437 protein-coding genes and 1 tRNA gene (2 of these 438 running past the window's edge) are annotated in these 455,530 nt (G+C 69.4%); 160 read left to right on the top strand and 278 right to left on the bottom strand.

What is annotated here, in order from left to right; translation table 11 throughout:
• The 8 genes from murD to CLV49_RS14890 form a co-directional block, all read right to left on the bottom strand.
• Positions 1-1,194 carry the 5' portion of a UDP-N-acetylmuramoyl-L-alanine--D-glutamate ligase gene (gene murD, locus CLV49_RS14925; RefSeq protein ID WP_424978188.1) on the bottom strand. It extends 363 nt beyond the left edge of the window, so only the first 1,194 of its 1,557 coding nucleotides appear in the window; it begins with the start codon at positions 1,192-1,194; its stop codon lies off the left edge, out of view.
• Entirely contained in the window at positions 1,191-2,282 is a 1,092-nt protein-coding gene (mraY, locus tag CLV49_RS14920; protein ID WP_106564248.1) for a phospho-N-acetylmuramoyl-pentapeptide-transferase, read from the bottom strand. Before mraY ends, murD begins: the two co-directional genes overlap by 4 nt.
• Entirely contained in the window at positions 2,276-3,688 is a 1,413-nt protein-coding gene (locus CLV49_RS14915; protein WP_208019768.1) for a UDP-N-acetylmuramoyl-tripeptide--D-alanyl-D-alanine ligase, read from the bottom strand. Before CLV49_RS14915 ends, mraY begins: the two co-directional genes overlap by 7 nt.
• A gap of 46 nt (positions 3,689-3,734) precedes the next feature.
• The gene (locus CLV49_RS14910) at positions 3,735-5,513 is read right to left on the bottom strand and encodes a peptidoglycan D,D-transpeptidase FtsI family protein (RefSeq protein WP_106564247.1); all 1,779 of its coding nucleotides are present in this window, start codon (positions 5,511-5,513) and stop codon (positions 3,735-3,737) included.
• A 29-nt stretch (positions 5,514-5,542) separates the two neighbouring features.
• Complete coding sequence (gene ftsL, locus CLV49_RS14905) at positions 5,543-6,109, bottom strand: cell division protein FtsL (RefSeq protein WP_106564246.1); 567 nt, start codon at positions 6,107-6,109, stop codon at positions 5,543-5,545.
• Entirely contained in the window at positions 6,106-7,059 is a 954-nt protein-coding gene (rsmH, locus tag CLV49_RS14900) for a 16S rRNA (cytosine(1402)-N(4))-methyltransferase RsmH (RefSeq protein ID WP_106564245.1), read from the bottom strand. The genes ftsL and rsmH overlap by 4 nt, the downstream gene beginning before the upstream one ends.
• Before the next feature lie 100 nt (positions 7,060-7,159).
• Positions 7,160-7,591, bottom strand: coding sequence for a division/cell wall cluster transcriptional repressor MraZ (gene mraZ / locus CLV49_RS14895; protein ID WP_106564244.1), 432 nt, complete (start codon positions 7,589-7,591; stop codon positions 7,160-7,162).
• A 262-nt stretch (positions 7,592-7,853) separates the two neighbouring features.
• The gene (locus tag CLV49_RS14890) at positions 7,854-8,252 is read right to left on the bottom strand and encodes a DUF3040 domain-containing protein (protein WP_106564243.1); all 399 of its coding nucleotides are present in this window, start codon (positions 8,250-8,252) and stop codon (positions 7,854-7,856) included.
• 78 nt (positions 8,253-8,330) lie between these two features.
• On the opposite strand from CLV49_RS14890, the gene CLV49_RS14885 reads away from it, so the two are divergent.
• A complete protein-coding gene (locus tag CLV49_RS14885) occupies positions 8,331-9,428 on the top strand; it encodes a polyprenyl synthetase family protein (RefSeq protein ID WP_106564242.1) in 1,098 nt (365 codons plus the stop codon).
• Between the two features lie 46 nt (positions 9,429-9,474).
• Here the strand turns inward: CLV49_RS14885 and CLV49_RS14880 are convergent, their stop codons facing one another.
• A complete protein-coding gene (locus CLV49_RS14880; RefSeq protein WP_106564241.1) occupies positions 9,475-9,816 on the bottom strand; it encodes an Rv2175c family DNA-binding protein in 342 nt (113 codons plus the stop codon).
• 186 nt (positions 9,817-10,002) lie between these two features.
• On the opposite strand from CLV49_RS14880, the gene CLV49_RS14875 reads away from it, so the two are divergent.
• Complete coding sequence (locus tag CLV49_RS14875) at positions 10,003-10,983, top strand: LysM peptidoglycan-binding domain-containing protein (RefSeq protein WP_106564240.1); 981 nt, start codon at positions 10,003-10,005, stop codon at positions 10,981-10,983.
• Positions 10,984-11,164: 181 nt separating this feature from the next.
• Positions 11,165-13,081, top strand: a complete 1,917-nt coding sequence (gene pknB / locus CLV49_RS14870) for a Stk1 family PASTA domain-containing Ser/Thr kinase (RefSeq protein WP_243696543.1) — start codon at positions 11,165-11,167, stop codon at positions 13,079-13,081.
• Between the two features lie 69 nt (positions 13,082-13,150).
• Here the strand turns inward: pknB and CLV49_RS14865 are convergent, their stop codons facing one another.
• From CLV49_RS14865 to CLV49_RS14855, 3 genes are all read right to left on the bottom strand, one after another.
• Entirely contained in the window at positions 13,151-14,479 is a 1,329-nt protein-coding gene (locus CLV49_RS14865; RefSeq protein ID WP_106564238.1) for a class II 3-deoxy-7-phosphoheptulonate synthase, read from the bottom strand.
• A gap of 165 nt (positions 14,480-14,644) precedes the next feature.
• Complete coding sequence (locus CLV49_RS14860) at positions 14,645-15,331, bottom strand: lysophospholipid acyltransferase family protein (RefSeq protein ID WP_106564237.1); 687 nt, start codon at positions 15,329-15,331, stop codon at positions 14,645-14,647.
• Positions 15,332-15,358: 27 nt separating this feature from the next.
• Positions 15,359-16,321, bottom strand: coding sequence for an ROK family glucokinase (locus CLV49_RS14855; RefSeq protein ID WP_106564236.1), 963 nt, complete (start codon positions 16,319-16,321; stop codon positions 15,359-15,361).
• Positions 16,322-16,493: 172 nt separating this feature from the next.
• Here CLV49_RS14855 and CLV49_RS14850 point away from each other — a divergent pair, with 172 nt between their 5' ends.
• Complete coding sequence (locus tag CLV49_RS14850) at positions 16,494-18,320, top strand: AMP-dependent synthetase/ligase (protein WP_106564235.1); 1,827 nt, start codon at positions 16,494-16,496, stop codon at positions 18,318-18,320.
• A gap of 79 nt (positions 18,321-18,399) precedes the next feature.
• Here CLV49_RS14850 and CLV49_RS14845 read toward each other — a convergent pair whose 3' ends face one another.
• The 3 genes from CLV49_RS14845 to CLV49_RS14835 all read right to left on the bottom strand — a co-directional run bounded on the left by CLV49_RS14845 (position 18,400) and on the right by CLV49_RS14835 (position 24,596).
• Complete coding sequence (locus CLV49_RS14845) at positions 18,400-18,891, bottom strand: peptide deformylase (RefSeq protein WP_106564234.1); 492 nt, start codon at positions 18,889-18,891, stop codon at positions 18,400-18,402.
• Positions 18,884-21,073, bottom strand: a complete 2,190-nt coding sequence (locus CLV49_RS18490) for a nucleotide-binding protein (RefSeq protein WP_243696544.1) — start codon at positions 21,071-21,073, stop codon at positions 18,884-18,886. The genes CLV49_RS14845 and CLV49_RS18490 overlap by 8 nt, the downstream gene beginning before the upstream one ends.
• Positions 21,074-21,188: 115 nt before the next feature.
• On the bottom strand, positions 21,189-24,596 hold the full coding sequence (locus tag CLV49_RS14835) for a pyruvate carboxylase (protein WP_106564233.1): 3,408 nt from the start codon (positions 24,594-24,596) through the stop codon (positions 21,189-21,191).
• A gap of 78 nt (positions 24,597-24,674) precedes the next feature.
• Between CLV49_RS14835 and CLV49_RS14830 the strand changes: the two genes are divergently transcribed.
• On the top strand, positions 24,675-25,493 hold the full coding sequence (locus tag CLV49_RS14830; RefSeq protein WP_106564232.1) for a ParA family protein: 819 nt from the start codon (positions 24,675-24,677) through the stop codon (positions 25,491-25,493).
• Between the two features lie 62 nt (positions 25,494-25,555).
• Here the strand turns inward: CLV49_RS14830 and CLV49_RS14825 are convergent, their stop codons facing one another.
• The 4 genes from CLV49_RS14825 to CLV49_RS14810 all read right to left on the bottom strand — a co-directional run bounded on the left by CLV49_RS14825 (position 25,556) and on the right by CLV49_RS14810 (position 28,187).
• Positions 25,556-26,119: a MerR family transcriptional regulator gene (locus CLV49_RS14825; protein ID WP_106565139.1), complete on the bottom strand. Its 564-nt coding sequence runs from the start codon at positions 26,117-26,119 to the stop codon at positions 25,556-25,558.
• 237 nt (positions 26,120-26,356) lie between these two features.
• A complete protein-coding gene (gene ftsR / locus CLV49_RS14820; protein ID WP_106564231.1) occupies positions 26,357-27,052 on the bottom strand; it encodes a transcriptional regulator FtsR in 696 nt (231 codons plus the stop codon).
• 3 nt (positions 27,053-27,055) lie between these two features.
• A complete protein-coding gene (locus CLV49_RS14815) occupies positions 27,056-27,517 on the bottom strand; it encodes an FHA domain-containing protein (RefSeq protein ID WP_106565138.1) in 462 nt (153 codons plus the stop codon).
• Between the two features lie 52 nt (positions 27,518-27,569).
• Positions 27,570-28,187 (bottom strand): CDP-alcohol phosphatidyltransferase family protein, encoded by a 618-nt coding sequence (locus CLV49_RS14810; protein ID WP_106564230.1) that lies wholly within the window; start codon positions 28,185-28,187, stop codon positions 27,570-27,572.
• A gap of 138 nt (positions 28,188-28,325) precedes the next feature.
• Here CLV49_RS14810 and CLV49_RS14805 point away from each other — a divergent pair, with 138 nt between their 5' ends.
• Positions 28,326-29,282: an SGNH/GDSL hydrolase family protein gene (locus CLV49_RS14805; RefSeq protein ID WP_106564229.1), complete on the top strand. Its 957-nt coding sequence runs from the start codon at positions 28,326-28,328 to the stop codon at positions 29,280-29,282.
• Here the strand turns inward: CLV49_RS14805 and CLV49_RS14800 are convergent.
• A complete protein-coding gene (locus tag CLV49_RS14800; RefSeq protein ID WP_158261993.1) occupies positions 29,272-29,844 on the bottom strand; it encodes a TetR/AcrR family transcriptional regulator in 573 nt (190 codons plus the stop codon). The genes CLV49_RS14805 and CLV49_RS14800 overlap by 11 nt on opposite strands.
• A gap of 104 nt (positions 29,845-29,948) precedes the next feature.
• Here CLV49_RS14800 and CLV49_RS14795 point away from each other — a divergent pair, with 104 nt between their 5' ends.
• The 4 genes from CLV49_RS14795 (at position 29,949) to CLV49_RS14780 (ending at position 33,495) form a co-directional block, all read left to right on the top strand.
• A complete protein-coding gene (locus CLV49_RS14795) occupies positions 29,949-30,413 on the top strand; it encodes an organic hydroperoxide resistance protein (RefSeq protein ID WP_106564227.1) in 465 nt (154 codons plus the stop codon).
• A 3-nt stretch (positions 30,414-30,416) separates the two neighbouring features.
• Complete coding sequence (locus CLV49_RS14790) at positions 30,417-30,887, top strand: peroxiredoxin (protein ID WP_106564226.1); 471 nt, start codon at positions 30,417-30,419, stop codon at positions 30,885-30,887.
• 50 nt (positions 30,888-30,937) lie between these two features.
• Positions 30,938-31,990 (top strand): hydroxymethylglutaryl-CoA reductase, encoded by a 1,053-nt coding sequence (locus CLV49_RS14785; RefSeq protein ID WP_106564225.1) that lies wholly within the window; start codon positions 30,938-30,940, stop codon positions 31,988-31,990.
• A gap of 245 nt (positions 31,991-32,235) precedes the next feature.
• Positions 32,236-33,495, top strand: coding sequence for a hydroxymethylglutaryl-CoA synthase (locus CLV49_RS14780; protein ID WP_106564224.1), 1,260 nt, complete (start codon positions 32,236-32,238; stop codon positions 33,493-33,495).
• A 43-nt stretch (positions 33,496-33,538) separates the two neighbouring features.
• Here the strand turns inward: CLV49_RS14780 and CLV49_RS14775 are convergent, their stop codons facing one another.
• Positions 33,539-34,660: a DNA alkylation repair protein gene (locus CLV49_RS14775; RefSeq protein ID WP_106564223.1), complete on the bottom strand. Its 1,122-nt coding sequence runs from the start codon at positions 34,658-34,660 to the stop codon at positions 33,539-33,541.
• 54 nt (positions 34,661-34,714) lie between these two features.
• Complete coding sequence (locus CLV49_RS14770) at positions 34,715-35,563, bottom strand: putative RNA methyltransferase (protein ID WP_106564222.1); 849 nt, start codon at positions 35,561-35,563, stop codon at positions 34,715-34,717.
• Positions 35,564-35,666: 103 nt separating this feature from the next.
• On the opposite strand from CLV49_RS14770, the gene CLV49_RS14765 reads away from it, so the two are divergent.
• Positions 35,667-35,933 (top strand): hypothetical protein, encoded by a 267-nt coding sequence (locus tag CLV49_RS14765; protein WP_106564221.1) that lies wholly within the window; start codon positions 35,667-35,669, stop codon positions 35,931-35,933.
• Between the two features lie 15 nt (positions 35,934-35,948).
• On the opposite strand, the gene CLV49_RS14760 is transcribed toward CLV49_RS14765, so the two are convergent.
• From CLV49_RS14760 to CLV49_RS14750, 3 genes are all read right to left on the bottom strand, one after another.
• Positions 35,949-36,617, bottom strand: coding sequence for a GntR family transcriptional regulator (locus CLV49_RS14760; RefSeq protein WP_106564220.1), 669 nt, complete (start codon positions 36,615-36,617; stop codon positions 35,949-35,951).
• Positions 36,614-37,540 carry a DMT family transporter gene (locus CLV49_RS14755; RefSeq protein ID WP_106564219.1) on the bottom strand — a complete coding sequence of 309 codons (927 nt, stop codon included), beginning with the start codon at positions 37,538-37,540 and terminating at the stop codon, positions 36,614-36,616. Before CLV49_RS14755 ends, CLV49_RS14760 begins: the two co-directional genes overlap by 4 nt.
• Positions 37,541-37,650: 110 nt before the next feature.
• On the bottom strand, positions 37,651-38,274 hold the full coding sequence (locus CLV49_RS14750; protein ID WP_106564218.1) for a LysE/ArgO family amino acid transporter: 624 nt from the start codon (positions 38,272-38,274) through the stop codon (positions 37,651-37,653).
• 70 nt (positions 38,275-38,344) lie between these two features.
• On the opposite strand from CLV49_RS14750, the gene CLV49_RS14745 reads away from it, so the two are divergent.
• Entirely contained in the window at positions 38,345-39,232 is an 888-nt protein-coding gene (locus CLV49_RS14745) for a LysR family transcriptional regulator ArgP (protein ID WP_106564217.1), read from the top strand.
• A gap of 32 nt (positions 39,233-39,264) precedes the next feature.
• Here CLV49_RS14745 and CLV49_RS14740 read toward each other — a convergent pair whose 3' ends face one another.
• On the bottom strand, positions 39,265-41,007 hold the full coding sequence (locus CLV49_RS14740) for a long-chain-fatty-acid--CoA ligase (RefSeq protein WP_106564216.1): 1,743 nt from the start codon (positions 41,005-41,007) through the stop codon (positions 39,265-39,267).
• Positions 41,008-41,038: 31 nt separating this feature from the next.
• Between CLV49_RS14740 and CLV49_RS14735 the strand changes: the two genes are divergently transcribed.
• Entirely contained in the window at positions 41,039-41,833 is a 795-nt protein-coding gene (locus CLV49_RS14735) for an alpha/beta fold hydrolase (protein ID WP_243696546.1), read from the top strand.
• Positions 41,834-41,845: 12 nt separating this feature from the next.
• Here the strand turns inward: CLV49_RS14735 and CLV49_RS14730 are convergent, their stop codons facing one another.
• Positions 41,846-43,030, bottom strand: coding sequence for a mechanosensitive ion channel family protein (locus CLV49_RS14730; protein ID WP_106564215.1), 1,185 nt, complete (start codon positions 43,028-43,030; stop codon positions 41,846-41,848).
• A gap of 186 nt (positions 43,031-43,216) precedes the next feature.
• Here CLV49_RS14730 and CLV49_RS14725 point away from each other — a divergent pair, with 186 nt between their 5' ends.
• The 3 genes from CLV49_RS14725 (at position 43,217) to CLV49_RS14715 (ending at position 45,746) form a co-directional block, all read left to right on the top strand.
• Positions 43,217-43,885, top strand: coding sequence for a DedA family protein (locus CLV49_RS14725; RefSeq protein ID WP_106564214.1), 669 nt, complete (start codon positions 43,217-43,219; stop codon positions 43,883-43,885).
• A gap of 22 nt (positions 43,886-43,907) precedes the next feature.
• A complete protein-coding gene (locus CLV49_RS14720; protein WP_106564213.1) occupies positions 43,908-44,990 on the top strand; it encodes a carboxylate-amine ligase in 1,083 nt (360 codons plus the stop codon).
• A gap of 84 nt (positions 44,991-45,074) precedes the next feature.
• The gene (locus tag CLV49_RS14715) at positions 45,075-45,746 is read left to right on the top strand and encodes an AIM24 family protein (RefSeq protein ID WP_106564212.1); all 672 of its coding nucleotides are present in this window, start codon (positions 45,075-45,077) and stop codon (positions 45,744-45,746) included.
• A 10-nt stretch (positions 45,747-45,756) separates the two neighbouring features.
• Here the strand turns inward: CLV49_RS14715 and CLV49_RS14710 are convergent, their stop codons facing one another.
• Positions 45,757-47,751 (bottom strand): HelD family protein, encoded by a 1,995-nt coding sequence (locus CLV49_RS14710; protein ID WP_127054250.1) that lies wholly within the window; start codon positions 47,749-47,751, stop codon positions 45,757-45,759.
• Between the two features lie 6 nt (positions 47,752-47,757).
• On the opposite strand from CLV49_RS14710, the gene CLV49_RS18375 reads away from it, so the two are divergent.
• Positions 47,758-47,898 (top strand): hypothetical protein, encoded by a 141-nt coding sequence (locus CLV49_RS18375; RefSeq protein ID WP_158261992.1) that lies wholly within the window; start codon positions 47,758-47,760, stop codon positions 47,896-47,898.
• 201 nt (positions 47,899-48,099) lie between these two features.
• Here the strand turns inward: CLV49_RS18375 and CLV49_RS14705 are convergent, their stop codons facing one another.
• Both CLV49_RS14705 and CLV49_RS14700 read right to left on the bottom strand, forming a co-directional pair.
• Positions 48,100-48,789 (bottom strand): HAD family hydrolase, encoded by a 690-nt coding sequence (locus tag CLV49_RS14705; RefSeq protein ID WP_106564210.1) that lies wholly within the window; start codon positions 48,787-48,789, stop codon positions 48,100-48,102.
• Between the two features lie 93 nt (positions 48,790-48,882).
• A complete protein-coding gene (locus CLV49_RS14700) occupies positions 48,883-50,076 on the bottom strand; it encodes a MarP family serine protease (RefSeq protein ID WP_106564209.1) in 1,194 nt (397 codons plus the stop codon).
• Between the two features lie 137 nt (positions 50,077-50,213).
• Between CLV49_RS14700 and CLV49_RS14695 the strand changes: the two genes are divergently transcribed.
• The gene (locus CLV49_RS14695; RefSeq protein ID WP_106564208.1) at positions 50,214-50,924 is read left to right on the top strand and encodes an endonuclease/exonuclease/phosphatase family protein; all 711 of its coding nucleotides are present in this window, start codon (positions 50,214-50,216) and stop codon (positions 50,922-50,924) included.
• Positions 50,925-51,018: 94 nt separating this feature from the next.
• On the opposite strand, the gene CLV49_RS14690 is transcribed toward CLV49_RS14695, so the two are convergent.
• Together CLV49_RS14690 and CLV49_RS14685 are read right to left on the bottom strand one after the other, a co-directional pair.
• Entirely contained in the window at positions 51,019-51,528 is a 510-nt protein-coding gene (locus CLV49_RS14690; protein ID WP_106564207.1) for a mycothiol transferase, read from the bottom strand.
• A gap of 139 nt (positions 51,529-51,667) precedes the next feature.
• Complete coding sequence (locus CLV49_RS14685) at positions 51,668-52,885, bottom strand: MFS transporter (protein WP_243696547.1); 1,218 nt, start codon at positions 52,883-52,885, stop codon at positions 51,668-51,670.
• Positions 52,886-52,983: 98 nt separating this feature from the next.
• On the opposite strand from CLV49_RS14685, the gene CLV49_RS14680 reads away from it, so the two are divergent.
• Positions 52,984-53,748: an alpha/beta hydrolase gene (locus tag CLV49_RS14680; RefSeq protein WP_106564206.1), complete on the top strand. Its 765-nt coding sequence runs from the start codon at positions 52,984-52,986 to the stop codon at positions 53,746-53,748.
• Positions 53,749-53,776: 28 nt separating this feature from the next.
• Here the strand turns inward: CLV49_RS14680 and CLV49_RS14675 are convergent, their stop codons facing one another.
• The 5 genes from CLV49_RS14675 to CLV49_RS14655 form a co-directional block, all read right to left on the bottom strand.
• A complete protein-coding gene (locus CLV49_RS14675; protein WP_106564205.1) occupies positions 53,777-54,193 on the bottom strand; it encodes a VOC family protein in 417 nt (138 codons plus the stop codon).
• A gap of 100 nt (positions 54,194-54,293) precedes the next feature.
• Positions 54,294-55,310 (bottom strand): LacI family DNA-binding transcriptional regulator, encoded by a 1,017-nt coding sequence (locus CLV49_RS14670; protein WP_106564204.1) that lies wholly within the window; start codon positions 55,308-55,310, stop codon positions 54,294-54,296.
• Positions 55,311-55,374: 64 nt separating this feature from the next.
• Positions 55,375-56,238 (bottom strand): carbohydrate ABC transporter permease, encoded by an 864-nt coding sequence (locus tag CLV49_RS14665; protein WP_106564203.1) that lies wholly within the window; start codon positions 56,236-56,238, stop codon positions 55,375-55,377.
• 2 nt (positions 56,239-56,240) lie between these two features.
• Entirely contained in the window at positions 56,241-57,263 is a 1,023-nt protein-coding gene (locus tag CLV49_RS14660) for a carbohydrate ABC transporter permease (protein WP_106564202.1), read from the bottom strand.
• Positions 57,260-58,555, bottom strand: a complete 1,296-nt coding sequence (locus CLV49_RS14655) for an ABC transporter substrate-binding protein (RefSeq protein WP_106564201.1) — start codon at positions 58,553-58,555, stop codon at positions 57,260-57,262. The genes CLV49_RS14660 and CLV49_RS14655 overlap by 4 nt, the downstream gene beginning before the upstream one ends.
• Before the next feature lie 176 nt (positions 58,556-58,731).
• Between CLV49_RS14655 and CLV49_RS14650 the strand changes: the two genes are divergently transcribed.
• Together CLV49_RS14650 and CLV49_RS14645 are read left to right on the top strand one after the other, a co-directional pair.
• Positions 58,732-60,813, top strand: a complete 2,082-nt coding sequence (locus CLV49_RS14650) for a beta-galactosidase (protein WP_106564200.1) — start codon at positions 58,732-58,734, stop codon at positions 60,811-60,813.
• Positions 60,814-60,901: 88 nt separating this feature from the next.
• The gene (locus CLV49_RS14645) at positions 60,902-63,355 is read left to right on the top strand and encodes a glycoside hydrolase family 53 protein (protein ID WP_106565135.1); all 2,454 of its coding nucleotides are present in this window, start codon (positions 60,902-60,904) and stop codon (positions 63,353-63,355) included.
• A 47-nt stretch (positions 63,356-63,402) separates the two neighbouring features.
• Here the strand turns inward: CLV49_RS14645 and CLV49_RS14640 are convergent, their stop codons facing one another.
• Genes CLV49_RS14640 through CLV49_RS14610 form a run of 7 tightly spaced genes read right to left on the bottom strand, consistent with a single transcriptional unit; the run spans position 63,403 to position 71,818 of the window.
• Positions 63,403-64,452: a S66 family peptidase gene (locus CLV49_RS14640; protein WP_106564199.1), complete on the bottom strand. Its 1,050-nt coding sequence runs from the start codon at positions 64,450-64,452 to the stop codon at positions 63,403-63,405.
• A 48-nt stretch (positions 64,453-64,500) separates the two neighbouring features.
• On the bottom strand, positions 64,501-65,436 hold the full coding sequence (locus CLV49_RS14635) for a diacylglycerol/lipid kinase family protein (RefSeq protein ID WP_158261991.1): 936 nt from the start codon (positions 65,434-65,436) through the stop codon (positions 64,501-64,503).
• 32 nt (positions 65,437-65,468) lie between these two features.
• Entirely contained in the window at positions 65,469-66,263 is a 795-nt protein-coding gene (locus CLV49_RS14630; protein WP_106564197.1) for a ferritin family protein, read from the bottom strand.
• 8 nt (positions 66,264-66,271) lie between these two features.
• Complete coding sequence (locus CLV49_RS14625; RefSeq protein ID WP_106564196.1) at positions 66,272-67,018, bottom strand: lysophospholipid acyltransferase family protein; 747 nt, start codon at positions 67,016-67,018, stop codon at positions 66,272-66,274.
• Complete coding sequence (locus CLV49_RS14620; protein WP_106564195.1) at positions 67,015-68,568, bottom strand: lactate racemase domain-containing protein; 1,554 nt, start codon at positions 68,566-68,568, stop codon at positions 67,015-67,017. Before CLV49_RS14620 ends, CLV49_RS14625 begins: the two co-directional genes overlap by 4 nt.
• Positions 68,565-70,994 carry an HAD-IB family hydrolase gene (locus tag CLV49_RS14615; protein ID WP_166426845.1) on the bottom strand — a complete coding sequence of 810 codons (2,430 nt, stop codon included), beginning with the start codon at positions 70,992-70,994 and terminating at the stop codon, positions 68,565-68,567. Before CLV49_RS14615 ends, CLV49_RS14620 begins: the two co-directional genes overlap by 4 nt.
• The gene (locus CLV49_RS14610; protein ID WP_106564194.1) at positions 70,991-71,818 is read right to left on the bottom strand and encodes a hypothetical protein; all 828 of its coding nucleotides are present in this window, start codon (positions 71,816-71,818) and stop codon (positions 70,991-70,993) included. The genes CLV49_RS14615 and CLV49_RS14610 overlap by 4 nt, the downstream gene beginning before the upstream one ends.
• Before the next feature lie 132 nt (positions 71,819-71,950).
• On the opposite strand from CLV49_RS14610, the gene CLV49_RS14605 reads away from it, so the two are divergent.
• From CLV49_RS14605 to CLV49_RS14590, 4 genes are all read left to right on the top strand, one after another.
• The gene (locus CLV49_RS14605; RefSeq protein ID WP_106564193.1) at positions 71,951-72,721 is read left to right on the top strand and encodes an SDR family NAD(P)-dependent oxidoreductase; all 771 of its coding nucleotides are present in this window, start codon (positions 71,951-71,953) and stop codon (positions 72,719-72,721) included.
• Between the two features lie 75 nt (positions 72,722-72,796).
• Positions 72,797-73,543 carry a lysophospholipid acyltransferase family protein gene (locus tag CLV49_RS14600; protein ID WP_106564192.1) on the top strand — a complete coding sequence of 249 codons (747 nt, stop codon included), beginning with the start codon at positions 72,797-72,799 and terminating at the stop codon, positions 73,541-73,543.
• A complete protein-coding gene (locus CLV49_RS14595) occupies positions 73,540-75,210 on the top strand; it encodes an FAD-binding oxidoreductase (RefSeq protein WP_106564191.1) in 1,671 nt (556 codons plus the stop codon). Before CLV49_RS14600 ends, CLV49_RS14595 begins: the two co-directional genes overlap by 4 nt.
• Positions 75,211-75,217: 7 nt before the next feature.
• Positions 75,218-75,847 carry a TetR/AcrR family transcriptional regulator gene (locus tag CLV49_RS14590; protein ID WP_158261990.1) on the top strand — a complete coding sequence of 210 codons (630 nt, stop codon included), beginning with the start codon at positions 75,218-75,220 and terminating at the stop codon, positions 75,845-75,847.
• Here the strand turns inward: CLV49_RS14590 and CLV49_RS14585 are convergent.
• Together CLV49_RS14585 and CLV49_RS14580 are read right to left on the bottom strand one after the other, a co-directional pair.
• Positions 75,831-76,583 carry an endonuclease/exonuclease/phosphatase family protein gene (locus CLV49_RS14585; protein WP_243696688.1) on the bottom strand — a complete coding sequence of 251 codons (753 nt, stop codon included), beginning with the start codon at positions 76,581-76,583 and terminating at the stop codon, positions 75,831-75,833. The two genes, CLV49_RS14590 and CLV49_RS14585, sit on opposite strands and share 17 nt — an antisense overlap.
• 45 nt (positions 76,584-76,628) lie before the next feature.
• Complete coding sequence (locus CLV49_RS14580) at positions 76,629-77,354, bottom strand: endonuclease/exonuclease/phosphatase family protein (RefSeq protein ID WP_106564188.1); 726 nt, start codon at positions 77,352-77,354, stop codon at positions 76,629-76,631.
• 231 nt (positions 77,355-77,585) lie between these two features.
• Here CLV49_RS14580 and CLV49_RS14575 point away from each other — a divergent pair, with 231 nt between their 5' ends.
• A complete protein-coding gene (locus CLV49_RS14575) occupies positions 77,586-79,298 on the top strand; it encodes a DUF885 domain-containing protein (RefSeq protein ID WP_106564187.1) in 1,713 nt (570 codons plus the stop codon).
• A 62-nt stretch (positions 79,299-79,360) separates the two neighbouring features.
• Positions 79,361-80,386, top strand: a complete 1,026-nt coding sequence (locus CLV49_RS14570) for a glutathione S-transferase family protein (RefSeq protein ID WP_106564186.1) — start codon at positions 79,361-79,363, stop codon at positions 80,384-80,386.
• A 16-nt stretch (positions 80,387-80,402) separates the two neighbouring features.
• On the opposite strand, the gene CLV49_RS14565 is transcribed toward CLV49_RS14570, so the two are convergent.
• Together CLV49_RS14565 and CLV49_RS14560 are read right to left on the bottom strand one after the other, a co-directional pair.
• On the bottom strand, positions 80,403-81,338 hold the full coding sequence (locus CLV49_RS14565) for an NADP-dependent oxidoreductase (protein ID WP_106564185.1): 936 nt from the start codon (positions 81,336-81,338) through the stop codon (positions 80,403-80,405).
• A gap of 63 nt (positions 81,339-81,401) precedes the next feature.
• Positions 81,402-82,616 carry an alpha/beta hydrolase gene (locus CLV49_RS14560; protein ID WP_106564184.1) on the bottom strand — a complete coding sequence of 405 codons (1,215 nt, stop codon included), beginning with the start codon at positions 82,614-82,616 and terminating at the stop codon, positions 81,402-81,404.
• Positions 82,617-82,762: 146 nt separating this feature from the next.
• Here CLV49_RS14560 and CLV49_RS14555 point away from each other — a divergent pair, with 146 nt between their 5' ends.
• Positions 82,763-83,818, top strand: a complete 1,056-nt coding sequence (locus CLV49_RS14555) for an ATP-dependent DNA ligase (protein WP_208019771.1) — start codon at positions 82,763-82,765, stop codon at positions 83,816-83,818.
• Positions 83,819-83,929: 111 nt separating this feature from the next.
• On the opposite strand, the gene CLV49_RS14550 is transcribed toward CLV49_RS14555, so the two are convergent.
• From CLV49_RS14550 to CLV49_RS14495, 12 genes are all read right to left on the bottom strand, one after another.
• On the bottom strand, positions 83,930-84,202 hold the full coding sequence (locus CLV49_RS14550) for a DUF2277 domain-containing protein (RefSeq protein WP_106564183.1): 273 nt from the start codon (positions 84,200-84,202) through the stop codon (positions 83,930-83,932).
• Positions 84,203-84,305: 103 nt separating this feature from the next.
• The gene (ligD, locus tag CLV49_RS14545; RefSeq protein WP_106564182.1) at positions 84,306-85,334 is read right to left on the bottom strand and encodes a non-homologous end-joining DNA ligase; all 1,029 of its coding nucleotides are present in this window, start codon (positions 85,332-85,334) and stop codon (positions 84,306-84,308) included.
• 69 nt (positions 85,335-85,403) lie between these two features.
• Complete coding sequence (locus CLV49_RS14540) at positions 85,404-85,796, bottom strand: ChaB family protein (RefSeq protein ID WP_106565132.1); 393 nt, start codon at positions 85,794-85,796, stop codon at positions 85,404-85,406.
• A gap of 118 nt (positions 85,797-85,914) precedes the next feature.
• Positions 85,915-87,549, bottom strand: a complete 1,635-nt coding sequence (locus CLV49_RS14535; protein ID WP_106564181.1) for an ABC transporter ATP-binding protein — start codon at positions 87,547-87,549, stop codon at positions 85,915-85,917.
• A complete protein-coding gene (locus tag CLV49_RS14530; protein ID WP_208019772.1) occupies positions 87,546-88,157 on the bottom strand; it encodes a GbsR/MarR family transcriptional regulator in 612 nt (203 codons plus the stop codon). The genes CLV49_RS14535 and CLV49_RS14530 overlap by 4 nt, the downstream gene beginning before the upstream one ends.
• The gene (locus tag CLV49_RS14525) at positions 88,154-89,584 is read right to left on the bottom strand and encodes a serine hydrolase domain-containing protein (protein ID WP_106564180.1); all 1,431 of its coding nucleotides are present in this window, start codon (positions 89,582-89,584) and stop codon (positions 88,154-88,156) included. Before CLV49_RS14525 ends, CLV49_RS14530 begins: the two co-directional genes overlap by 4 nt.
• Positions 89,581-90,474, bottom strand: coding sequence for an ABC transporter permease (locus tag CLV49_RS14520; protein WP_106564179.1), 894 nt, complete (start codon positions 90,472-90,474; stop codon positions 89,581-89,583). Before CLV49_RS14520 ends, CLV49_RS14525 begins: the two co-directional genes overlap by 4 nt.
• Positions 90,467-91,393, bottom strand: a complete 927-nt coding sequence (locus CLV49_RS14515; protein WP_106564178.1) for an ABC transporter permease — start codon at positions 91,391-91,393, stop codon at positions 90,467-90,469. The genes CLV49_RS14520 and CLV49_RS14515 overlap by 8 nt, the downstream gene beginning before the upstream one ends.
• Positions 91,390-92,817 (bottom strand): M14 family zinc carboxypeptidase, encoded by a 1,428-nt coding sequence (locus tag CLV49_RS14510; protein ID WP_106564177.1) that lies wholly within the window; start codon positions 92,815-92,817, stop codon positions 91,390-91,392. The genes CLV49_RS14515 and CLV49_RS14510 overlap by 4 nt, the downstream gene beginning before the upstream one ends.
• A gap of 97 nt (positions 92,818-92,914) precedes the next feature.
• Complete coding sequence (locus CLV49_RS14505; RefSeq protein WP_106564176.1) at positions 92,915-94,507, bottom strand: peptide ABC transporter substrate-binding protein; 1,593 nt, start codon at positions 94,505-94,507, stop codon at positions 92,915-92,917.
• A gap of 246 nt (positions 94,508-94,753) precedes the next feature.
• On the bottom strand, positions 94,754-95,266 hold the full coding sequence (locus tag CLV49_RS14500; RefSeq protein WP_106564175.1) for a DUF427 domain-containing protein: 513 nt from the start codon (positions 95,264-95,266) through the stop codon (positions 94,754-94,756).
• A 128-nt stretch (positions 95,267-95,394) separates the two neighbouring features.
• Positions 95,395-96,768 (bottom strand): CotH kinase family protein, encoded by a 1,374-nt coding sequence (locus CLV49_RS14495; protein ID WP_106564174.1) that lies wholly within the window; start codon positions 96,766-96,768, stop codon positions 95,395-95,397.
• Between the two features lie 140 nt (positions 96,769-96,908).
• On the opposite strand from CLV49_RS14495, the gene CLV49_RS14490 reads away from it, so the two are divergent.
• Both CLV49_RS14490 and CLV49_RS14485 read left to right on the top strand, forming a co-directional pair.
• Entirely contained in the window at positions 96,909-97,298 is a 390-nt protein-coding gene (locus CLV49_RS14490; RefSeq protein ID WP_106564173.1) for a PLD nuclease N-terminal domain-containing protein, read from the top strand.
• A gap of 60 nt (positions 97,299-97,358) precedes the next feature.
• Positions 97,359-98,117, top strand: a complete 759-nt coding sequence (locus CLV49_RS14485; protein WP_243696548.1) for a DUF4111 domain-containing protein — start codon at positions 97,359-97,361, stop codon at positions 98,115-98,117.
• Between the two features lie 19 nt (positions 98,118-98,136).
• Here the strand turns inward: CLV49_RS14485 and CLV49_RS14480 are convergent, their stop codons facing one another.
• A complete protein-coding gene (locus tag CLV49_RS14480; RefSeq protein WP_106564171.1) occupies positions 98,137-99,048 on the bottom strand; it encodes a TolB family protein in 912 nt (303 codons plus the stop codon).
• A 79-nt stretch (positions 99,049-99,127) separates the two neighbouring features.
• On the opposite strand from CLV49_RS14480, the gene CLV49_RS14475 reads away from it, so the two are divergent.
• Entirely contained in the window at positions 99,128-99,427 is a 300-nt protein-coding gene (locus CLV49_RS14475) for a putative quinol monooxygenase (protein ID WP_106564170.1), read from the top strand.
• A 95-nt stretch (positions 99,428-99,522) separates the two neighbouring features.
• Positions 99,523-100,557 (top strand): NYN domain-containing protein, encoded by a 1,035-nt coding sequence (locus CLV49_RS14470; RefSeq protein ID WP_106564169.1) that lies wholly within the window; start codon positions 99,523-99,525, stop codon positions 100,555-100,557.
• An 11-nt stretch (positions 100,558-100,568) separates the two neighbouring features.
• Here CLV49_RS14470 and CLV49_RS14465 read toward each other — a convergent pair whose 3' ends face one another.
• Positions 100,569-101,174, bottom strand: coding sequence for a DUF1349 domain-containing protein (locus CLV49_RS14465; RefSeq protein ID WP_106564168.1), 606 nt, complete (start codon positions 101,172-101,174; stop codon positions 100,569-100,571).
• A 123-nt stretch (positions 101,175-101,297) separates the two neighbouring features.
• Between CLV49_RS14465 and CLV49_RS14460 the strand changes: the two genes are divergently transcribed.
• The 6 genes from CLV49_RS14460 to CLV49_RS14435 all read left to right on the top strand — a co-directional run bounded on the left by CLV49_RS14460 (position 101,298) and on the right by CLV49_RS14435 (position 107,859).
• Positions 101,298-102,482, top strand: coding sequence for a thiolase family protein (locus CLV49_RS14460; protein WP_106564167.1), 1,185 nt, complete (start codon positions 101,298-101,300; stop codon positions 102,480-102,482).
• A gap of 113 nt (positions 102,483-102,595) precedes the next feature.
• Complete coding sequence (locus CLV49_RS14455; protein ID WP_106564166.1) at positions 102,596-104,032, top strand: glucose-6-phosphate dehydrogenase; 1,437 nt, start codon at positions 102,596-102,598, stop codon at positions 104,030-104,032.
• A gap of 44 nt (positions 104,033-104,076) precedes the next feature.
• A complete protein-coding gene (locus CLV49_RS14450; RefSeq protein ID WP_106564165.1) occupies positions 104,077-104,979 on the top strand; it encodes an oxygenase MpaB family protein in 903 nt (300 codons plus the stop codon).
• 222 nt (positions 104,980-105,201) lie between these two features.
• On the top strand, positions 105,202-105,879 hold the full coding sequence (locus CLV49_RS14445; RefSeq protein WP_106564164.1) for a response regulator transcription factor: 678 nt from the start codon (positions 105,202-105,204) through the stop codon (positions 105,877-105,879).
• 4 nt (positions 105,880-105,883) lie between these two features.
• Positions 105,884-107,323 carry a sensor histidine kinase gene (locus CLV49_RS14440; protein WP_127054253.1) on the top strand — a complete coding sequence of 480 codons (1,440 nt, stop codon included), beginning with the start codon at positions 105,884-105,886 and terminating at the stop codon, positions 107,321-107,323.
• Between the two features lie 41 nt (positions 107,324-107,364).
• Complete coding sequence (locus tag CLV49_RS14435; RefSeq protein WP_106564163.1) at positions 107,365-107,859, top strand: GNAT family N-acetyltransferase; 495 nt, start codon at positions 107,365-107,367, stop codon at positions 107,857-107,859.
• Here the strand turns inward: CLV49_RS14435 and CLV49_RS14430 are convergent.
• The 3 genes from CLV49_RS14430 to CLV49_RS14420 all read right to left on the bottom strand — a co-directional run bounded on the left by CLV49_RS14430 (position 107,845) and on the right by CLV49_RS14420 (position 110,515).
• A complete protein-coding gene (locus CLV49_RS14430) occupies positions 107,845-108,981 on the bottom strand; it encodes an RNA polymerase sigma factor (RefSeq protein WP_106564162.1) in 1,137 nt (378 codons plus the stop codon). The genes CLV49_RS14435 and CLV49_RS14430 overlap by 15 nt on opposite strands.
• A gap of 10 nt (positions 108,982-108,991) precedes the next feature.
• The gene (locus CLV49_RS14425; RefSeq protein ID WP_106565130.1) at positions 108,992-109,399 is read right to left on the bottom strand and encodes a YciI family protein; all 408 of its coding nucleotides are present in this window, start codon (positions 109,397-109,399) and stop codon (positions 108,992-108,994) included.
• 132 nt (positions 109,400-109,531) lie between these two features.
• Positions 109,532-110,515 (bottom strand): cation diffusion facilitator family transporter, encoded by a 984-nt coding sequence (locus tag CLV49_RS14420; RefSeq protein WP_106564161.1) that lies wholly within the window; start codon positions 110,513-110,515, stop codon positions 109,532-109,534.
• A 79-nt stretch (positions 110,516-110,594) separates the two neighbouring features.
• Here CLV49_RS14420 and CLV49_RS14415 point away from each other — a divergent pair, with 79 nt between their 5' ends.
• Complete coding sequence (locus CLV49_RS14415) at positions 110,595-111,419, top strand: PepSY domain-containing protein (RefSeq protein WP_158261989.1); 825 nt, start codon at positions 110,595-110,597, stop codon at positions 111,417-111,419.
• Between the two features lie 105 nt (positions 111,420-111,524).
• Here CLV49_RS14415 and CLV49_RS14410 read toward each other — a convergent pair whose 3' ends face one another.
• From CLV49_RS14410 to CLV49_RS14400, 3 genes are all read right to left on the bottom strand, one after another.
• The gene (locus tag CLV49_RS14410) at positions 111,525-112,952 is read right to left on the bottom strand and encodes a bifunctional phosphatase PAP2/diacylglycerol kinase family protein (RefSeq protein WP_127054257.1); all 1,428 of its coding nucleotides are present in this window, start codon (positions 112,950-112,952) and stop codon (positions 111,525-111,527) included.
• Between the two features lie 143 nt (positions 112,953-113,095).
• Positions 113,096-113,281 (bottom strand): hypothetical protein, encoded by a 186-nt coding sequence (locus CLV49_RS14405; RefSeq protein ID WP_106564158.1) that lies wholly within the window; start codon positions 113,279-113,281, stop codon positions 113,096-113,098.
• Positions 113,282-113,359: 78 nt separating this feature from the next.
• Positions 113,360-113,902 (bottom strand): hypothetical protein, encoded by a 543-nt coding sequence (locus CLV49_RS14400; RefSeq protein WP_106564157.1) that lies wholly within the window; start codon positions 113,900-113,902, stop codon positions 113,360-113,362.
• A gap of 99 nt (positions 113,903-114,001) precedes the next feature.
• Between CLV49_RS14400 and CLV49_RS14395 the strand changes: the two genes are divergently transcribed.
• Together CLV49_RS14395 and CLV49_RS14390 are read left to right on the top strand one after the other, a co-directional pair.
• A complete protein-coding gene (locus CLV49_RS14395; protein ID WP_106564156.1) occupies positions 114,002-114,610 on the top strand; it encodes a ClpP family protease in 609 nt (202 codons plus the stop codon).
• Between the two features lies 1 nt (position 114,611).
• Positions 114,612-115,244 (top strand): ClpP family protease, encoded by a 633-nt coding sequence (locus CLV49_RS14390; protein WP_106564155.1) that lies wholly within the window; start codon positions 114,612-114,614, stop codon positions 115,242-115,244.
• Here the strand turns inward: CLV49_RS14390 and CLV49_RS14385 are convergent.
• Entirely contained in the window at positions 115,220-115,645 is a 426-nt protein-coding gene (locus tag CLV49_RS14385; RefSeq protein ID WP_106564154.1) for a helix-turn-helix domain-containing protein, read from the bottom strand. The two genes, CLV49_RS14390 and CLV49_RS14385, sit on opposite strands and share 25 nt — an antisense overlap.
• A gap of 96 nt (positions 115,646-115,741) precedes the next feature.
• Positions 115,742-116,677 (bottom strand): LysR family transcriptional regulator, encoded by a 936-nt coding sequence (locus CLV49_RS14380; protein ID WP_106564153.1) that lies wholly within the window; start codon positions 116,675-116,677, stop codon positions 115,742-115,744.
• Between the two features lie 70 nt (positions 116,678-116,747).
• Between CLV49_RS14380 and CLV49_RS14375 the strand changes: the two genes are divergently transcribed.
• Positions 116,748-118,481: an FAD-binding protein gene (locus CLV49_RS14375; RefSeq protein ID WP_106564152.1), complete on the top strand. Its 1,734-nt coding sequence runs from the start codon at positions 116,748-116,750 to the stop codon at positions 118,479-118,481.
• A 126-nt stretch (positions 118,482-118,607) separates the two neighbouring features.
• Positions 118,608-119,375, top strand: a complete 768-nt coding sequence (locus tag CLV49_RS14370) for a ribonuclease H family protein (RefSeq protein WP_106564151.1) — start codon at positions 118,608-118,610, stop codon at positions 119,373-119,375.
• Positions 119,376-119,414: 39 nt separating this feature from the next.
• On the opposite strand, the gene CLV49_RS14365 is transcribed toward CLV49_RS14370, so the two are convergent.
• The 4 genes from CLV49_RS14365 to CLV49_RS14350 all read right to left on the bottom strand — a co-directional run bounded on the left by CLV49_RS14365 (position 119,415) and on the right by CLV49_RS14350 (position 121,158).
• On the bottom strand, positions 119,415-119,723 hold the full coding sequence (locus CLV49_RS14365) for a hypothetical protein (protein WP_106564150.1): 309 nt from the start codon (positions 119,721-119,723) through the stop codon (positions 119,415-119,417).
• Positions 119,720-120,499: a class I SAM-dependent methyltransferase gene (locus CLV49_RS14360; protein ID WP_106564149.1), complete on the bottom strand. Its 780-nt coding sequence runs from the start codon at positions 120,497-120,499 to the stop codon at positions 119,720-119,722. Before CLV49_RS14360 ends, CLV49_RS14365 begins: the two co-directional genes overlap by 4 nt.
• 34 nt (positions 120,500-120,533) lie before the next feature.
• Positions 120,534-120,818, bottom strand: a complete 285-nt coding sequence (locus CLV49_RS14355; RefSeq protein ID WP_243696690.1) for a DUF3072 domain-containing protein — start codon at positions 120,816-120,818, stop codon at positions 120,534-120,536.
• A gap of 160 nt (positions 120,819-120,978) precedes the next feature.
• On the bottom strand, positions 120,979-121,158 hold the full coding sequence (locus tag CLV49_RS14350; protein ID WP_106564147.1) for a PspC domain-containing protein: 180 nt from the start codon (positions 121,156-121,158) through the stop codon (positions 120,979-120,981).
• Positions 121,159-121,244: 86 nt separating this feature from the next.
• On the opposite strand from CLV49_RS14350, the gene CLV49_RS14345 reads away from it, so the two are divergent.
• Positions 121,245-121,955 carry a YoaK family protein gene (locus CLV49_RS14345; protein WP_158261988.1) on the top strand — a complete coding sequence of 237 codons (711 nt, stop codon included), beginning with the start codon at positions 121,245-121,247 and terminating at the stop codon, positions 121,953-121,955.
• 205 nt (positions 121,956-122,160) lie between these two features.
• Positions 122,161-123,537: an HNH endonuclease signature motif containing protein gene (locus CLV49_RS14340; RefSeq protein WP_106564145.1), complete on the top strand. Its 1,377-nt coding sequence runs from the start codon at positions 122,161-122,163 to the stop codon at positions 123,535-123,537.
• A gap of 101 nt (positions 123,538-123,638) precedes the next feature.
• Here CLV49_RS14340 and CLV49_RS14335 read toward each other — a convergent pair whose 3' ends face one another.
• The 3 genes from CLV49_RS14335 to CLV49_RS14325 all read right to left on the bottom strand — a co-directional run bounded on the left by CLV49_RS14335 (position 123,639) and on the right by CLV49_RS14325 (position 130,298).
• Positions 123,639-125,555, bottom strand: a complete 1,917-nt coding sequence (locus tag CLV49_RS14335; protein ID WP_106564144.1) for a cation:proton antiporter — start codon at positions 125,553-125,555, stop codon at positions 123,639-123,641.
• Positions 125,556-125,685: 130 nt separating this feature from the next.
• A complete protein-coding gene (gene lpdA / locus CLV49_RS14330; protein ID WP_106564143.1) occupies positions 125,686-127,089 on the bottom strand; it encodes a dihydrolipoyl dehydrogenase in 1,404 nt (467 codons plus the stop codon).
• An 89-nt stretch (positions 127,090-127,178) separates the two neighbouring features.
• Positions 127,179-130,298, bottom strand: a complete 3,120-nt coding sequence (locus CLV49_RS14325) for a DEAD/DEAH box helicase (protein ID WP_106564142.1) — start codon at positions 130,296-130,298, stop codon at positions 127,179-127,181.
• Positions 130,299-130,398: 100 nt separating this feature from the next.
• Here CLV49_RS14325 and CLV49_RS14320 point away from each other — a divergent pair, with 100 nt between their 5' ends.
• Genes CLV49_RS14320 through CLV49_RS14305 form a run of 4 tightly spaced genes read left to right on the top strand, consistent with a single transcriptional unit; the run spans position 130,399 to position 134,144 of the window.
• A complete protein-coding gene (locus CLV49_RS14320) occupies positions 130,399-131,514 on the top strand; it encodes a ThiF family adenylyltransferase (protein WP_208019773.1) in 1,116 nt (371 codons plus the stop codon).
• 3 nt (positions 131,515-131,517) lie between these two features.
• A complete protein-coding gene (locus CLV49_RS14315) occupies positions 131,518-132,726 on the top strand; it encodes a molybdopterin molybdotransferase MoeA (RefSeq protein ID WP_106564140.1) in 1,209 nt (402 codons plus the stop codon).
• A gap of 28 nt (positions 132,727-132,754) precedes the next feature.
• A complete protein-coding gene (moaCB, locus tag CLV49_RS14310; RefSeq protein WP_106565128.1) occupies positions 132,755-133,720 on the top strand; it encodes a bifunctional molybdenum cofactor biosynthesis protein MoaC/MoaB in 966 nt (321 codons plus the stop codon).
• Complete coding sequence (locus CLV49_RS14305) at positions 133,713-134,144, top strand: molybdenum cofactor biosynthesis protein MoaE (protein ID WP_106565129.1); 432 nt, start codon at positions 133,713-133,715, stop codon at positions 134,142-134,144. Before moaCB ends, CLV49_RS14305 begins: the two co-directional genes overlap by 8 nt.
• Positions 134,145-134,183: 39 nt before the next feature.
• Here the strand turns inward: CLV49_RS14305 and CLV49_RS14300 are convergent, their stop codons facing one another.
• Positions 134,184-134,426, bottom strand: coding sequence for a MoaD/ThiS family protein (locus CLV49_RS14300; RefSeq protein ID WP_106565127.1), 243 nt, complete (start codon positions 134,424-134,426; stop codon positions 134,184-134,186).
• Positions 134,427-134,433: 7 nt separating this feature from the next.
• Positions 134,434-135,501, bottom strand: a complete 1,068-nt coding sequence (gene moaA, locus CLV49_RS14295; protein ID WP_106564139.1) for a GTP 3',8-cyclase MoaA — start codon at positions 135,499-135,501, stop codon at positions 134,434-134,436.
• A 93-nt stretch (positions 135,502-135,594) separates the two neighbouring features.
• On the opposite strand from moaA, the gene CLV49_RS14290 reads away from it, so the two are divergent.
• From CLV49_RS14290 to CLV49_RS18205, 5 genes are all read left to right on the top strand, one after another.
• Positions 135,595-137,256 carry a molybdopterin-dependent oxidoreductase gene (locus CLV49_RS14290; RefSeq protein ID WP_106564138.1) on the top strand — a complete coding sequence of 554 codons (1,662 nt, stop codon included), beginning with the start codon at positions 135,595-135,597 and terminating at the stop codon, positions 137,254-137,256.
• Positions 137,257-137,325: 69 nt separating this feature from the next.
• Positions 137,326-137,919 (top strand): sulfite oxidase-like oxidoreductase, encoded by a 594-nt coding sequence (locus CLV49_RS14285; RefSeq protein ID WP_106564137.1) that lies wholly within the window; start codon positions 137,326-137,328, stop codon positions 137,917-137,919.
• Positions 137,920-137,944: 25 nt separating this feature from the next.
• Positions 137,945-138,661 carry a ferredoxin reductase gene (locus tag CLV49_RS14280; protein ID WP_243696549.1) on the top strand — a complete coding sequence of 239 codons (717 nt, stop codon included), beginning with the start codon at positions 137,945-137,947 and terminating at the stop codon, positions 138,659-138,661.
• The gene (locus CLV49_RS14275) at positions 138,661-138,945 is read left to right on the top strand and encodes a DUF6510 family protein (protein WP_106564135.1); all 285 of its coding nucleotides are present in this window, start codon (positions 138,661-138,663) and stop codon (positions 138,943-138,945) included. Before CLV49_RS14280 ends, CLV49_RS14275 begins: the two co-directional genes overlap by 1 nt.
• 393 nt (positions 138,946-139,338) lie before the next feature.
• Positions 139,339-140,361 carry a hypothetical protein gene (locus CLV49_RS18205; RefSeq protein WP_127054262.1) on the top strand — a complete coding sequence of 341 codons (1,023 nt, stop codon included), beginning with the start codon at positions 139,339-139,341 and terminating at the stop codon, positions 140,359-140,361.
• Positions 140,362-140,566: 205 nt separating this feature from the next.
• Here the strand turns inward: CLV49_RS18205 and CLV49_RS14270 are convergent, their stop codons facing one another.
• Entirely contained in the window at positions 140,567-142,969 is a 2,403-nt protein-coding gene (locus CLV49_RS14270) for an ATP-binding cassette domain-containing protein (protein ID WP_106564134.1), read from the bottom strand.
• An 89-nt stretch (positions 142,970-143,058) separates the two neighbouring features.
• On the opposite strand from CLV49_RS14270, the gene CLV49_RS14265 reads away from it, so the two are divergent.
• Both CLV49_RS14265 and CLV49_RS14260 read left to right on the top strand, forming a co-directional pair.
• On the top strand, positions 143,059-143,994 hold the full coding sequence (locus CLV49_RS14265) for a serine hydrolase domain-containing protein (protein WP_106565126.1): 936 nt from the start codon (positions 143,059-143,061) through the stop codon (positions 143,992-143,994).
• Entirely contained in the window at positions 143,991-145,898 is a 1,908-nt protein-coding gene (locus CLV49_RS14260; protein WP_106564133.1) for a DEAD/DEAH box helicase, read from the top strand. The genes CLV49_RS14265 and CLV49_RS14260 overlap by 4 nt, the downstream gene beginning before the upstream one ends.
• Positions 145,899-145,915: 17 nt before the next feature.
• Here CLV49_RS14260 and CLV49_RS14255 read toward each other — a convergent pair whose 3' ends face one another.
• The gene (locus CLV49_RS14255) at positions 145,916-146,728 is read right to left on the bottom strand and encodes a DUF4184 family protein (RefSeq protein ID WP_106564132.1); all 813 of its coding nucleotides are present in this window, start codon (positions 146,726-146,728) and stop codon (positions 145,916-145,918) included.
• A gap of 27 nt (positions 146,729-146,755) precedes the next feature.
• The gene (locus CLV49_RS14250; RefSeq protein WP_106564131.1) at positions 146,756-147,313 is read right to left on the bottom strand and encodes an MOSC domain-containing protein; all 558 of its coding nucleotides are present in this window, start codon (positions 147,311-147,313) and stop codon (positions 146,756-146,758) included.
• Between the two features lie 96 nt (positions 147,314-147,409).
• Here CLV49_RS14250 and CLV49_RS14245 point away from each other — a divergent pair, with 96 nt between their 5' ends.
• The 4 genes from CLV49_RS14245 (at position 147,410) to CLV49_RS14230 (ending at position 150,725) form a co-directional block, all read left to right on the top strand.
• Complete coding sequence (locus CLV49_RS14245) at positions 147,410-148,489, top strand: LolA family protein (RefSeq protein WP_106564130.1); 1,080 nt, start codon at positions 147,410-147,412, stop codon at positions 148,487-148,489.
• Positions 148,486-149,442 carry an ABC transporter ATP-binding protein gene (locus CLV49_RS14240; RefSeq protein WP_106564129.1) on the top strand — a complete coding sequence of 319 codons (957 nt, stop codon included), beginning with the start codon at positions 148,486-148,488 and terminating at the stop codon, positions 149,440-149,442. Before CLV49_RS14245 ends, CLV49_RS14240 begins: the two co-directional genes overlap by 4 nt.
• Positions 149,429-150,340 (top strand): ABC transporter permease, encoded by a 912-nt coding sequence (locus CLV49_RS14235; RefSeq protein WP_106564128.1) that lies wholly within the window; start codon positions 149,429-149,431, stop codon positions 150,338-150,340. Before CLV49_RS14240 ends, CLV49_RS14235 begins: the two co-directional genes overlap by 14 nt.
• Positions 150,341-150,425: 85 nt before the next feature.
• Entirely contained in the window at positions 150,426-150,725 is a 300-nt protein-coding gene (locus CLV49_RS14230) for a 4a-hydroxytetrahydrobiopterin dehydratase (RefSeq protein ID WP_106564127.1), read from the top strand.
• An 11-nt stretch (positions 150,726-150,736) separates the two neighbouring features.
• Here the strand turns inward: CLV49_RS14230 and CLV49_RS18640 are convergent, their stop codons facing one another.
• On the bottom strand, positions 150,737-151,231 hold the full coding sequence (locus CLV49_RS18640) for a TetR/AcrR family transcriptional regulator (RefSeq protein WP_280524179.1): 495 nt from the start codon (positions 151,229-151,231) through the stop codon (positions 150,737-150,739).
• 139 nt (positions 151,232-151,370) lie between these two features.
• On the opposite strand from CLV49_RS18640, the gene CLV49_RS14220 reads away from it, so the two are divergent.
• On the top strand, positions 151,371-152,459 hold the full coding sequence (locus tag CLV49_RS14220) for an SDR family NAD(P)-dependent oxidoreductase (RefSeq protein WP_106564125.1): 1,089 nt from the start codon (positions 151,371-151,373) through the stop codon (positions 152,457-152,459).
• A 135-nt stretch (positions 152,460-152,594) separates the two neighbouring features.
• On the opposite strand, the gene CLV49_RS14215 is transcribed toward CLV49_RS14220, so the two are convergent.
• Positions 152,595-153,524 carry an aldo/keto reductase gene (locus CLV49_RS14215; protein ID WP_208019774.1) on the bottom strand — a complete coding sequence of 310 codons (930 nt, stop codon included), beginning with the start codon at positions 153,522-153,524 and terminating at the stop codon, positions 152,595-152,597.
• A gap of 93 nt (positions 153,525-153,617) precedes the next feature.
• Here CLV49_RS14215 and CLV49_RS14210 point away from each other — a divergent pair, with 93 nt between their 5' ends.
• Both CLV49_RS14210 and CLV49_RS14205 read left to right on the top strand, forming a co-directional pair.
• A complete protein-coding gene (locus tag CLV49_RS14210) occupies positions 153,618-154,310 on the top strand; it encodes a TetR/AcrR family transcriptional regulator (protein WP_106564124.1) in 693 nt (230 codons plus the stop codon).
• Positions 154,307-156,679 (top strand): YhgE/Pip domain-containing protein, encoded by a 2,373-nt coding sequence (locus CLV49_RS14205; RefSeq protein ID WP_106564123.1) that lies wholly within the window; start codon positions 154,307-154,309, stop codon positions 156,677-156,679. Before CLV49_RS14210 ends, CLV49_RS14205 begins: the two co-directional genes overlap by 4 nt.
• 37 nt (positions 156,680-156,716) lie before the next feature.
• Here the strand turns inward: CLV49_RS14205 and CLV49_RS14200 are convergent, their stop codons facing one another.
• Positions 156,717-157,511, bottom strand: coding sequence for a siderophore-interacting protein (locus CLV49_RS14200; RefSeq protein ID WP_106564122.1), 795 nt, complete (start codon positions 157,509-157,511; stop codon positions 156,717-156,719).
• 72 nt (positions 157,512-157,583) lie between these two features.
• Complete coding sequence (locus CLV49_RS14195; RefSeq protein WP_158261987.1) at positions 157,584-158,528, bottom strand: helix-turn-helix transcriptional regulator; 945 nt, start codon at positions 158,526-158,528, stop codon at positions 157,584-157,586.
• 91 nt (positions 158,529-158,619) lie between these two features.
• Here CLV49_RS14195 and CLV49_RS18370 point away from each other — a divergent pair, with 91 nt between their 5' ends.
• The gene (locus tag CLV49_RS18370; protein WP_158261986.1) at positions 158,620-158,946 is read left to right on the top strand and encodes a DUF7882 family protein; all 327 of its coding nucleotides are present in this window, start codon (positions 158,620-158,622) and stop codon (positions 158,944-158,946) included.
• A gap of 11 nt (positions 158,947-158,957) precedes the next feature.
• Here CLV49_RS18370 and CLV49_RS14190 read toward each other — a convergent pair whose 3' ends face one another.
• Complete coding sequence (locus tag CLV49_RS14190) at positions 158,958-160,160, bottom strand: ROK family protein (protein ID WP_106564120.1); 1,203 nt, start codon at positions 160,158-160,160, stop codon at positions 158,958-158,960.
• A 185-nt stretch (positions 160,161-160,345) separates the two neighbouring features.
• On the opposite strand from CLV49_RS14190, the gene CLV49_RS14185 reads away from it, so the two are divergent.
• The 5 genes from CLV49_RS14185 (at position 160,346) to CLV49_RS14165 (ending at position 166,300) form a co-directional block, all read left to right on the top strand.
• Entirely contained in the window at positions 160,346-161,641 is a 1,296-nt protein-coding gene (locus tag CLV49_RS14185; RefSeq protein WP_106564119.1) for an ABC transporter substrate-binding protein, read from the top strand.
• The gene (locus CLV49_RS14180) at positions 161,641-162,558 is read left to right on the top strand and encodes a carbohydrate ABC transporter permease (RefSeq protein WP_106564118.1); all 918 of its coding nucleotides are present in this window, start codon (positions 161,641-161,643) and stop codon (positions 162,556-162,558) included. The genes CLV49_RS14185 and CLV49_RS14180 overlap by 1 nt, the downstream gene beginning before the upstream one ends.
• Entirely contained in the window at positions 162,558-163,493 is a 936-nt protein-coding gene (locus CLV49_RS14175) for a carbohydrate ABC transporter permease (RefSeq protein WP_106564117.1), read from the top strand. Before CLV49_RS14180 ends, CLV49_RS14175 begins: the two co-directional genes overlap by 1 nt.
• A gap of 133 nt (positions 163,494-163,626) precedes the next feature.
• A complete protein-coding gene (locus tag CLV49_RS14170; RefSeq protein WP_106564116.1) occupies positions 163,627-165,306 on the top strand; it encodes a glycoside hydrolase family 13 protein in 1,680 nt (559 codons plus the stop codon).
• Positions 165,307-165,436: 130 nt separating this feature from the next.
• On the top strand, positions 165,437-166,300 hold the full coding sequence (locus tag CLV49_RS14165; protein ID WP_106564115.1) for an Fpg/Nei family DNA glycosylase: 864 nt from the start codon (positions 165,437-165,439) through the stop codon (positions 166,298-166,300).
• A 34-nt stretch (positions 166,301-166,334) separates the two neighbouring features.
• Here CLV49_RS14165 and CLV49_RS14160 read toward each other — a convergent pair whose 3' ends face one another.
• A complete protein-coding gene (locus tag CLV49_RS14160; RefSeq protein WP_106564114.1) occupies positions 166,335-166,913 on the bottom strand; it encodes a uracil-DNA glycosylase family protein in 579 nt (192 codons plus the stop codon).
• 113 nt (positions 166,914-167,026) lie between these two features.
• Between CLV49_RS14160 and CLV49_RS14155 the strand changes: the two genes are divergently transcribed.
• Entirely contained in the window at positions 167,027-168,187 is a 1,161-nt protein-coding gene (locus CLV49_RS14155; protein ID WP_243696550.1) for an MFS transporter, read from the top strand.
• Between the two features lie 29 nt (positions 168,188-168,216).
• Here CLV49_RS14155 and CLV49_RS14150 read toward each other — a convergent pair whose 3' ends face one another.
• From CLV49_RS14150 to CLV49_RS14125, 6 genes are all read right to left on the bottom strand, one after another.
• On the bottom strand, positions 168,217-169,224 hold the full coding sequence (locus CLV49_RS14150) for a class I mannose-6-phosphate isomerase (protein ID WP_106564113.1): 1,008 nt from the start codon (positions 169,222-169,224) through the stop codon (positions 168,217-168,219).
• A complete protein-coding gene (locus tag CLV49_RS14145) occupies positions 169,221-170,465 on the bottom strand; it encodes an ADP-dependent glucokinase/phosphofructokinase (protein WP_106564112.1) in 1,245 nt (414 codons plus the stop codon). The genes CLV49_RS14150 and CLV49_RS14145 overlap by 4 nt, the downstream gene beginning before the upstream one ends.
• A 29-nt stretch (positions 170,466-170,494) precedes the next feature.
• The gene (locus CLV49_RS14140; RefSeq protein ID WP_106564111.1) at positions 170,495-171,355 is read right to left on the bottom strand and encodes a ketose-bisphosphate aldolase; all 861 of its coding nucleotides are present in this window, start codon (positions 171,353-171,355) and stop codon (positions 170,495-170,497) included.
• Between the two features lie 47 nt (positions 171,356-171,402).
• Positions 171,403-172,317 carry a carbohydrate ABC transporter permease gene (locus CLV49_RS14135; protein WP_243696551.1) on the bottom strand — a complete coding sequence of 305 codons (915 nt, stop codon included), beginning with the start codon at positions 172,315-172,317 and terminating at the stop codon, positions 171,403-171,405.
• 3 nt (positions 172,318-172,320) lie between these two features.
• Positions 172,321-173,232 (bottom strand): carbohydrate ABC transporter permease, encoded by a 912-nt coding sequence (locus tag CLV49_RS14130; protein ID WP_243696552.1) that lies wholly within the window; start codon positions 173,230-173,232, stop codon positions 172,321-172,323.
• Between the two features lie 82 nt (positions 173,233-173,314).
• Positions 173,315-174,559, bottom strand: coding sequence for an ABC transporter substrate-binding protein (locus CLV49_RS14125; protein ID WP_243696553.1), 1,245 nt, complete (start codon positions 174,557-174,559; stop codon positions 173,315-173,317).
• A 285-nt stretch (positions 174,560-174,844) separates the two neighbouring features.
• Here CLV49_RS14125 and CLV49_RS14120 point away from each other — a divergent pair, with 285 nt between their 5' ends.
• Together CLV49_RS14120 and CLV49_RS14115 are read left to right on the top strand one after the other, a co-directional pair.
• Entirely contained in the window at positions 174,845-175,666 is an 822-nt protein-coding gene (locus CLV49_RS14120; protein WP_106564109.1) for a DeoR/GlpR family DNA-binding transcription regulator, read from the top strand.
• 47 nt (positions 175,667-175,713) lie between these two features.
• A complete protein-coding gene (locus tag CLV49_RS14115; RefSeq protein ID WP_127054264.1) occupies positions 175,714-176,241 on the top strand; it encodes a hypothetical protein in 528 nt (175 codons plus the stop codon).
• A gap of 4 nt (positions 176,242-176,245) precedes the next feature.
• Here CLV49_RS14115 and CLV49_RS14110 read toward each other — a convergent pair whose 3' ends face one another.
• The 6 genes from CLV49_RS14110 to CLV49_RS14085 form a co-directional block, all read right to left on the bottom strand.
• Positions 176,246-177,028, bottom strand: coding sequence for an ABC transporter ATP-binding protein (locus CLV49_RS14110; RefSeq protein ID WP_106564107.1), 783 nt, complete (start codon positions 177,026-177,028; stop codon positions 176,246-176,248).
• Positions 177,025-177,858 (bottom strand): ABC transporter ATP-binding protein, encoded by an 834-nt coding sequence (locus CLV49_RS14105; protein WP_106564106.1) that lies wholly within the window; start codon positions 177,856-177,858, stop codon positions 177,025-177,027. Before CLV49_RS14105 ends, CLV49_RS14110 begins: the two co-directional genes overlap by 4 nt.
• A complete protein-coding gene (locus tag CLV49_RS14100; protein ID WP_106564105.1) occupies positions 177,855-178,724 on the bottom strand; it encodes an ABC transporter permease in 870 nt (289 codons plus the stop codon). The genes CLV49_RS14105 and CLV49_RS14100 overlap by 4 nt, the downstream gene beginning before the upstream one ends.
• On the bottom strand, positions 178,721-179,686 hold the full coding sequence (locus CLV49_RS14095; protein WP_342352644.1) for an ABC transporter permease: 966 nt from the start codon (positions 179,684-179,686) through the stop codon (positions 178,721-178,723). Before CLV49_RS14095 ends, CLV49_RS14100 begins: the two co-directional genes overlap by 4 nt.
• 15 nt (positions 179,687-179,701) lie before the next feature.
• Positions 179,702-181,213 carry an ABC transporter substrate-binding protein gene (locus CLV49_RS14090; protein ID WP_243696555.1) on the bottom strand — a complete coding sequence of 504 codons (1,512 nt, stop codon included), beginning with the start codon at positions 181,211-181,213 and terminating at the stop codon, positions 179,702-179,704.
• Between the two features lie 130 nt (positions 181,214-181,343).
• Complete coding sequence (locus tag CLV49_RS14085) at positions 181,344-182,105, bottom strand: DUF1684 domain-containing protein (protein WP_106564103.1); 762 nt, start codon at positions 182,103-182,105, stop codon at positions 181,344-181,346.
• Positions 182,106-182,398: 293 nt separating this feature from the next.
• Between CLV49_RS14085 and CLV49_RS14080 the strand changes: the two genes are divergently transcribed.
• Both CLV49_RS14080 and CLV49_RS14075 read left to right on the top strand, forming a co-directional pair.
• Positions 182,399-183,508, top strand: a complete 1,110-nt coding sequence (locus tag CLV49_RS14080) for an NAD(P)-dependent alcohol dehydrogenase (protein WP_106564102.1) — start codon at positions 182,399-182,401, stop codon at positions 183,506-183,508.
• Positions 183,509-183,518: 10 nt separating this feature from the next.
• Positions 183,519-184,094: a TetR/AcrR family transcriptional regulator gene (locus tag CLV49_RS14075; RefSeq protein WP_106564101.1), complete on the top strand. Its 576-nt coding sequence runs from the start codon at positions 183,519-183,521 to the stop codon at positions 184,092-184,094.
• 5 nt (positions 184,095-184,099) lie between these two features.
• Here CLV49_RS14075 and CLV49_RS14070 read toward each other — a convergent pair whose 3' ends face one another.
• The gene (locus CLV49_RS14070) at positions 184,100-184,594 is read right to left on the bottom strand and encodes an Lrp/AsnC family transcriptional regulator (RefSeq protein ID WP_243696556.1); all 495 of its coding nucleotides are present in this window, start codon (positions 184,592-184,594) and stop codon (positions 184,100-184,102) included.
• Positions 184,595-184,662: 68 nt separating this feature from the next.
• Here CLV49_RS14070 and CLV49_RS14065 point away from each other — a divergent pair, with 68 nt between their 5' ends.
• Together CLV49_RS14065 and CLV49_RS14060 are read left to right on the top strand one after the other, a co-directional pair.
• Positions 184,663-185,133: a DUF2000 domain-containing protein gene (locus CLV49_RS14065; protein ID WP_106564100.1), complete on the top strand. Its 471-nt coding sequence runs from the start codon at positions 184,663-184,665 to the stop codon at positions 185,131-185,133.
• Positions 185,134-185,173: 40 nt separating this feature from the next.
• Positions 185,174-185,845 (top strand): SIMPL domain-containing protein, encoded by a 672-nt coding sequence (locus CLV49_RS14060; RefSeq protein ID WP_106564099.1) that lies wholly within the window; start codon positions 185,174-185,176, stop codon positions 185,843-185,845.
• On the opposite strand, the gene CLV49_RS14055 is transcribed toward CLV49_RS14060, so the two are convergent.
• Positions 185,832-186,314, bottom strand: coding sequence for an SRPBCC family protein (locus tag CLV49_RS14055; protein ID WP_106564098.1), 483 nt, complete (start codon positions 186,312-186,314; stop codon positions 185,832-185,834). The genes CLV49_RS14060 and CLV49_RS14055 overlap by 14 nt on opposite strands.
• Positions 186,315-186,406: 92 nt before the next feature.
• On the opposite strand from CLV49_RS14055, the gene CLV49_RS14050 reads away from it, so the two are divergent.
• Positions 186,407-186,922 (top strand): nucleoside kinase, encoded by a 516-nt coding sequence (locus CLV49_RS14050; protein ID WP_106564097.1) that lies wholly within the window; start codon positions 186,407-186,409, stop codon positions 186,920-186,922.
• Positions 186,923-187,028: 106 nt separating this feature from the next.
• Here the strand turns inward: CLV49_RS14050 and CLV49_RS14045 are convergent, their stop codons facing one another.
• The 10 genes from CLV49_RS14045 to CLV49_RS14000 are packed head-to-tail and all read right to left on the bottom strand — an operon-like array spanning position 187,029 to position 199,136.
• Positions 187,029-188,228 carry a M20 metallopeptidase family protein gene (locus CLV49_RS14045; protein ID WP_106564096.1) on the bottom strand — a complete coding sequence of 400 codons (1,200 nt, stop codon included), beginning with the start codon at positions 188,226-188,228 and terminating at the stop codon, positions 187,029-187,031.
• Entirely contained in the window at positions 188,225-188,866 is a 642-nt protein-coding gene (locus CLV49_RS14040; protein WP_106564095.1) for an FMN-binding negative transcriptional regulator, read from the bottom strand. Before CLV49_RS14040 ends, CLV49_RS14045 begins: the two co-directional genes overlap by 4 nt.
• The gene (locus tag CLV49_RS14035) at positions 188,859-189,725 is read right to left on the bottom strand and encodes an alpha/beta fold hydrolase (protein WP_106564094.1); all 867 of its coding nucleotides are present in this window, start codon (positions 189,723-189,725) and stop codon (positions 188,859-188,861) included. Before CLV49_RS14035 ends, CLV49_RS14040 begins: the two co-directional genes overlap by 8 nt.
• Complete coding sequence (locus tag CLV49_RS14030) at positions 189,725-191,233, bottom strand: amidohydrolase (RefSeq protein ID WP_106564093.1); 1,509 nt, start codon at positions 191,231-191,233, stop codon at positions 189,725-189,727. Before CLV49_RS14030 ends, CLV49_RS14035 begins: the two co-directional genes overlap by 1 nt.
• On the bottom strand, positions 191,230-192,018 hold the full coding sequence (locus CLV49_RS14025; RefSeq protein WP_106564092.1) for an ABC transporter ATP-binding protein: 789 nt from the start codon (positions 192,016-192,018) through the stop codon (positions 191,230-191,232). The genes CLV49_RS14030 and CLV49_RS14025 overlap by 4 nt, the downstream gene beginning before the upstream one ends.
• Positions 192,015-193,766 carry a dipeptide/oligopeptide/nickel ABC transporter permease/ATP-binding protein gene (locus CLV49_RS14020; protein ID WP_106564091.1) on the bottom strand — a complete coding sequence of 584 codons (1,752 nt, stop codon included), beginning with the start codon at positions 193,764-193,766 and terminating at the stop codon, positions 192,015-192,017. The genes CLV49_RS14025 and CLV49_RS14020 overlap by 4 nt, the downstream gene beginning before the upstream one ends.
• A 1-nt stretch (position 193,767) precedes the next feature.
• The gene (locus CLV49_RS14015; protein ID WP_106564090.1) at positions 193,768-194,826 is read right to left on the bottom strand and encodes an ABC transporter permease; all 1,059 of its coding nucleotides are present in this window, start codon (positions 194,824-194,826) and stop codon (positions 193,768-193,770) included.
• Between the two features lie 4 nt (positions 194,827-194,830).
• On the bottom strand, positions 194,831-196,414 hold the full coding sequence (locus tag CLV49_RS14010; protein ID WP_106564089.1) for an ABC transporter substrate-binding protein: 1,584 nt from the start codon (positions 196,412-196,414) through the stop codon (positions 194,831-194,833).
• Positions 196,411-198,042 carry a hydantoinase/oxoprolinase N-terminal domain-containing protein gene (locus CLV49_RS14005; protein WP_106564088.1) on the bottom strand — a complete coding sequence of 544 codons (1,632 nt, stop codon included), beginning with the start codon at positions 198,040-198,042 and terminating at the stop codon, positions 196,411-196,413. The genes CLV49_RS14010 and CLV49_RS14005 overlap by 4 nt, the downstream gene beginning before the upstream one ends.
• A complete protein-coding gene (locus CLV49_RS14000) occupies positions 198,039-199,136 on the bottom strand; it encodes an S-methyl thiohydantoin desulfurase family protein (protein WP_106564087.1) in 1,098 nt (365 codons plus the stop codon). The genes CLV49_RS14005 and CLV49_RS14000 overlap by 4 nt, the downstream gene beginning before the upstream one ends.
• 73 nt (positions 199,137-199,209) lie before the next feature.
• Between CLV49_RS14000 and CLV49_RS13995 the strand changes: the two genes are divergently transcribed.
• The 3 genes from CLV49_RS13995 to CLV49_RS13985 all read left to right on the top strand — a co-directional run bounded on the left by CLV49_RS13995 (position 199,210) and on the right by CLV49_RS13985 (position 202,835).
• A complete protein-coding gene (locus tag CLV49_RS13995; protein WP_106564086.1) occupies positions 199,210-200,709 on the top strand; it encodes a PucR family transcriptional regulator in 1,500 nt (499 codons plus the stop codon).
• 241 nt (positions 200,710-200,950) lie between these two features.
• Positions 200,951-202,102 (top strand): PQQ-dependent sugar dehydrogenase, encoded by a 1,152-nt coding sequence (locus CLV49_RS13990; RefSeq protein ID WP_106564085.1) that lies wholly within the window; start codon positions 200,951-200,953, stop codon positions 202,100-202,102.
• 79 nt (positions 202,103-202,181) lie between these two features.
• Positions 202,182-202,835, top strand: a complete 654-nt coding sequence (locus CLV49_RS13985; protein ID WP_106565119.1) for a class I SAM-dependent methyltransferase — start codon at positions 202,182-202,184, stop codon at positions 202,833-202,835.
• A gap of 22 nt (positions 202,836-202,857) precedes the next feature.
• Here the strand turns inward: CLV49_RS13985 and CLV49_RS13980 are convergent, their stop codons facing one another.
• Positions 202,858-203,694: a siderophore-interacting protein gene (locus CLV49_RS13980; RefSeq protein WP_106564084.1), complete on the bottom strand. Its 837-nt coding sequence runs from the start codon at positions 203,692-203,694 to the stop codon at positions 202,858-202,860.
• 78 nt (positions 203,695-203,772) lie between these two features.
• On the bottom strand, positions 203,773-204,708 hold the full coding sequence (locus CLV49_RS13975; RefSeq protein ID WP_208019775.1) for a 5'-3' exonuclease: 936 nt from the start codon (positions 204,706-204,708) through the stop codon (positions 203,773-203,775).
• Positions 204,709-204,820: 112 nt separating this feature from the next.
• Here CLV49_RS13975 and CLV49_RS13970 point away from each other — a divergent pair, with 112 nt between their 5' ends.
• Genes CLV49_RS13970 through CLV49_RS13960 form a run of 3 tightly spaced genes read left to right on the top strand, consistent with a single transcriptional unit; the run spans position 204,821 to position 206,597 of the window.
• Positions 204,821-205,732 carry a VOC family protein gene (locus tag CLV49_RS13970; RefSeq protein WP_106564082.1) on the top strand — a complete coding sequence of 304 codons (912 nt, stop codon included), beginning with the start codon at positions 204,821-204,823 and terminating at the stop codon, positions 205,730-205,732.
• Positions 205,729-206,361, top strand: coding sequence for an alpha/beta hydrolase (locus CLV49_RS13965; protein ID WP_106564081.1), 633 nt, complete (start codon positions 205,729-205,731; stop codon positions 206,359-206,361). The genes CLV49_RS13970 and CLV49_RS13965 overlap by 4 nt, the downstream gene beginning before the upstream one ends.
• Positions 206,362-206,390: 29 nt before the next feature.
• Complete coding sequence (locus CLV49_RS13960; RefSeq protein ID WP_106565118.1) at positions 206,391-206,597, top strand: DUF1653 domain-containing protein; 207 nt, start codon at positions 206,391-206,393, stop codon at positions 206,595-206,597.
• Positions 206,598-206,619: 22 nt separating this feature from the next.
• Here CLV49_RS13960 and CLV49_RS13955 read toward each other — a convergent pair whose 3' ends face one another.
• The 3 genes from CLV49_RS13955 to CLV49_RS13945 form a co-directional block, all read right to left on the bottom strand.
• On the bottom strand, positions 206,620-208,200 hold the full coding sequence (locus CLV49_RS13955) for an ABC-F family ATP-binding cassette domain-containing protein (protein WP_106564080.1): 1,581 nt from the start codon (positions 208,198-208,200) through the stop codon (positions 206,620-206,622).
• A gap of 98 nt (positions 208,201-208,298) precedes the next feature.
• Entirely contained in the window at positions 208,299-208,787 is a 489-nt protein-coding gene (locus tag CLV49_RS13950) for a universal stress protein (RefSeq protein WP_243696557.1), read from the bottom strand.
• Complete coding sequence (locus CLV49_RS13945; RefSeq protein WP_106564078.1) at positions 208,784-210,235, bottom strand: APC family permease; 1,452 nt, start codon at positions 210,233-210,235, stop codon at positions 208,784-208,786. Before CLV49_RS13945 ends, CLV49_RS13950 begins: the two co-directional genes overlap by 4 nt.
• A 201-nt stretch (positions 210,236-210,436) precedes the next feature.
• Between CLV49_RS13945 and CLV49_RS13940 the strand changes: the two genes are divergently transcribed.
• Genes CLV49_RS13940 through CLV49_RS13925 form a run of 5 tightly spaced genes read left to right on the top strand, consistent with a single transcriptional unit; the run spans position 210,437 to position 213,409 of the window.
• Entirely contained in the window at positions 210,437-211,111 is a 675-nt protein-coding gene (locus tag CLV49_RS13940) for a DUF6338 family protein (RefSeq protein ID WP_106564077.1), read from the top strand.
• Between the two features lie 24 nt (positions 211,112-211,135).
• Entirely contained in the window at positions 211,136-211,312 is a 177-nt protein-coding gene (locus CLV49_RS18365; protein WP_158261985.1) for a hypothetical protein, read from the top strand.
• A gap of 29 nt (positions 211,313-211,341) precedes the next feature.
• Positions 211,342-212,043, top strand: coding sequence for a histidine phosphatase family protein (locus CLV49_RS13935; protein WP_106564076.1), 702 nt, complete (start codon positions 211,342-211,344; stop codon positions 212,041-212,043).
• 9 nt (positions 212,044-212,052) lie between these two features.
• Entirely contained in the window at positions 212,053-212,607 is a 555-nt protein-coding gene (locus CLV49_RS13930) for a DUF3090 family protein (RefSeq protein WP_106564075.1), read from the top strand.
• A gap of 16 nt (positions 212,608-212,623) precedes the next feature.
• Complete coding sequence (locus CLV49_RS13925; protein ID WP_106564074.1) at positions 212,624-213,409, top strand: SCO1664 family protein; 786 nt, start codon at positions 212,624-212,626, stop codon at positions 213,407-213,409.
• A 3-nt stretch (positions 213,410-213,412) separates the two neighbouring features.
• On the opposite strand, the gene CLV49_RS13920 is transcribed toward CLV49_RS13925, so the two are convergent.
• A complete protein-coding gene (locus tag CLV49_RS13920) occupies positions 213,413-214,432 on the bottom strand; it encodes a zinc-dependent alcohol dehydrogenase (RefSeq protein ID WP_106564073.1) in 1,020 nt (339 codons plus the stop codon).
• Between the two features lie 89 nt (positions 214,433-214,521).
• Here CLV49_RS13920 and CLV49_RS13915 point away from each other — a divergent pair, with 89 nt between their 5' ends.
• On the top strand, positions 214,522-215,472 hold the full coding sequence (locus tag CLV49_RS13915; protein WP_106564072.1) for a LacI family DNA-binding transcriptional regulator: 951 nt from the start codon (positions 214,522-214,524) through the stop codon (positions 215,470-215,472).
• A gap of 7 nt (positions 215,473-215,479) precedes the next feature.
• Here CLV49_RS13915 and CLV49_RS13910 read toward each other — a convergent pair whose 3' ends face one another.
• The 4 genes from CLV49_RS13910 to CLV49_RS13895 all read right to left on the bottom strand — a co-directional run bounded on the left by CLV49_RS13910 (position 215,480) and on the right by CLV49_RS13895 (position 220,762).
• Positions 215,480-217,501, bottom strand: a complete 2,022-nt coding sequence (locus CLV49_RS13910) for a vWA domain-containing protein (protein ID WP_106564071.1) — start codon at positions 217,499-217,501, stop codon at positions 215,480-215,482.
• Positions 217,494-218,879, bottom strand: coding sequence for a magnesium chelatase ATPase subunit I (locus CLV49_RS13905; protein ID WP_106564070.1), 1,386 nt, complete (start codon positions 218,877-218,879; stop codon positions 217,494-217,496). The genes CLV49_RS13910 and CLV49_RS13905 overlap by 8 nt, the downstream gene beginning before the upstream one ends.
• A gap of 70 nt (positions 218,880-218,949) precedes the next feature.
• The gene (locus CLV49_RS13900) at positions 218,950-219,711 is read right to left on the bottom strand and encodes an enhanced serine sensitivity protein SseB C-terminal domain-containing protein (protein WP_106564069.1); all 762 of its coding nucleotides are present in this window, start codon (positions 219,709-219,711) and stop codon (positions 218,950-218,952) included.
• Between the two features lie 40 nt (positions 219,712-219,751).
• Positions 219,752-220,762 (bottom strand): NADP-dependent oxidoreductase, encoded by a 1,011-nt coding sequence (locus tag CLV49_RS13895; RefSeq protein WP_106564068.1) that lies wholly within the window; start codon positions 220,760-220,762, stop codon positions 219,752-219,754.
• A 77-nt stretch (positions 220,763-220,839) separates the two neighbouring features.
• Here CLV49_RS13895 and CLV49_RS13890 point away from each other — a divergent pair, with 77 nt between their 5' ends.
• On the top strand, positions 220,840-221,466 hold the full coding sequence (locus CLV49_RS13890) for a TetR/AcrR family transcriptional regulator (protein WP_106564067.1): 627 nt from the start codon (positions 220,840-220,842) through the stop codon (positions 221,464-221,466).
• Here the strand turns inward: CLV49_RS13890 and CLV49_RS13885 are convergent.
• Both CLV49_RS13885 and CLV49_RS18580 read right to left on the bottom strand, forming a co-directional pair.
• Complete coding sequence (locus CLV49_RS13885; RefSeq protein ID WP_106564066.1) at positions 221,403-222,830, bottom strand: MBL fold metallo-hydrolase; 1,428 nt, start codon at positions 222,828-222,830, stop codon at positions 221,403-221,405. The two genes, CLV49_RS13890 and CLV49_RS13885, sit on opposite strands and share 64 nt — an antisense overlap.
• Positions 222,830-223,015, bottom strand: coding sequence for a hypothetical protein (locus CLV49_RS18580; protein WP_106564065.1), 186 nt, complete (start codon positions 223,013-223,015; stop codon positions 222,830-222,832). The genes CLV49_RS13885 and CLV49_RS18580 overlap by 1 nt, the downstream gene beginning before the upstream one ends.
• A gap of 115 nt (positions 223,016-223,130) precedes the next feature.
• Between CLV49_RS18580 and CLV49_RS13875 the strand changes: the two genes are divergently transcribed.
• Entirely contained in the window at positions 223,131-223,421 is a 291-nt protein-coding gene (locus CLV49_RS13875; RefSeq protein WP_106564064.1) for a metal-sensitive transcriptional regulator, read from the top strand.
• 16 nt (positions 223,422-223,437) lie between these two features.
• Here the strand turns inward: CLV49_RS13875 and CLV49_RS13870 are convergent, their stop codons facing one another.
• Complete coding sequence (locus tag CLV49_RS13870) at positions 223,438-224,493, bottom strand: ABC transporter substrate-binding protein (protein WP_243696558.1); 1,056 nt, start codon at positions 224,491-224,493, stop codon at positions 223,438-223,440.
• Between the two features lie 23 nt (positions 224,494-224,516).
• Here CLV49_RS13870 and CLV49_RS13865 point away from each other — a divergent pair, with 23 nt between their 5' ends.
• The 5 genes from CLV49_RS13865 (at position 224,517) to CLV49_RS13845 (ending at position 228,412) form a co-directional block, all read left to right on the top strand.
• Positions 224,517-225,554: a FecCD family ABC transporter permease gene (locus CLV49_RS13865; protein WP_106564063.1), complete on the top strand. Its 1,038-nt coding sequence runs from the start codon at positions 224,517-224,519 to the stop codon at positions 225,552-225,554.
• Positions 225,551-226,573 (top strand): FecCD family ABC transporter permease, encoded by a 1,023-nt coding sequence (locus tag CLV49_RS13860; protein ID WP_158261984.1) that lies wholly within the window; start codon positions 225,551-225,553, stop codon positions 226,571-226,573. The genes CLV49_RS13865 and CLV49_RS13860 overlap by 4 nt, the downstream gene beginning before the upstream one ends.
• 72 nt (positions 226,574-226,645) lie before the next feature.
• A complete protein-coding gene (locus tag CLV49_RS18485; RefSeq protein WP_208019776.1) occupies positions 226,646-227,269 on the top strand; it encodes a hypothetical protein in 624 nt (207 codons plus the stop codon).
• Between the two features lie 44 nt (positions 227,270-227,313).
• Positions 227,314-227,976, top strand: coding sequence for a DUF1345 domain-containing protein (locus CLV49_RS13850; protein WP_243696559.1), 663 nt, complete (start codon positions 227,314-227,316; stop codon positions 227,974-227,976).
• Positions 227,977-228,010: 34 nt separating this feature from the next.
• Positions 228,011-228,412: a VOC family protein gene (locus tag CLV49_RS13845; RefSeq protein WP_106564061.1), complete on the top strand. Its 402-nt coding sequence runs from the start codon at positions 228,011-228,013 to the stop codon at positions 228,410-228,412.
• Positions 228,413-228,434: 22 nt separating this feature from the next.
• Here CLV49_RS13845 and CLV49_RS13840 read toward each other — a convergent pair whose 3' ends face one another.
• Genes CLV49_RS13840 through CLV49_RS13830 form a run of 3 tightly spaced genes read right to left on the bottom strand, consistent with a single transcriptional unit; the run spans position 228,435 to position 232,129 of the window.
• The gene (locus CLV49_RS13840) at positions 228,435-229,610 is read right to left on the bottom strand and encodes a sensor histidine kinase (protein WP_243696560.1); all 1,176 of its coding nucleotides are present in this window, start codon (positions 229,608-229,610) and stop codon (positions 228,435-228,437) included.
• Positions 229,611-229,646: 36 nt separating this feature from the next.
• Complete coding sequence (locus tag CLV49_RS13835) at positions 229,647-231,302, bottom strand: DHA2 family efflux MFS transporter permease subunit (protein WP_106564059.1); 1,656 nt, start codon at positions 231,300-231,302, stop codon at positions 229,647-229,649.
• Positions 231,299-232,129: a tryptophan-rich sensory protein gene (locus tag CLV49_RS13830; protein ID WP_106564058.1), complete on the bottom strand. Its 831-nt coding sequence runs from the start codon at positions 232,127-232,129 to the stop codon at positions 231,299-231,301. Before CLV49_RS13830 ends, CLV49_RS13835 begins: the two co-directional genes overlap by 4 nt.
• 190 nt (positions 232,130-232,319) lie before the next feature.
• Here CLV49_RS13830 and CLV49_RS13825 point away from each other — a divergent pair, with 190 nt between their 5' ends.
• Positions 232,320-233,309, top strand: a complete 990-nt coding sequence (locus CLV49_RS13825; RefSeq protein WP_106564057.1) for an AvrD family protein — start codon at positions 232,320-232,322, stop codon at positions 233,307-233,309.
• On the opposite strand, the gene CLV49_RS13820 is transcribed toward CLV49_RS13825, so the two are convergent.
• The 9 genes from CLV49_RS13820 to CLV49_RS13780 form a co-directional block, all read right to left on the bottom strand.
• Positions 233,306-233,959, bottom strand: coding sequence for a ScbR family autoregulator-binding transcription factor (locus CLV49_RS13820; protein ID WP_158261983.1), 654 nt, complete (start codon positions 233,957-233,959; stop codon positions 233,306-233,308). The two genes, CLV49_RS13825 and CLV49_RS13820, sit on opposite strands and share 4 nt — an antisense overlap.
• A 94-nt stretch (positions 233,960-234,053) precedes the next feature.
• A complete protein-coding gene (locus CLV49_RS13815) occupies positions 234,054-234,968 on the bottom strand; it encodes an NAD-dependent epimerase/dehydratase family protein (protein WP_106564055.1) in 915 nt (304 codons plus the stop codon).
• A 397-nt stretch (positions 234,969-235,365) separates the two neighbouring features.
• Complete coding sequence (locus CLV49_RS13810) at positions 235,366-237,081, bottom strand: ABC1 kinase family protein (protein ID WP_106564054.1); 1,716 nt, start codon at positions 237,079-237,081, stop codon at positions 235,366-235,368.
• A gap of 3 nt (positions 237,082-237,084) precedes the next feature.
• On the bottom strand, positions 237,085-237,630 hold the full coding sequence (locus CLV49_RS13805) for a PadR family transcriptional regulator (protein ID WP_106564053.1): 546 nt from the start codon (positions 237,628-237,630) through the stop codon (positions 237,085-237,087).
• Positions 237,631-237,709: 79 nt separating this feature from the next.
• A complete protein-coding gene (locus tag CLV49_RS13800; protein ID WP_106564052.1) occupies positions 237,710-239,143 on the bottom strand; it encodes an APC family permease in 1,434 nt (477 codons plus the stop codon).
• 108 nt (positions 239,144-239,251) lie between these two features.
• Positions 239,252-240,136, bottom strand: a complete 885-nt coding sequence (locus CLV49_RS13795; protein ID WP_106564051.1) for a siderophore-interacting protein — start codon at positions 240,134-240,136, stop codon at positions 239,252-239,254.
• Between the two features lie 48 nt (positions 240,137-240,184).
• Entirely contained in the window at positions 240,185-241,255 is a 1,071-nt protein-coding gene (locus tag CLV49_RS13790) for a FecCD family ABC transporter permease (protein WP_106564050.1), read from the bottom strand.
• Positions 241,252-242,283, bottom strand: coding sequence for a FecCD family ABC transporter permease (locus CLV49_RS13785; protein WP_243696561.1), 1,032 nt, complete (start codon positions 242,281-242,283; stop codon positions 241,252-241,254). Before CLV49_RS13785 ends, CLV49_RS13790 begins: the two co-directional genes overlap by 4 nt.
• Positions 242,284-242,294: 11 nt before the next feature.
• Positions 242,295-243,290 (bottom strand): ABC transporter substrate-binding protein, encoded by a 996-nt coding sequence (locus CLV49_RS13780; protein WP_243696562.1) that lies wholly within the window; start codon positions 243,288-243,290, stop codon positions 242,295-242,297.
• 192 nt (positions 243,291-243,482) lie between these two features.
• Here CLV49_RS13780 and CLV49_RS13775 point away from each other — a divergent pair, with 192 nt between their 5' ends.
• Complete coding sequence (locus CLV49_RS13775) at positions 243,483-244,427, top strand: alpha/beta fold hydrolase (RefSeq protein WP_106564049.1); 945 nt, start codon at positions 243,483-243,485, stop codon at positions 244,425-244,427.
• 5 nt (positions 244,428-244,432) lie between these two features.
• Here CLV49_RS13775 and CLV49_RS13770 read toward each other — a convergent pair whose 3' ends face one another.
• Genes CLV49_RS13770 through CLV49_RS13755 form a run of 4 tightly spaced genes read right to left on the bottom strand, consistent with a single transcriptional unit; the run spans position 244,433 to position 249,024 of the window.
• On the bottom strand, positions 244,433-245,752 hold the full coding sequence (locus CLV49_RS13770) for a glycoside hydrolase family 32 protein (protein WP_106564048.1): 1,320 nt from the start codon (positions 245,750-245,752) through the stop codon (positions 244,433-244,435).
• A gap of 34 nt (positions 245,753-245,786) precedes the next feature.
• Positions 245,787-246,680 carry a carbohydrate ABC transporter permease gene (locus tag CLV49_RS13765; RefSeq protein WP_106564047.1) on the bottom strand — a complete coding sequence of 298 codons (894 nt, stop codon included), beginning with the start codon at positions 246,678-246,680 and terminating at the stop codon, positions 245,787-245,789.
• 8 nt (positions 246,681-246,688) lie between these two features.
• Positions 246,689-247,642 (bottom strand): carbohydrate ABC transporter permease, encoded by a 954-nt coding sequence (locus tag CLV49_RS13760; RefSeq protein ID WP_106564046.1) that lies wholly within the window; start codon positions 247,640-247,642, stop codon positions 246,689-246,691.
• Positions 247,642-249,024, bottom strand: a complete 1,383-nt coding sequence (locus tag CLV49_RS13755; protein WP_106564045.1) for an extracellular solute-binding protein — start codon at positions 249,022-249,024, stop codon at positions 247,642-247,644. The genes CLV49_RS13760 and CLV49_RS13755 overlap by 1 nt, the downstream gene beginning before the upstream one ends.
• A gap of 173 nt (positions 249,025-249,197) precedes the next feature.
• Here CLV49_RS13755 and CLV49_RS13750 point away from each other — a divergent pair, with 173 nt between their 5' ends.
• Positions 249,198-250,226, top strand: coding sequence for a LacI family DNA-binding transcriptional regulator (locus CLV49_RS13750; protein ID WP_106564044.1), 1,029 nt, complete (start codon positions 249,198-249,200; stop codon positions 250,224-250,226).
• Positions 250,227-250,241: 15 nt separating this feature from the next.
• Here CLV49_RS13750 and CLV49_RS13745 read toward each other — a convergent pair whose 3' ends face one another.
• Positions 250,242-250,961 carry an SDR family oxidoreductase gene (locus CLV49_RS13745; RefSeq protein WP_106564043.1) on the bottom strand — a complete coding sequence of 240 codons (720 nt, stop codon included), beginning with the start codon at positions 250,959-250,961 and terminating at the stop codon, positions 250,242-250,244.
• Between the two features lie 107 nt (positions 250,962-251,068).
• Between CLV49_RS13745 and CLV49_RS13740 the strand changes: the two genes are divergently transcribed.
• The gene (locus tag CLV49_RS13740; protein WP_106564042.1) at positions 251,069-251,833 is read left to right on the top strand and encodes an SDR family NAD(P)-dependent oxidoreductase; all 765 of its coding nucleotides are present in this window, start codon (positions 251,069-251,071) and stop codon (positions 251,831-251,833) included.
• A 9-nt stretch (positions 251,834-251,842) separates the two neighbouring features.
• Here CLV49_RS13740 and CLV49_RS13735 read toward each other — a convergent pair whose 3' ends face one another.
• From CLV49_RS13735 to CLV49_RS13715, 5 genes are read right to left on the bottom strand one after another with little or no spacing between them, the layout of a single operon-like run.
• Positions 251,843-252,454 carry a CbiQ family ECF transporter T component gene (locus CLV49_RS13735; protein WP_106564041.1) on the bottom strand — a complete coding sequence of 204 codons (612 nt, stop codon included), beginning with the start codon at positions 252,452-252,454 and terminating at the stop codon, positions 251,843-251,845.
• Entirely contained in the window at positions 252,448-253,131 is a 684-nt protein-coding gene (locus CLV49_RS13730) for an energy-coupling factor ABC transporter ATP-binding protein (RefSeq protein ID WP_106564040.1), read from the bottom strand. Before CLV49_RS13730 ends, CLV49_RS13735 begins: the two co-directional genes overlap by 7 nt.
• A complete protein-coding gene (locus CLV49_RS13725; protein WP_243696563.1) occupies positions 253,128-254,252 on the bottom strand; it encodes a thiolase family protein in 1,125 nt (374 codons plus the stop codon). The genes CLV49_RS13730 and CLV49_RS13725 overlap by 4 nt, the downstream gene beginning before the upstream one ends.
• Positions 254,242-255,333, bottom strand: coding sequence for a class I adenylate-forming enzyme family protein (locus CLV49_RS13720; RefSeq protein WP_243696564.1), 1,092 nt, complete (start codon positions 255,331-255,333; stop codon positions 254,242-254,244). The genes CLV49_RS13725 and CLV49_RS13720 overlap by 11 nt, the downstream gene beginning before the upstream one ends.
• Positions 255,330-255,968: a biotin transporter BioY gene (locus CLV49_RS13715; RefSeq protein ID WP_243696565.1), complete on the bottom strand. Its 639-nt coding sequence runs from the start codon at positions 255,966-255,968 to the stop codon at positions 255,330-255,332. Before CLV49_RS13715 ends, CLV49_RS13720 begins: the two co-directional genes overlap by 4 nt.
• Before the next feature lie 67 nt (positions 255,969-256,035).
• On the opposite strand from CLV49_RS13715, the gene CLV49_RS13710 reads away from it, so the two are divergent.
• Entirely contained in the window at positions 256,036-256,650 is a 615-nt protein-coding gene (locus tag CLV49_RS13710) for a TetR family transcriptional regulator (RefSeq protein WP_208019777.1), read from the top strand.
• Here CLV49_RS13710 and CLV49_RS13705 read toward each other — a convergent pair.
• Together CLV49_RS13705 and CLV49_RS13700 are read right to left on the bottom strand one after the other, a co-directional pair.
• Positions 256,647-258,113, bottom strand: a complete 1,467-nt coding sequence (locus CLV49_RS13705) for a purine-cytosine permease family protein (protein ID WP_106564037.1) — start codon at positions 258,111-258,113, stop codon at positions 256,647-256,649. The two genes, CLV49_RS13710 and CLV49_RS13705, sit on opposite strands and share 4 nt — an antisense overlap.
• Positions 258,114-258,233: 120 nt before the next feature.
• On the bottom strand, positions 258,234-259,148 hold the full coding sequence (locus tag CLV49_RS13700) for a LysR family transcriptional regulator (protein ID WP_106564036.1): 915 nt from the start codon (positions 259,146-259,148) through the stop codon (positions 258,234-258,236).
• A 71-nt stretch (positions 259,149-259,219) separates the two neighbouring features.
• Between CLV49_RS13700 and hisD the strand changes: the two genes are divergently transcribed.
• Both hisD and CLV49_RS13690 read left to right on the top strand, forming a co-directional pair.
• Positions 259,220-260,539 (top strand): histidinol dehydrogenase, encoded by a 1,320-nt coding sequence (hisD, locus tag CLV49_RS13695; RefSeq protein WP_106564035.1) that lies wholly within the window; start codon positions 259,220-259,222, stop codon positions 260,537-260,539.
• 22 nt (positions 260,540-260,561) lie between these two features.
• Positions 260,562-261,431 carry a nitrilase-related carbon-nitrogen hydrolase gene (locus CLV49_RS13690; RefSeq protein WP_106564034.1) on the top strand — a complete coding sequence of 290 codons (870 nt, stop codon included), beginning with the start codon at positions 260,562-260,564 and terminating at the stop codon, positions 261,429-261,431.
• 16 nt (positions 261,432-261,447) lie between these two features.
• Here the strand turns inward: CLV49_RS13690 and CLV49_RS13685 are convergent, their stop codons facing one another.
• From CLV49_RS13685 to CLV49_RS13675, 3 genes are read right to left on the bottom strand one after another with little or no spacing between them, the layout of a single operon-like run.
• Positions 261,448-261,660 (bottom strand): putative acetyltransferase, encoded by a 213-nt coding sequence (locus CLV49_RS13685; protein ID WP_106564033.1) that lies wholly within the window; start codon positions 261,658-261,660, stop codon positions 261,448-261,450.
• Positions 261,654-263,120 carry an SDR family oxidoreductase gene (locus CLV49_RS13680; RefSeq protein ID WP_106564032.1) on the bottom strand — a complete coding sequence of 489 codons (1,467 nt, stop codon included), beginning with the start codon at positions 263,118-263,120 and terminating at the stop codon, positions 261,654-261,656. The genes CLV49_RS13685 and CLV49_RS13680 overlap by 7 nt, the downstream gene beginning before the upstream one ends.
• A gap of 49 nt (positions 263,121-263,169) precedes the next feature.
• Complete coding sequence (locus CLV49_RS13675; RefSeq protein ID WP_106564031.1) at positions 263,170-263,643, bottom strand: MarR family winged helix-turn-helix transcriptional regulator; 474 nt, start codon at positions 263,641-263,643, stop codon at positions 263,170-263,172.
• Positions 263,644-263,732: 89 nt separating this feature from the next.
• Between CLV49_RS13675 and CLV49_RS13670 the strand changes: the two genes are divergently transcribed.
• Positions 263,733-264,626 (top strand): alpha/beta fold hydrolase, encoded by an 894-nt coding sequence (locus tag CLV49_RS13670; protein ID WP_106564030.1) that lies wholly within the window; start codon positions 263,733-263,735, stop codon positions 264,624-264,626.
• A 67-nt stretch (positions 264,627-264,693) separates the two neighbouring features.
• On the top strand, positions 264,694-264,966 hold the full coding sequence (locus tag CLV49_RS13665) for a DUF1905 domain-containing protein (protein ID WP_106564029.1): 273 nt from the start codon (positions 264,694-264,696) through the stop codon (positions 264,964-264,966).
• A gap of 24 nt (positions 264,967-264,990) precedes the next feature.
• On the opposite strand, the gene CLV49_RS13660 is transcribed toward CLV49_RS13665, so the two are convergent.
• The 4 genes from CLV49_RS13660 to CLV49_RS13645 form a co-directional block, all read right to left on the bottom strand.
• Positions 264,991-266,118, bottom strand: a complete 1,128-nt coding sequence (locus CLV49_RS13660) for a hypothetical protein (RefSeq protein WP_106564028.1) — start codon at positions 266,116-266,118, stop codon at positions 264,991-264,993.
• A 44-nt stretch (positions 266,119-266,162) separates the two neighbouring features.
• Positions 266,163-267,368: a DUF445 domain-containing protein gene (locus CLV49_RS13655; protein WP_106565112.1), complete on the bottom strand. Its 1,206-nt coding sequence runs from the start codon at positions 267,366-267,368 to the stop codon at positions 266,163-266,165.
• A gap of 128 nt (positions 267,369-267,496) precedes the next feature.
• Complete coding sequence (locus CLV49_RS13650; RefSeq protein WP_106564027.1) at positions 267,497-268,534, bottom strand: lactonase family protein; 1,038 nt, start codon at positions 268,532-268,534, stop codon at positions 267,497-267,499.
• Positions 268,535-268,567: 33 nt separating this feature from the next.
• Entirely contained in the window at positions 268,568-270,955 is a 2,388-nt protein-coding gene (locus CLV49_RS13645; protein ID WP_158261982.1) for a M1 family metallopeptidase, read from the bottom strand.
• Between the two features lie 149 nt (positions 270,956-271,104).
• Here CLV49_RS13645 and CLV49_RS13640 point away from each other — a divergent pair, with 149 nt between their 5' ends.
• Positions 271,105-272,091 carry an oxidoreductase gene (locus CLV49_RS13640; RefSeq protein WP_106564025.1) on the top strand — a complete coding sequence of 329 codons (987 nt, stop codon included), beginning with the start codon at positions 271,105-271,107 and terminating at the stop codon, positions 272,089-272,091.
• Positions 272,092-272,136: 45 nt separating this feature from the next.
• Entirely contained in the window at positions 272,137-273,033 is an 897-nt protein-coding gene (locus tag CLV49_RS13635; RefSeq protein WP_106564024.1) for a helix-turn-helix transcriptional regulator, read from the top strand.
• A gap of 1 nt (position 273,034) precedes the next feature.
• Here the strand turns inward: CLV49_RS13635 and CLV49_RS13630 are convergent, their stop codons facing one another.
• Positions 273,035-274,255 carry an MFS transporter gene (locus tag CLV49_RS13630; RefSeq protein WP_106564023.1) on the bottom strand — a complete coding sequence of 407 codons (1,221 nt, stop codon included), beginning with the start codon at positions 274,253-274,255 and terminating at the stop codon, positions 273,035-273,037.
• Between the two features lie 148 nt (positions 274,256-274,403).
• Between CLV49_RS13630 and CLV49_RS13625 the strand changes: the two genes are divergently transcribed.
• Genes CLV49_RS13625 through CLV49_RS13615 form a run of 3 tightly spaced genes read left to right on the top strand, consistent with a single transcriptional unit; the run spans position 274,404 to position 277,986 of the window.
• On the top strand, positions 274,404-274,769 hold the full coding sequence (locus CLV49_RS13625) for an ArsR/SmtB family transcription factor (RefSeq protein WP_106564022.1): 366 nt from the start codon (positions 274,404-274,406) through the stop codon (positions 274,767-274,769).
• A complete protein-coding gene (locus CLV49_RS13620; RefSeq protein ID WP_106564021.1) occupies positions 274,766-276,415 on the top strand; it encodes a SulP family inorganic anion transporter in 1,650 nt (549 codons plus the stop codon). Before CLV49_RS13625 ends, CLV49_RS13620 begins: the two co-directional genes overlap by 4 nt.
• Positions 276,412-277,986: a multicopper oxidase family protein gene (locus CLV49_RS13615; RefSeq protein WP_243696567.1), complete on the top strand. Its 1,575-nt coding sequence runs from the start codon at positions 276,412-276,414 to the stop codon at positions 277,984-277,986. The genes CLV49_RS13620 and CLV49_RS13615 overlap by 4 nt, the downstream gene beginning before the upstream one ends.
• Positions 277,987-278,017: 31 nt before the next feature.
• Here CLV49_RS13615 and CLV49_RS13610 read toward each other — a convergent pair whose 3' ends face one another.
• Positions 278,018-278,362: a hypothetical protein gene (locus CLV49_RS13610; protein WP_127054266.1), complete on the bottom strand. Its 345-nt coding sequence runs from the start codon at positions 278,360-278,362 to the stop codon at positions 278,018-278,020.
• Positions 278,363-278,684: 322 nt separating this feature from the next.
• On the opposite strand from CLV49_RS13610, the gene CLV49_RS13605 reads away from it, so the two are divergent.
• Positions 278,685-279,704: an ATP-binding cassette domain-containing protein gene (locus tag CLV49_RS13605; protein WP_106564019.1), complete on the top strand. Its 1,020-nt coding sequence runs from the start codon at positions 278,685-278,687 to the stop codon at positions 279,702-279,704.
• A 269-nt stretch (positions 279,705-279,973) separates the two neighbouring features.
• Here CLV49_RS13605 and CLV49_RS13600 read toward each other — a convergent pair whose 3' ends face one another.
• The 5 genes from CLV49_RS13600 to CLV49_RS13580 all read right to left on the bottom strand — a co-directional run bounded on the left by CLV49_RS13600 (position 279,974) and on the right by CLV49_RS13580 (position 288,092).
• Positions 279,974-281,029, bottom strand: a complete 1,056-nt coding sequence (locus tag CLV49_RS13600; RefSeq protein ID WP_106564018.1) for a PD-(D/E)XK motif protein — start codon at positions 281,027-281,029, stop codon at positions 279,974-279,976.
• A 10-nt stretch (positions 281,030-281,039) separates the two neighbouring features.
• The gene (locus CLV49_RS13595; RefSeq protein ID WP_243696568.1) at positions 281,040-283,601 is read right to left on the bottom strand and encodes a Z1 domain-containing protein; all 2,562 of its coding nucleotides are present in this window, start codon (positions 283,599-283,601) and stop codon (positions 281,040-281,042) included.
• A gap of 246 nt (positions 283,602-283,847) precedes the next feature.
• On the bottom strand, positions 283,848-285,728 hold the full coding sequence (locus CLV49_RS13590; RefSeq protein ID WP_106564017.1) for a DUF262 domain-containing protein: 1,881 nt from the start codon (positions 285,726-285,728) through the stop codon (positions 283,848-283,850).
• A gap of 38 nt (positions 285,729-285,766) precedes the next feature.
• A complete protein-coding gene (locus CLV49_RS13585; protein WP_208019778.1) occupies positions 285,767-287,266 on the bottom strand; it encodes a DNA cytosine methyltransferase in 1,500 nt (499 codons plus the stop codon).
• Between the two features lie 752 nt (positions 287,267-288,018).
• Positions 288,019-288,092 (bottom strand) — tRNA-Pro (locus CLV49_RS13580).
• A 134-nt stretch (positions 288,093-288,226) separates the two neighbouring features.
• Here CLV49_RS13580 and CLV49_RS13575 point away from each other — a divergent pair.
• Positions 288,227-288,835, top strand: a complete 609-nt coding sequence (locus CLV49_RS13575) for a hypothetical protein (RefSeq protein ID WP_106564015.1) — start codon at positions 288,227-288,229, stop codon at positions 288,833-288,835.
• 141 nt (positions 288,836-288,976) lie between these two features.
• Here CLV49_RS13575 and CLV49_RS13570 read toward each other — a convergent pair whose 3' ends face one another.
• Entirely contained in the window at positions 288,977-289,717 is a 741-nt protein-coding gene (locus tag CLV49_RS13570) for an SDR family NAD(P)-dependent oxidoreductase (protein WP_106564014.1), read from the bottom strand.
• A 113-nt stretch (positions 289,718-289,830) separates the two neighbouring features.
• Between CLV49_RS13570 and CLV49_RS13565 the strand changes: the two genes are divergently transcribed.
• Positions 289,831-290,412, top strand: a complete 582-nt coding sequence (locus CLV49_RS13565; RefSeq protein ID WP_106564013.1) for a TetR/AcrR family transcriptional regulator — start codon at positions 289,831-289,833, stop codon at positions 290,410-290,412.
• A gap of 67 nt (positions 290,413-290,479) precedes the next feature.
• Here CLV49_RS13565 and CLV49_RS13560 read toward each other — a convergent pair whose 3' ends face one another.
• Both CLV49_RS13560 and CLV49_RS13555 read right to left on the bottom strand, forming a co-directional pair.
• The gene (locus CLV49_RS13560; protein WP_106564012.1) at positions 290,480-290,737 is read right to left on the bottom strand and encodes a hypothetical protein; all 258 of its coding nucleotides are present in this window, start codon (positions 290,735-290,737) and stop codon (positions 290,480-290,482) included.
• 137 nt (positions 290,738-290,874) lie between these two features.
• A complete protein-coding gene (locus CLV49_RS13555; protein WP_106564011.1) occupies positions 290,875-291,777 on the bottom strand; it encodes an NUDIX hydrolase in 903 nt (300 codons plus the stop codon).
• A gap of 161 nt (positions 291,778-291,938) precedes the next feature.
• On the opposite strand from CLV49_RS13555, the gene CLV49_RS13550 reads away from it, so the two are divergent.
• Together CLV49_RS13550 and CLV49_RS13545 are read left to right on the top strand one after the other, a co-directional pair.
• The gene (locus tag CLV49_RS13550) at positions 291,939-292,910 is read left to right on the top strand and encodes a TIGR03885 family FMN-dependent LLM class oxidoreductase (RefSeq protein WP_106564010.1); all 972 of its coding nucleotides are present in this window, start codon (positions 291,939-291,941) and stop codon (positions 292,908-292,910) included.
• On the top strand, positions 292,907-294,559 hold the full coding sequence (locus CLV49_RS13545) for an alpha-amylase family protein (RefSeq protein ID WP_106564009.1): 1,653 nt from the start codon (positions 292,907-292,909) through the stop codon (positions 294,557-294,559). Before CLV49_RS13550 ends, CLV49_RS13545 begins: the two co-directional genes overlap by 4 nt.
• Positions 294,560-294,578: 19 nt before the next feature.
• Here CLV49_RS13545 and tyrS read toward each other — a convergent pair whose 3' ends face one another.
• On the bottom strand, positions 294,579-295,874 hold the full coding sequence (gene tyrS, locus CLV49_RS13540; protein ID WP_106564008.1) for a tyrosine--tRNA ligase: 1,296 nt from the start codon (positions 295,872-295,874) through the stop codon (positions 294,579-294,581).
• A 96-nt stretch (positions 295,875-295,970) separates the two neighbouring features.
• Here tyrS and CLV49_RS13535 point away from each other — a divergent pair, with 96 nt between their 5' ends.
• Complete coding sequence (locus CLV49_RS13535; RefSeq protein WP_106564007.1) at positions 295,971-296,603, top strand: DNA-binding protein; 633 nt, start codon at positions 295,971-295,973, stop codon at positions 296,601-296,603.
• 5 nt (positions 296,604-296,608) lie between these two features.
• A complete protein-coding gene (locus CLV49_RS13530) occupies positions 296,609-297,193 on the top strand; it encodes a hypothetical protein (protein ID WP_106564006.1) in 585 nt (194 codons plus the stop codon).
• Between the two features lie 146 nt (positions 297,194-297,339).
• Here CLV49_RS13530 and CLV49_RS13525 read toward each other — a convergent pair whose 3' ends face one another.
• From CLV49_RS13525 to argC, 8 genes are read right to left on the bottom strand one after another with little or no spacing between them, the layout of a single operon-like run.
• Positions 297,340-297,690, bottom strand: coding sequence for a VOC family protein (locus tag CLV49_RS13525; protein ID WP_106564005.1), 351 nt, complete (start codon positions 297,688-297,690; stop codon positions 297,340-297,342).
• A gap of 31 nt (positions 297,691-297,721) precedes the next feature.
• Positions 297,722-298,324, bottom strand: coding sequence for a DNA-3-methyladenine glycosylase (locus CLV49_RS13520; RefSeq protein WP_106564004.1), 603 nt, complete (start codon positions 298,322-298,324; stop codon positions 297,722-297,724).
• Positions 298,325-298,354: 30 nt separating this feature from the next.
• Positions 298,355-299,791, bottom strand: a complete 1,437-nt coding sequence (gene argH / locus CLV49_RS13515) for an argininosuccinate lyase (protein WP_106564003.1) — start codon at positions 299,789-299,791, stop codon at positions 298,355-298,357.
• 57 nt (positions 299,792-299,848) lie between these two features.
• Positions 299,849-300,772 carry an ornithine carbamoyltransferase gene (gene argF / locus CLV49_RS13510; RefSeq protein ID WP_106564002.1) on the bottom strand — a complete coding sequence of 308 codons (924 nt, stop codon included), beginning with the start codon at positions 300,770-300,772 and terminating at the stop codon, positions 299,849-299,851.
• A 22-nt stretch (positions 300,773-300,794) separates the two neighbouring features.
• The gene (locus tag CLV49_RS13505; RefSeq protein WP_106564001.1) at positions 300,795-301,976 is read right to left on the bottom strand and encodes an acetylornithine transaminase; all 1,182 of its coding nucleotides are present in this window, start codon (positions 301,974-301,976) and stop codon (positions 300,795-300,797) included.
• On the bottom strand, positions 301,973-302,884 hold the full coding sequence (gene argB / locus CLV49_RS13500; RefSeq protein WP_106564000.1) for an acetylglutamate kinase: 912 nt from the start codon (positions 302,882-302,884) through the stop codon (positions 301,973-301,975). The genes CLV49_RS13505 and argB overlap by 4 nt, the downstream gene beginning before the upstream one ends.
• The gene (argJ, locus tag CLV49_RS13495; protein ID WP_106563999.1) at positions 302,884-304,035 is read right to left on the bottom strand and encodes a bifunctional glutamate N-acetyltransferase/amino-acid acetyltransferase ArgJ; all 1,152 of its coding nucleotides are present in this window, start codon (positions 304,033-304,035) and stop codon (positions 302,884-302,886) included. Before argJ ends, argB begins: the two co-directional genes overlap by 1 nt.
• Positions 304,032-305,078: an N-acetyl-gamma-glutamyl-phosphate reductase gene (gene argC, locus CLV49_RS13490; RefSeq protein WP_106563998.1), complete on the bottom strand. Its 1,047-nt coding sequence runs from the start codon at positions 305,076-305,078 to the stop codon at positions 304,032-304,034. Before argC ends, argJ begins: the two co-directional genes overlap by 4 nt.
• A 368-nt stretch (positions 305,079-305,446) precedes the next feature.
• Between argC and CLV49_RS13485 the strand changes: the two genes are divergently transcribed.
• From CLV49_RS13485 to CLV49_RS13450, 8 genes are all read left to right on the top strand, one after another.
• Positions 305,447-306,793 (top strand): purine-cytosine permease family protein, encoded by a 1,347-nt coding sequence (locus tag CLV49_RS13485; protein WP_106563997.1) that lies wholly within the window; start codon positions 305,447-305,449, stop codon positions 306,791-306,793.
• Between the two features lie 50 nt (positions 306,794-306,843).
• Complete coding sequence (locus CLV49_RS13480; RefSeq protein WP_106563996.1) at positions 306,844-308,397, top strand: hydantoinase/oxoprolinase N-terminal domain-containing protein; 1,554 nt, start codon at positions 306,844-306,846, stop codon at positions 308,395-308,397.
• Positions 308,394-309,485 carry an S-methyl thiohydantoin desulfurase family protein gene (locus tag CLV49_RS13475; RefSeq protein ID WP_106563995.1) on the top strand — a complete coding sequence of 364 codons (1,092 nt, stop codon included), beginning with the start codon at positions 308,394-308,396 and terminating at the stop codon, positions 309,483-309,485. Before CLV49_RS13480 ends, CLV49_RS13475 begins: the two co-directional genes overlap by 4 nt.
• Positions 309,482-310,579 (top strand): S-methyl thiohydantoin desulfurase family protein, encoded by a 1,098-nt coding sequence (locus CLV49_RS13470; protein WP_106563994.1) that lies wholly within the window; start codon positions 309,482-309,484, stop codon positions 310,577-310,579. The genes CLV49_RS13475 and CLV49_RS13470 overlap by 4 nt, the downstream gene beginning before the upstream one ends.
• A 9-nt stretch (positions 310,580-310,588) precedes the next feature.
• The gene (locus tag CLV49_RS13465) at positions 310,589-311,626 is read left to right on the top strand and encodes a DUF917 domain-containing protein (protein ID WP_243696569.1); all 1,038 of its coding nucleotides are present in this window, start codon (positions 310,589-310,591) and stop codon (positions 311,624-311,626) included.
• Positions 311,623-313,170 carry a PucR family transcriptional regulator gene (locus CLV49_RS13460; RefSeq protein WP_106563993.1) on the top strand — a complete coding sequence of 516 codons (1,548 nt, stop codon included), beginning with the start codon at positions 311,623-311,625 and terminating at the stop codon, positions 313,168-313,170. The genes CLV49_RS13465 and CLV49_RS13460 overlap by 4 nt, the downstream gene beginning before the upstream one ends.
• A 122-nt stretch (positions 313,171-313,292) precedes the next feature.
• A complete protein-coding gene (locus CLV49_RS13455) occupies positions 313,293-314,327 on the top strand; it encodes a zinc-binding dehydrogenase (RefSeq protein ID WP_106563992.1) in 1,035 nt (344 codons plus the stop codon).
• Positions 314,328-314,451: 124 nt separating this feature from the next.
• Complete coding sequence (locus CLV49_RS13450; protein ID WP_244906355.1) at positions 314,452-316,005, top strand: helix-turn-helix domain-containing protein; 1,554 nt, start codon at positions 314,452-314,454, stop codon at positions 316,003-316,005.
• A gap of 148 nt (positions 316,006-316,153) precedes the next feature.
• On the opposite strand, the gene pheT is transcribed toward CLV49_RS13450, so the two are convergent.
• The 10 genes from pheT to infC form a co-directional block, all read right to left on the bottom strand.
• Positions 316,154-318,682, bottom strand: a complete 2,529-nt coding sequence (gene pheT, locus CLV49_RS13445) for a phenylalanine--tRNA ligase subunit beta (RefSeq protein ID WP_106565108.1) — start codon at positions 318,680-318,682, stop codon at positions 316,154-316,156.
• Positions 318,683-318,684: 2 nt separating this feature from the next.
• Complete coding sequence (gene pheS, locus CLV49_RS13440) at positions 318,685-319,725, bottom strand: phenylalanine--tRNA ligase subunit alpha (RefSeq protein ID WP_106565107.1); 1,041 nt, start codon at positions 319,723-319,725, stop codon at positions 318,685-318,687.
• A 40-nt stretch (positions 319,726-319,765) separates the two neighbouring features.
• Positions 319,766-320,692 (bottom strand): amino acid ABC transporter permease, encoded by a 927-nt coding sequence (locus CLV49_RS13435; protein ID WP_106563990.1) that lies wholly within the window; start codon positions 320,690-320,692, stop codon positions 319,766-319,768.
• Complete coding sequence (locus CLV49_RS13430) at positions 320,689-321,336, bottom strand: amino acid ABC transporter permease (RefSeq protein WP_106563989.1); 648 nt, start codon at positions 321,334-321,336, stop codon at positions 320,689-320,691. The genes CLV49_RS13435 and CLV49_RS13430 overlap by 4 nt, the downstream gene beginning before the upstream one ends.
• An 81-nt stretch (positions 321,337-321,417) precedes the next feature.
• Complete coding sequence (locus tag CLV49_RS13425) at positions 321,418-322,293, bottom strand: glutamate ABC transporter substrate-binding protein (protein WP_106563988.1); 876 nt, start codon at positions 322,291-322,293, stop codon at positions 321,418-321,420.
• An 83-nt stretch (positions 322,294-322,376) separates the two neighbouring features.
• Positions 322,377-323,165 carry an amino acid ABC transporter ATP-binding protein gene (locus tag CLV49_RS13420; RefSeq protein WP_106563987.1) on the bottom strand — a complete coding sequence of 263 codons (789 nt, stop codon included), beginning with the start codon at positions 323,163-323,165 and terminating at the stop codon, positions 322,377-322,379.
• 92 nt (positions 323,166-323,257) lie between these two features.
• Entirely contained in the window at positions 323,258-324,058 is an 801-nt protein-coding gene (locus CLV49_RS13415) for a TrmH family RNA methyltransferase (RefSeq protein WP_106563986.1), read from the bottom strand.
• A 133-nt stretch (positions 324,059-324,191) separates the two neighbouring features.
• Positions 324,192-324,584, bottom strand: a complete 393-nt coding sequence (gene rplT / locus CLV49_RS13410; RefSeq protein WP_106563985.1) for a 50S ribosomal protein L20 — start codon at positions 324,582-324,584, stop codon at positions 324,192-324,194.
• A gap of 32 nt (positions 324,585-324,616) precedes the next feature.
• On the bottom strand, positions 324,617-324,811 hold the full coding sequence (gene rpmI, locus CLV49_RS13405; RefSeq protein ID WP_106563984.1) for a 50S ribosomal protein L35: 195 nt from the start codon (positions 324,809-324,811) through the stop codon (positions 324,617-324,619).
• The gene (gene infC, locus CLV49_RS13400; RefSeq protein ID WP_106563983.1) at positions 324,804-325,436 is read right to left on the bottom strand and encodes a translation initiation factor IF-3; all 633 of its coding nucleotides are present in this window, start codon (positions 325,434-325,436) and stop codon (positions 324,804-324,806) included. Before infC ends, rpmI begins: the two co-directional genes overlap by 8 nt.
• A 295-nt stretch (positions 325,437-325,731) precedes the next feature.
• Between infC and CLV49_RS13395 the strand changes: the two genes are divergently transcribed.
• On the top strand, positions 325,732-326,115 hold the full coding sequence (locus CLV49_RS13395; RefSeq protein ID WP_106563982.1) for a DUF1844 domain-containing protein: 384 nt from the start codon (positions 325,732-325,734) through the stop codon (positions 326,113-326,115).
• An 18-nt stretch (positions 326,116-326,133) separates the two neighbouring features.
• Here CLV49_RS13395 and CLV49_RS13390 read toward each other — a convergent pair whose 3' ends face one another.
• The 6 genes from CLV49_RS13390 to CLV49_RS13365 all read right to left on the bottom strand — a co-directional run bounded on the left by CLV49_RS13390 (position 326,134) and on the right by CLV49_RS13365 (position 330,514).
• Positions 326,134-326,907, bottom strand: a complete 774-nt coding sequence (locus CLV49_RS13390; protein WP_106563981.1) for an SseB family protein — start codon at positions 326,905-326,907, stop codon at positions 326,134-326,136.
• A complete protein-coding gene (priA, locus tag CLV49_RS13385) occupies positions 326,891-327,637 on the bottom strand; it encodes a bifunctional 1-(5-phosphoribosyl)-5-((5-phosphoribosylamino)methylideneamino)imidazole-4-carboxamide isomerase/phosphoribosylanthranilate isomerase PriA (protein ID WP_106563980.1) in 747 nt (248 codons plus the stop codon). The genes CLV49_RS13390 and priA overlap by 17 nt, the downstream gene beginning before the upstream one ends.
• Before the next feature lie 60 nt (positions 327,638-327,697).
• Positions 327,698-328,336, bottom strand: a complete 639-nt coding sequence (hisH, locus tag CLV49_RS13380) for an imidazole glycerol phosphate synthase subunit HisH (protein ID WP_106563979.1) — start codon at positions 328,334-328,336, stop codon at positions 327,698-327,700.
• Positions 328,333-328,941 carry an imidazoleglycerol-phosphate dehydratase HisB gene (gene hisB / locus CLV49_RS13375; RefSeq protein ID WP_106563978.1) on the bottom strand — a complete coding sequence of 203 codons (609 nt, stop codon included), beginning with the start codon at positions 328,939-328,941 and terminating at the stop codon, positions 328,333-328,335. The genes hisH and hisB overlap by 4 nt, the downstream gene beginning before the upstream one ends.
• The gene (locus CLV49_RS13370; protein WP_106563977.1) at positions 328,938-330,020 is read right to left on the bottom strand and encodes a histidinol-phosphate transaminase; all 1,083 of its coding nucleotides are present in this window, start codon (positions 330,018-330,020) and stop codon (positions 328,938-328,940) included. The genes hisB and CLV49_RS13370 overlap by 4 nt, the downstream gene beginning before the upstream one ends.
• Before the next feature lie 95 nt (positions 330,021-330,115).
• Entirely contained in the window at positions 330,116-330,514 is a 399-nt protein-coding gene (locus tag CLV49_RS13365) for a LysM peptidoglycan-binding domain-containing protein (protein ID WP_243696570.1), read from the bottom strand.
• A 261-nt stretch (positions 330,515-330,775) separates the two neighbouring features.
• Between CLV49_RS13365 and lexA the strand changes: the two genes are divergently transcribed.
• Positions 330,776-331,498: a transcriptional repressor LexA gene (gene lexA, locus CLV49_RS13360; RefSeq protein ID WP_106563976.1), complete on the top strand. Its 723-nt coding sequence runs from the start codon at positions 330,776-330,778 to the stop codon at positions 331,496-331,498.
• A 13-nt stretch (positions 331,499-331,511) separates the two neighbouring features.
• Here lexA and hflX read toward each other — a convergent pair whose 3' ends face one another.
• The gene (gene hflX / locus CLV49_RS13355; RefSeq protein WP_106563975.1) at positions 331,512-333,056 is read right to left on the bottom strand and encodes a GTPase HflX; all 1,545 of its coding nucleotides are present in this window, start codon (positions 333,054-333,056) and stop codon (positions 331,512-331,514) included.
• 42 nt (positions 333,057-333,098) lie between these two features.
• Between hflX and CLV49_RS13350 the strand changes: the two genes are divergently transcribed.
• Entirely contained in the window at positions 333,099-333,728 is a 630-nt protein-coding gene (locus tag CLV49_RS13350) for a class I SAM-dependent methyltransferase (protein ID WP_106563974.1), read from the top strand.
• 43 nt (positions 333,729-333,771) lie between these two features.
• On the opposite strand, the gene dapF is transcribed toward CLV49_RS13350, so the two are convergent.
• From dapF to dapA, 16 genes are all read right to left on the bottom strand, one after another.
• Positions 333,772-334,653, bottom strand: a complete 882-nt coding sequence (dapF, locus tag CLV49_RS13345) for a diaminopimelate epimerase (RefSeq protein ID WP_106563973.1) — start codon at positions 334,651-334,653, stop codon at positions 333,772-333,774.
• Between the two features lie 9 nt (positions 334,654-334,662).
• A complete protein-coding gene (gene miaA, locus CLV49_RS13340) occupies positions 334,663-335,616 on the bottom strand; it encodes a tRNA (adenosine(37)-N6)-dimethylallyltransferase MiaA (protein WP_106563972.1) in 954 nt (317 codons plus the stop codon).
• The gene (miaB, locus tag CLV49_RS13335) at positions 335,613-337,223 is read right to left on the bottom strand and encodes a tRNA (N6-isopentenyl adenosine(37)-C2)-methylthiotransferase MiaB (RefSeq protein WP_106563971.1); all 1,611 of its coding nucleotides are present in this window, start codon (positions 337,221-337,223) and stop codon (positions 335,613-335,615) included. Before miaB ends, miaA begins: the two co-directional genes overlap by 4 nt.
• 27 nt (positions 337,224-337,250) lie before the next feature.
• The gene (locus CLV49_RS13330; RefSeq protein ID WP_158261981.1) at positions 337,251-338,039 is read right to left on the bottom strand and encodes a regulatory protein RecX; all 789 of its coding nucleotides are present in this window, start codon (positions 338,037-338,039) and stop codon (positions 337,251-337,253) included.
• On the bottom strand, positions 338,032-339,078 hold the full coding sequence (gene recA / locus CLV49_RS13325; RefSeq protein WP_106563969.1) for a recombinase RecA: 1,047 nt from the start codon (positions 339,076-339,078) through the stop codon (positions 338,032-338,034). The genes CLV49_RS13330 and recA overlap by 8 nt, the downstream gene beginning before the upstream one ends.
• A 227-nt stretch (positions 339,079-339,305) precedes the next feature.
• Positions 339,306-339,530: a DUF3046 domain-containing protein gene (locus CLV49_RS13320; RefSeq protein ID WP_106563968.1), complete on the bottom strand. Its 225-nt coding sequence runs from the start codon at positions 339,528-339,530 to the stop codon at positions 339,306-339,308.
• Positions 339,531-339,763: 233 nt separating this feature from the next.
• Positions 339,764-340,072: a helix-turn-helix domain-containing protein gene (locus tag CLV49_RS13315; RefSeq protein WP_106563967.1), complete on the bottom strand. Its 309-nt coding sequence runs from the start codon at positions 340,070-340,072 to the stop codon at positions 339,764-339,766.
• Between the two features lie 137 nt (positions 340,073-340,209).
• A complete protein-coding gene (locus CLV49_RS13310) occupies positions 340,210-340,692 on the bottom strand; it encodes a CinA family protein (protein ID WP_243696571.1) in 483 nt (160 codons plus the stop codon).
• Positions 340,689-341,294, bottom strand: a complete 606-nt coding sequence (pgsA, locus tag CLV49_RS13305) for a CDP-diacylglycerol--glycerol-3-phosphate 3-phosphatidyltransferase (protein WP_243696572.1) — start codon at positions 341,292-341,294, stop codon at positions 340,689-340,691. The genes CLV49_RS13310 and pgsA overlap by 4 nt, the downstream gene beginning before the upstream one ends.
• 5 nt (positions 341,295-341,299) lie before the next feature.
• Complete coding sequence (locus CLV49_RS13300; protein ID WP_106565103.1) at positions 341,300-344,053, bottom strand: DNA translocase FtsK; 2,754 nt, start codon at positions 344,051-344,053, stop codon at positions 341,300-341,302.
• A 90-nt stretch (positions 344,054-344,143) separates the two neighbouring features.
• The gene (locus CLV49_RS13295; protein ID WP_106563966.1) at positions 344,144-344,635 is read right to left on the bottom strand and encodes a GNAT family N-acetyltransferase; all 492 of its coding nucleotides are present in this window, start codon (positions 344,633-344,635) and stop codon (positions 344,144-344,146) included.
• Between the two features lie 45 nt (positions 344,636-344,680).
• Positions 344,681-345,892, bottom strand: coding sequence for an ABC transporter permease (locus CLV49_RS13290; protein ID WP_106563965.1), 1,212 nt, complete (start codon positions 345,890-345,892; stop codon positions 344,681-344,683).
• Positions 345,892-346,653: an ABC transporter ATP-binding protein gene (locus tag CLV49_RS13285; RefSeq protein WP_106563964.1), complete on the bottom strand. Its 762-nt coding sequence runs from the start codon at positions 346,651-346,653 to the stop codon at positions 345,892-345,894. The genes CLV49_RS13290 and CLV49_RS13285 overlap by 1 nt, the downstream gene beginning before the upstream one ends.
• Positions 346,650-347,699 carry an efflux RND transporter periplasmic adaptor subunit gene (locus CLV49_RS13280; protein WP_106563963.1) on the bottom strand — a complete coding sequence of 350 codons (1,050 nt, stop codon included), beginning with the start codon at positions 347,697-347,699 and terminating at the stop codon, positions 346,650-346,652. The genes CLV49_RS13285 and CLV49_RS13280 overlap by 4 nt, the downstream gene beginning before the upstream one ends.
• Before the next feature lie 125 nt (positions 347,700-347,824).
• Complete coding sequence (locus CLV49_RS13275; protein WP_106563962.1) at positions 347,825-349,501, bottom strand: ribonuclease J; 1,677 nt, start codon at positions 349,499-349,501, stop codon at positions 347,825-347,827.
• Between the two features lie 23 nt (positions 349,502-349,524).
• Positions 349,525-350,502, bottom strand: a complete 978-nt coding sequence (dapA, locus tag CLV49_RS13270) for a 4-hydroxy-tetrahydrodipicolinate synthase (protein WP_106563961.1) — start codon at positions 350,500-350,502, stop codon at positions 349,525-349,527.
• A gap of 143 nt (positions 350,503-350,645) precedes the next feature.
• On the opposite strand from dapA, the gene CLV49_RS13265 reads away from it, so the two are divergent.
• Complete coding sequence (locus CLV49_RS13265) at positions 350,646-351,071, top strand: OsmC family peroxiredoxin (RefSeq protein ID WP_106563960.1); 426 nt, start codon at positions 350,646-350,648, stop codon at positions 351,069-351,071.
• 25 nt (positions 351,072-351,096) lie between these two features.
• Positions 351,097-351,990, top strand: coding sequence for a TIGR01777 family oxidoreductase (locus CLV49_RS13260; RefSeq protein ID WP_106563959.1), 894 nt, complete (start codon positions 351,097-351,099; stop codon positions 351,988-351,990).
• Here CLV49_RS13260 and CLV49_RS13255 read toward each other — a convergent pair.
• Together CLV49_RS13255 and CLV49_RS13250 are read right to left on the bottom strand one after the other, a co-directional pair.
• The gene (locus tag CLV49_RS13255; protein WP_106563958.1) at positions 351,974-352,408 is read right to left on the bottom strand and encodes a hypothetical protein; all 435 of its coding nucleotides are present in this window, start codon (positions 352,406-352,408) and stop codon (positions 351,974-351,976) included. The two genes, CLV49_RS13260 and CLV49_RS13255, sit on opposite strands and share 17 nt — an antisense overlap.
• Positions 352,405-353,157, bottom strand: a complete 753-nt coding sequence (locus CLV49_RS13250) for a 4-hydroxy-tetrahydrodipicolinate reductase (protein WP_106563957.1) — start codon at positions 353,155-353,157, stop codon at positions 352,405-352,407. Before CLV49_RS13250 ends, CLV49_RS13255 begins: the two co-directional genes overlap by 4 nt.
• Positions 353,158-353,194: 37 nt before the next feature.
• On the opposite strand from CLV49_RS13250, the gene CLV49_RS13245 reads away from it, so the two are divergent.
• A complete protein-coding gene (locus CLV49_RS13245) occupies positions 353,195-353,656 on the top strand; it encodes a GNAT family N-acetyltransferase (RefSeq protein WP_243696573.1) in 462 nt (153 codons plus the stop codon).
• Positions 353,657-353,673: 17 nt separating this feature from the next.
• On the opposite strand, the gene CLV49_RS13240 is transcribed toward CLV49_RS13245, so the two are convergent.
• The 3 genes from CLV49_RS13240 to CLV49_RS13230 all read right to left on the bottom strand — a co-directional run bounded on the left by CLV49_RS13240 (position 353,674) and on the right by CLV49_RS13230 (position 358,029).
• Positions 353,674-354,276, bottom strand: a complete 603-nt coding sequence (locus CLV49_RS13240) for a histidine phosphatase family protein (RefSeq protein ID WP_106563955.1) — start codon at positions 354,274-354,276, stop codon at positions 353,674-353,676.
• Between the two features lie 172 nt (positions 354,277-354,448).
• Entirely contained in the window at positions 354,449-355,558 is a 1,110-nt protein-coding gene (locus CLV49_RS13235; protein WP_106563954.1) for an aldo/keto reductase, read from the bottom strand.
• Positions 355,559-355,770: 212 nt separating this feature from the next.
• Positions 355,771-358,029 (bottom strand): polyribonucleotide nucleotidyltransferase, encoded by a 2,259-nt coding sequence (locus CLV49_RS13230; RefSeq protein ID WP_106563953.1) that lies wholly within the window; start codon positions 358,027-358,029, stop codon positions 355,771-355,773.
• A gap of 451 nt (positions 358,030-358,480) precedes the next feature.
• On the opposite strand from CLV49_RS13230, the gene CLV49_RS13225 reads away from it, so the two are divergent.
• A complete protein-coding gene (locus CLV49_RS13225; protein ID WP_106563952.1) occupies positions 358,481-359,977 on the top strand; it encodes a DUF5979 domain-containing protein in 1,497 nt (498 codons plus the stop codon).
• A 72-nt stretch (positions 359,978-360,049) separates the two neighbouring features.
• Here the strand turns inward: CLV49_RS13225 and CLV49_RS13220 are convergent, their stop codons facing one another.
• Together CLV49_RS13220 and CLV49_RS13215 are read right to left on the bottom strand one after the other, a co-directional pair.
• Positions 360,050-360,697: an FMN reductase gene (locus CLV49_RS13220; RefSeq protein WP_106565102.1), complete on the bottom strand. Its 648-nt coding sequence runs from the start codon at positions 360,695-360,697 to the stop codon at positions 360,050-360,052.
• Positions 360,690-361,802: an LLM class flavin-dependent oxidoreductase gene (locus tag CLV49_RS13215; RefSeq protein WP_106565101.1), complete on the bottom strand. Its 1,113-nt coding sequence runs from the start codon at positions 361,800-361,802 to the stop codon at positions 360,690-360,692. The genes CLV49_RS13220 and CLV49_RS13215 overlap by 8 nt, the downstream gene beginning before the upstream one ends.
• Positions 361,803-361,917: 115 nt before the next feature.
• On the opposite strand from CLV49_RS13215, the gene CLV49_RS13210 reads away from it, so the two are divergent.
• Positions 361,918-363,096 (top strand): acyltransferase family protein, encoded by a 1,179-nt coding sequence (locus tag CLV49_RS13210; protein ID WP_106563951.1) that lies wholly within the window; start codon positions 361,918-361,920, stop codon positions 363,094-363,096.
• Between the two features lie 4 nt (positions 363,097-363,100).
• On the opposite strand, the gene CLV49_RS13205 is transcribed toward CLV49_RS13210, so the two are convergent.
• The 3 genes from CLV49_RS13205 to rpsO form a co-directional block, all read right to left on the bottom strand.
• The gene (locus CLV49_RS13205; RefSeq protein ID WP_106563950.1) at positions 363,101-363,880 is read right to left on the bottom strand and encodes a fructosamine kinase family protein; all 780 of its coding nucleotides are present in this window, start codon (positions 363,878-363,880) and stop codon (positions 363,101-363,103) included.
• Between the two features lie 7 nt (positions 363,881-363,887).
• Complete coding sequence (locus CLV49_RS13200) at positions 363,888-364,082, bottom strand: hypothetical protein (RefSeq protein WP_106563949.1); 195 nt, start codon at positions 364,080-364,082, stop codon at positions 363,888-363,890.
• A gap of 133 nt (positions 364,083-364,215) precedes the next feature.
• Complete coding sequence (gene rpsO, locus CLV49_RS13195; protein WP_106563948.1) at positions 364,216-364,485, bottom strand: 30S ribosomal protein S15; 270 nt, start codon at positions 364,483-364,485, stop codon at positions 364,216-364,218.
• A gap of 519 nt (positions 364,486-365,004) precedes the next feature.
• On the opposite strand from rpsO, the gene CLV49_RS13190 reads away from it, so the two are divergent.
• Both CLV49_RS13190 and CLV49_RS13185 read left to right on the top strand, forming a co-directional pair.
• Complete coding sequence (locus CLV49_RS13190; RefSeq protein WP_424978299.1) at positions 365,005-365,853, top strand: M4 family metallopeptidase; 849 nt, start codon at positions 365,005-365,007, stop codon at positions 365,851-365,853.
• Between the two features lie 68 nt (positions 365,854-365,921).
• A complete protein-coding gene (locus CLV49_RS13185) occupies positions 365,922-366,227 on the top strand; it encodes a protealysin inhibitor emfourin (protein WP_106563946.1) in 306 nt (101 codons plus the stop codon).
• A 52-nt stretch (positions 366,228-366,279) separates the two neighbouring features.
• Here the strand turns inward: CLV49_RS13185 and CLV49_RS13180 are convergent, their stop codons facing one another.
• On the bottom strand, positions 366,280-367,656 hold the full coding sequence (locus tag CLV49_RS13180) for an MFS transporter (RefSeq protein WP_106563945.1): 1,377 nt from the start codon (positions 367,654-367,656) through the stop codon (positions 366,280-366,282).
• A gap of 116 nt (positions 367,657-367,772) precedes the next feature.
• Between CLV49_RS13180 and CLV49_RS13175 the strand changes: the two genes are divergently transcribed.
• Entirely contained in the window at positions 367,773-368,381 is a 609-nt protein-coding gene (locus CLV49_RS13175) for a hypothetical protein (RefSeq protein ID WP_106563944.1), read from the top strand.
• A gap of 14 nt (positions 368,382-368,395) precedes the next feature.
• Here CLV49_RS13175 and CLV49_RS13170 read toward each other — a convergent pair whose 3' ends face one another.
• The gene (locus tag CLV49_RS13170) at positions 368,396-369,478 is read right to left on the bottom strand and encodes an MsnO8 family LLM class oxidoreductase (RefSeq protein WP_106563943.1); all 1,083 of its coding nucleotides are present in this window, start codon (positions 369,476-369,478) and stop codon (positions 368,396-368,398) included.
• Between the two features lie 100 nt (positions 369,479-369,578).
• Entirely contained in the window at positions 369,579-370,061 is a 483-nt protein-coding gene (locus CLV49_RS13165) for an Lrp/AsnC family transcriptional regulator (protein ID WP_106563942.1), read from the bottom strand.
• Positions 370,062-370,223: 162 nt separating this feature from the next.
• On the opposite strand from CLV49_RS13165, the gene CLV49_RS13160 reads away from it, so the two are divergent.
• Positions 370,224-370,622: a DUF1304 domain-containing protein gene (locus CLV49_RS13160; RefSeq protein WP_106563941.1), complete on the top strand. Its 399-nt coding sequence runs from the start codon at positions 370,224-370,226 to the stop codon at positions 370,620-370,622.
• A 75-nt stretch (positions 370,623-370,697) separates the two neighbouring features.
• Here the strand turns inward: CLV49_RS13160 and CLV49_RS13155 are convergent, their stop codons facing one another.
• Positions 370,698-371,069, bottom strand: coding sequence for an FKBP-type peptidyl-prolyl cis-trans isomerase (locus CLV49_RS13155; RefSeq protein ID WP_106563940.1), 372 nt, complete (start codon positions 371,067-371,069; stop codon positions 370,698-370,700).
• Positions 371,070-371,319: 250 nt separating this feature from the next.
• Between CLV49_RS13155 and CLV49_RS13150 the strand changes: the two genes are divergently transcribed.
• On the top strand, positions 371,320-372,201 hold the full coding sequence (locus tag CLV49_RS13150) for a fumarylacetoacetate hydrolase family protein (RefSeq protein WP_106563939.1): 882 nt from the start codon (positions 371,320-371,322) through the stop codon (positions 372,199-372,201).
• A 68-nt stretch (positions 372,202-372,269) separates the two neighbouring features.
• On the opposite strand, the gene CLV49_RS13145 is transcribed toward CLV49_RS13150, so the two are convergent.
• Positions 372,270-373,754 (bottom strand): aspartate ammonia-lyase, encoded by a 1,485-nt coding sequence (locus tag CLV49_RS13145; protein ID WP_106565100.1) that lies wholly within the window; start codon positions 373,752-373,754, stop codon positions 372,270-372,272.
• 276 nt (positions 373,755-374,030) lie between these two features.
• Between CLV49_RS13145 and CLV49_RS13140 the strand changes: the two genes are divergently transcribed.
• From CLV49_RS13140 to CLV49_RS13125, 4 genes are read left to right on the top strand one after another with little or no spacing between them, the layout of a single operon-like run.
• Positions 374,031-374,654: a hypothetical protein gene (locus CLV49_RS13140; RefSeq protein ID WP_106563938.1), complete on the top strand. Its 624-nt coding sequence runs from the start codon at positions 374,031-374,033 to the stop codon at positions 374,652-374,654.
• Complete coding sequence (locus CLV49_RS13135) at positions 374,651-375,685, top strand: peptidoglycan-binding domain-containing protein (RefSeq protein ID WP_106563937.1); 1,035 nt, start codon at positions 374,651-374,653, stop codon at positions 375,683-375,685. The genes CLV49_RS13140 and CLV49_RS13135 overlap by 4 nt, the downstream gene beginning before the upstream one ends.
• Positions 375,676-376,320, top strand: coding sequence for an ATP-binding cassette domain-containing protein (locus CLV49_RS13130; protein ID WP_106563936.1), 645 nt, complete (start codon positions 375,676-375,678; stop codon positions 376,318-376,320). Before CLV49_RS13135 ends, CLV49_RS13130 begins: the two co-directional genes overlap by 10 nt.
• Complete coding sequence (locus CLV49_RS13125; protein WP_106563935.1) at positions 376,317-377,384, top strand: hypothetical protein; 1,068 nt, start codon at positions 376,317-376,319, stop codon at positions 377,382-377,384. The genes CLV49_RS13130 and CLV49_RS13125 overlap by 4 nt, the downstream gene beginning before the upstream one ends.
• A 32-nt stretch (positions 377,385-377,416) precedes the next feature.
• Here the strand turns inward: CLV49_RS13125 and CLV49_RS13120 are convergent, their stop codons facing one another.
• Entirely contained in the window at positions 377,417-378,262 is an 846-nt protein-coding gene (locus CLV49_RS13120) for a phosphodiesterase (RefSeq protein WP_243696574.1), read from the bottom strand.
• Between the two features lie 122 nt (positions 378,263-378,384).
• Between CLV49_RS13120 and CLV49_RS13115 the strand changes: the two genes are divergently transcribed.
• A complete protein-coding gene (locus tag CLV49_RS13115; protein ID WP_208019779.1) occupies positions 378,385-378,744 on the top strand; it encodes a gamma-glutamylcyclotransferase family protein in 360 nt (119 codons plus the stop codon).
• 36 nt (positions 378,745-378,780) lie between these two features.
• On the opposite strand, the gene CLV49_RS13110 is transcribed toward CLV49_RS13115, so the two are convergent.
• Positions 378,781-380,244, bottom strand: a complete 1,464-nt coding sequence (locus CLV49_RS13110) for an NCS2 family permease (RefSeq protein WP_106563933.1) — start codon at positions 380,242-380,244, stop codon at positions 378,781-378,783.
• 143 nt (positions 380,245-380,387) lie between these two features.
• On the opposite strand from CLV49_RS13110, the gene CLV49_RS13105 reads away from it, so the two are divergent.
• Positions 380,388-381,716 carry a uracil-xanthine permease family protein gene (locus CLV49_RS13105; protein WP_106563932.1) on the top strand — a complete coding sequence of 443 codons (1,329 nt, stop codon included), beginning with the start codon at positions 380,388-380,390 and terminating at the stop codon, positions 381,714-381,716.
• Between the two features lie 72 nt (positions 381,717-381,788).
• On the opposite strand, the gene CLV49_RS13100 is transcribed toward CLV49_RS13105, so the two are convergent.
• The 4 genes from CLV49_RS13100 to CLV49_RS13085 form a co-directional block, all read right to left on the bottom strand.
• Positions 381,789-382,127, bottom strand: coding sequence for a peptidase (locus CLV49_RS13100; protein ID WP_106563931.1), 339 nt, complete (start codon positions 382,125-382,127; stop codon positions 381,789-381,791).
• Positions 382,124-383,305 (bottom strand): inorganic phosphate transporter, encoded by a 1,182-nt coding sequence (locus tag CLV49_RS13095; protein ID WP_106563930.1) that lies wholly within the window; start codon positions 383,303-383,305, stop codon positions 382,124-382,126. Before CLV49_RS13095 ends, CLV49_RS13100 begins: the two co-directional genes overlap by 4 nt.
• Before the next feature lie 132 nt (positions 383,306-383,437).
• A complete protein-coding gene (locus tag CLV49_RS13090; RefSeq protein WP_158261980.1) occupies positions 383,438-383,947 on the bottom strand; it encodes an 8-oxo-dGTP diphosphatase in 510 nt (169 codons plus the stop codon).
• 10 nt (positions 383,948-383,957) lie between these two features.
• Complete coding sequence (locus tag CLV49_RS13085; RefSeq protein WP_106563928.1) at positions 383,958-384,797, bottom strand: aldo/keto reductase; 840 nt, start codon at positions 384,795-384,797, stop codon at positions 383,958-383,960.
• 38 nt (positions 384,798-384,835) lie between these two features.
• Between CLV49_RS13085 and CLV49_RS13080 the strand changes: the two genes are divergently transcribed.
• A complete protein-coding gene (locus tag CLV49_RS13080; RefSeq protein WP_106563927.1) occupies positions 384,836-386,959 on the top strand; it encodes a S9 family peptidase in 2,124 nt (707 codons plus the stop codon).
• A gap of 109 nt (positions 386,960-387,068) precedes the next feature.
• On the opposite strand, the gene CLV49_RS13075 is transcribed toward CLV49_RS13080, so the two are convergent.
• Positions 387,069-388,097: a 6-phosphofructokinase gene (locus tag CLV49_RS13075; RefSeq protein WP_106563926.1), complete on the bottom strand. Its 1,029-nt coding sequence runs from the start codon at positions 388,095-388,097 to the stop codon at positions 387,069-387,071.
• Positions 388,098-388,195: 98 nt separating this feature from the next.
• Between CLV49_RS13075 and CLV49_RS13070 the strand changes: the two genes are divergently transcribed.
• On the top strand, positions 388,196-388,453 hold the full coding sequence (locus CLV49_RS13070) for a mycoredoxin (RefSeq protein ID WP_106563925.1): 258 nt from the start codon (positions 388,196-388,198) through the stop codon (positions 388,451-388,453).
• An 84-nt stretch (positions 388,454-388,537) separates the two neighbouring features.
• Here the strand turns inward: CLV49_RS13070 and CLV49_RS13065 are convergent, their stop codons facing one another.
• Positions 388,538-389,983: a CitMHS family transporter gene (locus CLV49_RS13065; RefSeq protein ID WP_243696575.1), complete on the bottom strand. Its 1,446-nt coding sequence runs from the start codon at positions 389,981-389,983 to the stop codon at positions 388,538-388,540.
• 198 nt (positions 389,984-390,181) lie between these two features.
• Between CLV49_RS13065 and CLV49_RS13060 the strand changes: the two genes are divergently transcribed.
• Together CLV49_RS13060 and CLV49_RS13055 are read left to right on the top strand one after the other, a co-directional pair.
• The gene (locus CLV49_RS13060) at positions 390,182-391,915 is read left to right on the top strand and encodes a sensor histidine kinase (RefSeq protein ID WP_243696576.1); all 1,734 of its coding nucleotides are present in this window, start codon (positions 390,182-390,184) and stop codon (positions 391,913-391,915) included.
• Positions 391,912-392,595 (top strand): response regulator, encoded by a 684-nt coding sequence (locus tag CLV49_RS13055; RefSeq protein ID WP_106563924.1) that lies wholly within the window; start codon positions 391,912-391,914, stop codon positions 392,593-392,595. Before CLV49_RS13060 ends, CLV49_RS13055 begins: the two co-directional genes overlap by 4 nt.
• A gap of 72 nt (positions 392,596-392,667) precedes the next feature.
• Here CLV49_RS13055 and CLV49_RS13050 read toward each other — a convergent pair whose 3' ends face one another.
• The 6 genes from CLV49_RS13050 to CLV49_RS13025 all read right to left on the bottom strand — a co-directional run bounded on the left by CLV49_RS13050 (position 392,668) and on the right by CLV49_RS13025 (position 399,575).
• On the bottom strand, positions 392,668-394,818 hold the full coding sequence (locus tag CLV49_RS13050; RefSeq protein ID WP_106563923.1) for a DEAD/DEAH box helicase: 2,151 nt from the start codon (positions 394,816-394,818) through the stop codon (positions 392,668-392,670).
• 194 nt (positions 394,819-395,012) lie between these two features.
• The gene (locus CLV49_RS13045; RefSeq protein ID WP_208019780.1) at positions 395,013-395,774 is read right to left on the bottom strand and encodes an SGNH/GDSL hydrolase family protein; all 762 of its coding nucleotides are present in this window, start codon (positions 395,772-395,774) and stop codon (positions 395,013-395,015) included.
• A 43-nt stretch (positions 395,775-395,817) separates the two neighbouring features.
• Positions 395,818-396,213: a VOC family protein gene (locus tag CLV49_RS13040; RefSeq protein WP_106563922.1), complete on the bottom strand. Its 396-nt coding sequence runs from the start codon at positions 396,211-396,213 to the stop codon at positions 395,818-395,820.
• Positions 396,210-396,611, bottom strand: coding sequence for a DUF779 domain-containing protein (locus CLV49_RS13035; protein WP_106563921.1), 402 nt, complete (start codon positions 396,609-396,611; stop codon positions 396,210-396,212). The genes CLV49_RS13040 and CLV49_RS13035 overlap by 4 nt, the downstream gene beginning before the upstream one ends.
• Positions 396,612-396,720: 109 nt before the next feature.
• Positions 396,721-398,244 carry an acetaldehyde dehydrogenase ExaC gene (gene exaC, locus CLV49_RS13030; RefSeq protein ID WP_106563920.1) on the bottom strand — a complete coding sequence of 508 codons (1,524 nt, stop codon included), beginning with the start codon at positions 398,242-398,244 and terminating at the stop codon, positions 396,721-396,723.
• Positions 398,245-398,330: 86 nt separating this feature from the next.
• Positions 398,331-399,575, bottom strand: coding sequence for a GAF domain-containing protein (locus CLV49_RS13025; RefSeq protein WP_106563919.1), 1,245 nt, complete (start codon positions 399,573-399,575; stop codon positions 398,331-398,333).
• A 158-nt stretch (positions 399,576-399,733) separates the two neighbouring features.
• Between CLV49_RS13025 and CLV49_RS13020 the strand changes: the two genes are divergently transcribed.
• Both CLV49_RS13020 and CLV49_RS13015 read left to right on the top strand, forming a co-directional pair.
• A complete protein-coding gene (locus CLV49_RS13020) occupies positions 399,734-400,072 on the top strand; it encodes a DUF3140 domain-containing protein (RefSeq protein ID WP_106565095.1) in 339 nt (112 codons plus the stop codon).
• A gap of 31 nt (positions 400,073-400,103) precedes the next feature.
• The gene (locus CLV49_RS13015) at positions 400,104-401,225 is read left to right on the top strand and encodes a hypothetical protein (protein ID WP_106563918.1); all 1,122 of its coding nucleotides are present in this window, start codon (positions 400,104-400,106) and stop codon (positions 401,223-401,225) included.
• 116 nt (positions 401,226-401,341) lie between these two features.
• Here the strand turns inward: CLV49_RS13015 and CLV49_RS13010 are convergent, their stop codons facing one another.
• A complete protein-coding gene (locus tag CLV49_RS13010) occupies positions 401,342-403,720 on the bottom strand; it encodes a heavy metal translocating P-type ATPase (protein ID WP_106563917.1) in 2,379 nt (792 codons plus the stop codon).
• A 91-nt stretch (positions 403,721-403,811) separates the two neighbouring features.
• Here CLV49_RS13010 and mmuM point away from each other — a divergent pair, with 91 nt between their 5' ends.
• The gene (mmuM, locus tag CLV49_RS13005; protein ID WP_243696577.1) at positions 403,812-404,714 is read left to right on the top strand and encodes a homocysteine S-methyltransferase; all 903 of its coding nucleotides are present in this window, start codon (positions 403,812-403,814) and stop codon (positions 404,712-404,714) included.
• 75 nt (positions 404,715-404,789) lie between these two features.
• A complete protein-coding gene (locus CLV49_RS13000; RefSeq protein ID WP_106563915.1) occupies positions 404,790-405,464 on the top strand; it encodes a maleylpyruvate isomerase family mycothiol-dependent enzyme in 675 nt (224 codons plus the stop codon).
• Positions 405,465-405,493: 29 nt separating this feature from the next.
• Here the strand turns inward: CLV49_RS13000 and CLV49_RS12995 are convergent, their stop codons facing one another.
• The 5 genes from CLV49_RS12995 to CLV49_RS12975 are packed head-to-tail and all read right to left on the bottom strand — an operon-like array spanning position 405,494 to position 408,822.
• Positions 405,494-406,429 carry a bifunctional riboflavin kinase/FAD synthetase gene (locus tag CLV49_RS12995; RefSeq protein WP_106563914.1) on the bottom strand — a complete coding sequence of 312 codons (936 nt, stop codon included), beginning with the start codon at positions 406,427-406,429 and terminating at the stop codon, positions 405,494-405,496.
• Positions 406,426-406,896: a hypothetical protein gene (locus CLV49_RS12990; RefSeq protein WP_243696578.1), complete on the bottom strand. Its 471-nt coding sequence runs from the start codon at positions 406,894-406,896 to the stop codon at positions 406,426-406,428. The genes CLV49_RS12995 and CLV49_RS12990 overlap by 4 nt, the downstream gene beginning before the upstream one ends.
• Positions 406,897-406,908: 12 nt before the next feature.
• Positions 406,909-407,277, bottom strand: a complete 369-nt coding sequence (locus tag CLV49_RS12985; RefSeq protein WP_106563913.1) for a hypothetical protein — start codon at positions 407,275-407,277, stop codon at positions 406,909-406,911.
• Positions 407,274-408,197, bottom strand: a complete 924-nt coding sequence (gene truB / locus CLV49_RS12980) for a tRNA pseudouridine(55) synthase TruB (protein ID WP_106563912.1) — start codon at positions 408,195-408,197, stop codon at positions 407,274-407,276. The genes CLV49_RS12985 and truB overlap by 4 nt, the downstream gene beginning before the upstream one ends.
• Positions 408,198-408,201: 4 nt before the next feature.
• Positions 408,202-408,822: a nucleoside/nucleotide kinase family protein gene (locus CLV49_RS12975; RefSeq protein ID WP_106563911.1), complete on the bottom strand. Its 621-nt coding sequence runs from the start codon at positions 408,820-408,822 to the stop codon at positions 408,202-408,204.
• 116 nt (positions 408,823-408,938) lie between these two features.
• Here CLV49_RS12975 and CLV49_RS12970 point away from each other — a divergent pair, with 116 nt between their 5' ends.
• Both CLV49_RS12970 and CLV49_RS12965 read left to right on the top strand, forming a co-directional pair.
• The gene (locus tag CLV49_RS12970) at positions 408,939-409,889 is read left to right on the top strand and encodes an HhH-GPD family protein (RefSeq protein WP_208019781.1); all 951 of its coding nucleotides are present in this window, start codon (positions 408,939-408,941) and stop codon (positions 409,887-409,889) included.
• A 105-nt stretch (positions 409,890-409,994) separates the two neighbouring features.
• Positions 409,995-411,284: an Nramp family divalent metal transporter gene (locus tag CLV49_RS12965; RefSeq protein ID WP_106563910.1), complete on the top strand. Its 1,290-nt coding sequence runs from the start codon at positions 409,995-409,997 to the stop codon at positions 411,282-411,284.
• A gap of 89 nt (positions 411,285-411,373) precedes the next feature.
• On the opposite strand, the gene rbfA is transcribed toward CLV49_RS12965, so the two are convergent.
• From rbfA to CLV49_RS12900, 13 genes are all read right to left on the bottom strand, one after another.
• Positions 411,374-411,856 carry a 30S ribosome-binding factor RbfA gene (gene rbfA / locus CLV49_RS12960; protein ID WP_106563909.1) on the bottom strand — a complete coding sequence of 161 codons (483 nt, stop codon included), beginning with the start codon at positions 411,854-411,856 and terminating at the stop codon, positions 411,374-411,376.
• Between the two features lie 103 nt (positions 411,857-411,959).
• The gene (infB, locus tag CLV49_RS12955) at positions 411,960-414,761 is read right to left on the bottom strand and encodes a translation initiation factor IF-2 (RefSeq protein WP_106563908.1); all 2,802 of its coding nucleotides are present in this window, start codon (positions 414,759-414,761) and stop codon (positions 411,960-411,962) included.
• Between the two features lie 83 nt (positions 414,762-414,844).
• Complete coding sequence (locus tag CLV49_RS12950; protein WP_106563907.1) at positions 414,845-415,090, bottom strand: YlxR family protein; 246 nt, start codon at positions 415,088-415,090, stop codon at positions 414,845-414,847.
• Between the two features lie 142 nt (positions 415,091-415,232).
• Positions 415,233-416,219 carry a transcription termination factor NusA gene (gene nusA, locus CLV49_RS12945; RefSeq protein ID WP_106563906.1) on the bottom strand — a complete coding sequence of 329 codons (987 nt, stop codon included), beginning with the start codon at positions 416,217-416,219 and terminating at the stop codon, positions 415,233-415,235.
• Between the two features lie 123 nt (positions 416,220-416,342).
• Positions 416,343-418,121, bottom strand: coding sequence for a proline--tRNA ligase (locus tag CLV49_RS12940; protein ID WP_106563905.1), 1,779 nt, complete (start codon positions 418,119-418,121; stop codon positions 416,343-416,345).
• Positions 418,122-418,204: 83 nt separating this feature from the next.
• On the bottom strand, positions 418,205-418,969 hold the full coding sequence (locus CLV49_RS12935) for an ICP22 family protein (RefSeq protein WP_106563904.1): 765 nt from the start codon (positions 418,967-418,969) through the stop codon (positions 418,205-418,207).
• A complete protein-coding gene (locus tag CLV49_RS12930) occupies positions 418,962-419,990 on the bottom strand; it encodes a vWA domain-containing protein (RefSeq protein WP_158261979.1) in 1,029 nt (342 codons plus the stop codon). Before CLV49_RS12930 ends, CLV49_RS12935 begins: the two co-directional genes overlap by 8 nt.
• Positions 419,987-420,979: a VWA domain-containing protein gene (locus CLV49_RS12925; RefSeq protein WP_243696581.1), complete on the bottom strand. Its 993-nt coding sequence runs from the start codon at positions 420,977-420,979 to the stop codon at positions 419,987-419,989. Before CLV49_RS12925 ends, CLV49_RS12930 begins: the two co-directional genes overlap by 4 nt.
• A 7-nt stretch (positions 420,980-420,986) precedes the next feature.
• Positions 420,987-421,466, bottom strand: a complete 480-nt coding sequence (locus tag CLV49_RS12920) for a hypothetical protein (protein ID WP_106563902.1) — start codon at positions 421,464-421,466, stop codon at positions 420,987-420,989.
• Complete coding sequence (locus tag CLV49_RS12915; RefSeq protein ID WP_106563901.1) at positions 421,453-422,340, bottom strand: DUF58 domain-containing protein; 888 nt, start codon at positions 422,338-422,340, stop codon at positions 421,453-421,455. The genes CLV49_RS12920 and CLV49_RS12915 overlap by 14 nt, the downstream gene beginning before the upstream one ends.
• A 10-nt stretch (positions 422,341-422,350) precedes the next feature.
• Positions 422,351-423,355, bottom strand: coding sequence for an AAA family ATPase (locus tag CLV49_RS12910; RefSeq protein WP_106565092.1), 1,005 nt, complete (start codon positions 423,353-423,355; stop codon positions 422,351-422,353).
• A 106-nt stretch (positions 423,356-423,461) separates the two neighbouring features.
• Positions 423,462-424,601 (bottom strand): flavodoxin-dependent (E)-4-hydroxy-3-methylbut-2-enyl-diphosphate synthase, encoded by a 1,140-nt coding sequence (gene ispG, locus CLV49_RS12905; protein WP_106563900.1) that lies wholly within the window; start codon positions 424,599-424,601, stop codon positions 423,462-423,464.
• Positions 424,602-424,715: 114 nt separating this feature from the next.
• Positions 424,716-426,092: a M50 family metallopeptidase gene (locus CLV49_RS12900; RefSeq protein ID WP_106565091.1), complete on the bottom strand. Its 1,377-nt coding sequence runs from the start codon at positions 426,090-426,092 to the stop codon at positions 424,716-424,718.
• 106 nt (positions 426,093-426,198) lie between these two features.
• Here CLV49_RS12900 and CLV49_RS12895 point away from each other — a divergent pair, with 106 nt between their 5' ends.
• Positions 426,199-427,767, top strand: coding sequence for a Mur ligase family protein (locus CLV49_RS12895; protein ID WP_243696582.1), 1,569 nt, complete (start codon positions 426,199-426,201; stop codon positions 427,765-427,767).
• A gap of 42 nt (positions 427,768-427,809) precedes the next feature.
• Here the strand turns inward: CLV49_RS12895 and dxr are convergent, their stop codons facing one another.
• Positions 427,810-428,892, bottom strand: coding sequence for a 1-deoxy-D-xylulose-5-phosphate reductoisomerase (gene dxr / locus CLV49_RS12890; RefSeq protein WP_106563898.1), 1,083 nt, complete (start codon positions 428,890-428,892; stop codon positions 427,810-427,812).
• Between the two features lie 47 nt (positions 428,893-428,939).
• Complete coding sequence (locus CLV49_RS12885; RefSeq protein ID WP_106565090.1) at positions 428,940-429,959, bottom strand: FKBP-type peptidyl-prolyl cis-trans isomerase; 1,020 nt, start codon at positions 429,957-429,959, stop codon at positions 428,940-428,942.
• A gap of 149 nt (positions 429,960-430,108) precedes the next feature.
• Here CLV49_RS12885 and CLV49_RS12880 point away from each other — a divergent pair, with 149 nt between their 5' ends.
• Positions 430,109-430,903, top strand: coding sequence for a lysophospholipid acyltransferase family protein (locus CLV49_RS12880; protein WP_424978319.1), 795 nt, complete (start codon positions 430,109-430,111; stop codon positions 430,901-430,903).
• 46 nt (positions 430,904-430,949) lie between these two features.
• Here CLV49_RS12880 and CLV49_RS12875 read toward each other — a convergent pair whose 3' ends face one another.
• Positions 430,950-431,426, bottom strand: coding sequence for an OsmC family protein (locus CLV49_RS12875; protein WP_106563897.1), 477 nt, complete (start codon positions 431,424-431,426; stop codon positions 430,950-430,952).
• Positions 431,427-431,547: 121 nt separating this feature from the next.
• Here CLV49_RS12875 and CLV49_RS12870 point away from each other — a divergent pair, with 121 nt between their 5' ends.
• Positions 431,548-432,549 carry an asparaginase gene (locus CLV49_RS12870; protein WP_106563896.1) on the top strand — a complete coding sequence of 334 codons (1,002 nt, stop codon included), beginning with the start codon at positions 431,548-431,550 and terminating at the stop codon, positions 432,547-432,549.
• Between the two features lie 11 nt (positions 432,550-432,560).
• Here CLV49_RS12870 and CLV49_RS12865 read toward each other — a convergent pair whose 3' ends face one another.
• The 3 genes from CLV49_RS12865 to CLV49_RS12855 form a co-directional block, all read right to left on the bottom strand.
• Positions 432,561-435,380, bottom strand: coding sequence for an FtsK/SpoIIIE domain-containing protein (locus CLV49_RS12865; protein WP_158261978.1), 2,820 nt, complete (start codon positions 435,378-435,380; stop codon positions 432,561-432,563).
• A gap of 230 nt (positions 435,381-435,610) precedes the next feature.
• Positions 435,611-436,417, bottom strand: a complete 807-nt coding sequence (locus tag CLV49_RS12860; RefSeq protein ID WP_106563894.1) for a PP2C family protein-serine/threonine phosphatase — start codon at positions 436,415-436,417, stop codon at positions 435,611-435,613.
• Positions 436,418-436,520: 103 nt separating this feature from the next.
• Entirely contained in the window at positions 436,521-437,483 is a 963-nt protein-coding gene (locus CLV49_RS12855) for an aldo/keto reductase (protein WP_106563893.1), read from the bottom strand.
• Positions 437,484-437,617: 134 nt separating this feature from the next.
• Here CLV49_RS12855 and CLV49_RS12850 point away from each other — a divergent pair, with 134 nt between their 5' ends.
• The gene (locus tag CLV49_RS12850) at positions 437,618-438,283 is read left to right on the top strand and encodes a DNA-3-methyladenine glycosylase I (RefSeq protein ID WP_106563892.1); all 666 of its coding nucleotides are present in this window, start codon (positions 437,618-437,620) and stop codon (positions 438,281-438,283) included.
• On the opposite strand, the gene CLV49_RS12845 is transcribed toward CLV49_RS12850, so the two are convergent.
• The 13 genes from CLV49_RS12845 to prmC all read right to left on the bottom strand — a co-directional run bounded on the left by CLV49_RS12845 (position 438,257) and on the right by prmC (position 449,444).
• Positions 438,257-439,039: a YaaA family protein gene (locus CLV49_RS12845; protein ID WP_106563891.1), complete on the bottom strand. Its 783-nt coding sequence runs from the start codon at positions 439,037-439,039 to the stop codon at positions 438,257-438,259. The two genes, CLV49_RS12850 and CLV49_RS12845, sit on opposite strands and share 27 nt — an antisense overlap.
• 33 nt (positions 439,040-439,072) lie before the next feature.
• Positions 439,073-439,342, bottom strand: a complete 270-nt coding sequence (locus CLV49_RS12840; protein WP_106563890.1) for a F0F1 ATP synthase subunit epsilon — start codon at positions 439,340-439,342, stop codon at positions 439,073-439,075.
• Between the two features lie 2 nt (positions 439,343-439,344).
• Positions 439,345-440,802: a F0F1 ATP synthase subunit beta gene (gene atpD, locus CLV49_RS12835; protein ID WP_208019842.1), complete on the bottom strand. Its 1,458-nt coding sequence runs from the start codon at positions 440,800-440,802 to the stop codon at positions 439,345-439,347.
• Between the two features lie 35 nt (positions 440,803-440,837).
• On the bottom strand, positions 440,838-441,734 hold the full coding sequence (locus CLV49_RS12830) for a F0F1 ATP synthase subunit gamma (protein WP_106563888.1): 897 nt from the start codon (positions 441,732-441,734) through the stop codon (positions 440,838-440,840).
• A 3-nt stretch (positions 441,735-441,737) separates the two neighbouring features.
• Entirely contained in the window at positions 441,738-443,375 is a 1,638-nt protein-coding gene (gene atpA, locus CLV49_RS12825) for a F0F1 ATP synthase subunit alpha (protein WP_106563887.1), read from the bottom strand.
• A 49-nt stretch (positions 443,376-443,424) separates the two neighbouring features.
• On the bottom strand, positions 443,425-444,216 hold the full coding sequence (locus CLV49_RS12820; protein ID WP_106563886.1) for a F0F1 ATP synthase subunit delta: 792 nt from the start codon (positions 444,214-444,216) through the stop codon (positions 443,425-443,427).
• 6 nt (positions 444,217-444,222) lie between these two features.
• A complete protein-coding gene (locus CLV49_RS12815) occupies positions 444,223-444,792 on the bottom strand; it encodes a F0F1 ATP synthase subunit B (RefSeq protein ID WP_106563885.1) in 570 nt (189 codons plus the stop codon).
• A gap of 25 nt (positions 444,793-444,817) precedes the next feature.
• On the bottom strand, positions 444,818-445,054 hold the full coding sequence (atpE, locus tag CLV49_RS12810) for an ATP synthase F0 subunit C (protein ID WP_106563884.1): 237 nt from the start codon (positions 445,052-445,054) through the stop codon (positions 444,818-444,820).
• A gap of 62 nt (positions 445,055-445,116) precedes the next feature.
• Positions 445,117-445,914 carry a F0F1 ATP synthase subunit A gene (atpB, locus tag CLV49_RS12805; RefSeq protein WP_106563883.1) on the bottom strand — a complete coding sequence of 266 codons (798 nt, stop codon included), beginning with the start codon at positions 445,912-445,914 and terminating at the stop codon, positions 445,117-445,119.
• 169 nt (positions 445,915-446,083) lie between these two features.
• Positions 446,084-446,530 carry a Cg1360 family ATP-synthase-associated protein gene (locus tag CLV49_RS12800; protein WP_106563882.1) on the bottom strand — a complete coding sequence of 149 codons (447 nt, stop codon included), beginning with the start codon at positions 446,528-446,530 and terminating at the stop codon, positions 446,084-446,086.
• Entirely contained in the window at positions 446,527-447,825 is a 1,299-nt protein-coding gene (locus tag CLV49_RS12795; RefSeq protein WP_106563881.1) for an MraY family glycosyltransferase, read from the bottom strand. The genes CLV49_RS12800 and CLV49_RS12795 overlap by 4 nt, the downstream gene beginning before the upstream one ends.
• Positions 447,822-448,502 (bottom strand): L-threonylcarbamoyladenylate synthase, encoded by a 681-nt coding sequence (locus tag CLV49_RS12790; RefSeq protein ID WP_106563880.1) that lies wholly within the window; start codon positions 448,500-448,502, stop codon positions 447,822-447,824. Before CLV49_RS12790 ends, CLV49_RS12795 begins: the two co-directional genes overlap by 4 nt.
• Positions 448,503-448,571: 69 nt before the next feature.
• The gene (gene prmC, locus CLV49_RS12785; protein ID WP_106563879.1) at positions 448,572-449,444 is read right to left on the bottom strand and encodes a peptide chain release factor N(5)-glutamine methyltransferase; all 873 of its coding nucleotides are present in this window, start codon (positions 449,442-449,444) and stop codon (positions 448,572-448,574) included.
• A 211-nt stretch (positions 449,445-449,655) separates the two neighbouring features.
• Here prmC and cysK point away from each other — a divergent pair, with 211 nt between their 5' ends.
• On the top strand, positions 449,656-450,594 hold the full coding sequence (cysK, locus tag CLV49_RS12780) for a cysteine synthase A (protein WP_106563878.1): 939 nt from the start codon (positions 449,656-449,658) through the stop codon (positions 450,592-450,594).
• Between the two features lie 8 nt (positions 450,595-450,602).
• Entirely contained in the window at positions 450,603-451,166 is a 564-nt protein-coding gene (epsC, locus tag CLV49_RS12775; RefSeq protein ID WP_106565088.1) for a serine O-acetyltransferase EpsC, read from the top strand.
• Between the two features lie 88 nt (positions 451,167-451,254).
• On the opposite strand, the gene prfA is transcribed toward epsC, so the two are convergent.
• The 3 genes from prfA to thrB all read right to left on the bottom strand — a co-directional run.
• Positions 451,255-452,331 carry a peptide chain release factor 1 gene (gene prfA, locus CLV49_RS12770; RefSeq protein WP_106563877.1) on the bottom strand — a complete coding sequence of 359 codons (1,077 nt, stop codon included), beginning with the start codon at positions 452,329-452,331 and terminating at the stop codon, positions 451,255-451,257.
• A gap of 97 nt (positions 452,332-452,428) precedes the next feature.
• Positions 452,429-454,711, bottom strand: coding sequence for a transcription termination factor Rho (gene rho, locus CLV49_RS12765; protein WP_106563876.1), 2,283 nt, complete (start codon positions 454,709-454,711; stop codon positions 452,429-452,431).
• Between the two features lie 203 nt (positions 454,712-454,914).
• Positions 454,915-455,530: the 3' portion of a homoserine kinase gene (gene thrB, locus CLV49_RS12760; protein ID WP_106563875.1), read on the bottom strand. 320 nt of this gene lie beyond the right edge of the window; only the last 616 of its 936 coding nucleotides appear in the window; its start codon lies off the right edge, out of view — the gene reads right to left on this strand; its stop codon occupies positions 454,915-454,917.

Below are 455,530 nucleotides of genomic sequence, written 5' to 3'. Positions count from 1 at the left end.
TCCGACGATCCAGACGACGGAGGGGAACGCGGACAACGAGGCGTCCGCTGCATGCGCGTTCGTCGCCTTCGAATCGTCGACCCATGCGATGCCGTCGATCACGGCGACGGTCTCGATGCGGTGATGGTCGAGGGAGAACGCGGCCAGGGTCTCGCGGATCTGCTCCGGCGTCACTCCGGCGGCGCGGACGAGTGCGCTCGCAGCCAGGACGTTCGCGACCACGTGCGGAGCCGCGAGACCGCGCGCGGCGAGGGCGTCGATCGTCGTGATCTCGAGCGCGCTCGTGAAGCGGTCCTCGAGGTACGCCCGATCGCACAGGATCCCGTCGACGATGCCGAGGTCGCTCGGACCGGGGACGTCGAGTCCGAAGCCGATCGCCCGAGCACCCTCGACGACCTCCGCCTCCTCCACCATCCGTCTCGTGGCGGGGTCGGCACGGTTGTAGACGCATGCCACACGGGTGTTCGCATAGACGCCGGCCTTGGCGTCGCGGTAGGCCTCGGCCGAGCCGTGCCACTCGAGGTGGTCGTCGGAGAGGTTGAGACAGACGCTCGCGAGAGGTGTGACGGGCTCGGGTGACGTCTGGCGTGCCAGGTAATGCAGCTGGTGGCTCGAGAGCTCCACGACGAACACGTCGAAACCGCCGGGGTCGCGCACGGCGTCGAGGACGGGCACACCGATGTTTCCGCACGGCGCTGCACGCAGCCCGGCCGTCACGAGCATCGACGCTGCGAGCTGGACAGTCGTCGTCTTGCCGTTCGTGCCCGTCACGAGGATCCACTCGGCCGGCGTTCCGGTCTTGTCACGGAGCCGCCAGGCCAGCTCGATGTCGCCCCAGAGCGGCAGGCCCTCGTCTGTCGCCCAGGTCACGAGCGGGTGGTGCGGCGGGTATCCCGGCGACACGACGACGAGATCGGCGTCGAACTCGACGAGTTCCTCCGGAGCTCCCTGCGAACCGCCGAGGAGGAGGCGTGCACCGATCACGTCGAGCAGACGGCCGCGCTGCGGATCCGCCTGTTCAGCGACGACGAGCACGTCGGCGCCGAGTTCCACGAGCGTGTCGGCGACGGAGAATCCCGTTGCGCCGAGGCCCAGGACCGCGACGCGGAGACCCCGCCAGTCCGCGTTCCAGCTCGTGAGAGTCGTCAGCCTCGCGTCCCGCTCGGCCGATCCGGTCGACACGGCAGCGGTCACCGCAGGATCCACTCGAGGTAGAAGGTCCCGACGCCGGCAGCCACGAGGAGACCGCCGATGATCCAGAACCGTGCGACCACCGTCACCTCGGCCCATCCCTTGAGCTCGAAGTGGTGGTGGATCGGGGACATCAGGAAGATGCGCTTGCCGTGCGTGATCTTGAAGTAGGCGCGCTGAACGATCACGGAGCCGGTCTCCATCACGAAGAGGCCACCGATGAAGACGAGGAGGAGCTCGGTGTGCGTGAGGATCGCGAAGGCCGCGATAGCACCGCCGAGGGCGAGCGACCCGGTGTCGCCGAGGAAGATCTGCGCCGGCGTGGTGTTCCACCACAGGAAGCCGATGAGGGCGCCGACGATGGCAGCGGCGACGATCGCGAGACCGAGGGGGTCCACCACGTCGTAGCACTTGTACGCCACGTCGTCTCCGACGATTCCGAAGCACGACTGGTTGTACTGCCAGAAGCCGATGATGACGTACGAACCGATGGCGAAGATCGACGCCCCCGTGGCGAGGCCGTCGAGCCCGTCCGTCACGTTCACGCCGTTCGAGGCCGCCGTGACGATGAGCGCCGTCCACAGCAAGTACAGGGCGATACCCACGACGGTGCCGAAGACGAGGAAGTCGATGGGGAGGTCGCGCACGAACGAGATCGCCGTCGAAGCGGGCGTCACGCCCTCCGGGTTCGGGAAGCTGATCGCGAGGACGGCGAAAGACACGGCCACGATGAGCTGGCCGACGACCTTCGCCCAGCCGCGCAGACCCAGCGACCGCTGCTTGCGCGTCTTGAGGAAGTCGTCGACGAAGCCGACGAGACCGAGGCCCACCATCATGAAGAGCACGAGCAACGCGGCCGTGCTGATGCGGTCCCCGGTGATCAGCATCGCGGTGAAGTAGCCGAACAGCACACCGATGATGATGATGATCCCGCCCATCGTGGCGGTGCCCTTCTTCGCGTGATGCGACTGCGGGCCGTCATCGCGGATGAACTGCCCCCACCCGAGCCGTTTGAAGAGGCGGATGAAGAGCGGGGTGAGGAAGAGCGAGAATGCGAGCGCGAGCGCGCCGGCGGTGAGGAGTGCTACCACGAGAACAATTCTCCCAGTCGATCGCCGAGATGACGGAGACCCGCCGAGTTGGAGGACTTCACGAGGACGGTGTCGCCCGATCGTAGCTCGTCCGAGAGATAGGCGTAGGCCTCGTCGGCCGTCTCCACGAAGACGGACTCGCCGTCCCACGATCCCTCGTTGATGGCGGAGATGTGGAGCCGTCGCGCATCCGTTCCGACCACGACGAGACGATCCACACGGAGCCGGACGGCGAGGAGTCCGATGCGATCGTGCTCGTCGCCGGCGAACTCGCCGAGTTCTGCCATCGTGCCGAGGACGGCGACACGGCGCCCCTCCGGCGGGGTCACGACCGCGAGGGTCTTGAGCGCGGCGGCCATCGAATCGGGGCTCGCGTTGTACGCGTCGTTGATGATCGTGACGTCGTCCCGGCCACCGAGCACTTCCATGCGCCAGCGTTCGGCGCGGGTGACCGTCTCGAGGCCCGTGACGATGTCGTCGATCGGCACGCCGAGTTCCGTCGCGACGGCCGCAGCGGCGAGGGCGTTCGACACGTGGTGCTCTCCGAGGACCTTGAAGCGCACGTCGCGGCTCTCCCCCGACGGGAGGATGAGCGTGAACCGCGTGCCCGACCGGTCGGAGTCGATGTCGACGCCACGGACGTCGGCCGCATCGGCGAGCCCGAAGGTCACGACCCGGGCCGACGTGAGGTCCGCCATCGCAGCGACGCGGTCGTCGTCCAGGTTGAGCACGGCGACGGCCGTCTCCGGGAGCGTGGTCACCATGGCCGACTTCTCCGCGAACGTCTCCTCGAGGCCGCCGAACCCGCCGGCGTGGGCGAGGCCCACCTTCAGGACGACACCGATGTCCGGCGTCGCCATGCGCACCAGTCGAGCGATCTGCCCCGGCCCCGACGCCCCCATCTCGGACACGAGGTACTCGGTGCCCTCGGTGACGCGCAGCATGGTCGTCGGGGCGCCCACAGCGTTGTTGAAGGAGTTCTTCGGCGCGACGGTCTCGCCTCTCGGCGAGAGGATCGCCGCGAGCAGGTTCTTGGTCGTGGTCTTGCCGTTGGATCCCGTGATGCCGATGACGCGGAGCTCCCCACGGGCGCGGACCTGCGCGACCACGTGGGAGGCGAGGGCTCCGAGCGCCGCGACGGCGTCGGGGACGATGATCTGGGAGATCTCATCACCGACGCCGTGCTCGACGATCGCGAGCCGCGCACCGCGCTCGAGGGCGACGCCGACGAAGGCGTGGCCGTCCGTCGTCTCGCCCGGCTTGGCCACGAAGACGCCTCCAGCGACGATCTCGCGGGAATCGGTCTCGACGAATCCATCGACGGTGTCGTCGATGGCGTCGCCGTTCCGCAGGACGAGCCGCCCCGACAGCACGGTGGCGACGTCGCCGAGTGTCATGGTGATCACCGGTCGGTCCTCCTCGATCGGCTCCGGGCGGACCTCGCGCGGAACATCAGTAGGTCGTCGGCAGGTCGGGCGACGGTTCGGTCGACGGTTCGACCCGGTAGGTCTTCAGGACCTGGGTCATGATCTGTTGGAACGTCGGTGCCGCGGCTGCCGAAGATCTGATCTTAGTCGGGTTCGAGATGTGGACCGAGACGATGTACTCGGGGTCCTCCGCCGGAGCCATACCCGTCATCGAGACGACGTACGTGTCCTTCAGCCCTCCGGAGCCGTCGCCCTGTTCGGCCGTTCCGGACTTCGCAGCGACCCGGTATCCCGGGATCTGAAGGGTGTCGCCGAAGTGCCCATCGGTGACGACGCTCTCGAGCATCTGGACCACCTGGTCTGCGGCGCTCTCGGAGACGACGCGCTCCTCGTGCTGTTCCGGAACCTCGCTGACGGTGCCGTCGGCGTTCTCGCAACCCTCCACGAGCGTCGGGTCGACCTTCACTCCGCCGTTCGCGAGTGCCTGGTACGCGCTCGCGATCTGGATGGGCGTGGCCGAGAGGCCCTGGCCGAACATCGTGGCGTAGTACGTCTGGTTGTCCCACGTACTCGGGTTCGAGAGGATGCCGGACGATTCGGCGTCGAATCCGATCGAGGTCGTGTCCCCGATCCCGAATTTCTTGAGATAGTCGTAGCGCTCCTGGGGCGTGAGCGCCTCGCCGAGCTGGGAGATGCCGGTGTTCGAGGATTCGGCGAGCACCCCGGTGAGCGTGAGCTTCATCGGGCCGTGCGGCACGGAGTCCTTGATGCGGGCGCCGTTCTGCGGGTAGTACCACCCGTCGGCGACGACCTTCGTGCTCGGCGTGGCCTTCCCCGAATCGAGGAGCATGGCCGCGGTGAGAGCTTTGAACGTCGAGCCGGGTTCGAACGGCGCGGTGAAGGAGAGCGCCTGCCGGTAGTACTCCTCGGTTCCCCCGACGTTGCCGGGGTCGACGGAGGGGTACTGGGCGATGGCCCGGATCTTCCCGGTCTTCGCCTCCATGATCGTCACGGTGCCGGAGTCGCCTCCCGTCGCGACCACCTGATCGGCGATCCTCTGCTGCGCGAACCACTGCAGGTCCCGGTCGATGGTGAGCTTCAGGGTCCCGCCGTCCTTCGCCTCGACGACCGTCTCGGTCGACCCTGGCAGGATCACGCCGTCCTTCCCCCGCTGGAAGGTCTGGGTGCCGTTGATCGACGCGAGGCAGTCGTTCTGTGCCTTCTCGAGCCCCTGGAGCGGAGTGCCGTCCGAGCCGACGAAGCCGAGGACGTTCCCGGCCACGGCACCGTTCGGATAGATCCTGCCCGGGTGCTTCTGGGAGTACAGCCACGGGATGTTCAGGGCGCGAAGCTCCTGATAGGCGTCGACGTCGACGGAACGCTTCACGAAGGCGAACGTCGACGACGGATTCGCTGCAAGGGCGTCCTCGACGAGTCCGAGGATCTCCTCGGGTTTCTGCCCCGTGATCGCGCCGATGTCGCCGGCTGCCTGCTCAACGGTCACCGCGACCTTCTCACCGTCCTCCGTGGTCCGGGTGAAATCGGTGACATTGCTCGGATCCATCGTGATGTCGTAGCGCATGACGCTGCCCGCGAGAACGTTTCCGTTCGTGTCGACGATCTCCCCGCGCGTTCCGTAGACGGTCGACTGACTCGCGGTCTTCGACGAGGCGACCAGACGCAGCTGGTCGGCCTGGACGACCTGGATGTCGACGAGCCTCACGACGAAGGCCCCGACGACGGCGAGGACGCAGACGATGGCGAGGGCCATGCGACGGCGGCTCGATCGGGTGTGCTGGGGCATTGATGGTCCTTCCCGGTCCGGCTCGCCTGTCAGTGGGTCTTCGGCGAGGGCAGTCCGTCTTCGAAGGTTACGGGCGGGGTCGACGCATCCTCAGCAGGCGCGCCCTCGTCCGTCGGAGCCGTGACGGCTCCCGGCAGCGCATCGGCGGCCGAGTTGCCGACGTACTCCGTGGGGCCGAGCGGGATCGACGACGCCGCCCCGGCCTCGCCTGGCTGGCCGAGGACGGCGCCGTCCGAGAGCCGGAGGTAGGCCGGAGTGGAGTTGATGACCATCCCCATGTCCTGGGCCGCCGACGCGACGTACTGCGGCGACGAGAGCGTCTCGAGCTCTTCGGAGAGCGACTCCTTCTGGTAGCCCAGCTGAGTGATCTGCGAGCGGAGGCTCGAGACCTCGTAGGCTCCGTGACTGAGGGCGACGCTCATCAACAGCTGCGCGATGAAGATGACGCCGACGCCGCCGACCGTCCAGAGCGCGTAGGAGAGCTTCGGCCGCGCCTTACGGGCTTCACGCGCCGGAACGGCACGCAGGGGTCGGCGAGCCGGCTGCTTCCGCTCGGGGGCGACCGCTGGTCGTCTCGCGATGGCCGGTGTGCTCATGTGGTCCCCCTGGTTCGTTCGGCCGCTCGGAGCCGCACGGGTGTCGCTCGCGGATTCGCCGCGCGCTCGTCGTCGCTCGCGATCTCCGCTCCCCTGGTCAGAAGCCGGAACTCCGGACGGTGTTCCGGGAGCTCCACCGGCAGACCGGCCGGAGCAGTCGATCGGGTGACGGCCTGCAGGGCGCGCTTGACGATGCGGTCCTCGAGGGACTGGTACGACATCACGACGATCCGACCCCCGACGGACACGCGTCCAAGGGCCTCGGGAATCGCGTCCTCGAGAACACTGAGCTCGCGGTTCACCTCGATCCGCAGCGCCTGGAAGACCCGCTTCGCGGGATGGCCGGCCCGCGACAGCGCTGCGGGGGTCGCCTCCTGCAGGATCGCGACGAGCCGCTCGGATGTCTCGATCGGAGCCTCCGCCCGTGCCGCGACGATCCGCTGCGCGTACCGGGCTGCGAGCCGCTCCTCGCCGTACTGATGGAAGATGCGGCGGAGGTCGCGCTCCTCGTAGGTCGCGATGACCTCGGCGGCCGTCGCTCCGGACGTCTGGTCCATCCTCATGTCGAGCGGAGCATTGCGCGAGTAGGCGAAGCCCCGCTCGGAGCGGTCGAGCTGGACCGACGAGACACCGAGATCGAAGAGGATGCCGTCGACGGTCTCGATATCGAGCGACTCGAGGGCGTCTCCGATGCCGTCGTAGACGGTGTGCACGAGATCGATACGGTCGCCGAAGCGTGCGAGCCTCTCGCCGGCGATGCCGAGCGCGTCTGTGTCGCGGTCGAGCCCGACGAGATGGACCTCGGGGAATCGTTCGAGCATCGCTTCGGCGTGACCGCCCATGCCGAGCGTCGCGTCGACGACGACCTTGCGGCCGACACCGATCGACGGGGCGAGGAGTTCGAGGCATCGCTCGAGGAGGACGGGTGTGTGGAGGGGCTGGGGTTCCATGGGTCCGGGGCCGAAGCTCCTGGGATCTGATCCCCATCCGTATGACCTGGCTCCGGGGAAGTGGAGTCAGGGCCGACGGCTGGGAGTCGGACCGCAGGTGCTAGAAGAGGCCGGGGATCACCTCCTCGGCGGTCTCGGAGAACGCTGCCTCCTGCTCGGCCAGGTAGGTCTCCCACGCGGCGGCGTCCCAGATCTCGGCGCGCGAGCCCGCACCGATCACGACGAGGTCGCGGTCGAGGGACGCGTAGGTGCGCAGCGATGCGGGCACGGTCACGCGGTGCTGCTTGTCCGGGGTCTCGGCCGAGGCGCCGGAGAGGAAGACGCGCAGGTAGTCGCGAGCCTGCTTGCTCGTGACGGGGGCCTGACGGATCTTCTCGTGCAGCGCCTCGAACTCGCGAGTGCTGAACACGTAGATGCAGTTCTCCTGCCCTCGTGTCATGACCACTCCCCCCGCGAGTTCGTCTCGGAACTTGGCCGGAAGGATGATGCGTCCTTTGTCGTCGAGCTTGGGGGCGTAGGTGCCGAGGAACATGCGCACCCCCTGTCAGATCCGGCCGATCTTACGATTGCCTCCACTTTACTCCACAATCATCCACATATCTACGAGAAGGCCGCCTACGACCCCGATCTGGGGACAAGGATCCCCGGAATCACGGGCGAATCGGTGGTGGAGGGAAATGGAGCGTCTTGGGCCGAAACCGTCCGTGCCCAGGCACGAAAAAAGGGGCCGATCCGAAGATCGACCCCGTGAGGGAGGACAGTGGAGGAATGGCGGCTAGCGCCGCCAGAGACCCCTAGCCGTTGCCGTCGTCCTGACGGCGCTCCCATCGTGAGTTCAGTTTGTCCATGAAACCGCCGGACGTCGCCGCGCCCGTCTGGCGTCGCGGCGCCGTGAAGATGTCGCGTGCATCGCGGGGTGCACTCTTCGACCCGCCCTTCGACGGCGAGATGGCCACCATCACTCCGGCGAGCATGACGGCGAAGGCGATGATCCCGACGAGGGGGATGCGGAGGACGACACCGAGGACGAGGCCGGCGACCCCCACGAGCGCGATGAGGGCTCCGATGGCGATCCCCCGGTAGCTCGGCTTCCCTCGTCGACCACCGACGGTCGAGACGAAGTCCGCGTCGTTGCGGTAGAGGTTTCGCTCCATCTCGTCGAGGAGTCGTTGCTCCTGTTCAGACAAAGGCATTGTGTTCCCCTTTTGAGCTACGGCGAAGCCGAGGTGATCCTCAGATTCTAACCGCCGAGCGATGGCTAGGCTAGGTGCGTGATCGAGAGTGGACGTCTTCCTGAACTTGTGCAAGACCGGATCGATGCATTCGTCGATTCCCGCACATCGATTCTCGCTCCGCTGGGTTCCGATGCCCTCGACTTCGCCGCTGTTTCCCGGGAGTTTCTCAGGGGTGGCAAGCGCTTCAGGGCGCTGTTCTGCTGGTGGGGCTGGCGGGCTCTCTCCGGCTCCCCGAACACGGACCCCGACGCCGTGGCGGCGATCGTCGCGGCCGCATCGTCGCTCGAGATCTTCCACGCCGCCGCACTGGTTCACGACGACATCATCGACAACTCCGACACCCGCAGGGGTGCGCCGGCGGCTCACGTCCGATTCTCCTCGACACACAGGTCGTCGTCCTGGCGCGGCGATGCCGATGCCTTCGGCCGGTCCTCGGCGATCCTCCTCGGAGACCTCCTGCTCGGGTGGAGCGACGAGCTCCTCGACGAGGCACTCGACGCTCTGCCCGATCGCGCCGCCGCCCGCACCGCCCGGCTCGAGTTCAACAGGATGCGCAGCGAGGTGACGGCCGGCCAATACCTCGACATCCTGGAGGAGCAGGCCTGGGCATCGCGCAGCGAGGCCGAACAGCTCGAGGCCGCATGGAGGGTCATCCGGTTCAAGTCGGCCGGGTACAGCATCGAGTCCCCGCTCGTCCTCGGCGCAGCCATCGCCGGCGCAGCGCCGCGCGATCTCGACGCGGTGCGCGCCTTCGGCCTCCCCCTCGGCGTCGCATTCCAGCTGCGCGACGACGTGCTGGGAGTATTCGGAGACGCGTCCGTCACCGGCAAGCCGTCGGGGGACGACCTCCGCGAAGGCAAGAGGACCGTGCTCATCTCCTTGACGCGCGCCGCCCTGCCGTCGGCGCACGTGCGGATCGTCGACGAGCTCCTCGGCGATCCCGATCTCGACGAGGCCGGCGTCGCCTCCCTGCAGGCGACGATCCGTGATTGCGGCGCCCTCGATCAGGTCGAGGACCTCATCCGGTCGCACACGGCCGAGGCGCTCGCGGTACTCGAGAGCCTCGACATCGACGACGAGGCCAGGAGATCACTCCGGACCCTCGCGACAGCCGTCACCGTTCGGCAGGCCTGAGGAGGGATTCCTGCCGAGAGCCCGACGAAGGGTCGGTCGGGTCCGCTCAGGCGAGCGACTGGGCCACGCGACGGACCTCGGCCTTGCGCCCCGCGAGCAACGCGTCGATCGGCGCAGCCCCGAGGAGGTCGTCGACTCCGAGCATCCACGCCATGGCCTCGTCGTCGGAGAAGCCGTTGTCGCTCAGCAGCGTGACCGTTCCACGGAGAGGGCCGAACGGCTCGTCTCCGTCGATGAAGACGGCCGGTACCTTCAGCACTCCGTCGATCCGCACAGCGAGCAGGGTGCGCTCTTCGACGAGACGACGGACGCGGCTCGGGGTCGTGCCCAGGCGGTCTGCGACATCGGGGACCGTCAACCATTCCCGAGCGGAATACACATCGTTCACATCGAGAGTCTGCCACGGCGATCAGGTGGATCCAACCCGTCGCGCGGACGCCCGCCCCTCGACGAGATCGGCCATCCCCGTCAGCGGATGCCTTCTCGTCACACCAGTAACACCAGCCACACTGGTTGACTCGTCCATCCATATGTGACAGCGTGGCGTCGATCTGACCTACTTTTGGGGGACACGATGACCGTCATCCGCACCGCGGCCAAGGGACTGCCCTTCGCCCTCGTCGCCGCCCTCGCGGCGTCTCTCCACCCGGGTTCGCCGGCCGCAGCCGCTGCGCCGTCCTCCCCCTCTCCCCACGGGAACCTGCCGTCTCGGTCGACCCCGCCGCAGACCACGGTCGTCGCGCCGGTCGTCAAGACGGCGACGCCGCCCACCTCGTACACGGTCGTGTCGGGTGACACGGTGTCGGGCATCGCGGCCCGCTTCGGTCTGGACGTGAAGACCGTGCTCGCGGCGAACGGCCTCGGCTGGTCGTCCGTGATCTTCCCCGGGCAGAAGCTGGTCCTCGCGCCGGCAGCCGCCTCGCCTGCTCCGGCTCCCGCGCCCTCGACTCCCGCATCCGCCGATCGCGCCTACGACGTCATGAGCGGCGACACCCTCATCGGGATCGCGAAGAAGCACGGTGTGAGCCTCGATGCGATCCTGTCGGCCAACGGCCTCACTCGCGGCAGCATCATCTACCCGGGTCAGACGATCGTCATCCCCGGTGCGGCGGAGTCCAGTCCGGCACCGGCGCCCGCACCGGCACCTGCACCGGCAACGACGCCCCTGACGGCCGAGATGCGCGGCAACGCGTCCACCATCGTCGCCGTCGGGCGCTCAATCGGCGTCAGCGACGCCGCACTCGTCGTCGCCCTCGCCGCCGCCATGCAGGAGTCCAGCCTGCGCAACATCGATCACGGTGACCGCGACTCGTTGGGTCTGTTCCAGCAGCGCCCCAGCCAGGGATGGGGTACGGCGGAACAGATCACCGACCCCACGTACGCGGCCACCGCCTTCTTCGTGGGAGTGCAGGGGAAGACCCTCGGGCTGCTCGACATCGACGGCTGGGAGTCGATGTCGGTGACGCAGGCGGCCCAGGCCGTCCAGATCTCCGCGTATCCCGATGCCTACGGCAAGTGGGAAGCATCGGCGCGAGCCTGGCTCGCCGAGCTCTGATCGCCCGTCCGTCCTCTCGGCGCGAGAGCTCCGTTGCTCTGGCGTCCCTGCCGCGGTCCTGCGCACCGTCGTCCCCCGTTGCGACTCGCGGAGGATCACGGTCAGAAGACGATCGAGGCGGATGCGCCGTTTCCCCGTGTTCATTCCCGTCCCGCGCGGTGACGCTCCCTAGAATTCAGTTGTGACGACTGGCCAGCAGACCGACCCGATGATCGGCCGTCTCATCGACGGCCGATACCTCGTGCGTTCTCGCATCGCCAGGGGAGGCATGGCCACGGTCTACCTCGCGACGGACCAGCGTCTCGAGCGGCGCGTCGCCATCAAGATCATGCACGGGCACCTGTCCGACGACTCCACGTTCAAGAACCGGTTCGTCCAGGAGGCCCGCTCGGCTGCCCGCCTCGCGAATCCCCACGTGGTCAGCGTCTTCGACCAGGGCCAGGACAGCGACATGGCCTACCTCGTGATGGAGTACCTCCCGGGCATCACCCTGCGTGAGCTCCTCTCCGAGCGCGGCACCCTCTCGGCCCAGCAGGTCGTCGACATCATGGACGCCGTGCTCACCGGACTCGCCGCGGCACATCGCGCCGGCATCGTGCATCGGGACGTCAAACCGGAGAACGTCCTCCTGGCCGACGACGGCCGCATCAAGATCAGCGATTTCGGGCTCGCACGTGCCGCGAGCGCCAACACCGCAACAGGGCAGGCCCTGCTCGGCACGATCGCGTACCTCTCCCCCGAACTCGTCACACGCGGCATCGCCGACACACGCAGCGACATCTACGCGCTCGGCATCATGATGTACGAGATGCTCACGGGCGAGCAGCCGTACAAGGGCGAGCAGCCCATGCAGATCGCCTACCAGCACGCGAACGACTCGGTGCCACGTCCGAGCGCGCGCAACGCCGAGGTTCCCGACGAGCTGGACGACCTCGTCCTCTGGGCGACGGAGCGCGACCCCGAGCAGCGGCCGGCCAATGCCGGAGAGCTCCTCGAACGGCTGCACGAGATCGAACGGCAGCTGGGGTTCAGCGTCTCCGTGAGCAGCCAGTCCACGACATTCCTCCCGCCTCTCCCTCTCCCGGGCGGCTCCGAGCTCACGACGGTCCTCACCGGACCCGCGACCCGGACGGATGCCCCGGACGACGATGCGACCAAACTCACCACGCGCACTGCCAGGCGTCGGCGAAAAGGGTTCGCGCTCTTCCTCGTCGTGCTCCTGCTCGCCGCACTCGCCGGCGGGACGGGTTGGTACTTCGGTTCGGGACCGGGCTCCCGCGTCCAGGTCCCGAGCCTCTCGAAGCAGGACCCCGCCGCGGCCGAAGCTCGGCTGACGGAGCTCGGATTCGAGGTGGCCACCGCGCAGGAGTACAGCTTCGACATCGAGGAGGGACTCGTGACGCGGACCGATCCGGGTCCCGGCACGTTCGTCGACAAGGACGGCACCGTCACGCTCTACGTCTCCCAGGGGCGCCAACCCGTCTCGATCGGCATGCTGCAAGGGGCGACACTCGCCGAGGTGCAGGAGTTCGCCGAGGCGAACAGGCTCACCCTCAACGAGGCGACCCAACAGTTCTCGGCCGACGTCCCGAAGGACGTGGTCATCAGCGTCACCGACGCGGACGGGACCGATTTCGTCAAGGAGGCCGGGACTGTGCTGCAGGGCGCCACCCTCGACGCCGTCGTGTCCGTCGGGGGCGTCCCCGACGTCGTCGGCCAGGGCCAGAGCACCGCGCGAAACGATCTCGAATCGGTGGGACTCACCGTCAACGAGACGAACCAGCAGGAGTTCAGCGACGAGTTCGAGAAGGGACAGGTGATCCGTGTCATCGTCCCGGAGGGCCCGCTGCACCCGAACGACTCGGTGACACTCGTGGTCTCGAAGGGTCAGGACCTCGTCGAGGTCCCCGACGTGACGGGAAAGACCATCGCCGACGCGAAGGCGACCCTCGAGGACCTCGGCTTCGTCGTCGACATCCAGACGGCCGTGCCCGAGGATCTCTGGGGCGAGGCTCTCTTCTCGATCGTCTCGCAGGACCCTGGCGGCAACACCTCCATCAAGCGAGGATCGACCGTGTCGATCACCGCCAACCTCTGACGCGGAAACACCGGTTCAACGACAGACGCCCCGGAACTCGTTCCGGGGCGTCTGTCGTTCGACGGGTGATCAGGCCTGCGCGAGCTCCTCCGCCACGAGGAAGGCCAGCTCGAGCGACTGCATGTGGTTGAGGCGCGGGTCGCAGAGCGACTCGTACCGCGTCGCGAGGCTCGCCTCGTCGATGTGCTCCGAGCCGCCGAGGCACTCGGTGACGTCGTCTCCCGTGAGCTCGACGTGGATACCACCCGGGTGGGTCCCCGCCGCGCGGTGGGCCTCGAAGAAGCCCTTTACCTCGTCGACGACGTCGTCGAAACGACGCGTCTTGTAACCCGTGGGCGTGGTGAGCCCGTTGCCGTGCATGGGGTCGGTGACCCACAACGGCGTCGCGTCCGAGGCCTTGATCGCCTCCAGCAGGGGCGGAAGCGCGTCACGGATCTTGCCGGCGCCCATGCGCGTGATGAACGTGAGCCGCCCAGGCTCGCGGTTCGGGTCGAGCTTGTCGACGAGTGCCAGCATGTCGTCTGGCGTCGTCGACGGCCCGAGCTTCACACCGATCGGGTTGCGGACCCGGGACAGGAAATCGACGTGAGCCCCGTCGAGCTCGCGGGTGCGCTCGCCGATCCACACGAAGTGCGCCGACGTGTTGTACGGCGTTCCCGTCCGGGAGTCGATCCGGGTCATCGGACGCTCGTAGTCCATGAGCAGACCCTCGTGTGCCGTGTAGAACTCGACGCGCTTCAGCTCGTCGAAGTCGGCTCCGGCCGCCTCCATGAAGCGGATCGCCTTGTCGATGTCCTTCGCGAGCTGCTCGTAGCGCTGGTTCGCGGGGTTCCGAGCGAATCCCTGGTTCCAGGAGTGCACCTCACGGAGGTCGGCGAAGCCACCCTGCGTGAAGGCCCTGATGAGATTGAGCGTCGACGCGGCGGTGTGGTACCCCTGCACGAGTCGCGACGGGTCCGCGCGTCGGGACTCTGGTGTGAAGTCGTAGCCGTTGACGATATCGCCACGGTAGGCGGGGAGGGTGACGCCACCGCGCGTCTCCGTGTCACTCGATCGCGGCTTGGCGAACTGTCCGGCCATACGGCCCATCTTCACGACGGGCATCGACGCACCGTAGGTGAGGACGACGGCCATCTGCAGGATCGTCTTCACGCGGTTGCGAATCTGATCGGCTGTGGCACCGGCGAACGTCTCGGCGCAGTCTCCGCCCTGGAGCAGGAAGGCCTGACCGCTCGCCGCACGCGCGAGGCGGTCCCGGAGATTGTCGACCTCTCCAGCGAACACGAGGGGCGGAAGAGTCGCGATCTCTGCGGAGGCGGCGGCCACGTCGGTGCTCGAGCCCCACTCGGGCTGCTGCTTGATGGGCAGCTGACGCCAATAGTCGAGACCGGCGATCACAGAATCGTCAGGCGTCACGACTGGTTCCGTCAGCTGGGTCACGAGGGTTGTTTCCTGATCGTCGAGCGGGCATGGAGATGCCCGGGTATCGGGTGGGTTTCGACCGCCAGCCTATCTCGAATCGCGAGGGACCCGGCCGACCATGACGACGGCCGCGCGGAAGCCTCAGCGCGCGGGGCTCGGCTTGTTCTTCATGGTCGTGGCGTAGACGTCCACATACTCCTGGCCGCTCAGGCGGTTGAGCTCGTACATGAGCTCGTCCGTGATCGATCGGAGCACGAAACGGTCGCCCTCGAGCCCCTCGAAGCGGGAGAAGTCGAGCGGCTCGCCGATGATGATGCCCGGGCGGCGGAGCTTCGGGAGGCGCGTGCCGATCGGCATGACCTTCTCGGTGTCGATCATCGCCACCGGCACGATCGGGACGCCCGCCTCGAGAACCATCCGCGCCACACCCGTGCGCCCCCGGTACATCCGGGCGTCCGGGCTGCGCGTACCCTCCGGGTAGATCCCGAGGAGTTCACCTCGGCCGAGGACGCCGAGGCCGGTGTTCAGGGAGGCTTCCGACGCCTTGCCGCCCGAGCGGTCGATCGGAAGCTGACCCGTCGCACGCATGAACGTCCGGGTGAGCCAGCCCGTGAAGCCCGTTCCGGTGAAGTAGTCGCTCTTCGCGAGGAACGAGATCCGCCTGTCGAGGTAGAGCGGGAGGAAGACGGAGTCGATCACCGAGAGGTGGTTGCTCGCGAGGATGACTCCGCCTGTGCGCGGGATGTTCTCCGCGCCGACGACCCATGGCCGGAAGAGGGCCTTCATCAGGGGTCCGGCGACGATGTGCTTCATGAACCAGTAGAACACGGTGATCCTTCGCTCGACTCTGTCGCTCTAGATCCGCGCGCCGCGGAGACGCCGCTCGGCGCTGATGCGGGCGAGGTCGGCCGCGCCGACCACACCGGCGTCGTTGACGAGCTCCGCGATGGTGAACTCGGGCACGGGGTGATACCCACGGGCAGGCACGTGGTCGATGTACGCCTGGCGGATCGGCTCGAGGAGCAGGTCGCCCGACTGGGCCACCCCTCCTCCGATCACGAACAGCTGCGGGTCGAGGATCGCACCGAGGCTCGCGCTCGCCTCGCCGATCCAGCTGCCCACCTGTCGGAGGGCGGCGAGCGCGCCGCCGTCGCCCGACATGATGAGCTCGGAGAGGACCTGCCCGTCGAGAGGAGCCACCGACCGCCGATCGGCGAGCGCCTGGCCGATCCCGCCGGCGTCGGCGAGCTCGTTCGCGTAGCGGAGGAGCGCGCGGCCCGACGCGTACTGCTCGATGCAGCCGCGCTCACCGCAGCCGCACGGCAGCCCGCCGGGTACGACCCTCATGTGGCCGATCTCCGCGCCGACGCCGAACCCGCCGCGGAACAGCGCGTCTCCGATGACGATCGCCCCGCCGACCCCCGTGCCGATCGTCAGCATGACCATGTCGCTCACGAGGCGACCGGCGCCGAATCGGAACTCCGCCCAACCCGCCGCGTTGGCGTCGTTCTCGATGACGACGGGGAGACCGAGCCGCGCGGTCAGCTTCGCCTCGAACGGCTCGTTCCGCCAGCTCAGGTTGGGGGCGTAGTAGACGGTGGACTGCGCAGCGTCGATGAAACCGGCCGCCGCGACGCCGACACCCGCGACGTCGTGTCCCACCGCGAGCTCCTGCACCATGGCGACCACAGCGTCCTCGATCGCGGTCGACGACGAGGCAGGCGACGGTACGCGCGCCTCGCTCACGATCGTCCCGTCCTCGTCGACGAGTGCTCCGGCGATCTTCGTTCCACCGATGTCGATTCCGATCGCGAGCACGCGCTACTACCTCCAGGACTGTCCTTGCAGCGCCCATCAGCTGGACGCGCGACCTCCCCGAGTGTATGCGGAGCGCCGCATGGGCGCCATCGACGACCCATCGGCGCCGTGTCGCGGGCGCCGACCGGCTTAGGATGGGGTGACAATCGCTCGCGCCATCAAAGGAGTTGACGTGGAACAGTTCGTCGCACCCGCCGTCGTCCCAGCCGACCCTCAGGCCAACGCCACCGACCTCCTGGTCGATCGCGTCGCCGCGACCCCCGATGGAGCGTTGTTCGCCGTGCCGCGCAACGGCGACTGGGTGGACGTCTCGGCGAAGGAGTTCCACCGTCAGGTCATCGCGCTCGCGAAGGGACTCGTCGCCGCGGGGATCGAACCCGGCGACAAGATCGGCTTCATGTGCAAGACCCGCTACGAGTGGACGCTCGTCGACTTCGCAACATGGTTCGCGGGAGCGATCCTCGTGCCCGTGTACGAGACGAGCGCGCCGAGCCAGGTCCACTGGAACCTCACCGACTCCGGCGCCGTCGCGATGATCGTCGAGACGGCCGAGCACTTCTCGCGATTCGACGAGGTCCACGGCGACCTCCCCCTCATCCGTTCGGTGTGGCAGGTCGATCTCGGAGACCTCGACAAGCTCGCCGCGTCGGGAACCGGGGTCTCCGACGAGGAGATCGAGCGCCGTCGCTCCCTCGCCACCGGCGCCGACATCGCGACCCTCATCTACACGTCGGGGTCGACTGGGAAGCCGAAGGGCTGCGTCCTGACGCACTCGAACTTCGTCGAACTCTCGCGCAATGCCGCTGTGGCCATGAGCGACATCGTGCACCCCGGCGCTTCAACCCTGCTCTTCATCACGACTGCCCACATCTTCGCCCGGTTCATCTCGATCCTCGCCGTGCACGGCGGCGTCAAGACGGGTCACCAGCCGGACACGCGACAGCTCCTGCCCTCGCTCGGCTCGTTCAAGCCGACGTTCCTGCTCGCCGTCCCGCGCGTCTTCGAGAAGGTCTACAACTCGGCGGAGCAGAAGGCCGAAGCCGGAGGCAAGGGGAAGATCTTCCGGGCGGCCGCCGACGTCGCCGTCGCGTACAGCAAGGCTCAGGAGGCCGGGTCAGTACCCCTCGGGCTGAAGCTCAAGTTCCGCCTCTTCGACCGTCTCGTGTACAGCAAGCTGCGCACGGCGATGGGCGGACGCGTCGAGTACGCCGTGTCGGGATCCGCGCCGCTCGGCCCTCGCCTGGGCCACTTCTTCCACAGCCTCGGCATCGTGATCCTCGAGGGCTACGGGCTCACCGAGACGACGGCTCCGGCAAGCGTCAACCTCGCCGACAGGTCGAAGATCGGCACGGTGGGCCCGGCCCTCCCGGGCGTCGGCATCAGGATCATGGACGACGGCGAGGTCGAGGTCTCGGGCATCAACGTCTTCCGCGAGTACTGGAAGAACCCGGCGGCGACGGCCGAGTCCTTCGACGGCGAGTGGTTCAAGACGGGCGACATCGGGTCGTTCGACGCGGACGGTTTCCTCACCATCACGGGCCGCAAGAAGGAGATCATCGTCACGGCCGGCGGCAAGAACGTGGCTCCCGCGGCTCTCGAGGACCCCATCCGCTCGAACCCGGTGGTCGGCCAGGTCGTCGTCGTTGGAGATCAGAAGCCGTTCATCGCAGCCCTCATCACGCTCGACCCCGAGATGCTCCCCAGCTGGCTCGAGAACAACGGGCAGGACAAGGCCCTCACGCTCGAGCAGGCCTCCACGAACCCCGTAGTGCTCGCGGAGATCCAGCGGGCGATCGATGCGGCCAACACGAAGGTGTCGCGTGCGGAGTCGATCCGGAAGTTCGTGGTGCTGCCGACCGAGTTCACGGAAGCCTCCGGACACCTCACGCCGAAGATGAGCATCAAGCGCAACGTGATCCTCTCGGACTTCGCCGACGCCATCCAGGGCATCTACACGGTCACTCCCCCGCCGACCCAGGGCGTCTCGACCGTCGGCTGACAGATTCGTCCGACGCGAGGATCCCCGGCGCGCACGACTCGTCGTGCACACCGGGGATCTTCGCGCGTCGGGTCCGGCGTCAGAACCAGGTGGACTCGCGCACCTGCTTCATGGCGGCGCGGCGGTTCTCCTTGTCGAGTCGATCGAGGTAGAGCTTCCCGTCGAGGTGATCGGTCTCGTGTTGCAGCGCCTGTGCGAGCACACCCGTGCCCGAGACCTCGATGTCGCGGCCGTCGAGGTCGATCCCCACGACGCGCGCGAACGGATGACGCATCGTGGGGTACCAGAGCCCCGGAACCGAGAGACAGCCCTCGTCGACCGGCTCGGGCTCACCGTCGACCTCGACGAGGACGGGATTGATGACATACCCGATCTGGCCGTCGATGTTGTAGCTGAACGCGCGCAGGCCCACACCGATCTGGTTGGCGGCCACCCCGGCACGTCCGGGAAGCGCGACGGAGTCGACGAGGTCCTCGACGAGTCCCCTCACCTTGTCCGTGATCTCACCGATCGGTTCGCACGCGGTCTTGAGGATGGGATCGCCGAACAGGCGGATTTCGCGTTCAGCCACGGCTGCCCGCCTTTCTGGGTCGGCCGACGGGGAGCCCCTCGACGACGATCGCCGCGAGCTCTCGGACAGCGAGTCGCGTCTCCGGCCGCAGGTCGGCGAAGGTGACGGCAGCACCCGTCGCGAGGTGCGCGTCGAACGGGACGCGGACGATGCTCCTCACCCGGGACTCGAAGTGCTTGCCGATCTCGTCGAGGCGCACGGGCGGGGTGCCCGGCGTGGTCGAGTTGATGACGACGACGGCGTGCGCGGCGAGGTCCGCGTAGCCGTTGGCCTCGAGCCACGACAGCGTCTCGGCGGCGCTGCGCGCCTCGTCCAGGCTCGTACCCGACACGATGACGAGCGTGTCCGCGTGACGGAGCGTCGCCGACATGACCGAGTGCACGATCCCCGTGCCGCAATCGGTCAGGACGATCGAGTAGTACTGCGAGGCCAGCCGGGCGACGACGTCATAATCGTGCTCGTCGAACGCCTGGGAGATGTGGGGGTCGGTGTCGGACGCGAGGACGTCGAGACGGGTCATGTCTCGGGAGACGAGCGCCGAGAACTCCGCATAGCCCACCACCTCGTCCGCACCGCGCACGAGATCGCGCACCGTGTGCTCGCTCCGGCGCGACAGGCGCTCCGCGAGCGTCCCACGGTCCGGGTTCGCATCGACCGCGATGACTCGGTCATCGCGCGCGTCGGCGAGGGCCATACCGAGCAGGGTCGTGATCGTGGTCTTGCCGACGCCCCCCTTCCGCGTGAGGACCGGCACGAACCGCGCGCCTCCCGTGAGCGGCTTGGCGATGCGGGCCGTCAGAGCGATGCGGGCTTGCGCCGCCTTCGAATCCGCGAGACGGATCCGTCGTCCGGAGGCGGTGAAGATGAGCTTCTGCCAGAAGCCCTCCGGGACCCGGCGGGTGTCACGGCTGCCCTCGAGCAGACGCTCGGCCGTGAGCATCGACGACGACTCCGGGGCGCCGGCCAAGGCGCGCGCGACGCTCATCCCCGCGAAGGCCGGGGCGCTCGGCGTCTCCTCGACGTGATCCTCCCGGTCGGCCGAACCCGTCGGGGCGGCGGTGACGGCAACCGAACTCGTCGGCGCCTCCAGGTGCTCCGTCGTCGTCACGGGAACCTCCTCGATCGCGACGGCGCGCTCGTCGGCGGGAACCTCGAGGTCCTCGACCGGAGGAAGGTCCACGACGATCGTGTCCGATGCGAGCCGGACGGGCGGGGTGTCCCGGCGCCCGATCGACGACTCCGCTGCTTCCGTCGTCGGCGTGTCGGGGTCGGTCGGGGTCGGCGTCGACGACCCGGGATTCGAGGCCGGCTCGACCGGGACGGCGGGGGCCGACGCGGCGGGCTTCGACGCCGGTGCCTTCGACCTCGGCTTCGACACAGGAGCCTTCGACACAGGAGCCTTCGACGCGGGCGGCTTGGATGCGGAAGCCTTCGACGGCGCAGGCTTCGACGCGGCGGGCTTGGATGCGGCCGTCTTCGACGCGGCCGTCTTCGACGAAGCAGGCTTCGACGCGGCAGGCTTCGACGCGGCAGGCTTCGACGTGGCGACCTTCGACGCGGAACCTTTCGACACGGCGGGCTCGGCGTCGGACGGTGTCGATGCCGGACCCTTCGGTGTGGTCCTCCTCGGCGTCGCCTTCGTCGATGCGGCTGCCGTCGTCGTGGGCGGTTCGGACGCAGACTCTGGAGCCTCGGACGGCGAGGCCCCGGACTCGACCGAGCCGGACGACGGTGCACCGGATCGCTTCGCGGCAGGACGCTTCGCGGCAGGACGCTTCGCGGCGGGGCGCCGGGCCCCTGGGGACGTCGGGCTGTCGGGCGAGGCCGTCACCGACCGTGCGGCGTCCTGGTCGATCGTGGCGACGATCACCGGGGCAGGTGCCTTCGCGTCCGTCACCGGCGCACGGACGTCGTCGAGGGGCGCGGAGGGGGTCTCATCCGGTTCGACCTCGGACGCGACGACGTCGTCGTCGTCGAGGAGGTCCTCGTCGATCGTGGCGGGAAGCGACTGGGGCACGATGGAGAACGTCGAGGTCGAGATGGACGCGGCGTCGACGGACACACCGTCGAAGAGCTCGGGGAGCTCGTGCGTGTCCCCGTGGTCGGCGACGTGGTCGACGGCGCTGCGTCGGGCGCGGACGGCCGACGGCCGACCGGTCGAGCGAGGGATGGAGTCGGACACGCGAGGTGCCCCCTTTCGAGATGAGCGTTCGGGCGCCATCAAGTGTAGTGAACCCCCCGAAGGGGGCTCACCGGTTCTCCCGACGGACCCGTGCCGGCGACGCGGCACGGATTCCTCACGACGCGGGCGTGACGACGACGATGAGGTCGCCGGCCTCCACCTGCTGGGTGGATTTGATGGCGACCCGCTCCACGACGCCGGCGATGGACGACGTGATGGCCGCCTCCATCTTCATGGCCTCGATCGAGGCGACGGGCTGTCCGGCGGACACCGTCGCACCGTTGTCGATCTTCACCGTCACGACACCCGAGAACGGCGCGGCGATGTGACCGGGGTTCGACGGGTCGGCCTTCTCCGCTGCCTTCGACTCGACGGCGATGGAACGATCGCGGACGGACAACGGCCTGAGCTGGCCGTTGAGGGTCGTCATGACCGTTCGCATTCCCTTCTCGTCCGCTTCTCCGATGGCTTCGAGTCCCAGGTAGAGGCGCACGCCCTTGCTGATCTCGACGACGTGCTCGCGACCGCTCTCGAGACCGTAGAGGTAGTCGGACGTCGACAGCACGGAGAGGTCGCCGTACTGTTCCCGCGTCTCGAGGAACTGCTTCGTCGGGGCGGGGAACAGCAAGCGGTTGAGTGTCGAACGACGACCGTCGCCCGCTTCGCTGAGCGCCGCGAGGTCTTCGTCGCCCACGGGTGTGACGGAGATGTCGACATTCCGCCCGGCCAGCACCTTCGAGCGGAACGGTTCGGGCCATCCGCCCGGCAGGTCGCCGAGCTCCCCGGCCATGAAGCCCACGACCGAGTCCGGGATGTCGTACGCCCCGGGGTTCTGCTCGAAATCGGCCGGATCCGCTTTCACGGCCGCGAGGTGGAGCGCGAGGTCACCCACGACCTTGGACGACGGTGTCACCTTGGGGACACGGCCGAGAATGGCGTTCGCCGCGGCGTACATGTCCTCGATGAGCTCGAAGTCGTTCGCGAGACCGAGCGCGATCGCCTGCTGGCGCAGGTTGGACAGCTGACCTCCCGGGATCTCGTGGCGGTAGACCCGACCGGTCGGGCCCGGAAGTCCGGACTCGAACGGGCGGTACAGGGCACGAACGGCCTCCCAGTACGGCTCGAGGTCGCTGACCGCACGGAGCGAGAGCCCCGTGTCGCGTTCCGTGTGTGCGAGAGCGGCGACGAGCGCGGAGGCGGCCGGCTGGCTCGTCGTCCCGGCCATCGCGGCAGATGCGACGTCGACGGCGTCGGCCCCGGCCTGGCTCGCCGCGAGGAGCGTCGCGAGCTGACCTCCCGCCGTGTCGTGCGTGTGCACGTGGACGGGCACGTCGAATCGACTGCGGAGGGCTGAGACCAGGGTGGCGGCGGCCGCCGGTCGCAGCAGCCCGGCCATGTCCTTGATCGCGAGGATGTGCGCGCCGGCCGAGACGATCTCGTCGGCGAGCCGGAGGTAGTAGTCGAGGGTGTAGAGGTCCTCGGCCGGGTCGAGCAGGTCACCGGTGTAGCAGACGGCGACCTCGGCGACGGACGAACCCGTCTCGAGGACGGCGTCGATGGCCGGTCGCATCTGCGAGACGTCGTTCAAGGCGTCGAAGATGCGGAAGATGTCGATGCCCGATCGCGCCGCCTCGTCGACGAAAGCCGAGGTGACCTCCGTGGGGTACGGCGTGTACCCCACCGTGTTGCGACCGCGGAGGAGCATCTGGATGGCGACGTTCGGGAGGGCTGCGCGCAAGGAGTCGAGTCGCTCCCACGGGTCCTCTCCCAGGAATCGCAGCGCGACGTCGTACGTCGCCCCGCCCCAGGCCTCGACGGACAGCAGTTCGGGTGTCATCCGGGCGACGTACGGGGCCGCTGCGAGCAGCTCCTTGGTGCGGACCCGTGTGGCGAGCAGTGACTGGTGCGCGTCGCGGAACGTCGTATCCGTCACAGCCAGGGCCGTCTGCGCGCGGAGCGCCTCCGCGAAGCCGCGAGGACCGAGTTCCTGCAGACGCTGACGGGAGCCGCTCGGCGGCGTCGACTGGAGGTCGATGTCCGGGAGCTTCGTCGCGGGTTCCGCGACCGACGGACGCTCGCCGTTCGGGTGGTTGACCGTCACGTCGGCGAGCCACGACATGATCTTCGTCCCGCGGTCCTTCGAGACACGGCCGCGGAGAAGCTCCGGTCGCTCCTCGATGAAGGACGTCGAGAGGTCGCCGGCGACGAACGACGGGTCGTCCAGGACGGCCTGGAGGAAGGGGATGTTCGTGGACACGCCGCGGATGCGGAACTCCGCGAGGGCGCGTCGGGCGCGGCTGACGGCCGCGGGGAAATCGCGTCCACGGCACGTGAGCTTCGCGAGCATGGAGTCGAAGTGAGGGCTGATCTGGGCGCCGGACGCGACGGTGCCACCGTCGAGCCGGATGCCGCCGCCGCCCGGCGAGCGGTAGGTGGAGATCTTGCCCGTGTCGGGGCGGAAGCCCTGAGTCGGGTCCTCTGTCGTGATGCGGCACTGCAGCGCCGCGCCGCGCAGGTGGATGTTCTCCTGGTGCAGCTCGAGGTCGGAGAGCGACTCCCCCGCCGCGATCCGCATCTGGGACTGGACGAGGTCGACGTCGGTGACCTCCTCGGTCACCGTGTGCTCCACCTGGATGCGCGGGTTCATCTCGATGAAGACGTGCTCACCGGCGCGATCGCCGACTGTGTCCACCAGGAACTCGACGGTTCCGGCGTTGACGTAGCCGATCGAGCGGGCGAAGGCGACGGCGTCGCGGTGGAGCGCCGCGCGGAGCTCGTCGGAGATGTTCGGGGCCGGTGCGATCTCGACGACCTTCTGATTCCGGCGCTGAACCGAGCAGTCCCGTTCGAAGAGGTGGACCGTCTCGCCATTCGCGTCGGCGAGGATCTGGACCTCGATGTGGCGGGGCCGCAGTACCGCCTGCTCGAGGAACATCCGCGGGTCTCCGAACGCGCTGTCCGCCTCGCGCATCGCCTCGGCGAGAGCGGCGGCGAGATCCTCGAACCGCTCGACTCGCCGCATACCACGACCTCCGCCACCGGCGACGGCCTTGGCGAAGAGCGGGAACCCGATGTCCTCCGCCTGGGCGACGAGGGAGTCGACGTCGGCCGACGCCGGAGTCGACCGCAGGACGGGCACTCCCGCAGCGATCGCGTGCTCCTTGGCGGTGACCTTGTTTCCGGCCATCTCGAGCACACTCGACGGAGGCCCGATGAAGGTGATTCCGGCAGCGGCAGCCTTCTCGGCGAGCTCCGGGTTCTCGGAGAGGAACCCGTACCCCGGGTAGATCGCGTCGGCGCCGCTCTCTCGTGCGACGCGGATGATCTCGTCGACGGACAGATAGGCGCGGACGGGGTGACCCTCTTCGCCGATCTGGTACGCCTCGTCCGCTTTGAGGCGATGGAACGAGTTCCGGTCCTCATAGGGGAACACCGCGACGGTCTGCGCCCCGAGTTCGTAGGCGGCGCGGAACGCCCGAATGGCGATCTCCCCGCGGTTGGCGACCAGGATCTTCGTGAACATGCAGGGCCTTTCGGGAGGAGAGGTGCGCACAGGCAACGGTTAGGTTCCTCAACCGTTGTAAAGGTAACGTATCTGATTGTGCATGTACTCAGCGTGAGCAGCCTCAAGGGAGGCGTCGGCAAGACCACCGTCAGCCTCGGTCTGGCCTCCGCCGCGTTCGCGAAGGGAATCCGCACGCTCGTCGTCGACCTGGATCCGCAGTCCGACGTGTCGACGGGAATGGACATCTCCCTGTCCGGTCGACTGAGCGTGGCCGACGTCCTCGCATCGCCGAAGGAAAAGACCGTCCGTCAGGCGATCACTCCGTCCGGATGGACGAAGACCCACGCCGGCACGGTCGACGTCATGATCGGAAGTCCCTCGGCCATCAACTTCGACGGCCCTCACCCGTCGATCCGCGATATCTGGAAGCTCGAGGAGGCCCTCGCGCACGTGGAGTCGGAGTACGACCTCGTGCTCATCGACTGCGCTCCCTCGCTCAACGCCCTCACCCGCACCGCATGGGCCGCGAGCGATCGCGTGAGCGTCGTGACGGAGCCCGGGCTCTTCTCCGTGGCCGCAGCCGACCGCGCGCTTCGCGCGATCGAGGAGATCCGTCGCGGTCTCTCCCCCCGCCTCCAGCCGCTCGGCATCATCGTGAACCGAGTCCGTGCCCAGTCGCTCGAGCACCAGTTCCGCATCAAGGAACTGCGCGACATGTTCGGTCCGCTCGTCCTCTCCCCCCAGCTGCCGGAGCGCACAGCCCTGCAGCAGGCGCAGGGGGCCGCGAAGCCCGTGCACATCTGGCCGGGCGAGAGCGCACAGGAGATGGCGAAGAACTTCGATCTTCTCCTCGACCGTGTCATGCGCACGGGACGCGTCGGCGAGTACGCCGAGCTCACGGCACCCAAGTCCTAATCCGCTCCGAGGCGAACCAACTCTCGTCGCCTCGCCCAGCGAGGTGACGGTTCTTCAGCGGGTCAGGCGGAGCGGGCCGCGCGGCGAGCGGCGAGTTCGTCGACCGCGTCGAGAGCCTGCGGTTCGAACTCCACGAGGGTGGACTCCACCTCGCGGAGGACCTTGCCGACGGCGATGCCGAAGACACCCTGACCGCGGCTCACGAGGTCGATGACCTCGTCGTTCGACGTGCAGAGGTAGACGCTCGCCCCGTCCGACATGAGGGTCGTCTGAGCCAGGTCGTTGACGCCCGATTCGCGCAGCTGATTGACCGCCGTGCGGATCTGCTGGAGGGAGATCCCGGTGTCGAGGAGTCGCTTCACGAGCTTCAGCACGAGGATGTCGCGGAACCCGTAGAGGCGCTGCGAACCAGAGCCCGCTGCGCCGCGAACCGTCGGCTCGACGAGTCCGGTCCGCGCCCAGTAGTCGAGCTGGCGGTAGCTGATGCCGGCCGCGCGCGCCGCGACAGCGCCGCGGTAACCCGCCTCGTCATCGAGATCGGGCAGTCCGTCGGTGAAGAGGAGTCCGAGGTCGTAGCGGCTGTCCTTCCCGCGACCGGCGGCGTTCTGATCGCCGGTTCGACTCATGTCGCCGGGTCCGCTCATCTCACTGCCCTTCTCGGTGTCTCACTCATCGTCCGGTGTTCGATCCCTCGGGGGAACCGGTCGCCGTCCGCGTTGTCCTCCTACGCTATCGAGCGCAGGCATCTTCGTGTCAGACATCCGCTCCCAGACGTCGGCGTGTCGGAGCGACGGGGCCGAAGCGGACGCGGTGCTCTCAGTGTAGGTCGCTCACGTCCGGCGCACCATGCCCGCCGAGACCGCTCAACCGGAGAAGCGGCCGAGCGCCTGACGGATGAGACTGCCCCTGACGGTCTCGAAATGGCCGGCGATCTCGCCGGACAGCTCCTGCGCCTTCGCCCGGCTCGCGGCATCGCCCCGCTTCGAGATCGGCATGAGCGCGCTCTCGATGAGGGCGAGCTCACGCTCGGCCGCCGCACGGAACCCGCGGAGGTGTCGCGGCTCGATGCCGGAGCGCTGCAGCTCGACGAGGGCACGGAGCACCTGGACGGTGTCCTCCGTGTACGCCTCGGCGGGGGTGATGAGCGACGCCGAGATGGCGTCGCCGAAGAGGTGCGCCGTGGCGCCCGCTTCGGCGATCACGTCGTCGCGACCGAGCCGGCGGGCAGCCGGAATGATGCTCTGCACCGAGTCGCCCGCGCCGGAACCGGGGATCGCTGGGTCCTTGCCGGCGTCGAGGTCGGAAAGGTATGAGCGGATGACCTTGAGCGGAAGGTAGTGGTCGCGCTGCATGGAGAGGACGACGCGGACCCGCTCGACATCGCTCATCGAGAACTTGCGGTACCCGGATCTCGTGCGTGACGGGTGAACGAGGCCCTGCTCCTCCAGGAAGCGGAGTTTCGAGTTCGTAAGGTCGGGGAACTCCCCGGCGAGCCTCGCGAGAACCTGACCGATGCTGAGGAGCGCCTCAGAGGGCGTACGGGCGGCTTGAGCCGACACGCTCTAGCGTCCCGCGCTGGAGGCGAGGTCCACCCGCGACGCGAAGAACGTGAGACGGAACTTGCCGATCTGAACCTCTGCGCCGTCGCGGAGCTGCGCCGAGTCGATGCGGGTGCCGTCGAAATACGTGCCGTTGAGAGAATTGAGGTCTCGGATCTCGAACGTCGTCCCCGTGCGGACGAACTCCGCATGACGCCGCGAGACGGTCACGTCGTCGAGGAAGATGTCCGCATCCGGGTGGCGGCCCGCCGTCGTCACACCGGTGTCGAGGAGGAACCGGGCTCCCGAGTTCGGGCCACGGCGCACGATGAGCAGGGCAGAGCCGGACGGGAGAGCGGCGATCGCCTCCTGCTCCTCGCCCGAGGCGTTCGACACCAGAGCGCCGAGTGCCTGGCTGAACTCCTCGCCGTAGCCGACCGTGGTCTCGGCGCGCTCGGGTGGTGTGCCGTGAACGGAGCCGCGCACGAATGCGCCCGTCGGCGGGTTGTTGTCGTCGGGAATCGTCACCGTGTACCTCCTAGATATCCAGCGTATCGGAAGACGAGCCGCCTCCCGAGCGGCTTTGACGTCGGATCCGGACGGTGTCCCGGAGATACACCAGACCGGCGACCCAGTAGAGGATCGCGCCGATCACCGCGATCACCGTCCCGACGGGCTGTGCGACGGGAGATATCGCCGGCACGGCGGCCGCGAGCATGAGGACGGGGAGTCCCACGAAGAGGCAGGCCGTCGCGAGTTTTCCCACGCGATTGACGGGGAGGGCCCCGTGGCCCGCACCCACGAGGACGATCGCCACGACCACCAGGAGGATGTCGCGCGCGAGGATCGCCACGACGAACCAGAGCGGGATCAGCTCGCGCATCACGAGTCCGAGCACGGCCGCGAGGATGTAGAGGCGATCCGCTGCCGGATCGAGGAGCTGCCCGAGCCGCGTCACCTGGTCGAAGCGGCGGGCGATGAACCCGTCGAGGAAATCGGTGAAGCCCGAGACGGCGAGGACGATGAGGGCTGCGATGTCCTGACCGTCGATGAGGAACAGCAGGAAGACGGGCACGAGCGCGAGGCGCAGGAAACTCAGCAGATTCGGGATCGTCAGGATGCGGTCGCTCGGGACCGGCGGCTCGGATGGCGCCATCTCGTCAGCCTACAGACCGGTGGCCGGCGCGTCCCCTCGGAGACTCGTCCGGGCGAGCGGGAAACCGCACAGACGACCCCCGATGACGGGGCGGACGTCACATTCCCGATCCGTCGTCCGACGTCGTACTCTGGACGCATGAACCCGAGCCCTCCCGAGCCCGGTGACGCTCTGTCGCCGGACCCGCGCCCTTCGGCGCGCCGGAGACGCCGGCGAGCAGTGCTCGGCATCGTCACGGCGACGACGATCCTCGCGGTCACCCTCGGGACCGTCGCGCTGCGTGGCCAGACGCCGGTGGATGAGGCGACGGTGGCGAGCGGACACGACGTCGTGGTCGACGTCGAGAGCCTCGACTCCGGACTCCTCCCCTTCGCAGACGCGTGGAACCGCATCGACGACGCGAGCCGACCGTTCGTCGTCGTCGTTCTCGGGGACTCGACGGGCAACGCCCAGGGCGAATGGGTGGATGTCGCCTTCCGCAGCCTCGCGGAGCAGCTCGACCGACCCCTCATCGAGCACCCGTGGAATCTGGAGAGCGCTCGCTACGGTGACCCCATCACGGCGAACTCGGACGCCGGTGGAGCTCCCCTCATCGTCTGGAACGGATCGGCGAGCGGCAAGACGGCCGCGTACTCCCTCCGCTACTACGACAGTCTCGTACCAGAGCAGCCCGATGCCGTCATCCTCAATCACGGCCTCAACAACGTGAGGAACCCCGACTCGGTCGATGGCGAGTTCTCGAACATCCTCACGCGGACGGAACAGTCCTGGCCGGGATCCGTCGGCTACGCCGCGCTGCTCGAGAACCCCCGGTTCGACGATTGGGCCGACGCCCACGACGCCGTGCTCTCCCGTGTCCGCTCCTGGCTCGACGACCGCCCCTTCGTGCTCGGCATCGACGTGCACTCCGCATACCTCTCCAGGGCCGACCTGTCGTCGCTCCTCACGGTCGACCTCCTGCACCCGAGCCCCGCCGGCTCACAGGTGACCGCCGACACCGTTCTCGCGGCCATCGAACTGGCCGCGAGCGGCGGCGAGCAGCCCGCGAACGTCGTGTCGCCGACATCCCGGCCGGACACGGACCTCACACACTGAGCAGGCGCCTGCCCGCCTCGTCGAGCACCGGCGCGATCCGCTCGGACGCTCCGTCGAGCGCCGCGAGCACGAGAGCGCCGTCCCTCAGCATGTAGATCTCCTGCGCAGCGCAGCGCGGGTCGACAGCACCGAGGCGCGTCGCGAGCGCCTCCAGCTCGCCCTGGACCCACTCGCGGTGGCGCGCGACGGCGAGGCGGACGACGTGGGTGGCCTCCGGATACTCCACGGCGGCGTTGATGAAGGGGCACCCGCGAAAGCCGGGAAGGCAGCCGGCGTCCACGACGGAGGCGACGTACCAGCCCCAGAGTGCGGCGTCGTCGAGCCGAGACCGCGCTTCCTCGTACTGGGCCCGCTCCGCCGACGCCGTCTCCTCCACGTAGGCGAGGACGAGGTCGTCCTTCGTCGGGAAGTGGCGGTAGAAGGTGACCTTCGACACCGCGGATTCGGAGATGACCCTGTCGGCGCTCACCGAGCGGACACCGAGGGTGTAGAACAGGGAGGACGCCGCGTCGAGGATGCGGCGTCGCGCGGAGGACTCCGGGCGGCTGGGCGATTCGTCCACGACTCTCCTCCCGGCGCTGAAAGGCGACCCGGCGCGTTTGCAATGACGTTCGATGAGTGGTCTACTGATGTAGACGTACTAGTCACTCTACATGAGGAGATCCGATGACGCAGGGCGCAGCAGCACAGGCCGAGGGAACGACGACGGCTCAGGCCGTGTACACCGCATCCGCGACGAGCACGGGCGACGGCCGGAACGGCCACGTCCGATCGAGCGACGGGATCCTCGAGGCCGACCTCGCCACGCCCACCGAGATGGGTGGCCGCGGAGGGGCGACGAACCCCGAGCAGCTCTTCGCGGCCGGGTTCTCCGCGTGCTTCCACTCCGCGCTCAAGGCGGTCGCATCGCAGCACAAGGTCTCGACGAAGGACTCGGCCGTCACCGCCGACGTCGGCATCGCCCCTCGCGAGGACGGCGGCTTCGGGCTCTCCGTGACACTCCACGTCGAGCTCACGGGTGTGACGGAGGAACAGGCGAAGGCCGTCGTCGACGCCGCAGACGCGGTGTGCCCCTACACGCACGCGACTCGGGGGAACATCCCCGTGTCGATCGAGATCGACATCGTCTGACCCATGGGACTCCACGAGGGCGCCGTCGCCCCTGACTTCTCGCTCCCCGGCGTTCAGGTCAAGGACGGATACGCGCGCCGGAAGACCTACACGCTGTCCGCCGAACGCGGTCACCCCGTCGTTCTCGCGTTCTATCCGGGCGACGAGTCGGCGACGTGCACGGCGCAGCTGTGCTCGTACAGCGAGAAGCTCGCAGACTTCACGGAACTCGGCGCGCAGGTGTGGGCGATCGGCCTGCAGGACCTCGCGAGCCACGAGACCTTCGCCATCAAGGACGAGGTCACCCTCCCCCTCCTCTCGGACACGGACGGCAGCGTCGTCGATGCGTACGGCATCCGTCTCCCCGGGCTCGGGCTGCGCCGCTCCGTGTTCCTCGTGGGAGCCGACGGCCTCATCAAGTGGAAGCACGTCGCCCTCGTGGGCGCGACGTTCCGCAGCGCAGGACTGATCCGCGAGCAGCTCGCGAAGCTCTGAGAAGCCGGTTGGACCGACCGACGCCCTCCCGTTCCTAGACTGGACAGACCATGAGCACTCGCGAAACGTCGACAGCGCCCGTCCCCTTGCAGTGGGTCGGGCCGATCTCCATCTCCGGCAACGTCATGACGGGGCTCCAGGAGATCCCGCTCGCCACGTACGAGACGCCCCTCTGGCCGTCCGTCGGGCGCGGCGCGAAGATCTCGACGCTCGTCGAGTCCGGGATCGTGGCCACCCTCGTGGACGAGAGGATGAGCCGCTCGATCCTGCTCGAGGCGGACGATGCCCTCTCCGCCGTCAACGCCATGACATACCTCCATGCTCACGAGAGCGAACTGCGCGCCGTCGTCGCCGAGACGAGCCGTTTCGCGCGGCTCATCGACATGCACCACCAGATCGCGGGAAACCTCCTGTTCATCCGGTTCGAGTTCTCCACGGGAGACGCCTCCGGCCACAACATGGTGACGCAGGCATCGGACAAGCTCATGGAGCACGTGCTCGCGAACGTGAGCGGTGTGCGCTACGGCTCGATCTCCGGCAACTACTGCTCGGACAAGAAGGCGACGGCCGTCAACGGGATCCTCGGTCGCGGCAAGAACGTCGTCACGGAGATCCTCATCCCGCGGGCGGTCTGCTCACGATGGCTGCGGACGACCCCGGAGGCCGTCGTCGCGCTCAACGTGCGCAAGAACCTCATCGGCACGATGCTCGCCGGCGGACTTCGCAGCGGCAACGCGCACTACGCGAACATGCTCCTCGGCTTCTATCTCGCGACGGGCCAGGACGCCGCGAACATCGTGGAGGGCTCGCAAGGCATCACGCACGCGGAGGTCAGGGGCGAAGACCTCTACTTCTCGTGCAGCCTTCCGAACCTCGTCGTCGGCTCGGTGGGCAACGGGAAGGGACTGCCCTTCGTCGAGGAGAACCTCACTCGGATCGGGTGCCGTGAGGACCGCGAGCCGGGAGAGAACGCTCGTCGCCTCGCCGTGCTGTGCGCTGCCGCCGTCCTGTGCGGCGAGTTGTCGCTCATGGCAGCTCAGACCAATCCGGGCGAGCTGATGCAGTCGCACCTGCAGATGGAGCGCTCTCGACAATCCGCCTGACTCGGGGCGACGAACACAGATCGTCGACCGATCGCTCACGGCGGACACCCACCGCGTGTACAGCATCCACCGATAAACTCACGGTACCGAGCCGTTCCCAGACGGATTCGGCCTGACGGCACAGACGCCGGCCCCCGACCTCCTCGCCGGGGCGACCCGAACGGGTCGACCACGGCGAGACGGCAGTTCCCCAACGGAGCCCCGCAGACGCTGCTCCACCAGACGCAGAGAAACCGGACGCCCCCATGCAACTCGGCATCGAGAACATCTCCTTCGCCACCACGGAGTACGTACTCCCCCTCACGACCCTCGCCGAGGCGACCGGTGTGGAGGTCGGCAAGTTCCACGTCGGAATCGGCCAGGAGCACATGAGCGTTCCGGCTCCCGACGAGGACATCGTCACGATGGCCGCCACAGCCGCGCAGCCCATCCTCGAGGGCCAGGACCTGTCCGCGATCCGCACCGTCCTCTTCGCGACGGAGAGCGGAATCGACCAGTCGAAGGCCGCCGGCGTGTACGTGCACCATCTCCTGGGGCTCGACCCGCGCTGCCGCGTGGTGGAGCTCAAGCAGGCCTGCTACAGCGCGACGGCAGCCCTCCAGATGGCCGTGGCCCTCGTCGCGCGCCGTCCGGAGCAGAAGGTACTCGTGATCGCCTCCGACGTCGCCCGGTACGACCGCGACTCCTCCGGAGAGCCGACCCAGGGCGCCGGCGCCGTCGCCATGCTCGTGAGTTCGAACCCCGCGGTCCTCGCGATCGAGGCCGAGTCGGGACTCCACACAGCCGACGTCATGGACTTCTGGCGGCCCAACTACCGGAGCACCGCTCTCGTCGACGGCAAGTATTCCGTCTCGGTCTACATGGACGCCCTGCGCTCCGCGTGGGACGACTACCGCGATCAGGGCGGCCATGCCCTCGCCGACTTCGACCGCTTCTGCTACCACCAGCCGTTCACGCGGCTCGCCGTCAAGGCTCACCGCACCCTCGCCAAGCACTCCGGCGAACTGACGGCCGAGCAGGCGGACGAGCAGATCGCGAACACACTCGACTACAACCGGCAGATCGGCAACACCTACACGGCATCCGTGTACATCGGTCTCCTGTCCCTGCTCGAGAACGCCGAAGAGGACCTGAGCGGATCGCGGGTCGGCTTCTTCAGCTACGGCTCGGGAAGCGTCGCCGAGCTCTTCGCCGGGGTGGTGCAGCCCGGATACCGCGAGATGCTCCGCACCACCCGCCACCGCGAGCAGATCCAGCGCCGTCGCGAGATCGACCACCCGACCTACGTTCGGCTCCACGCCCACCCGGACGGACTCGTGGGCGGCGACCACGAGTTCGCGCAGGAGACCACCGGCCCCTTCCGACTCGCCGCCATCCGCGGACACAAGCGGGTGTACGAGACGGTCGCCCAGTTCTCCGCGCCGGCCGATGCCTCCGGAGTCGAGGCGTCCGCCGGCGACGCGACGACCGCCGTCACGACGGACACGGCGACAACCTCTCTCTGAGGCGCGATCGGGGCGTCCCGATCGGTCGACCACGACCGACTGCTCAGTCGGCGTCTGAGTCCCCCACAACGACGTCGAACGTCGCGGGTTCGGAGAGACGACCGTTGACCTGCACCTGGAGGGCGTGCCCGCCGGGGTGATGCACGCGGGTCGTGAGCGGGCGGAATGCGTGGGTGCGGACGAACCGCCTGGACTCCCCCGGCTCGAGTGTCGCAGTCGCGAGCTTGAACACCTTGGGTGACGTCGTGCCGTTGGCCTTCCGGTAGTGAACGACGTAGTCGACGGCGAAGCGGGCGCTCGCGTCCCCGCTGTTGCGGACCTCGACCTCGAACCCCAGTTCGCCCGGCACGTCGACACGCGTCGTCGTCAGCATCGGCGGCGATATCACGACATCCACCGCATCGAAGCCGAGGAGGGAGAGCGCTGCGGTGTCGCCCTTCTTGACGAGGGTGCGCAGTCCGTGCCGGACGATCCACCGTCGACCGCTCGAGACGTCTGGACCCGTGGACCACCGCCGCGCGACGTCGACGACGAGGCCCGGGTCGTGACGCGCGATGTCGTTGAGATGATTGGCGACCGAGCGCCTGACGTACTCGGCCGGGTCGTCGCGGAGGCTCTCGAGGATCGGGAGGACGTCGCGCGACCGGCCGATGAGTGACGGCACCCGGACGGCCCACGGCAGGTACGGTCGCGTGCCTTCGCTCGCGAGCCGCCTGACGTGCTCGTCGTCGCTCTCCGCCCAACCGACGGCGGCCTCGAGCCCCCGATCGAGATCCGCGATGAGGAGTCGTCTCACCGCGAACTCGGACGACAGTCGCGGAGTGAGCTCGGCGAGCAGGGCGAGAGCGTCGTCGAACGCGCGCTGCGATCCGTCCGCGAGCGCGAGCGTGACGGCGCTCTCCGTGACGGGCCAGATCGTCCATCCGGCGAAGGCTGGTGACGCGAGAGCCGAGCGGTAGACGGAGGCCGCGAGCGCATAGTCGCCCTCGAGGTCCTCGGCGAGGGCGAGCGCCACGAGATCGCTCCGCGCTTTGAGGGCGTGCCCGTCGAGCGATGCGTGCACGGAGCCCAGAGCAGACCAGGCCGCACCGGGATGCGCGGCGATCAGCTCGTCACGGAGCGAATCGATCGATCGTCGTCCGATGAACTCGTCGAAGGCGCCCATGATGTCTCCCGTCCTCGCTCAGGACCCTACCGTCGGCCACCGACGCAGTGTCCGTCATCCGGCATCCCGGCGGAGGCGGAGGACGGAGACGACGACCGAGACGGTTGCGGCGACGGGGTCGGGCAGGGACGAGAGAGCGTGCGCGATCTCGTCGGCACCGGCGTGGTGCCCGCTCGGACCCATGAGGACGTCGTCGATCGCCTCGGCGCGGCCGAGCGATACGCCGTACTCGAGGCGATCGGAGCGGATGGTCTCGAAGTCGCGGAGTTGCAGGGCGAGGCGTTCCTCCTTCCGCTCGTCGACGCGCACCAGGCCGACGGCCGACATGAGCTCGGAGAGATGGCGGGTCGTGGGCGTCACGACGACGAGCACACCTCCGGGGGCCAGCACGCGAGCGGTCTCGCCCGGGTTCCGCGGCGCGAAGATGCTGAGCATCACGTCGATGCTCGATGAGCGCAGCGGAAGAGCGGCCCACGCATCGGTCGCCACAGCGGCCATCCGTTCGTGGGACCGCGCGGCACGCTTGAGGGCGGGCTTCGACGTGTCGAGAACGAGCCCCGCGAGGTCGGGGCGGGCGTCGAGCACGCGCGCGAGGTGGTATCCGGTCCCTCCCCCCACGTCGACGCAGACGCCGGAGGCCGTCGGCACCGCTGAAGCCACAGCGTCGGAGATGCGATCGTAGTGACCGGACGAGAGGAATCGGTCACGGGCTGCGACCATCTCCGCCGAGTCCCCGGAGACGGCCCGGCCGGCGATGAGGGAGACGTACCCTTGCCGCGCGACGTCGAAGACGTGCCCGGCTGCGCAGACGACGGAGGTCGAGACGGAGACGATGTCCCCTGCGCAGACCGGGCAGACGAGGACGTCGGACAGCCGCTCGAGCGCCGCAGACCGTGATCCCATGATCCTTCGATGCTACGGCGCTGCGAGCCGTGTCGATCACGATGCTGGCGACGCCCGTCCGCAAGGGGGTGCCGGGCTCGCGAACCCCACGTAGCCTCGCCGGATGACGAACACCTCAGACGAGCCCACGCCCACGCCCGATGTCGCCCTCTCCGACGAGGAGCAGACCGCGAAGGACCGCGCGTATTCGCCGGGGAGCGAGACGGAGACGGCAGCCAAGCAGGCCGACGGCGTCCCGGCCACGGTCGACGAGGACATCGATCGCGATGACGTCAACGTCACGCCCGGCACCGGGGGCCCCGACGATGTGGGCGACGTCGACGTCGATCCGGGCGAGCTCCACATGCCCCACGACACCGGAGCGCACTGAGTCCGGCTCCTCGCGTCAGGAGGCGTCGTCGGGATCGGCGAGTCGACGGACGAGGAGCGCCGTGGACGCGTCGAGGTGGTCACGCACCGCCGCTGCCCCCTCCCGTCGAGCGGCCGCGAGGAAACCGCGGTGGTCCTCCGCGAGCCTCCGGGCGTCGAGGTCCGGACGGATGTGGCGGAGGAACACCGACAGTTCGGTATCGAGGGCGTCGTAGGCCTCGGTGATCCGTGGACTCCCTGCTGCGCGCACGAGAGTGGAGTGGACGAGCGCGTGAGCGCGTTCGACGGCCCGCCAGTCCGACGGCTCCCGGCCGGCCGTCGCGAGCGCCTCGACGGCCGTCTCGACGGGATCGAGCACCGGGGCCGGCCAGTCGTCGCCGTGGCTCGCTCGGAGGATCCGGACCGCCTCGCTCTCGAGGGCGCATCGCAACTGCTGCAGCGCGATGAGACCGTCGACGGTCACGCCGGCGACGGTCACGCCGCTGTACGGACGCGAGGTGGCGAGTCGCTCCGCGACGAGGAGGGCGAGGGCACGTCTGACGGTGTGGCGCGACACCGCGTAGTGGGCTTCGAGCTCCGTCTCCCGGAGGGCGACCCCCGGGCCGAGTGCACCCTCCAGGATGCGGGAGCGCAGAGCGTCGGCGACCTCGTCCACCCGCGTCGGTCGAGGCGAGGGATCCGTCATACGACGCCACCCACGGCACGCCGCGATCGCACGAGTCGTGTCCACGGCACGACCAGGACGACGATCGCCACCGCGATCACGCACACGCCTCCGACGGCGGATGGGGAGAGGCGCTCGCCGAGGACGACGAGGCCGAGAAGGGTCGCCGTCACCGGCTCGGCGAGAGTGACCGTGGACGCCGTCGCCGCCGACAACCCGACGAGGCCACGGCCGAACAGCAGGTAGGCGACGGCTGTGGTCACGACTCCGAGCCACAGCGCCACGGCGAGACCCTCGAGGCTCACGAGCCAGCGGAGATCCGTCGAGAGGGCGAGCGGGATGCTCAGGACCGCAGCCGCTCCGAAGAGCGTTCCCATGGTCCATGCGGATTCGGCGCCCCTCGCGATGAGGATCTTGGCGACCAGGGCGTAGACGCCGTAGCTCGCCCCGGCGGCGAGGGATCCGGCGAGACCGACGGGATCAGGGGCGATGGCACCGTCCGTTCCGCCGGACAGGAGGACGACGCCCCCCGTCGCGATCGCCGTCGCACCGGCCCAGACGAGGCCAGGGAAGCGACGCGTGACGAGCCATTCGAAGGCGCCGGTGAAGATCGGGGCCGACCCGAGGGCCACGACCGTGCCGACGGCGACACCGACGCGTGTCGTGCCGAGGAAGAACGCCGGCTGGTAGGCGACGATCCCGAGGGAGCCGATCGCCACGAGCGCCGTCGACGGGATCCTCCGCGCCGGGCTGTCCCCCGCGATTCCTGCCGGGAGGGGGCCACGTGGCCTCCTGACGAGGACGACGGCTGCGAGGATCCCTCCGCCGATCACGATGCGCACGGCCCCGGCGCCGAGGGGGGAGGCGTCGCCCGGACCGAGGGCGAGCGCCGTCCCCGTCGTGCCGAAGCACACCGCGGCGAGGAGCACGAAAAGGACGGGCATATGCGATTGTTACACAATCCTCCGGCCCTGTGCGCCCCTCAGGCCCTGCGCTCGCTTCAGACCCTGTGCTCGCTTCAGACCCTGTGCTCGCTTCAGACCCTGTGCTCGTCTCAGGGGACCAGAAGGCCCCAGACCAGTCGCCCCGCGATGAGCAGCATGACCGCCGCGACGACCCCGTCCACGACCCGCCAGGCGCCCGGTCGTGCGAGGAGTGGAGCGAGCAGGCGCGCACCGAAACCGATCGCGGTGAACCACGCGACGCTCGCGGCGATGGCGCCGAGTCCGAACCACCACCGACCGGTGCCGAATCCCGTCGCGATCGATCCGAGCAGGACGACCGTGTCGAGATAGACGTGGGGGTTGAGCCAAGTGATCGCGAGGCAGCCGAGGAGGACGCTCCCCCACGGCGCGCGCTCGCCAGCCGTGTCGGACGCCAGCGCGGCGGGCCGGAGGGCCCGACGCAAGGCGAGCGCGGCGTATCCCACGAGGAAGGCGGCGCCGCCGATGGTCGCGACCGGGACGAGCCACGGCACGGCGGACACCGCCCCGCCGACACCCGCGACACCGACGACGATGAGGATCGCGTCGGACACGGCGCACGTGACGACGACGAGGGCGACGTGCTCGCGGCGGATGCCCTGGCGGAGGACGAACACGTTCTGCGCGCCGATCGCGACGATGAGCGACAGACCGAAGGCGAGACCGGAGAACAGGGAGACGAGGGTGGAGGGCACGGTCCGACGGTACGGAGTCGAGCTTCGGGAATCCAGCTAAAGATTTTTACGCATCATTAGAATTGCTACCATGGACCTGGACCTCGCACAGCTCTCGGCCCTCGCGGCCGTCGTGGACACCGGATCGTTCGACTCCGCAGCCCGCGAACTCCGCGTCACGCCGTCGGCCGTCAGTCAGCGGATCAAAGCCCTGGAACGATCGGCCGGCGCCGTGCTCGTCCGTCGGTCCCGCCCCACGACCGCGACCGAGGCCGGAGCGGCGTACGTCCGCCTCGCACGCCAGATCACCGCGCTCGGACGCGAGGCGGAGTCGAGCGTGTCGCGTGGTCGCGGAGGCGTCCCCACCGTGTCGCTCGCGGTCAACGGGGACTCCCTCGCCACGTGGGTGCTGCCCGCTCTGGCGCCCCTCGGACACTGTGTGGCTTTCGACCTCCACCGCGAGGACCAGGACCACTCGGCCGAGCTGCTGCGCGACGGTCGAGTGATGGCGGCGATCACGACGGATTCGACGCCCGTGCAGGGATGCTCCGTCGCACGCCTCGGGACGATGCGCTATCGCGCGATGGCGTCGACGGCGTTCGCCCGACAGTTCTTCTCCGACGGGCCGACACCCGAGGCGCTCGGCGTCGCACCGATGCTCGTGTTCGACCGCCGCGACGACCTCCAGGACCGCTACCTGCGCACGACGGCGCCCTCTGCCGCTCCCCCGCGGCACTACCTGCCGTCGTCCGCGGACTTCGCCAACGCCGTGACCCTCGGGATCGGGTGGGCGATGCTGCCCGACGGTCAGAGCGCCGAGGCCGAGGCCTCTGGAGCTCTCGTCGACCTCGACCCCGGTCGCTCCGTCGACGTCTTGCTGTACTGGCAGCAGTGGGAGATCGTCACGAACGCGCTCGCCGACACAGCTCGTGCCCTCGCAGCCGCCGCACGCGAGCACCTCGACCAGTCGACGGACTGAGGCGGCGACACCGCGGCGAGTCGGACGCCGCCCTATTCCGCTGCGGCGAGGCTGTCGCGCACGAGGCGCCGCTGCACCTTGCCGATGAGCGACTTCGGCAGCTCGTCGACGACGACGATCCTCTTCGGCACCTTGTACGGCGTGAGCGACGACCGGAGCGCCGACCGCGCCTCGTCGGCCGAGAACGCCGCGCCGGGCTCGAGGACCACCGCTGCGACGACGTCCTCGCCCGAGTGCGGGCTCACCAGACCGACGACGGCGGCATCGGCGATGCCCGGGAGTCCGCGCAGCGCCTCCTCCACCTCGCTCGGAGCGACGTTGAAGCCGCCGGTGATGATGAGTTCCTTGATGCGGTCGACGATGCGGACGAACCCGTCGGAGTCGATCGTGGCGATGTCTCCCGTGCGGAACCACCCGTCGGCGAACACCGCTGCGCTCTCCTCCGGCTTGCGCCAGTAGCCGGAGAACACCTGCGGCCCGCGGACGACGAGCTCGCCCTCGGCCCCGACGCCGAGCACGGTACTCGGGTCCTCGGGGTCCACGATCCTCACGTCGGTGCCGGGCAGCGGGAGACCGACGGTGCCGGCCTTCCGGTTGTCCGCCACGGGATTGGCCATGAGCACCGGGGAGCACTCGCTCAGCCCGTATCCCTCCACGAGGAAGCCCCCGCTGCGCTCCTCCCACGGCCGTACGATCGCCTCGTCGAGTGGCATGGCACCGGAGATCGCCACCTGGACACCGGCGAGAGAGACGCCCTTCTCCTCCGCCGCACGCATGAGGCGATCGGCGATCGGCGGGACGGCCGGGAGGAACGTGGGTGGACGCTTCCTCATCACAGCGAGGACGAGATCCGGTTCGAACTTGGGGAAGAGCACGAGACGCGCGCCCATGCTCATCGCGAACGTGAGGCAGAGGGTGAGGCCGTAGGCGTGGAACATCGGCAGGACGGCGTAGACCACGCAACCGTCGCCTCGCGTGATGGTGGGGACCCAGGCCCGCGACTGCGCGGCGTTCGCGCTGAGGTTGCGGTGGGTGAGAACGGCGCCCTTCGGTGTGCCGGTGGTGCCGCTCGTGTATTGAATGACGGCGATGTCGTCGGCGGCCGGACGCGGCACGTCGTCTCCGACGCGTCCACCTCCGGTGAGGCGCTCCCACGTGACCGTCCCGCGGACGCGCGTCGTGAGAGTCGCGCGCGTACGGCGGAGCGCCGGGATCGGGAGCCGCAGCGCCGCGCGCTTCACGAACGGCATGCTCTCGGTGATGTCGATCGAGACGATATGGTCGACGGCGACGTCGCGCGGGAACTCCTGGATGGTCCCGACGACCTTGTCCCACGCGATCGCGACGCGCGCGCCGTGGTCCTCGAACTGGTGGCGGAGCTCGCGCGGGGTGTAGAGCGGATTGTGCTCGACGACGACTCCGCCGACGCGGAGGACGGCGTAGAAGGCGATGACGTGCTCCGGGCAGTTCGGGAGAACGATCGCGACGGGGTCGCCGTGCGAGACCCCGAGCCGCACGAGGCCGGCCGCCGCGCGCTCGATGCGCTCCGCGAGCTCACGATAGGTCGTCGTGGCCCCGAAGAACTCGAGCGCCACGGCGGAGGGGAACTCCCGTGCGGACTGCTCGATGATGTCGACGAGGGAGCCGTCGGGGATGTCCAGGATGGTGGGGACGCCGGGAGCGTAGCTCGCGAGCCACGGTCGGGCGTTTTCGGTCGTCACGAGACACCACTCTAGGCAACGGGACGAGCCGCCGCCGCCGTGACCGCCGCGCATCCCCCGTCCGACGGCCGAATACAGTGGATGGGTGAGCATCCTCCCGCAGCCCCCGGAGCCGGTGTTCGTGATGGCGGAGGACGGCACCCGGCTCGCCGTCTACGACGTCGGCGACACCACGGCACCGGTGGTCATGGCCGTGCACGGGTTCGCGTCGAGCGCCGTCCTCAACTGGCACAACGCGGGATGGACCCGCGATCTCACGCGCGCCGGATTCCGGGTCCTCTCCCTCGATCAGCGCGGACACGGACGGAGCGGCAAACCGCACGACCCGTCCCGGTTCAGTACGGAGGGTCTCGCCGCCGACGTCCTCAGCGTCATGGACGCCCACCTGATCGACGAGGCCGTCCTGCTCGGATACTCGCTGGGTGCGCGCGTGGGCTGGCAGCTCGCGCGCACGACGCCCCACCGCTTTCCGGCTGCCGTCCTCGGCGGTCTGCCCTCCGGCGACCCTCTCTCGGCCTTCGATCTGGAGGCCGCTCGAGCCTTCGCCTCGAGCGGAGCGCCCGTGACGGACCGTCTCACCCGCGCCTACGTGGAGATGGCGTCGGGGATCCCTGGGAACGACCTCGAGTCGCTCATCGCACTCGTGGAGGGCATGCGGGGAGGCGTGCAGCCCGATCCGTCCGACCCTCCGGCCGTACCGCTCCTCGTCGCCGCAGGCGATCGCGACCCGGTGCGCGACGACTCGCGGTCGCTCGCCGAGGCCGCGCCGCACGGCCGCTTCGTGGAGCTCCCCGATCGCGACCACTTCTCCGCGCCGACCTCGAGGGTGTTCCGACGGGCGGCGATCGACCTCCTGACAGAGGAGCGCGCGTCGGCCTGAGCGGGTCGGAGGTCAGTGCCGCGGTTCGTCGTCCGACTCGATCACCTGGATCGACTGCGTGAACTCGAGCCCGCGCTCCTCGGCTTCCGGGCTCCCGCTGAAGAGCCCGCGATGCGCACCGGTCGACGTGTCCTCCGGCGTGCGCACCTGCGGCGGCGGCGCGTCCTCGCCCATGACGACACGCGTCTTCGGAATACCGTCGGCGCCGTGCCGGTGGACCCACTCCACGAGGTCCTCGCGCACCTCGCACCGCAGATCGAAGAGCGTCGGGGCGTCGCGCGCCGATACGAGCACCCGTACCCGGACGAATCCGCCGACGGCGTCGGTGACCTGCAGCACCTTGACGCGGCCGTCCCACAGATCGCTGCGTTCGAGGATCGCGTCGAGTTCGAGGCGCATCGCCCGCGGCTCGATGCGCCAGTCGAGATCGAGCTCGATGGCGCCGAGGAGGTCGCTCGTGCGCCTGGTCCAGTTCTGGAACGGGGTCGTCGTGAAATAGGTGGACGGCACGACGAGACGACGGTCGTCCCAGATCTTGACGACGACGTACGTGAGGGTGATCTCCTCGATGAGGCCCCACTCCCCCTCGACGATCACCACGTCGTCGACACGGATGGCGTCGCTGAACGCGAGTTGGACACCCGCGAAGACGTTCCCGAGGGTCGACTGGGCCGCGAGGCCCGCGATGATCGAGACGACTCCCGCCGAGGCGAGCAGACTCGCCCCCACCGTCCGCACCTCGGGGAAGGTCATGAGCACGGCCGACGCTCCCACGATCACGACGACCACGAGGACGAGTCGCCGCACCATCTGGATCTGCGTGCGGACCCGGCGTGCCACACGGTTGTCCGCGACGTCCACCCGGTACCGCCCTGCGGCCTGGGAGAGTCCGAACGAGGCGAGCGAACCGACGAGCCATGAGGCGAGCACGATCACGGCGATGAGGAGCGCGTGCGAGACGAGGGGCCACCCGTCGAAGGTGGCGAGGACGGAGACGGCTGAAGCGATCCACAGCAGCGCCACCACGACGAGGGCGCGGAACGGCGCTCTGGCGCTCGTCAGCAGTCCGAGCGCCGCCGGTCGACGACGGGAGACGACGCGCACCACGAGAGAGGTGACGACGATGACGGCGAGCGCCACGACGAGCGCGACGATCACGGCGATGGCGTACTGAAGCCAGGGGTTCCAGCCGGACATGGTCCTCCTCGGCGGTCGGTGGACCCCAGTCTAGGAACGTCGGCGCTCCGACCCTGGGTATCTGCCGCCACCGGTCGGTTCGAGCGCGACCGGGAGCCGGCAGTGAGGCTCGAACGAGACGCACAGGTGCCGTCGCTAGGCTCGGTGGAGCCGCCGACCATCTGCGACCCCCGGAGCCGACGACACATGACCCTCTTGACCACCTCGAGCTCCGGCGAATCCGGCTCCCTTCTCAGCGGATTCTCCGACTGGGCCGTCGGACTCATGGAGACGATCGGCGCCCCGGGTGCTGGAATCGCCGTCGCGCTCGAGAACCTCTTCCCGCCGCTCCCGAGTGAGCTCATCCTCCCGCTCGCGGGGTTCACGGCGAGTCGTGGGAGCTTCACGATCGCCGAGGCGATTTTCTGGACGACTCTCGGATCGGTCGTCGGCGCCCTCGCGCTGTACGGGATCGGTGCGGCACTCGGCCGCGATCGCATGCGGAGGATCGCCGCGAAGCTCCCCCTCATCCAGGTGGAGGACGTGGACCGCACCGAGGCGTGGTTCGAGAGGCACGGAAGCAAGGCCGTCTTCTTCGGACGGATGGTCCCGATCTTCCGCAGCCTCATCTCGATCCCCGCGGGAATCGAACGCATGCACCTCGGTCTCTTCACCCTCCTGACGCTCGGTGGCAGCCTGCTCTGGAACTCCCTCTTCGTCGGCGCGGGGTTCCTCCTCGGCGAGAACTGGCACGTGGTCGAGGAGTACGCGGGCATCTTCCAGACGATCGTCGTCGTCGTGGTGGTGGTTGCCGTGGTGTGGTGGGTGACGAAGCGGATCAGAACCCTTCGACGGCGGGACGCCGAGCGAGCATAATCCTCGGTGTGAGGACGATCGCATGAGGAAGATCGGTGTCGAGGAGGAGCTGCTCCTCGTTCACCCGGACGACGGACGCCCGTTGGCGCTGTCCGGTCGCGTCCTGGCAGACGGCCACTCCCATCATCTGCAGGCCGAACTGCAGCAGGAGATGATCGAGATCGGCTCCGAACCGGAAGAGGACCTGGGGGCGCTTCGGGCGTCGCTCCTCCGGCATCGGAGGATGGCCGACGATCGGGCGCGAGCCGTCGGAGCCCGGACGGTCGCGATCGCGTCGTCACCGCTCCCCATCGAGCCGCACCTCACAAGGGACGAGCGCTACGACTGGATGGCCGCGCACTTCGGGGTGACGGCGCGCCGCACGATGGTGTGCGGCTGCCACGTCCACGTGGACGTGGAGAGCCGCGAGGAGGGCGTCGCGGTGCTCGACCGCATCAGGGGGTGGCTTCCCGTGCTGACGGCACTCAGCGCCGATTCGCCGTTCCACGAGGGTGCCGACACCGGCTACGCGAGCTATCGGTCGCAGATCTGGAGCCGCTGGCCCTCGGCCGGTCCCCTCCCCGTGTTCGGCAGCGTCGAGGCGCTCGACGCGTTCGAACGGTCCCTCCTGTCGACAGGCGTCCTCCTGGATCGAGGGATGCTCTACTTCGATACCCGGCTGTCGAGCCGCTACCCCACCATCGAAGTGCGCGTCGCCGACGTGTGCATGGACGTCGAGGACACGGTGACGATCGCGGCGCTCACCCGTGCGCTCGTCCAGACGGCAGCCGCGGGGTGGCGTTCGGGCGACATCCCCTCTCCCCTCCCGGCCGCGGCGCTGCGACTCGCGTCGTGGCGGGCGTCGGCCGAAGGGATCGGCGGATCACTCGTCGATCCGGGAACCGGCGAGCCGTCGCCCGCGCGGCTCGTGATCGATGCGCTCCTGGAGCACGTCGGCGATGCGCTCGACGAGTCGGGAGATCGCGAGAGGGTCGCCTCCGGCGTGGACGGGATCCTCCGGCGCGGGACCGGGGCCGACCGGCAGCGATCGGTTCTCTCCCGGGAGGGATCCCTCTCCGCCGTGATGCTCGACGCCGCCGAGATCACGGCCCGCGGCACCCACTGACCCGTTGGGCTCGGCTGCTACAGTCGCTCTCGATGTCGCGGTCGCGCGTGACCGCTGCGGAGGACCATCGACCCCGGGAGCGCCATGAAGTCCAGCCTGTTCGAGCCGAGCAACAACGAGATCACCACGAACGAGTGGATGTCGCTGCAGAACGAGTACATGCTCAAGGCTCGCATCTACCCGCAGTACGACCTCATCGCCCAGAAGGGCGCGATGGTGGCGTACCAGGGCGATGTCACGTTCGCCCACGAAGGCTCCCGCGACGTCGGGCAGTTCCTCAAGAAGATGATGTCGTCGGACGACCAGCCCCTCATGCGCCTCTCGGGCGACGGCGAGGTCTTCCTCGCGAGCTACAAGGCCAATGTGCACCTCGTCCAGCTGGAGAACGACGCCATCACGATCAACGGGCGCAACCTCCTGGCCTTCCAGTCGAGCCTCCAGTACGACCTCAACCGTGTGCAGGGAGCCGGCATGCTGACGGGCGGGATGTGGAACACGACGATCCACGGCATGGGCACGGCCGCCGTCGTCACGCAGGGCCCTCCCGTGATCCTCGACTGCTCGCAGCAGCCGACCTTCACGGACATGCAGGCGACGATCGCCTGGTCGGCCAACATCCGTCCGACCATCAAGTCGTCGATGTCGGCCGGGGCCCTCATCGGTCGCGGCAGCGGAGAGGCGTTCCAGTACGCCTTCCACGGTCCCGGCTGGGTCATCGTCCAGCCGTCGGAGCTGTCCTTCGTGCCCACGGCCTGAGCCGCCGAGCTCAGACCCCGGCGAGTTCGGGAGGCAGCGGGGTGGAATGCAGGATCGTGAGGCGCTGCGTCGCACGGGTGAGGGCGACGTAGAGCTCTCGCGACTCGGCCACGCCGCGCTCCGACCGCCAGCCGGGCTCCACGAGCACGACCTCGTCGAACTCGAGACCCTTCGCATCGCGCGGCGAGCCGAACCAGACGCGGTCGAGGGCGGAGGGCGGGAACCCCTCGGTCGCGGTGCGGAGGCGAGGGAGGAGCTCGGCGTCGGCGATGATCGCGAAGGTGCCATCGGATTCGTCGAGGAACCGTCCGGCCCGCTCGCGGATCTCGTGCACCGTGGTGTCGTACGCGACGCGACGGATCTCCGGTCCGACGCCCGCCGACCGGATCGAGGTGGGGGCCGACTGGCGCGGATCGATGTGCGCGAGGACCCGCGCGGCGAGGTCCATGATCTCCGACGGGGTGCGGTAGTTCACCGTGAGCTCCTCGCGCCTGTAGCTGCGCAATTGCGGACGGAGGAGGGTGTCCCAGTCGGAGCCATGGGCTGCCGAACTCTGGTTGATGTCCCCCACGAGCGTGAACGATCGTGACGGGCATCGCCGGAGGAGAGCCCGGAGCGCGAGCGGCGTGAGCTCCTGCGCCTCGTCGACGATGACGTGGCCGTAGGTCCACCCGGACTCGCCCTCGGCGCGTTCCGCGACGGTCGCACGGTCGTCGTGCCGCTGCCGGGCCGCCAGCTGCTCCGCCGTCACGCCGGTCCCCTCCGATCCGTCGTCGTCCGTCGTCGTGTCGGTGTAGAGGTCGAGCACGCCCTGCGCGTACTCGAGCTCGCGCTCCCGCTCCGCCCGCTCCCGCGCCCGAGCGCGCATCGCAGGACGGGGATCCTCCCCGAGGAGCGCGGCCGCCTCGTCGAGGAGCGGCACGTCGGACACCGACCACCCGGTGTCGGCTGTGCGGACGAGGAGGACGCGATCGCGGTCGTCCAACATGGGGGCGCACGCGGCCAAGAGCTTCTCGTCGCCGAGGAGGCCCGAAATGAGCTCCTCCGGACTCACGATCGGCCACAGAGTGTCGATCGCATCCGCGAGACGGTCGTCGAGCGCGAGCTCCTCGGCGAAGTCCGTGACGTCGTCCGGATCGACGTCGACCTCGACGCTCCGTCCGGCTATGGACAGCAGCCGCCGCGCGACGAGCTCGCGGAAGACGCGCTCGAACGTCGGCCGCGACTCGTTGTGCGGCTTGCGCGTCCGACGCATCCTCGTGCGGAGCCCTGCGAGATCGCGGCTGTCGAGGACGACGGTCTGGTCGGATTCGAGGGTGATCGTGAACGGAGCGCGCACGGGGATCTCGCGACGGGCGACGGCGTTCTCCACGGCCTTCGCGAGGTCGAGCCGCCCCTTCACCTCGGCGACATCGCGCTCGTCCTCCCGCTGCGCCACGACGCCGGGCAGGAGGGTGTGCAGCGAGGTGAGTACGACGCTGTCCTCCCCGAGCGACGGGAGGACCTCGCTGATGTATCGGAGGAAGTCCGGGTTCGGCCCCACGATGAGCACTCCCTCGCGGCTCAAGCGGTCACGGTGTTCGTACAGGACGTACGCGGCGCGGTGCAGGGCGACGGCCGTCTTGCCCGTGCCCGGGCCGCCCTGCACCACGAGGGTGCCTCGCAACTCGGCACGGATGATGCGGTCCTGCTCCCCCTGGATCGTCGCGACGATGTCGGACATCCGATCGGTGCGATGCTGCGAGACCGCGGCCATGAGAGCAGACGGGCCCATCGAACCCGTGTCCCCCGCGGCGCTGAGCGAGAGCTCCTCCCCGACCACGCTCGAGACCCGCCACCCGCGCGTGCCGATGGTCGACCGCACCTCCACGCCGTCCGGGTGGAGCGGTGTCGCCGTGTAGAACGCACGGGATAGCGGCGCCCGCCAGTCGACGAGCAGCGGGTCACGCGATTCGGGGTCGAAGAGCCCCATCCGCCCGATGAACCATTCGGCGTCGTCGTCCATGGAGAGATGACCGAACAGCAGACCGCCACCGGCGTTCTCGAACCGGCTCAACTGCTTGCGGTGATGATCCGCGCGGGCGTCGCGATCCCACAGCTCGACGGCATCGCCCGTCTCTCGGAGGACGGACGCGAGTCGATCGCGTTCTGAGACGACGAGGTCTGCGACGGTCTGACGGATGGTGTCGAGGCGGGACTGGGCTGCGGGTGTGTCGAGAATCGTTGCGGTCCTTCGTGCGTTTCGGGGTGCTCGGCCGCTCACGCTGGGGAGGCCGGAGATTCAGGATAAATCCTCCGGAGGGCCGCAGCGTACGCTCGCCTCCCCCCGTTGACGAGCGGCACGCCGTCCGGTTCAGCCGAGCGTGGCGATGAGCTCACCGAATGGGGCGTCATCGAGGTGCTCGATGACCTCCGCCACGCTGTCGTACACGGCGACGGCTCCGACCTCGCGGAGTTCGGCCGCCGAGATCCCGCCGGTGAGCACACCGACGAAGGTCACCCCCGCACGCTCAGCGGCGATCCCGTCCCAGCGCGCGTCGCCGATCATCACGGCCCGGTCGGCGGGGACGTGCGCCTTGTCGAGGGCGCTGCGGATGACATCGGGCTCGGGCTTCGCCGTCTCGACGTCCTCGGAGGACGTCACCGCGTAGAGGCTGTCCTCCACGTCGAGCACACGGCGGAGCTGCTCGAGCTCGTCCCCCGGCGCCGAGGTCGCGAGGACGACGCGGAGGCCGGCGTCCGTGAGGGCGTCGAGGAGCTGCCGTCCGCCGTGGATGGCGCGCAGCCGTTCGATCGAGTCGGCGTAGTGGACGGCGTGTCGTTCCGTGGCCCGATCCCTCAGCTCGTCCACGCGGTCGCCGAGAAGCTCGTCGAGCAGCATCGTCGAGTCGAGCCCGATGCCCCGGTGGATACGCCAGGTGTCGACGTCGACGCCGAGATCACCGAACGTCCGCGCCCAACTGTCGACGTGGAGGTAGTTCGAATCGACGAGCGTCCCGTCGATGTCGAGGAGGACGGCTGCAGGCGTTCCGGTTCCAGTCATCCCGACAGTCTGCCGAGGACCGACCGATGGCGCGAAGGGCTGGCGCGGGCGGAGGATCCGCGCGATGATCGACCCGCCGAGACGCCCGTCGGCTCAGGCCACGCACGCACCCGAGTCGACCTCGGCGCTCGACGCCACCCGGTCGAGCACGGGAGCGAGCTCGTCGAGAGTGAGGGCGTATCCCGTGTCGGCGTCGGTCGTCGAGCGGGCGAACACCACACCGACGACGTCGCCGTCCGTGTCGAGGAGGGGGCCTCCCGAATTGCCGGGGCGGACGAGCCCGCGCAGCGCGTAGATCTCCCGCGTCACGGTGTCTCGCTCGTAGATGTCGAGACCCGTCGCGTCGAGGGTCTGCCGGACGCGCGCGGGCTGCACGTCGTACGGACCGTTCTCCGGGTATCCGGCGACATACGCCTGCTCGGACGCCGCGAGGTCGTCGCCGAGCGCGAGGGGGCTCACGCCGAGGCCTGGCACGGCGAGGACCGCGAGGTCCCGCTCCGGGTCGAAGACCACGAGGGTCGCCGGCACCGGGTTGCCCGTCCCCCCGATCTGGACGAAGAGGTCGTCGGATCCGCCGACGACGTGCGCGTTCGTCACGACCCGATCGGTTCCGACGACCCAGCCGCTCCCCGTCGCATCAGAGGCGCACGACGGGGCCGATGACAGGACGCGCACGATCGCCCCCGCCGAGGCGTCGACGGCGCCGGAGACCGCCGGATCGGGCTCCGTGACGCCGACGATGCTCTCGACTCCGTCGGCGAACACCTGGGGGAAGCCGGAATTGCCGAGGGCTCGGTCGAGTGCGCCCAGCGCCGTCGACGACGGCACGGGTGCCACGGAGTCGAGTGCGGCCACGACCCGCGACGAACTCGCGAGCTGGGTGAGCGGCACGACGCCCGTCGACGCGAGGAATCCGGCCAGGAGCCACACCGTGGCGGCCCAGGTGAGGAATCCGAGGGCCGCGCCGCCCAGCGTGTCGAGACCCTTCGTGATCTTGAGCTTCGAGAGCGCCCCCTTCAGCGCGCGGGCGACGAGCGACAACACGGCGACGACGAGGGCTATCGAGACGATGAGGACCACCACGGCCACGAGCGTTCGCTCGAGCGACGTGACCCAGCCGAACCGGGCGGCGAACGCGACGACGATCGGAGTGATGTTCGTCGCGAGGACCACTCCTCCGAGTATCCCGACGAGCGACGCCGCGGTCACGAGCGCGCCACGACGCCAGCCGCCGATGACGGCGCCGACCATGATCAGGAGGAGGACGATATCCACGACGGTATTCATCTCGGCACATGTTACGTTGCCCGCACCTCAGCCTGCCGCGTGTCAGCAGGGAAGCGGCTGCATGTCCGCCACAACCGGGTCGTGCGGCCGCGCGGACGCGGGTAACGTTGCGATGCCGTCGCACACCCGAGCGCCGGATGGTGCCGTTCGAGGAGGGCAGTCCCCTGAAGATCGTCAGCTACAACCTGCGAAAGCACGCCGCCGTCGGAGAGCTCGTCGAGCTCGTCGATTCCCACGCCATCGACGTGCTCTGCGTCCAGGAGGGCGACACGACGGACCTCGCGCCCATGGTCGGTGGACTCCGGCTCATCGGCGCGACGGAGAAGAACCGCCTCGGTCTCGCGATGTACGCGAGCGACGAGCGGTTCGACATCCTCGACACGCGGGTCTTCGCCGTACGGAAGTCGCTGCACGACCGGGTCCTGCGTCCGGCGCACGAACGACTGCTCGCCGCTCACCTGTTCGACAAGAAGATCGGGAAGGACGTCCTCGTCGGCGACTTCCACGCGGCTCCGCTCACGGCGTCGAACGCCCTTCGGCGGAAGCAGATCGCCGGCGCCCATGCCGGGATGCGCGCCCTCGCGCCCGGCGCCCCTGCGCTCATGGTCGGGGATTTCAACTACCCGTGGTTCGTCGACAAGCTCGAACGCCATCTCACCGACTCGGGATTCGAGCTGACACGCAGCACGGAACCCACCTACCTCCGGTACAAGTACTTCTCGGGCTACTTCGACTTCGTGACGAGCAACGGCTACGCGATCGAACGCGTCGACGTGCTGCCGTTCGGCGCATCCGACCACCGCCCGATCAGCTTCACGGCCCACCTCGCCGCCCCCACCGCCCCCTGAGAGGGCTACTCCCGAGCGAGGGCGCCACGTGCAGCTGCAGCCCTCGGTGTGGAAGTGCCGCCCTCGGCGCTGAAACCCAAACTCGTCGCGCCGCTCAGTCCGGGAGCAGCCCTCGGATGAAGGCGGCCTGGCCCACGTGCTGCAAGTCGTCAGCGACTACGCTGACGAGCCGGACGGCGAGGGTTACGGGCGGATCCCACTCCTCGTCGACGACGCGGTCGAGGTCGGCGCCGGACAATCCCCCGACGTACGCGACGGTTCGGTCGTGCACAGCCGCGTGATAGGCGACGAGTTCGTCAGCAGACACGCCGGCGACGGCGCCCACCTCGTCGGCGGACATCCCGTACCCGGTCGCCTCGTCGCTGAACGGTAGACCGAAGGCCGTCGCGAATCCCGCCGTCGTCCACACCTGTGCACCGCCCGACGCATCCGCGATGTGGTCGTCCTGCACGCGCGTGAGGTGCCACACGAGCCAGGCGATCGAGTTCGCATCCGGAGCTGCCCGGAATGTCAGTTCGGCCTCCGTCAGTCCGCCGACGACACGCGCCGTGTTGTCTCGGATGCGATCGAATGCGTCGATGAGGAGGTCACGAGTGGTCACCATGGTGTTCCTTCCGGTCGGTGCACGGTCAGTCCATCGGTCTCGTCGCGCTGAGGCAACCCCCCGACACGAGGCGGACTCCGGGCGAGGGCGCCACATCCACTCCGAGGGCGCCACGTGGAGCTGGCGCCCTCGCTCGGGACTAGCCCTGTGGGTGGGGAGTGCGGGAGGGACGCGGGAGGGTGGCGGCGAAGAGGGACGCCGCGAGCATGAGCACGGCAGCGGAGCCGAAGGCCGCCGGATAGGAGAACGCATCGAGGAGCGCGCCGGCCGCGAGCGGCCCGACGATCGCCCCGACGTCGGCCGAGGCCTGGAACACCGCGACGGGGGTTCCACGACGGCCACCGGCGGCGTCGCTCATGAGCGCGGACGGCGCCGTGCCGATGAACGCCGCCGCGACCGCGTAGACGACGAGGAGCGCGACGAGCATCCACAGCTCGGTCACGAACGGGATCGCCATGAGGGCGGCGCCGCCGAGGAGGAACGACCACACGATGGCTGGGCGTCGACCGACCGAGTCGACGAAGCGTCCGGCCGGACCGAGGGCGATCGTCTGCACGACGGCGGAGATCGCGAACGCGATGCCCGTCCACGCGGGTTCCTCGTGCAGCACCTCGACGACGAGGACCGGCACGAGCGTCGACCGCACCCCCATCGCCGCCCAACCGGACGCGAGATTCGCCACGCTCGCCACCTGGAATCGGCGGTCGCGGAGCACGGCGCGGAATCCCCCGGTGTCGCCCCCCGCCGTCTCCTCGCCCTCCGTGCGTCCGCGCAGCAGCAGGAGACCGACGGTCCCGGCCACGGCGAGCGTCGCGGCGTAGAAGAAGAACGGAGCGGTGAGCGAGATGGTCGTGAGGAGTCCACCGAGCGCCGGCCCCGCCATGCCGCCGATGAGGAACCCGCCTTGCCAGAAGCCGACGGCCCGGCCCCGCTGCGTCGCGGACGTGACGCCGAGGATGAGGGTCATCGCGGCGACCGAGAACATCGCCGAGCCGATCCCGCCGAGCCCGCGCAGGATCAGCAACTGCGGGTAGGACGTCGCCACGCCCACGAGACCGCTCGAGACCGCGACGATCCCGATGCCCGTCGAGAGAACGAGCCTCTCGCCGAAGCGGTCGACGATCCGGCCCACGACGGGAGCGACCACGAGCCGCATCACGGCGAACGCGGACACGACCGCCCCGACCTCCACATAACCGACGCCGAAGCCGCGCACGTAGACGGGGAGGACCGGGATGACGACCCCGAAACCGAGCATGACGAAGAAGGCGACGATTCCGAGGACACGGACGTCGCGCGGCAGGGGTTCGCGGTCTCCCCTCCGGCCGAGCCGGGAGAGGAACGGGACGCCCGTCACGCGGCGGCGCGCGCGGGGTGGAGCGGTGTCGGCATACCTCAACGCTAGCGCGCGTGACAGGATCGAGGGACGCGCCCATCATCCCCTGGAGGAGCAGCATGACGACGGTCCAGCCCGCGCCGCACCGCATCCGTCGCCGGATCGTCCGCACCCTCCTCGCGGTCGTCCTCGTGATCGTCCTCGTGGTCGTGGTGTTCCTCGCGTGGGCGAACACCGTCATGGGCGGCGATCGCGAGGCGGCTCTCGAGGTGTGGACGAACGACGCGATCGAGGTCGCGGAGACCGAGCACTCGTTCGTCCTCGCACCGACCGGGGATCGGAGCGGAGAGGGCCTCGTCTTCATCCCGGGCGCCAAGGTGGACCCCTTCGCCTACGCCCGCACTCTCGCGGGCGTGGTCGAGGACGCAGGTGTCACCGTCGTCATCACGAAGCCCACCCTCAATCTCGCCTTCTTCGACACCCGGCCCCTCTCGACCTTCACGGCGGACGCACCCGATGTGGACGCCTGGGCGGTCGGAGGACACTCACTGGGCGGTGTGCGAGCGTGTCAGCTCGCCGACGGCGACCCGAGCGTCGACGTGACGGGCCTCGTGTTCTTCGGCAGCTACTGCGCGAACGACATCTCCGCGTCGGCGATCGACGTGCTCAGCATCTCGGGCACGGCCGACGGGCTCACCACACCTGAGGACGTCGAGTCGGCCGCCCCCCTGCTGCCGGCCGACACGACCTTCGTCGAGATCGAGGGCGGCAACCACGCGGACTTCGGCGACTACGGCGTTCAACCGGGCGACGGGGAGTCGACCATCCCGCGCGACGACGCGCGCGCCGCGATCACCGACGCCCTCGTCGGCTTCTTCGACTGAAGGCCGCCACCCGACGGATCGGGTGAGGTCAGGCCGCTCGACCGGCGATGTTGACGAGCCACATGACGCCGAACCGGTCGGTGCACTCGCCGAAGCTGTCGCCCCACGGCGCCTCCGTGAGCGGCTGCCCGATGGTGCCGCTCGCCGACAGCTTCTCCCAGTACCCCGTGAGCTCGTCCACGTCGTCGCCGCTCAGCGAGATCGAGATGGGACCGCCCTCAGCGAGTGGTATCTCGTTCGGGACATCTGCGCACATCAGCACGAAGCCGGCCGGCGTCTCGAGCTGGGAGTGCATGATCTTGTCGAGCTCGTCCGGGTACTGCGTCATGCCGAACTCGCCGTAGGTGCTGAGCGTGAGCTCCCCGCCGAAGACCTCCTGATAGAAGGTCATGGCGTCGCGCGTCGCGTCACGGAAGTTGAGGTACGGGTTGAGACGACTGGTCATGGTGTTCCTCCACGTCTTCGGGTCGGATCGATGGACTCCAGTGTGGCCCGGATCCCGCTCGCGCAGAAGGTGCCGTCCACACCCGACGCGAGGATCCGGCTCAGGCCGAGTCGCGGACGACGAGCTCCGTCGGGAGGGTGATGGCCGCGGGCTTCTCTCCACCGATCACCTGGAGGAGCAGCCGGACCATCTCCTGACTGATCCGATCGAACGGCTGCCGCATCGTGGTGAGTGCCGGGCGTGTCTCCGTCGCGACGGCCGCGTCGTCGAACCCGCCGACCGCGATGCGCTCGGGGACGGAGATTCCGCGTTCCGCGAGGACCGCGAGCGCGCCGGCGGCCATGAGGTCGTTGGCGGCGAAGACCGCGTCGATCGTGGGATCGCGGTCGAGCAGCGCGGACATCGCCGCCCGTCCGCTCGCCTCGCTGTAGTCGCCGTGCTCCACGAGGTCCGCGTCGAAGTCGTCTCCGAGCTCCGAGCGGAACCCGACGAGACGCTGGACGCCGCCCGAGGTGTCGCGCGGACCGGCGATCGTCGCGATCCGCGAGCGCCCGAGCGACCGCAGGTACGCCGTCATCTCCCGCGCGCCGGCCTCGTCGTCGGCGGCGACCCACCCGAGCTTCCGTTCGAAGCCCAGCGGGACGCCGCACGCGATGATCGGGACGCCGGCTCGGTGGATCTCCTCGATGAGCCCCGGTTCGCCCTGATGGCTCGAGACGAGGAGGACGCCGTCGACGTGCCCCTGCGTGATGAAGTCGCGCGCGCGACGCCGCTCGGCGGGGCTGCCCGCGAGGATGAACACGAGCGAGACGTCGCGCTCGGCGAGAGCCGCGGACGTCGCTCGCATGAGGCGTGCGAAGTTCGGGTCCTCGAAGAGACGCTCGAAGGTCTCGGTGAGGAGGAACGCGACGGAGTTCGTGCGCTGGGTCGCGAGGCTCCGCGCGTGCGGGTTGATGCGGTACCCGGTCTTCCGGATGGCCGCGGCGACCGCGGCCTCGGCCTCCGGGCTGACCCAGTGGCCACCGTTGAGGTAGCGGGACACCGTCCCCCGCGAGACCCCGGCCTCGGCTGCCACGTGGCTGACGGTCGGCCGCCGCGGCCGGTCCCCTGTACTCATGGTGCGAGCCTAGGGGACCCGCCGAGACGAGCCCGGTAGCGCCGCCGCCCCGACGGCGTCGTGGTCACGCCTTGACGGCACCCGCCGCCAGGTCCACCCGCCAGAAGCGCTGCAGGATCAGGAAGAGCAGCACGAGCGGGATGACGGAGACGAGGGCCCCGGCGATCACGAGCGTGTACATCGACGGTGCCGACGCTCCCTGGTTGAGCAGGCCGCTGAGGCCGACCGTCACGGGGAAGAGCTGGTCGTCTCCGAGCATGATGTACGGGAGCATGAAGTTGTTCCAGACCGCCACGAACTGGAAGAGCAGGATCGTGACGAGTCCCGGGAGCATCATCGGCAGTGCGATCCGGTTGAAGATCGCGAATTCCCTGGCGCCGTCGGTGCGGGCGGCCTCGACGACGTCGGTCGGCACCGCCGCGGCCGCGTAGATGCGCGCCAGGTAGATCGCGTACGGCGAGATGATCTGCGGGAGCAGCACGGCCCAGTACGTGTTCGTCAGCTCGAACTGCGCGAGGAGCAGGTACTGCGGGATCGCGAGGATCACACCGGGCACGAGCACCCCCGTCAGCAGGATCGAGAAGACCGCGGACTTGCCGGGGAAGCGGAACTTCGCGAGCACGTAGCCGGCGAGGGCCGACACCCACGTGGAGGCGACGGCGCCGACGCCCGCGTAGAGCGCGGAGTTCAGCATCCACCGCCAGAACAGGCCGTCGCGGTAGGCGCTCAACTGCGCGAGGTTCTCGAAGAGGTGCGTGCTCGGGAAGAGGGTGAACGTCGTGAAGAGCTCGCTCGCGCTCTTCGTGGACGCCGCGACGACCCAGATCACGGGGACGAGGCAGTAGAGCGCACCGAGGATGAGGATGCCCGTCGCGATGGGTGACGGACGCATCGTCGACCGGGGGGTCGAAGCCGTTGTGGTGGTCATGGTCAGTCCTCCTGGCCGAAGGCGCGCTTCTGGACGATGCGCAGGAAAACGAACGAGAGGGCGAGGCTCACGACGGCGATCACGACGCTCGTCGCGGCCGCCGACCCGAGGTCGTCGCGCGTGAACGCGTCACGGTAGACCTTCATGAGAGGGCTCCACGTGGTCGACAGGGCGTTCGTGAGCGGGCGGAGCGTCGTCGGCTCGGCGAACACCTGCAGGGTCGCGATGAGGGAGAAGAGTCCTGTCATGACGAGCGCGGGGAACACGATCGGCACCTTGATGCGCAACGCGATCTGGATCTCCGAGCATCCGTCGAGGCGCGCCGCCTCGTAGATGTCGCTGGGGACGGCCTTGAGGGAGGTGTAGATGACGACCATGTTGAAGCCGACGCCTCCCCACAGCCCGATGTTCGCGAGACCGAAGACGATGAGCCCGGACGACAGGATCGTGGGGGCGTCGATCCCGAGCGCCTCCGTGATGAAGTAGAACGGGCTGACGGCCGGAAGGTAGAGGAACCCCCAGAGGAGCGAGGCGATCACGCCGGGCACCGCGTACGGCAGGAAGATCACAAGACGCGAGAACCGCGTCGCACGAGAGCGCTTCGAGTCGAGCAGGAGCGCGAAGAGCAGCGCGAGTCCGAGCATCGTCGGCACGAGGATGAGGCCGTAGAGCAGGACCCGGCCGACGCTCGCGAGGAATTCGGCGTCGAGGGCTGCCACGTAGTTCGCGAACCCGGCGAAGACCGTCGTCCGCGCGCCGGATCCGAGCCCGAGGCCCTGCACCTGCACGCGCTGGAAGCTGAGGACGACCGTGTAGAGGATCGGAGCGGCCATGAACGCGAGGAAGAGGATGATCGCGGGAGCGAGCATGCCGTACGGCGTCAGGACGCGGGCGCGGAATCCGTGCCCGACGGGCCGGCGTCGGGGCGCCGGCCCGAGCACGGCGGTGTCGATGGGTTCCTCCGGCGTCTCGGGGACGCCCGTCCGGGAGCCGGAGCTCCCGGACGGAGTGGTCGCGGTCGTCATTCGACCGTGAACCCGGTCTTCTCGAGGTCGTCGACCGTGATGGTCTGCATCGCGGCGAGGGCGTCGAGGAACGCGCTCGTCGTCTTCGCCTCTGCGGCCTTCGCGAACTCGTCGTTGTAGGCGCTGAACGTCACGTTGACGTTCGGTCCGTAGGTGAACGGGGCGATCGATGCGGCGGCCTCCGCTGCCACGTCGTAGAAGTCGTCCTGGTTCGAGAAGAAGTCGGGCGACGTCGAGAGGGCGTCGGACGCGACCTCCGTCGCGGCCGGGTAGATGCCCATCGTGTCGGCCATCGCGGCGACGGCCTCCGGGTCGGTGTTGAGCCACGTGGCGAACTCCACGGCGGCGGCCTGCTGGTCCGTCTGCGTCGTCACGGCCGTTGTCGATCCGCCCCATGCTCCCGTGGCCGGGGCGTCGGCGTCCCACTGCGGCATCGGCGCTGCACGCCAGAGTCCCGCGGTGTCTGCGGCGTTCCCGGAGAGGACTCCCGGGGCCCACACGGCGCTCAGCCAGCCCACCTGGGAGCCGTCGTTGAGTCCGGCGTTCCACTCGGGCGTGTACATCGGCTTGTTGTCGATGACGCCCTCCTCGACGAGGCCGCCCCAGTACTCTGCGACCTTCTGCGTCGGCGACTCGTCGATGTCGACGCCCCACGCGTCGCCGTCGATCGACCACCAGGACGCGCCGGCCTGCTGCGCGAGGCCCGTGAACCATCCGGCATCGTTCGCGGAGAACGTGCCGAGGTAGCGCGACGGGTCGGAGTCGTGCACGGCGGCGGCGACCTCGGCGTACTCGTCCCACGTCGTGGGGACCTCGAGGCCGAGCTCCGCGAAGATGTCCTCGCGGTAGTAGAACATCATGGGTCCGCTGTCCTGCGGGATCGCGTAGACCGCGTCGCCCCCGAGTGTGACGCTCGACCAGAGGCCCTCGGCGAAGGTCCCCTCGACGCTGTCGTCGAGATCGCCCGAGATGTCGGCGAGGGCATCGGAGGAGACGAGCGTCGGGATCTTCTGGTACTCGGCCTGGATGAGGTCGGGGGCGCCGCTGCCGGCCTTGAGCGCGGTGAGGAGCTTCGTGATCACGGGGTCTCCGCCGTCCTGCTTCTGGACGGTGACCTGGATGTCGGGGTTCTGCTCGTTCCAGATGTCGACGACCTTGTCGATGTTCGGTGCCCACGCCCAGTAGTCGAGCGCGACGGGTCCGTCGTCGCCCCCGCCCGTGGCCGAACACCCGGTGAGAGCCAGTGCGGCCACCGCGACCGTTGCGGCGATTCCGCGCCTGATGCTGTGCATTTCGTCCTCCTTGTCGAAAGCTCCCGGGGTGCTCGGCGATCGCCGGAGCCCGCCCGTACTGTGAGCGGTTCTAGTAATCCACACAGTCGTGAGACTGTCAATACGGGCTTTCGAGAGCTACTCGTGGAGGCTTCGCTGTGCTAGAACTGTGACCGAGCACAGTAACGAGGAGAACGATGACGAACGCGCCCACTCTCGGAGAGACCGCAGCGACCCCCCGGGACGCCGCCGATCGGAACGCGGAGGCGCGCCCCGCCCGGTCCGGCTGGATCCCCGGCACCGACCGGATCGCGTTCGGCGGCGACTACAACCCGGAGCAGTGGGACCGCGACGTCTGGGTCGAGGACATCGCCCTCATGAAGCGCGCCGGCATCTCGCTCGTGAGCATCGGCATCTTCTCGTGGGCGCTCCTCGAGCCCCGCGAGGGCGAGTACGAGTTCGGCTTCCTCGACGAGGTCATGGATCTCCTCCACGGAGCCGGCATCAGCGTCGACCTCGGCACGCCCACCGCCGCTCCCCCCGCGTGGTTCTGGCGCACGTATCCCGAAGCCCACCCCGTGACGCGGGACGGACTCCGCCTCGGCCACGGCTCCCGCGGCATGGCGAGCCCGAGCTCGACCGCCTACCGGGCGGCCGCCCGGGGCATCGCCGACGCGCTCGGCGCGCGGTACGCGACGCACCCGGCGCTCGTGCTGTGGCACGTCCACAACGAGTTCGGCGCTCCCGTCAGCGAGTGCTACTCCCCCGCATCCGCCGCCGCCTTCCGCGTCTGGCTTCAGAACCGGTACGGCTCGCTCGACGCGCTCAACGCCGCGTGGGGGACGAATTTCTGGGGTCAGCGGTACGGCGACTGGGACGAGATCGACGCCCCCCGCACGTCGCCGTCGATCGTGAACCCCGCTCAGCGCCTCGACTTCGCCCGCTACACCTCGAACGCGCTCCTCGAGTGCTTCGTCGCCGAGCGCGACGCCCTCAAGGCGCACACTCCGCACATCCCCGTCACGACGAACTTCATGGCGACGAACTGCCCGTCGATCGACTACTGGGCGTGGAGCCGCGAGGTCGACATCGTCGCGAACGACTACTACCTCGTCGCCGAGCGCGCCGACAACCACGTGCTGCTCGCGATGGACGCCGACCTCACCCGTTCCCTCGCCGGGGGCCGCCCGTGGATCCTCATGGAGCACTCCACCGGCGCCGTGAACTGGCAGCCGCGGAACATCGCGAAGCGGCCGGGAGAGATGGCGCGCAACTCCCTCGTGAGCGTCGCGCGCGGCGCCGACGCCGTCCTGTTCTTCCAGTTCCGGGCCTCGCGATCGGGCGCGGAGAAGTTCCACTCGGCGATGCTCCCCCACGGCGGGACGCCGACACGCATCTGGCGCGAGGTGGAGGCCCTCGGCGCCACGCTCGGCGGGCTCGACGATGTCATGGGCGGCAGCGTTCCCGCCCGGGTCGCGATCCTGTGGGACGTGGAATCCTTCTGGGCGCAGGACCTCGAGTGGCGGCCGTCGGTCGACCTCGGCCACCGCGAGCGGATCGTCGCCTTCTACACGGAGCTCTGGCGGCGGGATGTCGCCGTCGACTTCGCGCACCCCCACGACGACCTCTCCGCGTACGACGTCGTGCTCGCCCCGGCTTCCTACCTCCTCGACGCGGCCTCCGCCGCGAACCTGCGCGGATTCGTCTCCGAGGGCGGGCGCCTCGTCTCCTCCTACTTCTCGGGGATCGTCGACGAGCACGACGCCGTGCCCGACGGCCCGTACCCCGCGGGGCTCCGAGAGGTGCTCGGACTGCGGATCGACGAGTTCCTCCCGTTCCGCGCCGATGAGAGCGCACGGCTCGACGACGGATCGACGGGCACCGTCTGGGCCGACGACATCGTGCTCGACGGCGCAGAGGCCGTCGCGACCTTCGAGGACGGCCCCGCCGCGGGTCGCCCGGGAGTCACCCGCAACGTCTACGGCACCGGATCGGCCTGGTACGTCTCGACGAAGCTCGACGGCGACGACCTCGGGATGCTCCTCGAGCGGGTCCTCGCCGAGGCGGGCGTCGAATCCGCCGCCGCCCACCCGGTCGCGGGGCTCGAACGCGTCGAACGGCGCACCGACGAGGCACTCTTCGTATTCCTCGCGAATCACGGTGACACGGACGTGGAGGTCGCCGACGTCTCCGGCATCGACGTCGCGACGGGTGAGTCCGTGTCGGGACTCGTCGTCCCCGGCGCCGCCACGCGCGTGATCCGCTCAGAACTCGACTGACCCCGCTCCACCGATACCCGCCGACCACGCGATGGCCGGCACTCGCTTCACGCACGACAGAACCGCATTCGTCAAGGAGGACGACATCATGACCGAACCCCTCATCGCACCTCGGGGCCACACCGCTGCGGCCCGGGTCAGAGCATCGGGAAGGCGGCGCACGGTGGCGGTCTTCTCCGCGGCGGGTGTCGCTCTCCTGGCCTTGGGTCCGCTGACGGCGTCGCCGGCCGCCGCGGCCACCGGCGTTCTCGCGAACCCCGGCTTCGAGTCGGGACTCGACGGGTGGACGTCAGACGGGCCCGAGGGTGCCGCGAAGACCGAGACCGGCGGTACGTCGGGCCTGCGCCTCACGCACTGGCTCGAGAGCGAGGGGTCCGTCGCCACGACGCAGACCGTCTCTGGCCTCGCCGACGGCTGGTGGACCTTCGGGGTCGACGTCACGTCGGGCGGAGGACTCGCGTCGAGCGCCATCACGACGAGCGGATGCGGGCTCGACGGCGAGACGACCGTGCCGTCCACGGAGTCCGACGGAGCGTGGCTGCGCCTCGAGGTGTCCGCGTACGTCTCGGGCGGGTCGTGCACGGTCGGACTCCGGACCGCCGGACCGGCGGGCTCGTGGGCGAGCATCGACGGCGCGACCCTCGAAGCGGGTCGCAGCGAGCGCACCCTCCGCGGGGCCGACCTGTCGAACGTGGCCAAGAACGAGGACCGCGGCGCGACCTACGCCGACGCCGACGGGAACGCCGTCGACCCGATCGACGCCCTCGCCGGGGCGGGCGCGAACGTCGGACGACTGAAGGTGTGGGTCGACCCCGCCGACGGTTACAACGACACGGACGACGTCGTCGCCTCGGCCCGTCGCATCGTCGACGCCGGGATGGAACTGCTCGTCGACTTCCACTACTCGGATCGCTGGACGGACCCGGGCGCCCAGGGCATGCCCTCCGCGTGGGTCGGACTCGACGCCGCCGCCGTGACCGAGCGGGTGTCGGAGCACACCACGGAGGTGCTCGAGTCGCTCGCGGCTGTCGGCATCACGGCCGACTACGTGCAGGTGGGCAACGAGATCAACCCCGGCATGCTCTGGCCGCTCGGTCAGACGTGGGACGTCGACCCCACCGACGACGTGTCCGAGCCGCAGTGGGACGCCCTCGCCGGGTTCCTCACCGCCGGAGCCGAGGCCGTGAAGGCCGTCGATCCCGACACGCAGGTGATCCTGCACCTCACCAACATCAACAACGGCATCGACGGGCTCACCTGGTGGTTCGACGAGGTCGTGGCTCGCGACGTGCCGTTCGACCTCATCGGCCTCTCGTACTACGGATACTGGCACGGGTCCCTCGCCGACCTGCAGGGCGCCGTGTCGACGCTCTCGGAGCGCTACGACCGTGACGTGCTCGTCGTGGAGACGGCTTACCCGTGGACGCTCGACGACCAGCCCGGCCTCGGGTGGGAGAACGTCATCGACCTCGAGTCCGAGCTCGTCGCGGGCTACCCCGCGACGCCCGAGGGCCAGGCGGCGAATCTGCGCGCCGTTCAGGACGTCGTCGCGTCGGCACCCGGCGGACGCGGCCTCGGCGTCGTGTACTGGGAGCCGGCGTGGACGGCCGTCGAGGGCAACGGCTGGGACCCCGAGGACCCGGCATCCGGCAACGCGTGGGAGAACCAGGCCGTGTTCGATCACGACGGTCGGATGCTGCCGGCGGCCGCACAGTTCGGCGAGACCGCGTACACCGTCTCCGCCGCGCCGTCCGTGTCCCTCGTAGGCGAAGCGGGGGTGGACGGGTGGTTCCGCAGCGCGGTCTCCGTCTCGGCCGCGATCTCCCTCCCCGGTCTCGCGGTGGATGCGCCGCTCGAGCTGAGCATCGATGGTGGTCCCGCCGTGCCCGCATCGGATGCGACCGTCGTGGACGAGGACGGCGAGCACTCGGCGGACGCCGGCGTCGCCGCTCCGGGGCTCGTCGCCGTGACGCGCGACGCGGCCAGCGCGGGCGCGCCGCTCGCTCCCGCACCGTCGCTCGGCGAAGCCGTCCCAGCCGGGCCGGCGGCGGACGTCGCCGCCCTCGCGGCCTCGACGACGACGTTCGGGGTCGACCGAACGGCACCGAGCGTCACCGCGACGCTCGACGCCGAGGGAGCCCGTGTGACCGTCGGCGCCGACGACGGCCTGTCCGGGATCGCCACGGTCGAGTACGCCGTCGACGGAGGTGCAGCAGCCTCCTACACGGGCCCGATCGACGTCTCCGCGCTCGCCGCGGCGGGTGGCGGGACGATCACCGCGTCGGCGACGGACCGAGCCGGGAACGTGACGGAGTCGACCGTGGCCGTTCCCGCGGCGATCGGCACCGCACCGTCGGATCCCGACGGCTCCGACGACCCGTCGGTGTCCGCCCCGGACGACGCGTCCGCGCCTGACGGCCTCGCGGTGACGGGGGCGAGCGGCGCTGCGCTCCTCTCCCTCATCGCCGCGGCCCTGCTCGCCATCGGTGTCCTCGGCATCGGGTCACGCGTGCTCCGTCGCCGCCGCTCGGCTGACAGCTAGGCGTCGGGGCGGGTGTCTCTCGTTCCCGAGACGGAGACGCCCGCCGCTCAGCTGTAGTCGGCGGTCACCGTACGGGTCACCCCGTCGAGACGGACGACACCGCCGTGGGGAACGATCCACTGCGGCCGGGTGTGTCCGAACGGTACTCCGACGCACACGACGGCATCGGGGTTGTAGCGGGCCACCTCCGTGACGACGACGTCCCTCTGGGCCGCGCGCAGCGCGTCGCGTTCCCGCTTCTCCGGGACGAGCTTCTCGAAGGAGGTCACGGGCGGGCGGGCGACGAGTACACCCGCGACGGCCCCGAGGATGCCGCCCTCCCCGAGCGAACGCACCCAGCGCCTGACCTGCGCGGCCGGCGGGGTCTCCTCGCTCGTCTCGATGAGGAGGACGGCGCCCTCGAGATCCGAGACGGCGGGCATCCGCCCCGCGAGGGCGATCTGATAGATCACCTCGATGCACCCGCCCCACGTCCGCCCCGACACGGAACGCGCGGGGCCCGCCCAGGCCCACGGCCCGGTGGGCTCGCGATCGCCGTCCTCATGGAGCGCACGCGGATCCGTCCAGAGCAGGCCGTGGTCCTCCGACTCCCCCGGGTCGGTCAGCTCGATCTCTCCTCCGTCGAGGAGGGCCGCCCGCAGCGACACGCGGTGGACCTCGTCGACGCCCGGACCCGCCCCGAGGTGCACTTGCGTGGACCCGCCGTAGAAGCTCGGGACCCCGAGACCCCACAGGAGGTTGTGAAGGTGCGTGTTGTCGCTGTATCCGAGGAACGGCTTCGGGTTCGCGGCGAGGACGTCGGTATCGATGTGCGGGACGACCGTGATCTGGTCGTCGCCCCCGACGGTGGCGAGCACGGCGCGGATCGTCGGGTCGGCGAAGGCCGCCGTGACGTCGGCCGCACGCGCCTCCGCGCTCGCGTTCAGGAGCCGGGTCGTCGGGTACTCCACCGGGATGAGTCCCGTAACCTCCCCGAGTCGCCGCATGGCCTGCTCGTGGACGGCCGCGGACACGGCGGGAGCCGCCAGCGCGGGCGACAGGACGGCCACCCTGTCGCCCGGTCGTGCCTTCGGGGTCGCGGTCGTCTGTCGCCTCATCCGTCGATTGAAGCAGACCACCCGGCGCGGTGAGTCATCGGCCCGAGGTCAGCGGACGATTCGGAGTGCGCCCGGCTCGATCCAGGCCTCGAGACGCGAGACGTGGCCGAGTTCCTCGCCGTCGGCCTCGGCGCGCTCCGGCACCTCGAAGGAGACATCGACGCTGCCCGCCCGCGTGACGCGCACCGCGGATCCGGCGAGACCCCGGCCGACCGACGACGGCGCCCGGACGGCGCTCGCGACGAACCACGCCGCGAGGCGCGCCCAGGACAGAACGCTGCGCGGGCGCAGCACCATGACGTCGAGCTCGCCGTCTTCCACCACGGCCCCCGGCACGAACACGAGACCCGCCGGCAGGAGGCCGCCGTTGGCGACCACGACCGTGTGAGCCGTCTCGGACACCGCGGAACCCTCGTCGAGCGAGACACGAACGGCGAAACGCTCGTTCCGCCAGATCGACGCCGAGATGCCCTGGATGTAGCCGAGCCAGCCGAAGCGCTCCTTGCCGCGGGGGTGCGTGTCGGCGACCATCGCCGCATCGATGCCCGCGCCCACCATCACGGTGAAAGGCCTCTCGACGACCGAGCCGTCGGCGAGCGTCGCCCGGAATCGCCCGAGGTCCACGCGGCTCTCGTCAGGGGTGCCCGTCCCGATCGCCGCGAACGCGTGCGCGACGGCACGATCGACACTCCCTGTGGCACCGACCGATCGGGCGAAGAGGTTCGTGGTGCCGACGGGAACGACGGCGAGGGGCAGGCTTCGACCGGAGAGGGCTCCGGCGGCCATGCTCACCGTGCCGTCTCCCCCGGCCGCGATCACGAGGTCCGGACGGGTCGCCCCGAGCGCGTCGCTGAGCGCGGACGCGCCGCCGTCGTGCGCTTCCGTGGCGACCCATACGGTCGGTCCCCACCCCGCGTGCCGCGCTTCACGCGCGACTTCGCGACGCAGCCGCGCGAGGTCGACCCGGAGCGGGTGGTACACCACGACGGCCCGTCGCAGGCCGGGGATCCGCTCGGTCAGGCCGCGATCCCGCGCTTGTCGAGCGAGTCGTTCACGATCGTGAGCCCCTCCATGCCGGGCATCTTCGCGATGTGCGCGTCGATCTGGCTCGCGGCCTTGCGTCCGTCCGGTCCACCCATGAGGTGGCTCATGACGTGCTTGACCTCGGCCTCGTCCATGATCGTCGAGCCCACGGGGCCCCAGAACGAGCTGAGGGCGAAGCGCGCGAACTTCTGCGCCACGACGCTCTTGCCGAGCCGCTCGCGCGCCTGCGTCGCGTAGAACGCGACGTGGCGGGCCTCCTGCTTGGCGATCCGGCGGAGGAGCTCGGCGAGGATCGGGTGACCCTCGAGGTCCGCCATGCGGTTGTACGCGGCGACCGCCGACCACTCGTTGGCGGCGCCCCAGATCATGTGGACGGCGACGAAGTCCTTGCCGACGAGGTTCGAGAGCACGGACTGCTTCACGGGGTCGAGGCGGTCCTTCCACCCGAGCTTGAGGCGCTTGGACTTGAGCTCGTCGAACTCGAGGGTGATGTCGTGCGCGGCGAGGACGGCTGACAGGGCCTCGCCGTGCCAGAACTCCTCGCGGTTCCACATGGTCATGAACCCGGTGACGTCGGCATCGCGGTGCGACGGCGTCACGAGCATGTCCCGCAGATAGCAGACGGTGTGGTACTCGACGTCGGCCATGTAGCGGATGCTGCGCAGCGTGTCGGGTGGCAGCGGATTGGTGCGGAACTCCTCGAAGTCGAGGTCCGACCAGTTCACGTTGGTCGACGTCTTCGTGTACTTGTCGATGTCGAATGCCATGTCGCTCCTTAACTCCACGTCCGGCGTCGTGCCGACCGTGCGTCCCTGCTTGAACTGTCCCAGATGCGCCGCCAACGCGCTCGCTGCACCCCTGAGTCTGCACCATCCGCCTGCGCGGAATCGGCATGTGCGAGGTGCGCGGCGAACCACGGTCCGCGCGTCCCGTCGATGGCCGTCTGAACGGCCTGCTCGGCCCGGTGGGCGAGCTCCGCTGGTTCGTCACGCGCGCTCGTGGGGATTGGTCGGGCGAACGTGACCGACACGCGTCGTCGACCCGCTCGCGGGAGAGTGCGCCACGGAGGGAGGGCCGCGAAGGTGCCGGCGATCGCGACGGGAACGAGCGCCGCTCCCGACTCCACGGCGAGACGGGCCGCGGTGTCGTCGAACGAGCGCAGGTCGCCGTCGTCCGCGCGCTCCGACTCGGCGAACACCACGACGCTGCGGCCGGCCCGAATCGCGAGCCGAGCGGCCCCGAGGGTCACCGCACCGGCGACACCCTGACCGGAGCGCGGTGCCGACGTCACGACGACGGGGCCGACGACGGGCTCCAGGACGGATCGGAGGAGGGGCCCGTCGAGCGAGCTCGGGTGGTTCGCGGCGAACACGAACGGACCGGACGCCTCCGCCACGTCGTCGAGTCCCCACGTCGAGACATCGACCGCTGCACGCACCGCGGCGCGACGGAGCGGCCGACGCGCGACGACGGCGAGGGCGACGAGCGGCGCGAGGGTCGACGCCGTGCCGCGCGCGGTCATGCGAGCGCCGCCGGGCGGACGGGCGTGCCGTGCACGAAGGTGAGGGACGTCTCGCCGTCCTGCCGGTACCCGGCCATGTCGAGCGCGTCGTCGAGGGTCGTCGCGGCGCGGAAACCGAGACGGGAGGCCGTCTCGCGGTCGCCGCCCACGACGATGACGTCGGACAGATGGTCGCGGGCCGCGGCCGTCGCGTACCACGCGTGGAACGGGTGGAGGGCGTGGTGGGCCGAGCTGGTCCTGTAGAGGTGCCGGTACCAGTCGTCGCGTGCGAAGCCCTCCTCGAACTCCTCGGCGATGACCGATGCGTCCGTGGACGACCGGAGCACGTCGGCGAAGAAGTCGACGTAGCCCGCGTGGTGGATGGGGTGGAACGTGGGCGTGAGCGGGTGGGACAGGATCAGGACGCCGCCGCGCTTGACGACGGGTTCCGCCGAGACGCCGTCGAAGACCTGACCGAGTCCGAGCGTGGCGACGCTCACCGGATCGAGCGGGGCCCCGCTCGTTCCGTAGCCCGTGTCCGGCAGGCCGAAGAGGGCGATGTCGGCTCCGACCGGACGGTTCGCGAGGCGCGCCGTGCGGAGGAAGGCGTCCATCGAGGCGTGCACGGCAGAGGGAGCGCCGGCTCGAACGGACGTGACGACGTGGCCGATGCCCGGGAAACGGACGGGACGCACGGCCTCGGGGAGCACGGCGGCAGCGGTGCGCACGGCACGCGAGCGCACACGGTCGAGGAGGGTCCACTCGCGCTCGCGCTTCCCGAGGAAGGCGCTCACGCTCTTGATGGGGGCGTCGGCGAGAGTCGCCGCGATCGTGAAGACCCGTGTGCGGTCGCCGAGAGTGTCGACGAACGGGGCGAGGGCGTCGTCGCGCTGCTCCGCCGTGATGCGGTCGGTCCCCGGCACCGGGGTCAGCGCGCGCGCCGTCGCGGCGCTCGCGAAGGACGGGACGATCGAGGGCGAGCCCTCGTCGCCGACGGCCGTGGCGAGGCGCACGGCGACCACGAGGTCGCTCTCCACGAGGCGCGAGGCGATCTCGAGCGGCGAGCCGTCGGGCAGCTCGCCGACGGTCGTCATGCCCTCGGCGTCCTCGGCGTCGTGGCTCGTGAGCGATCCGGCGTCGAAGGAACGGAACACCCGCTCGCCGAGGGTGGAGAGCAGTTCGTGGGATGTCAGACGACGCCGCAGTCCCGTCGCCGCGAGCACGCGGACGTCGTCGACCCCCGCTCGCGCGGCCATCTCGAGGACGCGCTCGACGATGCGCTGCCGCACGTCGGCACCGCTCGTCGCGGTCACGGGCTGGGACAGGTCGTCGACGACGACCGTCAGGACCGTCCCGGCGACGAGGAGCGAATCGAGAGGCTCGGAGCCTTCCGGCGACGACAGCACCCGGTCGAGCTCGGCGGAGAGGGAACGGAGCGCGGGTTCCGCGTCGGCCGGATAGACGACCTCGGCGCCGGAGGGAAGTCGCTCGAGGCGAACGCTCCCTCCGCGGAAGACGACGAGAGGAGGGGTGTCGGCGTCCACGGTCAGGACGTAGCCGGGTCTGGTCATGCGCTGGTCTCCTCGACGGGGTGGGGGGTGTCGTCGACGGCGGGACGATCGCGCGTCGGGTCGGGGTGGGCCGATGTGGGGATGGCGGGAGGCTGGAGGGCCGATTCCGAGCGCAGGACGCTCACGAGGGAGTCGAGTCGGCGGTGGCGGAGGTCGTGCCACAACCGGATCTTCCAGTGCTTCTGGACGGCGTGCTCGTAGAGGGCCGCGTCGGGATTGACCGCCTGGGGGTGCCCGACGAGCTCCATCCACGCGCGGTCGGCGTGGCTGTCCCCGTAGGCGTACGACGCCGAGAGGTCGAGGTCGTGCCGTTCGGCGTAGAGCCGCAGCCAGGCGGCGCGGGCCTCGTCGACGAGGGGCGGGCCAGACAGGTAGCCGGTCCAGCGCCCGTCGCGCACGTGCATCGAGCTCGCGACGACCTCGTCGAAGAGGCTCGCGAACGGCTCGACGAGGACGTCGACAGCCCCGGTCACGAGCACCGTGCGGTGTCCGGCCGCGCGGTGGGCGCGGATGCGACGGATCGCCTCGGGTTTCATGCGGGCGAGGAGCGCATCGCTCACGCTCTCACGCACGAGAGCGCGGATGCGAGCGTCGTCGACACCCTCGTAGCGACGCAGGAACGTGCGGATGAATTCGCCGCGATCGCGGCGCTCCGCCTGGAGGTAGCGCGGCAACGAGGCGAGCAGGTCGGCGAGCTCGCTCGGCCAGTGCGACGTGGGCAGGCTCGCGAGGCGCACCCACAGGTACTGCTCGACGATGTTGGAGGCGAGGATCGTGCCCTCGAGGTCGAAGACGGCGACGGCGCGCGGGTTCGTCGGCAGTGCCTTCTCCCCCATCGCCTTCGCACGCGGACGCGACGAGAACGTCTTCATGAGGGTCGTGACCGCCGGGAGGTGGACGCGCTGCATGTAGTCGTCCCAGTCGATCGACGCGGCGTCGAACCCGTGCACGGCCTGGCGGTCGGGGGCGACGGCGCGGCCGAGCTCGGCCGTCCGGCTGTCGTCGTAGACGATCTCCGCCTGCGTGTACGACTGGTACAGGTCGGCGTAGCTGCGGAGGAGTTCGAGGTCTTGCGCGCGAGACGACACCCCGCGCATCCAGCCGCGCGTCGTCGCGGACGACGGCAGGCGCAGGAGGAGGCGACGGGCGGCCACGTTGGCCCTCTCGTTGATCGCGAGGGCGCGCTCGATCGCCTTGCTTCCCGGGAACGCCCAGGCGGGGACACGGATGTGTCCGCGCTGGTCGTCCGGGATGGGGTTGGCGCTGAAGTACCGCAGGACGTTCTCGTACATGTCGCGGAACGTCAGCGGATTACGGCCGCCCGAGCTCAGGTGGAAGTACCGCGGAGCATCGACTGGAGGGGGCGTCGCGGCCACGGCGAGCGTCGCGTTCACGACGATGTCGACGGGGATGATGTCGAGGATCGAGTCGGGCAGTCCGGGGAATTCGGGGAGCAGCCCGCGACCGTACGCGATGATGAGCGGATCGGCGACCTTGAAGCCGTCGATCCAGCCGGGGAACGGGTGCGCGAGGGCGCTCTCGATGATCGCGGGACGCACGACGGACAACCGGTGCCCGTTGCCCGCCCAGAGGTCCTCGGCGACGCGCTCGCTGAGCGACTTCGTGAGGGCGTAGACGTCGGCCCAGCCGAGGCTCTGCGCGCGCGAACGGCCGTACTCGACGAGGCGCTTGTGCACCCACTCCCGCCGGCCCTCTTCGGCTGCGGCCGCGACGGCCTGCGGCCCGACCTTGCCGGACTCGGCGCGCGCCGTGGCGATGAGGGAGCGGAGCACCTCGGGTCGGCGTGACGACGCCTCCACGGCCGCTCGGGCGGCGATCGCCGCGTCGAGCTCCGTCCGCCAGTCGACGGCGTGCTCGAGCGAGGCCTCGACGGCCGTGCCCTTGCGGATGCCGCCGACGTAGGCGGTGGAGACGTGCACGACGTGCGGGTCGGATCCCGTGCGCAGGAGCGCCTCGTAGAGTCCGACGGCGCCCTGGACGTTCGTGCGGAACGCCTCGTCGATCGGCGGGTCGAACGACACCGTCGACGCGCTGTGGATGAGGACGTCGAGGTCGCCGGGCAGCTCGGCGACGTCGCCCATGCTCGACTCGATGACGGTGACGCGCTCGGCGACCTGGCGGTCGGCCTCCTCGGCCCCCACGCGCTCGCGCCACGGCTTGAAGACGGGCTTCCGCATGAGGCTCGTGAGGCGCTTCGTGCCCGTGAGGGAGCCGCGCGGCCGGATGAGGACGCTGATGCGCGTGCTCGGATACTCGGCGAGGAGCTTCTCGAGGAGGGCCTGGCCGACGAATCCCGTCGCACCCGTGAGGAGGATGTGCTGGTTCGCGAGAGCGCCCTCGCCGAGGGCGTCCTCGAGCGCGCGGATCGCGGCCTGCTCGCCGTCGGACATCTCGGCGCCGGTCATGCCGCCGCTCCGAATCGCTGTGCGGCGCGTTGCATCACACGCAGTCCGCCGACGCCGGGAAGCGCGTCGATGCGGCGATCGATCCGGGCGATCCGGCCGCGCGATCGCGCGTCGGGGAAGAGCGAACGGAAGACGTGCCGCGTCTCGGCCGACGGCTCGTCCCGCATCCCGGTGGGGAGGAAACGGTGGGAGAGCATCGCCCGAGTGAGGCGTCGCGCCCCCTCGGTCTCCGCCAGGCGACGCACGGCCTCGTCCTCGAAGAAGACGCGGTGGCGGGAGCGCACGTCGGCGAACGTCGCCAGGAGCTCCGTGAGCTCCGGCCGCGCCTCGGCGTCGGCGATGGCCCTGTACACCTCCTGGGTCCAGTACTCGTCGATGGTCCCGCGGGTGACGTGCGTCGCGATCACGTCCTCTCCGATGAGGTTCGCGGCGATCGCCGTGCCGATCGGCGCGAGGCGGTCGCGGGTCTCGTCGACGCGGTGGAGCGCCCGCCCGATCACTCCGCGCTCGGCGCGCACGGGCGCCGGGTGAGCACCGACGATGCGGTCGAAGGCATCGGCGATCCAGTACTTCTCGAAGGCCCACGTGGCGAGGAACGCCGTGAGACGAGCGTCTTTGTGCGACGGCGTCACGAGGACGTCGCGCATGTGGTGCATCGTGGAGCGCTCGACGTCGCGCAGGTAGGCGAGCGTGCGCACGGTCCGAGCCGTCAGCGGGCGCTCGGCGAACTCCTCGAGGGGAAGCGTGTCGGCGTGGCTCCCGACGGCCGTGCGCGTGAAGGCCCGGATGTCGAAGCCGCGCTGGGCGTCGGCGGTCTCGGTCATTCGTGTTCCTCCGGTGGGGTGCTCGTCGTGTTCGTCGTCATCGTGTCTCTGCGATCTCGGGCTCGACCGGCGTCGTCTCGAGCCCTGGCGGCGTGAGGGCCGCCGTCACGAGCCTGTCGTATCGTGATGCCCATGCCCATAGCCCTCATCACCGGCGGAACCTCCGGCATCGGCGCAGCCTTCGCGAGCGCCCTCGCCTCCCGCGGAACCGATCTCGTGCTCGTCGCCCGCGACGCCGACCGGCTGGCCACCGCGGCCGCCGACCTCTCGAGCAGGTTCGGAGTCGAAGTCGAAACGGTTGCCGCGGATCTCGCCGATCGCGAGGACGTCGGTCGTGTCGCCGCCGTGCTCGAACGCGCCGAACGGCCGATCGACATGCTCGTGAACAACGCCGGCTTCGGCGTGCACGACGCACTCCTCGCGGAGGACACGACGCTGCACGAGCGGGCGCTCGACGTCATGGTCCGCGCCGTCCTCGTCCTCGGAGGGGCCGCAGGACGGGCGATGTCGGCGCGTGGGAGCGGGTACATCGTCAACACGTCGAGCACAGCCGGGTTCATCACCATGGGCGCCTACTCTGCCGTCAAAGCGTGGGTGACCACGTACTCGGAGGGGCTCGCGGTGGAACTCGCGGGGACGGGCGTCGGCGTCACAGCGCTCTGCCCCGGCTGGGTCCGCACCGAGTTCCACGAACGCGCCGGGATCCGGGCATCGTCCATCCCGTCGTTCCTGTGGATCGACGCGGATGCGCTCGTCGCCGAGTGCCTGCGGGACGTCGCGAGAGGACGCGTCATCTCGATCCCTTCGGTGCGGTTCCGTGTGCTGATGTGGCTCGCGCGGCACGCTCCCCGTGGCGCCATCCGCTGGGTGTCCGGCCGGATCTCGTCGAGCCGCCGACACTGAGCGGATAACGCCGTTGCGAGTGTATCGCTACGGTGACCGTTTCGATTCGCGTCGGATTCGCACTACTCTGAGCGAGTGGAACGACCAGGGCGATCGCGACGCCGCACCCGCTACACCTCATCCCTGCACGCCGGTGCCCGCTTCGTCGCTCAGCGACTCCTCCTGAAGCCGCTCGTCTGGTCCCTCGTGCACGTCTCCACGCACGGCACGCACCGTCTCGACGATCTCCCGAAGACGTTCGTCATCGTGGCGAACCACTCCAGTCACCTCGACGCACCGCTCGTCATGGGCGCGCTCCCCCACCGCCACAGCCGCTACCTCGCGGCGGCGGCCGCGGCCGACTACTTCTTCGACGTCTGGTGGAGGAAGGGGCTCACCGCCCTGTTCTTCAACGCCTTCCCCGTCGACCGTGTCGGGGAGCTGCGGTCCAAGGGACTCGCGACGACGCTCCTCGAGGCCGGCGTGCCCGTGCTGATCTTCCCCGAGGGGACGCGGTCCCGGGACACGACGATCGCTCCCTTCAAGGCCGGGGCTGCCGCGCTCTCCATCAAGGCGCAGGTGCCGTGCGTACCCGTAGCTGTCTTCGGTGCCCAGGCCGCGATGCCGCGGACCCGCAACTGGCCCGTCCGCGGCCGGCCTCCCGTGGCCGTCGCCTTCGGCGCGCCCCTCGTGCATCGCGCGGGCGAGACCGTGACGGCTTTCAACCGCCGCATCGAGTCGAGCGTGCGCGACCTCTACCTCTCGCTCGCCGAACCCGGCGTCGATGGACAACGCAGGATCGACCCGTCGTCAGGCGCGTCACGGAACGAAGGGGCAGCATGACCGACGTCGCGCACATGAAGTGGTGGGGGTGGGGAGTCGAGGGAGTCGGCTTCCACCACGAGGACAAGCCGGCGTTCGCGCCGTTCGTGCGGAAGGCCGTGGGTCTCGACGTCTCGACGCCGCCGGCGCCCGTCGACGACTTCTCCTCCGTCGAGGTCCCCGCTTCACGGCTCTCCGACGACGCCCACACCGCCCTCACCGCGATCGTCGGGGCCGGCTACGCCCTCACCGACGACCTCGAGCGCGTCGTGCACACCTACGGCAAGAGCATCCGAGACCTCCTGCGGCTCCGCGCACACCTGCTCCCCCGCGTCCCCGACGTGGTCCTCTATCCCGCCGACGAGGCGCAGGTCGAGCTCATCGTGTCGTGGGCCGTCGAGAACGACGCCGTCCTCATCCCGTTCGGCGGCGGAAGCAACATCTCCGGCAGCCTCGAGCCGCCCGTCGCCGAGGAGCGCGTGATCGCCTCCATCGACATGGGTCGACTCCGGAAGCTCATCGAGATCGACGAGTACTCGGGGCTCGCGACCTTCCAGGCCGGCGTGCTCGGCCCGGACCTCGAGGAGCAGCTCGGGGCACGCGGCTGGACGATGGGCCACTACCCCGACAGCTTCACGCACTCGTCCCTCGGCGGGTGGATCGCGACGCGCTCGTCCGGCATGCAGTCGGACAAGTACGGCGACATCGCCGAGATCACGAAGGGCCTGCGGGTGGTCCAGCCCGGCGGCACCCTCGTCATCCGGCCGATCCCCAACGCCTCGACGGGTCCGAGCGTGCGCGAGGCGATCCTCGGCAGCGAGGGACGCCTCGGCATCATCACCGAGGCCACCGTTCAGGTGCACCGCCTGCCCGAGCGCCGCGAGGTCATCGGCTACCTCTTCAAGGACTGGGAGAGCGCACTCGTCGCGATGCACGACATCTCCACGAGCGACGCCGCGCCGTCCATCACGCGCGTCTCCGACGCGCGCGAGACGGGCTTCTCCTTCGCGACGCGCAAGGCGTCCACCGGGATCTCCTCCAAGGTGACGGCCGGTCTCATGACCGTTCTCGAGAAGCGCGGGTGGGACCTCGACGAGATCTGCCTGTCCTTCATCGGCTACGAGGGATCGCCCTCCCACGTCGCGCGCCAGAAGTCGATGGTCGGCTCGGTCATCCGCAAGCACGGTGCGGTCACCGTCGGCAAGGGGCCAGGCGCGCTCTACGACCAGAAGAAGTTCGACACGCCCTACCTGCGCGACTTCCTCCTCGACCGCGGAGCGGCCGCCGACGTGTCGGAGACGGCCGCGCCCTGGTCGAAGCTGCTCCCGCTCTACCGCAACGTCCGCGCGGCGGCCGACGGGGCGTACGCCCAGCTCGGCACGGAGGGGTGGATCATGTGTCACCTCTCGCACTCGGCGCACTCGGGAGCGTGCCTGTACTTCACCTTCGCGTTCGTCCACGACGGCGTCGACCCGATCGCCCAGTACGACGTCGTGAAGTCGGCGATCCAGAGCGCCTTCATCGAATCGGGCGGCACGCTCTCCCACCATCACGCCGTGGGCACGGAGCACGCGCCGTGGCTGGAGGCGGACATCTCCGCTCCCGGCGTCGGCCTCATCCAGGGCATGTTCGATGCGATCGACCCCGGGAAGAACCTCAACCCCGGGAAAATCATCTCCTCGGAGTAGGCCGGCCATGGCGACCGGCACGGGGAGCGAAGGCGAGCACGTCCCGCTCAGACGATCCGCGAAGGAGCAGCAGATCGTCGCCGCCGCGCTGGACATCCTGCGTGATCGCGGTCCCGCGGCCGTCAACATCGAGTCGGTGTCGGCGGCCTCGGGCATCGCGAAGTCGACGATCTACCGCCGGTTCTCCAACCGGGACGAGCTGATCGCCTCGGCCGTCGACTCCGTCACGGCAGCCCCCGTCGTGCCGCCGGGCCTCGACATCGAGGACGAGCTGCGATGGGCCGTGCGGCGCTGCCGGGACGGTGTGGAACACGTCCTGGGTCTCGGTGGTGTCACGGGTGTCCTCGTGGATCAGGATCCGCACTTCTCGGCGACGATCCGATCGATGCTTGTTCCGTGGATCGCGCTCGTGCGCGACATCCTCGTCCGGGGCATCACGAGCGGCCGTTTCCGCCGAGACGTCGACGTCGACGTGGCGCTCAACTTCATCCTCGGCGCGTCCCTCGGCGAGTTCATCCGAGCCGGGACCGCATCCGACGAGTGGACGGACCGCGTCGTGAGGATGCTCCTGCTCCTGCTGCGGCCGTCCGCGGACGACCGGGACGAGTCCGACGGAGACGTCACTCGTTCGGTTTGACCCCGTCGGCTTCCTGCGCAGCGTCGTCGACGGCGACGGCGCCGGGGAGGTCGCTCGGCGGATGAGGGTCCGGCCCGACGGGGGTCGCCTCGACGAGGATCGGGCGGTGATCGGACAGACCGATCGGCAGCGTCTTCACCGAGCGCACGTGCATCCGCGACGACGTCAGGAAGTCGAAATGGTAGGCGATGCGCGGCGTGTAGTAGTAGGTGGGGCCGTCGCTGATCGTGAGGGAGAACCCGTCCCGTTCGACGCGCTTCACCAGCCCCTTGCGGAACAGCGGGTAGTTGAAGTCGCCCACCATGAGGGTGGGAGAGCCGAGGCTGAACTCCCGGAGGTGGCGGTGGGCCTCGTCGATCTGTCGCCGACGCGTGGCGTTCACAGCCGACAGCGGCGACGCGTGGAACGACGCGATCGTCGACACGATGCCGCTGTCGCGGTCCTCAAGTCGCACAGCGAGGAGCCGCTCGATGCCGGGCAGGAGGAACCTGTCGTGCAGGGCCTTCCGTACCGTGAAGACGCGGGAGTCCAGCACGTGGAAGCGCTCGGGGTCCGCGTAGACGGCGAGGCCCATGTCCCCCGTCGCCGTGCGGGCGGTGAGCGCGAGTCGGCCGACGGAGTCGGGGAGCTTCGACGTCTCAGCCTCCTGGATGCAGAAGACGTCGACATCGTTCGCGGCCGCGAGACGGGTGAGGTCGTCGACGGCGCGGTGGCGTTTGAGGTTGTAGCTCGCGATTCTCAGGGTGTTCCGCCTCGGGTGCGTCGATGGGTCCCGCTCATGTTACGGGTTCGGCGCCACCGTCCCCACGGTTTGCCGTGTCGCCACGCGGGTCGAGGTCTCCGCGAGGCCGGCGACGGCGAGGATCGGCCGGTGATCGGACGCGCCCTCCGGCAGGGTGCGCACCGACTCGACGCGCAGGCCGCGCGACGTGACGAGGTCGAAGTGGGTGGCGAACGAACCCACGTGGCGGTAGGTCGGTCGATCGCTCACCGAGAGGGCGTAGCCGTCGCGTGACGCGAGACGGGCGAGCCCCGTCCGGAAGAGCGGGTAGTTGAAGTCCCCCATCATGAGCACCGGCTCGCCCTCTCCGAGGTCGTCGAGCAGCATGTGGGCTGCGGACACCTGGTGCCGTCGCAGGATGTTGGTGGCGGTGAGAGGCGCGGCGTGGAAGGAGGCCACGGTGGTCGCCGCTCCGGTACGTCGGTCGACGAGTCGCACGGCGAGCAGGCGCTCCGTCTCGGGGAGGAAGACGACATCGTGCACGCCCGGCTTGAGGCGGAACGCACGACTCGCGACCACCGCGAAGCGCGACGCGTCCACGTAGATCGCGAGCCCGAGGAGACCCGTCGACGTCGTCGCGGCGAGTTCGAGGGCGCCGGCGCGGGAGGGCAGCTGGGCCGCGTACGCCTCCTGGAGGCAGAGGACGTCCGTCCCGTGCTCGGTCGCGAGCTGCGCGATCTCGCCAGCGGCGCGGTGGTGTCGGAGGTTGTAGCTCAGGACCTTCATGGGATCGCCTCTCCTCGGAGACGACCGACCGGGATCCGACCCGCTCGAGGACCGTCTTCGCCGCCATCGTATGAGCGCGAGGCGAATGGACGACGCCGATCCGGAGGGCGTTCTCGCCGAATTGGCGATGGATTCACCCGGGGTTCATGCCGTCGGCCCGCAGAGGGCACATCGGGCGAACCGCCGACGACGGGACGGCCGTGAGCCAGAGACGGCCGGAAGAATCGTGGGATGAGCTCTGACGCCGAGAACGGACCGCAGCGAACGCCCGTGGCCGGGATCGCCGATCGCTACGTCGAGCGGTTGGCCGCCCACGAGCCGGCGGCGGCCCAGGCGATCGGACGAGGGCCGGTCGCGCCGTTCCCCGATGCGAGCCCTGAGTGGTACGCCGAGCGCCACACCCTCGACGGCGCCGTGCGAGACGAGCTCGTGGCTGTCGACGAGGCGGGCCTGTCGTCCACGGAACGCGCTCTCCGGGCGGCCATGATCGAACGGCTCGAGAGCACGCGATCCCTCGATCACACCGGCTTCACCACGCGGCTGCTCGCGCCGCTGGCCACCCCTGTCCACCGGGTGCGCGAGGCGTTCGATTCCGTGGTCGTCACCGATGACGAGGCGGGTGATGAGGGGCTGGTGCGGCTCGAGGCCGCGCCGTCGGTGCTCGCAGACTATGAGCGCACGTTGAGGGAATCGCGGTCGGCCGGCGATCGCGGTGAGTTCACCGGAAGCGGCGTCGCGGCCGCTCGCCAGGTGCGCGGCGTCGCCGAGCAGGTCGCGTCCTGGATCGACCCGTCGGGCCTCGACGTCTACCGCTCGATCGCGCATGCCGACGCGCTGTCGCCCGCCCGGGCTCGCCGCCTCGAGGCCGCCGCCGCCGCGATGACGGAGGCGTCCGAGCGGTTCCGCCGCTTCCTCGTCGACGACCTCCTCCCCTCGGCCCCCTCGGCCGATGCCGTGGGAGAGGACGTGTACGCCGCGACGGCGTCGAGCTTCCTCGGCGCCCGGCTCGACCTCGACGAGATCTCCGCGTACGGCTGGGACGAACTGCACCGCCTGGTCGCCGAGGCGACGGTCGTCTCTCGGCGGCTCGGCGCGGAGGGGATACGGGACGCCGCCCGACGGCTGGATGCCGACGAGTCGCGCCTGCTCCGGGGCGTCCCGGTCATCAGGGCCTGGCTCGCCGAGCGGATGGGCGCGACCATCGATGCGCTCGACGGTGATGCGCTCGACATGCCGCCCCACGTCCGCGACGTCGACTGCATCGTCTCCGAGGCCGCGTCCGGAGTCTTCTTCTACTCCCCCGGCGCACCGGACGGCTCGCGGAGACCGCGGGTGGTCTGGACACTCCCCGGTGGGACCGACACCGTCTCGACGTGGCGCGACGTCACGAGTCTCCACCACGAGGGCGTGCCCGGTCACCACTACGAGCATGCGGTCGCCCACGCGAACGTCGCACTGCACCCGTGGCAGCGCTACCTCTGCCACGTGCACGGCTACGCGGAGGGATGGGCGCACTACGCCGAGCAGCTCGCGGGCGACGTGGGCCTCGTGCGCGACGACGCCGAACGGCTCGGGCTCCTCCTCGGGCAGATCTGGCGGTCGGTAAGGATCGTCGCGGACATCGGGCTCCACACCGGTCGGCCGATCCCGGCGACACCGCTCACCGATGAGGCGCGGTGGACGCCGTCTCTCGCGCGCGATCTCCTCACGGACGTCGCCCTCGTCGATCCCGTGACGGCCCGGTTCGAGGTTGACCGGTATCTGGGGTGGCCGGGGCAAGCCCTCGCCTTCAAGGTGGGTGCGAAGCTCTGGACCGACACCCGCGATGCGGCGCGGTCCCAGCGAGGCGACGGATTCGACGCGCGCCGGTTCCACGCCGATGCACTCGCGCTCGGACCGATGGGGCTCGATCCTCTGCGGAAGGCCCTCTCCGCGACGGACTAGGCGGCTGCCGCCACGGACGCAACCTGGGTCCATTCACATGTATGCACCCCTACCCTGGAAGTATGTCCGCCACGGAGAAGCAGTCCCCCCAGGGGAAGTACGTCGAGCCCGGTCGCGAATTCACGCGCGACACGAACTACATCGAGGACCGCATCACGCGCGACGCCCGTGACGGATGGCCGGTCGAGGCCGGGCGCTACCGCCTCGTCGCGGCGCGCGCCTGCCCGTGGGCCAACCGCACCGTCATCGTCCGGCGCCTGCTGGGTCTCGAATCCGCGATCTCGCTCGGGCTCCCGGGTCCCACCCACGACGAGCGCAGTTGGACGTTCGACCTCGATCTCGGCGGCGTCGACCCGGTGCTCGGCATCGAGCGACTGCAGCAGGCGTTCTTCGCACGCTTCCCCGACTATCCGCGCGGCATCACCGTCCCGGCGATCGTCGACGTGCCGACCGGCCAGGTCGTCACGAACAACTACCCCCAGATCACGCTCGACTTCTCGACCGAGTGGACCGAGTTCCACCGCGAGGGCGCCCCCGACCTCTATCCGGAGCATCTGCGCGCCGAGATCGACGACGTCGCCGAGAAGATCTTCCACGACGTCAACAACGGTGTGTACAAGGCAGGCTTCGCCGGCTCCCAGAAGGCCTACGAGCGGGCTTACGACACGCTCTTCGCCCGCCTCGACTGGCTCGAGGAGCGTCTCGCGACTCAGCGCTTCCTGGTCGGAGACACCATCACGGAGGCCGACGTGCGCCTCTTCACGACCCTCGCGCGGTTCGACGCCGTGTACCACGGCCATTTCAAGTGCAACCGCTCGAAGCTCGACGAGATGCCCGTGCTGTGGGCGTACGCTCGCGACCTCTTCCAGACGTCCGGTTTCGGCGACACGATCGACTTCGCGCAGATCAAGGCGCACTACTACGTCGTCCACTCGGACATCAACCCGACGGGCATCATCCCGAAGGGACCGGACCCGCGCGGCTGGCTCACGCCGCACGGCCGCGAGGAGCTCGGCGGTCGCCCGTTCGGCGACGGAACACCGCCGCCACCGCCGCCCGAGGGCGAGCGCGTTCCGCCGCTCGCCTGACGCTCATGCCCGCCGGCTACGGCAGCAGCGCGAGCTTTCCCCCGGGGTGCTGGTCGGCGAGGAAGCGCATCGCCTCGCGCGCCTCGGCGAGCGGGAAGGTGCGCGCGATCGGCACCACGAGGTCGCCGCGACCCGCGAGTTCGATGAGGTGCGCCCGAACACGGTCGCGGAAGACCGCGCTCGCGGGGAAGCGGCCCATGATCACGCGGTACCCGTCGCGCTCGGCACGCTCGAAGTTCGCGATCGACACGATGCGCGAGCGGTCGGGGACGAGCGCGAGGGAGACGTCGATCGCTTCGTCCGTGCCGACGCAATCGAGCGATGCGGCGATGGGACCAGCGGCCAGGTCGCGCACGCGCTCCTCGAGCCCGTCGCCATAGACGACGTGCTCGCCGCCGTAGCGCATCACGACGCCCATGTTCGCGTCGCTCGCCGTACCGATCACCCGGATCCCGAACAGTCGCGCCTGCTGCAGGACGCTCACGCCGACGGCGCCGGAGGCTCCGTGGACGAGGATCGTCTCGCCCGCCTTCGCCCCTGTCACGTCGAGCATCTCGGCCGCGGTCGTCCCCGCGAGCAGCAGGTTGGCCGCTTCCGGGAAGTCGAGCGATTCCGGCTTCGCGAAGACGTCCTTCGCCGGCACCGTGACCGAGTCGGAGTATCCGCCTCGGATACGGAACGCGAGCACCTCGTCGCCGTCGGCGCCGCCGCCCGAGGCGATCTCGGTGTCCGGACCGACGGCCGAGAGGATGCCCGCGACCTCGTAGCCGACATGGATCGGCAGATCGGACGGGTCGCCGCCCATCGCGATGTGCTTGTAGTCGGCGGGGTTCATGCCGGCCGCGAAGACGTCGATCGTCACCTCGCCGGGTCCGGGAGGAGCGACCTCCTCCTCCACGAAGTCGAAGACGTCGAGCCCGCCGAAGTCACGGGCGATCCAGGTGTGTGCCATTCATCCATCCTCCACCCGCCGCCGTGCAGCGGGTGCTCGGAGCGCGGGGCGCTCGGTGTGTGATCAGTCGTCGTGCAGGGTGCGGAGGGCCGTGACGACGTCGCGGTGCCACCGACGGGCGGCGGGCACCGCGCCGAGGAAGATCGGTGTGTCGTGCGTCATGCCGAGGTACCGGACCACCGTGGCGTCCCCGCCGTCGGCGCGGATCTTCGCGCCGTACGCGGCTCCCTCACCGCGCAGCGCGTCGAACTCGGCGGTGAGGATGTGGGCAGGCGGCAGGCCGGCGTGCGACGGCGCGAGCAGCGGGGAGGCGAGCGGGTTGCGGGCATCCGACGGGTTCGGCAGATACGTGCGCGCCACGGAACGCATCTCGCGAATCGCGAAGATCGTGGGCACCCCCATGGCCCGCACGGGCGCGAAGTCGATGTGCCGCCCCGTGAGGTCCACGACGGGCACCTCGAGGAGCTGGAGCCGCAGGGGCACGTTCCGGCCGTCGCGGTTGGCGAGGGCGACAGAGGCGGCGATGTTTCCGCCGGCGGAGATCCCGGAGATCGCGAGCCGCTTCCCGTCGATGCCGAGACGAGACGCGTTGTCGGCGAGCCAGCCGAGCGCGGCGCCCCCTTGCTCGACAGCCGCCGGGAACTTGTGCTCGGGCGCGAGGGCATAGTCGACCGCGACCACGGCGACGCCGGCGTCGAACGCCCGCAGCCGGAACCCCGCGTCCGTCGTGGGGTAGTCGATGCCGCCGATGCGGAACCCGCCACCGTAGAAGGCGAGGGTCGCGGGGACCGCCGCGCGGTCGTCGTCGTTCGGGGCGCTCCCGAGGTCCGGGTAGTAGATGCGGACACGCACGTCGGGTCGACCCGGCACCGAGACCGTGTGCTCCTCGATGCGCACGTCGGGCCCGGCCTGGCCCACGGCGTCGAGCTCCGTCGCGTCCCACGCGATGGCGGCCTTCCGGTGCGAGGCGCGCGTGGGCTTCTTCTTCGGCTTCTTCCGCGTCGTCTTCTTCGGGGCCGACTTCTTCGCGGCGGCTGGCTTGGCGGCGGCTGGCGTGCTCCCCTGCGTGACAGCCGCGCCGACACCGCCCTTCTCCGCGGCGGCTCCCGATGGGGCTACCGTCCCGGCACTCGACGCGGCGGGAGGTGGGGCGATACGCAGCGCAAGCCGCGATAGCCACGGCCACCCGCGGCGCTTCGCGAAGCCCTGGAGGGTCGAACGCACGAGATAGGCGCGGTGGGTGCGGAGTCGGTCGGCGAAGAAGGGATCGAGCGGCACGGGACCTCCGGTTCTCAGGTGGGCGTCCGGTTACGACGAGCCGGCGGTGCGCCAGTCTACGGCCGGCCCCCGACAACACCCGGGGCCTTGCCTCGCACCGACCCGACCCCCTGGCGGGCGCGGTCCGGCGGGGACAGGATGGTCGCATGCCGCTCACGATCGACGACCCCGTCTCCCCCATGCTCGCGAAGGCGGTCGATGCCGTCCCGGAGCCAGACCGCGTGGAGGGCGGGCTCTCGTACGAACCGAAGTGGGACGGGTTCCGGAGCATCGTGTACGTCGACGCCGAGGGGAACGTCGAGCTCGGCAGCCGCGGATCGAAGCCGCTCACACGGTACTTCCCCGAGCTCGTCGCCGCGCTCGCGGAGCGGCTCCCCCGCGGCTGTGTGCTCGACGGCGAGATCGTCGTGCGCGTGGGAGAGCCCGGGCACGAGACCCTCGATTGGGAGGCGCTCTCGCAGCGCATCCACCCCGCAGCGAGCCGGGTGACGCTGCTCGCCGAGCAGACCCCGGCGTCGTTCGTGGCGTTTGACCTCCTCCAGGTCGACGGCGAGGAGATCCTCGACGCTCCCTTCTCCGAGCGTCGCGCCGCGCTCGAGACGATGCTCGCGGACGTCGATGCGCCGGTGCACCTCACGCAGACGTCCACGGACGTCGAGGTGGCCAGGCGCTGGCTCGAGGAGTTCGAGGGAGCCGGACTCGACGGTGTCGTCGCGAAGCCGCTCGCCGCGGCCTACGCGCCCGGTAAGCGCGTGATGCTGAAGGCTAAGCACCACCGTACGGCCGACGCCGTCGTGCTGGGCTACAGGGTCCACACGAGCGGAGCGGGTGTCGGTTCCCTCCTCCTCGGTCTGTACGACGGCGACGGCGAGCTGCGGAACGTCGGTGGGGCGTCGGCCTTCACGGCCGCGCGGCGGCTCGAGCTCGTCGAGGAGCTCGAACCCGATGTCGTCCGCGACGAGGACGGCGAGATCGTGCGCGGAGAGACGGATCGCTCGCGCTTCTCCTCCGGGAAGGACGTCTCGTACGTGCGCCTGCACCCGCGCCGTGTCGTCGAGGTGCGCTACGACCAGATGGAGGGCAGCCGTTTCCGGCACACGGTTCAGTTCGCGCGGTGGCGTCCGGACCGCGACGCCCGCTCGTGCACGTTCGACCAGCTCGAAGTCCCCGCCCGCTACGACCTCGGCACCATCCTCTCCTGACCCCACCCCTCCTTTCCCCCTCCTCATACCCCAAAAAGATCGCGATACAGCACGAAACCCGATGCTGTATCGCGATCTTTTTGGGGTAGGGCGGAGGGGTGCGGGGCGGGGTCAGGCGGTGGCGAAGCGCTTCGCGGAGCGCTCGCGGTGCTTCTGGGCCTCCACCTCGCGGTTCTTCGGAGGGGCCGTCGTCACGAGATCCTCGAGCAGGTGACGCGAGATGTGGGCGATCTCCGCGACGGCGCGGTCGAACGCCTCCTGGTTCGCCTGCGAGGGCTTCGTGAAGCCGCTGATCTTGCGGACGTACTGGAGGGCGGCGGCGTGGACCTCGTCGTCCGTCGCCGCGGGCTCGAAGTTGTGGAGGGTGTGGATGTTCCGGCACATGCCGACACCGTAACCCCGCAGCCCTGCCCCCTCAAGAGCCAGGAATCGCGACTATGCACAAATCATCACGCACATGCGAGACCCTCAGGGGGTCAGGAGTGGGTCACTCGGCGTCTGGCGTACGGGCACGGGACGGCTGCACGCGCGGCGGCTCGCCCGGCATCTTCGGAAAATCGGGAGGGAACGGGAGCTCGCCGAGGCCGTTCTCGAGGTCACGAGCCCACCACTCCAGCAGAACGTCGAGACGACCGGGCTTCTCGTGCATGCGCGCCCACGGGTCCCCGACCGTGCGCAGTCGCTCCGGGATGGTGCGAACGGTGAGCGAGTGGGGATCGATGCTGCCGAGCTCGTCCCACTCGAGCGGACACGACACCGTCGCCTCGGGCAGCGCACGCGGGCTGTACGCGCCGGCCATCGTCCGGTCGCGATTCGCCTGGTTGAAGTCGACGAAGATCCTCTCGCCGCGCTCCTCCTTCCACCAGTTGGTCGTGACCGCGTCGGGCATGCGGCGCTCGAGCTCGCGCGCCGCTGCGATGACCGCGTGCCGCACCTCGAGGAACTCGACCGTCGGCTCGATCGGCGCGAAGACGTGCAGTCCGCGGTTGCCCGACGTCTTCACGAAGGCCGTGAGACCGACCTCCGCGAGCAGATCGCGCAGAGCGATCGCGGCCGGGATGGCGTCGTCGAAGTCGGTCCCCGGCTGCGGGTCGAGATCGATGCGCAACTGGTCGGGGTGGTCCGTGTCGCCGGCGCGCGACGCCCACGGGTGGAACACGACCGTGTTCATCTGCACGGCCCACACGGTCGCGGCGGCCTCGTGGAGCACCACCTGGGGGTGCGATCGCGCGCTCGGGTAGGTCACCGTCACGGCGTCCACGTAGTCGGGGGCGCCCTTCGGCGGGTTCTTGGAGAAGAACCACTCGCCGTCGACACCCGCGGGGAACCGTTGGAGCGAGACGGGCCTGTCGCCGTTCGCGGCGAGGAACGCGTTCGACACCTCCACCATGTAGGTGGCGAGGTCGAGTTTCGTGATGCCCGCCTCCGACCAGAGGACGCGATCGGGGCTCGAGATGCGCACCTCGCGCTCGCCAGACGGACCGGGAACGGGGATGGTGACGGCGTTGCTTGCCATGCTCGCACCCTACGCGTCGGAGTCACCCGACCGCGAGAGCTTGCGCTCGACCCGGTGGGTCGATGCGCCTCAGCGCGCCTCGCGCGTGCGGCGGTCGTTCTCCTTCTGGATCGCCTCGACGAGCTCGTCCTTCCTCATGCGCGAGCGCCCGGAGATCTCGAGGCGCTTCGCGACGTCGAGCAGGTGCTCCTTCGTCGCGTTCGCGTCCACGCCGCCGGCTGTCTTCCCGGGTGCGAGCCCGCCGCGCTCCGACTTCTCGTCGGACGGACCGTTCTCCGCCTTCCGCTCCCAGTGGTCGCCGATCTTCTCGTACTCGTGCTTGAGCGCGGCGAACGCGGTGCGGTGAGCCCTCTCACCCTCGCCGTAGCTCTCCACGGCGGAGTCGTGCGTCTTCGACCACAGCGCCTGAGCGTGCTTGTCGCTGCGCTCGAGGGTGGACGGCAGTTCCTCGTCGGCCGGCATGGACGTCTCCTCGTTCTCGTGTGACGACCCCAGTCTGCCGCCGAGGATCGTCGCACGAATCCCGTTGTCCGCGGGGTCGAGCGGTGGCACAATCGCCGATCGTCGCTGTCCCGCGATGTCAGCCGGCGAGCGGCTCGCCCCGGCGCCGGGCCTGCTCGTCGGGATCGGGGACGGGAGCGGCGGCGAGGAGCCTCCGCGTGTAGTCGTGCTCCGGGGCCGTGAGCACGCGACGTCGCTCGCCCTCCTCCACGATGCCGCCGCGGTGCAGCACGACCACACGATCGCACAGGGCGTCGACGACGGCGAGGTCGTGGCTGATGAAGAGGCACGCGAACCGGAACTGCTGCTGCAACCGCCGCAGGAGGTCGAGCACCGTGGCCTGCACGGACACGTCGAGGGCAGACGTGGGTTCGTCGGCGATGAGCAGGAGCGGGTCGAGCGCGACGGCCCGTGCGATGGCGACGCGCTGGCGCTGCCCGCCGGAGAGCTCGTGCGGGTAGCGGCCGGCCCATGTGGCGGGAAGTTCGACGGCCTCGAGCAGCGCCGCGACGCGGGCGGTGAGCTCCGTTCCCTTCAACCCGAGGTGGACGCGCATCGGCTCGCCGATCGACTGGCCGATCGTCCGCCGTGGGTCGAGAGCCGCCGTGGGGTTCTGGAACACCACGCCGATCCTCTTCTTGACCGTCCGCACCGCCGAGCGCGACGCCGTCCGGAGATCGACACCGTCCACGACGACACGACCCTCGGCGACCGGCGCGAGACCGAGCACGCTCTTGCCGATGGTGGACTTGCCCGAACCCGACTCCCCCACGAGCGCGAGCATCTCGCCCGCACGAATGTGGAGCGACACACCGTCGACGGCACGGACGTGACGCCCGCGCCGGTTGCGGTACTCGACGACGAGGCCCTCGACCTCGAGGACAGGACGTTCTTCCGCGAGGGCGGCCGTCATGCGGTCCTCCGCCCCGATGCGGGGAACCGCCGCGAGGAGCTGTCGCGTGTACTCCGCGCGCGGGGCGGCGAAGAGGGAACGGACGTCCGCCGTCTCCTCGACGCGTCCTGCCCGCATCACGACGACGCGATCGGCGAGGTCGGCGACGACGCCCATGTCGTGGGTGATGAGGAGGATGGCGGCGTTGGTCCGCGCCTGCAGCCGTCGCAGGACGTCGAGGATCTCGCGCTGCACCGTCACGTCGAGCGCGGTCGTCGGCTCGTCGGCGATGAGCACAGCGGGGTCGCACGCGAGCGCCATCGCGATCATGACGCGCTGCGCCTGTCCGCCCGACAGCTGGTGCGGGTAGTAGCCGAGGCGGTCCTCGGGATCGGGCAGCTCGACCATGCGCAGGAGCTCGACGGCCCGGGCGCGGCGCTCGGCGGAGGACATCCCGCGGCCGTGGCGCTTCAGCATCTCGATGATCTGGTACCCGACGGTGAAGACCGGGTCGAGGGCGTTCGACGGGTCCTGGAAGATCATGGAGACCGTGTTGCCGCGCACGGCGGAGAACTCGCGCTCGGACGCCCCGACGACGTTCGTGCCGTCCACGAGGATCTCCCCCGTGACGGTCGCGTTGGGCGGCAGCAGGCCGAGCACGGCGAGCGAGGTGACGCTCTTGCCGGAGCCCGACTCGCCGACGATCGCGAGGACCTCCCCGGCATGGAGGTCGAAGTCCACGGCGTGGACGGCGTCGACCCGCTCGCCCCCCACGGAGAAGCGGATGGCGAGGTCGCGGACGGAGAGAACCGGCGTCGTCATGGGGTGTCGTCCTTCTCCTGCTCGTCGGGTGCGTGGTCGTCCAGTCGCGCATCCCCCGCCTCGGCGGCCTCGGCCGCATCGCGGTAGGCCTCCCAATCGGCGAGCATCTTGCGGTGGTAGCCCTCGAGCCATGTCATGTACCGCTGCGCGTTGCGGAGACGCGTGCGGGGTCCGGCGGCGTCTGCGGGCACGAGGTCGAGCCCGCCGATGACGGTGCCCTTCATGCGGCGGAGGTACTCCCGCTCGCCGCTCAGGAACGTTCCCCACACGTCGTCCTCGACGCGGAAATAGTGGGCGCGGTCACCGGGCAGTGCGTGCCTCTTGAGGAAGCCGACCGTCACGAGCGCGCGGGTCGCCATCGACACCGCTCCTGTGCTCGCCTGGAGCAGGTGGGCGATCTGCGCCGACGACAGGTACGGCTCGTCCACGATGATGAGCAGCCCGAGGACCCGCCCGTCCATGCGCGCGTTGTTCGCCGACTCCCACGAGGAGGCGAAGTCCTCCACGAAGGTGCGGGTCGCGTCGTCGAGTTCCGTGAGGTGGGAGGCATCGTCGCTCGGCACCGGCGTCTCGGAGAGGGGGTGCGGCTGGGTCGCGTTCTGGCTCATAGGGACATCCTGGCAAGGGTGTCGACGGGACGCCCGGAGGCGAGGGCGCGTCGGTACGTGTCGATCGGCCACATCGTCATGCCGCCCATCGTCACGGCGGTGATCGCGCCGGCGTCGTCGCGCTCGAAGATCACGCGCTCGCCGGTGGCTCCGAAGCCGGGGACGCTCTCGGTGCGCACCTCATCGCCCGAGACGTCCAGGAACTGGTGGGCGTTCTTCGGCTCGGGAGAACGCGGCGAGATGCTCGCGAGCTTGCCGCCGAGGTCGACGATGTCGACCACTCCCCACATGTTCGCGAAGCGACCGGTGAAGCGCGACAGGTCGGGTCCAGACCCGTCCTCGTCACCGTCGACGTCGCGCGCGGCGTCGAGGGCGAGGTCGACGAGCTGCACGACGCCCGTCATGAGGGAATCGGCCGGTCCGTCGACGGCGTTCGTGAGCACCGAGAGCACGAGCTTGTCGGTCGGGTCGATCCACGTCCTCGTGATGTGCCCGGGGTAGCCGCCGCTGTGACCCACGAGATCGCGGTCGCCGATGGTGCGCTGCTCGAAGCCGAGCCCGTATCGACCGAGCTCGGTGCCGTGCGCCTCCACGCGCGACTCCTCGCGCTGCAGGAGGCGCTTGCTCGCGTCCGTCACGAGGGTGTCGTCGCCGAACCAGTGGGCCGCGCCGTAGGTGGTGAGGTCGCGAGCGGTGGAGAACCATCCCGTCGCGGCGGCCATCGCTCGCGTGTCGACGTGCTCGATCCGGTGGCGGGAGTCGTCGCCGGCCGTGAGACCGGTGTGGCCAGCGGCGTACTCGCTCGCACGCGACGCGTCGTACTCGGGGCCGGAGTCCGCGAGCCCGAGCCGGTCGGCGATGTTCTCGGCGACGTAGTCGTTGTACGGCGTGCCGCTCGCCGCCTCCACGATGAGGCCGAGGAGCGAGTATCCGATGTTGGAGTACTTGAAGTACTCGTTGGGGGCGAAGACGGCGCCGTCGGTCCGGGCTCCGGCGATGAGGGAATCGCGATCGAGGAATTCCCCGCCGCGCTGCCAGAAGTTGTTCTCGACGCCGTCGCGGATGACGCCGCCCTGGTGGCCGAGCAGCTCGCGGACGGTGACCGGGGCGAGGGGCGTACCCTCGAGCTCGGGGATCCAGTGCCCTGCGGTGTCGTCGAGCCGCAGCGAGCCGGCCTCGACGAGCTGCAGGACGGCCGTCGCGGTCATCGTCTTCGAGTGCGACGCGATGCGGAAGAGGTGCGCGGTCGTCAGCTTCTCGCCCGTCGTGAGGTCGGCGTGCCCCCAGGCGACGTCGAGCACGATCTCGTCGTCGGCGCGGATGGCGGCCTGGATGCCCGGGGTGCGGCGGTACGCGCCCTGGAAGGCGAGCCACTCCTCGAGGTAGGGGGCGAGCGAGCGGAGAACGGAGATGCGGTCGATCGTCATGATCGTCCCTTCGGATCGAGGGCGTCACGCAGGATGTCGCCGAGGGTGATGAGGCTGAGCACGGTCACGGTGAGGAAGATACTCGGGAAGACGAGCAGGTGGGGTTCGCTCTGGAAGTAGGACTGCGCCGTGGACAGCTGCAGCCCCCACGAGATCGACGGGGCGCGGAGCCCGACGCCGAGGAAGGTGAGCGTGGACTCTGCCACGATCACGGAGCCAACCATGGTGGTCGCGATGGCGAGCACCGGGCCGAGCGAGTTCGGAACGACGTGGTCGAGCAGGATGCGCCGGTCACGGAGACCCATCGCCTGCGCGGCCTGCACGTACTCCGTCCCCCGCACGGTGCGCACGGAGCTCCGCACGAGGCGCGCGAGCGTCGGCCACGAGAAGAACGCGATCACGAGCGAGACGGTCACCGCCGAGCGTGTGCCGAGACCGTTGAGCACCACGATCGCGCCGAGCAGGAACGGGAAGCCGAGGAACACGTCGGTGAGGCGCGCGACGACGCGGTCGGCGAATCCGCCGTAGTAGCCGGCGATCGTTCCGAGCACCATGGCGATCACGAGGCACAGGATGGTCGTGAGGAGCCCGATGAACAGCGACGTCTGCGTTCCGTAGATCACGTTCGCGAAGATGTCGCAGCCCTGGAGGTCCGTGCCGAACACGTGCTCGCCGCCCGGCTCGAGCGCGCTCTTCGAGAGGTCGCACGCCCGCGGATCCGGCTGACCGAAAAGCCCCGCGATCGGCCCGGGGATGATCGCGATGACCGCGAGGAGGCCGAGCACGACGGAGCAGAGCCAGAAGAGGGGCCGGGCCCGGAGGGTCCGCCACATGCTGCGGTCGGGCGGGGCGACGAGGGGCGCCTGCTGGGGCGCGAGCTGCTCACTCATGGCGGATCCTCGGGTCGAGCACGGAGTTGATGAGGTCGACGACGACGCTCGTCGCCAGGAAGATCAGGATGAGCGCGGTCGCGACGCCGACGACCGTCGGCCCCTCGTGCGTCTTGATCGCGTCGAACAGCAGCGCACCGATCCCCGGGAGGTTGAAGATCGCCTCGATCACGACGGTACCGCCGAGGAGGTACCCGAGGTCGATCGCGAGGAACGTGAGCACGGGGGCCACGGAGTTCCGCATGACGTGCACGCCCACGATGTTGCGGCGCGGCATGCCCTTCGCGGTGAGGGTGCGCACGAAGTCGGAGCGCATCGTGTCGACCACGCTGCCGCGCATGAGCCTCGTGACGCTCGCGAGTCCGAAGAGCGCGATGACGATAGCCGGGAGGAGGTACGCCGTCGGCCATCCGGCGCTCGTCCCCGCGATGGGGAACCAGCCGAGTTGCAACCCGAACACGAGCTGCGCCGTGACGCCGAGGACGAAGACCGGGATCGAGGTCGCGAGCACCGTTCCGACGAGCACCGTGCGGTCGACGAGGCCGCCGCTGCGGAGCCCGGCGACGAGGCCGAGCACGACGCCGATGACGACCTCGATCGCCCACGCCGTGAGAGCGAGTGTGATCGTGACGGGCCAGCGCGCGGCCATCCGATCGCCCACCGGCCGGCCGTCGAAGCCCGTGCCGAGGTCTCCCGTGAACAGCCCGCCGACGTAGCGCAGGTACTGCAACCAGACGGGTTCGTCGAGGTGGTACTGGGCGCGCAGTTGGGCTTGCACGGCCTCCGGCAGAGGACGGTCGCCGCCGAGGGCCGCGATCGGGTCGCCCGGGAGCGTGAAGACCATGAGGTAGATGATGAAGGTGACGCCGACGAAGACGATCGCGAGCTCGACGGCGCGGCGACCGACGAACCGGATCACGAGTCGTCCCCCGCGAGGAGCGCCGCCATCACGAGCGTGGAGGCGTACTGCACACCCACGAGCTTCTCGACGGGGAGGACCTCGAGTCCCGTGACGTCGTCCGATTCGGCGATCCACTCGTCGTACGCGGTCCGCAGCTCGGCGGCGGCCCGACGGACGGGCACGGGCGCGATGCCCGCTGCCACCTCGCCCTCCAGGGCGCGGACGAGCATGCCGCCGAAGCGCAGCCGGAAGCAGCGCACGAGGTCGGCGTTCGTGAACGCCTCGGCGATCGTCGCGGCCCGGTGCGACTCCGGCAGCTCGGCCCTGGCGGCCTCGGCGTCGCCGGCGGCGCTCATCATCGGGACGAACGCCCGCGAGGCGCGGAGGAACGGCGACTCGATCGTGAGGTGGGGCTCCGCCCGGGTCAGCGCCGCGTTGAGGATCCTGCCCGTCTCGCGGAGGCCGTCGGCCTTCCGCCGCAGCACCTCGTCGTACGAGAGGTCCGACGGTCGCGTGTCGAGAGCATCGGGGTGCGACCAGTACGGCAGCTCCGCGATGAGGACGAGAGTGCCGAACTGCGCGGCGTAGTCGGCGGAACCCGCTCCGCCGACCTCGCGCGTGGGGTCGACGCCGAGGGCCTCGAGGTAGTCGTAGTGGTCCGTCGCGAGCGGGGAGAGGTACACCGCCTGGGCGAGGGCCGTGAGGTCGGCGGACTCGGGCTCTCCCGCGTCGAGCGGCAGGTCGAGGGCCGCGGGGATCGCGTGCAGGGCGTCGACGCCGCCGGACAGTTCGCGGCTCACGTAGTAGTAGACGCCGCCGAGCTCGGCGTTGTGCAGGCCGACGAGCAGCGCGGGGTGCGTCTCGACCATGAGCTGCATGAGCGCCTGCGTCTCGGGCATGGGACGGTCGAAGTACGCATCCTTGTACGAGAGGGGGAACGACCACTCGACCTGCTCCTGCGGGGCGGGGCGGTAGAAGTTCCTGGCGTAGTGGGAGCGGTCCCCGGGGTTCGCGAACCAGCCCTCGTTGAGGCGGGCGCCGTCGGGATCGATCGACGGGATGATGTGCCACGTCGCGTCGAAACGGTCGAAGAAGTCGGGTTCGGCGAGGATGTGCTCCGCGAGGACACGGGCCGTGTGGAAGCCGATCGGTTCGTTCGGGTGGACGCCGCCCACGATGAGGGCGTGTCGGGAGCCCGAGCCCACGACGTACTCGTGGATCGGCTCGCCGAGTCGCGAGGTGCCGATGCGTCGCTTCACGAGACGTCCGTCCGAGCCGTTCGCGAGGGCGTCGAAACCCGCGACGAGCTCGTCGATCGGGGGGAAGGTCGTGAGCGGCTCGATGCGCGCGGCGCGCTCGAGGATCTCGGGCAGCGACGGAGCGCCACCCGCGCGGAGTGGAGTGGTGGCGGGCGCTGCGTCGGCGGACGGCGTCGAGGTCATCGGTCCCCTCAGATGGATCGAGTGCGGTACAGGGTGGGGGTCCCGCCGGGCGGCTGTCGCGCGCCCGGCGGGACCGGTCTTGCTCGTCTTACTCGCCCTACTCGCCCGCGAGCACCACGTTGGTGAGGCGCGGGTTACCGACGGGAGAGGTGACGAGGTCGCTGATCTTGTCCGACGTGACGTAGGAGTACGTCTCGAAGAACAGCGGAGGAGCGGGGAACTCCTCGAGGATCAGTTCCTGCACCTCGGCGTAGGCGGTTCCGTCGCCCGTGTCGGCGGCGTCGGCGGCGTCGATCGCGGCCTTCACGTCGGCGTCGTACCACGGGATGCAGTTGGCGCAGCCGCCGCCCTCCACGTAGAACGGACGCAGCGTCGCCTGCTGGCTCGGGTACAGGGCACCCCAGCGCGAGAAGAACGGGCCGTCGATGTTGCCGGCGGTGCGGTTGTCCGAGAACTCCGCCCAGTCGGCGCTCGGCACGGCCGTGGCGTCGACGCCGAGGTTCTGGCGCAGGTTGTTCGCGATGGCGTTGTAGAAGTCGTCGAGACCGCCGCCGCCCGGGAAGTAGATCTCCATGCTTCCCTCGAAGCCGCCGGCCTCGTCGAGCAGGGCCTTCGCGGCCTCCGGGTCGTACTCGCAGTACTCGCCGCAGATGCCCTCGGGCGTTCCGGGCTCGATCGCGGGGGTGAAGGCGGTGGCGGGCGTGTAGGCGCCTCCGTAGATCACCTCGTTGATCGTCTCGCGGTCGATCGCCATGGAGATGGCCTGGCGGACGCGGACGTCCTGGTAGCGCTCGTCCCACAGCGGCAGGCCCAGGTACGAGATGCCGGGAGCCTCGAAGGAGTAGAACGCGTCGCCGAAGTCGTCGCCGGCCTGCGGCAGACGGCTCGCGGGAACCGACGCGATGTCGAGGTTGCCCGCCTGCACGTCCGTGTAGGCCGTGGTGTCGTCCGTATAGGGAACGAACGTGATCTGGTCGGTCGTCGGCTCGTCGCCCTGGTAGTCCTCGTATGCGGTGACCACGAGGGGCTCGTTCTCGACGTAGTCGTCCTTCAGCTCGAACGGGCCGTTGCCGATCGGGTGCGTGTTGTAGGCGTCGAGGTCGTCGAAGGCGGATTCGGGCATCGGGTACATGGCCGTCTGCGCCTGGCTCACCTGGAGCGGGAACTGGCTGTCGGGTCCGATGAGCTCGACGGTGAACGTGAGGTCGTCCACGACCGTGAGGCCGGACATCTCGGTGGTGCTCGGCTCGCCCTCAGCCGGGTTGAGGTCGGAGTAGCCGACGATGTTGGCGACCTGGCCGGAGTTCTCGAACGCGTTCGGCCCATAGGCGACGGTGTTCCAGGAGTCCACGTAGCTCTGCGCCGTGACGGGCGTGCCGTCGTGGAAGGTCCAGCCGTCCTTGAGCGTGATGGTCCAGGTGGTGTTGTCGTCGGACTCGATCGACTCGGCCTGGACGTAGTTCAGGGTGCCGTCGGACTCGAGGAAGCTGAGCGGAGCCCAGACGGCCATGTTGAAGTCGTAGGCCACGAGCTGGCGGCCGGGGGTGAGCGTTCCGGGGTCGGTGACGCCCATGCTGATGGCGCGAGTGCCGCCGTCGGCGGTGTCGGTACCGCCGGAGGCACAGGCCGTGAGGCCAAGTGCCGCCACCAGCAGTACGCCGGCAGCGACCGTGCGCTGTGTCCTTCTCATCGTTTCTCCTCGTCGGGGTGCAGAACAGGGGTGGGGAACCTGAATGGTGCGGGGTGCGAGTGGAGCAGGGGTGCGAGAAGCGCTGCGGGCGCGGGATGTGCGCCGACCGCGCTGCTGAGTCGCAGGGGTGGAGCCAGCAAACTCCCCCGACGAGGGGCCCGTCAATACGAGACGGTCAGAAGTTTCACAAAGTAATGAAACCTAAATATGTTCGAAACAATCGAGATGCGATGTTCCGTAGCGGCGTCACCAGCCCCAGGTGCCCGGGGCCCCTTTGAACGGGCCGACGATCTCCGAGGTGATCCAGCCGCCGTAGAAGTCGCCGTCCTGCGCCTGCACGACCTCGCCTCCCACCTCGCAGCTGTCCATGCGGCCCGGGTAGAGGGCGACCATGTCGCGGAGCTGCTCGAAGCCCTTCCGCGGCGTGGCGTAGAACCAGCCGGCGGAGGGGGCGACGGCGTCGCCCGAGACGACGTCGAGGTAGGACGCCTCGCCCTTGAACTCGCAATACGTGGTGCCGGCAGCGGGCCGCAGGGATCCGGCCACGAAGGCCTCGCGGGGCACGTAGAACACGGGAGGGTGGCTCGTCTCGAGCACGCGGGCGGCCGCCGTCGTGTCGGCGATGACCTCTCCCCCGAAGCGCACGACGACGCGCTTCGACACCGGCTCGACGCGCGGCGGCCGCGGGTAGTCCCACACGGACTCCTGGCCGGGGCCTACGGGAAGGGCGACGGGGCGACGGGTTCTGTTGGAGGTCATGCTCCATTCTCGCCCCGTGCGCTGGTGACAGGTCCGTCGACCGCTCCACGACGAGCCGAGCGCCACACGAGATCGTGTGGCGCTCGGCGGAAGGTGTAGCGCTCGACGGTCAGCGCCGACGACACGGCTCAGGAGAGCGAGGCGGAGAGGTCCTCCGATTCCTCCTCGATCGTCGCCTCGTCGACGAGATCCGTCGCGTCGTCGAGCAGGGTCGCGGTCCACTCGTCGAGGATCTCCTGCGCCCGGCCGCTGTCGATGAGGGAGGCCTGGAGGTCCTCCGTGGCGGTATCCACGAGGGCGGCGAAGTCCTCGTTCTCGAGGAACCTCTCGACGAGCACGTTGGAACCGCCCATCATGCCGCCGCCACCCGCACCTCCCCCGCCGTCAGCGCGGTCGGGCATGTCGGTCGGCATATCGGTGGGGATGTCCGTGGGGATATCCGTCGGCATGCCCTCCGGAACCTCGGCGCCGTCGGGGAGTTCCGGCATGCCCTCGCCGCCCCCGGGGAACCCGCCGCCCTCACCGCCAGCGCCTCCGCCGGGGCTCGCGCCGAACGCGAGGTTGAGGTCCCACGACACCACCGTCATGAGCTGCGTCTCAGGGTCGTAGCGCAGGTACGAGTTGTTGCCGGGACCGTCGATGTCGTCGGTGTTCTGGACGAGGTCTTGGAAAGCGAGGTACGTCGCGAACGCCTCCACGTCGAGGTGGTCCGAGAGCTCCGCTGCGAACGTCTCGTCGTCGGACTCGTTGATGAACTGGAGGAAGTCGATGAGCGGCGTGAGGTCGTCCTCCCCGGCCTCCTGGTCGAAGACCCCGTCGTACGCCGATGCGTCGTCGCCGCGGTAGGAGTAGTCGCCGCCCGATTCGGCCTTGTACAGCAGGCCCTCGTCGCCGAACTCCTGCTCGTCCCAGTCGTCGTTCGGGTTCTGGATGACGAGGCGGAGAGCCGCATCCGCGCCGTTGACGCTGAAGCTCGAGCTCACCGCCTCCTGCGTCGCGAGGCCGGACTCCCCCAGCAGTTCGAGCGCCACGGCCTCGTTGAGCGAGGTCTCCGAACTGTTGCCGCGCACCACGAGCTCGGTCTCGCCGTCGAGGTTCTGGCCCTCCACGTACTTGTCGAGGCGGATGATCCAGGGGAGCTCCGTGGGGTCGCTGTCGGCGTTCGTCCCCATGAGGCTCGAGTTGCCCTTGAGCTTGAGCCCGACGTTCTCGAACACCGTGCCGTCGATCGTCACGGTGGCGGATACCCAGATCTTCTCGCCGTCGTCCACGTAGGCGGCGATGAGAGAGTCGTAGTCCTCGTCGGATACGTCAACCTCGATGTCGTGCACGAACGACGAGTCCCACAGGATGCTCGCGGCCGAGCTCACACTCGAGGATGATTCCGTCGCGGACGTCGTGGAGCAGGCGGCCAGACCACCGGCCGTGAGTGCCACGGCGAGGACGGCTGCGGCGCGGCGCGTGGAGTGCGTGCTTCGGGCGAATCGGATGCGTCGAGTCATGGTCCGACTCCATCCCACGCGCCTATGCGCTGCGCCGCACGACCCTATGAACGGGCCGGGCAGCCCGTCCGAGTCCGCTCCGAGCGCCCCCGTGGACGGGGTGGGGCGCCGAGCGCCTCACTGTGAATACACTGTGCGTCATGTATCTGTTGATCTCGGCCGTCACGTTCCTCGTGCTCCTGGCCGCCCTCATCGACATCATCACCCGCACCGACGACCAGGTGAAGCACCTGCCGAAGCTCTTCTGGATCGTCCTCGTGATCCTGCTGCCATTCCTCGGGAGCATCCTGTGGTTCACGGTGGGACGCGAATGGGGAGACGCGCGCGAGAGTGTCAGCTTCGGGGACCCGCGGCGCTGGGACCGCTCGACGGCGCCCACCGAAGCGGCGCCGCCCGCGAGGATGCAGCGCGAGCTCTCGACCGAGGAACAGCTGGCCGCGCTCGATCGTGAGGCCGAGTACTACGAGAAGCAGGCGCGCATCCGCCGCCTCGAGGCCGACCTCGACAGCAAGCGACAGTCCGAGGGCTGAGCCCTGCCCACGTCCGCCCCTGTCGTACCCAGCGCGCTTGAAGACCGACTCGACGGCTTCGTGCGCGAGCACCGGCAGGCGGCCCCCGGGCTGCTCGAGGGGCTCATCGTGACGGGTTCGGCCATCGCGGGCGACTGGTGGCCGGGGACGAGCGACGTCGACCTGGTCCTCGTCGTCTCCCGCGTGCCGACGCCGACCGAGCTCGAGGCGTGCGCGGCGCTCCATTCCCGCTCCATCGCCGATGGTCCGATCGACGGGATCTACGTGACGCGGGAGCAGATCGAGGAGGGTCCGGATCGGCTGGGGTCCGCCGTTCAGGTCGTCGAGGGCATCCTCGACCCGGACGCGACCGGAGGCCAGATCAGCTGGGTCACGTGGCGCGAGATCGAGAGCGGCTGGGAGGCGGTCGCGGGCGATGACGGCGTCGGCGAATGGGCGTGGTCGTCGTGGCGGTTCCCGCAGGCCGACGATGGAGCCCGAGCGTTCTCGCGCGCGAACCTCTCGACGTACTGGGAACACCTCGGACGCCAGGCACGACTCTCGATCGCCGACCGCCCGGCCGGCGACCCCGTCGATGCGCGGACCGTCCGGTGGATCGCTCTCGGCCCCGCACGACTCGTGGCGACGATGGAGACCGGGGAGATCCTCTCGAAGTCGGCGGCGGCGGGCTTCGCGAGCGAACGATGGCCGCGGTACCGGGACCTCCTCGCGCGGGTCGTGTCGTCGCGGCACGGCGGGGACGACACGTTCACCGTCGCAGACGCGGCGAGCGCCCTGGACCTCCTCGACGACTGCGTGGCGGCGTCGCGAACACCCTGACCGAGAACGGCCCAGCGCCCTACTCGCGCGTCGGGTACTCCACGAAGGCGAGGGCGTCGGAGTCCGGCGACCAGCTGTTCACGTTGAGCGTGCCCTGACCGCCGAAGACCGAATAGGTCTGGATGGGCGTCGACCAGTCGTCGGTCGAGACGACGGTGACCACGACCGGGACGTCGGCCGGGTGACCGATCGTGCCGGGCGGGAACGTCACGTACGACGCGAAGCGGCCGTCGGGTGAGACGTGCGGGAACCAATCGACGGTGTCGCTCTCGACGAGGCGCTCGAGCCCCGTTCCATCGACGCGGATCCGGCCGAGCTGCGCGTGCCCGGGCTCCGTCGTGAACGCGTCCGAGTTGAAGACGATCCACTCGCCGTCTGGCGTGAACTCGGGTCCGTCGAGGTGGCCGTCCCCCGTGTCGAGGTGCGTCACCTCTCCCCCGGCGGCCGGGACCAGTCCGAGCCGGCCCTGCGGGTCGCGTCCGTCGTGGTCGCACGGGATCTCCACGAAGGCGAGCGTCGCGCCGTCGGGACTCACGCCGTGGAGATATTGCCGCACGGGGCGGTCGGCGGTGATCCGGCGGGCCGGGCCTCCCGAGAGCGGCGCGACGTAGAGGTGGCCGTCGTCCGAGGTCACGTAGACGTCGTCGCCGTTCGGTGCGAGGACGTGGTCGTTGTTGAGCCGCGCGACGCCCTGGATGTCGATGGGGCTGAGACCCGCGCCATGGGTCGGTGGGAGCGACCAGAGCCGGCCTCCGCCGTTCACGATCAGGCGGCCGTCGTCCGTCCAGTTGGGCGCCTCGACGAGCAGGTCGGTGCTCTCCGTCACGACGAACGGCTCACCCTCGAGCGGCGCGACCCACACGGTGCTCCACTGTCCGGGCGCGTGCCGCCGGCCGCCGCTCGATCCGTCCCCGTGCTGCGCTGCATCCATGCTCCCAGGGTAGGCGTGTCGTCCCCGCGCCGACAGGGCGGGACGGGCTGATGTCGGGGGTTGTCGGCACACTGTCTGCATGACATTCGCGAACGTGGGAACACTCGGAGTCCAGCCAGGCAGACGGGACGAGGTGGTGGAGATCCTCACCCGTCCCTCATCGGTTCTGGCGGAGAACGGCTGCCTGAGCTACGAGGTGGGGGTGAGCGACGAGTACCCCGACACGGTCTTCGTCTCCGAGCTGTGGGTCTCGGCCGACGCTCATGCGGCGTCACTCCAGCTCGAGAGCGTGAAGGAGTCGATCGCGGCGGCGATGCCGTTGCTCTCCGGCGAGTTCGGCGGCTTCCGCTTCGACGTGGTCGGCTCGCCGCTGCGGTAGCGCTGGGCCCGTCGGTGGTCGCGGATGAGGCAGGGCGCAGCGGGCGACCCGGATTCGCGAGAGACTAGGAGTCCCACCGAACGGAAAGAGCACCCATGACCGAACCGGTCGACGCGCGAGTGGCCGTCTACATCGATTTCGACAACATCGTGATCTCGCGATACGACCAGGTGCACGGTCGGAGTCAGTTCATGCGCGACAAGGCCCGCGCCTACAGTTCGTCGGCGAAGGCGTCCGACACCGACATGGCCGCGAAGCTCACGGAGGCCACGGTCGATGTGGGCGCCATCATCGATTTCGCCTCGTCGTTCGGCACACTGGTGCTCACGCGCGCCTACGCCGACTGGTCGGCTCCGGTCAACGCGGACTACCGCGGGCAGCTCGTGAGCCGCGCCGTGGACCTCGTGCAGCTGTTCCCCGCCGCCGCGTACGCGAAGAACGGGGCGGACATCCGCCTCGCCGTCGACGCCGTCGAGGACATGTTCCGCCTTCCCGACCTCACGCACGTGATCATCGTCGCGGGCGACTCGGACTACATCGCGCTCGCGCAGCGCTGCAAGAGGCTCGGCCGCTATGTCGTGGGGATCGGCGTGGCCGGCTCGACGAGCCGCTCACTCGCCGCCGCGTGCGACGAGTTCGCCACGTACGACGCCCTCCCCGGCGTGAAGCCCGCCGTCACGGCGCCCGCCGCTCCCCGGATCACGCCGGCTCCCGAGCAGGACGTGCCCCCCGTCGCCACGGAGGGTACCGCGATCGCCGCTGGCGTCCCCACCATCACGTTCCAGCAGCCGCCCATCGAGACCACCCCTCCCAAGCGTCGGCGGGCGAAAGCGGTCCGCCCCGCGGAGGAGGACGTGGAGCCCGAACCCGAGAACCCGCAGGAGGTAGCCACGAGTCTGCTCGAGCGCGCCCTGCGCCTGGGGCACGAGAAGGACGACGACGCGGATTGGCTGCACACCTCCACGGTGAAGACGCAGATGAAGCGCATGGACCCGTCGTTCAGCGAGAAGGCCCTCGGTTTCCGCACGTTCACCGACTTCCTCGAATCGCGGAGCGACGTGGCCGAGCAGGAGCAGAGCGAGAGCGCCCGGCTCGTGCGCCTCGTACCGGAGCGCGCGTCGGGCGACTGAGCACGAAGCGCCTAGTGCAGAGCGGCGTCGGCGTCGGTCTCGATCCACGAGCGGAAGACCACGCGGAGGCCTGATCGGGTCGGCGCGCAGAGGAACGGTCCCACCTCGACGGGCACGTCCTCGGGGAACGGGGCGACCCGCACCAGCCGGAAGGCCTCGTCCTCACGCCGCGCCCGCACCGTGACGGCGTCACCGGATCGACTCACCCGCACGACGATCCGGTGCCCCGTCCACTCCGGGACGGGCGCGGTCGACCAGTCGGAGACCCCGTCGGTGACGACGGCGCCGAGGCCGAGCACACCGTCGGCGAACTCCACCCCCGTCTTGATCCAGGTGTCGCCGGACGCGCGCACGAACACACCGGCCTGATCGAACTGCTCGCTGAAGTCGGCCGAGAAGGTCACCTCGACCGCTCGGCCCGGTGCGAGCGGCGCGACGAGGGCGTGCTCGGTGTCATGGACGAAGCCGTAGCTCGTGACGCGCCAGGCGTCGCTGCCCTCGGCGGCGGTCACGACGAGACCGTCGTCGGTCTCCTCCGTCGCGACCGGCGGAGTCGTCCATCGTCCGTCGGCCCACGGGATCGTTCGGCGCTCGGCGGAAGCGGGGACATCGGTCACGGCGGTCTCCTTCGATCGGCTGGTGAGCGGCCCGTCGGGAGCCGTCCGCACGAGAGCCTAGTGAAGCCGCCCGGCGTAGCCTGGGGGGACGCCGCGCGTGCGGCGCGTGAGGAGGCGCAGTCGATGCGCGAGGCATTCATCGTCGATGCGGTGCGGACACCGAGCGGACGGGGCAAGCCCGGTGGCGCGTTGAGCGGGATCCACCCCGTGGACCTGCACGCGCACGTGCTGCGTGCGCTCGTCGACAGGTCGGGCATCGATGCGGCGGAACTCGACGACGTCATCTCGGGCGCCGTCGGACAGGTGGGCGAGCAGAGCGGTAACACGGCGCGTTGGGCGGTGCTCGCCGCTGGATTCCCGGAGTCGGTGCCGGCCGTCACGATCGATCGCCAGTGCGGAAGCAGTCAGCAGGCACTGCACTTCGCGGCGCAGGGCATCCAGAGCGGGGCGTACGACCTCGTGATCGCGTCGGGCGTCGAGTCCATGAGCCGCGTACCGATCGGGAGCCAGACGGCCGGAGCGGACCCGTTCGGATCGGGCGTCGCCGAACGGTACCCCGGAGGTCTCGTCCCGCAGGGAGTGAGTGCCGAGCTCATCGCCGCACGCTGGACCCTGTCCCGCGAGAGCCTCGACGCGTTCGCCGCGGAGAGCCACGCGCGTGCTTCCGCCGCGACGCGGAACGGGCGCTTCGCCCGCGAGATCGTCGCCGTGTCCACGAGCGAACGCACCGTCGATCGTGACGAGACGATCCGTGAGGGCACCACGATCGAGGGCCTCGCCGCATTGCGTCCCGCCTTCGCCCAGGAGTCGTGGACGGCGCGATTCCCGCAGATCGACTGGAGCATCACCGCGGGGAACTCCTCGCCGCTGTCCGACGGCGCCTCGGCCGTGCTCCTCGCGAGCGAGGACGCCGTCGAGCGCCTCGGACTGACCGCCCGCGCTCGCGTCCACAGCGTCGCCGTCGCCGGCGACGACCCCGTCACGATGCTCATGGGCATCCTGCCCGCGACGCGCAAGGTGCTCGACCGGGCCGGCCTCTCGATCGACGACATCGACGCGTTCGAGGTCAACGAGGCGTTCGCACCGGTCGTTCTCGCGTGGCTCGCCGAGACGGGCGCCGACCCGGCGCTGGTCAACGTGAACGGCGGGGCGACGGCGATCGGGCACCCTCTCGGTGCGAGCGGCGGGCGGCTCATGGCGACGCTGCTGAACGTGCTGGAGCAACGCGGTGGACGGTTCGGACTGCAGACGATGTGCGAGGCTGGCGGCCTCGCCAACGCCACCATCATCGAGCGGCTGGAGAACTGAACGGCCGAGCGGCCGAGTAGCGGGCCACCTCTCCGCGCCGCGTGAGCCTAGCATCGGCGCCGGGTGGGGAGACACCCCGCTCGCGTCGAGGACGCCGGCCCTAGGCTCGCGGTATGAGCGCACCCGTGACCCTCCTCATCCTCGGCGCCGGCGGCGACCTCACGAAGCGGCTCCTGCTGCCCGGTCTCGCGAGCCTGCTCGCCCATCACGATCACGACGTGACCGTGATCGGCGCGGGCCTCGACGACACCGTCCGTGACGGCTGGACGGACCTCGTGGCCGAGGCGATGCACCACGCGGCCGACGAACACCCCGTGGACGAGCGCCGGAGCGACGCGGAGGAGACCGACAGCGTCGCCGACGAGTCGACCCCGACCGAGCGCCTCATCGCGTCCACCCGCTACATCACGGCCGACGCGACGGACCCCGACGCCCTCACCGAGCTGCTCGCCGCCTGCACCGGAACCCCCGTCATCTACTTCGCGCTGCCCCCGGCCGTGACGGCGAAGGTGTGCGCGGCGCTCCAGAAGGTCGACGTCCCTGAGGGGACGCGGTTGGCTCTCGAGAAGCCCTTCGGAGTGGACGAGGAGAGCGCCCGCGCGCTCAATGAACGCATCGCGGCGATCGTGCCCGAGAAGCAGGTGTTCCGCATCGACCACTTCCTCGGGAAGTCCACGGTGCTCAACATCCTGGGGCTGCGCCTCGCGAACCGCATCCTCGAACCGGTGTGGGACGCGGGCTCCATCGAGCGCGTGGAGATCGTCTTCGACGAGACGCTCGGCCTCGAGGGCCGGGCCGGCTACTACGACTCGAGCGGCGCCCTCGTCGACATGATCCAGAGCCACGTGCTCGAGGTGCTCGCGATCATCGCGATGGAGCCGCCGCCCCGCGTCGACGAGGTCGAACTCCGCGACAACGTGGCCCAGGTCCTCCGCAACACCGAGCTGTGGAGCGGCGACCCGGTCGCCGACGCTCGACGGGCCCGCTACACCGCCGGCACGATCGGGGACCGCACCCTGCCCTCCTATGCCGAGGAGAAGGGCGTCGACCCGTCCCGGAAGACCGAGACGCTCGCGGAGGTGACGGTGCGCGTGAAGACCAGGCGGTGGCACGACGTCCCGTTCGTCCTCCGGTCCGGCAAGGCTCTCGGCGCGAAGCGGTCGCAGGCGCGGCTCGTTCTGCGTCCCGTCTCGCCCATCCCCGGAATCGAGGGGACCCCGCGTGAGCAGACGATCGTCCTCGACCTCATGACGGGCGACGTTCAGATGCAGCTCACGATGAACGGCGGGGGCGACCCGTTCCGCCTGGAGCAGTCGGAACTCGTGGCCCACCAGGACTCCGGCGACCTCCTGCCATACGGCGAGGTGCTGCGCGGGATCCTCGACGGTGACCCGATGCTGTCGATCCGGGCCGACGTCGCCGAACGCTGCTGGCACATCGTGCAGCCGGTGATCGATGCCTGGCGCCGCGACGACACTCCCCTCGACGAGTATGAGGCGGGATCGGACGGTCCGTCCGGTTGGCGCGGCGACGGACCCGGGCTCTCCTGAGTGCCGACTCCCCCGCTCCCAGGCGGCCGACGTACGGTCGGTCCATGACGACCGGCCGCTTCTCCCGCACCGCGGCGACGTGGCGGTCGCACCTCCTCACCACGTTCTCCGGGCAGAGTGACGGCAAGCCGGCGTGGGTCGACGCGATCGCCGAGGGCGACGATGCCGGCTACTTCGGACCCGGATCGGCCAGCTGGGCCGTTCACGGCGGCATCGCGACGCTCGTCGCGGGGATCCGCGCGCTGCTCGTCCAGACGCTCCACCCCGGTGCGATGGCGGGAGTGCACGACTGGTCGCGCTACCGCGAGGACCCGCTCGGTCGACTCTCCGGCACCATCCAGTGGCTCATCACCGTGACCTTCGCCGACACGACCGTCGCACAGCGGGAGTCGGCGCGCGTGAGCCGGTTCCATACGCGCGTCGCCGGCACCTACATCGCCGCCGACGGGACGGAGCGCCCGTACTCCGCTGGCGACCCCGAGCTGCTCTCCTGGGTGCACGTCGTCTTCACCGACGCGTTCCTCTCCTGCCACGAGCTGTGGGGCGGGCCGATCCCCGGCGGGGCCGACGCGTACGTCGCCGAGTGGGCGACGGCCGGCGAGCTCGTGGGCGTCGTGCATCCCCCGCGATCGGAGCGGGAGCTGCGCGACGCTCTCACGGCGTTCCGGCCCGTGATGAAGACGGACGAGCGTGTGGCCGAGGCCGTCCGTTTCATACGCCGGCCGCCGCTGCGTCGCTCGATGATGCCCGCGTACCGCATCCTGTTCGCGGGCGCGGTCGCCTCGTTGCCGGTCGAGTACCGGCGGCTCCTCGGGCTTCGGCGCACTCCCCTGCCCGTCGTCACCGCGACGCGCGTGGTGCTGTGGCTCGTCGCCCGGATCCTCGGCGCCTCCTCCACGTCCGAGCAGGCCGCGCGTTCCCGCCTCGCGCGCCTCGCCGCCGCCTGACTCTGCCGACGTCGCTGCGGGCCCTTTCCGCGGGCCCTCTCCGCGAGATGCTGCGTTTGAGCGTATTCGCACCCGCACAGCGGTGCATTCACGCTCGAACGCAGCATGTCGGGAGTGCGCGAGAGAGAGTGCGCGCGCTTCAGGTGCGCTTCAGCGCGGGTCCGACATGATGGGGGGACGAATCGGCGGCCGGACCCGGTCCGGTAGAGAGGCGGTGAGCGCGTGCGCGTACTCGTCGTGGACGACGAACGACGGCTCGCCGAGGGGCTCCGGCTGGGTCTCGAGGCCGAGGGCTTCGCCGTCGACACCGCCGACAACGGCATCGACGGGCTCTGGTTCGCCCGCGAGAACAGCTACGACGCGATCGTGCTCGACATCATGATGCCCGGCATGTCCGGCTACCGCGTGTGCCAGACCCTCCGCGAGGAGGAGAACTGGACGCCCGTCATCATGCTCACCGCGAAGGACGGCGACTGGGACCAGATCGAGGCGCTCGACACCGGTGCGGACGACTACCTCACGAAGCCGTTCTCCTTCGCGGTCCTCGTGGCGCGCATCCGCGCCCTCGTGCGCCGAGGAGTTCGCGACCGGCCCACCGTGCTCGAGGCCGGAGACCTGCGCCTCGACCCGGCCTCCCGTCGGACGTGGCGTGGAGACACGGAGATCGAGCTGACGAGCCGCGAGTTCGCCGTGTTCGAGTACCTCATGCGCCGGCGCGGCGAGGTCGTGACGAAGCGCGACGTCCTCGGGAACGTGTGGGACGACGACTTCGAGGGCGACCCGAACATCGTCGAGGTGTACGTGCGGCACCTCCGCAACAAGGTCGACCGGCCCTTCGACCGCGCCGCCATCGAGACCGTTCGGGGGTCCGGCTATCGGCTCGACGCCCACGGGGGCTGATCGCGTGCGCCGCCGCTTCCTCTCCGCTGCCCGCTTCTCGTCGGTCCGCGCTCGGGCGACGATCGCCGCCACGGCCGTCGTCGCTGTCGCGCTCGTGATCGGCTCGATCGTGTTCGTCGGGCTGCTCAGCCGATCCGTCGTCGACAACGTCGCCGCCGTCGCCGAGCAGGACGTCGCGGAATACACGCGCCTCCTCGAAGCCGGCGACGCGACCGATCTCTCCGATGACGACGACGACCGCGTCGTGTGTCTGCTCTCGGCCGACGGTGCGTACATCGACGGCGACGCGTCCTGCGGCGCCCCGCGGACCGCCGCCATTCTTCTGGACGTCGCACTCGAACCGGACTCGGACGCCATCGCCGTGACGATCCTCGGCGATCGATACGTGGCGGCGGCGGACGACGACGTGTCCGTCGACTCGGTCGTGAGCACGACCGGCCGCGGTGACGACGATGATGACGATGATGGGGACTCCGACGACGACGCGTCGGACGACGCCGTCCTCGTGGTCGCGCTGCCCCTCGACGAAGCGGACGACGCCGTCGCGACGGCCGGAGCCCTGCTCGCCGTGGCCGTGCCGCTCCTCGTGGTGTTCGTCGCCGTCGTGACCTCGGTCGTCGTGGGCCGTGCGCTGCGCCCCGTCGAGCGCATCCGGCGCCGCGTCGAGGGCATCGGCGCGTCCGACCTCTCCCAGCGGGTCCCCGAGCCGGCCACGGCCGACGAGATCCAGGCGCTCGCCCAGACGATGAACGCGATGCTCGACCGTCTCGACGCGTCCCAACGCTCGCAACGTCGGTTCGTGTCCGACGCCTCCCACGAGCTGCGCTCCCCGCTCGCCGTGCTCCGCCAGTACGCCGAGGTGGCCGAAGCCCACCCCGACCGGGTGCCGACGGCGGCCCTCGCCTCGACCGTCCGCTCCGAGGGGGCGCGGATGCAGGACATCGTCGAGTCGCTGCTGCTCCTCACCCGGCTCGACGAGCGCGGCCGCTCCGAGCGCGCCGAGCCCGTCGACCTCGACGACGTCCTCCTGCAGGAGGTACGCCGCGTGCGAGCCACCGGCTCGGTCGACGTGGACGCGTCCGGCATCGCCCCGGCACGCGTCTCGGGCGATCCGGCGCTTCTCGGCAGGGCCGTGCGCAACGTCGTCGACAACGCCGTGCGTCACGCCCAGGGGCGCATCGCCCTCTCCGTCCGGACCGAGGGCGCGTGGTGCATCGTCTCCGTGGACGACGACGGGACGGGCATCCCACCGGAGGAGCGCGAGCGCGTGTTCGAGCGCTTCGTGCGGCTCGACGAGGGCCGCAGCCGCGATGCGGGCGGGAGCGGGCTCGGTCTCGCGATCGTGCGCCACATCGCGACGGTCTCGGGCGGCACCGCCGGCGCGGAGGAATCGCCCCTCGGCGGAGCACGGCTCACGATCGTGCTGCCGGCCTCCTCCGACTGAACGACTCGGACCGGACCCGCCGTCACGAATATCCTGGTCGGATGCACAGCCCTGACGTCTCGGTCCAGCTCGACAGTCCCGCAGCCCAGGACGTGCGCGTGCTGCTCGACGAGCACCTCGCGGACATGTTCGCGACGTCCCCGGCGGAGAGCGTGCACGCGCTCGACCACACCGCGCTCGCCGACCCGTCCGTCACGTTCTGGTCCGCGCGAGACGCGGACGGAGTCCTCCTGGGCTGCGGCGCCCTCGCGGACCTCGACGACGGGACGGGCGAGGTGAAGTCGATGCGCACGACGGCCGCAGCGCGGGGTCGAGGCGTCGCCGCGACCCTCGTCGCACGAATCGTCGCGGAAGCCCGCTCGCGGGGCTACTCCCACCTGCGGCTCGAGACGGGCTCTGAGGACTTCTTCGCGCCGGCCCGGCGCCTCTACGTTCGTGCCGGCTTCGTCGAGCGGGGGCCGTTCGGCTCCTATGTGGACGACCCGCTCAGCGTCTTCATGGAGCTCGACCTGCGCTCGGCGTCACCGGTCGCGTAACCGGGCGGCGGCGCGGCTCAGGTGGTCACGCTCGGCCTCCGACGTCGCGCGGCGCGCAGCCTCGGCGTACTCGACGGCGGCGGTCTCCCGATCCCCGGCCCGCTCGTGCAGGTACGCGGACACGGCCGCGAAACGCGGCACCATCGGATCGACCTGGGAGAGCGCGGCCAGCCCCGCGCGCGGTCCGTCCGCCTCCCCCACGGCCACGGCGCGGTTGAGACGCACCACGGCGGTGGGGGTGAGCGTGAGGAGCTCGTCGTACCACTCCACGATCTGCGTCCAGTCGGTCTCGCCCGCGGTGCGGGCGTCGGCGTGCAAGGCCGCGATCGCCGCTTGCGCCTGATACGGACCGAGCCGGTCGCGGGCGAGCGCTGACTGGAGGATCGCGACACCCTCCGCGATCATCGCGGTGTCCCACGTGGAGCGGTCCTGCTCCGCGAGCGGCACGAGCCGACCCGATGGGGTGAGTCGCGCCGCCCGACGGGCATGGTGCAGGAGCATGAGCGCCAGGAGCCCACGCACCTCCGGCTCGTCCGCGAGGGCGACGAGCTGACGGCTCACGCGGATGGCCTCGGCGGCGAGATCGACGTCGCCCGAGTACCCCTCGTTGAAGAGCAGGTAGAGCACACCGAGCACGGTGCCCACGTCCCCCGGCTGGTCGAGCCGCACCGCGGCGATCCGCTGCTTGGCGCGGCTGATCCGCTGCGCCATCGTCGTCTCGGGCACGAGATACGCCTCGGCGATCTGCCTCGTCGTGAGCCCGGCGACCGCCCGCAGGGTGAGGGCGATCGCCGAGCTCGGGGTCAGGGAGGGGTGGGAGCAGAGGAAGTACAGGCGCAGCGTCTCGTCGTGCGACGGCACGTCACCGGGAAGCGGTTCCGCGGCCACCCGCTCCTCGCGGGCCGCGCGAGCGGTGTCGCTGCGCACGATGTCGACGAACGCCCGCCACGCCACGGTGACGAGCCACCCGGTCGGGTCGCGCGGCGGATCCTGTGGCCACACCTCGAGGGCACGCAGCAGAGCCGACTGCACGGCGTCCTCCGCCGAGGCGAAGTCGGCGCCGCGGCGCACGAGCACCGCGACGACGAGCGGGATCCGCTCGCGCAGACCGACGACGTCCATGCCCTGACCGTCAGTCCGCGACGGTCGGTGCCGGCTCCATGACGGGCCGCAGCTCGAGCCATTCGCGCAGGGGTTCCCCTCCTGCTCCTGGCGCAGCGGACAGCTCGCCGGCGAGCTCGAGCGCGCGCTCGTAGGAGTCCACGTCGATCATCATCCAGCCGGCGACGAGGTCCTTCGTCTCGGCGAACGGGCCGTCGGTGACGGGCGGTCTCCCCTGCCCGTCGAAACGCACCCAGACGCCGTCCTCGGCCAGCGCGGTGCTCGACACGAACTCGCCGGTCTCGCGCAAGCGGTCGGCGAAGTCGTCCATGTACTGCACGTGGGCGTCCCACGCACCCGGTGCCCACTCCGACGGCGGCAGGTTCTCGACATAGTCCTTCGGTCCGCGGTAGTGCTTGAGCATCAGGTATTTCGTCATCGGTTTCTCCTTCATCGGAATCGTCGTCGAATCGGTGCGCCGCGGCCCATTCTGACCGCGTTCAGGAGGGAGACGTAACCGCTTGCCGTTTCTCGACATCCCGGCCGAAGAACGCTGCCGAGAAGAGGCCCGTCAGAAGTCGAGGGAGGGTTCGTCGCGCACGCTGAGGGTGAGCACGGCCGAGCCGATGGCCGGGATCTCCTCGATCGACCGCTCGAGAGTGCGCAGCCGGAGGGCGACGCCGCTCTCGGGGTCGTCGCCGGCGAGGTCGACCGCGGCCACGAGCGACAGCCGCTCGGGCCCGATGAACTCGAGGTGCAGGTAGGTGACCCGGTCGACGTCGGGGAGAGCGAGGAGCGCGCGGCCGGCGCGCTGCCGCACGTCCGACGGCGGCACAACGCCGACGAGGAAGCGTCGGTTCCGACCGATCAGCACGATGGCGACGACGCCGAGGAGCACCCCGATGAGGATCGAGCCGATGGCGTCGTAGACGGCACTGCCCGTCACCTGGTGGAGGAGGATGCCCGTAGCGGCGAGCACGAGGCCGATGAGGGCTGCGGCGTCCTCGGCGAGCACCGCCCGCAGCGTGGAGTTGGAGCCGTTGAGCGCGAGGTCGACGGCCGGCCGGCCGAGACGCCGCGCGTCGCGGCGTATCTGAACGAGCGACTGCGCGAAGGAGGCCCCCTCGAGGACGAAAGCCACGGCGAGCACGACGTAGGCGATGGCGAAGTCGCTCGCGGGCTCCGGCTCCAGCAGTTCCTGCACGCCGTGGGTCACGGACACGACGGCTCCAGCCGTGAACAGTCCGACGGCGGCGAACAGCGACCAGACGTAGGACTCCCGGCCGTAGCCGAGCGGGTGGGCCGCGTCCCTCGGCCTCGCGGCTTTGCGGTCGGCCACGATGAGGAAGATCTCGTTCCCGGCGTCGGCCCACGAGTGCGCGGCCTCGGCGAGCATCGACGCCGATCCCGTGAGCGCCGCGGCCGCGGATTTCGCGATCGCGACGAGGACGTTGGCGACGAACGCGACGACGACGGCGAGGGAGGACGACGGGCGCTCCGTCGCGGCGGGACTGTCGGGCGACGCTGGCGTACCGGGGGCGGCTGGGGCGTTCATGCATCGAACGCTATACCCGCTGAAAGAGCGTTCAGGATGCTTCAGCAGTGCTTCAGCACCCCCGGGAGACGATCAGGTCATGAACACGAACCCCGACCTCCCCGAGAACCGCCCGCAGGACTCCTCCGCCGAGGCGGCGTCCTCCCCCGCCGCACCGGCCGACCACAACACTCCCGTCGGCCAGCCGGCCCCCACTGCCGCCACGGCGCCGACCGAGCAGGTCGCCCCCGCAGCGTCCACGGCGACGGAGACCACGGCTGCGACGAAGCCTCGTCGCCGCATCGGCAAGCGCACCTGGATCATCGGTGGCGCCGTCGCCGGCTTGCTCGTCCTCGGCGGCGCCGGCTTCGCGATCGCCGACGAGTTGAACGACGGCTCCGACACCCTCGACGACGCCACGCGCGACCGCGTCGCGGCGGCCGCCACCGCCTACACGGGTGGCGGCGAGCTCATCGACGCCGAGCGCGACGACGACGGCGGCTACGACGCCGAGGTGCGCTTCGAGAACGGGACGGAGGTCGACCTCGACCTCGACGAGAACCTCGCGGTCATCTCGAGCGACACCGACCGGACGGACGATGACGGGGACCGGAACGGCGACGACGGCGATGACGTCTCCGACGACCAGGGCACGGGCTCCGGCTCCGGTGCCTCGACCGCGCCGACGGCCGGCACGGGTGACGACGCTCGTGTCGACGACGACACCCCGCTCACAGCTGACGAGACGACCGCGGCCACCGAGGCTGCGCTCGCGGAGACCGGCGAGGGCGAGGTCGTGGACATCGACCGGAGCGACGACCGCGACCACGCCTTCGAGGTGGAGGTGCGACTGACCGACGGCAGCGAGGTCGAGGTGGACCTCGACGCCGACTTCGGCGTCGTCCGCACGTCCCCCTCCGACTGACGTCCTCTCGTCCCCTCGTCCCCTCTCCGCGATGTGCGGACATCGGTCGCCTCGATACCCGAACCGGCGACCGATGTCCGCACGTCGCGGGTTGTCGGGTCGGCGTCAGCGCGGGCGGGCGTAGACCGTGAGACCTCCGGGGACGATGCGCAGGCGCGCCGTGTAGTCGCGGTGCGCGAGGTCCTCCTCCGCCTCGCCGTCGCGACCGAACGGTGCCGGGCGGGACGCCGTCGACACGACCCGAAGCTCGACCTCGTCGCTCTCGAACATCGTGGACGCCTCGCGGAGCGGCAGGATCCGCAGGGTGCGGAGGATCGCGCTCGTCTTCCGGCCGAACGCGATCGAGCCGATCGCATGCAGCCGCGACTTCGCATGCAGCACGCGCACGTCGAGCACCCCGCCCTCGAGACGGAGCCGCCGCATCGGCGCGACCGTGTGGGAGAAGTTCGGGTCGACGCCCACGAAGACGCTCCAGACCCGCATCGCCTCCCCGTTCACGACCACGTCGTGCGGCTCGGAGGAGCGGAGTACGCGCCACGTCGCGACGATCCCTGCCGCCCACTTGCCGAGACCGGATTCGAGCTTCTCGCGTTCCACGACGAGGTCAGGGTAGATGCCGACGGAGCCCGCATTCATGACCGTGATGGGCTCGGCGTCGTCGAAGGACACCTCGGCGACGTCCGCTCGGACGCCCGAGCCGGCCTGCAGGGCGTCGATCGCGTCGTCGATCGACTCGATGCGCGTGGCCCGGACGAAGTGGTTGAAGGTTCCACCGGGCAGACCGAGGAGCGGGATCCCGTGAGCCCGAGCACGATGCGCGACCGTCGCCACAGTGCCGTCGCCTCCGCACACCCCGATCACGAGCGGCGGCTGCGGCCGTGTCGCGACCTCGTCGACGAGTGCCGCGAGGTCGTCGTCGCCACTCAGGACGCGGAGGTCGGCGTCGGGCAGTCGCCGGCGGATGATCTGCTCCGGGTCGGCGCGCACGACGCTCTTCCCCGATCCCGGGTTCAGGAAGATGACGGCGCCTGCACCGGTCTCCAGTGCGGGGAGGTCGACGCGGATCGCGTCGACCGGTCCTCCGCGCTCGTCGTGCGGACGCACCGGGAGGAGGAGCCTACCGAGTAGGGCCACTCCGGCGCCGAGGGCGGCACCGCCGATCACGTCGGACACCCAGTGGGCGCCGACGTGCACGCGCGAGTACGCGACCCCTGCCGCGAGCGGCGCGACGACGGCCGCCGTCCGCGGCGACTCGAGGGCGACCCCCGTGGCGAAGGCTGCCGCGCTCGCGGCGTGACCCGACGGGAACGACGGTGACGTCGGTTGCGCCGCGAGCCGGCGGCCAACGGGGATGTCCTTCAGGATCGGCCTGTCGCCACCGAACACCCGTTTTCCGACGAGGTTCGCGAGCATGCTGGCCACCGTGAGCGAGGCGACGCCGCGGATCGCGGCCCGGCGACTGCCCACGACGGTGAGCACTGCCGCGATCGCGAACCAGAGGACGCCGCGGTCGGCGGCGCGCGTCACACGCATGAAGGCGGAGTCGACCACGGGATGCACGTCACGCCGATTGACCCGGCGCCCGACGGACCGATCGATCGAACGGACCCATCGTGGGAGGTTCCGCCAGCGCCGAAAGGCGACGACGGGCGACCGGAGTCGGCTGGGAACGCGGGTCACGCCGTGGCGCTCGCGTCGTCCTCGCCCTCGGCCTGCGACGGCTTGCCGATGTCCTCGACGCCCGGCGCCTGAGGTTCCGGCACGTCGACGCCCGTGTCCTCACCCTCGGCCTGCGATGGCTTGTCGAGCACGGGATCGTATTCCGCGTCGGCCGAACCGGTGGGACTGGTCGAATCCGTCATGGGGTGCTCCTGCTTCTCGGGGCGGATGGTCGCCGTCCACGCTACGCCGCGGCCCGTCCGGGCGGCGGGGGTTGCTTCTCAGGCGCCGCGCGGCGGGTCGATCAGGAGCGAGACACGGTCGTCGAGGTACGCGCCGAGTTCCGTCGTGCTCGTGCCTCCGCGCCCGACGCTCCAGCGCACCGTCGGCACGTCGTCGACGAGCACGAGGGGGCCGTCGGACCGACGCAGAGCGTCGTCGTCGAGATCGAGGCGCCGCCAACCGAAGTTCACGGTCTCGCCCTCGGGGAACCGACCCCGCCGGGCGGCGGCCCGCTCCTCCGCCCGGTCCCGCGCCGATTCGGACGTGTAACCACGCCGCCCCGGGTCGATCGCGCGCGTCGTCGATCCCGTGGCGTAGGCGGCGCCGTCGGCGTCGACGAGAAGCACTCCGATCCGCCACACCCGGCCGAGCGGCCGCATCACGGGCTCGCGCGGGATGAGGAGCACCCGGCGGCGGCCCACGTACTCGGCGAGCGCCTCGTCGCGGGCCCCGGCCGCAGCGAGCCGCTCGGACGCGGCGCGGATGAGCGCCCCGGCACGATCCGCGCCGGACGCCACGGGTTCGGGTGTCGCGTCGGCCATGAGTCCATCTTCCGCTGCCGGAAGCGGATCCGCCCACGGCAGCACCGCCGGGAGCGGATTCGCTCGCATCTCTGTGCCTCGCCGGCGCACGCTGGGCGCATGACCGATTCCGACAGCATCCCCGTGTTCACCCCGCAGCTGCGGGAGCAGTTGCGTCACCGCCGCGTCCTCGTGCTCGACGGCGCCCTCACCGACGACAACGGCACGGCCCTCGCGGCCGGGCTCCTCACCCTCGCGGCCGACGACCCCCGGAGCGACATCGCGCTGTGGATCCACTCGCCCGGCGGGTCCGTTCCGTCGATGCTCGCGATCCGCGACGTGATGAGGCTCGTCCCGTGCGACGTGTCCACCCTCGCGCTCGGGCTCGCATGCAGTGCCGGCCAGTTCCTCCTCTCCGCCGGAGAGCCCGGCAAGCGTTTCGCCCTCCCCCACGCCCGTGTCCTCATGCACCAGGGCTCGGCGGGCATCGGAGGTTCCGCCGTGGAGGTGGAAGTGCAGGCCGACGATCTGCGGCACATGCGCGACACCGTGCTCGGCCTCATCGCCTCCGACACCGACCAGCCGGTGGAGCGCATCTTCGACGACTCGCTCCACGACCGCTGGTACACCGCGGCGGAGGCGCGCACCTACGGCTTCATCGACGAGATCGTCGGCGACTTCTCGCAGGTGATGCCCGACCACCGCCAGCCCGTCGGACTGGGGGCGTGACGTGAGCGGCTACACGATCCCGAACGTCATCGCGCAGCACCCGCGCGGCGAGCGCATCATGGACGTCTACTCACACCTGCTCACCGAGAGGATCGTCTACCTCGGCACGGGTATCGATGCGGGCGTCGCGAACGTGCTCATCGCCCAGCTCCTGCACCTCGAGGCGGATGCCCCCGGGCGCGAGATCAACATGTACATCAATTGCGAGGGCGGGGACATGACGTCGATGCTCGCCGTCTACGACACGATGCAGTACATCGAGGCCCCCGTGGCCACGACGTGCGTCGGGCAGGCCATCGCGGCCGGCGCCGTGCTCCTCGCCGCCGGAGCGCCGGGCCGCCGTTCCCTGCTCCCTCACACGCGCGTCGTGCTGCACCAGCCGGCGGTGCGCAGCCAGGGCACGATCCCGGACCTGATCCTGCAGGCCGACGAGCTCGTCCGGATCAGATCGGAACTCGAGACGGTGCTCGCGTCGCACACGGGTCGTTCCGTGGAGACGCTTCGAGCCGACACCGATCGTGATCGGGTGTTCACGCCGGAGGCGGCCGTTGCGTACGGGCTGGCCGACCACGTCCTGACCCGCGCAGGTCGGGTCGGCCGCGCGGAGGATCAGGCTGCCGTCGCGAGGAGCTGAGGGGCGGACGATGTCGCCCGGCCCGTCGATGCGACGAGGTGCCGGGCGACGTCACCGACCAGGTCGAGCAGGGAGAGCCCGAGCGCGCCGGCGACGGCCGCGATCATCTCGCTCGACGGTTCCTTGAGTCCTCGCTCCATCTCGGAGAGGTACTGGGGCGAGACGCCCGCGCGATCGGCCGTCTGGGTGAGGGTCTCGCCACGATCGGTGCGGTGGGCCCGGAGACGCTCGCCGAGTGCCTCCCGCCAGAGCGGTTCCGGTGCCGGGGTCGGCTTCCGCTCCGATGCGTCACGGGGCGGCACTGCGGAAGGGGCGTCCGGATTGCCCTCTGGGCGGCTCCGATGGTCGTCGGGTCTGTAGTCGTCGAGCCTGTAGTCATCGAGTCTGGCGATGTCGCGCATACCTGACGATAAGCGCGACACGGCGGCGTCCGCCTCCCCCGGTGGCTCGTTTCCGCTCACAGCAGATCACTCGCCGTCGTGTCCCTTCCGATCCGGTCAGACCGCGGCCGGGCGCATCGTCTCGCCAGCGCGCGCGGCGAAGGCCGTCGCCGTGTGGCTGATGGTGCGCCGCATGACGGAGACCGCTGCGGTCGGCGCGACGTCCGACGGGCGCGCGAGGCTGATCGTGCGGGTGAGCGCGGATCCGTTCAGTCGAGCGCCGCGCAGTCCCGGTCGGTCGATCAGCACCATCGCCGGCACGATCGCCACGCCGAGACCCCGCTCGACGAAACGCAGGACGGCATCCATCTCCGCTCCCTCCAGCACGACGTCCGGCATGAGCTGCGCCTCCCGGAACGCCGCGTCCGTGGCACCGCGGAGGTCGTAGGAGCTGCTGAAGACGATCTGGGGCAGCCCGGCCACCTCGTCGAGCGTCACGGAGCCGCTCGAGGTGACGGGAGGCGAACCGGCTGATGAGATGACGACGAGCTCCTCGACGAGGAGCGGGGTGAGCGTCGCGTGCGCGGCGGAGGCGACGTCCGACGTGGTCACGAGAGCGATGTCGAGCTCACCCGCGGCGAGCTCATCGAGCAGACGACGGGAACCGTGCTCGGACAGATGGAGCTCGATCGCCGGGTGGGCGGCGTGGAAGGCGTTCAGCACCTCGGCGACGAGGCTGATGCACAGGGTCGGCGTGGCGCCGAGCCTCACCCGTCCGCGCCGGAGTCCCGCGAGCTCGTCGAGCTCACGACGAACCGTGTCGGCGTCGGCGAGCATGCGTCGCGCGAGAGGGAGCAGGGACTCCCCCGCGGTGGTGAGGGAGCTGCCCGCCCGCGCTCGATGGAAGAGCTCGGCCCCCAGGTCCTGCTCGAGGGCGGAGATCTGCCGACTCAGCGACGGCTGCGCGAGGTGGAGGCTCTCAGCGGCGCGGGTGAAGTTGCCGAGCTTCGCGACCTCGGCGAAACTCCTCAGCTGCTCGAGGTTCATGTCCATAGCATATCCGCATCGCTTCGAGCAGCATTATTCATTGGAGTAATGGATAGCGCGAACCTACCGTGGAGGGATGAGCCCGAACGAACGCCAGATCTCCACCACCGTCCTCGTCATCGGCACGGGCGGGTCCGGCCTCCGCGCCGCGATCGAACTCGCCGAAGCCGGGGTCGACGTCCTCGCGCTCGGCAAGCGCGCGAAGTCCGATGCGCACACCTCCCTCGCCGCCGGCGGCATCAATGCAGCCCTCGGCACGATGGACGCCGACGACAGCTGGCAGCAGCACGCGGCCGACACCCTCAAGGAGAGCTACCTGCTCGCCAACCCGCACACCGTCGAGATCGTCACGTCGGGAGCGGCCCGCGGCATCGACGACCTGGAGCGCTACGGGATGCCGTTCGCGCGCGAGGACGACGGCCGCATCTCCCAGCGCTTCTTCGGCGCCCACACGTACCGCCGCACGGCCTTCGCCGGCGACTACACGGGGCTCGAGATCCAGCGCACCCTCGTGAACCGGGCGGCGCAGCTGGACATCCCGATCCTCGACACCGTGTATGTGACGCGGATCCTCGTGAACGACGACGGCGCGGTCTTCGGCGCGTACGGCTTCGACCTCGAGAACGGCACGCGCTACCTCATCCACGCCGACTCCGTCATCCTCGCCGCCGGCGGTCACAACCGCATCTGGCGCCGGACCTCGTCGCGACGCGACGAGAACACGGGCGACTCGTTCCGCCTCGCCGTCGAGGCCGGCGGACGCCTGCGCGACCCGGAACTCGTCCAGTTCCACCCGTCCGGCATCATCGAGCCGGAGAACGCGGCCGGCACGCTCATCAGCGAGGCCGCGCGCGGGGAGGGCGGCATCCTGCGCAACGGGCTCGGAGAGCGCTTCATGCAGAACTACGACCCCGAGCGACTCGAACTCTCCACCCGCGACCGCGTCGCGCTCGCGTGCTACACCGAGATCAAGGAGGGTCGCGGCACGCCGAACGGCGGCGTGTGGCTCGATGTCTCGCACCTCCCGCGCGAGACCATCATGACCCGGCTTCCCCGCGTGTACCAGACGATGCTCGAGCTGCAGATGCTCGACATCACCACGGACCCCATCGAGATCGCGCCCACCGCGCACTACTCGATGGGCGGCGTCTGGGTGCGCTCCGAGGACCACGGCACCGACGTACCGGGGCTGTATGCGATCGGCGAGGCCTCGAGTGGGCTGCACGGCGCCAACCGCCTGGGCGGCAACTCGCTCATCGAGCTGCTCGTCTTCGGGCGCATCGTGGGCCAGGCGGCCGCCGACTACGCGGCGGGGCTCGAGGCGCAGAAGCGGTCGGCCGCGGCCGTGCGGACCGCGCGGAACGAGATCGCCGAGCTGCTCGCGTCCGACGGCACCGAGAACGTGCGCGCCCTGCAGCGAGCGATCCGCAACACGATGACCGAACACGCCGGGGTCGTGCGCGACGAGGACGGCCTGCGGGCCGGCCTCGCGGAGCTCGACGCGATCGAGGCGCGGATGGCGGACATCGGTGTGCACCCCGACATCGCCGGGTTCCAGGATCTCGCGCACGCCTTCGACCTCCGGTCGGCGGCGCTCGCCGCCCGGGCCACCCTCGAGGCCGCGCTCGAACGCCGTGAGACACGTGGCTGCCACAACCGCTCCGACTTCCCCGATCTCGATCCCGAGCTGCAGGTGAACCTCGTCTGGTCGCCGCGAGACGGCGTGACGCGCGAGGAGATCCCCGAGATCCCCGAGGAGATCGCCGCGCTCATGCGCGAGGTGTCGGCGGCCGGCAAGCTCCTCGAGTAGCCGTTCGCCCTCGTCTCCGGCGCCCGTGGGGTGTCGCTTCCAGTCGTCCTCCGGCCCCGAAGGGCGACGCGAAGCGACATCCTACGGGCGATTACGATGGGACGGCACCATCGACGAAGGGCACGAATGACCATCACGGCCGCTGCGGACGGATCCGCCCTCGGGAACCCCGGACCAGCCGGATGGGCCTGGTACATCGACGACGAGAACTGGGCGGCCGGCGGCTGGAAGCACGCCACGAACAACCAGGGCGAGCTCATGGCGGTCCTCGATCTTTTCCTCGCGACGGCGCATCTCGACGACGACCTCCACATCCTGTGCGACAGCCAGTACGTCATCAACTGCGTCACGAAGTGGATGCTGGGCTGGAAGAAGAAGGGCTGGCGCAAGGGCGACGGCAAACCGGTCATGAACGTCGACCTGCTGAAGCAGATCGACGATGCGATCGTCGGCAGACGATACCGCTTCGAGTGGGTCAAGGGTCACGTGGGGCACGTCCTCAACGAGGCGGCCGACTCCCGGGCTCGAGCCGTTGCTGAGGCTTTCCAACGGGGGGCGGCGGTGCCGGAGGGACCCGGCCTCACGACGGCGGGCGGCGGCGGAGCGGCGGAGAGCCGCGCTGGGATTGGCCGGGCGGACGCGGGCCGGGCGGCAGCGGGCGGGGCGGCCGCAAGCGCCGCGACGACCGATCCCGTCGGTGCGCAGCCCGTATCGGGCCGACGAGTGACGACACAGCCCGAGACGCCGAGCCTGTTCTCCTTCGACGACGAGCCGGCAGACGCACCGAGCCGGACGATCACCGTCGCACTGTCGGAGACCGAGCACGCGCGACTCGCCGAACGTGCGCGAAGCGCCGGTCTCCGTCCAGAGGACTACCTGCGCGGCCTCATCTGATCCAGCCGTCGCGCGGGCCCCGGCCCGCGAGGGTGGGGCTCAGTCCGACCAGCCTGGGTGTTCCACCGTCAGGCGCCCGCGACCGAAAGGCAGGCGGGGTGCTCGATAGACGACACGCGTGGTGCCCTCCGGCAGCACCGCCTCCGCCTCGCCGTAGCGCCACGCTCTGTTGTAGAGGAAGACGCCGATGGTGGTGTCACCGATCGGTCTCTGCCAGGTTCCTGTCCCCCACTGCGCGGGCTGCCCACGGCCATCGAGCACGACGGTCGGCCGGACGCCCGGGTTGATCGACAGGCGGGGACGCACGAGGACCAGTTCGAAGCGGCCACCGCGTGTCGAGGTGCTCATGCGTCGTCCTGTCCGTCGAGGGCGTCGCCGGCCACGCGACCGACGGCGTACCGGAACGTGTTGTCCAGCACGTACCGCCCATCCTCGCGCACGTAAGGCTGCGCCGACCGGAGCACGGTGGCGCGGTAGGGTTCCGCGTCGTCCGACGTCTCGTCATCGAGGAGGACGGCGCGGAGGAGCGCTGTCGATCCGGGCAGTTCCCAGCGGATGTCGATCGTGCCGGCCTCCACGACATGCACACCCGAGTCCCGGAGGACCGCTTCGAGTCCGCCGGGTAGGCGCAGATCCCCGTCGGGCGTCGGTTCCTCCCCGTCGGCCACCGCGAGGGCGGCATCGATCGTGTCGAGATCGTTGAGTGCGCGATCGGCCCAGTTCGCGATGACGATGAGTCCTCCCGGCCGCGTCACCCGCACGGCCTCATCGAGCGCGGCGAGAGAGTCATCCGCGAATTGGAGAGCGTTCACGGCCGTGACCACGTCGAATGTTGCGTCCGGCCAGGGAATGCGCTCCCACGACGCCTGCCGGATGTCGGCGCCGGGCACCGCGAGGCGCGAGCGCTCGACCATCCCTGAGGCCGCATCGATGCCGGCGACGAGGGCACCACGGCTCGCGAGCACGGCCAGGAACTCACCTGTCCCACAACCGACGTCGAGGACCCTTGCACCCGGCTCGATGTTGGCACTCTCGACGAGACGGAGATGCACGGGCCGCGCGGCGGGACCCCACGACTCCGCCCACAATTCGGCGACGTCGGACCACCCCTCTCCCGCGCTCATGTGAGCGAGGGAGAGGGAGCGAGACGACGGATGACTACTTCCCTCGTCCTGTCTTCTCCTGGAGGCGCTCGATGTGCTCGGACGCCTCGGCCTTGGTGAGGTCGGCGGACAGTTCCTCGCCCGCCTCGCGCGCGAGCGTGTCGAGGTAGCTGCGCTGCGCGCCCGTCATCGGCTCGTCGCCCGTGACCCAGTCGTCGGGGTCCTTGACGGCGGTATCGCCACTGTTCCCGCCGAGGGTGTCGCCCTCGGTTCCCGTGGCCCCGTTGGGGGCGTCGGCGCCGTCGTTGGGGCCGGGGTTGGTGTTGCCGGCGTCGGCGATGTGCTCGTCGTTCGACGTGGGGTTGGTGTTGACCGGGTTGATGTTCTCTTGGCTCATGTGGCTGACGCTACCCCGCACCACCGACACTGCTGAGGGGTTGCACGTTCGGGTTTCCGGCGTCGGCCCCGAGGGGGCGACGGAGACGCCGCGTGACGCGGGGTCACGCCTCCTTGGGGATGATGATCCAGAGGATGACGTACAGGATGATCTGAGGGCCCGGAAGCAGGAGGCTGAGGACCGTGAGGACCCTCACCGTCGTCGGGTTCCACTGGTAACGGTTGGCGATGGCGGCGCAGACGCCCGCGAAGACGCGGCCGCGGCGAGGACGTACGAGGTTCATGCGTCGAGCATGGCAGACCTCGCGCCGCCGGCCCAGGGGGCTGTCCCCCGTGAAGCGAGGGGGATCGCCCGATCGTAGGCTGGTCGGTGGAGGTCCCCACCGTGTCGTCTCACATCCGCCGTTACGCCGCCGGCCTGATCCTGCTCACCGCCGCGACCGGATCGATCGACGCCGTGAGCTATCTGGCTCTCGATCGCGTCTTCACCGGCAACATGACGGGGAACGTGCTGTTCATCGGTTTCGCGCTCGTGGGTGTCGCCGGCATCCCGTTCCTCAACAACGTGGTCGCGCTCGCCGGTTTCGTCCTCGGCTCCATCGTGAGCGGACGGATCGTCGGCAGGGGACACACCCGTCTGCTCCCCCGACGCTCGGTGTGGACACTCGTCACGGGCGCCCTGATCATCGCGGGGCTCGCTGCGGTATGGGCTGTACTCGGAGAGCTCGACGACCGCGGCCTGCTCATCGTGACGGCGCTCCTCGCGATCGTGATGGGCGCCCAGGTATCGGCGGTAAAGCCCATCGGCAACAGCGACATCACCACCATCGTGGTCACCAACACCCTCGCGAACCTCGCCAGGGACAGTCGACTCGGCGGTGGACGCGGCGAGAAGTGGGTGCAGCGACTGCTGGCCGTGGTCGCGATGGGCGGCGGCGCGGCGCTGGGAGCTGCCCTCATCGGATGGATGTCCGGAGCGGCGGCGCTCGCCGGCGGTGGGGTGCTCTATGTGGCAGGCGTCCTCATGCTGAGTCTGACGTCCCGGGCGGAGCGCCGAGCGGAGTCCCGCGTCGGCGTATGAGCCCAGGCACGTCGACCCTGGCAGGTGAGCCCTGGATCGGGGTTGCGTCGCCGCTCCCGGTTTCCTTTTCCCACGGTCCCTGAGCCCGCCGAAGGGCACCACCTCGAGGCCGTAACCTGTCGTCCACAACGAGTATCCGTCCGAGTTTCTGACTCCTTTTCCAGATACCGCCTTCAGTGTCGGTGGTGTCGTGTTCACTGGGTACATGACCACCCACGGCGCGCCTTTCCAGGACGCGGTCGCACACGCGACCGCGATCCTCGGCGTGTCCGTCGCGGGCCTGGTTCCGGGCCGGTTGTCGACCTCCGAGTGGGTGACGTTGCTCCGTGATGTGGAGCGACTCGGCCGCCTCGTGGACGCCGCCCGTGTCGCGCTCGCCGGGGACGCGGAGAACCGTACCGGCGGGCCCCTCGACGCTCTCGCCGCCCTCGGGTATGCGTCCGCGGTCGACGCCGTCGCGACGCTCACCGGGTTGCCGGACCGGGACGCAAAACGGAGAATCCGGCTGGGTGGGAAGCTCAACGCCGGAGTGTCGCTGACCGGCGCGGAGACGGGGTCAGCGCATCCCCTGATCGCCGAGGCAGTGTCCGCCGGAACTCTGGGCGTCGACGCGGCCACGATCCTCACCGACGCTCTCGATGGGGTTTCGCCGCGGGTCGATCCGGTCGTCGTGTCGGAGGCGGAAGAGGCATTGGTGCAGTTGGCTGCGGGTTCCGCGAATCACCCGCCCCTCCGCGCGGATCTCGTCCGAGGGCAAGCCCAGCTGTTCGTCGAAGCGATCGACCCCGACGGGGTCCGCCCCCGGGAAGAAGCGGCACGGCGGAGACGACGCTTCACGATCGGACCGGAGACGAGGGATGGGCTCATCCCGGTGCATGGGTTGTTGACGTTGGAGATCGGGGCGTCGTTGAAGCGACTCATCGACGCTCACGTGCGGAAGGTGAGCTTCACCGACCCGTCCCGGCCATTCGGCGACCCGGACACGTCCGTCCCGCACACCGATGACCGCACCCCGGCGCAACGTCGCCACGACACATTGGCCGACATCATCAGCGCAGCATCGCGCGTGAAGGACGCCCCCGAACAGGCCGGGTCGGCACCTGCGATCACGGTCACCGTGACACAGACGGCACTCGACGAGGGACATGGTGTCGGCACGATCGATGGCGTCGACACCCCCATCTCCGTTGACAGCATCGAGAAGATGATCGACTCCCGCGGCATCCAGACCGTCACGATGAACCCGAACCGACGCATCCTGTCCCTCGGGTCCGTGCAACGCTGCTTCACCTCGTCGCAACGCCGGGCCATCACGGCTCGGGATGGCGGGTGCGTCATCCCCGGGTGCACCACGCCCGCGGGGTGGTGCGACGTCCACCACGTCATCCCGTGGCGTGGCGGCGGGCAGACCCACACCGACAACGGAGTCCTGTTGTGCTGGGGACACCACCAGAACATCGACAACGGACCCTGGCGACTCACCATGCCGGACGGAATCCCCCACGTCCGTGGACCGGGCCACCCCGATTGGACCCACACCACCAAGGCCCGCACCGGACCACCCCTCACCCGCACCGGATGACAACACGGGGTCACTCCGTCGATGGCTCCGCGGGGCTTGCGGCACGCCGTCGTGAACACCGCGGCCAGGAACGAGGACACGATGGCGCGGGCGCAGCCTGCTCAACGTTCGGGCGGCGCACCCTGGAGTTCGAGGCTGATCTGGGCCGCATCGAGCGTCGCGAGGGCCATGTCGAGCGACTCGGCGTCGAACGTTCCGTCGTCTCTGGCGTCGAGAAGCGCCTCCCGCTGGGCGAGGATGACCGCGAGCGTCACAGCACGCATCCGGGCATGAAGAGCAACACGCTCATCGTCCTCGTCCGTGCTTGCGTCACGACCCGGCCCGTCACCACCCGGCCCGTCACCGCCCGGACCGCTGCCGCCGCTCGAACCAGACGCTCCCGGCGCGTGCCGAGACCCGCCGTCCAATGCGTCCCGCTCCTGCTCCTCCGGTGTCAGCTCGCCGTAAGCATCGCCATCGGCATCGCTATCGGGGCTGGTCTCCGAACGAACACTGTGCGCGTTTCGCGCATCGGCATCGGTATCGACGACGACAGCGGACGCCGGGCCGCCTACCGGCGGAAGCCCCTGCTCCTCACGCACGCGGCGCGAGACGTCCGACAGGAGCTCGAGCAAAGCGGCACGCTCCGCGCGCTGAGCATCCTCGTCGACCCCAGCAGGTTTCAGCCACCGGACGACCCGGGACAGCGTTCCGCCCTGCAGCATGAGCGACGCAGCCGCGACGAAGAACGCGATCAGGACGAGCAGCGAACGGTTCGGGGTGTCAGACGGGAGGGTCTGCGCGGCAGCGAGCGTGACGGCGCCACGCATTCCCGCCCAGACGAGCACGCCGCCCTCGCGCCACCCGAGCGGCTCCGCGACGTAATAATCCATGTCCGCGAGGAGGCGCCGAAGTCGCGTCCTCGTCTGGCGGACGCGCTGGTCCGTCATCGGCGCTCGACGACCGAACGGCCACTCGGCGGGTTCTCCGCTCTCGCCCAAGCGCTCGTTGAGCGCCTCGATCCGCGGCTTCGCCTGCTCCCGGCGAAGCCGTCGACCGCGGAGGATCGTCAGAAGCGGCGTCAGGTACGCGGCCCGCACGAGCACGGTGAGCAGGAGCGCCCCGAGCGCGATGATGACCGCATTGTGTACGCCCTCGTGAGCGGCCTCGACATCCGCCATCAGGGCGGAGAGCTCGAGGCCCATGATGAGGAAGATCCCTCCCTCGAGCACGAGCTCGACGGTGCGCCAGTTCTGCGCATCCGATGCACGGTGCTGCGGAGACAGCCGCCTGGCCGCGCCGTGACCCGTGATGAGTCCCGCGACGACGGCGGCCACGAGGCCCGACGCCCCCAGGAGCTCTGCCGGGATCGAAGCGAGAAACGGCACGGTGAACGACAGCACGGTGTTCACCGTCGAATCGGTGACGCGCTGACGCACCCACAGGTTCGCGAACCCGACGACGACTCCGAGCACAGCCGCGATGGCGACGGCGAATGCGAAGTCGCCGGCCACATCCCAGAAGGAGACCGCGGCGGCCGTCGCCGCGATGGCGGATCGCAGCAGGACGAGTGCCGTCGCGTCGTTGAGCAGACTCTCGCCCTCGAGGACGGAGACGATTCGCCCGCCGACACCCAACCGTCGGACGATGGACGTCGCGACCGCGTCCGTCGGGCTCACGATGGCACCGAGAGCGATTCCCCACCAGATCCCGAGACCCGGGATCACGAGGGAGAAGAAGAATCCGAGGACGACGGCCGAGAGCACGACGAGCACGATCGACAGCCCGCCGATCGCATTGAGCTCCCGACGGAAGTTCATGGCGGGCATGGACACGGCCGCCGAATACAGCAGCGGCGGCAGGATGCCCGCGAGGATCCACTCGGGGTCGACCTCGAAGTCGGGCAGCACGGGAAGGAAGCTCACCACGATGCCGAGGACCACGAGGATGAGCGGGGCGGCGACGCGCAGGCGTGGACCGAGAGCCGTGGCGCCGGCGATCACGATGAGCGCGGCGACACCGACGACCAGGATCTCCATGGCTGCCCTCCCGTCCGTCCGATCCGTGATCCGAGGCTAGTCCGATACGCCCATCGGACAGGTCCCTGCCGGGAACCGCACAGGGCGGGTGATCCGAGATCACCCGCCCTGTGCGGTTCGACGACGTCGATCAGAAGTTGATCATGTGCCCCGTGAGACCGTGGAAGCCCTCCTGCAGGGCCTCGCTCAGCGTCGGGTGCGTGTGCACGTTCCGCGCGAGCTCCGTGGCCGTGAGGTCCCACTTCTGCGCGAGCGTGAGCTCCGGGAGGAGCTCGGAGACGTCCGGTCCGATGAGGTGACCACCGAGGAGCTCGCCGTACTCGGCGTCGGCGACGAGCTTCACGAACCCGGTGGGCTCACCGAGGCCGTGCGCCTTGCCGTTGGCCATGAACGGGAACGAGACGACCTTCACGTCGTGTCCCTCGTCGCGCGCCTGCTGCTCGGTGAGACCGAAGCTCGCCACCTGCGGCTGGCAGAACGTGGCACGCGGCATCATCCGGTAGTCGCCGAGCTCCTGCGTCTCCGCGTCGGCGATGGTCTCCGCCGCCACGACACCCTGGGCCTCAGCCACGTGCGCGAGCTGCAGCTTCGCGGTGACGTCGCCGATCGCGTAGATGTGCGGGACGTTGGTGCGCATGCGAGCGTCGATATCGATCGCGCCGCGCTCGGTGAGCTTCACGCCGGCCTTGTCGAGGCCGTAGCCGTCCACGCGCGGGGCGAAGCCGACCGACATGAGGACCTTGTCGGCCGTGAGGGTGCCGGTCGAGCCGTCCTTGGCCGTGTAGGTCACGGTGACCTGCGACCCCTCGTCCACGACCTTCTCGACCTTCGTCGAGGTCATGATCGGGATCCCGTAGCCCTTGTACTGCTTCGTGATCTCCTTCGAGACGTCGACGTCCTCGTTGGGGAGCGCACGATCGAGGAACTCGACGATCGTGACCTCGACGCCGTAGTTGCGCATGACGTAGGCGAACTCCATGCCGATCGCGCCGGCGCCCACGATGACGATCGACGACGGCAGGTCGCGCTCCATGATCTGCGACTCGTACGTCACCACGTTGTCGCTCAGCTCGACGCCGGGCAGCAGGCGCACGACGGAGCCCGTGGCGATGATGATGTTGTCGAACGACACCGTCTGCGTCTCACCACTCGACAGTGCGACGGAGAGGGTGTGGTCGTCGGTGAACGTGCCGCGACCGTCGAACTCGGTGATCTTGTTCTTCCGCATGAGGAAGTGGACGCCCTTGACGCGGCCGTCGGCCACGGTGCGACTGCGGTCGTACGCGACGCCGTAGTCGAACGAGACGTCGCCGCTCATGCCGAAGGTCTTCGCCTGGTGGGTGAAGATGTGGGCGAGCTCCGCGTTGCGCAGCAGCGCCTTGGACGGGATGCACCCGACGTTGAGACAGACGCCTCCCCAGTACTTCTCCTCGACGATCGCGACGGACTTGCCGAGCTGTGCGGCGCGGATGGCCGCGACGTATCCGCCCGGTCCTGCGCCGAGAACGACGACGTCGAAATGCTGATCGGTCATGTGGGTGCCTCCCGGTGAATCGTGTCCTCCAACTCTATTCGCGTCCGTCCGTCTCCGGGTTCAGTCCCGTCCCTCCGACGCAGCAGGGATCAGCTGAGGAGCTCCCGGATGTCCCCGGCGTCGAGTGACGGCCCGAAGAGCTCGCCGTCGTCGTCGAGCACCCCGGCGACGAGCTCCGACTTCCGCTCCTTGAGCGCCATGACCTTCTCCTCGATCGTGTCGGCGGCCACCATCCGGTACACGAGGACGTTCTTGTCCTGGCCGATACGGTGGGTCCGGTCGATGGCCTGCTCCTCGCTCGCCGGGTTCCACCACGGGTCGAGCAGGAACACGTAGTCGGCCTCCGTGAGGGTGAGGCCGAATCCACCGGCTTTGAGGCTGATCAGGAAGACGGGGGCGTCGCCCTCGCGGAACTCCCGCACCACGCCCTCGCGGTCGCGCGTCGAGCCCTGGAGGGTCACGGAGGCGATGCCCTCGGCGTCGAGCCGGGAACGCACGCGATCGAGGTAGGTCGTGAACTGGCTGAACACGAGGGTGCGGTGGCCCTCGTCCACGATCTCCCGCAGGTGGTCCACGAGGGAATCGAGTCGCGTCGAGGGGATGTGGGCGTAGTCGTCCGAGACCAGGCCGGCGTCGAGCGCGAGCATGCGGAGGAGGGTGAGCGAGCGGAACACGATGAAGCGGTTCCGATCGAGGTCGTCGATGAGGCCGAAGAGCTTCTGACGCTCACGCTGCAGGTACACGTCGTAGAGCTCGCGATGCTCCGGTGCGAGCTCCACGGAGAGCACCTGCTCGCTCTTCTCCGGCAGCTCCGGGGCCACGACGTCCTTGGTGCGTCTCAGCAGGAACGGCGCGATGCGGCGGCGGAGACGCTCGAGCCTCGCCGAGCGCAGCTCGGCCGTGACGGCGGGTGCGTCGCCGGCGCCCCGCCCCGACGTGATGCCACCGACCGGCTGCTCGATGACGCGCACGAACTCCTGGGCGAAGCGACGAGCGGACGGGAAGAGGCCCGGTGACGTGAGGGCGAGGATGGCGTGCAGCTCGCTGAGCGAGTTCTCGAGCGGGGTGCCGGTGACGGCGAGGACGAAGGACACCCCCAGATCACGCACCGCCTCGTGCGCCTGCGACGCGGAGTTCTTCACGAACTGCGCCTCGTCGAGGATGACGCCGGACCACCCGCCGTCGACGTCCCGATACGCGTCGGCATCGAGACGAAGGAGAGCGTACGTCGTCACGACGATGTCGGCGCCACGCGCGAGTTCGTCGACGCGGGCCCGACCGGCGGCTTCGGTCCCCACGGCCCGCCGCACGACGAGCCCGGGGGCGAACCGCGTGGCCTCCGTGACCCAGCCGGGCGCGACGGACGTGGGGGCGACCACGAGGAAGGGCGCTGGTCGATCCCGCGCCGATGCCGCCACGCTCTCCACCGCGTGCTGCACGAGCGCGAGGCATTGCAGCGTCTTCCCGAGCCCCATGTCGTCGGCGAGGATGCCGCCGAGACCATGCCGCCACAGATGCGCGAGCCACGAGAACCCCTCGGCCTGATACGGGCGGAGCTGCGCCGTGAGGCCGGAGGGCACACTCACCGGACGCGTCGCCTCCCCGGCGATGTCCTCGACGAGCGCCCGCCATTCGAGCGCCGGGCGGGATTCGTCCGCGAGGTCCTCGAAGTCGGACCACAGGCTCACATGGCGGCGACTGATGACGGGCGTCGTCTCCCACTCGGCGAGGTCCTTGGCCTCCTCGATCAGCTCCGCGAGTCGCGCGAACGCCGGGTGCTTGAGCGAGAGGTACGTGCCGTCGACGAGGAGCAGCCGCTTCCGCCCCTTCGCGAGAGCCGTGAAGAGCGGGAGGAACGGGATCGTGCGTCCGTCGACCGTGACGGTGACACCGAGGTCGAACCAGTCGCGCTTGTCGCTCGGCATCGTCGACACCACGAGCTCGGGATCGCCCGTGAGCTCGCGGTAGGACGGTTTCGTGCCGGTGGTCTCGACACGTACGCCATCGAGCGTGCGGAGCCGCGGCAGGAGTTCGGTGACGAAGTGCGCGGACTCGACGCCCTCGAGCGTCACGTCGAGAGGAGGAGGAGGGGCCTCGGAGCCGGCGCCGCTCACTCGCGTCGCGCCGTCGGGCTCGGACGCCGCATCCGGGAGCCAGGCGTCCGGCAGCACACCGGGAGGGATCAACTCCGAGACGGGCGTGAAGGGTGCACCACCCCTGGACACCCGCCAGCGCCAGGTGAGCTCCGTGCGGTGACCTGTGGCGAACGCCACGCGGAGGACGAGGACGGGCGGGACCACGTCCGGGAGGACCACGGAGTCGTCGGCGCTGACGACCTCGAGCCGCTCGCGCAGCCCGGGCACGTAGGTGGACAGGAACTCGTCCACCGCGTCCGCGGGCACCACGAGACCGTCCGCGAGAGGGCCGCGGCCTCGCAGGATGGCGAGTTCGTCGGAGCCGAGGGGCGCAGCGGTGGCCGCGATGACGATGTCGCGCGGGTCGCGCGGGTCGACGATCGATACGCCGTGGGCACCGATCGGGCGGGCGAGGCGCACATCGGCGGTCCGACCCGTGGTCGGGAGATCGAAGAGGAGCGACGGCTCGAGCCGGACGCCTTGCGACTCGCGGCGCAGATCGACGAGGAGACGGGCGCGGGAACCGACAGCCACGCTCGACCCGGAACCCGTGCCGATGAGGGGGATCCGGAGATCGGCGGCCTGCCCGAGCATCGCCCACAGAACAGGGTTCGCGAATTCGTCGAGGAAGAGGAGGCTCGCGTCGGGATCGAGCGCCATCGCGCCGGCGGCCCGGTGGAGCGCGCCGAGTTCGCAGAACCACCGGTGCTGCTCGGGGTCGAGGTTCATGCGGTTGAGGAGGTGCGGCAGGTTGGTCCACGTCATCGTGCCGCGCGCCCACCCCTTGGAGGTCTCGGCGGTGGGGCGCGCGGCGAGGCGGAACTCACCCGTTCCGGGCACCTCGTCCTCCGCGGAGGCGGAACGCGCGGCACCGCGGCCGTTCGCACGAGGGATCGCGACAGAGCGGGAGGTCGGCCCGTTCCACCGATGCGCCGTGCGCGGGATCATCTCGCGCAGTTCGAACTGCAGTGCGAGCCCGGTGCGCGGTCGGCGGCTCGCGCCGACGGACGGTTCGGGCGCGTCGTGCCGGAAGGTCGCGAGGGCGTCCCTCCAGGACTCCGGCGAACTCGTCATGGCTCGATCCTCGCATCCGCCACCGACACGGCGGTCCGCGCCCCCGTCCGGCCGCGCTGAGCACGGACCCGGTGTCAGTGGCCGGTGCGATAATCGCCGCATGCCCGATTCCGTTCGCTCGGCCCGCTTCGCCCGCCAGATCGCGCTCCCGGGGTTCGGGCTCGAGGGTCAGGAGCGCCTCGGAGCGGCTCGCGTCCTCGTCATCGGCGCCGGTGGACTCGGCAGCACCGTGATCCCCACGCTCGCGGGAGCCGGTGTCGGCACCATCGGCATCATCGACGACGACCGGGTGGAGACGAGCAACCTCCACCGACAGCTCGTGCACGGCACCGCCGACGTCGGACGGGCGAAGGTCGACTCGGCCGCCGACCGCGTCGCGGCGATCGCTCCGGATGCCGTCGTCGTCCGCCACACCGAACGGCTCTCCGCCGACAACGCGCTCCACCTCTTCGCCGACTACGACCTCGTGCTCGACGGCAGCGACAACTTCCCCACCCGCTACCTCGCCAACGATGCAGCCGCGCTGTCCGATCTGCCGCTCGTCTGGGGCGCCGTCTCGCAGTACGGCGGTCAGGTGGGCGTCGCGTGGGCGAGTCGAGGACCGCAGTACCGCGACCTCTTCCCCACGCCCCCTCCACCGGGCTCGGTGCTGTCGTGCGCCGTCGGGGGCGTGCTGCCGACCACCGTCGGCGTCGTCGGGTCCCTCATGGCGAGCGAGGCGATCAAGATCATCACGGGGCTCGGCGACCCCCTGGTCGGTCGCGTCACCGTCTTCGACGGCCTCGCGGGCACGTTCCGTGAGCTCGCCTATGCAGAGGACCCGGAGGCTGAACCGGTCACGGGCCTCATCGACTACGACGCCTTCTGCGGGGTCGTCGCCGATGACTCCGCGTCGGCCGACGACGCGGATGCGGACACCCTGAGCGCCGACGACCTCGCGGGCCTCCTCCCCGACGTGACGCTCATCGACGTGCGCGAGCCGTGGGAGGCGGAGATCGCCGCGATCACCGGGTCCGTTCTCCTGCCGCTCGGAGAGCTGCCCGAGCGGATCGGCGAGATCGACGACTCCCGTCCCGTGGTCCTGTACTGCCACCACGGCATCCGCTCGGCATCGGCGCTCCGAATCCTGCGGGACGCCGGTGTGGCGGCCCGCCATCTGGACGGCGGGATCGACGCCTGGTCCCGTGCCGTCGACCCGACCATCGTGAGGTACTGACCCATGCCGACCTTCCCCCGCCGCTCGGTCGAGCAGCACGCCGACCACATCGAGCGTCTTCTCGCCGGAGCGCTCGACACGGGTGAGGAGACGATGCCCATCGATGAGGCGGCCGGTCGCGTGACCGCCGCACGCGTCGTCTCGCCCGTCGACCTCCCCCTCTTCCGGAATTCGCAGATGGACGGCTTCGCGGTGATCGCTGCCGACATCGCCGACGCCCCCGTGTCGCTGCCCGTGGTCGGTGAGATCGCCGCTCGACCCGTCGATCCCGGTGTCCTGCAGCCCGGGACGACGGTGCGCATCATGACGGGCGCTATCGTTCCCGAGGGAGCGGACGCCGTGGTGCCGGTCGAGGACACGACGCCCGGGGATGATTCCGAGGATGCGGAGACCGTCCGGATCGGGCGTCCGCGCGCCGTGGGCGAATACGTGCGCGAACGCGGGAGCGACGTCCGCGCAGGCGACGAACTGCTCCCGGCCGGACTCCGCCTGGCCTCTCGACACCTCGCCGTCCTCGCGGCGTCCGGCATGACGACGGTCTCGGTGCGGCGGCGCGTGCGGGTGGCGATCGTGACGACGGGCGCCGAACTCGTCGCCCCTGGCACGGATCCCGTCCGCGGTCAGGTGTTCGACTCCAACGGCACAGCGCTCGCGGCGGCGACACGAGCGACCGGGGCCGAGGTCGTCGTGCGCGAGCGCGTCGCGGACGACGTGGACGACTTCCGTCGGGCGCTCGCCACGGCGACCGCGCAGGCCGACGTCGTCCTCACCTCCGGCGGCATCTCGATGGGCGACTACGAGGTCGTCCGCGAGAGTCTCGAACCCCTCGGCGCCGAGGTCGGCTCCGTCGCGATGCAGCCGGGTGGTCCCCAGGCGACGGCGACGGTGGACGGCACGCCCGTGGTCTGCTTCCCCGGCAACCCCGTGAGCACGCAGCTGTCCTTCGAGGTCTTCGTCGCGCCGCTCCTCCGTCGCGCAGCCGGGCTGCCGGAGCGCACCGCGTCGACGAGACCCCTCACCGAGGATCTGCGCTCGGTGTCGGGCAAGCGCCAGTTCCTGCGGGCGCGGTTCGACGGCGACGGTGTGACCCTCGTCTCGGGCCCCGGCTCGCATCTCGTGGCCGGTCTCGCGGCCTCCGACGCCCTCGTGATCGTTCCGGAGGAGGCCGTCGAGTTGCGAGCTGGCGACACCGTCACCGTCTGGGCTCTCTAGGTCAGGGCGCTGTGACAGCATGGGCAGCATGACGGCCGGATCCCCCACCACCCTCTCCCACCTCGACGCGGACGGGCGCGCGCGCATGGTCGACGTGGGCGGCAAGGACGTGACCGATCGAACGGCCACCGCCACGGCGCGATTCCTCACCCGCCCGGACGTCGTCGCCCTCGTCCGCGCCGACGACCTCCCGAAGGCCGATGTCCTCGCGACCGCGCGCATCGCCGGCATCCAGGGCGCGAAGCGCACGAGCGACCTCATCCCGCTGTGCCACCCGCTCCCGCTCACCTCGGTCTCGGTCGACTTCGATTTCGACGAGGCCGCGATCGTCGTCACGGCCACGGCCAAGACCACGGGCCGCACGGGCGTCGAGATGGAGGCGCTCACCGCCGTCGCCATCGCGGGGCTCACGCTGCACGACATGGTGAAGGCCGTGGACCCCGAGGCGATCCTCGACGACCTCAAGCTCGTCGAGAAGACCGGCGGCAAGCGCGGGCACTGGACCCGCGACGCGCTGCGTCCGGGTACGGCGGCCGTCCTCGTCGCCTCGACGGCCGGCGCCGCGGGCACACGGGAGGACACGACCGGTCCTGCGATCTCGGCCTGGCTCGAGGAGCACGGCTACGCGGTCGACGGGGTGACGATCGCCGCGGACGCCGACGTCGCGGAGGTGCTCGCGTCGCTCGTCGCCACCTCCCCGGCCGTGATCATCACGACGGGGGGTACCGGCATGTCGCCGAGCGACCGCACACCGGAGGCCACACGACGCATCCTCGATCGTGAGCTGCCCGGCATCGCCGAGGCGATCCGGGCCGCAGGACTGGCGAAGACACCGACCGCGGCCCTCAGCCGCGGGCTCGCGGGCACCTCGGGTGGCACCGTCGTGGTGAACCTCCCGGGTTCGCGGGGCGGGGTGAAGGACGGCCTCGCCGTTCTCGACGGCCTCCTCGACCACCTCGTGGCACAGATCGCCGGTGGTGGCGCGCATGAGTGACGCGGCGGCCCCCTTCGCGGGCCTCGACCTCATCAGCGAGCGAGACATCGACGCTTCGGCGGTCGAGGCCGCCGTGCTCACCGACCACGACGGCGCCCTCGTCACGTTCCGCGGCATCGTGCGCAACCACGATCACGGCGAGTCCGTCTCGGCGCTCGACTACCAGGCGCACCCCGACGCCGCCCGCTTCATGGCCGAGTGCTGCGAGACGATCGCGCGCGAGACGGGCGTCCGTGTCGTCGCCGTCCATCGGGTCGGTGCACTCGTCGTGGGCGATACGGCCCTCGTCGCGGCCGCCGCCGCCGCGCACCGCCACGAGGCGTTCGACGCATGCGAGCGCCTCGTCGACCTCATCAAGACGAGCGTGCCCATCTGGAAGCGCCAGCACCTCGCCGAGGGCACGACGGAGTGGGTCGGGCTCTAGGCGCCGGTCGGTGTCAACAGCCGACCTCAGCAGGCGGTGTCAGCCGCCGGCGAAGGGCGGGAGCACGTCGACGCGTGCCCCGAGGGGACGCGCATCGTCGCGGCGCACGACCCCGTCGACGAGGAACGAACCGGAGGCGAGCACGCGTGCCATCGCGTCGCCGTACCGTTCCACGAGGAGCGCCCGGAGTTCGCCGACAGTGCGCGGCCCGTGGATCGGTTCCTCCTCGACACCCGCAGCCTCGGCCGCCGCAGCGAAGTAGCGCACGGTCACGGTCGCGATGTCCTGCTCAGCCACCGATCGCTCCCATGCTGCGGGTCGGACGGACGAAGTCCGCCGAGGCCATGCCGTGTCCGGCTTGCTTGCCCCACATGGCGGCCCGCCAGCGATCGGCGATCTCGCTGTCGTCCGCCCCGCCGCGCAGCATCCCGCGGAGATCCGTCTCGTCGTCGCCGAAGAGGCAGGAGCGCACCGTGCCCTCGGCGGTCAGGCGCGTGCGGTCGCACGCGGCGCAGAACGCGCGCGTCACGGAGGCGATGATGCCGACAGTGGCCGGACCGCCGTCCACGAGCCACTCCTCGGCCGGGGACGAGGGGTCGTCGCGGTGCGGCTCGGTGAGCGTGAAGCGGGATCCGAGGACGTCGAGGAGCTCAGCCGCGTCGACCATGTTGTCGCGTGCCCACGCCTCATCGGCGTCGAGGGGCATCTGCTCGATGAAGCGCAGCTTGACGCCGTTCGCGAGCGACCACGCGAGCAGGTCGGCCGATCCCGCGAGGGTGTCGCGCATGAGCACCGCATTGATCTTGAGAGGTGTGAGTCCCGCGCGCTTCGCCGCATCGATGCCGGCGAACACGGCCGGGAGCCGGTCGCGGCGGGTCAGCCGGGCGAAGTGGTCGCGATCGACGGTGTCGAGAGAGACGTTGATGCGGGTGAGCCCGGCGGCGATGAGTTCATCGATCCGCTTGTCGAGACCGATGCCGTTCGTCGTGAGCGAGATGGACGCCCCGCGGGCGACGGCCGAGCTCTTCGCGAGGATCTCCGCGAGGTCCGCCCGCATGAGCGGTTCGCCCCCGGTGAAGCGCACATCGGTGACGCCGAGGTCACGTGCGCCGATCTCGACGAGGCGGGCGATCTCATCCGGTGTGAGGAGGTCCTTCCGAGCGATCGCCGGCAGTCCCTGCTCCGGCATGCAATAGGTGCAGCGCAGCGAGCACTTCTCCGTGATGGAGACGCGCAGGTCGCGAGCGATGCGGCCGAAGCGGTCGACGAGAGCATCCGTCTCCGGGCGGCCCGTGGTGTCCGGTCGCGCGTCGGGAGCGCGGCGGATTCCCGGGATCCCGAGGGCGATACTCGTCATGGCTTCACCCTAGTTCGCTCGGAGACGGACGGGTGCGGAACGGGCGCGCAACCCGCGGGTGAGTACCCAGCGGGCGGGGCTAGCATGACCCGCATGTCGACGCGCGCGCCCCACACCGACTCGACGGGCGTGCCCGCAGCCCCCGGCCCCGTCGCCACCGGCCGCCCCGCGCCTCGTCGGTCGCGGCCCGTCATCGCAGCCGGCGCCGTCGGCGTCGTGAGTGCCCTCGCGACGCTCGCGATCGCGGAGCTCGTGGCCCTGGTCGTCGCGCCGGCCGCGAGCCCCCTCCTCGCCGTCGGCTCGCTCGTGATCGACCTCGTGCCCGGATGGGTCAAGGACGTCGTGATCGCGCTGTTCGGGACGAACGACAAGGTGGTGCTCCTGCTCTGTCTGGCGGTGCTCGTTGCGGCCCTCGCCGTCCTGAGCGGTGTGCTCGAGTGGCGCCGACCGCCGTGGGGGACGGTGATCCTGGGTGTTGTCGGCGCTGTCGCTGTGGTGGCCGCCACGACCCGGTCGGGTGCGACCGGCATGTGGGCGAGCCCCACCGTGGCGGGTGTGGTCGTGGGCGTGCTGGTGTTGCGTTTCGGTTCGGAGCGGCTGCGCGCGTGGATCGGCTCCAGCCCGATCTCGGGCGGCGCGGGTCGATCGCCCGAGACTCCAGACCCGTCCCTCGCCGACACCGCCGTCTCGCGCCGACGCTTCCTCGTCTTCACGGGGGCCACAGCTGTCGGCGCGCTCCTCGTCGGTGTCGGTGCGCGCGTCGCGAACGCCGCAGCCGCCGCCGCCGACACCGCGAGACGCGCGCTCAAGCTGCCGACCGCGGCGACGCCCGCGCCGGCCGTCCCGACGGGTGCAGACCTCGGCATCGACGGCCTCTCCCCCGTCGTCACGCCCAACGCCGACTTCTACCGCATCGACACGGCCCTGCAGGTGCCCGGAGTCGATCCCGCGTCGTGGAGCCTCCGGGTGTTCGGCGAGGTCGAGGAGGAGTTCGAGCTCACGTGGGACGAACTCCTCGCCCTGCCGATGCAGGAGGCCACCGTGACGCTCGCGTGTGTGTCGAACGAGGTCGGCGGCGACCTCATCGGCAACGCCCTCTGGCTCGGCTACCCGATCCGCGAGCTGCTCGCCCGAGCGAAACCCCGCGAGGGTGCCGACATGGTGATGTCGAGGAGCATCGACGGGTTCACCGCCGGCACCCCGCTCTCCGTGCTCCAGGAGGAGGACAGGGACAGCCTCCTCGCCGTGGGCATGAACGGCGAGCCGCTCCCCGTCGAGCACGGCTTCCCCGCTCGCCTCGTGGTGCCCGGCCTGTACGGGTATGTGTCCGCGACCAAGTGGGTCACGTCCCTCGAGGTCACGCGATTCTCGGAGGCGAGCGCCTACTGGACGGACCGCGGCTGGTCGGCGGAGGGGCCCGTGAAGACGCAGTCGCGCATCGACGTGCCGACGAACCGGGCACGGGTGAGTGCGGGCACCGTCGCCGTAGCCGGCGTCGCGTGGGCCCAGCACACGGGAATCGACCGGGTGGAGGTCCGGGTGGACGACGGCGGTTGGGTCGAAGCCCGCCTCGCGACGGCCATCTCCGCCGACACGTGGGTGCAGTGGGTGTTCGAGTGGGAGGCCACCGCGGGCGACCACACCCTGCAGGTGCGCGCGACGGACGCCGACGGCGAGACCCAGGGCGAGCGCGAGGTGGCCGTGGTGCCGAACGGCGCCGAGGGCTGGCACACGATCGACGTCTCCGTGTCGTAGTCGGGTCTGACCTCCTAGCCCTCGGGTGCATGCCCTCAGTACGATGAGCGCACGAGGAAAGGGGTCCACATGGCCGTGTTCAGTCGTGGTTTCGGAGGGCGCGCCCGCGAGAGCACTCCGGACCTCCCGCCCGGCCAGTTCCTCACCGAGGACTTCCCCGTCCTCTCCGCCGGCCCCACCCCCGAGATCGACACCGCGGAGTGGGAGTTCACCATCCGCACGGAGACCGGCGCGACCCATCGCTGGGACTGGGATCAGTTCCGCGCGCTGCCGTCCGAGCTCGTCGCGACGGACATCCACTGCGTGACGCGCTGGTCGAAGCTCGGCACGTCGTGGCGCGGCGTCTCCCTCGACACCCTCTTCGAGGAGGTCGATTCGAGCTACGACTACGTCATGGCGCACTCCTACGGCGGCTACACGACGAACCTGCCGCTCGAGGACCTGCTCGACGGCAAGGCGTGGATCGCCTACGAGTTCGACGGGGAGGACCTCGACCCCGAGCACGGAGGCCCCGCGCGTCTGCTCGTGCCGCACCTCTACTTCTGGAAGAGCGCGAAGTGGGTGCGCGGCCTCGTCATGATGAAGGACGACGAGCCCGGCTTCTGGGAGCAGAACGGCTACCACACCTATGGGGATCCGTGGCAGGAACAGCGGTACTGGTGAGCCCCGCACGAACGAGCATCACACAGTGACGGACTGGTTGGTCGGGACGATCACGCACGTGCGCACGGAGACGCCGACGGGGCGCAGCCTCACGATCGCCGTCGACGGCTGGCCGGGGAACCTCGCCGGACAGCACCTCGACCTGCGTCTCACCGCGCCCGACGGCTATCAGGCGGTGCGTTCCTATTCGATCGCGAGCGTCGGCGCCGATCCCTCCGTGCAACTGGCTGTCGACAAGATCCCGACGGGCGAGGTCTCGCCGTACCTCGTGGACGATGTCCTGCCCGGAGACCAGTTGGAGGTGCGCGGTCCTCTGGGGCGGTGGTTCGTGTGGACGCCGGAGGACACCCGACCGATCCAGCTCATCGCCGGAGGTTCCGGGATCGTCCCGCTCGTCGCGATGGCGCGAGCGCACGCGGCGTCCGGAAGCGCCGTTCCCTTCCGACTGCTGTACTCCGTCCGCTCACCCCAGGACCGCTTCTTCGCGGACGAGATCGCGGCACTCGAATCGGAGACCTTCCGAGTGGACCTCGTCTACACGCGTTCGACCCCGGAGGGCTGGCCGACGCCCGCCGGGCGGGTGACCCGTGACGTGATCGAGGCACTCACTCTTCCCGCGTCCGACGCTCCTGGCGTCTTCGTGTGCGGGCCGACGGGCTTCGTCGAAGCCGTCGCCCGATCCCTCGTGGACCTCGGTCACGAGCCGCAGAACGTGAAGACCGAACGGTTCGGAGGATCCTGATGTCGAGCCACGTGGACGGGAACGCTCTCGCCGGGACTCTCTCGGAGGTGTTCCGCACCGACATGACCACCGCCGTCTGCTGCTGCGACGGCTGCGGCGAAACCACGACGCTCGCGAGCGAGATGGTCTACGGAACCCACGGCATCGTGGTGCGCTGCCGCTCCTGCGACGACGTTCTCATCACCCTCGTCGAGACGCCCGACCGCGTCGTGTTGAGCTTCCCTGGCGTGTCCTCGATGAGCGTGGAGCGCGGACCAGACGCACAAAGTGAGGGAGAATATTGACTGTCGGGGGTCCCTGTCATCATTCGTTGTATGCAGTTGAAAATCCCGAGTTGGCTGACAGGTTCGACCGCGTCCTCGGTTGCCAATTACATCGACGATCGTGAAGTCACAGCTAGGTTCATCGCAAGTCCACTGGCGTGGCGAGTGCGTTCCGTCGAAGAAGTCGTTATCGACTCCGCCACATCCTGTAGTCGCAAGCGCTCCCTACAGGTGGCACCGCTTCGCGACTTCCTTCAGGCTCCAGTTGGAGCTACTCATGCCCTAGTAGCTCTGAACGTCGCTGCGATGCCACGCGGACCGCTGCTTGATTTCGATGTGTCGGGGCCCGACGGGGACGGTTGGCTCTTGCCTCGATCGGAAATCGCGTCGCGACAAACTCTTTACCTTGTCAATTTGGCTGATGAGGCGGGCGTGCAGGTCAGCAAACAAGCTCGGATGGTCCTCGAGCGAATTCTTGGCTTCGTAGGCGAATGGTTCTCCACTCACAAGCGAGGTACGGTCGACGAGTTCGTCAACGCAGGACTCGGCCGAACCCTCTCCGAGGAGACTCGGCTTCGCTGGGACGCAACCGAAGGAAAATGCCGCGAGATTCTGCGACGTCGTCTCGACAAGTTCCAACGTTATTCGGCTGCCGAATCCCCCCAACTCGTGATGCCGGGTCTCCTAATCGATGGGGACATTGCGGACGAACAGGAAGCTACTAGATCCCTCGCGGAGTATCAAAGCCTCCTGCAACGAATGGACAGCCTCAGTGATCCAGACAATCCCAACGTTGCCGACGATTTCCTAATCTCGCTTGCGGACTACGCCAACTACTACGACCTCATAGTTGCCCTTAAGGTTCCACTGGATGAGCCCTTTCTGGTAAAGATCACTGAACGCAGGGACATTGGTCGAGGCATTGGCATCGGTCCCGGAACTCAGGAACTAGTGGTCGCAGACGCTAGAACAAACCACGTCACGTTCAAGGTGGAAGACCCAAACGTGCGCATTAGCTCTTTCTCCGCTTACTCGTCGTCAAACGATGATTTTGCTTACGGCCTCTTTCAGTCTCGGCAAGACGCCCAAAACCGGGCGTTCTACGCTCATAATCCGGATCGGGATTATCGGATAGTTCTCCGGTTTCGATTGGCTCTGCTGAGACGCCTTCAACTCGTCCCATACTCGGTAGCCGCGCTTCTCGGACTGCTGACGCTGGCTCTATGGCTAGACACTCCAGAAACTCTCGAAGGCTTTGCACTCGTCGTAGGGCCATCGGCTCTCGCAGCGTCAGTGCTGCTTGCTCGAGAGCCCTCGACGCTGGGATCCCGGCTCCGCACCGCAAGTACGACCGTCGTGACGCTGAGCCTCCTCGCGCTTCTTGGGTCGGCAACTTACCTATATGGGTTCGGCCTTTTTGTCAGTAGCACCAAGTAAAGTTCCACCAGGAGGACACCATGGCAAAGAACACCGGCAGGGGAACTCGGCAGGGCAGCGTCACAGGACGCAGTCAGGTGAAGAACTCCTCGGGAACATGGGTTAAGCGGGACACCTCCTCGGGGCAGTTTCTCGCCGCCAAGAAGTCAGGCGGAAGCTTCAGAGGAATTCGACCTGAAGGTTAGAGGCAGCCACTAGGAGCCGGTCAGGCGCCGACGTAGGCCGCGAGGTGCTCCCCCGTGAGGGTGGAGCGCGCGGCGACGAGATCGGCCGGGGTCCCCTCGAAGACGATCGAGCCGCCGTCGTGTCCGGCCCCCGGTCCCACGTCGATGATCCAGTCGGCGTGCGCCATCACCGCCTGGTGGTGCTCGATGACGATGACGGACTTGCCCGAGTCGACGAGGCGGTCGAGGAGCCCGAGGAGGTTCTCCACATCGGCGAGGTGCAGGCCCGTCGTCGGCTCGTCGAGGATATAGACCCCGCCCTTCTCCCCCATGTGCGTCGCGAGCTTGAGCCGTTGACGCTCGCCCCCGGACAGGGTCGTGAGCGGCTGGCCGAGGCTCACGTAGCCGAGGCCGACATCCGCGAGGCGATCGAGGATCGCGTGCGCCGCCGGGGTCTTCGCCTCGCCGTCGGCGAAGAACGGGAGTGCCTCCGACACGGGCATAGCGAGCACCTCGCTGATGTCCTTGCCTCCGAGCGTGAATTCGAGAACGGAGGCCTGGAAGCGCTTGCCTTCGCACACCTCGCACGTGGACGACACGCTCGCCATGACGCCGAGGTCCGTGTAGATCACGCCGTTGCCGTTGCAGTTGGGGCACGCGCCCTCGGAGTTGGCGCTGAAGAGCGCGGGCTTCACGCCGTTGGCCTTCGCGAACGCCTTCCGGATCGGCTCGAGCAGTCCCGTGTAGGTGGCGGGATTGCTGCGGCGAGAGCCCTTGATGGCGCCCTGGTCGATCGAGACGACGCCCTCGCGGCCCGAGATCGAGCCGTGCACGAGCGAGCTCTTCCCCGAGCCCGCCACTCCGGTGACCACGGTCAGGACGCCGAGCGGCACATCGACGTCGACGTCGTGCAGGTTGTTGGCCGACGCCCCGCGCACCTCGATCACGCCAGAGCGTGCTCGTACGGCGTCCTTGAGCGCGGCGCGATCGTCGAGGTGGCGACCGGTGAGGGTGTCGCTCGCGCGCAGTCCGTCGACGGTGCCCTCGAACTGGATCTCGCCACCCGCGGTCCCGGCACGCGGGCCGAGGTCTACCACGTGGTCGGCGATCGCGATCGCCTCCGGCTTGTGCTCCACGACGAGCACCGTGTTTCCCTTGTCGCGGAGGCGCAGCAGCAGCTCGTTCATGCGCTGGATGTCGTGCGGATGCAGTCCGATCGTGGGCTCGTCGAACACGTAGGTCACGTCGGTGAGCGACGAGCCGAGGTGCCGGATCATCTTGGTTCGCTGCGCCTCGCCACCCGACAGGGTGCCGGCCGGGCGATCGAGCGAGAGGTAGCCGAGGCCGATGGAGACGAAGGAGTCGAGTGTGTCGCCGAGTGCCGTGAGCAGCGGCGTGACCGACGGTTCGTCGAGGCCGCGCACCCACGCGGCGAGGTCGCTGATCTGCATCGCGCTCGCCTCCGCGATGTTGACGCCGTCGATGCGCGATGAGCGGGCGCCCTCGTTGAGGCGCGTCCCGTTGCACTCCGGGCAGGTGGTGAAGGTGACGGCGCGATCGACGAACGCGCGGATGTGCGGCTGCATCGCCTCGCGGTCCTTCGAGAGCATCGACTTCTGCACTTTGGGCACGAGGCCCTCGTACGTCATGTTGATGTCGCCCACCTTGACCTTGACGGGCTCCTTGTAGAGGAAGTCGTGCAGCTCCTTCTTCGTGTAGTCACGGATGGGCTTGTCGGCGTCGAGGAAGCCAGAGCCCGTGAAGATCTTCACGTACCAGCCGTCCACGGTGTAGCCGGGGATCGTGAGCGCTCCCTCGCTCAGGGACTTGCTGTCGTCGTAGAGCTGGGTGAGGTCGATGTCGTTGACCCTGCCCATGCCCTCGCAGCGCTGGCACATGCCGCCCGTGATGGAGAACTCGCGCCGCTCCTTCGTGGTGACGCCGCCCTTCTCGAACGTGACGGCGCCGGCGCCCGAGACGGACGCGACGTTGAAGGAGAACGCCTGCGGAGCGCCGACGTGCGGCTGCCCGAGCCGGCTGAAGAGGATGCGCAGAAGCGCCCCCGTGTCGGTCGCGGTGCCCACGGTCGAGCGCACGTTCGCGCCCATGCGCTCCTGGTCGACGATGATCGCGGTCGTGAGCCCCTCGAGCACGTCCACATCCGGACGCGACTGGCTGGGCATGAAGTTCTGCACGAACGAGCTGTAGGTCTCGTTGATCATGCGCTGAGACTCTGCGGCGATGGTCGCGAACACGAGCGAGCTCTTGCCCGATCCGGACACGCCCGTGAACACCGTGAGGCGCCGCTTCGGCAGGTCGATCGAGACGTTCTTGAGGTTGTTCTCGCGAGCACCGACGACGCGGATGAGGTCGTGGGTGTCGGCGGGGTGCGGAGCGCCGACGGAGGCTGCGGCGGGAGCGGAGACTTCGGGCGTCGTCGACATGGTCCGATGGTAGCGACGACAGCGGACAGCGGGGGTCGAGATTCGGACACCCCCTTCGGATGTCGGTGGCCGCTGCGATACTCAGGGACATGACCGCCGCACAGTCCGTCCTCGATCACTTCGTCTCCGCCGTCGAACGGGAGTCGCTCGGCGCATACGGTGTCCACGTGCTCGTCGGCGACGACGAGGCGGGACACCGATGGCGTAGCGACGATCGCGAGAACGTCTACTCCGTGTCGAAGGGCGTGTGCGCGCTCGCGATCGGAATCGCGGTCGATGAGGGCGTGCTCACCCTCGAGACGCGCGTTCCGGAGCTGCTTCCGGAGCTCGAGCTCGGAGACGGTGTGGACGGTGTCACGGTGAGGCACCTGCTCACGATGACGAGCGGCATCGACTTCCAGTGGTTCGGCGACCAGCCGGTGCCCGGCCCCGATCTCGCGCAGGAGATGCTCGGGCGGCCCACGGCCGGGCCCGGCTCCGTGTTCCGGTACAGCGACGCGAGCCCCTACGTGGCGATGCGGATGCTCGCCGCCGCGGTGGGCGACGTGCGCGACTGGCTGCTCCCCCGACTCTTCGAACCCTTGCGCATCGACAATCCGCAGTGGCACCGCTGTCCGCTCGGTTTCATCGTCGGCGGCAGCGGTTTGGAGCTCCGCACGGAGGAGCTCGCCCGCATCGGCCGTGTGCTGCGAGATCGCGGGCAGTGGCAGGGGCGGCAGCTCGTCGATGCGGCGTGGATCGATCGGATGCACACGGAATGGGTCGCCACGGGCTCCGACGGAACCACAGCGCGATACGGTCTCGCCGTCTGGGACGGCCCGGGAGACACCTGGCGCCTCGACGGGCGGTACGGGCAGTACGTCGTCGTCGACGAGGCCCGCCACGCCGTCGTCACGGTGACAGCTCACGAGGAGTCCCGCGACCACCTCCTGGCGGAGGCCGCGGCCACAGCCGTCGTGGACGGAACCGGTCATTCTCCGGCCCGGTCTCAGATTTCGCAAGCACCCGGTACCCTGAAAGGATGACTTCCCCCCACAGCACGACGGATCCGAGCGACGCGGATTCGGGCACGACCGAGGCGGGCACCTCGGGATCGACCACGACCGAATCCCCCGACGCTTCCACGGAGCAGGCTTCCGCTCCCACGGAGCAGGCTGCAGACACCCAGACGTTCACCGACCTCGGTCTCGCCGAACCCGTCCTCAAGGCGGTGAAGGACCTCGGCTACGAGACCCCCTCAGCCATCCAGGCCGCCACCATCCCGCCGCTCCTCGCGGGCCGCGACGTGGTGGGCCTCGCCCAGACCGGAACCGGCAAGACGGCCGCGTTCGCGCTGCCGATCCTCTCGCGCCTCGACACGTCGCAGAAGAAGCCGCAGGCCCTCGTGCTCGCCCCCACGCGCGAGCTCGCGCTGCAGGTGTGCGAGGCGTTCGAGCGCTACGCGACCCACCTCCGCGGCGTGCACGTCCTCCCCGTCTACGGCGGCCAGGCGTACGGCGTGCAGCTCTCCGCGCTCCGTCGCGGCGTGCACGTGGTCGTCGGCACCCCCGGTCGCATCATGGACCACCTCGAGAAGGGCACGCTCGACCTCTCCGAGCTCAAGTACCTCGTGCTCGACGAGGCCGACGAGATGCTCCGGATGGGCTTCGCCGAGGACGTCGAGACGATCCTCGCCGACACCCCCACCGACAAGCAGGTCGCGCTCTTCTCCGCCACGATGCCGTCTCAGATCCGACGCATCTCGCAGAAGTACCTGAACGACCCCGAAGAGATCACCGTCAAGAACAAGACGACGACCTCCTCCAACACCACCCAGCGCTACCTCGTGGTGTCGTATCCGCAGAAGGTCGACGCCCTCACGCGCATCCTCGAGGTGGAGAACTTCGAGGGCATGATCGTCTTCGTCCGCACGAAGAGCGAGACGGAGACGCTCGCCGAGAAGCTGCGCGCCCGCGGCTACACCGCAGCCGCGATCAGCGGCGACGTGGCGCAGGCGCAGCGCGAGCGCACGGTCAACCAGCTCAAGTCCGGGAAGCTCGACATCCTCGTGGCGACCGACGTCGCGGCCCGCGGCCTCGACGTCGACCGCATCAGCCACGTCGTGAACTACGACCTCCCGATCGACACCGAGTCGTACGTGCACCGCATCGGCCGCACGGGTCGCGCGGGCCGCACGGGTGACGCGATCAGCTTCGTCACGCCGCGCGAGCGCCGCATGCTCACGTCGATCGAGAAGGCCACGCGCCAGCCGCTCACGCAGATGCGCCTCCCCACCGCGGAAGACGTCAACGCGACCCGCCTGTCGCGCTTCGACGACCAGATCACCGCGGCACTCGGCCAGACGGAGCGCATCGATCGCTTCCGCGACATCATCGGGCACTACGTCTCCCACCACGACGTGCCGGAGGCCGACGTGGCCGCCGCTCTTGCCGTCGTCGCGCAGGGCGATGAGCCGTTGCTGCTCGACCCGAACCGCGACCGGTCGGAGTCCTTCGTCGAGCAGCGGGAGCGCCCGGACCGCGGCGACCGCGACAGCCGCGGCGGCGACCGCTTCGGCGACCGTGGTGGAGACCGTCCGGAGCGTCGTCAGCGCCCGTCGAGTGGGCCGATGGCCACGTACCGCATCGCGGTGGGTCGCCGTCAGCGCGTCGAACCGCGCCAGATCGTCGGGGCGCTCGCGAACGAGGGTGGGCTCAGCCGCGAGGACTTCGGCATGATCGACATCCGCCCCGACTTCTCGCTCGTGGAGCTGCCGGCGAACATGTCGGAGGAGAAGCTCGCGAAGCTCGCCGAGACGCGCATCAGCGGCAAGCTCATCGAGCTGCGGCCCGACCGCGGGGCGCCCGGCAAGCGCCCGCGCACCGACGGTCCGCGTGGTGGCGGATTCCGCGACCGCGACGACCGCCCGGAGCGCAAGCCGCGCTACTAGGCGGAGCGCACGCGCCGCTACGAGACGGTCGCACCTCCTTGGTCGCGCGTCGGCTCCCCGCCTACGGGGAGCCGACGCGCGATGAGGAGCGATGCGACCGCCGTGCCGGCCGTGACGACGAGGATCGCGGCTCCCGCGCGCGTCCCCGCCGTGAACGCGAACGATCGGAACGCCCCGAAATCCGTCGGAATCCCGGTCTCGACGACAGAGACGACCACGGCGATCGCTCCTGAGAGGAGCACGGCGAGACCGAACGCGACGCGCAGTCGGGGGAACACCGCGACCGTCGATCGAGGTGCGCCGGCGAGGTGGCGTAGCCCGACGATCGCGATGATGACGAGTCCGACGACGGACGACGCGTACTGCAGCCACTGCGTGCCCGGCAGCGGTCCCCACGTCTCGGCGAGGCTCGGTATCAGGACGGAACCGAACCGTCCGGGGTGGGTGAACGCGTCCCACAGCACATGGGTGGCGATGCCGATGGCGAGCGCGACGACGATCGGGAGCACCTCGCGGGGAGCCGGGACCCGCGCCTCCGCCCATGCCGCCGGCAGCCTCGACGCGAATGCGCGCGGGAGGACGCGGGGCGCCGCCGGCCGGAGCAGGAGCCGCCACACGGCGTAGAGAACGACGGCGATCGAGAGCGAGACGAGGACGACACCGGGGAAACCGTGCGTGGCCCCGTAACCGGCGACCCCGGGGAAGAACAGAGGCAGGTCAGGCGTCATCGCCCCCACCGCGACGGCTCCGTGAGGCAGCGGTGAACGGACGAACGGGAGGGCGACAACGGCATGGCTCACGGTGAAGGGCACGGGGTCATTGTCGCGCACGCCCCGGCTCCCTCCAGGGTTTGCGCGTCAGACGGTCCGGAGCGGCTCGTGCGGCTCGGCCGGGAGCTCCACCCGCACGGAGTCGCCCGCGCGCACGGTCCCACCCGCCACCACGACCGACATCACGCCGGTGCGTCGCTCGACCGACCCGTCGTCGTCCGTACGGACGACGGCTTTGAGCAGCCCCTGCTGGAAGCGATCGATCTGGATGCACGGGTTGCGGAGTCCCGTGATCTCGACGGCAGCCTCGTCGCCCAGATGGAGGACCGTCCCGCGGGGAAGGCCGAGGAGATCGATCCCCTCGGTCGTCACGTTCTCCCCGAGGTTCCCGGCCTCGACCGAGTAGCCCTCCTCGGCGAGCTCGTCGAAGAGCTCGCGGTGGATGAGATGCACCTGCCGGAGGTTCGGTTCGTCCTTGTGCCAGCGCTTCCGGGAGAGATGCTGCACCGTCGCGCCGGCGTGCGCGTCGCCCTCGATGCCGAGCCCCTCGACGAGGACCACCTCCGGAACCACGTTCTTGCTGAAATGGTGCCCCCGATCGAGGTTGACGGAGACGACGGTGGCTGCGGAAACGGAAGCGGTCATGGATCGATTCTGCCCGCTCTCCACAGGCGTCCGATCCATCCACGAATACACCCCTGGTCGGATGCGGAACCCAGGTTCGAGTGCGACTCTGGATACATGAACACGTCAGTGAAGCGCTGGGTCCCGTTCGCGTCCGTGCCCCTGATCGCCGTCGCCGCGGCCATCGCCATCCCGATGACGACGAACGCCGCGCAGGACCTGCCGGAGAAGACTCCGCAGCAGCTCCTCGAGTTCGTGGCCGACAGCGACGTCACCGCGTTCTCCGGTGAGTTCACGCAGACCTCCGACCTCGGCCTGCCCGACCTCTCGTCCCTCGGTTCCGGCTCCACCACCGGAGTCGACGGTGACTCGATCATGAGTGCGCTCGTCGAGCTGGCCACCGCGTCGCACGACGCACGCGTCTATGTCGATGCCGATGCGGGGGCGCGCCTGCAGGTCCTCGACCGGCTCGACGAACGCGATGTCATCGCGACGGCGGATGACGGACTGTGGATCTACGACTCCGGCGCGAAGAGCGCCACTCATGTCACGTCGACGGGTGGGTCCGACGATCCCGACTCCACGACACCGTCCGAGATTCCCACGCCGTCGTCGGTGGCCGAGAAGCTCCTCGACTCGCTCGACGACACCACCACCGTCGCCGTCGGATCGAACGGTACCGTCGCCGGCCGCAGCGCCTATGAGCTCGTCCTCACCCCGCGAGCGGACGACTCGCTCGTCGGTGACGTCACGATCTCCATCGACGGTGAGACGGGCATGCCGCTCGGCATCGACGTCACGGCCGACGGAGCGTCCACGCCCGCCTTCAGCGTGGCGTACACGAGCCTCGACCTCTCGACTCCCGACGCCTCGCTCTTCAGCTTCACCCCGCCTGCCGGGACCGACGTCACCGAGAAGGCCATCCCCGCCGACGGTCACTCGGACGGAACGCTGCCCGACGGATCCGGGGCGGAGGGTGAACCCGACGTCACCACGACCGGGAGCGGCTGGAGCACGATCGTCGAACTCGCCGCGGGCGACGCCACCTCTGCACTCGACGGACTCGACACCATCACGACGCCCGTCGACGGCGGACGTGTGATCTCGTCCTCGCTCGTGAACGTGCTCTTCACGGACGACGGTCGGGTGTTCGCCGGAGCGGTGTCCGTCGAGGCCCTGGAGACGGCCGCCGGATGAGCGTGAGTGAGCTCGCCGTGGAGACGCGCGGCCTCACCAAGCGATTCGGGCACCACGAGGCCGTCTCCGACCTCGACCTCGACGTCCCGAGCGGATCCGTCTTCGGGTTCCTGGGGCCGAACGGATCCGGGAAGACCACCACGATCCGCATGCTTCTCGCGCTTGCAGCGCCGAGCGCCGGCACCATCACGATGTTCGGCTCGGAGATGCCCCGGCGGTCTGCCTCGGTCCTCCCCCGCGTCGGCGCCCTCGTGGAGGGTCCCGGTTTCTACCCGTTCCTCTCCGGTTCCGCCAACCTCACCCGGTTCGACGCCGCCGAGCCGGGGACGTCCTCCCGAACCCGGAAGGCACGCGTCGCCGAGGCGCTCGCGCGCGTCGGCCTCTCTGCGGCGGCGCGCAAGAAGGTGGGTTCGTACTCGCTCGGTATGAAGCAGCGCCTCGGGATCGCCGTCGCGCTGCTCTCGCCGCGCGACCTCATCGTGCTCGACGAGCCGACCAACGGCCTCGACCCGCAGGGCACTCGCGAGGTGCGCGCCCTCATCCGCGGGCTGAATGCCGACGGCACGACCGTCCTCGTCTCGAGCCACCTCCTCGCCGAGATCGAGCAGCTCTGCACGCACGCCGCGATCATGCGCACGGGCCGACTCGTGGCCCAGGGTGGGCTGGACGAGCTGCGCGGAGGTTCCGCATCCTTCGAACTCCTCACACCGGATACCCGCGAGGCCCTCGAGGTGCTCGCCCGTGTCGGCCTCGAGGCCTCGACGAGCGAACCGGCACCGGGTTCGGACCTTCCGCGTATCGACGCGACCCTGCCGAAGGGCATGCTGCCAGAGGAGCTCGTCACCGAACTCGTCGCCGCGGACGTCCGCGTCCGAGGCGTGGCCGTGCGGCGTCCATCGCTCGAGGAGCGTTTCGTCGAGCTCACCGGGGAGGGATTCGATGTCGAACGCTGACGTCCCCGGCGAGAACGGTGACTCGAACGCCGGCGTGGCCGAGCGGCCCGCAGTGGAGACACCGACCGCCGGGACACGTGCCGGCGCCCTCCCCAGCCTCGGCGCATTCGTCCTCTCCGAACTCGCGCTGCTCTTCCGGCGACGCCGTACGTGGGCGCTCCTCGGAGCCCTCGCGCTGATCCCGATCCTCCTGGCCGTGGCCGTGCGCATCTCGAGCTCGGGAGGCGGTCCGGCCTTCGTCGGGGACATCGCGGGCAACGGCCTGTTCACCGGTTTCGCCGCCATCACCGTGGCCGTCCCCCTGTTCCTCCCGCTCACGGTCGGAGTGGTCGCCGGTGACACGATCGCCGGTGAGTCCTCCCTCGGCACCCTCCGCTACCTGCTCATCACACCCGTCGGCCGCATCCGGCTCCTCGTCGTCAAGTTCGTCACCAGCCTGGTGTTCTGCGTCGCAGCCGCGCTTACCGTGATGGTCGTGGGACTCCTGATCGGATTCGCCCTCTTCCCGGTCGGAGACGTCACTCTTCTGTCCGGAACGCAGATCCCCCTGATCGAGGGAATCGGACGCGCGCTCCTGATCGCTCTCTACGTGGCCGTCTCCCTCATCGGCCTGTCGGCCATCGGACTCTTCATCTCCACGCTCACCGACGTGCCCGTCGGAGCGATGGCCGCGACCGTCGTTCTGTCGATCACGTCGCAGATCCTCGGCTCGCTCGACCAGCTCTCCGCCATCCACCCCTACCTGTTCACGACCCACTGGTTCGGGTTCGCCGACCTTCTGCGCGACCCGATCTCATGGACGAGCTTCGGGGACAACCTGCTCCTCCAGCTCGGTTACGCGGTGGTGTTCGGCTCCCTCGCGATGGGACGCTTCGTCACGCGCGACGTCCTGTCCTGACGTCCGACTGTCAGCCGGCGCCCCGGGGTCCGAGCGATGGTGTGGGTCGTTGTGTCCTCCGAATACCGGGCGTAGCCTGTCCGCCATGACGGATGCGATCACGGCAGAGGACTTCTCCACGTCGAGCGGTACAGAGGGGTGGGAGGTAGCCGCCGGTGTCGCCTCGCGGACGTTCCGCACGGGATCGTTCGCGGTGGGCGTGGAGTTCGTGGACGCAATCGGTGAACTCGCCGACGAGGCGGACCACCATCCCGACGTCGACCTGCGCTACCCGACCGTCACCGTGCGCCTCACGTCCCACGACGTCGGCGGCCTCAGCCGGCGCGACGTCGAACTTGCGCGACGCATTTCGGAGGCGGCGGCGGAACTCGACATCGGCTCCTAGAGGCTCGCGGCCTACCGGCGTGAGAACGCGCCGCTGAGGAGTGCCCTCGCGCGGGCGGCCACATCGACGCGCTCCGACGACGGCGTCCGCGACAGGAGCCCGGCGAGCATCTCGACGCCGAGCATCACGTCGGCAGCGGTCACACGGTCGTCGAGCCGGCCCGCTCGATACTCATTCGCGGCGACGGTCGCGGCGACCTCCGCGAACCTCTCCCCGATATGGCGGACGCGAGAGTCGTCCCGTTCGGCCACGAGCAGGTCCGAGAGCGCCGTCGATACGGACGCCTGCGCGGACACGAGGGTGAGGAGATCGTCGAGAGTGCTGCCGTCGGCGCCGGCGAGCTGCTCCAGCTCCGTGATGTTCTCCTCGATGACGGCGACCACGAGGGCTACGCGATCGGGGAAATGACGGTAGAGACTGCCCTGGCCGACACCGGCTCGACGCGCGACGGCGCTCAGCGGCGCGGAGACGCCGTCCTCCGCGAAGACCTCACGTGCCGCCGCCACGAGAGCGCGACGATTCTCGGGCCCGGCACTCGGGCCCCTGTTCGCTTTCCGTTCGGAGGGCACGCGTGTAGCCTATACCGGACAGCATTGTCCGGTATGTGCTCATCGTGGGCCCGCCGCCGAGAGGAAGAAGAAGATCATGTCCGCATCCACCGCCGCTCCCCTGTCGGCGAGTTCATCGGTCGGCACCTGGCTCGACCACCCGGTCGGTGGACCGATCCTCCGGGATCTCCTCGCGCAGTCCGGCCAGAGCGCCGACGTCCTGAGACCGGTGCGCCGACTCGCGATCTCGCGACTCGTGAAGCTCAGCAAGGGGTCCTTCCCTCCCGAACTCATCGACGAGCTCGTGCGTCGAGTCGAGGCCGGCCACGCCCCCTCCGAGACCGCAGCTGCCCCCGAAGACTCCGCACCGGCGGCGACGGGACCGACCCAGACCGCACGGGATGACGCACCCATCGAGAGACCCGAGTGGACCGAACGGATCGACGGCGGGCGCTTCGCCGGCAAGACGGTCGTCGTGACCGGCGCCGGGTCCGGCATCGGCCGCGCGACGGCATCCCGCGTCGCGCGAGAGGGCGGGCGGGTCGTCGCCGTCGACATCTCGCAGGAGCGCCTCGACGACCTGGTCGCCTCGCATGCGGGAGCCGACGTCGTGCCGGTCGCGGGTGACATCACCGACGACGCGTCCATCGCGGCGATCGTCGAGGCCGCCGGGGAGCGCATCGATGGGCTCGCGAACGTCGCGGGGATCATGGACGACATGACGCCGGTGGGGGAAGTGAGCGACGCCGTCTGGTCACGCGTGTTCCGCATCAACGTCGACGGAACGATGAAGGTCATGCGGGCGGTCGTGCCCGGGATGCTCGCGAACGGAGCGGGATCGATCGTCAACGTGGCGTCTGAGGCGGCCCTCCGCGGCTCGGCGGCCGGTGCCGCGTACACGGCGTCGAAGCACGCCGTCGTGGGACTCACGAAGAGCAGCGCCTTCATGTACGGTCCGAGCGGCATCCGTGTGAACGCCGTGGCACCGGGCCCGACGATCACGAACATCGAGGCCTCGTTCGCCTCTCCCCTCGGGGCCGAGCGGGTGCGCGCCGGCATGGCCGTCATGCCCGAGGCCGCCGAGAGCGAAGCCCTCGCCGCGTCCATCACGTTCCTCCTGAGCGACGACGGCGTGAACGTCAACGGCGTGGTCCTGGCGTCGGACGGCGGCTGGTCCGCCGCCTGACCCCTCCCTCCCTCCCTCCCTCCCTCCCCACCCCGCCCCGCCCGCCTCACACCAAAAAGATCGCGATACAGCACGGGGTTTCGTGCTGTATCGCGATCTTTTTGGGGTATTGGGAAGGGGTGAGGAGGGGCGGGGTCAGGGGAGGATGTGGCCGGCGGCGGTGAAGAGGCGGTACCACTCGGCGCGCGTGAGGGTCACGTCCGAGCCGGCGGCGGCCTCCTGGACGCGGCCGGGGTTCGTCGTGCCGAGCACGACCTGCATCTTCGCCGGGTGACGCGTGATCCACGCGGTCGCGATGCCCGTCGGCGTCACGCCGTACTGCGCGGCGAGCTCGTCGAGCACGTCGTTGAGGTCCGCGTAGTTCTCACGATCACCGAGGAACACGCCGTCGAAGAACCCCTTCTGGAACGGCGACCAGGCCTGGAGCGTGATCCCGTGGAGCCGCGAATAGTCCAGGATGCCGTTGTCGCGGTCGATCGACTGGTCGAGGCCCGCCATGTTGCTCGCGACCGTCGAGGCGATCATCGGCGCGTGCGTGATGCTCAGCTGCACCTGGTTGAAGGCGAGAGGCTGGCGGACGGAGCGGCGGAGCAGTTCGAGCTGCGCCGGGGTGTGGTTCGACACCCCGAAGGTGCGCACCTTGCCGGCGGCATGGAGCTCGTCGAACGCGTCGGCGACCTCGTCAGGCTCCACGAGGGTGTCGGGACGGTGCAGGAGGAGGACGTCGAGGTGGTCGAGGCGCAGGGCCTCGAGCGACTCGTCGACCGTGCGCAGGATGTGCTCGCGGGAGAAGTCGAACGATCCGTCGCGGATGCCGACCTTGCTCTGGATGATCACGGACTCGCGCTCGGACGGCGAGAAGGACACGGCGTTCCCGAAGCGCCTCTCGGCGCCGTGACGCTCGTCCCCGTAGACGTCGGCGTGGTCGAAGACCGTGATCCCGGCATCGCGGGCGGTCGATACGAGGGTGCGGATCTCCTCGTCGCTCAGCGGGCTGATGCGCATGAGGCCGAGGATCACGTCGGAGGCGGTCAGATTCGTTTGCGGCAGTGCAATTGTCTTCACCTCTTCATTCTGGGTGCCCGATTCGCGGGCACGTGCGGTTGACGTAGATTCTTTACAGTCGTAATATTCTTACGTTCGTAAGAAAGAGGCAGTATGACGATCGAAGACCCGCGCCTGGCCCGCACGCGCGACGCGCTCATCCGCGCGGCCACCGCCGCACTCGACGAGCGCGACCCCGAGACGCTCAACATCACGGAGCTCGTGGCCGCCGCCGGCGTCAGCCGGCCCTCGTTCTATCAGCACTTCGGCGACCTGCCGACGCTCGTGCACGCTGCGGCCCTCACCCGTATGCGCTCGGCCTTCGAGAGCATCGCGACGCCCGACGCCATCGGCGACTCGTGGTCGACCTTCGCGCACCTGACGGTCCGCGAGCTCATCGCCCACTTCGACCACCACTCCGCGTTCTACCTGCGGGCGATCTCCGGTCCGGGTGGTCAGCACTTCGCGGCGAGCGTCATCCGGTTCCTCTCCGAGCGCCTCCGCACCGTGTCGCCGCTCGCGGCGGCGATCGGCGCGACTCCACGTCCCGAGGAACGTGCCGACTTCCTCGCCGCCGGCGTGGTGTGGACGATCACGTCGTGGCTCGCCGTCGACACCGACGACAGGGCCGACGTCGACGAGATGGCCCATCGCGTCGACCTCCTCCTGCTCTCCTCTGCCGGCCAGTCCCCCGCCCAGATCGACGCGATCCTGGCGTCTTCGCCCTCCCTCACCGATCACACGACAGGCCCCGACGATGCGGCCGACCACTCCCCCCTCTTCCCCGCATCGAAGGCCTCCGAATGAGCACTCGCACCACCCCCACCGTCGTGTCTCGACTGCATCCCTCACCCCGCATGGCCGTCGTCCTCTTCGCCATCGCGCTCATCCCACTGATCTACGCCGGCCTCCTCATCTGGTCGAACGAGGACCCCACGCACAACCTCGACAGCGTGCCGGCCGCGATCGTGAACGAGGACGCCGGAGCGGAGAAGCCCGCGGCCCCCGGCTCGGACGACGCAGCGGCGAGCAGCTCGACCGATTCCGACGCGACGGTCTCCCTCGGGGACGACCTCACGGACGAGCTCCTCTCGAACGACGAGAACACCAACTTCGACTGGTCGACGATGTCGGCCTCGGCGGCCGAGAAGAAACTCGCGTCGGGCGACGTCCTCGTCGTCCTCACGATTCCCAAGGACTTCTCGGCGGCCGCGGTCTCGGCCGGCAACGACGATCCGCTCTCCGCACAGAGCGCCACCCTCTCGATCGAGACGAACGACGGCGCCAACGTCATCATCGGATCGGTCGCGAAGAGCGTCGGGACCGCCGTGACGGAATCGGTGGCGTCGCAGGTCTCTGCCGAGTACCTCGACAACGTGTACCTGGGCTTCTCCACCATCCACGATCAGATCGCGGACGCCGCAGACGGGGCCGACGAGGTCGCCGACGGCGCCACGAAGGCCGAGGACGGAGCCGGCGATCTCGTCGTGGGCCTCGGAGACCTCGAGAGCGGCGCGGTCGATCTCTCCTCCGGCGCCTCGACCCTCGCGGCCGGCGCTCACGCAGCCGACGACGGAGCGCAGCAGATCGACGGGGGCCTCACGGAGCTGCAGGGCCGGCTCGCCGGGGTGCCCGACAGCGCCGCGACGCTCGACGCCGGTGCCGAGAAGGTCGCATCGGGAGCCCACGACGTCTCGACGGGCGCAGCGACCCTCGCCACGGGTTCCTCGGCGCTCGCCTCGGGCGCATCCGACCTCGCGACGGGTGCGTCGAGCCTCTCCGACGGGACGGACTCGGCCCTCGCCGGAGCGCAGAGCCTCCAAGGCGGCGCGCACCAGCTCGCGGCCGGTACGGGCCCCCTCGCGACCGGGGCAGGCGACGTGTCGGACGGACTCGACGCTCTCCTCGCGAACTACGCGAACCTCACAGACGCCCAGCGACTGGCCGCGATCACCCGATTGGCGGCTGGCGCAGAACAGGTGAGCCAGGGCGCCGCCTCCGTCGATGACGGTGCGCAGCAGGTCAGCAGCGGCGCCGACGCCCTCGTCGGATCCACGGACGACGGGACGGGCCTCTCGACGCTCTCCGCCGGCGCGACCACCGTCGCAGCGGGCGCGACCACCCTGTCCGACAAGACGTCGGAGCTCGCAACGGGCGCGGGAACCCTCGCCGCTGGCGCAGCCTCCCTCGACGACGGCGCCGCCCAGGTCGCCACCGGGGTCGACTCCGTCTCCGCGAAGCTCGGCGAGCTCGTCTCGGCGGTCGATCGACTCGCCTCGGGAGCGGACTCCCTCGCCGACGGGACCACGCGCGTCGCAGACGGCGCCGACGCCCTCGCGAACGGCGGTTCGGCCCTCTCGGACGGAGCGACGACAGCGAAAGACGGCGCCCAGTCGCTCGACGACGGACTCGTGACGCTCAGCGACGGGTCGACGGAACTCTCCGACGGCCTGTCGAGCGGCGTCGACGACATCCCCAGCTACTCCGACGCCGACGCCGAGCACCTGAGCGACGTCGCGTCGACCCCTGTCGGACTCGATGCGACCCGCTCCAACGAGGTGCCGGCGTACGGCTACGGCCTCGCCCCGTACTTCATGTCGCTGGCCCTCTGGGTGGGCGCGCTCGCCTTCTACCTCATGATGAAGCCGCTCTCGGAGCGCCTCGTCGCCACCCGGCGTCCCGCATGGCTCGTCGCCCTCGGAAGCTACGTGCCCGGTGCCGTGATGGCGCTCGTGCAGAGCGCCGTGATGGTCACCGTCGTGCACCTCGCCCTCGGGATCGAGCCGGCCGACCTGGGACGGCTGTACCTGATCGCGGCCCTCGCGAGCCTCACGTTCGTCGCCATCAATCAGGCCCTCGTCTCCCTGCTCGGAGCCCCTGGGCGTTTCCTCGGCCTCATGCTCGTGGTGCTGCAGCTCTCCTCGGCCGGAGGCACCTACCCGATCCAGACGGCGTCGCCGTTCTTCCAGACCATCCACGGCTGGTTCCCGCTGACGTACGCCGTCGAGGCCTTCCGCTCGCTCATCGCCGGCGGCTCCATCGGCGTCACGCCGGGTATCGGGGTGATGGCGGCGTGGCTCGCCGGGGCACTCCTCGTGACGACGCTCGCCGTCGTGATGGCCCGCCGGAGCGCCGACGTCGATCCGGCGATCGCCGCCCGGCCCGCCCTGGCCTGACGGCCTGGGGTCGCGTGGCCGTCAGGAACGGCAGGGCTCACGCGGAACGGCCGCGCTTCCAATAACCGCAGAACGTGACGTTCCCCTTGGGGATCCCGCGTTCGGCCACGAGGTGGCGCCGAGCCCCGGTGGCCACGGCCGACTCCCCCACAGCGAACGCGTACACGGAGCCGTCCGGGAAGTCGAGCCCGCGCAGAGCGGGAAGCGCCGCGGTTCCCGGCGCCTCATCGGGCGACCGCTCGAGCCAGTGCACCGTGATCCCCGCTGGAGCGTCGACGTCCTGCCGGTCGCGCGCGTCGAAGAGCTCGATGATCGCATGGCCCGTCGCGTCGCGCGGGAGATCGCGGAGGATGGCGGCGACCGCCGGCAGACCGGTCTCATCGGCGACGAGCAGGGTCCAGTCGCTCGGCACGGGCTGGAATCCACAGCCCTGGTCGATGAGTGCGACCTCCGCCCCGGGCTGCGCGGCCCCCGCCCACGGACCGGCGACGCCCTCCGTCCCGTGCACGACGAAGTCGATGTCGAGCTCGGCCGGGTCCGTCCGGAATGCCCGGACGGTGTAGTTGCGGATGACCGGACGCGTCCCCTTCGGCAGCGTGAGGAAACGCACATAGCCGGCGATCCCGAAGCGGTCAGGCAGGTTGTCGAGCCGGGCACCGTCGCCCACCGGAACCGCGAGTCGGAACCACTGGTCGAATCCCCGAGGCTCGAAGCGTTCGAGCTCGTCTCCTCCGAGAGTGACCCGCACCATGTGCGGGGTCACCCGCTCGGTGCGCACGACGCTCGCGTGGACGAGTCCAGACGAGGCATGGGTGACGGCGATGTTGCTCACGGCGCTCCGGTCGGTCGGATCGGTTAGGTGAGGCTAACCTATCCAACGGGTGGCGTGTCGGGCAACCGCGGCTCACGCGCGGATCGTCGCGCTCGGGTACTCCCCGAAGCGGTCGCGGTACGCCTGCGCGAAACGCGAGAGGTGCGCGAAACCCCACGTCCTCGCCACGTCCCCGACCGAGACGACCGCGGGATCCGACGCGATGAGGTCGATGCGCGCGGCGTCCAGACGGCGGTCCCGCAGATACGCGAGGGGGGTCATCCCGAGGTGACGACGGAACGCGTACTGCACCCCACGCGCGGACAACCGCGCCGCATCGGCGATGTCGGGGAGCGAGACGTGTTCGCGGATGTGGTCGTCGATGTACGCGGTCGCGCGCGCGACGGCCTGCGGGGTCGAGGCGCCCTCGTCCGTCTCGTGGAGGTCGCCGAGGGGGAAGGCGCCGAGGATTGCGCGTACCGTCCGATCGAAGAGCTGATCGCGGACCAGGTCGGAGGAGAACGCCGCAGCGTCGGACGTGATCGCCATCACACGGTCAGACGCCGACCGCCAGGCGGCGCCGAGCGCCCGCGAACGCGGTCCCGTGAGGCTCGCACGCGCGCCGATCGACGAGAGTCCGTCGACCCCGTAGCGGAGAGCGGCGTCGCCGAACGCCGCCCTGTCGAGGGAGACGAGTTCGAGGCACGCGCCTTCCATGCGCATCTCGGACTCGCCGGGCGGGCGGAGGTACGGCTGCGTCGTGTCCACCTCGTGCCGCCCGTAGCGCAGCCCGAACCGTCCGTTGCGGACGCGTCCGACAGCGACGATCTCGGGGACACTGCCCGTGGCTCGCGCCGAGCCGGTGAGAGACAGCGCGTGGACGGAGAGTCGCGCGTCGCCGACCACGAGGTACCGGAAGCCGAAAGGACGACCATCGTCGGACGAATCGAGCGAGATGCCGCCGAACACCGAGCGCATGGCGACGGCGGCGACGTCACGATCCGTCGTGACCGCGTCTCGTCGATGAACCGTCGGCATGATCCGATTGTAGGCAGGAGTCGGCCCCGCAACGGGGCACGTCGCTTTGCGTAATTCGGATAGGATCCTGCGAGACAATGGAAAGGCCGGGATGGGCTCCTTCATCAGCGCGGACTGGGCGCTGCGCATGGACGATCGCGTGCTGACCCATCTCGAGTACGTCGTCATCCAGCAGTTCCGCCGCGGCGAGGGGTTCGTCCTCACCTGGGTGGACGGCGGCGCGAACGGTGGGATCGAGCGGTCGCTCTGGCTGAGCCCCAGCACCGCCGTCGGGTTCGAATTCGAGTCGCCCGACCCCGTCCCGCTCGAACTCGCGTGGATCGCGGCCCTGTCGGCGGCCGCCGGAAGTGTCGAGGGCCTCCGCATCGTGGACGCCGACGGACGCGATGTGCCCGTCGCGACCGAGCCTCTGCACTGAGCCCTCGGCCCTCAGCGCGCGGACAGCTCGATCCGCAGGGCATTGCGCCGCACGCGGTCGATCGCGGAAGCCACAGCGCCCTGCGCGACGATGTCCCCACCCAGCGTGGAGGCGACGAGCTCCGGTGGCTCGGCGTTCATGTAGGAGGGCAGGAGAGCGGTCGTGAGGTCGAGCAGACGGCCCATCGACGAGACGAGCGCTCCCGCGAACACGATGCGCTCGACGTCGAGCACCCCCGCGAGCACCGCGCTCATGCGGGCGATGCGGTCGGCCATGCGCTCGAGCAGGTGGACCGCCACGACGTCTCCATCCTCGGCGGCGTCGAAGACGGCTTGGGCATCAACCTGGTCGACGGGCAACGATGCGAGCGGGCTGCCCTCGGGCAGCCCGCCGCTCTCGCGGTGCTCCCGACCCCAGTCGCGCAGCAGCGCGACGATGCCGCGGGCGGAGCCCACTCCGTCGACGAGGCCCAGGAGATGCAGCTCTCCCGCCTGGCCACGGCCGCGCACGAGCCGCCCGTCCACGACGTAGCCGGCACCCAGCCGCTCCCCCGTGACGATCGTGATGTACGAGTCGATGCCGAGACCCGCGCCGATCGACCCCTCGGCGAGGGTCGCGAGGTTCGCATCGTTGTCGACGAGGACGGCGCACCCGCGATCCCGGACACGCTCGACGACGCGCGGGTTCATGCGCTGCCAGAAGTAGTCGTGATCCGGCGCGAGTCCCCGGACATCGACGGGCGTCGGGACTCCGATCGCGACGCACAGGGGTCTCTTGTGCCCTCCGACGGCGAGCGCGTCGTCGATCGCCGCGTCGATCGCGGCGATCCGGTCGTCCGCATCCGCCGCCGGATCCACGGGGCGATGGGATCTCGAGAGCTCGCGTCCCCGCAGATCGGTGACGACGGCCGTGATCGAGTGGGCGCCGGCGTCGACGCCGACGACGACCCCGGCATCGACGTGCAACTCGTACCGGCGCGCAGGGCGGCCCTTGCGGTATTCGGCTCCCGCCTGGCGAGAATCGTCGAGCTCGGTCAGCCAGCCGAGCTCGATGAGCTCGTCGCACAGCGCGATCGCCGTGGATCGGGAGAGCCCCGTGGCCTCGATGACGTCGGTCGCCGTGAAGGCCTGAGTGGCCCAGGCGTGGTCGAGGACGGCGGCGACGTTGGCCGTTCGCGGCGCCCCCGTCGGCGCCGAGCTCGTCGTCCTGTCCATGACGGACAAGACTAGCGGCCGCCCGCCGCCGTGGACTCCCCCGGGCGGCACGACCGGAGGCGGGGAAACCGCGACCCCCTTGACCCGGGGGCGCTCCTTTGGCAGAGTGGCCCGAACGAGTTTATTCGCTCGCAATATTTATTACGGGGAACCGCCTGAGGGGCCTCCCCGGCGGAAGGACAACGATGTCTAGACGATTGAGGCGCGCCCTGCGCGCGACAGCCGGAGCTCTCGGCGTGATCCTGGTCGGGGCGGTGTTGACCGGCTGCTCCGCGGACGGTCGCGAGACCGTCCACTTCACGTTCAACAAGCGTGAGGCGATCACGTTCATGGAGCAGACGGTCGCCGACTACAACGCGTCGCAGGACGAGTACAACGTGGTGATGGACACGTCGGGGGTCGACCCGATCTCCGCGAGCTTCGTGCGAGGCAATCCGCCGGACCTCATGCTCGCCAACTACAACCACGAGGTCTCCCGCTTCGTGCAGCGCTGCGTGCTCGAGGACCTCTCCGAGACGGATGCCGCGTCGACAATCCGCGACGAGTTCCAGCCGCTCCTCGACCAGTTCGGCACGTGCCCCGGTCGCACCACGGCCCTCCCGTACTCGGTGATGGCCGCGTCCGTCATCTACAACAAGACGATCTTCGAGGAGAACGACCTCGAGGTCCCCACGACGTGGAGTGAACTCCTCGAGGTGGGAGACACCCTCAAGGCCGCCGACATCGCCCCGTTCTACGGCACGTTCGCCGACGCGTGGACGGTCAACCAGGGCTGGTTCGACTACGCCATCGGCAGCTCGATGGACGTCCAGTCGTTCTACGACCAGATGGCGGAGCAGGGCACCGAGGTGGGCCCCGACTCCCCGGTGAGCTTCGAGAAGGACTTCCTCGAGCCTGTCGAGAAGATGCAGCTGCTCGCGAGCGAGTACACGCAGCCGAACGCCGGAAGCCGCGCCTACGACGTGGGCAACGTCGCCTTCGCCAACGGTGAGGCAGCGATGTACATGCAGGGACCGTGGGCTCTCAGCCAGATCGAGCTGACCAACCCCGACGCCGAACTCGGCACGTTCCCGCTCCCGATGACCGAGGACCCGGACGACCTCAAGGTCCGCGTCAACATGGACCTCGTCACGATGATCCCGGAGGACGCCAGCAACAAGGAGGGCGCCTTCGACTTCATGGACTACCTCTTCCAGCCCGACATCATCCAGGCGTACAACGAGTCCCAGCTCGGTTTCGTGCCGACGAAGGACGGCAAGGCTCCGAGCGACCCCCGCGTCGAGGGGATGATCCCCTACTACGACGCCGGCGCGTTCTACCAGGGTCCCGGCATCCTGAACCCGCGGGCCATCCCCACGGAGAACTACGCGCAGTCGCTCGTCCTCGGCACGAACGCCGAGAACCTGCTGCGCACCATGGACGCCGACTGGGCGCGCATCGCGTTCCGCCAGCCGGCCGTCTCGAGCGAGGAGGGGAACTGATGAGCGCGACACAGAACATCGTCACCGGCGGAGCCCCCGCCGCCCGCAAGAGCCGCAGCATGAAGCGCGTCGAGCCGATCTACTACCTCTTCCTCTTCCCCGCGGTGATCCTGTTCACGCTGGCGATCACGGTTCCCGGGATCATCGGGATCTTCTTCAGCTTCACCGACTCCATCGGGATCGGCGTGTGGGAGTTCACCGGCTTCACGAACTACATCGCGGCGTTCAGCGATCCGGCGATCCTCACGAGCTTCCTCTTCACGTTCGGCTTCGCCCTCGTGACGGTGATCCTCGTGAACGTCCTGGCGTTCCTCCTCGCGGTGGGACTCACGGCGAAGATCCGCTTCAAGATGGGCCTGCGGGCGATCTTCGTGATCCCCATGGTCGTCTCGGGCATCATCATCGCCTACGTCTTCCAGTTCCTGTTCCAGAACTCGCTGCCCGCCGCGGGCGGGGCGCTCGGCATCCCGTTCCTCGAGACGAGCATCCTCGCGAACCCCGACCTCGCCTGGCTCGGCATCGTGATCGTCACCGCCTGGCAGTCGATCCCGGGAACACTCCTCATCTACATCGCCGGGCTCCTCTCGATCCCCGGTGACGTCTACGAGGCGGCATCGATCGACGGGGCGAACAAGAGGCAGCAGCTGGCGCGCATCACGCTCCCGCTCGTCGCCGGCTACGTGGTCATCAACGTGATCCTGGGGTTCAAGAACTACCTGAACGCCTACGACATCATCGTCGGCCTCACCGGCGGCGGCCCCGGCACCTCCACTCGAAGCATCTCGATGACCATCATCCGCGGCTTCCAGACGGGCGACTACGCCTACCAGATGGCGACGGCGACGCTGTTCTTCATCATCACGATCATCATCGCCGTCCTGCAGCTCTCGGTGACGCGCGGAAGGAACAACATCTGATGTCCACGATCCCTCTCGACCCGAAGACCACCGCCAAGCAGTCGACGTCCGGTGCGGACACCGGATCCACCCGCTCCATCACGACGGGCGGATCCTCCCGCCCGATCAAGGGACGGAAGTCGGGCAGCTGGTCGACCACGGTCATCCTGCTGCTGTGCGCCGTCACCGTGATCCTGCCGCTCTACGTGACCATCTCGATGGCGTTCAAGACGAGTGGACAGGCCGTCGACGGCAACGCGTTCTCACTGCCGGCCCCGTTCAGCATCGACGGCTTCGTGCAGGCGTGGGAGCTCACGAAGTTCCCCGTCGGCTTCGCGATGTCGTTCATCGTGACCGCCGGAACGGTGCTGGCCACGATCGTCCTCGCGTCGTTCGCGTCCTACGCGATCGTGCGGAACTGGGACCGACGGCTCTTCCGCTACTCGTTCTTCTACCTGCTCGGCGCGATGTTCATCCCGTTCCCCGTCGTGGCGCTGCCGCAGATCCAGCTGACCGGCCGCTTCGGGCTCGACAACCCGCTCGGCGTGATCATCCTGGCCACGATGTTCCAGCTCAGCTTCAGCGTGCTCCTCTTCACGGCCTTCCTGCGCTCCATCCCCATGGAGCTCGAGGAGAGCGCGCGCATCGACGGCGCGAGCACGTGGCAGACGTTCTGGAAGCTCATCTTCCCGCTCCTCGCCCCGATGAGCGCCACGGTCGGAATCTTCGCGTTCCTCTACGCGTGGAACGACTTCATGATGCCGTCGCTGATCATCTCCGACGCCGACATGCAGACGCTCCCCGTGAGACAGAACCTGTTCCAGACGCAGTTCTCGAGCGACTACAACGTCGCCTTCGCCTCGTACCTGATGGCGATGGCGCCGGCCATCATCGCCTACCTGTTCGCGCAGCGCTGGGTGATGGAGGGTGTCACGCAGGGCGCCCTCAAGGGCTGAGCCGCACCACCACCGCGATTCGACGGCCGCCGCGGCTCCCGCGGCGGCCGTCACCATGACCCCTGGCACCTCCCCACGACACCGTCGACCACCCGCCCCACACCTCCCGCACCACAGAAAGGGTTCCTCCTCCATGACCGACGCACTCCTCACGGAGACCCGCAGCACCACCGACGCCGCATGGTGGCGCCAGGCCGCGGTCTACCAGATCTACCCGCGCAGCTTCGCGGACGCGAACGGCGACGGGATCGGCGACGTGCCCGGCATCGTCTCCCGCGTCGACTACCTCGCCGATCTCGGGATCGACGCCGTGTGGCTCAGCCCGTTCTACCCGTCCGCCCTCGCCGACGGCGGCTACGACGTCGCCGACTACCGGAACGTCGACCCGCGCCTCGGCACACTCGAGGATTTCGACCGCATGGTCGAGGCCCTCCACGGCCGCGGCATCCGCGTGGTCGTCGACATCGTGCCGAACCACACGTCGAACCTTCACGCGTGGTTCCAGGAGGCGCTGGCCGCCGGGCGCGGTTCGGCCGCGCGCGAGCGGTACATCTTCCGCGAGGGCACGGGCGAGAACGGCGAGCAGCCGCCGACCGACTGGGAGTCGGTGTTCGGCGGGCCCGCATGGGAGCGCGTGGCGGACGGTCAGTGGTACTTCCACAACTTCGCCACGGAGCAGCCCGACCTCAACTGGGACCACCCGGAGGTGCGCGAGGACTTCCTCACGACCCTCCGGTTCTGGTCGGACCGGGGCGTCGACGGCTTCCGCATCGACGTCGCGCACATGCTCACGAAGGACCTCACCGAGCCCCTACCGAGCCGCGCCGAGCTCGACCTGATCCCCCAGGACGGCAAGCACCCGATCCTCGACCGCGACGACGTGCACGAGGTCTACGCCGAGTGGCGTCGGGTCTTCAACGAGTACGACCCGCCCCGCACCGCGGTCGCCGAGGCGTGGGTCAGCACACCGGAGCGTCGCGCGAAGTACGCGTCGGCCGAGGGGCTCGGGCAGGCGTTCAACTTCGACCTGCTCGTCGCCGACTTCGACGCGACCCAGTTCCGCACGATCATCGCCGACAACCTCGCGCAGTCGGAGGCCTCCGGGTCGTCGACGACGTGGGTGCTGTCGAACCACGACGTCACCCGGCACGCCACGCGGTACGGACTCCCGGCGCTCGACGGGCGACCCGTCAAGCAGGGCACCGAGTGGGTCGCCGCGGGCGGACCGGCGGAGGGGAACGATCGCGAACAGGGTCTGCGTCGGGCTCGGGCCGCCACCCTCCTGCTTCTCGGGCTTCCGGGCAGCGCCTACCTCTACCAGGGCGAGGAGCTCGGCCTGCAGGAGGTCGCGGAGATCACGCCAGAGCAGAGACAGGACCCCGCATTCTTCCGCGGCGGCGAGTTCGACGGCCTCGGCCGCGACGGGTGCCGCGTGCCCCTGCCGTGGACGGCGTCCGGTTCGTCCTTCGGGTTCGGCACCGGGGACGCTCATCTGCCGCAACCGGCCTGGTTCGCGGACTTCGCCGTGGACGTCGAGGCCGGCGACCCGACATCCACGCTGTCGCTGTACCGCGAGGCCCTGCGCGTGCGGCACGTGCTGCAGTCCGACGAGTCGCTCGAGTGGATCGAGACCGGACGGCCGGACGTGCTGCGCTTCGCCCGTCCCAACGGCTGGCACGTGGTGACGAACTTCGGTACGGAACCGTTCGACCTCGGGGCGGATGCGGCGGGCGTCGTCCTCGGCGCCGTGGAGGGTTCGGCACTGCCGCGCGAGAGCACCGTGTGGATCGCGCCGGCGGGACTCCTCGCCTAGCTGACCCTCTCTCATCGAGTGAACGACCGTGGGGTGGCCGGACCGGCCGCCCCACGGTCGTTTCCACCGTCGACCCGTCGCGGATGTCGGTGGTGTGGCGGATGTCGGTGGTGTGGCGGAAGATGGGGCCATGCCAGAGCTTCCCGAGGTCCACGCGCTCGCGAGGGCGCTCGAGTCGCGTCTCTCCGGCCGTGTCGTCGAACGGTTCCAGGTGTTCGCGTTCGCGGCGCTCAAGACCTTCGATCCGCCGGCCTCCGCACTCGAGGGCGAGACGATCGGCGTCGTCGCACGCCACGGGAAGTTCCTCGACCTCGGCATCGGCGAGCTGCACCTGCTCATCCACCTCGCGCGGGGTGGTTGGATCCGGTGGAGGGACGAGGTGCCGCAGACCCCGACCGGGCGGCCGGGCAAAGGTCCGCTCGCCGCCCGGCTCCGTCTCGTGGGCGGCGGCGGGATCGACATCACGGAGGCCGGCACGACCAAGCGGCTCTCGCTCTCCGTCGTCCCGGATCCGCTCGAGGTCCCGGGCGTCTCGCGTCTCGGGCCCGACCCTCTCGCGGAGGAGTTCACGGAGGAGGTGTTCGCCGACATCCTCGCGCACTCCGGTCGCTCCCAGATCAAGGGCGTCCTGAGGAACCAGTCGGTGATCGCCGGCATCGGCAACGCCTACTCCGACGAGATCCTGCACGTCGCGAAGATGTCGCCGTTCGCGCCGGCGTCGATGTCGCCCGAGCTCGTCTCGCGCCTCTACGAGGCCATGCGGACGACGCTCCAGGAGGCTGTGGAGCGTTCAGACGGCCTCGACGCCACCGAACTCAAACGCGAGAAGCGCGCAGGGATGCGCGTCCACGGCCGCACGGGCGAGGCGTGCCCCGTGTGCGGCGACACCGTGCGCCAGGTGCGCTTCTCGGACTCGACCCTGCAGTACTGCCCCACGTGCCAGACGAAGGGCAAACCGCTCGCCGATCGTGTGCTGTCGAGGCTGTTGAAGTAGTCGCCCCGAGGTTCTTGCTCCCTGGGACGTCCCGTCAATCCAGGGCTCTGCGCACGAACGCGCGCAGGGCGGGAAGCGTCTCGGTGTCGTACCAGGGGTTGCGGCGCTGCCAGCCGAGGGTGAGCGGCGACGGGTGCACGATCGGGAACGACGGGGCGAAGTCGGTCGCGCGTCGGACGGTCTCCGTGAGCGTCGCCGAGCGGGCGCTGCCGAGGTAGTAGCGCTGAGCGTAGGAGCCCACGAGGATCGTGGCGCGTACACCCGTGAGCTGCTCGAGGACCCGCGGATGCCAGAGGGGCGCGACTCCCGGTCGCGGCGGCTTGTCTCCGCTCGCGGCCTTGCCCGGGTAGTAGAAGTCCATCGGCACGATCGCGAAGCGCGACGCATCGTAGAACTCCTCATCGGTCACCCCGAGCCACGACCGCAACCGCACGCCGCTCGCGTCGTTCCACGGGATGCCGCTCTCCTGCGCCCGACGCCCCGGGGCCTGGCTGATGAGGAGCACGCGCGAAGCGGGAGAACCGACGACGAGGGGCGCCCAGCCCTGCTCGGTCGCCCAGTCGTTCGAGGGATGGGCCGCGATCTCGGCGCGGAGGTCGTCGAGCCCGGTCATTCCCCCAGTCTCGCATCGGGGCACCCACCGGGACGGGCGTTGCGGATGTCGCTCTTGTGCGCCTCCGGGTACCGCCGCTACGGTGCGGGAGACGACATCGCCAGAGGAGAATCGTGGAACCGTCCCCGGAACGATCGACGTTCGCACCCGTCGCGGCGTCCTACGCACTCCAGGGGCTCGGCTACGCCGTCGTGGTCACGGCCCTCCCGTCGTTCCAGTCGCGACACGCTCTCGACGCCACGATGGTGGCCGTCATCCTCCTCGGCGTGTGTGTCGCCGCCTCGCTCGGGTCGATCCTCGCGGACCTCGTCGCGGTGCGCGCGGGAAGCCGGAGCGCCGTCCGGGTCGGATTCCTCCTCCAGGTCGCAGGGCTCGCCGTCGCCGCACTGTCGCCGTCCGTCGTCCTGTTCATCGCGGCCATCGCGGTCTACGGCATCGGGCTCGGAGCCATCGACGCCTCGTCGAACATGCAGGGAGTGCTCGTCGAGCGCCGAATCGACCGACCAGCCCTCGGCCGTTTCTTCGCGGCATACACGGTCGGCGCCATCGTCGGTGCCGTCGCGATGTCGCTCGCGCTCGCACTCACCCTCGGCGCGGTCGCGGCTCTCCTCGTCGCCGCGGCCCTGCAGGTGGTCCTCGTGCTCGTCGTGGTCCCCCGGCTCGACGGCACGAGAGCCGCCCGTCCTCCGCGAGACGAACGTTCGGCACCGACGGCGGCACTCCCCCGCGCGCCGATCGTCGCTCTCGGTCTCGTCGTCCTGGCCGCCTTCACCGTCGACGCGGGAGTCAGCACGTGGAGTTCCGTCCACCTCACGGCCCTCGGCGTGGGCGCGGCCGTCGCGCCGCTCGGCTACGCGCTCTACCAGGCCGCGGTGCTCGCCTCCCGTCTCGGGACGGACCCCCTCACCCGGCGGATCGGTCGATCGGGGACGGCCGTGGCCGGCGTCGCCGTCGGTGTCCTCGGGGGCCTCGTCGTGGCGCTCGTCCCGGGTTCCGCCGCGGCCCTCGTGGGGTTCGCCCTGAGCGGCCTCGCCGTCGGTGTGCTCGTGCCGGTCGCCTTCGGAGCGGCCGGAGACGTGCTGCCGGCACGCAGCGACGAGGTCATCGCGCGGGTCAACCTCTTCAATTACGGCGGGGCCCTCCTCGGTGCGGTGGGGATCGGTGCCCTCATCGACGGTGTCGGCGGACTCGCGTTCCTCATTCCCGCGGTCATCCTGCTCGCCGCGGTGGCGGGGGTCCGGGTGATGCGCCGCCAGCCCGTTCCCGTGGCCTGACCGCGACCCGCGCCCGTCTCAGCCGACCGTCACGCGGGAGATCCCGCTGTCGGCGGGCGGCACACGAGCAGCTCGCCGGCGCCTCGGACGGCGAGGGGACCGGCCGCGTGCGGCACGACGAGCGTCCGTCCCCCGGTCACGCCGAGCACACCCCCGGTGACGGCGAGCTCGAGCGCCCCTTCGAGCACGAGGACCACGGCGAAGCCTGCGGCGACCGAGATCGGCGCGCCGTCGTCGGCCACCACCCACTCGAGCCGGAAGTACTCGTCGGCCTCCGCGGCGAGCAGCGGAGTGTCCCCGAGCGCACGGTGCACGAGGGCACCGATCTCCTCGGCGGAACGCGCCCGGCGTTCGACGGCGCTCAGGGCGAGCTCGAAGCCGAGCCCCAGGTGCCCGTCGCTCTCGCCGTCGAGGGCGAATCCCTGCCACTCCACGAGGATCGACAGGTCCTCCGGCTCCTGCAGCTCGGCGAGGAAGACGCCGCCGCCGATCGCGTGGAGCACACCGGGCGGCACGTAGACGACATCGCCCCTCCGCACGTCGATCCGGTGCATCGCGTCGAGGAGGGCCGCGCTGTCCTGTCGCCGCAGGAGATCGTCGAGCTCGCCCGTGGTCAGGTCCCGGCGGAGGCCGAGGTGCACCTCCCCGCCGTCGAGGATCACCCAGGCCTCCGCCTTCCCGTGCGCGCGCCCGAGGTGCTTGTGGGCGAACGTGCCGTGCGGGTGCGCGTGCACCGGGAGGCGCTCCCCCGCGTCGAGGAGCTTCACGAGCAGCATCGGATCCACGCCGAAGCGCGCGACGTGCTCGGCGCCGAGCCAGGCGAACGGGTCGTCGGCTATCGCGTCCCGCAGCAGCCTTCCGTCGGGGAGCGTGGTCAGACCCGTGCGTTCCTCGCCCGCGACCGTCGTGACCGACGCCACCCAGTCCTCGGGCTCGCGTTCACCCGCCGGGTCCTCCCCACGGAGGTCGGTGATGCGTCGACCGCCGCGATAGAAGCGCTCGGGCGGTCGGTTCGACGGCAGGACGACGGGGTTCACATGGTCTCCACGGGTTGGGATCGGGTCTCGGGTGCGGTGACGGAGGGGATCCCCCGCTCATCCGCGAGCACCGCGATGATGCCTCCGATGAAGGTATCGCCCAATCCGATCGTCGTCGGTCGGTCGACCTCGAGGACGAACGCCGCGTGGCAGTGGATGGCTCCGCGGGAGAGGCTCTCGATCTCGGCGGCGAAGCGGGAGCCCGCCTCGGTGCGCGGCAGCGCAGCGGTGGCCGCGTAGTCGTCGGCGGTCTGACCGTCGCCCACGAGGTAGCGCGTGCTCGCCATGACGACTCCACCGAGCACGGCGTCGGCGAAACGCGCGGCGCGCGGACCGGCCGAGAGGGCCCAGTGCTTCGTGTGCACGACGAGGCACGGGGACGGGATGAGATCGAGGAGACCGTCGAGCGCCGCGAGGACATCCGTCGCGTCGAGCAGGTCGACGTCGCGCCCCACGTACGCGAGGAACTCCTCCTCGTTGAGGCTGTACACGGTCACGTCCGGCGCGATCGCGTCGCGGACCACGTGGCTGAACGCGGGTTCGTGGTAGCCGGCGTCCTCGTAGACGACGATCGTGTCGTCGGCCGCCGACCGGATCGCCGAACGGACGCGGTCCACACGCTGCCGCAGCAGCGACGGGTCCTGGATGGTGTTGAAGCCGGACACGAGGAAGACGTCGGCTCCTGCCAGCACCCCGTCGAGTTCGTCGCTGATGAAGAGGTTCCTGTTCGGCTCGTCGTTCGTGTAGATCACACGGTTCGGGAACGGCGCGTCGAGGGGCACGGGGCCGCCGATGACCGCCGGACCCGAGGGGAACTGCACGATGAGGTGCGGATCCGTCGAGTCGGACGTCGCACTGCAGATGTAGTCGACGCCCTCCGGCAGCAGGCGGCGCACGTGGTCGTCGATGCTCACGAGGTGCACGAGGCTGTCGTGACCGAGCGAGCGAAGGGCGATCGCCGCGCGCACGCACGTGCCGCCCAGGGTGACCCGGGTGGCGAAGCGATCGGCGTAGGCCGCGACGATGTCGGGGGATGCGACGAACCGCTCTCCCCCGGCACCGTCGCGGACGAACGCGAGAAGGGTCACGAGCAGGGACCGCTCGTCGACGACGGGGATCGTCCGGTCGAGCTCGTCAGGCGTGATGCCGTACTGCTCGGCCAGGGCCCCGACGACCCGTCCGTCCCAGTCGATCTCGTAGTCGACGGTGCCGCCGAGGCCGAGAACCAAACGGTGCGCCACGTCGCGCCCCTCTCCCTTGAGTGGTCGATCTAGTACACCGACGCTTTGCCGGCGGCGTCGAACAGGTCGATCTTGTGCGCCGCCACGACCTGCATGGCCTCGATGCAGGGGGGCTGGATCGAGTTCGGCTCGCGCAGCGAGGAGTCCGCGAGGACCTCGCGCATCTTCTGATGGTAGGCGGCCTTGATGTCGCTCGAGATGTTGATCTTGTTGACGCCGAGCTTCACCGAGCGGCCGATCTCGTCGTCCGGGTTGTTCGATCCGCCGTGCAGCACGAGCGGGATCGGGACGGCTGCCTTGATCTCCTTGAGGAGGTCGAGGCGCAGCTCCGGCTTCATGCTCGCCGGATAGAGGCCGTGCGAGGTTCCGATGGCGATCGCGAGGCTGTCGACGCCCGTCTGCTCGACGAAGCGAACGGCGTCCTCCGGCACGGTGTAGATGATGTCCGCAGCCCCGTCCTCCGCCTCGTTGTCGGTCTTGCCGATGGTGCCGAGCTCGCCCTCGACGGAGAGGCCGACGGCGTGGGCCGCGTCCACGACGCGCTTCGTGATCGCCACGTTGTCGTCGAAGGGAAGCATCGATGCGTCGATCATCACCGAGGTGAAACCGAACTGGATCGCGGAGAGGATCTGCTCGTACGTTCCACCGTGGTCCCAGTGGATGACGACGGGCACGCTCGAACGGTGCGCTCTGGCACGCATCGCGAGGACCGACTCCGCGCCGATGTGGCTCACCTCGTCCGGGTGGATCGCGACGATGAGCGGCGCGTTCTTCTTCTCGCTGATGTCGATGATGCCGTTGAACATCGCGTAGTCGCTGATGTTGAAGGCGGGGACCGCGAAGTCGTTGTCGTTCGCGACGGACAGCAGTTCTTTGCCGGTGATGAGCACTTTCGGGGTTCTCCTTGTTATTGGGATGGTCGTGGTCTGGGCGCGCGTCAGCTCTTGACCGACCCGGAGGTCAGCCCGCCGATGAAGTAGCGCTGGAAGAAGAGGAAGAGGACGAGGACGGGGATCGACCCGAGGATGCTCATCGCCATCATTTCGTTCCACTCGTACGAGTGCTGGCCCATGAGCAGCTGGATGCCGATGGGCACCGTGCGCATGTCCTGCGTCTTCGTGAGGGTGAGGGCGAAGAGGTACTCGTTCCACGCGATCATGAACGTGTAGACGCCGACGGACACGATGCCGGGCACCGAGATCGGGACGAGGATCCGCCAGAGGGCGGTCATGGAGCCGGCTCCGTCCACGCGCACGGCCTCGTCGAGCTCACGGGGCAGCGTGTTGAAGTACCCGGTCATCATGATGATCGCGTACGGCAGCGTGAACACCATGTAGGTGAGGATGAGCCCCGGGTAGGTGTTGTAGAGCCCGAGCGTCACCATGAGCCCGAAGTACGGGATGAGGAGCGTGATGGGCGGCACGGCCTGCACGCTCACGATGAGGATGTTGAGCGGGCGCTTGAACCGGAACTCGAACCGGCTGAAGGCGTAGGCCGCGAGGATCGCCACCACGAGGGTGAGCGCCGTCACCGCGAGCGAGATGACGTAGCTGTTGATGAAGAAGCGCACCTTCTCCGGGTCGGTGAGGATCGTCACGTACGCGTCGAACGAGAAGTTCTCGGTGACGAGCACGGGAGGCGACGCGAAGATCTCGGTGTTCGACTTGAACGAGCTCGCGAGCATCCAGAGCACGGGGGCTCCGGCGAAGAAGGCGCCCGTGATGAGGGCGGCGAGCACGCCGATCTTGACGAGGAGTCGGCGACGGGCCTTCGCGCGCTTGCGCTCGGTTCCGCCGAAGTCGTTCCGCGGTGCGGTCTCGGGTTCGACCGTCTGGTGCAGCATGGTGGTCATGGGTCAGTCCCTCGCGCGCTGGTGTCGGACGTAGAAGAAGGCGAGCACCATCGACAGCAGCAGGATGAGCACGGCGCTCGTGGAGGCGAGCGAGAACTCGTACCGGCTGAAGGCGAGCTTGTATGTGTAGGTGCTGAGCATCTCGGTGACGTTGATCGGGCCTCCGCCCGTCGTCATCCAGATGAGGGCGAACTGCTGCGACGTCCAGATGAGGTCGAGCAGCGACATGCTGATGATGATCGGCTTGAGCTGCGGGAGCGTGACGCTCACGAATCGCTGCCACGGGCTCGCACCGTCGACGGTCGCGGCCTCGTACAGGTCTCCGGGGATCCCCTGGAGTCCCGCGAGCAGGCTGATCATGAAGAAGGGGTAGCCGGCCCAGATGTTGATGAAGGTGACGGCGCCGAGAGCGAGGTCGGGCGACGAGAGCCATTCGACGTCGGACTGGAGCAGGTAGTTGACGACGCCGTTCGGGTTGAGCAGCATCCGCCAGAGGACCGCGATCACGGCGGCCGTGAAGAGCCACGGCAGGATGTAGATCACGCGGAAGATGCCGCGGGTCGCCCGGCTGATGACGGTGCTGTTGAGCAGCATCGCGAAGGCGAGACCGATCACGAGGTGGGCGACGACGCTCACGATCGTGAAGAAGAGGGTGTTGCCGATGGCGGTGAGGAAGACGCCGTCCGTGAGGATCTCGACGAAGTTGTCGAGCCCGACGAACTCGGGGTTCCTCTTCATGATGACGTTGTCCATGAAGGAGTAGCCGACGACGAGGACGATCGGCACGACCATCAGGACGAACAGGAGGGCCACCGTGGGGGCGATGAAGCCGTAGGGTTCGAGCCGGCCCTGAGAGCTCGAGCGCCGCTTCTTGCGCGGCGGGGCGTCGAGAGGCTCGACGATCGCGTTGATCACGCGGACTCCTCTGGAGAGGCGGTGCCGCCCCTCCCCGTGAGGGGGGCGGGAAGGGGCGGCACCTGGTTGGAAAACGGTCGGATCAGAACTCGGAGAGCCAGGTCTCCTGGGTCGTCTCGAGCATCTCGTCGACCGTCTGATCGCCGTTGAGCATCAACTGCATCTGCTCGTCGAACGTGCGCATGAGCTGCTCGGCGACGGGGAGTCCGGTGAACTCGTTGGCCGGGTAACCGGCCTGGTAGATCTCGAACGCCTCCGCGTAGAGGTCGTCGTCCTTCACGAACTCGGGCACCGACTCCGTGTTGCCGGGGAAGGCGTTCGCGATCGTGGACAGTTCGCTGTTCGTCTCCTCGCTCATGAGGAACTCGACGAGCTTGAGAGCCTCGGCCTTGTGCTCCGACGCGTCGGAGACGCCGATGCCCCACGAGGCGTAAGGGATGCCGCGCTCGCCCTCGTAGCCCTCCTCGGCGGGGATCGCCGAGATGCTGAAGTCGAGGTCCGGGTTGGACTCGCGGATGAGGTTGATGTGCGCGAGCGAGTCGATCATCATTCCGACGCGACCGTTCGTGAACTCCTCGACCTTGTCCTGCTCCTTCATCGTGAAGGAACCGGGAGCGATGCTTCCGTCGTCCCACATGCCCTTGATGTACTCGACGGCCTCGGTGACGTCGCTGTTCGTGACGTCCGGCTGGCCGCCGTCGAGCATGCTGCCGCCGCTCGCCCACACCCACGACATGACGTCGTTCTGGATGCCGTTCGGCGCCTCGAGCGACAGAGGGAGCACCCAGCCGCTCGTGTCGTCACCGAGGTCCGAGATCGCGGCGGCCGCGTCGGCGAACTCGTCGCGCGTCGTCGGCGGAGCGTCGACGCCGGCGTCCGCGAGGATCGAGTCGTTCGTGAACATCGGGTAGACGAAGTTCACGACCGGGATCATGTAGGTGGAGCCGTCGACCTGGATCTGGCTGGCGAGCTGGCTGTCGTCGTAGCCCTCCTCGTCCATGAGGGCGGTGAGGTCGGTGATCGCGCCCTGGTCGGCGAAGTCGCTCACCCATGCTCCGTCGAGACCGACGACGTCGGACATCGTTCCGGCCGCGGCCCCGGCGAAGAGCTGCTCCTTCGTGGACGCGTACGGTCCGCTGAGGAGCTCCACCGTGATGCCGGGGTTCTCCTCCTCGAACTGGTCCATCAGTTCGCGGAAGGCGCCGTCCGGGAGCTCCGGCTCCCACCACTGCGCGAATTCCAGGGTGACGTCGCCACCCGCGTCTCCGCCGTCGCCGCCTGCGCTACACCCGGCGACCGTGAAGACGGTCACAGCTGCGGCCGTCATGCCGACGACCCTGAGGGTACGCCTGCGACCGTGAGCTCCGTTGCTCATGATTCTCCATTCTGGATTCTGTCATCTGCCGCATTGCGCTGTTCTTTGCTGATTTATGCGGCTTTCTGGAGAGTACGCCCGTCGATATCTCCTCGTCAAGAGGGAAATGGAGGCCTTTCGTCCGTCGTCGCCATCGTTACTTCGCTGTTATCCCGGCGAATCCGGGCCACCGTTGCCGAACGGACCCGCCCCGCGAAAAGACGCACGAAACAGCACCTGGTGTGCTAGACAATGCCTATGGACACAATCCCCGCCGAGGGTTCGGGAGATCGCGTCCGGCATCTCCCGGCCGGCCGCCGTTCGGACCTCGCCCACTTCGTCGCCGAGAACGGCCAGGTCACCGTCGCCATCCTGGCCGAGCGCTACGGGGTGTCGATCGACACCATCCGACGCGACCTCGATCAGCTGGACGCCGACGGCGTCCTCGTGCGCACGCACGGAGGCGCGGTCAGCGGCACGTCCCGACCACCGATCGATCGCGGCCTCGACGTGCGTCTGCGCATGCAGCCGGAGGAGAAGGAGGCGATCGCCGAACGAGCAGCCGGGCTCGTCGAGGACGGCTCCGTCATCATCATCAACGCCGGCACGACTGCCCTCGCCGTCGCCCGCAATCTGCGCGACCACCGCGACCTCACGATCGCGACGAACAACCTGCGGCTGCCCGCGGAGATCTCCCCCAAGGTGTTCCGCGACCTCTACGTGTTCGGCGGCTCCGTGCGCTCGATCACGCAGGCCACCACGGGGCCGGTCACACTCGGCGCCTCCCCCAACGGCGGGGAGGTCGACCTTCACTGCGACCTGGCCCTCATCTCCGTCGGCGCCGTCTCGGCGACGAGCGGTTTCTCCACGAGCAACCTCGGCGACGCCGCGATGATGGCCGAGATGATGTCGCGGTCGTCGAAGGTCGCGGTGCTCGCCGACTCGTCGAAGCTCGGTCGACGGCTCTTCGCGCAGGTGTCGGAGCTCGGACGCGCCGACTACTTCGTCACCGACGCCCGCCCACCGGCCGACCTCGAGGACGCTCTCGCCGCCGCCGGCGTGCAGGTGCTCACGCCCTGATCGACGCGTGCATCGCGTCGGCGGATCCCGCTTGGTAGCGTGACGTCATGCGGAAAACGACGCTCGGACCGGCCGTGGTCACAGCCCTTCTCGCCTCGACCGTCCTCCTCATCACGGGCTGCACATCGACCTCCCCGACCGAGCCGACAGTGAGTTCGAGCGCCGCGGAATCCTCGCCGGACCCGTCGACGGAGCCGAGTCCCGAAGCAACCGAGGCGGACGGTCCGGCCGACGCGTTCCGCGCGTGGCTGACCGCCTCCCGCGAGCCCGACACAGAGGCAGCGTGCGCGCTCATGACGGACGCCCTCGTCGACCGGATGATCGCGGAGCTCGCGGCCAGTGGCGTCGCCGTGTCCGACTGCGACGAGATGATCTCGAGCACGGCGGCACTCTACGCGGGCCTCGGGATCGGTGCAGACGTGGACATCACCGTGCAGGAGGAGGCGGCCGACTCGGCGACCCTGTTCGTCGTCTACACCGATGGCGGCGATTGCGGCACCGCGGTGCTCGAACGCGACGCGGGAACCCGCTGGGTCATCAACGAGCTGTCGGAGGAGTGCGCCGACGGCTCCTGACGGGTCACACCGCGGGGAGCCGCGGGACGGACGCGAGGAGTCGGCGGGTGTAGTCGTGCTCCGGCTCCGTGAGCACGCGCCGCGTCTCCCCCTCCTCCACGAGCACGCCGCCCTCGAGCACCGCGATGCGTCGGCAGAGCGCCGAGACGATCGTGAGGTCGTGCGAGACGAGGAGCATGCCGATCCCGCGCTCGCGTGCGAGGCGCTGGAACAGCTCGATGACCTGCATGCGTACGGACGTGTCGAGGGCGCTCACGGGCTCGTCGGCGAGGATCACGCGCGGCTCGGGCGCGAGCGCCCGCGCGATCGCGATGCGCTGCCGCTGACCGCCCGAGAACGCGTCGGGGAACCGCTCGGCCGCATCCTCCGGCAGGTCGACGGCCGCGAGCAGTTCGGCGACGCGCGCCGTCCGCGTGTCCCGATCTCCGGGCAGCCCGAGGGAACGCAGCGGCTCGGCGATCGAGTCGCCCACGCGCATGCGCGGATCGAGCGAGGAGAACGGGTCCTGGTACACGGGCTGCACCGCCCGCCGGAACGCCCGCATCCCGCGGGCGTCGCGACGATCGAGCGGATGGCCGTCGAAGCGGACCGCGCCGGAGGTCGGGGTCTCGAGACCGAGGAACAGGCGCAGCAGGGAGGTCTTCCCGGCGCCCGACTCGCCCACGAGTCCCACCGTCTCGCCGGGGGCGAGGGCGAGCGTCACGTCGTGCAGCACCTCGGCGCCCCGCCCGTAGGAGAAGCGCACGTGCTCGGCGGCGAGCACGGGGGTGTTCCGGTCGGCGCTCATGCTCGATCACCTTCCAGCGGATCGCTCGGGAGCAGATCGTCGAGCGCACGCGAGGCGCCGACGAGCGTGCGCGTGTAGTCCTCCCGGGGCGCGCCGAGGATCTGACGCGTCTCCCCCACTTCGACCACGCGACCGTTCCGCATCACGAGGACCCGGTCGGCGATGCCCGCGACGACCGGCAGGTCGTGGCTGATGAAGACGAGCGACATCCCGCGTTCGCGGACCGCCGACTGCAACAGCTCGAGCACTCCGGCCTGCACCGTGACGTCGAGGGCCGTCGTCGGCTCGTCCGCGATGAGGAGCCGGGGGCGGGCCGCGAGGGCCAGCGCGATCGCCACACGCTGCCGCTGACCTCCCGAGACCTCGTGGATGAGCGAGCGCGCGATCCGCTCCGGCTCGGCGAGCTGCACCTCCGCGAGAGCGTCGAGCACGGCCGCGCGGAGCGTGTCGCCCCGGAGTCCCCTGTGGTGCCGCAGCGGCCACGCGAGCTGGGCGCCGATCCGCATGAGGGGGTCGAGCGAGGCGAGCGGCTCCTGGAACACGGCGCCCACGACGGACCCGCGCACGGCGTCGAGGCGGCGCTGACGGGCGGAGACGGTGTCGACCGTGTCGTCGCCGACGGCGAGACGGATCGAGCCGGTGGCGCGCAGCGGGTGGCCGAGGAGCCCCAGGATCGCGAGCGCCGTGAGCGACTTCCCCGAGCCGGACTCTCCGATGACGCCGAGCCTCTGGCCGTCCGCCAGGTCGAACGAGACGTCGTCGACGAGACGGCGGCCGTCGGGACCGTCGAGGTGCACGCCCAGGTGACTCACGGCGAGGATGTCGCTCATCGGACGCTCCGTCCGCTCGGATCGGCGACGTCGCGCAGCCCGTCGGCGAGCAGGTTGACGCCCACGATCGTCATCACGAGGAGGAGCCCTGGCAGGATCGCGGCCGACGGGGCGACGAGCACGGTGCTCTGCGCCTCCTGCAGCATGCGCCCCCACGACGCGTTGGGCGGCGGCGAACCGAGGCCCACGTACGACAGGGACGCCTCAGCGACGACCGCTCCCCCGAACTGCAGGGCGAGCGGCACGATGAGCGTCGGCCAGACGTTCGGGAGCACGTGCAGACCGATGAGCCGCACCGTGCCCGTTCCGGAGGTGCGCGAGGCCGTGACGAAGTCCTGGGCGAGGACGCGGGTCGCCGTGACGCGCGTGAGTCTCGCGATCACGGCGGAGCCCGCGAGGCCGATCGCGAGGATCGCCGAGTCGAGGGAGGCGCCGCGCCAGGCGACGACGAGCATCGCGAGGAGGAGGGTGGGGAACGCGATCGCGATGTCGAGGAGGCTCGACAGGGCGTCGTCGACCCATCGTCCCGCCATCGCAGCGACGAGACCGACGACGACGCCGATGACCGCCGCGATCGCGACGGAACCGAAGCCCGTGAGGACGGCGAGCCGCGCGCCGATCATGAGCTGCGTGAAGAGGTCGCGCCCGAGGCGGTCGGTACCCGCCCAGTGCTCGGGCGACGGCGGCTGGAGGCGGCCACCCGTCGTGTCGCTCGGGTCGAACGGCAGGGCGACGAGCGACAGGACGGCGATCACGACGATGATCCCGAAGAGTACGCCGCCCGCGACGAGGTTGAGGGACGTCCGTGAGCGCCGCCGGCGACGGGGCGGCCGCTGCTCGGCGGTGGTGGGCACGGTGACGGTCATGCGACGGCCCTCGCTCGGCGGTTGCCCGACACGGACGCGCGCAGCCGCGGGTCGATGATCCGCTGGATGACGTCCGCGACGAATCCGAGCAGCAGCACGAGGGTCGTGGAGAAGAGGAGCACACCCTGCACGCTCGGGAAGTCCTGCTCCTGGATGCCCACGAGCAGCATGTCACCGAGCCCCGGGAGCGCGAACACGCGCTCGACGATCACGGCTCCCACGAAGGTCGTGGAGAGCTGGATGGCGAGGATCGAGATCACGGGCACGACGCCGTTGCGGATGCCGTGCCGCACGAAGGCGCCGGCGAAGCTCTGGCCCGTCGCCCGCGCGGCGCGCATGTACTGCTGGCCGAGGACGTCGAGCGTCGCACTGCGCACATAACGCGCGAGGTCGCTCCCCGAGACGATGGCGATCGTGAGCACGGGGAGAGTGAGGGAGAAGAGCGCTGCTCCCGGATCCTCCCAATCCGTGCGGGGGAAGCCCCCGGCGGGGAAGATCCGGGCGTTGAGCGCGAGGGCCGTGACGAGCAGGATGCCGACCCAGAAGACGGGGATCGCGCCGCCGAGCTGCGAGACGGCGGAGAACGCCGTGCCGTACCAGGTGCGCGACCGCCACGCGGCGATGAAGCCGACCGGCACGGCGATGAGCACGGACAGGACGAAGGCGAGCAGCGTGAGCGGCAGTGTCACGTTGAGCCGCCGGGCGATCTCGTCGGCCACGGGCAGGTTGTTCGTGAACGACTGCCCGAGGTCTCCGCGCGCGAGCTGCAGGAGGTAGTCGAGGAACTGTTCGGGGATCGGACGGTCGACCCCGAGACGCGCCGCCGCAGCCGCGATCTCCTGATCCGTCGCCCCCACGCTGATGAGCGCATAGACGGGATTGCCGAGCAGCCGCAGCACGACGAACAGGATCACCACGGCCAGCGCGAACGCGAGCAGCAGCAATCCTGTCCGTCGGAGCAGGTACCGGCCGATGGCCTATGCCTCCTGGATGTCGTACACGTAGAAGAGCGAGTTCAACCCATTCTCGGGGATCCCGGTGAGGCCGTCGCGCGCGATGCGGAGCTGCGGGTTGAGGTAGAGCCACACGCTCGCGGCGTCGTCCGAGATCTTCTGGTTGACCTGCGTGATGAGCTCCGTCTGCTGCTCGACCGAGTCGGCCTGCTCGGCCTCGGTGAGCCACGTCTGGACGTCGGCGTCGTCGTAACCCCAGTAGAAGTCGGGGTTTCCGTAGAAGTTGATGTCACGGTCGTTCACGTGGCCCTGCAGGGTCGCCTCGAAGTCGTGGTCCGTGTACACCTTCTGGTACCACTCGTCGTCGGTGATGATGTTGATGTCCACCGTGACGCCGACCTTCGCGAGCTCGGTCTGGAGGAACTCGGCGACCGTCGAGTGCACGCCGGACTCCGGGGTGTCGATCGTGAACTCGAAGCCGTCGGGGTAGCCGGCCTCGGTGAGGAGGTCGGCGGCGAGGTCCGGGTCGTACGGGTTGTTGTCCGCGAGGTCGAGGTACCAGGGCTCCGACGGCGGCACCATCGAACCGATGAGCTGGCCGCGGCCGTCCCAGATCGCGTCGAGCAGCTGCTCGCGGTTGATCGCCGAGTAGACGGCCTTACGCACGTTCACGTCGTCGAAGGGTGCGACGCGGTCGTTGAACGCGAGCAGCTCCTTCGTCGTCGAGGCGCCCTCGATGATCTGGTAGTCGCCCGCCTCGAACTCGGAGAGGCTGTCGGGGTTCGACTGGCTCGTGACGAGGTCGACCGCGCCCGTGAGGAGCGCGTTGTTGAGGGCCGTCGGGTCGGCGTAGTACTGGTAGACCACGCCGCCGTTCGCCGTGGCGTCGCCCCAGTAGTCCTCGTTCACGTCGAGCGTGATCGAGTCGCCCTTGCGGTAGTCGCCGAGCGAGTACGGGCCCGTGCCGTCGGCCGTCGCCGTGAGGTCGCCGGCCTCGGGGTTCACGATCCAGACGTAGCCGAGGTTGTAGGTGAAGCTGATGGACTTGGAGGAGAGCTGGACCTCGACGGTCTTCTCGTCGACGGCCGTCACTGTGTCGATGACGCTCAGCTGGCTCTTGCGGGCCGCGATCGAGTCGTCGCTGATGAAGCGTTCGAGGCTGTACTTCACGGCCTCGGCGGTGAGCGGCGCCCCCGAGTGGAACGTGGCGTCCTGGAGCGTGAACGTATAGGTGAGGCCGTCGTCCGACACCTCGGTCTCGGCCGCGAGCAGCGGTTCGACCTGGGCGTCGTCCGTGATCTTGAAGAGGCCCTCGTAGACGTTCCCGGTGAAGACCTCGGTGACGCCCGAGCTGCCGCCGAAGATCTGGTCGAGGTTCGTGGGCTCGTTCTGCGATCCCACGATGATCTCGGCGTTGGCGTCGGGAGCCGAGTCGGGGGCTCCGGTGCCGCCGGCGCAGCCCGCGAGCACGAGGAGGCTGGCGGTGGCTGCGGCGATGGTGGCCGCGAGGCGGGTTCGGCGGTGGCGTGCGATCACGTCAGGTCCTTTGCTGGGGTGTCGGAGCCGCCAGTGAGCGTCTCCGGGCGGCGGGGAGCCGCGCGAGTGGGTGCTGATGCAGGTGCTGGGGTGCGGTGCGGTGGTGCGGGTCGGAACCGGAAGGGCTCCGTCAGATCGAGAAGCCGTCGGCGAAGCGCACGCGCTTCTCCCCCGCACGGAGCGGGACGGGCAGCCGGTTCTGCAGCGGAGGGAGCGGACAGTTCATCTGGTTCGAGAAGCCGCAGGGCGGAACGATCGCGCGGTTGAAGTCGATCGTGATGGGGATGCTGTCGCCCGGTGCGAGGTCGCCGGAGGCACCGGGGTGGTCGAGGAAGAGGAAGCGGCCGGCGCCGTAGCTCTCGCGGCCGTTCGTCGTGTCGCCGAAGACGAGCTGCAGGCTCGCGTGGCCGTCGTGGTTCGTGTCGAAGGCCGCGAAGCGGTACTCGGTGCCGTCGAGCTCGAAGACGAGGTCGCCGGAGACGGGGAGCGAGCGCGTGGCTCCGGCGTCCCTGATGTGCTCGAAGGGGACGACGCGCTGCTCGTCCACGAGCTCGAACCGGCCGGGGATCACCCAGGCGGGGTCGTACTCGTACGACTCGATCTGCTCGAACGCCTGATTGGCCGGGGAATCCTGCCGCCAGATGCGGTACCCCTCCTGCGGCTCACCCGAGTCGATGTCGGTGCGCTGGAGGCGCGTGAGCACGGCGTCCTCTGGCTGGCCGGCGCGGGCCTCGGCGTCGGAGACGGCCGGGACGCCGGCGGGGCTCCAGTGCGTGAGGACGAGCGCGAGGTTGCCGAGCGGAGCCGTCACCGCGGCGCGGCGCTGCGTCTTCCACGCCTCGTAGTCGACGATCGCGTCGTCATGCGTCGTGCTCTCGACCGCTGAACTCATGCCCACGTGCTCCACTCCATCAGAAACCAGACGCTGTCCGGTAACTCCGTGACGCTCTTTTACATTCCCGCGCATCGACCCGATCTGCCCCTCTCCCGCCCACCTCCGCGACGTACGGACGTCGGCGGCCGCGGGAGCCCACGAGGGGAGCGACGTCCACGCATCTCGGGACGGTCGCGAGGATATATCGACAGGTGTCGGAAAGTAGGCGTAGCATCGGCAGCGGTCCCGCCGATGTGACGCCGATCCGGGCGCCGCCGAGCGACCATCGCAACCCGAGAAAGGCATCAGTCATGACCACGACAGCACACGCAGCCGTCATCCACCAGGTGGACGGCCCCTTCGTCTTCGAGGACGTCGTCCTCGACGACATCCGCCCGGACGAGATCCTCGTCCGCATCGTCGCGACGGGTCTCTGTCACACCGATCTCGCCGTCGTTCACGGCGACATCCCCGGCCCGCTGCCGATGGTGCTCGGACACGAGGGAGCCGGCGTCGTCGAGGAGATCGGGTCCTCCGTCACCGGCCTCGCCGTCGGCGACCACGTAGCCGTCTCCTTCGCCTCGTGCGGGCACTGCGCCAACTGTCTCTCAGGACGCGAGGCCTACTGCCTCAACTTCATGCTCCTCAACATCGCCGGGGTCCGCGAAGACGGCTCCGGAACGATGACGGCCGCCGACGGCGGGACGACGCACGGATCGTTCTTCGGGCAGTCCTCGTTCGCCTCGCACGCGATCGTCGCCGCGCGGAACGCCGTGAAGATCTCCGACGACGTCCCCCTCGAGCTCGTCGGCCCGCTCGGCTGCGGCGTCCAGACGGGCGCGGGCACCGTCCTCAACACCCTCGCCGTTCCGGCGGGCGCGAGCATCGTCGTCTCGGGCACAGGGGCTGTCGGCCTGTCCGCGATCATGGCCGCGAAAGCGGCCGGCGCGACGACGATCATCGCCGTCGACGTGCTCGACGAGCGGCTCGCGTTCGCGACCGAGCTCGGCGCGACCCACACCCTCAACGGCCGGACCGAGGACGTCGTCGCGCGCATCCTCGAGATCACGGGAGGCGCCGGTGCGTCGTACGGCGTCGACACCACGGCCGTCCCGGCCGTCATCGGCCAGCTCACCGCCGCCACGAGCTTCGGAGCGTCCATCGCGCTGCTCGGCGTCGGGAAGCCGGACGCGACGATCCCGCTCGGCCTCGTCTCGGGAGGCGGCAAGACGTTCATCGGCGCGATCGAGGGCGATTCCGTGCCCCAGATCTTCATCCCGCGACTGCTGTCGATGTACGCGGCCGGGACGTTCCCCTTCGACCGTCTCGTCACGACCTACCCGTTCGCCGACATCGACAGGGCGATCGCCGACACCCAGTCGGGAGCGGCCGTGAAGGCCGTCCTCACGATGCCCGCCTAACCTGGAGAGCATGCGAGCAGCCGACCCCCGCAGCGCCCGAACCGTCGCCGCCCTGCGCGAAGCGCTGCGGGAGTCGCTCGCGTCCCATCCGCTCGACGAGGTGAGCGTGGCCTCGCTGTGCCGAGCCGCGGGGGTGCAGCGCACCACGTTCTACACGCACGCCGCGAGCGTGGCGGAGCTGCTCGCCGGTCTCCTCACCGAGGAGATCGACGAGCAGCTCGACGTGCACCCGGGCGCGGACGCCAGCGTGACCGAGGTGGCGCGTGCCTTCCAGGCGACCCTGGCCGCCGGGCTCGCCGTGGTCGCCCGGGACCGCGCGCTCTTCCGCGCGGCCCTCGACGCGAAGGCGTCCGCTCCCCTGCGGCGCAGCATCACCGACCTCATGACGCGTCGGCTGCACATCGCCCTCGACATCTGGAACGGGCTCGGCGTCGCCCGCGGCGTCGACCGCGAGGTCGTCGTTCCGTTCGCCGCCGGGGCCCTCACCGCGTCGGTGGAGACGTGGGCTCTCTCGGACCGGACGGACACCGACGACTTCGCTCTCGCCGTGCGCGACCAGATGCCACCCTGGTGGCCCCGCTACTGATCGCCTCAGCCGCGACGACGGACGGGGACGACGGCGGAGGGATCGGGCGCGACCACCGAGCGGCGCAGGTGCTTGTAGACCACCGACGTCTTCACGTCGGCGATCTCCTCGCGACTCGTGAGCCGGTCGATGACGAACGCGTAGAGCGCGTCGTTGTCGGGCACCGCGACGTGCACGATGAAGTCCTGGTCGCCCGTCGTCACGAAGACGCCGAGAGTCTCGGGGAGTGCACCCACCCAGTCGCGGAACTCCTCGATCACGGGTCGCGACGGCGGACGGATGCGCACGGCGACGAGCGCCTGGACGGGACGACCGATGGCCGCGAGGTCGACGTCGAGGGAGGCCCCGCGGATCACGCCGGCGTCGCGGAGCGCACGGGTGCGGTCGAGTGCGGTCGTCGGCGAGACGCCGACCGCTGCCGCGACGTCGCGATTGGACGTCCGTGCATCACGCTGGAGAACGGCCAGAATCGCCGCGTCGAGTTCGTCGATATCAGCCATACAGCCACTTTATCCGGATGATCTACGGCCGACTTGCATCACAGCCGGATACATGAGGTGCTCGACGCATGAACAGTGACACGATCGGCTATTCACCCGACGAGATCGACCTCTCCCTCTCCACCCGCGCGGCACGCCTCAAGTGGGTCATCGCCGTGAGCGCGGACCTTCCCTCCGGACGGGCGACGAACGCGGCCGTGTGCGTCGCCGCCACGACGATCGGCGCGGTCGCCGGCCTGCTCGGGCCGGACGTGGAGGACGCCGAGGGACGCTCGCATCCCGGGCTCCCATGGACCGGCTGCACGGTGCTCGCGGCGACGCACGAGCAGCTCGAGACCATCGCGCGGAAGGCGTCAGCCGCGGCCGACGTGTTCGTCGCCGACATGCCGGCGCTCGGCCAGGCCACACGCGTATACGACGAGTACGTCGCCGCGATGGCGCAGACATCCGCCGAGCAGCTCGAGCCGCTCGCCGTCAGCATCGTCGGCCCCCGCAACCGCGTCGACCGGCTCGTCGGCAGCCTCCCCTTGCTCCCCTGATTCCCCTCCTCCCCCGGCGGGACCGACTAGCCTGGCGGTCATGAGCGAGACGACCATCACCATCGAGGGCGGCTTCGACCACCACCACCCCGCCGAGCGCGGGACCATCCGGCTGACGGCCGGATTCCAGGGCGGGGACCGCTCGGCCGTGATCGCCCGCACGACACAGCTGCAGACGGCCATCGCGGGCGAGTTGCAGCAGCTCCACGATCCAGCGAGCGGACCCGTGACGTGGTGGTCGGCGAACCGCCTGCGGGTGTGGAGCGAGCGTCCGTGGAACAACGAGGGGAAGCAGCTCCCCCTCGTGCACCACGCCGCCGTGACGATGGAGGCGAAGTTCCGCGACTTCTCGCGGCTCGCCGACTGGGCCGAGCGGCTCGCGACGCTCGAGGGCGTCACGATCGGGGGCGTCGACTGGGCGCTCACCGAGGTCACACGGGCGCGCCTCACGGCGGATGCGCGGCACCGCGCAGTGCTCGACGCGACCGACAAGGCCACCGGTTACGCCCGGAGCCTCGGGCTCTCCTCCGTGCACCCGGTCGCCCTCGCCGACCCGGGCATGCTCGGGGACGAGAGCCGTCCGTCGACGTCGAACGACGCCGTCGCGATGTCGCGGTCGATGAAGGCCGGCGCCGACACGGGTGGGCTCGACCTCAAGCCGGACGACATCACCATCGCGGCGCGCGTCCACGCACGGTTCACGGCCTCCTGATCGCCTCGAGCACGACCGGGTCGGCGCAGCCGCGCGCGAAGCCTTCGATCCGCCTGTCGATGTCGCGCTGCAGGATGAGGGCACCGATGCGCTCGGCCATCGGCGCGAGCCACCGCGGCGTGCAGGTGAAGTTGTAGCGCCAGACGACGAGTGTGCGCGCGGAGTCGATCGGGTCGGGGCTGAACCTCCACCCGGCGCCGAACTTCTCGAAGAACCAGGACCCCTCCGTCATCGTCATCCCCACGTTCGTCGGCGGGTTGTACGACACGTACCGCGTGACCATGCGGAGCCCGAACCGCTGGACGGTCTCCGTCCGCACGTCCTTCGCCGCGGTCGTCGCCCCGTCGAGGAAGCGCTGGCGGCGGATGAACGGGTCCCAACGGAGCCGGATCTCGCCGGTGGTCTGCGAGACCGCGAAGGCCGTCGCGGGGTCGACGGGGACGGTGAGGCGGGACTCGACGACGGGCACGTGTCCATCCTGTCACCGGCGCGTTCCACGGCGGCACGGACGTTCGCGCTCTCCTGCCCGAACCGAGACGGGCGTGGCGCTACCCTTCTGGTGTGGGTCGACGCAACTATCTGATCGAGGGCGTTTCCGGGTCAGGCAAGACCGCGGTCTGTCATGAGTTGCGTCGCCGCGGCGTCCAGGCGATCAACGGTGATCGCGAACTCGCCTACCAGGGCGATCCGAGCACCGGTGAGGAGCGCAACGACATCGTCGGGCTGGCAGTGCACGATCACCACCTCTGGCGGACGGAGGAGGTCGCGGCGATCGCCGCCGACCGGAGCCAGCCCGCCACCTTCTTCTGTGGCGGGTCGCGCAATGTCGCCACGTTCGTGCATCTCTTCGACGAGGTCTTCGTCCTCGTCGTCGGAGCCGCAGAACTGAACAGACGGCTCGACGCCCGACCGCCCGACGAGTGGGGCGGGCGGGGGCGAGTGGACGAACGGGCTCTCATCCAGCGACTGCACGCGACCGGCGCGGGCCTGCCGACGAATGCCACCCTGATCGACGCAGAGGCCCCACTTTCCGAGGTCGTCGACGTCATCCTTCGCAGGGCGTCGCTCGCCCTCTGAGCATCCGGCATCCTGAGCGGATGGCCCAAGAGGGGCGTCGACGGTTCTGGCCCGCCAGCGCTCACCTCTCGGCGATCGCTTGACGAACCGGTGTCGCGGCGGGCGTTCAGCGCGACGGGGTGCGGTCGAGGCGACGCCAGGCGAGCTCCGCGAGGGCCTCGGCCTGGACACCGAGCACGGAGTCGTCGAAGACGGCGTGCTCCGAGTGCATGCCTGGCGCCCCCTCCGCGGGAGCACCGGCCGGCTGCGCGCCCAGGAAGAGGAGCGTGCCGGGCACCTGCTCGAGCACGTAGGCGAAGTCCTCCGATGCCATCGACGCGGACGGGAGCCGCACCACACGGTCCGCTCCGTACAGCTCGTCGAGCACCTCGAAGACGAACGCCGTCTCGGCCGGATCGTTGATCGTGACAGGGTACGAGTCGATGTACTCGATCTCGACCGTCGCGCCGTGGGCCGCGGCGACGCCCTCCGCGAGCGCGGTGAGGCGCTCCCGCACGAGCGCGAACGTCTCCCGGGACAGCGTGCGGATGTTGGCCTCGAGCACGACGCCGGTCGCGAGGACGTTGACCGCGGTGGACTCGCTCTCGATGCGCGTCACGGAGACGACGGCCGGGTCCGTGGCGGGAACACGGCGCGCGACGAACGACTGGAACGCGAGCACGATCTCCGCCGCGATCGGCACCGGGTCGACGGCGTGCTGCGGCCACGCGGCGTGACCGCCTGTGCCGACGACGCGCACACGCAGGCCGCTCGCGCTCGCCATGATCGGGCCCGATCGCGTCACGAAGGCGCCAGCCGGGGTGACGCAATCGACGTGAGCCGCGAAAGCCGCGACGGGGCGCTCCCCCGCCGCGTCGAGCACGCCCTCCTCGATCATCATCCGTCCGCCGGCGAAGCCCTCCTCCCCCGGCTGGAACATGAAGACGACGGTGCCCGGCAGCTCGGACCGATGAGCGTGGAGGAGCCGCACGGCCCCGAGCAGCCCCGCCATGTGGAGGTCGTGCCCGCACGCGTGCATCGCGCCGCTCGTGCTCGCGAACGGCAGGCCCGTCGCCTCGACGATCGGGAGCGCGTCCATGTCGGCGCGCAGCAGGACGACGGGGCCGGATCGTCCGCCGCGGAGCACCGCGGTGACGGAGGAGAGCCCGTCGCCCGTCGTGATCTCGAGGCCGAGCCCGTCCAGATGTTCGAGGAGCACGCGCTGCGTGTCGGGCAGCTCGAGGCCCACCTCGGCGACCCCGTGCAGACGCCGGCGCACCGCGACGAGGTCGTCGAGCAGGGCGGAGGCGTCGAAGGCCCCGGTCACGAGGACCGCAGTCCGTTCACAAGACGGATGCGCGCCGCGAGTTCCGGGTTCTCGTACGGCCCGGGCCGGTCGAGTGCGGCGACGACCCGTTCGAGGACCTCGACGGGCTTGTCCTGGCTCATCTTCTCCTTGCCGACGAATCGCGTGACGCGGAGCCGGAAGCCCACGGTTCCCGCGACGATGCGCTCGGCATAGGCCGAGGTCGCGATGGTCCCGCGCATCCGGAACGGGTTCGGCAGTGGGTCCTCGAAGTGGTCGACGAGTCGTTCGAGGACGGCGAGGTTCTCCTCGTCGCTCAGGATCTCGGGCACGCCGTACGCGTGCACGGTGGCGAAGTCCCACGTGGGGACGGCGGGGTCCACCTCGTACCAGGACGGCGAGATGTAGCCGGAGGGGCCGTAGAACACCACGAGGAGTTCGCGCGAGCCGAGCTCGTGCAGGCGCTCGTCCGGTCGGCCCACGTGGGAGACGAGCGTGATCGCCTCGTCGTCCGACTCGGTCTCGTCGAGGATGAACGGGTAGTGCGACGCGACGGGTCCTGTGCTCGTGGCGCTCATCATCGTGGCCCAGGGAGCGGCGCGGATGAGCGCTTTCGCGTCCTCGACTCGAGTGAGGGCGTAGTCGGGGTTCTCACGCATGGTCGTGTCCCTTCGCCCGCCGGGCGTTGCCGGCGATCATCGCCACGTAGTCGGGCCAGAGGTCCCGTTCGAGGCGGTGCCCCATGCCCTCGATGATATGGAGGTCGGCGCCCGGGATCGCCTCGGCCGTGAGCTCGGCGGCGAGCGGGCGCAGCTGGGGATCGAGCCGACCGTGGATCACCGTGGTCGGAACGGTCACGGAGCGGAGCCGTTCGAGCCGGTCGTCGGCGCGCCGGAGCGCAGCGCCGTGCCGCTGGAAGCCGTTCGGCTCGTATCCCCGATCGATCTGGCGCGCGGCGTGCTCCCGCTCGTCGTCCTCGTCGAACTCGTAGGCGGTCACGTGCATCGACCGCTGGTAGGCCACGAACTGCTCGATCGCCTCCTCCCGCGGGAGCGCCGGGAACGGCACGGGGTCGGCCTCTCCCGCTGCGATCTCCGACGGCGCGAGGTACGCGGGATCGAGCCCCGGGATCGCGGACAGGATCGCCATGCTCCGGACACGGCCCGGGTGGTCGATCGCGAGGTACTGCGCCATGATCCCGCCCATCGAGTGGCCCGCGAGGTGGGCGCTCTCGATGCCGAGGGTGTCGAGCACGCGCAGCACGTCCTCCGCCGCCTCGGCCACGGAGTAGCCGCCGTCCACGGCGTCGACCCCGCCGCCGAAGCGCTGGGACAGCCCGGTGTCGCGGTGGTCGAAGCGGATCACCCGGAAGCCCTCGGCCACGAGGAGCGCGCAGAACTCGTCCCGCCAGTCGATGAGCTGGGTGGCTCCCCCGCCGATGAGCACGAGAGGCTCGGCGGACTCCTCACCGAGCGCCTCGAAGTGGATGCGGACATCGTCCACCGTGGTGTCGGGCATCAGCGCGGGTCCTCCAGATCGTTCCAGGTGAAGCGACCGCCGAGGAGCGTCGCCGCGACGGGCATCTTTCGGAGCGCGTCGGGCGTGGCGGCGAGCGGATCCGCGTCGAGCACGACGAGGTCGGCGACCTCTCCCTCCGTGATCGTGAAGCGGCCACGGGCGCTCGCGGCGAGCGCGAGGTCGACGGGGAGGTTCTGCTCGGGATGCCACGGATCACGGCCGTCGCGGGAGCGTGACACGGCGGCGGAGATCGCGAGCCAGGGGTCGAGCGGGGCGACGGGTGCGTCGGAGCCGAGATGGACCGTGGCTCCAGCGTTGTGGAGGGAGCGGAACGCGAACGCCCGGTCGGTGCGGCCGTGCCAGTGCCGGTCGGCCACGTCGCGGTCGTCCATCGCATGCTCCGGTTGCACGCTCGCCGTGAGCCCGAGGCGACCGAAGCGCGCGAAGTCGTCGTCCGAGACGAGCTGCGCGTGCTCCACGACGCCCGCGATCCCCAGGGACTCGAACGCGTCGATCACCTGGGTGTTGGCCTGGTCGCCGATGGCGTGCACGGCCGGCGCGATGCCGTGCGCGTGGGCCGTGGCGAGGAGCTCCACGAGTCGCTCGGGTGTGACGCTCTGCACCCCGTAGGAGTGCGGGTCGGCGGGGTCGAGGCCCGGGTACGGTGCCCAGCAGTACGCGGTGCGGGTGTTGAGGGAGCCGTCGACGACGATCTTGAGCCGCCCGAAGGTCACGAGCCCAGCGTCGTCGAGCACGTCGCCGGTCCGCAGACCCCGCGCGATCGCCTCATCGAGGCGGTCAGGCCACACGGACCCCTCCACCCGCAGGGAGTCGACTCCCGCGGCGACGCGGTCCGGCCAGATCGTCGCGTTGTCCTGGTTCTCGAACTCGACGACGCCCACCACACCGCGGGAGGCCGCGGCCCGCGCGGCCGCGGCGTAGGCGTCGAGGCTCGGCTGCGTCCCGCGGTCGTGCACGCCGAGCGCGCCGATCCACTCGGTCTCGCGGAGCACCCCGTCATCCGGCAGGTCGAGACCGTATCGGCGACCGGCGGCCGAGTTGAGCCATCCGCAGTGGAGGTCGCCGCTGATGAGCATGACCGGTCGATCGGGGGCGATCGCGTCGAGGGCCGCACGGGTGGGGGCATCCGACCAGAGCGCGTCGCGGAAGCCGTAGCCGACGACCACGTCGGCGTCCGAGACGGGGAGCGCCGCGCGCATGATCGCGACGGCCGCCGCCGCGCTGTCCGCGGGAGAGAGGTCGATACGCTCACGGCGCACGACCCACTGCGTGAAGTGCACGTGACCGTCCCAGAGTCCCGGCGCGAGGTGCCGCCCGTCGAGGCGCAGCTCGGGAAGGCCGGGGGCCGCGAGTCCCGACGGTGCGACACGCGCGATCCGACCACCGGAGAGCAGCACGTCACGCGGTTCGGCGACGCCGAGGAGGCGCGCATCGCGCAGGAGGAGACCGCCGGTCCGTCCACGACCGGCCGAGGGGGTGGTACTCATGCGTCCTCCAGTTCGAGGGGCTCGCCCATCACGGGCACGGAGCGCAAGAGCTCGCGCGTGTACGGATCGGCTGGGTGGGCGAGGACGGTCTCGGTGTCGCCGTGCTCCACGATCCGTCCGGCGCGCATGACGCTCACCTCGTCGCTCACGTACCGCACGACCGCGAGGTTGTGCGAGATGAAGAGCATCGTGAGCTGCAGTTCCTCCTGCAGCTCCCGCAGCAGATTCAAGACGACACCCTGCACCGACACGTCGAGTGCCGACGTGATCTCGTCGGCGATGAGCACGGACGGCTCGGCCGCGAGCGCGCGAGCGATCGTGATGCGCTGTCGCTGCCCGCCGGAGAACGCCGAGGGCGACTCCCCGGCCCTGCGCGGGTCGATGTGCACGCGCTCGAGCAGTTCGTGCACGCGCGCCTCGCGGTCGAGCCGCGAGTACCGACGTCCCGTCGCGAGGAGTCCCTCGGCGATCGAGACGCCGACGGGCATGCGCGGATCGAGAGCGCTGAAGGGGTCCTGGAACACCATCTGCACGCGGCGCCGGGCGAGCCGCGACGCGGGCTTGCGATCGGTGATGTCCACGCCGTCGAGCAGGATCGCTCCACCGCTCACCGGGGTGAGCCCCACGGCGATGCGCGCCATCGTGCTCTTTCCGGACCCCGACTCCCCGACGAGGCCGTGGGTGGTGCCGTCGCGCACGACGAGGTCGGCGGAATCGACGGCGAGCTGGGACGCGCGACCGTGCCCGTAGCGCACGCTCACGTCGCGGAACTCGAGCTCGCTCATGCGCGCACCTCCGGGGTGTCGGCCACGGCGACCGCGGCGGTGTCGGCGGGTATGACGGGCAACGGTGTGGATCGGTCCGTCGCCATGTCGGGCACACACGCGATGAGGCCGCGCGTGTAGGGGTGACGGGCCTGGTCGAGGCGGTCCGCCGCGAGTTCCTCCACGACGCGACCGTCGCGCATCACGATCACCCGGTCGCAGAAGCCGCTCACGAGGGCGATGTCGTGCGAGATGAGCAGGATCGCCGCCCCCGTCGATCGCTGGGCGTCGCGGAGCGCCCGCAGCACCTGCCGCTGCACCGTCACGTCGAGGGCCGTGGTCGGCTCGTCGGCGATGATGAGCCGAGGCGAGCCCATGAGCCCCATCGCGATCATCGCTCGTTGCCGCATGCCGCCCGAGAACTCGTGCGGAAGCTGGCGGAGGCGTCGCTCCGGCTCGGGGATGCGAACGAGGCCGAGGGCGTCGACGGCCCGTCGGATGGCGGCCGCGCGCGGCACGCGACCATGGATCTCGCTCACCTCGCGCAGCTGGCGACCGACGGAGAGCGACGGGTTGAGCGAGCTGAGCGGGTCCTGGAAGATCATCGCCTGCTCGAGACCGAGTCGCCGGCGCTCTGCCGCCGTCGGCTCCACGGTCATGTCGATGCCGCGGAAGTGGAGGTCGTCGCTCTCGACGAGCGAATCGGGACCGAGGAGGCCGGCGATCGCCATCGCCGTGACGGACTTGCCCGACCCGGACTCCCCCACGATCCCCACGATCTCACCGGGATCGATCGACAGGCTCACGCCGTGCACGCGCTCGACGATCCCGCCGTCCTCCGTGCGGAACGAGACGCGGAGATCGGACGCCCGCACGACGGGCTCGGTGTCCGACACCACGGGGATCGCCCGCGTCTCGGCGCGCGTGCGGCGCCGGATCGCCCGGAGCGGCGCGTTGCGGCGCCGCTCGCTGAACAACTCGCCGAGCAGCGCGAACACCACACCCGTGAGGACGATCGCGATGCCGGGACCGATTGCGGCCATCGGGTCGACGTAGATACGCCGGGAGCCCTCGTTGAGCAGTCGGCCCCAGTCGTACTCCGGGGCCTGGACCCCGAGACCGAGGAAGGACAGGGCGGCGAACGACAACAGGGTCACCGAGGCGTGCACGGCCATGTTGACGAGGAGCGGCGGCAGGATGTTCGGAAGCACGTGGCGCGCGGCCGTGCGCAGCGGTCCGCTGCCGAGGATGCGGGCGGCGTGCACGAAGTCGCTTCCCGCGACCGACGACGCGAGCGTCGAGATGAGACGACCGAACACCGGGATGCCCGCGAAACCCACGGCGAGCATCGCGCCCGTCGCCGTGGTGCCCCAGATGACGGAGAAGAAGAGGGCGAGCAGCAGCCACGGGAACGACAGCAGGATGTCGATGAACGCGTTCACGGCACGGCGCGCGAGGGAGGGAAGCACGGCGGCGATGACGCCGACGAGCACGCCTCCCGCCACCGAGATGCCCGTCGCCCCCAGGGTGAGGAGCACGGAGACGCGTGTCGCGACGATCACCCGGGCGAGCAGGTCTCGCCCGAGCTCGTCGGTGCCGAACGGGTGGGCGAGGCTCGCGCCCTGCTGACGGGACGCGATGTCGCGGGCGCTCGCCGCGTCGCCGAAGAGGATCGGACCGAGGACCGTCGCGAACAGCACGGCGAGAACACCGATCGAGACGGCGATGCCTTGCGGCGTGAAGAGGGTGCGGGCGAGTCGGGTGCGCATGTCAGGCCTCCGCGATCGTGGAGCGCGGGTCGAGCACTGCGAGCGCCAGGTCGATGACGAGGTTGGCCGCGAGGACGAGGACCGCGTAGACGAGGACGACGCCCTGGATGAGCGGGTAGTCCTTCGTGGTGATGGAGGAGACGATCGTCGACCCGATGCCGGGGATGACGAAGACCGTCTCGATGAGCACGGTTCCGGCGACGAGGCCCACGAGCACGACGCCCCCGGCCGTGAGCGATGCCGCGACGATGTTCGGCAGGGCGTGGCGCAGGTAGAGGATCTGCGCGGGCAGCCGCTTGCTGCGAGCCGTGGTGATGTACGGCTCGTCGAGCACGCGCAGCATCTCGACGTGCACGATGCGGGCGAGGTACGCGAGCGGACCGATCGCGAGGGCGACCACCGGCAGCACGACCTGCGACGGCTGTCCCCAGCCCGCCGGGGGGAACCACTGGAGTCCCACGCTGAAGAGCGAGATGAGCAGCACGGCGAGCAGGAAGTTCGGGATGGCGATGAGGATGCCGAGCAGTCCGGAGACACCGAGGTCTGCGGCGCGACGACGACCGCTCCGGGCCGAGACCGCGGTCGCGACGCCGATGGGGAACGCCCCGAGGGCGGCGATGAGGAACGAGATCACGGAGAGGAGCAGCGTCGTCGGAAGCCGCTCGGCGATCGTCGTCGCGACCGGTCGCTGCGAGGTGACCGACACCCCGAGGTCGCCGGTGAAGAGCCCGCCGACGTAGTTCGTGAACTGCTGCCAGAGCGGGAGGTCGAGGCCGAGCGAGCGCCGGAGCGCCTCGACGGCCTCTGGCGACACCGTGGGGCCGAGAGCCGCTCGCACCGGGTCCCCGGGAACGAGGTGGACAAGGAAGAACGACGCCATCAAAACGATGGCGAGGGAGACGACGGCCCGGAGGAGCCGCCGCAGCACGAAGGCGAGCCGCGGCGACCCCGCCAGGACGCGGAGCCGCTCCCCCCGACCACCGGGCGCGGCGGTCGACGGAGTCGGGGCGTCCGCGCCCGTGGTCGTGCCCGTCGTGACGGTGGTCGAGGGGAGCGTCATGGGGTCAGCCCAGCATCCGGATGGTGGTCGGTGCGATGCTGCCCGGCATCTCGAGCGTCACGCCCTCGAGCCACGTCGGCGAGACGGTGTCGGCGAGCGGGAACGTGTCGACGCGGTCGATGAGCTCCTTCTCGGCCTCCAGCCAGAGGTCGCACGCGCTGTCGGAGTCCTCGGCCTGGAAGGCCTGCTCCGCGAGCGTGTTGTAGTCCTCGTTCTCCACGGCCATGAAGTTGTAGCCGCCGTTCTCGCTCGTCTCACCGAGGAAGAAGAGGCTCAGCACCACGGGGCTCGACGGGGCGAGCTGGATGAAGCCGGTGTCCCAGTCGTACGTCTGGTAGAGGTCGGTCGACCAGCCGGTGGGGTCCTCGGCCACGAGCTCGGTCGTGATGCCGAGCTCGTTCCACTCCGCCTGCACCTCTTCGGCCGCGGCGCCGTGGGTCGGCGTTCCGGCGTCGTAGAGGAAGCGGATCGTGAGGCCGCGGTCGCCGTCGGCGTCCGCCTCGTAGCCGGCCTCGTCGAGGAGCTCGGCGGCCTTGTCGACGTCCTGGCTGGGCAGCTCCCACAGGGGGCCGTCGGCGACGCACGTGAGGGGCGTCTTGTTCACGAGCGAGACGGACGGCTGGTAGCTGCCGTCGGTCACGAGCTCGCCGACCGCGTCCTGGTCGAGGGCGAGCGTGAGGGCCTCGCGGACGCGGACGTCCGCGGTGGGACGGTCCTCTCGCTCGTTGAAGAGCATCTGGCCGATCGGGTTGAGCGTACCCACGGAGTCGAGGCCGGCGGCCTCGATGCGCTCGCGGTCGGCACCGATCACGGAGGCGGCGTTGAGCTCGCCCGAGATGAGGAGGTTTGCCGCGGTCGCCTCGTCGGCGACCACGCGGGCCACGATCTCGTCCGGGAGGCCCTCGGTGTCGCTCGTGACGTCCTGGGGACCCCACGTGTAGCCGTCGCGCTTCGTGTACGTGTAGGCCGATCCGGCCTCTGCCGTGGTCAGTTCGTAGAGCGCCGTGCCGTTCGTGGTGTCGGCGAGGGTGTCGGGGTCGTCGAGGCCGGCCTGGCAGACCATCTCGACGGTGCCGGTGCTCTCGAGGAGGAACGGGTTGTTCGTGGCGCTCTCGATCGTGAGGACGTTGCCGTCGGCCGAGGCCGTCATGTCCTCCGTGACGTTGGAACCGAACCAGAACGTGCCGTTGTCGGGGCTCGCCTGGTAGGCGAAGTTGTTCGCGGCCGTCTCGGCGGTGAACTCGGTGCCGTCGGCACACGTGATGCCGTCCTTCAGCGTGTAGCTGATGGACGTGCCCGACACCTCCCAGCTCTCGGCCATGGAGGGCACCATCTCGCCCTCCTCCGTCGTGTACGCGAGGGACTCGTAGCCGAAGGGCACGAGGGCGCGCTGCACGAGGTTGACGCCCGTCAGCGGCGACAGGTTGCCCGGGTCGTCGTTGATGGCCATGGTGAAGGTGCCGCCGGAGACGAAGTTCGTCGGATCGGCGCTCGGGTCTCCCCCGGTACTGGTGCCGCACGCGCTGAGCGCGAGTGCTGTGGCGATGGCGGTCGTCGTCACGACGACCCCCCGGACGGTCCTGGTCATGATGTGCCCTTCGTCGAGTACGAAACGGGTGGTGCAGGGGTGTCGGTGCGTTGTTCGATCCGGGCGAGGGGACCCGCTGCCTTCACGGACACTTTGAGGGTCGGTCGGGTGGAGTACGAGACGGGCGTCTCGAGCACGTCCACCACCTCGACGGAGCGCGGGTCGGCCCCGGCCTGGATGGCCCGGTCGATCGCCTGCCGGCTGGCCGCGTCGATCGCGGCGACACGATCGGCGTAGTCGCACATCTGGTCGGCCCGACCGCCCGCGAGGGCGATCGCGGCGCCCACGGCGTTGGCGACGTTGCCGCGCTCGGGGCGGAGCACGTCGCTCGCGCCCGAGACGGAGTCGGGCACGAGGAAGCCGCCGCCTCCCACCACGACGAGCGGGAGGTTCGTGCGGCCGAGCGACATCCGCTCCACGGCGGACTCGACGCGGTCGCGAGCGACGGCGAGGGCCGCGACGAGGGCCGCACGCGTGGCGCGGTCGAGCGGGGGCAGGTCGTGCGCCGCGATCGTGCCGGGGGCCTCGACGGAGGCCGCGTCCGTGAGGGTCGCGGTGTCGCCGCCGAAGAGGAGGGCCTCCTCGGTGATGCGGTGACCGACCGAGTCGGAGAGCGGGACGCCGTTCGCGAGGTCCACGATCGTGCCGCCGCCGACGCCGAGGCTCAGGATGTCGGGCATGCGGAAGTTGGTGCGCACTCCGCCGATCTCGCGCGGGAGCGTCGACTCCCGGGGGAAACGGTCGACGAGCACGCCGAGGTCGCTCGTGGTGCCACCGACGTCCACCACGATCGCGTTCTCGGCACCGGAGAGCCGGGCGGCCCCGCGGATGGAGTTCGCCGGTCCCGAGCCGATCGTGAGCACGGGGTATCGCGCCGCGTAGTCCACGGCCATGAGGGTGCCGTCGTTCTGGGCGAAGAAGGTCTCGGCGTCGAGCCGCTCGTCGGCCACGGCGACGAGGAGCGCGTGCGTCACCTCGCGGGCCACCCGGTAGAGCGCGGCGTTCAGCACCGTCGCGTTCTCGCGCTCGAGGAGCCCGAGCTCGCCCACTTCGTGGCTGAGCGAGATGGGGATGTCGGGACCGAGAAGCTCGCGCGCCACGGCGGCGACCTCGAGCTCCTGGTCGGGGAAGGAAGGGCTGAAGATGCCGCACACGGCGACGGCGTCCACGCGACCGCCGAGCCCGTCGAGGAAGCGGCGCACCTCATCGAGGTCGAGGCGCGAGATCGGGTAGCCGTCCACGAGGTGGCCGCCGCCGGCCAGGAGCGAGCCGGCGAGCACGGTGTCGCGGAGGTCCGCCGGCCATCCGGCGAGCGGCGGGAAGTCGGTGGACGCGGGCGCGCCCAGGCGGATCACGGCGACGCGGCCGAGGTCGCGACGGCGCACGATCGCGTTCGTCGCGTGGGTCGTGCCGAGCATCACGCGGGACACGTCGTCGCGGCGGGATCCGATGTCGGCGAGCACGGCCGCGAGGGCCGCGCGGATGCCGCCCGTGACGTCGACGGTCGTGGCCTGCTTCGTCCACGCGATCACGGTTCCGGCGTCGTCGAGCGCGACGGCGTCGGTGTTGGTCCCGCCGACGTCGATGCCGACGCTGAGGTCACGAACACTGAGGTCGCGGGCGCTCATCGGGCGACCGCCGATCGCGCGGCGAACGGCACGTACGCGAGGTCGTATCCGAATGCGGCGGGACCCGTGAGTTCGAGGCCGCGCTCGGTGCGCCACAGCGGATCGCACGGCCACGCGAGCACGCTCACGCGCTGTCCGAAGCGGAGCATCTCGGTGGAGATCGCCTCGCCCGTCTCGGTGTCGACGATCGTGATGAGGTCTGGCACGCTCACGACGATCTCGCCGTCCTCGATCACGACGAGGTTCTCGTTCTGGATCTCGACGCGCAGGAGGCGGTCGCGATCCGCCCCGATGCCCTGGATCGTCACGGACCCGCGGGTGAAGCCGCCCTCCGTGAGACGCTCGATGTCGATGACCTTGCCGCCCGCGAGCACGTCGGCGCCGAGCTCGTCCGCGATGTCGACGACGGGATCGGGCGAACCGAGGAGGCGGCGGCCCACGTGGATCGCACGGCTCACGGTGCCCTCGATGACGGCGCCCGGCGCGGTCTCGGAGGTGAGGAGGTAGTGGGCGCCGATCGCGATGCCGCCCGCGGCGATCGTGAAGGCGCGCGCGTGACGTTCGAGCCACTCCATGTCGAGGGTGCGGAGCACACTCACGTTGCCGATGACGTCTCCCATCACGGCGAACTCGCTCGCGAGCCCTGCGACGTTCATCGAGATCATCGTGGACTTCGGGAAGGCGCGTCCCATGCCGTCGGCGTCGAGCACCGCGACGCCGAGCGAGGCCGCCCAGCCCACGGGAGCGACCCCGTTGCTGCCGCCGATCTCGGCAGCCATGACGGCGGTGACCGGACGGCCGATGATGCGCTCGACCTCGGCGATGAGCGTGTGCACCTGGGCGCTCGCCCCGAGCATCTCGATGCCCACCGAGGGAGCGCCGATGCCGGAGAGCAGGATGACCGCATCGTCCGGACCGAGCTCCTCCACCTGCATGAGGCGGACGGGACCGTAGGTCTCGATGGAGGTCTCGACGGACAGCTGGACCGTGTGGACGGCGCCGCCTCCACCCGTCCCGAAGACGGCTGCGCCCGCGGCGAGGGGCGCGACGTCGTCGCGTGTGATGAGCCGCAAGGGCTCGCTCGTGGTGCTCATGATTCGAGAGTAGGAACAGATCGGACGCGCGACAATGTGGCGGGAGGACCGAGAATCGCGGGAGACTGTGCTCATGGAACAAACGCTGCGTGAACGGGTCGACCTCCGCGAGGTCGTCGAGCAGGCCGATCGCTTCGGCACGCGTGTGCTCGCGGGCGATCCGGACGGTGTCGAGGTGCTGAGCGTGGAGATGCTCGCGCTCGACGACCTCGCCCGCGCGGCCGCCGGCAGCCTCGTCGTGGCGACGCTTCCCACCGCCGAGGCGCCGCGGGCCTACCAGATCGACATCGCCGTGTGCCGCGCCATCTCGGCGCGCGCCGTCGCTCTCGTCCTCACGGGCGACGTCACCCTCTCCGAGACCTCGCGCACCCTCGCGGGACGCGGCTCCCTCATCGTGCTCGGAGCCGACGCCGCCCCGAGCGAACTCGCCGTGTTCGTCGATCGCCTCGTGCGGCGCGGCGCCGCCGGTGCGCTCTCGCGCGCCGAGCACGCGATCGAGGCGGTGAGCCGCGTCGCCGACGCAGGGGCGCCGGACATCCGTGCAGCCATCCTCGAGGCGGCGAGCGCCGCTCTGGGCGTCGGCCTGCGGATCGAGGAGGTGCCGGGGGTGCGGTGGACGGAGGCGGACGCCGTCTGCATCGGGGAGGTGCCGATCGGCCGTCTGGTGGCCGACCGCGACGACCCGGCGGTGTCGATCGCCCGCCCGGTGATCGCGTCCGTCCTGTCGCGGGCGGCGTCGCGCGAGTCGCAGGACCGCTTCGGTCCCGTCCGATCGCGCGCCGACCTCATCGTCGAGCTCCTGTTCGCGGAGTCGTCGCGCATCGACGGGCTCGCGGTCGACGCGGCGCGTGCCGGTCTCCCCGTCCAGCTCTCCCACTCTGTCGCGTGGCTGACGCCGCGCGTACCGGGCGAGGACCAGCGGCGACTGCCCGTCTCGCTCGTGGCGGCTCTCGAGCTGCGGGCCCTGCAGCTCGTGGACGACAGGGACGAGGTGTGGCACGTCGCGGCGTTCCACGACGACCTCCTCGTGGTGGCGTCGGAGGAGCTCGGGGCGCCAGACCACCAGCGGAGACTGCGCGAGGTCGTCGAGCGCTTCGTTCGGCAGGCCGCCGTGCTCGCGGGCGAGGACTGGACGTTCACCGTGGGTCTCGGAACTCCGCAGAGCGGTGCGGCGGGACTGCGCCAGTCGGCCACGGAGGCGCGCATCGCCGCGGAGTCGGCCGTGGCGTCCGGCCGCCTCGGCGCGATCGAGTCCACCGATGTGACCGGGCTCCGGCGCGTGCTCCTCGACTTCTACGCGTCCCCGCTCAGCCGCACGCTGCTCGACGACATCCTGTCTCCCCTCGACGCCCTCGGGTCCGAGCGGGCCGACACGTCGGTGCGCACGCTTCTCGCCTACCTGAGCACACGGAACTCCCTCGTGCGGGCAGCGGAACTCCTCACGCTGCACCCCAACGCCGTGAACTACCGCGTGCGCCGCATCGAGCAGACCCTCGCGCTGAACCTCGACGACCCCGACACCCGCTTCGCCCTCGAACTCGCCTGCCGCCTCCGCCTCGTCTCCGCCCGCTGACCCCCTCTCTCCCCCCCCCCCCCCCCCCCCCCCCCCCCCCCCCCCCCCCCCCCCCCCCCCCCCCCCCCCCCCCCCCCCCCCCCCCCCCCCCCCCTCCCCCTACCCAAGGGGCTACTCCCGAGCGAGGGCTACAGCTCCACCTGGCGCCCTCGACACGGACGTGGCGCCCTCGATGGTGATGGTCGTGGGCGTGCCCCGCCAGGGCCTGTCTGGATCGCCTCGCTCTGCGTAGCGTGGATGCATGGATCACCGAACCGCGAGCTCACGCCCCAACCGCAGACGAGCATCCGGAGGAGCGGCCGTCGTCGCCGCCAGCCTGCTCCTGTCCGCGTGCGCCGCGCAGCCGGAGACCATCACGTCGCCGGCGCTGTCACCCTCGGCTGCCCCGGCGCCGAGCCCGACGGCGGACGCCTTGGAACCGGTCGCTCCCTCAGGCGATCCCGTTGATGTCACGACGGGGCTCGAGGCCCCGTGGTCTGTCGCCTTCGTCGGAGAGACCGCCATCGTGAGCGAGCGCGACAGCGGACGCATCCTCGAGCTCGCCGACGACGGATCCACGCGAGAGGTCACAACCGTCGAGGGCGTCGTGACCGGCGGCGAGGGCGGTCTGCTCGGCCTCACCGTCGACGACGACGAGCGCCTCTACGTCTACTCGACGGGGTCGGACGGGAACCGCATCGAGCGATACTCGCTCACGGGGGAACCCGGAGCGCTCGGTGTCGACGACCCGGAGACGATCCTCGACGGAATCCCGTCCGCCCGCACCCACAACGGCGGACGCCTCGCGATCGGTCCGGACGGCCTCCTCTATGCGTCCGTCGGCGACGCCGGGAACCGCGACGCCCCGCAGGACCCCGATGCGCTCGGTGGCAAGATCCTTCGGATGACACTCGACGGTGGCGTTCCCGACGACAACCCCATCGAGGGCTCCCTCGTCTACAGCCTCGGCCACCGCAACGTGCAGGGCCTCGCCTGGGCAGAGGACGGCACGATGTTCGCGACGGAGTTCGGGCAGGACACGTGGGACGAGCTCAACCTCATCACCCCCGGAGCCAACTACGGCTGGCCCGTCGTGGAGGGCGTCGTGGGCCGGGCCGAGTTCACCGATCCGCTGCAGCAATGGAACCCGGATGATGCGAGCCCGAGCGGGCTCGCGGTCGTGGGCGGCACCCTCTTCGTCGCGAACCTCCGCGGGGAGGTGCTGCGCTCCGTGCCGCTCGCCGACACCACGTCGTCGACCGACTACCTCTCGGGTGAGTTCGGCCGTCTCCGCGACGTGGTCGAGGCACCCGACGGCAGCCTCTGGGTGGTCACGAACAACACCGACGGTCGCGGCGAACCGACGGACGGCGACGACCGCATCCTCCGCCTCCCCCTCTCCCCCGCACCGTGACGTCGGTCGAGCGCACGGCTGCTTGCCGGATCGGCAACGAAGCTCGCGGTTCCGGCACGTCGGTCGTAGCGTGACGAGCATGAGCCATGAGCACGGCACGCCAGCCCCCGCCACCGAGATGTTCGAGCCGCCAGCATGGGAGGAGCGGTACGCGGGCGACGGATCGATCTGGAGCGGCAACGCCAACGCGCAGCTCGTGGCCGAGGCGTCGGCCCTCACGCCCGGAACCGCTCTCGACGTGGGGTGCGGTGAGGGCGGCGACGTCATCTGGCTCGCCGCGCGAGGCTGGACGGTGACCGGCGCCGACTTCTCGGCGAACGGTCTCGCGCGCGCCGCCCGACATGCGGAGGACGCGGATGTGGCGGAGAACGTCACGTGGTGGCAGGTCGACGCCCGCGAGTTCGAGGCGGACGGACGATCGTTCGACCTGGTGACGACACACTTCCTGCATCCGCCGGACGGCGGCATGGTGGAGGTGACGCGGCGGCTGTGGGACGCGGTGGCGCCCGGCGGGCACCTCCTCGTCGTGGGCCACGCGCCGTCGCCGCTGTTCACGCACCTGTCCGAGAGCCACCGGCAGGCGATGTTCCTCGCGGCGGATCTCCTGCCAGCGCTGCCGGACGACGCGGAGGTGCTCGTGGTGGAGGAGCGTCCTCGCATCGCCGTGCGGGACGGCGTCGAGGTGGAGATCGCGGACGCCACACTCCTCGCCCGCAAGCCGGCTGCGGGCTGACGGCCGCGAGGTCGTCGAACCGTCAGTCGGAGACGGGCTCGATCACACCGATCGGCTCGCGCTTCTCCGCTTGGAAGCGGTCCTCCGTGCGGCCCTGCGCCCAGTAGCCCGAGAGCGACAGCTCGGAGCGCACCACACCCCGCTCGCGGAACAGGTTCCGCAGACCCTTCATGGCCTCACGCTCGCCGTGGGCGAAGATCCGCGGCCGACCGTCGAACCACGAAGCACCTGCGACGGCGTCGACGAGGATCGAGGGCTCCTCTCCGTGAAGCCACCGCACCTCCACGCCGTCTGGCGCGGTCAGCGGGATCTCCTCCGCGGCGTCGGCCACCTGGATGAACGCGAGCCCGCGTGCCCCGCCCGGCAGGGCCTCGAGGGCCGCGGCCGTCGCCGGCAACGCCGACTGATCGGCGGCGAAGAGATGCCAGTCGGCCTCCGGGTCCGGAGCGTAGGCGCCGCCGGGACCGGCGAACGTCAGGCGATCGCCCGGCTGCGCCCGGTCGGCCCACGGCCCCGCGAGGCCCTCGTCACCGTGCACGACGAAGTCGATCGTGAGCGTGCGAGCCCTGGGATCGACCGAGCGGATCGTATAGGTGCGCGTCACCGGCAGATCCTCGGGAGCGAGCGTCTCACGAAGCGCTGCGACGTCGTACGGCGGCTCGAGCCCCAGCTCCGGCTTCGCGAAGAAGATCTTCACGTAGGCGTCGGTCTTCCCGTTCGGCTCGAAGAGCTCGTACTGCTCGCCCGTGAGCACGATCCGCACGAGGTGCGGGCTCAGCTGCTCCCGCCGCAGCACCTCGAGGGTGACCTGCGGTCGAGCCGGCTTGGACGGACGGGCGGGAGGCGTTGCGGTCGACATGGATCTCCTTAGGTGACCCTTACATCCCATCACACCCTCGCGGCGTCGGTACCGATCCCCTCGTTCCGAGGAGAGACGTCAGCGGCCGTCGAGGGCCGCGAGGAAACGCGTGAGCGAGCCGCCGAGGTTCCAGTCGTCGCCGAGCTTCTCGAGCGCGGCACGATCGTCACCCGTCACCGGACGGAGTCGCGCGCCCGCGTCGTCGAGCGACGGCACGTCGAGGTCGCGCACCACGGCGACGACCCGCGGGGCCACCTCGAGGTAGTCGGACGCCGCGACGAGCTTGCCCCGCACGGACGCGGAGAGGTCGGCGTCGTCGTCGGCCGCAGCTTCGCGCAGCGCCGCGAGCGTGCCGTACTCGCCGAGGAGCGACGCCGCCGTTTTCTCGCCGATGCCCGCCACCCCGGGCAGACCGTCTGACGCGTCGCCGCGCAGGGTCGCGAAGTCAGCGTACTGCTCGGGCAGCACACGATACTTCGCGACGACGGCCTTCTCGTCGAGCACGTTGAGGTTCTTCATGCCGCGCGCCGTGTAGATCACACGCACGTCGCGGTCGTCGTCCACCACCTGGAAGAGGTCGCGGTCCCCTGTCACCACATCCACCGGCATCGCGGCCGTGCTCGCATAGGTGCCGATCACGTCGTCGGCCTCATGGTCCTCGACGCCGACGATCGCGACGCCGGCGAGTTCCAGCACCTCCCGGATCATCGGGATCTGAGCGGTGAGGCCCTCGGGGACCACCTCGACGAACCGCGACGCCGTGGACTTCTCGTCGAGCCGCTGCTCCTTGTAGCTCGGCACGAGGTCGACGCGCCACCGCGGCCGCCACGCGTCGTCCCAGCAGGCGACGAGATGCGTCGCCTCGAAGTCGGTGCTGAGCCGCGCGATCATGTCGAGCAGACCGCGGATCGCGTTGACGGGCGTGCCGTCCTTCCGCGTGATCGAATCGGGCAGCCCGTGGAAGGCGCGGAAGTACAGGGACGCGGTGTCGAGCAGCATCAGTCGATCGGCCATACGTGATCCTGACACGAGCCGGCGACATCTGCGTCTGCGGGAATGGGATCGCCCCCGCGCCCGTTGCACCGTATAGTTGAAGCTACAAGCAATTGAGAATCGCGAGGACACCATGACCGCCACCGATGAACGCCTCCTGGCCGACGACACGTCGATGGGAGCGGTGACCCTGCGTGTCGGCGACCTCGAGAACATGAGCGCCTACTACGCGAACGCCTTCGCGATGCAGCCCCTCGAGGAGCGCAGCCGCGGACGCGAGGTGCACCGCGTGCTCGGCCGCGGCACGACTCCCCTCGTCCGCCTCATCCACACTCCCGACCTGCCCGCGGTGGATCCGCGCCAGCCCGGTCTCTTCCACACGGCGTTCCTCTTCGACGACGAGCCCGCCCTCGCCGCCACCGTCTACCGGGCGGCGCAGGACCCGCGCAGCCGCTTCGCCGGGTCGAGCGACCACCACGTGAGCGAGGCGTTCTACTTCTCCGACCCCGAGGGCAACGGCGTGGAGCTCTACCGCGACCGCCCGCGTGAGGACTGGATCCGGAACAACGGCCGCATCCACATGACCACCACCTACCTCGACCCGAACGCCTACCTCCAGCAGTTCCTCTCCCAAGAGTCACTCGACGCGGGACCGTCCGCCGCTGGCCGTGTCGGCCACGTGCACCTCCAGGTGGGCGACATCGAGACCGCGCAGCGCTTCTACGTCGACGCCCTCGGCTTCGGCATCACCACGAACGAGTACCCGGGAGCTCTCTTCGCCTCCGCCGGCGGCTACCACCACCACGTCGCCATGAACACGTGGAACAGTGCGGGGGCCGGTCCGCGGGCGGCGAGCCTCGGCCTCGGCGAGGTGTCCGTGACGGTGCCGACGTCCGAGGAGCTCACCGCCCTGCAGGCGCGACTCACCGCTCAGGCGCTCCCCTTCGCGAGCGATGGCCGCTCCGTGACGGTCTCGGACCCCTGGGGTACCGTCGTCACTGTGAGCCTCCCCGACCTCTCCACCGACGAACTGCTCGCCCGATGACGACGCTCCACGACGTGCGGTCGCCCGCCTGGGCCGCTGCCTCGACGACCGGTGCGCCGGTGGTCCTGCTCCTCCACGGCTACGGCTCGCACGAGCACGACCTCGCCGTGCTCGCACCGGCACTCGCGATCGAGGGACGGTGGGCGTCGCTCCGCGCTCCCCTCGACATGCCCGGCGGCGGTGCCGCGTGGATGCCGATCACGACTCCCGGCCGCCCCGACCCGGACGCCGTCGCCCAGGCGACGGACGCGATCTGGGCGTGGGTCGAGGAGAACGTGGACGACGGATCGTCGATCGTACCGATCGGCTTCTCCCAGGGCGGCGTGATGGCGAGCCAGCTGCTGCGCACGCGTCCCGAGCGCGTCGCCGCGACGGTGATCCTCGGCGGCTTCGTGCTGGCCGCACCGCAGCCGGCGGACGACGTGATCGCGTCGTCCCGCCCGCCCGTGTTCTGGGGTCGCGGCACGGAGGACCGGGTCATCGCGGAGCACGCCGTCGCTCACACCTCCGAGTGGCTTCCCGGGCACTCGTCGCTCACCGAGCGCGTCTACCCGGGCCTCGCGCACGGCATCCACGCCGACGAGCTCGCCGACGTTCGTGCGTTCCTCGATAGCCAGACGACCGCCTGATCCCTCGGTACGATGACGCGGTGAGCGACATGATCGAACCCGGCATCTACGAGCACTTCAAGGGATCCCGCTACGAGGTGGTGGGGGTCGGAACGCACACGGAGACGGGCGAGGCCCTCGTGTTCTACCGCACGCTCTACGGCGACTACTCGTTCTGGGTGCGCCCCCTCGCGATGTTCGCGGAGCACGTGGACCGCGACGGCTACACCGGCCCGCGATTCCGCCGCATCGCCTGAATCGCGATCGCCTGAGCCGCGGTCAGACCACGCGCACCTCGACCTCGCCGTCGCCCGCGAAGACGAGCGAGCGCGTGGCGACCTTGTCGGTGAAGAAGCGGTCGTGGCTCACCACGACGACGGCTCCGGGGAAGTGGACGAGCGCGCGCTCCATCACCTGGGTGCTCGGGAGGTCGAGGTGGTTCGTCGGTTCGTCGAGCAGCAGCACCGAGGCGCCCGACAGCAGGCACTGCGCCATCGCGACACGCGCCTTCTGCCCACCGGACAGCTCCCGGATGCGCTTCTTGAGGTCGGCCTCCGAGAACTGGAACATCGCGAGGAACCGCCCCACCGACTTCCGTGTGGCCGTGAGCGCGAGGCTGTCGGGCATCGCGTTGACCGCGTGCGTCACGGTGTCGTCGAGGTCGAGCTCTTCGAGCACCTGGTTGTAGGACACGACCTTCACGCCGGCCGCCCACGTGGCCGAGCCGGCGTCCGCCCGCTCCTCCCCCGTGAGCACGCGAAGCATCGTGCTCTTGCCGCTGCCGTTCGCCCCGATCACGACGATGCGGTTCCCGCGCCGGATCTCGAAGCTCACCCCGTCGAACAGCTGCTGCTCCCCGTACGACTTGGAGATGCCCTCCACGCGGCACAGCACGTCCTTGATGTGGAGTCCCCGATAGATCTCGGTGATGATCTCGTCCACCGGCCGCGGCGCTCGCGACTTCTTGATGCCGGCGAGTTGCTTGCCGAGGTCCTTGCCCTTGTTCTTCGCGGCCTCACGGCGGTCGGAGATCCCCTCGGCCTCGAACGCGAGCAGCTCCGACTCGTGCTGGAACTGCTGCTGCAGCGTCTTCAACCGGAACTGCTTCTGCACCACGTACTCCGCGAAGTTCCCGGGGTACTCGTGCAGGTGGAAGTTCTCCACCTCGACGATGCGGGTCGCGACGGCGTCGAGGAACGTGCGGTCGTGCGACACGATGATCGCGGCGCCGTCGAAGGAGCGGAACCACGACTCGAGCCACTCCACGCCCGCGACGTCGAGGAAGTTGGTGGGCTCGTCGAGCAGCAGCACATCGGGCTCCTCGAGCAGGATCTTCGCGAGAGCCGCGCGGTTGCGCCAGCCGCCGGAGAGCTCGTCGATGGGGCGCGTGCGGTGCTCCTCCCGGAACCCGAGGGTCGTGAGCGCCTGGTCGATCTTCCGCTGGTAGTCCCAGCCCTCGAGCCGGTCCATCTCCCCGAAGAGCTCCGACTGGCGACCGATGAGGTCGTCGAGCTCGCCGGCGTCGGGTCCGGCCGCGATCGACGCCTCAATTGCGGCGAGCTCGTCCTCCGCGGCGTGCACCTCGTCGAAGAGCCCGTCGAGCACCTCGAGGATCGTCGCCGTGCCGTCGAGCTCGGAGAACTGCGAGAAGTAACCGATGCGGGTCCCGGGGTCCACGACGACGGTCCCGGAGTCGGGGTGCACCTGCTCGAGCACGAGCTTCAGGAGCGTGGTCTTTCCCGAACCGTTGCGGCCGATGAGCCCCACACGGTCCTTCCGCTCGAGCCGCAGGAACGCCTCCCGCAGGATCTGCGTGTTCTCGAGGCGGACGTGGACGTCGTTCAGCCGGACCAGGCTCATCGGGGGGACCCTCTCCTCCCGCGGTGGCGGGACGCCCCCGCGCGTCGGGAGCCGAGTCCAGTCTCCCCCACCCGGCGCGCGACGGCCGCCGCGCCCCGTCAGGCGGAGGTCGAGGCGCGCCGGCGCGGCACCGGCGGCGTGCGCGGCGTGGGGCGCGACACGAGCACGGGGCACGGTGCGGAGTGCTGGATGCGCTGGGCCGTGGAACCGAGGAGGATCGTCTCGCTGAGGCCCTTGCCTCCGCTCGCCACCACGACGAGGTCGGCTTCCAGCTGCTCGGCGGCCCTCACGATCTCGGCGGCGGGCGAGCCGCTGCGGATCTTCTTGACGACCTTCGGCCCCCAGCCCTCGAACTCCGCCGCGACGACGTCGAGCGCGTTGCCGGCCTCCTCACGGAAGCTCATGTCGCCGGACGAGCCCCTCGACCGCGACAGCTCGTTCGCGAACGGGACCGCCGCGCGCGGGCTCACGACCGCGATGACGACGACCTCCGTCACCTTCGTCGGGTCGGCGAACGACATGAGTTGCCGCGCCGCCGCCAGAGACTGCTTCGACCCGTCGGTCGCCACGATCACGCGCATGGTCATCCCTCCTTGGTGCTGTTCGAATCGGAGCTGATCGAATCCGTACCGATCGAGTCGGTCGCCGTGCTCGGCGACTTCTTATGGCCGAACACCTTCTCGGCCACGTAGAGGGCCACTCCCACCGCGAGGAGACCGGCCACCCAGAGGAGCGAGCTGGGGTCGTCGACCACCACGTACACGAGCAGCACGGCGTTGCCGAGCAGCCCGACGTAGAGCAGCGGCGTGTTCGCGCGGAAGCTCTCGCCGTGCTCGTCCTTTCCGCGTAGCTTGAGGGCGGCCACGATCACGAGCCCGTAGATGAAGAGGAGGAACACCACGGTGACGTTGGCGAGCGTCGTGACGACGTCGATCCCGATCGCATCGTTGAGCATCGCCCCCACCACGAGGAGCGACATCACGATGACGGCGGCGAACAGCAGCGCGACCCACGGGCTGCGACGCGTGCGGTGGATCTTCCCGAACATGCTCGGCACGATGTCCTCGCGCGCCATGCCGTAGAGGATGCGCGACTGGGTGACCACGGCCACGAGGGTCGTGTTGGTGATGGCGACCATCGCGATGATGGCGAAGATCACGATCATGACGGCGACGGACACCGGAAGGATGCCGGCCTTGATCACCTCGAGGAGCGCCGCGTCCGACTCGGCGAGGGTGTCCACGGGCACCACGAGGGCGGCCGTCATGGCCACGAGGACGTAGATGACGCCGGCCGCCACCATGCCGCCGACGAGAGCGCGGGGGAACGTCTTCGACGGGTTCACCGTCTCCTCCGCCACGTTCGCGGCGTTCTCGAACCCCGTCATGGCGAAGAAGGCGAGCGCGACGCCGGCCACGATGGCGAAGATCGGGAACGTCTCCCCCGTGTCGAACTGCACGAGCACGCCGAAGTCGGCGGCGCCCTGCGACACGTGGATGATGCCGACGACGAGCACGATCGCGAGACCGGAGATCTCGATGATCGTCATGATGAGGTTCGCGACGACCGACTCGGTGATGCCCACGAAGTTCACGACCGCGAGAAGCACCACGAAGACGAGCGTGATGAGCAGCGCCGGCGAATACGGCACGATCGTGCCGAAGTAGCGGGCGAAGCCGTTCGCGAGCGACGCCGTGGCGGCGAAGCTCGCCGAGAGCATCGAGATGGTCACAAGGAACGTCAGCACGGGAAGCTTGAACGCCTTGTTCACGTAGAGGGCGGCTCCGGCCGCCTGCGGGTACTTCGTCACGAGCTCTGCGTAGGCGAGGCCGGTGATCGTCGCCACCGTGACCCCCACGGCGAAGGCGATCCAGAATGCTCCGCCCACTTCCCCGGCGACCGCGCCGATGAGCACGTAGATACCGGAACCGAGGACGTCGCCGAGCACGTAGAAGAACAGCAGCCTCCCCGTGATGGAGCGTTTCAGTTCGCTGCTCGGGGCGCCGGTCTGCTCGTCCGCTGTTCTGCTCGACATGCGCGGACCCTACTGGAGTTCGGGCCCCCTGGCGAGGGGGTCGACGCGGCTGCGGGTGCCTGGTGTATACGCCGTCCACGTCACCGCCCCGAGGAATCACGCTCGGGCTCTACCGGTCGTGAGCGACCCTCGCTATCCTGGTCGCATTCAGGCGCTGTCGCCCGCCGTCGAGCGCAGCCGTGCGGAAGGCGAGGCCGTGGCATGGGCATTCCGGAGGGTAGTTTCGCCGTCGCGGCGCTCATCGTCTTCGCCTTCCCCGGCTTCGTCTACGGCGCTGTTCGTCGATGGGCCCGCGGTGAGCGCGCCGGTGATCGCGATACCGCCCTCTCGATCGCTCGCGGAGCGATCTTCTCCGTCGTTCTCACGTCGGTCTACCTCGTTCTCGCCGGCGGGGCCCTCTTCTCCGGCCTCACGGCCGGCCCGAAGGAGGAGACGCTCGCCCTCGCGGATGCCCGCACTGTCGGCGGCGTGGTGCTCGTGCTCTACATCCTGGTGCCGCTCGTGATCGCCCTCCTCCTCCACCGCAAGGACATCCACTGGCGGGAGACCGACGCCGACGGGCGGCGGCGCCTCCGGTGGCCGAGGTCGATCCACGGCTACGAGGGAACGCCGACCGCCTGGGACCACGCGGTGCTCCGGAACGTCCATTCGCTCGTGAAGATCCGTCGAGCAGACGGGATCTGGGTCGGCGGTTGGTACAGCGGAGGATCGTTCGCCTCGACCTACCCGGAACCCCCGAGTCTCTACCTCGACCGCCAGTTCGCGATGACCGAGGACGGCAATTTCACCGGCGAGGTCACGGGAACCGGGGTATACCTCCGGATCGCCGACGACGACGTCGTGATGTGGACGAGGAAATACAGCGCTGCAGCGTAGCGCGCCAACAGAGAGGAGCACGCCATGGTCGTCAAGAACACCCCACCGGCATACGGAGGGGGCGACGGGCCGGAGGACATCAGACTGGCGTCGGGCGTCAGCCCCCTAGCTCCCGGTGTCGCGCCGTTCCGCGTCGAAGACCCGCCGGAGCTGCCGTCACGGACGGAGAACGGCGGAATCGGCGGGAAGGGCAAGGGGTGAGTCTCTCACCCGCGACATAGGCTGGATGGATGGCTACCGTCATCCTCGTCCGGCACGGACGCACCACCGCAAACGCGAGCGGTCTGCTCGCCGGACGGACGGAGGGGGTGCGCCTCGACGACGTCGGCCGGTCGCAGGCCGAACGCACCGCTGAACGGCTCGCGGCCGTTCCGCTCGTCGGCGTCGTGTCGAGCCCGCTCGAACGCTGCCGGCAGACCGCCGACATCATCCTCGGACGACAGGACCCGGTGCCGGCGCTGTCGATCGAGGACGCGATCACGGAGTGCGACTACGGCGATTGGCAGGGCCGCACCCTGAAGGAGCTCGGCGCCGAGAAGCTGTGGGGCACGGTGCAGCGCCAGCCGTCGGCCGTCGTCTTCCCCGGCGGAGAATCGATGACCACGATGCAGGCGCGATCGGTCTCCGCCATCCGCCGCCTCGACGCCGAGATGGAGGCGCTGCACGGCGCGAACGCCGTGTGGGTGGCCGTGAGCCACGGCGACATCATCAAGTCGGTGCTCGCCGACGCGCTCGGAATGCACCTCGACCTCTTCCAGCGCATCAGCGTGGGCCCCGCGTCGGTCTCGATCGTGCGCTACGGGCAGGACCGGCCCGACGTGGTCTCCACGAACACGGATGCCGGCGACCTGTCGTGGTTGCGTTCCACAGCCCCCGCCGGGGATGCACCGGTCGGCGGCGGAGCGGGACCCGAGGCCTCCGCAGCCTCCTAACATGGAGTCATGCCTTCCATCGTCCACGAGTTCGAATGGCCGGACCGCGTCGTCGTGGGCACGGTCGGCCGCCCCGGTGACCGCACGTTCTACCTGCAGGTGCGCGCGAGCTCGCGGCTCGTCAGCATCGTGCTCGAGAAGGAGCAGGCCGCGGTGCTCGCCGAGAAGATCGACGAGATCCTCGACGGGCTCATGGCTTCGGGCGACGACAGCCTGAGCATCCCGGCCGACACACCCGTCGAACTCGTCGACAACGACCCGCTCGACGAGCCGGTCGACGGTGAGTTCCGCACGGGAACGATGGCCCTCGGCTGGGACCCGACGACCTCGCAGATCACGCTGCAGGCCTTCTCGGTCGTCGAGGGGCTCGACGATGACGACGACCCGCTGTCGCCAGAGAACGAGCCCGAGGCGGTCCTCCTCCTCAAGATGCCCGTCGGCACCTCGCGGGCCTTCGCCCACCGCACGCGGGAGATCGTGGGCGCCGGCCGCCCGCTCTGCCCGTTCTGCGCCCAGCCCATCGACCCGAGCGGGCACACGTGCGTGCTCCCGGGGCTCATGTGATCGCCGCCCCGCGCCCATGACCACCGAGGCCCATCGCGACGACGCGGCGCTCGACGACGAGCCGCTCGAGCTCACGGGTCGCATCACGACGGCCTCGAACGCCACGTTCCTCGGAACGATCGGCGACACGTCCGTCGTCTACAAGCCGATCGCGGGCGAGAAACCGCTGTGGGACTTCCCCGACGAGACCCTCGCGATGCGTGAGGTGGCCGCGTACCTCGTTTCCGAGTCGTTCGGGTGGAACGTCGTGCCCCGCACGTGGCTGCGCTCGGGCCCCCTCGGCATGGGCATGGTGCAGTTGTGGCAGGAGGCGGATCCCGAGCAGGACGCCGTCGACCTGGTGCTCGCGGAGGAGATGCCGGACGACGGCTGGTGCCACGTCTTCGACGGGCACGACGAGGAGGACCGCGTCGTGTCCCTCATCCACGAGGACACAGCGCCGCTCCGGCGCATGGCCGTGTTCGACACGGTCGTGAACAACGCCGACCGGAAGGGTGCGCACATCCTCGCGATGCCGGGCGGTCACCGGCACGGCGTGGACCACGGGCTCACGTTCCACGAGGAGCCGAAGCTCCGCACCGTGCTGTGGGGTTGGCTCGGCGAGTCGCTCACCGCCGACGAGCTCGCGGGACTCGATCGTGTGCTCGAGGATCTCTACGGCGCCCTGGGAGACGAGCTTGCCGGCCTCCTCACGATCGCGGAGACCGACGCCCTCGCCGCCCGCATCGAGGCGCTCCGCTCGACGGCGGTCTTCCCCGCCCCGACGGGCCACATGCCCGCCTTCCCCTGGCCGCTGTTCTAGGGATCAGTCGTCGAAGACGACCGTCACCTTGTCAGCGGCACCGGGCGTCGCCGCGAGGGCGAGCGCGTCGAGCGACTGCTCGAAGGGCAGCCGATGGCTGATGATGAGGGCGTACTTCTCCCAGTTGGCGATGATGTCGTCGGTCACCTCGAAGATCTCCGTCGGGTAGCCCATCGACCACACGATCGTGAGCTCCGCCGAGAGGACGCCCCCGAAGTCGAACTCGACCGGCTTCTTGTGCACCGCGACGATCCCGAGCGTGGCCCCGTGCTTCGCGATAGCGGCGACCGTGCGCGGGACGACGGCCACCCCGGCGGCGTCGAGATAGACGTCCGTCCCCGCCCGAACACCGCGCACGTGGGCGGAGGCGCCGTCGCCGTGGAGCTCGACGAGCCGGGCGGCCACGTCCTCCGAGCCGGAGTCGATGACGGCGTCGGCCCCGATCTGCAGAGCCTTCTCGAGCCGTTCCGGCACGAGATCGACGACCACGATGTGCGAGGCGCCTCTGCGGCGGTAGCCGAGGAGCGCACCGAGGCCGATCGGTCCGGCACCGAAGACGACGACCTTGTCGCCCTGTTTCGGATCCGTGCGATTCACCGCGTGGAAGGCGACGGCCATCGGCTCGTTGAGCGCGGCGACCTCCCACGGGATCTCGCTCGGGATCACCCGCAGCTGCTTGCCCGGCTCCGCGTCGCGCACGACCACGAACTCGGACAGGGCTCCCTGCTCGCCGCCGGAGCCGAGCAGCCCGTCGGTGAACGCCATCGTGTCGACGACGACATGGTCGCCGACGGAGAACCCGGAGACCTCCGCACCGATGTCGACGATCTCGGCCGCGGGCTCGTGCCCGAGCGGCGTCGCGCCCTGCCTCGGCGGAATGCCGCCCACCTGCGTGTAGAGCGCGTCCGAGCCGCAGATCCCGCACGCGCGGATGCGGAGGAGGACGTCACGCGGTCCGGCGACGGGAGTGTCGATGTCGACCCATCCGGTGGTTCCGGGACCGGTGACGTGGACGGATCTCATGGTGGCTCGCTCTCCTGATCTTTGCGCCGACCACGCGGCCGACGCGAAGGACGCTATTCACTAAATCGAATTAGTGCAATGCTGAGAAGATGAGTCCGGCCGAGACGTCGCCGCCCGAGCGGGTGCGCATCAAGGACGTCGCGCGGGCGGCCGGCGTGTCCCCCGCGACGGTCAGCTTCGTCCTCAACGCCACCGCCGGTCAGACGATCCGGCCGGAGACCGCCGACCGGGTCCACCGGGCCGCGGACGCCCTGGGCTACTCGCCCCACCGGATCGCTCGCGCGCTCCGCTCCGGCTCATCGCGCGTCGTCCTGCTCGAAGCGGGCGCACTCCCCCGCACGGCGGTGCTCGACAGTTTCATCGACGGCATGGACGCCGAGCTCCGCCGGTACGACTTCGCTCTCGTGGTCCACCACGATCGCGGGAACGGAGCGGCTCCCGTCGACCTCGCGCGGGAGCTCGCGCCGCGCTCGGTCATCGACATCGCCGCGCTCTACTCGGACGAGGCCGACGAGACCGAGGATGGGGGCTGGACGGACGGCCTCGCGCTGCACTCGTCCCTGCAGATCGCCTACCTGCACGAGCAGGGTCACCGGGTCATCGGCTTCGCCGCGCGTCGAGAGGACGAGCTCGGCGCTCTGGTCGCGCGGCGCCGTCGGCACGCCGAGGAGGCAGCCGTCCGGCTCGGACTCCACCCCCTCGCGCTCCTCGACCTCCCGGCCGACCCTCTCGACATTCCGGCCGCCCTCGTGACGTTCCGCGAGGAGAACCCGGAGGTCACCGCCGTCGCGGCCTTCGACGACGAGTCGGCGATCGCGGTGCTCTCGGCGGCGGCTCGGCTCGGCGTGAGGGTCCCAACGGACATGGCGGTCATCGGCTTCGACGAGTCCGCCGTCGGGGCGTTCTGGTCTCCCCCGCTCACGACCGTGAGGATCGACGCCGCCGAGTCGGGCAGACGCACGGCTCGCCTCGCGATCGGACTCGATCCGGGGCCCCGCCGCTCGTCCCCCTCCACGATCGTCGTCCGCGGCTCCGCCTGACGGGCGCCTACCCCCAGCGGGAGAAGAGACCCGCCGCGCCGCCGTCGCCGCGCCGCGAGCCGAGGTAGGAGTCGACGACGGCCGCGCCGAGGTCGTCGGCCTCCGGAGCCGTGACGCTTCCGCCCACGCGCTTCGCCATCGCGTCGATGAAGCGCGCGAGGCCCGGGTCCTCCCCCAGGCGGAAGAAGGTGGTGTGCGCACCGAGCCGCATCGAGTTGTCGAGCTCGCGAACGGCATGGGCGATCGTCACGGGGTGCGGCGGGTAGTCGAAGAACACCTCTCCACTCGCCTCGAGGTGCGACGTCGGCTCGCCATCGGTCACGATGAGCAGCACGGGTTGGGCATTCGGGTGCTTCCGGAAGTGCCGGTTCGCGAGCAGGAGCGCGTGGTGCAGGTTGGTGCCCTTCTCCCACATCGCGTCGAGGCCCACGAGCTGCTCGATCTCCATCACCGCGGCCTCGCGCCCGAAGCCGATGAGCTGCAGCTGGTCGCCGCGGAAGCGGCTCGAGATGAGCGTGTGGAGAGCGAGCGCCGTGCGCTTCATGGGCACCCACCGCCCGTCCATCGCCATCGAGAACGACGTGTCGACGAGCAGCGCGACGCACGCCTGGGTGCGCTCCTCGGTCTCCTGCACCTCCACGTCGCCGATCTCGATCCGCACGCCCGCGCCCGTTCCGGCGCCCTCGCCCGCGGTGCGCGTGATGGCGTTCGTCACCGTGCGGGTGACGTCCCACGGCTCGGTGTCGCCGAACGCCCACTCGCGCGTGGCGCCCGACAGCTCGCCCGCCGCGCCGGCACCGCGCAGATCGCGCGCCCCGCGGCGGCCGGACATCCGTTCGGCGATGTCGCGCAGCAGCGCCTTGCCGAGGTGGCGCATCGCCTTCGGCGTCAGCTTCAACTGCCCGTCGGTGCCGCGCTTCATCGAACCGGAATCGCGGAGCGCCTTCTCGAGCCGCTGAAGGGTCTGCGCGTCCACGACCGCCTCGGACCCGAGCTGCTTCGAGAGCTTGTCGAGGTCGAGGTCGTCGAGCTGCGACCCGTTGTACGACTGGGAGAGCTGCTCCCACAACTCGTCGAGGTCGGCGAGGTCCTGGAACACGCCCGTGCCGTCGCCGAGGCCGAGCCCCTGTCCGCCGTCCATGCGTTCGCCGCCCGTCCAGTCCTCGCCGGGGCGGAGGGAGCGCAGGCTCTCGTCGAGGCGGCCGAGCTCGCTCATGAGGTCGGGTGAGCCGAACGCCTCCTGCGCGAGCGCGTCCAGCTCGTCGCGCTGCTCCTGCGTCATCGAGTTGCGCATCCGCTGGGCCGCCGCCGATCGCGCGGCGAGAGCGTCGAGGAGGTCGTCGATCGTCTCCGGGTTCTCGGGGAAGTGCTCGCCGTGCTTCGCCATGAAGTCGTCGAACATCTCGGGGGTGTCCTCGCCGCGGCGGTGGGCGTCGAGGAGCTCGTTGAGGTCGGAGAGCATCTCCGAGATCGCCGCGCGGTCGGCGTCCGTCGCGTTCTCGAGGGCGTTCTTCATTCCGGCGAAGCGCTGGTCGAGCATCTCCCGGCCGAGGAGGTCCTTGATCTTCTCGAAGTCGGCGCGCGCCTCGGAACTCTGCCAGCGGTAGTCGCCGAGCTCTTTCACGGCCGCGGCGGCCGACGGCGGGAGATTGTCGAGCTGCATCTCGGCGAGCGCACGGTCGCCGTCGTCCATGAGGGCGTCTCGAGCGAGCTGCTTCCGCTCCGCGAGCACGGCCTTGTCGAGCAGCTCGCGGATCTCCTGCAGGGTGCCGTCGAGGTTGTGCTCGCGCGCCAGGTCCCGGCGACGCTCCGCCACCTGGCGGGCGATGTCGTCGAGCCCGAAGCCGTCGCGCGGTCCGCGGCGCAGGAACTCGCGCAGCGCCTGCTCCGGTGACGAGCCGGCCATGACGTCCTGGCCGATCGCGTCGAGAGCCTCGGAGACGTCGACGGGCGGAGCGAGCGGGTCGGGTCCGTCGACGTACTTCCCGTAGCGGGCGTCGCGTGTGAGTCGACGGTTGGCTCTAGCCATAGATGGTCTCGCCGCCGCCCGACTCCTTGCTCACCCGGCGCGCGAGGTACAGCCCCTCGAGGGCGAGCTCGATGGCCCCGGCGCGCTGGCCGTCGCTCGTGGCGCCGAGCCGTTCGCTGATGTCGTCGTACAGCTCGGATTCGCCGAGCGACGGGAGCCCCGCGAGGAAGTCGCGAGCCGCGACCTGCTCCCCCGTGGTGACGAGGGCGCCGGACTCGAGGGCGTCGACGAGGAGGGTGAAGTCGAGGCCGCGGAAATGGGCCCGCACCGTCTCGGCCGTCGCGGTACGGAGCAGGTGGTCGAGGATCTCGTCCTCCCGCCCCTCCTCGCCGGATTCGAACTCGATCTTGCCGCCGAGCACGTCGACCGCCGTCTCGAGGTCGACGGGACGCGCGACCGCGTCCTCCTCGCCCTGGCGGGTCGCGCGGTGGATCGCGGCGGCGGCGATCGTCTCGGCACCCGCGATGGCGAAGCGCGCGCTCACGCCGCTGCGCTGGTCCACGGCCGAGGACTCCCGCAGGTTGCGGGTGAAGCGCGCCAGGATCTCCACGAGGTGATCGGGAACCTCGGCGGTGAGCTCGGCCTCCTGGCGGATCACGGCCACCTCGTCTGCGAGCTCCGTGGGGTAGTGCGTGCGGATCTCGGCGCCGAAGCGGTCCTTGAGCGGCGTGATGATCCGGCCGCGGTTCGTGTAGTCCTCGGGGTTCGCGCTCGCGACCACGAGCACGTCGAGCGGCAGGCGCAGCACGTAGCCGCGGATCTGGATGTCGCGCTCCTCCATCACGTTGAGCATCGCCACCTGGATCCGCTCCGCGAGGTCCGGCAGCTCGTTGATCGCCACGATCCCGCGGTGGCTGCGCGGGATGAGCCCGAAGTGGATCGTCTCCGGGTCGCCGAGGCTGCGGCCTTCCGCGACCTTCATGGGGTCGACGTCTCCGATGAGGTCGGCGACCGACGTGTCGGGGGTCGCGAGCTTCTCGACGTAGCGCTCCTCGCGGCTCCGCCACGTCACCGGCAGGTCGTCGCCGAGTTCCTGCGCACGGCGGATCGTCTGCGTCGTGATGGGTTCGAACGGGTGCTCACCGAGCTCCGATCCTGCGATCACCGGGGACCACTCGTCGAGGAGGCCGGCGAGCGTGCGCAGGATCCGCGTCTTGCCCTGCCCGCGCTCGCCCAGCAGCACGATGTCGTGCCCGGCGATGAGGGCGCGCTCCAGTTGCGGGATGACGGTCTGCTCGAAGCCGTGGAGCCCCGGCCACGGGTCGCGTCCCTCGCGCAGCGCGGCGAGGAGGTTGTCTCGGATCTCGGTACGGACGGTCTTCTGCACGTGTCCGGAGGCCCGGAGGGCGCCCACCGTGGTGTCGTCAGGTCGGTTCACACGGGCGATGTTACGCCCGGAAATCGGGGGTGGGTACAGGTTCGCGCAGACCTGTTCGGGGCGATACGGCTCAGGTACGACGACGCCCGAAGAGCGATCGTCGCTGAGCGGCTTTCCGGTAGAACGGCGCCAACCCCGAGAGGAGGTGCCCCGCGCCCGGCGTCGTGTACATCACGTCAACGGGGTGCGCCTGGGAGAACATCACGAGCGACCGCGCCAGATCGTCACCGACGCGCTCGCGCACGTCCCCGGCGCCGATCACGACAAGGAGGTAGCTCTGGTCGTTCGCCGACGGGGTGACCTTCCAGCCGAGCACGGCCTCGTCCACGGCGTCGTGCCGGGCGAACAGCGCGGAGAGCGCGTCCTCCATGCCCGGCGGCACATGGGCTGGCCGGCCCACCATCACTTCGGTGCCCCTCTCGACGACGCGCGAGGTCACCGACGCCGCACCGTCGAGGAGGTGCGCAACTTCACCGGGCAGGAACTCCTTGCCGTGCGCGGAGTGGGGATTGAGGACGAGCGTCGCACCCCGCGTCGTCTCCCAGAATGCGCGGCAGGGGATTCCGACGTAGCGCGCCTCGAACCCCGGGATGGCCGCGATCGTTTCCTGGAGCCGCTCCACCGAGGTGTAGAACGGCTGGACGGGTGCACCCCCGGGCCCGACGAGGGGCGCGAAGCTCGCCGTCCGTCCGCCGTCGGCGGCCTCCGAGACCAAGCCCGGCACGATCACCGTCGCCTGGAGCAGCTCCGAGACGAACTCCGGTGCGCGGGTGGGCTCGTTGGCCGCCGCGGCCAGGAGGGACTCGAGATGCGCCTGCTCAGCCGTCGTCATGCGCCCAGCCTAGGACGGGGACGTCGCGACCCCCGGGAGCTCACACGCGCACGAGCATCTTGCCGGTGTTGGCGCCCTTCATCATCTGGAGGAACGCATCGACCGTGTTCTCGATGCCGTCGACGATCGTCTCGTCGTAGGCGATCTCGCCGGCGGCGAACCAGCCGGTCATCTTCTCCTGGAACTCGGGCGCGAGGTGCAGGTAGGCGGCGAGCGTGAAGCCCTTCAGGGTGAGGCCGCGCGTGATGATGTTGGCCATGTTGTCGGGGCCAGCGGCCTTCTCGGTGGTGTTGTAGCCGGCGATCGCGCCGCAGAGTGCGGCCCGTCCGCCGTCGTTGAACGCGTCGAGCGCGGCCTCGAGGTGGTCGCCTCCCACGTTGTCGAAGAACACGTCGATGCCCTCGGGGGCGGCGTCCGCCAGCTGCCCCCGGACGTCGCCGTCCTTGTAGTCGAAGGCGGCGTCGTAGCCGTACTTCTCCGTGAGGAGCGCGACCTTCTCCGCCGAGCCCGCCGATCCGATGACGCGCTTCGCGCCGAGCAGGCGGGCGATCTGGCCCACGGCGGTGCCGACCGCGCCGGCCGCGCCGGACACGAAGACGGTGTCGCCCTCCTTCAGGTGGGCGATCTCGGTGAGGCCGACGTAGGCGGTGAGCCCCGTCATGCCGAGGATGTGGAGACGCAACGACAGCGGGAGGCCCGGCGTCTCGGGGACGAAGCGGAACGTGGAGGCGTCCGCCTGCACGACGTCGGCCCACCCGTGCTGGTGGAGGGCCGCGGCCCCGACGGGCACGTCGTCCGCCGCGGACTCGACGACGCGGCCGATGGCCCCGCCCGTGATGGTCTCACCGAGCGCATAGGGGGCGACGTAGCTGCGCACGTCGTTCATGCGGCCGCGCATGTAGGGGTCGACGGAGACGAACTCGTTGCGTACCCGCACCTGGCCGGGCTCGAGGTCGCCGTAGGTGAAGGACGCGGTCCGGAAATCGTCGGGCGTCGGCCAGCCGTCCGGGCGGGACTGGAGCTGGATCTGTGTGCTGACGATTTCGGTCATGTCGCGACTCGCTTTCGGGATCTGTTTCTGTAACGGTCGTTTCAGTATAGGCTGAGACGGACGACAGGGAGACCACGATGGCACGCACGCGAGCGTTCGACGCCGACGACGTGGTCCGCGCCGCGCGGACCGTCTTCTGGCGCACGGGCTTCGACGCCGCCTCCGTTCCCGACCTCGAGGCGGCGACCGGCCTCAACCGCTCGAGCCTCTACAACACGTTCGGTTCGAAGCGCGGCCTCTTCGACGCGGCCGTGCGCAGCTACCTCGACGAGATCGTCCGTCCACGGCTCCGCCCCCTCCAGACGGACCCCATCGCGACGGACGCGATCCTCGTCTACCTCGACGGGCTCCGCGGCGCATTCGACACCCTCGACTCGCTGCCCGCGACGAGCGGTTGCCTCCTCATCAACACGGCAGGCTCCCCCATCGCCGACGACGCCGAGGTCGCACGCGTCGTCTCCGACTACCGCGACGAGCTGCGGGTCGCGATCGGTGCCGGCATCACCGCGCACGTCGGCGCCGTGCCGCCCGTCGAGGCTGCGCGACTCGCCGATGCGACGACGGGCCTCGTGGTCGCGGCGTTCGCCCTGGCGCGTGTCGCCCCCAGCGAGGCTGCGGGGCTCCTCCTCACGGCCCGGGATCAGATCGGCGCGGCGGCCGTGACCGCCGGCACGTTGCCCGGGACGGCCACCCAGGCGAGGTAGCTCCCCTCGAGCTCGACGACGTCGAGCCCCGCACGGCGGAGTGCGCTCGCGACGACGCTGTTCCGCGTGCCGCTCCGGCAATAGCTCACGATCGGTTCGTCGGCGGGGAGTTCACCGCGGGCCCACAGGGCACGGCCTGCGCTGACGCGCGTCGCCCCCGGGATGTGGCCGGCTGCGAACTCCGTGGCGTTCCGGACATCCAGGAGCATCCCGCGGTCCGCCGTCTCGAGACTCTCCACCCGCACGAGCGGGGGACAGACGAGGTCGAGACCGTCGAGTGAGCGAATGAACCCGACGACGTGGTCGATGCCCACGCGCACGAGGTGATCACGTCCCTCCTCGGCTTCAGCGCTCGAGGCCGCGAGAACGACGAGCGGGGTGCTCTCCGCCTCCGGGTCATAGGCCCATCCGCCATAGCGCGCCGCCGTGCCGGGGCCGGGAACGTTGAGAGAGCCGCTGACGGTGCCGCGGTGGACGAGATCGTGGTGGCGCGTGTCGACGAAGACCACGTCTCCCCGCTCGATCAGCGGGCGCAATGCGTCAGCCGTGTACTCCTCGAGCGCGGGCAGGGAACCGAGGAGGTTAGGACCCTCCTGGTTCTCGCGCTTCATGCGCGCGAAGTAGGCGTGGGCGTCGGGCTGACCGTCGAGGATCTCGCGGACGAAGCCGTCCTCGTCTCCCGATTCGAGATACGGCGCCCACCACGCGAAGGCTCGCTCGTAGCCGACCGTCGTGGCGGCGATGGCGCCGAGGGACTTCCCACACGCGCTGCCCGATCCGTGAGCCGGAAGCACCTGCACGTAGTCGGGAAGAGTGAGGAAGACGCGTCGAAGGCTCTCGAACAGGTCATGGGCGCCGACGAAGCGGGTATCGACTCCGCCGGCGGCCTCATCAAGGAGGTCGGGCCGCCCGACATCGCCGACGAACACGAAGTCGCCGCTCAACAGGTATCCAGGAGAGCTCGTGCGCGCGCCATCGGTGACGAGGAACGAGAGATGCTCCGGCGTGTGCCCCGGCGTGTGCCTTGCCGTCACGACGATCTTGCCGATCCGGATCTCATCCCCGTCGACGAGCCTCTCGGCGTCGTCGAAGCCCGGACCGTACTGCCCGTCCGGCCCCCCTTCACCGGAGACGTACATCCACGCACCCGTCCGCGCCGCGAGCTCGCGTGTACCCGAGAGATAGTCGGCCTGGATGTGGGTCTCGGTGACGGCGACGAGCCGGAGTCCGTTCGACTCCGCGAGGCGCAGGTAGTCTCCGATGTCGCGCCGCGGATCGACGACGATCGCCTCCCCCGACGCCTGGCATCCGATCAGGTAGCTCGCCTGGGCGAGGTCGTCGTCATAGAGGCGCTCGATCAGCATCAGCGCCCCAGCAACCGCGAGAGGAAGCCACCACGGCGTCCGGCAGCCTCATCGATCTGAGCCTGAGTGTGCTGACCACCGCACCATTCCCGCGCCGGCACACCGGCCTTCACCGCATCCACGTGCTGTCCGCATCCCGCCCAGGTGGTCTTGCCGCACGTCCGACAGGTCGTCTCCCTGCACATCGTCTCTCCATTCGCTCGTCCTCGCCGGATACCCCCGGGTGTATGCGAGACTATACCCCCAGGGGTATAGTTGTCGTCAAACCCGTCCACGGGACGGCAACCGAGAGGACCACACATGGGCGCGACGACGCACGGCGAACCATCCCTGGAGGAGCACGAGGCGAAGCGGAAGGTGTCCAACCGGCTCCGGCGCGCGCAAGGTCAGCTGAACGCCGTCATCGCTGCCGTCGAGTCCGACGCCGACTGCCGAGACGTGGTCCAGCAGCTTTCCGCCGTATCGAAGGCCCTCGACCGCGCCGGTTTCCTGGTGATCTCGACAGCTCTGAAGGACTGCCTGACGAGCCCGGACGACGACTCCAAGCCGCGCCCGGACGAACTGGAGAAGCTCTTCCTCTCCCTCGCGTGACGGAGCCGCTCCCCCGTCAGCCGATCGTGGCGGTGATCTCGTCGAGGACGAGGCGAGCGGCCACGGGACCGGCGTTCATGAAGTACGGGTCGAGGTCGACGGACGCGACGTGACCAGCGCCGACAGCGGTGAGACTCGGCCACAGCGCCGAGTCCTCGATGAGGGAGAGCCCGTCGCCGTTGCCGGCGTAGAAGATCCAGTCGGCGTCGGCGAGCTCGAGCTGCTCGGCGCTGATCTCCTCCGACGTGTCGTCGAACCGCTGCGACTCGGGGCGCGCGAGCCCGAGGTCCTCCGCGAGGCCGCCCGTGAAGGACGGCACGCCCATGATCCGCGTCCGGTCCCCCGTCGACTGCAGGAACGACACGGTAGGCACCTCATCGGGGAGAGTCTCGCGGAACGCGTCCGCGTCGGCGTGCAGCCCGTCGAGGTCGGCCTGCGCGTCGCCCTCCCGCCCGAGTGCGTCGGCGATCAGGAGGAAGTCGCTCTTCCAGTTCACACCGTTGCCGAGCGTCACGACGGTGGGCGCGATGGCGGAGAGGGAGTCGTACAGGTCCGCACCGCGCACGGAGTTGATGAGGATGAGGTCGGGGTCCGACTCGGCGATGGCCTCGAAGTCGGGTTCCGTCCGCTCGCCGATGTCCGCCATCGCATCGAGCGCGTCGGCGTCGTCCGGGAACGCGTCCAGCAGGTATGGCGGCACGAGTCCGCTGTACTCGGCCCGCGTCGCCGCGGTGGGCACGACGTCGAGGGACAGGAGGGCATCGAGCTGGCCGGTCGACACCACGGCGATCCGCTCGGGGGCCACATCGAGCTCCGTGTCTCCGGCGTAGTGGGTGACGGTCCGGGGGAAGACGCCGTCGGCCTCGTCCGAACCCATTCCGTCTGCCATCTCGCGCGACACGGTGTACTCGCCGGTGGACCCGGCTTCCGCATCGGGCGCGGTCTCGGCGGGGGCCGGGGAGGCGGAGCACCCGGTCAGGGCGAGGGCCGCGACGGCCAGGATCAGGCCGCCGCGCCGGAGACGCGATCGAGAGGACGGACGGGACGAGGAGGCGAAGTCGTTGAAGAACACGAGGTTAGGCTAACCTAAAACCGATGCTCACTTCGTCCCGGGCGGGCACCGACCTCCTCCCCTCCACGCCCCGACGGCCGCTCGCTTCGGCGACCCTTCTGGCCGTGGTTCTGAGCGCGTCGCTCGTGGCGGTCGTGCTGCTCAGCCTCGCCGTGGGGTCGCGGCTCGTCCCCATCGAGGAGGTGTGGAGCGCCCTCACCACGGGCGGTGATGGACCGGCCGCGATCATCGTGCGCGAGCTGCGGATCCCGCGCACCGCGACGGCCGTGATGGTCGGCGCGGCGCTCGGCGTCGCGGGCCTCCTCATGCAGGCGTCGACGCGCAACCCGCTCGCCGATCCGGGTCTCCTCGGGGTGAACGCCGGGGCGTCGGCGGCGGTCGTCGTGGCGATCGCATTCCTCGGCATCGGCACGGCGAGCGGCTACGTGTGGTTCGCGTTCCTCGGGGCGGCCGGCGCCGCCGCACTCGTGCACCTCGTGGGTCGGGCGCGCAGCCGCGACGACGCGGTCGGCGTCGTCCTCGCCGGGATCGCGCTCACGGCGTGCCTCGGCGCATTCGTGGGCATCGTCACGCTCCTCGATGAGGACACGTTCGAGTCGTACCGCTTCTGGGTGGTCGGGTCGTTCGAGCGACGCGACCTCGACGTCACCGGACAGCTCATGCCCTTCGTGATCGCCGGGCTCGTGGTCGCCGCGCTCGTCGCGCCAGGCCTCAACCAGCTCGCCCTCGGAGACGACACCGCCCGAGCGCTCGGCGTGCGGCCCGTCGCGGTGACGCTCGGCACGGGTGTCGCCGTGACCCTCCTGTGCGGAGCCGCCACGGCCGCGGCCGGCCCCCTGTCGTTCATCGGGCTGCTCGTCGCCCACGCCGTCCGACGCGTCGCAGGCCCCGACCTGCGATTGACCCTGCCGCTCTCTGTACTCGCGGGCGCCGTGCTCACCGTGTCGAGCGACGTCGTCGGCCGCTTCATCACCTACCCGGGAGAGGTCGAAGCAGGGATCGTGGCCGCGTTCCTCGGCGCTCCCGTCCTGCTCTGGCTCGTCATGCGGAGGATGAGGTGAGCGCGACGACGTCCGATCCGGACGTCACCCGGCCCCGCGCTCGAGTGAGGAGGCGCCGACTCCTCGTCCTGGTCGTGACGATCGTCATCGCCGTGAGCGCAGGCACGGTCGCGATCGGCACCGGCTCGTACGCGACGAGCCCCGGCGACGTGATCGGCGCGCTTCTCGGCTCCACCACCGAGCGCACCCATCTCATCGTGATCGACATGAGGCTCCCCCGGATCGTCGCCGCACTCCTCGTCGGCGCCGCGCTCGGTATCGCGGGAGCCGTCTTCCAGACCCTCTCGCGGAACCCGCTCGGCAGTCCGGACATCATCGGCTTCAGTACGGGGTCCGCGACGGGCGCGCTCGTCTGTCTCGTCCTCGTCACCCCGTCGCTCGATCCGGCGCTCGGAGCGTGGGCCGGAGGCATCGGAGCGCTGCTCGTGGTGCTGCTCATCTCGCGGAGCACCGGGCTCGCCCGGGAACGTACGATCCTGGCCGGTGTCGCCTTCGCCGCCCTCCTCGCGGCGGTCAACGACTACCTGCTGACGCGCGCCCCCACCGAGGTCGCACGATCGGCCACCCTCTGGCTGTACGGCAGCCTCACCGCGACGGACGCCGGCGATGTCGCGTTCCTCGCCGTGGCGGTCTCCTGCCTCGGCATCGTCATCGCCCTCTACCGACGCGATCTCCGCACTCTCGAACTCGGCGACGATGTGGCGCGCAGCCTCGGCATGCGCGTCGCTCGCTCGCAGCTCGTCCTCCTCCTCGTCGCCGCCGCCCTCACCGGGACGGCGACGGCCGTGGCGGGGCCGATCGGGTTCGTCGCGCTGGCCGCGCCGCAGATCGCCCGCCGCGCCAGTGGTTCGGCGGGTATCCCCGTCGCCGCCTCCGCCGCGATCGGAGCGGTCCTCCTTCTCCTCGCGGATGTCGCCGCGCAGCGTCTACTCGCGCCCCTGCAGATCCCGGTCGGACTCGTGACCGGCGCGATCGGCGGCGCCTACCTGTTCTGGCTCGTGGCCCGGACCCGTCGATGACCACGGCTGGCGTCCCCGCTCGCCGTCATCGCGCACTGTCGGCGCGCTCCCCGCGTCGATAGGCTTCGCCTCGTGGCCACAGCGATCGCCTTCACCGTCCTCCTGGGTCTCCTCGCGGTGTTCCAGATCGCACTCGCGAGCGGCGCCCCCTGGGGCCGGTTCGCGTGGGGCGGCCGGCATCGGGAAGCGCTGCCGAGACGTCTGCGGATCGCGTCCGCTGTCTCGGTGCTCGTCTGCATCGTGCTCGCGCTTCCGGCGCTCGATCTCGCGGGCATCATCGACATCGTGCCGAACGCGGTGTCGCGCGTCGCCGCGTGGGTCGTCTTCGGCTACCTGTGCATCGGTGTCGTCATGAACGCGGTGTCGCGATCGAGGCCGGAGCGCGTCGTCATGACGCCCCTCGCCGCCGTGCTCGCTCTGCTCGCCTTCGTCGTCGCCCTCACCGGCCCCGTCTCGCACGAGTTCCGAGGCATGGTGCTCGACCAGGGCGACGGCCCCGTCTTCTGCGACACGATCATGGAGTCGTACCCGCCGCAGTGCGGCAGCCTGTCCCCCGACGTCGTCGGCTGGCAGTGGGACTCCCTGGCGGGGGTGGAGGAATCGGACGGGATCCGCTGGGGCGAGTACAGCTTCGACGGGGTAATCGACGGAGACACGTTGTTCGTCTCGGAGCGCGAGCCTCGACCGCTCCCCTGACCGGACGCGTATCGTCGGTGTCCTCAGCCGACCCGGGAGGCATCGTGACGACAGCACCGCCGAAGGACTTCGGGGGCTTCTGGCACCGGGCCGGGGTCCGCGTCGCCGCCATGTTCGTGGTCTTCATCGTGGTGGGCGCGATCGTCGGCGTCTCCTGGTCGTGGCTCCTGGCCCCCTCGGCCGGGTGGATCGCGGCGGCCGCGACCTTCTCGCTCTGGGCCGGGATCGTGGTCTCCCGGCTCGGCGCCGATGAGACCCCGCTGCACGCGACCCGCGAGGACCCCACGCAGCCTGTCGCCCAGGCACTTCTCGTCCTCGCGAGCATCGCGAGCTTCGGAGCCATCGGCCTCCTGCTCTTCGAGGCCCGGTCGGCGTCCGGCGACACGACACTCGTCTTCGCCGCCGCCGCACTCGCCACGGTGACCGCGTCGTGGCTCCTCATCCAGGTGCTCTTCACCCTGCGCTACGCGGCGCTGTACTACCGGGCGGGCGGCACGGGCATCGACTTCAATCAGAGCGAGCCGCCCCGCTACGCCGACTTCGCCTACCTCGCCTTCACCCTCGGCATGACGTACCAGGTGTCCGACACCGACCTCACGAGCAGCGTCATGCGCGCGGAGGTCCTGAAGCACTCCCTCCTCTCCTTCGTCTTCGGCGTGGGAGTGCTCGCGACCACGATCAACCTGGTCACGAGCATCGCCGGCTGAGCTGAGGCGGTTCCCGCCGTGCGACACTCGGTGGATGCCGGGATTCCATCACGTCGAGATCTGGGTCGCCGATATCGAGCGCGCGTCACGCGAGTGGGGCTGGCTGCTCCAGCGGGTCGGATTCGCCCTCGCCTCGGAGTGGCCGAGCGGGCAGTCGTGGGAGGCCGGCGGCGCGTATCTCACCCTCACGACGTCGCCGAATCTCACGAACGATGAGCACGACCGGCGACGCGTCGGCCTCAACCACCTCGCGTTCCACGGCGGCTCCCGAACCGTCGTCGATGCGCTGATGGCCGACGCTCCCGGCCACGGATGGACGCCCCTGTACGCGGAGCGCTACCCGCACGCGGGCGGTGACGCACACTACGCCGGTTGGCTCGAGAACACGGACGGTTTCAAGGCCGAGATCGTCGCGGACGCAGCGTCGACGAGCTGAGGAGACCACGGCGACCGAACGCTCACGCGACGCTCGGAAGCACCATCCACACGCTCGCGCCGCCGAGCGCGGAGTCGTCGATGCCGATGCTGCCGCCGTGAGCCTGGACGATGAGGCGGCAGGTGGAGAGACCGATGCCGAGTCCGGCGACCTCGTCACCGACCGCTCGCTCCATGAGGTCGAAGACGCGTTCGCGCTGCGCCCGCGGCACACCGGGACCGTTGTCGTCGACGGAGACTCGCCATCCGGCCGACACCTCGTGCGCGTGGACCTCGATGCGGGGCATGGCTCCGGACACGGCGCTGAACTTGAGGGCGTTCGCGACGAGGTTCTGCACGACAGCACCGAGGAGCGTCTCGTCGCCCACGATCGTGAACGGTGCATCGACGACGACGGTCGCACCCGTCTGCTCGATCGGCGCGTGGAGGTCCTCGAGCACCGAGCTCACGAGGTCCTCGAGATCGATCGGCACGCGACGGGGCTGCGTGCCTCCCACGCGCGCGAAGTGCAGCAGATCGGTGATCATGCGGGCCATCCGGTCGGCCGCCGACTCGGCCCGGGCGAGGGCTTTCGCCGCCTCGGGCGCATTGACCATCTCGGGGCTGTCCGTCGCGAGTTCGAGGAATCCCGACACGGCCATGAGCGGGTTCCGGAGGTCGTGACTGACCTGGCCGGCGAACTGCGCGAGCTGCTCGTTCGACTTCTCGAGTTCGGTCGAGATCCGGTGCAGTTCGAGAACGTCGACCACCTGGTGGGCGAGCATCTTCAGCGCCTCGCTCGTGTGCGGGTCGAGGTCCTTCGCATCCTCGTCGAACACGCACAGCGTGCCGATGGGGATGCCCGCCGGCGTGATGAGGGGGCTTGACGCGTAGAAGCGCACGTTCGCGACCTCTCCCGTCACGAAGGGGTTGTCGGCGAAGCGTTCGTCGAGTCTCGCGTCGCGGACGGTCACGTGGCCCGGTCGCTGGAACACCCGGGCGCACATCGAGTCCTCGCGCGTGCACGAAGCCGGCTCCATGCCGACGGCGGCGACCTGATGCTGGAACCGGTCGTCGATGATGTTGATGACGGCCTTCGACACCCCGCACAGCGTGGCAGCGAGCTGCACGAGACTCTCGAGGTCCGCGCGCGGCGGAGCACCCACGACCTCGTAGGCGTCGATCGCCGAGCGACGTGTGATCTCTTCAGCCGTCCTCACACGCGCCCCCTCGACAGTCATTGTGCTCGCTCGATGCTATCCCGCGTCCGCCTCCCGTACAGCGTCCGCCGCGCGCTGCTCGGCCGCCGCGCGCTCCTCGTCGCGCTTGGTGCCCAGGCGGAACGTCGCGGCGAATCCCACGCAGAGGAATCCGGCCGCCGCGAAGGCCGAGTAGCGCGTTCCGTCGGAGAACGCCTGCTTCGCATCGGTGACGACGTCGGCCATCGAGGGGTCCTGCTCGAGTCCCGCGATCGCGGCGCCCGAGCTGTCGACCACCTGGTCGACGATCTCGGAGCGCTGAGACTCCGGTACTCCCCTGTCGGCGAGGCTCGCGTCGAGCTGCAGGCCGGCCGACGTGTACAGGACGGTTCCCAGCACGGCGATACCGAGCGCCGAGCCGATCTGTCGGGCCGTACTCTGCGTTCCGGAGCCCTGACCGCTCTGCTCCACGGGCACGTCGCGCAGCACCACCCCGGTGAGCTGCGCCGTGGCGAGCCCCACGCCGAAGCCGTAGACGAAGAGGAACGGGATGAGCGCGCCCCACTCGGTGTCCGGGCCGATGACGAGTCCGAGGCCCGCCACACCCGCCACCTCGGCAGCCAGGCCGACGCGCACGACGACGACGGCGCGGATCCGGTTCCCGAACGCGCCGGCGAACCCCGAGGCGACGAACGCCCCCACCGCGAGCGCTACGAGCACGAGACCCGTCTGGAGCGCGTCGAAGCCCAGCACGTTCTGCAGCCAGAGCGGGAGGGAGAGGATGATCCCGAACTCACCGAGGGAGACGATCATGGCGGCGAGGTTGCCGTTGCGGAAGCTCGGGATGCGGAAGAGAGCGAACGAGAGCATCGCGCTCCGACCGGCGCGCTCGCGCGCACGGCCCCACGCCACGAACGCCACCCCGGCGGCGATCGCGACGGCGAAGGCGACGGGCACCGGAGAGAGGTCGAACGGCCAGCTCCAGGCACCGATCGTGAGCCGCTCCTCCGTCGACCACCAGCCGTACGCCCGCCCCTCGATGAGACCGAACACCAGACTCGCGCTCGCCACGACCGACAGCAGCGCACCCACGCCGTCCACTCGCACGGGAGCTCCTCCCGGCCCCACCGGCTGGCGCGACTCCCGCACGAAGAGCAGCACGCCGACGATGATGACGACGCCGAGAGGGATGTTGATGCCGAACGCCCATCGCCAGGAGAAGTACGTGGTGAGCCAGCCGCCGAGGAGCGGCCCCACGGCCGTCATTCCGCCGATCGTGGATCCCCAGACGGCGAAGGCGATGGCGCGCTCCGTGCCCCGGAACGTCGCGTTGATGAGGGAGAGAGTGGTCGGCAGCACCATCGCGCCGCCGACGCCCTGAACGACGCGGGCGGCGATGAGCAGATCACCCGTCTGCGCCGTCGCCGCCAGGATGCTCGAGGCAGCGAAGACGGACACACCGATCACGAGGACGCGCCGGCGCCCGAACCGGTCTGCAAGCGTTCCGAAGACGAGGAGGAGTGCGGCGAAGACGAGCGTGTAGGACTCCTGGACCCACTGCACCTGCGTCGAGGTGATGCCGAGGTCGTCGATGATCGAGGGGATCGCCACGTTGACGATCGTGGAGTCGACGATGATGAGCGCGACGGCGACGCTGATGAAGACGAGCCCGACCCAGCGGGCTCTCGACGACTGCGCGACGGGAGCGGTCACGGACGTGCGTCACTCGTGAGCTGCGCACTCCCCCGACCGCCGCGCGCGACACGGATCGCGACGGTGGCGAGGACGAGGGCCACGGCCACCACGACGGCGGTCACGGCGACAGGCTGCGACACCAACTCGCCCGTCGTACGCGAGACCGCGACCCAACCGAGTCCCCACGCGAGAGACGCGGTGGGCGACAGCCGTCCACGACCGTAGAGGGCGAGCGCCAGGCCGGCGAGACCGGCGACGATCACGACGACGACCCCCCATAGATTCGGGTCGAGCCCGAAGCCGTCGAAGCCGGCCGCCTGCAGGACGGCCGTGATGTTCGCCGCCGTCGCGATGGACACCCACCCGAGGTAGAGGCCGACCGTACCGTCGATCACGATCGACTCCACGACACCCTGACCCGCGGTCCGGGTGACGAGCACGCGGGAGAAGGTGAGCAGGAGGGCGAGAAGGAGGACGACGATGACGATCCAGCTGAGCCAGAGCGATCCGGCCTGCACACTGAGGATCCATGCGGCATTGAGCAGCAGCGTCGCGACGATCGGATAGCCGAGGCGTCGGTGCCGTTCGCGCGTCGCCTGGGACGGCAGCAGCTGCCAGATCGCGTACGCGATGAGGCCGGCGTAGATCACCGACCAGATCGAGAACGCCGGACCGGCGGGGGCGATGAGCGTCGCATCCGCGCTCAACGCTCCGCCGACCTGCTCCTGGATGGGCGTGCCGATGACCGCACCGGAGCCGATGAAAGACCCGATGATGGCTACGATCGCGCTGACGACGACGACAGTCTGGCGCGTCCGATCCGAACGGGTGGGTGTGGCGGTCATGATGGCTCCTCGCAGATCTGTTGCCTTATTAGCTAAATATATTGGTAAATATATCTTCTAGCAATTGTGACGGATTCCGCGATTCCCGCCGCAGGCGACGTCGCGCAGCCGTGGGTCGAGGACCGGGCCCGCCTCGAAGAGGGGCCGAAACCCGCGCCGTCACACACCTCGGCGTAATTAAGCTGACCGCATGACTTACCTCCACGCGATGACCCCCCTCAACCTGTTGCTCCCCGGAGCCGTCGGCAAGACGTTCGACGATCTCCTGGGCCCGTCGGCTCACCGGTATCTCGCCGAAAGCTACCGTCGTGTGCAGCGGCATTACCGTTGCACCGTCGACGCGCTCGATGGGGCCGCGACGCACCTCCGGATCGCCGGCACCACGTCACTGTCCTACCCAGCGGACTGGTCGGTCGGAGGCTCCCGCGCGATCTCGCCTCCTCACTTCAGCTCGGTGGACGCCGTCCTCCTCACCGAGAGGATCGCGGCGCGCGCCCTCGCCGCGACACGGCCGCCGACGGATGAGACCGTCACCCTCCGACATGTCCGACTCCGCGCCGGGGTACGAGCCGAGACCCACCTCGCCGACATCCCCGTGGAATGCGAGATCGGCGCACCGGACGGCGACGCACACGCGACGATCACGGCGCGCTTCGGAGACATGCGGGTCACGGCCACGCTGGATGTGCGGAGGCATGACGGCACACCGGCGGTCTTCCCCACCGACGCCGTCCTCACGCGGACGTCCCTCGTCATCGCCGGTGAGATCGAACCGTCGCACCTGGGCGCGCAATGGGCGTCACAGGTTCTTCGGATCTCGGAAGACGGCCATCTGATCGACGGCGTGCATTCCCCCACGGCAACAGGCGGAGCAGACGCTGCGACCGTCTCCGTCCTCGACCTCCTGCGCCTGTCGGCGCAGCAGGCACAAGCGCTCATCTACCTGCGTGACGGCCTCGAGCGGGGGTCGGCGAACTCGCTCTGGATGCGGCAGGCGCACTTCGCCGTCGGTCGCCGAGACGTGCCGGCCGGGGCCCCCGTCGCCCTCCACCTCGGCATCGTTCGGGACCAGACACTCGCCCGTGGCGGAGTGACCTGGCGCCTCTTCGACGTGACCGCGACGGACGGCAACGGGTCGGAGGCCTCCGCCTCGCTCGCCTACCTGGCCTCGGCGCTCTAGGCGGCGTCGAACACGCTGTGGACGAGCGCGACGGCCGCGTCGCGCTCGTCCGCAGGGACGATCGTGTCAACGAGCACGAGCCACATGTTGGCCAGCGAGGCGAGGAGATCCTTGCGACCCGAGATGGCCTGCGACATCAGCTGAACGCCGGTGAAGTTGCCGATGAGGGCGCGCGCGAGATCGGCGGAGTTTAGCCGCGAGACGAGCACGCCGTCCGTGAGAGCCGTCTCGAGGAGCGACGCCGTCGACTCCACCCACACGGTGTAGAAACCACCCGCCGGTTCACCGAGCGTCCCCTCCTCGATGGCCAGTCGGATCCCCGCCCGCACCACAGCGTCGCTCAGGAGCTGATCGGCCACTCCACGGGAGACGCGCACGAGCTGTTCGAAGACGGAGGTGCTCTGCTGCGCGATCGACTCCATGAGCGGGATGGAGCGGTTGTGCTGTTCGTGCACCACGGCGAGCGCGATCTGCTCCTTCGACTTGAAGTGGAAGTACATCGCCCCCTGGGAGATGCCGGACTGCTCGGCGATCATCGAGAGGCTCGCGCTGCCGTACCCCACACGATCGAAGACGACCGCTGCACCCTCCACGACGTTGCGCTGCGTCTCGTGTGAGCGCTCCTGCTGCGGCGTACGACGCATCGACATCCCAACCTCCTTCGCGACCGTGAGCGGTCGTCCCATCACCCATCATGTCAAGGCGGAGGACATGCCGCCTCCGCCGACGGAGCATGCCGCTCCGTCACAACCGTTCTGTGTACCATGCGACATCGTATGGGAGGAGTCCGGGTACCTGTCTCTCCTTGGGCACGACGCCCGACAGTCGCCGAGCATCCAGGATGTTGTCCCGTGCGACGATGTCCAGCTGATTCTCGCTCACTCCACGCGGGACGAGAAGACGACGCGCCTCGTCGAGCGACAGGCTCCGCGCGGGAATCTCGACTCCCGCGGCCATCAGCACCGGCTCCACGAGGTCCCGAACCGCGACGGGCTCGAGGCCTGCCGCGTGGAAGACGCCCGCCTCGTGCGGAGTCAGCGCGAGCCGAGAGACCACTCGGCCGAGCGAGGCGACATTGATCGTCGAGACGCGCACAGCGCCCTCCTCGATCCACGCGTCGAGAGTCAGGAGGAGCTTCAGGAGCGGAAGCAGGAACCAGGTGTCGCCTGCCCCCACCACCATGTTCGGACGGACGACGGTGCCGCCCGCCGCCTCGACGCGGATCTCCGCCTCGCGGCGCGAGCGACTGAGCGGCGACCGCGGCGACGGTCGCAACTGCGTCTCGTCTCCTCCAGCGCGGAGGGCTCCGCCGTACACGCCCGCTGTGCTCACGTAGACGATCCGCGAGATGCCCGCCTCCCGTGCCGCGGCCAGGAGCCGCTCCGTTCCCCGGACGTTCACGCGGTGCTGCATTCGCTCGTCCGAGCCGACGTAGCTGGCGGCATGGACGAGGGACTCGCACCCCGCGAGCCCGTCGAGAAGCCCGTCTCCCGATTCGAGGTCGGCGGCCACGGGGATCACCCCGGTCGGGAACGGACGACTGGGGTCCCGTATGAGAGCGGCGACCTCCACCCGCTCCTCGACGAACGCCTCGGCGACACGTGAACCGATGAAGCCCGTGGCGCCGACCAGGGCCACGCGCGGACGGAATGCCGGCACACGTCCTCCTCAGGGCTCGCGATGTCACGCGCCCCGGCACACGATTTCCGCCGACTTCCCGGACGGAGTTCGCATAAACCGGGGCGAACCGCTTATGTTAATGACTGATCCGATCGTAGCGCCGAAAGGCGACCGGTCGGGCGACGGTCGATCGGCGAGAGGACACAGGCGTGCACCGCGTCAACGCCCTCATCGCGACGACCGGGCCCCGGTGCTCCTCGACGACTGAAGTGTTCGACCCCGACACGAGTCCGGGTCCCTGAGGTCGATCGAGTGAGAGACGCGGGGTCAGGTACGGGCGGGCGAGCCTGAGACCTGGCCCCGCTCGTCTCAGCTCATCATCGAGCGGCTCACGTCGTGCCGAGGGAGGACGAAGCGGCGTCCCACTCGGCGCGGGTCAGCGACGCGCGCGGTTCGAGAGGAGCGCGTGCAGCAGCGGGACGATGGAGCCGACCATGAACACCGTGCCGAGCACCGTGTCGTCGGGGCGGAGCACCGCCCCGGCGACGAGGAGCGCCCCGAACACGAGCGCGGACACGACCCGTCGCGCCGAGCGCTCGAGGCGGGTGAGACGTCGCTCCACCTCGGGTGTCGCGACCTGCACGGTTCCGTTCTCGAAGCGCGTGACGAGATCGTCGAGTCGTCGGGGCAGACGGAGCGCGAGCGTGGCGATGTCGATCGCCTGCTTCGCGACGTCCTGCACGAGATTGCCCCGCTCGTCACGGATGATTCGCTGCGCGTACGGCTCGATGGAGTCCCACAGGTTGAAGGCGGGATTCAGCGCGCTGCACACCCCCGATGTGAGCGACATCGCCCGGATGACGAGGAGGAAGTTCTCGGGCAGCTGGAACGGCAGCGAACGCACCACGTCGCCGAACTGCTCGGCGAACTCGCGGAACTCGCGCGGATCGACCTCCCGCAGCTCGGCGAACCCCATGCCGCCGAAACGGGCGAAGAGCTGCGTCATCGCACGCTCGAGCTCCGTGGTGTCGGAGGACGGCAGCAGGACGCCCACATCGCGCGCGGCGTCGACGAGACCGGCCCCGTCGCGCGATGCAGCCGCGATGAGCAGCTTCCGCAGGCCCGTCCGCGTGTTCCGCGAGACCTCGCCCATCATCCCGAAGTCGATGAAGGTGAGCTTCCAGGGACGTGTCCCCTCCCCCGGCGGGATCGGCGTGACGAACACGTTGCCCGGGTGCGGGTCGGCGTGGAAGAAGCCGGTGCCGAACAGCTGGTCGAACATCACGGAGGCGAACTCGCGCGCGACCTCGTCCGGGTCGATGCCCGCGGCCGCGAGACCGTCGAGGTCCGTGATCTTGATCGCCGTGACGTCCTCGAGCGTGAGGACCCGACGGGTGGTCCGCTCCCACACCACCGCCGGAACGGCCACACGATCATCGGCGGCGAAGTCCGCCGCGAAGCGCTCGGAGGACACCGCCTCGTGGAGGTAGTCGATCTCCTCGAGGCTCGTCACGGCGAACTCCTCGACGAGGGCCGGAGCGTCGACGCGGTCGGACACGAGACGCACGTGACTGAGCCACCCGCCCACCTTGCGCAGCGCGGCGAGGTCGACCTCCACGATCGTGTCGATCCCCGGCCGCTGCACCTTGAGCATGACCGCATGGAGGCCCGTGTCGTCAGCGTCGAGCGGACCGAGGACGGCGCGGTGCGCCTGCCCGAGCGAGGCCGCCGCGACCGGCACCTCGTCGATCCGTGGGAACACCTCGTGCAGCGGCACCCCGAGCTCCGCCTCTGCGAGAGCACGGATCGCGGGGAACGGCACGGCCGGGACCTCGTCCTGCAGTCCCTCGAGCTCCTTCGTGATCTCGGGAGGGAGCACGTCGAGGCGCGACGACATGAACTGGCCGACCTTGATCATGAGCCCGCCGAGATCGACGGCGAGCACATGGAAGCGGCGCGCGAAGCGCTGCATCCGGCGCGTGCGCGTACGTTCGGCGATCCGCAGCAGTCCGATGCGGGGAAGGAACAGTTCGAACCACCACGTCACCGCGAGGTTCCACGCGGCGAAGCGCAGGATCCGGCGATACCGGGCACGGGCGCTCCCCGTGCGCGGTATCGCCGGTGTCTCGAGGCGCCGAGGCGCAGGTGGCACCCGTCAGTCCTGGGCGAGGATGGCGTACAGCCGACGACGCGTCTCGTCGAGCGCGGCGACGGCCTGCTGGATCTGCTCGGGCGACCCGGTGCGCCCCACCTGCGCGGCCGCGCGGGCGAGCTCCACTCCGGCCTTGGGCAATGCGGCGAACGCCGGGCCGTCCTCCGCCGCCGTCGGGTTCCAGGGCGCCGACGAATCGGCGGACTCCGCCTGGACGCGGCCGGCATCGGTCAGGGAGTAGGTCTTCCGACCGTTCGACTCCTCGGCGCTGATGAGTCCCTCGTCCGAGAGCAGCTGGAGCGTCGGGTAGACGGAGCCGGGACTCGGCTTCCAGCTTCCGCCACTGCGCTCCTCGATCTCGCGGATGATCTGGTAGCCGTGCATGGGCTGCTCGGCGAGCAGAGCGATGACGGCCGCGCGGACGTCTCCTCGGCCCACGCGGCTGCCGGCGCTCTTCTCGAAGCGGGAACGGAAGTCCTCCATGGCCTGCCAGATGGCCTCGGAGTTGATGCCGGAGCCGAAGCCGGCGGTCGGGAACGAGTTGGCCATGATGTTCTCCTCAGAACGACGTGAACGATACTCAACGATATAGTGCCGTCCCCGTGTGTCGGATGTGAATCCGCACGGCTCACTCGGCCTTCGTGTTCTCCTTCTCCGCGACCGTCTCCGTGTTCTTGCCCGCTCGTCGGAAGAGGCGCTCGACACCCCAGAGGACCACTCCGATCGCGAGGAGCACGAGGGCGATGCCGTACTGGCCGGCCGGACGGCCGGAGCTGAACGGGAACACGAGGTACAGACACGTGATCGCACCGATGATGGGCATCACGGTGGGAGTCTTGAAGTGCTCGTGGTCCACGGGCTGCTTCCGCAGCACGAGCACCACGACGTTCACGACCGCGAACACGGAGAGCAGGAGGAGCGAGGTCGTGCCGCCGAGGAGAGCGACGACCGAGCCCTCCGCGTCGATCGACACGTAGGCGATGAGACCCAGGGCGAGCACCGTCGTGAAGAGGATCGCGGCCCACGGGGTACGGCGCGTGTGCGACACCTTCGACAGGAACGACGGCAGCACCCGCTGCCGGCTCATGCCGTACAGCAGCCGGCTCGCCATCATCATGTTGATGAGCGCCGTGTTCGCCACGGCGAACATCGAGATGAAGGGCAGCAGCGAGTTGATCGGGAATCCGGGGGCCGCCTTCTCCACCGCGGTGACGAGCGGGGTCTCGCTGCCGACGAGCTCACCGATGGGGACGAGCGCGACGACGGTGATGGACACGAGCACGTAGACGACCGCGGCGATCCCGAGCCCGGTGAGCATCATCTTGGGGAAGATCTTGCTGGGGTTCTTGGTCTCCTCCGCCATGTTGACGGAGTCCTCGAAGCCCACCATCGCGAAGAAGGCGAGCGACGTGGCCGTGCTCACCGCGAGGATTACGTTCTTGTCCTCCGCCGTCTCGAATGCGACGACGCGGCCCCAGTCGGCGTTTCCGCCGAAGATCGCCCACATGCCGATGAAGATCACGAGCAGGAGGCCCGAGAGCTCGATGAGCGTCAGCACCACGTTGAGCCACACGCTCTCGGTCACGCCGCGCAGGTTCACGAGCATGATGAGCACGATGAACGCGAGCGCGATGACGAGGGTGATGCCCACGCTGTCCGGGAGGCCGAAGCCCACGGTGAGGTTGACCGCGAACGCGCGCGACGCCGTCGACGCCGACGTGATGCCCGACGTCATCACGATGAAGCACACGATGAACGTGAGGAAGTGCACCCCGAACGCCTTGTGCGTGTAGAGGGCTGCACCGGCCGCCTGCGGGTACTTCGTCACGAGCTCCAGGTAGGAGAACGCCGTCACCGTCGCCACGGCGAACGCGAGGAGGAACGGCACCCACGCAGCCCCGCCCACCTCGGCCGCCACCTGACCCGTGAGGGCGTAGATTCCCGTGCCGAGGATGTCCCCGACGATGAAGAGGAGGAGGAGCCCGGGACCGAGGGCCCGCTTCAACTCCGGCTGCTCCGGCTCTGCCACCTTGACGACCTGCGTCCAGGACGGATCACTCATGCTGTCTCCCTCTGCCCCGCTGATGAGTACTTGCTGGGAGACCCTACTCCCCCGGTCGGGGGTGGCAGAAGGGGTGATCGTCGACGGCCGCGTCCGGACGGTGGGTCGTCACGACGTGAGAGGACCCCCGTGTCGCCAATAGCCGAGGAAGGAGATGCGTTCCTTCGGGACACCGAGGTCGTCGGCGAGATGACGGCGGATCCGCGTCACCGAGCCGGCCTCGCCCGCGATCCAGACGTAGAGGTCGTCCGCGACCGCGGTCGGCTCCTGCTCGCCCGAGGTCGTCTCGGAGGCCGCAGCCGCCCAGTCCCTCACCGCGTCGTCGAGACCGCTCCCCGGGATGCCGTTCCGACGACGCACATCGACCGTCACGCTGTCGCTGCGCCGAGACGAGAGGAGGTCGTCCTCCGTCCCGCCGACCTCAGCGAGGACGTGTGCGCGCACATCCTCGCCCAGCGCATCGAGGATGTTCCGGATCGCCGGGAAGGCGGTCTCGTCTCCGACGATGAGCACGCGCCGCGCATCCCCCGGCTGCCACGCGATCCCGTATCCGGTCACACCGGCCCGGATGTCCGGTCCGGTGAGAACGATCTCCTCCCCGATCCTCGCACCGAGCGCCCAGCGCGATGCCGGGCCGGGCGGCTCGTGGATGACGACGTCCACGTCGATCTCTCCGGCCTCCGGACGGATCGCCGCGGGCGTGTAGGTGCGCAGAACGTTCCGATCGCCCTCCGGCAGAGCGCGCCAGCGGGCGTACCAGTCGGACGGGTGTGGCGTCGGATCGGCGAGGAGACCGAAATCGGCCAGGGACCCGTCGGCCATCGGAAGCACGAGCTTGATCCGCTGGTCGAGGCCCCACGGCGCGAAGTTCCTGAGGTCGGGCCCGGCGAGGGTCATGCGGACGAAGCCGGGACTGAGTACCCGTCGGCGCGAGACCCGCGCGCGGAAGGCACTGTAGGCCCAGGGTCGCCCGTTGTTCTCGAGGTGGCTCATCGGTCCTCTCCGGTGATGGTCGTGTGGGGCGGTTGGTCGGTCGTCGGGCTACGCACGGCGTCGGATCTCGAGGACGATGACGGTCACGAGGTAGAGCCCACCGACGGAGACGGTGACGACACCGGTGGGGAGCGAGACCGGGAGTGCATGCTGGGCGACGAGGTCCGACGCGAGCAGGAGGCCCCCTCCGAACAGCGCTGAGAGCGTCACGGACAGCGATGGGCTCCGTGCGGCCCGTCTGGCGATCTGCGGCGCCGCCAGTGCGATGAAAGCCACGGGCCCGATCACAGCCGTCGAGATCGACACGAGAAGCACGCCGATGAGAAGCGCCCACGTGCGCACCCGGCCGGCGTTCACGCCCACGGCCGTTGCCGCGTCGTCTCCGAGATCCAGGATCCTGAGGCGTGCGGCGAGGACGATGAGCACGGCGAGCAGCGGCAGACCGGTGAGGATCGCAGCGAGGACGGGCGTGGCCGTCAGCCCGTTGAGCGTGCCGGCTCCCCACGCCGACGCGAACATGGCGGTCTCGAGCTCCACCTGGAGGAGGAGCCACGTGTTCACCGACGCGAGCAGGGCGGAGACCCCGATCCCGACCACGATGAGTCGGAATCCCTGCACCCCGTCGCGGGAGGCGAGGAGCCAGATCGCCGCGGCGGCGGCGAGGCCCCCGAGCACGGCGCCGAGAGTCAGTGCCGGCCAACTCCCCGAGACGAAGACGACCGTCACGAGCATGCCCGTGAAGGCGCCGTTGGACAGACCGATGACGTCAGGACTCGCGAGCGGATTGCGCGTCACGGTCTGGAAGAGGGCGCCGGCCACGGCCAGGAATCCTCCGAGAACGATCGCGGCGACGGTGCGCGGAAGCCGCCATTCGAGCACGACGGTCCGGTCGATCCCCTCGCCGCCGCCCGCGAGGACGCGCAGCACCTCGGCGGGAGTCAGGGCGTACGTGCCGAGCCCGAGCGAGAGGACCCCCAGGACGAGGATGGCGCCGAGTGCCGCGATGGCGACGTGCACGCTCCGTCGTCGGACGAACCAGCTCCCGTCGCCGATCGAGACCGTGTACCGGCCGTAGCCGACGGGAACGAGGGAGCGGGAGCCTGCCCGCGTCGACGTCATCGCAGACCCCGGGCATTCCGTCGTCGCGCCAACACGATGAGCACCGGTGCCCCGATCACGGCGGTCACGATGCCGACCGGCACCTCTGCCGGCGCGATGACCACCCGACCGAGCACATCGGACAGCAGGATGATGACGGGGGCGACGACGACGGAGGTGGCGAGGATCACGCGCTGGTCGACACCGAACACCCAGCGGACGACGTGCGGGACCATGAGCCCGACGAAAGAGATCGGGCCGGCCACGGCCGTCGCGGATCCGGCGAGGAGCGTCACGGCGACGATGACGCCGACCCGGATGGCCGCGATGTTCGCGCCCTGTGCTCGCGCCACGTCCTCCCCCAGGGCGACGGCGTTGAGCCCGGGGGCCACGAGCGCAGCAACGAGCAGACCGATCGCCACGAAGGGCAGCACCGGAAGGAGCACATCGATGCCTCGACCGAGGAGGGACCCCGCATTCCAGGAACGCATCGCATCGAACGCATCCGGGTTCGACAGGGTCATGCCGGTCGTCACCCCCGAGAGCACGGCCCCCACCGCCACGCCGGCGAGGGTGAGCCGGATCGGATCCGCGACACCGCGGCCGGCCGATCCGATCACGTAGACGCCGACGGTCACCACGAGCGCCCCGAGGAACGCGAGCCAGACGAAGGACGACACGTCGCGCAGCCCCAGGACGGCCACTCCGATCGCCACGGCGAAGGCCGCGCCGGCGTTCACACCGAGGATCCCCGGGTCCGCGAGCGGGTTGCGGGTGAACGCCTGGATGAGGGCACCAGCGACCCCGAGGGCGACACCCGCGACGACGCCCGCGATCGTCCGGGGGATGCGCAGGTCGTTCAGCACGTACCGCGCCTCATCGGTGCCGCCCCCGCTCAGAGTGTCGACGACGAGCCCGGGCGGGAGCGGGTTGGCCCCGACGGCGAGGGAGAGGAGCACCGCCAGGACGAGGAGGCACACGAGCGTCAGGAGCCCGAGCCCGCGGCGACGCCTGCTCCGTGCTCGCGGCGTCGCATCCGACGTCGTCACGACCGTTCCGGTCAGGTCAGATCCGTCAGGTAGGCCTCGATGTCGTCGAGGACCTTCTGCCCGCCGAGCGGGCCCACCCCGGAGACCCAGTACGACGTGTCCACGAGGGTCACGTCGGGGAAGGCGTCGGCGTTCGCGCGGATCGCCTCGGGGATCGACGCCTCGTCCGACACGTCGGCCGTGGTGACGAAGACGTGATCGGCCTGAGCGTCGAGCACGTTCTCCGGCGAGATGTCGGCCTGCAGCCCGTCCACCCAGTCCTGCTCGGGGATCGAGAAGCCCACGCATTCGAGCGCGCTGCCCGCGAACGACGTGGGGCCGTAGAGGCTCAGAGTGGTCTCGTCGCGCGGACGGACGAGCTGGGCGGTCTGGCCGGCGACGTCGTATGCGGACGCGAGCTCCCCGCACCGATCGTTGTAGGCGTCGAGGAGATCGTCGAGCTCGTCCGACTTCCCGAGCGCCTCTCCGATGAGCTCCGCGTTCTCCTGCCAGGGGTCCGACTGCGACGCCATGAAGACGGTCGGCGCGATCGAGTCCAGCTGCTCGTAGAGCTTCGAGTGCCGCGACTCGGTGCCGAGGATGAGGTCGGGTTCGAGGGCGGCGATCGCCTCGATGTCGGGCTCGGGAACGGTTCCGACCGGCTCGACGCCGTCGACACCGAGGTACGCGGGGATGCCGGCGGTGTTGCTCGCGACGGCCGCGCCGACGGGTGTCACCCCGAGGGCTACAGCGGTGTCGAGTTCGAGCGGCTCCAGCACGACGACACGCTGCGGCGCGTCGGGAACCGTCGCGGTGCCCCGCGCGTGCTCGACGGATCGCGTGCCGGAACCCTCGCCGTCCCCCTCCCCCGTCGCTGCCGTCGTGGAGCATCCGGTGAGGAGGAGAGCGGCCAGAAGCACTGCTCCCGCTCGGGAGATGCTGGGGCGACGGGAGGTGGATGGGCGCACGGCATCGACTTTCTGTTCGGTGGCGAGGGAGCCCTGCACACACGCGGTGATTTTGGGCAAGGCAAGCCTACCCTAACCATAATCCGCGCATCGGCCGGTCTCCCGTCTGGGAGCTGGGCTCCCCTCCGCGAGATGGAGACGCATCTCACCCCACCGCAGTAGACGGGTGTCCCCGCACGGGTGATGTGCCCGACGGGCACTGGCGCGACGCTGGTGGGAGGGGTGCGCGTGCGCCCCTCTGAAAGGCATGGGATGAAGAAGGTACTGAAGAGAATGCTCCTGGCGGTGACGGCGGTCGTAACCGTGACCGTGCTCGGTCTGGTCGCGACGACCGTGGTCAACGCGGTCGCGACGGATGTCGAGCGCGGGAGGATCGAGTCCTATGGGGAGAAGGTCGCCGTCGACGGCAGGAAGATGAACGTCCTCGACACGGGAGAAGGCCCCGAGACGATCGTCCTCCTCCCCGGCTCCGGCACCGCCTCCCCCGTGCTCGACTTCGAGCCGCTCACCTCCGATCTCGCCGAGGACCATCGTGTGATCGTCGTGGAACCGTTCGGCTACGGACTCAGCGACGGCACCGACCGACCGCGCACCACGGAGAACGTCGTCTCCGAGATCCACGAGGCCCTCGCGGCACTCGACGTGGACGAGTACGTGCTCATGGGGCACTCCGTCGCCGGTCTCTACGGCATCGAGTTCGCGGAGCGCTACCCCGACGAGGTGACGGCGTTCGTCGGCATCGACACGTCCGTGCCCGAGCAGCCGGGTATGGACGAGGAGCTCCCCGTCGACGCGTTCTCAGCGCTGAAGACCCTCGGGATCGTGCGCCTCGTCGCAGCGTTCAGCGGTGATGACTACGAGGCGCCGACCTACTCCGAGCAGGCGCAGGAGCAGATCGGGATGATCACCAACGTGTACTCGCTCAACCCCACCTACCTCGACGAGATGAAGCGCCTCCCCACCAACTTCCAGAACGCTCGCGGCACGACCTTCCCCGCCGACCTGCCGGTACTGATGTTCGTGGAGGCGGACAACGCGGCGAACTCCGACTGGCTCGGCCTGCATGAGCGGCAGGCGGCGGAGATCGACGACGCCACCGTGATCCCGATGGACGGCGAGCACTACCTCCACCACACCCACGCACAGGACATCGCCTCTCAGTTCCGGACGTGGGAGGCGGAGCGCGGCGCTCCCTGAGCCGGTCAGCCCTGTCGTTCCGGGAGCCGCAGCGCCCACGCCTCGGCTGATACGGCGTCGCCGTGCCGCACTGCGTAGCGGTCACCCGCGCCCGGGTGCGCGCGCAGCGTGCGCGACGGGTGCCCCGAACGGTGGATCTCCACGAGGGAGGCGTCGACGAGGATGCGCACTTCTTCATCGGAATCGAGCTCCGCAGCCCACAGGACGCGCTCGGCGTCGCCGTCGATCCGCAGCTCCACCGGCCCCGTCCCGACGAGGCGCACCTCCGCCTGATCGGGCAGCGCATCGACGTCGACGGGATCCGAGCGGAGCGCCGCGAGTTCGCGGGCGGGCACGAGTTCGACCGTGTCGTCGCGCACCGCGAGTTCGCGAGGGAACGTGAGGAGGCCAGACCACCCGTGGTCGTCGTTCACGTCTTGCGTCCGACCCGATCCGTCGTCCGTGGTCTCCTGCGCCCAGCCCCACAGGAGCACACGCTCCGGGCCGCCGTCCGCTCCCCCGGCCTGGACGGCCTGCGGCGCGTAGAAACTCGATCCGCTGTCCACGATGCCGGTGCCACGCCCGGCGAAGGCCGGGAGTCCCGTCTCCGGGTCGATGTCGAGCGAGCCCACGATGAACGCGACGCCGCGGTGCGGTTCGCCCGGCATCCACAGGGAGACGAGCAGCACCCAGTCGTCCCCGATGCGGACCAGCTGCGGGCACTCCCACCCGTCGCAGGGCGGCAGTTCCGAGGCGACCGCATCCTGGGCGGTCAGGAGATACCCGTGCTCCTCCCACCGCTCGAGGTCGTCGGCCCCGTAGAGCAGCAGCGCGCCGCCCACGTCGGTGCGGCCGGCGCCCTGAATCGCCCAGCGCCGTCCTTCGAGCTCGAAGAGGAACGGGTCGCGCACCATCGCGACGAGCGGATCCTCCGGCAGACCGGCGGCCACGACGCGCTCGCCGCTCCAGTCGAGGGCGTCGGCCGAGCCGCGCACCACGAGCGCCTCGGAGAAGCCGTCGCCGTCCGGGGCACCGGAATAGACGAGAGTCGGAACCCCCTCGTCGACGACGCCGACGCCGCTCCAGCAGCCGTAGGCGTCCGGCCCCGACGCCCGGGGGCGCAACGCGACCGGGTGCTCCTCCCACGACAGCAGGTCGGCGGAACTGACGTGCCCCCAGCAGATGCTCTCGTGCCGGGCCGAGTCGGGGTTGAACTGGAAGAAGAGGTGCCAGCGCCCGTCGGCGTAGAGGATGCCGTTCGGGTCGTTGACCCATCCCCGCTCCGGTCGGGGGTGGAGACGGGGAAAGCTGCGGTCGATGTGGGTGGGGGCGAGGAGGCCGGTCATGACGGTCTTTCGATCGGAGGGACGGGAGGATGGGCTACTTGCTGACGCCGGCGGTGAGGCCCTCGCGCAGAGGCTTCTGCCCGAAGACGAAGACCAGAGCGGCGGGGATCATCGAGAGCACGACGCCGGCGAGCACGGTGGACACCGAGCCGGTGCCGAGGTTGCCCTGCAGCGTCACGAGGCCGAGCGGAAGGGTGAAGTTCTGCTCGCTGATCGTGAGGATGAGCGGTCGGAAGAACTCGTTCCAGTGGTAGTTGAACGCGAGGATGCCGACGATCGCGAGCCCCGGCGCCGCGAGCGGAAGGTAGATGCCGAAGAACGTCTTCCACGGTCCGGCGCCGTCGATCTGGGCGGCTTCGGCGAGCTCCGGCGGCAGCCCGATGAAGTACTGCCGCATGAGGAAGGTTCCGAACGCCGTCGGGATCATCGGCACGATGAGCGCGAGGAGGGTGTCGGCGAGACCCATGCCGCGGATCAGCATGAAGACCGGCACGATCGTCACCTGCATCGGCACCATCATCGTCGCGAGGATGAGGCCGAACAGGAGCCGCTTCCCGCGGAAGTCGAACCGAGCGAAGACGTACCCGGCCATCGCGGCGCTCAGCATCTGACCGGCGGCGATGAGGAGCGTCACGAGCGCACTGTTCCACACGTAGAGCAGCACGGGGATCTTCTGGAACACGTCGACGAACGCTCCGAGGCCGACGTTCGCCTGCCCGGTCTCGACGTCGGCCGGTGTGAGCGCCGTGATGAGGGTCCACACCACGGGGGCGAGGGTGAGGAAGGCGGCGACGGTCAGCACCGCATACTTCCCGGCCGTGGCCAGGCCGCGGCGCGAGCCCCGCACCGGAGCCGGTGGGGTGGAATGCGGAGCGGTGATGGCCCGCGTCTCGGAGACGGGTGCGATGGAGGGGGATGTGATGGACATTGTGGGCCTCACCCGTAGAAGACGAAACGCTTGCTGAGCTGGAACTGGATGGCGGTGACCACGATGATCAGAACGGTCAGCACGATGCCGATCGCCGACGCGAGGCCGAAGTCGAGCTGCTGGAACGCCGACTCGTAGATGACCATGACGGCCGTGCGGGTCTCGTCGCCCGGACCTCCCCTGGTGAGCACGTAGGGCTGATCGAAGATCTGCAGCGCACCGATGATCGCCATGACCGAGGCGACGAGCATCGTGGGACTCACGAGCGGCAGTGTCACGTGGCGGAACTGCGACCATCCGTGGGCGCCGTCGAGGCTCGACGCCTCGTACACCTCACGCGGGATCGCGGCGAGCCCTCCGATGAAGAGGAGGAAGGTGAACCCGAAGTTCTGCCACACGTACACGAGCAGCACCACGACCTTGGCTCCGAAGCCGGTGGTCAGCCACCCGATGTCGCCGATCCCGAACACTCCGAGGATCTGGTTCACGAGACCGAACTCCTGGTTGAACAGGTACGACATCACGAGCGACACCGATGCGGCCGAGAGCACGAGCGGGAAGAACAGCGCCGAGCGGAAGAACGTGCGCAACCACTCGGGCATCCGCGACTGCACGAGGATCGCGAGCAGGAGGGCCACGCCCAGCTGCAGCGTCACCGCGACCGCGACGAACGAGATCGTGTTGAGGAAGGACACCCGCACGGTGGGGTTGGAGGCGAGCTCCACGAAGTTCCCCACGCCGATGAACTCGGGCGCCGAGATGATGTCCCAGCGGAAGAACGCGAGCACGAAGGACCCGATGATCGGCACGAAGCTGAACAGTCCCAACCCGATCACGGTGGGGGCGAGGAACACCCAGACGAGCAGCCGGTTGCCCCTGGGGGCGCGGCCGCGGGTCGGTGCGCCGTCGGGGACGACGACCGAGCGAGTAGTCGGTGCGGGGAGTGCGGTCTGAACGGTCATCATCGTCCCTTCAATGCGATCTCGAGGTCCCGCTGCATCGTCTCGAGCCCGCGGCGGACGCCGGACGGACCGTTCGTGATGGTCGAGACGACGTTCTTGATGAGTGCCGACTCCACGGCGGCCTGTTGCGGCGGGGCCGGCATGGGGCCGGTGTCCGGGAAGCGGTCGAGGGTGTCGTAGAAGACCTCCCAGTGGGCCGGTCCCACGCCCGCGCCGTAGAGCTCGGCGTTGAGGGAACGCCTCGGCAGGGACGAGTCGGGCTGCTGGTGCGCGATCGACATCCCCTCGACGGAGATGCAGTACTTCATCCACTCCCACGCCTCGTCCTTGCGCTCGGAGGTCTGCATCATCGCGTAGCCTCCAGCGCCGAACTGGTGGCGCTGGCCGCGCATCTTCGGGAAGAAGGTGACGTCGTACTCGTCGTTCGCCATGCCCGCGTCGTTCAGTCCCTTCACCCAGTAGCCGCCGGCCGCCGTCATGCCGACGGACCCTCGGGAGAAGAGGGAGACGAGTTCGTTGCCGCCGCCCTGCGCCGGGTTGGCCGCGATGCCCTCGCCCACCATGCTCTGCAGCACCTCGAAGCTCTCGATGGTGCGCTCGCTGAGCGCGTCGGCGTTCTGCCACAGGTAGCCGCCACCGCGCGGGGTCTCGTTCGGGTAGAACTGCGACCACAGCCAGTCGCCGCCCGACGCCTTCTCCTCGGTGAGGAAGCTCGTGTCGTTGATGTACAGCCACGGCACGACGCCGCCCCACAGGCGGTTGTTCCAGTAGTACGGCAGGAAGGAGCCGGGCGCGCTGGTCTGCATCGTGCGCGCGACGGTGAAGAAGTCGTCGACCGACCAGTCGTCGCGTGGCCGTTCGAGGCCCGCGCGCTCGAGGGCCGACGCGTTGTAGAAGACGTTCGCCGCGTTGAAGTTGTCGGGCAGCTGGAAGAGGCTCCCCTTGTACATGAACGACTCGATGAGCGAGGGGTTCACGTCATCGAAGTACTCCTGCAGTTCGGCGGCGTCGCGACGGACGTACTCGTCGATGGGGTGGGCGAGCCGCTCGGCGAACAGCTGCGTGCCCTCGGTCGCGACCGAGACGATGTCCGGAGGTGTGCCCGCGGCCACCATCGTGAGGATCTTCGCGAAGAAGTTGCCCCAGTCCTGGCCCTGCACGGCGATGATCCGCACGGGGATGTCGGGGTGCAGCTTCTGGAAGCCGTCCACGAGGGACTGCCGGGCGGCGGCGTCCTGCGCCGTGCCGAAGAGGGCCACCGTGAGGGCGTCGTCTCCCCGACCGGGGATATCCCCTCCGGTGAGACGCGGCCACGAGAAGGCGGTGCCCGCGATCCCGAGGCCCAGCAGGGCGATGGCCGCCCGGCGATTCAGTTCAACCACGTCGTTGCTCCTGAAGTGTCGAGGAGAGCGATGTTGGAGAACGCCGCTGTCCCGTGAATGAAAGTGTGCTGAACGGGTTCAGCACACGAACGGTAACACACGGAAGCCGATATGCTGAACAGGTTCAGCAGACTTTTTCTGAGAACGTCGACGCAGACCGATCGAGGGGCGACATGTCGAAGCAGAGCCGACGCACGACGCTCGCCGACGTGGCGCAGCGCGCGGGGGTCTCCAAGTCGGCCGCCAGCATGATCATGAACGACCGGCCGGGATCACGGTTGTCGGCCGATGCCGTCGAACGGGTCCGCGCCGCAGCCGTGGAGCTCGACTACCGCCCCAATCCCGCGGCACGCACCCTCTTCCGCGGGACGACGCGCACGATCGGCTTCATCTCGGACGAGGTCACACTCACCCGCCACGCGTCAGGCCTCATCGGAGGGGCACTCGAGGTCGCGAAGGCTCACGACCACACGGTGCTCATCAGCGAGACCGGGGGCGGAGAGGGCGAACTCGCGAAGGCCTTCGAGACGATGATCGATCACCGGGTGGACGGCATCCTCATCGGCCTCCTGGGTGCGCGCCTCATCGACCTGCCGGGGTCGTCCACGAACGTGCCCGTCGTGGTGCTCAACGGCCGGTCGTCGTCCGACCATCCCAGCGTCCTCCCCGACGAGCACGCCGCCGGGTATGCGGTCGCGAAGCGGCTCGTCGATGCCGGCCATCGGCACATCGGCCTCGTCGGCGATCTGCCTCCCGAAGCCGTCTCCGACCTGCGCCGCAGCGCCACGATCGGGCTGCGATTCGCCGGGATCGCCGAGGCCTTCGCCGAGGCGGGGATCGAGCCTGCGCGCGTCGACATCCCCGAGTGGGAGCCGGGGCCCGGCTACGAGGCCACGAAGCAGCTCATGGCGCGGCACCCGGATGTCACGGCGATCCTCACGGCGAACGACGGCGTCGCCCTCGGCGCCTACCAGGTGCTCGGGGAGCTCGGTCGACGCATCCCTGACGACGTATCCGTCATCTCCTTCGACGACGAGATCCTCGCGGGCTTCCAGCGCCCGGGCCTGACGACGGCACGACTCCCCTACTCGGAGATCGGCGCCCTCGGCGCGTCCATGATCCTCGGCGAGCACGCCCTCGGCCACGAGCTCGTGCCGATGCCCCTGATCGAACGCGAGTCCCTCGCGACCCTCCGGTCCTAGCGGGGCGGCGGCCGTTCAGCCGCGGCGCACGGGGGAGATGACGAGTTCGTCGATCCGCACGTGGGGCGGCGAGTCGAGCACGAAGCGCACCGCCTCGCCGATGTCGGCCGGCGTGAGCATCGCCGCGCGGGCCTCCGCATCCGGCACCTCGGGCCGCTGGTCGAGGAAATCCGTGGCCACGTCGCCCGGGCACAGGTGGCACGCCCGCACGCCGTGCGCCTCCTCCTGGTCGTTGAGGGCGCGGACCACGGAACCGAGCGCCGTCTTGCTCGCCGAGTAGGCCACGCCAGCGCGCGGCTGGTACGACCACCCGGCGTACGACGAGATCGCGACGGCGACTCCCCCGTCCCGCCGCAACGCGGGCAGCGCCGCGTCCACGACGCTCACGGCCGCGGTCAGGTTCGTGTCGACGATCGCCCGGAAGTCGTCCATGCTCTGGTCGTCCCATCGCCGCTTCGGCGCGTTGAGTCCGGCGGACAGCACGACGCCGTCGAGCCGCCCGCGCGTCGCCACGATCGTGTCGACCGCGGTCCGCACGGCGCCACCGTCGCGCACGTCGAGAGGCAGCGCGGTCGCCCGTCCACCCGCATCACGGATCCCCGCGACCACTGTCTCGAGCTCGGCCTCGCGCCGTCCGCTCACGACGACCGTCCAGCCCGAGCCCGCGGCGGCGCGGGCCGACGCCGCCCCCATGCCGCTTCCGCCACCCGTGATCCACAGCACGCGCTCGCCCATTCAGTCCTCCTCGACCGTCCATGCCGACTGCGCTCCGACGGCTCCTGACTAGTATGCGCAGGAGACGTCGTCGCCCACGATCGGCGGCCGGAGCAGAGGAGCCAGCGATGCATCTCGACCTGACCGACCGCGTGGTCGTCGTCACCGGAGCGGGCCGCGGGATCGGCCGGCGGATCGCCGAGCGGTTCGCCGATGACGGCGCCCGTGTCGTCTCCCTCGACCTCACCACGCCCGAACCCTCCGAGGGCGACCGCGCGGACATCGACGCGATCGCGTGCGATGTGACCGAGCCCGCCTCCGTCGCGCACGCCGTCGAGACGATCGTGGAACGTCACGGCACGATCGATGTGCTCGTCAACAACGCCGGCATCAACGTCGAGGGCTCGGTCGCCGATCTCACGTGGGACGGCTGGCGGAAATGCATGGACGTCAACGTGGGCGGCGTCTTCCTCATGAGCCGGGCCGTCGCGCCCGTGATGCAGAGGGCGGGGCGCGGGCGCATCCTCAACGCAGCGTCGTTCGCCGCGATCGTCCCGAGCGTGGGCAGCGCCGCCTACGCCGCATCGAAGGCCGCCGTCGTGCAGTTCACGCGCGTCCTCGCCTCCGAGCTGGGCCCGTGGGACATCACCGTGAACGCCTACGCACCCGGCATGGTGCCCACCGCGATGAACGGCTTCGCCGAGATGCCGGAGGACGCGCAGGACCGGCTCCTCGACACCCTCTCGCTGCGCCGCTGGGAGACGCCGGACGACGTCGCGAACCTGCTCCTCTTCCTCGCGAGCGACCAGGCGGGCTACATCACCGGGACGCTGCTCGACGTGTCGGGAGGCAAGCTCGCGACGCAGATCCCAAGCCGGGCGCACGGGCGCTGACGAGGCGACTCAGCGGACGCCGCGGGACGCGAGAGCCTCGCCGAGCTCGTCGGCGTGCTTGAGCGAGATGACGAGGAACGGCACGACGAACGTGCGGAGGTTCGCGCGGGCGCCGCGGGCCTTCTGGGCCGCGCGCACCTCGTTCGCGATCCGGGCGAGGACGGGAACGGTGCCGAGCGTGATCGTCAGCAGCAGCGCGATGCGCTGCGGGTCGATGCGGAGGTGCCGGAGCGGGGCGAGTCCCCGTTCGACGGCATCGAGCAACGCCGTCGTCGGAGTCGTGAGGGTGAGGAGCGCGGCGAGCAGGAGGCCTGAGGTCACCCGCGTCGCATTCGCCACGGCCGGTTCGGGTCCGAGGAAGAGCAGCTGACTCGCGAGCATGACGACGAGGATCCAGCGCAACCCGAAGAGCTGCCGGCCGAGGTCGCGCATGCCGAGCGCTCCGTCCCGCAGCTGGGCGACGGCGTAGGCGACGACGGCCACAGCCGCGGCCACGACCGCCGACCACCACACCGGCGGAAGCAGGAAGACGCCGAGCGTGAGCGCGAGCAGCATCACCGCTTTGGGGCCGGCCGGCATGCGGTGGAGCCACCCCGTGCCGGGGCGGTAGAGGGTCAGCATCGCAAGAGCGTCTCGTACTCGGCGATGACGGCGGCGGGCTCGCCGACCACTGCGATCCGCCCAGCGTCGAAGAGCACGGCGGCGTCGCACCGCGCGGCGAGGCCGAGATCGTGCGTCACGAGGACCAGCCGGTGTCCGGATTCCTCGAAGAGGTGGTCGGCGATGCGGCGCGCGTTCCGCGCATCCAGGTAGGCGGTCGGCTCGTCCGCGATGACGAGCTCGGGCCGCCGCACGAACGCCCCGCACAGGGCGAGGAGCTGCTTCTGACCCCCGGAGAGGTCGTGCGACGACCGCGCCGCGAGCTCGGAGAGCCCGAATCGGACGAGGGCGGCGTCCACACGCTCGGCGCGTTCGGCGCGCGAGAGCTTCTCGCCGCGCAGGGAGAAGGCCACGTCCTCGGCCACGGTGGGCATGATGATCTGCGCGTCGGGGTTGCTGAACACGATGGCGACGCGACGCCGCAGCTCCGCCGCCCGCCGGTCGGGGTCCAGGCCGAGCACGCTGAGGGAACCGGAGGTGCGCTTCACGAGCCCTCCGAGGAGACGCGCGAAGGTGGACTTCCCGGATCCGTTCTCCCCGATGACGGCCACCGTGCGGGCGTCGAGGTCCGTGGAGACCTCGCGCAGCACGTCGACGTCGCCGAGGCGCACGTTCACGGATTCGAGCCGGATCGTCAACTCACCACCTCCACGACGGCGGCGATCCCCATGCCGCCGCCGACCGAGGCGGCGGCGACTCCGAGGGTTCCCGCGGGAGCGTCGGCTCGCACGAGCCGACTGAACAGACGCACCACGGCCACCGCACCGCTCGCGCCCCACGGGTGCCCGATCGCGAGGGCACCGCCGTCGGCGCACACGCGCGGGTCGTCGTCGTCGACTCCGATCCGGTCGAGCACGGCGAGGCTCTGTGCGGCGAAGGCTTCGACGATCTCGAACGCGGCCACGTCGGTGGTCGTCACACCCGCCGACCGCAGGGCCGCCTCGATCGCGGGAGCGGCGCCGATGCCGGGGAGGGCGGGATCGCAGCCGACGACGGCCGATGCACGCACGGCGAGTCCCGGTCCCGTCCCGGCCGGGCCGACGACGAGAGCCGCGGCCCCGTCCCCGATACGCGTCGAGGTGCCCGCGGTGAGCGTGCCGCCCGGGAACAGCGGCGGGAGGCGGTGGAGCAGCCCCTCCGCACCACCGATCGCATCGTCCGACCGGAGTCCCGCCACGGGAACGAGCTCGGCATCGAATCGTCCGGCCTCGAGCGCGGCGCGGGCACGCACGTGACTGCGTGCGGCGTGCGCGTCCTGCCGGTCTCGGCCGATACCGTCGTGGGCGGCGAGATCCTCCGCTGCCCTGGTCATGTCGGGGTCGGGGAACCCGTCGGGAGCGAACGGGGCGCGCTCGTACGGCACGCCGTCGACGCTCCGCACGGGCGCCGTGGAGGCGCTCTCGACTCCGCCCGCCACGCGGATCCGCTCGTCGCCGGCGCGGATCGCGGCGACGGCGTCGAGCACGGCGGCGAGCCCGCTTCCGCACTGCCGATCGACGGTGGCGCCCGGAACGTGGGTGCCGAGCCCGGCGGCCAGCGCCGCGATCCGCGCCGGATTGCCGCCGGGCCCCATGCAGTTCCCGAGCAGCACGTCGGCGACATCGATCCCTGATCCGGTGACGGATTCGGCGTCGCCGAGCGCCGCCCGGATGACGGCCGCACTCAGCCGTCCGACGTCGAGCCCGGCGAGGGCGCGTCCGCGGGTGCCGATCGGCGTGCGCCGCGCGGCGACGATCACGGGATCTCGATCAGATGGCAACGCGGCGGACCTCCCCTGCAAGCACTCGGCGTACCGCTTCGGCGCGCGCCGGCTTTCCGGACGCGGAACGCGGTACCACCCCAGTGAACCACTGCCGCGGCCGGTGCGCGGGCGCGAGCTGCGCCTCCACACGCCGGCGGAGGTCGCCGGGCACATCGCCGTCGAGCTCGAGGAACGCCGCCACGAGCGCACCCACCGGCTCGCGGGGCAGCCCGAACACGACGGCGTCGCGGACGCCGGGGATCCCGCGCAGGACCGCCTCGACCTCCTCCGGCACGATCGTGGCGGACGCGCTCAGGATCGCGTCGTCCCCACGCCCGAGGAGCCGCAGTCGGCCGTCGACGAGCTCGGCCCGATCGCCCACGGTCGCCCAGCCGTGCTCCTGGCGCAACGGACCGGGAGCGCCCAGATACCCGGTCGCGACGAACGGTGAGCGCACCCAGAGCACGCCGTCACGGATGTCGAGCTCCACGCCGGGGAACGCCGTCAGTCCGTCGCCCGCGTCGATCGCGACGAAGGACAGCTCGGCCGCGCCGTAGTACGCGGTCACCCGGATCCCCGCCGCCTCGGCCCGATCCCGTAGACCGGGGTCGAGGTGCGAGCCGCCGACGAGGGCTGCTCGCAACGAATCCGGCACGCCCGCGTCGAGCACGGCTCGCAACGCCTGCGGGGTGCCGTGCACGCTCGTCGCGGTCGAGTCGGCGACCGCTCCGAGGATCGGGGCCGGGCCACCGCCCAACGCGTGGGCGAGGGAGAACAGGGTCAGCGACGCCGTCGGTGGCGCGGGGAGCGCCACACGGCCGCCCGCCCCGGCGCCGAGCAACTCGGCTACGGTCTCGAACGAGTCCTCCCACGACGCCGCGGTGCGCAGCACGACGCGGGGACGTCCGCTGCTCCCCGACGTCACGGACGCCCAAGCGACGTCCCCCGGCACCTCCGACTCCGTCGCCAGGGCGGCAATGGCGGTGCGGTGATCCGGCGACCAGCGGGAGTCGTCCACGAGCGGCACGTCTCCCGCCTCCCGGATCGCGCGGAGCCGGCCCAGCAGGTCCTCCGTGTCGTCGCGGACGAGGACGATCACGGCAGAGGCAGGGTGTCGCTCTCGGCACGCTTCGGCGCCCAGACCCGGCGGAACGCCCGCGGGTAGGCGCGCAGGAGCGTCGAGACGACGATGGTCGCGATCGCGGCCTTGATGAGGTCGCCCGGGACGAAGACCAGGCTCGTCAGGGCGGTCTCCCCGAGAGGCAGCCCCGTCACGAGGCTCTGGATGGGGATGCCGAGAGCGTAGATCGCGACGATGCCGCCCACCACCATGCCGATGGCGGTCCTCCAGATCACGGGCTTCCGTCCGCCGGCGTGCACGATGAGTCCGATCACGATCGCCCCGAGCACGAAGCCGAGCGCGTAACCGGCGGAGGGCCCGAGGAACACCCCGATGCCGCCGCGGCCTCCGGCCAGGAGCGGCAGGCCCGCCGCGGTGAGGATGAGCACGACGCCCATCGAGAGCGCGCCGAGCCACGGGCCCAGGACGGCGCCGGCGAGCATGACGCCGAGGGTCTGAGCCGTGATCGGAACGCCGCCGAACACCGTGAAGCCTCCCGGCAGGCCGAGCACGACGACGATGGCCGCGAACACGGCGACGCGGGCGAGATCCGTCGCGTCGGGTGTACGGAAGCGGGACGGTGTGGTCGACGATCCGAGTGCGGTTTCGGTCACGGAGATCTCCTCATGAGCAGGTACCTGAACAGTGTTCACTAGAACACCGTTCACTATAGTGGTGCACATGACGACACCCGCACGCAGCCGAGGTCACTCGCGAGACGACGTCGTGCGGGCAGCTCTCCACATCCTGGACGAGCACGGCCTCCCCGACCTCACGATGCGGCGCCTCGCCTCGGCGCTCGGCGTGCAGCCGAGCGCCCTCTACTGGCACTTCCCCAACAAGCAGAGCATGCTCGCCGAGCTGTCCGACCGGATCGTGTCGCGCCGCTCCCCCGATCGGACCGACGAGGAGTGGACGGCGCGGGTCGCGACGGAGGCCGCGGCCCTGCGCGACGCCCTCCTGACCTACCGCGACGGCGCCGAGGTGGTGTCGAGCACCCTCGCGATGGGTCTCGGCTCCACCGTGGCCCACGACCGCCTCGCCTCGGCGATCGCGGGCGGCGACTTCGACGACAGCACCGTCGATCAGGCTGCGACCGCGATGCTGCACTTCGTGCTCGGCCACGTCTTCCACGAGCAGCAGCGGATGCAGTACGACAGCCTCGGCGCGCGCCCGGAGCCGGCCGACGGCATCGAGGCGGATGCCTCGACACCGACGACCGAGTTCTCCTTCGGGATCGATCTGCTCGTGAACGGACTGCTGTTCAGCTCCCAGCAGGCGATCGACCGGAGCTAACGTCCGAAGCGCACGGCGTGCTCGCCGGACGACTCGCGGTCGGCCGCGGCAGCCCGCTCCTCCGCGGCGACGTCGATTCCGCGCCCGAGGATCACGTAGGCGACACCCGACACGATGAGGCCGACGAACAGGGCGATGTCCGCACCGCCGAGAGCGGTGGCGACCGGCCCGGTGAACCACACGGTCACGACGAAGGGGATCATCGCGACGATGCCGATCCCGTAGGCCACGAGCCCGCGCCAACCCCACGCGCCGTACACGCCTGACGGGTTGAAGATCTCCTTCACCGCGTAGCGGCCGCGACGAACGAGGTAGTAGTCCACGAGGTTCACGGAGGTCCACGGTACGAGCACGTAGAGCAGGATCACGAGGAAGCTGCCGAAGTTGGCGAGGAACTCGCCTGTGCTCACGAGCGAGCCGATCACGGCGGCCGTGGCGATCACGAGGCAGCCGACCACGCGCAGTGCCCGGGTGGGGCGCACGGCCTTGATCGAATCGAGGATCGTGATGAGCTCGAGCGATGCCGCATAGATGTTGATCGTGATGACGCTGATCAGGCCGGGGAGCGCGGCGACGAGCAGCCAGAGGCCGGCACCCGGGAGGATCAGGTCGGCGGCGTCACGCACGCCCTCGAGCGGGGAGGCGCCGGAGAAGGCCGCGGCCACGAGGGCGCCGAGTGCCATGAGCCACACGGCGCCGACGAAGACGCCGCCGTATGTGTACCAGAGCGCCCGTGCCGGGCTCGTCTGCGGCGGCAGATAGCGCGAGTAGTCGGAGACGTAGGGAGCCCAGCCGAGGGCGTAGGCCGCCGCGCCGCCGAACTGCACCAGGAACGCGACCCACGTGAAGCCCTCGAACGTGAACTGCGACGGGTCGAGAGGTACCACGACCAGCGCGGCGACGGTGAACACGCCGAACGTCACGAGGAAGAGCAGCGTGAGCCACTTCTGCGTCTTGTGGATCCAGTGGTAGCCGAAGATCGCGAGGAGAACGGCGAGTCCCGAGACGAGGACGTACCAGAGTGGATTCGCGTCGAGGCCGGTCGTCATCGTGAGGACGTCGGCGGCGAGCATCTGGTTGAACATGTTGAAGCCGACGAGGCTGAAGACGACGATCGCGCAGATGAGGATGACGCCGCGGTAACCGAACTGGGCGCGCGACTGGATCATCTGCGGCAGGCCGAGCTGGGGGCCTTGCGCCGAGTGGAACGCGGTGAAGATCGTTCCGACGGCGACACCGAGCACGATCGCGAGGAGCGAGGTGAGGAGCGACGCCCCGAGGGCGGCGCCGAGCATACCCGTCGCGAGCGTCGTGACGTTGGCGTTCGACATGAACCACAGGGGGAAGAGCGACCACGGCTTGCCGCTGCGCTCGTCGAGTGGGACCCAGTTGATCGAGCGCGTTTCGATGGTCTCCGTCGGGGTGATTCCCGGCTCGGAGGTGGCCGTCGGGGTCGGGTTCATTGTTCTCCTCGGGAGCGACAGGTCGGTTGCCCGACGTTATTGCGGCCCGTCCATATCGCACAAGACTATGTTTTCCATTGCTTGCCATAGCCTTCGCCGATACCACCCGACGGACGCCGCTCAGATGAGCTCGACACCCTCCCGCGGAACGAGCACCATCGCCGTCGCCATCCGCACCAGTTCGGCGGTGACGGGCGAGAGAGCGGCGTTCTCCCGGACGAGGAGCGCCATCGTGTCGAAGAGCGGTTCGGCGAACGGCGCCACGTGGAGCCCGTCCGGGAACGCGTCGCTCGACACGATCGACCGCGAGACCAGGGTGTCCCCGATGCCGCGGGCGACGAGCGCGAGCGCCGCGTCCACGTTCTCCACCTCGATGAGCGGATCGAGGCGCACCCCCTGCAGTTGGGCGCGGTCGGCCAGCTGGCGCCTCGTGGGGTCGTGGGACCCGTAGTGGGCGTCGTAGAGGATGAGCGGGGCCGCCGGGATCGCCTCGATCTGCATCGGCTCCGATGTCCGTGCCGGGTCGGCGCTCACCCAGAGGACCTCGTCGCGGAGCAGCGGGGTCACCGCCAACCCCTCGTCCGGGATGGGGAGCATGGCGAGACCGGCCTCGAGCTCGCCGGATCGCACACCCTCGGCGACCTCGAACGAGTTCTGGCCGACGAGGCGGAGTCGCACACCCGGGTGCTCGTGGTGGAACCGCTCGGCCAGGTCCGAGAGGAAGTAGTAGGACGCGTTCCGCAGAACGCCGAACGACGCGACGCCGCCGGTGAGGCCCTTGAGCGCGCCGAGCGATTGGGCCGCCCCGTCCACGCCGTCGACGACGCGTTGCGCCCAAGCGAGCAGCTCTCGGCCGGCGGCGGTGAGCACGAGCCGACGGCCCGTCCTCACGAAGAGGTCGAGCCCCGCCTCGAGTTCGAGCTTGCGCACGAGCTCCGAGACGGTCGGCTGAGTGGTGCCGAGCGCCGTCGCTGCTGCGGTGAACGTGCCGAGCGTCGCGGCGAGGAGGAACGCCCGGAGCTGCGTGATCGTCATAGCCTCATCCTATGGTTGCGATCGGAAGCATCGGCCTTGTCGCCCACGAGTGTCCTCCGTAGGCTCGCCCCATGATCTTCACGCCCTCCGTTCTCGCATCCCTCGACGGCTCCTTTCACCACCTCAAGGAGCCGGGCGTCACCGCTCCGGCCGCGCAACGCGATCCCGCGGTCATCGAGACGGTGTCGACGATGCTGCGCGCTATCGAGACCCGCGGAATGGATGCCGTGGCCGAGTACGCTCGCACCCTCGACGGTTCGGACGGCGGCCGATTCGAGCTCACCGCCGCGGAGATCGCGTCGAGCGGCGACCGCCTCGACCCGGCCCTGCGCGAGGCCATCGAGCTCGGCTCCGAGCGCACTCTCGCATTCGCCGCCGAGCAGCGCGCGCACCTGAACGACTTCGAGGTCGAGCTCGTCCCCGGGCTTGTCACCGGGGCGCGCTACATCCCCGTCGGGCGGGTCGGCGCGTACCTCCCCGCCGGCCGCTTCCCGCTCACGGCCAGCGCCTTCATGACCGTCGGCGTCGCGAAGGCCGCGGGCGTGCCCACCGTGATCGCGTGCACTCCCCCGCAGCCCGGCGGCGGCGCGAACGACGCCGTCGTCTACGCCGCACACCTGTCCGGCGTCGATCGCGTGTTCGTGCTCGGCGGGGTGCAGGCGCTCGCCGCGATGGCGTTCGGTCTGCTCGGCGAGCTCCCCGTCGACATGCTCGTCGGAGCCGGCAACGCCTACGTCGCCGAGGCGAAGCGGCAGCTCTTCGGCGTCGCCGCGATCGACCTGCTCGCGGGCCCGTCCGAGGTGGCCGTGATCGCCGACGAGACCGCCGATCCCGAGATCGTGGCGGCCGACCTTCTCGGCCAGGCCGAGCATGGCCCCAACTCCCCCGCCGCCCTCGTCACGACCTCCGACGCGTTCGGCCGGGCGGTCGCCGCCGCCGTCGACCGCCAGCTCGAGACGCTCGCCACGGAGCCCATCGCCGGGCCGGCCTGGCGCGACTACGGCTCGATCACCGTCGCGGCCGATAAGGCCACGGCGGTCACCCTCATGGACGACCTCGCCCCGGAGCACCTCGAGATCCAGACCGCCGACGACGAGTTCTACCACCGCGAGCTCCGCAACTACGGCTCGATCTTCATCGGCCCGTGGAGCACCGTCGCCTACTCCGACAAGGGAATGGCCGGCACGAACCACGTGCTGCCGACCGCCGGCGGAGCGAAGCACAGTGCCGGCCTGTCCGTGTCCCGCTTCCTCAAGCCGCTCACGTACCAGCGCATCTCGCGCGAAGCGACACCGTCGCTCGCCCCGGCCGTGCAGGTCATCTCCGACTCCGAGGGGATGGCGGCGCACAGCGCCACCGCCACCATGCGCCTCGACACCTGGGTTCAGTAGGACTCGCGGATAAGCTCTGGCCATGACCGACTCCGGCACGATCGCCCCGCAGGACGGGCGCGACGTCCGCGTCCGCGCTCACGAGCTCGCGCCGCGCGTGGGCGACCTCGCCCACAACGTCGGCCTCATCGATGCGGCGATCCGCTCGGCGGTCGACGACGGGATCGAGCTGCTCGTGCTGCCCGAGCTCGCGACGAGCGGTTACTACCTCGAGGATCGCGACGAGGCCCGTCGAGTGTCGATCGACGCCGACGATGCGGTCTTCGAGCGCTGGGCGGCGCTGCTCCCCGCCGGGTCGGTGGTCGTCGTCGGCTTCTCCGAGTCGGACGGAGACCGGATCTTCAACAGTGCAGCCATGCTCGCCGCGACGGGCCTCCTCGCCGTTTATCGGAAGACGCACCTGTGGGACGCGGAGGCCGAGATCTTCACCCCCGGCGACGAGCCGCCCCGCGTGGTGGAGACGCCCGTCGGGCGCCTCGGTACCGTGATCTGCTACGACCTGGAGTTCCCCGAGATGCCCCGCGGGCTCGCCGTCTCCGGCGCCGAGATCATCGCCGTCCCGACGAACTGGCCGCTCGTCCCGCGGCCGGACGGCGAGCGGGCACCCGAGGTCGTGCAGGCCATGGCGGCGGCACGCGCTTCCGCGGTCGCGATCGTGTGCTGCGACCGCTCGGGAGAGGAACGCGGCCACGTGTGGACGGAGGGCACCTCGGTGATCCCGAGCGACGGCTGGCCCGCCGGATCGAAGGACGACCGGGGCCGCGTCGACGCGACCCTCTCGATCTCCCCCACCCGCACGCGCATCGGTCCCTACAACGACGTGCTGTCGGATCGTCGGCCCGCTCTCTACAGCGCACTGCAGGAACCCGCCGACACTCCGACGGCCGACTGACTCCTCCGGCGCGAGCTCAGAACCGACGTGGTCGCGGCGCGGGCGGCGGCGGCACCGGCTTCGCGGCGATCACCGTGTCCACGGCGATGGTCTCGAGGCCGCGCTTCCCGTCGACGACGAGCGTCGTCTCGTCAGCACTCACGAGCACGCCGAGAGCGTCCGTCGCCTGACCGCTCGGCAGCAGGTAGCGCACGACGACGCGGGTTCCCGGCGTCGGGATGATCACCATGCGCTCGGCTTGTAGTCCTTGAGGAAGACGCCGAAGACGTCCTCGCCCGCCTCGCCGCGCACGACAGGGTCGTAGACGCGGGCGGCGCCATCGACGAGGTCGAGCGGCGCGTGGAAGCCCTCCTCCGCGAGCCGGATCTTCGTGGGGTGCGGGCGCTCGTCGGTGATCCAGCCGGTGTCGACGCTCGTCATGAGGATGCCGTCCGTTTCGAACATCTCCTGCGCGCTCGTGCGCGTGAGCATGTTGACGGCGGCCTTCGCCATGTTCGTGTGCGGGTGCCCCGGCCCCTTGTACGCGCGGCCGAAGACGCCCTCCATCGCGCTCACGTTCACCACGTAGGTGCGTCGCGCCTCGCTCGCCGCCATCGACGGCCGGAGCTTGGAGATGAGGATGAACGGCGCCGTCGTGTTCGCGAGCTGCACCTCGAGCATCTCGAGCGGGTCGACCTCGTTCACATGCTGCGTCCACGAGTTGACGTCGTGGAGGTCGGGCAGGAGGCCGCCGGCATCGATCGCCGTACCGGCTGCGTGGCGTTCGATGGAGCTCGACCCGGCGGCCATCGCCTGCTCCGTGAGCTCGTCGGCGCGAGCGGCGGCTGCCGCGAGGATGGGGTGCGCCGTCACGGACCTCGCGAGCGCCTGCGGGTGCTCGTCGTTCGTGTGGCCGAAGGTGACGAGCTCGGGCAACGGTCCGTCGGGGAGCGGGGCGAGCTCGGCGTCGACGAGCGGCTGGTACGCGCCGGGCGAACGGCGAACGGTCTGCGTGGCGTTGTTGATGAGGATGTCGAGGGGGCCGGCCGCGGCCACGTCCTCAGCGAGGCCGATCACCTGGGCGGGGTCGCGCAGGTCGATGCCCACGACCTTGAGCCGGCCGATCCAGTCGGCCGAGTCGGGCAGGCTCGTGAACCGCCGCACCGCGTCGCGCGGGAAGCGCGTGGTGATGGTGGTGTGGGCACCGTCGCGCAGCAGCCGCAGCGCGATGTACATGCCGATCTTCGCGCGGCCCCCAGTGAGGAGCGCGCGCTTCCCGGTGAGGTCGGTGCGGGCGTCGCGCTTGGCGTGGCTCATCGCCGCGCACGCCGGGCACAGCTGGTGGTAGAACGCGTCGACCACCGTGTAGTGCTGCTTGCACATGTAACAGGGACGCGACTTCAACAGCGTGCCGGCGGTGGGGGCCGTCGTCGAGGCGCCGATCGGGATGCCGCGGGTCTCGTCGTCGATGCGGTCGGCCGCGCCCGTCGCCGTCGCGGCGATCACCTGACGATCCGCCTCGGCGATCACCGCCCGCTTCTCGAGCCGGTGTGCGCGCTTCACGGCCTTGAACATCTTCGCCGTCGCCTGCCGCACCGCGACGAAGTCCGGGTGCGACTCGTCGATCTCCGGCAGCTGCTCGAGGACCCGCAACGTGACGGCGAGGTCGTCCGGGGAGATACCGCTGGGGTCGGGGAGGTCGGAGGGCACACGAGATTCTACGCCGGGATGCGGAGCGCCCGGATGTGGCGAGACGCCGTCAGGAATCGAGGTCCCTGGTCGACCAGTCCGTCGAGTCCACCGAGATCACGCCGTCTCCGACGAGGACTCTCAACGCGTCCTCGGCCTCAGCGATGCGCTCACTCCCGACCTGGGTCTCCCAGTCCGCCCGGAGTTCGGCGAAGACGGCATCCCCTGCCTCCATGAGTTCATCCCCCCTCGTGGTGATGGTCAGTCGAAGGCGGCGTCCGTCCCTCGGGTCCGGACGTCGTTCGATGTATCGCCGTTCTTCCAGCACGGCGATGGTCTTCGCGGCCGCCTGGCGCGTGACCGTGAGCCGACGGGCGAGCTCGGAGGGGGTGTCCGCGCCGGCGGCGATCGCGCGCAGGGCGAAGTCGTGCGCGGGACGGACGTCGTCGAAACCACGTCGAGCGAGCGCCTCCGAGCCGCGGTCGGCGAAGGTCCGGAACCCGGCGAGCAGAAGCAGCGCGAGGTCGGCTCCGGCACGTGTCATGAGCCCATCATATGATCCTCGTTGACTTTGACATCCTGGTTGCCTATCTTGAAAGGCAACCACGTTGTCAATCACCGAAGGATGTTCCCATGCCTGCACAGTCACCCGCCGCCACGCTGCCCGGAGTGACCCATCACCGCCTCGATGTCGACGGAGTCGACCTCCATTACGTCTCGGCCGGGAGCGTCGGATCTCCGATTCTGCTCATCCACGGCTGGCCGGAGACCTGGTGGGCCTTCCGTCGTGTGATCCCCCTTCTCGCCCGGACGCATCGCGTATACGCGGTCGACCTGCGGGGCTTCGGAGACTCGAGCCACGACGCGCGACACGACTACAGAGAGCAGGCGTTCGTCGAGGACCTCCGCGCGCTCACCGACCACCTCGACGTCGGGCCGGTCCACCTGCTCGCCCAGGACATCAGCGGCGGACTGGCTTTCACCTTCGCAGCGACGCATCCCGACGCGGTCCGGAGCTTCATCGGTGTCGAGACGACCTTCGCCGGGTTCGGTCTCGAGAGGCTCGCCGACGTCAACAACGGCGGCTCCTGGCACCTCGGCTTCCTCGGCACCCCTGGCATTCCGCAGCTGATGATCGGCGGTCACGAACGCGACCTGGTGGAATGGGCGTACACGGCGATGGGCGCGACGTCCGGGCGCGTGACGCCAGCGGATCTGGATGAATTCGTCGCTGCATATACAGGCCCAGATGCCTGGCACGGCAGCTCAGGACTGTACCGTTCCCTCTTCACCGACGCCGGACGGACGAAGGCACTCGCCGAGTCGAGGCCGCTTCGGATGCCGGTGCTCGCCGTCGACGGCCCGAACTTCCCGTTCACGGCGAACAGCCTCAGCCAGGTCAGTGCCGGGGAGCCGCTGAGCAGGAGGATCGAGAACGTCGGCCATCTGGTGGCGCAGGAGGCACCCGACGAGCTCGCGAGCGTGATCCTCGATTTCGTCGGACCGGTCGACGCGACGGCAGGATGAAGCTGCCATTCCAACGCTCCGAGGACCTCGGCCTGACGACCTCGACCCGTCCACGTACGCTGATCGTATGGGTGCGGAACAGTTGTCATTTCAGGCCACCATCGGCGTCGAGGTCAAGGGCGACACCTGGAGCTGCGTCGAGATCCCCGACTCGCGAGCATTCTTCGGAACCGGCAAGACGGTGCGGGTGGACGCGCGCGTCGACGACGTCATGCTCGAGAACGTCGGCGCGATGGTGACGGGCACCGGCGGCCACATGGTGTCTCTCAGCGCGAAGGTGCGGAAGGCCCTGAACAAGGACATCGGCGATCCTGTCGACGTGACGATCACCGCGCGCTGACGACACGAGGTCACCGACAGCCGCTCAGGCGTGGTCGCGTCGTTCCGGCCAGGTCCAGCTCGCGTCGGCGGCATCGCGTTCTGCCGCCGCGCGGCGCCGACGGGATTGCCCGCGCTTGGTGTTCCCGGCACCCGGGGGCTCCCAGACCCAGTCGGCGGGAACGACATGGAGCGCGAGCGTCTCCGTGCCTTCAGCTGAATCGCGTCCGTGGACGAGGACGGCGGCGTGACCGCCGACCCGCCACGCGTACACCGGGCCGACCGTCTCGATCCCGGACCGTGCGATGTTCCGCGCGTACCCGTCCTCCCCTCGGAGGTCGGTCTCGGCGTGGAAGTGGTCGCCGCCGTAAAAGTGGATGGCGTCCATCTGCAGCCGATCGCGGACCGCGTGCAGCCGCTCCATCGCTCCCCGCGCCTCAGCCTGGGCCGACGCTAAGGGGAAGATCGCAGACGCACCCCGGTCGACCACCGGCGAACCGATGTCCGCCCACGTCCGTGCGGCCCGTCCGGCCGGGTCGGCCAGTGCGGTGAGGATCGACATCCCCCGGGAACCCGCGACCAGGGCCTCCCGATCGGTACTCGGGAGCCCGAAGGGGACCACGTCCTGCAGGTCCGATGCGGCGGTCGCGAACGCGTCGGGGCCGAATCGCCGGCGCGTGTCGGTGACGGCGGACAGCAACAGCGGCGCCCACTCCCCGAAGGCCGGCACGTCGGTGCGGAAGAGCGTCAGCGGGGCGTTCGTCACCTCGCGGAGCTCGTCAGGCGCGGACGATGACGAGAGAGTGATGACGACCACCCCGTCGGAGAAGATCTGCTGGGTGACGGTCGTCAGCTGGACGTAGGGAACGCGGTGTCCGGGGTCGCCGTCCGGGTAGTAGATATCGAGGATGCGCCGGCACCGCAGCTCGTCCTCGTCCCTCTCCCACGTGACCACCCGCAGCGGCGTCTTCGTCGACGTGTAGAAGGTGACCGTGAAGCGATGCCCCCGCGGCGAGACCTCGAGGTACCACCCGGGCGGATCGGTGTCCTCGACCACGCTCAATCCCGCACCTCTCTCGTAACGCCCACGCGCGTCGTCGAGGTCGAGGTACGCCGGCTCGCCGATCGGCTCGAGGCGGTACGTCTCGAATCGGTTCGGGTAGCGAGACATCATCTGCGGATCTCCTCTTCGGCATGCATGGCGCTGGGGTCTGCGGTTCAGCCCAGAACGGCGTGCGCGATCGTGAAGATCAGCAGCCCGGCGAGTGCCCCGACCACCGTGCCGTTCAGTCGGATGTACTGCAGGTCGCGCCCCACCATGAGCTCGATCTTCTCGGTGGTCTCCTCCGCGTCCCAGCGCTCGACCGTGTCGGTGATGATAGACGCGATGTCGTGCCGGTACCGGTCGACGAGGAAGACGGCGGCGTCGACGACCCGGCCGTCGACGCGGCGCTGCAGCGCGTCATCCGTGCTGAGCCGCCCGCCGATGTCGGTGAGCACCTGCACGGCCCGCCGCCGCAGGCCGCTCTGCGGGTCGGCGAGCGAGTCGAGCAGCCCGGCCTTGGCGGTGTTCCAGGCGTCGGAGGCGAGCCCGCGCACCCGGGGGCTGTCGAACAACCGTTCCTTGGCGCCGTCCAGCCGGGCCATCGTCGCCGGGTCGTGCTGCAGGTCGTCGGCCAGTCGGCTCAGGTACCCGTCGATCGCGAGGCGGGCCGGATGCTGCGGGTCGGCCTGGGCTGCGGCGACGAACTTCACGGCCTCGTTGTAGGCGGTGTCGTCGACCAGGCGGGAGGCGATCGAGGGCACCCAGGACGGGAGTCGCCGCGACAGCAGGCCCGTGAACGCGGCGTGGTTGGCGTCGAGCCAGGCGCCGATGCTGTCGAAGGCGAGGTCGACGGCGCCGTGATGGGCACCGGACTCCACGACGGTGCCGAGCGAGCGACCCAGCGGTGGACCCGACTCCGGCGCGATCAGGTGCCGGCGCGCGAGGTCTTCGATGACGTCGTTCACGTCGTCGTCGCTCAGGGCGCGCAGGACGCTCGCCGCCAGGAGCGCTCCCTCGGCGCCGACCCTCTCGGCGTGCTTGGGGACGCTCAGCCACTCCCCGATCCGACCGGCGACCCCGGCGCTCTCGAGCTTGGTCCGCACGACGTCCCCCTGCAGGAACTGGGTCTCCACGAACTCGCCGAGGTTGCGGCCGATCTCGTCCTTCCGGTTCGGGATGATCGCGGTGTGCGGGATCGGGATGCCGAGCGGGTGCCGGAACAGCGCGGTCACCGCGAACCAGTCGGCGAGGGCGCCGACCATGCCGCCCTCGGCGAACGCACGCACGTAGCCGAGCGCGGGGTACCGCTCCTGCAGCGTGAACGCGACCACGAACAGCACCGCCATGAGGAGCAGCGCGCCGAGAGCGACCCCCTTCATCACTCGCAGCCCCCGGCGGCGCTCCTGGTCGGCGGGGCTCAGCAGGTCGGTCGAGGTGTGTGGCACTCGGTCATCCTCGCACGCACGCCTTCGGGCGCGGTCCGGCCAGATCGGTCAGACGAAACGCGTCAGACGAAGCGCACCCAGTTCGCCTTGCGACCGGTCTCGACCTGCTGCAGAAGTCGCAGCTGATCTCCGTCGGCGGCGTAGAGCGACACGGTCGTCGAGAGCTCACCCGCGACGACCACGTGGCGTCCGTCCGGGCTCACCGCGAAGCCGCGGGGCTGCGGTTCGGTCGGAACGAACGACCCCGACGCCGTGACCGAGCCGTCCGTCGCGACGGCGACCGAGCTCAACGTGCTCACGGTGCGCTCGGACGCCCAGATGCGGCGTCCGCCGTCGGCCAGGTGCAGGTCGGCGCCCCAGATGAGGTGCTCGTCACGCGGGTCGGCGCCGAAGCGACTCACGGACAGTCCCTCTGAGGGGTCGAAGACGTCGGCGCCCTCCCGGAGCTCGAGCACGCCCGTCTCCACATCGCGCGCATAGTGCAGCACCTGCGCGGTGAACTCGGTGAGCACGTAGACCGCGTCGCCTGCCGCGTTCAGCACGAGGTGGCGCGGACCGCTTCCGGCCGGGGCGTCGACGGTGGGCGGGTCGAGAGGAGTGAGCGCGGCGTCATCTCCGAGCGCGTACTGCGCAATCAGATCGGCGCCGAGCGAGACCGCGTAGACGAAGCGTCCGTCGTTGCTCGGCAGCACGGCGTGGAGGTTGGGGTACTCGAAGCGGGACACGGGCTCCCCCACCACCCCGTCCTCGACGAGGGCGCTGAAGCCGTAGCCGCCTCCGTACGAGACACCGAGCAGCACCGTACCGCCGCGCGCCAGCGCGAGGTAGCTCAGGCTGCCGTCGGGGAGGTCGTGCCGCGCGATGGCCGAGAGAGCGCCGCTCGCCCGGTCGAGACGCAGGGTCACGATGCCCGCCGAGGCGTGCCCGCCGCCCTCCTTCACCCCCGCGTAGACGAGGTCCCGCTCGGTGTCGACGACGAACGTCGAGGTTCCGGCGAGGTCACCGGTCACCGCGAGACGCTCCAACGAGTCGCCGACGAGACGGAAGGTGCTGATGCTGTCGTCGCCGGCGTTGGCCACGAGGACGAGGGAATCGGTCATCCCTCGATCGTAGACACCACCGGCGTCGACCGCTCAGACCTCCGCGTCGCGGCGGCGTCGCACCGCCCAGATCGTCGACGCGGCGCCGACCACGAAGAGCAGCAGAGCCGCCGTCAGGAGCGGCGCGCCGTCCGTGCCGGTCACGGCGAGCCCGTCGGGATCGTCGGTCGGAGTGTCGGTCGGCGGATCCGTCGGGGAGGGAACCGCCTGGGGCGCGAGCACGACGGCCGTCGGCTCGCTGACGGACGGCGCCGGCGACACGTAGCCCGGCAGCGTTCCGGTGACGGCGACCACGAAGGCATAGCCGACGTCGCCCGACCGCACCTCGTACGTCGCGCCGGTCGCCCCGTCGATGGCGACCAGGTCCGCCTCATCGACGGCGGCGATGGCGAGACGCGCCGTGTCATCCTCCGGGGAAGCCGCGAGGTCCTCCTCGGCGACCCGGAACCACTGGAAGGCGAACGTCGTGCCCTCGGCCCACTCTCCCGGATCGGCGGTGAGCGTCTCGCCGACCGCCGGCGTGCCGCCGATCGTCGCGACGCCCACCGGGTCGATCGCGTAGGCCTCGATCGGGGTCGAGATCTCGCACGTGCCGCACGTCGCTCCGAGCCCCTCGGGTGCGACCGACAGGGTCAGCGGACCGGTCGACGCCTCGTCGGACACGGTCACCGTGAACGACACGGTGGCCGGCCCGTCGCCCGCGGCCACGTCCGGGACCGCCCACGTCAGGGTGTCGCCGTCGATCGCGAGCCCGGCCGGCAGGCTCGCCGGGTCGATGCTCGCCCACGGCAGCACCTCGGAGAGGTCGGCGACGACCGTCGCTCCCGTGAGGCCGCCGAGGCCCGTGTTCGCGGCCGTCAGCGTGTAGTCGACGGTGTCGCCGCGCGACAGCGGAGCGTCTGTCGGGGCGCTCGACGCGAGGTCGAGGCCCCACACGTTCGGCCACGCCGGCTTGTTGGTGTCGAACAGCCAGTCCTGGAAGAACGCGTCGAGGTCCGCGCCCGAGATCTCCTCAGCGAGAGCGATGAAGTCGGCGGTGGAGCCGTCGCTGCCGTTGAGCCGCTCGTACCACTCGCGGAAGATCTCCTGGAAAGCCTCGTCGCCGATCGAGAGGCGCAGCGCCTCCAGCGCCATGCCGGAGCGCGAGTAGGACTGGAAACCGAACAGGTCAGCGGGGTCGTCGAAACCGGCCACGGGTACCGTCCATGCGGAGTCCGTGTCGGGCACGCCCTCCCACTCCGAGTACCAGACGGCCTCGGTGTCGTCGCCGCCGTAGAGGGCCGCGGTCGCGGCCGAGGTGATGTGCTCCGCCGGTCCCTCGTTGAGCCAGATGTCGCTCCAGTCGGAGAGGGTCACGGCGTCGCCGAACCACTGGTGCACGAGTTCGTGGATGAGCGTTCCACGGCTGGCCGATCGGTCGAAGAACGACCGGTCCTGCGTCTCCAGGGCGTAGCCGACCCCCACGTTGTCCACGACGATGCCCGTGCTGTTGCCGGGGTACGGTCCGTAGGCGGTCTCGAGGTAGCCGAGAACCGTCTCGATCTGATCGCGCGAGGCGAGGGAGGTGGTCTTGCGCTGGGTGCTCAGGTCCGAGTCGATGAAGCTCCACTCGGGGATCGTCCGCCCGCTCGGGAGCGTGACCGTCGACTCGTAGATGTCGTAGCGGCCGATGGAGACGAGGGAGAGGTAGGTGGTCATCTGCTCGGTCTGCTCCCACGACCAGGTGGTCGTCCCCGCGACCGCGTCGTCGACCCGTCCGACGAGTTCGCCGTTGCTGACCGCCGCGGCGGTGCCGCCGCCGATCGTGGTGGGGATGGTGAGGTCGATGTCGAACGTGGCCTTGTCGAGCGGGGTGTTGTTGTTCGGGAACCACGTCATCGCGCCGACGGGTTCGCTCACGGCGGTCGCGCCGTCGGGGGTGGCGACCCAGCCCTCGGAGCTTCCGTCGGGGTCGATGTGCTCGGTGGGCACGCCCGAGTACTCGACGGTCGTGGTGAACTCTCCGGTCACGGGTGTCGCGGGGGTGATGACGAGCTTGTAGGTGGTCGTGTCCGCGTCGATGATCCGCGTGAAACCGGCTGGGGCGCCATTCACGAGCACCGAATCGACGGTGAGCCCCTCGAGATCGAGGCTGAAGGACGACAGTTCCACGGAGGCCGTGGCCGTGATCTCGGTGGTCGCGTCGATGGACCCGGTGTCGTGGTCGTAGTCGACGGCGATGTCGTAGTGCTGCACGTCGTATCCGGTGTTGCCGACGTTCGGGAAGAGCGAATCCCCCGTGGTCTGTCCTCCCGGTTCTGCGGCGTGAGCGGGCGCAGCGACGAACGCTCCGGCTCCCACGATGCTCAGGGCGAGGACCCCCGCAGCGCAGCGGGAGAGACGCGGGCGGGAGGAACGGACGGCGGAACTGATCGGCGGCATGGCGCCCCTTCGTGCGACGGTGAGAAGGATCCTGATCCGCGCGGCGAACCGCCCGGTCGGCCCGACACTACGGGGCGGGCGTTTCCGTGAGATTTCGATCAGGAGGCGAAACGTCACGCGGGTCGATGTCGGAGGCGTAGCGTCGTCGTATGACCTCGACATCGGACATGATCGCCCGGCAGCAGCCCCTCACCACCGCCTTCGGGTACCGCTCGACGGCGGCGGAGGTCATCGCCGGACACGACCTGCACGGCAAGACCGCGATTGTGACCGGCGGATACTCGGGGCTCGGTCTCGAGACGGTGAAAGCGCTCAGCGGCGCCGGCGTCCGCGTGATCGTGCCGGCCCGCCGCGTCGACGTCGCCCGCACCGCGCTCGACGGCGTCACCGGGGTGGAGGTCGCGGCGATGGACCTCGGCGACCTCGACTCCGTCACCACGTTCACGGCCGGAGTCCGCGACGCCGAAGCCTCGATCGATCTCGTGATCAACGTGGCGGGCATCATGGCGACCCCCGAAGGCCGAACGCGCCAGGGGTGGGAGTCGCAGTTCGGCACCAACCATCTCGGCCACTTCGCCCTCATCGGCGGTGTCGCGCCGCTCCTCTCAGAGGGCGCGCGAGTCGTGTCCTACTCGTCGGTGGGGCACTACCGCTCCCCCGTCCGCTTCGACGACATCAACTTCGAGTCGGAGCCCTACGACCCGTGGGTCTCCTACGGCCAGGCGAAGACGGCGAACGCGCTCTTCGCCGTGGGCCTCGATGCGCGCGCGGCCGGCCGGGGCATCCACGCCTACTCGGTGCACCCGGGCGGCATCATGACCGATCTGCAGCGCCACATGCCCCGTGAGGAACTCGTGCAGCGCGGCTGGGTCGACGCCGACGGCACACCGAACCCGCTCTTCAAGACGCCGGAGCAGGGCGCGGCGACGGGGCTGTGGGCGGCCACCGCCCCCGAGCTGAGCACGCGGGGCGGCGTCTACGCCGAGGACTCCTCCCTCAAGGGTGTCGTGCCCGCCGACCATGCCGACACCAACACGGGCGGAGTGAAGGAGTGGGCGATCGACACCGATGCGGCCGATCGGTTGTGGGATCTGTCCGTCACGGCCACGGGACTCGACCCGTTCGGCAACGCCTGAGCGTCGCGTCGGAATAGCCGCCGACGGGCCGCCGTTGCAGCGGACATGACGTTCGATCCCGCTGCGCTCGAGGAAGTCCTGTCGTCGCTCGTGGTCCGCACCGGGCCCGCTCGGCGCTCCACGCTCGGCGCGGGTGGGCTGCATCCGGTCGTTCCCGGTCACGTCACGCTCGTGTACGTCGTCGAGGGCGAGATCAGCGTCGATCCGAGGGACACGCTGGCCTGCGACCTCGACGTCGAGGCCGGCACCGTCTCTCGACTCGACGGCTCCCGCACGCTCCTCGCGGGTGACGCCATCCTGAGCGCCGGTCACGGGCCGTCCGTTCTGCACTCGGAGTCCGGCGCTCGCATCGTGACCGTGGAGATGGACCTCGACTGGCCGCGGGCCGCCCTCCCCCTCCCCTCGCTCGTTCTCGTGGGCGGGTTCGCCGCTCTCGAACCGGCGGCCGCTGCTCTGGCCGCGGAGCTCGGCCCGTGCCTCGACGGTCAGGACGGGGTCCGCCTCGGCGACTCCGTCATCTGCCGCACGATGGTCACCGCGGTGCTGCTCGCCGTCATCCGCGCGTGGGCCCACTCCACGTGCGCTCCGCACGGCTGGCCACGCCGCGCGCAGGACCCGTTCCTCGAACGCGTCGTGGCGGCCGTGATGGACGAGCCAGGACACGAGTGGACGGTCGACGCGCTCGCGAGCATGGGAGCGATGTCGCGGACGATCTTCGCCGAACGCTTCCGCTCGGCCTTCGGGCAGTCGCCCGCCAGCTTCGTGACCGAGGTGCGGATGGCCCGCGCCAAGACGATGCTCAGCGCGGGCCATTCGGTGTCGGAGACCTCCCGCGAACTCGGCTACAGCTCCGATGAGGGCTTCAGCCGCGCGTTCCGCCGCCACACCGGGACGGCGCCGTCGCTCTGGCGCACGCACCAGCGCGACGAGATCGCGAGCTGACTCAGCGCATCACGTTCCGGTCGCCGGCCGACCGCCGGTTCGCAAGCCCGAACAGCACCGCGCCGAGCACGAGGAGCACCGCGGCGAGCGCGTAGTCGAGGGTCACGCCGACGGCGTCGATGATCAGCCCGCCGAAGCCGGCCGCGATCACGATGCCGAGCTGGAATCCCACCACCACAAGTCCGCCGCCGGCCTCGAGGCGGTCGGGCATGCGGTGGCCGACCCACGTGTTCACGATGATGAGCCACGAGGCGAAGAAGAAGCCCCACACGAACACCGCGGCGGCGACACCGAGCAGGGCACCGGGGAACGCGATGACCGCGGCGGACATGACGGCGATCGTCAGCGGTGCGACCACGCCGAAGACGACGAACGTGCGGTCGATCACCGCGCCGATCACGACGTTCCCGAGGAAGCCGCCGGCTCCGAACAGCGCGAGGAGCAGCACGACGGTTCCCGCGTCGGCCCCCTCGATCCGCTCGAGAGCCACACGGATGTACGTGTAGGCGAGGAAGTGCCCGAGCACCACGAGCACGTGCCCCGCGAGACCCGACCCGACACCCGGCAGGCGCAGCGTCTCGGCGAGGAACCGCGGGCTCGACGTCTGCGCGGCGGGAACGGTCGGCAGCAGCAGTCGGAGCGGGAGGGCGAGGAGGGCGGAGACGACGCCGACGAGCAGGAACACCCAGCGCCAGTCCACGAGCTCGCCGAGCATCACCCCGAGGGGAACACCCGCGACCGTGGCGAGCGACATGCCCGCGGTCGTGAACATCACGGCACGACCGAGCCGCTCCGGCCCCGCCAGCCGGGACGCGACCGTGATCGACATGGTCCAGAACGTGCTGATCGCCGCCCCGAGGAGCACGCGGGCGAGCAGGATGAGGATGAGGCTCGGCGCGATCGCCACGAGCACGCTCGACACCCCGGCGGCGGCCGCCGTCCACACGAGCAGGCGACGGCGATCAAGCCGCGGGAACACGAGGCCGACCGTCGGTGCGACGATGAGGCCGACGAAGGCCGTGACGGTCACCGTCTGCCCCGCCTGGCCCGGCGTGATGCCCAGGTCGGCGGCCATCTCGATGAGCATTCCGTTGGGCAGGAACTCGGCCGTCACGAGCAGGAAGCTCATGAGCATCATCGTCACGAGCGCCCCGTAGGGCAGGCGCGGCGGTCGTTCGGCCGTCTCGGGTTCGATCGCTGGCAGGTTTGCGGTGTTCGTCATTCTTCGAGAATCGTCCGCGCGGCCGGTCCGCACCCGACCGAGCGTCCGGGACGTCCGACCGTTCGTCCGGGCGTCACGATTCGAGCAGTATGATGGATTCATCAAGTCACTATCTCGGTGACCCACTCGCGTGATGTAGGGAGCCCCGATGAGCCTGGGCGACGAGCAACGACCCCTGTACGAGATCAAGGCGAACCTGTTCAAAGGGCTCGCCCATCCGTACCGCATCCGCGTTCTCGAGATCCTCGCGGGCGTCGACGAGGCGCCGGTGTCCGAGCTCATCTCCGAGACCGGGCTCGAGGCCTCCCATCTCTCGCAGCACCTCTCGGTGTTGCGCCGCTACGGCCTCGTGCTCTCCGAGCGGCGTGCGAGTGTCGTCTACTACCGACTGGCGTTCCCGCAGGTCGCCGACCTCCTCCGCGTGGCGCGACAGCTCCTCGGCGAACTGCTGCAGGATTCGCAGCGGCAGCACGCCTCGGCGCTGGCCCTCCCCGCGATCTCGCCCGCGCCATGAGCGCGTCCTCCTGGTCTCCGCGTGCCCTGCTCCCGAGCCGCGACGATTATCGAGGACTCCGCCGCAGCTGGCGTGGTGACGTCGTCGCCGGCATCACCGTCGGCATCGTCGCCCTTCCCCTGGCCCTCGCGTTCGGCGTGAGCTCCGGTGTCGGCGCCGAGGCCGGGCTCATCACGGCGATCATCGCGGGGCTCGTCGCGGCCGTGTTCGGCGGCTCCGACGTGCAGGTCTCCGGGCCCACCGGCGCCATGGTCGTGGTGCTCGCGCCGATCGTGGTGAGCCACGGCGTCGGCTCCGTCGTCATCGTCAGCGTCCTCGCGGGCGTCATCGTCCTCGCCGCGGGTGCGCTCCGCCTCGGTCGGACGGTGAGCACCATCCCCTGGCCCGTGATCGAGGGCTTCACGGTGGGGATCGGCGTGATCATCTTCCTGCAGCAGGTCCCCTCCGCCGTGGGCGTCAGCGGCGCGGGCCACAGCACCAACGCCGTGGCCGCCGCCGTGGAATCCGTGATGGGCGCGGACTGGCCAGAGGCTCTCCTGCCCCTCGCGACCGTCGCCGTCGTCACGGTGATCATGCTGCTGCTCGGCCGGGTCAGCGGCCGGCTGCCCGCGTCGTTCATCGCGATCGTGGTCGTGACGATCGGCGCCGCGCTCCTCGGCGTGCCGCTCGCGACGATCGGCGAGCTGCCTCACTCGCTGCCTCTCCCCACCTTCCCCTCCATCGATCTGGGGACCCTGTCCGGCCTGATCGGCCCTGCGTTCGCCGTCGCGGCGCTGGCCGCGATCGAGTCGCTGCTCTCTGCTCGCGTCGCCGCGTCCATGTCGGACACGGGACCGGTCGACGCCGACCGCGAGCTCGTCGGCCAGGGACTCGCCTCGATCGCCTCGGGCTTCTTCGGCGGCATGCCCGCCACCGGCGCCATCGCCCGCACCGCCGTGAACGTGCGATCGGGCGCTCGCACCCGTGTGTCCGCGATCGTGCACTCGCTGGCACTTCTCGCTGTGGTGTACCTCGCGGCGAACGTCGTCTCCGTCATCCCGCTGGCCGCGCTCTCCGGGGTGCTCATGGTGACGGCGGCGCGCATGGTCTCCCCGACCGTGATCGGCCAGGTGATGCGATCCACCCGGTCCGATGCTGTCGTCTTCGTGGTCACGGCGATCATCACAGTGAGCTTCGACCTCATCGTCGCCGTCGGGATCGGTGTCGCGGTGGCCGCGTTCTTCGCGTTGCGTTCGCTCAGCACCGCGAGCGGCGTGCACCGTGAGGAGTTGGCCGGCGCCCCCGAGCCCGGCGACGAGCGGATCGCCGTGTTCCGCATCGACGGCTCGCTGTTCTTCGGCGCCGCCGAGCGGATCCTCGACCGCATCGGAGCGCACGACGGCGTCGAGGTCGTGGTGCTGCGCCTCTCGCACCTGCAGCTCATCGACGCCACCGGCGCCCACACCCTCACTGAACTCGTGACCGCTCTGGAGCGTCGGGGCGTCACGGTGCTCATCAAGGGCATCCGGCCCGAGCACCGGACGCTGCTCGAGCGGCTCGGCGTCATCGACTCTCTCCGGCACCCGAACCACCTCTTCGTCGACCTCGAACCCGCGATCGCGCACGCCCGATCCCACGTCGGCCGAACCGCGGCGGCCGCCGGATGAGCTCGGGCAGCGCACCGGTCCCGCCGGCGCGGCGCGAGGGTCCGCCGCCGATCCGCATCAGCCGCCGTACCCTCCTCCTCGGCGCCGGCGGGCTCGCCGTCATCGGCGTCGGCGGCTACTGGCTCACCGAGGGCCGCTCGTCCGGCGGCGGCACCTCGTTCACAACGCCGCTCCGCATCCCTCCCCTCGCCGAATCCGAGGTCGTCGACGGCGAGCGCGTGTTCCGCCTCGCCGCGCGGGCCGGCGAGACCGAGCTCGTTCCCGGCGTCCAATTCGCCACGATGGGGTTCAACGGCGTCCACCTCGGACCCACGATCCGGGCCGCGCGCGGCGAGCGCGTGCGGATGCACGTGACCAACGAGCTCGACGTGCCGACCACCGCGCACTGGCACGGCATGATCCTCCCGGCCACGGAGGACGGCACTCCCCACCAGAGCATCGCGCCCGCCGCCACGTGGACGGCCGCGTGGCAGATCGACCAGCCGGCGGCGACGCTCTGGTACCACCCGCACCCACATGGGCAGACCGAGCTGCAGGTAGGCCGGGGCATGGCCGGGCTGTTCCTCGTCGACGACGACGACGAGTCGCCGGACCTGCCGTCCGAGTACGGCGTGGACGACATCCCGCTGATCATCCAGGACATCGCGGTGCGTCCGGGCGGCGAATCGGCGGGAACGCCCACAGCGTCCCCCATCGGCCGGATCGGCAACACCCCGATCGTCAACGGCACCTACCGGCCGCACCTCCGGGCGAGCAGCGGGCTCGTGCGACTGCGCATCCTCAACGCCTCCGCCGCCCGCTGCTACAACCTCGAGCTGTCGACCGGCGAGCCGCTCCTCCTCGTGGGCACCGACGGCGGGCTGCTGCCGTCTCCGCAGTCCGTTCAGAGGGTGTTCCTCTCCCCCGCCGAGCGCGCCGAGGTGCTCGTGCAGCTGCCGCCGGGATCGGACCTCGTGCTCCGGTCCGTTCCGCACGACCTGGGCATGAGCAGCGGCGACGACACCGCGTCCGGGGCGGACAACACCCTCGACATCCTGCGCATCACCACTCCGTCGGACACGACGGCGCGGGAGGTTCCCACGACGCTGCCGTCAGCCGTGCTCCCCGCTCTGGCCGATGCGATGACGGAGCGGCGGTTCATGCTCGGCAACACGACGATCAACGGCCGGGTCATGGACATGGACCGCATCGACACGACGATCGTCGCCGGCGCCACCGAACGGTGGACGATCATGAACACGTCCGACCGCGCCCACAACTTCCACATCCACGGAGCCCAGTTCGCCGTGCACAGGGTGAACGGCGAGAAGCCCGCCGCGCAGAACCGCGGGTGGAAGGACACCGTCTTCCTCGCCCGCGACGACGCCATGGAGCTGATCGTCCCGTTCAGCTCCTACGTCGACCCCGCGACGCCGTACATGTACCACTGCCACCTGCTGTGGCACGAGGACCAGGGGATGATGGCGCAATACGTGCTCACGACGGATGGGGGCGACGACGGGGCCGACGCAGGGACCGACATGGGGATGGACGGGATGGGGATGGGGATGGACCACCCCGGCCACGACTAACTCCTCGGCGGCATTGATCCGGCATCCAGGGTCACCGGTTCCTCCGACGGCGGCGTCTGCCGTGCTCCGTCGGTCGCCCGCGAGGAGTCGGCACCCTGTCAGAGAACTTGTTCATCTTCAACTCGTCGGGCAGTCCCCACGCTGCGCGGACGTCTCTCCTCAGGGCCTTGAGCCGCCTGTCCGAGTAGGTGGCCGGGATCAGTGCGATGAAGAGGAGCGCCGCAGAGCTGCCCGTGAGCGCGAGCGTGAGAAGTGTCGCCGCATCGTCCGGCGCCCCGCTCGCCGTAGCAAGAATCCCGTAGACCATTGGTACCAGTGCGACGACGGCCAGCATGAGCGCGGCTCCGATCAAGGCGAAGGTGATGCCCCGCGACACGGACCACGGTGTGACGGTGGTCCTGATGACGGAAGCGGTGACCAAGTCGTCTCGAGCGGCCGCGACCAGACGCGCCGCTGGCGAGTCCGCCTCCATCCCCACGAGCTCAGCCGACAGTTGTCGGGCTTGCCTCAGTTCTCGGGAACCGCCTGCTGCAGCGCGGCTCCCGCAAGCGCGATCAAGCCCGGAATCGCCGCAGCTCCCAAGGTTGCCAACCACTCCATGTCGTCTCCTTACGTGGCTTCCTGAGACCACAGCCTGACGAACACCTCCGACATCACGGCGTCGCGCTGGCGCCATACCAGCGGTCGCGCGGTGGAGCATGCGCGCTCGAACGATCCAGAACGTCTTCGTCGGTCGGTTGAACATCGCCGAGTTCCTGGGGGTGGGCGGGCTCCTCGTCGTGGGATTCGTCCTCGTGGCCGGCGGACACGGCACGATCGGAGGCACGACGGCCGCGATGCTGCTGTTCCTCCGGCTGTTCGGTCCGATCAATCAGCTGCTGTTCGTCGTCGACGAGATGCAGTCGGCTCTCGCGTCGCTCGGGCGGATCGTGGGGGTGCTCACGGCTGGTGAGACGCACGAGTCTGCCCTCTCGTCCGACGGCGAGACATCGTCCCCCGACCCGCTCGCCTCCGGCGGAGTGCGCATCTCGCGGGTGGATCACTCCTACGTCGCCGGCCATCCCGTGCTCACCGGCATCGATCTCACGCTGGTCCCCGGCGAGCGCGTCGCGATCGTCGGCGCCTCGGGCGCGGGCAAGAGCACCCTCGCCGCCCTGGTGGCGGGAGTGCACACCGCCGAGAGGGGACGCGTCGAGGCGGCCGGCTCCGTCATGCTCGCGACGCAGGAGGTGCACGTGTTCGACGGCACGCTGCGCGACAACCTCACGCTCGTCCGTCCAGGCACCGACGATGCCACTCTCCTCGATGCGCTGGCCCGGGTGGGTGCGCAGGGCCTCATCGCGCGCCTGCCGGGCGGGCTCGACGAACCCGTCGGCGCGGCGGCGGCGGCTCTGACACCCGCCGAAGCCCAACAGATCGCCCTCGCGCGCGTGCTGCTGGCCGACCCCACGATCGTCATACTCGACGAGGCGACCGCCGAGGCAGGCTCCAGCGACGCCGGCCGCCTGGAAGGCGCAGCGGAGGCGGCGACCCGGGGCCGCACCGCCCTCGTCGTGGCGCACCGCCTCACCCAGGCCGCGACAGCCGACTGGATCGTGCTGATGGACCGCGGCCGCATCGTCGAGCGCGGCACCCACGCCGAGCTCGTCGCGGCCGACGGGGCGTACGCGCGGCTGTGGGAGGCGTGGAGTGTTGACCGCGGTCCGTCCGGGTCTTGAGGGTGAGGTATCGCGCCATCTTTCATCTTCGGACGCGCGCCGTCAGGTGCCATCGAGCTCGACCATCTCGGAAGCGGCCGATGCGACGCGCTCGTCACCGGCTACCAGCACATCGGCCCGCAGTCTCGGCAATGCCAGGTATTCGGCGAGCCCGAGATCCCACGCCGTAGCGGCGCGACCAAGGCCACCTGTGGGGGTGAGGAGAACTCGGGAAGGGGCACCTTCGGAGCACATAGAGGGGCGCTGGTATCTCGTCGCAGGCATGCGTGTCAGAGCCCAAGTATCATCTGGGCTACCTGATTTGCCCCTTCGACGGGGTTCCCGGCGCTGATCGGCCCATTGGTGGAGAGGTTCACCCGAAATCTCACCGAATCGTCGGCGACGTGCCGAAACGCGGCAACGTCGTGACGACGTAGGACACCGATGGCGGCGTCATCCATGTCGTAGGCGCGGAAGAAGGTCGTAAGAAACGGGATCGAGTAAGTCGGATCGGCTGCTTGCGTGGTGTGGTCGTAACCGATCCACGAGATCGCGCCATACTCGGCAACGTGGGCGACGAAACGCTCGATGACCTGAGGCGATGCTCCGGTATCGGCCATACGCATGGTGATGCGCTCGACGAGGCTGGGGACTGTGAAGCTGTTGCTGGCGTCGCTCTCGGCTCGCTGGAGACCGATGCTTAGTAGGAGCAGCCGGTGCTCGTCGCCTTCCTCGTCGCGTTCGACCTGATGTACGCCCTCAACGAAGTGTGATGAAGCGTTGCCTGTCGTGGTCTTGACCTCAATCCCCGTGCCGCCAAGGACGATGTCGCGTGAGGATCGCTGCCAGCCGCGCCAACCGGCGATGATCTCTATGACGCGAGAGTCGTCGGCTCGGCGGCATAGTGCCTCCAAGAGGAGCAACTCGCCTGCAAGTCCGAGGAACGCCTGGTTTGACATCGTGAGGTTCTTGATGGCGAGTTCGATGATCGGTTCGGTGAGGGAGAATGCGCGCGGGAGATCGCTATCTGCTCCGTTTCGCAGGAGCTCGACGCAGATGAACGCCGCTACCTGATCGAAGTGTGTGAGTGCGGGGAAGACGAGGCGCGTGGCTTCGAACGTCGTCCCGTCGTCCTTGTAAATAGGTCGATGTTCGGATGCATCCTTCACGGTTCTGGAGACCGGCACGAGCTCGTCCCCACGCAGGAGGAGTTCCACCTTGCCCTCGGTGTCACGAGCCACGCCGATGACTTCGGCGGGAGTGATCCATTCGACGTTCCGCGACCCGGCTTCCGCGGAGACCGGAATGCGTTCGATCCGCTGCCGAGCGTCTTCGTAATTGGTCATCGGATTTTCCTCACGCTGCGATCAGCGAGCCGGCTCGCGTCGCGGCGAACTGCTCCGGGCCGCCAGCGGGGATGCACACTCCGACAGCAACTACAGGATGCGGTTGCCCCGGCCGTTTGTTGATGTAGAAGAGGATCTGCCCGTGCGCCCCTTGCGGGCGCCAGGAGGTCGTCCCAGCCGTGGCAGGGAGGGCTTCGCCGCGATGGTAGTAGTCGAAGAACTCGTCGCCGCGGTAGTCGAGGGGGCCCGCGTTCGGGTCATTCGTGCCCCAGGTCGTGTCAAGGTTCCCCTGAGCGTTCAGGCCTTTCTGGGTGGCCCGGATATCAAAGCCGAGACCGGCGAGGGGTCCGCCGGTGATCCTGTCTCCGTCGCCGTATCGGATACCGACGGAGAATCGGGGCTGATGCAGCACCTTGGCGCGCAGGTCGGCCATCGCCCATCGGCCGGACGGGACTCCCGTGACGAAAAGGCCTCTAACGGCACGGGTGAGGCACGCTTCCCACAAGCGGAGGTATGCGGCGATAGCATACGGGCACTCGAAGCGGGGCTCCGAGGGTGTCCCGTCGACGGGGCTTGGGGCTTGATAGAACTGTGTTCCCGCGGGAAGCGGCAGGGTTGCGTCCACGCGGGCCTGGACTTGCTGCCACAGCTCTGCCAGGCGGCTTTCGTCGCCAGGGGCATACGAGTCAAACGAGAGAATGCCGAGCAGGTCGGCAGCCTCTGACAACGACAGTGTGCGGTCGAGCGCACGTCCGCGCACGGTGCGCCCCACCGTCACGTCGGAGGAGGGGCCGGAGAAAACCTCAGCGACAAGCTGAGCATTCGGGTCGGGCTGCTGTCCGTCGTTGATGATCGTGACGAACGGTTTTGCGCTCGGACACAGTGGCACGCGGCCGATACTGGCGATCTTTCCGGTGGCCAGAAAACCCATGCCATGCAGGACCGCCGGAGAAGGCGCGGCGCCAGCCATCTTCGCCGCGATGCCTTCACGGAGCGCCTCGTCGACATCGTGATAGGCGCCGAACAAGTCGATCTGCTGTCGGGTGGCGAACATGCGGCAGAGCTCGATGTATTCTCCGCGGTAGCCGAACCATCGCTGCATCTGCATCTGGGTGTCGGCCACAGGGTTAGCCGAGTTGCGTCGGAAGAGTGCCGTCGTCATCCCCTCCAGTGTTAGCCCGCGCGCCATTACATTGCCGGAGACGAAGATCGTCGAGAGGTCCGTGGCCGCGCGCCAACGCCGAGTGGTCTCGTCGAAGACCGGCTTGTACTCGGGCCGGTCTTCCGCGCCGGGGTCGCTGTTCACTACGGACACGCGCGTGCCCGGAATGACCTCGGTCTCCAGGATGTGGAGCACGGTCGGCCAGTCGGGGATGGGTCGAGGGTTCATCACGTTGAACTCGGTAGCGATCGCGCTTGATGATGACCGGTAGTGGTCGATCCATGCCTCCCAGAGGGGCTCCTCACCGCGCATCTTCGCGACGAGGCTGTGCGGGAGGAGCGCATTGCCAGATTCGATCAGGTTGCGTGCCGTGGAGCGGTCTGGCACGCCAGCCCAAACGAGTACGTCCTCCGCGGCTGCGAAGTGAGCGCCAATGTCTGCGGAGGGGTGGAGCAGCATCGAGTGGGTGGGCGGCGAAGCCGCTCTCACATCGTCTCGCAGGAGGAAGTCCACGCCCCTGATCGAGCGTGGTCCCATCACGGTGGGGTCAGTTGCCGAGGCCCAGTGCAACCTGATCGCACCGGCAACAAGGAAGGCGCGGATGGAATCTGCGAGATCGTTGTCGGCTTGTCCCGATAGCTCGCGGCAGAGGCCGGCGCCAGTGCCGCGGTCGTAGTAGACCTCGCCGCCCGTGTAGTAGCTGTCAATTCCGTTCGGTTCTGGGAATGTCGACGAGCGCAGGGCATCCAGGTTGCTGGGGTCTGCGGGCTGGCCGACATCGAGCGGCGTCCGAAGCGAGATCACGAAGTCCCGTGGAGCGAGTGGATTGTGGTCCTCTTGCAGCAGGTTCGCCTGCGGGGTTGCGGTGTACCCGACATAGGTAGCGAAAAGGTTGTCCGGCGCTCCACTCGATCGCGGTTCCCATAGATCGGCGATCGCGCGGGGAACTTGTTTGAGGGTAGGCGAAAGGGGGCCCCGAGATTGCTCGACGACGGCATCGAGCACAGAGCCGTCATCCGCTTCATCATCAAGGACGAGCATGTGCACGGCACGATCGAGTCGCGCGACCTCGCTAAACACGCTCTGACGCAATTCGCGCCCGAGCGCGTAGAGATGATCGGTCTGCTTCATTGCAACGACGATCAGCGGCTGTCTCTGCGACAGCTTGCGTCTCACCTGCGCGGAAGGGAGCCGATACGTGCTGTCCAATGTCGTTGGCACCCCAGACAGCACGACGTCCGGAGTTGGACAGAGCAGCCGCCGCCGCACTTTCGCGACCCCGTCCTCCCCCGCATCGAGTTGCTCAACCATGCGCTCGTAGGTCTGGCGCCACAGCGACAGGCGTGTCCCCGCGAGGAGCACCACGATGTCGATGCCTCGGTCGAGCGCCAGCGCGGTCACGCCGAACATTGAGGCTGTCTTGCCTGACTGCACTGAGCCCATGACCAGCCCCGTACGTGTCCGGCTCTCGGGCCACGTTGCGGCATTCGGCGGCCCCGCACCGAGCATCCCTCTCTCGATGATGTAGCGGCAATCGGTCTGGAGCACTCCTCGGGCGGTCGAGGTCATCTGCCCGAGTTCGCGAGCGTACCGGCTCCACCATGTCTCGTCTGCGTCAGACGGCGCATCGAAGTGCACCCGTTCCACGATGATCGATCACGCACCCTTCGTTGGTATACGCGAGGCCAGCAATGACTCAACGCCGGATGAGCCGAACCTGGTTCGGATCGCTTCGGAGGCTGACTCGATGTCGAGCCCGAGCTTCTCGACAATGCCGGCTGCGATGCGAGCGATGAAGTCCCACTGCGTGCGGGTCTGGGTCTTCTCGGGACGCGTCCACTCGTTCAGCGCCGCTTGGCGGATCGTCGCGGCGTTGGCCTCAAGACGCTCCTCGATATCTTCCGGCGCGTCGACGGCGGCGATCGCGACGCCAACAAGCGACCCGACTAGCTGCAAATCTTGCCACCGACTGCTCTTCCCGTCGCCACGAAACTTGTCCGGCCAGAGCTCGTCATAAGCCGCGTGAAGGCTGGCAGCCGTAACTACGAGTCTGAATAGGTCGGAGAGACGAGAGGAGGTGCGCAGTGCATGTGAGCCGTCGTCCTGCACCCGCTTGAGGAGGTCGTCGGTGTGGCGTGACGTAGAGGGGAGCAGCTTTCCTCCCGAGTCATTGACAAGCACCGCGATGATCCATCCGAGAACCTTCGTTCGGCGGTAGCGAGCCTCGCCAAATCCGTAGTCGGCCAGCGTTTTGCCGAGTTCGCTCGCCCCGGCAACGTCGAGGAGCGACGGGGCGATGTCTGCGATGTTGGCTCGATTACTTGCGTCTCCAGCCGCAACGAGGATCGCGCGCGTGAGCTCGACATCGTGGAATACTGCGTTGCGAATTTCCTCGGCGTTCAGGTGCATGCCTTGTTTGTTGTACAAGTTGAAGACCTCGTGGATCTGCCGCTGACTCGCCTTCGTGTATTCGATGACGGGCACCTTGTAATCAGGGGCGCCTTCGAAGAGTTCCTCGACCGTCACTTCCTGGTCGGCGACGTGGATGGTGTGTCCCTTGATCTGGGTGTAGTACTTACCACGTAGAGGCTCTAGGTCTTTACCGACTAGGACACCGTTCTTGTCGTTGCGCAGCCGGAACGGGAAGTAGTAGTCATCTTCGAGTTTTGCAGTGAGCGGTTCGCCCATATACGTCTTCCAAGCCAAGCGGAACTTGGGGTAGTCGTTCTCGAACTTTTCGCGAAACCCAGCCTCAGGCTTCGCCTTGTCGGCCTCAGCCACCCTCACTAGCGCTTCAGGGTGCTTGCCCACATAACGCAGAATCGCGGTCAGGCGCTGCTTGCCGTCCACGACGTCGTCGGGGGCAGCGCCGCCTTTCCGAAGCAAGATGATCGAGGGCAGGGGAATGCCACGAAGAATTGACTCGATCAGCTTCTGTCGATCCCCCGTGCGCCACACGTCCCCTCGCTGGTACGAAGGTGTGAGGTTCAGCTTTTTCTTCGTCAGCTGAAAGATGTGCCACACGTCAGCCTTAGCCGTAACGGGCTCCGGGGAGATAGCTTCCTCGTCACCCCCTTCAGCTTCCCAGCGATCCGCCCACGAAGCCGTCGCGGACGATTGGGTACCACCGTCGGAGTTGAGCTCTGCTATGAACTCGTCCTTGAGCCGGCTAGCTGCCTCGGCTCGCGCAGCGAGGCGCTCTAGGGCCTCGGTAGTCAACCGAATGGCCCCGCCGGTCTCCTCAATCCCTTGGGCTGCCGGGGCAAAGCTGAGGTTCGCTGCGAGGCTGAGGGCGAACGCCGTGAGATCGGCATCTGAAAGATCGTCATCAAAGTGCAGCCAGCCTTGCACGTCGGTCAGCCGCGATATCCAGGCATCAGATTCGAAGTCCACGTCGGTAGGTGAGAAACTGGCGCAAGCCGGCACTCCCTCGGGGGTGTCAGTCACGTCCGACAGTTCCGAAAGCGCTTCCGCGATGCGATCCTGCGCCTGCGGGCGCGGGCTCTCCTCTGCGGCCTCTACGACATTAAGACTCATTAGTGGCGCTTTCTTCTCGATGTTGTCTGGAACTGCCGCTAGGCAGCACCCCGAGCTTCCATGATTCTTGGACTTGTGATGTCAGACGGCGTCTCACTTGAGGCCAACGCCTCGAGGAGGGGCTCTGCGATTTTGCGGACTACCTTCGCATTGACGGCGTTACCGAGCGCCTTGTACGCAGCTACGTCACGCGCAGGCAGGGTGATCCCACCGAGGCTCTGCAACTTCGCGCACTCTGCGGGGGTCATGTAGCGCCGGGCGCCGGTGCCGGAGATCCTCGCTCCTAGAATCGGCACTTGTGTCTGTGTCATCGCGATCAAAGCCGGCGCGGTCGTGGGCCGCTTCACACGGACCCCCGAGGCTCGGACCTGTATGACGTACTCGTCGATGTCCCGCACGCCACCCTGCGCGTTCCATTCAAACTTCTGGAAGCTGGACGGGAACTCCCATGGCCGCCACTCATCAAGCCACGGGTCGATCCATTTGCGGTTGTCGCAGTAGAGTGCGCGGTTCTGCCGAATGAAGGCACGCTTCCAAGCAGGGAACTCAATGTCCCCGTCACGCCGGGAGTGGCTTGGAATCAGCAGCTTCTGGTCAGCAATACTCAGTCCGTCGAGCGGCGAGCCGAATGATCCCGTGAACTCATCGAGCTTCTCCGGGCGGCGCTCGGACCACGCCCTCGGCGGAGTCAATCCCTCGTAGGGGTAACTCGCGCGGAACTCCATCGACCAGATTGGAAAGGATGGGAGCTTGATGTCCTTCGGCGCACGACGCAGGAAGTCCCGCCACATGTCGATCGCGTCTTCCGTCCTCTGGGGCACGTCGCGAACGGGTGGCGCCTCGGGGTCAAGGGCGGTGGCGATGGTGGTCTCTTCCTTGCTCTCCTCTGGCCATTTGAACCCGACTAGCCCGCCCTCGGAGATGAGCGCGCCGACAAAGTAAGCCCGCTCGCGCACCTGCGGGATGCCGAACTGATGTGGCGACAACCGCCGGATGTCCACTTCGTAACCAAGATCATCGAGCATCTTGATGATGGTCGCCTTGGTCTCACCGCCGTCGTGGCTGAGGATGTTCGGGACGTTCTCCAGAATGAAACGGCCGGGCCTCTTCACGCGCAGAATGTCGTGCACCTTGAAGAACAAATGACCTTGCAGAGTGTGCTCGAACCCCTGCTGCTTACCTGACTTGGAGAACGGCTGGCAGGGGAAACCCGCGGTGAGAACTTCATGGTCGGGAACGTGCTCGGCGATCGCCCCGTCCGTGTCGAGTTCGTTCACGTCGGACCACGGTGAAATACCGAAGTTAGTCGCGTAGAGAGCGTTTAGCCCCGACTCCCATTCCGCGGCGAATACGCCCTCGCCGCCGAGCCCCCGGAGGGCTACATGAAAACCACCAAGTCCCGCGAATAGGTCGACGAATCGGAAATTGAGAGGCTGACCTGCCATTATGGGGGTTTTCTCCTTCAGATTCCTAGGTCCAACTTGGTTCTGCGTCCAGCCAAGTGGCTTCAAACCGCAAAGCAGCGAGGCATGCTTCACGCTAGTCAGCGTGAGTTCATTACAACAATAGAAGGACGGGCCGACATTACGGCTGCCACGCGCCGTCGAGCCTGCTCTCGTGACGTCGCGTCCCCTACGTAAGCCCGGCTCCAGCCGACAACCGACGACTGGGATGGGATCATACGGTGACCAATGCGTAACGATCCTGCAATTGCTCCACCATGCTCGCCGCAACCGTCGCCGGACGCCCAGAAACACAATGCGAGCCAGCCGCCTCCCGGAGAAGCGTCGCAGTCTCCCGGGCCTGTGCGCTTCTCCTTCGGAACTCGTGCTCCAGGCGTTCAGATTGGTGGCGGCATGGTGAGGTGCTCGGGGTAGCCGTGCCGGTAGTAGCCGTCGAAGTGTACGGCGGCTTGCGCTCGTATGCAGAGCGGATCCGCTGGCCTGCGGCGGTCCGGCTCCGGGCGAGCCTTCACTTGGTAGCGCAACTCGTCACCCGAGACGGCGTATGGCCAGCTCGGCCTTGCTGTCGCGACCGCGGTTGCCCCGCGTGTTCCCGCGGGTGGCATCGCTGGATGACCACGCATTCTTACAAGACTGCACGCCGGGGATGAAGCACTAGGCAGCGGCAGCAGAACCATGGGACTCTCTCGTCAGGGAGGCTCAAGGCATCGAGAGCGGCGATAGCATGCCGCGCTATCCTCCCCTGCCGCTTCGCGTGGACCGGCCGGCGACCACAACTCGCAGACGACGAAGGCCCGATAAGACACCAGTCTCATCGAGCCTCATTGTCGGGCTGACAGGATTTGAACCTGCGACCCCTTGACCCCCAGTCAAGTGCGCTACCAAGCTGCGCCACAGCCCGTTGTCGCGAAGACAACTCGTCCATCGTAGCGGACGCGGCGGCGTCCCGCGGACACGTCCGGGTCCCGGATCGCCCCCGAAGATGGGGAGCGCTTCCCCTGCCTTGGCGCGCGCACGATCCCTAGGCTGTCGGTCATGACTTCCCCCGGACCGTTCGGCCAGCAACCGAACCCCCAGCAGCCGTATCCGCCGCAGCAGTACCCGAGCCAGCAGTACCCCAACCCCCAGCAGCCATACGCACCGCAGCAGCCGCAGTACCCGACGCAGCAGCCACAGTTCGCGACCCCGCAGCCGCCGGCGCAGCCCGGCTACGCCCAGCAGCAGCCGCAGCCGGGTCAACCCACGTCGTTCCGAACACTCACGCTCGATCTGAAGAACGCCCCGTGGTACGGCTGGACGTTCCTGCAGCCCACGGTCACGATCGACGGTTTCCGCTACTCCGCCGGCTGGTCGCGAATGCAGTATCAGGTGCCGGCAGACCGCCCGGTGTACGTGCAGTGCCACGTCGCGTACCTGTGGGAGTACGGCAAGGCGGCCACGACCCTGCAGCCGAACCAGAATCCCCACCTCGAGTACACCGTGCCGTCGAACGCCTGGGTCGCCGGCGACATCGGCGCCCCGGGCACCACCACGTCGAAAGGTAAGGGGCTCACGATCGGCGTCCTCTGCTTCCTCGGCGCCGTGATCGTCGGATCGATCGGCCTGGCGATCATCTCGATCGCCCTCGCCGCCGGCTCCTACTGAGTCGCCGCGGCCGAGCGCGCCGAGCACCGCTACAGCAACAGCCGACCGCGCCACGAGTTCGTGGCGCGGTCGGCTGTTGCTGTAGCGGTCGGCGGACCGGGCGCGGAAGCGCGCAAGCGGCCCGATCCGGACGGGCACCCGTCAGCGCGCGACGTACCCGCCGTCGACCACGAGTTCGGCGCCTGTCACGAAGGACGCGTCGTCGCTCGCGAGGAACGCGATCGCGGAGGCGATCTCCTCGGGCTGGCCGATGCGGCCCATGGGCGTGGTGTCGACGAGCATCGAGCGGTCCGTCTCGCCGAGGATCGGGGTGTCGATGAAGCCCGGGTGCACGGAGTTCACGCGCACGCCGGTGGTCGCCCAGCCGAGGGCGGTGTTCTTCGTGAGGGTGCGTACGGCGCCCTTCGCGGCCGCGTAACCGGGGCCACCGCCGAAACCTCCGACGATGCCGAACATCGAGGAGACGTTGACGACGGATCCACCGCCGTCGGCGTGGAGCGCGGCACTCGCAGCCTTCTGGCCGAGGAACACGCTCGTCGACGTGATCGCGATGACCTTCTCGTAGCCCTCGAGGGTGGTCTCCTCGATCGGCAGAAGGTCGCCGATGCCGGCGTTGTTCACGAGCACGTCGAGGCGGCCGAACGCCTCGAGCGCCGCGGCCACGGCGGACTCCCACTCGGACTCGACGGTCACGTCGAGGTGGATGGCCAGGCCGCGACCGCCGGCCGCCGTGATCTCCGCGACCACCGCTGCGGCCTTGTCGTCCTGCACGTCGGCGATCGCGACGGCGGCTCCCTCGCTCGCGAGGCGCAGCGCCGTGGAGCGGCCGATGCCGCTCGCTCCCCCGGTGACCAGTGCGACCTTGTTCTCGAAGCGGTTCATGGTGCGTACATCCTTACTGTCTCCGTCCGGCGGCTCTGCAGGAATCGATTCGGCTGGGCCGTCGGAGCTCTTATCCGACAAATGTCGGTTTGCATCCATCATAGACTCAGCGGATGGACGCACGCGCTCGACGCAGCCGCACCAAACTCTCCGCCGCCGTCCTCGACCTCGCCGAACGCGACGGGATCGAGGCGGTCTCAATGGTCTCCATCGCCGAGGCCGCCGGGGTCAACCGCTCCACGGTGTACGAGCACGCGGCCTCGCCGCTCGAGCTGCTCCGCCTGGTGCTGCGCACCGAGCTCGACACCATCCGGGATCGGCACCTCACCGCCGGGGCGCACCCCGACATCCGCACCGCCGTGCGGCAGACGACGGACGACGTCCTGCACCACGTCGACTCCCACGCCGCGATCTACTCGCGGGAACTCGGAAGCGCGGAGTCCACTGCGCTCCACGGCATGCTGAGCGCGCACTTCCGCGAGTCCGTCCTGCGCCTGTTCCAGAGCGGCGCGATCGTGCCGCCGCGCATCGACGGGATCGACGCGAACCTGCAGGACGAGACCACGGCGCGCTTCATCGCCGACGGCACCGTCGGCGCCATCGACGCGTGGCTGGCCACCCCGCCACCGCGCGACGTGCAGACGTTCCGCCACCTCTACGCCTCGGTCCTCCCGGCATGGTGGCCGCTCAGCTGAAACGACGACGCCGTGGTGAGCCTCTCGGCCCACCACGGCGCAATCGCGCGCTGCTACGCGATATGGCCTAGCCCTTGACGGAGACGGAGAACTTCCAGTCGACCACGCCACGGTCGGTCATGATGAAGCACTGGCTCGCCCGCGTCCAGGAGGAGTTCATCGTCACGCGCTTCGCGTCGCACTCCTCCTGCGTGGCGAAGTTCGTCGGGTACAGGTACGAGTAGCCCGCAGCCTGAGCGGGCGCTGCGGTGGCGACGAGGCCGCCGGCGGTGAGGGCGATGGCGGCTGCGAATCCGGCCAGGGTCTTTCGAGGCGTTGACGTCATGATGATCCAGCTCCTTCGATCGAGTTTCCGTAGCCGACAGCGTAGGCACGACGACGCGCTCCCCGATAGGACTCCCGATGGGTCCCTCTCTCCTTGCGTCAGGGCACAGCGCGCGCTACGGCGCGGACCCCGCAGCGTCAGTACCCGCTGAGCTCCAGCAGCACACGCGGGCCCGCGAAACCGGCGCCCATCCGCTCCACGCGGCGCTGCAACTCGTGGTCGGCCGTGACCACGATCACGTGCTCCGCTCCCCCGTCGAACGAACGCTGCACCTGCTCGAGGATCTCGTCGTCACCGCTGCCGGGAGCCGACACGACGGTGACGCGCTCCGCCTCCTCGACGGCCGCCTGCCGCGCATCGCCCTCGAGCACGACGACGAACTCCGGCCACCACCACGACTCGGGCAGGTCGAAGGCGGGAGCGGGAACACCCTCGCGCGCGAGCGTCGACACAGACGCCAGCAGACGCTCGGCCGCTCCGGCGCGGTCCTTCCACCAGCCGTCGGGACGCGAGCCCACCACGTTGGCAGCGTCGACGATCACCACGGCGCGGCGTTTGAGCGAATCGCGCAGCGAGGGCCACGCCTCGTCGAAACCGGGGTGGAGGGGCAGCGTGTCGACCTCGGCGACGGGCACCCAGCGCAGCTCGATGCTCTCCGGGTCGGTCGCCTCGGCGTCGAACTGCTCGAGCACGTCGACGAGAACGGTCGTGTACGACCAGAACCCGAGGTCGAGCACACTCGACAGGCGGGCACGCACGGAGGCGTGCGGCACGCCGGCCTCCTCGGTCGCCTCGCGGAGTGCGCCCTGCAGCGCCGACTCGCCCTTGTGGCGGGCGCCGCCCGGGAGACCCCAGGTACCGCCGAAGTGCGACCACACGGCGCGGTGCTGCAGGAGGATGCCGCGGTTCGGATCGAAGGCGAGCAGGCCGGCCGCACCGAAGAGGCCCCAGAACCGTCGACCGTCGGGACCCTCCACCCAGCCGTCGCCGCTGTCGGGGGAACCGCGCCGCGGCGGAGTGTCTGCAGGACCGGAATTCATCGTCCCTCAGCTTTTCATGGATACGCCCGCACCGCATGACGGATGTCGCGCTGTGACGGTCACCTCCCAGGCCGGACGGGGCTCCCGCAACCCCTCACAATCGCAGCGCCGATCGGGGAGGCTGGAGCAACCGCCGTCCCCGACCCCCTGGAGAGCCGAGCATGACGACGTACGGATTCCACTGTTCGCATGAGGAGATCGGGCCGCGCGCCCTCCTCGACTGGGCCAAGAAGGCGGAGCAGGCGGGGTTCACCGCCGCGATGTGCTCCGACCACCTCGCCCCCTGGAGCCACCGGCAGGGGGAATCGGGCTTCGCCTGGTCGTGGCTCGGCTCCGCCCTCGAAGGCACCGACATGTCCTTCGGCGTGGTCAACGCGCCGGGCCAGCGCTACCACCCGGTGATCATCGCGCAGGCGATCGCCACCCTCGGCCAGCTCTACCCCGGCCGATTCTGGGCGGCGCTCGGCAGCGGCGAGGCGATGAACGAGCACATCACGGGCGAACGTTGGCCGTCGAAGCCGGAACGCAACGAGCGGCTGCTCGAGTGCGTCACGATCATCCGCGCGCTCCTGAACGGCGAGGAGGTCTCGCACCGCGGTCACGTCACCGTCGACCGGGCGCGCGTCTACTCGCTTCCCGAGGTCCAGCCGCTCCTCATCGGTGCCGCCGTCACGAAGGAGACCGCCGGCTGGGTCGCGTCGTGGGCCGACGGCCTCGCCACCATCGCCCAGCCGGAGGAGAAGCTGCGCGAGGTGATCGGTGCGTACCGCGATGCGGGCGGCACCGGAGAGGTCACCGTGCAGACGCACCTCAGCGTCGCATCGACGCGCGAGGCTGCCCTCGCCGAGGCCTTCGACCAGTGGGCGTCCAACATCTTCAGCCCGCCCCTCTGCTGGGACCTCGAGACACCCGAGGCGTTCGACGAGGCGTCCCGCTACGTGGAGCCGAAGGACGTGGAGGGCTCCGTGTTCGTCACGGCCGAGGCCCCGCCGCTGCTCGACCACGTCGCGATGCTCGAGCGTTGCGGCGCCGACCGCGTCTACCTGCACAACGTCGGCACCGAACACGACTACTTCCTCGGCCTCATGGCGAACGAGGTCTTCCCGCAGCTGAACACGGAGGTGCACGCATGAAGGTGACCGACACGAGCGACCTGTGGTGGAAGACCGCTGTCGTCTACAACCTCGACGTCGAGACGTACCTCGACTGGAACGACGACGGCGTCGGCGACTTCCAGGGCCTCGCCCACCGTATCGACTACCTCGCGGAGCTCGGCGTCACGTGCCTGTGGCTCGCCCCGTTCTACCCGTCGCCGCAGAAGGACAACGGCTACGACATCACCGACTACTACGGCGTCGACCCCCGCTACGGGCACCTCGGCGACGTCGTGGAGGTGTTCCGCACCGCGAAGGACCGCGGCATCCGCGTGATCGTCGACCTCGTGGTCAACCACACGTCCGACCAGCACCCGTGGTTCAAGGAGGCGCTGAAGGGCAAGGACAACCCGTTCCGCGACTACTACCGCTGGCGCGACGAGCCCCCGAAGAACCAGGCGGAGAACGCGTTCCCCGACACGGAGGACGGCACGTGGTTCCTCGACGAGAAGTCGGGCCAGTACTACCGCCACTCCTTCTACCGGCACCAGCCCGACCTCAACACCGCCAACCCTCAGGTGCGCGACGAGATCGCGAAGATCATCGGCTTCTGGTTCCAGCTGGGTGTCGACGGCTTCCGCGTGGACGCCGTCCCGTATCTGCTCGACGACGACACCCCCGACGACCCGTACGACTTCCTGCGCACCCTGCGCCGGTACGTCGGCCGGCGCAGCGGCACGGGCATGCTGCTCGGCGAGGTGAACCTGCCGCACGACGAGCAGTACGAGTTCTTCGGCGAGGCCGACGGCGACGGACTCACGATGCAGTTCGACTTCGTGACGAACCAGGCGCTCTACCTCGCGCTCGCCCGCGAGGACGCGCGACCGCTGCGCGACTCACTCCGGTCGCGTCCGCAGCTCGAGTCGAGCAACCAGTGGGGCAACTTCGTGCGCAACCACGACGAGCTGAACCTCAACCAGCTGAGCGAGGAGGACCGGCAGTTCGTCTTCGAGCGGTTCGCGCCCGACGAGTCGATGCGGCTCCACGGCCGCGGCATCCGGCGGCGCCTCCCACCGCTCATCGACGGGGATCCGCGCCGACTCGAGATGGTCTACAGCCTGATCTTCTCGCTCCCCGGCGCCCCGGTGCTGTACTACGGCGAGGAGATCGGGATGGGTGAGAACCTCGACCTCGCCGGTCGCGAGGCCGTGCGCTCCCCCATGCAGTGGTCGGACGAGGAGAACGGCGGCTTCTCGTCGGCCCCGAAGCGGAAGCTCGTCACGACCGTGCCGGAGGGCGGGTTCTCACCCGAATACGTGAACGTCGCGCAGCAGCGGCACGTGGACTCCTCGCTGTTCACGTTCGTCCGCGGGCTCGTGCAGACGTACCGGAACTCGCCAGAGATCGGCTGGGGTGACTTCGCGATCGTCGATCAGCCGTTCGACGAGGTACTCGCGCACACGGTGCGCACGGAGACGGGCCACCTGTTCGCCGTGCACAACCTGGGTCCGGAGCCGCACACCGTCCCCGTGACGATCGAGGACGTGGTGCCCGGCACCCGCGTGGTCGACCTGTTCCACGACCACATCCTGCTGCCCGACGAGAAGGGTCGCCTCGACGTGCCGCTCGACGGCTACGGCCACCGCTGGCTGCGCGTCGTCCGCCCGGGCGACAAGCGCCTCACCTAGGAGGAGCGGACCCTGCGGGTCAGGCGGAGAAGACGCCGGCGAGGGAGCGCTTGCCCCGGCGGAGCACCGCGACGCCGCCTGGGAGGACGGGTGCGAACACCGCGTTCTCGTCGGCGACCTTCACGTTGTCCACGTACACGCCGCCCTGGCCGAGGGCACGCCGCGCCTCGCTGAGGCTCTGCACGAGGCTCGTCTGCACGAGCAGCTGCAGGATCGGCGTCCCCGGCTCGGCCGTGGTGTTCGGCACCTCGTCGAGAGCGGAACGCAGCGTCGCCTCGTCGAGCGAGCCGAGGTCGCCGTTGCCGAAGAGCGCGGCGGAGGCGTCGATCGCGGCCTGCGCCGCCGCCTCGCCGTGCACGAGCGACGTCACCTCGAGCGCCAGTCGCTTCTGCGCCTCGCGACGGAACGGCTCGTCGGCCACGGCCTTCTCGAGGCGCTCGATCTCGTCGCGACCGAGGAACGTGAACACCTTGAGGCGCGCGATCACGTCGGCGTCGTCCGTGTTCACCCAGAACTGGTAGAACGCGTAGGGCGAGGTCATCTCGGGGTTCAGCCACACGGCGTTGCCCTCGCTCTTTCCGAACTTCGTTCCGTCGGAGTTCGTGATGAGCGGCGTGCCGATGGCGTGCGCCTCGGCGCGCTCCACGCGACGGATCAGGTCGATGCCGCTCGTGAGGTTGCCCCACTGGTCGCTTCCGCCGGTCTGCAGAACGCAGCCGTGCGCCCGGTACAGCTCGAGGTAGTCCATGCCCTGCAGGATCTGGTAGCTGAACTCGGTGTAGCTGATGCCCTCGTCGGAGTTGAGGCGCGCGCTCACGGCGTCCTTCTTGAGCATCGTGCCCACACGGAAGTGCTTGCCGATCTCGCGGAGGAAGTCGATGGCCGACAGGGGCGCCGTCCAGTCGAGGTTGTTCACCATGAGGGCCGCGTTGTCGCCCTCGAAGCTCAGGTAGTTCTCCACCTGGGCGCGCAGGTTCGCCACCCACTCCCCCACGGTCTCGCGGGAGTTGAGCGTGCGCTCGGCCGTGGGACGCGGGTCGCCGATGAGTCCGGTGGACCCGCCGACGAGACCGAGCGGACGGTGCCCGGCCAGCTGGAGCCGCCGCATGACGAGCAGCTGCACGAGGTTGCCCAGGTGGAGGCTCGGAGCGGTGGGGTCGAAACCGCAGTAATAGGTGATCCGGTCTCCCGAGAGGAGTTCTTTGAGGGCCGATTCGTCGGTGGAGACGTGCACGAGGCCGCGCCAGACGAGTTCGTCCCAGATGTCCTCGAACGAGGCGTCATTCTGCTGGGTGGAGAGAACGGGATTGATCACCGCCTCACGATATCAGCGGGGTCCTACCCTGATACTCGACAGGAATCAGGTTCAGGACTAATATCTACTCAGTATTAGTCAGGAGGCTGATGTACCGTGTTCGTCATCACCGCAGACCAGGTCGACAGCCGATCGCGCGACGACGCCGTCGCCGAGGCGCTCGCGCGCATCGAGAAGACTGCGCACGGCGAGCTGCTCCTCCCCGCCGAGCGCACGGCCGGCGACGAGATCCAGGCCCTCACCGATCGCGCCGACACGGCATACCGGCTCGTGCTCGAGCTCACGCGCGACGGCCGGTGGAGCGTGGGCCTCGGCGTCGGCCCGGTCCGCCTCCCCCTCGGCGACTCCACGCGCTCGTCCACGGGCGAGGCGTTCTTCGCCGCCCGGGCCGCGATCGATGCGGCCAAGCGCACGCCGTCCCGCTTCGCCCTCCGGCAGGAGCCCGCCACGGACGAGGAGCCCACCGAGTCCGGCATCCGCGCGACGGACGTCGAGGCGCTCGTCGCCGTCGTCCTGGCCCTCCGCGAGAAGCGGACGGACAAGGGCTGGGAGGTCCACGACCTCCTGGCCACGGGCGCGACGCAGTCGCGGGCGGCGAGCGCCCTCGGCATCACGCAGGGGGCCGTGAGCATGCGGGCGCGCACAGGGTCGAGCCGCGAGGAGCTCGCGGCGTCGGAGGCTCTCGTTAGGCTGCTCGGGATGCTCGACGACACGACGGCGAAGGGATGAGCCCGATGGACATCTTCGACAGCACGCTCGCGAGCGTCCTCTACTGGGTGTCGACGGTGGGCTTCGCCGCCACGGCGCTCGGCGCCACCGTCCTCACGATCGTGCTCAAGCGGAACGCGTTCATCTCGGTGGCCGCGGTGCTGCTTGCGGTGGGACTCATCACGGTGGCCCTGCCCTCGCCCGAGCCGCCGCTCATCGTCTCGCTGCTGCTCGGCATCGCGTCCTTCGCCCTCGCGGTCCTCGGCGGGTCGCCCGCGGCCTCGTTCGCCCTCGACCTCGCGACGCACGGCAGCGTGCACCCCGGCGCCCACGGCGGCATCATGGTGGACCGCGACTCGCCCACGGCGAGCGCCCCGCGCGAGGTGCTGAGGGGAGGTCTCGCGATCGGCTACCTCGAGCGCGCGGCGATCGCCGGAGCCCTCATCGCGGGCTTCCCGGAGGCGATCGCGATCGTCGTGGCGATCAAGGGTGTCGGGCGCTTCACCGAGCTGGCCGAGGCGGAGACGCGCGAGCGCTTCATGATCGGCACGCTCGCGAGCATCGTGTGGGCCGCGGCATCCGCCGGCCTCTTCGTCTTCGCCCTCCGCTGACCCACCCCGCCGCCCCACCCCGCCGCCCGCCCCATCCACAGGGCTACTCCCGAGCGAGGGCGCCACCTACAACTACCGCCCTCGATAGCGAACTGCCGCCCTCGAATCTCAGAGCGGACGTGTGGGCGGCCTCCTGGGCGGTCGCGTCAGGAAGCAGGAGCCGAGTCGTCGTAGAGACCGATGGTGTTCCCCTCGCAGTCCTCCACGTACACCCAGCGACTCGTCTCACCGAGCGGCTGGATCTCGCCGACGACGCGGCCACCGTTCGCCTCGATCGCGGCGATCGTGTCTTCGATCCGGTCGACGGTGACGACGACGGTGGGGTGCGCGAGGGCCTCGCGCTTGTGGATGTCTCCGCCGATTCCCTCATCGGTCGGAGAGATCATCACGTTGTCCTCGTCCCACTTCTCGGTCTTCCACCCGAAGACCGACTCGTAGAACGCGGTGGCGCGGACGACGTCGTCCGCGGGGATCTCGAAATGTTCGACGTGTGCCATCGCCACAGTCAACCGATCCCGCCGCCGGTGGTCAAGCCTTCGGGTGCCGACGGTACGGCGAGACGGAGGGCTCGTCCCGCAACCAGAACCGCCACGGGAAGGACTCGCCGCCGCCCGGTCCGCTCACGCCCGTGCGCGGGCCGCTCGCGACGTCGGGCGCCGGCCCCCCGAGCACCAACTCGTACGGTTCCTGATCGAGTGCCGCGCCATCCTCAGCGAGCGGGATGCCCAACGCCGAGGCGAGCCGGGCCGGTCCGCGCGCGAGCTCACGGTCCAGGCGGGCGGCCGGTCGGCGCACCCGCGCGAGTTCGACGCCCTCCACGACCTCCCCGGCGCGCAGGAGCACGGCCGATGCCGTCCCCTCCGGAGAGCACACGACGTTCGCGCACACGTGCATGCCGTACGTGAAGTAGGCGTACAGCCGCCCGGGTGGACCGAACATCGTCGAATTCCGCGGCGACTGCCGCCGGAACGCATGCGAACCGGGGTCCTCGCCCACACCGAGGTACGCCTCCACCTCGGTGATGCGCACCGCGACGGTCCCGTCCGCGCTCGATCGCCGCAGGACAGCACCGAGCAGGAGCGGGGCAGCCTCGACCGCCGGGCGAGCGAGGACCCGCTCCAGGTCGGTCATCGCACCATGTCTCTCATCCGAAGAGACAGGTCATCGCGCCGAGCTGATCCCCAGCGCCACCGCGAGCGCGGCGACGCGTTCCGTGAGGAGCGCGCGCTGCTCGGCGACGCGCGTCGGCGCGGTGCCGCCGGCCCCGTTGCGGGACGCGATCGACCCCGGCACGGTGAGCACCTTGCGGACGTCGGGCGTGAGGTGCGACGAGATGGCCTCGTACTCCTCGTCGCTCGGCTCGTCGAGGTCGAGGCCGCGCTCCTCGCAGAAACGCACGAGCGCTCCGGAGATCTCGTGGGCGTCGCGGAAGGCGACGCCGCCGCGCACGAGCCACTCGGCCACGTCGGTCGCGAGCGAGAAGCCCTGCGGCGCGAGCTCGGCCATGCGGTCGGTGTCGAAGCGCAGCGTCGCGACCATCCCCGTGAAGGCGGGCAGGAGCACCTCGAGGGTCTCGACGGAGTCGAAGACCGGCTCCTTGTCCTCCTGCAGGTCGCGGTTGTAGGCGAGCGGCAGTCCCTTGAGCGTCGCGAGGAGTCCGGTGAGGTTGCCGATGAGGCGACCGGACTTGCCGCGCGCGAGCTCGGCGATGTCAGGGTTCTTCTTCTGCGGCATGATGCTCGACCCGGTCGAGTACCCGTCGTCGAGGGTGACGAAACCGAATTCGCGCGTGTTCCACACGATGATCTCCTCGGCGAACCGGGAGAGGTCGATGCCGATCATCGCCGTGATGAACGCGAATTCGGCGACGACGTCGCGCGCGGACGTGGCGTCGATCGAATTCTCGGTCGGGCGGTCGAGGCCGAGCTCGGTGGCGATGAGCTGGGGGTCGAGGCCGAGCGAGCTGCCGGCGAGCGCGCCGGCCCCGTAGGGCGAGGCGGAGGCGCGGTGCGTCCAGTCGCGGAGCCGCTCGAGGTCGCGGACGATCGGCCAGGCGTGAGCGAGCAGGTGGTGCGACAGCAGCACGGGCTGCGCGTGCTGGAGGTGGGTGCGCCCCGGCATCACGGCCGTGGCGTGGTCCTCCACCTGCGCCGCGATGGCGTCGACGAGGCGGATGAGCTCCCGCGCGATGGCGCGACCGTGGTCGAGCAGGTAGAGGCGGACAAGCGTCGCGATCTGGTCGTTGCGGCTGCGGCCGGCGCGCAGCTTGCCGCCCAGCTCGGTGCCCGCGAAGGTCATGAGGCCGCGCTCGAGCGCCGAGTGCACGTCTTCGTCGTCCTCGTCCGCGGTGAACTCGCCGGATTCCACGGCCGCCTCAAGGCGGGTGAGGGCTTCGAGCATCGTCTCGAGTTCCACGGCGGAGAGGTAGCCGGCGGACGCGAGGCCGCGGGCGTGCGCCCGCGATCCCGCGATGTCGTAGGGGGCGAGCGCGAAGTCGAAGTGCGTGGACTTGCTCAAGCGGGCGAGCTCCGGCGACGGGCCGCTCGCGAAACGCCCGCCCCAGAGGGCTCCGGCCTCTGCTGCGCGGTTCTCGGCCATGTCGTGCTCCTTCGTTCGTGTTCGTGACGTGTCGCGGCCGCCGGGGCGGCGAGGGGCTCAGGCGCGTTCGAGCAGCCAGAGCATGAGGGCCTTCTGGGCGTGGAGGCGGTTCTCCGCCTCGTCCCAGATGATGCTCTGCGGACCGTCGATGACGTCCTCCGTCACCTCGAAGCCGCGATCTGCCGGGAGGCAGTGCATGAAGACGGCATCGGGCTTCGCGAGCGCCATGAGCTCGGAGTCCACGCGGTAGGCGGCGAGTGAGGTGAGGCGCTTGGCCTTCTCCTCCTCCTTCCCCATCGAGACCCACGTGTCGGTCACGACCACGTCGGAGCCGGCGACGGCCTCGTTCGGGTCGGTGTAGAGCGTCACGGATCCGCCGGTCTCCGTCGCACGCGCATCGGCGTCGGCCACGACCCGGTCGTTGGGGGCGAAGCCCTCGGGCGACGCGACCCGCACGTGCATACCGGCGGTCGCTCCCGCGAGGAGGTACGACTGCGCCATGTTGCTCGCGCCGTCGCCGATGAACGTGAGCACGAGCCCCTGGAGGGCGCCCTTGTGCTCGCGGATGGTGAGCAGGTCGGCGAGCAGCTGGCACGGGTGGAAGTCGTCGGAGAGCGCGTTGATGACGGGCACCGTCGTGCCGAGCGCCATCTCCTCGAGACCGGCCTGGGCGTAGGTGCGCCACACGATCGCGGCCACCTGGCGCTCGAGCACGCGAGCCGTGTCGGCGGCCGTCTCCTTGCCGCCGAGCTGGCTGCTCGCGGTGGAGATGATGAGCGGCACTCCCCCGAGATCGGCGATGCCGACGGCGAAGGAGACGCGGGTGCGCGTCGACGACTTGTCGAAGATCACGGCGACCGTCTGCGGGCCGGCGAGCGGCTTGTGCGAGAAGCGGTCCTTCTTGAGCTCGATCGCGAGGTCGAGGATCTCGCCCTGCTCGGCCTGCGTCAGGTCGTCGTCACGGAGGAAGTGGCGGGTCACGGTGCTGCTTTCGATCGGGAGGTCAGATGGCCGCGAGGGCGGCACGGAAGCGGGTGTCGAACTCGGCGAGTTCCGCGTCGCCCACGATGAGCGGGGGCGCGATGCGGAGGCTGCGGTCGTTCGGCGCGTTGATGATGAGACCGGCGGCCAGGGCGGCGCGAACGATCGCCGGAGCGACCGGTTCGGCGAGTCCGACCCCCACGAGGAGTCCGGCTCCGCGCGTCTCGATGATGAGCGGCGAGCCGACTCCCTCGATGAGCGCCCGCAGCTGCTCGCCGCGCACCCGGGCGTTCTCGACGAGTCCGGCCCGCTCGATCTCGCCGAGCACGGCGTTCGCCGTCGCGGTCGCGAGCGGGTTGCCGCCGAACGTGCTGCCGTGCTGCCCGGGCGAGAACAGCTGGGATGCGCGGCCGAACGTCACGAGCGCCCCGATCGGGAACCCTCCGCCGATGCCCTTCGCGAGCGTCACGGCGTCGGGCACGATCCCGGCGCGCTGGTAGGCGAACCACGAGCCGGTGCGTCCGGCACCCGTCTGGATCTCGTCGATGATGAGGAGGGCGCCGTGTTCGGCCGTCAGCCGGCGGGCGGCCTCGAGGAAGCCGTCGGGCAGCTCGATCACGCCGGCCTCACCCTTGATGGGTTCCACGATGAGCGCGGCCACGCTATCGTCGATCGCGTTCTCGAGCGCCTCGACCGTCGACTCGATGTACTCGACGCCTCCGGGCAGCGGCTCGAAGCCCGCGTGCAGCGCGGGCTTGCCCGTGAGGGCGAGCGAGCCCATCGTGCGACCGTGGAACGAGTTCTCGAGGGAGAGGATCTTCCACTTCGTACCGTGCTCGCCCTTGTTCAGGCGAGCGAGCTTGAATGCGGCTTCGTTCGCCTCGGCGCCCGAGTTGCCGAAGTACGCGCGCCCCTCGTCGCCCGCACCCGTCAGCCGCTTGAGGCGTTCGGCGAGCTCGAGCTGCGGCGGGGTCGAGAAGTAGTTCGACACGTGGATGAGGGTCGCGGCCTGGCGGGAGATCGCCTCCACCATCACGGGGTGGGCGTGGCCCAGGGCGTTGACCGCGATGCCGGCGAGGAAGTCGAGGTAGCGCGTGCCGTCCTCGTCCTCTACCCAGCATCCCTCGCCGCGCACGAGGAGCGCCTGCGTCGGTCCGAACGTGCGCATCATGTCGTTCTCGACGCGCTTCTTCCACTCGCTCATTTCACGCCCTTCACGACTTCGGTTCCGATGCCTTTGTTGGTGAACACCTCGAGGAGTGTCGAATGCGGGAGGCGGCCGTCGATGATCGCGGCGTTCTCCACTCCCCCGTCGACGGCCTCGAGGCACGCCGTCATCTTGGGGATCATGCCCGACTCGAGTCGGGGCAGGAGGGCTCGCAACTCCTCCGAGTCGATCCGGGAGACGAGCGAGTCGCGGTTCGGCCAATCGCTGTAGAGGCCGGCCACGTCGGTGAGCACGAGGAGCTTCCGTGCCCCGAGGGCCACGGCGAGGGCCGAGGCGGCCGCGTCGGCGTTCACGTTGAGGACGTTGCCCGGACGGTCCTCGTCCGGAGCGATCGAGGAGATGACGGGGATCTTGCCGTCGTCGAGCGCCGCGACGACGGCTGCCGTGTTCACGGTCACGACGTCGCCGACGTGACCAAGGTCCACCATCGCGCCGTCGACCATCGCACCGCGGCGGCGGCCTCCGAACAGTTCGCTGTCCTGCCCGGACAGTCCCACGGCGAGGTCGCCGTGGCTGTTGATGAGGTCCACGAGGTCGCGGTTCACCTCGTCGCGCAGCACGTCGCGGACGACGGAGATCGCCTCGGTCGTGGTGACGCGGTATCCGCCCTTGAACTCGCTCTCGATGCCGAGCTCCTTGAGGCGGGCGGAGATCTGCGGTCCGCCGCCGTGCACGACGACGGGGCGGAGCCCGGCGAGGCGCAGGAAGACCATGTCCTCGGCGAAGCTCGCCTTGAGCTCTTCCGTCACCATGGCGTTTCCGCCGAACTTCACGACGACGGTGGCGCCGGAGTAGTGGACGAGCCACGGGAGCGCGTCGACGAGGACCTCGGCCTTCTTGATGGCCTCGGCCTGGCTGATGGGGGCGTGATCGATCGTCGACATCAGCTGGAGTACGCGCTGTTCTCGTGCACGTAGTCGTGCGTGAGGTCGTTGGTCAGGATCGTGGCGCTCGCGTCGCCGGCCTTGAGGTCGATGAGCACGTCGACGGCGCGGCCGGTGAGGTCCACGAGATCGCGCGGCTGGTCCGGTCCGCCGTTCGAGCACACCATGACGCCGTTCATCGAGACGTCGACGGCGTAGGGGTCGAAGGCGGCGGCCGTGGTCCCGATGGCCGCGAGCACTCGACCCCAGTTGGGGTCGTTGCCGAAGACGGCGGCCTTGAAGAGGTTGTTGCGGGCGACGGAGCGGCCCACCTCGACGGCGTCGTCCTCGTTCTCGGCGCCGACCACGCGGATGGCGATGTCGTGGCTCGCGCCCTCCGCGTCGCCCTGCAGCTGGGCCGCGAGGTCGAGGCACAGCTCCGTGAGGGCGGCCCGGAACGCGTCGGAGTCGGGGGTCACGCCCGAGGCGCCGGAAGCCATGAGCGTCACCTGGTCGTTCGTCGACATGCAGCCGTCGGAGTCGAGACGGTCGAAGCTCACGCGGGTCGCGGCGCGCAGGTGAGCGTCGAGTTCGGCCGACGGCACGGCGGCGTCGGTCGTGATCACGACGAGCATCGTCGCGAGCCCGGGGGCGAGCATCCCGGCACCCTTCGCCATGCCGCCGATCGTCCAGCCGTCACCCGTGCGCGTCGCCTGCTTCGGCTTCGAGTCCGTCGTGATGATCGCGAGCGCGGCGTCGGCGCCTCCCTCCGGAGAGAGCGCGGCGTTCGCGGCCGTCACACCGGCGAGGAGCTTGCCGCGATCGAGCTGGTCGCCGATGAGGCCGGTCGAGCACACGAGAACGTCGCCGGCCGAGACCGAGAGGGCCTCGGCGACGGCCTCGGCCGTCGCGTGCGTGGTCTGGAAGCCCTGCGCTCCCGTGAAGCAGTTCGCTCCCCCGGAGTTGAGCACGATCGCGCTCACGGTGCCGTCGGCGATGACCTGCTGCGACCAGATGATCGGGTTCGCCTTCGCCCGGTTGCTCGTGAAGACGGCCGCTGCGTCGTGCTGCGGCCCACGGTTCACGACGAGCGCGAGGTCGGGGTTGCCCGACGACTTCAGTCCGGCGGCCACTCCGGCCGCATCGAAACCTGCTGCTGCGGTCACGCTCACGGTGCCACTCCGTTCACACTCAGTCCGGTGGATTCGTCGATGCCGAGGGCGATGTTCGACGACTGGATGGCGGCTCCCGCCGTTCCCTTGGTGAGGTTGTCGACCGCGGTCACGACGACGGCGCGGCCGGCGGCCTCGTCGATCGCGAGTCCCATGAGGGCCACGTTCGCGCCGATGACGTCGGCCGTGCGGGGGAACTCGCCCTCCGGCAGCAGCTCGACGAAGCGTTCGCCGGCATATGCCGACTCCCAGGCCTGCCGGACGTCGCTCGCGCTCGTACCCGGCACGATGCGTGCCGTCGACGTGGCGAGGATGCCCCGCGACATCGGCACGAGCACGGGCGTGAAGGAGATGGACACGTCGCCGGCGCCCGCAGCCTTCAGGCTCTGCGCGATCTCGGGGATGTGGCGGTGGGTACCGCCTACGGCGTACGGGTTCGCGCTGCCGAGGATCTCGCTCGCGAGGAGGTTGAGCTTGAGGCTCTTGCCGGCACCGGAGGGGCCGACGGCGAGGACGGACACGATGTCGGTCGGCTCGATCACTCCGGCGGCGACGCCCGGCGCGAGCGACAGGGCCACGGTCGAGGCGTTGCAGCCGGGAGCGGCGATGCGCGTCGCTCCGACGAGGCGCTCGCGCTGCTTCCGACCGGCCTCGATCGGCAGCTCCGGCACGCCGTAGTCCCAGGCGCCGTAGTACTCGCCGCCGTAGAAGGCCGCCCAGTCCTCGTCGTTCACGAGGCGGTGGTCGGCTCCGCAGTCGACGACGAGGGTCGAGGCGTCGAGGTGCGCGGTGACCTCACCCGACTTGCCGTGCGGCAGCGCGAGGAAGACGACGTCGTGACCTGCGAGCGTCTCGGGCGTCGTGTCGACCAGAACGCGATCGGCGAGCGAACGCAGGTGCGGCTGCACGGAGCCGAGGCGCTGACCGGCGTTGGAATGCGCCGTCACGGTGCGGATGTCGAGATCGGGATGGGCATCGAGGAGCCGGAGCAACTCGCCCCCGGCATAGCCGGAAGCACCGGCGACGGCCACGGAGAATGACATGGTTCTACCTTATTGAGTGAGACGAACGGTCGGAGGTCGGGCGACGCGTCTCGGACCCCTGCTGGGTCTCCCGGCGTCGCCTATCGTCGCTCGTCAACAAGGCGTCGACGCAGCGCACGGGCGGAGCCCAGTGCGGAGAAGCTGCGTGCGAGGAAAGCCATGGGGGACAGCGTACTACCCGGCCCGATCCGAGCGCGAATCCACCGGGGATCGGTCGACGACAGCGAGACCTCGCGAAGATGTGCACTGTGCACATCGAACCCGTGATGTGGTGCACACAGCACATCGTGTCGATACGCGGGTCGTCGTACCGTGGCAGCGTTCCTCTCCCCCGTCGCGTCCCACCTCCCGTTTCGAAGGACAGCCCCATGGCCCGTACAGCCCCTGCAGACGACTTCGCCCTGAGCCGCGTCGACCCCTCGGCCCAGAAGCCCTGGTTCGGCATCGCCGTCCAACGCTTCGGTCAGGTGTCGGCGCTGTCCCAGTTCCTCCTCGGAGCCACGCTCGGCTACAGCATGTCGTTCGCCGACGCCGCGCTCGCGCTGCTCCTCGGTTCGATCATCCTCGAGATCATCATGTGCATCGTCGGCATCATCGGTCAGAAAGAGGGCCTGAACACAGCCCTCCTCGCGCGTTGGACCGGATTCGGCGAGATCGGCGCCAGTCTCGTCGGGCTCGCCATCGGCATCAGCCTCATCGGGTGGTTCGGCATCCAGTCGGCGATCTCCGCGCAGTCCCTCGACGTCCTCATGCCGGGCGTCATGCCCATCTGGGCCTGGAGCCTCATCTTCGGTCTCGCCGTGACCGCCATCGTCAGCTTCGGCTTCGTCGGTATGCAGTGGCTCGCGAACGTCACCGTTCCCCTCTTCCTCATCCTCGTCGGATGGTCGGTCGTCAGCGAACTCTCCCGCCACGACCTCGGTGAGCTCCTCACGGGACCGGCCCCCGGTCCGGCCATGAGCGTGTGGGCCGGCACCGGCATCGTCGCGGGCGGTCTCATCGTCGGCGCGATCATCACCGCCGACATGACCCGCTTCAACCGGTCGAAGGCCGACGTCGTCAAGCAGACCGTCGTGGGAGTGACACTCGGCGAGTTCGTCATCGGACTCGCCGGCGTGCTGCTCGCTCACGCGGCAGCGTCTGGCGACATCGTCGCGATCGTCACGTCCTCGATCGGGTTCGTCGGTCTCATCATCGTCATCACGGGCACACTCAAGATCAACGACTGGAACCTCTACTCGTCGACACTCGGCCTCGTGAACTTCATCTCGACCGCCTTCGCCAAGAAGCTCAACCGCGTCACCACGACGATCGTTCTCGGCGTCGTCGGCTCGATCCTCGCGGCGGCGGGAATCCTGTCGCAGTTCACGGGCTTCCTCACCATCCTCGGTGTCGCCTTCCCACCCATCGCCGGCATCATCGTCGCCGAGTACTTCGTCGTGAAGCGCTGGCGCGGGGAGCTCGACAGCTCCCGCGCCGTCGGCCGCCTCCCCGAGACGGCCCCGCGCATCGTCCCCGCGACGATCGTCATCTGGGTGGTCTCGGCGGTCACGGGCTATCTCGTGACCTGGGGCATCCCGGCCGTCCTGTCGCTCGTGCTCTCGATGGTCCTCTACATCGTTGCCGGCAAGCTCGGACTCGTCACAGGGGTCGGGCGGGCGACGACTGCGCAGTCGGCCGATCTGGTCGCACCGGAGACGGCCACGGTCCCCTGACCGCCTCTCCGCTCCACCCTCCAGCAGCACCACCCCGAAAGCGAGACACAGTGCACATCGGAATCGACGTCGGCGGAACCAACACCGACGCAGTCCTCATGGACGGGCGGCGCACCGTCGCCGGCGTGAAGAACTCGACGAGTCCCGACGTCACGACGGGCATCGTCGAGGCGATCGCGAGCCTCCGCGAGGCGCACCACTTCGACGGCGACGACATCAGCGCCGTCATGATCGGCACGACCCACTTCATCAACGCCCTCGTGCAGGCGAAGGGGCTCGCTCCCACCGCGGCCGTCCGACTCGGGCTCCCGGCGACCAAGGCGTTGCCTCCGCTCGTCGACTGGCCGGAGGCGCTCATCGAGGCGATCGACGCTCGCGGCTACCTCGCCCACGGCGGGTACGAGTTCGACGGCCGCCCGATCTCGCCGCTCGATCCCGACGAGCTCCGCGGGATCGCGCGCGACATGGCGTCGCACGGCGTGCGCTCGGTGGCCGTCTCGTCGGTCTTCAGCCCCGTCAATCACGATCTCGAGGTGACCGCGGCGGGCATCCTCTCCGAGGTGCTCGGCGACGACGTCGCGATCTCCCTCTCCCACGAGATCGGACGGATCGGACTGCTCGAGAGGGAGAACGCGACCATCATCAATGCGGCGCTCCGCGAACTCGCGAGCGAGATCGTCGATGGGCTCACGTCGGCGGTGCGGGCACAGGGCATCACCGCGCCCATCTTCCTCAGCCAGAACGACGGGACCCTCATGGACGAGGACTACGTCCGCCTCTACCCCGTGGCCACGTTCGCGTCGGGTCCGACGAACTCGATGCGCGGCGCCGCCCTCACGAGTGGCCTGGAGACGTGCGCCGTCGTCGACATCGGCGGGACCACGGCCGACATCGGTCTCCTCGTGAACGGATTCCCTCGGGAGACCGCGAACGAGGTCAAGGTGGCGGGCATCCGCACCAACTTCCGGATGCCGGACGTCCTCTCCATCGGCATCGGCGGCGGCAGCGTCGTCGACGAGGAGACCGGGGAGGTCGGACCCGAATCGGTCGGTTACAGGCTCACGACGGACGCCCTCGTCTTCGGCGGCACCGTCCTCACGGCGACCGACATCGCCGTCGCCGCCGGGCGGGCCTCTGTCGGAGACGCGTCGCGCGTCGCGCACCTCGATCGGGCTTTCGTCACCCGGGTCCTCGATCGCATCGCCGAACGCATCGCCGAGGCCGTGGACCGTATGCGCACGTCCCCCGAGCCCATTCCGGTCGTCGCCGTCGGCGGCGGCTCCATCCTGCTGCCGGACGAGCTCCCCCTCTTCGGCACGGTCCACCGTCCGGAGAACTACGCGGTCGCCAACGCGATCGGTGCGTCGATCGCGCAGGTCGGAGGCGAGATCGACAAGGTCTACGCCGTCAGCCCCGGCGCGCGCGAGCAGACCGTCGCGGAGGTCAGGGCCGAAGCCGTCGACAAGGCGATCGCCGCGGGCGCGACACCCGGCTCGGTGTCGATCGTCGACTTCGACGAGGTCCCGATCCCCTACCTGCCGGGCAATGCGACACGCATCCGCGTGAAGGCCGTCGGCGACCTCGACATGGCGGTGGGCTCGTGAGCTGGACGCTCGGCCCCGATGACATCGCCGGACTCGCCCGTGGAGCCGCCGTGCTCGGGACCGGAGGAGGAGGCGACCCCTACATCGGATCCCTCCTCGCGCGACAGGCGCTGAACCAGCACGGTCCCGTCACCGTCGTCGACCTCGACGACGTACCCGACGACGCACTCGTCCTGACCGTGGCGATGATGGGCGCGCCGACGGTCATGGTGGAGAAGCTGCCGAGCCTCGACGAGGTCGTGGCACCCGTTCTCGCCCTCGGCGCATCCCTCGGCCGGCCCGTCACGCACATCGCGTGTGCCGAGGTCGGCGGAGTGAACTCCACGATCCCCGTGGCGGCCGCCGCCGCCCTCGGGCTGCCCCTCATCGACGGGGACGGCATGGGACGGGCGTTCCCGGAACTGCAGATGGTGCTGCCGACGCTCTACGACGTCACCGCGTCGCCCCTCGCGTTCAGCGACGAGAAGGGCAACGTCGGGGTCCTCAACACGGTCGACAACCACTGGACGGAACGCATCGCCCGCGTGGCCTGCGTCGAGATGGGCTGCTCGATCATGATCGCGGGTTTCCCAATGGACGGGGCGACCGCACGAGCTGCCCTCGTGGGCGGAACGCTCCGTCACAGCGTCGAGATCGGTGTGGGCATCGAGGAGGCCAGGACGTCGAAGACCGACCCGGTCGCTCGTACCGTCGGCGTCCTCGGTGGGCGTGAGCTCTTCGCCGGGAAGGTCGCCGATGTGGAACGCGCGACGACGACGGGATTCGCTCGAGGTCGCGCGCGTGTCGACGGCACCGGGTCGTCCCTCGAACTGTCGTTTCAGAACGAGCACCTCATCGCACGCATCGACGGGACCGTCGTCGTCACGACGCCCGACCTCATCATCGTTCTCGATCACGAGTCGGGAGAGCCCATCACGACGGAGGGCCTCCGCTACGGGCAGCGTGTGCGCGTGATCGCCGCACCGAGCGACCCGCGCTGGCACGGCGCCGCCGCTCTCGCGATGGTCGGCCCCGGATACTTCGGCTACGACGTCGACGCGCACCGCTTCGACGGCACAGTGTCGACCGGTGCGGAGGCCGCAGCATGAGCTGGAGACTCACCGCGGCCGATCTCCCAGACCTCGCACGGGGTGCCACGCTCCTCGGGACCGGGGGCGGCGGGGATCCCTACATCGGGACGCAGCTCGTCGAACAGGTCCTCGGGGAGGGTTTCATCGAGATCCTCGACCCCGACGAGATCGCAGACGACCTCTTCGTGATTCCGACGGCCCAGATGGGTGCGCCGACGGTGATGATCGAGAAGATCCCCGCCGGGACGGAGCCGACGCTCGCGCTGCGCACCCTCGAGGAGCACCTCGGCCGCACGGCGGATGCGACGATGCCCATCGAATGCGGCGGCATCAACTCGATGATCCCCCTCCTCGTCGCGGCGGAGACGGGACTTCCCGTCGTTGATGCCGACGGCATGGGGCGGGCGTTCCCCGAACTCTCGATGGAGACGTTCGCCGTCTACGGCGTACACGGTTCGCCCCTCGCCCTCGCGGGTGAGCGCGGCGAACGCGTCATCATCGACACCGGTGACGACGACAGGCAGATGGAGTGGCTCGCCCGCGGTATCACCATCCGTCTCGGCGGCGTCGCGCACATCGCGGAGTACGCGATGACAGGCGCCGACGTGAGACGGACCGCCGTGCCACGCACGATCTCGATGGCTCTCGCGCTCGGACGCGCCATCCGGATCGCGCGGGAACGGCACGAATCGCCCGTGTCGGCGATCGCCGACACTCTCTCGACGACGCTCTACCCCCACGTCCGCGAACTCTTCGTCGGGAAGGTCAGCGATGTCGAACGCCGCACGACGGAGGGCTTCGCGAAGGGCCGAGCGACGATAGCGTCGGTCGATCCCGCGTCGAAGGACACGATCGAGCTCACGTTCCAGAACGAGAACCTCATCGCCCGCCGCGGTGAGACGGTCGTCGCGATCGTCCCCGATCTCATCTGCGTCGTGGACGCCGAATCCTGCGAGCCCATCACGACGGAGGGGCTGCGCTACGGGCAGAGGGTCCGCGTCCTCGGCATCTCGACACCGGAGATGATGCGTACGCCGGACGCTCTCGCGACGTTCGGCCCGAGCGCATTCGGACTCACGGAAGCGTTCGTCCCGGTGGAGGCTCGCGATTAGCCTGGACCCATGGTGACGATCGTCGCGCAGCAGGACCTCCGCACCCTCGGTCGCGGCTTCTGCGCCCTCGGCTCGGGCGGCGGCGGACGGACGACCATGTGGGAGCTCGTCCTCGCCCGAGCGGCGATCTGGCCCATCGAGGTCGCGGATGTCGACGAGGTCCCGGCCGACACCCCGTGTGTCGCCGTCGCCCACGGCGGGTCGACGCTCCTCCTCGAGGAACGCATCGTCGGAGATGCGCCCTTCGCCGAGCTCGTCGACGCTGCCGAACGATGGACGGGCGTCCGCGCGACGGCCGTGTGCGCCATCGAGGGGGCCGGCCTCAACGGCCTCGCGCCGTTCTCCCTCGCGCCGGCCCTGACCGTCGTGGACGCCGACCTCATGGGACGGGCCCTCCCCCGACTCGATCAGCTGACCCTGCTCGTCGACCGGGTTCCCGGAGTCGTCGTGGTCTGCAGCACGGGCGCGGGAGTGGCCATCGTCGACTCGCGCCGAGCGGCCGACGTCGAGAGCGTCGTCCGAAGCGCGATCGTCGAGGCCGGTGGCATGACGGCCGTGCTCGTGGCCGGTTTCACGGTGGGCGACCTGCGCGAGCACGCGGTGCTCGGCGGGCTGCGTCGAGCGGCCGCCGTCGGCAGCGCGTTCGACGACCGGGAGGCCGCCCAGTCGATCGCGGACCTCGGCGAGCGCCTCGACGGTCGATTGCTCGGGCGCGGCCGGGTCGCAGGTGTCGAGGCCTCTCCGACGGATCCGTTCGCCTCGACCATCGAGATCCGTGGCGACGACGGCAGCATCCTCCGTGTCGTCGCCCGCTCCGAATCGCTCGCGGTCCTGCGCGACGGCCGGGTGGAGGCCGCGACCCCCGAGATCCTCCTCACCGTGGACTCCATCTCGCGCGAGATCCTCCAGGTGGAAGACATCGTCTACGGTCGGCATGTCGCTGTCTTCAGTCTCGGACCGCCCTCATGGTGGACGCGGACTCCTGAGCGGCTCGCACACGTCGCGCCCGCCGCCTACGGTGTGCCCGACCTGGAGGAGGCGAGATGAGCGCCGTCCTCGACGCCGCGGCGCTCCTCGCCCATCCACGGAACGGCGGCCTACGCATCGTCGCGGGATCGACCGCCGACGAGTGGACGGGGGTCGAGGTCGCCACAGGTGCCGACGACCTCCCCGCGACGGATACGTCGGCTCTCGCCATCCTCACCACACCGCCGCCGGCGACGAGTTGGCAACAGGATGCCCTCGTGCGCCGCGTGCGCGACCGCGGCTACCGAGCACTGGCCCTCCCCCGCGCCGACGTGCTCGGGCAAGGGACCCGAACCCTCGCCGACAGACTCGGCCTGGTCGTCTTCGACACCGAAGAACCACTCGCGCTCGCGAAGGCGTGTTGGAAACTCGTCGAGGGACGCGACGCTCTCACGCTCGGCTACGTGAGGCACGTCGCCCAGTCGATCGAGTACCACGCGTCCGGCCTCCTCGACCTCCTGCGTCACCTCTCCGCGAGTGTCGGCCATGGCATCGCGCTCGTCGACTCGACCGGGGTCGTGCTCGAGGCCGGCGGATCACTCGCCGCGTCGGTGCATGCCGCCATCGATTTCGGCCCGTGGCTCGACACCGTAGCGACCCCCGACGGGGCCGCGGCCTCGGTGAGTATCGACAGCCCGAGCCGTGCCGGGCTGCGGCTCGCGTTCTTCGACGTGGGCCTGAGCGCGGCCCAGCTGAGCGCCCTCGCTGTGGCCGCCGAGGTCGCCATGCCCGCCGTGGCCGCGCGCATCCTCATCGACGAGGTCGCCGACGTCAACGACGCCGCCGTCGCGTCGGGTCTCCTGCGGGATTTCGTGGAGCAGCGCGACGGTCGGGACCCAGAGCTCGAGCAACGCATGTTCGATCGCGGCTGGCGCACCACAGGCTTCCACGTGGCCTTCCGTGTCATCGGCCGCACCCGCGTCGACACCTTCCAATTGCTGCGCCTCGTCACACGCGAGCTGGCCTCGCGTCCTGGCACGTTCCACGCCGCGACGAGCGGACGCGGGATCACCGCATGGGCGAGCTTTCCAGCGCCTCCGTCGCCGGAACAGGTCGAGGAGCTCGCGGTCGTCATCCGGGAGCTCCATGTCTCGGTGCGCCGAGCGTTCAACGTCGCGACCGGTGTCGGGTCTCTGCAGAGCGGCTCGGCCGGACTCGTCGCGACCATCGACGAAGCGACCGACGCCGCACGCATCGCGGCATCGCGCTCCGCCGCCGGCTGGTTCGTCCGGATCGACACGCTCGGACTCGAGCAGCTCCTCCTCTCGTGGACCGAGAACGACACCTTCGTCCCCGCCGCACGCTCACTCCTCGGGCCCCTGCTCGACCGCGCTCCCGAGCTGCTCGAGACGCTGACCTCCTACCTCGACCACGAGTCGGGCATCGCCGCGACGGCCGACGCCCTCCGACTTCATCGCAACACCGTCTCGACACGCATCGCGAGGGCGAGCGAGCTCCTCAGCCTCGACCTCTCGGACTCCGAGGTGCGGCTCGCCGTCCACCTCGCCTGTCGCGCCCTCCTGAGGTCCACGACGAGCGCCTCCGGGCGACGACACCGCGGCTGAGCCCCTCAGATCGCCTCGACGACCGTCGCCGCGTCAACCGACGCCACGACAACCGGCACCACGACACAGACCCACCACACCGACCACAACGACACGGGGCGACCCGGAACGGACGAGACCCTATGAGAGCCATCGTGTACGACGCCTTCGGCGGCCCCGTCGAGGTGCGCGACGTCCCCGCGCCGATCGCACCGGACGGCGGCGTCCTCGTGCGCGTTCAGGCCTCTGGCCTCTGCCGCAGCGACTGGCACGCGTGGGCGCACGGCGACGACATGGTCACCCTCCCCCACGTCCCCGGCCACGAGTTCGTCGGGACCATCGAGGATGTCGGCACCGGCGTCACGGGCTGGCACGTCGGGCAGCGCGTGACCGCTCCCTTCGTGTGCGGCTGCGGCGCCTGCGAATGGTGTCGCTCCGGCAACGCGCAGGTGTGCCCGAACCAGACGCAGCCGGGATTCACGCACTGGGGTTCACACGCCGAGCTCGTCGCCATCCACGCGGCGGACGCGAACCTCGTCTCCGTGCCGGACGCGCTCGACGACGATGCGGCCGCGAGCCTCGGCTGCCGGTTCGCGACGGCGTTCCGCGCCGTTCACGCGCGCGCCAACGTGCGGGCTGACGAGTGGATCGCGGTCTACGGTGCCGGCGGCGTCGGGCTCAGCGCCGTCATGATCGCCCGCGCGCTCGGGGCCCGCGTGGTCGCGGTGGACCGCAGCGCCGACGCCCTCGAGCTCGCGCGGTCGCTCGGCGCCGAGCACACGCTCGTGGCTTCGCCGACGACGGCGGACGAGATCGCGTCTCTCACCGGCGGCGGAGCACACGTCTCCGTCGACGCCGTCGGGTCGGCCGAGACGAGTACGTCGGCCGTCAGTTCCCTGCGCCGTCGCGGCCGTCACGTCCAGATCGGTCTCCTGGCCTCCGCCGAGATGCCGAGCCTCCCGCTCGATCGGGTCATCGGATGGGAGCTCGACATCCTCGGCAGCCACGGCATGGCCGCGCGCGACTACGACGAGATGCTCGCGCTCGTCGCGTCGGGGGCGCTGCGCCCCCAGGATCTCGTCGCGGGGAGCGTCGATCTCGACGAGGGAGCGGCGCTCTTGCCGCTCACCGACTCGGCTCCCCCGACCGGGATCCGGGTCATCCATCCCACGGCCTGACTGAAGACCGCCGGGACCCTCGTACGTCACGGGACGGCATCCGGCTCGTCCAGCGGACACGCCGATGCCCGGAAAATGCACAATCGACGTCACTTCATCTCACATCTGAGATACGATGAACCACGTGACAGACGTAACCACGCTACCCACGACCACAGCCCCGCTCCGCGAAGTCGGAGCCCTCATCCGCGGCGCCCGCCAGGGCAAGGGACTCACCCAGTCCCAGCTCGCGGAACGCGTCGGCACGAGCCAGAGCGCGATCAACCGCATCGAGCAGGGCGGGCAGAACATGAGCCTCGACCTCCTCAGCCGGATCAGCGCAGCGCTCGACAGCGAGATCGTCACCTTCGGCGACACCCGCAAGGGCTCCCACCTTCGCGTCCAGGGCGGCGCGAAGCTCCACGGAAGCATCGAGGTCAAGTCGAGCAAGAACGGCGCCGTCGCGCTGCTGTGCGCCGCGCTCATGAACCGCGGCACCACGCGCCTCCACCGCGTCGCACGCATCGTCGAGGTCGATCGCATCATCGACGTCCTGCGCAGCCTCGGCGTGCAGGTCACGTGGTCGGCCGACGGCAACGACGTCGAGATCAAGGTCCCCGAGAAGGTCAAGCTCGACGCGATCGACGAGGAGGCCGGCCGCCGCACGCGCAGCGTCCTCATGTTCCTCGGTCCGCTGCTCGGACGCTTCACCCAGTTCGAGCTCCCGTACGCCGGCGGCTGCGACCTCGGCACCCGCACGGTCGAGCCTCACCTCATCGCGCTCCGCCCCTTCGGGCTCGAGGTCGAGGCCGGCGCCGGCTGGTACCACGCCACCGTGACGCCGAAGTCGGACGAGCAGATCACCGTCATCCTCACGGAGCGCGGCGACACCGTCACCGAGAACGCGATCATGGCCGCAGCCGTGCGCGACGGCGTCACCGTCATCCGCAACGCGAGCCCCAACTACATGGTGCAGGACCTCTGCTTCTACCTGCAGCTCCTCGGCATCGAGGTGGAGGGCATCGGCTCCACGACGCTCCGCATCACGGGCAAGACGCACATCGACGCGGACGTCGACTACTGGCCAGGAGAGGACCCGGTGGAGGCCATGAGCCTCCTCACCGCCGGCATCGTCACGAACTCGGAGATCACCGTCATGCGTGTCCCGATCGAGTTCATGGAGATCGAGCTCGCCACGCTCAGCGAGATGGGCCTGAAGTACACGATCACGCCGGAGTACCTCGCGAAGAACGAGCGCACGCGTCTCGTCGACGTCACGGTGCACCCGTCGGAGCTGCGCGCGCCGATCGACAAGATCCACCCGATGCCGTTCCCCGGCCTCAACATCGACAACCTGCCGTTCTTCGCGGTCATCGCGGCATGCGCAACGGGCGACACGCTGATCCACGACTGGGTGTACGAGGGGCGCGCCATCCACCTCACGGACCTCACGCGCCTCGGGGCGAACGTGCGACTGCGCGACCCGCACCGCCTCGACATCTCGGGCCCGACGCACTGGTCGGGTGCAGAGGTCAGCTGCCCCCCGGCCCTGCGGCCCGCCGTCGTGATCCTGCTCGCGATGCTCGCGGCGAAGGGCACGAGCGTCCTGCGCAACGTGGACATCATCGCGCGCGGCTACGAGCAGCTCCAGGAGCGCCTGATCTCCCTGGGCGCCTCCATCGAGTCCTTCCGCGACTAACCCAAAGGGCTACTCCCGAGCGAGGGCGCCAGGTACACCTGGCGCCCTCGACTCATATCTGGCGCCCTCGCACCACGTGGCCGCGCCCGAACACGAAGAGGACACGACCCCACGGGGCCGCGTCCTCTCGTCGTCGTCGCGGTCGGCGCTACTCGCGGATCGCCGCTCCGAAACGACTCCCGGCGAGGGCCGCTCCGGCGACCTTCGCGTCGCTCGCCTCCGCCGCGGTCAGCGTGTGATCGTCAGAGCGGAACCGCAGCGCGAAGGTGAGGCTCTTCGTGCCCTCCTCGAGCCCCTGTCCGCGGTAGTCGTCTACGAGTCGGACGTCCTCGAGCAGCTCCCCCGCACCCTCGCGCACGGCCGACAGCACGGCGGACGCCGGCACCCGGTCGGTCACGACGAGCGACAGGTCCTGCGTCGCGGCCGGCATCACGCGGATCGGCGTGGCGTCGACGGTCTCGCGGGACGCCGCGATCACCGCATCGAGATCGAGCTCGAGCGCCGCGACCGTGCGCGGCAGATCGAGGTCACGCGCGACGGACGGCAGCAGCTCACCGGCGTATCCGATCGGCGCACCCGCCACGCTCAGCGCGGCGGTGCGGCCGGGGTGGAACGCGTGATGGCGCCCCTGTGCGACGTCGATCTGCACACCCGTCGCGAGCGAGACGACCTCGACGGCGGCGAGGACATCGGCGAGCCCGGCGGGCACCGCCGACTCCCCCACGCGCTTGGGTAGGCGGTTCCCGAGTGAGATCACGCCCACGTGACGCGGCTGCGGCGGGATGCCGTCCTCCAGCTTGGCGAGGTGCTCGGCCGTGGGACGCTGCGCCGCCGACGGCAGCTCGCGCTGGCCGTACGAACGACCACGAGCAGGACGGAACACCGTTCCCGACTCGAAGAGCGTGAGATCCGTGAGCCCGCGCGAGAGGTTGCGCCCCGCCACGGCGAGGAGCCCGGGCAGGAGCGAGGTTCGGAGGAACGGCACCGTCGCGTCGAGCGGGTTGGCGACGCGGACGGCCTCCGGCGTATCGCCGTCGGGGGCCCCGAAGAGCGCATTCTGCTCGGCGGCGACGAACGGGTACGCGAGCACCTCGGTCGCACCCCAGGCGGCGAGCGCGTCGGCCACCCGGCGGCGCTGGATCTGTGCCGGCGTGAGCCCACGACCGGGAGGAGCGACGGGCAGTACGGCCGGAATACGGTCGTACCCCAGGATGCGCGCGACCTCTTCCACGAGATCGGCCCGCTCGGTGATGTCGGGTCTCCATGAGGGCGGCGTCACCGCGAGATCCGACTCGGAGTCGTCGACGACGCACCCTACCTCGCGGAGGGCCGCGATCGTCTCGTCGCGTCCCGCCTCGAAACCGACGAGCCGCGACACGTAGCCGTCGGGGAGTGCGATGACGGCAGGCGTCTCCGCCTCGTCGATCACCGTCGTCTCTTCGTCGACCGTTCCACCCGCGAGCTCGACGAGCAGCTGCGCCACCCGGTCGGCGGCGTTCGACGCCACGTTGGGGTCGACGCCGCGCTCGAACCGCTTGGACGCTTCGCTCGGAAGCTTGTGACGACGGGCCGTGCGCGCGATCGAGACGGTGTCGAAGCGCGCGGCCTCCACGAGGATGTTCCGCGTGTCATCCGTGATCTCGGTGGTGGCGCCACCCATCACCCCGGCCAGGCCGATGGGGCCAGACTCATCGGTGATGAGGAGGTCCTCCGTGTGGAGCGCGCGGTCCTGGCCGTCGAGGGTCGTCAGACGCTCCCCCGCCTCGGCACGGCGGACGACGATGCCGCCGCTCAACCGGTCGAGGTCGTAGCCGTGGATCGGCTGGCCGAGCTCGAGCATCACGTAGTTCGTGATGTCGACGGGCAGCGAGATCGAGCGGATCCCCGCGAGGCGCAGACGAGACGACATCCACGTGGGTGTCGGCCGGCTCACGTCGACACCGCGCACGGTGCGCGCGACGAACACGGACGCGCCGACGCGACCGCGGATGGGCGCCTGGTCGGTGATCGAGACGGGATAGCCGCCTTCGCGGGCAGCCGGGCGGTCGAACGCCTCGGCGGGATCGGTGAAGGCGGCACCGGTGGCGTGCGAGTACTCGCGAGCGACGCCCCGGATGGAGAAGGCGTAACCCCGGTCGGGAGTGACGTTGATCTCCACCGCCGAGTCGTCGAGCCCGAGCAGTGCGATCACGTCGGAGCCGACGGGTGCATCGCCGAGCCCGAGCTCGGCTAGACGGAGGATGCCGTCGTGCTCGTCGCCGAGCCCGAGTTCGCGGGACGACGCGATCATGCCGTCGGACACGTGACCGTAGGTCTTCCGAGCGGCGATCGGGAACGGTCCGGGAAGGACCGCACCGGGCAGAGTCACGGGGACCTTGTCGCCCACGAAGAAGTTCGACGCACCGCACACGATGCCGTGCACGCTCTCGCCGCCATCGGCAGCCGTCTCACCCTCGGGCGCGACGCGCACCTGGCACCAACGGATGGTCTTGCCGTTCTTCTGCGGCTCCTCGACGAACTCGAGGACCTCGCCGACGACGATAGGACCGGAGAGCTCGACCCGGTGGATCTCCTCCTCCTCGAGTCCGACGCGCACGAGCGCGGCGTGCACGTCCTCCGGGGTCGTCCCCGGGGTGAGCTCGACGAACTCCGCGAGCCAACTGAGCGGAACCCGCATCGTCACACCACCATCCCGAACTGCTGGGAGAAACGTACGTCTCCCTCGACCATGTCGCGCATGTCCTGCACGTCCGAGCGGAACATGAGGGTGCGCTCGAGCCCCATGCCGAAGGCGAAGCCCGAGTAGACGTCGGGGTCGATGCCCGCGGCGCGGAGCAGGTTGGGGTGCACCATGCCGCAGCCGCCCCACTCGATCCAGCGCGCGCCGCCCGAGAAGGTGGGGTGCCAGAGGTCGAGCTCGGCGCTCGGCTCGGTGAAGGGGAAGTAGCTGGGACGCAGACGGATCTGCGCCTCCTCGCCGAAGAGCGTGCGGGCGGCGTGCTCGAGTGTGCCGCGCAGGTGCGCCATCGTGAGGCCCTTGTCGACGGCGAGGCCCTCGAACTGGCTGAACACCGGAGTGTGGGTCGCGTCGAGCTCATCGGTCCGGTACGTGCGTCCGGGCGCGAGCACGTACACGGGCAGATCCCGCTCGAGGAGCGCACGGATCTGCACGGGCGACGTGTGGGTGCGCAGCACGAGGTGCGAGTCGACGGGGTCGACGAAGAACGTGTCCTGCATCGCGCGCGCGGGGTGGTCGGCGTCGAAGTTGAGGGCGTCGAAGTTGAACCACTCGCTCTCGACCTCTGGTCCCTCCGCGATCTCCCAGCCCATGCCGACGAACACGTCGGAGACGCGCTCCTGCAGCAGCGTGAGCGGGTGGCGGGCGCCGGGACGGTAGGCGGTGGCGACGGCGGTCACGTCGACGGTCTCGGCGGCGAGGCGGGCGTTCTCCTCCTCCACGACGAGTTCCTGCTCGCGAGCGGCGAACGCCTGGTTCACGCGACCGCGGGCTTGGCCCATGAGCTTGCCGAGCGGAGCCTTCAGCTCGGGGGCGACGTTGCGCAGCTCGCCGTTCAGGCGGGCGAGCGTCGAGCGCTCCCCCGCGTGCTCGGCGCGGACCTGCTTGAGCGAAGCGGAATCGGTCGCGACGGCGACAGCGGCGAGCGCCGCATCGACCGCTGCGGAGACGGCTTCTTCCGTGATGGCAGTGGGTTCGGACACGATCACCAAGTCTAGTGAGTGATCGTGTGCGCCGACGGCGTCAGGCAGCGCCGAGTCCGCCGCTCCCGGATGCGAGGGCCTGTGCATTCGCGTTCGGGGTCGAGTCGAGGATGGTCTTGTCCGGCTTCCCCTTCTTGCCCGTGCGCTTCCGTTCCTCGCTGCGGGCGAGCCACCGCGCGAACCACGACAGAAGCAGGTTGATTGTGAGGTAGATCGCGAGAGCGACGAAGAACAGCGAGAACATGTAGCGGTTCCCGTAGAAGTTCGCGAGATAGTTCGTCGTCTGGCGGAGCAACTCGGGGTAGCCCACGATGTAGCCGAGTGAGGTGTCCTTCAGCAGTACAACGAGCTGCGCGATGATGATCGGCAGCATCTGTCGAAACGCCTGCGGGAACTCGATGAGCAGTCGTGTGCGGAGCGGCGTGAGTCCGAGGCTGAGGCCCGCCTCCCGCTGCCCCTTCGGCAGCGAGGCGATGCCGGCGCGGAGCGCCTCGCCGATGAGCGTGCCGTTGTAGATGATGAGTGCCGTGACGACGGCCCAGAGCGCGCCCGTCGAGAAGACGAGCAGGATGAAGAGCATCATGAGCAGAACCGGCATGCCGCGGCAGAACTCGATGAGGACGGTGGTGGGGATGCGAACCCAGGGGTTCGCGGCCGTGCGGAGGATCGAGAGGATCACTCCGACGATCACGGCGCCGACAGCGCCGATTCCAGCCGCCTGCAGGGTACGGACCGTGGCCTCGCCAATGGACTGCCACACGATGGGCTCGGAGAAGATGTCCCACCGCTCGGGAGCGAACATGCCCGACAGGGTGATTCCCCCCGAAGCCTGACGAGGCGCAGCGAGAGTCATGATCACCCAGGCGAGACCCCCAGCGATGAGCGCGATACCGACGATGGAGAGGATGCGGGACAGACGCCGGGCCTTGGGGCCGGGGGCGTCGAAGAGGACAGCCGAGCCGCTCATCGGGTCACCGCGACCTTTCGCTCGAGGTGCGCGGCGATCTGGCCGAGCGGCACCGTGATGACGAGGTAGAAGAATGCGACGCCGAGCAGGATCGCGATGACCGCGTTGCCGTTGGCGTTCACGAGCGCGCGTCCCACTCCGAAGAGTTCGGTGACGTAGAAGGCCCCCGCGATGGACGTGTTCTTCGTGAGTGCGATGAAGACGTTGATGAGGGGCGGAATGGTCATGCGGATCGCCTGTGGGAAGACCACGAAGCCGACGGTCTGTCCGAATCCGAGGCCGAGGCTCCGCGCAGCTTCTGCCTGTCCGAGGGCCACCCCGTTGATGCCCGAGCGAAGCGCTTCGGCGACGAACGGCGAGGTGTAGACGCTCAGCGCGATGAAGGCGAAGGCGAGGTACGGGAAGTCGACTCCCAGGATCGGAAGCACGATGGCGCAGAAGAAGAACACGAGTGTGAGAGGGGTGCAGCGGACGATCTCGGTGTAGACGGTCGCGAAGCCCCGGAGGGACGCGACCGGTGAGATCCGGAAGATCGCGATGACGATCCCGATCAGGGTCGCGAAGACACCGCCGACGACGGTCAGTTGGAGCGTCACGAGGAACCCCGTCCAGTAGACGGGGAGGTTGTCGAAGATCACCTGCACGGGCGAGGCCTCTCTGGGTGAAGCGGAAGGGAGCGAGCGTTCCCCCGCGGACCATGCCGCGGGGGAACGCTCGTCATCGGGTCAGTCCTCGTAACGGTCGACCGCGGGCGGGTCGACGTACGGAAGCACCGTTCCGGCGGTGTCCTCCCAGGCCTGCTCGTACGAGCCGTCCTCGTAGGACTCCTCGATCACGTCGTTGATCCAGTCGCGGAACTCGACGTCGTCCTTCGCGAGGCCGATGCCGTAGGGCTCCTGCGTGAAGGGCTCGCCGACGACCTTGAACTCGCCCTCGTTCTGGGCGGCGAGGCCGGCCAGGATGACGTTGTCGGTGCTCACGGCGACGACCTGACCCGTGCGCAGCGGCTCGAGGCAGTTGGCGTAGGTGTCGGTCAGCACGACCTCGGCACCGAGCTCGGTGAGGTTGTCGGCCGGCGTGGAACCGGAGACCGAGCACACCGGCTGGCCGACGAGGTCGTCCTCGCTCTCGATGTCCTCGTTGTCCGCGAGCGTCAGGATCGACTGACCGGCCTCGTAGTACGGACCGGCGAAGGAGATGACTTCCTTGCGCTCGTCGTTGATCGTGTACGTCGCGATGACGATGTCGACCTGACCGTTCTCGATGAACGGCTCGCGGTTCGCGGAGACCGTCTCCTCCCACTCGATGTTCTCGGCGGAGATGCCGAGCTTCGCGGCGATGATCTTGCCGATCTCGACGTCGAAGCCGACGGGCGTACCGTCCGGTCCGACGAGACCGAAGAGCGGCTGGTCGAACTTCGTTCCGATGGTGATGGAGCCGGCCTCAGCGAGCTCGGCCATCGTGGTGCCGGCCTCGAACTCGGGCGACTCCTCGACGGCGGCGCCGGGGTTGTCGGTGTCGCTGCTCGATCCGCCACAGGCGGCGAGCGCGAGCGCACCGGCGGCCGCGATGGCGACCAGGGAGAGCTTTTTGCGCATCATATGTTGGATATCCCTCTTCTTCGTTGTACTGCTGCTGTGTTTCCTGTCGCTTGCGCGACGAGGTCTCGGGAGCCGGTCGAACGTCAGTGATTCAGGATCTTCGAGAGGAAGTCCTTGGCGCGATCCGACTGGGGGTTGGAGAAGAACTGCTCGGGCGTGGCCTGCTCGACGAGCTGCCCCTCGGCCATGAAGAGCACGCGGTCGGCGGCCTTGCGTGCGAAGCCCATCTCGTGGGTGACGACGATCATCGTCATGCCCTCCTTGGCGAGGCCGACCATGACGTCGAGGACCTCGTTGATCATCTCGGGGTCGAGCGCGCTCGTGGGCTCGTCCATGAGGATGAGCTTGGGACTCATCGCCAGCGAGCGGGCGATCGCCACACGCTGCTGCTGGCCACCCGACAGCTGGGCCGGCATCTTGTTGGCCTGGTTGGCGACCCCGACGCGCTCGAGGAGCGCCATCGCCCGCTCGTTCGCGTCCTTCTTGGACATCTTCTTCACCTTGATCGGTGCCAGCGTGACGTTCTCGAGGACGGTCTTGTGCGCGAAGAGGTTGAACGACTGGAACACCATGCCCACGTCGGCCCGCAGCTTCGCGAGCGCGGCGCCTTCTTCCGGGAGGCGGTCGCCGTCGATCGTGATCGTGCCGGAGTCGATGGTCTCGAGGCGGTTGATCGCTCGACAGAGCGTCGACTTGCCGGAACCACTCGGCCCGATCACCACGACGACCTCGCCGCGGGCGACGGTGGTGGTGATGTCCTTCAGGACGTGGAGCTCTCCGTAGTGCTTGTTGACACCCTCGATGACGACGAGCGGTTCACCCAGCTTGGCCACCGGAACAGACGTCGTTTCGGGCAGAATGTTGTGCTCCATGCCTCCACGGTAGGTGAGGCAGTGTTACCTCCGTGTGACGGGGAGTCGCCGTTACCCACTTGTGACCACCTCGGGGGCCTGTGGACGACGGGTCAGGAGCGCTGCGCGAAGGCGCTCTCGTAGAGGCACACGGAAGCAGCTGTCGCGAGATTCATCGACTCCGCGTGACCGAAGATCGGCACCGTCACGGCGCGGTCGGCAAGGCCCAGCATCTCGTCCTCGAGGCCGCGCGCCTCGTTTCCGAACACCCAAGCGGTCGGGTCACCGAGCACACCGTCGCGTCGGACGTCGAGGAGGCTCTCGCCTTTCACGTCGGCGGCCAGCACCCGCATCCCGGACGAGCGCGCGCGTCCGACCACGTCGGACAGATCGGCGTCGACCGAGACCGGCAGGTGGAAGATCGAACCGGTCGTCGAGCGGACGACCTTCGGGTTGTAGAGGTCCACCGAACGGCCTGTGAGCACGACGGCGTCGGCTCCGGCGGAATCGGCCGCGCGGATGATCGTGCCCAGGTTGCCCGGGTCGCGGACCTCCTCGAGGATCGCGAGCAGCCGCGGCGGCTCGGCGAAGACGTCCTTGAGCGCTGTGGGGAACTGCCGGCAGACCGCGATGACACCCTGCGGTGTGACGGTGTCGGCGAGGGAGGCGATGACGTCCTCGGTCACGAACTCCACCTCGAGGCCCGCCTTCTCGGCAGCGGCCGCCACATCGGCATAGCGCTCGAGCGCCGTCGGGGTGGCGAAGAGTTCGAGGAGAAGCTCGGGGCGCCACGTGAGGGCTTCTCCGACGGCCTGCGGACCCTCGAGCAGGAAGAGTCCGGTCTCCTGACGGGCCGCACGCTTCGAGAGCTTGGCGACGGCACGGATGCGCGGAGAACGCGGGTTGTCGATCACATCACGAGTCTACGCGCGGAGCCCATGCGACAAACGGCGACAGGCCCGGTCGGAGCGGGAAAACCAGAGGCGGAAACGACGGAACCGGCCGGGGTCTCCCCCGGCCGGTTCTGTTCGATCGTGTAGACGCTGCTTACGCGGCGTTCTCGCTGCGCGGCGCCGAGGTGTCGGCGGGCAGCGCGGCCTTGGCGCTCTTCACGAGAGCGGCGAAGGTGGCGGGCTCGTTCACGGCGAGCTCGGCGAGGATGCGACGGTCGACCTCGATGCCGGCCAGGCCGAGGCCCTGGATGAACCGGTTGTAGGTCAGGCCGTTGGCACGGGACGCAGCGTTGATGCGCTGGATCCAGAGGCGACGGAAGTCACCCTTGCGGGCACGACGGTCACGGTACGAGTAGACCAGGGAGTGGGTGACCTGCTCCTTGGCCTTGCGGTACAGGCGCGAACGCTGGCCGCGGTAACCCTCGGCGCGCTCGAGGATGACGCGACGCTTCTTGTGGGCGTTGACCGCCCTCTTTACTCTTGCCATTTCTCAGTATTCCTTGCGTTCGTGTCGGCGGATCAGATGCCGAGGAGCTTCTTGATGACCTTGCGGTCCTGGGGGGCGACGACCTCGTCCTTGTTCAGGCTGCGCTTGCGCTTGCCCGACTTGACCTCGAGATTGTGGCGCATGCCCGCCTGCTGCTTCATGATCTTGCCGCTGCCGGTGACCTTGAATCGCTTCTTGGCACCGGAGTGAGTCTTCTGCTTAGGCATTCTTTTCCTCCTGCTTTGCCGCCTTGATCGCGGCACGTTGTGCGTTGGCCTCTGCTTTGGCCTCCGACTTGTTCTTGAGCGGACCGATGATCATCACCATGTTGCGTCCGTCGATCGTGGGGTTCGACTCGACCGTGCCGAGCTCGGCCACGTCTTCCGCGAACTTCTGGAGGAGACGCACACCCAGCTCCGGGCGCGACTGCTCACGGCCTCGGAACAGGATCATGGCCTTCACCTTGTCGCCGTCCTTGAGGAAGCCCTCGGCGCGCTTGCGCTTGGTCTCGTAGTCGTGGCTGTCGATCTTGAGGCGGAACCGAACTTCTTTGAGGATCGTGTTCGCCTGGTTGCGCCGGGCCTCCTTGGCCTTCTGCGCAGCCTCGTACTTGAACTTGCCGTAATCCATGATCTTGGCCACCGGCGGCTTCGAGTTGGGTGCGACCTCGACGAGATCCAGGTCGGCTTCCTGCGCGAGACGCAGGGCGACCTCGATCTTCACGACGCCCACCTGCTCTCCGCTCGGGCCAACGAGACGGACTTCGGGGACGCGGATACGGTCATTGGTACGGGGATCGCTGATGCGTGGCTCCTCTTCTAGAGACTTCCGGCCACTCAGCCGGACGGTCATCCGGCGAGGCGAAAGGAGGAGAAGCACACCACGAACACGACACGTCGTGTTCGGCACCGCACCCGAACCGCACAGTCCCCGTGATGTGAACCACGGATTCCCTACTGGTGTTCTACCTGTTCATCCTGCTCCCGGAGGAGCCGCCCGAACCGGCGGAGTGCAACGACCCGGTAACCTGTAATCGGTCAAGCGCGGGTGGGATATTCATCCACTTTCGTACCGGGATATGAAGGTCCCGGAGCCCGAAGCAGTCTAGCAGAGGAATTCAGTGAGCACTAACGGCAATGCGTCGAGCATGAGCGCATCCAACGGCGGCGAGTCGTTCCGATTCGAGGACGAGACGTCCGAGACGACCGTCGCGGACGTGACCCGCGACATCGCGGATGTAGCGGCCGTCGAGGTGATCACCACGACGGCGGTGCACCTCATGAGTGCGGCGGCCGTCAAGTGCGGACTCGCCGACGACCCCGAGACCCAGCAGGACCTCGATGAGGCGCGCAAACTCATCAACGCCCTCGCCGGACTCATCACGGCCGCCGCCCCCGAGGTGAGCGACATGCACGCCCGCAGCCTGCGCGACGGCCTCCGCTCGCTGCAGCTCGCCTTCCGCGAGGCCTCGAGCATGCCCGACCCCATCGGACAGGGTCCCGGTGAGAAGTGGACCGGTCCGGTCAACTGAGGCGACGGAACCCGTCGCTCATTCGCTGGCCGTGAGCTTCACGGCCAGCGAATCCACGTGGGTCGCGATGATCTCGTCGGCGGCCCATCGCCGGGCGAGCCGCTCGAGGATCTGATCGAGTTCCGTGCGCGTGAGCCCGGACACCAGTTCGAGCACGACCTGCACCTCCGGTCCCTGGAGCCGCGCGTCGGGATCGCCGTGCCGCACACGGACCGCGATCACTCCGAGCTCAGTCGAGATCGACGCGTCGAAGGCCGCGTAGACGGCGGGATCGATTGCGGCCGACGTCCACGGCTCCCCCTGGGCGACGGCCCAGACGGCCGGGCGCCGCACGGCGAACTCCGTGTCGCTTCCCGGGTCGATGACGACGAGTTCCGTGCCCTCCGATGCGGCGGCGAGAGCCACGCGAGTGCCGTCGGCCGGGACGGGGCGCGCCTTCGCGTTCCACCGCCCCATCGCATCGACCGAGGTGAACACGGGAAGGACGTTCCGTCCATCCGGTCCCGCTACGGAGACGATCGAGAGCTCCTGCGTCTTCTCGACGCGCAGACCGCGCTCGTTCTCCTCCACTCCCCCGGCCTCGGCGACGAGAGGGATGAGAAAACGCGACGTTCGGAAGACGTCGACGACATCGCCGTGCGACGCGCCTCCCCGACGGAAACGTTCGAGCACGTCCATCAGATCCGCGGGCGCCGAGCCGTCGTCGCCCGCGTGAGACTGGTCGTGGTGGCCGAAGGACCGCTCGGCCCAGGGCCGACCGGCCGAGTCCGCCTTATCAGTCGGACGCGACATCCAGGGCCTCCGCGAGCGTGAACGCTCCGGCGTAGAGCGCCTTGCCAACGATCGCGCCTTCGAGGCCCTGCGGGACGAGGGCCCGCAGAGCGGCGATGTCGTCGAGGCTCGAGACTCCGCCCGACGCGATGACCGGTCGGTCGGTCCGGTCCATGACCTGCTCGAGCAGCTCGATGTTCGGGCCGCGCAACGTTCCGTCCTTCGTGACGTCGGTGACGACGTAGCGTGCGCAGCCGGCCTGCTCCAGGCGGTCGAGCACTCCCCAGAGGTCGCCGCCCTCCTGCGTCCATCCGCGCGCCGCGAGCGTCGTGCCGCGCACGTCGAGGCCGACGGCGATCGCCTCGCCGTACTGTCCGATCACGTTCGCCGCCCACTCGGGGTTCTCGAGCGCAGCGGTCCCGAGGTTGATGCGCTTGGCGCCGCTCGAGAGAGCCGCTTCCAGAGAGGCGTCGTCGCGGATCCCGCCGGAGAGCTCGATGTTCACGCCACGGACCTGCCGGATCACGCGCCGGATGATCGCGGCGTTGTGTCCCCGTCCGAACGCCGCGTCGAGGTCCACGAGGTGGATCCACTCCGCCCCCTGACCGGCCCAATCGGCGGCCGCTTCGACGGGGTCGCCGTAGTTGGTCTCGGTGCCGGCCTCGCCCTGCGTCAGACGCACGGCCTTGCCGCCCGCGATGTCGACGGCCGGAAGCAGCACGAGATCAGGGGACTGGTTGAACTCGCTCATGGTGTTTCCTCGATCGGGTCGGAGACGGCGGCTCGCAAGCCGCACACGATCCTAGTCAGATCAGAGCGACCCGAGCCAATTGGACAAGAGGCGGATGCCGGCGTCGCCGGACTTCTCCGGGTGGAACTGCGTCGCGGTGAGCGGTCCGTTCTCGACGGCAGCGAGGAATCGCTGGCCGTGTGTCGCCCAGGTGAGGTGGGGCTGCGGGAACGGCGGGTCGACGGTGAGGGTCCAGTCCGACGCCGCGTATGAGTGCACGAAATAGAAGCGTTCGTCCTCGATGCCGTCGAAGAGCGTGCTTCCTGCGTCCGGTTCGACGGTGTTCCACCCCATGTGCGGCAGGACGGGAGCGTCGAGCTGGGTCACGGTACCCGGCCATTCGCCCAGGCCGTCGGCCTCGAGACCCCGCTCGACCCCGCGGTCGAACATGACCTGCATGCCGACGCAGATCCCGAGCACCGGGCGGCCTCCCGCCAGTCGCTTGTCGACGACCTCGCCGCCACGGGCAGACGTGAGCGACTCCATGACCGCGGCGAACGCCCCCACGCCGGGCACGAGAAGACCGTCGGCCTCGAGCGCCGCCTTGCGATCCGCCGTCAGCTCGACGTCGGCGCCCGCGCGCTCGAGCGCCTTCACGGCCGAGTGGACGTTGCCCGATCCGTAGTCGAGGACGACGACCCGCGGTCGACTGCCGCTCACAGCGCGCCCTTCGTGGACGGAATGCCGAGCACGAGCGGATCGAGGGCCTTGGCCTGGCGGAACGCGCGAGCGAACGCCTTGAACTCCGCCTCGGCGATGTGGTGGGGGTCGCGGCCCGCGAGGACCGAAACGTGTACCGTCAGTCCGGCGTTGAAGGCGATGGCCTCGAAGACGTGGCGGATCATCGATCCCGTGAAGTGTCCGCCGATGAGGTGGAACTCGAACCCGGCCGGCTCCCCGTCGTGCACGAGATAGGGGCGACCAGAGATGTCCACCACAGCGCGCGCAAGCGCATCGTCGAGTGGAACGTGGGCGTCCCCGTATCGGGAGATGCCCTCCTTCGTGCCGAGCGCCTCGCGGATGGCCTGACCGAGCACGATGCCGGTGTCCTCGACGGTGTGGTGGACGTCGATGTCGGTGTCGCCCGACGCCGTGACGGTGAGATCGGTCAGGGAGTGCTTGGCGAACGCCGTGAGCATGTGGTCGAAGAACGGAACACTCGTGTGGATCTCGCTCGCACCCGTGCCGTCGAGGTCGAGGCGCAGGTCGATGGAGGATTCCGAGGTCGCACGCTGGATGTGGGCGACGCGGTTGCCGGTGCTCATGCCGTCGAGTCTACGTCGGCGAGGGCGTCCAGGAACGCGGTGGTCTCCGCCTCGGTGCCCGCCGAGACGCGGAGACAGCCGTCGATGGCGAGGTCCCTCACGAGGATCCCCCGCTCGAGCAGAGCCTCGAACACGGCGTGCGGATCACGGACACCTCCGAAGAGAACGAAGTTGCTCTCGCTGCGGTAGGGGCGGTATCCGAGCTCGCCGAGCCGGCTGACGATTCGGTCACGCTGTTGACGGATGTCATCGACCATGGCGAGCATCTCATCGCTGTGCCGGAGAGCCGCGACGGCCGCCGCCTGGGTCAGGGCCGACAGGTGGTACGGCAGACGGACGAGGCGGAGTGCATCGGTGACGGCGGGCGCCGCGGCGAGGTACCCGAGGCGCACCCCCGCGAACGCGAACGCCTTGCTCATGGTGCGCGACACCATGAGTCGATCGCGGCCAGGCAACAGCGTCAGAGCGCTCGGTGTGCCGTCCGGCGCGAACTCCGCGTAGGCCTCGTCGACGACGACCATGCCTCGCGCCGCGTCGTACACCGCCTCGATCGTGTCGATGGAGAGCGGGGTGCCGGTGGGGTTGTTCGGCGAGCACAGGAACACGATGTCCGGGTCGTGCTCACGGATGGCGGCGACGGCCGTCTCCGGCGACAACTCGAAGTCGGCGTCGCGCGGTGCGCCGATCCACCGGGTGCCGGTGCCGTCTGCGAGCAACGGGTACATCGAATAGGTGGGGTCGAATCCGAGGAGGGATCGACCGGGACCACCGAACGCCTGCAGGACCTGCTGCAGCACCTCGTTGGAACCGTTGGCCGCCCACAGGTTATCCCCCGTGAGACCGTGACCGAGGTAGGAGGCGAGGGATGCGCGAAGCTGCCCGAACTCGCGATCGGGATACCTGTTCACGCCCAGAACGGCAACGGCCAAGGACTGCACGATGTCTCGCGCCACATTCTCCGGGATCTGATGCGTGTTCTCGTTCACGTTCAGCGCGACGGGCACGGCCTTCTGAGGAGCACCGTAGGGCGACTTGCCGCGCAGATCGGCGCGGACAGGAAGATCATCGAGAGAAGTCACCCGACGAGCCTACCGATCGCCCCGACCCGTGTGACAGTCGAACCGCCGCGACCATCCCCGCCCATCAATGACCGGAACGTGCCAGACAGGAGGCGTCAGCCGGCGGAGTAGGCCGTGGGAATCGCGATGCGCTGTCCGGGCTCGACCGACGACGTGGACATCTGGTTGAGCGAGACGATATCGGCGATCACGTCACGAGGGTCGGACGCGGGAGCGATGCGCTCCGCGACCTGCCACAGCGACTCCCCCGAGTTGATCGTGAGGTAGTCGAATTCGACGACGGCCGAGCTCGATGAGGTGGCGATGGCCGACGTGGCGCTCACACCGGCGATGACACCGACGGCGACCAGCGGGCCCACGACGAGCGAGGTGAGAACGAGACGCCCGCGACGAGTGATGCGGAGGCGGGCCTTTGTGGAAGCCGGAGCCGCGCTCGACGATCCCATGGTGCGGGCGGCGGTGCTGCTCACGGCGTTCATGGTGATTGCGGTCATGGTGCTCTCCTTGTTCTGGAAAGGAAGCGAGTTCGCTTCGGGGCCTCGGCCGGGAGGCCTCGAAGCGAATCTCTGTTCCGAATATATCTTCGAATGTTCGAACACGCAAGCGCGATGTTCGGACGAATATCGAGATCGATCCACGACACACTCGAACGAATGTTTGGTTCACTCGGCGAGCACGGATACAGTTTCGATTGTCGAGAGACAGCAGATCATGAGCCACCGACATTCGGTCGTCGGGGCGGAACGGCGGGCACCATGGGCAAGGCCACCAACGGCACGCGAGGCGCAGATGCGTCGGCCGCGGAGAGCTCAGGCGAGCGCCAGGGAACACGTCGGAGGAAGAGCCTGAGCGACAAGCAGCGCTCGATCCTCGACGTGATCCAGCGGTCCGTCAGCCAGCGCGGCTACCCGCCGAGCATGCGGGAGATCGGCGACGCCGTCAGCCTCGCGTCCCTCTCGAGCGTCACGCACCAGCTCAATCAGCTCGAGCTGTCGGGCTACATCCGACGCGACCCGAACCGGCCGCGAGCCCTCGAGGTCCTCATCGAGCTCCCGTCGGCCACGTCCGACTCCCTCGACTACGAGAACAGCACGCCCGTCGGCGACGCAGCGATGGTGCCCCTCGTCGGCCGGATCGCCGCCGGAGTGCCCATCACGGCGGAGCAGCACGTGGAAGAGGTCTTCCCCCTCCCCCGCCAGCTCGTCGGCAAGGGTGATCTCTTCATGCTCAAGGTGTCGGGCGACTCGATGATCGACGCCGCCATCTGCGACGGCGACTGGGTCGTGGTGCGCTCGCAGCGCACCGCCGAGAACGGTGACATCGTCGCCGCGATGCTCGACGAGGAGGCGACCGTCAAGGTCTTCCGGCAGCGCGACGGACACACCTGGCTCCTGCCGCGCAACTCCAACTTCGAGCCCATCCTGGGCGATCAGGCCGAGGTCCTCGGCAAGATCGTCGCCGTCCTCCGCTCGGTCTGAGCGGTCGTCCGCCTCAGTCGTCGTCCGGGCGCGCGTTCGCGCGTCGGGCGACGACGAAGTCGCCGAGCTGCGCGGCGATCTCCTCGCCGACGAGCGCTTCGACGCGCGTACCCTCCTCGGTGTAGTCGAGAGAGGTCACCTGCGCTCGGCGGTGGAGCATAGAGATGAGCTCGCCCCTGTCGTACGGCACCAGGGCCTCGATGACGACACTCGGCCGCGGCAGGCTGTCCGCGATCCGATCGAGGATCTCCTGGACGCCCTCACCCGTGCGAGCGGACGCGAAGATCGCATCGGGGGCGAGGCCGCGGAGGACGAGCCGGTCGTCCTCCGACACCAGATCGCTCTTGTTGAAGACGACGATCTCCGCGATGTCCCGACCGCCGACGTCGCCGATCACATCGCGCACCGTCGCGATCTGCGAGGCCGGGTCCGGGTGCGAAGCGTCGACCACGTGCACGATCACATCGGAGTCGGCCACCTCCTCGAGGGTCGAGCGGAACGCCTCCACGAGCTGGTGAGGGAGATTGCGCACGAAACCGACGGTGTCGGCGAGCGTGTAGGTGCGCCCGTCCTCCGTCCGTGTGCGTCGCACCGTGGCGTCGAGGGTGGCGAACAGGGCGTTCTCCACGAGGACGCCCGCGCGGGTGATGCGGTTCAGCAGACTCGACTTGCCGGCGTTCGTGTAGCCGGCGATCGCCACGCTCGGTACCTCGTTGCGCTTGCGGTTCGCTCGCTTGGCCTCGCGAGCCGGGGCGAATCCCTTGAGCTGGGCGCGCAGCTTCGCCATGCGCGTGTTGATCCGGCGACGGTCGAGCTCGATCTTCGTCTCACCGGGACCTCGGGAACCCATTCCCGCGCCACCGGCGGCCTGGCCACCGGCCTGTCGCGACATCGACTCACCCCACCCACGCAGTCGCGGAAGGAGGTACTCGAGCTGGGCCAGTTCGACCTGCGCCTTGCCCTCGCGGCTCTTCGCGTGCTGGCTGAAGATGTCGAGGATGACGGCCGTACGGTCGATGACCTTGACCTTCACGACGTCCTCGAGCGCACGACGCTGGCTGGGGGCGAGTTCCGTGTCGGCGACCACCGTGTCAGCCCCGAGCGACGCGACGACGGCTCGCAGCTCCTCGGCCTTGCCCCGACCGAAGTACGTGCTGGGGTCGGGGTGGGGTCGCCGCTGGAGCAGGCCGTCGAGGACGACAGCGCCGGCGGTCTCAGCGAGAGCCGCGAGTTCGCGGAGGGAGTTCTCGGCGTCCTGGAGCGATCCCTGCGAATAGACCCCGATGAGCACGACGTTCTCGAGCCGCAGCTGGCGGTACTCGACCTCGGTGACGTCTTCCAGCTCGGTCGAGAGTCCACCGACGCGGCGGAGCGCCTGTCGGTCCTCGCGGTCGAACTGCTCGCCGTCGGAACCATCGCCATTCACGGTGGCGGTGTCCTGCAACGCCTGCGCCCGACCGGCACCGAACATCGAGTACCCGGCCGACGGGCGCCCCGCGGCCGCGAGCACACGTTTGACGGCGTCGTCTTCTGGTGTGTTCGGAGGGGTCTCATTCATCCGGTTAACGATACTCTCTGGCGGTCCTGTACCGTACGGACTATGGCAGGCGACCACTATTTCAGCTCATCGCCCGACAGCGAGATGGGCCTGCGGTCGCTCTCCGTCACTCTCGCAGGCGCCCCGCGTCGGCTGCAGACGGGCAACGGGATCTTCAGTCCCGACCGCGTCGACGTGGGGACCGCCGTGCTCCTCTCGGCCGTCCCCTCTCCCCCGCCGGGAGGCGACTTCCTGGATATCGGATGCGGCTGGGGGCCCATCGCCCTCACGTTGGCGCTGGAGTCACCCCATGCCACGGTCTGGGCCGTCGACGTGAACGAGCGGGCACTCGATCTCGTCCGTCGCAACGCGGCCACGCTCGGACTCGAGAACGTTCGAGCGGTTCTCCCCGACGAGGTGCCCGAGGACATCATGTTCCGCACGATCTGGTCGAATCCGCCGATCCGGGTGGGCAAGGACGAACTGCACGGCCTCCTCGAGCGCTGGATCCCACGCCTTCAGCCCGCCTCTGACGGGTACCTGGTTGTCCAGCGCAACCTCGGCTCGGACAGCCTGCACCGGTGGCTCGACGCGACGCTTCCCGACGACTTCAGCGTCATTCGCGCGTCGACGGGCAAGGGGTACCGCGTCTTGCGCGTGCGGCGTCGTCCCGAGGCCGCCCCAGCCGACTGACGACTCGCGGCGGGCCCGATCAGCGGGCGAGCCGGATCAACGGTCAGGCGAGGTCGAGTGTGCCGGTGTAAACGAGTTCCGCCGGTCCGGAGAGCGAGACGTGTTCGCCGTCCTCCGCCGCGAACATCCTGACGCCCAGACGTCCACCCGGGACATCGACGCGCCAATGGTCCGGGGCGCCTCGACCTGCCCAGTGGCGGATCGCGAGCGCCGCGGCCGCGACCCCGGTGCCGCAGGAGAGGGTCTCCCCCGAGCCGCGCTCGTGCACGCGCATCCGGATTCGACCGACGCCCTCGCTCACGAGCGGCTCGTGCAGCACGACGAGCTCGACGTTGGCCCCGGCCGACGGCACGGGATCGATCTGCGGCGCGTACGCGAGATCGGCGTCGGTGAGCTCTTCCTCATTGGCCAGCGCCACGACGACGTGCGGGTTGCCCACGTCGATACCGAGGCCGGGACGGGGAACGGGAACGTCCTTCACCCGCACGAGCGGCTCGCCGCCCTCCAGAGCCCAGCGTCCGAGATCGACCTGGAAGCCGTCCACACCGCGTTGCACGTCTTTGACGCCTGCTCGTGTGGCGATGGCGAGCGTGTCACCGCTCTCGAGCACCGCGAGCCCCGTCTCGAGGAGGAACCGCGTGAAGACACGGATGCCGTTGCCGCACATCTCGGCGACGGAGCCGTCGGCGTTACTGTAGTCCATGAACCACTCCGCCTCGGGGGTCTCCGCGAGGATCGTGGCACCCCCCGGCATGTGAGCCGTCCGTATCGCGCGGATCACCCCGTCGGCGCCCACGCCGAAGTGACGATCGCAGATCGCGGCGATCTGGGCGGGCGTGAGCGTCGAATCGCCGTCCGGATCGGCGTAGAGCACGAAGTCGTTGCCGGTTCCGTGGCCCTTGGTGAAGTCGATCGTGATCGGCATGCCTCGATTCTAGGCGGGGGCGTCGGCCTCGAGGAGCGGGCGGACGGCCTCGACGGCATCGTCGACCAGACCGTCCGCACCGGCATGGAGCACGGTGGCACCCGCGTACCGGCGGAACCACGAGACCTGTCGCCGCGCGTAGCGCCGCGTGAGCCGCTGCGTATCGGCGATCGCCTCGTCCTCGCCCATGGTCCCGTCGAGCTGGGCGAGGGCCTGGGCGTAGCCGATGGCTCGCGACGCCGTCACACCGTCGCGCAGACCCCGGCCGGCGAGGCCCTCGACCTCGGTGACGAGCCCGTCGCGCCACATCCGCTCGACGCGGGCATCGAGGCGTACCACGAGTTCCTCTCGCGGAGCGGACAGGATCACCACGCTCGACGCCGGCGTCGTGGTCTGTTCCGGTAGGAGGCCGGACGACGGCGCTCCCGTGATCGCCGCGACCTCGAGCGCGCGAACGAGTCTGCGGCCATTGCTCGAACCGATGCGCCGTGCCGCCTCCGGGTCGATGGCGACGAGACGACGGTGGAGAGCACCCGGCCCGGACTGGTCCAGGTCCTCCTCCAGTCGAGCTCGGATCTCCGGGTCGGTTCCTGGAAAGGAGAAGTCGAACAGCACGCTCGAGAGGTAGAGACCCGATCCGCCCACGAGGATCGGCATCACCCCTCGGCTGTTCAGGGTCGTGATGAGTTCACGGGCCTCCCGTTGGTACCGTGCGACGGAGGCCTCCTCCGTGACGTCGAGAACGTCGAGGAGGTGGTGCGGCACTCCTCGGCGCTCGTCGAGGGGGAGCTTCGCCGTGCCGACGTCCATTCCGCGGTACAGCTGCATCGCGTCGGCATTGAGGATTTCCGTTCGGACACCGTCGGCCGCGAGCCGATCGGCCAGGTCGAGGGACAGTTCGCTCTTACCGGTGCCCGTCGGTCCGCCGATTGCGATGACGCGAGCCGGATGCGGGCCGCTCACCGCCGGTCGTCGTCGGGGTGGTAGATCGGCGACGTCGCGATCGACCTCGACGTGGCCGGCTCCCCGGATGCGACACGGAGCGTGGGCAGACCGAGCGAGACCGCGCGGCCGCCGGCCACCGAGGGCGAAGCCGGAACTCCGCACGACTCGGCCTCTGAGCGATCCCAGGCATCTCCCGATCGCGTGCGCCGCACAGGCGCCGACCCGTTCGCCTCGGCCAGAAGGTGCCACGGCGCGGCGTAGGTGACCGTCGCGGTGACGACGTCACCGGGACGGGGACGGGCAACGCCCTCCGGGATCGCGACATGGACGAGCCGGGAGTCCTCGGCCCGGCCGGACACCCGGTCCGTCTCCGCGTCGCGCTTGCCTTCCCCGGCCGAGACGAGGACGGCGACCTCCCGACCCACCTGCTTCTGGTTCTCCTCCAGGCTGATGCGATCCTGCAGAGCGGTCAGCCGTTCGTAGCGTTCCTGGACGACGGCCTTCGGCACCTGTTCGTCCATCGTCGCCGCCGGCGTGCCCGGGCGGATCGAGTACTGGAAGGTGAACGCCGACGCGAACCGTGACGCCTCGACGACGCGGAGGGTCTCTGCGAAGTCCTCCTCCGTCTCACCGGGGAATCCGACGATGATGTCCGTCGAAATGGCCGCGTGCGGAATGCGGGCCCGCACCCGATCGAGGATGCCGAGGAACCTCTCGCTCCGGTATGAGCGACGCATCGCCTTGAGGATGCGGTCGGAGCCGGATTGCAACGGCATGTGCAGCTGCGGCATGACGTTCGGCGTCTCGGCCATGGCGTCGATCACATCGTCCGTGAATGCCGCCGGGTGCGGGCTCGTGAATCGGACACGCTCCAGGCCGTCGATCGACCCTGTGGCCCTCAGGAGCTTCCCGAATGCGGCGCGATCGCCGAACTCGACGCCGTACGAGTTAACGTTCTGCCCGAGAAGGGTGACCTCGATCGCGCCGTCGTCCACGAGCGCCTGGATCTCGGCGAGGACGTCCCCGGGACGTCGGTCCTTCTCCTTGCCGCGGAGGGCGGGCACGATGCAGAAGGTGCACGTGTTGTTGCACCCGACGGAGATGGACACCCAGCCGCTCGACGTCGACTCGCGTCGCGTCGGCAGAGTCGACGGGAAGGTCTCGAGGGACTCCAGGATCTCGAGCTGGGCCTCACCATTGTGACGGGCGCGTTCGAGCAGGCTCGGGAGCGATCCCATGTTGTGCGTGCCGAAGACGACGTCCACCCACGGCGCCTTCTCGAGGATGACGTTCTTGTCCTTCTGGGCGAGGCATCCGCCTACCGCGATCTGCATGCCGTCGTGATGGCGCTTGATGCTCGCGAGCTGCCCCAGGTTGCCGTAGAGCTTGTTGTCCGCGTTCTCACGCACCGCACACGTGTTGATGACGACGACATCGGGCTCTTCACCCTGCGCACGGACGTAGCCGGCCGCCTCGAGGGACCCGCTCAGTCTCTCCGAGTCGTGCACGTTCATCTGGCAGCCGAACGTCCGTACCTCGTACGTTCGAGCGTTCCGAGCTCCGCTCTGCGACGGCTCGGTCGCCGACGAGGTGGTGGGTCCGAGGGAGGGCGTGATCGTGCTCATGGTGCCGTCAGTCTACGACGCGTCGACCTAGCGGAATCGCGGCCCGGCGGCGCCGGACGGCCTGCGCTTGGCGATATCGGAGACGATGTCTCGGACGAGCCCGCCGGGATAACCTCGTCGGGCGAGGAATCCTGACAGCCTGCGCTCGAGCGTCTGCGCGTCGAGCGATCCCATCTGGCGGGCACGCTTCTCAGCGATCTCGAAAGCAACCCGACGTTCCTCGCCGTCGTCGATCTCGTCGAGAGCTTCCGAGACGATGTCGCCAGGAATGCCTCGCGCGGACAGGGCACGACCGACGGCACTCTTGCTCTGTCCCTTGCCCTCGGACAGGCGACGGGTGAGTTCCTCGGCGAGAGTGCGATCGTCCACGTATCGCAGGTCGGTGAGGCGGTCGACGATCTCTTCGACCTCCGGCCCCTCGAGCCCGTTCTCCGCGATCAGCGCACGCACCTCCTTCTCGCTCAGAGCCTTGCGAGACAGCGCTCGAAGCACGCGCTGCTCGACGACCGCGCGCTCGACGACCTCCGGTTCGTTGGCCGGCTCGTCCGCTCCGAGTGAGATGCCAGAGAAGGACGTGATCGTGGCATCGCTCACTTCGGCGGTGACGGGCTCCGCCTCACGCGGTTCGTCAGCTGTGTCCGGGGAACGGGGAGCCGCCGCTCGCGGTGTCTCATCGGCCTGAGGGAACCGCGGGCCCGTCGTGCGCGCCGATCGGGCGGACGATCGTTCCACGCCGGACGAGGCCGACCTCGCCTCCGACAGATACCTGACGGGGGCGAGGCCGGCCTCGTCCGAGCCGGAGGACAGATCACGCACCGCGGCGCGCCGCCAGCTCGTCCGGGGTCTCTTCAGCCTTGGGAACTCCGATGCCGAGCTTGACCTTGATCTTGCTCTCGATGTCGGCGGCGATGTCGGGGTTCTTGAGCAAGAAGTTGCGGGCATTCTCCTTGCCCTGGCCGAGCTGCTCGCCGTCGTAGGTGTACCACGCACCCGACTTCTTGACGATCGTGTGCTCGACGCCGAAGTCGATGAGGCTGCCCTCGCGCGAGATGCCCACGCCGTACAGGATGTCGAACTCCGCCTGCTTGAACGGCGGAGCCATCTTGTTCTTCACAACCTTGACGCGGGTGCGGTTTCCGACGGCGTCTGTGCCGTCCTTGAGTGTCTCGATGCGACGGATGTCGAGACGGACCGACGCGTAGAACTTGAGCGCCTTACCACCGGCCGTCGTCTCCGGACTTCCGAAGAACACGCCGATCTTCTCGCGCAGCTGGTTGATGAAGATCATCGTGGTGTTGGTCTGGCTGAGCCCACCGGTGAGCTTACGGAGAGCCTGCGACATGAGTCGAGCCTGGAGGCCGACGTGGGAATCGCCCATCTCTCCCTCGATCTCGGCGCGCGGCACGAGCGCCGCGACCGAGTCGATGACGATGAGGTCGATCGAGCCGGAGCGCACCAGCATGTCCGCGATCTCGAGGGCCTGCTCACCCGTGTCGGGCTGCGACACGAGCAGAGCATCGATGTCGACACCGAGCTTCTTCGCGTACTCCGGGTCGAGAGCGTGCTCGGCGTCGATGAACGCGGCGATGCCGCCGGCGCGCTGCGCGTTGGCGATGGCGTGGAGCGTGAGCGTGGTCTTACCCGACGACTCCGGGCCGTAGATCTCGACGATACGTCCGCGCGGAAGGCCCCCGATACCGAGCGCGACATCAAGGGCGATCGAGCCGGTGGGCACGACTTCGACAGGGGCGCGCTCGTCACTTCCGAGGCGCATGACGGAGCCCTTGCCGAACTGGCGGTCGATCTGGGCGAGGGCGGTCTCGAGGGACTTCTCGCGGTCTGCGGGTGAGGGCATGGGATCCTTCTCTCTCATGAAGTGCGGAGCGCCTATAGGCTGCCGATACGGCAAGGCTGGAGCGCGAGGCGTTGATGTCTCCGACATTAGAAGGCACCACCGACATCGGCCGATGGCATCCTCGAATCGGTGGAGTTCCGACACTTCGTACCCGTGTGGACGACGCTAGCAGGAACCGAACACATGTTCGAAGAGAGACGCGCGGCGTGTCGAAGATGGATTCGGCGTCAGCTGCGCGGTTCCGGCCGACCGACCCCGGCACGCCTGCTCACCGGTACGTCCGTCTCGTCACAGAGGGCGAGCCAGACGCTGCGCACCTCCACCCCGTCCCTGATGCCCTCCCTCGCCGTCCGACCGCCGAGGGCCGAGAGGGCGAGATCATTCACGAGCACCCGGCCGTAGGACTCACCGAACTCGTCGGCGACCGCGATGTCGAACTCGCTGCGTTTCATGAGACTCCCTTCGCGAGACCAGATCCTGGGCGTCCGGCCCCTGTCGTGACGCGCTCGCGCCACGACCATACCCGCACGCGACGGTGCCGCACACGATGGGCGCCGCCTCGACGAGCCCGAGGACGATGAGTGCAGGCATGACGAGGCCCCGCGGAGCTTCTCGCTCCACGGGGCCTCGTCAGGGCTCTGTCGACGGCCAGATCAGCCGGCAAGCAGATCAGCCGGCGATCAGGTCAGCCCGCGATCAGGTCGGCGTCGAGCTCGGCGACGAAGTCGTCGGGCACGGTGTCGGGGATCGGGTCGATGCCCTCGAGCACAGCGAGCCGGTCTCCGACCTCGCGCATGATGACGGAGATCGGGGTCTCGAGGGCTTCGGCGACCGATGCGAGGATCTCGCTCGATGCCTCCTTCTGGCCGCGCTCGACCTCACTGAGGTATCCGAGCGCCACACTCGCGCGGCTCGCGACCTGTCGCAGCGTGCGCCCCTTCTGCAACCGGAAGTCCCGCAGGACATCGCCGATTTCTTGACGTACGAGAACCATGGGAGCCTCCCCTTCTGCGTGTCAGCCTTGCGGCCCCCGCCGGTGCGGATGAGTAACGCTACTACATCCTTCGATTGCGAAAACTGTACTGCCCATCACTGGACTTTTCGTGTGTGTACGGCTGATGTAACGGCGAGTTAACGCGGGATATTCCCGAGCATCTCCAGAGCGAGGTCGACGGTCGCAGCACGTACGGCCGAGCGGTCACCCGCGAGGTTCGCCTCTCTCACCTCCACGGCGTCACCGTGACTGATCGCGACGAAGACGGTACCGGGTTCTCGACCGCCCTGGGAAGCCGGGCCCGCGACTCCCGTGGTCGCGATCCCGATGGTCGCCGCTCCCCCTGACGTGGCGAGCGCGACACGCACGCCGATCGCCATCTGACGGGCCACCTCGGGGTGCACGGGACCCTCGCTGTCGAGCAGGTCGCGATCGACGCCGAGGAGCGACGCCTTCAACTCGGTGTCGTAGGCCACGACGGCGCCCCGGACGACCGCGGACGCGCCCGCCGGAGCGATGAGTGCCGCTGAGACTGCTCCCCCGGTCAGCGACTCGGCGATGGCCACCGTCTGCCCCGCGTCCGCGAGGGACGAGATCAGCTCGGCAGCGTCCACGGTCACGATCGCGTGCGGCGCGCGGCGCGGGCGCCGCGAGCCTCGGCCGCGATGTAGTCGACACCGCTCGCGACCGTGAGGACGAGAGCAGCGGCCATGAGGACGCCGTTCACCACGAACATCCAGTCGCCGAGCAACTCCGGGAGCGGGGCGAGGGCGAAGGAGATCGCGATCGCCTGCACCACGGTCTTCAGCTTGCCCATCCATGCGGCGGCCACGACGTGATCCGACAGCACGATCATCCGGTGCACCGTGATCCCGACCTCGCGGACGAGGATGACGACCGTGACCCACCACGGGAGCTCTGTCAGGATCGAGAGGGCGACGAGCGCCGCGCCCGTGAGGACCTTGTCGGCGATCGGATCGAGGAGCTTTCCGAGATCCGTGACCTGGTTACGACTCCTCGCGATGTGGCCGTCGATGCCGTCCGTCGCGATCGCGAGCACGAAGAGTGCGGTGGCGGCCCATCGGAGACCGCCGCCCGCACCGTCGTCTGCGAAGAGCAGCCAGAGGAAGACGGGTGCGAGAAGGATGCGGACGATCGTGATCGTGTTGGGCAGGTTGAGGTTCGAGGATCGCGAACCGACCACCTGAGCGTCATCGGTCACGTCGGTCACTCCCTGCCGGTCAATCCCCAGGCGTCCTCGTCGGACTCCGCGTCCACCACAGGATATCCCGCGAACTGGTCATCGACCGGGTCGCCGCCGGCATGAGACGTGCTCGACGACGCCGCGGACGCCGACGTCACCGGTGCAGCCGACGGGGTCGAGGCCGGTGCGCCCGCCGGCTCCTCGCCACGCATGCGCGCCATGACCGAGGGCAGCTGCTCCGCTGTGACGAGCACGTCTCGGGCCTTCGATCCCTCCGACGGACCGACGACCTCGCGGGACTCGAGCAGGTCCATGAGGCGGCCTGCCTTGGCGAAGCCCACCCGCAGCTTGCGCTGCAGCATCGAGGTGGAGCCGAACTGGGTCGACACGACGAGCTCGGTGGCCGCGAGCAAGAGCTCGAGGTCGTCGCCGATGTCCGCGTCGACCTCTTTCTTCTCGGCGACCTGAGCGACGTCCGGTCGGTAGTCCGGGCGGGCCTGGGCCGTGACGTGCTTGACGACCTTCTCGATCTCGGACTCCGCGACCCACGCGCCCTGGACCCTGACGGCCTTCGACGCACCCATGGGGAGGAAGAGGGCATCGCCCTGACCGATGAGCTTGTCGGCCCCCGGCTGGTCGAGGATGACGCGGGAGTCCGTGACGCTCGCCACGGCGAACGCCAGTCGGGAGGGCACGTTGGCCTTGATGAGACCCGTGACCACGTCGACCGAGGGTCGCTGCGTCGCGAGCACGAGGTGGATACCGGACGCCCGCGCCAGCTGTGTGATGCGGACGATCGAGTCCTCGACGTCTCGCGGTGCGACCATCATGAGGTCGGCGAGCTCGTCGACGACCACGAGCAGGTAGGGATACGGCTTGAGGACCCGTTCGCTTCCGGGCGGCAGCACGATCTCCTCGGCGATGACAGCCTTGTTGAAATCATCGATGTGGCGGAACCCGAACGACGCGAGGTCGTCGTACCGCATGTCCATCTCCTTGACGACCCACTGCAGCGCCTCTGCGGCTTTCTTCGGGTTCGTGATGATGGGGGTGATGAGGTGGGGTACACCGGCGTAGGGGGCCAGCTCTACTCGCTTCGGGTCGATGAGGACCATGCGCACCTCGGTGGGCTTCGCCCTCATGAGCAGGCTGGTGATCATCGAGTTGACGAAGACCGACTTTCCGGAGCCGGTGGACCCGGCGACCAGGAGGTGGGGCATCTTCGCGAGGTTGGCGACGACGAACCCTCCTCCGACGTCCTTGCCGACGCCGATGGTCATGGGGTGCGTGCTCGCGGTCGCGGCGTTCGACCGCAGGACGTCGCCGAGGGTCACGATCTCGCGGTCCGTGTTCGGAATCTCGATGCCGATCGCGCTCTTGCCCGGGATCGGCGAGAGGATCCGCACCTCGTTCGAGGCGACGGCGTATGCGAGGTTCTTGGACAGCGCGGTGACGCGCTCGACCTTCACGCCCGGCCCGAGCTCGATCTCGTACTGGGTGACGGTGGGGCCACGGGAGAATCCGGTGACCTTCGCGTCGACTCCGAACTGGTCGAGCACGCTGGTGATCGAGCGGACGGCCTCGTCGTTCGCCGCGGAGCGCTGCTTCGCGGGAGAGCCCGCACCGAGCGCCGCCGTCGAGGGGAGGCGGTAGGGCTGGGCCGGCGCCGTCGGCTTGGCGAGCGCGCCGTCGTCGTCTCCCCGCAGCGCGACGCTGCCGAGCCCGGGAAGCATCTCGGTGTCACCCGAGACGGTGTCGTCGTGGAGCCCCACACCGGCCGCAGTCGACCCCGAGTAGTCCGCGACCGCGCGCTCGGCCGCCGACAGATCGCCCAGGACCTCGGTGTGCATCGTGGAGGCAGCCACGGGAATCTCCGGCTCCACCGGCGACTCGAATCCGCCGGACGTGCCTCCGCTCAGCAGTTCGGTCATGTCGTCGACACCGCTCGACTCGAAGGTCGGAGCGTCCTCGCGGCCGCTCTTGTTGCGGCGCCACCACGGGAGGCTGTCGGGACTGTCGTCACCGTCTGCCTCATCGAGGACCTTCGTACGCCCGTCCGGCGCGCCCTCCTCGTGCTCGGCTCCGAACATCCACGCCCACAGTTGGCGGAGTCGTGCCGGGACCTTGGCGGGAGGGGTCTTCGTGATGATGAAGAGGCTGAGCAGGGTGAGGAGGGAGAGCACGACGATTCCGCCGATGGGCGTGATGACCGCTGCGAGCGGCGCGCCAGCGAGCCAGCCGAGAAGGCCGCCCGCGAGAGCGAGGCCCGGGAGTCCACCCTCTCCGGGGCTGGGCTGCCCGCCCGCTATGTGGCAGATACCCGTGACACCGAGGAAGAACAGGCCGAGTCCGATTCCGATGCGGCCGTTGTCGTGGACGGACGACGGGTGACGGAAGAGCCAGAACGCCAGAATGAGCATGATGACGGGTAGCGCGAAGGCCACGCGTCCGAAGAGGCCGCCGAACGTCCAGGCGTCGAGGGTGCGCGCGACCTCGTCAGCCGTGCCGAACCACTCGACCGCCATGCCGGCGACGGCGAGGAGCACGATGAGGAACGGCACGCCGTCACGCCGCTGCTCCTTCGACAGGGTTTCGGCGCCGAGAGCACGAGCAGCCCCACCGACGAGGTGCGCGAGACCCATCCAGGCACGGACGAAGACGTTGACGCCCTTCTCGGGCTCGGGCTCCGGCAGCTTGACCGTCTTCGAGCGGGCGCGCGATGGCGTCGATCGTGGGGTTGCGCGGCCTTTGCCGGTCGACTTGGTGCTCGTGGCCATGATCACCACCGTACGACGAACCCCCGTCATCGCCCGGGATCGACGCGGGTTTCGGCGCGAGTGGGCACCGAACCACCCGACCTGAGCGGATCAGGCGAGCGCTTTGGCCATCGTGTCCGCCCGGTCGTCCGAGCGCACGACGACATACCCCTCGCTCACGTACAGGCGCTGCGCGAAGTTCCCGCGATCGACGCTGAGAGAGAGCCGCGCGTAGCCGCGCGACCGTGCGAGCGAGGCGACACCCCTCAAGAGTTCGCGGCCGACGCCCTGCGCCCGCCACAACGGACTGACGCCGAGCGTCAATTCCGGAACGCCTCCGGCGACGAAGCCGTGGCCGGGCTTCGACTGGTCGAACAGACGGAACCAGCACGCCCCGATGGGATCGCCCGACACCGACTCCGCGACGAGACCGGCATCCGCCGGGCGCATCCATCCCGAGATGTACGGAGCGAGGGCCGGGTCGGCGAGCACCTGGACCCGCGGCCGCCGCGAGGACGGCGACCAGTTGGCCGCCTCGACGAGCATGTCGGCGAGGAATCGCGCATCCTCACCGATCGCGGGTCGCAACAGGATTGCCGTCATGACCGAACCATAGTGCTCGAACGTTTCGTCGCCGTTTCCGAACGGTCAGATGCGGATGGCGTCGATGGGCTTCACTCTCACGGCGACCACGGCGGGGATGATGCCGGCCAGCGCTCCGACGGCCGTCGCCGCGACGAGGCCGAAGACGGCGGCGCTCATCGGGAACGGGGGCAGGTCCTCGACCATTCCTTGAGTGATGATCTCTTCGACGATCGGGAGCTTCACGAGGAGGACGGCGAGCATCACGCCGAGCGCACCGGCCACCGCTGTCGCGACGACGGACTCCATCATCACCGAGAAGAACACGCGTCCCGACGTGGCACCCATCGAGCGACGGATACCGATCTCGCGGATGCGCTGCCGCACCGTCACGAGGGCGATGTTGAGCAGTCCGAGCGCGCCGAGGAGCAGGATGACCGCTCCGATCCCGAGCGCCATCATGCGCAACGCCGCAGTCGGATCGTCCATGAGGGCGCCGTAGTCCGTCCGGTAGACGTCGACGGAGTACCCCTCACCGAGCCGCGACGACATGTCGCTCGAGACGAGCGACATGAGCTGCTCCCCCGAGTCCTCCGGCACCCACATCTCGTAGGACGGGTAGAGCTGCTCGAAGGTCCCGGCGGGCAGAGCCGCGATCGCGGACGATGCGAGCATCATGAGGCCGGGCTGCTCGTCCCACGACGGAGTGGCGTAGACCCCGACGATCACGAGATCCGCACCCTCGAATCTGTTGGAGGAGATGACGGGATGCGTGGCCAGATCCGGCGAGCCCAACTGTTCCCACAGGAACGTGTTCACCACGACCGCCGGTGCGAGCCGCTCACGGTCTCCCGGCGCGAACCAGGAGCCCTCGACCATCCGCGTCCGGTGAAGGGTCGCATAAGGCTGATCGACGTACACGATCGACGCGTCCATCGCCCCTCCGGGCAACTGCACGGGCGCGTAGTCGTAGGCCACGCGGGTCGCGTACGCGATCTCGAACCGGTCGAGCGTCTCGAACCAGGCCTCATCGACCTCACCGGGGACGACCGTGCGGTTCGGTGAGACGTTGCCCGTCATCGTGAACGGGCGCCCGGACGATGCCTCCGCCTGCTCGAGCACCGCCTGCTGGGCGAGGTCGGTGACGGCGACACTGGCGGAGAGGGCGCAGACGGCCAAGGTGACACCGACGAGCGACAGCAGCACGCGGCCCCGGTGGACGCGCACCTCCTGCCACGCCTCGACGACGGCACCGACGAACGATGTGAGAAAACGCATCAGCTCGCCTCCTCGGCGTCGGTGTCGGAGCCTGCGTCGGAGCCGGAACCGACGAGCTCGTACGAGACGGCGGTCGGGTCGAGCTCGGGGGTGAGGGTCCCGCGCACGAGGCGGAAGTGACGATCACCCCTCGCCGCGATGGCCGGGTCGTGGGTGATGACGACGAGAGCCGCGTCTCGCTCCCTGACGATCTCGTCCAGGAGATCCATCACGGATTGGCCTGTCTCGAGGTCGAGCGCACCCGTCGGTTCATCCGCGAGGATCAACCGCGGCGAGCGCACGAGCGCCCGCGCGATCGCCACGCGCTGCTGCTCACCGCCGGAGAGGCTGCCGGGGAGGGCGTCGAGGCGATGCGCGAGGCCGACGCGCTCGAGCATCTCCCTGGCGAGTCGCTCTCGGCGCCAGAACGACGGCCCGCTTGCGTAGATCAGCGGGACCACCGCGTTCTCGGTAGCCGTCCGACCCTCCAGCAGATTGAACTGCTGGAAGATGAAGCCGATGTCGCTGCCCCTCAAGCGGTCGCGTCGCCCGGACCGCATGGTCCGCACGTCCACGTCGTCGAAGCGGAGCGCTCCAGTGGTCGGCAGGTCGAGAAGACCGAGCATGTTGAGGAGGGTGGACTTGCCGGAGCCCGAGCGGCCGACGATCGACACACGATCTCCGGGCTCGACCGTGAGGTCCACCCCCGAGAGGATCGTGAGAGGGTCACCGTCCGGGATCGGGACCGTCCTGGTGACGTCCTCGAGCTGGAGGAGACTCATCCCTCCATCGATCCGTCGTCGCAGAACACCGAACCGTCCGGCTGCTCGATGCAGTCATCGGCGGGGACGTCGGTCGCATCGTCGACGGGCAGGAACTCGAGGACCTCTGCGCCCTCGTCCACTCCCGACGTGATCTCGACGGAGGACCCGTCGTTCAATCCGAGTCCGACGGGCGTCTCGACGGGCTCGCCGTCCTCGCCCAAGACCCACACGGAACCCTCCTGGGAGTTGCCCTTCACGGCGGTCACAGGGAGGACGAGCACGTCATCGGCTGCCCCGCCCGGAAGCGTGATGGTGCCCGTAAGCCCGGCGAACACGGTGACATCGGACGGCACGGCACAGCGCACCGTCGCACCCGACGCAGACGCGCCGTCTCCGCCATCGTCCGGGGCGGAACCGTCGCTGCCCTCGAGCGGCACACTGATCGAGAGGTTCGTGCAGGTGAACGAGCCGGGACCGCCAACGACCTCCACGGCCGCCTCCGTGGGCTTCTCCTGCAGGCGGTACTGCTGCTCGGGTGCGATCTGTCCCGTGACGCTGAAGGTGGGCGGCGCGACCGTGGCGACGACGTCGCCGATCGCGACCGTCTGCCCCACGACCATGGGGAGCGAGCTGACGACGCCGGCGACGGGGGCCGTCACCGTCTTCGTGACATACTGCGTCTTCGGCTGGGTGACGACCTCGTTGCCCTCCTCGTCCGTCGAGACGACCGGCTCCGGAATGACCTCCTTGCGAACCACGGCGAGCTCCGTGTCCTTCGCGACGGCGGCCCCCACCCCGACCTTCAACTCGAGGATGTTGCCGTCCAGCGCGGCCTTCGCGTCGGCAGCCGCATCGGCGACGATCGACCCGTCGAGGACCACGTCATTGGCTATGGACCCGCGTTCGACCGTGATGATGGATTCGGCCACCGTCCCGGTCGGATCGATCGAACTCGTCTCCTCCATGTTCTCGGGGAAGAACGCGACCTTCACGAGTGCCACCGCGATCGCTGCGAACACGACGAGCCTCGCGATCGGGAAGATCCATTTCCGCCAGACGCCCATCGGCCCACCCTTCGTCGCGGCCCCCATGGGCTGTGCGATCCGCGAAAAGCATATTGGGGCAATCGACCCGGAGGAATCATCCTGTGGGAGGAAACTCCGGAGGTCCGGCGGAGGGTGAGCCTCGGTCAGGCCTCGATCACGAGCGGCACGATCATCGGACGACGACGATACGAGGTGTTCACCCACCGGCCCACCGTGCGACGGACGATCTGCGAGAGCGCGTGGGTATCGCGCACCCCGTTGGCTGCGGCCTCGGCGAGCGCCGCCGCGATCTTCGGCTTGACGGCGTCGAAGACGGAATCGTCCTCCGCGAAGCCTCGGGCGTGCACTTCCGGCTCGACGATGAGTCGACCGGTCTGGGCCTCCACGACGCAGATGATCGAGATGAACCCCTCCTCACCGAGGATCCGCCGGTCCTTGAGATCGGCGTCGGTGATCTCGCCGACCGTCGAGCCGTCGACGTAGACGTAGCCGAGCTCGAGCTGGCCGACGACGCGCGCGATTCCGTCCTTGAGGTCGACCACGGTGCCGTCCTCTCCGAGGATCGTGTTCTCGCGGGGCACGCCCGTGTCGATCGCGAGCTTCGCGTTCGCGGAGAGGTGCCGGAACTCGCCGTGGACGGGCAGCACGTTCTTCGGCTTCAAGATGTTGTAGCAGTAGAGCAGTTCGCCGGCCGCGGCGTGCCCGGAGACGTGGACCTTCGCGTTGGCCTTGTGGACGACGTTCGCACCGAGCTTCGTGAGACCGTCGATCACCCGGTACACCGCGTTCTCGTTGCCGGGGATGAGGCTCGATGCCAGGATCACCGTGTCGCCTGGCCCTGGCTCGATCGCGTGGTCGAGGTTGGCCATCCGGCTGAGGACGGCCATGGGCTCCCCCTGGGAGCCTGTCGACATGAAGACGATCCGGTCGTCGGGGATGTCGTGCGCCTTGCGGTAATCGACGAGGATGCCGTCCGGCACGTGGAGGTAGCCGAGATCGGCCGCGATCCCCATGTTCCGGACCATCGAACGACCGAGCAGCGCGACCCGACGCCCGTTCGCCGCCGCCGCGTCCAGGACCTGCTGCACACGGTGAACGTGGCTCGAGAAACTGGCGACGATGACACGGCGCGGTGCCTTCGCGATCACGGCATCGAGGACGGGGCCGATCGCCCGCTCGAGCGGTGTGAAGCCCGGGACGTCGGCGTTCGTGGAATCGCACAGGAACAGGTCGACGCCCTCCTCCCCCAGGCGCGCGAAGGCGCGCAGGTCGGTGAGCCGACCGTCGAGGGGCAACTGGTCCATCTTGAAGTCGCCGGTCGCGAGCACGAGGCCGGCACTCGTACGGATCGCCACGGCGAGGGCGTCGGGGATCGAATGGTTCACGGCGACGAATTCGAGCTCGAACGGACCGAGGCGCTCGACATCGCCCTCCCTCACCGTCAACGTATACGGCTTGATCCGGTGTTCCTTGAGCTTCGCCTCCACGAGCGCGAGGGTGAGTCCCGACCCGATCAGGGGGAGATCGCCCTTGAGGCGGAGCAGGTAGGGCACGGCCCCGATGTGATCCTCGTGACCGTGGGTGAGGACGACTCCCACGACATCGTCCAGGCGATCCTGGATCGGTGAGAAGTCGGGGAGGATGAGGTCGACGCCCGGCTGGTTCTCCTCCGGGAAGAGCACACCGCAGTCGACGATGAGGAGCTTCCCGTCGATCTCGAAGACGGTCATGTTGCGACCGACCTCACCGAGTCCCCCGACGGGGATGATGCGCAGCGTGCCGGCCTCGAGTGCCGGCGGTTCGATGATGGGGCTTGTCATCGGCCCTCTTCCTGTCGTGGGTCCTAGCGTGTCGTTCCGTGCACCTTGGGCAGCGCACCGCCCGCGGCGGCGTTGCGATCCGGGCGGAAGTTCGAGAAGTCCACGCCCGGGATGTCCGTGACGAGATCGATCTCGTCCTCGATCTGCGCGGCCTCCCACTCCTCCGGCCCCACGAGCGGCAGGCGGACACGGGGGCTGCCGATGCGCCCGAGCCCGTGGAGGATGTACTTCGCGGCGACCGTTCCGGGTACGTGGGTCATGACGGCGCGCACGAGAGGCTCGAGGCGACGATGTGCGGCTGTCGCCGCCGCGAGGTCGCCCGCATTCACGGCATCGACGATCTGGCGGTACGGCGTCGCCGCGATGTTCGCCGTCACGCCGATGAGTCCGGACGCGCCGATGGACAGGTGCGGCAGCACGTTCGCGTCATCGCCCGAGAAGTACAGGAGGTCGGTCTGATTGAGCACGCGGCTGACCTCGGAGAAGTCGCCCTTCGCATCTTTGATCGCGACGACGTTGGGGTGCTTGGCGATCCGCAGGATCGTCTCGTAACGGATCGGAACGCCGGTCCGCCCGGGGATGTCGTAGAGGATCACCGGGAGATCGGTGGCGTCGGCGATCATCCGGAAGTGCGTGAGGATGCCGGCCTGTGTCGGCTTGTTGTAGTAAGGGGTGACGATCATGACGCCGTCGGCGCCTGCGCGTTCGCTGGCGCGGTAGAGCTCGATCGCGTGGGCGGTCTCGTTCGAGCCGCCCCCCGTGATGATCTTCGCGCGGCCGTCGGCCACGGACTTCCCCACCTCGACCAGACGGAGCTTCTCGGCATCCGTGAGAGTCGACGTCTCACCGGTCGTGCCCGTCACGACGATGCCGTCGGCACCGGCGGAGATGACGTCGTCGATGTGCTTCTCCACGTCGTCCCACGCCACCTCGCCGTCGTTCGTGAACGGCGTCACCAGCGCGACGAGGACCTGGCCGAAGGGATTCTTCACGTGAGTCACGACTCCAGGTTATCGGTTCCTTCGCAGGCTCGACGGGAGGGGTGCCCACCCGCGCTCGCCGCGGTTAGGCTCAGGAACACGCGGGCGTCGATGGGCGAATCCGCGAGACGGACAGCTCCGTCGACGACATCACGGAGGACACCATGGCAGTGACGAGTGAAGCGACCACCGTCTGGAACGGGAGCCTGTTCCAGGGCTCCGGAACCGTCTCCCTCGACTCGTCGAAGACGGCGACGCTCGGAGTGGACTGGAAAGCCCGGTCGGAGGGCTCCGACACCACGACGACGCCGGAGGAGCTGCTCGGCGCCGCCCACGCCTCGTGCTTCTCGATGGCCTTCGCGAACGCCCTCACCGAGGCCGGGTTCGAGCCCCACAGCATTCAGACGACCGCGGCCGTCACGTTCCAGCCAGGGACGGGCATCACCGGAAGCCACCTCCTCGTGAGTGCGACCGTGCCCGGCATCTCGGCCGAGGACTTCGAGCGCATCGCCGACGAGGCCAAGGCCGGCTGCCCGGTGTCCCAGGCTCTCTCCGGTATTCCCATCACGATCGAGGCGAGCCTCGCATGACCGCCGGACGATGCGAGGTGTCCCGATGAAGGTCGTGGTGGCCGGCGCCGGCGGACTCATCGGCCGCGCCCTCATCTCGAGGCTCCGGGCGGACGGCGACGAGGTCGTCCGGTTGGTCCGGCGTGCGGCGAACGGATCGGACGAGTCGACGTGGGATCCGGACAACGGGCGCGTGGACCGACGTGTCATCGCTTCGGCCGACGCCGTGGTGTGCCTCTCGGGTGCGTCGATCTCGCGCCTCCCGTGGACGCCGCGCTACCGCCGGACCATCCTCGAATCCCGCCTGACCACCACGACCACTCTCGCTCACGCCATCGCGGACTCCCCCACGCCTCCGAGCGTGTTCGTCGGAGCCTCGGCCTCCGGCTTCTACGGCAACCGACCGGGACAGGATCTCGACGAGACGAGCGGACCGGGCACCGGTTTCCTCAGCGGAGTCACGACCGCGTGGGAGAAGGCCGCCCGGGGCGTCGGCGACACCACCCGGCTTGTTCACGCGCGCACCGGCATCGTGGTCGCCACGGACGGGGTCCTCTCGCCCCTCATGCCCATCACACGCTTCGGTCTCGCCGGTCCGCTCGGCAGCGGGCGTCAGTACTGGCCGTGGGTCTCCCTGACCGACGAGGTCGGAGGCATCGTGCACGCGCTGCGCGGCGATATCTCGGGCCCGGTCAACCTCGTCGGTCCCACGCCGGCGACGGCCGGCGAACTGATCCGGGGGCTCGCGACACGCTTGTCGCGGCCGTACTGGCTCCCGGTTCCGGCGTTCGCCATCCGCGCAGCCCTCGGTGCGGCCGGGGACGACCTCCTGCTCGTCGACCAGCGCATCCGTCCTGCCGTCCTCGAGAAGACCGGCTACGTCTTCGCCCACCCGACGGTCGGAGAGGCGCTCGACTCGGCGCTCAGCGCTCGAGCTTGATCGCTTCGCGGATCGCGGCGCGCGCACGACGGCGGTCGCCCGCGCCGTCGTAGGCGAGGCCGAGACGGTACCAGGGGCGCCAGTCCTCCGGAGCCTCCTCCACCGCCGTGCGGAACGCGGGGAAAGCCTCGTCGACCGCCTCTCGGTCGAGCCGGCCGCTCGGGCGTGCGGGGAACTCGTCCGTCGGAAGACCCCCCTCGGACTCGAGCTGTCGGCCGAGCCGCTCAGCAGCGAAGCCGAACAGCAACTCGCGGGTCAGTGCCCAGGCGCCGATGATCGGCAGCACGATGAGGGCTACACCGATCGCGACGGCGACGGGCTCTCCGGTGAGGACGAAGAGGACGGACCTCTGCCCCACCAGGACGAGGTAGAGCGCCAGAAGGAGCGCCATCACGACGACGGCGATCCGACTCTTCATTCCGCCTCCGGGAGCGCGATGCCGAGGTCGATGAGCCGCTCGAGCCCGACGACCAACCCACGCGCATCCCGTGCGGCGGGCAAGGCCAGGCGGATGCCGGCGTCATAGGCCTCGCCCGGCTCGATGGTCTCGTGGGTGATCGTGAGCGCCTCACCGTCTCCGCCGAAGACGACATCCTGGCGCGCGATGACACCGCGGAGACGCATGCTGTGGATGGGGATGCTCGACACCTGCTGACCACGCGCGCGCTGGTCGATGTGGGGCGCCTCGACCGGACCGTTCGCAGAGCGTGCCGCCGCCATCAGTTCCGCCGTCCGCACGGCCGTTCCGCTCGGCGAGTCCACTTTCGACGACCGGTGCGCCTCCACGATCTCGATGGAGTCGAAGAACCGGGAAGCAACCGCGGCGAGGCTCGTTGCGACGACGGATCCGAGCGAGAAGTTCGGCACGACGACGATGCCGCGATCGGTTCCCGAGAGCCGCGATCGGAGGTCGGCGAGCCGGCGGGCCGACCAGCCGGAGGTTCCCACGAGGACGTTCGAGCCGCCGGCGATCGCGTGTTCCACGATGAGCGGGCTCACGGCCGGAGCCGTCACATCGACGACGAGATCGGCGCCGTCGAGGTCGGAGAGGGGGCTCGAGGAGTCGAGGGACGCGACGAGCTCGAAGCCGTCCAGATCGTCGACGATCCGGGCCACGAGGCTGCCGAGCTTTCCCCGCGCTCCCGCGACGGCGACGGTTGTGGTCATGCTCCCAATCTACAGGCGCGCCGATACGATCGAGGTCGTGGTTGCCTTCATCGAACGCGCGACGGACGACCCGATCGCGCACGCTCTTCTGACCGAGTACTTCACGAGCCGCGAGCTCGGCTTCACCGGAGGCACCTACCGCATCGTGCACCCGGACCCTGCGCGCTTCACTCCCCCGGCCGGTGTCTTCCTCGTCGTCGAGGACGACGAGGGGCGACCCGTCGGCTGCGGCGGCATCCGCTCCCTCGATCCGACACGCTTCGAGGTGAAGCACCTGTTCCTCCGCCCCGAGACCAGGGGTCGAGGGTGGGGCGGATCGCTTCTCCGCGAGCTGGAACGCCGGGCCGCCGACCTGGGTGCCGTCGACATCGTGCTCGACACGAACTCGAGCCTCGCCTCCGCAGCCGCCCTCTACCGCTCAGCGGGGTACGAGGACGTGGAGCCGTACAACGACAACCCGAATGCGACGAACTGGTACCGCAAGGTCCTCGCGGACTGACCACCGGCTTCCCGCGCCTAGACCGGGAGGGGATCGGGGAGGCCGGTTCGCAGTTCGACGGGGAGATGGGAGAGGTCGTTGTGCACGAGCAGGCTCCACGGTCGGCCCGGCTTGCGGTGGAGGATCGTGAGTCCGCAGTTCGCCTGATCGATCGTCATCCACTTCCACGCGGGGGCGGCGAGCACCTCGCGGACGAACCACGAGATGACGAAGTTGTGGGTGATGAGCACGTCGTGCCGGTCGCCCGGTCGAGGCGCGAGGTACTCGGCGACGGCATCGGCCATCTGCGCCGTACCCGCCTCCACTTCCTCGTCGGTCACCGACCCGAAGAACGGCAGATACGCCGACGGGGTCTCCGGTGTGCGGCCGGTGGGAACGCAGTCGAAGAGAAGAGCGGACGGCTCAGGCGAAACGGACGGGAGCCGCTGGGCGACGATGGTCGCGGTCTCTGCGGCACGTTGAAGCGGCGAGTGGTAGGCGGCTGTGAGAGGCAGCCCGCCGAGCCTCTCGGCGAGGAGCTGCGCCTGGCGGCGTCCGCGGGCCGAGAGCGGTCCGTCACCCATGCCGTGCTGGGCGTCCTGCTGCTCGCCGTGGCGCACGAGGTAGAGGTATTGGGACATTGTGGCGTTCCTCCTCGTTCCTTCCGGAGATCCGCGGCCCGACTGAGGTCCCGTGGGCAACCGTGTGACGTGACCGGACGGAAGGCGACGGTGCGATTCGTCGTTCCCAGCCTACGTCAGAGGACTGCGAACGCGGAGGTCCGACGGGCGGTGCGTGGAGAATCCGAACGACTCAGGAACTGACGCGGTCGAGTTCGACCATCTGCGTCCGGGTGAGCTGCACGCCGGTGGCCGCGACGAGATCGTCGACCTGATCGGGCCTCGAAGCGCTCACCACCGGTGCTGTCACGGTCTGCTTCGCGAGCAGCCAGGCGAGGGCGATGGAGGTGGGCGACGTGTTGTGCTCTGCGGCCACGTGATCGAGCACGGAGAGAATGCGCAAACCACGACGCCCGAAGTGCGCGGACGCTCTGGCCGCCCGGGAACCGCCTCCCACGAAGTCGGCACGAGACCGGTACTTCCCCGTGAGGAATCCGTTGCCGAGCGCGTAGTACGCCAAGACGCCGAGCCGTTGGCCACGTGCGACGAGTTCGGAATCGCCCTCGAATCCGCGGCGACTGAGAAGGCTGTACTCGTGCTGCAGCCCGACGAAGCGCGGCAGTCCCGTCGACGCGAGGATGCGTGCCTCGACGATCCGGGCCGGCGTGAAGTTGGATGCGGCGAGGTAGCGCACCTTGCCGCTCTCGATGAGCCAGGCAGCCGTGCCGAGGGAGTCCTCGAGCGGAACGGTCTCGTCGTCGGTGTGGAAGAACAGGAGGTCGATGTGATCGGTCTGAAGCCTCTCGAGGGAGGCTTCGACCGCGCGCACCATGTTGACGGGACCGAGTCCGGGAGCATCGGGGTGTCGGCCGATCTTCGTGGACACGACCATGCGATCGCGGTTGCCTCGGTGTGCCATCCAGGCTCCGATGCGAACCTCGCTGAGCCCTCCGGCGTAGCTGTCCGCAGTATCGATGAAGTTGCCGCCGTAGTCGGCGTAGCGGTCGAGGATCCCCCGGGTCTCGTCCGCGGAAGCCGTCCAGCCGAAGACGCTGCCGCCGAGACCCACCGGGAAGACGCGGAGATCCGTGTCGCCGAACGGACGACGCAGCCTCTCCCCGATTCCGGGGATACCGGGCATCACACCGATGGGTGCAGACGGGTGCGCACCCGCAGCCAGGGAGGCCTCGACGTCGCGAGACGGAATGCCGCCGCTCGGGGTCGCACCGTCGGGGTTCGCACTGCTCGGAAGGAACCCGGGGCCCGAGTGGAGACGGGGCGCGAACTGACCGATGTCGACCATGCCGCTCCCCCTTCCACGGACCGATTCCCAACGTCCCGTGAGGGAAGGCTATGTCACACCCATGACATCAGCGACGCGGACGCGTGGCCGCCGGATGACGCTTTCATAACGATTGCGCAACGGCCGTCCGACAGCGCTTTCCTGGGTCTGCAGCAATGCGGAACGGCCCGCCCCCCAACAGGGGACGGGCCGTTCCGATGCGATCCGAGCGATCAGGCCTCGACGGTAGTCTCGGCCGGGGCAGCGTCAGACGCTGCCTCCTCCGCGACGACCGGAGCGAGCGACAGCTTGCCGCGGTCGTCGATCTTCGTGATCTCCACGAGGATCTTCTGGCCGACTCCGAGGACGTCCTCGACGTTCTCGACGCGCTTGCCGCCCGCGAGCTTCCGGACCTCCGAGATGTGGAGGAGTCCGTCCTTGCCCGGGAGGAGCGAGACGAACGCACCGAACGTCGCGATCTTCACGACCGTGCCGAGGAACTGCTCGCCCACCTCGGGGTTGGTCGGGTTGGCGATCGCGTTGACCTGTGCGCGTGCGGCTTCGGCCGACGGACCGTCGACAGCACCGATGTAGACGGTGCCGTCCTCCTCGATCGAGATGTCTGCACCGGTCTCGTCCTGGATGGCGTTGATCGTCTTGCCCTTCGGGCCGATCAGCTCACCGATCTTGTCGACGGGGATCTGCACGCTGATGACGCGCGGCGCGGTGGGCGCCATCTCGTCAGGAGCGTCGATCGCCGCGTTCAGCACGGCGAGGATCGACATGCGAGCCTCCTTCGCCTGCGTGAGCGCAGCGGCGAGGACCGAGGCGGGGATGCCGTCGAGCTTCGTGTCGAGCTGGATCGCGGTGACGAACTCGCTCGTTCCGGCGACCTTGAAGTCCATGTCGCCGAGCGCGTCCTCCGCGCCGAGGATGTCGGTGAGGGCGGCGTACCGCGTCTGACCGTCCACCGTGTCGGAGACGAGACCCATCGCGATTCCCGCGACCGGAGCGCGCAGCGGCACACCGGCGTTGAGAAGCGACAGGGTCGACGCGCACACGGAGCCCATCGACGTGGAACCGTTGGAGCTCAGCGCCTCGGAGACCTGACGGATCGCGTAGGGGAACTCGTCACGAGCCGGGAGCACCGGCACGAGGGCACGCTCGGCGAGGAAGCCGTGCCCGATCTCGCGACGCTTCGGGCTGCCGACGCGGCCGGTCTCACCGGTCGAGTAGGGCGGGAAGTTGTAGTGGTGCAGGTAACGCTTCGACTTCACCGGGGAGAGGGAGTCGATCTGCTGCTCCATCTTCAGCATGTTGAGCGTCGTGACGCCGAGGATCTGCGTCTCTCCGCGCTGGAAGATGGCGGAACCGTGCACGCGCGGGATGACCTGCACCTCGGCGTCGAGCGGACGGATGTCGGCGAGGCCACGTCCGTCCATGCGGACACCCTCGGTGAGGATGCGACCGCGCACGATCTTCTTCGTGACGGCCTTGTACGCACCGCTGACCTGCGAGAGCACGTCGGAACCGAGCTCGCCGGCCTCGACCTTCGCCTGGATCTCCGCCTTGACGCGGTCCTTGAGCGCGTCGTCGGCGTTCTGACGCTCGACCTTGCCGGCGATCTGGTAGATCGCGGCGAGCTCGTCGTGGGCGAGAGCGTCGACGGCGGTGTACGCCTCGTCGGAGTACGGGAGGAAGACCGGGTACTCCTGGATCTCCTTCGCGCTCTGCGCGGCCAGTTCGGCCTGAGCCTTCACGAGAGACATGATGAACGGCTTCGAGGCTTCGAGGCCCTCGGCGACGACGGCCTCGTTGGGCTTCGTGGCGCCGCCCTGGATGAGGCCCCAGCTGTGCTCGGTGGCCTCAGCCTCGACCATCATGATCGCGACGTCCTCATTGCCGTTCTCGTCGGTGACGACACGGCCGGCGACGATGATGTCGAAGACGGCCTCCTCGAGCTGCGAGACGGTCGGGAACGCGACCCACTGGTCACCGATGAGCGCGAGGCGCACACCGGCGATCGGGCCGGAGAACGGCAGACCGGAGATCTGGGTCGACGCGGACGCCGCGTTGATCGCGAGGGCGTCGTAGAACTCGCCCGGAGCGATCGACAGGACGGTGATGACGATCTGCACCTCGTTGCGGAGGCCATCGACGAACGACGGACGCAGGGGCCGGTCGATCAGACGGCAGACGAGGATCGCCTCCGTGGAGGGACGTCCCTCGCGGCGGAAGAACGAGCCGGGGATCTTGCCGGCCGCGTAGCTGCGCTCCTCGACGTCCACCGTGAGGGGGAAGAAGTCGAAGCCGTCGCGCGGGTGCTTGCCGGCGCTCGTGGCCGAGAGGAGCATCGTGTCCTCGTCGAGGTATGCGGCGACAGCGCCCTGGGCCTGCTGCGCCAGACGACCGGTCTCGAACCGGACCGTGCGGGTGCCGAACTTGCCGTTGTCGAGAACGGCTTCGGCGAATTTGATTTCAGGACCTTCCATTGAGGTCTCTCTCCTTCGTACGTCGGGCGCGACGCGCGCGAGCGACTGCTCGAGCGGGCGCCTCTGACGCGGGGCATGGACAGACAGCTCGTCCCAGGCTGCTCAGCCTGATCGACCTTCCGTAGAAGTGGCTGATCTCCAGTAGAAAATCGCCGTGCATCCTGCACGGAAATCCACCACCGAGGACCAGCTTCTGCCGGGCCTGCTCCGCGTTGCATCGGTCCGACCGGACGGTCGGGCCGGGTTAAGGCTAGCAGACGGTGCTCCGCGGACGCCGGAGGCGCCGTCAGTCTCCCGCACGAGCATTGCTCATCTTTTTTCGGAAGTCGCGTCATGACTCTGTGACTCATGCGTCTCCTGAGGTGGGGGGAAAGTCCGGCGGGGCGACGTCCGCGTCGCTCCGTCGGCTCCTCCTCGTATCCCCTGTACCGACCTCGAGGAGTCTGCCTCTATGCGACACATCTCTCTCACACGATCGGCGGTGGGCATCGGCATCGCCGTGATCGGCCTGGCCGCCATCGCCCTTCCGACAGCGGCGTCCGCCGCCGAGCTCGACGCGATCGACTCCGTGACGATCGTCTCCCCGGATCCCACCGATCCGTCGGCGCCCCTCACCGTCGGCGACGAGTTCACCCTCGACGCAGAGTGGAGCGTCGCAGACGACGCTCAGCCGGGCGACACGTTCGGACTCACGTTCCCGTCGCCCATCTCGGTGGCGTGGACGCAGAACTTCGACCTTCTCGACCCCGACGGCCTCGTCATCGGCTCGTGCGTCGCATCGGGTCAGTCCATCGACTGCACGCTCGGCGACTACGTGCTCGACCACGACGACGTGCACGGTTCGCTGAATGTCCGCGCGACGGCCGTGGAGGCCACGGAGTCCGAGGAGCTCACATTCGAGACCTCAGGGGGCACGACGGTGACGGCTCCCATCCCCGGCGGAGGCATCGTGGACTCCGGCCCGAGCACGGGCCCCGAGCAGATCCGGAAGTACGGAGGCATGACGTCCGACGGCTCGTCAGCGCGTTGGGCTATCGAGGTGCCGATCGAGCACCTCGAGGCACTGGGCGAGGGGGTCGTGTTGACGGACACCTACGACGAACGTCTCACGCTCGACCCCTCGACCGTGTCGGTCGCCTATGTCGCACCCGACGGCTGGGATGCGTGGATCGCCGACGGGACGGCAGAATCGTTGCCGCTCGCCTCCGGCGAGTGGACGTTCACGGACCACCCGACGACGCACAGCTTCGACCTCACCTTCCCCACCCCGCGCGCCGACGGCGGCTGGTACCTCGTCTCCTACTCCACCCCGCTTCCCGCAGACGCGGAGACCGGCGATGTCTTCGGCAACTCCGTGTCAGCGTCGGGGACGAAGCTCGCGGAATCGACGGTCACCTACTCGGACGCCGGCGGAAACGGCTCCGGCTCCCGCGAGCGCAGCCTCGCGGTGACGAAAGCCGTCGCCGGTTCCGGCACGATTCCGGACACCTCATTCGTCGTCCGGGCCTCGTGCGTCAAGGCCGATGGGTCCGCCGTCTCGGACTACCCCGTCGACAAGAGCATCCGAGCAGGCGAGAAGGTCACGTTCGAGAAGCTGCCGGTCGGTGCCACCTGCACGGTGTCGGAGCCGAGCAGCGGAGGAGCGGATTCCGTTCGATTCTCCCCGTCGCCCGTCGTCGAGATCACCGCAGCCTCACCCACGGTGATCGAACTGACGGTGACCAATACCTTCGATGTCGAACCGACGCCGTCGCCGACGCCGCCCGCGCCGACCGTCGAGCCGACGACGGAGCCGACGCCGGGCCCCGCCGCACCGACCACTCCGCCGAGCGACGACCTGGCGGTCACGGGTAGCGCGGACCCGAGCATCGTCATCGGAGGCGCGGCCGCTCTGCTGGCCATCGGCCTGGCTACGGCGCTGGTCGCACGCCGGCGCGCGACGCGCTGACGTCGACAGGCATGACGGGAGGGGACGTCGGCTTCGGCCGCCGTCCCCTCCTGTCGTCTCCGTCCGACGAGATCAGACGCCGCTGAGGCCGCCGATCATGTTCCCCATCGAGGAGCCGCCTCCGAAGGACGCAGGGTCGAAGGGATCGACGGGCGTCGGGCGGGGAGTGCGGCGTGCGACCGCATCACCCAGTTCCTCCGCTGCGCGGTCGATGCGCTCCTGCAACGGGCGCACGGCGTCACCACCGGCGTCGCCCCAGTCGGACGAGGCCGCGAACACCCCCGTCGGCACGGCATCGGCGTGCAGATAGGCGAAGAGCGGTCGGATGGCGTAGTCGATCGCGAGCGAGTGACGTGCCGTGCCGGCATTGGCGCCGATGAGCACCGGGACTCCGGCGAGCGCCTGCGGGTCGAGGACGTCGATGAACGTCTTGAACAACCCGCTGTAGCTCGTGCTGAAGATCGGCGACACCACCACGAGTCCGTCGGCCGCCGCCACGTCGGCGAGCATCGACTCGAGTCGCAGCGAGGGGAACCCCGTGATCAGGTTGTCCATGAGGTCACGGGCGTACTCCCGGAGCTCGATGGTCGTCACGACAGCCGTCACATCCCTCGCCGCGAGATCGGCCACGACGGCGGACGACAATCGGTCCGCCAGAAGACGGGACGACGACGGCGTGCTGAGCCCGGCCGTCACCACGACGATCCTGCGCTCAGACACGCGCACCCTCCTCGGACTCCTCGGCGGAGGAGGACAGAGCCTCGGCCACGCGTGCCGCGTGGGTCGGTGCATCCGGGACCGTCTCCGGACGGTTCACCGCGAGCTCTCGGCGGAGCACGGGCACGACCTCCTCACCGAGGATGTCGAGCTGTTCGAGCACCGTCTTGAGCGGGAGTCCGGCGTGATCCATGAGGAAGAGCTGGCGCTGGTAGTCGCCGAAGGAGTCGCGCATCGACGCGTAGCGATCGATGACCTCCTGCGGGCTCCCGACCGTCAGTGGCGTCTGCCTGGTGAAGTCCTCGAGGCTCGGACCGTGACCGTAGACGGGCGCGTTGTCGAAGTACGGGCGGAACTCGGTCACCGCATCCTGGGAGTTCTTCCGAATGAACGCCTGGCCCCCGAGACCGACGATCGCCTGGTCGGCGCGACCGTGGCCGTAGTGCTCGAAACGCTGGCGGTAGAGGCCGATGAGCCGCATGAAGTGCTCCTTCGGCCAGAAGATGTTGTTCGCGAAGAAGCCGTCGCCGTAGAACGCCGCCTGCTCGGCGATCTCGGGCGTGCGGATGCTGCCGTGCCAGACGAACGGCGGGACATCGTCGAGCGGCCGGGGGGTGGACTGGAAGCCCTGCAGCGGTGTGCGGAAACGTCCCTGCCAGTCCACGTAGTCCTCGCGCCACAGGCGGTGGAGAAGGTTGTAGTTCTCGAGAGCGAGCTCGACGCCTTGGCGGATGTCCTTGCCGAACCAGGGGTACACCGGCCCGGTGTTCCCTCGTCCCATCATGACGTCGACACGACCGTCGGCGAGGTGCTGGAGCATTGCGAAGTCCTCAGCGATCTTCACGGGGTCGTTCGTCGTGATGAGCGTCGTACTCGTCGAGAGGATGATCCGCTCGGTGCGCGCCGCGATGTACCCGAGCATCGTCGTCGGACTCGATGGAACGAACGGCGGATTGTGGTGCTCGCCGCTCGCGAAGACGTCGAGACCGACCTCTTCCGCTTTGAGCGCGATCGCGACCATGGCCTTGATCCGCTCGTGCTCGGTCGGCGTACGACCCGTCGTCGGATCGGTCGTGACGTCACCGACGGTGAAGATGCCGAACTGCATCATGAGAGCACCACTCCTTCATTTCCATTCATTTGAATATAAATATCAGAACGGCAACGGGTCGGTGGATATTCCCGACCCCAATAGTGTGGGACGACCACGAGAAAGGCCGCACATGGTCGACACCGCGAACACCGAGACGCCGCAGAAGCCCGCGCGTCGCCGGGTGCCGTACTGGGACAACATCCGCTTCGCCTGCATCGTCCTCGTCGTCGCCGGCCACGGCATCCAGCGCCTCACCTACGACTCCGACTGGGCGCTCACCGTCTACCTGGCCATCTACGCCTTCCACATGCCGGCGTTCGCCGTGGTGAGCGGTTACTTCTCCAAGTCGGAGCCGCCCGGGCGCCGGCAGATGTCGCGCGTGATCACGGACATCATCCTCCCGTACATCATCTTCGAGTCGGTCTGGACCCTCGTGCAGTTCGCCGTCGAGGGATCGGGCAACCTCAACCCGACCCAGCCGTCCTGGACGCTCTGGTTCCTCCTCGCCCTCGGGATCTTCCGGCTGATCCTCCCCTACCTCGCCCTCTTCCGCTTCCCCGTCCTCTGGGCCGTCCTCATCTCCGTCGGAGTCGGGTACCTCGACAACGTCGACAGCACGTTCTCGCTGTCTCGGACGCTCGGCATCCTGCCGTTCTTCGTCATCGGCTGGCGACTGCGTACGACTCCCCTCGCCGATGCCTGGCTCAGCGCGGATCGCCGCATGATCGTCGGCGTCCGGGCGGCCGCCGTCGGATTCCTCGCCCTCGCGGTCTGGGTGTTCTGGTCGGGTATCGACCTCTGGCGCATGATCGATCTGCGGTACTGGTTCTTCTACGACGACTCCTACAAAGGACTGGGTGAGGACCAGTGGTGGGCCGGTGGTGTCCGACTCGGCCTGATCGTGATCGCCCTCCTCCTCGTCGCCGCGTTCTTCTCGCTCGTCCCGCGACGCCAGACGTTCTTCACCACATTCGGTCAGTACACGATGTACGCGTACCTCCTGCACAGCTTCGTCCTCTACCCCCTGAGGGAGACGGGCATCCTGCGCGACGAGGCGACGACGCGAATCTGGCTCGTCGCCATGCTGATCGGGTCGTTCCTCCTCGCGATGGCCCTGTCGTCACGCCCCGTCAGACGGGTGTTCCGACCGCTCATCGAGCCGAAGCCGCGTTGGCTCTTCACCGACGATCCCGACCGGCGCCGCGGCGAGTCCCGCACCGACCCGACGGGGTCGAGGCGCGAACCGTCGCGGCCGCGCGCCGACGGAGCTCGCGGCTCGGCCGACGACCGCTCCCGCGAGCGGGGCTGACGACTCAGCGACCGCTGTGCTCGGCGAGCGTGATGACGTCTTCCGCGGCGCGCACGAGCGCCGTGCCGTAGGAACGGCCGTGCCCCGCGGCGTGGACCGCGAGAGGGTGGAGCTGGTGGAGCGGAATACGTTCGCGCCAGCCCGCGCGCAGCGGCGTCACCGATTCGTAGCCGCGCAGGACGTCGCCGAGGAAGGCGCAGCCGAAGAGGTCCAGCATCGCGAGGTCCGTCTCGCGGTGTCCACCGTGGGCGGCCGGATCGATGAGCACGACGCCTGACGGACTCCAGAGCACGTTGCCCGACCACAGGTCGCCATGCAGGCGCGCCGGGGGTTCGTCGTCGTCGAAGACCCCGCCCGAGACGGCGCTGCATGCCCGTCGCACCGTGTGCGCCTCATCGGCCGTCACCGTTCCGACACTCTCGGCGATCTCGAGAAAGGGCAGGACGCGATCGCGCGCATAGAAGACGCCCCAGGCGTCTTCCTGGGCAGCCGGCATCTCGCGGCGTCCGATGTAGAGACGACCGGACCACCCGGGAGGAGCTGCTCCGAAGGCTGCAGCGCCGGCCGCGTGTGTCGCCGCGAGTCCGGCCCCGAAAGTCGCCGCCGCCTCGGCGCTCGGAACACCGGACTCGACGCGTTCGAGTTCGATGCTCTCGGTGGAGACGGCGATCACGCGGACGATGCGTGCGCCGCCGGCGTCCCGCAGCCACTCGAGACCGGCGGCTTCCGCTGGGTAGGAGTCGGCCGAGACCGGGCTCGACTTGACGACCGTGTCTTGCGCCACGATGACCTCAGTCGCCTGAGCGGGCGCGGCTCACGAGGTAGGCAGCGATTCCGGCGAGGATGAGCGCGACGACGACGGCGAAGACGGCCTTCACGATGAACCACGCGACGTTGAAGAGGAAGCCGACGAACCACCACGCCACCACGAGGGCGATGATGAAGACGATGATGCCGACGAGCGACGACCAGGGGCTCCTGCGCATGTGTTCCTCCGTCGTCGGTGTGCTCGTTCCAGCGTATGTCATGCAGAACGGGCCGCCACCCGTGAGGGTGACGGCCCGTTGCGCAAGAAGTTCGCGGTATCAGCGAGAGCCGATCAGCGAGCGGTGCCGCTGACTAGCGACGCAGCCCGAGACGCTCGATGAGCGCACGGTAGCGGTTGATGTCGACGTCCTGGAGGTAACCCAGGAGGCGACGGCGCTGGCCGACGAGGAGGAGCAGGCCACGACGCGAGTGGTGGTCGTGCTTGTGCTCCTTCAGGTGCTCGGTGAGGTCCTTGATCCGAGTGGTGAGGATTGCCACCTGCACCTCGGGGGATCCGGTGTCTCCGGGGTGGGTCGCGTACTCTTCGATGATCGCCTTCTTGGAGTCTGAATCGAGTGCCATAGAGGGATCCCCTTCCTGTTCGTTGCGCGGTGCCCGCGACCTGATGTCGGGGCGCTCTTGATCCGCGGCCGTTCGACGGCAACTTCCCTACTTTAGCAGGTACGGGAGCCCGACGACCGACCACTTCCCAGCCTCTCCCCCGGATCGAGCGGCGGTCGGCTCGACGTCGGTGGCATGTGTGAGGATGCTCGCATCGACCGGACGACGGGGGAAGACACATGACGAACGACCAGCGCCAGCACGAAGCGGACCGGCACCACAGCACACTCGACCCTCATGGGGGCTGCGCCATCGTGCCGCCCTATCTGCTCGAGCGGCTCGCCTCGCTCGACGACCCGGTGTTCACCCGCGCGGCGGCGGCCGCTCGCCACTCCCTGGTGCGTCGCACGGTGCACTCTCGTCCCGAAGGGGTCAGGGACGACCCGGCTGCCGCGCTCAGCACGGCACGGGCGACCGCGCGGCGAGCTCGTCCGTGCCGTCTTCGATGCCCACAGCACGGAGGACCTCCCCGGCACACCGGTGCGCGCGGAGGGCGAGCCTTCGACGGGAGACCCCGCCGCCGACGAGGCGTACGACGGCCTGGGGGCCACGCACGCACTCTTCCTCGACGCTTTCGACCGGGATTCCATCGACGATTCCGGGCTCCCGCTCGAAGCCACGGTGCACTTCGGCAACGCGTACGACAACGCGTTCTGGGACGGATCACGCATGGTCTTCGGCGACGGGGACGGACAGGTGTTCGAGCGCTTCACGCGTTCGCTCAGTGTGATCGGCCACGAGCTCAGCCACGGAGTCGTGCAGTACTCGACGAACTTCGTCTATGAGGGGCAGTCGGGCGCATTGAACGAGTCGGTCGCCGATGTGTTCGGCGTCCTCGTCGAGCAGTATGCATCGCGACAGTCATCCGACGAGGCGAGCTGGCTGATCGGCGTCGGGCTGTTCACCGACGAGGTCGAGGGCGACGCCATCCGCTCGATGTCCGACCCGGGATCCGCCTACGACGACGACGTCCTCGGGAAGGATCCGCAGCCCGGGCACATGCGCGACTACATCGATACCGTGGAGGACAACGGAGGGGTCCACCTGAACTCGGGTATCCCCAATAAGGCCTTCCACCTCGCAGCCACAGGCATCGGCGGCTTCGCATGGGAGCGGGCCGGGCGGATCTGGTATCACGCTCTCACCGAGGGCTCGCTCACGGCCACGGCCACCTTCTCGGAGTTCGCCGCGCAGACGATCACGTCGGCGCAGACCGTGTTCGGGGTCGAGTCGCCGGAGCGCTCCGCGGTGGTCGCGGCATGGGACGGGGTCGGCGTGGCGGTGGAGGCCGCAGAGGAGGGCGTCGCCCCGATCGACACGGCGTCCTGAGCCGCAGGGTCATCCCCAACGCACCGTCTTCCGGACATCCACGAGGGTGCCGAGCGTAGACTCGGCGCATGAGAGTCGAGGTCACGCGGAGCGGCGGATTCGCCGGTATCTCTCGGGGCTGGCAAGCCGATGTGGACGAGCAGCCGGACAAGGACGACTGGCTCATCCTCATCGACGATCTGCCGTGGGACGACGTCCCCGCGCAGCCGAGCGAGCCCGACCGGTACACGTGGATCATCCGCATCGCCCCGCAGAGCCCTGAGGCGGGTACGCAGCACGAGGCCGAGCTGCCGGAGCGCGCACTGACCGGTGGCTGGCGGGAACTCGTCGATCGCGTCCAGGAGTGCGGCACTCCGGTGCACCGCGGCCGCTGACCTCAGCGACGGCTCGCCGTTGAGCGGACAGGTCCGCCGGGCCTCCCCGCGATCAGCGGGTCGCCAGCGCTTCGTCGAGCGATCTGCCCCTCTTGTCCGCAAGACCCAGGGCCGCCGTCGCCGCAACGATGAAGACGGCAGCGAAGACGACGAACACGAGCAACGTCGAGGTCGTCGCCAGCAGCACCGGCACGATGAGCGGGGCGATGATCGACGCGATCCTCCCGACGCCGGCGGCCCACCCGGCTCCCGTTCCGCGGAGCGGCGTCGGGTAGAGCTCGGGGGTCACCGCGTAGAGCGCACCCCACGCACCGAGGTTGAAGAACGAGAGGAGCATGCCGGCCCCGATGACCTGCCACTCAGCGGAGGCGAGTCCGAAGAGTGCGGCCGATGCAGCGGATCCCACGAGGAACGCGGCGAGGGTCCTGTTGCGTCCCCACTTCTCCACGAGGATCGCCGAGACCGCGTAGCCGGGGAGTTGGGCGAGGGTGATGATGAGCGTGTAGCCGAACGAACGTACGAGGTCGAAGCCGGATGCGACGAGGATCGTCGGCAGCCAGATGAATGCTCCGTAGTACGAGAAGTTCACGCAGAACCACACGATCCATAGAGAGATCGTCTGGCGGCGGACGGGTGCGGCGAACAGACCCGATACCCGTGCCGGAGCCGTCCTCGCGGGCACCACGGTGTCGGGTGTCGCCACGATGGCGTCCGGCGACACGACTCCGGCCGCACGCTCGAAACGTCGGACCGTGGCCTCGGCCTCGCCGATGCGCCCCTTCGACTCGAGGAAGCGGACCGATTCGGGCATCCCCAGACGGATCACGACGGCGTAGACCGCAGGCACGGCTCCGAGGGCGAGCGCCCATCGCCATCCGATGTCGCTCGCGGGGATGACGAAGAATCCGATGAGGGCGGCGACCGTCCAGCCGACGGCCCAGAACGACTCGAGGATGACGATGATGCGGCCGCGGATCCGTGGCGGAGCGAACTCGCTCACGAGCGTCGACGCCACGGGGAGCTCGGCGCCGAGGCCGAGGCCGACCACGAAGCGCAGAGCGATGAGGACGCCGACGGACCAGGCGAGCGCGGAGAGCCCCGTCGCGAGCCCGAACAGCAGCAGGGTGAACGCGAAGACCTGCCGCCGGCCGATCCTGTCGGCGAGGAGACCACCGACGCTCGCGCCGATCGCCATGCCCATGAACCCCGCTGACGCGACCCAACCGAGCATCCCGACGTCGTTTGGCCAGGTGACGGCGAGGGCCGCGATCACGAATGAGACGAGGCCGACGTCCATGGCGTCGAGCGCCCATCCGACACCGGAGCCGACGAGGAGTCGGCGATGTTCGCGGGAGAATGGCAACCGGTCGAGGCGCTCGAGACGAGAGGCTCCAGCGCGCGCCTGATCGCTGACGGTGTCCGTTTCCATGCGCTTATTCTCACAGCCACGACACAGCACAGGTACACGCGGCGCTCCTACGCTCTAAGCAGGGCGATGTCCGCGTTCAGACGCTCGTGGACCGTTCTCAGGGCGAAAGGACGATCATGGGCTTCCTCGACAGACTCCTCGGGCGCGACGAGGAACCGAATCGGCCGACCGCAACGACCGGCCCCGGAGCCGCGTCGCCCCGTTCGGAGGACGAGATCGCGGTGGAGCGTTACCGCTACCTCCTCCGAACCGCCCCGCCGGAGACGATCGAGCAGGTGCACGCCGAGGCGTTCGAGAAGCTCACGCCCGAGCAGCGACAGATGGTCTTCGACGACCTGAGCGCGAACGCCCCGCAGGGCGAGGCACCGCGCGACGCGTCGGCGTCGTCGCTCGCATCGGCCGCCACCCGTTCCGAGCTGCGAAGCCCCGGCACCCTCGAGCGCTCCTTCGGAGGGGGGCAGCGTGGACCCGGATTCGGTTCGATCGTCGGAGGCTCGCTCCTCGGAACCGTCGCGGGCTACGTGATCGGATCGGCGATCGTCAGCGCGTTCCTCCCGCCGATGGGCGACTTCTCCTCCGACTCGGCAGCAGACGCCGGCGGGGAGACGGCCACGGACACCAGCGGCACAGGAGCCGATTCTGGAGGCTGGGATGCCTCAGGCGGCGACTTCGGCGGTGGGGACTTCGGTGGCGGTGACTTCGGGGGCGGAGACTTCGGCTTCTGAGCAGACCCGGCCGCTCAGCCGGCCAGGGCCGGCGAGACGGCGGCTCGAGCCTCCGCGCCGAGGAACTCTCCAGCCAGGAGTTCGAGCGTTCGGGCGCGAGAGCCGGCCGTTCCCGTCTCGGCGCCGTCGTGCTCCGAGGCGACCGGCGAGACCATGATCTCGTCGACCTCGAAGCGGGCCGCCAGATCACGGAGCGCTCCGGCGGCTGTGGCGGCATCGCCGATGATCGACGAACGACGCCCCTGCTCGACGAACTCCTGCTGCACCGGGGTCAATTCTGCGGCGGCCGCGTCCTCGACGGTCGGAAGGGGACCGAGCTTCGCCCCCGTGCGGAGACGTGCCATGAGCTGCAACTGAGGAAGCGCGAGAGCATCGGCCTCTTCTGCCGTGTCGGCGGCGACCACCGATGCGGTCACGAAGGTGCGCGGAGCCGCCAGGAGCTCGGACGGCTCGAATCGGGATCGGTAGAGCTCGACCGCTCGCTCCGCTCCCCCGCCGGCGCCCGCGAAGTGGTGGGCGAACACGTACGGAAGTCCGAGCTGTGCCGCGAGCAGGGCCGAGTAGTCGCTCGATCCGAGCAGCCACGCGAGTGGCGTCGAAGCGGCCGACGGTGTGGACCGGAGGCTGTACTCCTCGCCAGAGGTGAGACGCACGTGGGCGCCGTCGCCGGAGAGCATCGCGAGCAGATCGGAGACCGCGTCGGGGAACGTGTCGACCCGGGTGGTCGGACCGGAGCGGGTGAGCACCGCGCTCACGACGGGATCGCTTCCGGGAGCACGACCGAGACCCAGGTCGATGCGCCCCGGCGCTGCGGCCTCGAGCAGGGCGAACTGCTCCGCGATCACGAGGGCGGCGTGGTTGGGAAGCATCACCCCGCCGGATCCGAGCCGGATCCTCTCTGTGCGCGAGGCGGCGAGCGCGATGAGCGTCGCCGGGTTCGTCGATGCGACCGACGCCATGTTGTGGTGCTCGGCGAACCAGTAGCGGGTGTATCCGAGTCCGTCGGCTGCAGCGACGAGGTCGAGGGAGGCGGACAGAGCCGCCGACGTCGACTGGCCTCGACGGACGGACACGAGATCGAGAACGGACAACTCCACGGGGTACCGACCTTTCCTGCGGCCGTCGTTCGCCGCTCTCAAGGACAAGGAGATCGACCGCCACGGAATTCCCGCGGGTACGCGCCGACAGGCGCGGCTCTCAGCTCAGGAGGTCGTACCAGCCCGTACCGCGGGCGTACTCGAAGACGAGGTTCGTCTCGGTGTGCGCGACGGCCGGGTGGCCCGTGAGGTAATCGACCACGAAATCGCGGAGCTCCGTCGAGTTGTGGGCGGCGAGGTGGAGGAGGTAGTCGTCGCGTCCTCCCATGTGGAACAGGGCCATGACGCCAGGCCACGTCGGAGCCTCGGCGCGGAAGCGTTCGATCTCCGCGCGCGCATGCTTCGTGAGCCGGACGGCGATGATCGCCTGGATGGGAGCACCGAGGGCGTTGAGGTCGATATCGGCGTGGTAACCCGTGATGTGGCCCGAACGCTGAAGCCGCCGCACCCGCAGCGACACGGTCGACTCGGCGATGCCGAGCTCCCCCGCGAGCGCTGAACCTGACGACCGCGCGTTCTTCGACAACAGACGCAGAAGCGCCCTATCGATGTCGTCGAGCTGTTCGCTCCTGGAGGTCGTCACGACTCTGTCCTTGCTTCGGGTTTCGGTTCTCGGCGGAGCTGATCGATACCTCCGCCTCCGGAAGTCTACGGAAGCCTGGACGATGCGCCCTCCCCCACAACGCGGTACCCCGCGGGTGAACAACGCGTTACCGCACAGCGCCCACTGCTCTAGTCTCAAGCCATGATCATCCTCATCACCGCGGCCGCCGTCGCCGCTGCGGCCGTGCACGTGCTCATCTTCTACTGGGAGTCCGTGGCGTGGACCCGTCCGACGGTGTGGCGTCGATTCGGGCTCGCGAGCCAGGAGGATGCCGAGACGACCAGGATCCTCGCCTACAACCAGGGCTTCTACAACCTCTTCCTCGCGATCGGCACGATCCTCGGCGTGATCCTCTATGCCGTGGGGCTCGTGGGTCCCGGTCTCGCGATCGGTCTCTTCTCGGTCTCGAGCATGGTGCTCGCGGCTCTCGCCCTCGTCTCGAGCGGTCCCGGCCGCTGGAAGAGCGCCATCGTCCAGGCCCTCTTCCCCCTCGTCACCGTGGTCCTCGTCATCATCGAACTGATCACATCGACTCCCTGAGGCCGCGCCGGCGAACGCGACGAACCCCCGACGGAAGCGAGTCCGTCGGGGGTTCGTCGTCTACGGAGATGGGCCTCAGCGCACGCCGAGCAGGTCGATCACGAAGATGAGGGTCTCGCCCGAGAGGCGGTGTCCCGATCCGGCCGGGCCGTAGGCCTGGTGCGGCGGAACGGTGAGCTGACGACGTCCGCCGACCTTCATGCCGGGGATGCCCTCCTGCCATCCCTGGATGAGCTGCGCGAGGGGGAACGTGATGCTCTGTCCGCGGCTCCACGAGGAGTCGAACTCCTCGCCCGAGGAGTGGGAGACGCCGAGGTAGTGCACCTCGACGGTCGACGATGCCTTCGCCTCGTCTCCGTCGCCGACGATGAGGTCGACGATCTCGAGGGACTCCGGTGCGGGACCGGTGGGGGCGTCGATCTCTGGCTTGTTGCGTGCTTCAGTCATGTGTCCATCCAACCGTGGGCGACTCCGCACGTCAAAGAGAGCGCGATTCGATCGACGGGGGTCTTGCGTCCACGCGCCCCGAGGAGCATGATGCTGCTACGCATTCATCGCCCGGTCGACTCGCAGGCATCGCCGCAGCACCGGGCGATGAATCATGTCGGGGGCAGGTCGGCGAGCGACGCGTCCGGCAGATGACCGTGCAGGCGCGGCGACCCCTGTGAGGGCCCGGTCGAACGGATAGCCTAGGGGTGTGAAGTTCGCGCACCTCAGCTCCCCTGCCCAGCCCGACGCCGGTGTCCGCCTGGCGGCCGTCGTCGATGACGGGGCGGTGTTCCTCGACGAGATCCTCGACGATGCACCGGCGACCCTTCAGGAACTGATCACCCGAGGCGACGACGAGCTCGCGCGCGTCACGGCCTACGTCGGCAACGCCGCCGCGTCGGGCATCGACCCGGTGCCGCTCTCCGGACTCGAGCACGCCTCCGCCGTCCTCGAGCCGCCCGTCGTGATCGCCGTCGGCCTCAACTACTCCGCGCACTCCTCCGAGCTCAACCTCAAGACGGATCAGGCGCCCACCCTCTTCACCCTGTGGCCGAACTCGCTCACGGGCCACGACCACACCACGACCTGGCCGCGCGAACTGAGCGAGCAGGTCGACTACGAAGCCGAGCTCGGCGTGATCATCGGCCGACCGGCGCGCAACGTGTCCGAGGAGGACGCGCTCGACTACGTGTGGGGCTACACGGTCGTCAACGACATCACGGCGCGCAACATCCAGTACTCGGAGACGCAGTGGACGCGCTGCAAGTCGTTCGACGGCTTCACCCCCACGGGGCCCGTCGCCGTCACGAAGGACGAGGTCGCCGACCCGCAGGACCTCCACGTGAAGACCGTGCTCGACGGCCGCCTGCTCCAGGACTCCTCGACGGCTCTCATGGTGAGGAGCGTCGCCCGACTCATCTCCCACATCTCCGGCAGCACGACCCTCCTGCCGGGCACGCTCATCTCCACCGGAAGCCCCGGAGGGGCCGGCTACTCGCGCGACCCGCAGGTCTTCCTGCAGGACGGGTCGACCGTCACCGTCTCGATCGACGGGATCGGCGAGCTCACGACCCACTGCCGCATGGTCTGAGTCTCGTCCCTCGACACGAGAAGAGGGATCGTGCACGCCGAGACGTGCACGATCCCTCTTCTCGTCTCCTAGGCGCCGGTCTGCTCGTCGATGTCGATGATCGGGATGGCCATCGTCGTGGCCTCGAGACCCGACAGCCGTGCGGGTGACAGCTGCTTGTCGACCTCGTCGCGCGACATGAGATCGGCCTCGACCACGAGGTCGGCGACGTTCCGGCCCGTGAGGAGCGCCGTCTTCGCGAGCGCCGCCGCCGCCGTGTAGCCGATGAACGGGGTGAGTGCCGTGATGACGCCGACGGAGCTGCCCACCATGGTTCCGAGTCGTTCCTCGTTCGCCGTGATGCCGTCGATGCAGTTCACGCGGAGCGTCCAGCAGGCCTGCGTGAGCCACGTGATCGACTGCAGCAGGGAGTGCGCGATCACCGGCTCGAAGGCGTTCAACTGGAGCTGCCCGGCCTCGGCAGCCATCGTGACGGTCATGTCCGCGCCGACGACGGAGAAGGCCACCTGATTGACGACCTCGGGGATCACCGGGTTCACCTTGCCGGGCATGATGCTCGAGCCCGCCTGACGCGGCGGCAGGTTGATCTCCCCGAACCCGGCCTGAGGGCCGCTCGAGAGCAGCCGGAGGTCGTTGCAGATCTTCGAGAGCTTGATCGCCGAACGCTTGAGGGTTCCGCTGAACGACATGAATCCGCCGGCATCGCTCGTGGACTCGATGAGGTCGGGGGCCGTCTCGAGGCGCAGTCCGGTGATGCTGTTGAGGTGGTCGACGACGGCGGCGGCGTAGCGCGGGTCCGCGGTGATTCCCGTGCCGATCGCGGTCGCTCCGAGGTTGATCTCCGCGAGGAGCCACACCGTCTCGGAGAGCCGTGCGTGATCCTCTCCCAGAGTCGTGGCGAAGCCGTGGAACTCCTGGCCGAGGGTCATCGGCACGGCGTCCTGCAGCTGCGTGCGCCCCACCTTGAGGACGTGTCGGAACTCGACGGCCTTGGCGGCGAACGAGGCGCGCAGCTGCTCGAGCTCGTCGAGGAGGTGGCGCAGGGCGAAGGCGAGCGAGATCTTGACGGCCGTGGGGTAGACGTCGTTGGTGCTCTGACTGCGGTTGGTGTGGTCGTAGGGCGAGAGGAACGCGTAGTCGCCCTTTGGCCGGCCCGCGATCTCGAGAGCGACGTTGGTGATGACCTCGTTCGCGTTCATGTTCGTGGACGTGCCGGCGCCTCCCTGGATGACGCCCGTGACGAACTGGTCGTGGAACTCGCCGCCGATGACCCGCTGACACGCCTGGTCGATGAGGTCGGCCTTCGCACGGCTGAGCACGCCGAGGTCGGCGTTCGTGCGCGCCGCCGCCTGCTTCACCGAGGCGAGCGCGACCACGAGATCCGGGTAGACGGAGATCGGTCGCTTCGTGATCGGGAAGTTCTCGAGAGCCCTCGCTGTATGGATGCCCCAGTAGGCGTCGGCCGGGATGTCGAGCGACCCGAGGGAGTCCGTCTCCGTCCGCACATCGGAGGCCGGAGCGCCGGCGGAACGGTGGGTCTCGGTGTCTGTCATGTTCTCACTGCCGAAGGTGTCGTACGTCGCGGTCGTCGTCGTTGCGGTGGTCGCGACGCGCGGGCGCGGCGCTCTCTGTGAAAGTGTCACGGTGGTTGGCTCCATTGCCGATGTCGGTGCTTGTGGCGGGACGGATCGAGTCTAACGCCGACGACGTCGCGGCCCCGAGTACTCACCACAGGTTGTCGACCTGCGTACCTATACGAATACTGTTTCTGTTACGGTCGATGCCGCGGGCGGCCGCTCGCGACATCACGTTCGTATTCGGGGGGGATCATGAAGCAGACGTACGCGGGCCTCGCGTTCCTCGCGTCCGCCCCTCTCGCGCTCACCGGATGTACCGCCACAGCCTTCACCTCTCGAGCCGCATCGGCCACGCCCACGGCCCCTCGCATCGAGGGGCCGTGGGCCGCGGAATTCACCGCCGAGTGGCAAGCCGCGACGACGGACGTCGAGCGGCGGATCCTCGAGGACGGAGTCGTCACTGACCAGGAGTACTCGGAGATGACGGAACGATTCCGAGCGTGCTTGGCGGACGCGGGGATCGAGTTCGGTGGATTCGAGCCGGACGGCTCCTACGAGACCACCAGCACGCCGGGCGCCGACCAGGACGCCGCTCACGAGACGGTCAACGACTGCTCTCGGACATCGGGAGAGGACAGCGTCGGACTCCTGTACTCGTGGGTCGACCGAAACCCCGAGCACCTCGACGACAACGCCATCGTGGTCCAGTGCCTCCAGGACAGCGGCGGCGTGGACCGCGGTTACACGGCCGCGGAATACAGCCAGGACATCGAGCTCGAGAGCTCCCCGTTCATCGTCGATGTCCGCACTGGGCTCGCCGCCGTCGAGGTCTGCGAGAGCGACCCGCTCGGTCTCTTGGGGATGCAGGATCGATGACGCGTGTCAGCTGGCGTGTGCTCGGGGGCACCGCCGTCGCCACCGCGGCGGCCGTCGCGGCCGGTGCCGCGATCGCCGCTCTGGTGCTGAGCCCGGCGTCGCCGCAGGCTCTCGAGACGCCGAGCGCGATCAGCTCGGCGCCGGTCGGTTCGCAGCCGTTCGACGACGCCCGTTCGGTCACCGTGGAGTTCGCACTCGGTGGCGCGACCACGCTCGCCTCTCCCGGCGACGGACGAGTCACCTCCTTCACGTGCGCGGCCGGCGGCACGATCACCTCGGGCGACAGCGCGCTCTCGATCGACGGTGCCCCGATCCTCACCCTCGCGACGCGCATACCCCTCTGGCGGGACCTCGTCGAGGAGGACACGGGAGACGACGTCCGCGCGGTGCAGCAGGAGCTGTCGCGCCTCGGCGAGCCCATCACGGTCGACGGCGTACTCGGACGCGAGACGCTCGACGCCCTCGAACGGCGCTTCCGCGATCTCGGGGATCGGGCGGAGCTGGACGGCGTCGCCGCCTCACGGATCCTCTGGATCCCGGCTGCATCGGTCGCGGTCGACGAGTGCGATGCTGGGACCGGGGCGACGGTGACGGCCGGCGACCCGCTCGCCGTCCTCGCCGCGGGACTCACGTCGGCGTCGGCCGAGCTGCCCGAGGATCTCGTGCCCGGCCAGCGCGTGCTCGTCGTCGACGGCGAGCGCCTCCCGCTCGGTACGGACGGGGCGGTCACGGACACTGCAGCGCTCTCTGCTCTCACGTCCTCATCGCTGGTTCGAGAAGCCATCGCGGGCGAGGCCACGAGCTTCACGACGACCGCGGAGCTCACCGACCCCATCGAGATCGCCGTCGTACCGCCATCGGCAGTCGTCGCGATCTCAGGGGCCACAGGGTGCGTCGTCGTCGACGGATCGGCACGGCCCGTCGACATCGTCGGCAGCCAGCTCGGCCAGACGCTCGTGCGTTTCGGCGACGGCGAGAACCTGCCGGAGAGCGTCACCCTCCACCCGTCGGAGTCGACGACGTGCGGGTAGAGCTCGACGACCTCGGCCACCGGTTCCCCGGCGCTCCCCCGCTCTTCGAACACGTCTCCCACGTTCTCGAGCCCGGCGAGGTCTACTCGCTCACCGGGCCCTCCGGGTCGGGCAAGAGCACCCTTCTTGCCATCCTCGCCGGGTGGATCCGTCCGGCGTCTGGCACGGTGCGGCGCATCGACGTCACCGACGTCGGGTGGGTGTTCCAGAATCCGTTCGGCGTGCCCGGGCGCACAGCCGTCGACCACGTCGCCCTCGCCTTCCTCGCACGCGGCGAGTCGGTGACGGCGGCGGATGAGGCGGCCCGCGCCGCACTCGAACGGTTCGGCCTCGGATCGTCCGCTGACAAGCCGTTCCGGTCGCTCTCGGGCGGCGAGGCGCAGCGCCTCATGCTGGCTCGGGGACTCGCCGCCGAACCGGACCTCCTCCTCGTGGACGAACCGACGGCACAATTGGACGCCCGGACGGCGACGGACGTGAACGACGCGCTTCTCGCCGCGTCGAGCCCCACGACGATCGTCGTCGTCGCCACCCACGACACCCGAACCCGCGATGCGTGCACTCGCCACATCGATCTCGGTCTCGCGGCATCTGTTCGCCGGGCGCCGCTCGCCGAACGCCCGGAGTCCGCATGAGAGCCGCCGCGATCCTTCGCGAAGCATGGCGGGACATCGTCACCGGCACCACCCGGATCGCGACCTTCGCACTCGCGTTCGGTGTCCTCGTGACCGGTGTCGCCGCGGCCGACCAGCTGACGGTGCGCCGGCTCGTCGACGAGGCCGACCAGTACCGCGCCTCGGGAGCCTCCATCGTGACGATCACGGCGGAAGGTCGCGTGCGCGGCGATGCGTGCGAAGCGCTCGGCCGCCTTCCCGGGGTCCGCGCCGCCGGTGCGCTCAGGCAGGAGGACGACGGACTGCGACTGTCCGCACTCCCCCAGTCGCCCCTCACGCTCTACACGGTCACGCCGCACCTCCCCGATGTGCTGTCGGCCGCGTCCGACGGCAACGGTCTCGTGCTCTCCGCCGACGCCGCCTCTGCCGCCGGGCGCGGGGCGCGCGACCCCGTCGATACGGTGGAGGGCGCCTCCCGCATCGCCGGGGTGTACGACTACCCGGAAGATGGCCGACGCGTCGGCTTCGGCTACGCGGCACTCGACGTGTCGGCCGCCTCCGAGCTCTACGACGAGTGCTGGGTGGACGCGTGGCCACTCCACGAACGCATCGACGCCCTCCTGCTCACAGCGGTGCAGCCGAGCGCCGACGCGGACGCCGACGTCCAGCTCTCCCGGGTCAACACGACGCTCGGGACGACGTTCGACGGGGCCACTGCGTTCTCGGGTCGCCTCACCGCCGACGCGTGGCTCGTCGCCCTCTGCGGATCGCTCGTCATCGGGTACGTCTCGGTGCGTGTCCGTCGCGTCGCCCTGGCGTCGGCTCTGCACACCCGAGTACCGCGTCGGTCGCTCGCCGCGATTCTCGCGCTCGAGACCTGCTCGTGGGTCGCCCCGATCGCGATCGTCGTCGTGAGCGCCACCGTGGTCTTCGCCGCCATCGGGCCGACAGCGGATCGCGGGACGACGGTACTCCTCACCCTGCGCGTCCTCGCACCGTCGGTGGCTGCGGCGGTCGTCGGAGCGGCTGCGGCCTTCGTCGCCACGCGCGAGCGGCACCTCTTCCGCTACGTGAAAGACCGCTGAGCGGGGCCGCACATCGGCCCGGAGTCGGTTCCTCAGCGCTTGCGGGAGAAGGCCTCGACGCGCTGCTCGGGGGTCAATTCCTCGAGGCGCGTGATGAACGCCTCGTCGAACGTGTCGAAGGTGGTGTGATCGCCCAGCGGAACGACGCTGTGCACGATCGTGTCGTCGTAGACGTCGAGGACCTGGAACGACTGCCCCCCCGTCATTCCATTGACCGCGCGCTGCGGCATCGAGAGGTTCATCGTGTAACACGTGGCCGCGGCGACGGAGACGGGGATGCCCGCGAACGTGGCGTGTGCGGAGTAGTGCAGGTGGCCGCCCAGGATCGCCCGGACGTTCCGCCCCCTCACGACATCGGCGAGCAGGCTCTGCTCGCGGAGTTCGAGGATGTCGAACATGGGCTGGGACGTCGGCATCGGCGGGTGATGCAGGGCGAGGACGGTGCCGTGCTCCGCCGGCTCGTTGAGGCGGGCGTCGAGCCACTCGAGCTGAGCATGAGAGAGCTCGCCGTGGTGGAAACCGGGCACGCTCGTGTCGAGACCGATGAGCCGGAGCCCGTCGAGATCCCAGACCCGGTCGATGGGCTCGAGGCTCGGGGCCTCGTCGAGGAGGCCGACACGCATCGCGTCGCGCTCGTCGTGGTTCCCCGGAACCCAGCACAGCCGCGCCCCGAGGGCCTCGACGGCGGGCTCCACGATCTCGCGCAATCGACGATAGGCGTCGGGCTCCCCGAGATCGGTCAGGTCGCCCGTGAAGACGACGGCGGACGGTCGCAGCCCCATGCGCTCGATCTGAGCGAGCGCCTGTCGCAGGTTCTCGACCACGGGGATGACTCCGTAGAGCGGTTCGCCTCCCGCGATGAGGTGCGGATCGCTCATGTGCACGATCGTCTGTCGCGCTGGCGGGTACTGTCCCATCTGGATCCTCGGCATGCAACGAGACTAACGGCCGCCCCCGACGACGGGCACTCGCGTTCCGGCCCCGCCGCTAGCATCGGCACGTGACAAACATCCACGCCCTCTTCTCGTACGGCACACTGCGATTCCCCGCCGTGCAGCTCGCGACCTTCGGACGGGAGCTGCCCACGAGCGACGACTCACTCCCCGGCTATCTCGTCTCGAGTGTCACGATCACGGACCCGCATGTGCTCGAGGTCAGCGGGACAGCGATTCATCCCGCTCTCGTCTGGACGGGGTCTCCCGATGATGTGGTCGCCGGTGCCGTACTCCAGGTGACCTCCGACGAGTTGGCAGCCGCCGACACCTACGAAGTGGATGACTACGTGCGTGTCGCCGTGCGCCTGTCGTCGGGGCAGGACGGCTGGGCGTACGTGCACCGAGACGGGACGCCGCCGGCCTGATCCGACCTGGTCGGAGCCTCGGACGGCGACGAGGAATCAGCCGATACCGAGGAGCGCCTCGATCGGTCCACGCACGAAGTAGATCAGGAAGCCGACGGCGACCACCCACAGCAGCGGACTGACGGTCCGCGCCTTCCCCGACAGCGATCGGATGAGGACCCAGCTGAGGAAGCCGACGCCGATGCCGTTGGCGATCGAGTACGTGAACGGCATGACCGTGATCGTGAGGAACGCCGGGAGCGCGGCCCCGAAGTCCGTCCAGTCGATCTCCGTCACCTGCGACATCATGAGCGTGCCCACCACGACGAGGGCGGCAGCCGCCACCTCGAGCGGCACCACTTGCGTGAGTGGGGTGAGGAACATCGAGAGCAGGAAGAGCGCACCCGTGACGACGGAGGCGAGACCCGTACGGGCACCCTCACCGATGCCGGCGGCCGAGTCCACGAAGACGGTGTTCGACGAGCCGGACGTGGCGCCGCCGGCGATCGCGCCGACACCCTCCACGACGAGCGCCGACTTCAGGCGGGGGAAGTTGCCGTCGCCGTCCGAGAGCTTCGCGCCGCGGGCGAGGCCCGTCATGGTGCCCATCGCGTCGAAGAAGTTCGTGAACACGAGCGTGAAGACGATCATGATCGCCGCGAGGCCACCGATGCGCGAGAACGCCCCGAAGGGGTCGAACGCACCGACGAGGGAGAGATCCGGCAGGGAGACGATCGACGCCGGGAGCGTCGGCGTGTTGAGGTTCCATCCGCCCGGGTTGTCGATGGAGGCGCCGACCTTGAAGATCGCCTCGAGCACGATCGCGACGAGCGTCGTGGCGATGATGCCGATCAGGAGCGCACCCTTCACCCGCCGCGCCACCAGGACGCCCATGATGACGAGACCGAGCACGAAGACCGCCGTCGGCAGAGTGGCGATCGAGCCCGACTCGCCGAGCTGCAACGGCGGCGACGAGGCACCGGAGGTCCGCACGAATCCGGAGTCGACGAGGCCGATGAACGCGATGAAGAGGCCGATTCCCACCGTGATCGCTGCCTTCAGCTGTGCGGGCACCGCGGCGAAGATCATCGATCGCAGCCCCGTGGACGCGAGGATCACGATGATGACGCCGTTGATGACGACGAGGCCCATCGCCTCGGGCCACGTCACCTGGCCGACGACGTTGACCGCGAGGAACGAGTTGATGCCGAGGCCCGCGGCGAGCGCGAAGGGAAGGCGGGCGACGACGCCGAAGAGGATCGTCATCACGCCAGCGGTGAGCGAGGTGACGGCCGCGACCTGTGTCGCAGGCAGCCAGCCGCCCTCGACGTCGAGGGCCGCCTGATCCGCCGAGAAGCCGCCGATGATGAGCGGGTTCAGCACCACGATGTACGCCATCGCGACGAACGAGACGAGACCACCGCGCACCTCCGTGGCGATGGTCGATCCGCGCGCGCCGATCTCGAAGAATCGGTCGAGTCGTGCGGCGGCTCCGCCACGGGGGCGAGTGGTGGTCGACATGGTCCTCCTCGATCGGCATTCGGGACCGCACAAGCCTACGACCATGTCGGCGGCCATCGGGGCCCGGACGGCACCCGAACGGACCCGGACCGCGTCCGTCATTCCGATAGCATTCGACGACCGCACCGAGAGAGGACGCCCCGATGCCCCTGCCCTGGACCGTACACGGAGATGGAAAGGACGTCGGCGCCCACGAGATCGTGATGCCGGGCGAGCGGCTCTCCTGGCCGCGCACGATCGGGCTCGGCGCGCAGCACGTCGTCGCGATGTTCGGAGCCACGTTCCTCGTGCCCGTCATCACCGGGTTCCCGCCCACGGCCACGCTGTTCTTCTCGGGCGTGGGGACGATCCTGTTCCTCATCGTCACCCGGAACAAGCTGCCCAGCTACCTCGGCTCGTCGTTCGCGTTCCTCGCACCGATCGCGGCGGCGATGGCGCCGGGCGGGCCGGGGATGGCCGGCGCCCTCTTCGGCATCTTCGTCGTGGGGCTCCTCCTCGCGCTCGTCGGCCTCCTCGTGCGCGTCACGGGCACCGGGTGGATCGACGCGCTCATGCCGCCCGTGGTCGCGGGCACGATCGTCGCGCTCATCGGCTTCAACCTCGCGCCCGCAGCGTGGGGCAACGTCCAGAAGGGACCGCTCAGCGCGACGATCACGCTGGCGGCCGTCGTCCTCTCGACCGTCCTGTTCCGCGGCATCCTCGGACGCCTGTCGATCTTCATCGGCGTCGCCGTCGGCTACGTCGCCGCGATCCTCCTCGACGAGGTGAAGTTCGACAAGGTCGCACAGGCCGACTGGATCGGCCTGCCCGAGTTCTCGACCTGGTTCGGCGTGTTCGGCGACCCGGGCGCCCTGCCGTCATTCTTCGCGGTCCTCCCCGCGTTCCTCCCCGTCGTGCTCGTGCTCATCGCCGAGAACGTCGGGCACATCCGCGGCGTCGCCCAGATGACGGACCCGGCGCTCAACAAGCAGACGGGCAACGCCCTGCTCGCCGACGGCCTCGCGACGATGCTCGCGGGCTCGGGCGGCGGCTCCGGAACGACGACCTACGGCGAGAACATCGGCGTCATGGCGGCGACGCGCATCTACTCGACGGCGGCCTACTGGGTCGCGGGCATCGTGGCTGTGCTGCTCGCCCTCTCACCGAAGGTGGGAGCCGTCATCAACACGATCCCCGCTGGCGTGCTCGGTGGTGTCACGACAGCGCTCTACGGCCTGATCGGCATCATCGGCGTGAAGATCTGGCTCGAGAACCACGTGGACTTCAACAAGCCCGCCAACCAGTTCACGGCTGCGACGGCTCTTGTGATCGGCGTCGCCAACTTCGTCTGGGACGCGGGCAACGGCGTCAGCTTCAACGGCATCGCTCTCGGAACGATCGCGGCCATCGTGATCTACCACGTGATGACTTGGATCTCCCGCTGGCGCGGCACCGACTCCCCCACCCCGGAGCCGGCGCACCCCGCCCCCTGACACCACCCCTCTCACACCAAAAAGATCGCGATACATCACGAAACCACGTGGTGTATCGCGATCTTTTTGGGGTCAGGCGCCGCCGTGGAGGGCGGGGACGATGAGGTAGATGCCGTAGAGGACGGCGAGACCGCAGAGGGCGAAGCAGGCGTAGGCGCCGTAGCCCGCGAGCTTCCGCTGGAGAGGCGAGAGCGGGTTCTTCCGAAGCGCCTTCGCAGCCTTCTTCTCGGCCGAGGCGATCTCGGCAGGGGTGAGCACCGTGATGGCGTCCGTGAACTCCGCGGGGACCACGACGGGGACGCGGCCTCCGACGACGAGCAGCCGGAGCCCGAGGGAGTAGAGGCCGACGACGACTCCCGTGCCGATGAGCGCGGCGGCGAAGACGACGGCGAAAGCGGCCCAGTCGATCATCGGACACTCCTCTTCGGCTTGGGGTTGCGCTTGATCTTCACGGCGTCGGCCGAAGCGGCCACCTCGTTCACGACGGTCTCGTGTCCGACCTGGTCACGGAGCGAACGGAGGAAGATGAAGATGATGAAGCCGAGGCCGAGCGCCGCGTCGATGATGACGCCGGCGAAACCGATGCTCGCGATGAGGGCCGCGACCGCACCCACGACGGCGGCGGCCGGCAGGGTCAGGAGCCAGCCGATGCCGATGCGGCCAGCCGTACCCCAGCGGACCTTCGAGCCGCGGCGACCGAGTCCCGACCCGATGACGGAGCCGGAGGCGACCTGCGTCGTCGAGAGCGCGAAGCCGAGGTGGCTCGACGCGAGGATCGTGGCGGCGGTACTCGTCTCGGCGGCGAAACCCTGCGCCGGCTTCACGGCGGTGAGCCCCGTGCCGAGCGTCTTGATGATGCGCCAGCCGCCCATGTAGGTGCCGAGCGCGATCGCGAGGGCACAGACCACGATGACCCACAGCTGCGGCCCCTCCTGCGAGGCGTCCTGGAAGCCCACGGTCACGAGCGCGAGGGTGATGACGCCCATCGTCTTCTGCGCGTCGTTCGTTCCGTGCGCGAGCGCGACGAGGGAGGACGAGAAGATCTGGGCGTATCGGAACCCTGAGCGTCCGTCGGGCTTGCCGTCGTACCGGCGTGTGACCGAGTAGGCCAGCTTCGTCGCTGCGAAGGCCACGAGACCGGCCGTGACCGGGGCGAGCAGCGCCGGGAAGATCACCTTGGACAGGAGCACCCCGTAGTCGATCGCGCTCAGTCCGAAGCCGACGATCGCCGCTCCGATGAGTCCGCCGAACAGGGCGTGCGACGAGCTCGACGGGAGACCGTAGAGCCAGGTGACCATGTTCCACACGATCGCGCCGATGAGGCCGGCGAGGATGAGCTCCGGGGATATCAAGACCCCCGAATCCCCTTCCCTGATGATCCCGCTCGAGATCGTCTTGGCGACCTCCGTGGAGAGGAACGCGCCGACGAGGTTGAGGATCGCGGCGAGGGCGACGGCCACCTTCGGCTTCATCGCACCCGTGGCGATCGGTGTCGCCATCGCATTCGCGGTGTCGTGGAAGCCGTTCGTGAAGTCGAAGAACAGGGCCAACGCGATGACGAGGACGATGAGGAGAGTGACTTCTTGCACCGGGCGTGCTCTCTTGGTCGAGGGACCCCGGGCACGTCGAGCCGTTCACGAAGAGTTCACGGATTTGTCTGCGGCGAGGGCTTGCCTGTTCAGGCTCTGGAAATCCTCGCACCGGACCGAGCGCAGGTCAATTCACGTCGGCCGGCCCGCTGGGAACGCTTCATGATCGCTCGCCACGACGGTCGAGAGGTCCGGCCCGAACTCGAACGACGCGTGGACGGTCCCGCCGGCCAGTACATCGGGGAGCCAGAATCGGGCATCGTCCCACATGCGGTCGAAGGGCGGCGCCGCGACCGGCCACCACTCCGGAAGCAGCTCGTCGGACGCGGCGCCCTCGCCGGTGAAGGACCGGCAGACGAAGACGAACGATCGCTGAGACCACTCGGGTTTCGTGGGGAACGAATACCGGAGGACACCACGGGCCTCGAGCGACGACACGTCGAGCTCGATACCGGTCTCCTCGCGCACCTCCCGCACGACGGCCTCGGATGGGGACTCCCCCTGCGCGAGCTTCCCGCCGGGTCCGACGGCGCGACCGGCACCGAGCCCGGTCAGCTTGCGCCCGACCAGGACCTCGTCACCCGACGGTCCGCGGCGGATGAGGTAGCAGACGGCGACGTCGGGGTGTCGTTCCCCCGTCACGACGGCCCGCTCACATCTCCTCGTGCGTCGTCGGGTCACCGCCGAAGAGGCGGCCGTCGGTTCGCCCGAGCGCCGTGATCGCGTCGACGTCGTCCTCACTCAGCTCGAAGCCGAAGATGTCGAGGTTCTCCTTCTGACGGGACGGTGTCGCCGACTTCGGGATCGCGATGACGCCGCGCTCCACGTGCCAGCGCAGTACGACCTGACCGGGGGTGACGCCGTATTTCTCCGCGATCGACGTGACGACCTCGTTCTCGTGCGGCTTCGCCGCCTTGCCGAGCGGGCTCCACGCCTCCGTGGCGATACCGTTGACACGGTGGTAGGCGACGAGCTCTTCCTGCGGGAAGTAGGGGTGCAGCTCGATCTGGTTGACGGCGGGGACCACGCCGGTCTCGTCCCGGAGACGCTCGAGATACTCGACGGTGAAGTTCGAGACGCCGATGGAGCGCGCGAGACCGCGGGAACGCAGCTCGATCATGGCGCGCCACGTGTCGACGTAGCGGTCGTGCGAGGGGTTCGGCCAGTGGATGAGGTACAGGTCGACGTGGTCGACACCGAGGCGCTCGAGCGAACCGGTGAGGGAGGCGATCGTCTCGTCGTAGCCGTGGTCGCGACCCGGCACCTTCGTGGCGATCTGGACCTCGTCGCGCGGCAGGCCGGAAGCGCGGAGGGCCTCGCCCACCTCGACCTCGTTGTCGTAGTTCACGGCGGTGTCGAGGAGGCGGTATCCGGCGTCGAGGGCTGACCGGATCGCCGTCACGCCGTCCTCGCCCTTGAGGGGGTAGGTGCCGAAACCGATCTGGGGAAACTCGTGGCCGTCGTCGAGGCGGATGGCGGGAATCGAAGTCATGTCCCGACCCTACGCCGCCGAGCGTTACCGTTGTGTGCATGACGTATCCCGAACCGCCCGTGGCGGCGAAGCGACCCACCCCCCGCACCCACCACGGAGACGTCTTCGAGGACCCGTACGAGTGGCTCAGGGAGAAGGAATCGCCCGAGGTCATCGCGCATCTGGAGGCGGAGAACGCCTTCACCGACGCGAGCACCGCTCACCTCGAGGGACTGCGCTCGCGCATCTTCGACGAGATCAAATCGCGCACGCTCGAGACCGACCTGTCGGTGCCGGTCCGCGAGGGCGACTTCTGGTACTACTCCCGCAGCTTCGAGGGGAAGGAGTACGGCGTGCATTGCCGCGCCCCCATCTCCTCGCCGGAGGACTGGACGCCGCCTCGGCTCGACGCGGACACCGAGGTGCCGGGCGAGGAGATCCTCCTCGACGGGAACGTCGAGTCCGCTGGCCACGACTTCTTCCGGATCGGAAGCTTCGACGTCTCGCGCGACGGCGCGCGACTGCTCTACGGCGTCGACACGGAGGGCGACGAGCGATACCTCCTCCGCATCCGTGACCTCGCGACGGCGACAGAACTCGCCGACGAGATCCCCGGCACGTTCTCGGGCGCGATCTTCTCGCCGGACGGCCGCTTCGTCTTCTACTCCACCGTGGACGACGCCTGGCGGCCGGACACCATCTGGCGGCACGAGGTCGGTACGGCCGTCGCCGACGACGTCGTGGTCCACAAGGAGGAGGACGAGCGCTACTGGGGAGGCATCGGCCTCACGCGCAGCGGTGACTACCTCGTCATCGGCCTCGGATCCTCCGTCACGAGCGAGTACCTCATCGCCCCGGCGTCGGAGCCGACCTCCGAGTTCCGGGTCGTGTGGCCGCGGACCGACGGGGTGGAGTACTCGATCGAGCACGCGCGGATCGGCGGGGAGTCCACCCTGCTCGTCCTGCACAACGCGGGGGCGCCGAACTTCGAGCTCGTGGCCGTGTCGCCGGAAGACCCGGGGACGGGGCCGTCCGACGCGACGATCGTCGTCGCGCACAGCGAGGAACGGCGGCTCGAAGCCGTCGACGCCTTCGCCCACCACCTCGCCTTCTCGTACCGCCGCGACGGTCTCACCCAGGTGGGGACGGCCCTCCTCGGCCCCGATACGACTCTCGCCGACATCACGATCGACGAGCTCCCGTTCGACGAGCCGCTCTACTCCGTCGGCTTCGGCGGCAATCCCGAGTGGGAGCAGCCCACCCTCCGCATCGGCTTCGGCTCCTTCGTGACGCCGTCCAGCGTGTTCGACTGCGACGTCCGAACGGGCGAGCGCGTCCTCCTCAAGCAGCAGCAGGTCCTCGGCGGATACGACCCCGCCGACTACGAGCAGTCGCGCGAATGGGCGACGGCCGAAGACGGCACGCGGGTTCCGATCTCGCTGGTGTGGCGGAAGGACGGGACGGACGGACCGCGGCCGTTCCTCCTCTACGGCTACGGCTCGTACGAGTCGAGCATCGATCCGGCTCTCTCGATCGCGCGACTCTCGATGCTCGACCGCGGCGCCGGTTTCGCGATCGCGCACGTGCGCGGCGGCGGCGAGATGGGGCGCGCCTGGTACGAGGAGGGCAAGCTCCTCCTCAAGAAGAACACCTTCACGGACTTCGTTGCGTGCGCCCGGCACCTCGTCGACGCCGGCATCACCCGCCCGGAGGCACTCGTCGCGGAGGGCGGCAGCGCGGGCGGGCTGCTCATGGGCGCTGTCGCGAACCTCGCACCCGAGTCGTTCGCCGGCGTCCACGCCGCCGTTCCGTTCGTGGACGCGCTCACCACCATCCTCGACCCGAGCCTCCCGCTCACCGTCATCGAGTGGGACGAGTGGGGAGACCCCCTGCACGACCCCGAGGTCTACGCCTACATGAAGACGTACTCGCCGTACGAGAATGTGCGCGAGGGAGTGACGTACCCCCGGATCCTCGCGACGACGAGTCTCAACGACACCCGGGTGTACTACGTGGAGCCGGCGAAGTGGGTCGCGCGACTCCGCGAGGTCGGCGCTCCGGCGCTCCTCAAGACCGAGATGGTCGCGGGCCACGGCGGCGTGAGCGGACGGTACGCGCAGTGGCGCGAACGCGCCTTCGAGCTCGCCTGGATCCTGGACGCGCTCGGCCTCGCCGACGACTGATCCGCACCCCCGCCTCCTCCCAGCTCCGCCGACGCGCGGACTTTCGTCTCCCGATTCACGTCGGAGGGGATGAAGGCCCGCACATCGCGGAGGTCGGACGGGGCGGGGGTCAGCCGAAGAGGATCGCGGCTTCCTCGTAGCGGTCGTCCGGGACGGTCTTGAGGCGGCCGACGGCCTCCTCGAACGGGACGTTCACGACGTCGGTGCCGCGGAGCGCCACCATGGTGCCCCACTCCTCGCGCATGATCGAGTCGATCGCCGCCATGCCGAGCCGGGTGGAGAGCACACGGTCGTACGCGCTCGGCACGCCGCCGCGCTGCAGGTGGCCGAGCACGGTCGCCCGCGACTCGACACCCGTGCGCGCCTCGATCTCGGGAGCGAGCATGTCGGCGATACCGCCGAGACGGGGACGGTTGAAGGCGTCGAGGCCCTTCTCGGAGTGAGCCGTCTCCATCGTGGTGAGTGTGAACCCCTCCGCCACGACGACGATCGGGGCACGTCCGCGATCGGCGACGCTCTGCACCCACTCGCAGATCTGCTCCATCGACTGCGGCTGCTCGGGGATGAGGATGGCGTGCGCGCCCGCCGCCATGCCGGCGTGGAGGGCGATCCACCCCACGTGGCGACCCATGACCTCGACGACCATGCAGCGCTTGTGCGATTCCGCGGTGGTGCGCACGCGGTCGATCGCCTCCGTCGCGATCTCGACGGCGGTGTCGAACCCGAAGGAGTAGTCCGTGGCGTCGAGATCGTTGTCGATCGTCTTCGGCACGCCGACGATCTTGAGGCCGGCATCCGTGAGACGCTTCGCCGCGGCGAGGGTGCCCTCTCCGCCGATCGCGATGAGCGCGTCGACGCCGATCCGGTCGAGCGTGGCCTGGACGTTCTCCGGCCCTCCGTGCGGGCCCTCGAACGGGTTGGTGCGGCTCGTTCCGAGGATGGTGCCGCCCTGCTTGCCGAGTCCACGGACCGTGTGGCGGTCGAGGGGCATCGTGAGGCCCTCGACCACTCCCTTCCATCCGTCTCGGATTCCGACGAAGGACTGGTTGTGGATCTTGGTCCCCTTGAGGACGGCCCCGCGGATGACCGCGTTGAGTCCGGGACAGTCGCCACCGCTCGTGAGCACACCAATTCGCATCGAGTTTCGCCTTTCGACTCAGGACGCGGCGTTCCTCTCGCAGGCGCGATCGCCGCCATCACGACCCTAGCGCGTGGGAGCGGAGTAATCTGACAGTCATGGACTACACGCCGGAACCCTCGAGCATCACCATGTTCACCACCGAGTGGTGCGGATACTGCGCACGACTGAAGAAGCAGCTCGACGGAGCGGGTATCTCTTATACGGAGATCGACATCGAGAACGTCGACGGCACCGCCGAATACGTCGCGAGCGTGAACGGCGGCAACCAGACCGTCCCCACCGTCGTGTTCCCCGACGGCACGACCGCCACGAACCCCTCGCTCCACGAGGTCAAGGAGCGGATCTCCGCCTGACCTCACCCCAAAAAGATCGCGATACACCCCGTGCTTTCGGGGTGTATCGCGATCTTTTTGGTGTGAGGGGGGGTGGGGAGGGGATCAGCCGATGCCGACGGCTCCGATGAGTACGGCCACGAGCAGCATCACGAGCGAGACGACGACCGCACGCCACAGCACCTTCTTGTGGTGGTCTCCGAGGTTGACCCCCGCGAGCGAGACGAGCAGGAGGATCGCCGGAACGAGCGGGCTCTGCATGTGCACGACCTGACCGGTGATCGAGGCGCGCGCCATGTCCACGGGGTCGACGCCGAAGGTCGCCGCGCTCTCGGCGAGCACCGGAAGGATCCCGAAGTAGAACGCGTCGTTGCTCAGGAAGAACGTCATCGGCATGCTCAGCAGGCCGGTGATGACCGCGGAGAATGCGCCGAGCGAGCTGGGGATGCTCGCCGATACCCACTCGGCCATCGCCGACACCATGCCGGTGCCCTCGAGCACACCGATGAGCACACCGGCGGCGAGCACCATGGAGACGACGCCGACGATGCTGGGAGCGTGGGCGACGACGCGTTCGGCCTGGTCCTTCACCCGCGGGAAGTTCACGAGGATGGCGATCGCACTCGCGGCCATGAAGATGTAGGCGAGCGGCAGGATGTCGAGTACGAGCAGCACCATCACGGCGACCGTGAGAGCGGCATTGAACCACAGCAGCTTCGGCCGGAGTGTCGCCCGCGTGGGGTCGAGTGCGGTGTCCGCCATGGCCGTGTCGTGATCGTCGACGAGCGTTCGGATGCTCTCCGTGGAGATGCGGTGATCGGCGATCACGACGCCGCGCGGGCCACCAGACCGCGAGCCGCGGCCACCGGAGCGACCGCCCGAGCCGGCGGATCCGGTCGATCCGCTCGCGCCGCCGACGACCGAGGCATCGATGTCGCCGCCGAGACGTCGACGCTCGAGGATGCCGAGGTGCCACGCGAAGAGGAAGACGACGGCGATGCCCGCGAGCATGGACGGGATCATGGGCACGAACACGTCGGATGCCTGCAGGTCGAGCGCGGCGGCGGCTCGGGCCGTCGGACCGCCCCACGGCAGGATGTTCATGACGCCGTTGGCGAGTCCCGCGACGCACGTGAGCACGACAGGGCTGAGGCCGAGGCGCAGGTAGATGGGGAGCAGAGCGGACGTCGTGACGATGAACGTCGTCGACCCGTCGCCGTCGAGTGAGATCACCGCGGCGAGGAGCGCCGTTCCGACGACGACCTTCACGGGATCGTTTCCCGCGATGCGCAGGATGAGCCGCACGATCGGGTCGAAGAGTCCGACGTCGATCATCACGCCGAAGTAGATGATCGCGAACATGAGGAGCGCGGCCGTGGGGGCGAGCCCCCCGATCGCGTCGAGGGCCATCTCCCCGATGCCGAGGCCGGCGCCGGCGAAGAGGCCGAAGATGGTGGGGACGACGATGAGCGCGAGAACGGGCGTCATGCGTTTGGTCATGATGAGCGCCATGAAGACGGCGACCATCCCGAATCCGAGGATCACGAGCACGAGGGACTCCTTCGTCCGATGGTGAGTGGTCCGCACACGTTAGGACGGACCGGGCAGCGCCGTCTCGCTACTGCGCATTGGACGCGAATAGCGTGAAAAGACGGTTCTGCGCATTGTGCTCACGACGCCCGGTCCCGCGGTACTACGCTCGACCCAGGCCGGGACGACCGAGGATGACGTCCGGCGGAGGGAGCAGGAATGACGGATGAGGCGCAGCCGATCCCGAGCCTCCCGCGGCGGAGGCGCTCCGGGGGCGCCCGACCGTTCACCCGCCAGATGTTCTGGCTGATCCTCGCCGCCATGGCGCTCGTCGGCGTCGTCATGACCGCGCTCTTCGCGTGGACGGGTTTCCAACGGCTCGTGCAGCAGACGCAGGCATCGGCGCTCCACATCGCCCAGACCGTCGCGGCCGACCCGAGCGTGCGCGAGGCCGCCGAACGCGAGTCCGACCGCGCCGTCCCGCTCAGCGACGCGCAGCTCGTCGACTCCGACGTCGCGGAGTACGCCTCGGACGTGGAGGACCGCACGGGCGCACTCTTCGTGGTGGTGACCGACGATTCCGGTCGTCGGCTCGCGCACCCGGATGAGGACCGCATCGGCGACCCCGTCTCCACGAGTCCGGAATCGGCGCTCGCGGGTGAGGAGACGGTGTCATGGGAGCGGGGAACGCTCGGCGACTCGGCACGGGCCAAGGTGCCGATCCGCTCACTCGACGACCCCGACCGGGTGGTGGGCGAGGTGAGCGTCGGATTCGCCCCGTCGCGCGTGTGGGCGACCGTCGCGGCCGACGCCGCTCCCGTCGGCCTCGCCGCGGTGTTCGCCCTGCTCGTCGGCGCGTTGGCTGCGTGGATCATCGCGCGGCGACTGCGGCGGGACACACTCGGGCTCGAGCCTGACGAGCTCCTCGGCCTCGCGCTCGACCAGGAGGCCGTGCTCGGCGGTGTCGGCGACGGTGTGCTCGGAACGGACGTCGGAGGCCGGGTGACCGTGGCGAACCCACGAGCCCTCGAGCTCCTCGGCATCTCCGACGCGGTCGGGCGTCCCCTCGCGGCTGTCGTGGGAGGGGACATCGCGGCGCTGCTCGCGGATGACGGCGTGAGCGGTCCCCTCGTCCACGGGGATCGGGTGCTCTTCCTCGAGAGCAGGCCGGTGAACCGCGACGGCCGACGGATCGGACGGGTCGCGATCGTGCGGGACCGCACCGATGTCGAGGCCCTGAGTCGGCGCCTCACCGCCGTGGAGACCCTCGGCAACGCCCTCCGTGCGCAGCGGCACGAGTTCGCCAACCGCCTGCACGTGCTGAGTGGTCTGCTCCGCAACAACGACGTGGAGGAGGCGAGCGACTACCTCGCCGGGGTCGTCGGGATCGGTCCCGTCCGTTTCCCTCTCGAGAACGCGGACCTGATCCGCGAGCCGTTCCTGCAGGCCTTCCTCGGCGCGAAGGGCGTCGAGGCCGAGGAACGCGGCGTGCGTCTGAGGATCGGGAACGACACCGACGCCCACGGCTCGCTGCGACAGCCGGACGACGTCACGACGATCCTCGGCAACCTCGTCGACAACGGCATCGACGCGGCCGTCGAATCGCCCGCGGCCGACGGCGGGGACGCCTGGGTGGAGGTCGAGGCGCTCGTGGACGGTGAGGACCTGTACCTCTCCGTCATGGACTCGGGCGTCGGGGTCTCCGGGGATCCGTTCGCCCAGCGCAGGGAGCGGGACGGGCGGTCGGATCCGGTGCACGGACACGGCATCGGCCTCCCCCTGTCCCGCGATATCGCCCGCCGGAGCGGCGGCGACCTCTGGCTCGCCTCCACGGGCGCCGCCGGCCGCCACGGCGCCGTCTTCTGCGTGCGTCTCCCGGGCGCCGTGCACTCGGATGGCGACGGGGTGTCGAGTCGGGCTCCCGGCTCGAACGGAACCGAGGAGGACGAATGACCGGACTGACCGTCGCGATCGTGGACGACGACTTCCGTGTCGCCGGACTGCACGGCGACATCGTCGCGGCGACCGCGGGCTTCGAGGTCGTGGGCACGGCCGGCACACGAGCGGAGGCCGAACGCCTGATCGCGGGAACCCACGTGGACCTCGTCCTCGCGGACGTGTATCTGCCGGACGGCGACGGCATCGACCTCGTGCGGCGACTCGACGTCGATGCGATCGTGCTGTCGGCCGCGACAGACGGCGACACCGTGCGACGTGCCTTCCGCAGCGGCGCCTTCGGATACCTCGTGAAGCCCTTCCCCGACGAGCGCCTCGGCGACCTGCTGCGGGGGTACACGCGCTACCGCAACCTGCTCGCGGCCGGTGCGGACACCGATCAGGACACGATCGGCCGGGCGCGCCGGGCGCTCGTCGTCGCCGACGGGTCGGCGACATCGGGCGGACGGGCTCCGACCGAGGCGGCCGTGCTCGAGGCTCTCACGTCATCGGATGCGGACCTCTCGGCCCCTGAGGTCGCCGCTCGCGTCGGCATCTCGCGGGCGACGGCCCAGCGCTACCTCGCGGCGCTCGCTCGCGACGGGAGCGCCACCGTGAGCCTGAGCTACGGCAGCACGGGCCGCCCGGAGCACCGCTTCCGCGCGGCGCGGCCGGGTTCCCGCTGGTCGCGCCCGTAGAACGCCGTCGAGCGTCGTCCCACCGGCTGACCGGTGTGACGACGCTCGACGGTTGGCGTGGAGCAGAGCCCCCTAGGCTGCGTCCTCGATCGCCTGCGTGAGCAGGTGGATGAGCGCGTTGAGCTGCACGGAGTCGCTCGATCCGGCGTCCTGATCGGAGCCGTCGAGGGCGCGGGCCGCGAGGCCCTGCTTCGAGTCGATGAGCTCGGCGATCTTGGTGTCGATCGTGTGAGCTGCGATGATCCGCCACGCGGTGACCGGCTCGTCCTGGCCGATGCGGTGCACGCGGTCGATCGCCTGCGTCTGCTCCGCCGCGGTCCACGACAGCTCAGCGAGCACGACGTTGGATGCGGCCTGCAGGTTGACGCCGACGCCCGCCGCGGTGAGCGAACAGACCGCGATCGAGACGGAATCGTCCGTGTTGAACGCATCGATGGCCTGCTGGCGCGCGATCGCCTGCTGGTCTCCGCGGATGGACACCGTCCCGATGCCGCGAGCCTGGAAGACACGCTCGGCCTGGTCCATCACGTCGATGTGCTTCGCGAAGAACACGACCTTGCCGACGGAGCGGGCGAGCTGCGCGGTGTAGTCCGCAGCCAGTCCGGCCTTGGCCTGACCGATCTTCCGCACCATCGTGAAGACGTTCTCCTGGCCGCCCGAGGCCTTCGCCTCGTCGAGCTCGGACTGGGCGACCATGCGCAGCAGCTCGGTCGACGGCTCGCGCCAGTCGTCGCCCCGCGCCCCGGCCGCACGCTGGTAGCGCGTGAGGAGTCGGGCGCCGAGCTCGCGCTCGGCGTCGCGGATCGAACGACCGAGTTCGTCGTCGAGTTCCACCGGCAGGTCGGCGATGCGCTTCGCGGGGAGGTCCGCGGCGACGTCGACCTTGCGACGACGCACGATCCCCATGTCGATGACCGCGTTACGCGCCTCGCGGTAGAACGCGTGGTCCGCGGGCGTCAGTCCCGTGGCGTCGAGGCGTTCCATGAGTTCCGGCATCGGCTTGTCGTTCGACACCCAGCCGAGGAACTGCCAGATGGCGTTGAAGTCCTCGACGTCGTTGATGAGCGGCGTTCCCGTGAGAGCGAGCATGAGAGGGTCGCCGCCCGGCGCGCGCTCGCGGATGCGCTGCGCGAGCGAGAGCACGTGCTGGGAGCGCTGCGAGTGCAGGTTCTTGATGAAGTGCGCCTCGTCGACGACCATGCCCTTGAACCCGAGCTGTCCGAGCCACCCGAGGTGGCGATCGAGGACCTCGTAGTTGACGATGACGACATCCGCGAAGGCGTCGATGTCGCGGCCATCGCCGTGGATCACGGTGGCACGGCGAAGCGGCGTCCAGCGCTCCACTTCCCTCGCCCAGTTCATCTTCACGACGTTGGGCACGATGACGAGCAGCGGGTACGCGTCGGCGATCGACGCGGCGAGGACGGATTGCGCCGTCTTGCCGAGTCCGGGCTCGTCGGCGAGGAGGAAGCTGCGGTGCCCCTCACGCACGGCTTCGACGAAACGCGCCTGGTGCCGCATGATCTCCATGCCGCGCGGAGCGAGACGATCGATCTCCGGAGCCTCCGGAAGCTCCATCGAGGCCGCCCCTCCCCCGGCGCCCTGCTCGAATGCCTTGTAGAGGGGGCTCATGAGCTCCCAGCCGTCGAGGCGTCGACGCGGGGTCGTTGCGGGTTCCGCCTTGCTGAAGTCGGGCGGCAGGAACGGGTTCGCCAGCTGACGGGACACGACGGACTGCGGCAGCACCTGACGCTCGGCGAGCCCGGCGGGAATCATGGACGGCACCTCGACCTTCTGCGTCGAGATGATGAGCTCGTCGGGGCTCAGTTCCGCGCCCGACTCGATGAGCCAGTCGCGGCGGAGACGCTGGGCGACGGGACTCGTCGTCTGGTCGACCTCGAGGAGGGCGATGAGCGACGTGTCGCGGGCCGCGGTCTTCGCGAGGATCTGGGCGACACCGTCGAGACGCTTGAGGAGTTCGGCGCGTGCGGCGGGGTCGAGCGTCGTGTCGGCTTTGACACGCGCGCGCTCCTCGCGGACGAGGAACGCGATGACCTGGAACTTGACCCGATTGGTCGGGCCGACCTTGCCCTTCTGGGCCTTCGCCTCGACCTCGCGCACCTTGCGCGCGAGGATCGGGATGAGCGGCGCATCGTCGTCGTGACGCGCGACAGTGCGGCTGGACGATCGTCCGGACGAACGACGGTGACCGGTGTACGGCATGCTCCTCCTGAGCAGTCGAGGAACCGACGCGCGAGCATCGGCCTGATCGAGTCGCTTCCGCGTTTCACACGATCAACGCGAATGACACTCGCGGATCGTCGAACCCCCGTGGAAGGCGACTCCCCCATTCTACGGCACGACGAGCGCCCTCGCGCACCCGATGTGGGCGGGTGCGTCGAGCCGTCGTCCTCGCGTCAGGCGGGCGGCGCGATCTCCGTCCAGGCCCCGTACTTGGCGATGCGTCCGTCGCCGGACGAGCGCCCCGTGAGCCGACGCTGGATCCACGGGACGACGTGCTCGCGGTAGTACGTGAGCTCGTCGCGGAAGCTCTTCGCCGAGGCGCCGCCCGGCGCGTCGATGGTCCAGCTCGCCGGGTGCTCGTAACCGAGCGTCGCGAGCACCCGCGCGGCGACGCGATGATGTCCGACCGGGCCGAGATGCAGGCGGTCATGCGACCAGTAGGCCGAGCGTGCGAGCTCGCCGTCGCTCCAGTTGTCGGCGAAGAGCACGCCGCGCTCCTCCGCGAGCGCCGCGACCCGCGCGTTGAGGGCGTCTCCCTTGGCCTCGATGCTCTTGCGCATCGGCAGCCCTCCCGTGGGGTTCGCTCCGCTCAGGAGCACGAGTTGCGCTCCCGACTCGGCCACGCGATCAAGCACGGCCCCGATGCGCGCGAGCAGGAGCGTGGGGTCGGACTTCGGGCGCAGCATGTCGTTCCCTCCGCCGTTGAACGTCACGAGCGTGGGTCCCAGAGCGATGGCGGGTTCGAGCTGCTGGTCGATGATCGGACCGAGGAGGCGACCGCGGATCGCCAGGTTGGCGTACAGCACGCGCGCTCCCGACGCGGCGAGCCCCTCGGCGACGAGGTCGGCCCAGCCGCGCACTGTGCCGTCGGGCCGGTCGTCCCCGACGCCCTCCGTGAAGCTGTCCCCGAGCGCGACGTACCTGATCTCGTCCATCACGTCAGTCTCGCACCGTCGGCACGGTGCGCCGAGCAGCGCGTCAGTTCTCGTACCCGATCAGCCACCGGATCCCGTACCGGTCGACGACCTGGCCGTCGGTCGCTCCCCACGGCTGCGCGCGAAGAGGCTCGATGACCGTGCCTCCGACCGACAGTCGCTCGAACCAGCGCGTCAGGGTCTCGCCGTCGGCGGTGCCGAGCAGCGCGACACTCGCCCCCTCCATCGACACGGACGGCTCGTCTCCTGCCGTGTCCGTCGCGAAGAGGCTCACCGGTCCGCTCAGGATCCCGTGGGCGATCGCGTCGCCCGGCCCGTCGGTGCGGCCGAAGTCGCGGAAAGTGTGCATCTCGACCTCACCGTCGAAGACGTCGCGGTAGAACGACAACGCCTCAGCGGCGGTGCCGGGGAACCAGAGGTAGAGGCTGAGACCGCTCACGCTCCGGGCACCGGGACGGTCGAGGCAGGGAGGAGGTCGAACTCCGCGAGCTCGGCGTCGTCCAGCATGCGGGATCGGATGAGGAATCGTTTGCCGGTGGGCGCCTCGACGGAGAAGCCGCTCCCCCGCCCCTGCACGACGTCGACCGTGAGGTGGGTGTACTTCCAGTACTCGTACTGCGACCGCGACATGTAGAACTCGATGGGGTCGAGCCCGTCGACGTGGAGCTCCCCCAGCAGGATGTCGGCGCCGCCCGTCCGGAACATGCCGACCGGGTAGCACATGGGCGAGCTCCCGTCGCAGCAGCCGCCCGACTGGTGGAACATCAGCGGACCGTGAACGGCGGCGAGCTCGCGCAGGAGATCGGCCGTTGCGGGAGTGAGATCGACGCGGTTCATACTGCCTCCTTGCAGATGGGCATCCTCCCTGTCGAGGATACGCCTGTGGTCGCCGATGGTTCCCGGGGCGCGGGCGGGTGCGCGCCCGCGCCCCGGGGGCCTTGATTGATCAGAAGAAGCCCATGGGCCCCTCCGCGTAGCTCACGAGGAGGTTCTTCGTCTGCTGGTAGTGGTCGAGCATCATCTTGTGGTTCTCACGACCGATGCCGGACTGCTTGTAGCCGCCGAACGCCGCGTGCGCGGGGTACTGGTGGTACGTGTTCGACCACACACGGCCGGCCTCGATCGCCCGACCGGCACGGTAGAGCGTGTTGACCTCCCGGCTCCACACGCCGGCACCGAGCCCGTACAGGGTGTCGTTGGCGATCGAGATGGCCTCGTCGAAGCCGTCGAAACTCGTGAGCGCGAGCACGGGACCGAAGATCTCCTCCTGGAAGATCCGCATGTCGTTCGTTCCCTCGAACACGGTCGGAGTGACGTAGTAGCCGCCGGACAGCTCGCCGCCGAGGTCCGCCCGCTCGCCTCCGCAGAGCAGCTTGGCGCCGCCCTGCTTGCCGATGTCGATGTAGCTGAGGATCTTCTCGAGTTGATCGTTCGACGCTTGCGCGCCGATCGACGTCTCGGTGTCGAGCGGGTTGCCCTGCCTCACCTTCGCGACGCGCTCGAGACCGTCGGCGACGAAACCGTCGTAGATGCTCCGGTCGACGAGTGCCCGGCTCGGGCACGTGCAGACCTCGCCCTGGTTGAGGGCGAAGAAGGTGAAGCCCTCGAGCGCCTTGTCGTAGTAGGAGTCCTTCTGGCGGGCGACGTCGGCGAAGAACACGTTGGGGCTCTTGCCGCCGAGCTCGAGGGTGACGGGGATGAGGTTCTCGCTCGCGTACTGCATGATGAGCCGACCGGTCGTCGTCTCACCCGTGAACGCGATCTTCCGGATCCGGGGGTGTGCGGCGAGGGGCGCACCGGCCTCGATCCCGAAGCCGTTGACCACGTTGAGCACGCCGTCCGGGAGCAGGTCCTTGATGAGGTCGATGAGGACGTGGATCGACGCGGGCGTCTGCTCCGCCGGCTTCAGCACGATGCAGTTGCCGGCCGCGAGGGCCGGAGCGAGCTTCCAGATGGCCATGAGGATCGGGAAGTTCCACGGGATAATCTGCCCGACGACGCCGAGCGGCTCGTGGAAGTGATAGGCCACCGTGTCACCGTCGAGCTCGCCGATCGAGCCCTCCTGTGCCCGGATCGCCCCGGCGAAGTAGCGGAAGTGGTCGATCGCGAGCGGGATGTCGGCCGCCAGTGTCTCGCGCACAGGCTTCCCGTTCTCCCACGTCTCGGCGACGGCGAGCAGCTCGAGGTTCTGCTCCATCCGATCGGCGATCTTGTTCAGGATGACGCTGCGCTCGGTGACGCTCGTCTTCCCCCAGGTGGCGAACGCCTTCCATCCGGCGTCGACGGCCCTGTCGACGTCGGCGGCGGTGCCGCGGGCGATCTCGGTGAACGGTTTGCCCGTGACCGGGGTGATGTTCTCGAAGTACTGACCATTCGCCGGGGCGACGTACTCGCCTCCGATGAAGTGGTCGTACCGCGAGGCGTACGACATGACGGCGCCCTCGGCGCCCGGGTTCGCGTAGATGGACATGTGTCTCCTTCGACTCAGGTCTGGTCGACCCGGTGGGGTCGTGACGACGCTACGTCGAGGGAGGTTGCAACGAGTTGCGAGGCCCGTCAGCCGAGGGAGCGCTCGATCTGCTCCAGGTGCGCGACGACGCCCGCGCGCTTCGGCGAGCGCTGCGGGAGGAGACGCAGGCACGCCGTCCACAGTTCGACGTCGTCGGAGCGGTCGTCGCGTCGCGCGAAGTCGAGGAGGACGTCGGCGGAGGCGTCGTCGAGGAGCGATGCCCGCAGGCGGGTAGCGACCTCCTCCCGGATGTCCTCGATCCCTGGAGCCGTCGACGACGGAACGACGGGCCCGGCGTAGGCCGAGAGCGCCACGCGGTGCGCCCCGCGATCGAGGAGGGACAGCACGCCGGACGCGTCGACGTCGAGCCGCTCCCGCAGACGGTACGGCCGGGATTCGGGCACGAGTCCCGGGGCGACGCGCGCGAGGGCACGGCGCAAACGGACGAGTTCCGCGCGGAGCGTCACGGCTGCATCGGGATCCCCGTAGAGGAGGCTTGCGAGCTCGTGCGCCGAGAGACCGTCGCGATGCCAGGCGAGGAGCGTGAGGATCTCCGTGTGGCGGACGCTCAATGTGGTCGGTGGCGCTCCCGCAGCATCGCTCAGGAGGCCAGCGTCGCGCCCGAGGACGGCGAGCGTATGACGTGTGCTCGGAGACGTCCCGCGGGTCGATGCCGGCCGCGAGCCGCGCGAGCGGAGTCGCTGCACGAGGAGCTCCGACTCCATCGCGGTCGCGGTCGCCTCCATGAGGGCGAGGGTGTGCGGGGCCACGGCGTCGAGGCCGCCCGTGATGTCGATGACGCCGAGGATGCCGCGCGTCTCGGGGTCGTGCACGGGGACGGCCGTGCAGCTCCAGGGGTGCACGATCGTGTTGAAGTGCTCGGCCGCGTGGATCTGGATGCCGTGGTCGAGTTCGAGCGCCGTGCCCGGGGCGCTCGTGCCCACCGCCGCCTCCGACCAGCCGGCGCCCTCCACGAAGAGCATCCCCTCAGCCCGTCGCCGCAGTCCCGCGTCGCCGTCCACCCAGAGCAGCCGTCCGCGAGCGTCTCCGACGGCGACCACGAGTCCGGAGTCGTCCTCGATGTCGCGCACGAGGAGCTTCCGCACCACGGGCAGCACACCGGCGAGCGGATGCGCGAGACGGTAGTCGCGCAGCTCGTCCTCCGAGAACTCGATCGGAGGGCTCAGCCGTTCCGGGTCGAGCGACGCCTGCTCCGATCGTGCCCAGGACGCGCGGACGAGTTCCCTCACGGCACGGGGCGAGTCGGGAGTCGCCAACCAGGGATTGCGCATAGCCGGAATTCGCCCATCGTCGTCGATCGGTCGCGGTTCCGTCAGTGTACGCCGCGCCCCGAGGCGACGTCACTCCCGGCGAGCTCCCCGTGACGACGACCGGACCCGATGATCGCAAGCCCCCCGGGAACGACAGCGGCGTCGTGCACGATCGACGGATGAGCGATAAACACGACGATGCAGACGACATCCGTCACGACTTCGACGACGCCGTGAACATGACCCCCTCGGAGCTGTCCGACTGGCTCGACACCGACGAGTCGAAGGCCGTCGGGCAGAAGAACGGTGGAAGCGAGTCGACGGGTCATCGAAGCGGACGGCGGATCGTCGAGCTGCTCCGCACCAAGAAGGATGACCTGAGCGACTCCGACCTCTCCCACATGAAGAAGGTGGTCGGTTACGTCTCGCGTCACCGAGCGCAACGCCCGTCTGGCGACATCAGCGAGACCGACTGGCGGTACTCGCTCATGAACTGGGGTCATGATCCCCTGAAGTGATCGATACGCTGGCCTCCGTGGGGGTGGCGACATGAGATCGGAACCGGACACGCGGGCGCTCGACGGCACCGTCTCCCGGGCGGAGGTGGCGGAGTTCCGTCGCCGCGAGGCCTCGAGTCGTCGGTGGAACGACATGACGGGGCTCGCCATGGGAGCGATCGTCGTGATCGGCGTGCTCGTCGGCGGCGTCCCCCTGCTCGGCATCCTCCTCACGGCCACGAGCGGGGGCTTCGAACCGGCCGCTCTGCTCTTCCCCGTCGTCGTCTTCGGTGCAGCGACACTCGCGGTCCTGCTGGCACGGCACGTCGGCTGGGTCTCCTGGACCCGTCGGCTGCGGCTGTACCGGTTCGCGGAGGCGAACGGGTTCCGCTACGACGAACCAGCGGACAGCGTCGACTACCCCGGTGCGGCCTTCGACGTGGGGTCGAGCCGCTCGCGCGACGCGTGCTTCCGATCCGTCGACGGTCCGCTCGTGGAGTTCGGCTCGTACCAGTGGACGGTCGGAAGCGGAAAGTCCCGACGGACGTACCGGATCGGCTACGCCGCCATGCGCCTCGAGCGTCCTCTCCCCCACATGGTGCTCGACGCACGCGGCAACAACGGTCTCTTCGGGGCCGGCATCATCCCGTTCGCGTTCGACCGCGACCAGGTCCTCTCGCTCGAGGGCGACTTCGACCGCTTCTTCACCCTCTACTGTCCGAACCGCTACGAGCGGGACGCGCTCTACGTGTTCACGCCCGACGTGATGGCGCTCCTCGTCGACGATTCGAGCCGGCTCGACGTTGAGATCGTGGACGACTGGGTCTTCTTCTATTCGACCATCCCGTTCGAGTTCACGGACGCGCGGGAGTGGCGGAGCCTCTTCCGCATCCACGACACGCTCGTGGCGAAGCTGCACCGGAGTGCCGGGCGATACCGTGACGAGCGCGTACCGGGCCAGGACCCGGCATCCGTCCTGTCGAACGCCTCCCTCGGAGCGCTGTCGGGGGCCGCACCGTCATCGGCCGCAGGCGTCGGGGCGCCGTCGCCCGCGCCCCGCCGCTACGTGGTGGGTTCCGGCGGGCGCCGCCTCCGCCGTGGCACACCCTGGCTCGCCATCATCGTGACCGTGACGATCGGCGTCGCCTGGCTCGCGCTCCAGTTCATCCGCTGACCGACGCTCCGCTGACCGACGCTCCGCCCACCGACGCTCCGCCCACCGACAGAAACGCGACAGGTCGAGCCGAGCGCCGCACGGTGTCGTGCAGCGCTCGGCTCGACCTGGCGCGGTCAGCGCGGGACGCGCGGGGTGAAGGACCGGAGGCGCAGGCTGTTCAGCACGACGAAGACGCTCGAGAACGCCATCGCGGCTCCCGCGATCATGGGGTTGAGCAGACCGAGGGCCGCGAGCGGGATCGCCGCCACGTTGTAGGCGAAGGCCCAGAACAGGTTGCCGCGGATGATCCCGAGCGTGCGCCGCGAGAGGGCGACGGCGTCGACGGCTCCGGAGAGTCCCTCGCGGACGAGGGTGATGTCGGCGGCGTGCATCGCCGCGTCCGTCCCCCCGCCCATGGCGATGCCGAGGTCCGCGGCGGCGAGAGCCGCTGCGTCGTTGACGCCGTCGCCCACCATCGCGACCGAGCGGCCCTCGGCCTGCAGACGACGGATCTCGTCGACCTTGCCCTCCGGCAGAACGTCGGCGACGACACGCTCGATACCGAGATCGCCGGCCACCCGCCGGGCGACGGCCTCGGCGTCACCCGTGAGGAGCACCGGCTCGAGCCCGAGACGACGGAACGCGCCGACGGCCTCAGCGGTGTCCGTGCGAATCGTGTCGGCCAGTTCGATGACCGCACCCACGCGCCCGCCCACGGCGAGGACGACCGCGGTACGACCCTGTTCGGCCGACTCGGCGAGCGCCGTGCCGACCTCGGAGGCGAGGTCCACACCGAGGGACGTCACGAACGACGGTCGACCGATCGCCACGGGCTCGCCTGCGACGACGCCCTGCACACCGAGTCCGTCGGTGGATCGGAAGTCCGAGACCTCGACCCGCTCGTCCGCGGGGACGGCCGCCGCGATGGCCCGCGCGATCGGGTGTTCGGAGGCCGACTCCAGTGACGCGGCGATGCGGAGCAGGTCGTCCCGCGACATCCGCTCGCCCCGAGAGTCGTCGACCGCTGCGTCCTCCATCACCCGGACGCCCGAGACGGAGAGCTCGCCCGTCGTGAGTGTTCCCGTCTTGTCGAGAACGATCGTGTCGATCCCCTTCGCGGCCTCGAGCGCGTCGGGACCGGTGATGAGGACGCCGAGCCGTGCGCCGCGCCCCGTTCCCACCAGAAGGGCGACGGGTGTGGCGAGTCCGAGGGCGCACGGGCAGGCGATGATCAGCACGGCGACGGCGGCGGTGAAGGCGGCAGCGGTCGATCCGCCGACGAGGAGCCAGGTCACGACCGTCGCGACGGCGAGCACGATGACGATCGGCACGAAGACGGCGGAGATCCGATCGGCCAGCCGCTGGATGCGTCCCTTCTCGGTCTGTGCGTCCTCGACGAGACGCGCGATGTGCGAGAGGCGCGTGTCGGTCCCCACCGCGGTCGCCCGGACGAAGAGTCGCCCGCCGGAGACGATCGTTCCGCCCGTGACGTCGTCACCCGCCGCGACGTCGACGGGGACGGACTCGCCCGTGATCATGCTGGCGTCCACCGCTGCTGCGCCGTCGATGACGACGCCGTCGGTCGCGATCTTCTCGCCCGGGCGCACGACGAAGACGTCGCCGACCGCGAGGTCCTCGATCGGGACGACGACCTCGTCGCGGGCGACGGCGAGGAGGTCGCCGTCAGTGCGCGGCCGCTCCCTCAGTACGGTGACCTCACGTGCACCGAGCTCGAGGAGCGACCGCAGGGCCTCTCCCGCCGATCGCTTCGACCGGTTCTCGATGACTCGGCCGAGCAGCAGGAGGGTCGTGACGCCGGCAGCGACCTCGAGATAGATGGTCGACGAGGGATCCTCGCCGGTGGGCAGGAACGTGAACTCGTGCCTCATGCCGGGCATCCCTGCCATGCCGAGGAACAGCGCCCACACCGACCAGAAGTAGGCGGCGAAGGTGCCGAGCGTGATGAGCGTGTCCATCGTGACGGAGCCGTGGCGCAGGGTCGTGAAGGTCGAGCGGTGGAACGGGAACCCGCCCCAGAAAACCACGGGGGTCGCGAGGACGAGCGACAGCCACTGCCAGTTCGTGAACTGCCAGGCCGGGACCATCGCGAGGACGACCACGGGGATCGCGAGAGCAGCACTCACCCAGAGGCGGGTCTGGAGCGTGGTGGCGCCGGTGGAGCCGTCACCGTGGTCCATGTGGTTCATCCCGACGTCGTGCCCGTGCTCGGCGTCGCCCTTCTGCTGCACTGCGTGCTTCTCCGCCGGCCTCTCGACGGTCGCGGTGTAGCCGGCCGCGCCGACGGCGGCGACGAGCTCGTCGACGGCGACGGTCGCCGGGAAGGTGACGCGCGCCTTCTCGGTGGCGAGGTTGACGCGGGCACTCACGCCGTCGATCTTCTCGAGGCGCTTCTCCACGCGGGCGACGCAGCTCGCGCACGTCATGCCGTCGATGAGGAGGGTCGCCGTGCCGTCGCCGGCGTCCAGGGTCGGGGTCTCGTCCGTTGCGCTCATAACACGCTCAACCATATACCCCAGTGGGGTATTCCGTCACGAGGGGTCATCGAATCCGTCACCTCGGCGACGAGCGCCGTACACTGCCGAGGTGGGAAGCTTCACCGACCTCCTCGGCGCGAGCCCCGTCGTGCTCGACGGCGGGCTCGGGACGCTCCTCGACGCGCGCGGATACGACGCGAGCGGGCACCTGTGGAGCGCCAGGGTCCTGAGGGAGGAACCGGACGCCATCGCGAGCGCGCACGACGCCTTCTTCGCGGCCGGAGCCCGAATCGCCACCTCGGCCTCTTACCAGGTGTCGAGCGACGGCTTCCTCCGTGCGGGCCTGTCGGAGACCGAGGCGGCTCGGGCTCTCGGCACGAGCGTTCGGCTGGCGCGCGAGTCCGCCGAACGGGCAGGGACAGGACACGTCGTCGCCGCCTCCGTCGGACCGTACGGGGCGACCCTCGCCGACGGCTCGGAGTACCACGGGCGATACGGACGCACCGTCGCCGAGCTCGAGGCATGGCACCGGCCACGGATCGAACGGCTCTGGGCCGCGGGTCCCGACGTGCTGGCGATCGAGACGATCCCCTCTCTCGCCGAGGCCGAGGCCGTCGCTCGCGCACTCGACGGCACCGGGGCCGTCGCCTGGCTGAGCGTGACCGTGGCCGGCGGCGTGACACGATCGGGCGATTCCCTCCACGACGTGTTCTCGGTGGCCGACGAGACGCCGGAGATCGCGGCGACGGGCGTGAACTGCTGCGCACCCATCGAGGTGACGACGGCTCTGCGCGCCGTCGCTCATGCCACGCGGAAACCCGCCGTCGTCTATCCCAACTCGGGCGAGGAATGGGACGCCAAGAATCGCCGGTGGATGGGGAGCCCGGCGCTTCCGTCCGACCTCCTCGCGGAGTGGCTCAACGAGGGAGCCGCGCTCATCGGAGGGTGCTGCCGCGTTGCGCCGGAGCACATCGCGACGATCGCCGACACCGTGCGGCGCCCCAGGCCGTGACCCCTCGCCGACGCACGCCTCGGAACCCGGCGTCCAGGGCTCCCGCAGACCGATTGACGCGGCTAGTCTGGCCGCATGGCACGATCATCCTCCGCAGACGACGACCGCGGAACAGCGATCGCACGTGCTCTCGAGACACTCGCTGACACCCTGTCGACCGCGAGCGATGCACAGTGGAACACCGAGAGCCTCTGCGCAGGGTGGACCGCCAAGGACGCCATCGCCCACCTCGTCTGGCGCGTCGGCTCTCCCACACCCCAGCTGGTGGGCGACATCGCACGCGCGACGGTGTCGGGTCGTCACCTGAACCCGATGTCGTCGATGGACGGCATCGCCCGCAATCGAGCATCGACCGTGTCCGGCTGGGACCTCGTCGGCGAACTGCGCCTGATCGCGGAGGACAAGCGCTCAGGCCGCGGACGCATCAACCCCGGCGAACTCTTCGAGGTCGTCGTCCACGGCTACGACGCGGCCCACCCGGCGGGACTGCACGTGCCCTTCGCCGCCGCCACGACGCATTCCGTGGGTCGACAGGCGTCGGCCCTCGCGGGCCTCCGCACGCGAGTCGCGCTCCGCAGCCGCACGATGCTCGCCGTCGACGACGGCTGGAGCGTGGGACGAGGCCCCGTCATCGAGGGTACGGCCGAGAGCGTGATCCTGTACCTCACCGGTCGACGGGCACCGGGCGGCGGTCGCAGCCGCGTGCTCGCACCCATACGACCGGGCACTCCGCACCCCGGCGTCGTCTGACCAGAGGCCGATCGAGGCGGCCGTTCCGATCAGCCGCAGCCGAGGACCTCGCGCACGCGCCGCACATCGTCGGTCATCTGCCGGATGAGGGGCTCGATGCCCTCGTACGCGACCATGCCGCGGATTCGCTCGACGAAGCGCACGTCGACGACCTTCCCGTACAGGTCGATGTCCTGGTCCAGGAGATAGGCCTCGACCTGTCGCTGCGGGACACCCTCGAACGTCGGGTTGTCCCCCACGGAGATCGCTGCGGGATAGACGCTGCCGTCCACCTCGAACCAGCCGGCGTAGATGCCGTCGGCGGGGATGAGTCCGTCCGAATCGGGCGAGAGGTTGGCGGTCGGGAACCCGAGCTCACGGCCGCGCTTCGCTCCGTGCACGACCACCCCGCGGACCGTGGGGACATGTCCGAGGAGTTCGCCGGCCCCCGCGACGTCGCCGTCGCCGAGGAGCGCACGGATGCGCGTCGAGGACACACGACCGGCCTGGCCCACGAGCACGTCGCCGACGGTTCGAACGGTGAAGCCATACAGCGTGCCGAGGCGCTCGAGCTCCGCGACGTCGCCGGCCCCGCCGCGCCCGAAACGGAAGTCCTCCCCCACGAGCACCGAACGGGCGTGAACCCGCTCGACGAGGACGTGCGACACGAACTCCTCCGGTGTCAGGCGCGCGAGCGCCTCGTCGAAGGTGAGGAGCAGGGTCGCGTCGACCCCCGTCTCGCCCAGGAGGCGCAGCTTCTGATCGACGCCCACGAGGGGCTCCGGGCGCAGCTCGGGGCGCAGGAGCGCGAGAGGATGACGATCGAAGGTGACCACGACGCTCGCGAGTCCGGCCGCGCGCGCATCGGCGAGCAGCTCCGCGATGACCGCGCGATGACCGGCGTGGACGCCGTCGAACTTGCCGATCGTCACGGCGGATGGTCCGAAGTCGGCGGGAACGGCGCCGGGTCCGTCGAAGACGATCATGCCTCGCGCCCGCTCCCCGCCGACGGGGTCGCGCCCGCCACCGGATTCGACCGACCCACGCGGCCGCGCCGCGTGAGGTACAGGAGTCCGAGGACCGGAAGCACGAGGGGGATGAAGAGGTAGCCCATGCCGAACCAGCTCCACACCGATGCGTGGGCGAAGAGCTCGGGAACGACGAGGCTCATGGTTCCGACGACGAGCACCCCGACGAGCTCGAAGCCGATCGTCACGAGCGCCACGCGTCGCCACGTCTCTCCGGGTGCCACGAGGGCGACCGTCGCGAGGATGTAGACGACCGCGGCGACGGCGGACAGCGTGTACGCGACGGGCGCCTCGTCGAACTCCGAGACGATCTGGTAGAACGAGCGCCCGGTGGCCGCGAGGGCGAGGATCGCATACACGACGACGAGGACCCGTCCGGCACCGGCCGTGGACGTGCGCGCGGACGGAGAGGTTGACGCGGTCATAGAGCCTTCAGTCTACCCGCCCTGCACGAACCAGATCTGGTGCATGCGGTAGACCATGACGGCGATCGCGAGGTTCGCGACCCCGAGGATCACGGTCGCCCACTTCGATCGGTCGACGAGCGCCCAGAAACCGGCGCCGATCGGCAGCAGGATGGCGGACCCGAGGTAGAGGCCGAACTCGAGGGCGTCGCCTGTCGGGGAGTTGCCCACGGCTGGGGAGACGATCGACACGACGAGCTGGACGAGGAGCAGGACCTCCACGACGGCCGTCGCCCCGAGTGTGAGGTCGCTCGGCTTGCGGCCGGCGAAACCCAGCACGAGACACAGCAGGCCGGCGATCACGGCGACGCCGACCTGCACGACGGTCAGCCAGTCGATCACGAGGACTCCTCCGCCGGGAAGTTGACGAGCGTGCGGAGCGCCCCGCGATCGACGTGCGCGATGCCGACGAGTCGACCGTCCGGCGCGACAGCCGCGAGGGGGCCGACCGGGTGGCCGTCCGGGTGGGGGGCCACCTTCTTGCCGTGGCCGAGGTCCACAGCCTCGTCGGCGGTGAGCGGGAGGGTCGGGAGGAATCGGCCGGCGGCAGCGGCCGGCGGGAGCAGGGCCGACTCGACCGACGCCGCGGTGTCGTCCGAGGCCGCCGCGAGACCGTCGAGCGTGTGCGCTTCGGTCACGGCGAACGCGCCGATGCGCGTGCGACGCAGAGCCGTGAGGTGTCCGCCGATGCCGAGACCGGCACCCAGGTCGCGCGCGAGAGCGCGGATGTAGGTGCCGCTCGAGCATTCGACGCGCACGTCCACGTCGATCCATGTCTCCGCCCGGCGGAGGTCGAGCACGTCGAAGGCGGAGATCGTCACCGCCCGGGCCGAGAGTGTCACGTCCTCGCCCGCACGCACCTTCGCGTAGGAGCGCACGCCGTCGACCTTGATCGCGCTCACAGCGGAAGGCACCTGCTCGATGTCCCCGGTGAGCTCGGCGATGCCGTCGAGGATGGCCGCGTCGGCGACCGCGGTGATGGCCGCGGGTTCCGCCGTCTCGAGCACGTCGCCCTCCCGGTCGTCCGTCACGGTGGTGCTCCCGAGGCGGATGGTCGCGCGGTACTCCTTGTCGGCTCCGACGATCCAGGTGAGCAGGCGCGTCGAGGCGCCGAGGCCGAGCACGAGCAGTCCCGTCGCCATGGGATCGAGCGTTCCGGCGTGGCCCACCTTGCGCGTTCCGGCGAGTTTGCGCACGCGTGCCACGACACCGTGGCTCGTCATCCCGTCGGGCTTGTCGACGAGGAGGATTCCGTTCGGCATCGGCTCAGCAGCTGTCCGCGAAGCGGCGGACGGGGGCGTCCAGGTCGGTGTTGTCGACGATCGCGACGGCTCGCGTCCGGGGACGCACCTCGGCGACGTAGAGCCGCTGCGTGTCGGCGGAGGCGCCGTCCGTCCCCGTCGCGCGCTCGGCCGCGATCTCGCGCGGGACCTCGAGCGCGATCGAGTAGTTCCAGAGACCGACGAGAGACGGTTGGAGGAGGAACGGTCCGTCCACGATGAGCACAGCATCGGGTGCGGTCGTCGACGACCCCGCGACCACGGGTTCGCCAGCCGTATCGACGACGGCGAGGCGGAAGCCGTCCTCGGCTCCACGTCGGAACGGCATCACGAGAGCATCCCGGAACGCGTCGAGGTCGTACCACTCTCCGTAGGCGAGTTCGGCGCGACGCTCGCCTCGCGCTGGGCGGAAGCCGTTCATCCCCGCTCGGACGACGGCGTGCCCGCGCTCGGCGAACGTCTCCGCGAGGTCGTCGGCGAAGCGTTCGGTGCCCGTGCCGTCGAGGCCGTCGACGGCGACGGCCGGCCGGCCGGAGCTGTAGTGCAGGAGGATCTCGTCGCGCAGCTCGCGCAGCAGCGCGAGGCGCGCGGGGGTGTCGGCGCTCATGGTTCGAGCCTACTCGCGGGCGAGCGTGCGGCAGCCCGCCGGGCTGCTTCTCCCGACGCGGTCGAGGCGGTGATCGCCGGGTCTGTCGTGGTCCCGGGAGAGCTTAGAGTCGAAGGGTGACGGACGATCGGCCTGCGACGGAGAGCGGATCGCCCGCGGACCGCTCCGCGCCGGTCACCCTCGGGAGCCCCACCGGCGTCTCGACCCGCGTCGCCGAGTGGTACCGCGAGAACCGCCGCGACCTCCCGTGGCGCCGACCCGGCTTCAGCGCGTGGGGCACCCTCGTGAGCGAGTTCATGCTGCAGCAGACCCCGGTCGCTCGCGTGATCCCCCGACTCGAGGCCTGGCTCGACCGCTGGCCGACCCCCGCCGACCTCGCGGCGTCGCCTCCCGGAGAAGCGGTGCGGGCGTGGGACAACCTCGGCTATCCGCGCCGGGCTCTCTGGCTGCACGCGGCCGCCGTGCAGATCGTCGAGCGGCACGGTGGCGTCGTCCCTCGGGACGTCGATGCGCTCCTCGCACTCACGGGCATCGGCGACTACACGGCGCGCGCCGTCGCCGTCTTCTCGTTCGGCGACCGCCACCCCGTCGTCGACACGAACACCCGTCGTGTGATCGCGCGGGCCGTGCTCGGACAGGCGCAGCCGGGACCGCCGCACGCACGTCGCGATCTCGACGCCATGGAGGCGCTCCTTCCCCTCGAGACCGTCGAGTCGACCGTCGTGAACGCCGCGATGATGGAGCTCGGCGCCGTCGTGTGCGTGGCGCGCACCCCGCGGTGCGACGCGTGCCCGCTCGCCGAGGTGTGCGCCTGGCGCTCCGCCGGTTATCCGGCGTACGACGGGCCGACGAAGGCCGTTCAGAAGGCGTACGAGGGAAGTGATCGTCACGTGCGCGGGCTCATCATGCGCGAGCTGCGAGCGGCCCACGTCCCCGTGACGGACGCCGAGATCGCCTCTCTCTGGCCGGACCCGATCCAACGCGACCGCGCCCTCGCGGGCCTCCTCTCCGACGGCCTCGCGGTCCGCTCCCCCTCCCCCGACGCCCCCGGCTACCTCCTCCCCTGACCCCAAAAAGATCGCGATACAGCCCGAAACCGCATGCTGTATCGCGGACTTAATGGTGTGGGAGTGGGGGTGGAGGAGCGGGAGGGGCGCCGCTAGGGTCGGGAGATGGTGAACGACGACGCTGCCGCTGACCTCCGTCCGACCTCGATCGAAGAACCGCCGCCCCGCTGGCGCATCATCGGTCCCGGCCTCGTGGTCGCGGCGACCGGAATCGGGGCCGGTGATCTCGTCGCGACGCTCGTCGCCGGAAGCCGTTTCGGCTACACGCTGCTGTGGGCCGCGATCGTCGGCGTCCTCATCAAGATCGCCCTCGTGGAGGGCGCCGGCCGCTGGTCGCTCGCGAGCGGACGCACGATCTTCGAGGGGTGGCGACTCGCCGGACGCTGGACCGTCGTCTTCTTCGCCCCCTACATCGTGATCTGGGGATTCGTCTACGGAGCCGCCGCCATGTCGAGCACGGCACTGCCGCTCGCCGCACTCTTCCCGGGCGTGCACCTCAACGTCTTCGCGATCGCCTCGGGACTCATCGGCGCTCTGATCGTCTGGTTCGGGCGGTACAAGGTCTTCGAGTACGTCATCGCGTTCTTCGTCGGACTCATGTTCATCACGGTGGTGGGCGCCGCGGTCGTCACGCTCCCGAACCTCGGCGAGCTCGTCACCGGCCTGGTGCCGCGCATTCCGGAGGGATCGCTCATCTACACGCTGAGCCTCGCCGGCGGGGTCGGAGGCACGATCACGCTCGCCGCCTACGGCTACTGGTTGAGGGAGAAGGGCTGGACGACACCCCGCTGGATGCGGGTCATGCGCATCGACAACAGCGTCGCGTACGTCGTCTCCGGGGTCTTCGTCATCTCGATGCTCGTCGTCGGCGCCGAACTGCTCTACTCCTCCGGCGTCACGATCGCTGACGGCGAGGGCGGACTGCTCGATCTCGCCAGCGTGCTCGGCGAGCGATACGGAACCTTCATGAGCTACTTCTTCCTCATCGGGTTCTGGGCGTCGTCCTTCTCGTCGATCCTCGGCGTGTGGAACGGCGTCTCGCTCATGTTCGCCGACTTCCTCGGCACGGTGCGCGGTCTCGCCGAGGACGACCCGCGCCGCAAGATCGGCGGCCTCTACTACCGCGCGTACATCGTCTGGCTCACGATCCCGCCGATCGCGCTGCTGTTCCTGGGCCGGCCGATCGGACTCATCGTCGCCTATGGAGCACTCGGCGCCCTCTTCATGCCGTTCCTCGCCGTGACGCTGCTGTACCTGCTGAACTCGCGCCACATGCCGAAACCGCACAGGAACACGTGGTGGCTCAACGGGATCCTCGGCGCGATCGCGGCTCTCTTCGTCGCCCTCGGAGCCAACGAACTCCTCAAGGCGCTCGCTCCGCTCGTCTCCCCCTGACCGCTCCCCACCTCGCTCTTTCCACAGAAAATCCCCTCGGGGCACGGATCTTCGTGCCCCGAGGGGATCGTCAGGTGTGGAGCGGACACTCAGCGGGAGGCGGGGGCCTCGTCCGCGTCGTCGTCCGTGTCGTCCTCGTCGTCGTCCTCGAACTCGCGGGGCTTGACGTACGGGTCGGCGTCACCGGCGTAGGCCGCCGAGGCCGCCTGGCGCTCCGTCTCCGCGTCGCGCTCGCGCGCCTCCCGAAGGAGGTCGTCGATCGCTGCGGCGTTCTCGGGCACGGCGTCGAGCTGGAACTCGAGCGTCGGCGTGAGGCGGGCGGTGATGTTGCGTCCGACCTCGGAACGGAGCAAGCCGGTGGCCGCCGTGAGCGCCGCCGAGCTGTCGGCCCGCTCCTCGTCGGTCCCGTAGACGGTGTAGAACACCGTCGCGTGCTGGAGGTCACCCGTCATCTGGACATCCGTGATCGTCACGAAGCCGAGCCGCGGGTCGCGGAGCCCCTTCTGCAGACGTGCGGCCACGATCTCCCTGATGCGGTCGCCGAGTTTCTTGGCACGAGCGTGATCAACCATCGATCTTCCTTCCTCCTGACCGACGACGACGCCGTGTCGTCACCGGTGTGACAGAGATGAGAATGCCCGCCGACCCGAAGGCCGGCGGGCACACCGTCGCGGACTAGCCGCGCGGCTTCTCCTTCATCTCGATCGTCTCGATCTCGTCGCCGAGCTGGATGTCGTTGAACTTGCCGAGACCGATACCGGCCTCGAAGTCCGTCCGCACCTCGGTGACGTCGTCCTTGAACCGACGCAGCGACTCGATGGCGAGGTTGTCCCCGACGACGACACCCTCGCGGATGACGCGCGCCTTGGCGTTCCTCGTGATCGTTCCGGACCGCACGATGACACCGGCGATGTTTCCGAACTTGGAGGACCGGAAGATCTCGCGGATCTCCGCGACTCCCGACTGGACCTCTTCGTACTCCGGCTTGAGCATGCCCGTGAGGCTCGACTCGACGTCGTCGAGGGCGTTGTAGATGACCGAGTAGAACCGGATGTCCACACCCTCGCGAGCTGCACGCTCGCGCGCCTTCGGGTCGGGGCGCACGTTGAACCCGATGATGATCGCGTTGTCGATCGTCGCGAGGTTCACGTCGGACTCCGTCACCGCACCGACACCGCGGTGGATGATGCGCAGCTGCACCGAGTCATCGACCTCGATCTTGAGGAGCGACTCCTCGAGCGCCTCGACGGCACCCGACACGTCACCCTTGATGATGAGGTTGAGCGACTCGACCTTGCCCTCTTCGAGAGCGCGGGTGAAGTCCTCGAGGCTGATGCGCTTGCGGGCCTTGGCCAGCGAGGCGTTGCGCTCGGCGGCTTCACGCTTCTCGGCGATCTGACGCGCGGTGCGGTCCTCCTCGGTGACGAGGAAGGTGTCGCCCGCTCGCGGAACACTCGAGAGACCCTGCACCTGCACAGGACGCGACGGGCCGGCTTCGAGAACGGTGTCGCCGTTCTCGTCGACCATCGCACGGACGCGGCCGTAGGCCGTTCCCGCCACGATCGCGTCGCCGACCCGGAGCGTTCCGGACTGGATGAGCACCGTGGCGACCGAACCGCGACCCTTGTCGAGCTTCGCTTCGATCGCGACACCGCGAGCGTCCTTGTCGGGGTTCGCACGCATGTCGAGACCGGCGTCGGCCGTGAGGAGCACGGCGTCGAGGAGCTCGGCGATGCCGATGTTCTGGCGAGCGGACACGTCGACGAACATGACGTCTCCACCGAACTCCTCGGCGACCAGCCCGTACTCGGTGAGCTGCTGGCGCACCTTGGCCGGGTTGGCGTCGGCCTTGTCGATCTTGTTCACCGCGACCACGATCGGGACGTTGGCGGCCTGAGCGTGGTTCAACGCCTCGACCGTCTGCGGCATGATGCCGTCGTCCGCCGCGACCACGAGGATCGCGATGTCCGTGACCTGCGCACCACGGGCACGCATGGCGGTGAACGCCTCGTGACCGGGGGTGTCGATGAAGGTGATGGCGCGGTCGATGCCCTCGTGCTCGGTGTGCACCTGGTACGCACCGATGTGCTGGGTGATTCCACCGGCTTCGCCCGCGACGACGTTCGCGTTGCGGATCGCGTCGAGGAGTCGCGTCTTACCGTGGTCGACGTGACCCATGACCGTGACCACGGGGGGTCGCGCCACGAGGTCTTCGTCGTTCTCGGCCTCGAGCTCCGCATCGATGTCGATGTCGAAGCCCTCGAGCAGCTCGCGATCCTCGTCCTCCGGGGAGACCATCTGGATCTTGTAGCCCAGCTCGTCGCCGAGCACCGCGAAGGTGGACTCGTCGAGCGACTCCGTGGCCGTCGCCATCTCACCGAGGTGGAACAGCACGGTCACGAGGTTGCCGGGGCTCGCGTCGATCTTGTCGGCGAAGTCGGCGATCGAGGCGCCGCGGCGCAGACGGACGACGGTGTTGCCGTCGCCGCGCGGGACCTGCACACCGCCGATCGACGGGGCCTCCCGCATCTCGAATTCTTGCCTCTTCGTCCGCTTCGACTTGCGCGACTTGCTCTTGCCGCCGCCACGACCGAAGGCTCCGGCGGTTCCACCACCGGGTCCACGACCACGACCGCCGCCGCCACCCGGACGACCGGCGAAGCCGCCGGCCGGGCGCTGCGCGAAGCCACCGGCCGCGCCGGGAGCTCCACCTGCACCACCGGGACGCTGGAAGCCGCCGCCGCCGGGGCGACCGCCGCCGGCGCCACCGGGACGCTGGAAGCCACCACCACCGGGACGACCGCCTGCACCGGCGGGACGCGGCCCACCGGGACGCGGGGACCCGGGACGAGGCGCCTGCGGGCGCGGGATGTTCGAGGGGTTCGGCGTGCCGGCCGGGCGCTGGCCCATGCCCTGCGCGCTCGCGAACGGGTTGTTGCCCGGGCGCGGTCCGGCGGGGCGTGAGCCCATGCCCTGCGAGCTCGAGAACGGGTTGTTCCCGGGGCGCGGGGCGCCGGGGCGGGGGCCGCCGGGGCTCGCTGCGGGGGCCTCGGCCGGAGCCGCTGCCTCTGCCGCGGGGGCGGCGTCGGTCTTCGCGGCGGGAGCAGCCGGTGCGGCCGGGGCAGCAGGAGCCTTCTCCGCAGCGGGCGCCGGAGCCGGTGCCGGTGCCGGCGCCGGTGCGGGGGCCGGGGTCGCCTTCGGGGCCGGAGCCGGTCCGGGACGGTTCGCCGACGGGCGGCTCGTCGACGACGAACCGGGGCGGGCCGACGACGATGCCGCCGGCTTGGATGCCTCCGCCGCCGGCGCTGCTGCGCCTGCGGCTTCGAGGGCCGCACGCAGCTTGCGCGCGACCGGAGGCTCGATGCTCGAGGACGGTCCCTTGACGAATTCGCCCAATTCCTTGAGCTTCGCCATAGCGACCTTGCTGTCTACGCCGAGTTCGGATGCGATCTCGTGTACGCGTGGTTTGGCAGCCACTTCTCTCCTGTCTGGGTCTCCCCAGGCAGGGGGGACCGTTAGTTGTGGACGGGTCTCATTTCGAGCCGCTCATCAGTTGTCCATTAGCCGTTCAGCCTGTTCTCTAGTGAGTTCGTGTCGAGGGCGTTCTTCACACGGAAGGCCCGGGTGAATGCCCGTTTCTTCTCGGCGAGCCTGAAGCACTCGATGTCGGGGTGCAGCCACGCTCCGCGTCCCGGAAGCGCTGCACGATCGTCTACGACGACCTGCGATTCCTGGACGACAAGCCGCATGAGAGCTGACCTGTTTGAGCGCGAACGGCATCCGACGCACGTTCTGACAGGTTCCATCCTACACCTCCTCCAGCAGGCGACCCGATCGGCGACAGCCCTCCCGGCATGCTCACGGCGAACGACGTCCGCCGTGAGACGCCCTCCTCGTCGAGAGTCGAGTCCGTCTGGTGGCAGTTCTCGCGGACCAGCCGGACCGCTCCTACTCGTCGAGGATCGAGTCCGGCTGGATGTCGATCTTCGCGCCCGTCAACTTCGCGGCGAGGCGGGCGTTCTGGCCCTCCTTGCCGATGGCAAGCGAGAGCTGGTAGTCGGGCACGAGGGCTCGCACGGCCTTGATGCTCTGGTCGAGGACGAACGTCGACGTGACCTTGGCCGGGGAGAGCGCGTTGCCCACGAAGGTCGCGAGATCCGGCGAGTAGTCGACGATGTCGATCTTCTCGGTGCCGAGCTCCTCCGTCACGGCACGCACGCGCCGTCCCATCTCGCCGATGCAGGCGCCCTTCGCGTTGATGGCCGGATCGGTGGCTCGAACCGCGATCTTCGTGCGGTGACCGGCCTCACGGGCGAGGGAGACGATCTCGACGAGGCCGGAGGCGATCTCGGGCACCTCGAGGGCGAACAGCTTGCGGACAAGCGAGGGGTGCGTGCGTGAGACCGTGATCGACGGTCCCTTCATGCCCTTCGAGACACTCGTCACGTAGACGCGGATGCGGGAGCCGTGCTTGTACTCCTCGCCGGGCACCTGCTCCTCCGGCGGCATGATCGCCTCGATCGTGCCGAGATCCACGTGGATCATCTTCGGGTTCGGACCCTGCTGGATGACGCCGGCGACGATGTCGCCCTCTCGACCCTTGAACTCGCCGAGCACCGCGTCGTCCGCGATGTCGCGGAGGCGCTGGTTGATGACCTGCTTCGCGGCGAAGGCGGCGATGCGGCCGAAGTCGTCCGGCAGGGTCTCCGACTCGCCGATGACGTTGCCGTCGTCATCCTTCTCGGGGATGAGCACGGCGACGTGGCCCGTCTTGCGGTCGAGGTGCACGCGAGCCTCGCTCGGGTCGCCCCCGGCCTGGGTCTCGTTCTTCTGGTAAGCGGTCAGGATCGCCTGCTCGATGATGGTCACCAGTTCGTCGAACGGGATCTCCCGCTCTCGTTCCATCATCTTCAGGACAGTGAGATCGATGTCCACGACGCCTCCATATTCAGCTCTCGCCGGCGCGAACCGCGCGCCGGACTACTGAGCAAGGTTACCCGACCGCGTCACGGCCGGGCACCCCGAGACGATCGGGCCTGCTCGGAGGCCGGGAAGGCTTCAGACGGAGCGGAGGCGCGCGACGGCGTCGAGCACGTCGGCGGTCGCGACCTGCTCGCGCTCGCCCGTGCGACGGTCCCATACCTCGACGAGACCCTCGGACACACCGCGGCCCGCGATGACGATGATCGGCACGCCCACGAGCTCGGCGTCGCCGAACTTCACACCGGGCGAGACCTTGGGACGGTCGTCGTACAGCACGTCGAGCCCCGCCGTCTCGAGCTGGTCTGAGATCCAGTCGGCCGTCTCGAAGACGGCGGCGTCACGACCCGTCGCTACGACGTGCACGTCGAAGGGCGCGACGGTCAGCGGCCACACGAGGCCCTTGTCGTCGTTGTTGAGCTCGGCGATCGTCGCGAGGATGCGCGTGACGCCGATACCGTATGAGCCCATCGTGACGGTGACGAGCTTGCCGTTCTCGTCGAGCACCTTGAGCCCGAGAGCCTCGGCGTACTTGCGCCCGAGCTGGAAGACGTGCCCGAGCTCCATACCGCGCGCGAGCTCGACGGGACCGGAACCGTCGGGAGCCGGGTCCCCGGCCACGACGGTCGAGGACTCGACCACGCCGTCTGCGGTGAAGTCGCGCCCGGCCACGAGGCCGAACACGTGGCGGCCCTGCTCGTTCGCACCGGTGATCCACTCGGTACCGTCGACGACCCGAGGGTCGAGGAGGTACCGGATCTTCGTCGAGGATTCCTCGCCGAGGACCGCACCGGCCGTCGACCACGGCCCGATGTAGCCCTTCACGAGACCGGGGTGCTTCGCGAAGTCCTCGTCGGTCGCGGCTTCGACCTCGGCGGGGGCGAACGCCACCTCCACGCGCTTGAGGTCGACGTCGCGATCGCCGGGCAGCCCGATGATGACGAGCTCGCGTGTGCCGTCAAGTGCCACGAGGGCGAGGACGACGTTCTTGAGGGTGTCCGCCGCGGTCCAGGCGCGTCCGTCGTCGCGCGGGTGCTCCGCGTTCGCGGCGTCGACGAGGGTCTGGATCGTGGGCGTGTCAGGGGTGTCGTGAACGACGGCAGGGGCGAGGCCCTCGATGGGTCGCGCCTCGGGCACGACCGTCGTGAACGCCTCGACGTTCGCGGCGTAGCCGCCAGCCGAGCGCACGAAGGTGTCCTCGCCGACGGGCGTGGGGTGCAGGAACTCCTCGCTGCGCGAGCCGCCCATCGCACCGGCGTCCGCCTTCACGATGACGTACTCGAGGCCCAGGCGCGTGAAGATCCGCTCGTACGCGTCGCGCTGGCTCTGGTAGCTCGCGTCGAGCCCCTCGTCCGTGTAGTCGAACGAGTAGGCGTCCTTCATCGTGAACTCGCGGCCACGCAGCAGACCGGCACGGGGACGCGCCTCGTCTCGGTACTTGTCCTGGATCTGGTAGATCGAGAGGGGCAGGTCCTTGTAGCTTGAGTAGAGGTCCTTCACGAGCAGCGTGAAGACCTCCTCGTGCGTGGGAGCCAGGAGGTAGTCGGCGCCCTTGCGGTCCTGCAGGCGGAAGAGCGCGTCGCCGTACTCCTCCCACCGCCCGGTCGCCTCGTAGGGCTCGCGCGGGAGGAGCGCAGGGAAGTGCACCTCGAAGGCTCCGGCCGCCGCCATCTCCTCGCGGACGATGGTCTCGATCTTCGCCTTGACCTTCAGCCCGATCGGCAGCCAGGCGAAGACGCCCGGCGCCTGGCGCCGGATGTACCCGGCGCGCACCAGCAGCCGGTGACTCGTCACCTCCGCGTCGGAGGGATCTTCACGGAGCGTACGGAGGAAGTATGTCGAAAGGCGCGTGACCACCCGCCCATGCTAGACGGATTTGACGCGCCCATCCTGCCTCGACGCCGGCCGGACCGATACCGGCGTGGATTTCGTCCACGTGATCACCAGGGCTTCTCGGCGTATTCGCCGCCTCCGCGCTGGTCGGCCTCCTGGTCGCGCCGGTCCTGCTCCGCCTGGTCGCCGCGGTCCTGGAGATCGTCCTCCGGGGACGAGCCACCGTCGGCATCCTCCTCGTCGCCACCGCCACCGGGCTGCTCGGGCTGCTGCTCGAGCGCGTCCTGCTTGCCCTCGACACGGTCCTGGGCGTCCCCGAGCTGATCCCCCGGGGTCTCCGACTCGTTCTCGTTCGGATCCTGCGGAGGATCGGTCGGTTCCTGCTCGTCGCTCGTGAAGCACCCGTCCTCTTCGCCGCCCGCGATCACCGCGAGAGCCGTGTCGTAGATGAGGGAGGCACCGCGGAGGTAGCCGGCCTCCGTGTAGATGTCTCCGAGCTCCTCCCACGCGAGGGCGAGGTTGACCCGCACCTCGCACGACCGATCCTGCGGAGCCAGTTCGAGTGCCGTGGAGAGGTCGTCCGTCGCGTCGTTGTAGGACTGGGCCCGCGCCGACGCGGTTCCGCGGTCGTAGTACGCGATCCACGGCTCGAACCAGTTGAGCGTCATGAGGGCATCGCTCGCCTCGATGCTCTCGTCGAAGAGACCCGTCTCGCTCGCGGTGATCGCGTCCTGGGCCGTGAGCGAGAGACTCGCGAGCTTCACGGAGAAGGCGAGAGCGAGAAGCACGACGGGGAGCGACCACCACAGGAGGCGTCTCCGACGCCGACGAATCGCGGTCGGAGTGACGCGCCGCTCGGTCCGATCAGCCATGGGAGACCCTCCGTCCGGTGCGGATGCGGCCGCCGGCCCCGGAGCGGAGCACCGTCGACAGCATCCAGGCGAGTTCGAGGAGCGCGAGGGCAGCGAGCGGTATCGCGGCGATCCAGTAGAACTCGCCGGGCGACGCCGGGACCTCGTCGGGGGTCTCCACATTTCCGACCCGGATACCCTCGGTCGCCTCGGCCACCGACGAGTCGGCATCCCGATGGATGTACGGAACACCGAGTTCGTCGGCGATCGTGCCGAGAGCGCGCTCGTTGATGCGCGAGATGGCGTCGGCGCCGGTCGAGTAGTCCTGGATGTAGCCCGGCTCCGTGCCGTCGTCGTACCCGGTGTACTGCTTCATCGGACCGCCGGCGTCCGTCCCGTAGCCGAGCACCGCTCCCCCGTCGACCGCGGCCGCGAGCTCGGCGAAGGACCCGGGCGCTTGACCGCTCGTCTGCTCGCCGTCTCCCAAGTAATAGAGGATGCGCGAGCGCTCCGGGTTCTCCGAGGCGTCCGTCGTGAGGATGTCGGTGAGGTAGTCGACGGGCTCGTCGATGCTGCTCCCCGCCGAGTAGGTCGTGATCTCCTGCTCGAGTGCCCGCGTCGCCTGGGCGAGCGCCGACACGTCCGTTGTGAGCGGCACTCGATGCACCGTCACGGCGTCGAAGGTCACGAGCGATACGCGGGCGCCGATGAGTGTCTCCGCGATCGTGAGGATGTCCTCTCGCACACCGGTCAGCCGCGGCTCGCCGTCGCCCCAGTCCTCGGCCGCCATGCTGCTCGTCGTGTCGACGACGAAGTACACGTCGACGTCACCGGAAGCGGCGGGAGGAAGGGTCGAGGCCGGGAGGGTCGGTCGCAGCGCGACGAGGACGAGGAGGAGGACCATCACGAGGCGCGAGAGCCACATCCACCGCCCGCGTCCGCGGCCACGGCCGGGCGCCACGAGCTGAACGATCGCGAAGACGGCGAGCGCCCCTCCGACGATGACGAGGGCCCATACAGGGAGGACAGGGTCGAGGATCATCGGCGCAGCCTCCATCCCACGAACATGACGGCGGCAAGGGCAGCGAAACCGGCGAGCACCGGGAACGTGGGCTCGTCCGTGACGACGAGGATCGGCTCGCCCGTGAAGCTCTCGGCCTGTCGAGCCTGCACCTGCTCGACGATGGACGGGACGGCGGCCGGGTCCTCGAGCGCCCAGTACGTTCCGCCCGTGCCCTCGACCACCTCCCGCATCTCGTCGGCAAACTCGCCGATGTAGTCGAGGCTGTCCACGTCTCCGGGGTTGAGCCCGAAGACGACGACGTCCTTCGACTGCGCGAACTCCCCGGCCTCCGGAAGGGTCATGATCTGCTCCCCCGCCACGTAGTTGTCCGTCGCGAACACGATCGAACGGGACCTCTCCGTGTCGAGGTCGTCGAAGCGCATGACGCATGAGGCGAGACCGTCGCCGATCATCGACGAGCCGTTCCCGAGCAGGGTGCCGTTCGCGAAGGCCCAGTCCGTGTCCGGATCGACGAGGTCGGCGTGCAGGGTGTCGAGCTGCTCCCGCGCGTAGGCGTAGTCGCTCGTGAGCGGGAACGACGTGACGGCCGATGCGTTGAAGAGCACGAGTCCGATCCGTTCGCCGTCGAACTCCTCGGTGAGCTGGGAGAACGTCTCCACGATCTGCGCGTCGTAGTCGATCATCGATCCGGAGACGTCGAGGCACAGGACGATGTCGCGGTTCCGCATCTCCGGCTGCACCGTCGTGAGCGACACGAGACGTCCGGAGAGCAGGACGGCCGCCGCCGCAAGGAGGGTGGCGGCGATCAGCACGGCCGCGAGCAGCACCCGGTACCGCCGGAGCGCGGCCGCGTAGCCCGGGAGCGTCGTGAGCCTGTCGCTGTGCGCCACGTGCACGGCAACGCCTTCACGGCGTCGCCGGCGACGGTTCAGCACGAACACGAGGACGACGACGATGATCGCGAGGGCGATCCACGCACCCACGAGCCACAGGTTGACGAGCATCATCGCGCGCTCACCACCAGGACGCCACGGCTCGGCGGGCGACGTCGGCGGAGCGGTGCACGTCGCCGGACTCGACGCTCGCGAACTCGGCAGGGTAGTACACCGACACCGCGTGCGCGATCGCGCCCAAGCGGGCGCGGGTGAGGTCGTCGAGAGTCATGACGTGTGCGCGCACCCCCGATGCCTCCTGGGCGTAGAGCCGCACGAGGGCACCGAGCTTGCGGTGCGCGGCCCTCCGCGTGAGGGCGCCGGTATCGTACGACTGCACGACCTCGTCGACGAGCGAGAGGTAGCGCGCCCTCAGATCCTCGCGGGACGGGGCCGGCGTCACCTCCTCATCCGGAACGGTCACCGTCTCCTTCGCGCGCCGCGAGACCCACCACACGAACGCGTACCAGAGCACGACGAGCACGACGAGACCGATCGCGATCGCCATCCACCCCCACCAGTACTGCGCCAGTGGGTTGTAGGCGGCGTCACCGCCGAGCATTGTTGTGCCCCTCGATGAGCCGGAGGACGGAGGGGACCACATCGGCGGAACGCGCCACGCGGATGTGGGACACGGCGAGCGCGTCGAGTCGGTCGGCGCTCTCGGACGCGCGTCGGGCCTCCGCCTCGGCGAAGGCGGTCCGCAGCCGACGGTCGCGGCGGAGGTAGTCGGGGATGCGGCGGTCATCCGCGACGTCGACCATCGGCGTCGTCGCCCAGTCCGCAGCCATCACGTCGGCGTCTCCCACCGTGATCCAGAGGATCTCGTGCTGCACCGCGAGCCGCCGGACGAGCTGCGCCGTCTCGTCGTCGATCGCGGCGTCGTCGACCACCACGACGAGGAGCATTCGCTTGCGCACGGTGCGCACGACGCGCTCGAGGAGGGAACGGACGTCGCTCGGAGCGCCATCGAGGCGAGCACGCTGCGCGACAACCTGGAGCAGCCGTTCGAGGTGAGATTCCGCACCCTTGGGCTCGAGGAGACGCACCTCGTCGGCGTCGCCCGCGATGAGACCGACGCGATCGCCGTGACGCGCCGCGATGTAGCCGAGGACTCCGGCGACGAGAATCGCGACGTCCCGCTTCGGCTCCCCGCCGGAGCCCGTGGCAGCGAGGTCGCGACCCGTGTCGACGACGAGCGTCACCGTCTGCTTCCGGTGCGCGATGAACTGCTTCACGAGCGGGTAGCCGGCGCGCGCCGTGGCCTTCCAGTCGATGTCGCGGATCTCGTCGCCGGGGACGTACGGACGGATGTCGTCGAACTCGTGGCTCTTGCCCCGGAAGATCGACGCGTACTCGCCATCGAGCATGCCGCGCACGCGACGATGCGCCCTGATCGACAGGGTCGTCTTCACCCGGGTGAGGAGCGCCGTCACCGCGGGCTTCTCACGGAACCTGGACGACGCCGAAGATCGCGTCGATGACGGTCTCGGGCTTCACGTCGTCGGCGATCGCCTCGAACCCGAGGATGATCCGGTGGCGGAGCACCTGGTGCCGATACGCCTTCACGTCCTCCGGGATGACGTGCTCGCGCCCGGCGAGCAGCGCGAGGGCGCGGGCCACCGTCGCGAAGGCGATGCTCGCTCGTGGGCTCGCGCCGTACTCCACGTAGGAGGCGAGCTTCGGCGGCAGGTAGGTGGCGGTGTTCCGCGTCACGTAGACCGTCTGGACGATGTAGGCGAGGATCGCCTGGTCGAGGTAGATGCGGGGCACGAGCGACTGCAGGAAGAGCACATCCTCGACACTCACACGCGGGGCGCTGGACTCGTGGCGATACACGCCCGCGTTCACGCGCCGGACGATCTCGGCCTCCTCGGCGATCGTCGGGTAGTCGAGCACCTCCTTGATGAGGAAGCGGTCGAGCTGCGCCTCGGGCAGGTGGTACGTGCCTTCCTGCTCGATGGGGTTCTGCGTCGCCAGCACGAGGAACGGCTCGGGCAACGGATAGTTGACGCCGCCGACGGACGTCTGCTTCTCCTGCATCGCCTCGAGCATCGCCGACTGCGTCTTGGCGCTCGAGCGGTTCACCTCGTCGAGCAGGACGAAGTTGGCATGCACCGGGCCGAGCTGTGTGGTGAACTCCGCGGTCCGCGGGTCGTAGATCTGCGTGCCGACGATGTCGGACGGGAGGAGGTCTGGCGTGCACTGGATGCGACGGAAGCTCCCGCCGACGGCGTCGGCGATGGACTCGGCGGCAGTGGTCTTCGCGAGCCCCGGAACGCTCTCGAGAAGGACGTGCCCCCCGGTGAGGAGCGCCACGAGCAGGCTCGTGCGGAGACTCGATTGTCCGACGACCTTCTCGTCGAAGCGAGCAGCGATAGCACCGATGATGCCACGGGCCCGCTCAAGTTCCTCGCGCGTCACGGTGGTCGTGGTCGTCGGCTGCTCGATCACGGAACTGCTCCCCGGGGTGTGTTGTCGCTGGATGGCGTCGGGACCGGCCACGACGCCCCGTCAGTCTACGTGCGGCCGCCGACAGCCCGGCCTCGTCGCGGAATCAGCGGGCGCCGACCGAGACGGTGGGGGTGCCGGTCGAGGTGTCGTCGGCCGGCATCTCGGCGGCGAGCCGGTTCGCCTCGCGGATGAGCGTCGCGACGATCTCGGACTCCGGAACGGTCGCGATGACCTCGCCCTTGACGAAGATCTGGCCCTTGCCGTTGCCGGAGGCGACACCGAGATCGGCTTCCCTGGCCTCTCCCGGACCGTTCACGACGCATCCCATCACGGCGACTCGGAGCGGAACCGACATACCCTCCAGCCCGGTGGTGACCTCCTCGGCGAGCGAGTACACGTCGACCTGGGCACGGCCGCAGCTGGGGCACGAGACGATTTCGAGCTTGCGCTCACGCAGGTTCAACGACTGGAGGATCTGCAGCCCGACCTTGACCTCCTCGACGGGAGGGGCCGAGAGCGAGACGCGGATCGTGTCCCCGATGCCCTCGGCGAGGAGGATGCCGAACGCGGTCGCGCTCTTGATCGTGCCCTGGAAGGCCGGTCCGGCCTCTGTCACGCCGAGGTGCAGGGGCCAGTCGCCGCGCTCGGCGAGCAGGCGGTACGCCTTCACCATCACGATGGGGTCGTTGTGCTTCACCGAGATCTTGAAGTCGTGGAAGTCGTGCTCCTCGAAGAGGCTCGCCTCCCACTGCGCGCTCTCGGCGAGCGCCTCCGGCGTGGCCTTGCCGTACTTCTGAAGGAGGCGGGGATCGAGCGACCCCGCGTTGACGCCGATACGGATGCTCACCCCGGCGTCCTTCGCCGCCTTCGCGATCTCGCCGACGCGGTCGTCGAACTTCCGGATGTTGCCGGGGTTCACCCGCACGGCCGCGCAGCCGGCGTCGATCGCCGCGAATACATAGTTCGGCTGGAAGTGGATGTCGGCGATGACGGGTATCTGGCTCTTCTTCGCGATGATCGGAAGCGCCTCGGCGTCGTCACGGCTCGGCACCGCGACGCGGACGATGTCGCATCCCGAGGCGGTGAGCTCGGCGATCTGCTGGAGCGTCGCGTTGATGTCGGGCGTCGGGGTGGTGGTCATCGACTGCACGCTCACCGGCGCATCGCCACCCACGAGAACGCTCCCGACGCGGATCTGTCGGGACTTCCGTCGAGGGGCGAGGACGTCGGGCACGCTGGGCATCCCGAGATTCACTGCTGGCACGCTGTCATCCTACGCTCGGGCCCCTGATACCCGGCCGAGTCCCGTCGAGGGTTGCGGAGGGCGGCCCACCCGCCCCGACCGCACTCGGGGGGCTCAGCCGAAGAGGTTGATCGGCTTCACGATGTCCGCGTAGATCAGGAGGAGACTCATCGCGCCGAGCACGATCACGACGCCGAAGGTCAGCGGCATGAGCTTCGCGGAGTCCACGGGCCCGGGGTCCGGCTTCCTCCGCAGCTTCGCGAAGCCACGTCGGACCGCCTCGAACAGGGCTGTGAGGATGTGACCGCCGTCGAGCGGCAGGAGCGGCACGAGGTTGAACACGAACAGCATCGCATTGAGCGAGGCGAGGATGCCGAGCATCGCCGACGCCTTGCTCGCGATGGGCACCTCGTCGAGAGCCGCGACCTCGCCGGCGATACGCCCCACGCCGACGACGCTCATGGGCCCGTCCGGGTCGCGCTCGCCCGGGCCGAAGGCGGCCACCGCCGTGTCCACGAGCCGCTGCGGCAGGTTGAGGATGACGTTGACGACGCCGCCGACGGCCTCGCCGACGGCGGGCAGCACCGCCGTCACCGGCTGCTGGACGAGCTCCGACGTGGGTGAGATGCCGACGAACCCGACAGCCTCGACGACGGGCTCACCGTCCTTCTCGATCTCCTGGCCGTTCTCGTCGTAGACGTAGCGCTCCGTGAGGAGCGGCGTGAGCGACAGCGTGACGTCCTCGCCGTCGCGCTCGACGACGAGGGAGAGCGTCTTCCCGGCCGACTCGCGGATGATCGCGGTCGACTCCTCCCACGAGGAGATCGCGGTGCCGTCGATGCTCACGAGACGGTCCCCCGGCTCGATGCCGGCCGCCGCGCCGGGCGCCGTCGCGTCGCCGCTCTCGCACGTCGTCCGCTCGGCGGTCGACGGGAGGGCGCACTCGGAGACGGCACCGATCGTCGTCGTGGACTGGGCGGTCCCGATCCCCATGAGGAGGACGGCGAAGAGGACGACGGACAGGATCAGGTTCATGAACGGCCCGCCGAGCATCACGACGATGCGCTTCCAGACCGGGAGGCGGTAGAAGGTGCGGTCCTCGTCGCCGGCGCCGATCGTCTCGGCGCTCGCCTCACGGGCGTCCTGGACGAGCGTGTCGAAGTAGCGCGCGCGTCGCGCGGGCTCCTTCGACGTGGCGAGCTGCTGGATGAATCCCGTGGTCGACTCGGTCGCGCGCTCCCCCGGCGCCGTCGGCGGGAACATGCCGATCATCGAGATGTATCCGCCGAGCGGGATCATCTTGACGCCGTACTCCGTCTCGCCCTTGCGCGTCGACCAGATCGTCTTGCCGAACCCGATCATGTACTGCGTGACGCGGACGCCGAAGAGCTTGGCGGGAACCAGGTGGCCGACCTCGTGCAGACCGATGGACACGACGAGGCCCACGACGATGATGAGCACGCCGAGGATGTAGAGAAGGACCGATTCCACGAGCACACGATACAGCCGCGTCCCGTGACGGTGCTCTCGCTCCCCTGTGAGACCATGGAGAACTCCGGGGGCGCCCGCTCCCGGTCATGAGATCAAGCGAGGCGCAGTGGATTCGAGCGGGCCGGCGGCGATGCGTCCGGCGGGACTCAATCCCGTGTCTCTCGTCTCCCTCGAGCACGACTTCGGTCTTCGACGCGTCCGCGGTCTGGCGGGCGGCGATCCCTCGGTCTCGGGCATCACGATCGACGGTTCCTCCGTCGTGCAGGGCGACCTCTACGTCGGGCTCCCGGGGGCACGGCATCACGGCGCGTCCTTCGCCGGCCAGGCGATCGAGGCCGGCGCGGTCGCAATCCTCACCGACGACGCCGGGATGCTCCTCCTCGATCGGGGAATGGGCGTTCCGGTCCTCGTGGGCACGGGCCCGTTGCGCCCCCTCGTCGGAGCGCTCGCCGCCTCCGTGTACGACACGGCGTCCCTCGACCTGCCGGTCTTCGCCGTCACAGGGACGAACGGGAAGACGTCGACCACCCACTTCCTCGAGGCCCTGCTCACGGGGATGGGGCTCGTGCCCGGGGTCAGCTCCACCGCGGAACGCCGCATCGGCGCGACCGTGATCCCCTCGAAGCTCACGACACCGGAATCGGCGGAGCTGCACGCGATCGTCGCGCGCATGGCCGAGCTGGGAGCACGCAGTCTCGTGATCGAGGTGAGCGCCCACGCGCTCACGCGGCATCGCGTGGACGGTTTCACGTTCGACGTCGCGGCCTTCACCAACCTCAGCCACGACCACCTCGACGACTACGCCGACATGGACGCATACCTCGCGGCGAAGGTCGAGCTCTTCACCTCGGCCCGCTCGAAGCGGGCCGTCGTGAACCTCGACACCCCGGCCGGCGCGACCGTCGTCGAACGGTCGGAGGTCCCCGTCGCGACGATCGCGACGGTGCCCGTCGACGGCGAGGCGCCGCACGCCGACTGGATCGTCGAGGTCACCGAGGAGAAGCTCGACCACACCGCCTTCACGATCCGGCATGCCGTGCACGGCTCGCTGTCGGCGCGCGTCCCCGTGGTGGGCCGGCACATGGCCGCGAACGGCGGCCTCGCGATCGCGATGCTCGTCGAGGCCGGACACTCCCTGTCCGAGATCGCACGGACGCTCGGCCCGAACGGTCTCATCGACGCGGACCTGCCGGCGCGCGCCGTGCGGATCCCGGTCCCGACCGGTCCGGCCGTCTTCATCGACTCCGGCCACAGTCCCGATGCGTTCGAGAAGACGCTCTCCTCTCTCCGTCGCCTCACCACGGGTCGCCTCGTCGCCGTCATCGGGGCGAACGGCGATCGCGACACGACCAAACGCGGCGACATGGGCGCGGCCGCGGCGCTCGGGGCCGACACGGTGGTCGTCACCGACCACCATCCCCGCGGTGAGGACCCGGCGACGATCCGTCGTGCCGTCGTGGACGGGGCGACCTCCGCCCGACCCGGCGCCGACGTCCGCGACATCGCCGACCCGTCCTCCGCGATCCGGGCGGCGGTCGCCGAGGCGAACGAGGGCGACATCGTCGTCTGGATGGGCCTCGCCGGCAAGGACCACCGGGAACTCGACGGCACGACCGTGCCGTTCAGCGTGCCGGACGAGACGATCGCGGCGCTGCACGCCGCCGGCTGGCACTGAGCCCGAGACAGGGAACCGGCTCGGAGCGGAAACGCTGCGGCCTCAGGAGGCGGCGATGAGCCTCTTCGCGGCCTCCCGCGCCCAGCGCTCCGCCTCAGCGAGCGACTCGCGCGTGAGCTCCCCGTCGGTCTCGTGCCGGTCGACGACGCGTCGGATGGTGTCCACGATGTCGAGGTAGCCGATGGCGCCCTCGTGGAAGGCCTCCACGGCCTCCTCGTTCGCGGCGTTGAAGACCGCCGGGTAGGTCCGTCCCGCTCGACCGACGGTCTTCGCGAGCGCGACCGCGGGGAACGCGTCCTCGTCGAGCGGCTCGAACGTCCATGCGCTCGCGGTCGTCCAGTCGAGCGGACGGCCGACCCCGGCCACACGGTGCGGCCAGTCCAGCCCGAGGGAGATGGGCAGTCTCATGTCGGGGGGCGAGGCCTGCAGGATCGACGAGCCGTCGATGAACTCGACGAGCGAGTGCACGATCGATTGCGGGTGGACGACCACATCGATGCGCTCGTACGGCACGTCGAAGAGGTGGTGGGCCTCGATCACTTCGAGGCCCTTGTTGACGAGGGTCGCCGAGTTGGTCGTGACGACCCTGCCCATGTCCCACGTGGGGTGCGCGAGAGCCTCTCCCGGCGTCACGGCGGCGAGCTGCGCCCTGTTCCGACCGCGGAACGGACCACCGGACGCCGTGAGGACGAGTCGCCTGACCTCAGAGGGAGTGCCGGATCGGAGGGCCTGCGCGATCGCGGAGTGCTCGGAGTCCACCGGGACGATCTGGCCGGGACGGGCGAGGGCCGTCACGAGCTCGCCGCCGACGATGAGCGATTCCTTGTTCGCGAGGGCGAGCGTCTTGCCCGTCTCGAGGGTCGCCATCGTGGGGCCGAGCCCGACCGACCCGGTGATGCCGTTGAGGACGACATCGGCGTCGACCTCGCGGACGAGTCGCTCGGCGTCGTCCGCGCCGAGTGCCGTGTCGTCCACACCGAACTGCTCGGCCTGGGCGGCGAGTCCCTCCTGGTCGGAGCCGGCGGCGAGGCCGACGACGTCGAACCGTTCGGGATTGGCGCGGATGACGTCGAGGGCCTGGGTGCCGATGGAACCGGTGGATCCGAGGAGGATGACGCGACGCATTCCGTCAGGCTAGCGCGCCGCCCCGGGGAGTCGCCGGGACCGACGGCTCAGTCGGTGCCCTCGGTGGCCGGCACGGTGCTCGTGGCGAGGATGTCGACGACGAAGACGAGCGTGTCGGTGCCCTCGATACCCGCCTGCGAGTTGCCGGCCTCGCCGTAGCCGAGTTCCGGCGGGATGATCACGATCACCTGGCTGCTGACCTTCTGGCCCACGAGCGCCTGCTTGAAGCCCGCGACGACCTGCTCGGTGTTGAAGGACGCCGGAGCGCCGTTCGCCCAGCTCTCGTCGAAGACCTCGCCGGTGCGCCAGATGACGCCCTTGTACTGCACGGTGACGTTGTCGCCCTCCGCCACGGTGTCGCCGTCGCCCTGGATGAGGGTGGCGAGCTGCAGCTCGGTGGGAGCGTCGGTGTCGGCCGGGATCGTGACCGTGGGGTCTCCGGTGTCGTCGAGCTCGACCGTGGGGAAGCCGTCGGTGGGTTCGACCGGCGTGCCCATGGCGCGGGTGGGCAGGATGGAGACGATGTCGGCGACGATCACGATGGAGTCGCCGGGAGCGACCTCTCCGCCCTCCGAGCCCTGGTCGCCGAAAGCGTCGGCCGCGGCGACGACGGACACGATGCGCGACCCCACGGTGGCGCACTCGATCGTGCGGACGAGGCCGGCGATGTACTGCGAGTCGTCCACGGTGATCTGCTGGGCCGTGCCCTCCCCGTACGCCGTCTGGGAGAACTGCTGGCCGGTGGCTGCGCCGTAGACGGACAGCTCGACGCTGACGGTGTCTCCCGGCTGCGTCTCGTCCCCGTCGCCCTCCACCACGACGCGACGCTCGGTCGTGTCGACGGACACCGGGGTGGGGATGTCGACCGTGGGCGCGGCGCCGAAGTCGTCGCTCACCTCGACGGACTCCACGGCGTCTCCCGACGTCGTGTCGACGCACGTCGCGGCGGCGGCCTCGGCCGACGGCGCGCTGGTGCTCGCACCCGGGGCCGGCGACCCGGCGCATCCCGCCAGAAGCAGGGCTATGGCGGGGAGGACAGCGAGGAAGGACAGGGGGCGAGCGCGCATGACGAACACTTTCGATGGGGACGGTGTGGGTCCAGCCTGCCCCATTAAGGTGACGGAACCCTGCACAAGCCCGTGGAGTGGTGGATTACCGACCGTGCCCCCGGCTCGCCATTCCCATCGCGGCATGGCCTGTGACGTACTCTCGACGGGTGCCAGAACCCGTTTCCTCCGGTCCGCCCGAGATCGATTCGCCCGAAGTGGAGGTGTCCACGGGCGCCGCGTCTCGCCCCGGTTTCGTGTACTGGCTCGGGAGGAGCATCCTCCGCCCCGTCGTCCGCATCATGTGGAGGCCGCGCATCGAAGGACGTCGTAACGTCCCGAAGCACGGTCGTGTGATCCTCGCGAGCAACCACCTGTCGTTCATCGACAGCGTCGCCATCCCGGTCGCTGCCCCCCGTCCGGTGCAGTTCCTCGCGAAGTCGACCTATTTCGAGGGCACGGGCGCTCGCGGCTGGGTGAATCGGACGTTCTTCGGCGCGATCGGGGCGGTCGGTGTGGACCGCGCCTCCGGCCAGGCTGCGCAGGCGGCCCTCGATCAGGGCCGTCGCATCCTCGAGACGGAGAGTGCTTTCGCTATCTATCCGGAGGGCACGCGCTCCGTGGACGGGCGCCTCTACCGCGGTCGCACGGGCGTCGCCTGGCTCGCGCTCTCGACGGGGTCCCCCGTGGTGCCGGTCGGGCTCGTCGGTACCGACGAGGTCATGCCGGTGGGCAGCTCACGCCCGCGGTTCAAGCGAATCACCGTGCGCTTCGGCGAACCGATCGACGTCTCGCGATTCGGACCGGCCGAGTCGGGGAAGGCCAGGCGGCTCGCCACCGACGAGATCATGGCGGCGATCCATGCGCTGAGTGGTCAGGAGTTGGCCGGCACCTACAATGAGGCGCCGCCGGCCGACGCGATGGAGAAGATCAAGCGAGCGGTGCTGCGCCCCGAGCGGCTCTGAGCGGCTCCCCCGCGGATGAGACCGTCGCCGCTCGCGGCCACGGAGTTCACGCCGATGCGATGAGGATCGTGGGCTCGTGTCGGACCGGGAAGTTGACGGAGTTCGCGATGAAGCAGAGCTCGTTGGCGCGCGCGTGTGCTGCGGTCGCCGCCTCGACCATGTCGACGGACGCGACCGTGACCTCCGGGCGGAGGAGGACGTCGGTGAAGGCGCCTCCGGAGTGACCGTCCTCCCTCATGGTGCCGACGGCCGAATCCCGATAGGCCGTGACGACGACCCCCATGGTGACGGCGACGTGAAGGTAGGAGAGCAGGTGACACTGGGCGAGTGCACCGAGGAGGAGCTGTTCGGGGTTCCACCGCTCCGGGTCACCCCGGAACGGCTTGTCGGCCGAACCGGCGATGGGGTCAGCTGCGGAGCTGCGGAGCTCGAGTCGACGGGAGTAATCGCGATAGCCGCTCGTCCCCGTCCCGAGGTTGCCCTGCCAGTCGACATCGACGGAGTAGTGGTGTTCACCGAGCATCCCCTTAGGATGCCACACGCCTCCGGACCGCCACAGGACCGCCGCGAGCGGACGGTCTCCGGGTCACCGCGCGGATAGGCTGGACGACGGTCGGCGCGCGGTCGACGAGGAAGGATGTCGCATGTCGTCGACGGGAACGTTCACCCCGGCTGAGGCCGCAGAGCTCGCGGTCGTGGAGCGCTCGGGCTTCGTCGAGTCGCGCCACATCGGTTCAGTGGTCGTGCTCGCCCCGGATGGCACCGTGTCGCGTTCCCACGGATCTCCGGAGGCTCCGGTGTTCCCCCGATCGAGCCTGAAGCCGTTCCAGGCGCTCGCCGTGCTCAACGCCGGGGTGCCGCTGCGCGAGGAGCAGGCCGCACTCGCCACCGCGAGCCACGCGGGCACGACCCGGCACGTCTCGGTCGTGCGTTCGATGCTCGCGTCTGCCGCCCTCACCGAGGACGCGCTGCAGTGCCCGATGGACTGGCCTCTCGATCGTTCGGCGCGAGATGAGCTCGTGAGCTCGCACCTCGGTCAATCGCGGCTGTTCATGAACTGCTCGGGGAAGCATGCGGGGATGCTGCTCGCGTGCGTCGCCAACGGATGGCCGATCGAGTCCTACCTGGACGGCGCCCACCCGTTGCAGGTGGCCGTGCGCGACACGGTCGAGCGCATGACGGGTGAACGCCCCTCCGCCACGGCGACCGACGGCTGCGGGGCTCCGGTCCTCGCGATCAGCCTCACGGGCCTCGCGCGCGGCATCCAGAAGGTCGCCACCTCATCGGTCTCCTCCCCCTTCGCGCTGTACCGGAACGCTGCGATCATCGTCGATGCAGTGAAGCGGCACCCGTGGGCGATCGACGGGCCCGGGCGTGACAACACCGTCGTCATCGAGCGCCTCGGTGTCTTCGCCAAGGGCGGTGCCGAGGGTGTCATGGTGATGACCGCTCCGAACGGCACGACCGTCACCTCCAAGACTCTCGACGGGAGTTCGCGTGCGGCGACGGTGGTCGCTCTCTCGCTGCTCGTCGAGGCGGGGGCACTCGACCGGTCGGCTGTCGACGCCGTTCTGCCCGAGCTGCACCTCGACGTCCTCGGAGGCGGGGCCCCCGTCGGTCGGATCCGCTCCGTGGTGGGCGCGTAGGCGGGACGGCCTCATGAGCGCGCGCCTGAGGTGACCGCCGCATCCCGTCGCGAGCGCGCACGGCCGGCCGTTCCCTCGGGACGCCGGATCGCCTCGAATCGCACGCGAGCGATGGGCTGACCCGGTCGCATGAGCCACGCCCGGCCGGATGCCGGAGTGATCCACGGTGGTAGCCCGCTCTGCCGGGTGAGCGAGCGGAACTCTCCAGCGCTCGCGTCTTCGACGACGACCGTGGCGGTGGTGCGGAGGGCGGTGAGCAATGCCCACTGCTGCTGCCACGCGTCGAGGTCGCCGACGATCACTGTGGATCGCGCGGGATCGGACACCTCGTCGATCCGCAGGGTCCCATGCCCGGGAGCGCCGAGCAGGATCACGTCAGCCGTGCCCTGGTCGCGAGCCCACCGCGCACGATCGGCCGGGCGCCGCGACACGATCATGGTCAGGCCGTGGTCGAGCCGCACCATCGGTGTCGTCGCCGAGCGCCGCGCCGTTCCGTCGTCGTCCGGTTCGACCCAGGCCACCTGCAGCTCTGATCCTCTCCACACCCCGCTTCCTGGCCGACGATCCGCTCGATAGCTCGAGCTGTCGGCTCCCGAGAGCACATGCTCGTGTTTCGAGGCACTGCCGAGGCGGATGGTGGAACCGACGAGATCCGTGAGCGCGAGGACATCCGCCGTCGCTCGATGCGCGGCGAGGACCAGATGGATCCCACTCGCCGGCCCCGACCTCAGGATCTCGACGAGTTCGCCGCGCGCCGCGCGCCCGTAGTCGTCGCCCCATCGTGAGAGGAGGAGATCGAGGTCGTCGACGAGCACGAGGAGTCGGTCGTCAGACGCAGCTTCCGCACCTGCGCGAGCGCGCGTCGCGATCTCGCTCACGGCGTCCCACGCCTCCTCGAGATCGAACGGCACCCGGAGCACGGACCAGCCCGACGGATGCTGGGCCGCAAGCACCGAGAGCAGTGTCGACGAACCGCGGCCGGCGGAGCCCAGCACCAGGAGGTGTCCGTCTACCTGCGGCCGGTAGACGGCCGCGGGCTGGCTCTGCTCAGCGGGGAGGTCCAGCAGACCGACGACGAACCCATCCTCCGGCTCGACGAGGGCGCCGAGATCGATGCGGGCCGGAAGCGGATCGAGCCACGGGCGACGGGCCGTCGTTCCCGAGGACGCCCGAGCAGTGGCGAGCACGTCCGCCGCCACGGACTCCGCGATCTGGGCGACCACGGCCGGTCGCCCACCGAGCGAGGCCACGACACGGCCCGGTTTCGTCGGCGGTAGCGAAGCGGCGTCGGACGTGCCCACCACGGCCATGCTGTCACCGGGGTTGTTGACTCGGAGGCTGATCCGGATGTCGCAGTTCGCCAGCACGCCGTCGCGCACCGCGGCGGCCGGGCGCTGCGTGCACAGGACGAGATGCACCCCGAGGGAACGACCGCGCGCGGCGAGGTCAACGAAGACCGCGTGCAGATCGGGGAACGACTCGATCATGGCGGCGAACTCGTCGACGACGATCACGAGACGCGCAGGCGAGCCGGGGCGGGCATCCCTGACGTCTCGCACCCCCGCCTCGTGCAGGATCCGTTCGCGCTGCCGGAGCTCGGCCCGCAGGCTCGCGAGCGCACGATCCGCCGTCCCCTCATCGAGATCCGTGACGAGACCGGTGACGTGAGGAAGATCCGCCACCTCGGCGAATGTCGCACCGCCTTTGAAATCGAAGAGCAGCAGGGAGAGGTGAGCCGGGCTAGTCGAGGCCGCGAGCGCCAGTACCCACGTGATGAGCAGCTCGCTCTTCCCGCTCCCCGTCGTCCCACCGATCACAGCGTGCGGCCCGTCCTTCACGAGATCCACCATGAACGGACCGTCCGTGGTCGCCCCGATGGCGACGGCGGGGGGACCTCCGGGCTGCGCGGTCGCGCGCGGCAGTTCGTCGAACCGGAGTCTCTCCGGCGGCTCGGTGGTTCGAAGGGCGAGACCGAGGGACTCGGCGTCCGACACCATCGCCGCCGAGAACCGTGTCGCGTCCGGCACGGAGACGAGGTCGGGGACGACCTCGACCCGCTCGGGGGAATCGGCTCGCCTCCAGACGAGGCTGCGGGGAGATCGGCACTCGACGATCTCGGTGCACGTGGCAGGGAGATCGGCGACGCTCGGAGCGATGACGATGCGCAGGTCTGCCGCGGTCACGGAACCTCCCGCGTTCGCGCTGCGCTCCTCCACACTGACAGTCGACGCCGCGGTGGAGGACGCCCCCGGGCGGCGCACCGCGTGCGGGAGGTCGATGAACGACTCCCACCCCGTATCGGGGAGTGCCGAGACCTCGAGGACATCGGGGGCGGAGGCATGCGCGAGCTGCACGAGAAGTCCACGCGCGACTGCTCGACCGATGGCGAGCGGCCCGATGATCCCGACCCCCCGTCGTGTATCGATGAGAACCGGGACGTCGTCGACGATCGAGGCGGCCCGACGGAGCCGCTCGGAGTCGTGAGAGACCTTCGCATCGGGTGGTCCCCCGCCATCGATAACGAGGGCACTGGGTGCCGCTCCCGCCCCGATGCTCACGCGGGACGCCGCATCGGCCGCCATCCTCCATCGCACATCGGTCCTCCCCGCCTCGACGATCGACGACGGCGCGGGATGCTCCGTCCAACGGCGACGGCGTTCATCGTCGTGCGCCCGGGCGACGTCGTCCTCGGCATCGCGCATCGCGGTGGCGAAGCTCCTCGACGCGGTCCGGTAGCGCCGTCGGCCCCCGAGACCGGCGTCGACGTAGCCCGCGATCGCCATCACGGGCCCGAACGCCGCGAACATCAGCGCGAAGGGAGATCTCGTCACCGCCCACATCGCGAGCGATACGACGACAGGGGCGATCGTCGCCACCACAGGGAACGGGTGCGGCTCCCGTGGGGCGGGCGGTGCCGGGACGACGACACGAACGGCGGGCGATTCAGCGGAGCGATGGGACGGCATGCGCCGATCAGATCATGCGAGAGGAACCCGGCGGCGACAGAAGCGTCGACGTGTGGACGCCTCGATCGGCGGTCGCCTGGGGACGACGACCGAGCTCAGTCGGATTCGGTCACGTCCTCGCCGCCGACGAGCGCGTCGAGGACGATGACCGAGATGTTGTCCCGCCCACCGTTCTCGACCGCGGCGTCGACGAGGAGACGCGCGGCCTCCTCCGGTGAGCTACCGAGCAGCAGGTAGTGCCGGATGCCGTAATCGGTGAGCTCCTTCGTGAGCCCGTCCGAGCAGACCACCCATCTCACGTCGGCCTCGATGGGAGCGACGAGATAGTCCGGCACCGGGTCCTCGGAGAAGCCGACGGCGCGCGTGATCACGTTGCCGTGCGGGTGCGTCTCGGCCTCGTCCGGCGTGATCGCACCGATCGCCACGAGCTCCTGGACGACGGAGTGATCCGTCGTGACCTGCGACAGCGTGTCGCCGTCGAGCCGGTACACCCGGGAGTCTCCGATGTTGAAGACGGTCCACCCCGGCAGCCCGTCGTGCACGCCGAAGACGAGTCCCGTCACGGTCGTCCCGGTGCCGGGCGACACGTCCTCGACGGACTCGGCCAAATCGGAGACCGCTCGCCTGAGGGCCTCCTCGATCCGGGCCTCTGAGACCTCGGAATCGCTCCGGGTCGCGAGTTCCTGGAGTCGCGTCGTGACAGCCGCACTCGCCACCTCGCCAGCGGTGTACCCACCCATCCCATCGGCGACCGCGACGATCGGGAACTCCACGATGAGGGAATCCTGATTGACGTCGCGTCGACGACCGGTGTCGCTGATCGCAGCCCACCGGAGATCGATCCGGCGTCCGCGTCCCGCGTCGACGACGCGGGAGGACGCGAACGCGATGGTCTCGGTCACCGGTGAACCCTTCGAGGTCGATTGGCGCTTGGGGTTGACGCCTTCCAGGAAATCCTAGCGGCGCGACGGGCGGACGCCATCCACTGGGGTGCCCGCGGATACGTCAGGCGAACAACGCGCCGATCTCGGCGATGTCCTCGTCGCTCGCGTCCCACGCCGTGGCCGCCTGCGCGTTCTGCGCGATCTGCTCGGGCCGTGTGGCCCCGGCGATCACGCTCGTGAGCGCCGGCTGGGCGAGGAGCCAGCCGACGGTCGCCTGCAGCATCGTGATGTCGCGTTTAGCGCAGAACGACTCGAACTTCTCGATCGCGTCCCACGGCGCGTTCTCCAGGAGGTGCGGACGCTGCCGCATGATCCGAGAGTCGCTCGGGCCACCCGAACGGCTGAACTTCCCCGTGAACAGCCCGTTGTACAACGGGAAGTAGGGAAGGAAGCCGATGCCGTAGGCATCGAGGGCGGGGAGGAGCTCCTTCTCCGCATCGCGGACGATGAGGCTGTACTCGTTCTGCGCGGAGACGAAGGAGGTCGTACCCGCCGACTGGGCGGCCCAGTCGGCCTCCACGGCCTGCCAGCCGGAGAAGTTCGAATGGCCGATGTAGCGCACCTTGCCCTCGACGACGAGCTCATCGAGAGCCGCGAGGGTCTCCTCGATGGGGGTGACCGGGTCGGGCGTGTGCAGCTGGTAGAGGTCGATCCAATCGGTCTGCAGTCGCTTCAGCGACGCCTCGACGGCGAGGCGCACGTAGCGACGCGACCCCTTCGCGCCCCAGCTCGGGATGCCGACCTCGTACTCGCTGTGGCCGAACTTCGTCGCGACGATCACCTGGTCGCGGCGACCGCGCAGGCTGTTCCCCATGAGCGTCTCGCTGAGACCGGGCTCCTTGCCGTAGATGTCGGCCGTGTCGAAGAGAGTGACACCTGCGTCGATCGCGGCGTCGACGACGGCGTCCGTTCCCTCCTGCGTCTCCGTGACGGTGCCGGAGCGGCCGAAATTGTTGCAACCGATTCCGACGGTAGAGACCATGAGCCCCGAGGGACCGAGCGGGCGGTATTCCATGTCTGCCATGCTTCCAGGCTAGTCGCGCAGACGCGGCATCGCCGTCGGCTTGACTCGTCGTCCACAGGTCGACGAGCGCTCTCCTGTCCCACGGCTGACATCGCCCAGGTCGGAGCGCCGGTGGCTCGCCGTATTCTCGGGGCATGGACACTCCCGATCAGCAGAATCAGCCCTCGACACCGGTGGTACGACCGCCGCGTCAGCCTCTCGTCGAGGGCGCAGACGGTCGTCTCCGGTGTTCGTGGTGCGGCGACGACCCCGAGTACCAGCGCTACCACGACGAGGAATGGGGCCGAGAGCTCCGCGGCGACCGCGAGCTGTTCGAGAAGATCAGCCTCGAGGGCTTCCAGTCCGGACTCTCCTGGATCACGATCCTCAAGAGACGCCCGGCATTTCGCTCAGCGTTCGCGGGATTCGAGCCGGAGGTCGTCGCGGCGATGGGAGACGACGACGTCGTTCGGCTCATGGGCGACGCCGGCATCATCCGCAACCGGATGAAGATCGAGGCGACGATCCGGAACGCACAGGCGATGCTGCGGCTCGATCGCCCGCTCGGCGAACTCGTCTGGAGTTTCGCACCCCCGCGGGAGGGACGACCCCGCCCGCGGACGTGGGACGACATCGCGACGACCACCCCGGAGTCCCATGCCCTCAGCTCCGAGTTGCGCGCACACGGATTCCGCTTCGTCGGACCGACGACCATGCATGCGCTCATGCAGTCGGCGGGTCTCGTCGACGACCACCTCGACGGCTGCTGGCGTGCGCGCGAGACGGACGCGACCTCAGCGGGCGCCGGTAGCGGGAGCTGAGGCTGCCTCCGGCACCAGGAGATCCCACTCCCCCGGCTCAGCTCCCGGCGTGAGCACGAAGCCGGCGCCTTCGCTCCACGCCGTGAGCTCATCGACGCTCTCCAGGACGACGCCGCTCTCGACGAGGGCTCGGGCAAAGAGGCCCTTCGTCTTCTTGTTGAAGTGGTTGAGTGCGCGGCGGCGGCCGTCGCCGTCCACCGACACCACGCGCACATAGACCGAGTGGGAGGGTTCGCCGAGCGGGCCGAGCGCCGCGTAGCCTTCCGATCGGAGATCGACGACGAGTCCCCCGGCGGCGGAGAGCGCAGCACCGGCGGGGCCGGCCCACGTCTGCGTGAGTCGCACGCCCGGGAGCGACGTGGAGTGCGACAGCCGGTATCCGGGAATGGGATCGAGGGCGCCCACCGGTCCGAAGAGGGCGGACTGGATGACGAGATGCTCGGCAGCGAAAGCCCGAGCCGACGTCGAGAGCGTGGCGGCGTCGAGCGCGTCGTACAGCACTCCGGTGTACCGGTCGATCGCCGGTACGGTGGCCGACCGGCGCACCGCACGGTTCACCGCGATCTCCCCGAGCCCCTTCGGACCCAGTTTCAGGGCCCGAGCCGCGGCTTCCGGGTCCGCCGACAGTTCCGCGAGGGCGGAGAGCACCCGGGAGCGAACTCGCGTGAGCTCGGGGAAGCTCAAAGCACCGAGCAACAACGAACGCCCCGTGCCTCCCTGCACCTTCGTCTCAGACGGAGGGAGCAGGAGAAGCACGGGGCGTACGGAGGAGAGGAAGAACGGAGGGGACTACGAGACGAGGCTCGCGGTGCCCGCCACGATCGAGACGACGTTCTTCTCCACGGAGAGGAATCCGTCCTCGGCGTTCGCCGTCAGCTTGCGTCCGTCGGCCAGGGTGAGGCGGACCTCACCCTTCGCGAGGATGGCGAGCATGGGCTCGTGACCCGGGAGGATACCGATCTCGCCCTCGACGGTGCGAGCGACGACCATCGTCGCCTCGCCGGTCCACACCTCGTGGTCCGCGGCGACGACGCTGACGGTGAGCGGAGCGCCCGCCATGATCAGCCGTTCTCCTTCTGGATCTGGGCCCACTTCTCTTCGACGTCCGAGATCGAACCGACGTTGAAGAACGCCTGCTCGGCCACGTGGTCGAACTCACCCTTGGCGATCGCGTCGAACGACTCGATGGTGTCCTTGAGCGGAACCGTGGAGCCCTCGACACCGGTGAACTTCTTCGCCATGTAGGTGTTCTGCGAGAGGAACTGCTGGATACGGCGCGCACGCGACACCGTGACCTTGTCCTCCTCCGAGAGCTCGTCGACACCGAGGATGGCGATGATCTCCTGCAGTTCCTTGTTCTTCTGGAGGATCTGCTTCACCGTCGTCGCAACGCGGTAGTGGTCCTCGCCCAAGTAACGCGGGTCGAGGATGCGGCTCGTGGACGTGAGCGGGTCGACGGCCGGGTACAGGCCCTTCGACGCGATCTCACGCGAGAGCTCGGTCGTGGCGTCGAGGTGCGCGAACGTCGTGGCCGGAGCCGGGTCGGTGTAGTCGTCGGCGGGGACGTAGATCGCCTGGAGCGACGTGATCGAGTGACCACGCGTCGAGGTGATGCGCTCCTGCAGCTGACCCATCTCGTCCGCCAGGTTGGGCTGGTAGCCCACGGCGGAAGGCATACGGCCGAGCAGCGTCGAGACCTCGGAACCGGCCTGCGTGAAGCGGAAGATGTTGTCGATGAACAACAGCACGTCCTGCTTCTGCACGTCGCGGAAGTACTCCGCCATCGTGAGCGCGGAGAGGGCCACGCGGAGACGGGTTCCCGGGGGCTCGTCCATCTGGCCGAAGACGAGGGCCGTCTTGTCGAAGACTCCAGCCTCCTCCATCTCGGCGATGAGGTCGTTGCCCTCACGGGTGCGCTCGCCGACACCGGCGAACACCGACACACCACCGTGGTCCTGCGCCACGCGCTGGATCATCTCCTGGATGAGGACGGTCTTGCCGACACCCGCACCACCGAAGAGACCGATCTTTCCACCCTGCACGTACGGGGTGAGGAGGTCGATGACCTTGATGCCGGTCTCGAACAGCTGGGTCTTGGACTCGAGCTGGTCGAAGCGCGGGGGCTTCCGGTGGATGGGCCAGCGCTCGGTGATCTCGATGGTCTCGCCGGGCTCAGCGTTGAGCACCTCACCGATGACGTTGAAGACCTTGCCCTTGGTGATGTCACCGACGGGGACGGAGATCGCCTCTCCGGTGTCGATGACCTCCTGGCCGCGGACGAGACCGTCGGTCGACTTCAGCGCGATGGCGCGGACGAGGTCGTCACCGAGGTGCTGAGCGACCTCGAGTGTGATGACCGTCGACTCGTCGCCGATGGCGATCGTCGTCTTCAGAGCGTTGTAGATCTCCGGGATCGCGTCGTGAGGGAACTCGACGTCGACGACGGGACCGGTCACTCGCGCGATCCGACCGACTCCGGCCTTCTGCTCGGACGCCGGGCCCGTGGCTTCGGCAGTGATAGTCATTGCTGTTCTTCTCTCTTCGTGGTCTGTCGTCACTTGACCGAAAGGGCGTCGGCGCCGCCGACGATCTCTGCGATCTGCTGGGTGATCTCCGCCTGGCGTGCGTTGTTGCGCAGTCGGGTGTAGTCGGTGATGAGGGTGTCCGCGTTGTCGCTCGCCGACTTCATCGCCTTCTGCGTCGCCGCGTGCTTAGCGGCGGCCGACTGCAGCATGGCGTTGAAGATGCGGCTCTCGATGTAGACGGGCAGCAGCTGGTCGAGGACCGTCTCTGCGTCCGGCTCGAACTCGTACAGAGGCAAGACCTCCGAACTCGTGTCACTGGCATCCGCCTCGACGACCTCGAGAGGCAGGAGACGAACGGTCTCCGGCGTCTGCGTGATCATGCTGACGAAGCGGTTGAACACGAGGACGATCTCATCGACGCCGCCGTCAGCGGCGTCCCTCGAGAACGCCTCGAGGAGCGTCGTGGCGATCTCACGAGCCGTCTCGAAGTCCGGGTTGTCCGTACCGCCCTGCCAGTCCTTGACGAACGCGCGGCGACGGAACTGGAAGTACCCGACCGCCTTGCGTCCCACGAGGTAATGGACGACGTCCTTGCCCTGATCGCGCAGCAGCTCGGTCAGCTCGCCCGCCTCGCGGAGGATCTGCGAGTTGAACGCGCCGGCAAGACCGCGGTCGGAGGAGAACACGACGACGGCGGTGCGCGTGATGTGCTCCGGCTCCGTCGTGAGCGGGTGATCGACGTTGGAGTGCGTCGCCACCGCCGACACGGCCCGGGTGATCGCCCGCGAGTACGGCGCGGACGCCTTTACCCGTGCCTGCGCCTTCTGGATGCGCGAGGCGGCGATGAGCTCCATCGCCTTGGTGATCTTCTTGGTCGTCTGCGCAGACTTGATCTTCTGCGTGTAGACCCGGAGTGTGGCGGCCATGGACTAGCGGCGACCCTTCACGATCTTCTCCTGGCCGACGTTCTCGGCCTCGAGGGAGTCGACGTCCTCCGAACCCGGGTCGCCGATCCCGTGGCCGTCGCCGGCCTGGAACTCGAGGGCGAAGGCGTCGATAGCCTTCTCCATCTCGGCGGTGGTGTCGTCGTCGAGGACGTTCGTCTCGCGGAGCGTGGTGAGCACGTTCGTGTTGCGGCCGAGGTAGTCGAGCATCTCGCGCTCGAAGCGCAGGACGTCCTCGATCGCGATCGAGTCGAGCTTGCCCTTGGTGCCGGCCCAGATCGAGACGACCTGCTCCTCCACGGGGTAGGGCGAGTACTGCGGCTGCTTGAGCAGCTCGGTGAGGCGAGCGCCTCGGGCGAGCTGGCGGCGGCTGGCCGGGTCGAGGTCGGACGCGAACATCGCGAACGCCTCGAGCGAGCGGTACTGGGCGAGCTCGAGCTTGAGCGTTCCCGAGACCTTCTTGATCGACTTGACCTGAGCGTCACCGCCGACTCGAGAGACGGAGATACCCACGTCGACCGCCGGACGCTGGTTGGCGTTGAAGAGGTCGGACTGGAGGAAGATCTGGCCGTCGGTGATCGAGATCACGTTGGTCGGGATATATGCGGAGACGTCGTTCGCCTTCGTCTCGATGATCGGGAGACCCGTCATCGATCCGGCGCCGAGCTCGTCGGAGAGCTTCGCGCAACGCTCGAGCAGGCGGGAGTGCAGGTAGAACACGTCGCCGGGGTACGCCTCGCGGCCCGGCGGGCGACGGAGGAGGAGGGACACGGCGCGGTAGGCCTCTGCCTGCTTCGACAGGTCGTCGAAGATGATGAGGACGTGCTTGCCCTCGTACATCCAGTGCTGACCGATGGCGGAGCCCGTGTACGGAGCGAGGTACTTGAAGCCGGCGGGGTCGGAGGCGGGGGCCGCGACGATCGTCGTGTACTCCATGGCTCCGGCGTCCTCGAGCGCGCCCTTGACGGAGGCGATCGTGGAACCCTTCTGGCCGATGGCGACGTAGATGCAGCGAACCTGCTTGTTCTCGTCGCCCGAGTCCCAGTTGGCCTTCTGGTTGATGATCGTGTCGATCGCGATGGCCGTCTTACCGGTCTGACGGTCGCCGATGATGAGCTGACGCTGGCCGCGGCCGACGGGGATCATGGCGTCGATGGCCTTGATGCCGGTCTGGAGCGGCTCGTGCACCGACTTGCGCTGCATGACGCCGGGCGCCTGGAGCTCGAGGGCACGGCGGCCGCTCGACGCGACCTCTCCGAGGCCGTCGATCGGGTTTCCGAGCGTGTCGACGACGCGACCGAGGTAGCCGTCGCCCACGGGCACGGAGAGGACCTCTCCGGTGCGGGTGACCTCCTGGCCCTCCTCGATTCCGGTGAACTCACCCAGGACGACGACACCGATCTCGTCTTCGTCGAGGTTGAGCGCGAGTCCGAGCGTGCCGTCGCCGAAGCGGATGAGCTCGTTCGCCATGACGCCGGGGAGACCCTCGACGTGGGCGATGCCGTCCGATGCGTTGGTGACGTGGCCGACCTCGGTCGTCGCAGCGCCGGTGGGCTCGTACGACGTGACGAAGTCCTTCAGCGCGTTCCGGATCTCATCCGGGCTGATCGTGAGTTCTGCCATCTTCTTCCCTATCCTGTGGGGTGTTCCCGTGAAATGCCTGCGCTCGGCGTCAGCCGGCGAGTTGTCTTCTGAGCTCGCCCAAACGGGACGAGATGCTGCCGTCGATGACGTCGTCCGCCACCTGGATGCGGAGCCCGCCGACGAGCGACCGATCGACGACTTCGTTGATCGTGAGGTCGCGGCCGTAGCTGCCGGACAGAGCAGAACGGAGCCGCTCGAGCTGCGCGTCGCCGAGGGGCGTCGCGCTCGTGACCGTCGCGACGGTCTGGCCGCGCTGATCCGCCACCACGCGCGCAGCGTGACGGAGGAGCTCGCCGATGCGGCGGCCGCGCGGCTGCTGCACGAGCGAACTGATGATCGTCACCGTTGCGGGCGACGCCTTGCCGTTCAGGAGCTGCTCGACGAGAGCAGCCTTCGCCTCGGGTCGGCCGAGCTTGGAGGCGAGAGCCAGCTCGAGCTCCGCGTCGCTCGAGACCACGCGACCGAACTCGAACAGCTCGGAGGCGATCGATGCCTGGTCGCCCGTCGCGACAGCAGAGGCACGGAGCGCGAGCTCCTCGATCCCCTCGAGCAGGTCGTCGTGGCTCGACCACCGAGCCGACACGAGTGACGTGACGAGCGAACGGGTGGTGTCGCCGGTCTGGGCGAACACCCGCTCGACGATCGCACGCTTCGTGTCGTCCGGAGTCGATGGGTCGGTGAGGAGGCTCCGGAGCTGGAGCGAGCCGCCGACGGCCCGCCCGACCTGGAACAGCTCCGATGCGACCGCGAGGTCGACGGAGCCCGTCGCGTCGAGGACCTGCTTCGACGAGACGAGTGCCTCCCGTGTTGCGCTACCCATGACTGGTCAGTTGTTCCTTGCTGAAGGGCTGGCCTTCTCCGATGCCTCGAGGTCCGCGAGGAAGCGGTCCACGAGAGCTGACGCCTTCGCGTCGTCCGTGAGGGTCTCTCCGATGACGTTGCCTGCGAGGTCGAGCGCGAGCGTTCCGACGTCGCGACGCAGCGACACGACGGCCGCCTGACGCTCTGCCTCGATCTGGGCCTGGGCGCCGGCCTGGACGCGCTGCGCCTCGGCGACGGCCTGATCCTTCGCCTCGGCGACGATCTTCTTGCCGTCCTCACGAGCACCCTCGCGGATGGCCGCTGCCTCCTGCCGTGCCTCGGCGAGCTGAGCGGTGTACTGCTCGAGCGCTGCCTCGGCCTGGCGCTGGGCCTCGTCGGCCTTCGCGATGTTGCCCTCGATAGCTGCCGATCGCGCGTCGAGCAGCTTCTGCATACGCGGAAGGAAGACGCGCCAGAACGCGACGAGGATGATGACGAAGCAGACAGACGACCAGATGATGTCGTAGCTGGCCGGGAAGAGCGGGTTCGGCGCCTCGCCCTCCTCGGCTGCCCTCAGTACTACTGCGTGAAGCACGTTGACTCCTCTACGGGGGGTCGGATCAGGCGCCGAAGATGAAGGCGGTCGCGATACCGATGAAGGCGAGCGCCTCGGTGAAGGCGATACCGATGTACATCAGGACCTGGAGGCGTCCGGCGAGCTCGGGCTGGCGAGCAACACCTTCGATGGTCTTGCCGACGACGATGCCGACGCCGATGGCCGGGCCGATCGCTGCGAGGCCGTAGCCGACCGTCGCGATGCTTCCGGTGATTTCCGCCAGAACGGTGGTGGATTCCACTGTGTTTCCTTTCGTGATGTGAATCAGGCGGTCGCCTGACCCGGTAGAGCGAGCTGAGTCGGTTAGTGCTCGTCAGCGACCGCGAGCTGGATGTAGACCGCGGTGAGGAGGGAGAAGATGTAGGCCTGCAGAACCGCGACGAGCAGCTCGAACAGGGTAAATGCGAGCCCGAAGGCGAGCGTTCCGACGCCGGCGAGGATCCAGCCGCTTCCGAGAGAAAAGATGAAGAACTGGGTGGCCGCAAAGAACAGCACGAGCAGGAGGTGCCCGACGAGCATGTTCATGAGCAGTCGCAGCGCGAGGGTGACGGGCCGCAGCACGAACGCCGAGAGCAGCTCGATCGGCGTGACGATGATGTAGAGGAACCACGGGACGCCCGGGGGGAAGAGCGTGTTCCTGAAGAACGTGCCCGGGTGCTTCTTGATGCCCGCGTAAATGAACGTCACGTATGCCACGAGGGCGAGCACCAGCGGTACGCCGATGACGCTCGTGCCGGCGATGTTCAGCCCCGGGATGATTCCCGTGACGTTCATGAAGAGCACCATGAAGAAGATGGTCGTGAGGATCGGCAGGAACCGCTTGCCGTCCTTCTCTCCCAGGAGATCGAACGCGATGTTGTTGCGGACGAAGTCGAGACCCATCTCGATGACGGACTGGAAGCGGCCGGGCACGACGCGCATGCGGCGTGTGCCGAGCCAGAACACGAGCACCAGGGCGAGGGTTGCGAGCAGCCGGATCGCCATGATGCGGTTCATCTCGAACGGCGTGCCTACGAAGAGGAACGACTCGGGGAAGAACTCGTTGATCGAGGGAGCGTGGAAGCCACCATCATCGGTTGCTGTTGGTACCAGCAGGTGCACAGCGTTTGCTATCAGCGCTATCTCCTGTTTCGGGGCGTGGAGCTCTGCTCTCGCGTCGACGAACGTTCGGAAGACGCCATACCGCGCACACGGCAAAGTGTGGGAAACGGTTGGGGAATCTCCTCTAACTCTATCAATATTCCGGGCGGGTCACGAACCCTGGGCAGATTCAGTCATCGGCATCCGTGTAGGTGGGAAGCTTCACGTCGCTCGCATACGGCATCCGCGACTTCGCGATCACGAAGACGTCGGCGACGAGCGTCGCGAGAGTTCCGACGATGAGACTCACGAACATGATGGGCGTCGAGATCCAGCTCTGATCGCGCAGGACGAAGGCCACAGCGAAGAAGATGACGAACTTCAGGATCCATCCACCCATGACGATGCCGAAGAACACCGGGATATAGACCTCGGAGTCGCGGAAACGGTTCGCGAAGAGGATGCTGCCGGCCGTGAGGCCGAGGAAGCAGGCCGCGATCACGATGCCGAGCACACCGCTCACGAGACCGCGCTGCCCGTCGATCGCGAAGCCCACTCCCCCGGCGACGATCGCGAGGACCACGGCGACGGCACCGCCGTAGATGAGGGTCGAACGGAGAATCGGGTTGGAGCTCATCGGATGTCTTCCTTGGGTTGACCGTCGTGTCTGTCGGCGTCGAGGTTCTCGGCGAATTCGACGACGGCGGCGGGAACGGGGGCGTCGGGGCTGCGATCGTTCGCCGCCTCGTCGAGCGGGTCGAAGGCGGCGATGCCGGCGTGCTCGACCGCACCCTCCGGAGTGGACTGGGCTGCGGTCTCCACCGTCTTGCGGCGACCGAGCGGCGCGAGCGTGACGACGGTGCAGATCACGACGCCCACGATGAGGAACGAGAGCGCGATCGTATACGGCTGGAACACGAAGAACATGAGGCTCGACACCGAGATGACGATCGTCCATGCGTAGAAGATGAGCACGGCCTGGATCTGCGAGTGGCCCATGTCGAGCAGGCGGTGGTGGAGATGGAGCCGATCGGCACTGAACGGTGACTTGCCTGCACGGAGACGCCGCGTGACCGCGAGTCCGAAGTCGAGGAGGGGCACAACGAGAATGGCGAACGGCAGGATGATCGGAATGAACGCACCGATGAGCTGCGTGCGGCCGAAGGCGCTGGGACCCTCGATGAACGCCGGGTCCATCTGACCGGTGATCGCGATGGCGCTCGTCGCCATGAGCAGGCCGACGAGGAGCGCGCCCGCGTCTCCCATGAAGAGCTTCGCCGGGTGCCAGTTGAGCGGGAGGAATCCGGCGCAGACCCCGCACAGGACGGCCGAGATGAGGAGCGAGAGACTGAAGTAGTCCGACGGGCTGATCCGCTGAATCAGCAGGTAGCCGTAGAGGAAGAACACCCCGTTGGCGATGAGGCTCACGCCCGCCACGAGTCCGTCGAGCCCGTCGATGAAGTTGACGGCGTTCATGACCAGGACGATCGCGAAGACCGTCATCGCCACCGACATCCAGCCGGATCCGACGGTGAGTCCGCCGATGGGGAGAGAGTAGATCTGGACGCCGAGCCAGGCGATGAGCCCGGCGGCGAGGAACTGCGCCGCGAGCTTGATCATCCAGTCGAGGTCCCAGATGTCGTCGGCCATGCCGATCACGACGATCATGAACGCGGCCCCGAGGATCGCCCACACCGGGCCGGGATTGGCGAAGATCAGCCGGTAATACGGGTTGAAAGACGCGACGACGAACGCGGCGACCACGCCGAGGAACATCGCGATGCCACCGAGGCGCGGGGTCGGTCGCGTGTGCACGTCACGCGTGCGGATCTCCGGGTAGAGCTTCCACTTGTGCGCAGCGCGCAAGACCGCGAGGCAGAGCACATAGGTGACGATCGCGGCGAACCCGGCGATGAGGACGTACTGGATCATGAGTCGTCGGGCCACCCGCCGCCGGCGAGGGTCGGCCCGAGGACTCGGCGCAGCTCTTCACCCGAGACGGCGCCGTTGCGCAGGATCGTGATCTGGCCGTCGGGGAGGGCGAGCTGCGTCGCATCGATGATCGTCGAGGCCCCGGAGTCGCCGCTCGAGCCGCCGTCGAGGTACACGGACACGCTGTCGCCGAGCATCGCCTCGGCCTCGGCAGCCGTCGTCGCGGCCGGCTGCCCCGTGAGGTTCGCCGAGGAGACGGCGAGAGGGCCGGTCTCCTCGAGGAGTTCGAGGGCGAGGGGGTTCGCCGGCATCCGGAGTGCGACGGTTCCGGCCGTCTCCCCGAGGTCCCACGCGAGCGAGGGCTGCGCCTGCATCACGATCGTGAGCCCGCCTGGCCAGAACTCGGTGACGAGCTCGCGGACGATGTCCGGGAACTCCGCCACGAGGGCCTCGAGCGTCGAGATGCCGGGCACGAGGACAGGCGGCGGCTGGGAGCGGGTGCGGCCCTTCGCGTCGAGCAGGCGCGCGACGGCCTTCGCGTCGAAGGCGTCGGCGGCGACGCCGTAGACCGTGTCGGTGGGGATGACGACGAGCTCACCGTGGCCGATCGCCTGGCGGGCGAGACGCATGCCGGTGAGGAGCTGGGAATCGACGGAGCAGTCGTAGACGCGTGACATCGGGCTCGATTCTACCGACGAGTGCCGTGAGCCCCCTCCACGACCCGGATCATCCCGCATTCCGCCTCGTCAGCGGGTGGCGGAGGTGATGCGGTCGCGCTGCGTGAGATCGCGAAAGGTGGCGGGGGCCGACCATCCGTCGGCGGCGAGGAGGTCGCGGATCGCCTCGCCCTGCAGCTCTCCGTGTTCGATGAGCACCCGTCCGCCCGGACGGAGCAAGCGGAGCGCTGTCGAGGACACGTCGCGCACGACGTCGAGTCCGTCTGCGCCCCCGTAGAGCGCGTGGGCCGGATCGTGCAGTCGCACCTCCGGATCGCGCGGGATAGCCGCGTCCGGCACGTATGGCGGGTTGGACACGACGAGGGAGACGGTGCCGTCGAGGCGTGCGAGGGCGTGCGCGAGGTCGTCGAACACCACGGTCGCGTTCGTCGCCCCCACGGAATCGGCGTTCTGCCGCGCCCACACGAAGGCGTCGACGGAGTTCTCCACCGCGTACACGGTCGACTGCGGCACCTCCGTGGCCATCGACAGCGCGATCGCGCCAGACCCCGTACCGAGGTCGACGGCGATCGGCGACGGCTCGGGCAGCGCGCGCAGCTCGTCGATCGCGTACTGAACGAGCAGCTCCGTCTCCGGGCGGGGCACGAAGACGCCGGGACCCACCGCCAGGCGCAGCGAACGGAAGAAGGCGGTCCCGGTGATGTGCTGGAGGGGCTCCCGGGCGGCCCGGCGCGCGACGAGGTCCTCGAGGTGCTCGGCATCCCGCGCGGAGAGCGTCTTCCCCACGACCATGGCAGCCGCGAGCTCGCCGCGGCCGAGGTCGACGACATGGCCGATCAGGAGCTCGGCATCGACCTCGGGGGTCTGGATGCCGGCGGCGGCGAGGCGCGCGGCGGCGTGGGCGCGCGCAGCGGCGAGGGAGATTTCGGGTGGGGTGTCCATGATGTTCCGACGTGGGGGCGGGGGTCGGTCCTCCAGCCTAACGGCTGCGCCGGGTCGACGGGTCGGCCGCCTTCGACCGGGCGATGGTCACGGACCGGTCGCCGTCCCTGCAACCCCCGCGAGAGACGACGCAATCTTCGACCCACTCGGAGCCCGGCCGTTTAGGCTGAGTCCTGCACTGCATCGACGCACCCACCGACGAAGGACTCCCATGACCGGCACGATCCACTCCGACATCACCGCGGCGTTCGGAAACACCCCGCTCGTCCGCATCAACCGGCTCGCGAGCGACACGGGCGCGACGATCCTCGCGAAGCTCGAGTTCTACAACCCCGGATCGAGTGTGAAGGACCGGCTCGGCGTCGCCATCGTCGACGCGGCCGAGCGCTCCGGCGAGCTGAAGCCCGGCGGGACGATCGTCGAGGGCACGAGCGGCAACACGGGCATCGCCCTCGCGCTCGTCGGCGCGGCTCGGGGTTACAAGGTCGTCCTCACGATGCCCTCGTCGATGAGCCAGGAGCGCCGCGTGCTCCTGCGCGCGTTCGGCGCCGAGCTCGTCCTCACCGACCCGGCGCTCGGCATGAAGGGCGCTGTGGAGAAGGCGAAGGAGATCGTCGAGACCACCCCCGGTGCAATCTGGGCGAAGCAGTTCGCGAACGAGGCGAACGCGGAGATCCACCGTACGACGACCGCCGAGGAGATCTGGCGCGACACCGACGGCGGTGTCGACATCTTCATCGCCGGCGTCGGAACGGGCGGCACCATCACAGGAGTCGGCCAGGTGCTCAAGGAGCGGAAGCCCGGCGTGCAGATCGTCGCCGTCGAGCCCATCGACTCCCCCATCCTCAACGGCGGCAAGCCCGGCCCGCACAAGATCCAGGGCATCGGTGCCAACTTCGTGCCGGAGGTGCTCGACACCACCGTCTACGACGAGGTCGTCGACGTCTCGTTCGACGACGCGATCGCCGTGGCCAAGGACATGGCGTCACAGGAGGGCATCCTCGCGGGCGTCTCGTCCGGCGCGATCATGTGGGCGGCGATCGAGCTGGCCAAGCGACCGGAGAACGCCGGCAAGACGATCGTCGCGATCGTGTGCGACACCGGCGAGCGCTACATCTCGACGCCGCTGTGGGCCGGACTCGCCGACTGAGCTCCCCCGTGTCTCTGCTCTCCCGGCTGCGCGAGGACATCACGTCGGCGCGGGTCCACGACCCTGCCGCGCGCAGCTCCCTGGAGATCGTGCTCGGCTATTCCGGCCTGCACGCGATCTGGGCGCATCGGATGAATGCGCGACTGTGGCGCCGTGGATTCCGCCTTCCGGCGCGCCTCGGCTCGCAGTTCGTCCGGTTCCTCACGGGGATCGAGATCCACCCGGGGGCCACGATCGGCCGTCGCTTCTTCATCGACCACGGGATGGGTGTCGTGATCGGCGAGACGGCGGAGGTCGGCGACGACGTGATGCTCTACCACGGCGTGACGCTCGGCGGGAAGAGCCGCGGGCGCGGCAAGCGTCACCCGACCCTCGGCGACGGAGTGCAGGTGGGCGCCGGCGCGAAGATCCTCGGGCCGATCGTCGTGGGTCACGGCAGCATCGTCGGGGCGAACGCGGTGGTGACGAAGGATGCTCCCCCGGACTCGCTCCTCATCGGCGTCCCGGCCAGAGCGCGCCCTCGCGGCACCGCCGCCTCCCACGGCCTCCCGACCCCCGAGTACCTCATCTAATGCCCCAAAAAAATTTCGATACAGCACGAAAACACATGCTGTATCGAAATCTTTTTGGGGTCTAGAGGGGTCTAGGGGGTGGGAGGGGTCAGGCGTCGGCTACGGCGGAGAGGCGAGCCTCCTCGTCGGCCTCGATCGCCGATGAGATGAGCGGGTCCAGGGCACCGTTCATGACCGCGTCGAGGTTATACGCCTTGTACCCGGTGCGGTGGTCCGCGATGCGGTTCTCCGGGAAGTTGTACGTGCGGATGCGCTCCGAACGGTCCATCGTGCGGATCTGGCTCTTGCGTGCCGCGCTGTCGAGCTCGGCCTGCTCCTCCTGACGACGCGCGAGGATACGCGCGCGCAGCACGCGCATACCGGCCTCGCGGTTCTGCAGCTGGCTCTTCTCGTTCTGCATCGAGACGACGATGCCCGTCGGAAGGTGCGTGATGCGCACGGCGGAGTCCGTGGTGTTCACGGACTGACCGCCGGGACCGCTCGACCGGTACACGTCGATCTTGAGGTCGTTCTGGTTGATGTCGACCTCCTCCGGCTCGTCCACCTCGGGGAAGACGAGCACGCCAGTCGTCGAGGTGTGGATGCGCCCCTGCGACTCCGTGACGGGTACACGCTGGACACGGTGCACTCCGCCTTCATACTTCAGGTGAGCCCACACGCCCTGCGACGGGTCGCTCGCGTTCGACTTGATCGCCACCTGCACGTCCTTGTAGCCGCCGAGGTCGCTCTCCGTGCGCTCGAGGAGCTCCGTCTTCCACCCCTTGGACTCGGCGTAGTGCAGGTACATGCGGAGGAGGTCCGCCGCGAAGAGCGCGCTCTCCGCGCCACCTTCGCCGCCCTTGATCTCCATGATCACGTCGCGGCCGTCGTCGGGGTCGCGCGGGATGAGGAGGCGGCGCAGCTTCTCCTGCGACGACTGCAGGTGCTCCTCGAGCACCGGCACCTCGTCGGCGAAGGCCTCGTCCTCCTTGGCGAGCTCGCGAGCTGCGTCGAGGTCGTCCTTCGCCTGGATCCAGGCGGCTTCGGCCGCGACGATGCGGGAGAGCTCGGCGTAGCGGCGGTTGACGCGCTTCGAGCGAGCGGGATCCGCATGCAGCGCGGGGTCGGCGAGCTCGTCCTGCAGTTCCTTGTGCTCCTTCTTGAGCACCTCGACCGATTCGAACATGTGACTTCCTCCTGAAGAACCCTACGCGGAAAGCGACGAACCCACCCGGGCGTCGAGGCTCGTGCCTCGACGGATCCGGGTGGGTTCGGTGATGTCGCTAGCGGTGGTCGCGCTCGTGACCGTGGCTGTGGCCGTTGGCCGCGGGCTGCGGCATCGACTTCTGCATCTGGACGAGGAACTCGACGTTGGAGCTCGTCTCCTTGAGCTTGCCGAGGACGACCTCGAGAGCCTGCTGCTGGTCGAGGCCGGCGAGGGCACGACGCAGCTTCCAAGTGATCTTGACCTCGTCGTTCGAGAGGAGCATCTCCTCGCGACGCGTGGACGACGCGTTCACGTCGACGGCCGGGAAGATCCGCTTGTCGGCGAGCTGACGCGAGAGGCGCAGCTCCGAGTTGCCGGTGCCCTTGAACTCCTCGAAGATGACCTCGTCCATCTTGGACCCGGTCTCCACGAGCGCCGTCGCGAGGATGGTGAGCGATCCGCCGTTCTCGATGTTGCGCGCGGCTCCGAAGAAGCGCTTCGGCGGGTACAGCGCCGAGGCGTCCACGCCGCCGGAGAGGATGCGCCCGGACGCCGGAGCGGCCAGGTTGTACGCACGACCCAGGCGGGTGATCGAGTCGAGCAGCACGACGACGTCGTGACCGAGCTCCACGAGGCGCTTCGCACGCTCGATGGCGAGCTCGGCGACCGTGGTGTGGTCCTCCGCGGGGCGGTCGAAGGTGGAGGCGATGACCTCGCCCTTCACCGTGCGCTGCATGTCGGTGACCTCTTCGGGGCGCTCGTCGACGAGAACGACCATGAGGTGGACCTCGGGGTTGTTGATCGAGATCGCGTTGGCGATCTGCTGCAGCACGATCGTCTTGCCGGCCTTCGGGGGCGCGACGATGAGGCCACGCTGGCCCTTTCCGATCGGTGCGACGAGGTCGATGATGCGCTGCGTGAGCTTGCCCTGCTCCGTCTCGAGGCGCAGGCGCTCCTGCGGGTAGAGCGGGGTGAGCTTGCCGAACTCGACACGCGTGCCGGCCTCGTCGACGGGCTGGCCGTTGACGCTGTCGACCTTGACGATCGCGTTGTACTTCTGACGAGCGTTGTTCTCGCCCTCACGCGGCTGGCGGATGGCGCCGACGACGGCGTCGCCCTTGCGCAGGTTGTACTTCTTGACCTGACCGAGGGACACGTAGACGTCATTCGTGCCCGGCAGGTAGCCGGAGGTGCGCACGAAGGCGTAGTTGTCGAGCACGTCGAGGATGCCCGCGACGGGGATCAGGACGTCGTCCTCGGAGATCTCGGGCTCGGCGTCCTCGCCACCGCGACGCTTGCGGTCGCGGTAACGCCCGCGGCCGCGGCCCTCGGCGTCGTCCTGCTGCTGTTGCTGCTGCGAGTTGCCGCGGCCGCCCTGCTGGGGGTTCTTGTCGCGACCCTGCTGCTCGTTCTGACCACCCTGGCCGCGCTCGTTCTGCGGCTTGTCGGCCTGAGCGTTCTGGCCCTGAGCGTTCTGGCCCTGGCCGTTCTGGTTGCCCTGGCCGTTCTGGTTCTGGGCGTTCTGGTTCTGGGCGTTCTGGTCGCCGCCGCGGTTGCGGCTGCGTCCGCGCGAGCGTCCCTGACGGGGCTGCTGCTCCTCGCCGTCGTTCTGCTCGGCGCGCTCGGCGGGCTGAGCGTCCTGCTCGGGCTGCTCGTCTGCCTGCTGCTGGTCCTGCTGCTCGTCGGAGGAGTTGCGACGGCCTCGTCCGCGACGGTTGCCGCGCTTGTTCTGACGCTCGCGACCCTCGCCGCCGTTCTGCTGCTCGCCGTTCTCGGACGACGCGTCGCCCTGCTCGGCGGGAGCGTCCGTCGTCGCCGGGGCGGCGTCGGCGGTCGTGGTCTCGGGGGTCCCGGCGTCGAACGACGGGGTCTCGACGGCCTGCTCGGCGGGAGCCGCCGGGATCTGAGCCGGCTGATCGGCGTTCACGTGGCCGGCGGCGGCGACGGCGCCACGCTCGACGTCCGCGCTCGTCGCGCGGCGCGAACCGCGGCGACGGCCGGTGGTGGGGGCCGTCACGGCCTCGACCGGAGCGGAGGATGCGGCGGGTGCTGCCTCGGCCTGCGCCTCGGAGGCGTTCGCTTCATCGACGTCCACCTCGGTGGCGACGCCGGCGGTGGCGAGGCTCGCCTCCGTCGGGGCTGCCTGCTCGGCGACTGCCGGCTCGGTGGCCGGCGACTCGGAGCCCGATTCGGACTGGGCCGCAGCGGCGTTGATCGCCTCGACGAGCTCGCCCTTGCGGAGCTTGGATGCATCGGAGATGCCCCATTCGGCGGCCAACTGCTTGAGTTCGGCGACCTTGAGGGATCCGATTGCGACACTGTTGTCCGCGATACGTTCGCGGAGACTGACGTCTGACACTGGAGATTTTTCCTTTCTCCTACGGTGTGGTCGATGACCACGAGAGGAGAGCCGTTCGCCGGTGAAACGGCCCGGCGTCGGCCTGGAGAGAGCACTGCCTCTCGAAGCACGCTGCCGGGATGTCCGCGCAAGAGGGCGCGGGCGCATCGACCAGAGCGAAGGTGATGAGTGAGTGGAATCGATCCGAGCGGGTGATTCGCGTGCTAGACGGTATCGCCCGGGATCAATTCAACTGTAGCACCCTTGACGTCGACGGCCAGCATGAGCGGAGCCCAGTGCGAACCAGCGTGTCGCGCGATAAGATCCGCAGCCTCGAGCCGCTCCCCCGCGCCGTTGGCGAGGACGAGCACCGAGGGACCCGCGCCGGAGACGACGGCCGGCAGCCCGTGTTCGCGGAGCAGCGCGACGGCGCTCGCGGTCTCCGGCATGGCGGACGCGCGGTAGCTCTGGTGGAGTTTGTCCTCGGTGGCCGCGAACAGGAGCTCGGGGCTCTGGGTGAGCGCGGCGATGAGGAGCGCCGACCGAGACACGTTGAAGACGGCGTCCTCGTGCGGCACGTGTTCCGGCTGCAGTCCACGGGCGACCTTCGTGGAAAGCGTGGTCTCGGGCACGAGGATGAGCGGCGAGACGCTGCGGTGCACGAGGAGCGTCTTCTGCGCGGGACCCGAGCTCGTGGTCCACGCGATCGCGAGGCCGCCGAAGAGCGCGGGCGCGACGTTGTCGGGGTGGCCCTCGATCTCGGTGGCGAGCCGCAGGAGGGTCTCGTCGTCGACGTCGACGGTGCCCTCGAGCAGTCCCTTCGCCGCCACGATCCCCGAG

The organism is Labedella gwakjiensis (genome assembly GCF_003014675.1).
GTDB classification, from domain to species: domain Bacteria; phylum Actinomycetota; class Actinomycetes; order Actinomycetales; family Microbacteriaceae; genus Labedella; species Labedella gwakjiensis.
Note: the sequence above shows the minus strand (reverse complement) of the source record. Positions and strands in the feature narration are given on the sequence as shown.

Bases quoted from the DNA above. Each gene is read 5' to 3' on its own strand.
- CLV49_RS14910 (WP_106564247.1), bottom strand. From the start codon at position 5,513: ATGCCCCAGCACACCCGATCGAGCCGCCGTCGCATGGCCCTCGCCATC.
- ftsL (WP_106564246.1), bottom strand. From the start codon at position 6,109: ATGAGCACACCGGCCATCGCGAGACGACCAGCGGTCGCCCCCGAGCGG.
- rsmH (WP_106564245.1), bottom strand. From the start codon at position 7,059: ATGGAACCCCAGCCCCTCCACACACCCGTCCTCCTCGAGCGATGCCTC.
- mraZ (WP_106564244.1), bottom strand. From the start codon at position 7,591: ATGTTCCTCGGCACCTACGCCCCCAAGCTCGACGACAAAGGACGCATC.
- CLV49_RS14890 (WP_106564243.1), bottom strand. From the start codon at position 8,252: ATGCCTTTGTCTGAACAGGAGCAACGACTCCTCGACGAGATGGAGCGA.
- CLV49_RS14875 (WP_106564240.1), top strand. From the start codon at position 10,003: ATGACCGTCATCCGCACCGCGGCCAAGGGACTGCCCTTCGCCCTCGTC.
- CLV49_RS14835 (WP_106564233.1), bottom strand. From the start codon at position 24,596: ATGTTCACGAAGATCCTGGTCGCCAACCGCGGGGAGATCGCCATTCGG.
- CLV49_RS14825 (WP_106565139.1), bottom strand. From the start codon at position 26,119: ATGAGTCGAACCGGCGATCAGAACGCCGCCGGTCGCGGGAAGGACAGC.
- CLV49_RS14810 (WP_106564230.1), bottom strand. From the start codon at position 28,187: ATGGCGCCATCCGAGCCGCCGGTCCCGAGCGACCGCATCCTGACGATC.
- CLV49_RS14805 (WP_106564229.1), top strand. From the start codon at position 28,326: ATGAACCCGAGCCCTCCCGAGCCCGGTGACGCTCTGTCGCCGGACCCG.
- CLV49_RS14795 (WP_106564227.1), top strand. From the start codon at position 29,949: ATGACGCAGGGCGCAGCAGCACAGGCCGAGGGAACGACGACGGCTCAG.
- CLV49_RS14790 (WP_106564226.1), top strand. From the start codon at position 30,417: ATGGGACTCCACGAGGGCGCCGTCGCCCCTGACTTCTCGCTCCCCGGC.
- CLV49_RS14785 (WP_106564225.1), top strand. From the start codon at position 30,938: ATGAGCACTCGCGAAACGTCGACAGCGCCCGTCCCCTTGCAGTGGGTC.
- CLV49_RS14780 (WP_106564224.1), top strand. From the start codon at position 32,236: ATGCAACTCGGCATCGAGAACATCTCCTTCGCCACCACGGAGTACGTA.
- CLV49_RS14775 (WP_106564223.1), bottom strand. From the start codon at position 34,660: ATGGGCGCCTTCGACGAGTTCATCGGACGACGATCGATCGATTCGCTC.
- CLV49_RS14770 (WP_106564222.1), bottom strand. From the start codon at position 35,563: ATGGGATCACGGTCTGCGGCGCTCGAGCGGCTGTCCGACGTCCTCGTC.
- CLV49_RS14765 (WP_106564221.1), top strand. From the start codon at position 35,667: ATGACGAACACCTCAGACGAGCCCACGCCCACGCCCGATGTCGCCCTC.
- CLV49_RS14760 (WP_106564220.1), bottom strand. From the start codon at position 36,617: ATGACGGATCCCTCGCCTCGACCGACGCGGGTGGACGAGGTCGCCGAC.
- CLV49_RS14755 (WP_106564219.1), bottom strand. From the start codon at position 37,540: ATGCCCGTCCTTTTCGTGCTCCTCGCCGCGGTGTGCTTCGGCACGACG.
- CLV49_RS14745 (WP_106564217.1), top strand. From the start codon at position 38,345: ATGGACCTGGACCTCGCACAGCTCTCGGCCCTCGCGGCCGTCGTGGAC.
- CLV49_RS14740 (WP_106564216.1), bottom strand. From the start codon at position 41,007: ATGCGCGGCGGTCACGGCGGCGGCGGCTCGTCCCGTTGCCTAGAGTGG.
- CLV49_RS14730 (WP_106564215.1), bottom strand. From the start codon at position 43,030: ATGTCCGGCTGGAACCCCTGGCTTCAGTACGCCATCGCCGTGATCGTC.
- CLV49_RS14725 (WP_106564214.1), top strand. From the start codon at position 43,217: ATGACCCTCTTGACCACCTCGAGCTCCGGCGAATCCGGCTCCCTTCTC.
- CLV49_RS14720 (WP_106564213.1), top strand. From the start codon at position 43,908: ATGAGGAAGATCGGTGTCGAGGAGGAGCTGCTCCTCGTTCACCCGGAC.
- CLV49_RS14715 (WP_106564212.1), top strand. From the start codon at position 45,075: ATGAAGTCCAGCCTGTTCGAGCCGAGCAACAACGAGATCACCACGAAC.
- CLV49_RS14710 (WP_127054250.1), bottom strand. From the start codon at position 47,751: ATGGACGACGACGCCGAATGGTTCATCGGGCGGATGGGGCTCTTCGAC.
- CLV49_RS18375 (WP_158261992.1), top strand. From the start codon at position 47,758: ATGACCGAACAGCAGACCGCCACCGGCGTTCTCGAACCGGCTCAACTG.
- CLV49_RS14705 (WP_106564210.1), bottom strand. From the start codon at position 48,789: ATGACTGGAACCGGAACGCCTGCAGCCGTCCTCCTCGACATCGACGGG.
- CLV49_RS14700 (WP_106564209.1), bottom strand. From the start codon at position 50,076: ATGAATACCGTCGTGGATATCGTCCTCCTCCTGATCATGGTCGGCGCC.
- CLV49_RS14695 (WP_106564208.1), top strand. From the start codon at position 50,214: ATGGTGCCGTTCGAGGAGGGCAGTCCCCTGAAGATCGTCAGCTACAAC.
- CLV49_RS14690 (WP_106564207.1), bottom strand. From the start codon at position 51,528: ATGGTGACCACTCGTGACCTCCTCATCGACGCATTCGATCGCATCCGA.
- CLV49_RS14680 (WP_106564206.1), top strand. From the start codon at position 52,984: ATGACGACGGTCCAGCCCGCGCCGCACCGCATCCGTCGCCGGATCGTC.
- CLV49_RS14675 (WP_106564205.1), bottom strand. From the start codon at position 54,193: ATGACCAGTCGTCTCAACCCGTACCTCAACTTCCGTGACGCGACGCGC.
- CLV49_RS14670 (WP_106564204.1), bottom strand. From the start codon at position 55,310: ATGAGTACAGGGGACCGGCCGCGGCGGCCGACCGTCAGCCACGTGGCA.
- CLV49_RS14665 (WP_106564203.1), bottom strand. From the start codon at position 56,238: ATGACCACCACAACGGCTTCGACCCCCCGGTCGACGATGCGTCCGTCA.
- CLV49_RS14660 (WP_106564202.1), bottom strand. From the start codon at position 57,263: ATGACGACCGCGACCACTCCGTCCGGGAGCTCCGGCTCCCGGACGGGC.
- CLV49_RS14655 (WP_106564201.1), bottom strand. From the start codon at position 58,555: ATGCACAGCATCAGGCGCGGAATCGCCGCAACGGTCGCGGTGGCCGCA.
- CLV49_RS14650 (WP_106564200.1), top strand. From the start codon at position 58,732: ATGACGAACGCGCCCACTCTCGGAGAGACCGCAGCGACCCCCCGGGAC.
- CLV49_RS14645 (WP_106565135.1), top strand. From the start codon at position 60,902: ATGACCGAACCCCTCATCGCACCTCGGGGCCACACCGCTGCGGCCCGG.
- CLV49_RS14640 (WP_106564199.1), bottom strand. From the start codon at position 64,452: ATGAGGCGACAGACGACCGCGACCCCGAAGGCACGACCGGGCGACAGG.
- CLV49_RS14630 (WP_106564197.1), bottom strand. From the start codon at position 66,263: ATGGCATTCGACATCGACAAGTACACGAAGACGTCGACCAACGTGAAC.
- CLV49_RS14625 (WP_106564196.1), bottom strand. From the start codon at position 67,018: ATGACCGCGCGCGGCACGGCGTCGACCCTCGCGCCGCTCGTCGCCCTC.
- CLV49_RS14620 (WP_106564195.1), bottom strand. From the start codon at position 68,568: ATGACCAGACCCGGCTACGTCCTGACCGTGGACGCCGACACCCCTCCT.
- CLV49_RS14615 (WP_166426845.1), bottom strand. From the start codon at position 70,994: ATGACCGGCGCCGAGATGTCCGACGGCGAGCAGGCCGCGATCCGCGCG.
- CLV49_RS14610 (WP_106564194.1), bottom strand. From the start codon at position 71,818: ATGACCGAGACCGCCGACGCCCAGCGCGGCTTCGACATCCGGGCCTTC.
- CLV49_RS14605 (WP_106564193.1), top strand. From the start codon at position 71,951: ATGCCCATAGCCCTCATCACCGGCGGAACCTCCGGCATCGGCGCAGCC.
- CLV49_RS14595 (WP_106564191.1), top strand. From the start codon at position 73,540: ATGACCGACGTCGCGCACATGAAGTGGTGGGGGTGGGGAGTCGAGGGA.
- CLV49_RS14590 (WP_158261990.1), top strand. From the start codon at position 75,218: ATGGCGACCGGCACGGGGAGCGAAGGCGAGCACGTCCCGCTCAGACGA.
- CLV49_RS14580 (WP_106564188.1), bottom strand. From the start codon at position 77,354: ATGAAGGTCCTGAGCTACAACCTCCGACACCACCGCGCCGCTGGCGAG.
- CLV49_RS14575 (WP_106564187.1), top strand. From the start codon at position 77,586: ATGAGCTCTGACGCCGAGAACGGACCGCAGCGAACGCCCGTGGCCGGG.
- CLV49_RS14570 (WP_106564186.1), top strand. From the start codon at position 79,361: ATGTCCGCCACGGAGAAGCAGTCCCCCCAGGGGAAGTACGTCGAGCCC.
- CLV49_RS14565 (WP_106564185.1), bottom strand. From the start codon at position 81,338: ATGGCACACACCTGGATCGCCCGTGACTTCGGCGGGCTCGACGTCTTC.
- CLV49_RS14555 (WP_208019771.1), top strand. From the start codon at position 82,763: ATGCCGCTCACGATCGACGACCCCGTCTCCCCCATGCTCGCGAAGGCG.
- CLV49_RS14550 (WP_106564183.1), bottom strand. From the start codon at position 84,202: ATGTGCCGGAACATCCACACCCTCCACAACTTCGAGCCCGCGGCGACG.
- ligD (WP_106564182.1), bottom strand. From the start codon at position 85,334: ATGGCAAGCAACGCCGTCACCATCCCCGTTCCCGGTCCGTCTGGCGAG.
- CLV49_RS14540 (WP_106565132.1), bottom strand. From the start codon at position 85,796: ATGCCGGCCGACGAGGAACTGCCGTCCACCCTCGAGCGCAGCGACAAG.
- CLV49_RS14535 (WP_106564181.1), bottom strand. From the start codon at position 87,549: ATGACGACGCCGGTTCTCTCCGTCCGCGACCTCGCCATCCGCTTCTCC.
- CLV49_RS14530 (WP_208019772.1), bottom strand. From the start codon at position 88,157: ATGAGCCAGAACGCGACCCAGCCGCACCCCCTCTCCGAGACGCCGGTG.
- CLV49_RS14525 (WP_106564180.1), bottom strand. From the start codon at position 89,584: ATGACGATCGACCGCATCTCCGTTCTCCGCTCGCTCGCCCCCTACCTC.
- CLV49_RS14520 (WP_106564179.1), bottom strand. From the start codon at position 90,474: ATGAGTGAGCAGCTCGCGCCCCAGCAGGCGCCCCTCGTCGCCCCGCCC.
- CLV49_RS14510 (WP_106564177.1), bottom strand. From the start codon at position 92,817: ATGACCTCGACGCCGTCCGCCGACGCAGCGCCCGCCACCACTCCACTC.
- CLV49_RS14505 (WP_106564176.1), bottom strand. From the start codon at position 94,507: ATGAGAAGGACACAGCGCACGGTCGCTGCCGGCGTACTGCTGGTGGCG.
- CLV49_RS14500 (WP_106564175.1), bottom strand. From the start codon at position 95,266: ATGACCTCCAACAGAACCCGTCGCCCCGTCGCCCTTCCCGTAGGCCCC.
- CLV49_RS14495 (WP_106564174.1), bottom strand. From the start codon at position 96,768: ATGACTCGACGCATCCGATTCGCCCGAAGCACGCACTCCACGCGCCGC.
- CLV49_RS14490 (WP_106564173.1), top strand. From the start codon at position 96,909: ATGTATCTGTTGATCTCGGCCGTCACGTTCCTCGTGCTCCTGGCCGCC.
- CLV49_RS14480 (WP_106564171.1), bottom strand. From the start codon at position 99,048: ATGGATGCAGCGCAGCACGGGGACGGATCGAGCGGCGGCCGGCGGCAC.
- CLV49_RS14475 (WP_106564170.1), top strand. From the start codon at position 99,128: ATGACATTCGCGAACGTGGGAACACTCGGAGTCCAGCCAGGCAGACGG.
- CLV49_RS14470 (WP_106564169.1), top strand. From the start codon at position 99,523: ATGACCGAACCGGTCGACGCGCGAGTGGCCGTCTACATCGATTTCGAC.
- CLV49_RS14460 (WP_106564167.1), top strand. From the start codon at position 101,298: ATGCGCGAGGCATTCATCGTCGATGCGGTGCGGACACCGAGCGGACGG.
- CLV49_RS14455 (WP_106564166.1), top strand. From the start codon at position 102,596: ATGAGCGCACCCGTGACCCTCCTCATCCTCGGCGCCGGCGGCGACCTC.
- CLV49_RS14450 (WP_106564165.1), top strand. From the start codon at position 104,077: ATGACGACCGGCCGCTTCTCCCGCACCGCGGCGACGTGGCGGTCGCAC.
- CLV49_RS14435 (WP_106564163.1), top strand. From the start codon at position 107,365: ATGCACAGCCCTGACGTCTCGGTCCAGCTCGACAGTCCCGCAGCCCAG.
- CLV49_RS14430 (WP_106564162.1), bottom strand. From the start codon at position 108,981: ATGGACGTCGTCGGTCTGCGCGAGCGGATCCCGCTCGTCGTCGCGGTG.
- CLV49_RS14425 (WP_106565130.1), bottom strand. From the start codon at position 109,399: ATGACGAAATACCTGATGCTCAAGCACTACCGCGGACCGAAGGACTAT.
- CLV49_RS14420 (WP_106564161.1), bottom strand. From the start codon at position 110,515: ATGAACGCCCCAGCCGCCCCCGGTACGCCAGCGTCGCCCGACAGTCCC.
- CLV49_RS14415 (WP_158261989.1), top strand. From the start codon at position 110,595: ATGAACACGAACCCCGACCTCCCCGAGAACCGCCCGCAGGACTCCTCC.
- CLV49_RS14410 (WP_127054257.1), bottom strand. From the start codon at position 112,952: ATGCGTGTGACGCGCGCCGCCGACCGCGGCGTCCTCTGGTTCGCGATC.
- CLV49_RS14405 (WP_106564158.1), bottom strand. From the start codon at position 113,281: ATGACGGATTCGACCAGTCCCACCGGTTCGGCCGACGCGGAATACGAT.
- CLV49_RS14400 (WP_106564157.1), bottom strand. From the start codon at position 113,902: ATGGCCGACGCGACACCCGAACCCGTGGCGTCCGGCGCGGATCGTGCC.
- CLV49_RS14395 (WP_106564156.1), top strand. From the start codon at position 114,002: ATGACCGATTCCGACAGCATCCCCGTGTTCACCCCGCAGCTGCGGGAG.
- CLV49_RS14385 (WP_106564154.1), bottom strand. From the start codon at position 115,645: ATGCGCGACATCGCCAGACTCGATGACTACAGGCTCGACGACTACAGA.
- CLV49_RS14380 (WP_106564153.1), bottom strand. From the start codon at position 116,677: ATGGACATGAACCTCGAGCAGCTGAGGAGTTTCGCCGAGGTCGCGAAG.
- CLV49_RS14375 (WP_106564152.1), top strand. From the start codon at position 116,748: ATGAGCCCGAACGAACGCCAGATCTCCACCACCGTCCTCGTCATCGGC.
- CLV49_RS14370 (WP_106564151.1), top strand. From the start codon at position 118,608: ATGACCATCACGGCCGCTGCGGACGGATCCGCCCTCGGGAACCCCGGA.
- CLV49_RS14365 (WP_106564150.1), bottom strand. From the start codon at position 119,723: ATGAGCACCTCGACACGCGGTGGCCGCTTCGAACTGGTCCTCGTGCGT.
- CLV49_RS14360 (WP_106564149.1), bottom strand. From the start codon at position 120,499: ATGAGCGCGGGAGAGGGGTGGTCCGACGTCGCCGAATTGTGGGCGGAG.
- CLV49_RS14350 (WP_106564147.1), bottom strand. From the start codon at position 121,158: ATGAACCTCGTACGTCCTCGCCGCGGCCGCGTCTTCGCGGGCGTCTGC.
- CLV49_RS14340 (WP_106564145.1), top strand. From the start codon at position 122,161: ATGACCACCCACGGCGCGCCTTTCCAGGACGCGGTCGCACACGCGACC.
- CLV49_RS14335 (WP_106564144.1), bottom strand. From the start codon at position 125,555: ATGGAGATCCTGGTCGTCGGTGTCGCCGCGCTCATCGTGATCGCCGGC.
- lpdA (WP_106564143.1), bottom strand. From the start codon at position 127,089: ATGACCGATCAGCATTTCGACGTCGTCGTTCTCGGCGCAGGACCGGGC.
- CLV49_RS14325 (WP_106564142.1), bottom strand. From the start codon at position 130,298: ATGACGAGTTCGCCGGAGTCCTGGAGGGACGCCCTCGCGACCTTCCGG.
- CLV49_RS14320 (WP_208019773.1), top strand. From the start codon at position 130,399: ATGCCCGATTCCGTTCGCTCGGCCCGCTTCGCCCGCCAGATCGCGCTC.
- CLV49_RS14315 (WP_106564140.1), top strand. From the start codon at position 131,518: ATGCCGACCTTCCCCCGCCGCTCGGTCGAGCAGCACGCCGACCACATC.
- moaCB (WP_106565128.1), top strand. From the start codon at position 132,755: ATGACGGCCGGATCCCCCACCACCCTCTCCCACCTCGACGCGGACGGG.
- CLV49_RS14305 (WP_106565129.1), top strand. From the start codon at position 133,713: ATGAGTGACGCGGCGGCCCCCTTCGCGGGCCTCGACCTCATCAGCGAG.
- moaA (WP_106564139.1), bottom strand. From the start codon at position 135,501: ATGACGAGTATCGCCCTCGGGATCCCGGGAATCCGCCGCGCTCCCGAC.
- CLV49_RS14290 (WP_106564138.1), top strand. From the start codon at position 135,595: ATGTCGACGCGCGCGCCCCACACCGACTCGACGGGCGTGCCCGCAGCC.
- CLV49_RS14285 (WP_106564137.1), top strand. From the start codon at position 137,326: ATGGCCGTGTTCAGTCGTGGTTTCGGAGGGCGCGCCCGCGAGAGCACT.
- CLV49_RS14275 (WP_106564135.1), top strand. From the start codon at position 138,661: ATGTCGAGCCACGTGGACGGGAACGCTCTCGCCGGGACTCTCTCGGAG.
- CLV49_RS14270 (WP_106564134.1), bottom strand. From the start codon at position 142,969: ATGTCGACGACGCCCGAAGTCTCCGCTCCCGCCGCAGCCTCCGTCGGC.
- CLV49_RS14265 (WP_106565126.1), top strand. From the start codon at position 143,059: ATGACCGCCGCACAGTCCGTCCTCGATCACTTCGTCTCCGCCGTCGAA.
- CLV49_RS14260 (WP_106564133.1), top strand. From the start codon at position 143,991: ATGACTTCCCCCCACAGCACGACGGATCCGAGCGACGCGGATTCGGGC.
- CLV49_RS14250 (WP_106564131.1), bottom strand. From the start codon at position 147,313: ATGACCGCTTCCGTTTCCGCAGCCACCGTCGTCTCCGTCAACCTCGAT.
- CLV49_RS14245 (WP_106564130.1), top strand. From the start codon at position 147,410: ATGAACACGTCAGTGAAGCGCTGGGTCCCGTTCGCGTCCGTGCCCCTG.
- CLV49_RS14240 (WP_106564129.1), top strand. From the start codon at position 148,486: ATGAGCGTGAGTGAGCTCGCCGTGGAGACGCGCGGCCTCACCAAGCGA.
- CLV49_RS14235 (WP_106564128.1), top strand. From the start codon at position 149,429: ATGTCGAACGCTGACGTCCCCGGCGAGAACGGTGACTCGAACGCCGGC.
- CLV49_RS14230 (WP_106564127.1), top strand. From the start codon at position 150,426: ATGACGGATGCGATCACGGCAGAGGACTTCTCCACGTCGAGCGGTACA.
- CLV49_RS14220 (WP_106564125.1), top strand. From the start codon at position 151,371: ATGTCCGCATCCACCGCCGCTCCCCTGTCGGCGAGTTCATCGGTCGGC.
- CLV49_RS14210 (WP_106564124.1), top strand. From the start codon at position 153,618: ATGACGATCGAAGACCCGCGCCTGGCCCGCACGCGCGACGCGCTCATC.
- CLV49_RS14205 (WP_106564123.1), top strand. From the start codon at position 154,307: ATGAGCACTCGCACCACCCCCACCGTCGTGTCTCGACTGCATCCCTCA.
- CLV49_RS14195 (WP_158261987.1), bottom strand. From the start codon at position 158,528: ATGCCGACGGTTCATCGACGAGACGCGGTCACGACGGATCGTGACGTC.
- CLV49_RS18370 (WP_158261986.1), top strand. From the start codon at position 158,620: ATGGGCTCCTTCATCAGCGCGGACTGGGCGCTGCGCATGGACGATCGC.
- CLV49_RS14190 (WP_106564120.1), bottom strand. From the start codon at position 160,160: ATGGACAGGACGACGAGCTCGGCGCCGACGGGGGCGCCGCGAACGGCC.
- CLV49_RS14185 (WP_106564119.1), top strand. From the start codon at position 160,346: ATGTCTAGACGATTGAGGCGCGCCCTGCGCGCGACAGCCGGAGCTCTC.
- CLV49_RS14180 (WP_106564118.1), top strand. From the start codon at position 161,641: ATGAGCGCGACACAGAACATCGTCACCGGCGGAGCCCCCGCCGCCCGC.
- CLV49_RS14175 (WP_106564117.1), top strand. From the start codon at position 162,558: ATGTCCACGATCCCTCTCGACCCGAAGACCACCGCCAAGCAGTCGACG.
- CLV49_RS14170 (WP_106564116.1), top strand. From the start codon at position 163,627: ATGACCGACGCACTCCTCACGGAGACCCGCAGCACCACCGACGCCGCA.
- CLV49_RS14165 (WP_106564115.1), top strand. From the start codon at position 165,437: ATGCCAGAGCTTCCCGAGGTCCACGCGCTCGCGAGGGCGCTCGAGTCG.
- CLV49_RS14160 (WP_106564114.1), bottom strand. From the start codon at position 166,913: ATGACCGGGCTCGACGACCTCCGCGCCGAGATCGCGGCCCATCCCTCG.
- CLV49_RS14135 (WP_243696551.1), bottom strand. From the start codon at position 172,317: ATGACCACCATGCTGCACCAGACGGTCGAACCCGAGACCGCACCGCGG.
- CLV49_RS14125 (WP_243696553.1), bottom strand. From the start codon at position 174,559: ATGACGGCCGCAGCTGTGACCGTCTTCACGGTCGCCGGGTGTAGCGCA.
- CLV49_RS14120 (WP_106564109.1), top strand. From the start codon at position 174,845: ATGGACACAATCCCCGCCGAGGGTTCGGGAGATCGCGTCCGGCATCTC.
- CLV49_RS14115 (WP_127054264.1), top strand. From the start codon at position 175,714: ATGCGGAAAACGACGCTCGGACCGGCCGTGGTCACAGCCCTTCTCGCC.
- CLV49_RS14110 (WP_106564107.1), bottom strand. From the start codon at position 177,028: ATGAGCGCCGACCGGAACACCCCCGTGCTCGCCGCCGAGCACGTGCGC.
- CLV49_RS14105 (WP_106564106.1), bottom strand. From the start codon at position 177,858: ATGAGCGACATCCTCGCCGTGAGTCACCTGGGCGTGCACCTCGACGGT.
- CLV49_RS14100 (WP_106564105.1), bottom strand. From the start codon at position 178,724: ATGACCGTCACCGTGCCCACCACCGCCGAGCAGCGGCCGCCCCGTCGC.
- CLV49_RS14085 (WP_106564103.1), bottom strand. From the start codon at position 182,105: ATGAGTTCAGCGGTCGAGAGCACGACGCATGACGACGCGATCGTCGAC.
- CLV49_RS14080 (WP_106564102.1), top strand. From the start codon at position 182,399: ATGACCACGACAGCACACGCAGCCGTCATCCACCAGGTGGACGGCCCC.
- CLV49_RS14075 (WP_106564101.1), top strand. From the start codon at position 183,519: ATGCGAGCAGCCGACCCCCGCAGCGCCCGAACCGTCGCCGCCCTGCGC.
- CLV49_RS14070 (WP_243696556.1), bottom strand. From the start codon at position 184,594: ATGGCTGATATCGACGAACTCGACGCGGCGATTCTGGCCGTTCTCCAG.
- CLV49_RS14065 (WP_106564100.1), top strand. From the start codon at position 184,663: ATGAACAGTGACACGATCGGCTATTCACCCGACGAGATCGACCTCTCC.
- CLV49_RS14060 (WP_106564099.1), top strand. From the start codon at position 185,174: ATGAGCGAGACGACCATCACCATCGAGGGCGGCTTCGACCACCACCAC.
- CLV49_RS14040 (WP_106564095.1), bottom strand. From the start codon at position 188,866: ATGCGTGAGAACCCCGACTACGCCCTCACTCGAGTCGAGGACGCGAAA.
- CLV49_RS14035 (WP_106564094.1), bottom strand. From the start codon at position 189,725: ATGCCCGACACCACGGTGGACGATGTCCGCATCCACTTCGAGGCGCTC.
- CLV49_RS14030 (WP_106564093.1), bottom strand. From the start codon at position 191,233: ATGAGTACCACCCCCTCGGCCGGTCGTGGACGGACCGGCGGTCTCCTC.
- CLV49_RS14025 (WP_106564092.1), bottom strand. From the start codon at position 192,018: ATGAGCGAGCTCGAGTTCCGCGACGTGAGCGTGCGCTACGGGCACGGT.
- CLV49_RS14020 (WP_106564091.1), bottom strand. From the start codon at position 193,766: ATGCGCACCCGACTCGCCCGCACCCTCTTCACGCCGCAAGGCATCGCC.
- CLV49_RS14015 (WP_106564090.1), bottom strand. From the start codon at position 194,826: ATGACGCTCCCCTCGACCACCGTCACGACGGGCACGACCACGGGCGCG.
- CLV49_RS14010 (WP_106564089.1), bottom strand. From the start codon at position 196,414: ATGACCAGGACCGTCCGGGGGGTCGTCGTGACGACGACCGCCATCGCC.
- CLV49_RS14005 (WP_106564088.1), bottom strand. From the start codon at position 198,042: ATGAGCGCCCGCGACCTCAGTGTTCGTGACCTCAGCGTCGGCATCGAC.
- CLV49_RS14000 (WP_106564087.1), bottom strand. From the start codon at position 199,136: ATGAGCACCACGAGCGAGCCCTTGCGGCTCATCACACGCGACGACGTC.
- CLV49_RS13995 (WP_106564086.1), top strand. From the start codon at position 199,210: ATGGAACAAACGCTGCGTGAACGGGTCGACCTCCGCGAGGTCGTCGAG.
- CLV49_RS13990 (WP_106564085.1), top strand. From the start codon at position 200,951: ATGGATCACCGAACCGCGAGCTCACGCCCCAACCGCAGACGAGCATCC.
- CLV49_RS13985 (WP_106565119.1), top strand. From the start codon at position 202,182: ATGAGCCATGAGCACGGCACGCCAGCCCCCGCCACCGAGATGTTCGAG.
- CLV49_RS13980 (WP_106564084.1), bottom strand. From the start codon at position 203,694: ATGTCGACCGCAACGCCTCCCGCCCGTCCGTCCAAGCCGGCTCGACCG.
- CLV49_RS13975 (WP_208019775.1), bottom strand. From the start codon at position 204,708: ATGGCCGATCGACTGATGCTGCTCGACACCGCGTCCCTGTACTTCCGC.
- CLV49_RS13970 (WP_106564082.1), top strand. From the start codon at position 204,821: ATGACCGCCACCGATGAACGCCTCCTGGCCGACGACACGTCGATGGGA.
- CLV49_RS13965 (WP_106564081.1), top strand. From the start codon at position 205,729: ATGACGACGCTCCACGACGTGCGGTCGCCCGCCTGGGCCGCTGCCTCG.
- CLV49_RS13960 (WP_106565118.1), top strand. From the start codon at position 206,391: ATGATCGAACCCGGCATCTACGAGCACTTCAAGGGATCCCGCTACGAG.
- CLV49_RS13955 (WP_106564080.1), bottom strand. From the start codon at position 208,200: ATGAGCCTGGTCCGGCTGAACGACGTCCACGTCCGCCTCGAGAACACG.
- CLV49_RS13950 (WP_243696557.1), bottom strand. From the start codon at position 208,787: ATGACCATGCGCGTGATCGTGGCGACCGACGGGTCGAAGCAGTCTCTG.
- CLV49_RS13945 (WP_106564078.1), bottom strand. From the start codon at position 210,235: ATGTCGAGCAGAACAGCGGACGAGCAGACCGGCGCCCCGAGCAGCGAA.
- CLV49_RS13940 (WP_106564077.1), top strand. From the start codon at position 210,437: ATGGGCATTCCGGAGGGTAGTTTCGCCGTCGCGGCGCTCATCGTCTTC.
- CLV49_RS18365 (WP_158261985.1), top strand. From the start codon at position 211,136: ATGGTCGTCAAGAACACCCCACCGGCATACGGAGGGGGCGACGGGCCG.
- CLV49_RS13935 (WP_106564076.1), top strand. From the start codon at position 211,342: ATGGCTACCGTCATCCTCGTCCGGCACGGACGCACCACCGCAAACGCG.
- CLV49_RS13930 (WP_106564075.1), top strand. From the start codon at position 212,053: ATGCCTTCCATCGTCCACGAGTTCGAATGGCCGGACCGCGTCGTCGTG.
- CLV49_RS13925 (WP_106564074.1), top strand. From the start codon at position 212,624: ATGACCACCGAGGCCCATCGCGACGACGCGGCGCTCGACGACGAGCCG.
- CLV49_RS13920 (WP_106564073.1), bottom strand. From the start codon at position 214,432: ATGAGATCCGTCCACGTCACCGGTCCCGGAACCACCGGATGGGTCGAC.
- CLV49_RS13915 (WP_106564072.1), top strand. From the start codon at position 214,522: ATGAGTCCGGCCGAGACGTCGCCGCCCGAGCGGGTGCGCATCAAGGAC.
- CLV49_RS13910 (WP_106564071.1), bottom strand. From the start codon at position 217,501: ATGGCTAGAGCCAACCGTCGACTCACACGCGACGCCCGCTACGGGAAG.
- CLV49_RS13900 (WP_106564069.1), bottom strand. From the start codon at position 219,711: ATGACGACGGCTGAGCAGGCGCATCTCGAGTCCCTCCTGGCCGCGGCG.
- CLV49_RS13895 (WP_106564068.1), bottom strand. From the start codon at position 220,762: ATGACCGAAATCGTCAGCACACAGATCCAGCTCCAGTCCCGCCCGGAC.
- CLV49_RS13890 (WP_106564067.1), top strand. From the start codon at position 220,840: ATGGCACGCACGCGAGCGTTCGACGCCGACGACGTGGTCCGCGCCGCG.
- CLV49_RS13885 (WP_106564066.1), bottom strand. From the start codon at position 222,830: ATGCTGATCGAGCGCCTCTATGACGACGACCTCGCCCAGGCGAGCTAC.
- CLV49_RS18580 (WP_106564065.1), bottom strand. From the start codon at position 223,015: ATGTGCAGGGAGACGACCTGTCGGACGTGCGGCAAGACCACCTGGGCG.
- CLV49_RS13875 (WP_106564064.1), top strand. From the start codon at position 223,131: ATGGGCGCGACGACGCACGGCGAACCATCCCTGGAGGAGCACGAGGCG.
- CLV49_RS13865 (WP_106564063.1), top strand. From the start codon at position 224,517: ATGCTCACTTCGTCCCGGGCGGGCACCGACCTCCTCCCCTCCACGCCC.
- CLV49_RS13845 (WP_106564061.1), top strand. From the start codon at position 228,011: ATGCCGGGATTCCATCACGTCGAGATCTGGGTCGCCGATATCGAGCGC.
- CLV49_RS13830 (WP_106564058.1), bottom strand. From the start codon at position 232,129: ATGACCGCCACACCCACCCGTTCGGATCGGACGCGCCAGACTGTCGTC.
- CLV49_RS13825 (WP_106564057.1), top strand. From the start codon at position 232,320: ATGACTTACCTCCACGCGATGACCCCCCTCAACCTGTTGCTCCCCGGA.
- CLV49_RS13820 (WP_158261983.1), bottom strand. From the start codon at position 233,959: ATGTCGATGCGTCGTACGCCGCAGCAGGAGCGCTCACACGAGACGCAG.
- CLV49_RS13805 (WP_106564053.1), bottom strand. From the start codon at position 237,630: ATGGCCAACTCGTTCCCGACCGCCGGCTTCGGCTCCGGCATCAACTCC.
- CLV49_RS13800 (WP_106564052.1), bottom strand. From the start codon at position 239,143: ATGAGTGATCCGTCCTGGACGCAGGTCGTCAAGGTGGCAGAGCCGGAG.
- CLV49_RS13795 (WP_106564051.1), bottom strand. From the start codon at position 240,136: ATGAGCCACCTCGAGAACAACGGGCGACCCTGGGCCTACAGTGCCTTC.
- CLV49_RS13790 (WP_106564050.1), bottom strand. From the start codon at position 241,255: ATGACGTCGACGCGGGCAGGCTCCCGCTCCCTCGTTCCCGTCGGCTAC.
- CLV49_RS13775 (WP_106564049.1), top strand. From the start codon at position 243,483: ATGAAGAAGGTACTGAAGAGAATGCTCCTGGCGGTGACGGCGGTCGTA.
- CLV49_RS13770 (WP_106564048.1), bottom strand. From the start codon at position 245,752: ATGACCGGCCTCCTCGCCCCCACCCACATCGACCGCAGCTTTCCCCGT.
- CLV49_RS13765 (WP_106564047.1), bottom strand. From the start codon at position 246,680: ATGTCCATCACATCCCCCTCCATCGCACCCGTCTCCGAGACGCGGGCC.
- CLV49_RS13760 (WP_106564046.1), bottom strand. From the start codon at position 247,642: ATGACCGTTCAGACCGCACTCCCCGCACCGACTACTCGCTCGGTCGTC.
- CLV49_RS13750 (WP_106564044.1), top strand. From the start codon at position 249,198: ATGTCGAAGCAGAGCCGACGCACGACGCTCGCCGACGTGGCGCAGCGC.
- CLV49_RS13745 (WP_106564043.1), bottom strand. From the start codon at position 250,961: ATGGGCGAGCGCGTGCTGTGGATCACGGGTGGCGGAAGCGGCATGGGG.
- CLV49_RS13740 (WP_106564042.1), top strand. From the start codon at position 251,069: ATGCATCTCGACCTGACCGACCGCGTGGTCGTCGTCACCGGAGCGGGC.
- CLV49_RS13735 (WP_106564041.1), bottom strand. From the start codon at position 252,454: ATGCTGACCCTCTACCGCCCCGGCACGGGGTGGCTCCACCGCATGCCG.
- CLV49_RS13710 (WP_208019777.1), top strand. From the start codon at position 256,036: ATGACGACACCCGCACGCAGCCGAGGTCACTCGCGAGACGACGTCGTG.
- CLV49_RS13705 (WP_106564037.1), bottom strand. From the start codon at position 258,113: ATGAACCCGACCCCGACGGCCACCTCCGAGCCGGGAATCACCCCGACG.
- CLV49_RS13700 (WP_106564036.1), bottom strand. From the start codon at position 259,148: ATGACGATCACGCAGCTCCGGGCGTTCCTCCTCGCCGCGACGCTCGGC.
- hisD (WP_106564035.1), top strand. From the start codon at position 259,220: ATGATCTTCACGCCCTCCGTTCTCGCATCCCTCGACGGCTCCTTTCAC.
- CLV49_RS13690 (WP_106564034.1), top strand. From the start codon at position 260,562: ATGACCGACTCCGGCACGATCGCCCCGCAGGACGGGCGCGACGTCCGC.
- CLV49_RS13685 (WP_106564033.1), bottom strand. From the start codon at position 261,660: ATGGTGATCATCCCGACGCCGGGAACCCGCGTCGTCGTGCGCTACCTG.
- CLV49_RS13675 (WP_106564031.1), bottom strand. From the start codon at position 263,643: ATGACACGTGCCGGAGCCGACCTCGCGCTGCTTCTGCTCGCCGGGTTC.
- CLV49_RS13670 (WP_106564030.1), top strand. From the start codon at position 263,733: ATGCCTGCACAGTCACCCGCCGCCACGCTGCCCGGAGTGACCCATCAC.
- CLV49_RS13665 (WP_106564029.1), top strand. From the start codon at position 264,694: ATGGGTGCGGAACAGTTGTCATTTCAGGCCACCATCGGCGTCGAGGTC.
- CLV49_RS13660 (WP_106564028.1), bottom strand. From the start codon at position 266,118: ATGATGTCTCGCTACCCGAACCGATTCGAGACGTACCGCCTCGAGCCG.
- CLV49_RS13655 (WP_106565112.1), bottom strand. From the start codon at position 267,368: ATGAAGGGGGTCGCTCTCGGCGCGCTGCTCCTCATGGCGGTGCTGTTC.
- CLV49_RS13650 (WP_106564027.1), bottom strand. From the start codon at position 268,534: ATGACCGATTCCCTCGTCCTCGTGGCCAACGCCGGCGACGACAGCATC.
- CLV49_RS13645 (WP_158261982.1), bottom strand. From the start codon at position 270,955: ATGCCGCCGATCAGTTCCGCCGTCCGTTCCTCCCGCCCGCGTCTCTCC.
- CLV49_RS13640 (WP_106564025.1), top strand. From the start codon at position 271,105: ATGACCTCGACATCGGACATGATCGCCCGGCAGCAGCCCCTCACCACC.
- CLV49_RS13635 (WP_106564024.1), top strand. From the start codon at position 272,137: ATGACGTTCGATCCCGCTGCGCTCGAGGAAGTCCTGTCGTCGCTCGTG.
- CLV49_RS13630 (WP_106564023.1), bottom strand. From the start codon at position 274,255: ATGACGAACACCGCAAACCTGCCAGCGATCGAACCCGAGACGGCCGAA.
- CLV49_RS13625 (WP_106564022.1), top strand. From the start codon at position 274,404: ATGAGCCTGGGCGACGAGCAACGACCCCTGTACGAGATCAAGGCGAAC.
- CLV49_RS13620 (WP_106564021.1), top strand. From the start codon at position 274,766: ATGAGCGCGTCCTCCTGGTCTCCGCGTGCCCTGCTCCCGAGCCGCGAC.
- CLV49_RS13615 (WP_243696567.1), top strand. From the start codon at position 276,412: ATGAGCTCGGGCAGCGCACCGGTCCCGCCGGCGCGGCGCGAGGGTCCG.
- CLV49_RS13605 (WP_106564019.1), top strand. From the start codon at position 278,685: ATGCGCGCTCGAACGATCCAGAACGTCTTCGTCGGTCGGTTGAACATC.
- CLV49_RS13600 (WP_106564018.1), bottom strand. From the start codon at position 281,029: ATGACCAATTACGAAGACGCTCGGCAGCGGATCGAACGCATTCCGGTC.
- CLV49_RS13595 (WP_243696568.1), bottom strand. From the start codon at position 283,601: ATGTTCGGCGTGACCGCGCTGGCGCTCGACCGAGGCATCGACATCGTG.
- CLV49_RS13590 (WP_106564017.1), bottom strand. From the start codon at position 285,728: ATGAGTCTTAATGTCGTAGAGGCCGCAGAGGAGAGCCCGCGCCCGCAG.
- CLV49_RS13575 (WP_106564015.1), top strand. From the start codon at position 288,227: ATGACTTCCCCCGGACCGTTCGGCCAGCAACCGAACCCCCAGCAGCCG.
- CLV49_RS13570 (WP_106564014.1), bottom strand. From the start codon at position 289,717: ATGAACCGCTTCGAGAACAAGGTCGCACTGGTCACCGGGGGAGCGAGC.
- CLV49_RS13565 (WP_106564013.1), top strand. From the start codon at position 289,831: ATGGACGCACGCGCTCGACGCAGCCGCACCAAACTCTCCGCCGCCGTC.
- CLV49_RS13560 (WP_106564012.1), bottom strand. From the start codon at position 290,737: ATGACGTCAACGCCTCGAAAGACCCTGGCCGGATTCGCAGCCGCCATC.
- CLV49_RS13555 (WP_106564011.1), bottom strand. From the start codon at position 291,777: ATGAATTCCGGTCCTGCAGACACTCCGCCGCGGCGCGGTTCCCCCGAC.
- CLV49_RS13550 (WP_106564010.1), top strand. From the start codon at position 291,939: ATGACGACGTACGGATTCCACTGTTCGCATGAGGAGATCGGGCCGCGC.
- CLV49_RS13545 (WP_106564009.1), top strand. From the start codon at position 292,907: ATGAAGGTGACCGACACGAGCGACCTGTGGTGGAAGACCGCTGTCGTC.
- CLV49_RS13530 (WP_106564006.1), top strand. From the start codon at position 296,609: ATGGACATCTTCGACAGCACGCTCGCGAGCGTCCTCTACTGGGTGTCG.
- CLV49_RS13525 (WP_106564005.1), bottom strand. From the start codon at position 297,690: ATGGCACACGTCGAACATTTCGAGATCCCCGCGGACGACGTCGTCCGC.
- CLV49_RS13520 (WP_106564004.1), bottom strand. From the start codon at position 298,324: ATGACCGACCTGGAGCGGGTCCTCGCTCGCCCGGCGGTCGAGGCTGCC.
- argH (WP_106564003.1), bottom strand. From the start codon at position 299,791: ATGGCCGAGAACCGCGCAGCAGAGGCCGGAGCCCTCTGGGGCGGGCGT.
- CLV49_RS13505 (WP_106564001.1), bottom strand. From the start codon at position 301,976: ATGAGCGAGTGGAAGAAGCGCGTCGAGAACGACATGATGCGCACGTTC.
- argB (WP_106564000.1), bottom strand. From the start codon at position 302,884: ATGTCGACGATCGATCACGCCCCCATCAGCCAGGCCGAGGCCATCAAG.
- argC (WP_106563998.1), bottom strand. From the start codon at position 305,078: ATGTCATTCTCCGTGGCCGTCGCCGGTGCTTCCGGCTATGCCGGGGGC.
- CLV49_RS13485 (WP_106563997.1), top strand. From the start codon at position 305,447: ATGGCCCGTACAGCCCCTGCAGACGACTTCGCCCTGAGCCGCGTCGAC.
- CLV49_RS13470 (WP_106563994.1), top strand. From the start codon at position 309,482: ATGAGCTGGAGACTCACCGCGGCCGATCTCCCAGACCTCGCACGGGGT.
- CLV49_RS13465 (WP_243696569.1), top strand. From the start codon at position 310,589: ATGGTGACGATCGTCGCGCAGCAGGACCTCCGCACCCTCGGTCGCGGC.
- CLV49_RS13460 (WP_106563993.1), top strand. From the start codon at position 311,623: ATGAGCGCCGTCCTCGACGCCGCGGCGCTCCTCGCCCATCCACGGAAC.
- CLV49_RS13455 (WP_106563992.1), top strand. From the start codon at position 313,293: ATGAGAGCCATCGTGTACGACGCCTTCGGCGGCCCCGTCGAGGTGCGC.
- pheT (WP_106565108.1), bottom strand. From the start codon at position 318,682: ATGCGGGTTCCGCTCAGTTGGCTCGCGGAGTTCGTCGAGCTCACCCCG.
- CLV49_RS13435 (WP_106563990.1), bottom strand. From the start codon at position 320,692: ATGAGCGGCTCGGCTGTCCTCTTCGACGCCCCCGGCCCCAAGGCCCGG.
- CLV49_RS13425 (WP_106563988.1), bottom strand. From the start codon at position 322,293: ATGATGCGCAAAAAGCTCTCCCTGGTCGCCATCGCGGCCGCCGGTGCG.
- CLV49_RS13420 (WP_106563987.1), bottom strand. From the start codon at position 323,165: ATGGAGCACAACATTCTGCCCGAAACGACGTCTGTTCCGGTGGCCAAG.
- rplT (WP_106563985.1), bottom strand. From the start codon at position 324,584: ATGGCAAGAGTAAAGAGGGCGGTCAACGCCCACAAGAAGCGTCGCGTC.
- rpmI (WP_106563984.1), bottom strand. From the start codon at position 324,811: ATGCCTAAGCAGAAGACTCACTCCGGTGCCAAGAAGCGATTCAAGGTC.
- infC (WP_106563983.1), bottom strand. From the start codon at position 325,436: ATGACCGTCCGGCTGAGTGGCCGGAAGTCTCTAGAAGAGGAGCCACGC.
- CLV49_RS13395 (WP_106563982.1), top strand. From the start codon at position 325,732: ATGAGCGCATCCAACGGCGGCGAGTCGTTCCGATTCGAGGACGAGACG.
- CLV49_RS13390 (WP_106563981.1), bottom strand. From the start codon at position 326,907: ATGTCGCGTCCGACTGATAAGGCGGACTCGGCCGGTCGGCCCTGGGCC.
- priA (WP_106563980.1), bottom strand. From the start codon at position 327,637: ATGAGCGAGTTCAACCAGTCCCCTGATCTCGTGCTGCTTCCGGCCGTC.
- hisB (WP_106563978.1), bottom strand. From the start codon at position 328,941: ATGAGCACCGGCAACCGCGTCGCCCACATCCAGCGTGCGACCTCGGAA.
- CLV49_RS13365 (WP_243696570.1), bottom strand. From the start codon at position 330,514: ATGACCGCAATCACCATGAACGCCGTGAGCAGCACCGCCGCCCGCACC.
- lexA (WP_106563976.1), top strand. From the start codon at position 330,776: ATGGGCAAGGCCACCAACGGCACGCGAGGCGCAGATGCGTCGGCCGCG.
- hflX (WP_106563975.1), bottom strand. From the start codon at position 333,056: ATGAATGAGACCCCTCCGAACACACCAGAAGACGACGCCGTCAAACGT.
- CLV49_RS13350 (WP_106563974.1), top strand. From the start codon at position 333,099: ATGGCAGGCGACCACTATTTCAGCTCATCGCCCGACAGCGAGATGGGC.
- dapF (WP_106563973.1), bottom strand. From the start codon at position 334,653: ATGCCGATCACGATCGACTTCACCAAGGGCCACGGAACCGGCAACGAC.
- miaB (WP_106563971.1), bottom strand. From the start codon at position 337,223: ATGAGCACGATCACGCCCTCCCTCGGACCCACCACCTCGTCGGCGACC.
- recA (WP_106563969.1), bottom strand. From the start codon at position 339,078: ATGCCCTCACCCGCAGACCGCGAGAAGTCCCTCGAGACCGCCCTCGCC.
- CLV49_RS13320 (WP_106563968.1), bottom strand. From the start codon at position 339,530: ATGAAACGCAGCGAGTTCGACATCGCGGTCGCCGACGAGTTCGGTGAG.
- CLV49_RS13315 (WP_106563967.1), bottom strand. From the start codon at position 340,072: ATGGTTCTCGTACGTCAAGAAATCGGCGATGTCCTGCGGGACTTCCGG.
- CLV49_RS13300 (WP_106565103.1), bottom strand. From the start codon at position 344,053: ATGGCCACGAGCACCAAGTCGACCGGCAAAGGCCGCGCAACCCCACGA.
- CLV49_RS13295 (WP_106563966.1), bottom strand. From the start codon at position 344,635: ATGACGGCAATCCTGTTGCGACCCGCGATCGGTGAGGATGCGCGATTC.
- CLV49_RS13290 (WP_106563965.1), bottom strand. From the start codon at position 345,892: ATGCGTTTTCTCACATCGTTCGTCGGTGCCGTCGTCGAGGCGTGGCAG.
- CLV49_RS13285 (WP_106563964.1), bottom strand. From the start codon at position 346,653: ATGAGTCTCCTCCAGCTCGAGGACGTCACCAGGACGGTCCCGATCCCG.
- CLV49_RS13280 (WP_106563963.1), bottom strand. From the start codon at position 347,699: ATGGGCGTCTGGCGGAAATGGATCTTCCCGATCGCGAGGCTCGTCGTG.
- CLV49_RS13275 (WP_106563962.1), bottom strand. From the start codon at position 349,501: ATGACAAGCCCCATCATCGAACCGCCGGCACTCGAGGCCGGCACGCTG.
- CLV49_RS13265 (WP_106563960.1), top strand. From the start codon at position 350,646: ATGGCAGTGACGAGTGAAGCGACCACCGTCTGGAACGGGAGCCTGTTC.
- CLV49_RS13260 (WP_106563959.1), top strand. From the start codon at position 351,097: ATGAAGGTCGTGGTGGCCGGCGCCGGCGGACTCATCGGCCGCGCCCTC.
- CLV49_RS13255 (WP_106563958.1), bottom strand. From the start codon at position 352,408: ATGAAGAGTCGGATCGCCGTCGTCGTGATGGCGCTCCTTCTGGCGCTC.
- CLV49_RS13250 (WP_106563957.1), bottom strand. From the start codon at position 353,157: ATGACCACAACCGTCGCCGTCGCGGGAGCGCGGGGAAAGCTCGGCAGC.
- CLV49_RS13240 (WP_106563955.1), bottom strand. From the start codon at position 354,276: ATGTCCCAATACCTCTACCTCGTGCGCCACGGCGAGCAGCAGGACGCC.
- CLV49_RS13235 (WP_106563954.1), bottom strand. From the start codon at position 355,558: ATGGTCGACATCGGTCAGTTCGCGCCCCGTCTCCACTCGGGCCCCGGG.
- CLV49_RS13230 (WP_106563953.1), bottom strand. From the start codon at position 358,029: ATGGAAGGTCCTGAAATCAAATTCGCCGAAGCCGTTCTCGACAACGGC.
- CLV49_RS13225 (WP_106563952.1), top strand. From the start codon at position 358,481: ATGCGACACATCTCTCTCACACGATCGGCGGTGGGCATCGGCATCGCC.
- CLV49_RS13215 (WP_106565101.1), bottom strand. From the start codon at position 361,802: ATGCAGTTCGGCATCTTCACCGTCGGTGACGTCACGACCGATCCGACG.
- CLV49_RS13210 (WP_106563951.1), top strand. From the start codon at position 361,918: ATGGTCGACACCGCGAACACCGAGACGCCGCAGAAGCCCGCGCGTCGC.
- CLV49_RS13200 (WP_106563949.1), bottom strand. From the start codon at position 364,082: ATGCGCAGGAGCCCCTGGTCGTCGCTCGTCGGCATCATCGTCTTCATC.
- rpsO (WP_106563948.1), bottom strand. From the start codon at position 364,485: ATGGCACTCGATTCAGACTCCAAGAAGGCGATCATCGAAGAGTACGCG.
- CLV49_RS13185 (WP_106563946.1), top strand. From the start codon at position 365,922: ATGAGAGTCGAGGTCACGCGGAGCGGCGGATTCGCCGGTATCTCTCGG.
- CLV49_RS13180 (WP_106563945.1), bottom strand. From the start codon at position 367,656: ATGGAAACGGACACCGTCAGCGATCAGGCGCGCGCTGGAGCCTCTCGT.
- CLV49_RS13175 (WP_106563944.1), top strand. From the start codon at position 367,773: ATGGGCTTCCTCGACAGACTCCTCGGGCGCGACGAGGAACCGAATCGG.
- CLV49_RS13160 (WP_106563941.1), top strand. From the start codon at position 370,224: ATGATCATCCTCATCACCGCGGCCGCCGTCGCCGCTGCGGCCGTGCAC.
- CLV49_RS13155 (WP_106563940.1), bottom strand. From the start codon at position 371,069: ATGACTGAAGCACGCAACAAGCCAGAGATCGACGCCCCCACCGGTCCC.
- CLV49_RS13145 (WP_106565100.1), bottom strand. From the start codon at position 373,754: ATGACAGACACCGAGACCCACCGTTCCGCCGGCGCTCCGGCCTCCGAT.
- CLV49_RS13140 (WP_106563938.1), top strand. From the start codon at position 374,031: ATGAAGCAGACGTACGCGGGCCTCGCGTTCCTCGCGTCCGCCCCTCTC.
- CLV49_RS13135 (WP_106563937.1), top strand. From the start codon at position 374,651: ATGACGCGTGTCAGCTGGCGTGTGCTCGGGGGCACCGCCGTCGCCACC.
- CLV49_RS13125 (WP_106563935.1), top strand. From the start codon at position 376,317: ATGAGAGCCGCCGCGATCCTTCGCGAAGCATGGCGGGACATCGTCACC.
- CLV49_RS13120 (WP_243696574.1), bottom strand. From the start codon at position 378,262: ATGAGCGATCCGCACCTCATCGCGGGAGGCGAACCGCTCTACGGAGTC.
- CLV49_RS13110 (WP_106563933.1), bottom strand. From the start codon at position 380,244: ATGTCGACCACCACTCGCCCCCGTGGCGGAGCCGCCGCACGACTCGAC.
- CLV49_RS13105 (WP_106563932.1), top strand. From the start codon at position 380,388: ATGCCCCTGCCCTGGACCGTACACGGAGATGGAAAGGACGTCGGCGCC.
- CLV49_RS13100 (WP_106563931.1), bottom strand. From the start codon at position 382,127: ATGATCGACTGGGCCGCTTTCGCCGTCGTCTTCGCCGCCGCGCTCATC.
- CLV49_RS13085 (WP_106563928.1), bottom strand. From the start codon at position 384,797: ATGACTTCGATTCCCGCCATCCGCCTCGACGACGGCCACGAGTTTCCC.
- CLV49_RS13080 (WP_106563927.1), top strand. From the start codon at position 384,836: ATGACGTATCCCGAACCGCCCGTGGCGGCGAAGCGACCCACCCCCCGC.
- CLV49_RS13075 (WP_106563926.1), bottom strand. From the start codon at position 388,097: ATGCGAATTGGTGTGCTCACGAGCGGTGGCGACTGTCCCGGACTCAAC.
- CLV49_RS13070 (WP_106563925.1), top strand. From the start codon at position 388,196: ATGGACTACACGCCGGAACCCTCGAGCATCACCATGTTCACCACCGAG.
- CLV49_RS13060 (WP_243696576.1), top strand. From the start codon at position 390,182: ATGACGGATGAGGCGCAGCCGATCCCGAGCCTCCCGCGGCGGAGGCGC.
- CLV49_RS13055 (WP_106563924.1), top strand. From the start codon at position 391,912: ATGACCGGACTGACCGTCGCGATCGTGGACGACGACTTCCGTGTCGCC.
- CLV49_RS13050 (WP_106563923.1), bottom strand. From the start codon at position 394,818: ATGCCGTACACCGGTCACCGTCGTTCGTCCGGACGATCGTCCAGCCGC.
- CLV49_RS13045 (WP_208019780.1), bottom strand. From the start codon at position 395,774: ATGGACGAGATCAGGTACGTCGCGCTCGGGGACAGCTTCACGGAGGGC.
- CLV49_RS13035 (WP_106563921.1), bottom strand. From the start codon at position 396,611: ATGAACCGCGTCGATCTCACTCCCGCAACGGCCGATCTCCTGCGCGAG.
- exaC (WP_106563920.1), bottom strand. From the start codon at position 398,244: ATGTCCATCTACGCGAACCCGGGCGCCGAGGGCGCCGTCATGTCGTAC.
- CLV49_RS13025 (WP_106563919.1), bottom strand. From the start codon at position 399,575: ATGCGCAATCCCTGGTTGGCGACTCCCGACTCGCCCCGTGCCGTGAGG.
- CLV49_RS13020 (WP_106565095.1), top strand. From the start codon at position 399,734: ATGAGCGATAAACACGACGATGCAGACGACATCCGTCACGACTTCGAC.
- CLV49_RS13015 (WP_106563918.1), top strand. From the start codon at position 400,104: ATGAGATCGGAACCGGACACGCGGGCGCTCGACGGCACCGTCTCCCGG.
- CLV49_RS13010 (WP_106563917.1), bottom strand. From the start codon at position 403,720: ATGAGCGCAACGGACGAGACCCCGACCCTGGACGCCGGCGACGGCACG.
- CLV49_RS13000 (WP_106563915.1), top strand. From the start codon at position 404,790: ATGGCACGATCATCCTCCGCAGACGACGACCGCGGAACAGCGATCGCA.
- CLV49_RS12995 (WP_106563914.1), bottom strand. From the start codon at position 406,429: ATGATCGTCTTCGACGGACCCGGCGCCGTTCCCGCCGACTTCGGACCA.
- CLV49_RS12990 (WP_243696578.1), bottom strand. From the start codon at position 406,896: ATGACCGCGTCAACCTCTCCGTCCGCGCGCACGTCCACGGCCGGTGCC.
- truB (WP_106563912.1), bottom strand. From the start codon at position 408,197: ATGCCGAACGGAATCCTCCTCGTCGACAAGCCCGACGGGATGACGAGC.
- CLV49_RS12975 (WP_106563911.1), bottom strand. From the start codon at position 408,822: ATGAGCGCCGACACCCCCGCGCGCCTCGCGCTGCTGCGCGAGCTGCGC.
- CLV49_RS12965 (WP_106563910.1), top strand. From the start codon at position 409,995: ATGGTGAACGACGACGCTGCCGCTGACCTCCGTCCGACCTCGATCGAA.
- rbfA (WP_106563909.1), bottom strand. From the start codon at position 411,856: ATGGTTGATCACGCTCGTGCCAAGAAACTCGGCGACCGCATCAGGGAG.
- CLV49_RS12950 (WP_106563907.1), bottom strand. From the start codon at position 415,090: ATGGAACCTGTCAGAACGTGCGTCGGATGCCGTTCGCGCTCAAACAGG.
- CLV49_RS12935 (WP_106563904.1), bottom strand. From the start codon at position 418,969: ATGGCTGATCGGACCGAGCGGCGCGTCACTCCGACCGCGATTCGTCGG.
- CLV49_RS12930 (WP_158261979.1), bottom strand. From the start codon at position 419,990: ATGATCCTCGACCCTGTCCTCCCTGTATGGGCCCTCGTCATCGTCGGA.
- CLV49_RS12925 (WP_243696581.1), bottom strand. From the start codon at position 420,979: ATGATGCTCGTCAACCTGTGGCTCGTGGGTGCGTGGATCGCCCTCGCG.
- CLV49_RS12920 (WP_106563902.1), bottom strand. From the start codon at position 421,466: ATGCTCGGCGGTGACGCCGCCTACAACCCACTGGCGCAGTACTGGTGG.
- ispG (WP_106563900.1), bottom strand. From the start codon at position 424,601: ATGCCCAGCGTGCCCGACGTCCTCGCCCCTCGACGGAAGTCCCGACAG.
- dxr (WP_106563898.1), bottom strand. From the start codon at position 428,892: ATGCGTCGCGTCATCCTCCTCGGATCCACCGGTTCCATCGGCACCCAG.
- CLV49_RS12885 (WP_106565090.1), bottom strand. From the start codon at position 429,959: ATGCGCGCTCGCCCCCTGTCCTTCCTCGCTGTCCTCCCCGCCATAGCC.
- CLV49_RS12875 (WP_106563897.1), bottom strand. From the start codon at position 431,426: ATGCTCGGTGAACACCACTACTCCGTCGATGTCGACTGGCAGGGCAAC.
- CLV49_RS12870 (WP_106563896.1), top strand. From the start codon at position 431,548: ATGTCGTCGACGGGAACGTTCACCCCGGCTGAGGCCGCAGAGCTCGCG.
- CLV49_RS12855 (WP_106563893.1), bottom strand. From the start codon at position 437,483: ATGGCAGACATGGAATACCGCCCGCTCGGTCCCTCGGGGCTCATGGTC.
- CLV49_RS12850 (WP_106563892.1), top strand. From the start codon at position 437,618: ATGGACACTCCCGATCAGCAGAATCAGCCCTCGACACCGGTGGTACGA.
- CLV49_RS12840 (WP_106563890.1), bottom strand. From the start codon at position 439,342: ATGGCGGGCGCTCCGCTCACCGTCAGCGTCGTCGCCGCGGACCACGAG.
- CLV49_RS12830 (WP_106563888.1), bottom strand. From the start codon at position 441,734: ATGGCCGCCACACTCCGGGTCTACACGCAGAAGATCAAGTCTGCGCAG.
- atpA (WP_106563887.1), bottom strand. From the start codon at position 443,375: ATGGCAGAACTCACGATCAGCCCGGATGAGATCCGGAACGCGCTGAAG.
- CLV49_RS12820 (WP_106563886.1), bottom strand. From the start codon at position 444,216: ATGGGTAGCGCAACACGGGAGGCACTCGTCTCGTCGAAGCAGGTCCTC.
- CLV49_RS12800 (WP_106563882.1), bottom strand. From the start codon at position 446,530: ATGAGCTCCAACCCGATTCTCCGTTCGACCCTCATCTACGGCGGTGCC.
- CLV49_RS12795 (WP_106563881.1), bottom strand. From the start codon at position 447,825: ATGATCCAGTACGTCCTCATCGCCGGGTTCGCCGCGATCGTCACCTAT.
- CLV49_RS12790 (WP_106563880.1), bottom strand. From the start codon at position 448,502: ATGTCACGCGTCTACGACTGCTCCGTCGATTCCCAGCTCCTCACCGGC.
- prmC (WP_106563879.1), bottom strand. From the start codon at position 449,444: ATGGACACCCCACCCGAAATCTCCCTCGCCGCTGCGCGCGCCCACGCC.
- cysK (WP_106563878.1), top strand. From the start codon at position 449,656: ATGACCGGCACGATCCACTCCGACATCACCGCGGCGTTCGGAAACACC.
- prfA (WP_106563877.1), bottom strand. From the start codon at position 452,331: ATGTTCGAATCGGTCGAGGTGCTCAAGAAGGAGCACAAGGAACTGCAG.